Consider the following 461373-nt stretch of genomic DNA (forward strand, 5'->3'; position numbering starts at 1 on the left):
ATGAATGAATTCTGGCAGTCCTGCGTTCAGAAATTGGAGCAGGAGCTTCCCCCACAACAAATAAGTGCGTGGATACGTCCACTGGTTCCCCTGGACTTCGACAGCGAGGCCGGGGTGTTGCGCGTTACTGCGCCCAATCGTTTCAAGCTCGATTGGGTTCGCAAGAATTTCGCCACTCGTATCGAGGAACTGGCTTCGGATTTCTACGAATGTCCCGTTACGGTTCAGTTCGAGCTGCCTTCGGCTAGCGCGGCGCCGCGTCGCGCCCTGGCCGATCGTGCCGCTCCTGTGCCTGCAGGCAGCCCGGCCGGTGATAATCTGGCCCCGCCTGTTGCCAACCCGGCCATGACGGCGGTGGTGGATGCGGTACAGGATCGCTCGCGACTGAACGCCGAACTGACTTTCGATAATTTCGTTACGGGTAAAGCCAACCAGTTGGCACGCGCGGCCGCTTTGCAGGTGGCCGAGAATCCCGGTGTCTCCTATAACCCACTGTTTCTGTATGGCGGCGTGGGTCTGGGCAAGACGCACCTGATTCATGCGATTGGCAATGCGCTGGTCGCTAATGGCAATGGTGTGCGGGTCCGTTACGTTCACGCCGACCAATACGTGTCGGACGTGGTCAAGGCTTATCAGCGCAAGGCGTTTGACGAGTTCAAGCGCTACTACCATTCGCTGGACTTGCTGCTGATTGACGATATTCAGTTTTTCGCTGGCAAGAACCGTACGCAAGAAGAGTTTTTCTACGCTTTTGAAGCGATGGTGGCCCAGCGCAAGCAGATCATCATCACCTCGGATACGTATCCCAAAGAGCTGGCCAATATTGATAGCCGCCTGATCTCGCGTTTTGACTCCGGTCTGACCGTGGCGATTGAGCCGCCCGAGCTGGAAATGCGTGTAGCAATCTTGCTGCGCAAAGCCCAGGCTGAAGGCATTGCCATGCCCGAAGAAGTGGCTTTCTTTATTGCCAAGCATCTGCGCAGCAACGTGCGCGAGCTTGAAGGGGCGCTGCGCAAGGTTTCGGCCTACGCGCGTTTCCATGGCCGCGACGTCCTGACGGTGGAAGTGTGCAAGGATGCCCTAAAAGATTTGCTGTCGGTCTCCAATGGGCAGATCACAGTGGAAAATATCCAGAAAACCGTGGCCGATTTTTATAAAATCAAGGTCGCGGATATGTACTCCAAGCGCCGCCCCGCCAATATCGCCATGCCGCGCCAGGTGGCCATGTATCTGGCCAAGGAACTGACCCAAAAGAGTTTGCCGGAAATTGGCGATCTTTTCGGTGGCAGGGACCACACTACGGTGCTGCACGCGGTGCGTAAAATCTCGGATGCACGCACCAAGCAAGCCGAACTGAATCACGCATTACACGTACTGGAACAAACTCTCAAAGGATGACCATGCAACTCGTTCAAGCTACCCGCGACGCATTGCTAAAGCCCTTATCCACAGTAGTTGGCATTGTGGAGCGCCGCCATACTTTGCCGATTCTGGCCAACATCCTGCTGCGTAAAAACGGCTCTGATGTCTCTTTCCTGGCAACCGACCTGGAAGTGCAGATCACCACCAATGCCGACTTTGGCGTGGGTGAGGACAATGCGGCCACCACGGTGGCGGCCCGCAAGCTGCTCGACATTCTGAAAGCCCTGCCCGACTTTGGTGATGTGCGCCTGGGCCTGGACAGCGGCAAGCTGACTATCCAGTCCGGCAAGAGCCGTTTTCAGTTGCAGACCTTGGATGCGGCGGATTTTCCAGTGCTGAACCTGCCCGAGCAATGGGACGTGTCGCTGAGCATGCCTCAGCGCACCTTGAAGCACCTGTTCAACACGGTGCACTTTGCCATGGCTCAGCAAGACATTCGTTACTACCTGAACGGCATGTTGCTGGTATTTGAACCCGGTCTTGTACGTACGGTTACCACCGACGGCCACCGCCTGGCTCATAATGCCACCGCAATTGATGGCGTGCAGGAGCGCCACGACATCATCGTGCCGCGCAAGACCGTGCTGGAAATGCAGCGTCTGCTGGGCGATACCGACGATCTGGTCAATATTGATGTGTCCAGCCGTCAGATCCGTTTCCGTTTTGGCGATGTGGAGCTGGTCTCCAAACTGGTTGAAGGCAAATTCCCCGACTTTGCGCGTGTGATTCCTTCCAACTACACCCGCCACTTTGATGTCAGCCGTGAAGTGTTGCAAGGCAGCCTGCAACGTGCTGCCATTTTGACCACGGACAAACTGCGTGGCGTGCGACTGCAACTGTCGCAAAACCAGCTCAAGATCTCCGCTTCCAATGCCGAGCAGGAAGAAGCTGTTGAAGAGCTGGATATCGATTACGAACACGAAAGTCTGGACGTTGGCTTTAACGTCAGCTACTTGCTCGATGTGTTGGCCAGCATCAAGGATGAAACAGTCCGCTGGTCTGTGCAGCCTGATGCCAACGCCTCTGTGTTGATGACGCTGCCCGAGCAAGAAGACTTCAAGTACGTGGTCATGCCGATGCGCATCTAATGCGGCATGTTCGACAGGTATGGCCCGCCGGGCCATACCGGCTTGAAGCAGACAGGCTATTACAAGGTTTTATGCTATGACCGATCAAACCACGACCGCCCAGCCAGCCGATTACGGCGCTGATTCCATCAAAATGCTCAAAGGCCTGGAGGCCGTGCGCAAGCGTCCAGGCATGTACATCGGGGACACCTCCGATGGCACCGGTCTGCACCATATGGTGTTCGAGGTGGTGGATAACGCGATTGATGAGGCCTTGGCCGGTCATTGCGACGATATCGTCGTCACCATCCACTCCGACAACAGCATTTCGGTGTGCGATAACGGCCGCGGTATTCCAACCGATATCCACAAAGATGACGAACACCAGCGCAGCGCCGCTGAAATCGTCATGACCGAACTGCACGCGGGCGGTAAGTTCGACCAGAACTCCTACAAGGTGTCTGGCGGCCTGCACGGTGTGGGTGTGTCTTGTGTGAACGCCCTGTCCGAATGGCTGTTGCTGACCATCTGGCGCAACGGCAATGAACACCAGGTCGAGTTTCGCCGTGGCGAGCGCACAGCTCCCCTGGCGGTAACAGGTCCGGCGGGCGAGCGCACGGGGACGTGCGTGCGTTACCTGGCCGACCTGGAGATTTTCAATAATATTGAATATCACCACGAAATTCTGGCCAAACGTCTGCGCGAGCTGTCCTTCCTGAATAACGGCGTGAAGATCCGTTTGGTTGACGAAATTCAGGGCAAGGAAGAGGACTTCGCCTTCCTGGGTGGCGTCAAAGGCTTTGTGGATTTCATCAACCGCAACAAGACTCCGCTGCACCCTAACGTGTTTAGCGTGGCGACCGAGTCCAGTGCCGGTGGCACACCGGTATCGGTTGAAGTGGCCATGCAGTGGAACGACAGCTACGCTGAAACCGTGCTGTGTTTCACCAACAATATTCCCCAGCGTGACGGTGGCTCCCACTTGACCGGTTTGCGTGCGGCCATGACCCGCGTGCTGAACAAGTACATCGCCGACAACGAACTGGCCAAGAAAGCCAAGGTCGACACCTCGGGTGATGACATGCGCGAAGGCCTGGTTTGCGTGCTGTCGGTGAAGGTGCCCGAGCCCAAGTTCAGCAGCCAGACCAAAGACAAGCTGGTGTCCAGCGAGGTGCGTCCAGCGGTTGAGGAAGCCGTGGGCCGTACCCTGGAAACCTGGTTGCTGGAGAACCCTATCGACGCCAAGGCGTTGTGCGGCAAGATTGTAGAAGCAGCCCGTGCGCGTGAAGCGGCTCGTAAAGCCCGCGAAATGACACGTCGAAAAAGCGTGCTGGAAGGCGCTGGCTTGCCGGGCAAGCTGGCTGATTGCCAGGAAAAAGACCCTGCCCTGTGCGAACTGTACATTGTGGAGGGTGACTCCGCAGGCGGCTCGGCCAAGCAAGGTCGAGACCGTAAGTTCCAGGCCATTTTGCCGTTGCGTGGCAAGGTGCTGAACGTAGAAAAAGCCCGTTTCGATCGTTTGATTTCCAGCGAGCAGATCACCACTCTGATTACTGCTCTGGGCACCAGCATCGGCCCGGATTTTGATATCGACAAATTGCGCTACCACCGCATCATCATCATGACTGACGCGGACGTGGATGGTGCTCACATTCGTACCCTGCTGCTGACACTGTTGTACCGTCAGATGCCCGAGCTGATCGAGCGCGGCTATGTCTACATCGCTCAGCCGCCGCTGTACAAGGTCAAGGTGGGTCGTGAAGAGCTTTACTTGAAGGACGACGCCGAGGAAGCCGAATTCATGCTGAAGCTGGCCCTGCGCGATGCGGTGTTGACCCCCTCCGAAGGCGGTGCGCCTATCACCGGCGAGGCTCTTTCTGATTACGCTCACCGCTACGTGAAGGCCAAGGGCGTGATTGAACGTCTGTCGCGTCATATGGACGGCGATGCCTTATCGGCGCTGGCCGAAGGCGTGAAGCTGAACCTGGATACGCAGGAAACGGCCGAACAAAGCGCCCAGGATCTGGAAAAAGTCCTGTTTGATGAAACCCTTCCTAACGTGGTTAAAGTTTTTGCTGCCTTCGATGAAGGCAGCCAAGCCTGGCGCGTAGTGGTGCAACGTTTGCACCACGGCAATATCCGCGTCACGGTGTTTGACCGCAACTTCATGCGCGGCGCTGATCACCAAACCCTGGCCCGTGCTGGCGAGATCTTTGCCGGTCTGATCGGTGATGGTGCCATGGTTGCCCGTGGTGAAGGCGAGAAGCGTCGTGAAACCCAGGTGGATGATTTCCGTGAAGTCATGCAATGGCTATTGACCGAAGCCGAGCGTGGCCTGAGCAAACAGCGCTACAAAGGTCTGGGTGAAATGAACCCCAGCCAGCTGTGGGAAACCACCATGGACCCCACCGTGCGCCGCCTGCTGCGCGTCCAGATCGCTGATGCGATCGATGCGGATCAAATCTTCACCACCTTGATGGGTGATCACGTTGAGCCACGTCGTGCCTTTATCGAATCCCATGCCTTGCAGGCGGGGAACCTGGATATTTAATTTATGTTGGTTTTAGGAATAGTTGGCCAAGTGTCGTGAGATAACTTGGCCACTGTTCTGGGTGTAAAAAAGCAGCCTCTTTTTAGTGGCTGCTTTTTTATGTGCATTGCGAATATGTACGTTTTTTGTATAAATTAATTGTTAGCGCTTGGTCGGGACCTACCTCTCATTTACTCAAGAATTTATATATTAGCGACTCGACCAATTGTCAGCTTGCGTTCGCGAGGAGGTCCGCAGAAAGATGAGTGTTCAAAAAAGTATTTAGACTCTCAGGGCAGTGGGTAAGCGCCGAGAGAGATTCTACGCATGCACCTAAAGGAAGGTCCAGACTAGGAGTTGCGCGTTTTAGGCCTGTTTTTTTGGCCTGCTCTTTGGAGCCAAGCTCTTGACTGAATTGTCGCAGGACTTTCCAGAACAACCAAAGTTCGTACTTTCCTCTTAAGTAAGTGCTAGGTGCCTTTCCATGCAAATGCTCGATGAAAATCTTCTTCAGGCTTTTCGCAGAGATGTTCTCCGCCTGTGCTATGTTGGTGGACTGCAGGAAATGTTTCCCCGCGCCCTTTTGGAAATGACATTTATTTCCATGCCAATCCAATCTGAATATCTTATCCAGCTGGGCATTGCTTAAATTCAAACTAATTGGTTTTCGTCCACCAATGCCACGGCCACACAATATTAAGCCTGTAAGAATCAAGCAACGTTTCCTGAATGTATTCAGGATACTTTTAAATCTAGATAGATACACTGTAAAACGTGCATCGTACTCGGATAGATGTAAACGCTGAGTCCAATAAGCTCGAAAAACAGACTCCACTACCAGATAGTTTTCTATAGAATATGTGCTTGTCTGATAAACGCTATTTAAATCATAAGTATCGTTGTTACCCATAATGTCGTTATGGTCTTTGTCGACAAAAAATAGTGAGCGGTTTGCTCCTCGACCATCCCTCTGGACCATTTTATATGCCTTCAAGACTTCTGCTCGTCCACTACATATAAAGAGCTTGGTTTCCCGTGTCCCGAGATGAGGTTTTATATGAATCATATAGAAAGAAGGGTCCTCATTTCCTTCAAAGAACAGAAAATGGGTATTTATGGATTCTCTTGCAAAATTCATAACATATTCATGAAACGCGACGTTCCCGTCTCCCATCTCTTTTTCGAGCTTTTTTAGATAATCCATGCCGATTTTTATACGTCGTATTTTTTAATTAAACGCCCCAGGTCGACAGCATACTCACTCAATTCATTAGAGTAGATAAATGGTGAGTGCGTGACGGCGATGAGCAAACTACAGTTTTCGGTCCGAGCGATATCAGGCAGTAGCGTTTTTTGCCATGGTACGGATAGAGATAGTTCAGGTTCGTCAATCAGAACTATCTGCGAGCTCTCTTTGCTAAGGTACAAATGAGTGAATAATGAAACGACTTGCTTTTCCCCAGAAGACAGCATGCGCCATTCAAGTGGTGATTTATCGTCTCCCTTGATGTTCACAGAGTAATCTTTGTCGTTATACTCTAGACATTTACTTTCCAAATAGTTGTTGCATGTAGTTACCAGCTCACGAATATTTTCTTCGCCTTGATAGAGTTCTTGATAGATTTCTAAAAGTCGTCCAAAAAAATAAGTTAAGTAGCTATCTCGAACATCCACGTTGTCGCTATTATTTTTGACGCGGAGAATGGCAGCTTCTATCTCGCGCTTGTCTTGAGCACTAAGGGTATTTTCGTCAACACGCTCCAAAACTATCGGTATAAGCTCTTTAGGAATGACTTGTAAGTTGTCTTTTGAAATTATTCCCGCACGATTTCGGATAATGTCTTGTAAGTAGCTGCTTGTTAAACCTGTTAGTTGCGCGCGAGTTCGTCGCTGGATTAAATCTAGTTCTTCTTGAATTTTAGTTTCCACGTCTTGCATACCGAATTGAACAAGCTCAACGTGCCCTTTAGTTCTAGTTTGCATAGCTGTTTCAGCTGCGGAAGTGAGATTGCGAAGCTCACGCTCGTCGGCATTGGGGAATACAGATTTAATATCTTGTTCGATACGCCGAAAAGTCGGTAAATAAATAACTTTATTTCGACCGTTTGCTTTAGTGAGAGCAGATAACTCTGCAATTACGGAAGATTCTTGCGTTTCAGAGAATAGGTCTGGCGTTGTGATTTTAGAAACACCGTCTGACATTCTATGGAGTAGGTGTAGGGGAATACCCGTTTCGCGGGAAATTAAGCGACCTATATTTTCTCTCTGTATGTCACTAGAGGAGGCGAAATCAGGGTAAAGCGGATGCTGGAACATCTCTTGTACCAGCTTAGGTGGAAAGGGTGACCTAGATGAATATCTTTGAACCTGACGTAGGCGAATTTCTGTTGCTCGAGCATTTCTTTGAATATCAACCTTATGCAGAATTATGGGTTGATTATTAATAGTTACCTCTATCGCAGAGAATTCGTATTCAAGAAGTCTGTTCCACTGGTCCGTGAGTGTGAAGTAAATAAAATTAACAACTGTCGTTTTTCCCAATCCATTAACGCCGATAAGTATTAACTTGTTGTCAAAAATTGGAATATCAATATCGAGTTTTCCATGTAATCCAAAAATTGCGAATCGGGAAAGGACAATACTCATTTTATTTTAAAGCTCTTAAATGTTAGCCATGTTTATTGGGATTCGAGATGTTCAGTCGTTAAGTATCTAAGGCTATGACAAATATAATGTAACAAAAGCTCTATGTTCTTACCATTGGAGTTTGTGTTCGTTGACATTACGTTCATTTGCTGTATGCCTATAAAAGCCTCCTTCGGGTTAGATGCAGTGACTGTCTTGCATCATGACCAAAGAAGACGTGACCTGATGGAGGTAGGCGAAGAACTGCTTGCCAATTTCGTGATTGTTGGATATCTTAAATATTAAGTAGTTTAAGTAGGTAATTGATTTTACTGAATATTTTCACAGTGTTTTCCCGCTGTTCTGGGAGGTTGCCCTATTTATGAGAGGGTACTGAACAGGGCGGGAGGGAAAAAATGCTGTCGAAATACGTCGTTGAGGTAGTCGATTTCTGTGCTTGTGCTATGCAGCAAGTGCCGATAGTTGCACGGTGCTGTGGGTATCGTCTGTGCCTTGTATTTGCTACTCCCCCGCCCCGCCTACGCTTATCTAAGCTGGCTCAGATAACGCATCCAAATTCGCTGTTTCAAAAATCTCCCGTTAAAAAAGCGACCTTTTTCACTATACGTGCCTCGAGTCATATTTTTATCGAGGTTAGTGTGTCGTATTCGTGTGGGAAAACTCCCGTCGTAGGGAATAAATCAGAGCACAATGTAAATGCCATGGGAGGCACCCATGGTGAATAAGCTACATATAGACCCATTGGGCGCTACGCGTCAGCTGGGCAAGCGCGGTGCACTGAAGCAAGCAACCTTTCTTCAGCTCAAGAAGAACGCTGAGCTGTTATCAGTAGAAAGTCCTTTTGAGGTTCTGTTGGCTAAGCTGGCAGACCTGTCTAATGCCGTCATACAGATTGATTACCAGCCGTTCACGGTAGATGTCGTGAACGAGCGGATGCTGCTCAATCACGCTCAGTTGCAGGCCCACCGCCAGAAACTTAAAGACTCAGGGATGAGCGGTGTGTTCTATACGCCGGATTTGCGCTTTCGGTGGCGAACGCCGAAGGGCAATGTTGATGAGGTGATAGAAGCCAAAGATGTGAATTGGGTGCCCTCGCTAGGGGATGAGTACACCGAGAAGTTGCTACACACGCGTGCTCTACTGGCGCAGCGTGGTATTCAGTTTGGCTTATATGCGGCAGGCGTCACAGAGCTATATCTGTGGGCTCTGGTGTCGAACGTGAACAAGCTTCACGCACTGATGCTGCGCCGTAAAGATGCGATGAACGCACTAAGCCCTGATTACCAGCAGTATCTCGAGCACCGAGATGCGTTGTTAGCGTGTGTGAAAGCAGAGCCTGCCGTCAGCCTTGCACGACTGGCTAAGCGTTTTGAGATGACGCTTTGGGCGACCTGGCATTTGCTGATTGATGAGCTAGTGAGTGTTGACCTGTGGTGTGCTCCGTTGGGGCCTCAAACTACGGTGGTGGACGCGGGTAATGCACCAGAGGAGCCTGCGCTGTTTAGGCGCTCTATGCTTGCCATGAGAAACACCTCCAGGGAGGTGTTATGCCAGGGCGCCTGACTGAGCTTAAAGAGGGGCAAGTTTTCGTACGGGGCGATGAGCGATTGTTCGTCGTTACGGTTAACTGCGCTCCGACTCAAATTTAGCTACAGAACCCTTGTTCTGAACGGCGTGAGCTTGTGTGGTAGTCCCCCTCAAAAGGATGCTTCCTAGCTTGTCTTCTGAGTCCATTTCATTGTTAAGATGGGCGCAACTTTAAAGATAGAACACGATTCAATAACTATTTGTGTGGAAATGGAATGCGACTGGACAAGTTTCTTGGTGAGAGTACGGATCTGAGTCGCTCAGACGCGCGTAAAGTGCTTAAAAGCGGGGAAATCACGGTTAACGGCGAGGTGGTGACCAAGGGCACCCACGTTATACAAGAGGGCGATGTGGTGTGCTGGGACGACGAGCCGCTTGCCCTGATTGGACTGCGTTATATCATGCTCAATAAGCCCGCTGGTTACGAATGCAGCCTTAAAAATAGCGCCTACCCGTCCGTGATGATGCTGATCGATGTAGACAAGCGTGAGCGTTTGCATACCGTCGGTCGATTGGATGTGGATACCACCGGTTTGATTTTGATTACGGATGATGGCCAGTGGACGCATCGGATTATCTCGCCCCGCCATCAGTGCGATAAGGTCTACGTAGCGACCTTGGCAGAGCCTTTGCCTGACAATGCAGAAGAATTGTTCAAGGCCGGTATCTTGTTAAATGGCGAGGATAAGCCCACGCTGCCAGCCGTGCTGGAACGCATTGATGAACGTACCGCAAGGCTGACTATTCAGGAAGGGAAATACCATCAGGTCAAACGTATGTTTGCTTCCCTGGGAAACCTGGTTCAGACCTTGCATCGTGAGCGCATTGGCTCTCTTTCTTTGGACGCCAGTCTGGAGCCAGGTGAGTCGCGTTATTTGACCCCTGCCGAGGTGCGGCAGTTTGTAGAAGAGGGTTAACGCTCTCCTGGCCTTTGGTTCTTGCTGTGGCAAGCCAAAGACGTATCAAATCCAGAGCTTTGATGCCTGAGTTCTGGGAGACCAGTCATGAAAAAGCGCTCAAACATACCTTGTTTGAGCGCTTTTTTGTACCTGCATCAATCGTCAAAGGGGATGGTGGCGCGGTGTCCTGGTTTATTTCAGCGTCTTGCGCATGATGTCGGATGCTCAACCTGCCTTGAATACGGAATTGATGACACCTCCGGAAAGCCTCGCTCTGCTTGCCCATAGCGGCCCCATCCTCTCAACGCTTGGAGCTATTGACCCTGTTAGACTATGGGTTTGAAGCGTCACGGGCCATTGCTCTAGCTTTTGACAAGCTAATTTTCATAAGAAATTGATGACTAAGATCACTATCTTGCATCTTCAGACGCTGTGCCGTATTGCCCAGCAGGGCAGTTTTCAGGCGGCAGCCGATTATATGCACACCACTCAACCTACGGTCTCGGCGCGTATGCGCGAGTTCGAAGACCGTATAGGTTTTCCTGTGTTTCATAAGCGTGGACGTAGGATGGATCTCACAACACAAGGGCGTGAGCTTGTTCAGCAGATTAAACCCTTGTTGGCTGCCATTGATGACGTCATTTATTCGCTCGATGATGCATCGCATGCATCCGGCTTGATCTGTGTGGGTATTGCCGGCTTGATAGGGCAAACGTGGTTTTCAACGTTCATTAAGACGGCGAGAGCCACGATGCCACAGCTTAGCTTTGAAGTAGAGGTCGGACAGACCTCATTAAGCGTCAGCAAACTAGAGAACGGGCAGTTGGATTTGGTCTTTCTGGCTACTCACTCCCTACACACGGATCATCGGTTTCATGTCGAGCCGATCGGTGTTGCCGATGTGTTGCTGGTAGGAGCGCCTGGCCTTGTGGGGCGAAATGGTAAACAGTCCGACCAAAATTGGCTACAGATTCTACAAAGTCAGCCTGTATGGTCGCTTTCAAAAGAGTCGCCATTGCATCCGGTCTTGATGCAGCTCATCAAAGACCATAATCTGAAAGTGAAGGTCGATATTTGCAGCAGCATACTGACCTTGAAGGAATTGATCTGCAGAGGGACGGGCGTCGGACTCATGACCGCCCCTCTTATTGAGTCTGAGCTGGAGCGCGGCGAATTAGTAGTACTAAAAGATGCTCCTGCTTTTGCGCCTATTCCGTTTAATGCGGCTTGGGGCATGGATCAAAGCCAGACGGTCATTCGCAAATTGGTGGATATTGCCAAGACAATTTCCACCTTTCGTTAAGTCGGTCTTGACGCCATCCCGCCCACAGGCGTTTGCATCGGATATCAAGACCGACCCTTGTTTATTCCGGCTTGATACCTGCGTCGCGTAACAACTGACGCCAGCGAGCGATGTCATCTGTCAGCAGTTTACGTGAGCCCGCCAGGGAGCGATGACTTTCGCTGGGCACGGTCAATCCCATTTTCTGATATCGCGCCATCAAGTCGGGTTGAGCCAGTACATGGTTAAGGGCGACGTTCAGTTTCTGGGTGATTTCTTCTGGTACGCCCTTTTTGACCACCACCATATTCCAGATGGTGTAGTTCAGATTCTTATAGCTAGATTCGCCAGCCGAAGGCACGTCAGGCAAAACCGACACCCGTTCTGGACTGAGCACGGCCAGCCCCTTTACCTTACCCGAGGCAATCGACGACACTGCGGTACTGCTGCTTTCCACCGTGTAGTCAATGTGGCCGGCCATCACATCTGCCGTCGCTTGCGCCGCACCGCGATAATGGACAGCCCCCACATTAATACCCAATGTTGCGTTCAGTAAGACTGCCCCTAAAAAGGCACCCGACCCGACGCCCGCATCCCCGAAATTCATGGATGCGGCATTGGCTTTCGCGTAAGCGGCAAAGCTATCCAAATCCTTGGCAGGGAAATCAATACGTGCCGACAAAATCTGTGGGGCATCACCAACTGAAGCAATTGGAGTGAAATCCTCCAGGTTGTTGTATGGCAAATCCTTGTAAACGGACGCATTCGCCGCCAATGTGCCAACGTTACCCAACAATAATGTATAACCATCGGGTGCGGCCCTGACTAGTTTAGACTGGCCAATAATGCCGCCTGCGCCGGGAGTGTTTTCCACTACCACGGCTTGTTTGAGCTCTTTAGCCAAGCCTTCGCCGATCGCACGCGCCAACACATCGGTCGGCCCGCCTGCGGTATACGGAACGATCAAACTGATCGGTCGCTCTGGATAGGTACCCGCTTGTACGCTGCCTCCCAAGATCACGCCGAATATGGCCGTACACACACGGCTGGTCAGGTTGCAACGCCGTTTGATAATAGGTTTTGGTTGCATGGTTTTATCTCCTCTTTATTAGAAATTTTTTTCTCAACACCAACGAGTTACTTAGGATGACGCAGCGAGAATGTCACTACTTTCTCGTCAGTCATGTCCCGCACTGCATACTTCGGCCCTTCGAAACCGTAGCCGCTATCCTTGACACCGCCATAGGGCATACCATCGTTACGAGAGCTGGACGTTTCATTAATGTGCAGACCGCCCACTTGCAAATGACGAGCCAGATGAAAGGCCGTATTGACATCGTTCGTAAACACGCCTGCCGCAAGGCCATAAGGGGTGGAGTTGATTCCTTCGATCACTTCTGCGACTGTCTCAAAAGGCAAGAGTGTGACGACTGGCGCAAAAATTTCCTGGTCAAATACGCTCATGCCTGAATGCACGTTAGACAGAATCGTGGGTGCCAACACAGACTTGTCGCGCTGCCCTCCTGCAACGAGCTGCGCTCCCATATTGACCGCCTCCTTGATCCACGATTCAGCGCGTATCGCTTCTTGTTCGGTGATCATCGGGCCCACATCGGTGTCGCCCAATCGTGGATCCCCACTTTTGAGAGCGCGAACCGCGTTCTCAAAACTTGCCGTTACCTCAGCGACACGTGATTGCGCCACGTATAAGCGCTGAATAGATGTGCATACTTGGCCTGCCTTTCGGAACGTTGCACGCAGAATGCGGGGCAGTGCAAACTCGAGATCCGCATCGTCGCAGATGATTGTGCAAGCAATACTTCCCAACTCTAACTGCGTACGGCGTCGGCCTGCCTTTTGCTGGATGAGGCGGCCCACACGTGTGCTGCCCGTAAAGGTATAGAAGTTGATATCTTGCTCGTCTAATAGCCACTCGCCAGCCTGTGCGCCTTCTCCGTGTACCAGCGATAACAATTCCGCCGGCCAACCGGCTTCCAGCAAGACGTCGCAAATTAGGCTGGCCGTCAATGGGGTGTACCCTGAAGGCTTGATAATGACAGCGTTGCCAGCAGCGATCGCGGGGGCGACTTTATGCAACAACGCGTTGAAAGGCGCGTTAAATGGCGTAATGGCACACACGATTCCGACAGGGGTACGCAGCGTAAAGGCGAGACGGTCCTTTTGACCTGGATTGCCATCCATAGGGATCATTTCACCGCAAATCCGCTTGGCCTCTTCTGCCGAGATTTCCAGCGTATCCAACCCCCGAGCGATCTCATTGGATGCTTCACTCACGGTGAAGCCGGCCTCCAGGGTCATCACGTCGATAAATTGCTGCTTTCTCGCCGTAATCAGCTCTACCGCTTTACGCAAAATGCGCGAACGTTCATAGCCATCAGGTGCTTTCTTTAGGTTAAGCCGTGCTGCGATCACGGCTTGCCGGATATGCTCTTGCGAAGTTTGATCGATCTGCGCGATGGCTTTACCGGTATAGCGGTTGTGGACCGTAAAGGTCGCGCCGCTGTTCACACGGACACCGGCGATTAAACTCAATGAAGAAACGTTAACAAGTGCGTCGGGAAAATCTGTGGGCATCGTGGTACCTCCAAGAATAGTGTGCTTTACTGTGCTGAAATCATGTCAGCGGCTTTTTCGCCTATCATCAAACTGGCTGCCAAGGTGTTAGCAGAAGGGACTTGCGGCATGATCGACGCATCCGCAATGCGCAGATTTTCCATACCGTGGACGCGTAGTTGGGCATCCACAACAGCCATGGGATCGTCCTGGCGTCCCATTTTGCATGTGCCTACCATGTGATAGCCGGTCGTGCCTTTTTGACGTGCGTAGTCGAGCCATTCGTCATCTCGATGCACGTCTTTGCCCGGCTGCAATTCGTTGACCAAATAGGGGGCCATCGCCGTTGTTGTCATCAACTGCCGTGCAAGCTTGAGTGCTTCGACAAGGGTTCGCTGATCCAATTCATGTTCGAGGAAATTGGGCTGGATCAACGGTGCCTGCAGTGGGTCTTTAGACTGAATGTGTACATAGCCGCTGCTCTCTGGCCGTTGTTGGCGCGCCCCGGTACTCATGCCTGGCATATCGTCCAAGACATAGTTGCTGCCGGGCTTGTAGCTGGCTGGGGTAAACAAGATCTGAACATCGCCGCGCTGAGGGCTGAAACGTGTTTTCCAGAACACATGCACCATTGAGGGACTCAACCCCAAGATGCTGGGCTTGCCTGCAAACCATCTCACGATCTCTCTACCTAATCGCCACCCCTTGGACAGTTCGTTGAGCGTGAGCGCTGATTTGGCTCGCGAGATACTGCGAACGGTATAGTGATCACGAAAATTGGCGCCCACGCCGGCTAATGCATGTTTGACCTCAATACCATGCCCTGCCAACAGTTCGTGAGGTCCGACCCCCGACAGTTGTAATATTTTTGGTGAATTTACCGCTCCTGCGCTGAGGATAACTTCACGGTTGGCATAGAGCGTATGCGTTTGGCCATTACGCAGATATTTGACGCCAATGGCGCGTCGACCTTCAAATAAGATTTCCGAAACAGTGGCGTTCGTTTTAAGCTGCACCCGCCCACTTTTGAGTGCTGGACGTAAAAAAGCATCCGAACAATTGACACGTTTATTCTGGTAAATGTAGCGTTGGAAGTACCCTGTGCCGAGCTGCTCTGCACCGTTGTAATCCGTATTGCGCGGGATTCCGAACTCTTCACAACCTCGAATAAAGGCCTCACACAATGGTGAGCTCCAATCTGGGTTGGTAATAGGAAGCTCGCCCGTCAAGCCACGAAAATCAGGGTCGCATTCTCCCACCCGACGCTCCGAGCGTTTGAAATAAGAGAGAACATCGGCGTATCCCCAGCCAGAGTTTCCCAGTTTTTCCCAGTCATCGAAGTCTTCGCGTTGGCCACGTGAGTACACCAGTCCGTTAACGGAGCTTGACCCACCCACGACTCGCCCTTGCGGCATCGCAATGATGCGATTGTTCGTTGCCTGTGCAGGCTCCGTTTGGTAGTTCCAGGTGAACTTGCCGCTGTATAGCGTTTTGACGAAACCGACCGGGACGCGGATGAAAAAATTGTTGTCGTTTTGGCCGGCCTCCAACACGCAAATGCTGTTAGAGGTCTGTTCGCTTAGCCGTCTGGCGATAACCGATCCAGCCGGCCCGGAGCCGACAATTATGTAGTCTACGTACTCATTCATTTTGCCTACGCGATGCCTCTGTTCTTGCTTATTGCCAGTAGGTTAAGTCCGTAGATACATAAAAACAATCGACAATTTTTGATTGTTTATCATCAATAAAATTAATGTTTTTAGAGCTAAAACGTTCTCCATGAATCAACTTTCAATGAGGCTATCTGGGCCTGCATCCCAATAAGCAGGGATCGCATGGAGGTGTGCGTCCACTATTTGCGACGCAATTTTGACGGTCTTGCCGTATGGATAAGAACGGAGCCCTAGGTCGTCTGATTGGTACAGATCAGAGCAATCAATGAGTTCAAATACATTAAAAAAATAAATATATAAAAATATAAAAATATTGATTGTTTAAATGAATCAGGCGACTTAATCTTCGCAAAATGCAGGTTTCCGCCCTGTTGAGCTTGCGTTTGCCGTGCGAATTTTTCACGGTAACCATGCGGGCCAGAGCTGGCTTGCAACAGGTCTGGCAACGATAAGCAGACATTGACGGTCGAACCACGACCGCATCAATCCATATATGGAGACAACAATGCGTCATCACTCAAGGTTGAACCACTACTCATCCTCGCGCCGCCAACTGCTCGGACTGCTTGGGACAATCCCTCTCATCGCACACTTACCTGTTTCCTTTGCGAAATCTACCTGGGTCCCTAACAGGCCAGTCAGATTGATGGTTCCTTACACGCCGGGTGGTGGTGCGGACATTGTGGGACGCATTCTTGCCAAGGCCTTGCAAGGGATCTCCAGCCAACCCTGGGTTGTTGAGAACCGTCCTGGCGCAGCAGGCAATATCGCTGCCGATCTCATCTATGCCTCGAAACCCGACGGGCTGACGTATCAAATTACCAATCTTGATACGAGTGTGCTCAACACCTTTCTGTATCCAAGTCGTCGGCAAAAGATCGAAGCCGCTGTTCCGGTGGCCTCCATCGCTCGTATTGGTACGGTACTTATGGTTCGTGCGGGTTTACCCGTTCGTGATCTGGCCCAATTGGCGGCACTTGCCAAAACCCAGAGTCTCACCTATTCCTCATGGGGTATGGGTTGTAGCGCTCACCTGGGCGTATTGCTTTTGGAGCAGGAGATGAAGATCCCTGAAATGGTGCATGTTCCCTATCAAGGAGGCGGCAATGCCATGCAAGCCCTGCTAAAAGGCGAAGTGGATCTATTCCTGGCTCCCATGCCACTGGCTATGGCTCACCGCTCGGGATCGGTCACGGCACTAGGTTACGCCGCAGCACAGCGCAGCCAACTGTGGCCTGAATTGCCTACCCTTCAAGAGCAAGGCGGGCCTTCTGTTGATCTTGGCAATTGGTTCGCCGTATCCGCCCCCCCAGAGACATCACCGGCCGTGATCGAAGCAGTAAGCGATTTCATCCAAACAGCGTTGGCGGACCCTGCGATGCTCGACTCGTTAAAGGCCCAATCGATGGTGCCGTTTCTGGCCGACAACACCCAATTGGTGCGCTTCATTGCAGATGAGAAAACCCGTTGGGGGCAGGTCATCGCTAACGCAAAGCTCAATCTTGAATAGAGGCCCATGCCTTTACGGATAGTCGTTCGTTACCCACAATAAAGACAGAGAGTTATTTTCTATGATACCGATCGACATAGGAAAGGCCCGTATTGAAAAGGTCATTGAGATCGCCAGTATGGATCTGGCGGGGGACTGGCTCTTTCCCAATATTCAAGCTAAGGATATTGACGCTGAGATTGATTGGCTGGACCCTAGCTGCATCGACAAGGTCAGCCGAAAGCTCAAGCTGAGTTTTCATTCTTTCCTGATTCGTACGCCAAGCCGCAATATTCTTATCGACACATGCAACGGTAACCATAAAGAACGCCCTTCAATGCCTGCATGGCATCGTTTGAACACACGCTATCTGGACAATCTTGGACGCTTAGGTCTGCGGCCCGAAGACATAGACTTGGTCTTGTGTACACATTTGCATGCAGACCACGTCGGTTGGAATACCAGGCTTGACAATGGTCGTTGGGTACCGACTTTCCCGCGTGCTCGTTATCTGATGGGTCGGCAGGAGTTCGATTATTACCACCGCCTCAACCTTGATAATCCGACCGCGCCGATCAATCGTGGCTCCTTTGTCGATAGTGTGTTGCCGATAGTCGAAGCAGGCCGGGCTATTTTCGTGGATGCTGGTGATCAGGTCATGACCGAGTTAGGAACCGATGTGTATGTAGAAAGTGCGCCTGGCCATACTCCCGGAAACTTGCTTGTACATATTTGCCACGGCCATGAGCACGCCATTATGTCGGGAGATGTCATCCATCATCCGATCCAGTGCGCACGCCCTCATTTGTCTAATGCCGCTGATTTTAATGAAGCAGCCGCACTGCGTTCCCGACTGAATCTGCTTGAGAGTTGTGCCGATAACTCGAAGATATTGTTGACCGGCCACTTTGCAGGCCCAACAGCGGGTCACGTCGTCTCACATGGCTCTGCATTTCAGTTCAAGTTTCTCACTGCAGACTCCCCGGTTGCATAGCCATCGGTAGGATGGTGTGACTTTTATACAGTTCTGCACTTATTCGAATAATCTGGCTTGCAGTTTAGAGAGGCCTTCCATGATTGAAACCTATCCTGATGCCTGCTCCATTTACAAAGCCGCCTGTCACTGTGGCACGGTCCGTTTTAACGTGCGGCTTTGTGACGGTTTGAGATCCGCGCGTCGCTGCAATTGCTCTTATTGTCGTATGCGTGGGGCGGTAGCTGTGTCGGCGAATCTGGCTGATATTCAGGTCGAGCAAGGCCAGGATGCGCTGACGCTTTATCAATTCAACGCAGGGCAGGCCAGGCATTACTTCTGTTCGCACTGCGGAATCTATACTTTCCATCAACGCCGCTCCAATCCCGAACAATATGGTGTCAATGTGGCGTGCATCGAGGCGATGAGCCCCTTCGACTTTAAGGAGATACCTGTTTACGAAGGTCGCACTCATCCCAAGGATAGAGCAGATGGTGCTTCTGTGATTGCGGGCTGGTTGCGTTATGAAGTTAATTCCGAGGACCGGAAACCAACACCCCCCTTGTAAGAAAAGGGGGGTGTTGGTTTCAGGCGGGCTGCTCCAGGATCTCCTGCAAGCGGCTTAGCAGTTTTTCACTGGCATTGTGCATATGTCGCTCACAGATGGTCAGTGCTTTGGCTTCGTCGCCCGACGCAATGGCCGCAGCCAGCTCCTCGTGTTCGTCCCAGATGGACAGGCGTTGTTCTGCCGATTGCAGTACAGCACCCATGACACGCCGTAGGTGTACCCAATGAACCTGCGCGCTTTCAGCGATCATGGGGTTGCCCGATGCTTCGTAAATTGCTTTGTGAAAGGCCTCGTCGGCTTCGATCATGGCGCGTACGTCGTGGCCGCGAGCCACTTTGCGGCCCAGACGGATCAGGTCCGGATCCAGCACGGCGCCTTGACGTGCCGCCAGCTTGGTTGCCAATGCTTCCAAGGCACCCCGCACTTGGTACAGATGCCCGATATGTTCCAGACTCAGCGGAGCCACCATAACGCCTCGCCCTTCAGCGTCTTGTAGCAGTCCATCTTTTTTCAGCAACTGGATGGCCTGCAAGACGGGTGAGCGTGACACCTTGAGCTGCTCAGCAATGTCTTCCTGAGTGATGCGTGAGCCGGGGGCCAGGGAGCCGTCGCTGATGGCATCGAGCAGGATGCGATAGACCTCGTCAACATAGTGTGGACGGGCCTGCAACTTACCGGAAAGCTTGGCATGCATGGGGTCTGGAACTCCGCTACAAACAAAAAACAAGTTAAGGCCGCAGCCTGGCTGCGGCCCTGGATTGACATCAGGGTGTGGTCCGCATGGAGTGCAAGAGCGCGGCCATGGGATCCTGGTCTGATGTCGCTTGTACTTCGAACGGGTTGCTTAGCGGATCGTCTGCCTGTATCGCTCCTGGGTTGAGCATGGGGGCGGGACGGTTCAGCTGGAGCAGGATTTCGTCTTCGCTCAGGCTGACTGTCTTGTGCAAGCCTCCCGTTACCAGTTGCGGATAGGCGATGACGATGCCTACCACCAGCAATTGTAGTACGACGAAGTAGGCTGAGCCCTTCCAGATTTGCTGGGTACGAACCCTTGGAATAGTTTGCCGGCTAACGGAATCGATATAGTCGGATCGGGGTGCCACGCTGCGCAAATACAACAGGGCAAAACCGAATGGGGGGGTCAGAAAGGAGGTTTGCAGGACCAGGGCGATGACAATCCCGAACCAGATCAGATCAATGCCCAGACTGTTGGCGACAGGCGTCAACAGCGGGACCACAATAAAGGCAATCTCGAAGAAGTCCAGAAACATGCCCAGCACAAAGATGATGGCACTGACGGCAATGACAAAACCCAGTTCGCCACCGGGAATGGCATCAAACAGATGCTCTACCCATACGTGGCCGTCTGCTGCGCTGAACGTGAAGCTAAAGACGGTCGAGCCGATCAGGATGAACATCACAAAAATAGCCAGCTTGGCGGTGTTTTCCAGGGCCTGGCTAAGCAAGGCCCCGTTAAGGCGTTTGCGTATCAAGGCCAGTATCAACGCGCCAATTGCACCCATGGCCCCGCCCTCTGTTGGGGTGGCAATTCCCAGGAAGATGGTGCCCAGCACCAGAAAGATCAGGACGACGGGGGGGATCAGGGCGAATACAAAGCGTTCGGCCAGTTGCGAGAGTAGTCCCCAGCCGGTAACCCGATTCACCGTCGCAAACAGCAGCGCGCTCATGGAGGCGACAAGCAGAGCGGTGATGGCAACTTGATCAGTGGGGGCCTGAGCCGGCTGGGAAAAGACCTGGGCCATGACTTCGTTGTGCAGGCCCGCCCAGGTAAAGCCGATGAAGGCACAAAGCAGGACCAGCATGCCCAGCGACCGTCGTCCGCTTGCGCCAGTGGCTGTGACCTGACTTCTGGCCTGTTCTGGTAAGGCTGGCATCCAGGAAGGACGGATCAAGGCCAGGACGATGATGAAAGTAATATAGATCACCAAAAGCAGGAGGCCAGGTCCGAGTGCGGCTGCGTACATGTCCCCAACGGATCGGCCCAATTGATCAGCCATCACAATCAAGACCAACGAGGGCGGCAGTATCTGTACCAGTGCGCCTGAAGCGGTGATGATGCCCGTGGCCATTTCTGGTTTGTAGCCGTAGCGCAGCATGACGGGCAAGGAAATCAGGCCCATGGAGATCACGACAGCCGATGTGACACCGGTGGAGGCAGCCAGCAAGGCCCCGACCAGGACAACCGAGACGGCCAGACCACCGCGCACCGCCCCGAAGAGCTGACCCATGGTCTCGAGCAGGTCTTCAGCCATGCCCGAACGTTCCAGAATGATGCCCATCAACGTAAAAAAGGGAATGGCCAGCATGGTCTCGTTTTGCATGATCCCGAAGATACGTAAAGGCAGGACCTGAAACAGATTGGTGGGGAACAATTCCAGGGCGATGCCCAAGACTCCGAAGGCCAGACCTGTTGCGGCCAGGCCGAATGCGACGGGAAAGCCGGTTAGCAAGAGCACGACCAGGCTCAGGAACATGATGGGGACGAAGTAGTCCGTAATAAAGGAGGTGATCATCGTGAGCCCTCCTGGGCGGTCGATAGCGCTTGGGCAGGCACATGGATAGGCGTGTCCTGGGAGCCCTCTTCGGCAATGCTATCGGGCTCTTTGCCTGTCAGGAACAGGAGTCGTTTGACCAGCTCGGCCAGGCCCTGAAGCAAGAGCAGGCTAAAGCCGGCAGGAATCAGCAGATAGGCAGGCCAGCGCACCAACCCTCCGGCGTTGCCGGACATTTCCCCCGAATGCCAGGCGGTGGTGAAAAATCCCCAGCTCAGGTTGATGACAAACAGACAGAACGGGATCAGGACGACAGCGATCCCGACGATATCGACCAGGTTGCGTCCACGCGCGCCCAGGCGGGTGGAGATGAAGTCGATCCGAACATGGCTGTTGTGCAGAAATGCGTACCCTCCTCCCAAGAGAAAGACAGCCGCATACAGGTACCACTGAGCTTCCAGCATGCCGTTGGAGCTCAGGTCAAAGGCCTTGCGGGTGATGGCGTTGCTGGCGCTCAGAATGGTGGTGGCCAGCAATAGCCATTTGATGATGAATCCGATACAGCGGTTCAGGTGGTCTATTCCCCCCACCATGGTTTTCAATGCAGTCATTGTTGTCTCCGCGAATATTGTTGTGTTCGTCGTTGTGCTGCCGGGGAGTGTGTGATGGCGGCCGTGTGCCAGCCGCTCTGTAGCAGGTGCTGTGGTGACTCCTTGGGCCACGAGCGGGCCCGACGTAAATGGGGTGTGCCCTGGCGGGAGCCAGGACCCGGAGATGGGCTTACAGGTCCAGAACCAGGACGCCCGAGCGTGCGCGTGAAACGCAGGCGGTCAGGCAATGGCTTTGCTCGTCGGCACTGAGGATGTAGTCCTGGTGGTCAACATCCCCTTGCAGGTAGTTGACGCGGCAGGTGCCGCACAGGCCCGATACACAGGAGGTGGCAATTGGCACACCGGCTTGTGTCAAGGCATCGCTTAGGGTTTGATCGGATGCAACCTCAATGCACTGGCCGGTACTGGCAATTTGTGCCATGAAGGCACCGGGAGGCAGGGTATGGGCACTGGGGGCGGGTTCAGGTGCCTTGAAGTGTTCGCAATGCACGGAACCGGCAGGCCAGTGCGAGCTGGCCTGGGCACAGGCCTGCATAAAGCCGGCTGGACCGCAGTAATACACGTGGGTGCCTTCAACTGCATTGGCTAGCAAGTTCTGCAGATTCAGACCTTGTGCGGGGTTGCCCTTGTCCAGGTGCAGATGCAGGCGGCCTTGCTCTTGCCACTGAGTCAGTTCGGAACCAAAGGCGGCCGTGTCGTGGCTGCGAGTGCAGTAGTGCAATTCAAAGGGCTGGCCTTGTGACTCCAGAAAGTGGGCCATCGCCTTGATGGGCGTGATACCGATACCCCCGGCCAACAGAATGGAGTGGCGTGCGTTCGAGTCCAGTCGAAAGTGATTGCGGGGCGTGCTGACGGTCACCTGCTGCTGGACCTGCAAGGTGTCGTGCAAGCTGCGTGAACCGCCTCGTCCGTTGGCATCGCGCAGGACTGCAATAACGTAGCGATGACGCTCATGGGGCGAGTTGCACAGGGAGTATTGGCGGATCAGGCCGGGCTGAATATGTACGTCTATATGGGCACCGGCCTCGAAGGCGGGCAACTCGCCACCCTGAGGACAACTGAGTTCATAAGAATTGATGCCTTGCGCTTCGTAGCGGATTTGCCGGATCCGCAGTGACAACAGCCCGTCCGGATTGGTAGCCGCCTGGACGGGAGTGGCGGGTTCTGCAATGGCGTTCATGGCGCTCTCCGTATGGGGCACCCGCCCCGTTGGAGCGGGTGCCGCAGGCGATCAGGACTCAGCAGCAACAGCGCTGAGCGATTGTTGAAGTTCCTGCATGCTTTGTTTGACGAAAGCCTCGCGTTCCGAGCCTTTCAGATTGTCGGCCGAGGTCAGGATGCGCACGATTTCGCGGGTGGCATGACGACGGCGTGCGACTTCCTGGGCGAGATCGTCGGACTCGGGGATGGCCAGAACATTGCCCGAGCAATAACTGTTGGGGGCGCCACCACAATCTTTCAGCCACTGGGCAAAGCCTTCAGGGGTCGCCGCAGGGTTGGAGCCACGCAAGGCATCGCGCAACATCTTGCGAAACATGTACAGCCCAGCGTCGAACTTGGTCGGGTTCTCCAGGGCATGGACGGCAATCGGGCGTTGGCTGATGATGGCCTCGTAATCGCCGGGTGCCTGCTGGCATTCCTTGTAGTTGTGACGGGCACGGTGGTCGGACGGGATGGGTGGCAGATCGTCCAGCTTGTATTGTCCAAAGCGTTCGGGACGGCGCATGGCAACCTGCCCTTCCAGAAAGTCGATGGTCTCGTAGCCCACCATATCCTTGTTACCCACTGCGCGTGTATCAATGCCAGGGCCCATGACGCGCCAGCCAATCATCTTGCTGTTCTGGTCGTCAACGGGAACGGTCCAGCGCACGATGTGAAAGCGGCTGAAAAACTTTTGCTGGGCACCGTCCTCAGAAGTGTAGGCATGCAGGCTCAGATTAGGCAGGACCTGGTGCTGAACACGGATAAACAGATTGTCCTTGCTGGCACGACGGGCACCCGCGCAGGCCAGGCTGCGGCCATTGTGTACAGGGATGAACTGCATGTCGGGGGCCACTTCCATGGAGGCCGCGCCTACTTCGTCAAAGGTGGTGCCCTGGTAGTTGCCGCCCACCACGTTCTTGGCGGCGTGCAAGGCGGTGGGGTGGAAGTTGTCGGCGGCATTGTCTTGCACTTGCAGCCAGTTGCAGTGCTGGAAGTTGCTGAACGCCACCAGCTCATCACCGGGCATGACGGTGAAGTTTTCCTCCCATTCGGGGAAAGGAGGTTCGGCATCGGGCGGGCCCATGTAGGCAAAAATCAGGCCATGGCGCTCGAAGGCCTTGTAAGCTCCCTGGCGGATGGAGCAGGCGTATTTTTCGCCCTCGGCCTCTTCGCCTTTGGGGTAAGGGACATGCAGACAGGTTCCGTCTACGTCGAACACCATGCCGTGATAGCAGCACATAATGCCCTTTTCCTGGATGGCACCGTACTCCAGGGAGGCGCCACGGTGGGCGCAATGGGCGTGCAGCAGGCCGATCTGACCGCTTTTGTCGCGGAAGGCGACCAGCTCTTCACCCATGATTTTCAGAAAACGCGGGGTATCGGTCAGTTCCGCTGCCATGCACACGGGATGCCAGAAGCGGCGCATGTACTCGCCCATGGGCGTGCCAGGGCCGACTTCGGTCAACTCAGGGTCGTGATCAGGAATGCGGTTGGTGTAATAGCCGCCGTAGGGAATCAGTTTCTTTTCGGTCATGTCGTCCTCGTGTACAGATCAATGGTGGAAAGGGTCAGGCTACGTTTCGGTCGACCAGCGCCTGGGCGCTGATCCAGGGCATCATGGCGCGCAGTTGCTCGCCGACGATTTCAAGACGGTGGCGCTGGTTCAGACGTCGATGGGCATTCAAAGAGGGTTGGCTGGCACGGCTTTCCAGGATGAAATTCTTGGCATAGGTGCCGTCCTGGATGTCGCGCAGCAAGGCTTTCATGGCCTGGCGTGTGTCTTCGGTCACGATGCGCGGACCGGCCTGGTATTCGCCAAACTCGGCATTGTTGGAGATGCTGTAGTTCAGGTTGGCGATGCCACCCTCGTACAGCAGATCCACAATCAGCTTGAGTTCATGCAGGCATTCGAAATAGGCCATTTCTTCGGCATAGCCCGCCTCGACCAAGGTTTCAAAGCCACACTTGACCAGATCCACCATGCCGCCACAGAGCACGGCCTGCTCGCCAAACAAATCCGTTTCGGTTTCTTCACGAAAATCGGTTTCGATGACGCCAGAGCGCCCGCCGCCATTGGCAATGGCGTAGGACAAGGCCAAATCACGAGCCTGGCCGGAACGGTCGGCATGAATGGCGATCAGGTGGGGAACCCCGCCGCCTTGCACATAGGTGGAGCGCACCGTGTGGCCGGGTGCCTTGGGGGCGACCATGATGATGTCCAGGTCGTCGCGGGGTTGGATCTGGCCGTAATGGATGTTGAAACCGTGGGCAAAGCCCAGCGCAGCACCGGTGCGAATATGAGGGGCGACGTCCTGCTCATAGACGCGGGCAATATCCTCGTCAGGCAGCAACATCATCACGATGTCGGCTTGTTGAACGGCAGACGGGATATCGGCCACAGCCAGACCGGCAGTGGTGGCCTTTTGACGTGATGCACTGTTGGGGCGCAAGCCCACGACCACTTTCACGCCAGAATCGCGCAGATTCAATGCATGTGCATGACCTTGGGAGCCGTAGCCGATGATGGCAACCCGGCGTTGCTGCACCAGGGCCAGATCGCCGTCCTTGTCATAAAACACCTTCATACTGCCTCCTTTTGATGAATTCTGTGTTCTGTATACAGAGTTCAGTATTGTGGGGCAATATTCGAGGTGTCAAGGAAAAATTGGCAGGTCGGGGGAAATCCCTAGGGCAGCAATATTGCTTAGCGCATCGGGGTCAGGCTGGCCTCGCGCAGCAGCCATTCACGCAAGTGTTCCACGCGTTTGAGCGTGTCACGGTGATTGCGGTAGTAGAGAAAATGCATCTCGCGTTGCAGGCTGCGACCATTGGGGGCGGGCAAGATAATCAGTTCCCGATTATCCAGTTCGCGTTCGGCAAAACGCGGTGTTTCCAGGCAGACGCCCAACCGGTCCACCGCGGCAGCGACTGCCATGGCACCGCGATCAAAGGACAGGCGTGGGCCGGGTGAGGCGGCCAGGCCATTGCTGCCAAACCAGTCGGCCCAGCTAACCGGGCTGACGGTGGAATCGATCAAGGGCAAATGCAGGTACCAGGGCTGGTGCAACGCCAGATCGGCATAGAGTTTGGGCGAGCATAAAGGCAACAAGGGTTCAGGATGCAGTGACTCCACCACCAACCGGGGATCGTGGCTGGGGGCGTGTCCGTAGCTGATCACGCAGTCAATGTCGGTGGACTGGTGCAGATCGGGCGGTGTGGCGTCCGTGCGCAGATGGATGGCCAAACCAGGATGCTCCCGCATGAAGGCATGCAGACGTGGCCCCAGCCATTTCACCGCCAGGCTAGGGGCGCAATGCACGGTCAAGGCGGGCGTGTCCCCGTTCTCGTCCTGTGTGTCCTCGCAAAGCCGGGCCAGTTTGTCCAGCAAGGGGGTCAATTCCCGATAGAACTCCTGGCCCTGGCTGTTCAGGCTGACACGCCGATTATGTCGCACGAACAGGCTGCGCCCCAGATGAGTTTCCAGGCTCTTGACCTGATGGCTGATCGCGGAAGGAGTCAGGTGCAGCTCATCGGCGGCCAGGCTGAAATTTTCTAGCCGGGCAGCGGATTCAAAGGCTCGTAGCCAGGCGAAATTAGGGATGGCTCGCATGAAGGTGCCTTAAAAAGGTGAATATTTTTAATCAATAGCTGAAAAAGCTTCGTTTGTCATTCATGGTTTTCGACCTCTACCATGGTTGTACGTTTCACCCGTACGTTGCGCTCGATGGGCTGGCGTGCGGGCAACGCAACACCTTGCCGAACCCGAAGGAGACCTTTCCATGAACGCTAAACCCGATATCAATGAAATTTTGGCCATGACGGGCCGAAAGTCGATTTATCAGCCCGAGCAGCAGGGCCTGATCTACCCGGAAGAACCCCAGTTTGATTCTTTTGAAGAGGCACGCACGCATTTGAAGCAGCGCCTGGTGGCTGCCTGCCGTGCCTTCGCCCTGCATGGTCTGGACTATGGTTTTGCAGGCCATCTGACCATCCGTGACCCCGAGCACCCCAGCTTGTACTGGACCAATCCGATGGCCGTGCACTTTGCTGACGTGAAGGTTTCGAACCTGATCCTGGCTGACCATGAAGGCAAGGTTGTGGAAGGAGACTACGCCCTGAACCGTGCTGGTTTTGTGCTCCATGCCGCTGTGCATGAGGCTCATCCTGACATTGTGGCGATGTGTCATGCGCATACCGTCTACGGCACCGCTTTTGCCTCGCTGGGCCAGGAAATCCTGCCCATTACGCAGGATGCCGCCGCCTTTTTTGAAGACCATGTCGTCATTCGTGAAGAAGCGGGTCAGGTTGCCGTGGAAACCAAAGCCGGCCACAAAGTGGCTAATGCTTTTGAGGGCGTCAAAGCGGCCATTCACCAGAACCATGGCTTGCTGACCGCCAGCCGTCACAGCATTGAAGCGGCCGCGTTCTGGTTTATTGCGTTGGAGCGTTGCTGCCAGCAGCAATTGATGATTGCCGCAACGGGCATCACACCCACATTGGTGACCCCCGAACGCGCTCGCTACAGTCGCGAGCACGTAGGGAGCGAATACATTGGTTGGCTGCATTTTCAGCCTATCTGGGAAAACCTGTTGCGCACCCAACCCGATATGTTTGATTGACCCGTCCCGCAGGCAGCTTGATCCGTTGGGGGCAAGCTGCTGGCTTTGCATAAATAAAACGAGGAGACACAAGCGTGGAACGACGAGCAATGCTGAAACTGACCGGCCTGGCCGGCATTGTGGCCAGTGGCATGGCCCCTGCGGTGGTCAAGGCACAAGAGAATTTGCGCTGGCGACTGGCATCAAGCTTTCCCAAGCACCTGGATACGATTTATGGCGGCGGGGAAGTCTTTGCGCAGAAAGTGCGTGAGCTAAGCGATGGCAAGTTCAATATCTCCGTGCATGCGGGCGGGGAGTTGATGCCGGCCATGGGTGTGGTCGATGCGCTGGAACAAAACTCGGTGGAAGCGGCCCACACGGCGCCCTACTATTTCTTTGGCAAGAATGAAGCGTTTGCCTTGAGCTGTGCCATTCCCTTTGGCATGAACTCTCGCCAACTGACGGCCTGGATGTACCACGGCAATGGCTTGAAGCTGACGCGCGACTTTTATGCCAACTACAACATCGTCAACTTCCCCTGTGGCAACAGCGGTGTGCAGATGGGGGGCTGGTTTCGCAAGCAGATCAATACTCCGGAGGATATCCGGGGCCTGAAGATTCGCATTGGGGGTTTGCCGGGCAAAGTTATCGAGAAGCTGGGTGGCATTCCACAAAATATCGCTGGTGGTGAGGTATACCAGGCTCTGGAAAAAGGCGTCATTGATGCCGCTGAGTGGGTGGGACCTTATGACGATCTGCGTCTGGGCTTTCACAAGGTGGCGCCCTATTACTACTATCCAGGCTGGTGGGAAGGTTCAGTAGGACTGGATCTACTGATCAACAAGAAAGCGTATGACGGTTTGTCGCAGCACTACAAAGATATTGTCTCGGCAGCCAGCACGTATGCGCATCTGGATATGCAGGCGAAATACGATGCCCGTAATCCGGGAGCCTTGAAGGAGCTGGTTGGTATGGGAGCCAAAGTGCTGCCGTTTTCTAAAGAAGTGTTGGATGTTTCATTTAAGGCTAGTCAGGAACTGTATGCGGAGTTGAACGAAAGCAATCCGCAATGGCGCACCATCTATGCCGATTATCGTGCTTTTCAAAAAGATGAATTGCTTTGGTTTCGCTTTGCTGAGGCAAGGTTTGACCAGTACATGCAGTCCGTGTCTCTATAAATGACAGGCAGCAGTAGTAGGACTGACGGCCGCTTTCTGTGATGGAAAGCGGTTTTTTTGTCCGCCGTAGCCGTCCCAAGGCTTGGTGACCCCGGCAAAAAACGCCCCTGTTGGGGTTTTTTTTTGTCCGCTGGCAGGCGGTGTGGATGCGGAAGATTGCTTGGGTAGTTAGGTAAGCCATTACTTTTTTATATGAATGTATAACATAAAGTCCGCACAATTAAAAAGACATATTTTGTCGGTATTTTCCCTAGAATTTAGGCGTAAACTCCCATGAATACTGGTTTTAAGATCATTATCTAACCATGTTCACATAGACAAGAATGGCCGCACTATCATGTTGCTCGAGTTAAATAATAATTATGTCCGGTCAATTAATAGAGATAAACCCATGAAAAACAGGATTTGGGGTGTACTGGCAGCAGCAGGGATGGTGGCCGCGCTGGGCGCCCAGGCTGAAACGCTCAAGCTGGGTGTAGTGGGCGGTATGACAGGTCCAGGAGCGTCCTGGGGTCTAGCCATTGATGGTGGCGTGAAAATCGCCGTGGATGAAATCAATCAGGCCGGTGGTCTGGACGTGGGCGACAAGAAATACAAGGTCCAAGTGCTGACCTACGATGACCATTACAAAGCAGCCGATGCGGTCACGGCGACCCACCGCCTGATCGATCAGGACGAGGTGAAGTACATCATCGGGCCGATTGGCTCGGCCTCGGTCATGGCCATGAAGCCTCTTACCGAACGCAACAAGATCATCATGCTGTCCAACAGCTACTCGACCGAAGTGCTGGATGCCAATACACAGTACATGTTTCGCGTTTTGCCCACCCAGTATGAATACAACCGCCAGTTGATTGGCTGGTTGAAACAGGAACGCCCGGAACTCAAGCGTCTGGCGATCTTGTCGCCCAACGATGCGACCGGCTGGAGCACACAAAAGATCCAGACCGCTGCCTATAAGGACGCCGGTTATGACGTGGCCGAGGCCAAGTTCTTCGAGCGTTCGCAAAACGACTTTCGCACCTTGCTCACCAGCATGGTGGCCAAGAATGTGGACTTTATCGAGCTCGATACGGTGCCACCTGGCCCGGCCGGTATTGTGATCCGTCAGGCACGTGAAATGGGGTTCAAGGGCCAGTTCACCAAGTTTGGTGGCAATAACGTGGCCGAAACCGTGAAGTCTGCCGGTGCGAACAATGCGGAAGGGACTTTGGTGTATTTGTCTGCCGATCCGTCCAGCGAGCCCTATCAGAAGTTGAGCCAGGCGTACGCCAAGATCCACAGCAACAGTATGGATGACTTCGTTTTCTACTTTTACGATGCCACCCGCCTGCTGTTCAAGGCCATTAACGAGGCCGGCACGGTGGACGATACCGATGCCGTACGTGCCCGCATTCAAGCGCATAGCAGCTTTGATGGCATTCAAGGCGAGATTGTTTGGGGTGGAAAGGATGTTTATGGCGTGAATCACCAGATTGCGACCCCGGCCTACCTGGGTGTGATCGAAGGTGGCAAGGCCAAGGTCATCAGCAAGTTCGACGTCCCCTAGTGCCCGGTTTTGCTTCAGTACGCACTGCGCCACCGGGGTGGAGTGCACTTTACTATGGTTAGCAATTATGCAGATCGCAATCCAAATCGCCATCATCGCCCTGATGTCCACGTTTGTGTATGCCCTGGTTGCCCTGGGTTTCACTCTGGTGTTTGGCATATTGCGGGTGGTGAACTTCGCCCACGGCGAGTTCTACATGCTGGGCGCCTACGCCATGTATGTGTTTTATGGTCAGTTTGGTTGGTCCTACCTGTCCTCTATCGCGGCAGCGGCCGTATTGGTGGGGCTCCTGGGTTTGCTGGCCGAGCGTGGCCTGTTCCGGCGATTTGTGGGTGACGAGATGGGCGGCATGATCATGTCCCTGGCCTTGGCCATTACCTTGCAGGTCGGGATCTCGTTGCTGTTCTCGGTGGATGATCAGTCGGTCCCTCGCCCGGTGGAAGGCGCCTTGCAAATTGGGCAAGCCTTTTTCGCCGAGGATCAATTGCTGATCGTAGGCATGAGTATTTTGGCGCTGGCGGGCTTTTACTTCCTGATCGAGCGCACCCGTATTGGCATGACGATACGGGCGGTGGCGCAGGACCGGGAAGTGGCCCGTCTGCAAGGTGTCAGCTCCTGGAAGGTCATGGCTTTTACCTTTGCCTTGAGCTCTGGCCTGGCCGGTTTGTCGGGCGCCTTGATGGCACCGGTCTACACCGTGCATCCGTATATGGGCGAAGCCGTGGTGGTGAAGGCGTTCATCATTGTGGTTCTGGGGGGGCTGGGCAGCTTGCCCGGTGCGGTGGTTGCCGCCTTCATTCTGAGTGTTACCGAGGCGGTGGCGTCCACCTTCTATAACGCGACAGTGGCCACCATGCTGTCCTTTCTGGTTGTGATGGCCGTGTTGTTGGTCAAACCCCGTGGTTTGATGGGGAGGTCGTCATGAGCGCGATCAAAACTGCTTCTTTTTATCCGCGCGATGGCGCTGTGCAATGGGCCTGGCATGTCGTGGTGGTAGTGGTGTTGCTGGGTTGGCCGTTATGGGCGGGACAGCCGCGTTTTGCTCTGCATCTGGCCATCATGGTGTCGCTGTACGCCTGCCTGGCCATGAGTATGAATCTGGTCTTGCGCATCGGTCAGCTTTCGCTGGCGCATGGCGCTTTGTTTGGGCTGGGGGCCTATGCCTCGGCCATTCTCAGTCGAGATTATGGCTGGTCTTTTCCAGCCGCGTTTTTGGGCGCCGGAGTACTGACGGCAGCGTTAGCTGTGATCACCGGCCCTGTTTTTATGCGTATCAAGGGTGTGCATTTTGCGCTCTTGACCTTCGCGCTGGGCGAAGCCGTGGTGCTGTGCTTTGTCGAGTTCCACGAACTGTTTGGTGGCAATAACGGCTTTGGGCAGATTCCGTCCTTGCATGACAGCTTGCCGATTCCTGAGGGGCGTTACGGTATCTATCTGGTGACGGTCAGCTTTGCCTTGGTGGTGTATTTCGTGCTGCGAGCCTTGTATCGCCGCGAATGGGGTATGGTGGCGGACTCTTTGCATCAGAACGAGCAACTGGTGCGCTCCGGTGGTTTGAATGTGCTGCGTTTTCGGGTCAGCGTGTTTGTCCTTAGCGCCCTGATTGCCGGCTGGACGGGCAGTCTGTACGCCCATTACAAAGGGTATATCTCGCCTGATGCCTTTGGCTTTTGGACCGCCGTGGACGTTGTCATCATGAATGTGCTCGGTGGTGTGGGTGCCCTGGCCGGTGCCGTGGTGGGAGCCGCGATTTTGATCCCCCTGCCCGAGCTGTTGCGCGACTTGCTGCAGTACCAGCGTCTGATCTACGGGCTGACCTTGGTTCTGTTGCTCTTGTTCATGCCGCAAGGCCTGGCTGGTGTGTGGCGCAAGAGGCGCGGCGCGCGCAAGGAGGTGACATGAGCGTGCAATTGAGTGTCCATGGCCTTAGCCGACATTTTGGTGGCATCCGTGCGGTGGATGAGGTGTCCTTTAGCACGGTCCCCGGCCAGATTACCGGCGTGATTGGCCCCAACGGTGCGGGTAAAACCACGCTGTTCAATCTGATTGCCGGTGCCACCAAGCCTAGCGCGGGGGGTGTCACCATGGACGGCGTCGCCATTACGGGTCACCCGGTGGAGTCTTTGGCGCGCCAGGGTCTGGTACATACGTTTCAGATGACGCATGTATTTGCGGGTCACACGGTATTTGAAAACTTGTATCGCGTCGCACTGTTTCGTCAGTTTCCTTCGCCCTGGTCGCTGTTCACCCCGTGGAGTGTGCGCCGTGGCCGCCAAGAAGCGGCGCGGCAGGCAGAGCAAGCCCTGGCCTTGATTGGCCTGGAGTCTGTCGCCGATGAGCAGGCCGATTCGCTGGCGTATGGTTTGCAGAAGATGTTGGGTGTGGGCATGGCCCTGACGGCCATGCCCCGCCTGCTTTTAATGGATGAGCCCGCTGCGGGTCTGAACCCGGTGGAAACGGTGGCGATGGCCGATCTGATTGAACGTATCCACGCCAGCGGCATTGATGTGATGGTGGTCGAGCACGATATGGGTCTGGTGATGCGTTTGTGCCAAAAATTGGTGGTATTGGTTAATGGCCGTTTGCTGGCCGAAGGCCCGACCGCACAAATGCGTCAGGATCCACGGGTGATTGAAGCTTATCTGGGCGCGGACCTGGACAGGGAGCCAAGGCTGAGACCGCCTGTGGGCTCCTCCAGTGCCCAGAGTGGAGCGAGACTTTCGGCTTCGGTAGCGGCTGCCAGCCAGGATGTTGTGGCGACCACGGCCAGCCAGCCTGCCCCCATGCTGGAGCTCAAGGAGTTGGTTGTGTCCTATGGCGCGGTGCGTGCTTTGGACAAGGTCAGTTTTACAGTGGAAGAAGCCAGTGTGTGCGTCGTGATCGGGGCCAATGGCGCCGGTAAATCGACCTTGATGAAAGCCATCAGTGGTTTGGTGCCGGTTGCCGCAGGAGAAATCCTGCTGGAAGGCCGGCCTATCCAGAACATGAGTGCCGAACGTCGTGTGAATTTGGGTATCGCCCTCTCGCCGGAAGGTCGTCGCTTGTTCCCGGAGCTGACGGTGCGCGAGAACCTTTTGATGGGGGCGTATCTGCGCCGCGATCAAGTCGAGGTGACGGTGGACCTGGAGCGTATTTACGGCTACTTTCCCCGCCTGCTGGAGCGCGAGAAAAGCCAGGCTCGTCACCTGTCCGGTGGTGAGCAGCAAATGTGCGCGATTGGCCGTGCGCTGATGTCCCAGCCTCGCCTGCTCTTGCTGGATGAACCCTCCCTGGGACTGGCCCCGGCAGTCATTTTGGAAGTAATCCGTGCGATTCGCCAGATCAGTCAGGACGGCACCACGATTGTGCTGGTGGAGCAAAACGCTCGCTTGGCACTGAAGTTGTCCAACCATGCTGTTGTACTGGAAACCGGGCGCTTGAGTCTGGCGGGCGATAGCAAAGACATTTTGAACAACCCGCAGATTGCGGCGGCCTATCTGGGCCGGGCCGCATAGTCATCGCATCATGCCTAATATTTACCAGGTTGCCATGTTTAATGCCCAGCGCCACCCCGGCAAGGTGGCGGTCTCGGACGGGCGTCAGGCTTTGCCTTTTGGTCAGCTCTGCGTCCGTGCGCAGGAAGTCGTGACGGACGCCCGGTGTTGCATTCCGGCGGTGGCCTTTGCGGATATCTGTGCCGTTGGCGATTCTCGCCTGCAACAGAGCTTGCAAGACATTCACTGTCCGGTGGTGATTGTGGACGGTAGCGAGGACTGGTTCGTGCCGCCAGAGTTCGCCAGAGAGGTCGAGCGTGTGCTGCAGAAAGGCAAAGTTCCGGTGGAATATATAGAATGGCCGAGCATTGGGCATTTTTCCCAAAGTGAATGTTCCGAGCCGTTCACCCGTGACACCCTGGCTGCGATGCGCCGCCAGTCTCTTTAAGCTGAAAACCGTATGGCAAACACCGAATCCCAGTCCAGCGCCAAGCCCACCCTGTATCAGAACATGAGCGATCGCTTGTTGGAGCTGATCCGTTCGGGCCATTATCCCATCGGTTCCAAGCTGCCCACCGAGATGGAGCTTTGCCAGATGTACGGGGTCGGTCGGCACACGGCCCGTGAAGCCATACGCAAACTGACCGATCTGGGTTTGATCGAGCGGCGCCGCCGTGCCGGTACCACCGTGATTCGCCAGCATCCCAAGCCGCAGTTTGGCCTGGCACTGGACACTACGGACCAGTTGCAGCGCTATCTGGAGTTTACCGATCTACACGTGTATAAAAAGGCGGTCTGTGTAGACACGCAGCCGCCCGAAACCGAGCTGGATGGCGATCCGACTGACTGGGTGAAAGTGGAGACCTACCGCAGTGTGCCGGGCAGCAAGCGTGGCATTTCCTGGACCGATATTTATTTGCGTAAAGAGTACCAAGTGGTAGCTGACCAGATAGCTACTCAGCCTGGCGGTGTATATCCGCTGTTGGAGGAGCGCTGTGGTGACGTAGTGGAGACCATTGATATGGAGATTTCCGCCTCGCGTTTTCCACCGCATGTCGCACGCTTTCTGGGGTACGAGGATGTCGATCCGGCTTTGCTGATTATCCGTACTTTCCGCAATCAGGCGGGCAAGATCATGGAAGTGTCGGTCAGCTTTTACCCCCCTTATGAATTTCGCTACGTCACGCGCCTGTCGCGCAGTGATGGGAGCCACCGCTCACTGAGCTGATTTTTCCGATCCTTTGGGCAGACATTCATGAAACGCAATGATGGCCGCAGCGTGACGGTCACGGTGACGGGCGACCATGCGTTGAGTCAGAGCCTCAGGTGCCCCTTCCATCGTTGTGGAGAGGGGCCACCTCTACCTGGTATCAGGCGGTTTGGCGCGCTTGTGCCAGACGTCCCATGTTGGTCGGAAACAAATCCAGGCCAGCGGTTGCCACCAGATCCCAGAAGCCGGCGGGAGAACTGGAGACTACGGTGACGCCCAATTTATCTTCCACCTGACGCACGGCTTCCAGCGACACCAACCCCCCGCATGACAGCAGCAAGCCTTGTGCTTGACCGGGAGCCTGCTCTTGGGCGATGTCCCAGGTTTTCAGGCAAAGGTTGACCAACTCCTGCGTGCTGATTTGCGACATGGCCGTGACGTCATTGACGCCCAGACCATAAGCGCACACGGCTTGAATCTGGTTTTGTGCCAGAAAACGGACCAGACGCTGGTTCACGTCGTCAATGTAGGATGAGGCTACTGCGACCCGCTCGATACCGCTGACACGCAGGCCGCGCAAGATGGCGTGGCTCATGGTGGAGCATGGCAGGCCCGTGGCTTCACGCAGGCGGGCGACCAGTTCGTCGTTAAAGTCCGAGCCCCTGTAAAAGCTGAGCGAGGTGCCCATCAGTGACACGGCCTGGGCGCCACGGGCAGCCAGTTGCTGAGCCGCTTGTACAACCTGGTCAATGACCTGGTCATAGCCCTCCTTGTCTACCGAACTGAGCGCCAGACCTTGGGCGATGAAGTCAATTTCTGGGTACATTTCCGGGCCTTCCGGAGGCACCAGACCGGCGGCCGGTGGCACGATCAGGCCCAGGACGGGGCGTTTGGTGTCAGAGTTGTCAGTCGTCATAACAGTCACTGCTTGTTTCATTGTTTAAAGTCGAGTTGGGCGCTTTTGATCACGTTGGCCCAGCGTTCGGTCTCTTCACCCAGCCATTGTTCGGTGGCCTGGGCATTCTGGTAACCGGCGACTGAACCTTGAGCCAGGAAAGCATCCTGTACCTGCTTTTGCTGCATGCTGTTTTCCAGCGCCTTGCTGACGGTGGCGACCAGGGCAGGGTCTACGTTTTTGGGGGCCAGCATGAACAGCGAGGGTGTCACGCTATAGCCGGGAATGGTTTCCGAAACGCTGGGCAGATCGGGCATGCCGGGAAAGCGGCGTTCGGACAAGGTGGCCAGCAGACGGATGCGGCCGGAGTTGGCCAGGCCAATAGAAGAGGCCAGGCTGGCAAAGGACATGGATACTTCACCGGCGGCCAGAGCTTGGCTGGCGGGAGCGCCACCACGATACGGGACATGAACCAGTTCTGTCTGGGTTTTCAAGGCGAACAACTCGCCACCCAGATGGTGTACCGAGCCCACACCTACCGAGGCAAAGGTTTCAGTTTGAGCGGGCGCCTTGCGGATCACTTCGATGAGCTCGGCAACGGTCTTGACGGGGCTGTCACCGGGAACAGCCAGGGCCAGATCAGACTGGCCCACCATGCCAATCGACGTGAAATCGCGCTGTAAGTCATAACGCAGCGCCGGGTAGATGTAGGGAGCGACCAGCAAGGAGGTATCGGCAAATAGCAGCGTGTTGCCGTCAGCCTGGGATTTGGACACGTAGTCGGCAGCAATGGTGCCACCGGCGCCGGATTTGTTCTCCACAATCACGGTGCGATCCAGCTCTTTGCTGAGCGCCTGGGCGGTCACGCGGGCCAGGGTGTCGACCCCGCCGCCGGGTGCAAAACCCACGACCAGACGAATAGGTTCTGCCGCGTGTACCGCAGCCAGAGGGGTTAATGTCAGGGCGAGCGCAGCCAGCGCACGCCGTGTGAAACGGCTTGCAAACATGAGAAAGTCTCCTCGGTATGAGTGGTAGTTTTTTTAGCGAATTATTTATTTAGTGCCGCATATAGAACCCGGCTAATGGGTTGAGCTGGGCATGGAGCCAGCTATAACGTTCGCGCTTGTCGAACTCCCATTTCTCGGGATGGGCTTGGGCGACACGGCGCAGGGATTCGGCACCGGACAGCACATGGCTGGCCGCAGCCTGCATGGCGCTGGGGCCGTCGCGCAGGGCCAGAGCCTGGGTCAAGGCCTGATGTTCATGCCAGGACTGCTCCATGCGGTTTTCCTGATCCAGATGGCGGTGGCGGTAAGGGTTGGTCAGACGGCGCAGATGTTCAATTTGCTGCACCATGAAGGTATTGCCGGCAATGCTGTGAATCAGGGCGTGCAGTTCGGCGTTGTACGTGGCGTAGTCAGCCAGGCTTTTTTCCTGCAGGGCCTTGGCACCGCGTTTTTGCAAACGCTCCAGCTCGCGGATCTGCGCATTGCTGATGCGGTAGGCCGCCAGTTGGGTACAGGCGCCTTCCAGCAAGGCCAGGGTTTCCAGCATTTCTTCCAGCTCTTCAATGGTGTGCTGGGTGACAAAAATGCCAGCTCGGGGGGCGATGCGAACTTGCCCGGTGGCCGCCAACTGCAGCAAGGCTTCGCGCACCGGGGTGCGTGATACTCGGAAAAACGTGCACAGCAAGGATTCATCAATGGCGCTGCCCGGCGGCAAATCACCGCTGGCAATGCGGTGCTCCAGTTCGATCCGTACCCGGTCGGTATTGCTAAGCGTCATGTCTGTCTCCCATGCCTATTGCTATTTTTTAGGCTTAAATGATTCTAGGGAGGGCTTTTTGATATATCAATTAAGGCTTATCCGAGGGTAAAGAAAGTTTTGTGCCGTTTTGCTTCGAGTAGATTTCACGGATAATCAATCTCTTGCGGCCATTCCCACACTCTTTCCAAGAGGGGATCAGGCACGGTATTTTCCGGATGAGACCCGATGAGCAACGAACGTAAACCCCTTGATGCGCTGGCCAGTGGTGCCATGCTGGTGCTCTGTTTGATCTGGAGCTTTCAGCAGATCTTGCTCAAGGCCACGGCGCATGACATGGCGCCTGTTTTCCAGATTGGTTTGCGCTCGGGTGTCGCCTGCGTGCTGGTCGCTTTGCTGGTTCTGGTGCGGACACACAAGCTGGCCTTTACAGAAGGGGCCTGGAGGCCGGGCTTGATGGCCGGTTTGCTGTTTGCGCTGGAGTATTTGCTGCTGGGCGAAAGTCTGCGTTTTACCTCGGCAGCGCACGTGGTGGTGTTTCTATACACGGCGCCCGTGTTTGCGGCTTTGGGTCTGCATATACTTTTGCCTTCGGAGCGTTTGGCCCGCCTGCAATGGGTGGGCATCGGCCTGGCGGTGGCGGGTATCGCCATTACCTTTTTAGGCCCGGCCAGCATGGATGGGACTGATCTGGGTCGCATGCTGATTGGGGACTTGATGGCCTTGGCAGCCGGGGCCTTGTGGGGCTTTACCACCGTGTTGATCCGCAGCACGCGCCTGTCTGCTGTTCCGCCTTCGGAGGCCTTGCTGTATCAACTGTTCAGTGCTTTTGTGATTCTGATGGTGGCTGCGGTGGTCAGCGGTCAAACCCAGGTGCATTGGTCGGGTTTGCTGGGCGCCAGTCTGGTATTTCAGTCCGTGGTGGTGGCTTTTCTAAGCTTTCTGGTCTGGTTCTGGTTGCTGCGTAATTATCAGGCCTCGCGCCTGGGGGTGTTCTCTTTTGCGACTCCACTGTTCGGTGTGTTATTTGGTGCTTTCTTGCTGGGCGAAGCCATAGAACCCCGTTTTGTGATGGGCGCTTTACTGGTGCTGATGGGCATTACCCTGGTCAGTGCCTATAGCTGGATCAGTCAGCTGCGACGTCGCAGAACGTGAGCGAGTCAGCGATCCGATGCGAACGTCCTTAAGGGGCAAGGCGTTGCCGCAAGCTGCTTTTCAACCAGCGGCAAAATTGGCGAGCATCACGTTGTTGGGGTGATTGTGCGTTGACATAGGCCATGTAGGTTGCGCCTGTGGCAACCTGGCCAGGGCCCACTTCCCGCAAGACGCCATCGCGTAGATGGTCCATGACCAGTAAACGTGGCACAACCAGAAATCCTGATCCGGCAATGGCCCCGGCAATGGCGAAAAACAGGTGATCGTAGGTGGCGCTCATCAGCAGACGCGAAGGCTCAATCCCCTGATCCAGAGCCCATACACCCAATATGTCGGGGCGTGAGCGCGCGGTCACCATAGGCCAGTGCTCCCACGTTTGCCCGCTGTGTTGCTGAATCAAGGCCGGTGCGGCCACACAGACGAGTTCTTCACGTGTCAGCTCCCAGCTTTCGCTATCGGGCAGATTTAAATCCCGGCTGATCAGGACATCGAATTCTTCATTAGGGCGTGGTGGCGATAGATTGGTGATCAGATCAATCTGCATGGCGTGCTGGGCGGTGAACTGGCCAAGCATGGGAACCATCACCGTCATTGAAAAACTGGGCATGGACGTGCGGACTCGCAGCCGTCCGTGCTGATCCGGCTGATGGGCGATTTGCTGAATGGCCATCTCCAGGGTGGCCATTGCATCTTTGACCGTGTCATACAACTGCAGGCCGGCTGCCGTCAGCTCAATATAGGGACCTCGTCGAATGAACAGGGCCTGTTTGCTGACTTTTTCCAAGGTGGCGATATGTCGGCTGACTGCGCTTTGGGTGATCCCCAGGCTTTGGGCTGCACGGGTGAAATTGCCTTGTCGGCCCACGGCGACAAATACGCGCAGTGGAACCAGAGGAACCGTCTCAAGCATGATTAAAACTCATGATAGGGTCACGACTAATAGGGGGTGGAGGTAGGGTGTAACAGAACGGTCATCTACGATAAATACCATGATTTCCATGCGATTTTATTTAAATTTCAGGAAATAATCATGCAAAACCGTTTTCCTTATCTATCCGCTTTGCTCATGCTTTCTTGCCTGGCTTCGGGCGCCGCCAAGGCCGATGAGGTGGTGTTGTACTCCTCTAATAATATCGATGTGGTGAACACGGTGATTGAGCAGTTCCGTCAGGTTCATCCCGAGATAGCGGTGTCCGTGGTGCGGGCAGGTTCCGGTGCCTTGATGCAGCGTATCAAGGCAGAGGCCGATCAACCTTTGGGTGACTTGTTCTGGTCGGGTGGGTTTTCCACCTTGTCGCAGTATGCCGATTACCTGGCGCCCTACTCCTCGCCTGAGGCCTCGGCGGTAGGAGCCCAGTTTCAGGGGCCAGACCAACGCTGGCTGGGTACCAATACCCATGTCACGGTGTTGATGGTCAATGAGCGTCAGTTGGGCAAACTCCAGGCTCCTGCCAGTTGGGCGGATCTGGCTGATCCTGCCTGGAAGGGCAAGATCGTGATTCCTGATCCGGCACGCAGCAGCTCCTCCTATGTCGCCCTGTACGGTTTGCAGGAGTTGATGGGCCAGGACGTGTTTGAAAAAGTGGCTCGCAATGCCGTGGTGGTCGGCACGACAGCGGGCGCCTACGAAGGCGTTGCCAATGGCGAGTTCGCGGTTGCGGTAACGATGGAGTATGCCGCCTATCAATATGTGGCCGGTGGTCTGGATACGATTGACCTGGTCTACCCCAAAGAGGGTACTTTCCTGTCGCCGGAAGGGATGGCCTTGATTAAGGGGGGGCGTAATCCCGAGTCTGCCCGCAAGCTGTATGACTTCCTGGCCTCCCGCCCTGCACAGGAAGAGGTATTCAAAAGTGCGTTTCGCCGTCCTTTACGCAGCGACATTGCCGTCAATACGCTGACAAGCCTGCCTGCCATGGATCAGATCCGTGTGCATGCACTGGACGATGAGCGTATGGGTGCCGATCGTGAGGCTTTCCTGGCGCGTTGGCGTGATCTGGTTTCGCAGCGCTAGGCAGGACTCCTATGCAGATACATTTATCAGGCATTCAGCAAAGCTACGGCGCACAGACCTTGTTTCAGGGTTTGGATCTGAATATCCCCAGCGGCTCCTTGTTTACCCTGTTGGGGCCGTCGGGTTGTGGCAAGACGACCTTGCTACGCATGTTGGCCGGATTTGTGCGCCCTGATCATGGCAAGGTGCTGTTCGGCCAGAAAGAGATGACGCAGGTGCCTGTGCACAAACGCAATGTGGGCATGGTGTTTCAGGATTACGCCTTGTTTCCGGACCGCAGCGTGCTTGAGAACGTGAGCTACGGTTTGCTGGCGCGTGGTCAGTCTCGCACTCAAGCCCGTGGTCCCGCTTTGGACATGTTGGCGCGGGTAGGTTTGAAGGATAAAGCGGATGCCTTGCCGTCCGCGCTGTCCGGGGGGCAGCGACAGCGAGTGGCCATGGCACGCGCCTTGGTGATTAAGCCTGATCTGCTCTTGCTGGACGAGCCCTTGTCTGCCCTGGATGCAAAGCTGCGCACGGACTTGCGCGAAATGCTGCGGGACTTGCAGCAGGAAGCCGGCATTACCACCGTGTTTGTGACGCATGATCAGGAAGAAGCGCTAAGCGTGTCTGACTACATTGCCGTGATGGACCGGGGATGTGTCCGTCAGGTCGGCACGCCTGAGCAGATTTACCGCTGCCCTGACAACAGTTTTGTGGCCGATTTTGTGGGTGGGGCCAATCTGATCGAGCTTCAAGAGGAACTCGGTCAGGCTGCAGATGGCTGCCGCCGCTTTCGGACAGCGGGTTGCATAGTGCGTATCCAGTCTGCCGGACGTTTTTCTGAGCAGACGATGTTGGCTGTGCGGCCTGAAACCCTGAGTGTGGATGCCTTGCGTCCACTGGATGAGGGTGACATTGCCGCGCGGATTGAAAGCGTGGATTACCGAGGCCCCAGTACGGCGTATCAATTGCGCACGGAATTTGGTTTTCTGAAAGCGGTGGTTTGGAACACCGGCGCCGTGCAGAGTTGGGAGCGAGGGGATGCGGTGGTCTTGCGCGTTCCCGAGTCGGCTCTTTTGGTGGAGCGGACATGATGCTGGGTTCTTTGCGACGCGATCCAGCCTGGCTGATGCTGGCTCTGGGGGCCGTGGCCTTGCTGGGCTACTTTTTGCTGTGGCCGGTCTTGTCCATGCTGGCCAGTTCCCTGGTCAACCAGGACGGTCAGTTTGGTTTGCATGGTTACGTGCAGTTTTTTTCGGAACCGGCGTACCGGGAGAGCCTGTTCAACACCTTGTGGTTGGGCGGTGCGGTAACCCTGCTCAGTCTGGTGCTGGGCGCCGGTTTGGCCCTGGCAGCCGCGCGCTTTTCCTTCCCATTGGCCGCCTGTCTGGGTGTATTGCCCTTGCTGACCTTGGTCATTCCGGATGTGGTGGTGGCCGCGGCCTGGATTGTGGTGTTGGGTAAACAAGGCGTGCTCAATAGTCTGCTGGCTCCCTTTGGCCTGGAGTTGCCTTCCTTGTACTCCTGGTGGGGTCTGGTTTTTGTGATGACCTTGAACAACTACGTGTATGCCTATGTGGCTGTGCTGGTAGGTTTGAAGTCCATGGATCGCAACCTGGAAGAGGCGGGTCTCAGTCTGGGCAGCTCACCGGGGCGCACGTTGCGCACTGTGACCTTCCCTCTGATGGTGCCGGCTTTATGCGGTGCTGCGGTGCTGGTTTTCATGCACGTTATCGGGGATTTTGGCGTTCCAGCCATTCTGGGCGCCCGTACCCCCGTGTTGGCGGTCAAGACGTATAACGAGTTTGTCAGTGAAATGGGCGGTAACCCGCAAATGCAGACCACCATGGCGTCTTTGCTGGTGTTTCTGGGTTTGGTTTTGCTGTTGATCCAAAAGTGGGTCGTGGCCCGACGCACCTACCAGATGGAGTCCGGACGGGCCCCTGTGCGGGTGCCTTTGCGTGCGTGGCAGGCAACCGTGTGCGCCACCCTGGTGTCGATCCTGGTTGTCTTGTCGATACTGCCGGTGCTGGTGGTCATTGTGACCGCATTTACGCCCTCTATCGGGCCGGTGCTCAAGTATGGCGGCTTTACCTTAAGCCATATGCAGCAAGCCTTGGTGCAGGCACCCGGACCTTTGTACAACTCCTTGCTGCTGGGGGCAGCGGCAACCAGTGCGGGTGCCGTGTTTTCTATCGTGGCCGCCTATCTGATCGTCAAACGTCCGTCTGGACTGAGTGCAGGTCTGGACGCGCTGGTCATGCTGCCTTTGACGATTGCCGGCACGGTACTGGGCATTGCCCTGATCAACGTGTTTAACAGCGGCTGGCTGGTGCTGACGGGCAGTTGGGTCATTATGGCGCTGGCCTACTTTTTGCGCCGGGTGCCCACCAGTGTGCGGGCGGCCATGGGGCCTTTGCATAACGTGCGCAATTCCATCGAGGAGGCCTCCATCAGTTTGGGCGTGGCCCCGATGCCAACTTTTGCGAAGGTCGTTTTGCCGCTGGTCTGGCCGGCGGTGATTGCGGCCACGGTGCTGATGTGGATTACGACTTTGTCGGAATTATCCGCCACGGTGGTTCTGTATTTCGGCGGGATGAGCACCCTGCCTATCGAGGTTTTTCAATTGGTCGACAGTGGACGTTTGGCTCAGGCCAGTGCGTATAGCCTGGTGCTGTTGATGGCGATATTTTTGCCGCTGCTGCTGACCCGTTTCATTTTCAAAGTAAAAGTAGGATGGACACAATGAGCTCTGTGCAATGTCAGGAAGAGATCGCGCTGGCCCAGCGCGTATTGGGAGCCAAGGCATCGGCCACCAAAGAGATGACACGCCTGGCCAATCAAATGCGGCAACAGGGGCAGTCAGTTATTACCCTCAGCCAGGGCGAGCCGGATTTTGCGACCCCCGAGCATGTGCGTCAGGCGGCCAAAGAAGCGATTGATCGCAATGAGTCCCGCTATACCGAAGTAGCCGGCACCCTGGCTCTGCGTGAGGCTGTGGTGCGCAAATTCGAGCGCGACAATGGCCTGCACTTCAGCCCGGATCAGATCCAGGTGGGTTGCGGGGCCAAACAAGCCTTGTACAACGCCTTGCAGGCCACGGTACAGGACGGTGACGAGGTCATCATCCCTACCCCCGCCTGGGTGTCTTACCCTGAAATGGTGTTGTTGGCCGGTGGCCAACCGGTCATTGTGCGGTGCAGTGCACAGGCCGGCTTCAAGCTGCAAGCTGACCAATTGGAACGGGCCATCACCCCCCGTACCAAATGGCTGATGCTCAACTCCCCCTCCAACCCCAGTGGTGCGGTGTATTCGCGTCAGGAGCTGGAAGTACTGGAGCAAGTGCTGTTGCGTCACCCCCATGTCTGGGTGATGGCCGATGATGTGTACGAAAAAATCCGTTATAGCGACGAACCCTTTGCAACGCCGGCTGCTTTGTCGCCCCACATGGCAGCGCGCACCTTGACCATCAATGGTGTCTCCAAGGCCTATGCAATGACGGGTTGGCGAGTGGGTTTTGCAGCGGGTCCGCTGCACCTGATCAAAGCCATGAATCTGGTGCAGTCGCAAGCAACCTCACACACCAGTTCCATCAGCCAGGCGGCGGCGGTGGCCGCACTGGATGGCCCCATGGATTTTCTGCCTGAGTTTGTGGAAGCGTTCCGTCGCCGCCGCGACAAGGTGGTGGCCGCGCTCAATGCGATGCCGGGCATTGAATGTGATCTGCCTATGGGAGCGTTCTATGTGTTCCCTAGTTGCCAAGGCGTATTGGGTTTGCGGGACCCGTCAGGTCAGTTGATCAGTACGGATAAGGACTTGTGCATGTATTTCCTGCGTAGTGTTGGGGTGGCCGTTGTGCCTGGTTCGGCGTTTGAACTGCCTGGTCACTTCCGGGTGTCTTACGCCTCCAGTGACCAGGAGCTGGAAGAGGCCATGAGCCGCATTGCCCAAGCTATTGCTCGACTGAGCTGAACCCCTTACGGAGAAACAGTGTGAACAGTAAAAAAAATCAGGTGTTGAAAGCAGCCTTCTCCCAAGGGCGATTGATGACGGCAATGGCCGCTCATAACCCGTTGGCGGCTCGTCTGGCTCAGGATGCCGGTTTCGGGGCAATTTGGGGGAGCGGTTTTGAGTTGTCTGCCAGTTATGCCGTGCCCGATGCCAACATTCTGTCGATGGGAACGCACTTGGAGATGATGCGGGCGATTGCCTCGACCGTGGACATCCCTTTGATTGCCGACATTGATACTGGTTTTGGTAATGCAGTGAATGTCAGCTATGTCATACCGCAGTACGAGGCGGCGGGCGCCAGTGCCATTGTGATGGAGGATAAAACCTTTCCGAAAGACACCAGTTTGCGAGCGGATGGGCGTCAGGAGTTGGTGCGAATTGAAGAGTTCCAGGGCAAGATTGAAGCGGCTTGTGCCGCACGCCGTGATCCGGATTTTCTGATTATTGCGCGGGTAGAAGCCCTGATTGCCGGCCTGGGGCAAGAAGAGGCCTTGAAGCGTGGCCTGGCGTATGAGCAGGCGGGTGCAGATGCCATTCTGATTCACTCCAAACAGGCCACGCCAGATCAGATTCTGTCTTTTGTAGAAGCTTGGACAGGCAAGGTGCCGTTGGTGTTGGTGCCTACGGCCTACCCTCAACTGACCGAGGCCGACATTGCCCAATTGGGCAAAGTGGGCGTGGTGATTTACGGCAATCATGCGATTCGTGCGGCCGTAGGGGCCATGCAAGCGGTGTTTGCCCAGATTCGCCAGGATGGCGGCATTCAGAATGTGGATGCCAGTCTGCCCTCCGTCAAAACCATTATTGGTTTGCAAGGTGATGCCCATATGCGTCAGATCGAGGCCCGATTCCTGCGCTAGAAGGGGCAGCATTGGGCTTCGTATAATGGCTGATGGCCCGATGGCGGGCCCTTAGCCGGATAAATGCGATGCCCCAATCTGCACAAGGCCCTATCCCGGTCACGCTGTTGACCGGCTTTCTGGGCAGTGGGAAAACGACCCTGATCAATCGCGCTTTGCAAGAAGCGCAGATGGCCGACACGCTGGTCATCATCAATGAGTTTGGGCAGACGGCGCTGGACCATCTGCTGGTGGCGCACAGCCAGGAAAATCTGGTGCAGGAGATGGGCAATGGCTGCGTGTGTTGCACCATACGGCGCGATCTGGTGCAGACCTTGCGTGATATTACCTGGCGGTTTTCCAGGGCGGGTCAGCGACAGTTTAGTCGGGTGTTCATTGAAACAACGGGGCTGGCTGATCCCGCCCCTATTATTCATACCTTGCTGGGCGAGCCTCAATTGGCGGGCAAATATCGTCTGGATGCGGTGGTCACGGTCGTTGACCTGGAGCATGCCAGCGAGACCTTGCGTCGCGAGGAGCTGGCCCGGCGGCAAGTCGCCTTAGCCGATCTATTGGTATTGAGCAAACGCGACTGCGTCGATGCCGATCGTGAGCAGGAGGTCAGCCAGCAATTGGCTGGATTGAATCAGGCCGCTCAGCGTCTGGTTTTGGATGTTGGGCAATCTATGGCGCCCTATTTGCTGGCACTGGGCGACCAGCAAGGCCAGTGGGCTGCGTGGGAGGCGTCCAGCCATGATTGTCTCCATGAGCATTATCACGACCATGGCGCCGGTGGTGCGCTGTCCGGGCAAGCGCGGCATGGGCATGCTGTCAGTGCGATCAGCGTAGCCGTGCCGGAGGCACTGAATGCGCAGCATCTGTCGGATTGGCTTGATGAGCTGTGTCGTTGGGCGGGTCCGCGCTTGTTGCGTTTGAAAGCGGTCTTGGCCGTGCAGGGCCGGGAGACGGCGCAGGTAGTGCATGCCGTGCAGCATCGGGTCTACCCGTTCGGATCCTTGTCGCAGTGGCCTTGGCCGCAACGGCAAGGGCGTCTTGTACTCATTACGCAGGATCTGGAACCAGCTCAAGTTTGGCAGCGGCTGTGTCAGTTGGATGCGTCGGTTCGTGCGGTGTGAGGTGCATTTTCCCCGTTCTTTGGCCGTTGATGGAAAACAGCCCATGAGATTGGTGAGTTTGATGGTCGTCAGTGTTTCCAAGAATATGGCTGGGTGCCGTAATTTCTATTTATAAAAATAAGATTAAGATGCATTTAGTCGATACACATGTCTTGTAACGGCCCAGCACCTTGAAAGGAGTGATCATGAAGGCAATGGTTTATTACGGTGAAAATGACATCCGCTTTGAAGAACGGGAGAAACCGGACCTTCAAGCACCTACCGATGCCATTATTCGCATGGTTAAAACCACAATTTGTGGTACGGATCTGGGTATTTGGAAGGGAAAAAATCCAGAAATCCGTCGTGTGGCCGAAGAAAAAACCGGCAGTTTCAATGGCCGTATTCTCGGGCACGAAGGGGTGGGCATTATTGAGCAGGTTGGCTCAGCGGTAAAAAACGTCAAAGTGGGCGATAAGGTCATTGTGTCGTGCGTGAGCCGTTGTGGTACCTGCGAGAACTGCCAAAAACAACTGTATGCGCACTGCCGCAATGACGGCGGCTGGATTTTGGGCTACATGATTGACGGTACACAGGCTGAATACGTGCGTACCCCCTTTGCCGATACGTCCCTGTACCCTTTGCCTGCCGAACTGAATGAAGATGTGGCCGTGTTGCTATCCGATGCTTTGCCCACTGCACATGAAATTGGCGTGCAGTATGGCAATGTGCAGCCGGGTGACACCATTGCCATTGTGGGAGCCGGCCCAGTGGGTATGGGGTGCTTGTTGACCGCCCAGTTGTATTCGCCCAGCCAGATCATCGTGGTAGACATGGACGAGAACCGACTGGCTATGGCCAAAGAGCTCGGTGCCACGCACATCATTAATTCGGCCAAGGAAGACCCCGTGGCTCGTATTATGGCCATTACCGATGAGCGCGGCGTAGATTGCGCGATGGAAGCGGTGGGCGTTGAAGCGACCTGGAATGTGTGCCAGCAAGTGGTCAAGGAAGGTGGTCATTTGGCCAATGTGGGTGTGCATGGCAAATCGGTGAATTTTTCGCTAGAAAAATTGTGGATCAAAAATTTGACCATTACCACCGGTCTGGTCAATGCCAACACGACAGGCATGCTGCTCAAAACATGCTGCTCGGGCAAGTTGCCCATCGAGAAACTGGCAACCCACCACTTCACGTTTGATCAGCTTGAAAAAGCCTATGATGTGTTCAAACATGCCGCTGACGAAAAAGCAATGAAGGTGATTGTCGATTTCGCCTGACGATTTTATGCCGACCCTGCCACGTAAAGCGCCTGTTTATTGCAGGCGCTTTTTTGTGGTTATGCAGATGGGGTAGGTTTTAAAAAAAGGACGCCTAAGCGTCCTTTTCAAAAGCCGTTGGGCTAACAGACTTTATTGGGGCTCTACGCCCACTTTCTTGAACAAGGCGGCCCACTGGGGAACTTGTTGTTCCACTTTGGCTTGCAAGGCGGCCGGGTTGGCTTCTTTGTCCATGACCGTCGCTCCCAGGGTGGACATGCGGCTTCGGAAGTCCTTGTCGGCCATGCCGGTCTGCAAGGCTTTCACCAAGGTATCCACGACAGGCTGGGGGGTGTCCTTCGGTGCCCACATACCGTGCCAGATACCAACTTCAAAGTCCTTGAAACCGGACTCCTGCATGGTGGGGACGTCCGGTAAGGTTGGGACGCGTTGCGGGCTGGTCACGGCATAGACCTTCACTTTGCCGGATTTGATTTGTTGGGTGGTATTGGTGGTTTGGTCACACATGACGTCCACCTGCTTGCCCATCAAATCCGCAATGGCCGGGGCGGTGCCTTTATAGGGGACCGTCAGCAGCTCGATACCCAGCGCTTCGGTGAGCATGGTGCCGCACAGGTGGCTGGCTGCGCCAATCCCGGCGTTGGCCAGGGACACCTTGTCCTGGTTGTCCTTCAAGTACTGCACCAGTTCCTGAATGTTGTTGGGCGGGAAGTCCTCGCGGGCAATGATGGTCATGGGAACGTCGACCACCAGACCGATGGGGGACATACCATTGATGGCGTCGTAGCCGGGTTTTTTGTACAGCGAAGGAGCCGTGGAAAAGCCGATGTGCATCAGCAGTATGTTGTAGCCGTCCGGTTTGGCACGGGCGACCTGGGAGGTGCCAATGGAGCCTCCGGCACCGCCCTTGTTTTCGACCACGATGGTTTCACCCAAGGCTGGGCGCATGGCTTCGGCCAGAGCGCGTGCCACGTTGTCCGTGGGGCCGCCCGCCGCAAAAGGGACCACCATATTGATGGGGTGGTCCGGATAACCCGCTGCCTGCGCGGTGACCGAGCAGGCCAAGGCCGCGCCCAGACTGACAAACAGCTTGTTTAATGCAACAGCCATAATGCCTCCTTGATAAGGATTGCTTATTCTTTTGGGAGATACCTGGATCCGGTCGCTTGGTGTTGCGAAGCGTTGCAGGAGTGGCTTTATTCTACTGAGTGCAAACGCGTTTCTTGTTCAGGTCTAACCCTAGTAAGGGGCGTAAATCGGCTAGGGGAATATACGGGGACAAGCCACGACCTAAGGCGGTGGCTTGTCCAGGGACGGGGTCACGCAGAGGTCGGTTTATGCAGGACCGGCGTTAGGTAGGCGATGACGGCAACCGTCAGGGCGGCAGTGGCGACCAAGCTGCAAAAGATCATCAGACCCTGATCCAGGCCTAAGTGGTCGGCCAGCCAGCCCAGGCCCAAAATAGGCAAAATGGCACCCAGGTAACCCGTGATCAGGTAGGTGGAGGTCAGGCCGGCACGCTGGTGCGGGGGGGAGACACGTTGCACGATGGACATGCCGCCGTACATGCACAGGCCGTGGCCAAAGGCGGTCAGCAGTACGCACACAATGAACAGTAGCGAGGAGCTGGCCCACAGATTGATCAGCAAGGCGATACAGGCCAGGGTGAAGGACAGCAGCCCCACAATGACGCTGCGCTTGGCCGGCCAGCGGCGGATCAGTAACTGGAAACCCGAGGACAGAAACAGAATAATCCCGATGGAAAAGCCGCTGGTGGCCGGGCCGTGCCAAGGCACCATTTGCGCCATGAAGCTCGGTGCCAGAGAGGCAAACAGACTGAACATGGCAAAGGCGCAGCAGGCAGACAAGCAGCCAATCAGATAGGGGCGTCGTAAATGGGTGGCGGGCAGCGTCAGGCGCGGCATCCAGGTGCGCCAACTGTTCTTTTGCGGAACAGGCTGTTTGCTGGCAATGGGCTTGATCTGAAACAGGGCATAGATGGCCAGTACGCCCAGGATCATGGAGGGGATATAGCTGGAGAACAGTGGGTTCGGTATCCATTGTGCGATCAGGCCACCTACCACTGGGCCCAGGCCAAACCCAAAGGCCAGCATCAGCGAGGTAGTGGCCGCAGCGCGTTGCACATCCCCGCCCCGGTTAAATTGCCCCAGACCGATGGAGGCCGAGGTCACAATCATGCTCGATGCCATTCCGATCATGATGCGGCTGAATAGAAAGCTGCCCACATCCCAGGCAAAGGCAGACAGGGTTACGCCGCTGGTGACCAGAATCAAGCCGGTACGCAGCACGGGCATAAAGCCTTTCATGTCGCTTAAGCGGCCCAGAAACAGCAGGCCCGTCAAGCCGGAGGCCATATACGCCACGTAGAGTTGGGTGATGTGGCTGGCGTTCAGATCCCAGCGATCCTGGTACAGCGGATACAGGGGGCTGGCCAAGGCCGTACCCATTACCCCGATACACATGGCGATACTGATCCACACGTAAGGGTCCCACTTGCTTTTCTTGCAGGGGGGCCGTGGCGTTGCGGGTTTGTCAGCGTCCGCTGCTTGGCTCGGGTGGTTCAGGTGATGTTCGACTCGTGCCTGTTGCAGGGTCTGGGCGGGGGCACTGGCGTGAAAGTCCTTGCAGCTTTGGGCGTCTTGCCAGCTTTCGTGCAGCACCCAGTGTCCGGGGGGCTGGTCCTTGCGCAATACATCGAAGCGTAAACAGGCGGTGTTGGCTCGGGCTTGTTCAGCCAGCGAGCCTGTATAGGTATCCTGCGCTTGCAGATCCAAATCGGTGAAATGGTAGTGTGTAGTACGAAAGTACGTATCGCCCATGCGACGCAATCCTTGACAGCGAAATCATTCGGGACCATCAAGGATACTCTTTCGTGTCTGTACTTACATGGCAAATAGCTGACACTAGGTTGGCTGGCGCAAATCCAGATGTACCTCAGCCACATGCAAGACCTCGGCCTCGTGGTCCGGGTCGCGCCAGGTGTCCTCACAGGCCATTTGATGCCAGTGTTGCATGGCAGGCAGTGCCAATAAGCGACTCATGTAGCTTTGGCACGTCTTGTCCAGCGTCAGACCATAGGTTTGCAAGCGAAATACCACGGGGGCGTAAAAGGCATCGACCGCGCTGAATCGCTCGCCGGCCAGGAAGGGGCCACAAAAACGGCTCAAACCTTCTTGCCAGAGGGTTTGCAGGCGATCCAGTTCACCTTGCAGGCGCATATCGTGCTGATGGTGATGGGCCCGCAAGGCAACGGCAAAGGGACACAGATTACGTAGCGAGGAAAAATTGGCGTGCATCTCTGCACTGGCGCTGCGAGCCCAGGCGCGTGCAATGGGGTCAATCGGCCAGACGCCGGGGTGCTGTTCGGCCAGATATTCAGCAATGGCCAGGCTGTCCCAAATAATTTGCCCATTGGTATGCAACACAGGGACCTGGCCTGTCGGGGCCATTTCGTGAAAGGCCACAGTGCTAAAGGGATGGCCAAAGTTGAACCAGCGCACGTTAAAATCCATGCCCAAGTGGCTCATTAATAACCAGGGTCGCAAAGACCAGGACGAGTAGTGGGGATTGCCCAGGACAAGGGTATAGTTTCTGGAAGCTTGCATGGTGGCACGGGTTTACGAAGGGGATGGTGGTTGCACTGTAGTTGGCTTTGATCTGTTTGGGTAGTACTGGCGCCGTCTTGCCGTTTTGGGACGTGGTTTTTTTACTGACTTGTGGAGTCGTCCATGGCGTATGACCTGGAAAAACGATTGGTCATTGGCCTGGCCTCCAGTGCCTTGTTTGATCTGAGCCAGTCTCATCAGGTCTTTCTGGAGCAAGGGGAGGCGGCCTATCGCGATTACCAGTTGGCACGCGAGCACGAACCGTTAAAGCCGGGTGTGGCCTTTTCCTTTATCCGGCGTTTGCTGGCCTTGAATGATTTGTCGCCCGACGATCCCTTGGTGGAGGTCGTGTTGCTGTCGCGTAACGATCCCAATACCGGTTTGCGGGTTATGAATTCCATCCGCCATCATGATCTGGACATTACGCGGGCGGTGTTTTTGCAAGGGGGCGACCCCAGCCCTTATATTCAGCCGCTGTCCATTAGCCTGTTTCTGTCAGCCAACAAGGAGGATGTACACCGGGCGGTGCAGCAAGGTTATCCTGCAGGCCAAGTGTTGAATTCATCCTACGAGGATGCCTACGATGACCAGCCTATCCGGGTGGCCTTTGACTTTGACGGGGTGATCGCGGACGACGAGTCCGAGCGCGTGTATCAGCAAGAAGGCGGCCTGCCGGCCTTTTTCGAGCACGAAGTGCGTTTGGTGCAAAAGCCCCATAATCCGGGCCTGTTGCAGGCGTTTTTGCTGAAATTGGCACATATTCAGGAAGTGGAGCAGCAGCGTCAGGAGCAGGATGCCAGCTATGTGCCGCGTTTGCGGATTGCTATTGTGACAGCGCGCAATGCCCCGGCCCATGAACGCGTCATCAATACCATTCGTAGCTGGGGCATTGAGGTGAACGAGGCTTTCTTTCTGGGCGGCATTGAAAAGCGGCGGGTGCTGGAAGTCTTGCAGCCGCATATCTTCTTTGATGATCAGACCACGCACTTGATTCCGACCGCGCAGACCTTGCCCTCCGTGCATATTCCGTTTGGGGTGGTGAACCATCCGCCGGTGAAAGTGGCGGAGCCGGAGAAAAAGAAGGGTCGGAAACAGGAGCAGCGGAAATCAAAGCCGTAGATAAGGTGCTGTGATTGGCTAGTGCGGCTGCAGCGGGCTTAGTGCCAAGTGCGTTTGGTTTTAAAACCGCCCAAGACAAAGCCGCGAGCTGATGCGGGATCAGGCGCGGCTTGGTTCTTGTCGGCTCCCAGTTCTCAGACTTGGGCCAGAGCGCGGCTAACAGCGCGTGCAGCGGGTTGAATCAGGCTGGCCAGGGCGTCGGGATTGATGGCCTCAAAGCGCTCCAGGCTTCCCAGTAAGGTCAGGCTGCCGAAGATTCGTTTGGCATCGTCAAACACAGGCGCGGAAATCCCGGCGATACCCGGATTGATCTGCTCCTTGGTAATGCAATAGCCCGCGCGGCGTAGCTCCTGCATATGGGCCGAAAAAACCGGCCATTCCTTGCCCAGGCCTTGCACATAGTCAATATGTTGATTTTTCTCGTACAGACGACGCAGGTGGCGGGTGGGCAGATAAGCGGTAACGATACGCGCCGTGGAACTGCGGAACATGTCCATGGTTCGGCCACGGCCAAACAGCAGCTCGAAACGCCCCGGCCCGGTTTCCTGATGGGTGGTCAAGATGCGTTCGCCGTATTGCTGGCCGATCAGTACGTCCAGCCCGGTTTGCTCGACCAGCGAGCGCAACAGGGGGCGACAGCGGCTGACCAGCGGATCAAATTCGCGGATCAGCAAATCCATTTCTATAAACCGTGGCCCAGGGGCGTAGCCTTCTGGGCTGCGAATCAACAGGCCGCTATTGCACAGCTCTTTCAGATAGCGATAGGTGGTGGCGGGAGGGTAGCCCAGGCGGGTGCAGATGGTCTCCACATCCAGCACCGGCGTATGTGCACCGTACAAGTCCAGAATTTGCAGCATGCGTCGCAGACTATTCATGTGCCCTCGTAAAAACGGAGTGGTTGATTCCCTATTCTAACCACGCTCAGGCCTGTCAGTGGGGAGCAACAGCGAGCCTTACTCCGCTCTACTGGTTTATACCTAAACAATCAGATTATTCGGAAATTTTTCTCAGACTGCGGTAATAATCGGGAATATAAGCGGGTCTGTTCTGTATTTGCTTACACATGGCCTACTCTTTTTGTGACGCTGGGCACCTTGTGGACCCGGCCCCGGTTTGACGAGGTGGACATGGATCAGGCACAGCACAGCCAAGTGTCGTTGGAAATTAAAAATGTACTGTTCATCATGTGTGATCAGTTACGCGCCGATCATCTGTCCTGTTATCGCCCTGGTGGTGCGCTAAAGACGCCGAATCTGGATCGTTTGGCGGCGATGGGACTGCGGTTTGATCGCGCCTATGTGAACTCGGCTGTCTGCGGACCGTCACGCGCCTCGTACTACACCGGCCGCTACCCCTTGTCGCATCGGGTCACCTGGAACCGCGTCCCTCACCCCATCGACGAGCTGTATCTGGGCGATTATCTGGCCCAGTCGGGAAGGGACTGCCATCTGTTGGGCAAGACGCACCATGTACCGGACCCAGCTGGCGCCAATGCTCGACGTTTTCAGGTTCAGCCCGAGGCTGCCGAGCGTTTCTGGCAAGGTGGTTTTACCGCGATTGAGCGTTATGACGGCCACTTTGAAATGGGCCCGGATAGCGAGTATCGCCAGTATTTGCAGGCCCAGGGTTACGACAGCGAGCGTCCCTGGGAAGACTATGTGATTGGCAGCCAGGATGCCCAGGGCCAGTTCGCCTCTGGTTGGTACATGCGCAATGCCAGCCTGCCCGCACGGGTACAGGCACAGGACTCTGAAACCGCGTACTTCACCCAGCGGGCCATGGATTTCATCACGGCCAAAGGCGAAGAACCCTGGACCTTGCACCTGTCTTTCATTAAACCGCACTGGCCTTATAAAGCTCCGGCACCCTACCACGACTGTTTCGGCCCGGAAGACGCCTGTACCCCCTTGCGTGCGGAACACGAGCGCCAGAATGCGCATCCGGTGCATGCGGCCTATCAGCAGCATGAAGAGTCCCAGTCTTTTGCCCAGGACGAGGTCTGGCGCACCATCAAGCCCGTGTATATGGGCCTGGTCCAGCAGATTGATGATGAAGTCGGCCGTTTGCTGGACATGCTCGAGCAGCAAGATCGCCTGAAAGATACCCTGATCATTTTTAGCTCCGATCATGGCGATTTACTGGGCGACCATTGGCTGGGCGAGAAAGAGTACTTCTTTGAAAACGCCATTCGCGTGCCGCTGATCGTGGTGGACCCACGGACCTTGGCCAATGCCACACGCGGCCAAAGCAGCGATGCCTTTGTGGAGTGTGTGGATGTCACCCCCACGATTCTGGATGCCTTGCATCTGCCCGCCCAGGAACACCGGGTGGAAGGCCGTTCCCTGATTCCGCTTTTGCACGGTCAGTCCGAGTGGGCACGTGAATACACCGTGGCCAGCCTGGATTATGCCTATCGGGAAGCCCGCCAGATTCTGGGTCGTGGCGTGGACGAATGCCGTGGCCTGATGTTGCGTGATGGCGAGTATAAATACATGCATTGGCAGGGTTACCGGCCACAATTGTTCGATTTGAGGCAAGACCCTGACGAGCTGCACGATCTGGGCGCAGACCCGGCGTATGCAGCGGTTTGTCGGCGTATGAAAGAAGGCCTGCTGGACTGGCACGACACCCTGAAAGGACGTGCCAGCGAGAGCTGGGCTGCGGTAGAGGATCGTACCAATGCGCACGAGCGCATGATGAATATCTTGATTGGACGATGGTAAATGCGCTGCGGGGGCTACCAGTGGGTGGCGGACCGCAATCAATAACGATAAGGAGTGGACAATGAAGCAGCTTAAAAATACGACGCTGGCCCTGTTGGTGGCAGGTGTGGGGGCCTTGGCCCCGATGATGGCTCAGGCTGCCTGGCCGACGACGGATCAGGTTCGTATTGTGGTCCCTTACCCACCCGGCACTGAGCCTGACATTCTGGCCCGCGATCTGGGTGTGCATTTGAACAAGGCCACCGGCAAGGTGTTTGTGATTGAAAACCGCCCGGGTGCCAATGCCATTATCGGTACTGATAATGTTGCCAAAGCCAAGGGGGACGGTTCTGCTTTGCTGATGGTGGACAGTCTGGCGGTCTCCACCAATCCCCTGCTCTACAGTAACCTGCCCTACAAATGGGAAAAGGACTTAAAGCCGGTCACCACCGTAGCCGGAGTGAATCTGTACCTGCTGGTGCGTAATGACTTCCCGGCCAAGGATTACAAGGAGTTCATCGCTCAGGCCAAGAAAGCCAATGGTGATACCAATGTGGGTACAGGTGGTCGCGGACACGTTACGCACCTGGGTATGGGCTTGCTGGCCCGTGAAGAAGGCGTGAACTTCACCTACATTCCCTATAAGGGTATGGCCCCGGCCACAAATGCCATTTTGGGCGGTGAGACCGATGCCATGCTGGTTGGCGGTATTCTGGCTTCGCAACACGTAGATGGTGGCAAGGTGCGCGTGCTGGCGGTAGGGGCAGACAAGCGTACGGAGTTGCTGCCCAACGTGCCGACGGTGCAGGAAGCAGGTGGTCATGCCAACAGCATCCCCACGACTACCTTTGCGCTGTTCGCTCCTGGTACCACACCGGATGACACCGTAAAGGAGATTCAGGAACAGGTCGATGCGGCTCTGAAAACGCCCGAGATGCTGGCCGCTTTCAAGAGCCGTGGACTGGCCCAGTTCTACACCACCCCGGCCCAGACTCTGGAGCGCGTGCAAAATGACTCTAAGGTCTATGCCGAGTTGATTCCTACACTGGGTATTCAGCCTGAATAGGCGGGTTGTTTGATCGCACCCTGTGCCGGCCTGTTGGTCGGACAGGGTGTGATGAGACTGAATGGCTTGAGCGGACAAAAAAACACCACCCACGCACTGTTTCAGTGGTGCGCGGGTGGTGTTTCATGACGTTGGCGACCGTTAAAGACCGGACTCGAACCGTCAGAGCAGCCCCTTGCAGGGTTTGAACCAATAGTGTGACGGGTGTCGCTGCGTTTTACTGATCGTTGTAGTCGTGCTGCTCGGAGATCAGGCGCCGCAAGGTGGTCTTGAGGGCACCGACATCCAGTGGCTGCAGGCGCTGCACCACTTCCTGCTCGTGCAGGCGGGCCTTGGCAATCAGACCGGAGATCAGGGTTTGGCCTTCTTCGGTAATACGGACCAGCGTGATACGTCGGTCCACATCGTGGGCCACGCGGCGCAGCAAACCCTGTTTTTCCAGTCTGTCCAGCAAGCGGGTGACGGTCGGTTGTTTGGTCGTTGCAATACGAGCCAGGTGGCCGATACTGACTTCGCCCGCGCCCGACAGGGTGGACAGGACACGCCACTCGGAAATGGACAAACCGTTGCTTAGCACCACTTCGTGGAACTCGGCAGAGATCAGTTGGCTGGCCTGGGCCAATAAGGCGGGCAGGTAGTTTTCGACAAAGACGGTGTCGTGTTCGGTGGGGCTCATGTGCTTATTGTCATTACGGGCTAGTGGGTGCCACATGGTGGCAACAGGGCTCACTATAACCAAGCTGTCCGTTTGCGTGTCGCAAATAGTTTGCTGACTTTACTAGGGAAAACCATGAGGATGGATATGTTGAGATATAAACATATTCATATGAAAATAAATACCATGTTCACAATGAGCGGTAAGTAAGGAAAGAAAAATGGCTGAGCGATCGTTTGTCGAAGAAGTCAAAAAGCTGCGCCTGGGTGATGGAGACGTATTCAGTGGCGAAGGCATCCTGGCGGTGACCAAGGCCCTGCTGGAATCAGGCGTGTCCTACGTGGCCGGTTACCAGGGTGCACCTATCTCGCACTTGATGGACGTCTTGGCCGATGCCCAGGACATTTTGCAAGAGAACGGAATCCGTTTTGAAAACAGCGCCAGCGAGGCGACGGCGGCGGCAACACTGGCCGCGTCGGTCAACTACCCGCTGCGTGGCGCCATTACTTTCAAAGCAACGGTAGGCACCAACGTGGCCTCGGACGCGCTGGCCAACCTGGCCTCGGGTGGGGTCAAGGGCGGTGCGCTGATCATTGTGGGCGAAGACTACGGTGAAGGCTCGTCCATCATGCAGGAGCGTAGCCACGCTTTTGCCATGAAATCCCAGATGTGGATGCTCGATCCCCGCCCCAACCTGCCCTGTATTGTGCAAGCGGTTAAAGACGGCTTTGATCTGTCCGAAGCGTCCAATACCCCGGTGATGTTGCAGCTGCGGATTCGCGCCTGCCACGTGCATGGCCAGTTTGTGGCCTCGGACAACCGCCGCGCCAAGTTCACTATTAAAGAAGCCATGGAGCAACCCACACGCGATATCAATCGCATTGTGTTGCCGCCTGCCAGCTTCATGCACGAAAAAGAAAAGATCGAACAGCGCTGGCCTAATGCCGTCAAGTTCATCGAAGAGCGTCAGCTGAACGAGTTCTTTGCAGATGGCACCGATGATGTGGGCTTGATCGTTCAGGGCGGTGGCTACAACACCGTGATCCGTGCGCTTGAGCATCTGGATCTGGCCGATGTGTTTGGCGAATCCAAAGTGCCCATGTACGTCATGAACGTGGCCTACCCCTTGATTGAATCTGAAGTCGTTCGCTTTTGTGAAGGCAAGCGTGCGGTGCTGGTGCTGGAAGAAGGTCAGCCCAACTTTGTGGAACAGAACATCTCCGACATCGTGCGTCGTCACAATGTGGATGTGACGCTGCACGGCAAGGATCTGCTGCCATTGGCCGGTGAGTACAACACTGCCACCATGTTGAAGGGCCTGCGTGCCTTCATGGAAAAATACGGCCGCGTCGAGCCTCTGGCCCCTCGCAAGCCACGCGTGATTCCGATGAAAGTCGAGACCGTGGAGCGTCCTAAAGCTGAACAAGCCAGTCTGGTGGAAGTCGAAGCGGCTGAGATCAAACCCTTGGGCAGCCTGGACGAGAACGTCCACGCCCGACCCCCCGGGTTTTGTACCGGCTGTCCCGAGCGTCCTATCTTTACTGCCTTGAAGCTGGTGGAGCGCGAATTGGGCGAACACCACGTGTCGGCCGACATTGGTTGCCACCTGTTCTCCATTTTGCCGCCCTTCAACCTGGGTAACACCACCATGGGTTACGGCCTGGGTGGCGCCGGTTCGGCCGCCTTGAACGTGGATTCGGACAAGCGCGCGATCTCGGTCATGGGTGACGGTGGTTTCTGGCATAACGGTTTGACCAGTGGTATTGCTAACGCCGTGTTCAACCGCAGTGACAACCTGACCATTGTGATCGACAACAGCTACACCGCAGCCACGGGTGGTCAGGATATTCTGTCCTCCAAGGCCAAGAACGAAACCCGCAGTACCGGTCACCTGATCGAGAAAGCGGCGCGGGGTGTGGGTGTGGAATGGCTGCGCATGATTCGTCGCACCTACGACCTGAAGACCATGACGGCCACCTTGCGTGAAGCCCTGACGACCAAGGAAAAAGGTCCCAAGGTGCTGGTGGCGCAAAGCGAATGTATGTTGAACCGTCAGCGGCGTGAGAAAGGCCAGGTGCGTAAAGCCGTGGCTGCTGGCGAACGTGTGGTGCGCGAGCGCTTTGGTGTGGACCCGGATACATGTACCGGCGATCACTCCTGCATTCGTTTGTCCGGTTGCCCTTCGCTGTCGATTCGCCCCAATCCGGACGCCCTGCGTCAGGACCCCGTAGCGAATGTGATGAACAGTTGTGTGGGTTGCGGTCTGTGTGGTGAGGTTTCCCACGCCGCGATTCTGTGCCCGTCTTTCTACCGTGCACAAGTGGTCAGCAACCCGACAGGCTGGGACAAGTTCCGCGAAAAAACCCGCCGTGGCTTTATCGGTTGGTTGCAGCGTCGTGACGCTGCTCGTCGTGATCGTCTGGCCTTCTAAGTACACCCGTAGAGATTCTTATCATGCAGATCAAACCAATCAAGATTGCTATTTTGGCCATGGGGGGCGAAGGTGGCGGCGTGTTGGCCGACTGGATCGTCAATCTGGGCGAACAAAACGGCTACTTTGCACAGACCACCTCGGTGCCTGGCGTGGCTCAGCGTACCGGCGCCACGATTTACTACGTGGAACTGTTCCCGCATTCGGCGGCTGTGGATGGCAAAAAGCCGGTGCTGGCCCTGATGCCTATGCCCGGTGATGTGGATGTGGTGCTGGCCTCCGAGCTGATGGAAGCCGGTCGCGCTGTACAACGTGGGCTGGTCACCGAGGACCGCACCACGCTGATTGCCTCTACGCACCGTGTCTATTCCATTGCCGAAAAATCGGCCATGGGCGATGGCCGTGTGGACGACAATGCTCTGATTGCGCACGCAAGCCAGGCGGCCAAGCGTTTTGTGTACTTCAATATGGAAAAAGCGGCCGAGGACTCGGGCAGCGTGATTTCCGCCGTGCTGTTTGGCGCCTTGGCCAGCACCGGCGTGCTGCCCTTTAGCCGCTCGCAGTTCGAGCAGACCATCGAACGCGGTGGCGTGGGCGTCAAGCCCAGCCTGAAGGCGTTTGGTGCCGCTTACGCCCGTGTCGCTGAAGGCGATGCAGGCAAATCCGATTCGGAAACCAAGCTGGTTGATATGGCTACGTTGGCCCCTCGCGATCCTGCCGTGGCCAAGCTGATTGACCGTGTCCGTGCCGAAGTGCCCGAGCAGGCCCAGCCTATCGTGGTGGAAGGGGTGCGTCGGGTTCTGGACTTCCAGGACGTGGCCTACGCCAATCTGTACCTGGACCGCCTGAAAAAGATCAGCCAGTTTGCCCGTCCTGACGATGTGGCCCTGATCCGTGAAACAGGCCGTTATCTGGCGTTGTGGATGTCCTATGAGGACGCCATTCGCGTGGCCGAACTGAAAACCCGCTCCAGCCGTTTTGATCGTGTACATAAAGAAGTGCGTGCAACTGACGGCCAGATCGTGGCGATCAATGAATACATGCATCCCCGTGTGGAAGAAATCAGCGAAATCCTGCCTTTTGCCAGTGTGGGCCGTTGGTTGATGCGTCCTACCTGGGGCAACAAGCTGGTGAAGTCGCAGACCAAATCCGGTCGTGTTATTCAAACCAGTTCGGTGCGCGGTTTCATTCCTTTGTACGTACTGTCGGGCTTTAAGCGTTGGCGTCGTCGTACGCTGCGTTACCAGGCCGAGCAGCAGCGTATTGAAGGCTGGCTAAAGCAGATCGAACAGGCTGCCGATGCCCACCCGGCTTTGGCGCTGGAAATTGCTCAGTGCCAGCGTCTGGTCAAAGGTTATGGCGATACGCATGCCCGTGGTTTGCGTAATTACCAGACCGTGATGTCGGCGCTGGAGCGTAACCCCAGCACCCTGTCACCTGCCATCTTGGGTGCCTTGCGTGATGCGGCATTGGCCGACGAGCACGGCACCAAGCTGGAGGCGGCACTGCGCCAGTACGCTCTGGTGTAAAGGGTCACACCGGGCCGCTTTCGGGCGGCCTCGGTGAAAACCCTTGAGGACACGGATTTAACCCCCCAAATACTTTATTTCTAAAATATTCATAGTAGAATATAAATTCGGATTGGCACTGCGACCAAGGCCCTGAAAGCCATAGATCCTGTGTCTACTTGGCCACTTGTTCAAGCAAGAATATCCCGCCTGTTGGTCAAACTGAATTAGCCAAAGCTTGGGGGAAAAACAATATGAATCAAAGCGAAGCAGCACTCGAATTTTTGGTAGAGCCGGCCGATGCCGGTTTTGAAGGGCGCGTCGGTCCCAAGGACCCGGCCAGCCTGAAACTGTGGTTGCGCATGCTGACCTGCACCAAGCAGATCGAGGACGAAATCCGTCGCCGCCTGCGCCAGAATTTTGATATTTCGCTGGCCCGTTTTGACTATATGGCCCAGTTGTACCGCTACCCGCAGGGCCTGAAGATGGGTGAGTTGTCGCGCTATCTGATGGTGACCGGCGGCAATATTACCGGACTGACTGACGAGCTGGCCCGCGAGGGCATGGTGTCTCGTCAGAGTAGCCCGACAGATCGACGTGCCTGGGTGTTGCGACTGACCCCCAAGGGCAAAAGCAGTTTCGAGGCGATGGCCCAGGCCCACAGCGACTGGATTGCAGAAATGTTTGAAGGACTGGGTACCGAGGAAGTCGTACACATCCATCAGCATCTGGGCCTGTTGCGGGTCCATCTGCAAAGCGCTGCTGGCTAGCATAAGGTGCATCCTGCCAGGCCTGTGAACCGGGCAGGATGCGGATAGCGTCACGAACAGGCGCACAAAACACTTGCTAAAAAGGTGTCTACAACATGGTTTCCAAGCTGTACGAACAAGAACATCGCATCCGTTTTTCGGAATGCGATCCAGCGGGTATCGTTTTTTATCCGCAGTACTTTGTGATGTTTAACGACCTGATGGAAGCATGGATCGACTCCATGACCCCCGAGGGTTTTCACAACATGATCGCCAGCAAACGGGTAGGCATGCCCTCGGTGCATATTGAGGCCGAGTTCAAGTCCATCAGCCGTATGGGTGATGATGTGGTGATGAGCCTGGGTGTGGAACGCATTGGCAATAGCTCCTTGACGCTGCTGTTGCGTTGCATCGGTAAAGATGGTGTGCTGCGTATGCAAGTGCGCCAGACCGTGGTGACCACCTCGCTGGAGACGCACCTGGGTATTTCTATCCCTGATTTTCTGCGCAACCCCATGCAAGCGTATGTGATTGCCCAGCCAGAAAGCAGCAAGGCTTGATCTAGTTTGAAGTAGTAGCAGGCAGTGTGCAGGTCAGCTATTTTTTTTGATTTAAATAGTTGACTTGTATAATATTTATTAATAAATATACTATGCTCGAAAGCATGTATTCAGACCATACGGACATATCATGAATATCGTATGTATTGGCGGAGGCCCAGCCGGCTTGTATTTCGGTTTGCTGATGAAGTTGCAAAACCCTCAGAACGAGGTTTTTGTTGTCGAGCGCAACCGACCGTACGACACCTTTGGCTGGGGTGTGGTGTTCTCGGACGCCACCATGGAAAACCTGCGTGAAGCTGACCCCGTGTCCGCGCAGACCATCGGTGACGCGTTCAACCACTGGGACGACATTGAGTGCCATTTCAAAGGTAGCGCCGTGCGCTCCAGCGGTCATGGCTTTATCGGGATTGGTCGCAAGAAACTGCTGAACATCCTGCAAGCTCGCTGTGAAGAAGTGGGCGTCAAGCTGGTGTTCGAGACCGTGGTCACGGACGAAGCTGAATTGGCCCGCAAGTACAACGCCGATATCCTGATCGCTTCTGACGGCATCAACAGTGCTGTGCGTACCCGTTACGAAGACGTGTTTCAGCCTGATATCGACACCCGTAACTGCCGCTTTGTGTGGTTGGGTACGGAAAAAGTGTTCGATGCCTTTAACTTCATCTTTGTTGAAACCGAGCACGGCTGGTTCCAGGCTCACGCCTACCGCTTCCAGGACGGCCTGTCCACGTTCATCGTGGAAACGCCTGAAGAGACCTGGCAGAAAGCCGGTATTGGCGAAATGTCGCAGGAAGATGCCATTGCCTACTGCGAAAAGCTGTTTGCCGACCACCTCGATGGCAACAAGCTGATCAGCAATGCCACCCACCTGCGCGGTTCGGCCATCTGGATCCGTTTCCCACGCGTTATCTGCAACAAGTGGGTGCACTGGCAAGATTACGGCACTGGCAAGAAGGTTCCTGTGGTGCTGATGGGCGACGCCGCTCACACCGCTCACTTTTCTATTGGTTCCGGCACCAAGCTGGCCCTGGAAGATGCCATCACCCTGGCCCAGCACATGGACCACGAGTCCATGGAAGAGGCCCTGAAAGATTACGAAGCCGCTCGTAGCGTGGACGTATTGCGTATTCAGAACGCTGCCCGTAACTCGACCGAATGGTTCGAGAACGTGGCCCGTTACGCCAATATGAAGCCCGAGCAGTTCACCTACTCCATGCTGACCCGCTCGCAGCGCATCTCGCACGAGAACATGCGCATGCGTGACGCCGCCTGGCTGGAAAAATACGAGCGCTGGATGGCGACCGAAGCCGGCATGACGCTGGCCGACGGTGAAAAGGCCCCTTCGCCCATGTTCACGCCCTTCAAACTGCGCGATATGCAGTTGAAGAACCGTGTCGTGCTCTCGCCCACCTTGATGTACAGCGCCAAGGACGGTATGCCCGGTGCTACGCACCAAGTGCATTACGGCAGCCGCGCCATGGGTGGTGCTGGCCTGATCATGGCTGAAATGACCGCCGTGACGCCTGAAGGCCGTGTCACTCCCGGTTGTACCGGTCTGTGGAACGACGAGCAGGCCAATGCCTGGAAACCTGTAGTGGCTTTTGCCCACGAACAGGGTGCCAAGATTGGTGTGCAACTGGGCCATGCGGGCCGTCGCGGTTCGACGCAACTGGGCTGGGAAAAAGCCAATCAGCCGCTGGCTGAAGGCAACTGGCCCTTGGTGTCGGCTTCCGCCCTGCCGTATCAGGCGGGCGTAACTGCCGTGCCTGCCGAGATTACCCGTGCCCAGATGGACGAAATTCGTGACGCCTTTGTGGCTGCGGCCAAGCGCGCCGATCAGGCCGGTTTTGACTGCATCGAATTGCAAGCGGCCCACGGCTACCTCTTGTCCAGCTTCATCTCGCCGCTGACGAATCAGCGTAGTGACGAGTTTGGTGGTAGTCTGGAAAATCGCATGGCTTACCCGCTGGAAGTGTTTGCGGCTATCCGCGCCGTCTGGCCAGAGAACAAGCCCATCATGGTGCGTATCTCGGCAACCGACTGGGCCGAAGGCGGTAACACGGCGGACGACGGTGTGGAAATTGCACGCCTGTTCAAGCAAGCCGGTGCCGATCTGATCGACGTGTCCTCGGGTGAAGTGGTGCTGGAGCAGCAGCCAATTTACGGCCGCATGTACCAGACACCATTCTCCGACCGTATCCGTAACGAAGCCGGTATCGCCACCATGGCGGTGGGTTCGATCATGGAAGCGGATCACGCCAACAGCATTATTGCTGCAGGCCGTGCTGACCTGTGTGCCCTGTCGCGTGGCTTTTTGGCCGACGCAAACTGGCCTCAGCGTCAGGCTGCGGAGCTGGGTTACACCGACCTGGCCTGGCCCGTTCAGTACGAATGGGGCAAGGACTGGTTGCAGCGTCAAATCAAACGTGCGCCAGTGGCCCAGGACGGCCCTGCCAAGTCATAAAACACAGAAGGAGACAGCATCATGTCGGAAGAACGTTTTGACACCCACCGCGAAAGCGTGCTCGGTCGTGCAGATGTTGAGGACACGCCCGAATTGGTGAAGTACTACCAGGATTTGACTCAGTTTGAGGCCGGCGCCCTGTGGACCGTGGCCAACAAGATTGAGCCCTGGGAGCCCAAGTCTGACTCCGTGCCAGTGGTCTGGCGCTACCGCGACCTGCGCGACTACGTGTTGCGTTCGGTCGATCTGGTCAGTCCTGAAAAGGCCGGTCGTCGCGTGATTTACCTGAACAACCCCGGTCGCCAGGAAGTCTCGGCGGCGGTGGGTTGGCTGTACTCCGGTTTGCAGGTCATGAAACCGGGCGAAGCGGCTTCCGCTCATGCTCACTCCTCCTCGGCCCTGCGTTTCATTATGGAAGGCCGTGGTGCCTACACCATCGTGGACGGCCACAAGATGACGCTGGGTGCCAATGACTTCGTGCTCACGCCTAACGGCTGCTGGCACGAGCATGGCGTTGAAGCGGACGGCCTGCCTTGCATCTGGCAAGACGGTCTGGACATCCCCTTGGTCAACGCACTGGAAGCCGGTTTCTACGCGGTTCACCCTGACCTGTCCCAAGCCATTACGCACCCCGTCAATGACGCGGTGGGTATCTGGGGTGGCCGTGGCCTGAAGCCAACCTTGCACGACTGGCAAAAACCGTATTCGCCCCTGCTCAAGTACGAGTGGGAGCCTACTTACGAAGCTTTGTCGGCCTACGCCAAGGTCACGGACGGCAGCCCATTTGATGGCGTCATCATGGACTACATCAACCCGCTGACTGGCGGCCCTGTCATGTCTACCATTGGCGCCAGCATGCAAATGCTGCGTCCTGGCGAGCACACCAAGGCCCACCGTCACACGGGCAGCATCATGTATCAATGCGCCAAAGGTGAAGGGTATTCCATCATCAATGGCAAACGCTTTGACTGGCGCGAACGCGACATTTTCTGCGTACCTTCCTGGATGTTCCACGAGCACGTGAACGGTTCCTCGTCCGATGACGCTTGCCTGTTCTCGTTCCACGATCTGCCCGTGATGCGCGCCCTGAATCTGTACCGCGAAGAAGCGCTGGCAGAGAACGGCGGCCACCAGGTCCTGCTGTAAGACTACTTGTTTAACTTATTTGGACGGCCTGCCAAGGCGGGCCGACCCGATTTATTCAAGCCATCTGCACAAGATGGCCCAATCTGGAGATAGAAATGCGTCTTGTAACGTACCGTAGTGAAGTTGCTGCCGCTGGCCGCTTGGGTGCCATTGTGGGCGATCTGGTGGTTGACCTGGGTTACCTGGGCGACGCCACAGGCCACATGCTGCCTGACAATATGCTCGATTTCATCGACCTGGGCCCAGCCGCTGTGACTTCCACGGCTCGCTTGCTGGAAACCTACGCCGACGATATGCCTTTTGGTGTGGCGCTGCCCCTGGCCAACGTCAAGCTGTTGGCTCCTATCCCACGCCCACGCAAGAACATCTTTGGTATCGGTCTGAACTACGTGGAACACGTGGCCGAATCCAGCCGTACGCTGGACACTTCCAAAGAGCTGCCCAAACAGCCCGTGATTTTCTCCAAGCCACCCACCACCGTGGTTGGCCCTGGCGACGCTATCGAGCACAACAAGAACATCACTCAGCAAATGGACTGGGAAGTGGAACTGGCCGTGATCATGGGCACCCGTGCTCAGCGCGTGGCTAAAGAGGACGCCCTGAAGTACGTGTTCGGTTACTCCGTCATGATCGACGTGAGCGCCCGCGACTGCCGTCGTGCCGGTCAGTGGATTTACTCCAAAGGCCAGGACACCTACGCTCCTTTCGGTCCCGTGATCGTGACGGCCGACGAGCTGACCGATCCTCACAACCTGAACCTGAGCCTGACGCTCAACGGTGTGACCAAGCAAAGCTCCAACACCAAGCACATGCTGTTCAACGTGAACGACCTGATCGCGGACATCAGCGCCGGTATCACGCTGGAACCCGGTGACATTATCGCTACCGGTACCCCAGAAGGCGTGGGCGCTGGCCGTGATCCTCAAGAGTGGATGTGGCCTGGTGATGTGGTGCACGCAGTGGTCGAAGGCATTGGCGAATTGCGTCACCCCATCGTGGACGTGACCCCCCAAAACTAAGTAAAGGAGAGCATGATGCTGGAATTGCGTCAGTTCAAGGCCGCCGCCGTTCAGGCAGCGCCTGTGTTCCTGGACACGAATGCGACCATCGAGAAAGTATGTCGTCTGATCAATGAAGCAGCCGACAACGGTGCCGAGCTGATCGCCTTTCCCGAGGTGTTCGTCTCCGGTTACCCCTACTGGAGCTGGGTGATGAACCCGATCGAGGGCAGCCCGTGGTTCGAGCGCCTGTGCAAATCGGCCATCGAAGTGCCCGGTCCCGAGATCCAGAAGGTTGCGCAGGTTTGCCGCCAGCGCAAGGTCAATGTGGTGTTGGGTGTGAACGAGCGCAGTCCCGTTGGCATCGGCACCATTTACAACACGCTGGTCACCATCGGTGCCGATGGCCGCATTCTGGGTCGTCACCGCAAACTGGTTCCAACCTGGGCTGAAAAGCTGACCTGGGCCAACGGTGACGCCTCCTCGATGCGTGTGCATGACACTACCATCGGCCCGCTGGGTGCCTTGGCTTGCGGTGAAAACACCAACACGCTGGCTCGTTTCAGCCTGTTGTCGCAAGGTGAACTGGTCCACGTTGCCAGCTACATTGCCTTGCCCGTGGCACCAAAAGACTACGACATGGCCGAAGCGATTCGCCTGCGGGCTGCGGCTCATTGCTTTGAAGGCAAGGTGTTTACGGTGGTGGCTTGCTCGACGGTTTCCGAGGAAATCATCGAAGCCATGTCGGCCAGCCATCCAGAAGCACGTGAGCTGCTGGCTCGTCCCAACAGCGCGTTCTCGGGCATTATTGGTCCCGATGGCCGCGTGCAGGGCGAAGCACTGATCGACAAGGAAGGCATTGCCTACGCCGACATCGATCTGTCGCGCTGCATCCAGCCGCGTCAAATGCACGATATCACTGGTCACTACAATCGTTTTGACGTGTTTGACCTGCGTGTGAATCGCAAGGCGCTGACCCCTGCCCGCTTTTACGAAGGCGATGCAGCGTCCCAGCCAGACCTGAATCCTGCCGAGTTCTCCGTTCTGGACGACAAGGAAGTGTAAGCAGGTTCAAGACGGTCCCTTTCCAGTATTGGATCGGGACCGTTTTTTGACGGGTCGCTTTGCTCAAGCGACCGGCTCAAAAAAAACCGCCGTGGCCTGGCCGCAGCGGTTCAAGATGCACACTGCCTTTTGTAAAAAAGGGCAGCGCCGGGCCTGAAGGAGCGGGCTGTTTTAACGGCTGGTCCCTATCCTGCGCCTTGCAGGGCAGGCACTTATAACGATGACATAAGATCTAAGTAGGAGATGACATGAGCGACAAGAACCCATTGGCAGCCTTTATCCAGGCGATCGACAGCAAGCAGGTCCGTTTCGTGGATCTGACCCAGACTCTGTCTCCCAGCTTCCCCGCCTTGCAACTGCCCCCTCAGTTTGGCCAGACGGTGGGCTTCTCGATTGAGCGCATCAGCCAATACGACGAAAACGGCCCAGGCTGGTACTGGAACAACTTCACCTGTGGCGAACACACAGGTACCCACTTTGACGCGCCAGCACACTGGATCTCCGGTAAGGATCATCCCGACAACACCGTCGATACCATTCCGGTGGACAATTTCCTGCGCCCTGCCGTGGTGGTGGATGCTTCTGCTGAAGTGGCCCAGAACGAAGACTTCATCCTGACCTCGGAGTTTTTGCAGAACTGGGAAGCCAAGCATGGCCGTATCCCTGAAGGCGCCTGGGTACTGTTTCGCACCGACTGGTCCAAGCGCGTGAACGACGCCGAGGCGTTCCTGAACATGCGTGAAGACGGCGCTCACACGCCTGGCCCAGCACAGGAAGCGGTGGAGTGGATGATTCACGAGCGCAAGGTTCACGGTTTTGGCGTTGAAACCATCAACACCGATGCAGGTCAATCTTACGCTTGGCCTATTGCCTACCCTTGCCACACCCTGATGCACGGTGCCAACCGCTACGGTCTGCAGTGTCTGTGCAATCTGGATCAACTGCCCCCTCAAGGTGCGCTGATCATGTCGGCCCCTTTGAAGATTGAAGCTGGCTCTGGCAGCCCCTTGCGCGTCGTTGCGCTGGTTGCCCAATAAGTAGAAAAAGGGGGGACAACGGCAGAATTGTGTACAGTACGGTTCTGCTGTTTTCTCACCTAGTGGTTTTCCATTATATTCGGCAGTATATATTTATCCGTAAACTATTCATCAATAAAATAAATTCACAAAAGAATGAATAGCGATCCAGCCGTACAGCCAGTGTGGATGTCAGGCAGCCGGTTTTAGCGGAGACAGTAGACGAGCCTTACGCAGCCTTGATCGGCTACGAGATACCGTCCCATTGCCGCCTGCGGCGCTACATGATGCCATGGCTTGGCCTTTTCGGCTGGGTAATTGATGTAGTCATGCTCAATGGTAGGCACATGATGGATACTTTTGAACTCGTCATCCGGGACATCCAGAACGCATCCCCGCTGATTCGCAGTTTTACGCTCGAGCCTGCCCAGGCCGGTTCCCTGCCCGCGTTTGCGCCGGGCTCGCACCTGCAGGTACAGATCCCTGATCTGAACGATCACCGCTGTTATTCCTTGATTTCGCTGGACGCCGACACGGCACAGGGTCCGACCTGTTACCGATTGGGTGTGCGCCTGGAGGACAACAGCTCGGGTGGTTCGCGCTTCATGCACAGCCTCAAAGTCGGCGATACGCTGCGCGTGGCTGGCCCCAAGAACGATTTTCCCTTGCATGCTGCCGCTGCCGGCGAAACCGAAACCGTGCTGATTGCCGGTGGTATCGGTATCACCCCCATTGCCAGCATGGCCGCTGCCTTGCATCATCAAGGTCGCCCGTACCAACTGCACTATGCCGGTCGCAGCGTGGAACAACTGGCCTTTCTGGACGAGTTGACGGCCCTGTCCGGCCCGGCTCTGCGCCACTACGCGGATGACAGCGAAGGCCGTTTCTGCCTGAATACTTTGCTCGACGGTCTGTCCAAAGACCAGCACATTTACGTCTGCGGCCCCAAAGGCATGATTGATGCCGTGATCGAAGCCTGCAAGCAACGCGGCTGGCCTAGCGACCATGTTCACTTCGAGCTGTTCATTACCGCCGCTCCCCAGGAAGGCGACCAGCCTTTTGAAGTGGAATTGCGCCAGACTGGCGTGACCCTGCACATTCCCGCCGACAAGACCATTGTGGACGTGATGGAAGAGCAGGGCCTGGACCCCATGATCGACTGCAAGCGCGGCGAGTGCGGCGTCTGTACCTGTGATGTGATCGAAGGCGAGGTTGACCACCGCGACTACTTCCTGAGCGACTCGGAAAAAGCCAGCAACAAGGTCATCCAGATCTGTATTTCCCGCGCCAAGACCCCGCGTCTGGTGCTGGATCTATAAGCCCAAGGGCGACGGAGAACATGATGGAAAAGTATCGTGATAATCCCCAGGCCATCCGCGAGTTGGTACGCGAGGCCGAGGTCCACAAGGATTTGTACATCAACCAGGAGCTGTTTGAACTGGAGATGGAGCAGTTGTTCGTCAATACCTGGGTCTACGTTGGCCATGCCAGCCAGGTGCCCAATAAAGGCGACTTCTACACCACGACGGTCGGTACGGAGTCCGTCATCATGGTGCGCCATACCGATGACAGCATCCGCGTGCTCTACAACCGCTGCCCGCACAAAGGCGTGCAAGTGGCGGGCGAGACCTGTGGCAACACGGGCAAATTCTTCCGTTGCCCCTACCACGCCTGGACCTTCAAGACCGACGGCTCGTTGCTGTCCATCCCTTTGAAGAAAGGCTACGAAAACACCGGCTTTGAATGCACCGAAGGCAGCAAGGGCATGGCGGCGGTACAGAACGTCAAGGTGTACCGCGATTTCGTGTTCTGTCGCCTGGCCGATGAAGGCGTGAGCTTTGAGGACTTTTTTGGTGAGTCCCTGAGCACCATCGACAATATGGTGGATCGCTCCCCCGAAGGTCGTCTGGAAGTGGCTGGTGGCGTAATGCGCTACATGCACCAGTGCAACTGGAAAATGCTGGTCGATAACCAGACCGATACCTGTCACCCCATGGTGGCGCACGAGTCCTCGGCTGGTACGGCTGTCAAAGCCTGGGAAGCGGCCCCTCCAGGTACGCCCAAGCCCATGGCGGTTGAGCTGTTCGCCCCGTTCATGTCGCCTTACGAGTTCTACGAAGGCATGGGTATTCGTGTGTGGGAAAACGGTCACGGCCATACCGGCGTGAGCAACTCCATCCACGCGGATTACTCCGAGATCCCCGGCTATTGGGACCAGATGGTCGAAGCCTACGGTGAAGAACGCGCCAAAGCCATTTTGGGCGACACGCGTCACAACACCTGTTACTTCCCCAACATCATGGTCAAGGGCCCGATCCAGACCTTGCGTTTGTTCAAGCCGCTGGCCGCTGACAAGACCTTGGTGGAGTCCTGGACCTTCCGTCTGGTGGGTGCGCCTGACACCTTCCTGGAACGCACCCTGATGTACAACCGCCTGATCAACGCACCGACCTCCATGGTCGGCCACGATGACCTGGAAATGTACGAGCGTGCCCAGCAAGGCTTGCAGTCGCGTGGCCGCGACTGGATGAATCTGGCCCGTCTGGTGGAAAAAGACGAAGACCAGCAAAAGAATGTGGTGATCAACGGCACCAGCGAAATGCAGATGCGCGCCCAGTTCCGTGCCTGGCTGAAGTTCATGCTGCCCGAGCAGCAGGCCAAACAAGAAGAGGAATAACCATGAGCGAAATCAGCCGTCAGGCCCTTATCGATTTTGTGTATGCGGAAGCCCGCCTGCTGGATGAACAGCGTTACGAGCAATGGCTCGACCTGTTTACCGAGGATGGCTACTACTGGATGCCTCTGGCTCACGATCAGCAGGATGCTCGTTTGCATGCGTCCCTGATGCACGAGGACAAACTCTTGCTGCGTATCCGTGTGGAACGTCTGGCAGGCCGCCGTACCTTTTCCCAGCAGCCCAAGAGCCGCAGCCATCACTTGCTCCAGCAACCCACCGTGGAAAGCATGGACGAGGAAAAAGGCGAATACACCGTGCGTTGCGCTTTCCATTACACGGAAACGCGCGGCGACAACCAAGATATTTACGTAGGCTGGAATACCTACACCCTGGTGCGCCAGGACGACGCCTTGAAGATCCGTCTGAAACGAGTGGATCTGCTTAACTGCGACGCGCCTTTCGGCAATATCCAGTTGTTTATGTGACAGGACAGGAGAATTTTTGATGGCCAACACCACGGTCTACCAGGCTTTTCGAGACACCGCCCAGAAATGGGGCGACAAGCCCTTTGTATGTACCCTGCCTGAGACCGCTGAGATCTACGGTATTGAAGCGGGCGAGCTGACTTATGGTCAGGCGCTGGAGCGTATCGACGCCTTGCGCGGTGCTTACGCGGTTGCTGGCTACGGCCACGGTCACCGCGTCGGCATCCTGCTGGAGAACCGCCCCGTGTTCTTCCTGCACTGGTTTGCACTGAACAGCCTGGGCGTGTCCATTGTGCCGATCAATCCAGACCTGCGCGCTGCCGAGCTGGAATACCTGATCGGCCATTCGGAAATGATCATGGCCATTGCCCTGCCCAGCCGCCACCAGGATCTGCTGGAAGCGGCTCAGCGAGCCGGTCAGCCCTTTGCCATCATGGCCGATGGCGACATGCCTCCGATGGTAGAGCGCGCCGCTTGCCGCTCCTGTGATATTCCTGATGAAAACAGCGAATGTGCCCTGTTGTATACCTCCGGCACCACAGGCCGCCCCAAAGGCTGCATGCTGGCTAACCAGTACTTCCACTACGCCGGTGAGTGGTACCGCGACATTGGTGGTCTGGCCTCGCTGGAGCACGGCAAAGAGCGCATGCTGACTCCGCTGCCCCTGTTCCATATGAATGCGATGGCCTGCTCGACCATGGCCATGATCAAGACCGGCGGTTGCCTGATCTCCCTGGACCGTTTCCACCCACGCAGTTGGTGGGATTCGGTACGCGAATCCGGTGCAACCGTGGTGCATTACCTGGGCGTGATGCCCGCCATTCTGATGAAGGCCGAGGCCAGCGAAAAAGATCGTCAGCATAGTGTGCGCTTTGGTTTTGGCGCCGGTGTGGATCGCGGTCTGCACCCCCTGTTTGAAGAACGCTTTGGTTTCCCGCTGCTGGAAGCCTGGGCCATGACCGAAACTGGCGCCGGTGCCAGCATCATCGCCAATCACGAGCCCCGCTTTATCGGCACCTCCTGCTTTGGCAAGGAAATGCCCGTGGTAGAAGTGCTGCTGCGCAAGGACGATGGCGAGCCTGCTCAAGCCGGTGAAAACGGCGAGTTGCTGGTGCGCTCGGCGGGTGATAACCCACGCTACGGCTTTTTCTCCGGCTACTGGAAAGATCCAGCGGCGACTGATGAAGCCTGGGAAGGCGGCTGGTTCCACACGGGCGACATTGTTTGCCGTGACGAACAAGGCTACCTGCATTTTGTGGACCGTAAAAAGAATGTGATCCGTCGCAGTGGCGAGAATATCGCTGCCGTGGAAGTGGAAAACATCATGCAGCAGCACCCGCTGGTGCGCTCCATTGCCGTGGCTGCCGTGCCCGACGCCATCCGTGGCGACGAAGTGATGGCGCTGGTGGTGCCGCACAATCCCATCGAAACCCAGGAACAGCGCGAACAGGCTGCCCAGGAAATGGTGCAGTGGGGCCTGACTCAACTGGCCTACTTCAAGGTGCCCGGCTACGTGCTGTTTGTGGATGCCCTGCCGCTGACCTCGACCAACAAGATTCAGCGCGGTGAGCTGAAAACGGTGGCTCTGGCCGCTTTGGAAAACCCGGCCTGCGTGAACACCAATCACCTGAAAAAACGTCAGGAGGCCTGAACCCATGGCCTTGCCGCAAGCAGCCCGCCAGGGCTATGACGATGTGGTGCTGGTCGCCCCGGTGACCATCCCCTATGAGCGCCATTCCGAGCAAACCGCCCATTGGTGGCTGGGTGCGGCATTGGGCCAGTTGCTGGCCCAATCCGGCCTGAAAAAAGCCGATGTCGATGGCGTGTGTGTGTCCAGCTTTACGCTGGGCAGTGACACGGCTGTCGGCGTGATGCAGCATTTTCAGATGAGCCCGCGCTGGCTGGATCACATCCCTATGGGTGGCGCCAGCGGCGTGGTGGCGATGCGCCGTGCGGCGCGTGCCGTGCAGTGTGGTGATGCGTCCATCGTGGCGTGTATTGCGGGCGATACCAATCACCGTGAGTCCTTCAAGAACACGGTGTCGGGCTTCTCGCGTTTCTCGCAGGATGCTGTCTACCCTTACGGTGCCGGCGGCCCCAATGCCAGCTTTGCGCTGCTGACGGACTACTATATGCGTCATTACGGTGCCACGCGTGAGGACTTCGGCAAGCTGTGTGTCGCTCAGCGCGACAATGCGCTACGCAATCCGCATGCCCTGATGAAAAAACCGCTGACGCTGGAACAGTACATGGAGGCGCGCGTCATTGCCGACCCCATCCACTTGTTTGACTGCGTGATGCCGTGCGCCGGAGCCGAAGGCTATCTGGTCATGCGTCGTGAACAGGCCGAAGCACTGGGCCTGCCTTATGTCCGTATCCGCTCCACTATCGAGCGTCACAATGCCTTCCCTGAAGACGCGGTACAGCATCGTGGTGGTTGGGCCATGGACAAGGATGCGTTCTACGAACACGCGGGCCTTACCCCGGCAGACGTGGATTTCATGGAAACCTACGATGACTACCCCGTCATCAACGTCTTGCAGTTTGAAGACCTGGGATTCTGCGCCAAGGGCGAAGGCCCGGCGTTCATTCGCAAGAACACCTTTACCGTGGATGGCACTTTTCCTTTCAACACCAGCGGCGGCCAATTGTCGGTAGGCCAGGCCGGCGCAGCCGGTGGTTATCTGGGCCTGGTCCAGGCGCTGCGCCAACTGACGGATACCGCAGGCGATACGCAAGTGGCCAATGCCCGCATCGGTTTGGTGTCCGGCTTTGGCATGATTAATTACGACCGGGGCATTTGTACTGCCGCGGCCTTGCTGGAACGGGGGCAGTGATGAGCGATACCCAAATCTTGCCACCGGGCGCACGCAGCGCCACGGCAGCCGGTCTGACCGAGGCCGCCCAGCGCGGCGAGTTTGCCCTGCAAGTGTGCCCGTCCTGCGGCACGGTGCAGTATCCCGCCCGCGATGTGTGCGGCCATTGCCTGCACACCACGCTGAACTGGCAGGCCGTTGCCAACACTGGTGTTCTGCAGGCCACGACCACTTTGCATCACAGCAACGAACCCTATTTTCAGGCACGACTGCCCTGGCGTATCGGCACCGTTCAACTGGATTGCGGCCCTTTTGCCATCGCCCACTTGCCCGAAGGCGGGCAGGCCGATGAGAAAGTGCGCCTGAGTCTGGAGCTAGATGCCGGTGGCGTAGCCGTGCTGGTGGCGCGCCCTGCGCCTTGAATTTGCCTGGAGACAATCAAGATGACACAAGCTCACTACACCGCCATTGTGACGGGCGGCAGCACCGGTATTGGTGAAGACATTTGCCGCAAGATGCTCGATCAGGGTTACACCGTGATCAGCATGGCGCGCAATGTGCTGCCCTGGACGCACGAGCGTCTGCACTGCGTGCAGGTGGATTTGCTGGATGCGGCGGCAACCGAGAAAGCTGCCAAGGATATTGCTGAACGCTTTGAAGTGACCCACTTCATCCACAACGCAGGCGTGATCTGGCCCGCCTTGCTGGACGAGGTCAAGCTGGAAGACTTGCAGGGCCTGACCCAGATCCATCTGGGCGCGGCCTTGCAGATTACTCAGGCGGTGGTGCCTGGCATGCGCGAGCGCCACTTTGGTCGCATCGTGCTGATGTCCTCGCGGGGCGCGCTGGGTCTGCAAACCCGTACTGCCTATGCCGCGACCAAGGCTGGCATGTTGGGCATGGCCCGCACCTGGGCGCTGGAACTGGCTGACCAAGGCATTACCGTCAACGTGATTGCCCCTGGCCCCATCACCACCAATATGTTCTACGACGTGGTTGAAGCCGGTAGCGAACGCGAAGCCAAGCTGGCGGCCGCAATTCCTGTGAAGCGCCTGGGCCGTGCCGATGACATCAGTCGCGCCACCATGTTCTTCTCCGATCCTGAAAACAGCTTCATTACGGGCCAGACCCTGTATGTTTGCGGCGGTGCCAGCGTGGGTACGCTGACGATCTGATTGTCGACTAGCGCGACCACTATGGCCGCCACATTGATTGACAAGGATGCGGGTTTTTCCAGATCACCCTCCTGATGCACAAAGTGGCGGCTGCGTTCAGGAAACCGCAGCACATCGATAAAGCCCCTCCAAACCATGGACGCATGTCCAAGGCTTGGGGGCTTTTCTATTTTGGACGCGTTTTCTGTCATCTGAAACACACGGGTCTCAGGGAGTAGCTACCTGTTTCTAGGCCAGCAGATTACTGGGTTCCTGGGCGCTTTTCTCCGCCCTTATAGAGCCAATGTTTGTGTGGAATATATTGTGCCCAGCTAATGCCCACGCCTGCTTCAATAGAGTTCTGTAGCTCTTGAACAGGGCAAGCGCACGTGTTTGTAATCACATTTCTTACTATGTGAGACCAAAATCCCAAATCCATGATTTTGGATGGAATTAAGGGTTTCTTTCTATTTACCTGCATTGGTTCATCTATAAACTATTTAGAACAAAAATATAACAATGCTCGCCGGTTTTTCGGGGGGCATGATGACCCAAAAAACAGGCCTACGCAGGCCAGAAAGAGTGGAGCTGTAATGAACGACGATCTGCCAGGAATGGAGCTGGTGCGTTCACGTGGAGTAGTACGGGTTGTAGAGACAATTCTGGATACTGCCTGTGTGGTCATCTTGATCCTGATGACTGGTGTCACGACCGTGGACGTGATTGGCCGGTATGTATTTCATGCCCCCTTGCTGGGAGCCTATGAGGCCAGCGAGATCTTGCTGGGCGTGCTGATTTTTGCGGCCTTGCCCCGCGTGACCTGGCATCAGCAACACCTGACTGTCAGTCTGTTGGATGCCTGGCTGGGGCCATGGGCACGACGGGTGCAGCAATGCCTGATCAATATCCTCTCCACCCTCATGTTGGCCGTGCTGACTGTGTATCTGTGGCACCGGGCCAATGAGCTGGCTGAATATGGTGATATGAGCAATGCCCTGCAAGTGCCTATTGCGCCGTTTGCCTATGCCATCTCGATCATGACCGGCATCGCAGCGTTGGCTGCCTTGCTGCAGATTTTTCGCTCCCCTCGCCGATAAAGACGGAGTTGTTTCATGTTGATTTCTATTATCGGACTGCTTGTCCTGTTGGCTAGCTTGTTCATGGGTTTGCCCATTGCGTGGGGGATGCTGCTGGTTGGAACGGTGGGTTTTGCCCAGTTCACGGGCATGGAAGCGGCTCTGATCATGGCTGCGCAAACCAGTTTTGACACTGCCATGAGCTACAGCTTTACGGTGCTGCCGCTGTTTATTCTGATGGGTAATCTGGTCAATGCGTCGGGCCTGTCCAAAGACCTGTACAAAGCAGCCCACGCATTTATTGGTCACTTGCGTGGTGGCTTGGCGATGGCCACGATTGTTGCCTGTGGTGCCTTCAGTGCGCTCTGTGGTTCCAGTATGGCGACCACGGCTGCCATGGGCCGCGTGGCCATGCCCAATATGCGCAAATATAACTACGATGATCGTCTGGCCACGGGCAGTATTGCCGCCGGCGGCACACTGGGTATTTTGATTCCGCCCAGCGTCATGATGGTGGTCTATGGGATCTTGACCGAAACCGACATCGGCAAGCTGTTTGCCGCCGGTTTTTTGCCCGGCCTGATCGCCATGTTGATGTACCTGGTGACGGTCACCATCATTACTGCCATCAACCCTAATCTGGGCCGTCCGGGCGAGAAAGCCAGTTGGCGTGAACGCTTTGAGGCGACCAAAGGGGTGATGGCCATTACGGTGCTGTTTATCGTCATCATGGGTGGTATTTACGGGGGGGTGTTCACCCCGACTGAAGCGGCTGGTATTGGCGCGGCTGCCACTTTTTTGCTGACCTTGAAGCGTCGTGGCTGGCAGCCGCGCATGTATTTGACGGTGCTGATCGAGGCCGCCCAGACCACCGCCATCATGTTCGCTTTGGTGATCGGGGCTTTGGTTTTTACCAACTTTCTGTCAGTGGCCGGTTTGCCCAGTGAATTGCTCAGTTTCATCGAGGGCTTGGATGTCTCCCCGATTGCGGTGATTTTGATCATTTGCCTGATTTATCTGGTGTTGGGCTGTTTTCTGGAAACGATGTCCATGGTCATGCTGACCGTGCCCATCTTTTATCCGATTGTGGCCTCGCTGGGTTTTGATCTGGTGTGGTTCGGGGTGATTGTGGTGGTGGCCGCTGAAATCAGCCTGATTACCCCGCCGCTGGGATTGAATATTTTCATGATCAAGAACGTGATGTCTGATGTCTCCCTGGGCACGATTATTCGGGGTGTGACACCTTTTGTTCTGACCGATATTGCCCGCTTGTTGTTGCTGGTGTTTGTTCCCTGGATTGTTCTGGTTATTCCGAACAGTATGTAAAAGCGGCCCGGATGCCGTTGTGATCCGGGCAGCAGTAAAAGCCGCCGGGCGTGCAGGTCCAGGACCTGTTTCATGTTCCGTCGGGCGGTCAGAAAGCCGGGCTGCAGTGGCCCGGCAGCAAAATAATTTACGAGGAGTCGAGATGCGTGTTTTCAAGAAATTGGCCTTGAGCCTGGGCCTGGCTGCCGCAGCCTTGGCGCCGACCCTGCCGTCGGTTGCCGCCGAAGTCACTACCTTGCGTTTTTCGCAGTGGATGCCGCCCGGTCACTTTATCGTGACCAATATGTTCGAGCCCTGGGCACAGGAAGTGGAAAAGGTGACAGAGGGCCGTGTCAAGGTGGAGTTCATCAATGCCCTGGGCAAGCCCCAGGCCCATCTGGACTTGGTCCGTAACGGTATTGCAGATCTGGGTATGTCGGTACACAGCTACACCGCCAACCGTTTCCCATTGATCGAGTTTGCCGAATTGCCTTTCACAACAGATGACGGCGGCGTGAACTCGGTCGCCTACTGGCGTACCTATGAAAAGTTCATGATGGATGCCAACGAGCACAAAGGCGTGAAACTGTTAGGTATGTGGACCAGTCCCGCTACGGTCATTTTTACCCGCAAGGAAGATGTGCAAAGCGTTGAGGATCTGGACGGCCAGAAGTTGCGCTCGCCCAGCCCGCTGTTCGATGCCATTGGCAAAGCCTTGGGTATTGTGACGGTGAATGCGCCGGCCTCAGACAGCTATGAAATGCTGTCGCGTGGTGTGATTGACGGCATGTATTTTCAGTACGACCAACTGGATAACTGGAAGCTGGACAAGCTGATCAAGACAGCGGTTTCTGTTCCTGGCGGGTTTGGTAAATCCAGTCAATACCTGTTCATGAACGAGCGTAAATGGAAGAGTCTGTCCGAGGCTGATCGTGCGGCCATCGAGAAGATCAGTGGCGAGTGGATTGCCAACGATTTCGGTTCCAAATGGCAGGCTGCCGAGCAGCAAGCTATTGAAAAGCACACGGCAGCGGGCTTGAAGACACTGCGCATCGAAGGCGAGGCGGGCGATAAGCTCAAGGAACGTCTGGCTTTTGTGGAAGAGGACTGGATCAAAGCCGCAGATAAAAAGGGCATTGACGGTAAAGCCGCGCTGGCCTACTTCCGTGAGCAGATCAAAGAGCTGAGCGCTGCCAAGTAATACGCAGCAAGAGACACACTACAGTTTTGGCCCCGCTTTCCTTTGGGAAGGCGGGTTTTTTTATGTTTTTTTGGGGGCTGTGGTGAGGGTGGAGGATAGGCAGCCGGGTTGCTGCTGCAGTCCTGGTCGACGTTTCTCTCTGTAAAACGCCGCTTCAGGCCCGCCGGGGCCTGAAGCGGCTTGTAGCGGAGTAAATGCGCAAGTTTTACAGCTTCAGGGGGCGGGTGGGGGTGCCCCTGTCTCCAGGTCATAGTACTGATGGACGGCATATTCGTTGATCACCGCTTTGCTCCCGTAGTATCGGGCCATGGCTTTGGGGTTGAAGTGCATATCAAAGCGATCCCGCGAGCGCAAAGTGGGTAGGAAATAATACTTCGGCAGTGCGACATGCTGGCGCTGATGCTGGTGGGCATCGACCAAGAGCGCGCGCCGCACCTGATCCTGCTCCCAGGTACCGTGATAACTGCGTAACATGAGGCCGCTGGATACCAGCCAGAGTGTGCCGCAGACTCCTAAGGTCACCAACAGGCTGCGCCGCATAGGGATGGCGCGCTGCCCTTGCGCCAATAAATCATGCGCATAAATCGACAGGGCCACCAGCAGATACATCAAGCCGCCATTTAGGGCTCGCTTGGGGATATTGGGCGCCAAAACCAGAATGGCATTGGCTAGAAGTGACGCGCCAATGAGCAGCCATATTGCCCGGCGTGCTGATTCAGAGCTGGCAGGCCCTGCGGCAAAACGCCAAACCAGCATCACCAGAATGACCCCCCAGTAACGCAGTATCGCGTCCGGGAAACGACGAGCAAAGTGCTCCCCAATGCGCCATAACAAAGGCTGGTCGTACCAATGGGCAAAGAACTCTGCGCGTATTTGATTGCCCGGTGCCAGGACCAGTACGGTGATCCCCAGCCCCATACAGAGCAACCAAACCAGATGCCATGGGCTTAGCGAGCCTGTGCGCTGATAGTGCCTCAGGCTCAGATACGCGAGCAAGCCCCAACTGATAATCCCGGTGTTCTCATTGGAGCAACCGGCCAGCACGCCCAGAATGCAGAGCGCCAAGCCTGTGACGACAGAGGGCCTGCTTTTTTGCAAATACCACACAAAGGCCAGTGCAAAGCCAAAGTTGAACAGATTGGGCCACAGGTAGTTGGCAGCCCCTACCAACCAGAAGGTGGTTTGTCCCAGATTGGGATTGACCAGCCAATACAAGGTAAAGACCAGCAGCAGCAAAGAGGGGCGCAAGGCTCTTCCAGCCAGTTGCGCGCCGAGCGCCGTCAGTACCGTGATCAGGCCTAGCAGGGCTGCCGTATTCAACGTGGCTTTCAGCCACCCCGGGGCTAGGTTGAGCATGGCGCTCGAGAGCGTGTCCGAGACCAGTCGACCGCTCCATTGCAGGTAATGTTGTTTGATCGACGTCCACGCAATGCCTTTGTTGGCGTAGTTGAAGTCGTCCGAAATCATGGGGGTGAGCCAGTAAAGGGTCCACGTCGCCATGACGGCCAGCATTGAAAACAGAACAAAGGCCCAGGCACCGGAACGGCGGCTGAATAAAGGCTGGCCGAATCGGGATTCAGCAAAAGAGAAATTGGGGCTCATCGGTGTGAAGAGACGAAGGTGTGGCCAGGTCCACGACGACGGTATGACACATCGTTCGCTGCTCTGGATGTGGAGGTCGCGGTGATAGTACTTATTCATCGCGCGAGAAGCGAGGAAATTATGTCTGGTAAGCGTTGAAACACAGCGTTTAACGGCCTTGCTGATCGCCATCCTTTAAATCTAAACCAAATCGGGGTTTTCCCTGCTTTTGCGGCTTCTTGCGCTTATTGGCTAGGTGCTGCGCAAAGTGGATATACCGGCACAAACGGCACTTCTACCATTGGCCTCATCGTCATATCTAAAAAACAAAAGGAGAACGGACGTGGGGGACATCAATAAAACAATAGCAGCCGTTGTACTGGGAGCAGGCGCATTGGGCGCCGGTCCAGCCTATGCCATTGAGGGTAATGGCCTGCCTATTTATCCCGACGGTTTGGAAAATTTCATGAGTGGCGCTTTGCCACCACCCGGTGTGCACTTGCTGATGTACGGCGGTGCCATGCGTTACGACTCGGTGCGTGACCAGAACGGTGACAAGTTGCCTATTCCCGACTTCAAAGTGGATGTGGCGATGGTTGCGCCTCGTTTGGTTTGGGTGACGGACCAGCAAGTGTTGGGTGGGCAATTGGCGTTCCACGCGCTGGCCCCCTTGCTGACCGTCAAGGCGCAAGCCGCTGGCCAGTCCCAGCGCCGCAGTGGTCTGGGTGATGTGGTGTTTGGTCCTGCTCTGGGTTTTCATCCCAGCGAGAAGATGCACTACATCCTGGGCGTGGACTTTGTCGCCCCTACCGGCCGCTACAAGGTGACCGACAGCGCCAACCTGGGCCGCAACTACTGGGCCATTCAGCCTGCTGCTGCGTTCAGCTACACGCAGCCCAGCGGCATCAACTGGGATTTGAAGATGATGGTGGACTTCAACTTCCGTAACAGTGACACCGAAACCCGTACGGGTAAAGCCATTCACGCGGATTACGCCGTGGGCTGGGGTTTTGGCAATGGTCTGGTGCTGGGGGTGGGTGGTTACGCCTATCAACAGATTGAAAGTGACCGTGGCCCGATGGCTGGCGATAGCAAGGCACGTGCCTTTGCCATTGGTCCCAGCCTGCGTTACGCCAATGAGAAAGGTCTGCTGATTACGGCCAAGTACCAGCAGGATCTGGGCGTGCGTGGCCGTCCTGAAGGAAAACAATTTTTTGTAAAAGTGGCGGTGCCTTTCTAAGGCCCGCGGCAGGAGAGCGACATGAAAGGACTGAAGGATAAGGTAGTCATCGTGACCGGCGGCGCAACGCGTGTTGGCGCAGGCGTGGTCGAGGTGCTGATGGGCTACGGCGCACGTGTGGCCGTGTTTGATATTGATGCCGCAGGTGGCCAGCAAGCCGTGGGCAACGATGCCGCCAAAGCCAAATTCTGGGAAGTGGACATCACCAGTGATCAAAGCCTGAATGCCGCTATTGAGCAGGTCAAGGCGCATTTTGGTCGTGTGGATGGCTTGGTCAATCTGGCCTGTTCCTATCTGGATGAGGGCATGGCCTCCAGCCGTGAGGACTGGCTCAAGGCATTGGACATCAACCTGGTCAGCGCGGTGCAAGCGGCCAAGGCTGTGCGCCCCTTGTTGCCGCGTGGTGGCTCCATCGTCAACTTCACGTCCATTTCATCGTCGATCGCACAAACCGGACGCTGGTTGTACCCGGTCTCCAAGGCCGCCTTGTTGCAACTGACGCGCAGCATGGCGCTGGACTTTGCTCCAGACGGTATCCGCGTCAACTCGGTCTCGCCCGGCTGGATCTGGTCGCGGGTGATGGACGAGCTGACTGGCGGCGATCGCGCCAAAACCGACCGCGTGGCCTCGGCATTTCACATGCTGGGCCGTGTGGGTGATCCCCAGGAAGTCGGTGAAGTTGTCTCCTTCCTGTTGTCGGATTCCGCCAGTTTCGTGACCGGTGCCGATTATGCCGTGGATGGCGGCTATTCGGCCATGGGCCCCGAGCAAGGTGTACCCGCCATTCCCAAATTGGCTGAATAAGAAAAACCGGGATGCCGCTACGGTGGCGTCCCTCGCTCCCTCAGAAGGAAAAAAATCATGCGTAAAGTTGCTATTGTGGGCGCTGGCCAAGCTGGCATGCCCGTTGCATTTGGCCTTTTGGCCCAGGGCTACGACGTAGCCGTTTTCACCAACCGTGGTCCTGACGATATTCGTGGTGGCCGCGTGATGTCCAGCCAGTGCATGTTTGCCGAGGCGCTGGACGTCGAGCGCCGTCTGGGTTTGAACTTCTGGGATGACGAATGCCCACCTGTACAAGGTATCGGCTTTGCCCTGCCCAACCCCGAGCAGCCTGACACCAAGGCCGTGGATTGGAGTGCTCGTCTGGACCGTGAAGCTCAAGCTACCGACCAGCGCGTGAAAATGCCTTACTGGCTGGAATTGTTCGAGCAGCGCGGCGGCAAGCTGATCATGGAAGACGTGGGCGTGGCCGAGTTGGAGCGCATCACCCAGGAATATGATCTGACCATGCTGGCGGCCGGTAAAGGTGAAGTGGTCAAACTGTTCGAGCGTGATGATCAGCGCTCCATGTACGACAAGCCCCAGCGCGCTCTGGCCCTGACTTACGTACACGGTCTGGAGCCTACGCCCGAATATTCGCGTGTGTCCTTCAACTTCATCCCCGGTGTGGGCGAATACTTTGTGTTCCCATCGCTGACCTTGTCCGGCCCTTGCGACATCATGGTGTTTGAAGGCGTGCCCGGTGGCCCATTGGATCGCTTCCGCGATGCCAAGACGCCTGAAGCGCACCTGGAGCAAAGCGTGTCCTTCCTGCGTGAATTTTTGCCTTGGGAAGCCGATCGTGCCCGCAATGTGGAACTGACCGATGCCCAGGGTTACCTGTCCGGCGCTTTCCCTCCCACGGTACGCAAACCCGTGCTGACGCTGCCGTCGGGCCGTATGGTGCTGGGTCTGGGCGATGCTGTGGTTGTGAACGACCCGATTACCGGCCAGGGCTCCAACAATGCGGCCAAAGCCGCCCAGGTATATCTGGACAGCATCTTGCAGCGCGGTGAAGGCGCGTTTGATCGTAACTGGATGCAGGAAACGTTCGAGCGTTACTGGGATTACGCCAACCTGGTCGTGCGCTGGACCAACTCCATGTTGAAGCCGCCAACCGACTCCTCGTTTGCCTTGTTGACCTCGGCCCAGCAATCGCCTGCCCTGGCCCATTTCCTGGCCAACAGCTTTAACCACCCGCCAGTTCTGTTCCCGGCCTGGGAAGATCTGAGTGCCGCTCAGGCATTGATCGAGAAGACTCGCAGCCAATCTGTGGCCGCCTGATAGATAGTATTCAAGGAGACGTATCATGACCCCCACCGCAACGCTGCAAGACTGCCCGTCCCAAACCGCTGAGCAGCGGCAGGCCGTGTCTGCCCAAGCGTTGGCAGCCGCTGACGCCAAACCCACACCGTCCAATCTGAATGTGGTCGATAGCCGTGCGTTTCGCCAGGCACTGGGCCATTTTCCAACGGGTGTGGCCATTGTCACGACTCGTTGTCCCGATGGCCGGGCGGTGGGTCTGACCATCAATTCCTTTACCTCCCTGTCGCTGGAGCCGCCTTTGGTGATGTGGAGCTTGGTGAATCATTCGCCCAGCCTGGAGGTTTTTGAAAACTGCAGCCACTTTGCCATCAACGTGATCAGCCAGGAGCAAGTGCCCGTGGCCCTGGGTTTTGCCAATTCTCAGGTCAAGGACAAGTTCTCGCTGGTCTCTCATGTGGATGGGGAAGAAGGTGTGCCACTGCTGGACGATTGTGTGGCGACCTTTGTGTGCGAGAACTACCGTCAACATGAAGGCGGCGATCACACCTTGTTTATTGGCCGTGTGGTGCGCCACACCACCTTGACCGAACATGAACCGGCGGTGTTTCACCGTGGCCGTTTCGCCAACCTGACAACGCCTAGCGGAGACCGTTGAAATGAGTGACGCGCACAGCGCTGATGTTGTCATTGTCGGCAGCGGGATGAACTCCCTGACCTGCGCTGCCTTGTTGGCGCAACGGGGTTTGTCGGTCACGGTGCTGGAGCGCAACGCCGTGGCCGGGGGGTGTATCCGTACGCAGGAGCTGTTCCCCGGTTTCACTCACGATGTGTTGTCCAGTTGGTATCCCCTGTTCATGGGGGGCGCTTCTTATGCCGCCCTGGCCGAACCCTTGGCCAAGGCCGGTTTGGAGTTTGTCAAAGGCCAGTACAGCACGGGTCTGGCAATTCCTGGTGGTCCTAGTCTGGCTTTGCGCCAGGATATGGACGACACGGTGCGTCGTTTCAATGATTTGATGCCCGGTGAAGGCGATGCCTTGGGGGCGATGGCGGCACGTATGTTTGGCCCGGATGCCGGTTTGGTGTTTGGGTTGCTGGGCGGTGAGCCTTACCGCTGGCCCATGGCCAAACTGGCGTTTGGCGCCTGGCGGGAACGGGGTCTGGACGGTTTGATGTCCTTTGGCTCGCAAGCCCTGGAAAGCTTCCGGCGCTGGGCCATGCGTGATCTGCGCAGCGACCTGGCTCGCGCCATGATTGCTCCCTGGGTGTTGCATAGCGGCTTGGGCCCGGATGAGGCCAGCTCGGCCCTGATCGGCAAACTGACTTTCAGCGCCGTGGTCAGCGGTGGTATGCCGGTGGTCAAAGGCGGCAGTTACCAGATTGTGGAAGCCTTTACTCGCATTATTGAAGATGCTGGTGGCGCGGTACTGACTCATTCCCATGTGGATCGCGTGTTGGTGCAAGGCAATAAAGCCATCGGGGTGTGTGTTGGCACACAGCGCTACCTGGCCCGCCGTGCGGTGGTCTGCAATGTGACGCCCGGTCAACTGTATGGCGACCTCTTGCCTGAAGTTGAGCCCGAGCTGTTGAAGTCCGCCCAGGATTATCACTATGGTCGCGGTGGCATGCAGATTCACTTTGCCTTGAATTCCCCACCCGACTGGGTGGATCCGGAACTGTGCCATGTACCCATGGTTCACGTGACGGAAAGCATGGAGCAGGTGTGCTCCTCCGTGGTGACGGCCAGCAATGGCTATCTGCCCGCCAAACCGACCTTGGCTGTGGGCCAGCCGGTGGCGGTGGATGTAACTCGCGCACCGGAAGGACACTGGATCTTATGGGTGCAAATGCAGGAGCTGCCGCGCCATATCAAAGGTGATGAGGCGGGCGAAATTCCTGTGCCGGCGGATGGTCGCTGGAATGAAGCCGTGCGCGAGGCGATGGCTGACCGTGTACAGGCCCGTCTGGAAACCGTTATGCCCGGTCTGGCTGCCAAGATCATCGGGCGACATAGCGTCAGCCCGGCGGATCTGGAAGCCTTGAATATGAATCTGGTGGGAGGTGACCCGTATAGCGGTGTGTGCTCACCCGATCAGTTCTTTTTCATGCGCCCTTTTGCCGGACACAAGAACGCGCGCAGCGGCACGACGCCCTGGCGCAATCTGCATCAAATTGGTGCAGCGGTGCATCCGGGCCCTGGCCTGGGTGGTCAATCCGGCTATCTGGCCGCCCAGCGTATCTTGAAGGGGTGACAGGACGAATGAGGCGGTCCGCTTAGTGCTGACCGCCGCGCACTCGTTGCAGGGTCTCGCTAGGCGTTTCGCCAAAGCGGCTGCGGTACTCGGCGCTGAATCGGCCTTGGTGTGCAAAGCCCCAGCGCATGGCCAGATCAGCCAGCGTCAGATGAGGCTCGTTGGAGTGGATCAGTTCGTGGCGTAGACGGTCCAGCCGCACTTGGCGCAGATATTGCATGGGGCTGACGCCATAGTGTTCCTTGAAGGCTTGTTGCAAGGTACGCGAGCTGACGCCAGCGATGGTGCTGAGCTCGTCCACCGTGACGGGCAAATGGGCCTGTTCATGCAGATGACTGGCGACTTTCTTAAGATGGCGCGGCAAGATGCGGGTGGGGTTCAGCGCCTGAATTTGAGCCGGTGGGTGCAGATCCAGCAGGGTCGTCACCGCCAATTGCTCCAGCTGGTTGATTATCAGCGGGGAGCGTCGGATGTACTCGTAGTTGCGGGCACAGTCCAGCACGTAGCGCAGCATGATCTGCCAGGAAGGTTGGGTGTGAGCCTGCAGGCGTACCGGAAACAGCAGGCCTTGCGGGCCGACATCCAGACCCAGACCACGGGCAGCCTGTTCCACCAGATTGCGGTCTATCTTGAGCATTAATTGCTCATTATTGGCGTGCCAGACCATATCCACGTCCTCGTTGGGGTTCAGGATCGTGGCGGCGTAGGGGCTGGAGTCCACGGTTTGGCCACCGCAGCGGATTTTGGCGGTGCCGTATTGGGGCATCTGAACCAGGTAAAACCCGGCCAGGTGATCAGGCTGTATGTGTACGTCGGCGCCATAGCCCAGGCGGCTCAAGGCGACCTGACCAAACTGGGCATGGCGCAGTCGGGTTTGCAGGGTCTGATCGGCACGTAGCTGCTTGAGCTGGTGCGATTTGAACATGTCGCTGACAGATTTGCGCACGTGTTCCAGGTCAGCAGACGCTACACGTGCCCAGTGATCGGGCTTATTTTCCATGTTTCATGTGCCTAGATGGTTCTGAAAGGCAGGAAGGAGACGTAAAACCTTGAGTTTCAACGGTTTGCAGCAGCTTTATTTTAGTTGTAAAGTATATCAGTGGGCCACCGGGATTTCCCGCAGTCCTGTTTAGTTTGTTGTGTTTATTAACAGAGAGAACCGTGCAGAAAGACTTTCACTTTTATGAACCCACTCAAGGCCATGGACTGCGCCACGACCCGATCAGTTCTATTGTGGGTCCCCGTGTTATCGGTTGGATCGGCACCAAAAGCAAGGACGGCGTGCTGAATCTGGCCCCCTACAGTTTCTGCAATGTGTTCAACTACCGCCCGCCTGTCATCGCATTTTCCAGCGTGGGCTACAAAGACAGCGTGCGCAACGCCATTGAAACCGGCGTCTTTACCTGGAACCTGGCGTCGCGTGATCTGGCCGAGCCCATGAACATGACCAGTCTGGAACAGGATGTGCGCGAGTTTGAAGTTGCGGGCCTGACGCCTGCGGACTCTCGACTGATTGATGCCCCCCGCGTGGGCGAGAGCCATGCCTCGCTGGAGTGCAAGGTGACGACGCACTTTCAATTGAAGGATTCGGAAGGCAAGGACCTGAACACCTGGATGGTGCTGGGCGAAGTGGTGGGTGTGCATGTCTCGCCCAACTGTATCGTGGATGGCATTTACCGCACCGCGATCCCACGTCCGATTCTGCGTGGCGGTGGTCCTGGCGATTACTTTGAAATTACCGACCTGACCTTGTTCGATATGCCGCGTCCCAAGTCCTGATAGCAGGGCTGTAGTCAGAAGCCGCTGGTTGGCGGCTTCATTGGAGTGACTGCCAATGCATAACGGCGCCAAAAGGCGCCGTTTGCTTTATGTCTGCTCAGAGTGTGGCCGCAGTTGCTGGGCGGTTTTGCCTGTTGATGTACATTCGGCCGTCTGGCGTTCTGTCGTTCTGGCGGCCCGGCGATCCGGCTTTTCGATGTTTCCGTCGTGTCGCAGTCTGGCAGGCTCAGCGAACCTACCGCTTCGCGATTGCTCGGTGACTGGACGATCCAACCGACCCAAGGGGCAGAATAGCCAGTCACAGCCCCGTCAAACTGCTCTGCGTGCCGTAGGCGGGCATCTTAGCCCTTTGACGAACCACCTGCCGCCAGGAATTGCGCCAAACGAGGGCTGCGTGGCGATACCAGCACTTCTTCCGGTGGGCCTTCTTCTTCGATCTGGCCTTCGTGCAGGTACACCACCTTGCTGGAGACGTTGCGGGCAAAGCTCATTTCGTGGGTAACGACCACCATCGTGCGCCCTTCTTCGGCCAAATTCTGCATAACGCGCAAGACTTCGCCCACCCGTTCCGGGTCCAGTGCCGAGGTCGGCTCGTCAAACAGCATGACTTCGGGCTCCAGTGCCAGCGCACGGGCAATGGCCACACGCTGTTGCTGGCCACCGGACAAGAAGGCGGGGTATTGCTTGGCCAGATCGCGCGACAGGCCTACCTTGTCCAGATACAGTTCGGCTTTGGCAATGGCCTGAGCCTTGTCCATTCCCTGCACATGAATAGGCGTGGCGGTAATGTTCTCCAGCACTGTCATGTGGGACCACAGGTTGAAGTGCTGGAACACCATGGCCAGGCTGGTACGCAGGCGCTTGAGCTGTTGTTTATCGACTGCAACCAGTTCGCCCGTTTTAGGGTCCAGACGGGTTTTCAGCTCCTCGCCCTTGATGACGATACGGCCCGAGTTGGGCGCTTCCAGAAAGTTGATGCAACGCAGGAACGTACTTTTGCCCGAGCCACTGGAACCGATCAGGCTGATGACATCGCCCGGCTCCGCGCTTAGAGAGACTCCCTTGAGGACCTCCAGGGTGCCATAGCGTTTGTGAATATTCTCGATGAGCAGGTTGGGCATGGAAAGCGGTATCGTATTGAAAATAAAAAAGACCGGTGCGACGCGGCAGAGGGGATTACAGCACAGACTGGCCGCCAGGCAAATCATTGGGCTTGTGGTTTTCCCGTACAAATCTGTGGGTCTAAACGGATTTGGGCGCATTTCTGGGTTTATGATGCAGTCTTTCCCGCAGCCCTGATCGGGCTAAGGGCGTAGCGCAAGCCGCGTTTTAGCCAAGTTTAGGTGTCCGTTTTTAGGGGACCTGTTTCTAGAGAGTGTTGTCATGAAAAAAGTGGTTCGTGCCAAGCTGCATGGTATCAAGGTGACCGGTGCCGACTTGAACTATCACGGGTCGATCACCCTGGATCCGGAAATCTGCGAACAAGCGGGCATTTTACCCATGGAGTTTGTGGAAATCTGGAATAAGGACAGCGGTGCCCGTATTTCTACCTACGTGATCTTCGGTGAACCCGGTTCGCGCTGTGTAGTCCTGAATGGCGCGGCGGCTCGTACCTGTCAAAAAGGCGATACCGTCATCATCTGCGCAACCGAATACGTGATGAACTCCGAAGACCTGTATTCCCTGCGCCCTACCGTGCTGACCTTCACGCCAGAAAACGAAGTGGACGAAGTCATGCACTACGAAGTGGCCAAGACCGCCCAGCGCGATTACGACTTTCGCGTGGTGCGTGACGACCGCCCTCGTGGTGCCGAGCGTCCTCTGGCCCGTGTGGATGTGGACGCCCTGTCTGCTGACTTGCGCTCTCGTGGTCTGGATGATCGTGCCATTGCGGACATCCTGTCTTGCCATCTGGCCGATTTCGCGCCTGCGACTCAAAACTGATATTTTTGCGCCGGGCCGCAATGGTCCGGCTGCTCATTAGAACATCATCACCCTGGGTATTTTCCAGCCCTGCTTTCCGACCAGGAAAGGTGTGTTGCTCAAGAATAATCAGCGGTCAAAAAAACGCTGCAGCCACTGCCAAAGGCAGTAGATGCAGCGTTTTTTACATCAGGCCTGATCGCGCCCTTCTTCTACAGCATGGCAAGCCACTTCGTGCTGCCCGGTTTGCAGCAAAGCCGGGGCTTCGCGGCGGCAGCGATCATTGGCCAGCGGGCAGCGTGGATGGAAGGTACAGCCTGATGGCGGGTTCAGCGGGTTGGGCACTTCCCCTGCTACCGGAATGCGACTTTTGCCCGCCCCGCTCATGTCGGGAATGGCTCCCAGCAACATGCGCGTGTAGGGGTGGCGAGGCTGCGCGAACAGGTCATCGCGTGGCGCAATTTCCACAATCCGGCCCAAATACATGACTCCAACCCGATCGGCCACGTGGTGTACCACAGCCAGGTTGTGCGAGATGAACAGGTAGGTCAGCCCCAGCTCGCGCTGTAAATCCTTCATCAGGTTCAGTACCTGTGCCTGCACCGACACGTCCAGCGCCGAGGTCGGCTCGTCACAGACGATAAATTCAGGCTGCAGGGCCAGCGCACGGGCAATGGAAATACGCTGGCGCTGGCCGCCGGAGAACTGGTGCGGGTAACGCTGAGCGTCGCTGGGGTTCAACCCTACTTGCGTCAGCAGCTCGGCTACTTTGGCCTCTTGCTGGGCGCTGCTCATGTCGGTGTGCGTGACCAGTGGTTCGGCAATGATGCGGCCCACGCGCCAGCGCGGATTCAGGCTGGCATAGGGGTCCTGGAAAATCATCTGACGGCGTTTGCGCATGGCCTTCTGGCTGGCCTTGTCCATGGTTTGCAGGGACTGGCCATCAAACAGAATCTCGCCACGTGTCAGCGAATACAGGCCGGTCAGCAGACGGGCCACGGTGGATTTGCCACAGCCGGACTCACCCACCAGTGCCAGCGTTTCACCCTTGTTCAAGGTGAAACTGACGCCATCGACCGCGCGCAGGTTGACTTTGGGTTTGCGGTAGACCAGACGCTCCAGCAAGGGCGGGGACACATCAAACCAACAGGCAGCGTCCTTGACCTGGACCAGGGCTTGTTTAGGGGCGCTCATGCGGACTCCTGTGCATGCAGCCAACAGGCCGCCTGTGTTTGTGGGGGAACAGGCAACAGCTCGGGGCGTTCGACCAGGCAACGATCAAAACGGCGGTCACAACGCGGATTGAAGGCACAGCCCGGCGGGATGGCATTCAGGCGCGGCATGCTGCCGGGGATTTGTTCCAGACGTTCCAGTCCGGCGTGCAGATTGGGGATGGAACGCATCAAGCCACGGGTATAGGGGTGGCTGGGTTTCTGGATCACATCCTGAACAGGGCCAATTTCGATAATGCGACCGGCGTACATCACGGCCACGCGGTCGGCAGTCTCGGCAATCACCCCCATATCGTGGGTAATCAACATGACCGAAGTGCCTTGCGAGCGACAGAGTTTTTTCAGCAGGTCGATGATCTGCGCCTGAATGGAGACGTCCAGCGCAGTGGTGGGTTCGTCCGCCACGATCAGCTTGGGCTCGGCCGCCAGTGCCAGCGCAATCACGACCCGTTGGCGCATGCCGCCAGAGAACTGATGCGGATAGTGGTCGATACGCTCGCGCGCTGCCGGAATGCCGGTGGCTTCCAGCAACTCGATGGCGCGTTCCCGTGCCTGTTTCCAGGACAGGGGCAGGTGCGTGACGATGGTTTCAGCCAGTTGATGGCCCACGGTGTAGAGCGGGTTCAGCGAGGTCTGCGGGTCCTGGAAGATCGCGCCAATCTTGCGGCCACGAATCTTGCGCATCTGGTCCTGGTTCAGATTGTCGATGCGCTCGCCTTCCAGCAGGATCTGGCCGCCGCTGATGCGACCAGGGGCATCGAGCAAACCAATAATGGAGGAACCCGTCAGGGACTTGCCGGCGCCCGATTCGCCCACCACACCCAGCACTTCACCGGGGGCGATGGAAAAGGACACATGATCCAGGGCTTGGAGCACCCCACGCCGGGTCGGAAATTCGACACACAGGTCTTGGACAGTTAAGAGTGCAGTCATGGCTTAGCTCAATTTGGGGTTCAGGGCGTCACGCAACCAGTCGCCCAGGAGGTTGACCGACAGCACCAGCAGCACCAGCATCAGGCCAGGGAAAATCGTGATCCACCATTCGCCCGAGAACAGGAAGTCGTTACCGACCCGGATCAGGGTGCCCAGGGAGGGCGAGGTGGCCGGCACGCCGACACCCAGAAAGGACAGTGTGGCTTCGGTAATGATGGCAGTGGCCAGATGCACGGTGGCCAGCACCAGCACGGGGCCCATCACATTGGGCAGTACATGGCTGAACATGATGCGTGGCGAGGACACGCCAATAACGCGGGCCGCCTGCACATATTCACGGTTTTTTTCCACTAGCGTGGAGCCGCGCACGGTACGGGCATATTGCGGCCAACCGGCCAGTGCAATGGCCCCGATCAGTACCGGAAAGGCGACCACATCGTGCATGCTCAAGGGGAACACCGCACGGGCCACACCGTCGATCAGCAAGGCAATCAGAATGGCTGGAAAGGACAACTGCACATCGGCCACCCGCATGATGAAGGCATCCACACGGCCACCGGAGTAACCGGCCAGCAGGCCCAACACAATGCCGACCACCATGGACAGAGTCACCGAGGCCAGACCGATCAGCAAGGAGGTGCGCGTCCCGTATAACAGGGCTGAATACAGGTCACGACCTTGGCTGTCTGTTCCCAACCAGTATTGGGGCGAGCCGTTCTCCGACCAGGCCGGTGCCAGCAAGGCATCCATCAGGTCGATAGAGGTCAGATCGAACGGGTCGTAGGGGGCCACCCAGCGGGCACCCAATGCACCGATAAACAGCAGCAAGGCCATGATGGTGGCCGCGATGGCCACGGGGGAATGACGCCAGGACCAGACCAGATCGCTATCCCAGGCGGTTTTCAATTTAGCGAACATATTAGTGCCCCTTGGCGCCCGACAATTGGGTGCGCAGACGTGGATCGACCAGGAAGTACAGCAGGTCTACCAGCAGGTTGATCACAACAAATACCAGGGCAATCAGACAGAGGTAGGCCGCCATCACAGGGATGTCGGCAAATTGCACGGCCTGGATAAACAGCAGACCCATGCCCGGCCATTGGAAAACGGTTTCCGTCACGATGGCAAAGGCGATGATGCCGCCCAGTTGCAGACCCGTGATGGTGATAACCGGCACCATGGTGTTTTTCAGGGCGTGGCCAAAGTGGATGGCGCGTTGTGACAAGCCACGGGCACGCGCAAATTTGATGTAGTCGGCGCGCAGCACTTCCAGCATCTCGGAGCGCACCAGACGCAGGATCAGCGTGAGCTGGAACAAACAGAGCGTGATGGCAGGCAGGATCAAATGCTTGATGCCGTCCCAGCTAAGCAGGCCGGTGCTCCACCAGCCAAACTTCAGGACTTCCCCCCGGCCATAACTGGGCAGCCAGCCCAGTTGCACGGAGAAGATCAGAATCAGCAAGATACCAATCAGGAAGGTGGGCAGGGATATGCCCAGCAGGGAAAAGGCCAGAATGCTCTGTGCCATGAAACCATTGCGCTTCAAGGCGGTGTACACGCCCAGCGGCAGGCCGATCAGCAAGGCCAGTATGGCGGCCACCACGGATAGCTCGACGGTGGCAGGCAGGCGGTCTTTCAGGAGCGTGGAGACAGGCTGGGCTTGCCGCAGGGACAGGCCAAATTCACCTTGTACAGCCTGGGACACAAAGCGTCCGAATTGCACGGGGGCGGGTTGGTCCAGCCCCAGGCTGGCGCGCAGCTCCACGCGATCTTGTTCGGTGGCGTCCTGCCCCAGCATGATGGTGACCGGGTCACCAATGTAGCGAAACAGCACAAAAGCCAGAAGGCTGACCGTCAGCATCACCAGAACAGCCTGGATCAGACGGCGAATAATAAATACCAGCATAGGCGGTCTCCTGGTAGAGCGCGAGGATCACTCGCGACCAGTGTCGTCCTTAATGTGTAGAAAGGGCCCGGCAAGGGGGCTGGTGTAGAAACGGATGACTACAGCGTAATGGGAACCAGCCCCGCACGGAGGCGGGGCTGGGGTGGGGAAAAAACTTAGTCGATGGTGGTCCACTGAGCCAGCAGGCGGTTGTCCGCACGATGAATCACGTTGACCTTCTTGGCCATGGCCCAAGGAATGATCTGGTCATGCAAAGGGATATGACCCACTTCCTTGGCATGGATTTCCAAAACCTTATGGATGGCGGCATCGCGCTTGGCGGTGTCGGTTTCAGTCTTGATCTGGTCGATCAGGGCGTCCACTTCGGCGTTTTCGTAGCCACCAAAGTTAAAGGAGCCGTCAGCGCCCTCGCCCTTGCTGTGCATCAGGCTTTGCAGGGTGTACAGCGCGTCAAAGGTGGGCACGCCCCAGCCAAACATGTAGGCGCTGGAGTCAAAGCTTTGTACTTTGGGGAAGTAGGTGGCACGTGGCATGGCGTTCAGGTTGGCCTTGACGCCGACCTTGGCCCACATACCCACAATGGCCTGGCAGATGGCTTCATCGTTGATGTAGCGGTCGTTCGGGCAATCCAGGGTGAAGGTCAGGGAATTGTCGTAACCGGCTTCTTTCAGCAGTTTCTTGGCGCGATCCTGGCTGTAAGGCAGGCGCTGGGCCAGCTCTTTGGTGTAGCCGTGAACCTGAGGGGCCACCATGGTGCCGGTGGGGGCGGAGGAACCGCGCATCACGGCTTTCTTGATGGCTTCGATGTCGATGGCTACGTACAGGGCTTCGCGCACACGCTGATCAGCAAAGGGGTTCTTGCCCTTGATGCTGCTGTACTTCAGTTCGGGGTTCTTCTGGTCCAGACCCAGGTAGATGGTGCGGTATTCATTGCCTTCCACAATCTTGGTTTGCTGACGCAGACGCTGCAAATCTTGTGCCGGTGGGTCCAGAACCAGATCCACTTCGCCAGACAGCAGGGCGGCGGTACGGGTGGCGTTCTGTTTGATGGGCACGTAGATCACTTCGGTGACATTACCCACCTTGTTGCCCTTGTTCCACCATTCTTCGTTTTCTACAAAGACGGTGCGCACATCCACTTCACGCGATTTCAGCTTGTAGGGGCCAGTACCGTTGGTGTTGCGAGCCGAGAAGGTTTCTTCGTTTTTGTTGAAGTCCTGGGGCTGGGTCACATTGTTCTTTTCCGACCAGGCCTTGTTCATGATGAACACGCTGGTCAATTGGCGCAGCAGAACCGGGTTGGGAGCGGCAGTAATAATGTCCACGGTCTTGTCGTCAACTTTTTCTGCCTTGACGATGCCGTTCACGTAGGCCTTGAAGTTGGACGTTGGCGCCATGGCGCGCTCAATGGAGAACACCACGTCATCGGCGGTAAAAGGAGCGCCATCGTGGAATTTCACCCCTTCGCGCAGCGTAAAGCGCCAGACGGTGGGCTCACGTTGTTCCCAGGCCGTTGCCAGGCTAGGCACAATCTGGAAATCCTTGTCGTAGTCCACCAGCGCCTCATAGATATACATGCTGCCTGTGATCGTGAGGTTTTCGTTCTGGGCGTGGGGGTCCAAGGTCATGAAGTCGCCCTGGCTGGACCAAGTAAGCGTCTTGCTGTGGCCTACCAGGGGCAGGGCGACCAGAGCTGCCAGCGCAGCAGCCAATACTGTTTTGTTCATGAAAACCTCCTGATGGGATGGTTGGTGTCGCTGATAGAGAGGCTGCATAGTAACCGGGCGCTTGTTGCCGATTCAATATGTAGTTTCAGCCTGCCGTCAGCTTAATGAGTATTAGTGATTTATATCATCTCTACGCTTATTCAGGCCGGATCAGCGCGGAGCAGACTTATCGCTATAATGGTGTACATATATACAGTTAACGGGCTGATCAAGGTGGCGGCACAAGAAGAAAAACCCCTGGAGCGGCGTATCGCTCATGTGGATATGGATGCGTTTTACGCCTCGGTAGAGCTGCTGCGCTACCCGCATTTGCGTGGCAGCCCCGTGGTGATTGGCGGGCGCAGTGCGGATACGCCGCGTCAATTGCCCGATGGCAGTTGGCAACATGCCCGTCTGGCGGATTATGTTGGGCGCGGGGTCGCTACGACGTCGACTTATGAAGCCCGCCAGTTGGGTGTGTTCTCGGCCATGGGTTTAATGAAGGCGGCCCAACTAGCCCCTGATGCCATCTTGCTACCTGCCGATTTTCAAGCCTACCGCCATTATTCGCGCTTGTTTAAACAGGCTGTGGCGACGGTTTCGGAGCATATCGAGGATCGGGGTATCGACGAGATCTATGTAGACCTGAGTCATAAAACCGAAGACAGCCACGAATTGGCCGAGCAGATCCGCCAGGCGGTGAACCAGGCCACGGGCCTGACCTGTTCGGTAGGCATTACGCCCAACAAGCTGCTCTCCAAAATTGCTTCGGAGCTGAACAAGCCCAATGGGGCCTGCGTGCTGACCATGGACGATGTGCCTACCCGCATCTGGCCGCTGGCCGTGGGCAAGATCAATGGTATTGGTCCCAAGTCGGTCGTGAAGCTGACGGAAATGGGCATACGGCAGATTGGTGAACTGGCCGCCACGCCGGCAGAAAAATTGCAGGAACAGTTTGGCTTGCGCTACGCGCAATGGCTGATGGCCGTAGCTCAAGGCCAGGACGAGCGCCCCTTGTCCACTGATCGCACGCCCAAGTCGATCAGTCGTGAAACCACCTTCGAGCGTGATCTGCACGTGCGCATGGATCGGTCCCGTCTGTCTGCCGTACTGGAGTCCCTGTGCGAAAAGCTGGAGCAGGATTTACGCAAATCCGCCATGTGTGCCCAAACCATCGGCATCAAGCTGAAGTTCGAGGACTTTAAAACAGTGACGCGTGACTTGTCCCTGTCTGCCCCGGTGCTGTCGGCGGATGCCATCTTGGCCGCTGCCCGCCAGAATCTGAAACGTGCCGTGTTGGACAGACGTTTGCGCTTGCTGGGGGTGAAAGCTAGCGCCTTGCTGCCGATCAGTGAAATGCCACAGGAGCAGCCTCGCCAGTTGGACCTGGACGGCTTGTTCTGATTCAAAACTAGGCAGACCAGCCGCACATCCATATAATGAGACTCATTCTTATTTGAGTTTCAGGATAGTCGCCCGTGAACGAGCGCCCCACCACCGAAGTGATGACCGTCGCTCAGATGCAGCAACATATACATGTGTTGTATTGCCAGCACCGTGGCTGGCTGCACGATTGGTTACGGCGACGTTTGGGCTGTTCTCACCATGCGGCCGATCTGGTGCATGACGCTTATGTGCGTGTCATGAGCTCGGGCCGCATCCCCGGTCCGGAGCAGGCCCGCCCTCACCTGATGCAGATCGCCAAGGGGCTGGTCATTGATCGCTACCGCCGTCAGCAAATTGAGCAGGCGTATCTGGATGCCTTGGCGCATATGCCGGAACCGACGGCGATCTCTCCTGAAGAACGTGCCCTGACCCTGGAAGTGCTGCTGCGTATTTGCGCTGCTTTGGACGGGCTGCCCGGTCGCGTCCAGCAAGTATTTTTATTGTCGCGCTACGAGGGCCTGACTTACTCGGCCATTGCTCAGCGTCAGGGCATTGCTGTGGCGACAGTACGCAAATACATGCTGCAGGCCACTCAAGCCTGTTTTGCTGTGATGGCTGATCTGGACGCGAGCGCCCTGCCGTGAGCACACCCCGTCCCGCCATGAGTCCTGTTGATGCCCAGGCCCTGGAATGGCAAGTCGTCTTTTGGTCTGGTGAAGTGCAAGAGCACGAGCAGCAGGACTTTCAGATCTGGCTGGCGGCCGACCCCTTGCATGAGCAGGCCTGGGCCCGTATCCAGCAGTTTGGTCAGCAAATGCAGCTTGCGCCGCAGGAGGTGGCGTCGCAGGTCTTGCAGGCTGGTTTGTCCGCCCAGGCTGTACAGCGTCGTCGTGCCATTTTGCGTAGCTTCCTGTTGTTGGTGTGTGGCGGGCTGGGCAGTTATGGCGTGAGTCGCACACCCCAATGGGCGGCCTGGAATGCAGACTACCGCACTGCATCAGGCCAGCGTAAAGAGCTGACTTTGCCCGATGGCACCGCGCTGGCCCTGAATACGGCCAGTTCCTTGAACGTGCAATACAGCGAAACGCAACGCAGTGTCGTCTTGCTGGGTGGCGAGGTTTTGATCAGTACGGCATCCGACCCGCAAATCCGGCATCGGCCTTTTGTGGTGCAGACCCCCGAAGGGGAAGTTCAGGCGCTGGGTACCCGTTTCCTGGTGCGACATTGGCCTTCTAAGGCGCGTGTCTCGGTCCAGGTTTATGAGGGGGCGGTAGAACTGCGCCCCCGCCATGCCGGTCAGCGCACACGCTTGCAGGCCGGACAGCAGGTCCTGTTCAGCAAGCAGCAAAGCTATACCCCAGAACCAGCCAATGAGCAGGCCAGCGCCTGGCAGCGTGGTTTGCTGGTTGCAGAGCGCTGGCGCTTGGGTGATTTTCTGGCAGAAGTCGCCCGCTATCGGGCTGGAGTCTTGCGCTGTGATCCGGCGGTGGCTGGGCTGATGATTTCGGGCGTCTACCCCTTGCAGGATACGGACGCGATTTTGCAATCGGTGTCGCAGGCTCTGCCCGTGCAGGTACGGATGATGACGCCGTATTGGGTCACGGTATCGGCGTCGGCGTAGCACTTTTTGATTCTCGTTCGGGATATATGCAAAGGCCCGGTTTTTGTTCTGGGCTGCTTATTCCTGAAGAGAGAAGCCATGTTGATTAAATCCATGCGTTCTGCGGTCCGGCCCAGACGTTTCACTGTTGCCCGTTCGGCCCTGGGGCCTTGCCTGCTGGCGGCATGCCTGGCGGGCACCTTGTCGATGTCCAGCGTTCAGGCTCAAAACCTGAGCAGCCAGCAAATAAGCTATGACATTGCCGCAGGCACTCTGGATCAGGTCTTGAATCAGTTTGCGGCGCGTGGCGGATTTTTACTGGCTATTGATGCGTCTTTGACTGCTGGCAAGACCAGCACGGGCTTGAGGGGCGCTTACACACCGGAACAAGGTTTACGGCAGATTTTGCAAGGTAGCGGTCTGGAGGTCGTGGCGGATGGTCGCGGTTATCGTTTGCGCGCTGCGCCTGGCTTGAGCACACGCAGTCACCAGGAGCTGGAAGCGGTACGTGTGCAGGCTCAACGCGAAAGCGCAACCGGGCCCGCGAATGGCCTGCTGGCAAGGCGCAGCGCAACGGCGACCAAGAGCGATGCGGACATCATGGACACGCCGGCCTCGATCGCCGTCGTGACGCAGCAACAGATCGAGTCTCTGGCCACTCGCACGGTGGGCGAAGCCTTGCGTTACGTGCCGGGCGTGGCGGTGGAATTTGATGGGGTGGATTCACGTTTTGACACTATGTCCTTGCGTGGCTTCAATGCAGATTCCGTGGCGTGGCTGGACGGCGTGAAGCTGGCCGGCGGCAGCGGTGCGGGCAATAACTGGACCTTGCCGCAGGTTGATCCTTTCATGCTGGAGCGCATTGAAGTCCTGAAAGGGCCGGCCTCGGTGGTGTATGGTCAGGTGGTGCCGGGCGGTATGGTCAATATGGTCAGTAAGCGCCCTACTCAAGTGGACCAACGCAATATTGAACTGACCTTGGGGGCGCCGCGCCAGCTACGGGGCAGCGTGGATCTGGGCGGCGCATTGGGTCAGGATGGCGTCAGTGCCTGGCGCGTGCTGGCACTAAGTTCCGATACCGAAAGCCGTACTGATCACGTCAAGCGTAAACGCCTGTTGTTGGCCCCTTCCGTCACCTTGCCGCTGGGCGAGAACGGTGAAATCGTCCTGATGGGTTCGGTGCAACGCGACCGTGGCGGCAGTGACTATATGTGGTTGCCCGCCTACGGCACCTTGTTTGATAACCCCAACGGCAAAATCCCTCTGTCACGCTTTATCGGCGAGCCACATTTTGATCGCTATGACCGCGATCAGGATATGGCTGGCTGGGCGGCGGTCTACGACATCAACGACAACTGGACACTGCGCCAGAACTTGCGCGTGCAACGCATCAAGTCGGTGATGGAATCGGTGACCAGCGATATGTATTCCTTCGACGATCCCAGTCTAGGCGGTTGGGATTGGCGCACGCTGGAACGCTACGCCAACCGGGGGACAGGAACATCCCGCTCCTTGGGTGTGGACACGCAGTCCGAATGGCGTTGGAACCTGGGGGAGGCCGAGCATACGGTGTTGCTGGGTCTGGACTATTACCGGGGCACTTTTGATGCCCGTCGTCAGACCGCCTCGGTAGGCCCGGAAGGCAGCGGCGGTGTGCTGGATTTGTATGACCCGCAGTACGGCGCAATGATCGGGCCTTTTACCACCTTGAGTGAAGTCAGTAACCGGCGTCATCAGACCGGCGTGTATCTGCAAGACCAGGTTTCATGGGGGAATTGGCGTCTGGTGGCTGGCTTGCGTCATGATCGGTCCTCCGTCAGTGGCACCAGCCGCCGCCGGTCCGGAGAGGATGATTTGGGCCAGAGCGACAAGGCCACCACGGGTCGCCTGGGTGCCTTGTATCGTTTCGATTCGGGTTGGGCACCGTATATCAGCTATGCCACCTCGTTTGAGCCTGTTGCCGGTGTGACGGCAGACGGTGTGGCCTTCCGGCCCATGAAAGGCAAGCAGACCGAAGTCGGCGTCAAGTATCAGCCCGAGGGCGCGAACTGGATGGCCAGTGCCGCCGTGTTTGATTTGCGCCAGACCAACAGGCTGACGGACGACCCGATTCACGGCTTCCCGGATCAGGTGCAAACCGGAGAACTGCGTTCGCGCGGTCTGGAGTTAGCGCTCACAGGCCGTTTGTCGCCTAACTGGTCTGTGATAGGCAGTTATTCCTACCTGAATACCAAAGTGCTTAGCAGTGAGATCCCTGAAGAACAGGGCAAACCGGCCTTGTATACACCGCGCCATCAAGCCGCCTTGTGGGTGGATTACACCTTTACCGGGCGCACAGCGCTGGCTGGCACGGTTATGGGGCTGGGGATCCGTCATGTGGGCTCGTCCCACGGCGGGGACATTGATGTGGCCGGTGGTGGCTACGCCAGCCTGCGCATCCCGGCCCATACCGTGGCGGATTTCCGGATGGCGACGCAGTTGGGCTGGATCTCGCCTGAGCTGAAAAACAGCGAACTTTCTTTGAATGTGACCAATATTGCCGACAAACAGTACGTCAATGGCTGCGGTTCCTTGTGGACTTGCGGCTGGGGCCTGGGTCGACAGGTGTCTTTAACTTTTTCAGGACGATTCTGATGAGACGGCTGATAGGGCTAGCCCTGCTGGGCCTGGGTTTGAGTGTCAACGCACAAGCCAGTCCCCTGCTGAAACCGGGTTGCGCCTGGACCTTGCTGCATCCGGAGCAAGGGGAACGCACAGGAAGCTGGGGGTGGGCGGATCTGGAAAAACGTCAGTACATCGACGAGCACACGCGCTTTAATCTGGCCTCCCTGTCCAAGCAGTTCACTGCCTTGGCTGTCCTGATGCTGGTTCGGGATGGAAAATTGGCTTTGGATGAACCCGTGGCCCGGTATTGGCCGGACCTGCCCGGTGAACTGGGCAAACCCACTGTTCGACAAGTTCTGCGTCATACCGGTGGTTTGCCGGATTACATCGAGCCCTTGTACCAGGCAGGCCGAGAGCATGAGACGGTCACCGTGTCTGAGACGCTGGAGGTTTTGGCTGCCCATCCCGCTTTGCGCTTTACGCCGGGTGAGCGGTTTGAATACAGCAATACCGGGTATTTTCTGCTGGCCCAACTGGTGGAACGGGCCAGCGGCCAGCCACTGCCCCGGTTTTCCCAGCGCTATATTTTTGAGCCATTAGGCATGGACGAAACTGCGATTGTGGATCGCTACCCGTCTGCGTTGCCACAATTGGCTCGTGGCTATCGGGTCAAGGATGGGCAAGTACAAAACAGTGAATCAAGCTGGGAGCAGACGGGGGATGGTCAGGTGCACAGCAGCGCAGCAGATATGTGGCGTTGGTTGCAGCATCTGGAGCAAGACACGGTCTTGCAGAGCCCGCAGGGACAGCCGCTGACAGGGCTGCGTAGCTTGCTGACGCAATCGGCCCCTACCGAACCCAAAGATAATTACCAGTTCGGGCTGGAAACGGTGCAACTGGGTGAGGACTATGCGGCCTGGGGACATGGTGGAGGCTGGGCGGGCTATCACAGCTTCATGGCCTACTCACCGGAGCGGCGTCAGGGGGCGGCGGTGATGTGTAACGCGATTCACTGGGATGTGCGTGCCATGGCCGAGCGGCTGCTGCAGACCGGTATCGGGCAGTTGGAGCCTATTGTGTATCGACCTTGATGGTACGACTTGACCGGGGCCCTGTTTGATATGGCAGCGTAGCACCTGAAAACAAGCCTTCAGGCCTCAAGCAAAACAGCGCGTCTCCTGTTGATAAGTCAGGAACCGCGCTGTTTTCGCATCAAGCTGTACCAGAAAAGGGACAATCCACGGCCAGATGGACATTGTCCCAGGCATAAGCGTCCTGCCGGGGGTGGGCTGCGTTAGAATTAATTGTCCAGCCGCCGGGCTGGCTTATTTTTTTTCTTTCATTTTCATCAAGGTTTGCCGTTATGGAATTCGATCGGGCCGGTGTACGTGCATTAATGGAAATTACCCAGCGTCCGGAGTTGGTCTTTGTGCGAGGAGAAGGTTCCTGGCTGCAAGATCACAACGGCAAGCGATACCTGGACACCGTCCAGGGCTGGGCCGTGAACGCGCTGGGCCACAGCCCTGCCAACGTGATCAAGGCGATCACCGAACAAGCGTCCAAATTGATCAACCCCTCGCCGGCGTTCTACAACGAGCCCTCTATCGCGTTGGCCAAACGCATCGTGGAACACTCCTGCTTTGATCGTGTGTTCTTTGCCAACAGTGGTGGTGAAGCCAACGAAGGCGCCATCAAGCTGGCGCGCAAATGGGGTCAGATCAACAAGAACAACGCTTACAAGATCATTTCTTTTGAGCACTCTTTCCATGGCCGTACCCTGGCCACCATGTCCCTGTCCGGCAAACCCGGCTGGGATCGCATGTTTGCGCCTCAGGTTGAAGGTTTCCCCAAAGCCAAGTTGAATGATCTGGAATCCGTGCGCGCACTGATTGACGATCAAACCGTGGGCATCATGCTTGAACCCGTACAGGGCGAGGCCGGTGTTATTCCCGCGACCGTGGAGTTCATGAAGGGCCTGCGCGCTCTGGCCGACGAGCACAAGCTGCTGCTGATCGTGGATGAAGTGCAAACCGGTATGGGCCGTACCGGCACTATGTTTGCTTACGAACACTCGGGCATCCGTCCTGACATCATGACCTTGGGTAAAGGTATTGGTGGTGGCGTGCCTTTGTCGGCACTGTGCGCACGCGAGGAAATCTCCTGCTTTCAACCTGGTGATCAGGGCGGTACCTACAACGGTAATCCCTTGATGACCGCCGCTGGCGTGGCGGTGTTTGATGAACTGACCGCTCCTGGCTTCCTGGATTCGGTCAACGCCCGCGCCAAGCAACTGTCCGAAGGCTTGCTGGCCATCAGCGCCAAGTGGGGCATGGATGGTGAACGTGGTGAAGGCCTGCTGCGTGCCCTGATTCTGGATCAGGATGACGGCCCGGAAATTGTGGCTGCGGCCCGCGACCGTGCTCCGGAAGGCATGTTGCTGAATTCACCTCGCCCTAACCTGCTGCGTTTCATGCCAGCCTTGAACATCACGGCTGATGAAATCGACCTGATGCTAGCCTGGCTGGACGAAATTCTGGTCAAGGTTCGCGGCTAAGTCGTGTTGCTGCCATAAAGAAATCCGCCTTCGGGCGGATTTTTTTGGTCTTTGCACAATAGGGGCTGTGTTCCTGCCATAACGTGGAGCAGGGGATGGTGGGTGTCATCATTCCCTGGGGAAAAGGTGCATTTACACGGTTTCTAAATGGGCTTTTACAGCGGCAGCCACTAATTCAGGGTGGGAAATATGCATGCCGTGGCCTGCCCCTGTGACGGTGCGAATCGTGGCGCGTGGCACCTGTTCCGAAATTTTCTGAATGACCGCTGCGTAGGTTGGTAGGGTCGCGCTGCCGGTCAATAGTGTCGTCTGGCCGGCAAACGTGGCTAAGGCGCTGACATTGACCGCCAAGCGATCCGGGTCCCGGAATTGATCGAGCCACGTGTGTGCATTGGACAGGATGGTGGCGCGGGCCTGCGAGTCGAATACTTCATGCCAGGCCTTGTCTCCGAAGGCGACTTTCTCGATAAAAAGTTTTGCGCCTGCTTCGACCTGTCCCTTTTCTATCATCATGGCGGCTTGTTTCATCAAGTCGCTTGCTTCCAGTCTGAGGGCCTCGTTTTCGTCTTGTAAAAGGCTGAAAACCGGGGGTTCCAGCAACATCATCGAACTGACCCGCTCCGGGTGGCGGCTGGCCAGAACAATTGAGACATTCGCTCCATAAGAGTGTCCGAGGACATGAGCTGTTTGCAGGTTCAGATGGTCTAAAAGAGCGATGACATCGGCGACATCTTCGCTCAGGCGACCCTGGCCTTTGGGAGCGGAGCTTCGGCTGTGGCCGCGCCGATCGTAGCGCAGAAGTGTATGGTCAGATAGCTTGTTGGCAACACCGTTCCAGCTTTGGTGATCATCCCATGAGCCATGTATACAAATGATAGGGGTTCTGCCGTTTGTGGGGGGGTGGAGATAGGCGAGACTGAAATCCTGAAAATCTATTTTTTTCATTATGTTTCGCATGTTTAGGAGCCCTTTATCGCTGTTTTCAGGTGGTTTCGATGAAACATGAGGTATATACTATAATTGTAGATAGTATACCAAATAGGTGAATAGCCTTTGTTAGGGATATTCCTGCCTGGCTGGGCCGATGTGCAGCAATAGAGTTGAATGTGAGTACGGGTTCTCGGATAGCCGCCACTTTTTGTGCTGGGTGGCAGTGAAGGACAAAAGCAGTGCCAAAACTGGATAATCTGCCGCTGTGTTGTGCCAGAGCTGGATAGTTCGGTGCCAAATTGATTCATAGAATAAAAACCAGCCAATCCGGGGGATTGGCATCCGACTGTGTCACACACGCAGCGGTTTTATTTCTATGAGAGAGACAAGTCATGACCCAAAACAGCACCCCACCCTACATCGAGATCGAAAAGCGCATCGACAAGGTCCGCGACGAATACGCTCTGGTTGAAGGTCACTTCGATACGTCTGAAGAAACCTCCCCCTGGATTCCTTTCGGCCCCAATATCTGGCTGCGTCACCTGAGCTTTGATATTCGCAACAACACCTCGGTACACATCATGCGTGCCGACAAGGGTGGCTCCCTGGGTCGTCACCGTCATCGCGCTGTGGTGACTGGCTACATCTTGTCCGGCAGCCTGCGTTACGAGGAGTACGACTGGGTGGCTCGCGCTGGCCATTACATCCACGAAAGCCCTGGCCGCACGCACACGCTGGTGTCCGATGAAGGCATGGAAACGCTGTTCCACCTGGGCACGCCCATCGAGTTCCTGGATGAGAACGACAACATCCTGGAAATCATCGACGTGTTCTGGATGATCGACCACTACACCAGCTACTGTAAGAAGCACAATCTGCCCATCAACCAGTCCATGTTCATCTAAGACTGTTTGAGGCTTGTGTGCCGTGTCTGCCCCGTTTGATGGGGCAGCTCCTGGAAGCGTTGCTGATAGTAGGCAGAAAACCGGCCCAGATGCCCAAAGCCATGCGCCAGTGCCACCTCGGTGACATTGGGGCGGGGTCGGCTTTGCAGCACTTGATGCGCGGCGTCCAGACGTAGATTACGTACCCAGCTCATGGGGGATTGCTGATGATGACGGCGGCACAGCAGATGCAGGAAGCGGGGACTCACACCCGCTGCCTGCGCCAGATCATCCAGTGAGATGTTGCTGTGCAAATGCGCCAGCACATAGTTTTTGGCCTGGAGCAGTCGCATTTGCCCTGCCCGGGCTGCGGCTCCCATGGACTCATCCACCAGAGCCTGCACAGCTTGTTTATCGGTGGGATGACAGAGCAGGAACAAAGCCAGGCTGCTTTCAATATGCTGCGTCCAGGAGGCTGAACGGTCGCTGTGCTGCGCCGGGAGCAGAAGTAGGTGCTGGATGAGGTTGGCCCATTGCGGGCCCATACAGGGGTCCAGCTTGTAGACACAGCCCCGCGTCATACCCTCTTGCGCCAGCGTCTGATGGCCCACGCCATCAAACAGGCTGTAGGGAATTTTGATGATTAGTTGTTCACAACCGGCTTGCCACAAGGTGCGCACATGATGGCGGGGGGATACCACCGCAATATCGCCCGGATAGGCTGTTAATTTGTGATGGCCGTCGCTGATGAATTCAGCCGTGCCTTGCAGAGGCATTTGCACCAGACAGAAGTCGCCGAAGGCATCAGCCTGGATTTCCACTTCGGCACCGTAGCCCAGCCGCATCAGGCTGATCTGATCAATATCTCGGCGGTACAAGCTGGTGTTGATGCGCCCGCGACCCCAATGCAGGGCATGCCGGGAAATGGCCCGGCTCAGTGGCTGATGAGACAGCTCGGCGCTGTGGGAATGAAAGATTGGATGACGGTACAACACCGACAGATCCAAGCCATTTTCTGCCGACATTGGGAACCCCTTGTTCCAGAGCATAAGGATGCGCGTGACCAGCGCCTAGTGTAAAAGTTGCGCGGCTGGGCGGGCATGGGGGCTATCCCTGATCGGGGATTGTCGGTTTCAGAATATTCTTTATTTACAGAGGGATAGACTGGTTGTTATTTTATTTAGGCTTAAAAGAAGCTGCCTGATTTTTGGCATTGTGGTTGAGGTTTGAAGAAGTGAGCCATAGGTCTTCAATGTCGTGAGCTGACCTTAAATAAAAGGACGAATAATCAGTTGCAAGCCCAATACCGCCAGGAACAGCAACAGACATTGCTTGAAGCGTCGCGGGCTGATGCGCACGCGAACTTTTTGCCCCAGCCACATGCCCAGTAAAGCTGGAACAATCACCACGGTGGACAGGCTCAGCTGATTTGGCTTGAACACATCGTGCATGAATAGGCCACCTGCCAGCGCGAGGGTGGAGATGGTGAAGGACAGCCCCAAGGCCTGTACCAGCTCATCCTTGTTCAGATTCAGGGCCTGTAAATAAGGTACGGCAGGCATCACAAAAACGCCGGTAATGCCGGTCACGATGCCCGTCACCAGGCCAATCAAGGGTGCAAGCCAGGGCTCGAAGCGGGGTGACACCGTCAGGGTGGGGGCGATAAGCGCATAGCCTGCATAAACCAGTAGCGCGATACCCAAGGCCATACCTGATAGCTGCGGTGAGGTATTGGCCAGCAACGACGAGCCCCAGAGCGTGCCCAGCACAATGGTCAGCATCATGGGCCAGAGCCTGCGCAGCAAAGCCAGCATGGACGGCCCGGCAAGGCATTGCCAGACATTGGTGATAAAAGAAGGCAGCACCAGCAAGGCGGCGGCCGAGGCGGGTGACATCACCAGACCCAGCAAGCTCATGGCGACCGTAGGCAGGCCCATGCCGGTAATGCCTTTGACCATGCCTGCTACCAGGAAGGTGGCGCCGATCAGAAGAAAGAAAGTGAGAGATTCATGCATGCCTGTATTGAAGCGTGGCAGGCAGGCGTACACAATGTGGATTTAAGACGGTATCCTTCGGTTTATCCGAAGGGTTTTCAGGAGTGGTCATGCGACTGGGTCTGGCAGATCTTCACTTGTTCTTGAGCATTGTGGAGGCAGGCAGCATCACACAGGGGGCGGTACGCGCGAATCTGGCATTGGCTTCGGCCAGCGAGCGTTTGCGTCGTATCGAGGACGACGCGGGTGTTGCCCTTCTGGAGCGTCTGCCGCGTGGAGTCGTCACTACCGAAGCGGGTGAGGCCCTGGCTCACCATGCCCGTTTGATGTTGCGTCAGCATGATTTGCTAAAGGGCGAATTGCAGGATTTCGCCCTTGGCGTGCGGGGGACCTTGCACCTGTACGCGAATACGGCGGCTTTGACTGACTTTCTGCCGCCCCGTCTGGCGCCCTGGTTGGCGCAGCGGCCTAACCTGCATATCGAACTGAAAGAGCGCACCAGCGCTGATATTGCGCGTACGGTTGCTGCGGGCTTGGCCGAGGCCGGTGTGGTGTCGGATGCGGTGCAGGCACCGGGACTGATGCTGGAGCCGGTCGCCAAGGATCATCTGGTGCTGATTATGGCTGCGGCTCATCCCTTGGCGACGCACAGCAAATTGAGTTTGCAGGATGTTCTGCATGAGCCATTCGTGGGCCTGATGCCCGGCAATGCCTTGCAAGACCATATCGATGAACATGCTCGCGCTGCGGGCCATGCTTTGGCGCAGCGCATCCGCATGAAAACTTTTGAAGGGCTGTGCCAGATGGTGGCCCACGGTGTGGGCCTGGGGATTGTGCCGCAGGGAGTGGCCAGCCGCTACAAGCGCCGTCATGGCTTTGTAGCGCGGCCTTTGAGTGACACCTGGGCCAAGCGCTCCCTGTGCCTGTGTTATCAGGACTGGGACGCCCTATCCAAACCCATGCAGCGCTTGTTGCAGCATTTGGGGTCGACGAAGGTCTGCTGAGTCCAAGCTTTTTGCGGGAGCTTATTCACTGGCTGCTTGCTTTCCAAGCAGCCAGTGGGCAGGTGTTAGGCGTAGACCTCGTGCTGGTTTCCGAATTTTCTGTCGGATTCAGCGGCCCGTCTATTTTGTCGCTGGTGCTGTATAAATCTGTCGTTTGATTACTTGCTCTAATGCTGGAGCTTATCTTCCTGGCTTTCGTTTAACCCCCGAGCGGACAATGCTGATAAATAGCGGGCTGCTGGCGTTCTTATTCCAGCTCCTCCATCTTGTTAGCTGCAAGTGGCTCGTTTGATTCTGCAGGCTCTGTCAGGCTGACTTTCACCCCAATATCCGCCGGTTTTGCGTAGTGCAGGCTGCTGGTCACCAAGGCATTCACGCCCGTTGCGGCATAGGCGGCTGCGTTACCTGCATGAATCCCGCCCGCCGCCAGAATGGTGACGTTGGGATGGGCTTTGCGCAGCGCAGGCACGATTTGCGTCAGAATTTCAGGCGGGACTTTGTCGAACTGCACCACGTCCGCGCCAGCCTGGGCCGCGCGATAGGCTTCGTCCAGATCGGCTGCTTCAATTACGATTTTTTTCTCGCACAAGGCGTATTTGTGGCGGGCAATTGCACGGCCTACCTCTTCCCAACCGCCCATCAGGGCGCGGTGCTGCGGGAAGATCAAAATGGTTTCACCCAGGCCCAGCCGATGCGGCATGGCACCGCCCGATAGTGTGGCTTTCAAGGCCAGCTTGCGCACACCAGGCGCGTGTTTGCGGGTGGTCAGCACCGCTACCGAGGCATCCACCGTTTGCACGGCTTGCACCACTTGATGTGTCAGAGTGGCAATACCGCAGGCAAACTCCAGCAGGTTCTGGCCGACTTTCCAGGCGCGCAGCAAGGCTTGGGCGGGGCCTTGGGCCAGCAAGATGGTCTGACCGGGCATAGCCGCCACGCCGCTGGGGGTGTAGTGCTGGGTCTGGCCGCCGCAAGAGCGCACAATCTCGGCCACTTCTTCAGTGCCTGCTACGCGGATAGGGTCACGCACGACGTAACGCAGTGTGGTGTTCTGCTTGTGCAGGCCCAGCATATGGCTGGTCAGGTCCAGGTAGGACGCATCTTCGCCAATCCATTGGTCGATTTGGCTTTGTTCAAAAAAAACCGTCATTTTTGATTCCCGTAGCGCCGTAGCGCCCAAAAACAGGCTAATGCCGTCAGCCCCAGCATCCAGGACAGTGCATTGGCGCAGTCTGTGTCGCCATCGAGCACGGCGTTGTAGATAGATAAAGACAGGGTTTCGGTACGGCCCGCGATATTGCCACCCAACATCAGCGAGATCCCGACTTCGCCCAGCGCCCTGCCGCCCGACAGAATCAGACCTGTGGCCAAGGCGGGCCGCAGCAAGGGTAGCTCCACCCGGAAGAAGTAGGACCAGGTGCCGTGGCCCAGCGTGGCCGCTGCTTCACGCAGCCGTGGCGACAGGCTGTTCATGCTGTTTTGCACGGGTTTGACCATTAAAGGCAGCCCAGCGATAAACGCGGCAATCAACAAGGCCGCAGGCTGAAAAACAATATTGGGTGACCAGCCGGTGGCACTGGCCAGCCAGCCCTGTCTGCCCAAGGCAAGCAGCAGCAAATAACCGATGACAATCGGTGGAAAAACCAGCGGCAGGCTCACCAGCGAATCGAGTAATCCGTGGCCCGGAAAGCGTTTTCTGGCCAGGACCCAGGCCAGTGCTACCCCCAGAACCAATTGGGCCACCAGGGTGGCGGCCAGCACATAGACACTCAAACCCAGCGAGCTGCTGGAGCAGCTCATCCAGGCAGACATCACAGGCCGTGGCGCTCAAGAATGGACTTGGCCTTGTCCGAGCCCAGGAACTGGGTCCAGGATTGCAGCGTGGGACTGTCAGGGCGGTTCTTGAGCACGGCCAGACTCAGATCAATCGGATCGTGGCAGTGGGCGGACATGGGTAGGATGGTGCCTAGTTTGTCCTTGTGGGCCAGCGCTTCGCTGCGGTTGATGAAACCGGCATCCACTTCGCCGTTCAGCAAGTAAGTCGATACTTGCGGGAGCATGGCCACTTCAAGGGTGCGACCATCGGCCTGGATTTTTTCGCGTTCCATGCAGGTGGTGGCGGCACGGCCGTAAACCGTTTTCTTGGCATCGCCAATCGCGATGCGGGCGTAGCTGGGCTGCTGCAGATCCTGGATGGAATCAATGGTCTTGCCCTTGGGCACGGCCAGCATCAGGGCACCCTGACTGATGTTTACGAACTGTTGGGCAATGCCCATGGGTTCCAGAAAAAAGCGGTCGCCAATGATGGCGGCAATGTCCGGGTTTTGCTCGCTCTGGGCGCGGACCTGCTGCATATTGCCAAAGCTGCTCTCTACCGTCAGGCCGGTTTCTTTATTGAAGGCTTCCATCAATTCGGTGACGGGCTTGCGGTAGCCCGCGCCGGAGGCAATCAGCAGGTCGGAAGCGTGGGCCGTGGTGGAGATCGCCAGCAGGCAAGCGGCGGAGAACAGCAAAGATTTCATGGGGTTTCCTGTCGATCAAATTCGTTATGAGTTCAAGTTTATAACGAGAAGGGACGGACAGGGACTACCGGGGTGCTTTTAGGCCGTGGGTTTGACAACGGTTGCAGGTGTTGTGGTTCGACAGCGTGTTTGGGTGTTTTGGGGAGGGGCAAGTCGCGATCAAACAGGAAAGCTCAGCAAAGGCATACCCTTAAACGAAAAAATCCCCATCCTGCTGATGCAGGATGGGGATTGGGGGCACCCGCCACCCGGAGTCAGGCTCCGGGCGACATCGTGTGCTTTAGGCTTGAGCGGCTTTGAATGCCAGACGCCATTGGTGCAGCAAGGGCTCGGTGTAGCCGTTAGGCTGTTCCAGACCCTTCAGAACCAGATCCTGAGCGGCGCGGAAGGCAAAGGAGCCTTCAAAGTTGCCGGCCATGTTCTGGTAGGCGGGGTCGCCCGCGTTTTGCTGGTCTACCACAGCCGCCATGCGCTGCAGGGTTTCAACCACTTGTTCGTGGGTGACGATGCCGTGCAGCAGCCAGTTGGCGATGTGCTGGCTGGAGATACGCAGGGTAGCGCGGTCTTCCATCAGGCCGACGTTGTGGATGTCAGGCACTTTGGAGCAACCCACGCCCTGGTCAATCCAGCGCACGACGTAACCCAGAATGCCCTGAGCGTTGTTGTCCAGCTCTTCCTGGATTTCCTTGGCGGACCAGTTGGTGTCCGTGGCCACAGGAATGGTCAGGATGCTGTCCAGGTAGTCGTTGGTGTCGCTTTCCAGACCTTTCTGGACGTCGACCACGTTGACTTGGTGGTAGTGCAAGGCGTGTAGCGTGGCAGCAGTAGGCGATGGCACCCAGGCGGTGTTGCCACCCGCTTTCACGTGGCCAATTTTTTGCTCCAGCATTTCTGCCATCAGGTCAGGCATGGCCCACATGCCTTTACCGATCTGGGCGCGACCGCGCAGACCGCACTGCAGGCCGATCTGAACGTTGTTGCGTTCATAGGCAGGCTGCCATTCGGCTTGTTTCATGTCGGCCTTGCGCACCACGGCGCCCGCTTGCATGCACGTGTGGATTTCGTCGCCAGTACGGTCCAGAAAGCCTGTGTTGATGAACACCACGCGCTCGGTGGCCTGGGCAATGGCGGCCTTCAGGTTCACGCTGGTGCGGCGCTCTTCGTCCATGATGCCCAGTTTGACGGTGTTGGGAGCCAGACCCAGCAGGCCTTCCACACGGTCAAAAATTTCGCTGGCAAAGGCCACTTCGTCAGGGCCGTGCATTTTGGGTTTGACGATGTACAGCGAGCCGCTGCGCGAGTTTTTCTTCAGTTGCAGATCACGCATGCCGATCAGGGTGGTGATCACGGCGTCCAGAATGCCTTCAGGAATTTCGCGACCTTCGCCGTCAATGATGGCGGGGTTGCTCATCAGGTGACCGACGTTACGCACGAACATCAGCGAGCGGCCAGCCAGAGTCTGGGTAGCGCCCTTCAGGTCGGTGTACTGGCGATCATCAGCCAGGCGGCGGGTGAAAACCTTGCCGTCTTTCTTGATTTCTTCGGTCAGCGAGCCGGTCACCAGACCCAGCCAGTTGCGGTAGGCCAGAACCTTGTCGTCGGCGTCCACGGCAGCCACGGAGTCTTCGCAGTCCATGATGGTGGTCAGCGCGGCTTCCAGAACGATGTCTTTCACGCCAGCCGGGTCGGTCTTGCCGATGGCACTGGTGGGGTCGATCTGCAGTTCAAAGTGCAGGCCGTTGTGCAGGAACACGATGGCTTCAGGCGCATCGGGCTGACCACGGTAACCCAGCAGGGTCGATGCATCTTTCAGGCCGGTGGTGCCGCCGTTTTCCAGGGTGACGCGCACAGCGCCGTCAGCGATGGTGTAGGAGGTAGCCTGGTCGTGGCTGCCTTGAGCCAGAGGAATAGTGTCGTTCAGGAACTGGCGGCCAAAGGCGATAACCTTGGCACCGCGCACGGCGTTGTAGCCACCGCCACGCTGGGCACCGTCGGTGTCAGGGATGGCGTTGGTGCCGTACAGAGCGTCATACAGGCTGCCCCAACGTGCGTTTACGGCGTTCAGCGCGTAACGTGCGTTCATGATGGGCACAACCAACTGAGGGCCACCTTGTTCGGTGATTTCAGTGTCGACGTTGGTGGTGTTGACCTTGACGTTGGCAGGCGCCTCTTTCAGATAGCCGATGGAGCTCAGGAAGCTCTTGTAGGCAGGCATATCGGTGATGGGGCCTGGATTGGCCGTGTGCCACTTGTCCAGTTCGACTTGCAAGCGGTCGCGTTCGGCCAGCAAGGCGCGGTTTTTAGGTGCCAGATCATGGACCAGCTTATCGAAACCAGTCCAGAAGGCTTCGGAGGAGATACCTGTGCCGGGCAGGGCTTCTTGTTCGATGAACTGATGAAGCACCTCGGCGACTTGCAATCGCTGGCAGGAGATTCGAGTGGTCATGTGTACCCTTGCTGATAGTTAAAAGTGATTCGGTACAGCGGCAGGCCAAACGGCCTTGCTAACTGCGATTACCTGGTCAAGAGCGCATTCAGAACTTGCTGAAATCGCGGGTGGATAGACCCACGCGGCGCCAGGACACAAATGACATCAGAGGGCGAGCAGATTGCTTGAAGCGAAAATCATTAAAATACGCTAACCCATTGTAAATTAGCCTAAATACAAGCTAATTTGCGCGATGACGAGCTATGTCTCACACGCATGCCGAGCACACTGCCAGGTTGGATAACTTAAATTATGAAGGACTGACGCAAGCTGGATTTAATACTAAAAGTATTAAGACTACATACTTAATGTATTTACTGGTTTTGGGCAAGTCTTATATATGAGGTAGAAGACGTAGCTGACTTTCCCTTGTCATCATAAGCCGCCACATCGAGTACTGCTTGAAATACTTGAAATGCCTGCCAAGCCGCTTGTATAGGGCCTTTGACATCAAAGCGGGTTCTAGGGGGCAGGCGTACGTCAGGGTGTCCTTGGCCGAATCGGTGAAAAGTGAAATGTGCCCAAAACCGGGGCAAAGGCGCTGATCCAAATAGGGACCGTGAGTGAATTCCGTCTGAAAACCACAGAGAGTCGCGTCCATTGTGTGGACAGGAGGGCTTGTGATTCAGTCAAAAACCAGTGACGACATTTGCTTTGGGTTGGGTGCTGCCTTGGCCATCCTGCGCGGATACGGCAAGACGCTGTGGGCTGACCGAGCCATTTCAAAGGTAGATGGGGGATGGCTGTAGGTGTAGGCGAAAACGATAGCCGGGCTTCTGCCTCGGGTGGTGGTGGTCTGCGAAAGCGGCAGACGGCCAGGCATGTTTGTTTGGCTGGCACATAAGCGTGCGGATCAGGCAGTTGAATTTGTCATAGAGCCGTGTAGGAGGCCAGACAATAAACAGCTTATGATGCTTGCAGATCTGCTTGTCTTTGTTTCCCCTTGGAATACTTGTTATGTCTGATCCCAGCGGTTTTTCTCGTATCACGTCCACGCCCGAGTTGATTCCGTTCAAGGCTTATCAGGACGCCGGCCAGGCTTTGGAGCAGTTGCGCCATATCTACGATCGCAATACCGCTTTTTTGCGTGATTCTTTTGCCCAGTGCCTGGAAAGTGGCTTTCCACGCGGGCAGCGGTTCAGAGCCTGCTACCCTGCGGTGCGCTTGCGCGTCGATACCTATCAGGAAGTGGATAGCCGTCTGTCTTACGGGCACGTGGTTGAACCTGGTGTGTACATGACCACCATTACCGCCCCTGGCCTGTATCACGATTACTTGCTGGAGCAGTTGGAGTTGCTGCTGCGCAATCATGGTGTGCAGGTAGAAGTGGGCGAGTCATCCGTGCCTATTCCATTGCATTTCGCCCTGAACAATGGCGTGCAAACTACCGTGACGACTGTGCCCGAGTCCCCCGGTGACACCTTGCGTGACCACTTCGACGTGCCCGATCTGGCGTATATGGACGATGCCATTGTCAACGGCACGTGGGAGCGTGTGCATAACGAACCTTTGCCGTTGGCCCCGTTTACCGCGCCGCGTATCGACTACTCCTTGCATCGTTTGCAGCACTACAGCGCCACCCGGCCCGAGTACTTCCAGAACTTTGTACTGTTTACCAATTACCAGTTCTATGTGGACGAGTTCTGCCAGTGGGCGCGTGAAGTGCTGCAGGCCGACGAGCAGGGGTATATCGATCTGGTGGAACCCGGCAATATCATCACCCCGGCGGGCGCGAATGCTTCAACAACAGGTTCGCCCCTGGCCCGTGCGCCGCAGATGCCCTCTTACCATTTGCGCCGGGCTGATCACTCCGGCATCACGCTGATCAATATCGGTGTGGGGCCGTCCAATGCCAAGACCATTACGGACCACGTTGCCGTCTTGCGCCCTGCCGCCTGGCTGATGCTGGGCCACTGCGCGGGGTTGCGTACTACCCAGCGTTTGGGTGATTACGTGCTGGCACATGGCTATGTGCGTCAGGATCACGTGTTGGACGAAGATTTACCCACCTGGGTGCCTATCCCTCCCTTGGCTGAAATCCAGGTCGCTCTGGAGCAAGCCGTGGCCGAGGTGGCCGGGCTATCGGGTTGGGAACTGAAACGCATCATGCGCACGGGCACGGTGGCGTCCATTGATAACCGTAATTGGGAATTGCGTGACCACCACGAGCCGGTGCGACGTTTGTCGCAGTCGCGAGCGATTGCACTGGATATGGAGTCCGCCACGATTGCCGCCAATGGTTTCCGCTTCCGTGTGCCGTATGGCACCTTGCTGTGCGTGTCGGACAAGCCCTTGCATGGCGAGCTGAAACTGCCGGGTATGGCCAGTGAGTTCTATGCGCGTCAGGTTGGCCAGCATTTGCACATCGGCATCCGGGCGCTGGAATTGCTGCGCGAGATGCCCAAGGAAAGGCTGCATTCACGCAAGTTGCGCAGCTTTCTGGAAACGGCGTTTCAATAAGATATTGCAGGCACCAATATGGATAAAGCGTTTCAAGACTTTTATGCCGATAACTTCAGCCACTGCTACGGTTGCGGCAAACATAATCCCGACGGGCATCAGCTAAAAAGCTATTGGGACGGCGACGATACCGTGGCTCGCTACACACCCAAGCCGATTTACAGCGGTGGTGTGCCCAATCATGTGTATGGCGGCTTGATTGCGTCCCTGCTGGACTGTCACGGTACGGCGTCTGCGGCGGCCTTCATTTACCGGGATTTGGATATCGAGATGGGCACCAGCGAGGAGCCGATTCGTTGCGTGACCGCTTCCCTGAAAGTGGAGTTTCGGCGTCCTGCTCCAATGGGGACAGAGCTGACCGTGCAGGGCAAGTTGCGTGAGCTGGATGGGCGCAAGGTCTGGGTAGACCTGTCGCTAAGCGCAAATGGTGAGGTCTGTGCGACGGGTGAAATGCTGGCGATACGTTTCAAGGAATAAGCGGGTTTTTGGGCTTGTGTGGCAGCCAGACAATAAAAAGCCGGGCCTGAAATAGGCCCGGCTTTTAGTATTGCCAACCCAGTTATTTAGCGGCTGGCAGCAATGGCGTCACGCGCTTTCTTTACCAGATCTTCACCAATGGTTTTGGTCCATTTTTCGACCACACCTTCGGTTGCCTTGGCAAAGGCGGCATGCTGCTCAGGAGTCAGGGTGGTGATTTTCACACCGTGGCTTTCGATCTCTTTGAGCAGGGACGGATCTTCAGCCGTGATGCCGGTGCGCGCAATGACGATCTCACGTTTGCCAGCTTCCATAGCGGCTTCACGCACGATCTTCTGGTCTTCCTCACTCCAGGATTTCCACACATCGCGGTTCACCACAAACACCAGTGGATCCGACACGTAGTTCCACAGAGTCAGGTATTGCTGCTGCACGTCGTACAGCTTGGCACCGGCGTAGATGGACAGGGGGTTTTCCTGGCCGTCCACGGCCTTATTGGCCAGTGCTGGCTGTGCGTCAGCCCAGCTCATTTGTGTGGGATTGGCGCCCAGGGCACTGAAGGTGTCCATGTACAAGGGCGAACCCACCACACGTAGTTTCAAACCCTTCATATCCTCAGGCTTGGTCACTTCGTGCTTGGAGTTGCTGAGCTGACGGAAACCGTTTTCACCCCAGGCCAGAGGCACCACACCGGCTTTCTCGATGTAGCCAAACAGGTCCTTGCCCACTTCACCGTGGATCAAGGCGTCGGTGGCTTTGGCATCGGGCTGAAGGAATGGCAGGGAGAACAGGTTCAGTTGTTTGATCTGGGGGGACCAGTTGATGGTGGAACCCACGGCCATATCAATGATGCCTTGGCGAATGGCGGTGAACTCGCGTGTCTGGTCGCCTTGCACCAGCGAGGTACCCGGGTAGATTTTGATATTGATGCGGCCATCGGTGCGTTCGCGCACCAGGTCGGACCAGATCACCGCACCTTGGCCCCAAGGGAAGGAGGTGCCCACCACGATGGACAGCTTGTATTCGGATTTGTAGGCGGCTTGCGCTGCCGGAACCACGGCCAGGGTGGCGGCTGTACATGCCAGAGCGGCCAGAATGTGACGGAATTTCATGGGTCAGGTCTCCCTTTCTATGAGTTGTGTTGCAGTCTTGTGGTTTTAGTTAAAACCCAGGTAGCGTGGCAGCCACAGGGCGATTTCGGGCTCTATGATCACTAGCATCATGGTGGTGCCCATACCCAGCAGCAACCAGCCTACCCAGCGCAGGGTGCTTTCCATGGGTACGCCTGCGATACGGCAGGCCACCATCAGGTTCACGGCGACGGGTGGGGTGAATTGGCCCAGGGCGACATTCAACGTCAGCAGAACCCCAAACCAGACGGGGTGCCAGCCAAAGTTGTAGGCAATCGGCATGAACAGCGGCACAAAGATCAGGAAGATCGAAATGCCATCCAGGAACATGCCCAGCACAATCAGCATGACAATCATCAATGCCAGAATGCCGTACTCGCCCAGACCGGAATTGATGATGGCATTGGTGACGGGGTCAATAATGCTCAGGGTGGATAAGGCCCAGGCAAAAATACCGGCCAATGCCACGACCATCATGATGACGGCTGATAGTTCGGCGGCTTCTCGCAGGATCAAAAACAGATCGCGGAACTGGATGGTGCGATGGATGACCATACCCACAAACAAGCCGTAGAACACGGCCACCACAGCCGCTTCGGTGGGGGTGAACAGACCCAGGCGCATACCGCCCAGGATAATGACCGGCGCAATCAGGCCCCAGGCGGCTTCTCGCAAACTACGCCAGAATGGCGGGCGCGGCAGTTCGGCTTCGGCCAATCCCAGCTTGTGACGACGCGACAGCCAGATGGCTGGAATGATCAGGCCTATCCCTGCCAGCATGCCTGGAAACATACCGGCAGCAAACAGGGCCGGTACCGAGGCTTCCGGCACCAGCACCGAGTAGATAATGAACGCAATAGACGGTGGAATCAGAATGTCAGTGGCAGCACCCGCGCCCACAATACTGGCGGCAAAGGGGCCTGGATAGCCCGCGCGTTTCATCGCGCCGATCATGACTGCACCTACGGCGGCGGCGCAGGCGGGGCCGGAACCGGAAATACCGCCCAGGAACATGGCCACCCCAATCGCGACGACGGGCAGCATGCCGGGACCACGGCCAACCAGCGCCACGGCAAAGTTCACCAGACGGCTGGCAACGCCTGAGCGGTCAAAAATGGAGCCCACCAGCACAAACATGGGGATGGCCAACAAGGGGTATTTGGCCAGGCCGGCGTAAAAACTTTGCGGTACCGCCATCAGGCCAAACCAGTGCGTGTCCAGGTTCGACATCAGGATGGCAAACGTACCGCCTATGCCTAGCGATACGCCAACGGGTACGCCTACCAGCATCAAACCGATAAAGATGATGAACAGCAAGCTTGCAATCATGGTTTGGCCTGCCAACGACGGATCCACATGCCCAACAAGCGCAGGCTCAGGGTAGTGGACAGGATGGGCAGCCACATGCTGTACCACCAGGTGGGCACGCCAATGGAGGGAGAGGTATCGCCCCACTGGAATTCATCTAAGGCCATGCGGCCCGACAGAATGGCCATGCCAATAAAGAACAACAGGCTCATGCCAATGCTCAACAAGGCCAGGCGACGTTGCCGATGCTGTGTACCTGCATCGGCAAAGACTTCAATGCGAATATGCAGGTGGCGCACACAGGCACTGGCACCTGCATTCATGGTCAGGACCACCAGCAAGAAGATGGAAATTTCCTCGGTCCAGGCAAAGGAGCTATTGGTCAGATAGCGGACAAACACGTTGGCGAACGTAATTAAGGCCAAGGCCGCCATGATCAGGACCGATGCCCAGTCCTCTATTTGCAAAGGAATACGCAGGCCTGATTGGGTCGGCGTGGCAGCGTGATGGGAGGGTGTATCTGTAGAACTTGAATCCATGAGATCGGTCGGATTGGGCAATAAAGCTACATGCTAGCGGTCAAAGACGGGGCTGGCAGTGAGTAATTTCCCCCGGTGCACGAGCACTGACGGGCCATTGCTGGCCCTGAGGGGAGACGATAGGAATCGAGGGCGAGGGCACACGCGGTACGGGGTTGGTGCTTCGCCTAGCTGAGGAGGTGTAAAACCTGGCCCGGCACGACAGATGGGCCTGTGTGTGGCGCTCTGAGAGAGCCCGGCAGGGGTGTGGCCGGGCCTGCTGTGCGGGGCGATTAGCAAGGGTGCAGGCTGCCGGTGAGGCAGCCTGGGCTAATGCAAGCTGGGGGACAGCTTACTCTTTTTTACGGTCCTTTTTTTCCTTTTTGCCTTCTTTGTCCTTTTTAGACGATTTTTTGTCTTTATTTTTATTCTTGTGTTTGGCTTTATCTTTTTTCTTCTTTTTGCTCTTTTTGTCTTTTTTATCTTTGTGCCCTGAAGACTCTGTATCGTCGTCCGTGTCGTCGTCTTTATCCTGATCGGGCTCGTCCTTTTCCACTCCCTGTTTAGGGGCGGCGGCTTGCAGATCAGCCGTTTTTTGCTTGACCGAGACAGGGGCTTTGCGGGCTTGCTCCATTTCTGCATCCAACTCGGCGGCCACGTCACGCAGCTCGTCTGCCACAGCCTGGGAGCGATCTGATTGCAGGGCAATCATGGTGCCACGGCATTGGGCTGCGCCACACAGACAGCGATAGTTCTGCTTGAGCTCTTCGGTAATTTCATCGTCGATGACCAGCGAGTAGTCATACAGAAGCTCTTGCCCGGCAGGGATATCGCGCATGGCCACAATGAACACGCGTGAGCCGTCTGCGTTCTCGTGACCTTCACAGTTGGGTGCGCAAGAGTGGTTGATCCAGCGCGAGTCGTTGCCCCTTTGGCCACCGTCCACAATTTTGCCGTTGCTCAATGCAAAGAAAAAAGTGTGAAAGGGCTCGTCGGGATTGACCGGGAACAGGGCATCGGCCTGTTCGGGTGTCAGCCGCTTGCCCGAGTATTGCAGAATGCGCGTTCCGGCAGGAATATCGCGCAGCGCAAAAACGCCATTGCCATGCAGTTTGGACGGTTTGACGACATGCCAGGGTTGGCGTTGAGTGACCATGGGGAATCAGCCTGTAAAAGGGGATAAACTGGACGGCGATCTCTATCTTACAAAACATGCAGGGCTACGCAACCATGTCACTTGAAACGACCGCCCATAACGGCGCGCAAATCTTGCTCGAAACCTTGATCGCTCAGGGTGTGGATACCATTTTTGGTTATCCTGGCGGAGCGGTGTTACCGCTCTATGATGCGCTTCATGCTCAACCGCGAATTCGTCATATTCTGGTCCGTCACGAGCAAGCTGCCGTACACGCGGCCGAAGGCTACGCCCGTAGCACCGGTAAACCTGGCGTAGTGCTGGTGACATCAGGACCCGGTATGGCCAATACCACCTCCGGTTTGCTCGATGCCTTGTGTGATTCTATTCCTGTCCTGTGCATTAGTGGTCAAGTAGCGACCACCGCAATTGGGACTGCTGCGTTCCAGGAGTGCGATGCCATTGGCATTTCCCGCCCTGTGACCAAGTGGAATGCCCAGGTGCGTCGTATTGAAGATGTGGCTTCCTTGACAGCCAAAGCCTTGCGCCTGTGTACCCAGGGTCGCCCCGGCCCGGTGTTGCTGGACTTTCCCAAAGATATTCAGATCGCCACCCTGCCGGCTGCCAGCAGCGAATCACCCGTTCAGGAAGAGGCCGACAGTCTGTTGGCGCCTGCCGCTCCGGCCCCTGCTCAGGAAGCGGCGATCAAACGCGCGGCTGCCATGATCGCCCACGCTCGTCGCCCCGTATTTTACGGCGGTGGTGGCTTGATCAACTCCGGGGCCGATGCCAGCCATGCCTTCACCAGCCTGGTTCAGGAAACTGGCGCACCTTGCACGCTGACCTTGATGGGTTTGGGCGCTTATCCTGCGCGTGACGAACAGTTTGTCGGCATGCTGGGCATGCACGGCACCTTGGAAGCGAATCTGGCCATGCACCATGCCGATCTGATCATCTGTGTGGGTGCGCGTTTCGATGATCGCATTACCGGCCGCCTGTCCGACTTCTGCCCCCATGCCAGCAAGATTCATATTGATATCGACCCCGGTTCCATCGACAAGGTTGTGCGTGCCGATGTGGCCTTGGTGGGCGATTGTTATCCCCTGCTACGCGCCTTGCGCAAAGAGCTGTCGCATCACGAATTGCCCGAAGGCCGCTTGAACGACTGGTGGCAGCGTATTGGCGTGTGGCGTGCGCAAGAGTGCTTGAACGTCACCCCGCGCAGCGATGCGATCTTGCCGCAGCATTTGCTGCAACGGTTGGACGCGCATTTGGAAGGCCGCGATGCCATCGTGTCTACCGATGTGGGCCAGCATCAGATGTGGGCGGCACAATACATCAAGTTTGATCGCCCCCGCCGTTGGCTGACCTCCGGTGGTGCGGGCACCATGGGGTATGGCGTGCCCGCCGCGTTTGGCGCGCAGATTGCACATCCCGACAAGCTGGTGGTGTGTGTCAGTGGTGACGCGTCGGTGCTGATGAATATTCAGGAACTGGCCAGCGCCGTGCAGCATCGCACGCCGATCAAGGTGATTTTGTGCAATAACCGCCACATGGGCATGGTGCGCCAGTGGCAAGAGCTGATCCATGATGGCCGTTACAGCCACAGTTATAACGAAGCCATGCCGGATTTTGTGGCGCTGTCACGCGCTTTTGGTTGGGAAGCTGAGCGCGTGGAGCATCCCGATCAGTTGGATGCCGCGCTGGAGCGCTGTCTGGCTCATGACGGCCCCTTCTTCCTGAACGTGGAAGTGCTGGCGCTGGAAAACTGTTTTCCCATGATGCCAGCGGGCTATGGCCACCAACAGGTCATGTTGTCCGAAGATAACTGGTATGTAGAAGAATAAGGTGTCTGGCGGGGGCACAGGCGTAAAAACCCCTATGTCCCAGCCCGGGCACTACGCATTAAATACACTGATCCATTCAGACAGGAGGGGCATGCATGATGTACCGACACATGAAGAACCGTCTTTTGGCCGCAGGTTTGATGCTGGGCTTGGGCCTGGCGGCGGGGGCGGCTACGGCTCAGACTTCCTTGAAGTTGGCCTACGCTTTGTCCACCAGTTCCCACTACGGTGCGGGCGCCAAAGCCTTTGCCAGTGCGCTGGAAAAGGATGGCAATTACACCATCGAGGCCTTTCCCAACAGCGCCCTGGGTGGCGAGCGCGAAGTCATTGAAGGCCTGCAACTGGGCACAATTGATCTGGCCATTGTCTCGACCGGCGCAACCTTGAACTTTGTGCCCAAGACCGGCGTATTCGATATTCCTTTCCTGTTTCGCGATCTGCAACATGCCCGTCATGTGCTCGATGGCAAGATCGGCCAGGACATGCTGGCTGAATTTCCCAAACGCGGGATTGTGGCCTTGGCCTGGGGTGAGCAAGGCTTCCGTCACCTGACCAATAATGTGCGTCCTGTGACGACCCCGGCCGATGCCAAGGGTTTGAAGATACGCACGACAGAAAACCCTATTCACATTGCCGCTTTCCGCGAGATTGGCATTCTGGCCACGCCCATGGCCTGGCCAGAAGTGGCGACTGCCCTGCAACAAGGCACCATCGACGGCCAGGAAAACCCCTTGTCCGTGATTGTGTCGGCCAAGCTGCCGCAGTTGCAAAAGTATCTGTCGCTGACTGCTCACGTGTACGGTCCGGCCCTGGTGCTGATGTCCCCGGCGGTGTATGACGGCCTGTCCGACCAGGACAAGCAGTTGATGAAGGATGCCGGTGTGACAGCCGCCCAGGCCATGCGTGATTACGTGGACGACATCGAGAAAACCGGCGTGGATGCCGTCAAGGCTGAAGGCATGCAGGTCAATACCGTTGACCATGCGGCGTTTGCCAAAGCGGTCGAGCCTGTCTACCCCCAGTACTACAAACAGTTCGGCCAGGAGCTGGTCGAGGCCATTCGTCAGGCTCAGTAAACGGCGCTCATCATGAAAGTGCTGCTGTCCGTTCTGGATAAGGGCCTGTTCCGTCTGGTGTCCTGGGTGACGCAGTTGCTGCTGCTCTCGGCAGTGGCGGCTGCGTTCTATCAAGTGATTGCCCGTTTCGTGCTCCAGTCGCCCGCCGACTGGAGCGAAGCCTGGTCGCGTGCCGCCCTGATCTGGACGGTCATGCTGGGGCTGTGTCTGGCCTTGCGTCAAGGCGCCATGCTGAGCGTGGATGTGCTGCGGCTCTGGGTCGGGAAGCGAACTCAGCATTGGCTGGATGTGGCCGTGCTGCTTACTTGCCTGGCTTTTTTCGGCCTGCTGACCTGGGTCGGCATTCAAATGACCTGGCGGGTGCGGTTCCAGACCATGCCCAGTCTGGAGTGGTCCATTTCCTGGGTGTATATCGCGATCCCGATTGGGGCCGTGCTGGCCATTTTGGGCTTGCTGGCCCGTTGGCTTGAAAGACCGGCACCTGCTGTGGTGGATCACACGCAGCTTTGACCCCTTGTCTTTAAAGCACCACCGAACGTTGGATGCCAGGCAGGCATCTGTTTAGACCGGAGACTGTATCGTGCCCCAGATCATGCTTGTGTCCATGCTGCTGTTTTTTGTATTGACGGTGCCCGTGGCCATTGCCGTGGGGCTGGCCAATATGGCGGGGGTGGCGTGGGAGGGGCGCATGACGTTTCTGGTGATCGCCCAGCAGTTGTATGCGGCCCTGGACAAGTATCCCCTGGTGGCGGTGCCTTTCTTCATCCTGGCGGGCAATTTGATGGAATCGAGCGGCATGTCCAGCCGTATGGTCGAGTTTGCCAAAAGCCTGGTCGGTGGTGTGCAAGGTGGCTTGGCCTGCAGTTGTGTGCTGACCTGCATGATTTTTGCCGCTGTGGCCGGCTCCAGTGTGGCAACCACCTTTGCGGTGGGGGCGATTTTGATTCCTGCTATGGTCCGGCACGGCTATCCGGCGCCGTTTGCGGCGTCCTTGCAGGCATCTGCTGCGGAGCTGGGGGTGATTATTCCCCCTTCCATTCCCATGATTCTGTTTGCCGTCTCAACGGATACTTCGGTGGGCGAGCTGTTTGTCGCGGGGATTGGTCCAGGCTTGTTGATCGGTGGTGCCTTGATGCTTTACGTGTGGCTGTATGCGCGCCGTCATGGACTGGGCCTGCAAGATGGTGTGGGTCGTTTGGGCGTCTGGACGGCCTTTCGTCAGGCGTGGCTGGCCTTGTTGATGCCGGTGATCATTCTTGGTGGGATCTATGGGGGTATTTTCACGCCGACCGAGGCCTCAGCCGTGTCGGTCGTTTATGCCTTGATCGTCAGCATGGTGATCTATCGCAGCGTGAAGTGGAGCGATTTGTCCAAGGTGCTGCATCGTTCCGTGGTATCCACGGCGGTCATTATGTTCATTATTGCCAATGCTGGTGTATTCGGTTTCTTGCTCAATCGCACCGGCATTCCAGCCGCCTTGGGCACATGGTTGGGGGAGTTGTTTAGCAGCCCTGTGCTGTTTTTGATGGGGATAAATGCCGCCTTGTTCGTGGTGGGCATGTTTGTCGAGACCTCGGCCTCAATCGTGGTTCTGGCCCCTCTCTTGTTGCCGGTGGCCGTGCAGTTTGGCATTGATCCGGCGCATTTTGGCATCATCATGGTGGTCAATTTGGCATTGGGAATGATAACGCCCCCCTTTGGCGTGAACTTGTTTGCCGCCTGCTCAGTGGCCGGAATTTCCTTGGAAAAACTGGTGCGCCCCCTGTTGCCCTTCGTGGCGGCTATTTTGGCCTGCTTGATGCTGATCAGCTATGTGCCAGAAGTCAGTTTGTGGGCGCGAGACCTGGTGTACCGTTAATGAATTGTCTGCTTTTCTGAGCACTGTTCATGAGCTACTTTCTCCTGCTGTTGATCCATCTTTTGGCTGCGATTTTTTTCATCGGCACGGTGTTTTTCGAGGTGCTGATGTTGTCGCCTCTGGCGCGCCATGTCTCCCGGCCATCGATGCGGGAGTTCGAGCATGCCTTGGGGCGACGGGCGCGCCGTATCATGCCTTGGGTCTTGTTATTGCTTTACGGTGCGGGTTTGAGTCTGGCCTGGCAGCATCGGGCCCTGTTTGAGGTGGGTGGGGCCCGTGCCTGGATTTTGGGCTTGAAAATCGCCTTGGCGTTAAGTGTATTTGGACACTTCCTGTCCGTCATGGTGATGAGCCGGCGCAAGACCATGACGGCGCGGCGCTCACGGATTATTCACCTTAGTGTTCTTGCTCACGTATTGTTGATCGTGGTGCTAGCTAAGGCTTTATTTTATTGGCCGCTTTAAGGTTCCGGCTGTTGTCGTCTATGCCAAAACCTGACAACTGTCCGCTTTCTATTGGCGTTTCCATATGCTGCGCTATTGCTATGTTGATATTGATGTACAGCCGTAAATCTGGCCGGTATAAAGACCGGAAAAAAAGGCGGCAAATATACGTATATTAACTAATGTAAAATTCATATAAAATCTATTAATATCAATATATTGAGATGTGATCGCAAGCGGAATTTAAGGCGGCAAAAAATGTATGATTCTCCTCATCAGTTCGACCCTCTTGTTCCGGCGAGCTTACCTCAGGCTTTGATCGAGAAAGCGGCCGATATTGCTCGTGATGCAAGCCGTTTGGCGGGTGTGGCTCACCCGCGCGCGCGTGAAAGTATTCGTGAGCTTGTACGATCCATGAACTCGTACTACTCGAACCGGATTGAGGGACAAAGTACTCATCCGATCCATATTGAGGATGCTTTACACAAGCAGTTTTCAGATAAGCCAGACGTTGCTCGACTACAGCGCGTCGCGTTGGCGCATATCCAGGCGGAAAAAGATCTGGAGGAGTTGCTTGATCAAGGAGTGTCTCCGATGAACTCGGAGTTTCTGCTGATCGCTCATGAGAAGTTGTACTCGCAACTGCCTCAGGAGGACCGGCTTACCGAAGATGGCCGAGTCATTATTCCTGGCAAACTTCGAGAGGAGACGGTGCAGGTTGGCCGACACATTCCTCCGGTCGCCACATCTTTACCCCGTTTTATGAAGCGCATGGACGAGGTCTATGACCAAAGCCATTCTTGGGATCGACGACTTATTCTGGTCGCCTGCTTGCACCACCGTGTCACATGGGTGCACCCCTTTTTGGATGGTAATGGCCGCTCTGCCCGCTTGCAGACGCATTGTGCTCTTTGGCCTTTATCCGAAGGCTTGTGGTCGCCCAGTCGAGGGCTGGCCCGTGCCACGCAAGACTATTACGTTCATTTGAATAATGCAGATTCGGCCCGCCGTGGGGATTTGGACGGTAGAGGCAATTTGAGCACTGCCGGTTTGAATGAATGGATTGAGTTCTTTCTTGGTATTTGCCAAGATCAAGTGACGTTCATGGGGCGTATGCTTGATTTGGATGATATGAAGCGACGCATTGAGGCGCTCATCATATTTCGCCACGCTCATGACAAGGAAGTGCGTAAAGAGGCTATCTTGCCTCTCTATCATTTGTTTGCAGCGGGTCCTCTCAAGCGCATGGAGTTTGCGCAGATGACGGGTTTAGGCGAGCGTACAGCACGCTCCTTGATGTCGAAGCTGTTAAAAAGCGGCTTGCTTGTCAGTGATACTGCATCTGGGCCAGTGCGTTGGGGCTTGCCACTTGATAGCTTGCAGTTCTTGTTTCCGGAGTTATATCCGGAAGCCGCAACCAAGCCGGATTAAGTCTCGCTATCTTGTCAGGCGATATGGCGTTGTATAAAAAAATGGCCCCCCAAAAAAGGGAGGCCATTTCTTCCAATTAAGCCGAGCTTTTTACTCCGCCTTGTTGGCCGTCTTTTTAGCAGCTGTTTTCTTGGCTGCCGTCTTCTTGGCCGCTGTTTTCTTCACTGCTGTTTTCTTCACTGCTGTTTTCTTTGCTGCTGTCTTTTTAGCCGCCGCTTTAGTCGCCGTTTTCTTGGCGGCGGACTTGCGGCCTGGCTTCTCTGGACGAGGCTCGAACTCAAAGCCGATCTTGCCGTCGGCCTGACGCACCAGGAAGGCTTTGAACTTGCGGTTGGTGCGCGAGGACACGAAACCATCCAGCAAGTCTGTCTTGCCCTCACCCAGCAACTTGGCCATCTGCTCGCGGGTAATTTCCTGCTGCAAAATCACCTTGCCGCTACGGAAGTCGCAGCTCTTGGAAGGGCCAACGGACTTTTCGCACAAGTAACGCAAGCCATGCTCAAAGACGGAGGACTGGCACTTGGGGCAGGGACCGACCGGGGTCTGGCCACTGAAATCCAGGGTTTCGTCATCATCGTCGTCGTTCTGGCCGAAGTCGAACTCCAGCTTGTACTCGTCGGTGATGCGCAACAGTGCCGCAAAGGGGCGCCCCATCTTGCTGATGAAACCAGGCAGAGGGCCCAGTTCTTTCTTGGCCAGCAGCTCTTCGACTTCAGGCAGCTCAAAGGTGCGACCACCTGGGTGCTTGCCGATAGAGAAATCGCAAGCCGTGCAGGCATAACGACGGTAATTTTCTTTGACCACGCCGCCACATTTAGGGCATGGCGTCTGCAAGGTTGCGTAGTCGCCAGGAACGGTGTCGCGTTCGTACTCTTTCGCACGTTTGACGATCACTTGCGTCATTTGCGCGATTTCACGCATGAACACGTCGCGGTCCAACTGACGTTGCTCGATCTGCTTGAGCTGGTGCTCCCACTCGCCTGTCAGTTCGGGCGAAGTCAGTTCGCTAACGCCCAGACCGGACAACAAAGTCATCAGTTGACGTGCCTTGGCGCTAGGAACCAGTTCGCGGCCTTCACGGCGCAGATAGGCTTCGTTCAGCAGACCTTCAATAATGGCGGCACGAGTGGCTGGTGTACCCAGACCGCGCTCGGACATGGCTTCGCGCAAGGCTTCATCGTCGACGAGCTTGCCCGCGCTTTCCATGGCCGACAGCAAGGTCGCTTCCGTAAAGCGTGCAGGCGGCTTGGTGGCCAGTGCCTTGGTGTTCACATCTTCAGTGCGGACCTTCTCGCCATCGGCAACGGGTACCAGGGACGCGTCTTCGCCTTGGGCATCACGGCCATAAATAGCCAGCCAGCCCGGTTTGACCAGCACTTTGCCTTCCGTCTTGAAATGGTGTCCCGACACCTGCGTGATACGTGTGGTGACGCGGAACTCTGCGGTCGGAAAGAACACGGCCAGGAAGCGACGGCTGATCAGCTCGTAAATCTTGTGTTCGGCATCGCTCAGCTCCCGGGGTACCTGCAAGGTGGGGATGATGGCAAAGTGATCCGACACCTTTTTGTTGTCGAAGATCCGACGGTTGGGCTTGACCCATTTTTGTTCGACCACTTCCTGCGCAAACGGCTGCACCGAAGCACTGGCAGGCGTGCCGCTGTCAGCCAGCGCACGCATGGTTTCTTGCACCGTGCTTATATAGTCTTCGGGCAGGTAGCGCGAATCAGTACGGGGGTAGGTCAGCGCCTTGTGACGTTCGTACAGCGTCTGGGCCAAGGACAAGGTGGTCTTGGCCGAGAAGCCAAAGCGCGAGTTGGCCTCGCGTTGCAGCGAGGTCAAATCAAACAAGGCGGGCGACATCTGCGTGCTGGGCTTGGATTCCTCGGTGACCACACCGGGCTGCTCGCGGCAGGCAGCCACAATGGTCTGAGCGGCAGCCTGGGACCACAGACGCGAGTCTTTCTTCTCGGGGTCGTGTTCGTCCTTGGTGAATTTGGGGTCAAACCAGCGGCCGGAGTACAGGCCGGCAGCGGCGATAAAGTCCGCGTGTACTTCCCAGTAGTCGCGTGATACGAACTGGCGAATGCGGTTCTCGCGCTCGTTCACGATGGCCAGCGTGGGGGTTTGCACACGGCCCACGGGGGTTTTGAAAAAGCCGCCGTCCTTGCTGTTGAAGGCGGTCATGGCACGAGTGCCATTAATGCCCACCAGCCAGTCAGCCTCGGCACGCGAACGGGCCGCTGCTTCCAGCGGTTTCATGTCCTCATCATCACGCAGGTTTTCAAAGGCTTCACGAATCGCCGATTGTGTCATCGAACGTAACCAAAGCCGTTGCACCGGCTTTTTCGCTCCGGCGTATTGCATAATGTAGCGAAAAATCAGCTCACCCTCGCGCCCTGCGTCACAGGCATTAATAACAGCAGTGACATCTTTTCGTTTGATGAGCTTGACCAGCAGTTTCAAGCGTTCAGTCGATTTTTTGTCTGTTGGGTTGAGCTCAAACTGAGGGGGTATAACAGGTAGATGTGTGAAGCTCCACTTGCCGCGAACCGGATCATTAGGGGCAACCAGGCCCAGCAGATGGCCGATGCTGGAGGCCAGCACATAGCGATCGCTTTCAAAATAATCACCTTCTCGAGTGAAACCGCCCAATGCCCGCGAGATATCTACGGCGACTGAAGGTTTCTCGGCAATGATTAGTGTTTTATCCATATGATTCCAGTGACAGCAACTGCGCTGCAATGCGCGAAATGATACGAGGTGCTTATCCCTCTATGCAAGTTATGAGACCTGACAAGACTAACGTATGGCCAACTGACTGGCGAGTGTTTCTGACAAAACTGGCCTGGGGTTTGGCCGTTTTGCTGCTTGCCAGTGGTCTGGTGACCTGGATTGCGGCCAATTGGGAAAACTGGGGGCATGTCGCCAAATTTGCCCTGGCTCAAGGTGCCGTGCTGATTTCAGCAGGACTGGCCTTGCTGTTTCGCCGACGTTCCGGTGGCTGGGGACATGATCTGGGAGTGCCTGCTGCTTTGACCGGCCTGGCCGCCGTGGCCACGGGCGGTTTGCTGGCCCTGATTGGCCAGACTTATCAGACTGGCGCAGACCCTTGGCAGCTTTTCGCATTGTGGACTGTGCTGATCATACCTTGGGTATTCACCGTGCGCAGTGTCTTTCTGTCCGTGCTGTGGCTGGTACTGATCAATACGGCCTTCTACCTATGGATAGATGTGGCCCGTCTGGACTGGTTTGGGCGCAGCTACACCTCGCAGACCTTGCTAGCTCTGGCAGTCAATGCGCTGCTGTTGCTGGCAGCCGAAACCATCTGGCGTGCGCGTCATGACCCGTGGCGCATCGTGCCGCGTGTCGCAGCGATTGCGGTGGGCTTTTTCATCGGTGCCCAGGTCATGGAAGGCAACTTCCTGCTGGGACTGGTCCTGTTCCTGGTGCTGTACGGTATTTATCACTACCGCCGCCCGGATTTGCTGATCATGTCCTTGGCCTCGTTCGGCGCGTATGGTTCCTTGAGCATGCTGATTATCGAGTATGCAGGCGATGCGTTCCTACTGATCGTGGTGGTGATTGTGGGCCTGGGTCTGGGCTTGCTGCGCTTCCTGCAGCAACAGGTCGTCCATTGGCGACGGACTCATGGTAGCGAGGCGCTGGCTGTTAAAGATGATGTGGTGTCAGATGTCACCTTGGGGACGGTCTTGGCAACGGATGCAGCAGCGACCAACGCCACGACCAAGACAAATGCTGGAACCGAAGCGGCCGCAACTCAAGCATCAGTAAACGCAGCAATGGCAAGCAGTCCTGCCGCCTCAACAGCACAGATTCTGGCCAACGCACAGGTTAGTGTTCACGCTGACGCTCAGGACAGTGACGAGCATCACCCCTGGTATCTGCGCGTGATCAAGCTGTTCCTATACCTGCTGTTACCACTGATTATTCTGCTGTACCTGGCTGTTTCCCTGGACTTGAGTCTGGAAGCGCTGGGTGTACTGGGCGGCATCATGGCTCTGGTGTCCCCCGTGCTGTTTGCCAAGGCCCAGACGGTATCCAGCCGGGATCTGGTCGGCGGCTGGGTTGCGTGCGCGGTGCTCTTGCTTAGCGTGCCGCTTGTGGACATGCGTTACCCCTGGCCACATGAAGTCAGCGCTATGATAGCCGTCGTGATCAGCACCTTGCTGTACAGGCTGGCCAAAGGACAGTTCGTATTGCGCATGTTGCTGGTGATCTGGGCACTGGCCGCGATCGAGTTTCTGGTGATCGAGCGCTTGTTTGATCGCTGGGCCATGATGCCTTATTGGGTGCTGGAAATGCCCGCTGCATTCATGTTCTTTGCCGCCTTGTTGTTAGGACATCTTTATTTGCGTGGTGAGCGCAAGCCGCATTTCTGGCTGCCCTTGTTCTGGTCCTTGCTGCTTGCTTCCCAGATTCATCTTGTTTTGGCGGGCACGCTGTTTTATTCCATGCCCTTCTGGGACGAGTCGCGGCCTTACCTGACCGTGGCTGGCTTTTTGCTGGCGATGGCTCCTTTGGCGATACTGGCGTTTTATTGGCGCGGCTGGCGTGGCCAGCCTCTGGTCTATGGCATTGCCTTGCTGGGTCTGGCAGCCTTGTGCGCGGTCTGGACACCCTATCCGCCGGTGGCCCTGGCTTTGAGCTGGATTCTGGTGGCTTATGCCTGGCGCTATCTCAGCTTGTTGGCCGTGGCCGTGGCAATGGGCCTGTTCTGCCTTTGGCGTCTGTATTACATCCTGAACATCAGTCTGCTGGACAAGGCCGAACTCTTGCTGGCAACGGGCGTAGGCTGCTTGGTGTTTGCGTATCTGGGTCAGCTAGGTCGCAATAAAGTGGTGGCCGACGCGCCGGTGCAGGCGGCTCCCAAAGGCATTCTTGCCAGCGTTTTGTTGGGGACGGTGCTGGTGCTGGGTGTGGCCAACGTCGCTATCGTGCAAAAAGAACGTATCTTGAGCGATGGTCAGACGGTGTTGCTGGAGCTGGCTCCGGTGGATCCCCGTTCGCTGATGCAGGGCGACTATATGTCCTTGAACTTTGCCCTGTCGCAGAACTTGTCTGCCCTGTCCTGGGGCTTGCCCAAGGATGCGCTTGCCAAGATGGACGCTCAGCAGTGGGTGGTTGTGGCGGTGCAACTGGATGAGAACAAGGTGGCGCAGCTCAAGGGTGTTTATCTGGAGCAGGACGGCCAGGAGCGCCTGTGGAGCGAAGAAGGCCCTGTGGCTGAACCTTCCGATGTGATGCGCTTGCGCATGCGCCGTCACCGCAGTAACTGGACGCCTGGAACAGATGCCTGGTTCTTTGCGGAAGGCTCGGCAGATCGCTTCGATGCCGCCCGCTACGGCGAGTTTGCCGTGGTCGAGGATGGTCAGAGCCTGTTGCGCGCGATGCTGGACAAGGACAGGAAGGAAATCAAGTGAGCCTGATCTGATCAGTTGCGCTCAATAGCCTATAGTCGGATTGCCCCTATCTAATAAAGACAATCCGGCTTTCTTGAATGTCTGCCGTATCCACAAAGAAGGTTAAACACCGTCCAAGCGACAGCAAGACCCATCAAAAAGGCCCGAATCCGATGAAGTGTCGGAGTCGGGCCTTGGTTTTTTGTGTGGAAGGACCCTCTTTATCGGGGCCGTTTCTTGAACAAAAAATAGGTTCCTGTGTATCAGCTTAGTGGGACTGACGGGTGGAGTCGTCGCTGAGCAGCTCTTCAAAGATCAGATGATCGATTTCGGCTTCGTGGCTCCACAAAACCATCAGGGCGACAATTTTTATTTTGTCCAACGAGACCGGGCTTTCGTCCACTGTCATGGCGCTTTCAATCAGAATTTCGCGCAGGTGGGCGGTAAGAGCGCCGGAATTTTGCAAAAAGGTGATGAAACCCATCGCGTCAGCGCCTAGCACATTCTGTTCGTGCTCAGAAAAAATACGCTGACTGTTGGGACTGAGTTGAGCGGTAGGCTGACACTGTTGCGAGGTCTCGCCCAGTGCATGTAGCCAGCCCAGTGCGTCGTTGATGTCCTCGTCTTCAAAGCCAATAGCGGCCAATTTGTGGGCCAGAACCTCCGCCTTGGGACAGGACTGGGGGTTGTAATACGTCTCGAAAAGATAAACCAGGATATCAAACATGGGTATAAGGTTGCCGTCCTAAGTGATTAAAAAAACTGCGTGAATTCGGTAACCAGTGACCAAACTTTACGCTGATTTGCGGTAGGGGGCAAATGGGGGGTTCAGGGCTTGGGTGGGTTCTGCCGTGAGCGGTGAGGCCGATTTTTACCGGGTTTTGCTCTGGCAGACGCCCTGTGCGGCGGGGCGTCTTTATGATTGAAACATAAATCGATTGTTCGGGCAGAAACTGTCGTTTATTTGAAACCTAATAAGCTGGCACAGAGAGCCGACGGAGGGGCACACTGGTTGGCAGCAGGCAGCAGGCAGCAGGCAGCAGGCAGCAGGCAGCAGGCAGCAGGCAACAGGCAGCAAGGAATCAGCGCTCAGAATCCAGTGTGCTGCATGGATACCTGGATTTTAGCTAAGCGATAAGGGGAAGCGCCGTGCCCAGGCGCTGGTGGCCTGGCTCCAGAACTCGCCCAGTGTGTTGGCAACCAGGGGAGCAAAGCCCAGAAAGGCCCAGACTCGTTGCAGCGTTTCCATTGGATGGTCCAGATCAAAGGCCGGGGCATGGTTCTGTTTGGAAAGCTTGCGGCCTTGCTCATCGCAGGCCAGCGGTACGTGCAGGGTACGCGGGAGCGGCAGGCCCAGGATTCTTTGCAATACCCGCTGGCGGGCCGTGGAACTGAGCAAGTCTGCGCCACGCACGACATCGGTGATCTGGCTGTCCGCATCATCAATGACCACCACAAACTGGTATGCCCAGAGTTTGTCGGCGCGTTTAAGAATGTAGTCCCCTACTTCTTTGGCTACGTCCTGCTGTTGCGGCCCGGCCCAGCGATCCGTGAAGTGTTCCATCCCTTCCGGTACGCGTAGCCGCCAGGCTCGTACGGCGCGATCTGCCGGGATGCCGTGGCGGCAGGTGCCTGCATAGGGATATTCATGCGAATCCGGGGCAAGCGGCATGGAGGCGGCCAGAATCTCCTGACGGGTGCAGGTGCAGCCGTAGACCAGATCCCGCTCGCGCAGGCCGTCAAACACGTCCTGATAGCGAGCCAGCCGCTGGCTTTGCCATAGAACTTCGCCATCCCAGTGCATGCCCAGGCCCCGCAGTTGCTGCATGATGATCTGGTCTGCCCCGGCGACCACGCGCGGCGTGTCTATATCTTCAATGCGTAGCAACCAGCGCCCGTTCTGGGCGCGTGCATCCAGGTAGCTGGCCATGGCCGCAACCAGTGAACCCTCGTGCAAGGGACCACTGGGACTAGGCGCAAAGCGACCACAGTAGGGGGTAAGAAGCTGGGCGGTCATGAGTCGTTCTTAACGGCAAGAGCCCCTGGAAGGGGGCTCTTGGTAATGCGACTTTACGCCTATTTTTCTAGCCCGGCAATGCGTTTTGCGCGGGCTGGAAAGAAGAGGTTTTAGCTCTCCATGGTGACCAGCTCTGCGCCTTCGGGCACTTGATCGCCCACCGCAAAGAACAGTTCGGCCACGGTGCCATCGGCAGGTGCCTGAATGGAGTGCTCCATTTTCATGGCTTCCATGACCAGCAGCACATCGCCCTGCTTGACACTGTCACCTGCAGCCACATTCAGGGCAATAATCTTGCCCGGCATGGGAGCGGTCAGGTGGCCACCGTGCGCTTCCTGGCCGCTGGTACTGGCGCTGGCCAGGGTGTCGACCACGGCCAGGGTCCAGTCCGAACCGGCCTGGGCCACTTGCAGATGGTCGCCATCTTGCAGCACCTGGGCACGGTATTCGACCTGATCCAGCCACAGGCGTACGGTCAAGGTCTGGGCTAGACCCGCCGTTGCCTCGGCTTGCCAGCGCAGCGCGTGTTGAGCTTCGCCCAGCGTGATCTGCCACTGGTTTTCACGACGTTGCAGCAGCACGTCGTGGGCTTGTTCACCCAGTTGCAAAGCCACCTTCTGATCGTAGTCCCCACTGAGGCGCCAGCCGTCATGCACGGCCCACGGGTCGGAGTTGGGAGCTTGCCCGCTCAGACCCTGGTGAGTCAGCACGGCGCAGGCGGCAAAGGCCAGCACAGAAGCCGGAACGTCCTGATTGCTGGGGAACAGCGCATCGTGACGACGTGGGATCAGGCCCGTATCCAGATCGGCCTGGGCAAAGGCGTCATCGCCCAGCAGACGTTGCAGGAAGGTCTTGTTGGTGTGTACACCGGCCACCTGAGTGTCAGCCAGCGTGCGAATCAGGCGACGACGAGCCTGTTCACGATCAGCACCATGGGTGATGACCTTGGCGATCATGGGGTCGTAGAAGGGGCTGATCACGCTGCCTTCACGCACACCGCTGTCGATACGCACCTCACCGGAGGTGAAGGACGCATGGGTGGGGTACTGCAAGCTGCGCAGCGTACCGATGGACGGTAGAAAGTCCTTATCAGGATTCTCTGCGTAAATGCGAACTTCAATGGCGTGGCCATTAATGCTCAGCTCGTCCTGCTTGGCCGGCAAAGGCTGGCCATCGGCCACACGCAGTTGCCATTCCACCAAGTCGTGGCCAGTAATCAGTTCGGTGACGGGGTGCTCCACTTGCAGACGGGTATTCATTTCCATGAAGTAGAAACGTCCATCTTGCTCGGCAATGAATTCCACCGTGCCTGCGCCCACATAGTTCACGGCGCGGGCCGCTGCAATGGCGGCTTCGCCCATGGCCTGGCGACGCTCGGGCGTCATGCCGGGGGCGGGCGCTTCTTCAATCACTTTCTGGTGACGACGCTGTACCGAGCAATCGCGCTCGAACAGGTAGACGTAGTCACCATGCTGGTCACCAAAGACCTGGATTTCGATATGGCGTGGTTTGGTGATGTAGCGCTCGATCAGCACGCGGTCGTCGCTAAAGCTGCTGGCCGCTTCGCGCTGGCACGAGCGCAAGGCTTCCAGGAATGCGCCGGATTCTTCCACAATACGCATGCCTTTGCCGCCGCCACCGGCACTGGCTTTGATCAGCACGGGGTAGCCGATATTGTCGGCTTGCTGGTGCAGGAAGTCGGGGTCCTGGTTGTCGCCGTGGTAACCGGGCACCAAAGGCACACCGGCTTTTTCCATCAGGGATTTGGCGGCGGACTTACTGCCCATGGCCGCAATGGCTTGAGCGGGTGGGCCTACAAAAATAATGCCGGCTTGTTCACAAGCGCGAGCAAAGTGCTCGTTCTCGGACAGAAAACCATAACCAGGGTGGATGGCATTGGCGCCAGTGGCACGAGCGGCTTCCAGAATGGCGTCGATCTTCAAGTAACTGTCGCGTGGCTCGGGGCCACCGATGCGCACGGCTTGATCACAAGCACGTACGTGCTGGGCGTCAGCGTCCGCGTCGGAGTAAACCGCAACGGTACGCAGCCCCAGGCTGCGGGCAGTGGCGGCCACCCGGCAGGCAATTTCACCGCGATTGGCTATCAGCAGGGTCTGAAACACAGTGTCTCCTTGTCTTACATGCGGAACACGCCAAAGCGGGTGTCTTCAATAGGGGCGTTCAAGGCGGCGGACAAACCCAGGGCCAAAACGCGCCGGGTGTCCGAAGGCTGGATGATGCCGTCATCCCACAAACGCGCAGTGGCGTAGTAGGGGTGGCCTTCATGTTCGTATTGTTCGCGGATCGGGGCCTTGAAGGCTTCCTCGTCCTCGGCACTCCAGGTCTGGCCACGGGCTTCCAGGCCATCACGGCGCACGGTCGCCAGCACGCTGGCAGCTTGCTCACCACCCATGACCGAGATACGGGCATTGGGCCAGAGAAACAGCAGGCGCGGGCTGAATGCGCGGCCACACATGCCGTAGTTACCGGCACCGAAAGAGCCGCCCAGAATCACGGTGAACTTGGGTACGGCAGCCGTGGATACGGCGGTGACCAGTTTGGCGCCGTGGCGGGCAATCCCTTCGTTTTCGTACTTGCGGCCCACCATGAAGCCGGTGATGTTCTGCAGAAACACCAAAGGCGTCTTGCGCTGGCAGCACAGTTCAATGAAGTGGGCGCCTTTTTGAGCCGCTTCCGAGAACAGAATGCCGTTGTTAGCGATGATGCCCACGGGCATACCGTGGATATGGGCAAAGCCGGTCACCAGCGTGGTGCCAAAGCGGGCTTTGAATTCATCAAAATCCGAGTCATCCACAATGCGGGCGATCACTTCGCGCACATCGTAGGGCTTGCGGGTATCGGCGGGGATGATGCCGTTCAACTCTTGCGGGTCGTAACGTGGCTCGCGTACTTCTTTCAGCGGCCAGGGCAGTTTTTTCTCGCGGTTCAGGCGGCCGACGCAGCGGCGTGCCAATTCCAGCGCATGCAGATCGTTCTCGGCCAGATGGTCGGCCACGCCGGACAGACGGGTGTGCACATCGCCACCGCCCAAGTCTTCGGCGCTGACTTCTTCACCTGTAGCTGCTTTGACCAGTGGCGGGCCACCCAGGAAGATGGTGCCCTGGTCGCGCACGATAATGGACTCATCGCTCATGGCCGGAACATAGGCACCGCCAGCGGTACACGAACCCATCACCACGGCGATCTGTGCAATCCCCTGGGCCGACATATTGGCCTGGTTGTAGAAGATGCGGCCAAAGTGGTCCCGGTCCGGGAATACGTCTTCCTGGTTGGGCAGGTTGGCTCCGCCCGAGTCCACCAGGTATACGCAAGGCAGATTGTTCTGCTGGGCAATTTCCTGGGCACGCAAATGCTTTTTAACAGTCAGCGGATAGTAGGTACCGCCTTTGACCGTGGCGTCGTTGCAGACCACCACGCATTCAATGCCCGCTATGCGGCCAATGCCCGTGATGATGCCCGCGCCGGGAGACTCGTTGTTATAGACGTCCTGGGCAGCCAGAGGCGAGAGTTCCAGAAAGGGAGTACCGGGATCAAGCAGCCGTTCGACGCGTTCGCGGGGCAGCAGTTTGCCGCGACCCACATGGCGTTGCCGGGAGGATTCAGACCCGCCCAAAGCGGTTTTCTGGAGCTTTTGGCGCAGATCAAGGATCAGGGCCTGCATGATCGAGGCGTTGTCCTGAAAGTCTTGGGAACGCGGATTGATGCGGGATTCAATAACTGACATGGCGTGCCTGGAAAGAGAACAGAGAAAAGCCCATAAAATCAGCCGGGCCGCAGCCCGGCTGATGAGCTTGCTTTAAACCAGCTCGACGGCCAGGGCGACCGCTTCGCCACCGCCAATGCACAGCGAAGCAATACCACGCTTGCCGCCGGTCTTGCGCAGGGCGCCGATCAAGGTCGCCAAAAGGCGAGCACCCGATGCACCGATGGGGTGGCCCAGGGCCGTGGCGCCACCGTGGATGTTGACCTTGTCGTGCGGGATGTTCAGCTCTTTCATGGCGGCCATGGTGACCACGGCAAAGGCTTCGTTGATCTCGAACAGGTCCACATCGGCCACGCTCCAGCCGGTTTTATCCAGCAGCTTCTGGATAGCGGCCACCGGTGCGGTGGTGAACCAGGCGGGTTCCTGAGCGTGCTGGGTGTGAGCCACAATGCGGGCCAGCGGTGTTGCGCCCAGTTCTTTGGCCTTGTCTTCAGTGGTGATCACCATGGCGGCGGCGCCGTCCGAAATGGACGAGGCGTTGGCAGCGGTAACCGTGCCGTCTTTCTTGAAAGCGGGACGCAGCGTGGGGATCTTCTCGGGCATGGCTTTGGCAGGGGCTTCGTCCTTGGCAATGACGACATCACCCTTGCGACCCGCAATGGTCACGGGCGCAATTTCCCATTCAAAGCTGCCGTCATCGCTGGCTTGGCGAGCGCGGCGCAGCGATTCCAGCGCGTAAGCGTCTTGCTCTTCGCGGCTGAATTCGTATTTGCTGGCGCAGTCTTCGGCAAACACGCCCATGGCGGTGCCACGGCTGTAGGCATCTTCCAGACCGTCCATGGCCATGTGGTCATAGACGGTGGAATGGCCGTAGCGGTAGCCCTGGCGGCCTTTAAGCAGCAGATAAGGGGCGTTGCTCATGCTTTCCTGACCGCCAGCCACCACCACGTCCACACTGCCTGCTTTGAGCAGATCGTGGGCAAACATAGCGGCTTTCAGACCGGAACCGCACACTTTGTGAATGGTGGTGCAAGCCACACCCTGGGGTAGACCGGCGCCCAAGGCAGCCTGGCGCGCGGGGGCCTGGCCCTGACCGGCTTGCAGCACATTACCCATGATCACTTCATCGACCTTGTCGGCCGGAATGCCCGAACGCTCCATGGCCGCCTTGATGGCGACGGCGCCCAGTTCGTGGGCGGCCAGATCGGACAGGCTACCCATCATGCCGCCCATAGGGGTGCGGGCGATCGAGACGATGACAACGGAATTAGTCATGAAAGACTCCTGGTTGCAAAGAGGAGACCGGCGCGCGTTTGGCAAACTCGTGCAGCTGCCGATCTTTGTTGTACGGAAAAATATTTTCGATCCGACCTTGTGTTACCCGCAAGCGACATTGGGACCACCACTCAGGTTCGAGCAGTTCGGCATGGTGGGCCATGAAGGCTTTGCGAATGCGTGGGTCGGTTAGTAGAAAGTAGCCGAATTCTTCAGGAAATACATCGTTCGGGCCGATCGGATACCAGGGTTCGCTGGCCATTTCGGCTTCTTCGTTCGGTGCGGGTGGAATGGCGCGAAAGTTCATCTCGCGCATGTGCTGGATTTCGTCGTAGTCATAGAAGACGACGCGGCCCAGGCGGGTTACACCAAAGTTCTTGAACAGCATATCGCCTGGGAAAATGTCGGCAGCAGCCAGCTCGCGGATTGCTTTGCCGTACTGGTCGACAGCGGCATTGAGGGCGGGGTCGCTGGCCTTGTTCAGATACAGATTCAGCGGGGTCATGCGTCGTTCAATGTAGACGTGACGCAGCAAGATGGTGTCCTCGGACTCTTCCAGCAGGCTGGGCACTTCGCGGCGCAGTTCTTCCAGCAAGGCGTCGGAAAAGCGCGCCTTGGGTAAGGCAACCTGGGCGTAATCCCAGGTGTCGGCCATGCGTCCGACACGATCATGCTTTTTGACCAACTGGTATTTGCTGCGTACCGTGGCATGGTCCATGCCCTGCTTTTGAATACGGTCGCGGATCAGTTTGAACACATAGGGGTAGGACGGCAAGGTAAATACCGTCATCACCATACCGGCAATACCGGGAGCCAGATCAAAGTGATCGTGCGAGTGCGACAGGTGATGCAGAAAGTCGCGGTAGAACAGGGTCTTGCCCTGCTTTTGCAGACCGATGGCGGTGTATAGCTCGGCCTTGGGCTTGCGCGGCAGCAGGCTGGACAGGAAGTCCACATAGGCCGACGGCGCTTCCATATCGACCAGGAAATAGGCGCGCGTAAAGCTGAACAGCGTGGACAGGTCGTCCGTGGTGTGCAACAAGGCGTCTATATACAAGTGTCCCGAGGGGCGATGCAAAATGGCCAGGGAGAACGGTAGCACTTCGCCCTGGTTGATCAGTCGGCCCACCACATAGGCACCCTTGTTGCGAAAGAACAGGGAGTTCAGCACCTGAATCTGGCAGTCCGAGCCAATGCGCGAGCCATAGCCGCGCGGCAGACGGCGGCATAGTTGACGCACGGCCATGCGGGCCAAGGTGCGTACATCGCGCGGCAGGTCGGCAAAGGGGGCAGCCAGACCGAAGTCGGCCAGCATACTGGTCAGACTGGCTTCCAGACCCTCTTGGGTGGGGTAATAGACGCGATATGAAGGCAGCGCGCCGTCCAGGTAATCCGTGGCAACGGCTGGGCGCACGAAAATGAATTCGTTGCGAAAGTAGTGCCGGTGCAGCACACGGCAGGAGACGGAGTTGAAGAAGGTCTCCGCACATTCGGGCTGACGGTGGCCCGAGAGCAAACGCACAAATTCAGCTTTGGCCTGCAACCACAATTGCTGCTGGGCATCGTCCAGATGGGCCGGATCGGATGGCGTAGGCTGATGCAGACGCAGGTTCTGGCTAAGCATGGCCGCGCATTCGCGCACCCGTGTCGCGTAGTACTCGATACGTTCGCGCGAGAGCTGCTGAATGCCATGCCAGTCGCCCGATTCGTACAAAGACTTGGCGCGCTGGGCGCTGTAGCGAAACAGTGCATAGTGGCGATTGAAACCATTGAGCATGGTCTGGGCCACCTGGATAGCGGTCATCCCCGGTTTCTGAACCGGGGTGATGACAGTCGTTTCGCCAAAGTCAGGGTTGGACATGCCTGTGCCTTTTTAGGCAGTTTCGGCGAACAATTCGCGACCGATCAGCATGCGGCGGATTTCGCTGGTGCCCGCGCCGATCTCGTACAGTTTGGCATCGCGCCACAGACGGCCTGTGGGAAACTCGTTGATGTAGCCGTTGCCGCCCAGAATCTGGATGCCTTCACCGGCCATCCAGGTGGCTTTTTCCGCGCTGTAGAGAATCGCGGCAGCGCAGTCTTTACGCACGGAACGCACGTGGCCGGCACCCAGACGATCCAGGTTCTTGCCCACGGCATAGCACAGGGCGCGGCTGGCTTGCAGGGTGGTGTACATATCGGCCATCTTGCCCTGAATCAGCTGAAATTCGCCAATGGCCTGGCCGAACTGCTTGCGATCGTGAATGTAGGGAATCACGACGTCCATGACGGCTTGCATGATGCCCAGTGGACCACCGGCCAGGACGGCACGTTCGTAGTCCAGGCCGGACATCAGTACTTTGACGCCACCATTGAGCTGGCCCAGTACGTTTTCTTCCGGTACTTCGCAGTCCTGGAACACCAGTTCACCCGTGTGGCTGCCGCGCATGCCTAGCTTGTCCAGCTTTTGGGCAACGGAGAAACCAGCAAAATCTTTTTCGATCAGAAAGGCGGTAATGCCGCGCGCACCGGCTTGCGGATCCGTCTTGGCGTACACCACCAGGGTGTCGGCGTCCGGGCCGTTGGTAATCCACATTTTGGAGCCATTGAGTACGTAGCGATCGCCCTTCTTTTCGGCGCGCAACTTCATGCTGACGACGTCCGAACCGGCACCGGGCTCACTCATGGCCAGGGCACCGACATGCTCGCCGCTGATCAGCTTGGGCAGGTATTTCTGCTTCTGGGCCTCTGTCCCGTTGCGGTTGATCTGGTTCACGCAGAGATTGGAGTGCGCGCCATAGGACAGGGCCACCGAGGCGCTGGCACGCGAGATTTCTTCCATCGCGATCATGTGGGCCAGATAGCCCAGGTTGGCACCACCGTATTCTTCGCTGACGGTCATGCCTAGCAAACCCATCTCACCGAACTTCTTCCACAAGTGCATGGGGAACTGGTCATCGTGATCCAGTTGAGCCGCTAAGGGGGCAATTTCGGCCTGGGAGAAGTCGGCGACAGCGTCGCGCAGCATGTCCAGGTCGGAGCCAAGATCGAAATTCAGGCCGGGCAGGCTCATGAGACACTCCGTGGAAATAAATGGGTTGTGGAATCGTATTTATATTACGTTTACGTAAACGTCATATATATGGGTTTTCCCTTATCGGGACTCCAGCTTCAATTGTTCGCTCATGGTGTGACAGATATCGAGCTGATCCTGAATTTCCTGCAAGGTCTGGTCCAGATCCTGCCGTTGTCGCTCCAGACGCAGGCGGTGCTCGGTCAGGACCTCCTGATAATGCTTAAGCTGGGAGGCGGTGTCCATCGGGGATTCATACATATTGATCAGTCGCAGAATCTCCGATAACTGCAGTCCCAGCCTTTTGCCGCGCAGGGCCAGTTTCAGGCGGGCGCGATCACGGGGCTGATAAATGCGCTGTGTACCTTGACGCAGCGGGCTCAAGATTCCTTGATCTTCATAGAAGCGCAGGGTGCGAGGCGTGATGCCAAACTCGTGCGCCAGATCCGATATTGTCCAGGTTGTCGTTGTCATTTTTAGTGTGATTTACGTAAACGTAAACTATCATGCCATAGAGCCGGGGTGCGAACCAGGGCCTATTAACCGTAAAAGGCCCTAGGCCTTTTAGTATGGTCTGCCCTTACGCCCTACAAGAGCCATTCTATTGGAGCGAGCATGAATCCTAACGAACAAAAATTGAATTATCCCTGGGCAGATACCCTGCCCCCAGCGGGCGGCAGCCTGGAAGTGGCGCCGGGGGTGCGTTGGCTGCGTATGCCTTTGCCCTTTGCGCTGGATCACATCAATCTGTGGTTATTGCGCGACCAGATCGACGGGCGCGAGGGCTGGACGATTGTGGACTGTGGCGTGGCCCGCCCCGAAGTACGCGAGCTGTGGGAACAGGTTTTTAACAATGAGCTTCAAGGCTTGCCCGTTCTGCGCGTGATCGTCACTCACATGCACCCGGATCACATCGGTTTGGCGGACTGGTTGTGCCAGCGCTGGAATGCGCCGCTGTGGATCAGCATGACGGACTACGCAATTGCCAAGCTGTGGTCGGGTACAGGTGGACGCCAGACGGGTGCGCAAGCCGGTGGCCCGAATGGCGCGGCCGCAGAAGCGCACTTTGTCCGTCATGGCCTGCAGGACGAGAAAGCCCGTGAGCAGATTCGCAGCCGTGGGGATTACTACCCGTCCATGGTGCCTTCGGTGCCCGAGCGTTTTGTACGCTTGATGGATGGTCAGCGTGTGGTGATTGCCGGTCGCCCCTGGCGTTTGATCGTGGGCTATGGCCATGCTCCCGAGCATATGTCTTTGTATTGTGAAGAACTGAAGGTGTTGATCTCTGGTGACATGCTCTTGCCGCGTATCTCCACCAATGTCAGCGTGTTCGATACCGAGCCCTTTGCCAATCCTTTGCCTTTGTACCTGAACTCGTTGCTGTCCTATCAGGATCTGGCCCCGGACACCCTGGTGCTGCCTTCGCACGGCAAGCCTTTCCGTGGCATGCACGAACGTATCCGTCAGCAGCAGGAGCATCACGCCGAGCGTCTGGAAGAAGTACTGCAAGCCTGCTCCCAGCCTTGTACGGCCGCTGACATTTTGCCCGTGCTGTTCCACCGCAAGCTGGACTCGCACCAGATGACCTTTGCCATGGGCGAGGCCATTGCCCATCTGCACGCCTTGTATTTTGATGATCGTTTGCGTCGCGAGATGGGCGAGGATGGGGTCTACCGTTTTCAGCGTATCTGAATACCGGGGCGCCTCTTAATAAGAGGGGGCAATATAGCAACTGTCGGCATAGGCGACCGGGCCCGCTGGCCTGTGGTAGCGTAGAGCTTTTCTTGCTACCGCCTGCCGACACTATGAGCTCTGATCTCGCCCTGGATACTGCCCTGCAACACACGGGTCTGGCCCCGTTCGATCCGCATACGGATGCCGCGCCAGTGGCCGTGCCTATCATGCGCACCAGTACGGTGCGCTTTCGTAATCTGGACGCTCTGGATCGGGCTCAGGCTGACAAGGCAGATCCTGAAAAACGCTCGGTCACTTACGGGCGCTCGGGTATGGATACCCATGCCGCGCTGGAGCAGGTGTTCTGTCAGTTGGAGTCTGCCACTCAGGCTTTGCTGGCACCGTCGGGCATGGCGGCCATTACCTTGGGTTTGTTGGCCTTGCTGGATTCGGGCGATCACGTGCTGATTGCCGATAGTGCTTACGGCCCGGTGCGCTATCTGGAAAAGACCGTGCTGCGTCGCATGGGCATACAGGCTACCTTCTGCGCCCCGACCCCCGAGGAAATGGCCCGTCATTTGCAGGACAACACTCGCATGGTGTACGTGGAGTCACCGGGTTCCTTGCTGATGCAGATGCTGGACATGCCCGCCCTGGCGGAGTTTGGCCGCCAGCACAATTTGCTGCTGGTTACCGACAACACCTGGGGCTCGGGCTATATCTACCGTCCCTTGGAGTTGGGCTTTGATGTGTCCATCGTAGCTGGGACCAAGTATGTGGCAGGCCACTCTGACTTGATGTTGGGGGCAGTCATGTCCACCGACCCTGCCATTAACAAACGCCTGCACGATAACCATTATGCGCTGGGCTTTTCCATCAGTGCGGACGATGCCTGGTTGGCCTTGCGTGGTGCACGTACCCTGCCCATCCGTATGCGTGAAAGCGCCGCCAATGCGCTGGCCGTGTGTCAGTTTCTGGATAGCCGCCCTGAAGTTAGCCGTATTTATCACCCGGCTTGGCCCCAAGATCCGGGCCATGCTTTGTGGCAACGCGACTGCACCGGCTCTAATGGCATGTTGTCGGTGCAACTGCGACTGAACAATGCGCAGGCTCGTGTGTTTGTGGATGCACTGACGCTGTTTGGTATCGGCTTTTCCTGGGGCGGTTTCGAAAGCCTGGTGCAACTGGTGGATACCGCATTTTTAAGCGGCCACAGCTATTGGCAAGAAAGCCAGGACAGCCTGGTGCGCCTGCATATCGGCCTGGAATCGACCAAGGATTTATGTGCAGACTTGGCACAGGCTTTTGAAAAGGCGGCGCAGGCTTAGGCCTTTAACTGACTGCTCTAGCCAGGGACGCACCCTGGCTTTAATAACTGGCTCAGACTTGCAATGACGTTGGAATCCCGTACCTTCTTGTAAGCCGCTGTTATCGAATGACTGACGAGCTATCGGCAGCTAATAGATCACAGATATAGAAACACCAAGGGCCCTCAAAACCGGAACGAATTCCAGTCTTGAGGGCCCTTGGCCGTATGGCTCAGCCAGAGCGCCAATTAGCGATTGGTGACCATTTTCAGCAGCTCTTGAGCCTTGCTGATGCTTTCGTCGTAGCCATTGGCCAGTGCCGGCGAAGTCACGAACTTGCCGCCCACAGCCAGACTAGGTGTGCCCTGGATCTGGTAGGTGTTGGACAGTTCGTTGGCTTTATTGGCCTTGGTCTGTACGCCAAAGGAGTTGAAGGTCTGCTCGAAACGAGCCTTGTCTACGCCTTGTTTGGCAGCCCAGGCCGTGATGGTCTTGGCATCAAAAATGCGCTCACGCTTTTGATGAATGGCTTCAAACACCTTGGGGTGCAGGTCCAGACGGTCCATGGCTTCCAGGGTGTAGTACAGCTTTTGCAGATCGGTCATGCCGGCATTGAAGGCGACAGGCACACGGCGCAGCACGACATTGTCTGGCAGGGTCTTGGCCCAGGTTTCGACCTTGGGTTCCAGGATGGCGCAGTGTGGGCAGCTGTAGGAGAAAAACTCCAGCACTTCGGTTTTACCGACGCTGTCCGAGGGCTGAGCCGCAGGCAGGGTGACGTAGCCCTGGTTGGCTTGTTGAGCCAGCGCGCTGGTGGCGGGCAACAAAGTCGCCCCAGCCAACAGACTGGCACCGACCAGGGATCGTACAAACAATGCGTTCAGCTTCATGAATCAATTTCCTTAAGGGGGAAGATGAGGTCTATGACCTGTGCAATGGCGGAAAAGTTCACCTTGGGCCTACCCAGGGTGCAACTTGTTCAGGGCCGTACCACCGAGCTATCAATTTTTTCCTCGGCCAGACGGCTGCGTGCCCGGTTCATTTCGTCTATGCCCTTGAAGGGACCCAGGCGTACCCGGTTCACCGTGCCGCCATTGACCTGGGCACTTTGTACCGAGGCATTAAAACCCAACATCAACAAGCGGGCTTTCATGGCTTCGGCATCCGCATTGTTGCGAAATGCACCTGCTTGCAGGTAGTAGGGGGTGGATGTGGTGGCTGGCTTGGCGGGCGCCGGGGGCGCAGCAGGTGTCGGTGTAGCCGGTTTGCTGGCGGCCGGTGCCGGAGTGCTTGGTGCGGCAGGTGTTGTGGCTGGTGGTGTTACGGCAGGAGCGGTAGTGCGAGCCTCTGGCTGACGGGCTGGTTCCGTACCCATGGCAGGCAGGGTGGCAATCAAATCACCCAAAGCATCCGGAGCGGCAGGCTTGGAAGAGATGCTGGGCAAATTGGCCGGTGGCAAGGTCAATCCGGGGATGGTGTCGCCCGGCGCAGGCGTCTGCCCGCTGGAGCTGCCATACAGACCCCGGTTCGGGTCCAGCAAGTCTCGCCCTTCAGGCAAGGCAACGGTTGGTTTGTCCCGGCTGGCCTTGTCCACAAAGGGCATGGGTACTTTGGTGACAAACAGGGCGACGGCCACCGCCGCGCCCAGACCCAGAATCAGGCCAATCAGAATGCCGGTATAGGTACCGCCGGAACTACTGGATTTTTTACGTGCTCTTGCCATATCTGCCTATGGGTTTACATACGTTCGGGTGCGGACACACCCAGCAGGTTCAGACCATTACGAATGACCTGGGCGCAGGCCTGGGCCAGGCGCAGACGGGCCAGACGTAAGGCCGTGTCGTCGACCGACACGCGCTCGGCGTTGTACCAGGAGTGGAAGTCCGCAGCGCAGTCGCGTAGCCAGAAAGCAATGTGGTGAGGGGCCAGTTCGCGAGCGGATTGGGCCAGCACATTGGGGTATTCGGACAGGCGTTGCATCAGAGCGATCTCGGTGGGGGCGGTCAAAGGCGTGATGTCGGCCTGAGGCACTTGATCCAACAGTTCTGCCGACTGGTTCAACACGGAGTTGATACGGGCATGAGCGTACTGGATGTAGTAAACCGGGTTTTCTTCGCTCTTGGACAGGGCCAGATCGATATCGAATACGAACTCGGAGTCAGCACGGCGCTGGATCAGGAAAAAGCGCACGGCGTCCTGGCCTACCCATTCGATCAGGTCACGCAAGGTGACGTAGCTGCCTGCGCGTTTGGAGATTTTCACCTCCTGGCCATTGCGCATGACTTTGACCATCTTGTGCAGGATGTAGGCCGGAAATTCCTTGGGGATACCCAGGCCCAGACCTTGCAGACCAGCGCGTACACGGGCAATGGTGCCGTGGTGGTCGGAGCCCTGAATATTGATGGCGTGGTGGAAGCCGCGCTCCCACTTGGCCACGTGATAGGCCACGTCCGGCACGAAGTAGGTGTAGCCGCCTTCGGATTTGCGCATCACGCGGTCTTTGTCGTCGCCTGTGCCCAGTTCCGTGGTGCGCAGCCACAGCGCGCCGTCCAGCTCGTAGGTGTGACCGGCGTCGATCAGGGCCTGCACGGTTTTTTCAACCTTGCCGGAGGTGTATAGCGAGCTTTCCAGGTAGAAGTTGTCGAACTTCAGGCCGAAAGCCTGCAAGTCCAAATCCTGTTCGCGGCGCAGGTAGGCCACGGCGAAGCGGCGGATGTCTTCCAGATTGTCCAGATCACCACTGGCGGTGACAGAGGCGCCATCGGCAGCCTGAACGGTTGCACCAGCCTGATAGTCGCGGGCGATATCCAGAATGTAGTCGCCCTTGTAGCCGTCAGCGGGGAATTGCTCGCTGTCGGGCTCGATGCCACGAGCACGGGCATGCACGCTGGTGGTCAGGTTGTCGATCTGGTTACCGGCGTCGTTGTAGTAGAACTCGCGGGTAACGTCGTAGCCTTGCGAGCTGAATACGCGGCACAGGGAGTCGCCCAGCGCCGCTTGGCGGGCGTGGCCCACGTGCAAGGGGCCGGTCGGGTTGGCCGACACGAACTCCACCATCAGTTTTTCCTGGGTAGGAGCAACGTGGCCAAAGTTATCGCCTTGCTCGGCAATAGTCTTCAGGACGGCCTGATGGGTGGCCGTGGACAGACGAAAGTTGATAAAGCCCGGGCCGGCAATTTCCGCGCCTGCCAGCAAAGCAGCGGCGTTCGGATCGGCCAACAGGGTATCGACGATTTGCTGAGCCAACTCGCGCGGGTTACGACCGGCGGGTTTAGCCAATTGCATGGCAATATTGCAGGCGGCATCACCGTGCGCAGCCACTTTGGGGCGCTCCAGCGTGATGTTGGGTTCAGCCTGGGGCAAGATGGCACGGACGGCAGCCTGTAGGCAGGCGATTAATTGAGATTGTTGCTCAGCAAGCATAGGAAAGGTCTGGATTGGTAGAAAGACAACTGGGGCGAGTTGATCTCGCCTCAGATGGAAGGCGCGACATTGGCCCGCCGGATAGCCCCACATGATAGCGTGATTTGACGCCAAATTCTTTTCAAGCACCCTAGCGTTCCCATCCCAGGTGGTTATGTAACCACGCATCGTAAGCATCCATGTCTACCCAGCCTACTTGATTGTCACCGCGCAGGCGCCAGTCATTAAAGCGTGTGATCAGGTTTTCCAGGGTGTTGCGCACCTGTCGGCCCAAGGCAGGGTGCGAGTCCTGATACAGCAGATCCTGACCCTGGCCGTGGTAGTCAACGCGGCGTACTCCCTGTGTGCTCAGACGCAGTCCGGGTGTACGCATGTCCTGCAAGATGGGATGCCTGATCTGCAGATCGGTTTGAGGCAGTTCGGCCAGCGTCAAGCCGGCGGCGGTGGCTTGCCAGTGCATCCAGGCCAGGGCCACTTTGTCCAGGTCGCTGATGCTGTTGTCATCGGACAGTACACCACCACCTATCTGGCTATGAGCGCCGATAAAAGGCATTTCCACTGTGTTCATGGCCTGGGCCAAGCCGCTTAAGGGAAAGAGCACGCGGTGTTCGTGCATTGCTACGGCGTGGGCCACCCAATTCCAGGCTTGCGAGACGCCCAATCGGTATTGAGAGTTGCTCCAGCCGCCCAGCCCAAATTGCGCCACCGTATCGAAAAGCCCTAGAAAGCGGGGGGTGATGCAGGCCCGGATGGCCCCACGCTGCGGATCATTCAGCACAAACCAGCCTTGTTGGGTGTAGTCCAAAATGCGATTGGAAAAGTCTCTGGCCAGCGCTGCTCCCCGTGAAAAACCCAGCAAGTCCACCGGTACGGCGCGGGCTGCGGGCCCCTGCTCCTGCATGCGGTTCAGAAAGCGGTTCCATTGCGCCTCCAGAATGCGACCTGCTCGCCACGCCGTCAGCGCATCCAGATCCGTGCTCACAGGATTGCCGGGACCCTCGCTGTAATGCACCGCCCCATCCTGATACAACTGCGACAGTTTCCAGACATTGCTGTTGGTGATGGGGGCTTGCCGTGTGCCATCAAACGCGAACAGCAGCAGGCCGGTGGGATCAATATGGCGCAATGGCTGTTGCTGGGCATAGCCCACTGCCTGGGTGTGCGGCCACGGGCCCAACGGGTCCGCTTCCAGATAGTGACCGCGATCGGGGAGATAGGTACGCAGCAGATTGTCGTGCCAGCCGGTAGCGGACTCTGCATACTGCCCCGGCAGGCGTAAGTTGAATTCCAGCGTTTCGAGTAAAGGCTCGGCCTTTCCCAACGGGTTCAGATCTGCGGCCCAGATTGGCCGGGTTTGGTGGTCGCTAATCAGTCGGACGGCGCCCATCAAATCACTATGCAGGTAGTACAACTGCCCTTGCCCATCTGGTTGATAAACAATCATCCCTACGGGCGTCAGCCCTGCATACAGATAGCGCCGGGAAATGAGCTGGCCGGGCGCAGCGGCTAAATCCAGTTCAGCCATTAATTGCTGGCCGTGAAAGAAGAAAGCGCGCTCTTGATTGCCTTGCTTGCGCCAGATGCGCTGGCCAAAGGCATCGTGCCGGTACTCGACCAGGGTGGAGTTGGCCGTGTGCACGCGCCGTAAGCGACGGTTGGGGCCGTAGTCCAGATTCAAGGCTCCGACGGCTTTCGCCGTGCCGGTGGAGGAACGCTGAATGGAAGCGGCTGGCTTCGGGTAGCGCGCAGCAAGTGCGCCGCTGTGGCTCCAGGCCAGCCATTGTTCTGATTCTGTCTTGCCTTGACGCAAGGCAATCATCCGGTTCTGGGCGTCGTAGTGCAAAAACCAATGGCGTATTTGCTGTAGCAGCGGGTAGTCGTGGCGGTCCTCCAGTACATTTCCTTGTGCATCCAGGCGGCGGGTTTGTGTCCAGACAGGTTTGCCATCCGGCTGCAAAAGCATTGCATCCACAGCTTGACCAGTGCTGTTCGCATGGCTGATCAGTTGAAGGCCATTGCCCCAGGCGTAGCCCACCTCTTGTGCGTGGATGACAGTCTGGATTTGCCCGGTTTGTTGGACCCATTCCAGAGACTGTAGACGTCCATGAGCATCCCAGCGGTAGCGTAGTTGTCCGCCTTCCGGCAGTGAGTGCAGCGTCAGCCTACGCTGCTCGTCATACTCAAAGCGATCGGTCCAGTTTTGCCCAGGGCTATGGCTACGCTCCAGGCGACGTTCTTGTAATAAACCCGATCGTAACTTCAGCCATTGTGTTTCCGTGGGGTGACGAATGCGTAGCGCGCCAGGCCCCAACCAGTCCAGTTCACTGCGTTCAACTTCATGGCCTTGTTGGTGTTCAAGACGGCTCAAGCGCCCCTGCTGATCGTAGTGAATCTGAAGCGAGCCTTCTTCTGCGTAGTCAATGCGCGTCAGCTTGCCATCCGGGCTCCAGTAGCGGGCTTCGCTTCCATGCTGGCTGGACGCCCACCGTTGCAGGCGCCCTTTTTCATCAAGTTCTAGGCTTAGCGACCCCCAGCCACCCTGCTTTTGCTCCAGCCGTGACACCGTTCCATTTGTACGGCGCTGCGCTGTCCACGGCCCAGCCTGCAACCAGCGTCCTTGCGGATCGTACTGCCATCGCGTGCTATAGGGCGGGCAGTCCTTGCACAAGCGGCTTTCCAGTTTTTGTAGCCGCTGCTGGCCTTGATAGTCGCGGTAATGGAAGCGATGTCGTTCTGTGCCGATGGACCATTCACTCAGGTTCGGCCCGTAACGTGCCGTCCAGTCCTGATTGAAGGCATGAGAGATCAAACGGCTGACTCGACCGTGGGTGTCGTATTCCCATTGCTGTACTGGCTGGGCCGCTTGGCCAGGTGCTTGCAGGCTGCTGCCGCCTAAACGATTCGACCAAGGCGCGGGGGCTGGATGGTAGAGGCGCTGCATGCCATCGGGGCGGCTGACGCCGGCCAGCCAGACTTGTTGGTCGTGCTGTTCCAGAAGCAGGCGAAACGGCCCGGCTGGGGTTTTAATATTGATGGCTGTGGCTGTGGCTGTGGCTGTGGCTGTGGCTGTGGCTGTGGCTGTGGCTGTGGCTGTGGCTGTGGCTGTTGGCGTGGTTGTGACCATCGCCATCGCCGCTGTCGCAGTTGCTGCCGTTTCCGCTGCTCTTACCGCCGTTGTGACATTGGCTAGGGGCCTGGTTTTGGTGTGGGATTGAGCTTGTCTTGGAGTCTGAACCGGAGCTTGGTTTTGCCCCTGCCCCTGTGGCGACGCCTGCTCCTGCACTTGGCTTTGCCATTCAAACACCAGCGTTTGGCCCAAATGATTACGCACAGTCTTAACCGCATACGCTTGCGGATGCGTGCCGGGAAAGCGTTCTATATCCAGCCACTGCTGTGTCGAAACACGCACATGGATTAGCCAGCCCTGCTCGTCAAACCTCAGAATCAACCCATTCGGGCCTTGCCAGAACCAGCCCTTACTTTGCACGTGTGCCGGTGGGTACAAGCGAGTCTGTCGTCCATCTGGCATGAACAGGGCATGTCCTTGCTGCCGCAATTGCAGGTCGTAGCTCAAGGCCCAACCTGTGTGTCCCAGCGTCGGCGTAGGATTGCGCCCCCACCCATTCCAGTGACGCTGCAATTGCAGCAAAGGCCAGGCTTGGCTTAGCGGTAAGTCGGTATCGCTTTGGTATTTCTGCCCGCTCAGCAAGTTCACTGGATTGAGCAAACCCATATCGGCTGCGGGTTCGCCCTGTTCCCCCAAGGCGGCGGCTGGCGCGCAGCGGGTGGATGACGGGGGCAAGGGACATTCAAGCGAGCTTTGTGACCAGGCCAGGGATGGGCAGGTGATCAAGAGCAAGATTAGCCAAGACAGGAATGCGGCAGGCATGAAGGACTCTCCAAGACGGGGAAAATCCTGCTATCTTGCAGGGGTGTGTATCCTGAAAGTCGAATCGGAAACACAAAGATCCATAAGGAGAAACCGTATGCTAGTCGTCTTTAAAAGCAAAGCCGCCGCCGATGTGCTGATGTTCTCCGAACATGCCATGCCTATTCTCCGGGCCGCAGGGCGCTCCTACCCCGATGGTTTGCCCGAGCGTGGTGTGTTCACGGCAGAGCAATTGTCCGAAGCCATTGGCAATATTGAACGAGCGATTGGGCAAGACCGGGAAAACAAGCATTCGCCCCACGAGGACGAAGACGAGGAAAAGGAACACCCGATGTCCCAGGTCGTCAGCTTCAGCCAACGCGCCTATCCTTTGCTGGATATGTTGCGCCAGGCAAATAACACCGGCGTGCCGGTCATGTGGGAACCGGCAGATAGTTCCTGGTAGTCCCTGGAATGTCGGCCTGCCGACAATTTGGTAGGCCTTCTTTGCTTAAGCTCCAGAGTTGATCTATTTTTTTTCGGAGATCGTCTATGAGCGCTATGGTGCTTGTGATCTTTAGTCCTCGCCAGCACATAGAGCTGGTCACTCCTATACAAACCATTGATCCGGAAAGCGGCAAGCAATCGCGCGACTGGTTCGATCGCACCTGGCAAGAGCTGGGCTGTGAACCCCTGCGAGCCAGCGGCAAAGTCCTGTTGTTGGACAAAATCATGGGCGTGGCTGATGCCATGGGTTATACGATGCTGTCGCAGGACGATGAACGCGCCCAGGAATTTGCACGCCATTGCTTGCAAGCGGTGGGTTCCATGCAGGTCACCGTGGATTTGCCGGGTTTGGCGGTCACGTACTGATCAGGCCAAGGCAATGGAAAACCGGCTCTGTAGGGCCGGTTTTTTTATGTTTTTTTGAATGTTTTTGGGCTTGTAAGGCGGTTGGTTTGCAGTTGATGCTGCCGTCACAGCCACAGCCACAGTCATAGCCACCGTCATCACCGCCGTTATTGCCGCTGCCAGCGCCACTACACGGGGCAGGTATACCTTAATCATTTGAACGGCTGTCGGCCTAGCCTTGTTCCTGCCTGAGTTCCAGTTACACAATGCATAGGCTCAGTCCCCAAGGGCTTATTACAATCCAGCAGATTCAGACTTGGCCTTAGCCGGCATAGTCAGCAACCCTGTCACCCGAAGCAATATGGATCTCAAAACGCTAGAAAAACACCTTGATGCCTCGCCGCTGCTGCAAGCGCATAAACAGTATTTCCTGGATTTGGCGCAGCCAGCGGTGGCTATCCATTTGGGTGAAGACAAGGGCCAGCCCTTGCAAAGTCGTTTTGGTGGTCAGCCTATGGTGCCTCCCGGTTTTACCTGGCCCGAGCATCCTGACGGCCATTATCTGTTTGTTGGCCAGATCAACTTCGCGGAATTGCCCAAGGGGCCGGATCGCCCGGCTGATTTGCCCAGCAGCGGCCTGCTGTCACTGTTCTACGGTTTCGATGAAGACGATGCCATTTTCTGGCGTGACCAAGACTACCTCAAGGCTTACTACTGGCCAGACACCAGCGGTTTTCAGGAGATCCAGGCGCCCCACCGCTGGAGTACCCGTAGCTGGGCGCTGCAGTTTAAAAACTGCATCGACATTCCGCGTCATGAGGAACTGCGTCAGGATTGGCCAGTGCCTTTCGAGGAACTCTACGACTGGTTCGATAAGCTGGGAGAAAACGGTGATTTGCCTGGCGACTATCTGTTGGGCCGTCCTTCCTGGGACAGCCTGGCTTATGACCCTACGCCCAATCAGGTGGAGCATCCAAGTCAATCGCGCTGGCGCTCTTTGCTGACCGTACAGTCGCACGAAAAACTGCATTGGTGCTGGCAGGATGGTGCACGCCTCATGGCTTTTATCGAGGACGATAAATTACGGGCCAAAGACTTCAGCCGTTTGCAGGTTGACTGCGGTTAAGGGCAATCAAGCTATTGAAGGCATGGCTGGTTGCGTTGACGCGAAATAACAAAGGCTGAGGATATTTCCCCTACGCTCTGTTGCCAAGCCAAGCCAAGCCAAGCCAAGCCAAGCCAAGCCAAGCCAAGCCAAGCCAAGGTGGATGTTTGCGCCATTGTTGATGCGGGTTGCACTTCGTTGCTGGGTTTGCCGCGTGTTGAGATGAGCAGTCATGCTGCGCCCACGAAAAACCCGCCTTGTGGGCGGGTTGCAGGCAGAGCGACGATAAGTCGGGCTGCGAAAGCGGGTCAGGCGCGGCCGGGATGGGCCGGGCGGGCGCTGGAGTGGGATCACCACCCCAGTCGCGACATAAAGATCGTTAGGCGGTGGTCGCTTCAGCTTCTTGCTGGGCGATGGTGTGGCGGTTAACCGCGCTCAAGATCGCCAGGAAGGAGGATGTCACGATGTCGGCGTGAACGCCCACACCAAAGCCCGATGGACTGTCACCGATACGCATTTCCACGTAAGCGGCAGCGCGGGTTTCCGCACCGGAACCAATGGCGTGTTCGTTGTAGTCCATGATCTTGATGGACATATCCAAAGCATTCACAAAGGCAGAGATCGCGCCTTCGCCCGACCCCTTCAAGGTGCGAACCTGACCGTCGTGTTCCACATCCACTTCAATCGTGAATTGCTGGCCGCTGTCGGCGTGCGGCTGGCTGATGATGTTGTGCTTGAGCAGCTTGTAGTGCTTTTTGCAGTTCAGGTATTCGGACTCGAAAATGCCGTACACATCTGCAGGTGTTACTTCCTTGCCGGAAGAATCGGTGACGCGCTGAATGGCACGGCTGAATTCGATTTGCATGCGGCGTGGCAAGACCAGACCGTGCTCTTGTTCCAGCAGGTAGGACACACCGCCCTTGCCTGACTGGCTGTTGACGCGGATAACCGCATCGTAGCTGCGGCCCAGGTCGGCCGGGTCGATTGGCAAGTAAGGCACTTCCCACAGTTCGTCGGATTTTTGCTGTGCCAAGCCTTTCTTGATGGCGTCCTGGTGGGAGCCGGAGAAGGCGGTAAACACCAGGTCGCCCGCGTAAGGATGGCGTGGGTGCACGGGCAACTGGTTGCAGTACTCGGCGGTGCGGCGCACTTCGTCGATGTCCGAGAAGTCCAGCTCAGGGTTCACACCCTGGGTGTACAGGTTCAGGGCCAAGGTCACCAGGCAGACGTTGCCGGTGCGCTCGCCGCTACCGAACAAGCAACCTTCGATACGGTCTGCGCCCGCCATCACGGCCAGTTCAGCAGCCGCTACTGCCGTGCCGCGGTCGTTGTGCGGGTGTACGCTCAGGGTCACGTTGCTGCGTTGCTCCAGATTGTTGTGCATCCACTCGATCTGGTCGGCGTACATATTGGGCGTGGTGGCCTCAATGGTGGCGGGCAAGTTCAAAATGACGCGCTCGTCGGCGGCTGGGTCCCAGGCTTTCACCACCGCATTACACACGTCCAGAGCGAATTCAGGCTCGGTGGTGCTGAACACTTCGGGCGAGTACTCGTAGCCCCATTGGGTTTGCGGGTACTTGGCCACTTCGCTTTTGACCAGACGTGTACCGGTCAAGGCAATTTCCTTGATCTCGTCCTTGCTCAAGTTAAAGACGACCTTGCGAAAGGCCGGCGCACATGCGTTGTACAAGTGAATGATGGCGCGTTTGGCGCCCGCAGCGGCTTCGACTGTGCGCTTGATCAGGTCTTCACGCGATTGCGTCAAGACGATGATGGTGACGTCTTCAGGGATACGGTTTTCGTCGATCAGCTTGCGAACGAAATCGAAGTCGGTCTGCGATGCGGAAGGGAAACCGACCTCGATTTCCTTGAAACCGATTTTGACGAGTTGCTCGAAAAAGCGCAGTTTGCGAGCCACGTTCATGGGCTCGATCAGGGACTGATTGCCGTCACGCAAGTCAGTGCTCATCCAGATGGGCGCTTTGGTAATGCGCTTGGACGGCCAGGTGCGCTCGGCGAAGTCGCGATCAAAGGCGACAAAAGGACGATACTTTTGAGAGGGGTTTTTCAGCATTGCCATGGGGATACCTGTCGGACAAAAAGTGTTGATTACTTCTTGCCGTCACCAGCGATTGCAGCATTTACGTAGGCCGGTGGCGGCACAAATGACGTAGATGTGGCTGAGTATTGGCTGCCGAACTGCCACAGGACACTAGGCCCGGCAACCGGACGCTAGTAGTAGCAGCTGGGATAGGATGGAGGCAGGGGCCGAGGAACGGCCTTCACGCACGGAACGCGACAAGGTTGCTTCAGCGGCGGGGCTGAAACCTTGGCAAGCGTAGGAGAGTTGGCGTGCGTGAGTCATGACCGTTAGTCAAACACAAAAGAAACAGGAAGGCAAGTGTCAGGTTTGTGGTTCTTGGCGCTCATAGTCGGCCTGTAACAGGCGGCTTTGTTGCTCGGCCAGTTCGATCTTGCCAAAGCGGCCAGCGCGCAACTCGCTATAGGCGCGTTGTAAATCACCCACAGTCAAAGGGCTGCGCTGATCGGGCCAGCACCACAAAATGACTTCACGGGCCGGACGGCTGAGCGATCGGGCTAACTGAGCCACGGTGGACTCGTCGATAATGCGTTGCTGGTTGCGTTGCATGACCCTTTGTATAAAGCCATACAAAAGATAGGCAATAATGAGCGTTATGACGCCCACTACCGTCCACCAGAAAAACGGGTTGTATTGTTTGATCAGCGCCAGGTTTTGAATGCTCAAGGCCTGCAGGCCAGAGTAATCCAGGCCACGCCCGAAGCTGATAAGACGGTTGAGAAGGTCCCACCAGATAATGGCTACTACGACAGTGATGACGGTGCAGATAATAGTGGCTGTGGCGCACAGCTTGAACAGAGTGCTACGCAGAGCCTGACTATCGTTGGCGGTGGGTGTCTGGGCGTTGTCAGTTTTCATGGAAACGATTGTACCTATGCTTACGCGTCAGTCACTAGATTTACGCCAGCAGCAAACGCTGGTTTTGACGCCGCAATTGCAACAGTCTATTAAAGTGTTGCAGCTATCGGGGGCCGAGCTGGAGCAGGAGTTGGCTCAAGCTTTGCTGGACAACCCTTTGCTGGAACGTTTGGACGTGCAGATGGATGTCGCCGCCGAGCCATTGCCCGAAGCCGCTTCGGGCGAGGCGGAATCCTCGTGGGCGAGTCTGGAGTTTCCCAAGCACCAAGGGGATTCGCATGACCCTGATTGGTCCCCCGAATCGGCCATTGACCAGGACCTGGCTGCTTATCTAAGCGAGCAGTTGGGATTGTTGCGTTTGAGCGACCGTGACCGGGTCCTGGCACAGTTGTTAATCGACGAGCTGGACGATAACGGCTACCTGCCCGTCTCTTTGGACGAGGTGCTGGCCTGCCTGCCCGCTGAGCTGGATATTGATGAAAGTGATTTGCGCTGCGCGCTGGCACAGGTGCAGTCTTTGGACCCGGCCGGTGTCGGTGCGCGGGATCTGGCCGAGTGCCTGAGCTTGCAACTGATGCAACAGGCCCAGCAACTGGAGCCCGCCTTGTTTGATTGCGCCCGCTATCTGGTGCGTGAGCATGTCGGCGTTCTGGCCTCGCCCAGTCAGCTGCGTCAGCGCTGTGCAGGCCTCTATCCGGCCGAGCTGGTGGAGCGGGCCCATCATTTGATCCTGAAACTGGACCCCAAGCCGGGGCGTGCCTGGACGCAGAATGTCTCGGCGTATGTCGTGCCGGACGTCTTGCTGATTCGTGGCAAGGATAGCTGGCAGGCGGCCTTGAATCCCCTGGCTGTACCGCGCTTGCAACTGGTGAACCTGCACGATTATGAAATTGAAGCGCACCCAGCCTTATTGGCAGAGCGCCAAAAAGCGACCGGCTTGCTGCGCAGCGTCAACAGTCGCTTTGTGACGATTTTGCGCGTAGCACAAGCGATCGTGCAGATGCAGCAGGATTTCTTCACGCAGGGTGTGTCGGCCCTGAAACCCATGCAGTTGGCCGATCTGGCGGCTGAACTGGATTTGCATGAGTCGACGATTTCGCGTGCAACGCGGCAAAAATACATGCAGACGCCGCATGGGGTGATGGAGCTTAAACAGTTCTTTACCGTGGCCTTGGCCAGTGTGGATGGCAAGGCCGATATGTCCGCTGCTTCGGTGCGGGCGCAGATTGTACAGATGATTCGTGACGAGCCACCGGCCAAGCCTTTGTCGGACCAGCAGATTACCGATCTCTTGCAGGCTCAGGGCCTGACGTTGGCGCGCCGTACAGTGGCCAAATACCGGGAGGCGGAAGGTTTGGCACCGGCTTCACAGCGCAAGATGCGGGCAGCGGCGGGAGTCTAGGGCGACAGCCACAGCAGGCTCAAGATACTTGGCAAGACCTTGGAAACAATGAAAAAAACAGGGCCTGCATACACGCATGAACAGGCCCTGCAAAAGCAAAGTTAGCGCCTGCCATCCAGACGGAGTCACTGGATCGCAGGGTTATTGTTGGTCTATTTAGAATTTCATGGTGGCCGAAGCCAGGAAGGTACGTGGTGAGCCTTGGCCATTGCTTAAAGGCACGACCCAGTAGGCTTTATTGCCTACGTTTTCCAGGCTGGCGCGCAAGGTCACTTCCTTGCCGGCAAAACGTGTTTTGTAGCGCATGCCCAGGTCATAAGTGGTCACGCCCGGCATGTAGTAACTGTTGCTGGCGTTGGCATATTGCTTGGACTGGGTGTGCAGATTGGCATTTAAGGTCAGGCCTTGAACAAAGGGGGTGTCCCATTCAATCCCAGCCTTGGCAACCCAGCGGGACAGGCCAATGGCGCTACGCCCTTCGGTATCCGGGTTGCTGGCCTTGCGGATTTTAGGATCCAGGTAGGCGATACCGCCAGTCAGACGCCAGTTCTTGGCAATCTGGCCAAACACCTGTACTTCCACGCCTCGGTTGCGCTGACGACCGTCGTAGCTCAAGTTGGGCTTGCCATTGAAGCGCTCATTGCTCTCGTAGCTATTGGGCTGGGTAATGTCGAACAGGGCGGCGGTCAGTGCGTAGTCGCCACTGTCGTACTTCATCCCGATCTCGTATTGGCGTGTTTTCTGGGGGGCGAAGACTTGACCTTCGTTGGCGTAGTCGTCGCCCACAATCATGCCCTGAGTTAGACCTTCGGCATAGTTGGCGTACAGCATCCAGTCGTCCTGCAATTGCCAGACACCGGCAATAGTGGGTGTCAGGGCGTTCTTGCGGTAATTATCGCTCTTGCCGCTTTTATCCTTGGTGCTCACCCATTGCTGGCGCAGACCCAGGGTCAACTGATATTTGCCGTCTGCAAAAGACAGGGTATCGGCCAGCGCCGCACTGTACAGATAGCTGACGTTAGGCGCACTTAGCCCATTCATGGGGACATAAGGGCGTGCCGGGTAGTCCGGATCATAGATATTGATGGTCTCAGACCAGCCCTTGATGGAGGTGTTGTCGCTGCGCGAGCTTTTACGATTCCAGTCCAGCCCGGCGCTGATGGTGTGCTGCACCGAGCCGGTGTCAAAGCTGTAGAACAGGCCGGTATTGGCAGCCAGGTTGTAGCCAGTATTGTTGCGCCGAGTCGCGGCCAGCTTCAGGTCCCCTTGCTCGTTCAGCAAGGTGCTGCCCTTGGTGTTGTAGTTGTTCATCTCGGACTTGCTGTAACCCGCCGAACCGTACAGGGCCAGCTTGTCGCTGGCAGCCCAGTCTGCACGGATCAGCGCCGTGGTTTCACGCGTCAGGCCGGCAGCCCAAGGGACACCCAACAAGACATCGCCTTTGGGAGGCGTAGGCAGTGGGTTCTTGTCCAGACCCTTGGCCAGACGCACACCCCGATTCAGGCCGGAAATGTACTCTTCCAGGTGATACAGGTCGGCGGACAACTTGAGCGATCCCAGACGGTAGTCCGCTCCCAGCGAGATCAGTTTGTCGCGATTGGTACGGTGATCCACCACGCCCTCGCCGTCCTTGAACACGCCGTTCAAGCGCAGGCCCAGCTCATTGGATTGACCGAAACGGCGGCCCAGATCCAGATGCGTCCCGAATTGGGAGGGCTGGATGTAGGACAGGGTAATGTTGCTAATGGGATCGTCCGTGGCGCGCTTGGTCACCAGATTGATCGAGCCACCCACATCATTGCTGGCATTCATGCCGTTCAGAACGGCAGAGGGGCCTTTGAGAATTTCTAAACGCTCTGCGATGGCCATCACGCGGCGGCCACTGGTCAAGCCTTGCAAACCATTTAGAGACACGTCACCGGCACGGAAACCCCGTATATACAGAGTGTCTTTCCCACCTGTTCCACCTGCACCGGGTGTCTGCACGGAAGGGTCGTTCTTGCTGATCAGAATGCGCAGTTCCTGGCCTTGCAGGTCCTCGATGTAGTCGCTGGTGTAGTTGATGGTGCTAAAGGGGGTGTTCATGACATCCCGGTTGCCCAGCAAACCCAGATTGCCGCCGGTAGCGACATGATTGCCTTCGTACGCAGGCGGCAAATCAATGTATTCGCTGGCTTTGACTTCAATAGTGGACAAAGACGTAACCGGGGGAGCATCGGAGGATTGTGCCCAACTGCTGCCCGCACTGAGCAGGCTCAGGCCAACAAAATAAGAAATACGCATGGATTTGTAATCTAAATATAAATGATTCTCATTAATGTTTCATTTGTAGCATTTGCTTGTAGGGGGTTCAAGCAGTTAGGTGGCTTTGTGATATAAAAACGACCCTAATAAACTTAAGGGTATAAGGAGACGATGCAGTCGATTTTGCTCCGAAATCGCGCCGGAATTAGGGTTTCAGAGGGATTTTTGAGCAAAATCGTGGCACGTCTGACTCGACGGTGGGAATGCGTCCCATGGAGCAGTTTTGGCAAAACAGGCGATGTTTGCTTGGCAAGGGGAAGGCAAAGGAGCGGTGATGACTCCCGGCTATAAGGGAGCGGCTCAAGAAATTGTTTTATTTTTGGCCTGAACTGGCTTGAGCTGTGTTTCGATACTTGTCGACTGCGACTGCGACTGCGACTGCGACTGCGACTGCGACTGCGACTGCGACTGCGACTGCGACTGCGACTGCGACTGCGACTGCGACTGCGACTGCGACTGCGACTGCGACTGCGACTGCGACTGCGACTGCCAGGGCGGGAGGCAGGTAGGCAGCGTTGGAAGTCCCCTTCCGCGACTGCCCCCTTTATCTATCGTCCTTAGCTAAATAACCAGGGTTCCTGTTCCCGGCGTTTCTGTTCGTAAGCCTGGATCTGATCCATTTTCTGTTCCGTCACGCTAATGTCGTCCAGCGCCAGCAGCAGGCGGTGGCGACGTTCTGGTTCCACCTGAAAACGGATGTGCTGGTCGGGACCGATCACCATGCAGGCTTGCAGATCCACCGTCCATTCACCCCACGGATTGTGCGTGACAGCAGTGAATAAGGCATCAATCTGCTCCGCAGCCAGTTGTATGGGCAACATGCCGTTTTTAAAGCAGTTATTGCGGAAGATGTCGGCAAATGAAGGGGCGATCAGCACCGCAATGCCCAAATCCTTCAGTGCCCAGACCGCGTGTTCACGGCTGGACCCGCAGCCAAAATTCTCGCGTCCCAGCAGAATTCGTGCCCCTTGTGCGCTGGGCTGATGCAGACAAAAACTGTTGATCGGCTCACGCTCGGCCAGCGGTTTGCCAGGGTAGCCAATATCGGCGTAACGCCAGTTGTCGAAGGCATATTGCCCAAAGCCGGTACGCGACAAGGAGGTCATGTACTGCTTGGGCAAGATCGCGTCGGTATCCACATTGGCGCGGTCCAGCGCAATCAGGCGCGAGCGCACGGAAGTAAAAGCTGTGTTCATACGGCGTCCCAGTGGCGGATATCGACAAGATGGCCTGCAATTGCGGCGGCAGCAGCCATGGCGGGGCTCATCAGGTGTGTGCGTCCCAAGGCGCCCTGCCTGCCCTCGAAGTTACGGTTGGAGGTGGAGGCGCAGCGCTCACCCGGATTCAGACGGTCTTCGTTCATGCCCAGGCACATGGAGCAGCCCGGCTCGCGCCATTCAAAACCGGCTTGCGTGAATACCTGGTCCAAGCCTTCCTGCTCGGCCTGACGGCGTACCAGTCCCGAGCCGGGGACCACCAAGGCTTGTCGCACCGTGCTGGCTACTCGCTTGCCTTTGACCATGGCCGCAGCGCTACGCAGGTCTTCAATGCGAGCGTTGGTACAGGAGCCAATAAACACCCGGTCTACGGCGATGCCTGCCAGCGGTTGGCCGGCCTGCAAATCCATATAGTTCAAGGCGCGTTGAGCATCAGCCTGTTTACCCGTGGCGGCTGCTAATGGATCAGGCACAAGCTGGTCGATGGCCGCCGCCATATCGGGGGACGTGCCCCAGGTCACGGTGGGGGCGACTTGCGCGGCGTCGATTTGCAGGTGCTGATCGTATTGGCAACCCTCATCGCTGATCAGCGTGCGCCAGTATTGTTCCGCCTTGTCCCATGCCTGTCCTTTCGGTGCCAAGGGACGGCCGCGCACATAGTCCAGGGTCTTGTCGTCCACGGCGACCAAGCCAATACGGGCACCCGCTTCGATCGCCATATTGCACAAGGTCATGCGCCCTTCCATGGACAAGGCCCGGATGGCCGGACCGGTAAATTCAATGGCACAGTCCCGCCCGCCGTCCGTGCCCATGTGGGCAATGATGTGCAGGATCAGATCCTTGGCGGTGCTGGTGGCAGGCAGTTCGCCTTGCACGTCTATTTGCAGGCTGCGCATGCGCTTTGCGGCCAGGCACTGCGTGGCCAGAACATGCTCCACCTCGGAGGTGCCAATGCCAAAGGCCAAGGCGGCAAACGCGCCATGTGTGCTGGTGTGGGAATCGCCAGCCACAATGCTGGAACCGGGCAAGGTCATGCCTTGTTCGGGTCCGATCACGTGGATGATGCCTTGGCGCTCGTCATCCAGCCCAAAGTAGCGCAGGCCAAACTCCCGGCTATTGATTTCCATCTGGTCGATCTGCGCTTGGGCCAACGGATCTTCCAGACGCTGATTGCGGCGGCGGGTGGGCACGTTGTGGTCCACCGTCGTCAGCGCGGTGTCGGGGCGACGCACCGAGCGTCCGGCCAAGCGCAAACTCTCGAAGGCTTGCGGACTGGTGACTTCGTACAACAACTGACGGTCTATGTAGATCAGATCATGCTCATTGTCTACCGCCGCAACGCGATGTGTATCCCAGAGCTTTTGAAACAGGGTACGGGCTGTGTTCATGGTTGGCACACTTTCAAGGCATAGGCCGGCCCGGCTTTGTGCAGGCGACTTTGAATAGGCTCTTGCGTCAGAGCCGCGATTTCTTCGGCTAAAGGCTGGAGCGCTTCCAGATTCAAGCCTGTGTCCACGCCGCTGATCTGGAACATATGCGCCAGATCTTCCAGGCTGGCATTGCCGCTGGCACCAGGGGCATAAGGGCAACCGCCCAAACCGGCCAAAGCCGCATCGAAACGACGCCCGCCTTCACGGTACGCCGCCCAGGCATTGGCCAGTGCCAGCCCGCGGGTGTCATGAAAATGGCCGGTGACGCCCTGCTCGCCATACAAACTCAAGGCGGCTTGGGTCAGGCGCTCTACCTCCACAGGTGAACCCATGCCAGTGGTATCGCACAGGCTGATGGAACTGGCTCCCATGCGCTGCACTTGCTGTATCAAGCTAATGACATGTGCGGGGGCGACGGGGCCGGTAAAGGGGCAGCCAAAAGCGGTGGACAGAGATACGTTGACCGGCGTCTTGCCTGCTGCCTCCAGTACCTGCTCCAACTGGACCAGCGATTGTGTAATGTTCATGCGCAGGTTGGCCTGGTTATGCGCTTCAGAGGCTGAAAACACAAAATTCAGCTCGTTCATACGGGCTGCCAAGGCGCGCTGGGCCCCGCGCAGGTTGGGGACCAGCGCGGTGTAGCAGACCTGAGGGGCGCGTGTAGTCAGGCTGGCCAGCTCATCGGCATCTGCCAGGGATGGAATGGCTTTGGGTGAAGTAAAGGACGTCAGCTCGATCTTGCGCACGCCGCATTGAGGCAGCGCTTGTGCGATACGCAGCTTGTCCGGCGTAGGCACCCAGCGTGGCACGATTTGCAGGCCGTCCCGCAAGGTGACGTCGGTGATCAATACGGTACTCATTCCACGATTCCTTGTTCACGCAGGGCTTGGCGGCGCTCCGGGCTGATGCCTAGTTCTTCCAGGATGCTATCGGTGTGTTCGCCCAACTCTGGCCCCAACCATTGGGTGGCACCGGGGCTGCGGCTAAGCTTGGGCACAATGCCGGGGATGGTCAGTTCCTGGCCGTCTTGCAGCGTGTGTGTTTCCAGCATGCCGCGAGCCTGGTAGTGCGGGTCATCCAGAATGTCGGCGGCGGTGTAGATACTGCCGCTGGGAACTTCAGCCTGATCCAGCACGCCCAGTATCTCTTCCAGGCTGCGGCCGCCGGTCCAGTCGCCAATGGTCTGGTCCAGCATGGCGCTGTGTTCCACACGTCCGGCGTTGTCGGACAAGCGCGGATCGTGGGCCAGATCGGGACGGTCCATGGCCTGCATCAAACGGATGAAGATGGCATCGCTGTTGGCGGCAATCACCACCCATTTACCATCGCCGGTGGGGTAGGTGTTGGACGGGGCGATACCGGGCAAGCTGGCTCCAGTGCGTTCGCGTTGATGGCCGTTCAGTTGATAGTCTGGAATCAGGCTTTCCATGATGGCAAAGACGGATTCATACAAGGCCACATCAATCATTTGGCCTTGTCCCCCTTCCTGGCGCAGATGGTGCATGGCCAGCAGCGCGCCTATGGTGCCGTACAGTGAAGCCAGCGTATCGCCCAGGCTGACACCGGCTCGTACGGGGGGGCGATCCGGATAGCCGGTGCCATATCGCAGGCCACCCATACATTCTGCGATGGCTGCAAAGCCAGGGCGGCGGTGATAAGGGCCGTCCTGCCCATAGCCGGAGACGCGCACCATGATCAGGCGCGGGTTCAGTGCATGCAGTGTTTCCCAGCCCAGGCCCCAGTGCTCCAGCACACCAGGGCGGAAATTTTCAATGACAATATCGCTTTGTAAAGCCAGTTCACGGGCAATTTCCTGGCCTTCGGGCTGGCGCAGATCCAGCGCAATGGAACGCTTGTTGCGGCTTTGCACACGCCACCACAGCGAGGTGTCCTTATGCAACTGCCGCCAGCGGCGCAGCGGATCGCCCTTGCCGGGCGGTTCGATCTTGATGACATCGGCCCCGAATTGGGCCAGCAAGCTACCGGCATAAGGGCCGGCAATCAGCGAACCCAGCTCCAGGACTTTGATCCCTTTGAGCGGTGATTCGGTAATGTTTTTCTTATCCATATCTGTTTCCTCCAGTTATTGATTCTGGGATAGAAATGGAAAGTGGAAAAGCAGTTAAATATTATGCTGCCATCGTAAAAAACGTGGATGGAAATAAACAAAAACCCGCATGGCGCGGGTTTTTGTTTTTAAAGTGTTCTAGGTAGCCAAAGAATGATTTCTGGAAATATCGTCAAGATGATAATCGCCACAATTTCCAGGGCGACAAAGGGCAGCGCGCCACGTGTAATCTGCTGCAATGAGATCTGCGGAGCAATACCTTTGATGACGTATAAATTCAATCCCACCGGCGGTGTAATGACGGCCATTTCGCAGGCAATAATCATGACGATGCCAAACCACAATGGGTCGTAGCCCAGAGCAATAATAACGGGTAGTACAACGGGGGTGGTAATTAGAATAAGAGAGACAATATCCAGAAACATGCCGATCAAAATAAGAAACAGCAGAATGAATATTAAAATTACCCACGATGGCTGAGACGAGGCGGTAATCAGCGCAACCAGTTTTTGCGGAATCATCAGACGCGTCATGATGTAGCCAAACAGCAGTGCTGCGGCCAGAATCAGCAAAATCATGCCGCTGGTGACGGCTGTGGAGCGCAATATTTGCAGTGCAGTGCGCCAGTTCATCTCGCCATAGGCCATGGCGATCAGAAAGGCTCCCGTTGCGCCGATGCCAGCGGCTTCGGTGGGGGTGGCAATACCCAGATAGATCGTGCCCAGAACCAGCAAAATCAGCAGTGCGGCAGCCCAGATATCTTTCAGGGCACCGAGCTTTTGCGCCCAAGTTACCGTTTCGGCATTGCGAGGGGCAGCTTCGGGGCGGAAGATGGCAATGAACACGACATACATGACCATCATGACAGTTACCATCAGGGCCGGCAGCAAGGCACCAATGAACAACTTGCCGATGGATTGGTCCGCCATTTCGCCATACAGCACAAAGCCGATGCTGGGAGGAATCAGCAAGGCCAGTGCACCGGCGGCAGCAATGGTGCCACCAGACAGGCTAGGTGAGTAGCCACGCTTGAGCATTTCAGGAATGGCAAAGCGGCCAATGGTGGCGGCACCGGCCACACTGACCCCGCTCATGGCACCGAACACAGCCGAGCTGCCTATACTGGCCACTGCCAAACCACCGGGCAAACGGTTCAACCAAAGGTAAAACAACTGATAGAGCTTGCCGCCGATACTGGTTCGCGCAATGACTTCGCCCATCAAGATAAAGAGCGGGATGGCGATCAGGGAATAGCTGGCCATGCCACGGTGCAAGGTGGCGGGGATGACGTCCAGACCGGCCAGTCCGGACTTCATTAAAATGCCGGAAATACTGGCAACACCCAGTGCGGCGAAGATGGGGGTGCCGATGACCATCAGGATGGCAAAGCAAGCCATCATCAGGCTGAAGATGAGCATGGAATCCATGTCAGAACTCCTTGATGCTGTCGTTGGATTCCACGCGGTTCGGAAGGAACAATTGGCGCAGGGCAGCCAGGCCCAGCAAAGTACCACCCAGCGGAATCATGCCGTACGCCATCCACAGGGGGAAACGCAGCATGGACGATGAGCGGTAGTTGCGGGCAAGGGCCGTTTCCACTACCGAAATACCGGCCCATAGCAGCACCAAGCAGAAAAACAGAATGCACAGTTGCGACACGCAGGAGGCCAGGCGCTGGCCGCGTGGAGAAAACTTCTGATGGAAAGCCTCCACGCTGACGTGGCGGTTTTCCAGATGGACCCAGCCTATGGACAGCCAGGAGCAGATCAGCAGCAAATAGACACATATTTCAGTGATATAGATGCTGGGACTGTTAAAGACATAGCGAGCGATAACGCCGTAGGTGCAGGCAAGCATCAATGCAGCCAGCGCGATTTCGGCTACAAAAATGGCGACTCGGTTGCTGCCATGCGCAAAGGCACTCAGGAAATGAGTAAGTGAATTCATGGTGTCTCCACACGAGGGCTGCACGCCAGCACTTCATACTGGCGTGCATTCACGCGTGATCAGGGCTGGCGGGTTTTCTCGATCAGGTCCAGGTAGGCAGGACCGTTATCAACCTGCTTGCTCCACTCGTCAATAGCGGGACGGGTCAGTTTGCGCATCTCGTCCAGTTGTGCAGGTTCAATGCGGTTGATGGTTACACCGGCTTGTTGGTAGCGCGTCAGAGCCTGGTCTACAAAGGCGTTAACACGTTCAAACTGCTCTTGGTCCCGTTGGTGAGCGGCCTTGCGGATGATCTCTTGCAGATCAGGTGGCAGGGACTCCCACTTTTTACGGTTGATGGTCAGCACGGACACGTCGATACCAAAGTTGGCGATGGAAAGGTACTTGGCGACTTCGTACAGATTGCGGCCAATACCGGTCAGCAATGGGCGTGGGGTCGCGTCGATTACACCGCGGTCAAAGGCCAGGTATAGCTCGGAAGACGGCATGCCGGTAGGCGAGCCGCCCAGCAATTGCAGTGCGCGTGCGTCCATGGAGCTGGTCGAGGCCCAGACTTTACCCTTGGCATCAGCGGCCGAATTGATGGGGGACTTGCGGCTGTAGAACTCGTACGGATCCCAGGGAGCCAGGCCCAGCACAACGGCATCGTGCGTGTCGCGCAGCTCCTGCTCGGCACCTAGCTTGAACAGGCCCTGGTCCAGGGCGCGCTTTAGGTGAGCCGTGCTGTCAAACAGAAATGGCAGGGTGAAAATGTTCAGCGCAGGTATGGTACCGCTGGGGTAGGTGCTGGTCATGTTGATGATGTCCACGTCACCACGCGACAGGGCAGGCAGTTCCTCGTAGCCGTCAAACAACTGGCCGGAATGGAACACATTGATCTTGATGCGGCCCTGGCTTTCTTTTTCTACGTTCTGAACGAAGTTCTCGATGGGTTTCCAGGCGTATTCGTAAGCCGGTGGCAGGTAGGTTGAAAAGGTCAGCTCGACTTCTTGGGCGTGCGCAGGCGAGATGCCCAGCGTCAGGGTGCAGGCGGCCAGAGCCGCTGTCAGGGCTTTTTTCATGAATGTCTCCTGTGGTTTCTTTTTTTGTGTGGCGTTAAAGCGTGTGTAAATGGGCGATCAAGTTGGCCGAGGGCAGTACTTCGGCGTATTTGCTGGCCATATCGACCAGATTGCTGCGGTGTTGGGCTGGTGAGCGGTCAGCTACCGCATCTTCAGCCACGAACGGGGCAAATCCTGATTGCAGGCTGTCTACCACGCTGGCACGCACGCAACCGCTGGTGGTGGCGCCGGTCACAATCAGCATGTCGCAGCCTTGATGGGCCAGCAAGGCGGGCAGTGGCGTGCCATAAAAGGCGGAGGCCTGGGTCTTGTACAGGATGATGTCTTGTGCAGGGTCGTAATCGAGCCGTGGATCCAGCTCACAGGCCGAGGAGCCGCGCAGCAGGCAGCGCAATGACGAAGCCTTGGTCAGCCACAGATTGGCGTCGGCCAGATGGGCTTCGTAGCCAATGATGGTGAAAATAACGCGGCCCTTGCCACGCATGGCGCCGATCAAGGCATTGGTTTGCTCGATCTGGCTGTCGCAGTTTGATGCCAGTGGTGTCAGACCAGGCTCTGTAAAACCGCGTTGAAAGTCGATAACGACCAAAGCTGGCTGTTGCCCCAAGGGCAGGGTGCCGTCAAACCCCCCTTTCAGATTGTCGCTGTCGCGCATTTGTTCTCCCTTTACTATTTTTCCCCGATTTAATTAATCAGGTTCCGTATTATTTGTGTAGTCTGTCATCGCTAATGACGTGAGTACAGCGTCAAAATACGATGGTGCTATCGCAATTTATGATGGTAAGGCGCTTGTCGATTCGCCTCTCCTAGGATGGAATACCGGCTTATGAACATCGATCCCAAATCTTTGCGGCTATTTTTGTTGGTGCTGGAACGCGGCACCATCTCGGGGGCGGCCGAGCAGTTTCACATTGCGCCTGCGGCAGTCAGCAAGCGCCTTAGCGATCTGGAGCAGCAATTAGGCGCGGCTTTGATCGAGCGTAGCAATAAAGGTGTGTATCCGACCGCAGCAGGTAAATCGCTGGCTGCCATGGCTCAGCGTTTGCTCGATGATATGGACGCCATGGGGGCCTTGATGCGTGACTTTGCCGGAGGGGCTACCGGCAATGTGCGGATTGCGGCGAACCTGTCCTCCATCACGCAATTTCTGCCGCAGGCCCTAAGCTCTTTTATGGCGCGTCATCCTAAAGTGCGGGTGTCGTTGGAGGAGCGGATCAGTGCCGGAGTCGCGCAGGCGGTGGCTGACAATAATGCGGATCTGGGTGTGTTGATTCGAGGCGTAGGTAGTGCTGAGGTGGAGTACTACGACTACCGTCAGGACCAGTTGGTTTTGCTGGTGTCGGCGAATCATCCATTGGCTGGACGGAACGAGCTGGCCTTTAGTGAAACGCTGGATTTTGACTATGTCGGGATGCATACCGGCAGTCACCCCAATCTTTTACTGTTACGTGCTGCCAGCGAGCTGGAGCGTACCTGGCGTTGCCGTGTACAGGTAACCAGCTATGATGCCCAATGCCGCATGATTGAGGCCGGTCTGGGCATTGGTGTGCTGCCGCGCTCTGTGGCGCAATCCTATGTGCAAAGCCTGGGCCTGGTGATGTGTGTGATCAAGGAACCTTGGACGGCTCGTCGTGTCGCCTTGTGTGTGCGTAGCCGTTATAGCTTGTCGCCCGCTGCGCGCTTGTTGATGGACCACTTGTTGCAGAATTGATGCGTTTGTCGGTGTTGGGCCAGCCTGCAAAGGCAGGCGGAAAGCGCTTCTTGGATATATGTTGGCGTGATAGCTTTCTTAATGAGAATGACTCTTGATATTTTTATGTTTCTTGATAATAATAGTTCTCATGTTTATCTGCATATGTAACGCGATCACCGAGCGTCAAGTACAAGAAGCTGTACGTGGCGGCGCTTCCAGCCTGGCAGACCTGCAAGGTCAGCTTGGCGTGGCGTCTTGCTGTGGCTGCTGCGCCGAGACTGCTCAGGATTATTTGCCCGGCGGGCGCTATGCCAATCAAAGCATGATTGCTAGCCTTGAAACCGCCCGGGTGGATTACGCTGCCAACGACAGCCTGATCCCTGCCCCTGAGTTCGGCCGCCTTGTTTGTCGCGCCTAAGCGCGTGTTTTTGATCAGGATTTCACATTCCCGCTGTTGCTAGTGGGAATGATTGTTATTGTTCCTGCTACTAACCCAAAAGTGCAACGCTTTCTGGGTGCTTCTTTGTTTTTTAAGCCATTGCCCATGCGTGCATGGTAGCCTGTCACATTCACCCCCCACTGTGTTTTTGCCTATATCGCGCTTGTGTGCGATCACTGGCGGAAGTAGCGTTTGTGGGGGCTCGGCGGCTCCTTGGGGGGAGCGCCGTCAGATTTACAGGAGAACAGCATGTTTGGCGATAAAGTGGTAATTCAGCATCTGAACAAGCAGCTAAAGAACGAACTAACAGCAATCAATCAATACTTCTTGCACGCTCGCATGTTGAACCATTGGGGCTTTAACAAGCTGGGCAAACATGAGTATGACGAGTCCATCGGCGAGATGAAGCACGCCGATATGCTGATCGAACGTATCTTTATGTTGGACGGCCTGCCCAACCTGCAGGACATGCACAAGATCATGATCGGTGAGAACGTGCCTGAACTGCTGGGCTGTGACTTGAAGCTGGAACAGGCTGCCCGTCAGACGGTGGTGGAAGCGATTGAGTACTGTGAGTCCACCCGCGATTATGTCTCGCGTGATTTGTTTTTGAAGATTTTGGACGATACCGAAGAACACATCGATTGGCTGGGTACACAGCTGGAGCTAATCGAAAAAGTGGGACTGCAGAACTACCTGCAATCACAGATGGGCGATCACGGCGAGTAAGCTTGCTGGTTGCTCAGACAATAAAAAGCACCCGTTCTCTAACGGGTGCTTTTTTATTTTCCCTGCCATTCGCAGTGCGCGGCCTTGGACGTGAAGTGCTTAAGGGTAAAGGGTGGTAGTGGTCAAAAAAACGCGGCTGTTTCTTTAGAAGGATTTTTTTGGACAGCCAGGAACCTTGCCCCATGCATCGTTTGGACCGCAATATTTATTCCGGGCGTCCCAGGAGCAACTTGGGCGATCAAAAAATCCTTTTTGGCTACAGGCATTTAACTCTTGCTGCAGTTGTGCCTGCCAGGCGCCGCCATTGTTGCTGGCCACTTGAATATCTTGTGGTGGTGGTGGCGGTGGTGTGCCGACATCGACCGGCTGAATGGGCTCGGTGCCACCCAGATTCACGCGGGCAATTCCTTGCAACTCCCGGTTCTGCTCGGCCATGGCGATTTGTATCGCCTGCTCCAGCGAAATGGAGGTTGTGGCCAAAGCAATGGGAGGCTGCTCTTCAGTAAGGGTAGATGTGTCAATTTCCCAAGCAATCGGCGTTGGGGCTTGTGGCACGCCTAAGCGACCGTTGATCAAGGGTTGTGGCGGCTGGGCGGTAAAGGGCTTGCCATCGGCATCGAGCGTAGGCAGATCGGACGGATCAGGCGTACTGACCACCATAGACTTCTCTGGGCCGTGCGCGATGAGCCAGTTCCCCAGTTCCAGGCCGCCCCATACTGAGGCACCTGCGGCCAGCAGCAAGACAGCAATGATAAAACGCCAGGGCATAAGCGATGTCTCGGTTTTGAGTCAGGAGCGATCCGATGGGTCGGATGCGCGTTATTAAAAGAAAAGAGCCGTCATTGTAGCGAAATGTCGGCCCTGTTCTTGTGACAGAATTAGACGGCATCCCCGAAAACGTGTCCACCGTGTTCACGTAATGCGTGAAATTCAATGCCTGGATTGAGCTCCTGAGCCACACGCAGTTGCGCAGGCGATGTTGCTAAAAAGGCAATGGCCTCGACCACGTCATAGGCAATATTGCCGGCGTTGGTCTCGATAAACTTCTTCATGTCTTTAGGGTCTTTGGCGGTGACCCAACGAGCCAGGTTAAAGCGGCTGGACGATAGGCGTGCTTCCACACCGTATTCGGTTTTCAGGCGGTGTGCCACCACTTCAAACTGCAGTTGGCCGACAGCACCCAGGAGCATCATGCCGCCTGCCATATGGGGACGGAACACCTGAATGGCGCCCTCTTCACCCAGTTGGGTCAGGCCGGTACGCAACTGTTTAGTGCGCAAAGGATCTTTGACCTCAATGGACTGGAACAGTTCAGGGGCAAAGAACGGCAAGCCGGTGAACTGCAGGTTTTCGCCTTCAGTCAGCACGTCGCCCAATTGCAGGATGCCGTGATTGGGGACACCGATGATGTCACCGGCAAAGGCATCGTCCAGCAGTTCACGACGTTGCGACAGGAAGGACACCACGTTGTTGGGGCGAATTTCCTTGCCAGTACGTGACACTTTCAGTTTCATGCCGCGCTTGAAATGGCCCGAGCTGACGCGCACAAAGGCCACGCGGTCACGGTGGGCGGGGTCCATATTGGCTTGCACCTTGAACACCACACCACTGAACTTGGGTTCGTCGGGCTGCACTTCGCGCTGCAAGGCGGCGCGTGGGCCTGGAGAAGGGGCCAGGTCAACCAGCGCGTCCAGCACTTCCTGCACACCAAAGTTATTGATGGCCGAGCCAAAGAAAACAGGCGTTTGCTGGCCAGCCAGGAACATTTCCAGGTCGAACTCTGGGGCGGCGGCGTTGAGCAGCTCAATCTCTTCCTGTGCCTTTTCAAAGGGTTCGCCAAAACGCTCGGCAATCACGGGGTTGTCCAGGCCGGGGATGATTTCATCCTGACCATGGCGTTCCTGACCGGGTTTGAACACACGCATATGATTGGCGCGCAGATTGAACACACCGCCAAAGCGACGTGCCATCCCGATAGGCCAGGAAAAAGGCACTACTTCCATACCCAGGTGCGACTCAATTTCCGACAGCACATCCAGCGGCTCTTGAACTTCGCGGTCCAGCTTGTTCACAAAGGTGATGATGGGCGTATTGCGAGCCCGGCACACTTGCAAGAGGCGGATGGTCTGCGGTTCCACACCGTTGGCCGCGTCAATCACCATCAAGGCGGCGTCCACAGCGGTCAGCACACGGTAGGTATCTTCCGAGAAGTCCTGGTGACCAGGGGTGTCGAGCAAGTTGATCACGCAGTCGCGGTACTCCATCTGCATGACCGAGGAGGCCACCGAAATACCACGTTGTTTTTCAATTTCCATCCAGTCCGAGGAGGCATGGCGGCTGGCTTTACGGGCCTTGACGCTCCCTGCAATCTGAATCGCACCTGCGAACAGCAGCAGTTTTTCAGTCAGTGTGGTCTTACCCGCGTCAGGGTGCGAAATGATGGCAAAGGTGCGGCGTTTCTTGACTTCAGAGCGTATGTCACCGGACGACATTGAAAATCCTTGTGGCAGCGCCAGTCTGGCGCGTGGAAAACAGTGAGCGAATTATCCGTAAAGCAGGGCTTGGGGGCAAGTTGATGCGTGCACAAGGCTAACGCGACACGCCGGCCAATACCGTCCCTGCCAGGATAAATAGCGAACCGAATACGCGGTTCAGCAGCCGTACGTGGCTGGCCTGACGGAGCAAATGCAACATGCGCGCGGCCAGCGAGGTGTAGCAACCCATGGCCACCAGATCCGTAAAGCACAGGGTCATGGCGATCAGCAGGTATTGCAGTGGCATGGGCCGATTCAAGTCCAGAAACTGGGGCATGATGGCCAGCAGAAATACCAGCCCCTTGGGGTTGGTGATATTGATCAGACAACCACGAAGCAATAGATCACGAATGCGAAAATCGCTGGGTGCCTGGCCTGTGACCTGCACCGGCATGGCGTCAGTGCGTAATTGCTTCCAGCCCAGATAAATCAGGTACGCCGCGCCCAGCCACTTAAGCGTGGTGAACGCCAGTTCCGAGCGCGCCAGGACTTGTCCAAGCCCCAGGCTGATGATGAATATCTGGATCATGATTCCGATATTCAGGCCAATCGCCATCCAATACCCACGTTTGAAGCCGTATTTCAGGCCCGAGGACATGGAGGAGATCGCGCCGGGACCGGGTGAGAAGGAAATGACCCAGGAAGCCGCGAAAAAGGCGAGCCAGGTGCTCAGTGCCATGGTGTGCTCGGTTCAAAGGCGGGCGCTGTGCCCGCCTTTGGCAGGCACAGCCCCTTTTGCAGGGTTTAGGCTTTGGCTTGGGCGGCGCTGCGGTTGCTGCGGTTCGGGCCACGGCTGTCCTGACGACCACCAGGGCGGCCTTGACCGGCACGGGCAGCACCACCACCTGCACCACCAGGAGCGGCGCTGCGACGTGGACGGTTGTCATTGCCAGGACGGCGTGGACGGCTTTCGCCATTACCACCACGGCCTTCAGGCGAGCGAGCCTGACCACCACCACCACCCGAGCGGCGAGCACCTGCTGGAGCACGAGCACCAGGGCCAGGAGCGCTGTGGAAACGGCGCTCTGCGTAGGTGTCTTCCTTGGCTTCTTCAGCCAGAGCAGCACGCGAGGGAGGCGTCCAGCCTTCCACCACGATGCGCTCGATAGGATTGCGGGTCATGCGCTCGATCTGCTTGAGCAAACGCATTTCGCTGCGATCGACCAGCGACAGGGCCACGCCTTCGCTACCGGCACGGCCAGTACGGCCAATACGGTGAACGTAATCTTCAGGCACGTTAGGCAGTTCGAAGTTCACCACGTAAGGCAGTTGATCAATGTCCAGACCACGTGCGGCGATGTCGGTGGCAACCAGCACCACAACCTTGCCGTTCTTGAAGCCGGCCAGCGCACGGGTACGAGCCGCCTGGCTCTTGTTGCCGTGCAGGGCTTCAGCCGCCATACCGTCTTTGGACAGTTTTTCGGCCAAACGGTTGGCGCCGTGCTTGGTGCGGCAGAACACCAGCACCTGGTTCCAACTGCTTTCGCGGATGATGTGGCTTAGCAGGTCACGTTTGTGTGCCTGGTCAGCCAGAATCACTTGCTGGGTAATCAGTTCATTGGTGGTGTTGCGAGCAGCAACAGCCACTTCGACCGGGTTGTTCAGCGAGCTGCGGGCCAGCTCACGGATTTCGTCCGAGAAGGTAGCCGAGAACAGCAGGGTCTGACGCTCAACGGGCATCAGGCTGATGATCTTGCGAATGTCGCGGATAAAGCCCATGTCCAGCATGCGGTCGGCTTCGTCCAGCACCAGAATTTCCACGCCAGTCAGGTCTACCGTGCGTTGACGCACGTGATCCAGCAAACGGCCAGGGGTCGCGACCAGAATGTCCAGTGGCTTGCGCAGGGCATGGAACTGGGGGTTGATGTTCACGCCACCAAACATGACCATCGAGCGCAGACGGGTGTGCTGGCTGTACAAACGTACCGATTCTTCAACCTGGGCGGCCAGTTCACGGGTAGGAGCCAGGATCAGCGCACGTGGGCGGCCTGGTTTACGATTTTGCTGAGGGTTGTTCAGCAGACGGTGCAAGATAGGCAGGGTAAAGCCTGCGGTCTTGCCAGTGCCGGTTTGAGCAGCGGCCAACAGGTCACCACCTTCAATGACCTTAGGGATAGCCTGGGCCTGAATAGGGGTGGGGTGGGTATAGCCTGCGTCGGTTACAGCACGCAACAGAGGTTCTGCCAGCTCAAGAGAGGCAAAAGTGATTTGAGAGTCCAAGAATTTTCCAGTGACTAGCCCAAAAGCCCTCTTTGGGGCCCTACCAATCCAGGCTAAGGTATTTTGTTTATGGCGACGATGCCACGGCAGGGGCAAGAACGCCGCCTGCTGCAAGAGGCGCAGTGATTGGTGCGCTGCGCAATCAGCCATTATAGCGTGAAATCAGTAAAAATCCTCATTGACCATCTTGTATCATTTTGAGTGGTCGCGTTAAAACAACCTGTTTCAAGCATCAAAGGTCAGGCTTGCTGCGTAGCCGGATTTGACAGAAATTGTTAAGCGCCGTCATAGACGCACTTGTTATGCGGCGGGACGCGGTTTACGCTGGGCGTGCACGCACTGCCGGGCTCGGTTTGGCAGGTGCCCGAGCGAATGGGTTAGAACCCTTTTTTGTTGTTTATCTGCTTATTTTTGCAGGAAAAAATCATGACATCATGGATACGATGGGTCTTTATCAGCAGTGTAGCGGTCTTGCTCTCTGGTTGTGGGTATAACGAGATCCAGCGCCTGGACGAGCAGGTCAAGGCTGCTTGGTCGCAAACCTTGAATCAATACGAGCGCCGGGCCGAACTGGTGCCCAAACTGGTCAGCTCGGTCAATGCCTATATGGTTAACGAGCGTGCGGTGCTCACCCAAGTCACTGAGGCTCGCGCCAAGGTCGGCACGATTCAGATGAAAGTGGATGATCTGGACAACCCCGAAGTCATGGCGCGTTTCCAGCAAGCCCAGAACCAGTTGTCCTCGGCCTTGTCGCGTTTGATTGCCGTCTCGGAAAACTACCCACAACTGAAAAGCGACGGCCTGTTCCGTGATTTGATGACACAGCTTGAAGGCACGGAAAACCGTATCGCTACCGAGCGTGGCCGTTATGTACAGGCTGTGCAGGAATACAACCTGTTCATTCGTCAGTTCCCTACCCTGATTACCGCCAAGCTATTTGGTTACAAGGTCAAGGAAAACTACGGTGTGGATCGTCAAAGCGAGATCACGCGGGATCCCGAGGTCAAGTTTGATATCCCTGCGACCCCTGCTCCTGCCGGGTCTTGATTAATTCTGGAGGTGGCACCATGAGCGTGCACGATCTTGCACGGACTGCTGGGCCTGGGTCTGCACGTTCTGGCAGGCTGGTCTGGGTTTGTGGCTGGTTGATGGCACTGCTGTTCTTGTGCTGGCCCTGGGCACAAGCGCATGCCAAACCCGAGCCTATTCCCGCCATTGCGGGTTGGGTGACCGATACCACGGGCACCTTGAGTCCGGATCAAAAAGACGCCCTGAACCAGCAGCTCAAGGCGGTGGAGCAGGAAAAAGGCGCACAGGTGGTCATTTTGATGGTGCCCACCACGGGCGACGAAACCATCGAGCAATACGCCTTGCGTGTTTTTGATCAGTGGGAAATTGGCCGCAAAAAAGTGGATGACGGCATCTTGCTGCTGGTGGCCAAGGACGATCGCCGCATGCGTATCCAGACCGGCTACGGCTTGGAAGGCGCAGTGACCGATTTGCAGGCTGGCCGCATCATTCGCGAACAGATGACGCCTCGTTTTATGGAAGGCAATTTCTACGCTGGTATTCAGGCTGCTGCCGATAGTCTGGTGGGCTTGGTCAATGGTGAAGAGCTTCCCCCTCCCCCTAAGAATGCGCCTGTTACCTCTTCAGGTGAAGAAGGCGTGTTCTGGGAGCCTTTGCTGGCTGTGGGGGCAATTGTGTTTTTTGCCTCTCCCTTGTTTGCTGCCTTTGCCGCAGGCGTCTTTACCCTGATTGTCTCGGGCAGTATTGGCTTGGCCTTGTTGGCTGCTGTTGTGGGCGCTGGATTGAGCCTGATTGGCCGACTCTTTGGTGCGGGCGGTAAGTCCAGTTCCGGGCGTGCCTCGCGCCGTGGTGGCGTCATTGGAGGGTTGGGCGGTTATTCTTCCGGTGGCTTTGGTGGAAATGGTAGCAGTGGCGGGGGCTTCGGTGGTTTTGGCGGAGGCAGCGGCGGCGGTGGTGGCGGTAGCGGAGGCGGTGGCGCTTCCGGTAGTTGGTAAGGCCACAGGGGAGCGATATGAGTGTGAATTGGAAAGAACTCTCGGGCTGGGCGTCGGTGCAAGGTCAATGGCTGCGCCGTCGTTATTTCAATGCTGAAATGCTGGGCCATCTGGCTGAACAGATCCGCAAAGGTGAAGAGGATCATAGCGGTGAGCTGGTCGTTGCCATTGAAGCCGTTTTACCCGCTCATGAAGCCGACAGCGCCCAACGTGCTCTGGAGGTTTTTGGCCGTTTGCGTGTCTGGGATACGCCTTTGAATTCTGGCGTTTTGCTGTACCTGGCCTTGGGCCAACGCCGTATCCATATCATTGCGGACCGGGGTATCCAGGCCGATCCGGCGCAATGGGAACAGATCTGTCGGCAACTGGAGAAAGATCTGGCCTCGCGCGAGTATTTGTCCGGCTTGCTGGGGGCGGTCAGTGCCATCGAAGCTGTCTTGCAAAAAGGTGCCCCGACGCAGACTCCGGGTGCGGCGGGCAATGCTTTGCCTGACGAACCGGTACTCCTTTAAGTGGTGGCCAGTGCCATGAAACCGTCTGAATCCGTCGGCTCCTGGCAGCAGCAAACTCTGGTGGAAGCCATACGTTTGCGCGAAACCCTGTGGGGCCCTATTGAGGACCTGTCTGAATCGCGCCGTGCGCGGGCGGCGGGTGGTTCATTTGCTCAACGTGTATCGGCACGCGCTTTGGCTCTGGCGCGGCGCGATGGGCTGGAACAAGCCTGGACGCGTTGGTGGCGTATGGCCCGCCTCCTGCTGATCGCCATGGCGGTGCTGGCTTTGTTGGCAGGCGCCGGGACCGCTGCAGGAGCACTGGGCGATGGCAGTCGAGCCGTGAATGTATTGACGGCCTTGGGGGCTTTGCTGGGTTTGCACGCGCTGACCTTTATTTTCTGGCTGTTCAGCTTGTTCTGGTCCGGCAAAAGCGCTGGCACGGGCAGTTGGGCCAGTGATGCCTGGTGGTGGCTAAGTCGCCGCTTCGTCAAAGGCGATGCCAGTCTGGTACCCCAGGCTTTTGCCGCCGTACTGGCACGCCGAGGTAGCCAGTCCTGGCTAGCGGGTCTGATCAGCCATAGCTTGTGGGTGCTGGCCTTTTTGTCAGCCTTGAGCACCCTGCTGTTATTGCTGGCTTCGCGCCGCTATCACTTCAATTGGGAAACCACGCTTTTGACGCCAGATAGCTTTGTCTGGCTGGTTGAAGGCCTGGGTGCCCTGCCGTCCTTATTGGGCTTTGCCCAGCCCGATACCTTCACCATACGTAGCAGCGATGGCCTGCAAGTGCTGGATGCCCAGGCTAAGGCCCTGTGGTCCAGTTGGCTGTTGGGCGCGGTGGTCACCTACGGTTTGCTGCCTCGTGTGCTGGCCTTGGCCTGGAGCCTGTGGCAATGGCGTAAACATACGGCTCGTTTGAGTCTGGATGACAGCCTGCCGGGCCTGGCAGAGTTGCGTCCGCGCTTGATGCCAGCCAGCGAACCGACGGGCGTGGATGAATTGGCATCGCCCGACAGGGTGGCTCGCATTCAAAGCCAGCCCAGCACGCCTTTGACCGCTAATGCGCTGTGCGTGGTGGGGCTGGAGTTGCCGCCAGAACATAGCTGGCCGCCTGCTTTCGTGCAGACACAGATGCAGGACTTGGGCCGGGTGGATTCGCGCGCTGAGCGCCTGGATATTCTGGGGCGCTTGCAGTCGGCCAGTCCTCGCCATTTGTTGATGGTATGTGATGCCGCCCAGACGCCGGACCGTGGTGTGGTGGCAACGCTGGTTGAATGGGCACAGTTGGCCCAGCAATCCGATGTGGTGTTGCTGAACGACGCCTTGGCCGACCCGGACCAGACGCGCCGTCGCAGTTGGCATGAGCGCTTGGTGGCGGCAGGCTTTGCGCCTGGGCAGATTCACGATCAATGGCCAGACTTGTCTACGAAGGAGCCATCATGAGTGCTGCGGCTTTGACGCTGGCGGTGGTGGGTCACACCAATACGGGTAAAACCTCTTTGCTGCGTACCCTGACGCGGGATACGGAGTTTGGGCAGGTCAGCAATAGCCCTGGCACTACACGGCATGTGGAAGGAGCCAGACTGACGGTGGACGGCGAGGCCCTGGTGGAGCTGTTCGACACCCCCGGCCTGGAAGACAGCATGGCCTTGCTGGACTTTATGGATCAGCTCAGCCAGCCCGGTGAACGTATTGATGGACCGGAACGGATACGTCGTTTTCTGGAGTCCCCGGCGGCACAGGGCCGTTTCGAGCAGGAAGCCCGTGTACTGCGCAAGTTGCAATCTTGCGATGCGGGTTTGTATGTGGTGGATGCGCGCGATCCTGTCTTGAGCAAGCATAAGGACGAGCTGACTTTGTTGGCCTATAGCGGGCGGCCTTTGCTGCCTGTGCTCAATTTTGTGCGTAGTCCGCAGGCGCGGGTACAGGAATGGCGCAGTGCGTTGGCACGTCTGGGGCTGCATGCCTTGGCGGAGTTCGATACGGTGGCACCGGCTTTGGATGGCGAGGCTTTACTGTACGACAAGCTTGCCGTTCTGCTGGAGACGCAGGCCGGAGTGTTGCAGCAGTTGAAAGTGGATTTGGCGCAGCAGGCGGTATTGCGGCGTCGAGACGCGATGCGGCTGCTGGCAGAATTGCTGGTGGATGTGGCGGCCTGGCGGGTCAGTACACCCTCGGACAAGGAGGCCATGGAACTGGCCGCGCAGCAGTTAAAGGAGCCGGTCTTGGCGCGCGAGGCCAAGAGTGTGCAGGCTTTGCTCAAGCGCTACAGCTTTGGCCGTCAGGATGTGGTGGCGGATCTGCTGCATTTTGACGGTGGTCGTTGGGGCATGGACTTGTTTGATCCCCAGGCCTTGAAGGAGTTTGGCGTGCAGTTGGGCAAGGGTGTGGCTGCCGGTGCCATGGCCGGCGCGACGCTGGATGTGATGACGGGCGGTCTGAGCTTAGGAACCGGGACGGTTCTGGGCGCCTTGGCAGGTGGTTTGTGGCAAGGCGCGGACAAATGGGGCCAGCGTTTGATGGGCAAGTTGCGGGGCGAAACTGAGCTTAGCGTGGATGATGCCGTCTTGCGTTTGCTGGCGGTGCGGCAGCTAAGCTTGATGGCGGCTTTGGAGCGACGCGGTCATGCCGCACAGACGCCGATTCGCCTGGGCGAGATTGATGCCGAGAATTTCGATCAGGCCTTGCAGCGGGAGTTGAATGTCTGGCGAGCACAAGGTCTGCCGGAGGAGCTGGCACAGGCACGGATTCATCCGGCCTGGTCGACTTTGCGAGCGGACTATGCGCCGGACTCACGGCGCGAGGCGTGTGTGCAGGGGTTGGTGCAGCGTCTGCTGGGGGCGCGCAATGCGCCTGGCGCTAATACTGTCGGGCGGCCGCAGGGATAGCCAGTCACGGCTTATTGCTTGTCTTCTTTCACTACGTGTGCGTAACAAACCGGCGAACTGGGTTCAGTGCCGTCGTGTAGGCGATCCTCTTTGGCCAAAGCCTCGATCACAGCCTGTTTCAGCACCGTCAGATAGGAGGTTTGCGGGTCGTGGGTGGCGGTTAGCAATTGCAGCTCGCCTTGGCGGGCCAGTTTCATCAGGGGAAACAAGGCGTCGGGGTCGTGCTCTAGTTGTTCTTGATAGCGGTGCTGGAATTGCTCGGGGGAGATGGCGCCGCTATGAAAATTTTTGCGCAATTCGCTTGCCGGGCTGGCCTCGTGCAGCCACTGGATGTCGCCCAACTCGTCTTTGCTCAGACCGCGTGGCCAGAGGCGGTCTGTGAGTACACGGGCCGCTTTGCCGGCAGGCTCATGGATGGCGTCGTAAATGCGACTTAAGGTGATCGTGTAGGGCATGACTGGCTCCGGGAGCGTCAGGCTTTGTGTATTCAGGCGCTGGCGGTCAATGACACAGCGTCTGTTTTTTCTGTGAGTCAGGGTCGCGATAGCTACAGGTATCAGTGAATCGCGCCTTATGCAGCCTGGCAGACTGCGGTATGGCAGCCTTCCAGTAGTGTGTGGCCGTGGGGATGCTGCGGATTGCCAATCACATTAGCTGCAAGGCTGCGGTTTTGTATTTATACGGCGTTTTACGCTTTTTTGCTGACCAGTCCGTAGACAAAGAGGACGATGATGGCACCCACGATGGAGCCGATCCAGCCTGCGCCTTGCCCTGGCACGTACCAGCCCATGGTTTGTCCCAGATAACCTGCCACAAAGGCACCGACAATACCCAGGATGGTCGTCATTATCCATCCCATTTTTTGGTCGCCGGGCATGATGGCTCGTGCCAGCAAACCTACGATAAAGCCCACAATAATCATGGAGATAATACCCATCGTGCTACTCCTGTGCTGTGTGTCGGTCTGGGGTTCGGACCGCTCCGCTTATATTAGGTATGGAGTTTTTAGGCGTCTATCGTTTTGCGTTTTGGAAACAGAGAAAAACGTCAGGTTTTGTAAATGAAGGGCTTGTAATCCACTTCGTTATGTCGGGTGATCGTTGCCTGCATCTGGCTCGGCTTAATCCAGTAAGGCGGGTTTGCGTTTTTGTACTCACTGCGTGGCCTGCTCATATGCGTAGGGCAGTGACAGGGGGCTTTGCGTTTGGCAATCTAGCCCGACAGGGTCTGCGTATTGGCCATGATGATGTCTCGGGCCATACCCCGGTCGGGGGAGGTTGTTGCGAAGGCTTGGCGCTCTAAAGAAGGGGGCCTGCCTGCCAGCGACAGCAAGCCGGTGGTTGTTAAAACGTGGTGGCGCGTACCCGGCTGTGTCGGGGAAACAGCCATGGTTGTCTCCGGTGTTTTTATAGGCTTTCCAAGCGGTCGAGCATATTCTATGCAGGTACAATGCGCGGCTCAAACGTCAAAAAATCATCAAGTTGATGCGGTCTGTGCATAAGCCGGTTCAAGCGTCAGCAAGGGGACAAGCATGGGCTTTCGCAAGCTGCGGCACTTTGTGGCCGTTTGCGAACACGGTACGTTTGTCAGGTCGCACGCAATTGCCGGCCTTGGATATTGTTTATGATCTGGCGCGTCGTCTTTGCAGGGCTTAGGCTAAACGCCCTTTTTCTCGATCCGTCTTGTTTGAGGGTTTGCTGATGACGATTCCCTTGCCTACGCTGGACCTGCAGTCGCTTGATGCCGATCACGTTTTGCGCGCATTTATCGGTTGGTGGCCGGACGTACAAACCCGTGCCTGGCTGGCCGAACAGGCGCTGCAGGCGCATGCGATTTACGGCGGGCGCATGATGCAGCCCGATCACTTTCACTTAACACTGGCATTTCTGGATGGCAGCCGCGTGTCTGATCTGCAGACCTTGGCGACACAGATGGCGCAATGGCCGGTGCCGCAGATCAAGATGGACCTGACAATGCGTGATGTGTTTGAGAAACCGCGAGTGGTGTGGGCTGGGCCGGACGCGTCGCAAAGCCAGGCATTGACGGCCTTGCAGCAGTGGCACGAAGAGATTTGGGCCAAACTGATTGCCTTGGGCTGGACCCGGCAACCACGTCTTTTTCGTCCGCATGTCTCCTTGCTGCGCCATGCTCAGATTGCTGCTGGTCAGCCGCATGGCCATGCTTTGCCTACGCAGGCTTTTGTGGGGGATGGTGTGGGCTTGATTGTCTCTGTTCCTGGTGAACAGCGCAGTCAGTATCATCTGGCTGCCATGATCAAGCCCGAAAGGACAGGTGCATGAATATCCGCTTTTTGGAAACCTTTATCTGGATCGCTCGCTTGGGCAGTTTTCGTGCAGCCGCGAACAAGCAGCATTTGACGCAAGCGGCTGTTTCAGGGCGGATTGCGGCCCTGGAAAGCGAGTTTCAGAAAACCCTGTTTGAGCGCGGTCATCGTGATCTGCGCCTGACCCCGGCAGGACGCAAGCTGATGCAGTATGCCGAGCAGATGCTGGGTATGGAGCACGATTTGCGCGAGGCCCTGGCAGGCTCCAGCCGTTTAAGCGGCCGTATGCGCCTGGGTGTGGTCGAATCCATTGTGCATACCTGGTTCAAGGATTTGATTCGTCAGTTGCATGCCCTCTACCCCGAACTGGAAATAGAGCTGACCGCCGAATCCACCTTGCGCCTGCATGACTTGCTCAAGCGCGGCACCATTGATGTGGCCTTGCAGACCGACCCCATCATGGGGGATGGCATACGCAACCTGCCGATGGGCTCCATGCGTATGGGCTGGGTGTGCATGGCTGATGAATCCATGCCGGTACGTAGCGGCTTGCAGGAACTGGTGCAGCGTTGGCCTTTGGTGACGTTTCCCCGTGGCTCCCAGCCGCATCTGGCCTTGGTGCAATTGCTCGAACCCTTGCCGGTGGATCAGGCACGGATTCACTATGTCTCTTCGATTGCCGCCAGCACGCAATTGATTGAAGCTCAACCTTGCATTGCGACTTTGCCCTTGGCGGCAGTCAGCCGTCAGTTGGACAGTGGGCTGTATCAGGAGATTGTGTGTGAGCATGCCTTGCCCGACTTGCGCCTGGTCGCCAGTTGGCGGCCTGACCCTTTAACGCAGACCGCCCAGGCAGTGATTGGCGTGGCGCTGGAGCGCATGCATCATTTTGCGGCCGAGCATCCTGGACTGGCTTTACCCCCGCCAGACACGCGTGTCTTTGCCATTTAGCCTTTGAGGGTTTTCCCCTTGACTGTGCCTGTGTACGGATTGTCACCTTGCTTGATAATCTAGATACTGCGCCATTCGCTTTGTCTGATCGCTTTTTTCTATCGACCCAGGTGGAAATAAAACATTTGGACTCTGCTTAGAAGCCGTTGGACACTCCCACAAAGAGTGTGCAATAACCTTTTTGGGGAGGCTTTCGTGTCTGCTACTTTTCGTACTGATCGTGATGCACCGGGGGAACTGTTTATCTGGACGGATATCGCCCCTGAGCATGAGCAGGATTTCAATCAATGGTATGAGCGCGAGCACATGGCTGAACGCGCGGCCATACCGGGTTTTCAATGGTCGCGTCGTTATGTGCGCCATGGTGCCGGGCGCAAGTATCTGGCTTTGTATCGCACGCAGTCCTTGCGTGTTTTTGGGACGGCGGAATATAAAAAAGCCTTTGAGCAGCAAACGGACTGGTCTAATACCAATTTTGCCCGTATGAGCAATACCCAGCGCCGCGTAATGGCGGTGTCGTTGCTCGGTGGTGCTGGCACAGGTGCTGTTGTGTTGCTGGTACGTCTGCCAGAAGCGGCTCAGCGACAAGCGTTGGCACGTCAATGTGCCGCCTATCTGGAACAGACTGATGGCCTGCTGGCCTTGCGCGTACTGACACCTGATCCGGAGCTCTCTACCCCTTTACCGTCCGAGGATGTGCAACAGCGCAGCCTGGACCCTTACCTGGTGGTTGATCTGACCACCCTTGACGCCGCTCGTATCCTGGCTGCCCGCTTGCAGCAGGATTTAGAGGTGGCAACAAACGATGTATCCGAGTTTTCTTTGCTGTGGGATCTGCAGTCACGGGATCTGAATGCGGGCCGCTCATAAGGCGGTCATCACCTCAATTCTTGGGAGAAGCGACATCATGATTAAAAAACTACTTTCCATTGCCTGCGTCTTTGCGTTGGCAGGCACTGCTCAGGCCGCGACCAACTGGAACATGAGTACCGAGCAGCCCGATAGCAATTTCCTGACGCAAAATGCGCGCGAGTTCGCGGCGGATATCAAAGCGGCGACTAATGGCGAATTGAATATCAATGTGCAGTCGAACTCGGTGCTGCTCAAGCGCCCCGAGGTCAAGCGTGGCGTCCAGCAAGGCGTGGTGCAGGCTGGTGAAATGCTGGTGGCGGCCATCGGTAATGAAGATCCCCTGTTTGAAGTCGATAGCGTGCCCTTGCTGGCTTCGTCGTTCGATGAGTCAGAAAAGCTCTGGAAAGCCACACGTCCCTTCCTGGCAGAGCGCCTGGACAAGCAAGGCATCATTCTGGTGTATGGCTCGCCTTGGCCACCGCAGGGGATTTACACCAAAAACCCCGTGGAACAACTGTCTGACCTGGAAGGAGTGCGTTTCCGTGCTTATAGCCCGGCAACCAGCCGTTTGGTCTCCTTGATGGGGGCCGTGCCGACCACTGTGCAAACGCCCGAAGTCCCTCAGGCTTTTTCCACCGGCATTATCGATGCCATGCTGACCTCGCCCGCCACGGGTGTGGACTCGCAGGCCTGGGACTATGTGAAGTACTACTACGATGCCCAGGTGTTTATTCCACAAAGCTTTGTGATCATTAACAAGCGTGCCTTTCAGCGTCTGCCCGAGAATGTTCAGAAAGCGGTTCTGGAAGCGGGTGAACGCGCCGAACAACGCGGTTGGGCCATGTCGCGCGAGCAAACGTCCAAACTGACCCAGACCATGGCCGATAAGGGCATGGTGGTAGGCCAGTTAAGCGAAAAGCTGGCCGGCGAGATGCGGGCGATCGGCCAGACCATGACCGAAGAGTGGTTGAAGAAAGCCGGTGCCGACGGTCAGAAGCTGCTTGATACCTACCGTCAGCCCTAAACAAGGAGTGCGTCCATGATTGTGCTCGAGCGTATGGCCAGAGTATGCGGCGCACTGGCCGCACTCTTTCTATGTTTGATCGGGGTGGTGGTGACGGCGCAGATCGTGGCGCGCCTGTTCTCTACGCAAATCCCCGCGTCGGATGATTTTGCTGGCTGGTTTATGGCAGCGTCGATTTTTCTGGCGCTGCCCTACGCCATGTTGCATGGCGACCATATCCGGGTGTCCTTGTTGCTGCAGGTGATCCCGGAGCGTTTGCGACGCCCTTATGAACTAGTGGCAACGCTGATCGGGCTTGTGCTGGCTGCCTGGTGTACCTGGGAGACGGCCCACTTTGTCTATGAGTCCTTTATCTACAAGGAAGTGGCGCAAGGCATGGTGGCAGTGCCGCTGTGGATTCCCCAATTGGGGATGCCCATTGGTCTGGGCTTGCTGACCTTGATGTTGTTGCGGCGCTTGCTGCGCGTGGTTCAAGGTCAAGAATTGGAGGCGACTGAGCATGGCTGATTTATCTCAGGCAATTGTGCTGTTTGTTGTTCTGCTTGCCTTGCTGGCCAGTGGCGTGTGGGTGGCGCTGGTTCTGATCGCTTGCGGTATCTTGTCTATTTTTCTGTATGCCGATGCGCCTGCAGGCATTATTTTCGCGACCAAGGCGTGGGACTCCTCGGCCAGTTGGGCCTTGACGGCCTTGCCCCTGTTTATCTGGATGGGGGAGATTCTGTATCGCACCCGCCTGGCCGAAGACATGTTCAGTGGACTGGGGCCGTGGGTACAGCGTTTGCCGGGCCGTCTGTTACACGTCAACACCTTGGGTTGCGGTATTTTTGCGGCGGTCAGCGGTTCGTCGGCGGCTACGGCGGCCACGATAGGCCGTATTTCCTTGCCTGAACTGAAGGCGCGTGGCTATGACGACAGGATCAGTATCGGTTCGCTGGCCGGTGCCGGGACCTTGGGCCTGCTGATTCCACCTTCCATTGTGATGATTGTGTATGCGGTGGCCGCACAAGTTTCCATCATTCGACTGTTTGTGGCGGGTGTGCTGCCAGGCCTTTTGCTGATGTGTCTGTTTTCGGCCTACATCGCTTTTTGGTCTATCCGCCATCCGGATCGTGTGCCCTCGGCAACCGAGCAACTAAGCCTGAGCGAGAAGGTACGACGCTTGCGCTTGCTGTTGCCGGTCGTTTTGCTGATCATTGCGGTGATCGGGTCGATTTACGGGGGCATTGCCACGGCGACTGAAGCGGCTGTGCTGGGTGTCATTGGTTCTTTGGTGATTGCCGCTTTTGGTCGTTCCCTGAGCTGGAAAACCTTTACCGCCAGTTTGCTGGGTGCGGCGCGCACCTCGTGCATGATTTCCTTCATTCTGATCGGCGCCGCTTATTTGACCAGTGCCATGAGCTTTACTGGCCTGCCTGCAAATCTGGCGGCCTGGATTGGCTCTTTGGGCCTGAACCAATACGCCCTGATTGCCGTATTGACGGTGTTCTTTGTGATTTTGGGCGCCTTTCTGGATGGTATTTCCATTGTGGTGCTGACCACTTCGGTCTTGCTGCCTGCGGTGATTGCCGCCGGTATTGATCCCATCTGGTTCGGTGTTTATCTGATCCTGACCGTGGAAATGGCCCAGATTACACCGCCTATTGGTTTTAACTTGTTTGTGATCCAGAGCATTACCGGGCGCAATCTGTTCGAGCTGGTACGCATGGCGCTCCCGTTTTTTCTGCTGCTGGTTCTGGCGACCGTCCTGGTGACGATATTCCCGCAAATTGTCCTGGTCTTGCCTAACGCCATGTAAGGGAGGCGGAAGATGGCACTTGCTTATGTGATCTTGGGTTCGCAACGCTACAAAGTAGAGCGCGCCTGGACTCAGGCTGATATCAGCGGCATCACCAGTGTGGCGGTGCTGACAGACGGGCGTATCGCTGCCTTGCTGCGTCGTCCGGCCTGTGTCTTGGTACTGGCACCGGATGGTCAAGTGTCAGCGCGCTGGTCTTTGGATGACATGCTGTGCCCGCACCATATCAGTGCCCGTCCGCAAGGCGGGGTACTGGTGACGGATCTGGATGGACATCAGGTCCTGGCTTTGGGCCCCCAAGGCCATGAGCAATGGCGTTTGGGCACGCCTGGACAGCCCTGTTGGCAAGAGCCGTTCAACCATCCCACGCACGCCGTTGAATGTGGTGATGGCGGCTTGTGGGTAAGTGATGGCTACGGCAATACCGTGGTGCATCGCTTTGATCCGCAGCGCCAATGGCTGGCTGCGTTGGGGGCGCCTGGCCCAGGCCCTTTGCAGTTCAGCACGCCTCATATGCTCGCGTGTGCTGCTGATGGTTCGATCTGGGTAGCCGACCGCGAAAACAACCGTGTCCAGCATCTGGATGTCCAAGGCCGTTATCTGGGTGAATTGCGCCCCCTGCACAAACCCATGGCGGTGGCTGTGCAAACTGACGGTTCGGTGTTGGTTAGCGATCAAACGGCCAGCTTGTCTTTGTTCGACCCGGATTCGGGCACATTAGTAGGACGTTGCCGGGTGCAAGGTGTCTACGGACACGGGCTGTCCGTCGGCTTGGACGGGCGTATTTATATAGCGGAAATGTTGCCGGATTGTTTGACTTGCTTACAGCCCGCTTAATTGTCCACAAAGCATGAAAAAGTAGTCGGCGCTATGGAAGCTGTCAGAGCAAATCCATTAGACTATGCGCATGAATACGTCCGTGCCTCTGTATGTTCGTACAGACTCCCCTGGTCAGTTGCAATTGCTAGGCGATTGGTCCTTGCGTCACTATGAAGCGCTGCAAAGTAGTTTGCGCTCGATAAGTGACAAGCAGGGCCGTTGGTCTTTGGATTTCAGCCAATTGAAGTCCCTGGACACAACAGGTGCTCAAGTCCTGTGCGAATGGCTGGGTGCCGAGCGTGTGCAAACGGCCTTGGACAGTGCTCAAGGCTTGTCCAAAGAGCGCCATCAATTATTGCAAACCGTTGCCAAGGCAATGAGCCGCATGGATGAGGAGCACGTGGCTGCGGCGCGTTGGGGGATGACGGATCTGCTCGAGCGCGTGGGCCTGTCCATGATCCACATCACGCGCAATATGCGTGAGCTTTTGGGTTTTATTGGCCTGACGCTGGAAACGCTGATCCTGAATATGCTGCGGCCCAGCCAGTGGCGCGTCACCTCGATTGTGGCGCAGTTGGAAGAGACCGCCTTTAACGCCGTACCTATTGTGGCCTTGCTGACGTTCCTGGTGGGGGCGGTGATCGCATTTCTGGGAGCGACGGTGCTGGCGGATTTTGGCGCCACCATTTACACCGTAAATCTGGTTGGTTTTTCCTTTTTGCGTGAGTTTGCGGTGCTGTTGACGGCCATCTTGATGGCAGGCCGCACCGCCAGTGCCTTTACCGCGCAGATCGGCTCCATGAAAGCGAACGAAGAAATTGATGCTTTACGCGCTCAGGGCTTGAATCCCATGCTGATTCTGGTCATTCCGCGCGTATTGGCCATGCTATTGGCTATGCCTATCTTGACCTTTGTGGGCATGGTGGCCGGGATCTTCGGCGGCGGCTTGGTCTGCGCCCTGATTCTGGATATCTCGCCCACCATGTTCATCAATATCTTCAATCAGGATATTGATTTGCGGCACTTTGTGCTGGGCATGGCCAAGGCTCCGATTTTTGCCTTTTTGATTGCTGTGATCGGTTGCCAGGAAGGCTTTAAAGTGACCGGCAGCGCCCAGTCCGTGGGGGAGCACACGACTTCAGCCGTGGTGCAGTCCATCTTCATCGTGATCTTGATTGATGCGCTGGCCGCGTTGTTCTTCATGGAGATGGGATGGTAGAGGCAGCCGCTCGTCCCATTATTCAAGTACGTGATCTGGACAATCGCTTTGGCGATCATGTCGTGCATGAGCATCTGGATATGGATGTGTATCCCGGCGAGATTGTTGGCGTGGTGGGTGGTTCCGGCACAGGCAAGTCCGTGCTGCTGCGCTCCATTCTGGGACTGCGCCCACCCACCGGCGGCACGGTACGCATTTTTGATCAGGAAATCGGCACCCTGTCGCCCGAGGATCGTTCGCGGCTGGAACGCCGTTTGGGCGTGCTGTTCCAGCAAGGCGCGTTGTTCTCCTCGCTGACGGTGGTGGAGAACATTGCCATGCCTCTGATCGAGCATATTGGCCTGTCTCGTGCTGCCGCTGAACATATTGCCGCCATGAAAATGGCCTTGGCAGGTTTACCGGCCAATGCGGCTACCAAATACCCAGCAGAATTGTCCGGTGGCATGATCAAGCGTGCTGCCCTGGCACGTGCGCTGGCGCTGGATCCGGAAATCCTGTTTCTGGATGAACCCACTGCCGGGCTGGACCCGGTGGGTGCGGGGGATTTTGACCAGCTTATTTTGACCTTGCGCGATGCGCTGGGATTGACCGTGTTTTTGGTGACACACGATCTGGATACGCTCTACACCATTTGTGATCGGGTGGCCGTGCTGGCGCAAAAGCGCGTGCTGGTCAACGACACACTGGCCCGCGTAGAGCAAGTTGATAACGACTGGATCCGGGAGTACTTCCACGGTCCACGGGGACGGGCCGCCCAACAGGCCCAAAACCGTCGTCAGGAGCATAATTAATGGAACCGCGTGCCCATCATGTATTGATCGGGGTCTTTACCTTGGTAGTGGCGGCGGCCGCTGTCCTGTTCTCGCTTTGGCTGGCCAAGTCGGGGCAAGATGCCGAGACCCGTGATTACGATATTGTCTTTCTGGAAGGTGTGCGTGGTCTGTCTCGTGGCAGCGCCGTGCAATACAACGGCTTGCGTGTCGGTGAAGTGCGCTTGCTGCGCCTGGACCCGAATGACTTGCAGCGTGTGCGAGCGCAAGTGGCGATTCAGGCTTCCATCCCGATTCATGAAGACACGCAAGCTCGCCTGGCACTGGCTGGTATCACCGGCCAGTCCGTGATCGAGCTTAGCGGCGGCACACCGAACAGCCCCTTGCTGGAAGCGCCCGACGATGGCCTGCCCATGATTGTGGCCTCGCCGTCCCCGCTGGCCCAATTGATGGCAGGTGGCGAGGAGCTGATGACGCAAATTTCCAAGTTGCTCGATAACGCCAATACGTTCCTGTCGTCCGAGAACTCCCAATCCCTGTCGGCCAGTCTGCAAAAACTGGAAGTCTTGATGGGCCAGCTCTCGACCGCCAGCGAAGGCGTGCCAGCCTTGGTGAAGGAGCTGTCCCAGGCCAGCCAGCAAGCCACCACCTTGCTGTCTTCTACACAAGGTCTGGTAGACCGTCAGGGTACGCAGGCCATGAATGCCATCCAGAAATCCATGGAAGATTTCAGCCGTGCCACGCAAAGCTTGAACACGCTGCTGCAGCAGAATTCGGCAGCCATTGGCCGGGGCGCTCAGGGTTTGACCGAGATCGAACCGGCATTGCGAGAATTGCGTCAGGTGCTGGCCGGTTTCCGCGCCGTCACCTCCCGTCTGGAAGATAATCCGGCCGGCTATCTTTTGGGTCGCGACAAATTACAGGAGTTCACACCATGATGCCCACTGTTGTGCGTCGTTTTTTACAGGTGTCGCTAGTGGGTCTGGCTGCCCTGTCTGCCGCTTGTTCTGTTCTGCCTCAGGCGGAGTCCCTGACGTATTATCAGCTTCCGGCAACGGCCTTGAAGGCGCAGTCCGCACCTGCTTCGCATAGAAGTTTAATCATTCAGGTGAACCGGCCTCACGCCGAGCGCCTGCTGGCCAGTTCGCGCATCACGGTGCTGCCTCAAGGTAATGAGCTCAGCGCGTATAAAGGCGTACGTTGGGGTGACGATGCCCCCGCCCTGTTGCGTAACCGTCTGGCCGATGGTTTACGTGATGCGGCTCAATTTCGGGCGGTGGTGCTGGATAGCGAATCCGTCATTGCTGATGTGGAGCTTGGCGGGACGCTGGGCGCCTTTCAGGTGGAGTATATCCAGGGCGTTCCACGGGTACGGATTCAGTTTGATGCTTTAGTGCGTGATCAGCGCTCGGGCCAGTTGATTCAGACCCGCCGCTTTGTCGCTCAACAAGAAGTTGACGGCACGGCCGTGCCACAGGTGGTTGAAGCATTTGGGCAGGCTACCGATACCTTGTCCTTGCAAGTTAGCCAATGGTTAGCTTCTTTAACTGTTCAGGCCAATACGCTTTAATGACATGTACGAGTCACGTGATCAGCCCTTGATTTCGCGTTGGCAGTTTGCCAAGCGCCTGTTGGCGCATGCCTCGATCGGCATCGTGTTTGTGGTCTTTTCCCTGATGCTGGGGGCATTGGGCCATATGTGGTTTGAAGAGAACGTACATTGGCACGATGCGGCCTTGAATGCGGCCATGATGGTCGGTGGGTTGGGGCCGATGGCCTTGCCTGAAACATGGGCTGGCAAAGTGTTTTTTGCCATTTATGGGGCGTATGTCAGCCTGGTGTTGGCCGCAGCGTTCGGGCTGATTATTGCGCCGGTGCTGCATCGAATTTTGCACACCTTCCATCTGGAAGACTAAGCAACAGAAAAAAGGCCCCATACTACGCCTTTCGGTTTGCTGCCGTCCGAGGGGGCTTTTTATTGGCAGCACCGAGTCTTAAGGCGGTCTGGCGGCAAATAAGGCGCTGTGTTTTAAGCAGTTCCAAAAGGTTGGATCTCCCTCTTTTGAAGAAACTGCTCAAAACACAGCGCCTTTTCTATTGTCTGGCTATGAATCAGCCTTGTACGCGTTCCTGCTCCAGCTTGGCGATCAACGTGGGTAATTCATCCATGCGGCGGAAGGTGTCACGCACACCAAGACGGCGCAAGTCCTCTTGCTTGTCGGGGACCGGGCAATAGCCCAAGACGGTGGCCCCGGCAGCCAAGCCAGCCGTTGCGCCCGTGACGCTGTCTTCCACAACCAGACATTCCTTGGGGTCGACACCCAAGCCATGCGCGGCGGCCAGATAGACATCCGGGTAGGGTTTGTTGCGGGGCGTCTCAGCACCGCTATAGATATGGGTGCCAAAGTAATCCAGCAGACCAGTCTGGCCCAGTTGCAGTGCCAGCTTGCCGCGGTCGGCGCCGGACGCGCAGGCAATCATGCCGGGCTTGTCGCGCAAGATCGCGTCCAGCGTGTCCTGAATACCGGGAATGGCCATGACTTCATTGCTCAGTGCATGGTTGCGGCGCATGCGAAAGGCCATTACCCATTCCATATCCAGATCTTTACCGGTCATCTTGCGCACGGTGGGTAGTTCGTCGGGCAGCGCTTTGCCAATGAACCAGTCATAGCATTGCTCGTAGGTCATGACCCAGCCTTCTTCTTGCAGCATGTCCCGCAGCACGCGAACCGTGATGGGTTCGCTGTCCACCAGCACACCGTCACAATCAAACAGCACAGCGGAAAATGTCATGAGTCATCCCTATTAAGCAATAAAACGTCAAGTTTGTGATGATACCGCAGGCTGCCCACCCACAGGATTGAGGTGCAATGAGGGGGCGCACCCTATGAAGCCCTTAGGGGGCTTAGTGAAAACCCCGACTCATAAATAATTGATTATTGATATATTTATATCTAAACTAAAATTTCATTACACACATTTCTGCGGAACTTCCGTCATGGTGCATAAAACAACTCGAGTAGTGGCAGCAGCCTTGCTGGCATTGGGAATGGCTGGCGCTCAGGCAGCGGAAGTTACGCTGAAAGCGGTATCTGTCTTTACGATGGACACCTTCTTTACCAAGCGCTTCAAGCAGTTCGTTGACAAGGTCAACGCAGAAGGCAAGGGGTTGGTGCAGATCAATGTCATTGGCGGCCCAGAGGCCATTCCGCCTTTCGAGGTCGGCAATGCGCTGCGTTCTGGCGTGATTGATTTCGCCAATACCACCGCCGTCTTTCATGCCAATCTGGTGCCAGAGGCACTGGCCTTGACGCTGACAGAAAAACCCATGAGCGAGCTGCGCCAGAACGGCGGCTACGAGCTGATGGACAAGATTCACCGCGAGAAAGCCAACATCACTTGGCTGGCTCGTACGACGGACGGTTTGCAATACCACATCTACACCAACAAGCCCGTGACCTCGGCTGACCTGTCGGGCTTCAAGCTGCGCGGTGTGCCGGTGTACCTGTCCTTCTTTCGCGAAATTGGCGCAACCCCGCTGCAGATTCCACCGGGCGAGGTCTACACCGCGCTGGAGCGTGGTGTCGTGGACGGCTATGGCTGGCCTTCTGTGGGCGTGATGGAAATGGGCTGGCATGAAAAGACCAAATACCGTGTAGAGCCAGGCTTCTACAACGTGGAAGTGGGTTTTTTCATGAACCAAAAGAGCTGGGAAAAACTGGACGAAGACCAGAAAGCCTTCATGCGCAAGCAGATCGAGTGGATGGAGTCGCAGAACGTGACTGAACACCAGATGGCAATCGAAGAAAAAGCGGCGACCGAACAAGCCGGTGTGCAAGCGCTGGTACTGGAACCTGAGGCCGCTCGTGCCTTGCGCACCAAAGCCTACGAAGCAGGCTGGGCCGGTATCGACAAATCCAGTCCCAAATATGCGGCGCAATTGCGTGAATTGTTTGGTGGCTATCAGCCTTAAGCCAGTTTATTGATGATTTAGTTTGAGAGTGGACATTGTGCCCTTGGGGGACAGTGTCCACTTTTTGATGGTGCCATATGGGTGGCTAGATGTCCGCCCTTTCAGTGACCTTGATCTGCGGAGAAGACGCGATGTCTGCTGCCACTGCCTCGGAAGGCTTGCCTTCCAACCCGACCTGGGGGCGTCCGTACGCCCTGTTAATGAATACTTGTGGCGCCGTCGCGGCCCTGACCTTTGGGCTGATGAGCCTGCTGGTGTGCGCGGATGTGGTGCTGCGCAACCTGGGCTACGACGCGCTGTCCACCAGCGTGGAAATAACCGAATACATGTTGATCATTGCCACCTTCGTGGCAGCACCGTGGGTGCTGTACCTGGGCGGCCATATTCGTATCGATGTGCTGTTTAACAACTTGCCCCTGCCCATGCAGCGTGGCCTGGACCTGCTCTCTAACCTGTTGGGGCTGACCGTCTGTGGCATTTTGGCCTGGCAATGCGCGGTCGTTGCCCTGGACTCGTACGAGCAAGGGGCCCTGGTCTTTAAAGCCCTGGTCTTTCCAGAATGGTGGCTGAATCTGCCTTTGTTGTTTGGTGCATCCATGTTGGCGCTGGAGTTTCTGCGCCGCCTGATTTCCCGTCCCGTTGAGCAAGGAGCCTGAACATGGAATGGCACATGGCATTGATCCTGTTGCTAGGATCGCTCTTTGTCTTGATGGCGATCGGCACACCCGTCGTTTTTGCCTTTCTGTCCGTCAACCTGTTGGGGGCTTGGCTGTTTCTGGGTGAAGCGGCAGGTTTGGCACAATGGGCGCGCAACACCACCGCCTCCATTGGCAGCTTTTCCTTAACCCCCATTCCTTTATTCGTCTTGATGGGCGAGGTGTTGTTTCACACCGGGCTGGCCTTCAAGGCCATTGACTCCATCGAGCGCATGATCTCGCGCGTGCCGGGCAAACTGTCTATCGTCAGTATCCTGGGGGGGACAACCTTTGCGACGTTGTCGGGCTCGTCCATTGCCAACACGGCCATGATGGGCGGCGTGATGCTGCCAGAAATGCTGCGTCGCGGTTATCACCCCACCATGGCCATGGGCCCCATCATGGCGGTAGGCGGTATTGCCATGCTGATCCCTCCTTCGGCTCTGGCCGTCATGCTGGGGAGTCTGGCTGGTATCTCCATCGAACGACTGTTGATCGGCGGTATCTTGCCGGGCATCTTGATGGCAGCCGGCTTCCTGGCCTACGTCGTGGTACGTAGCCGCCTGCGCCCACAGGATGCCCCCATGAGCGACGAAGATCCGGCCATTCGCCTGAAAGGTTGGGTCTTGTGGAAGCCCTTTGTGTTTAACGTCTTGCCATTGTTGGGTATTTTTGTTGCGGTCGTCGGCTCGATGCTGGTTGGTTGGGCATCGCCCACCGAGTCGGCTGCGATTGGTGTCGTGGCCTCGGTGCTGGCAACCATTGCCTACCGCGCTCTGACCCTGAAAGCCCTGTGGAAAAGCCTGATCGAAACCGCCAAAGTCTCGGTTGTGATTCTGTTCATTCTGGCTGCATCAACCACGTTTGCTCAATTGCTCAGCTTCTCTGGAGCCAGCGCAGGCTTTTTGGGCATGATCAAAGACTACAACCTGTCGCCCTTCGTGCTGGTGGTGTGCATGTTGCTGGTGCTGATAGTCATGGGCATGGTGTTGGATCAAATCTCCATGATGATGATTGCCTTGCCGTTTTTCATGCCTCTGGCTCTGGCTGCTGGCGTGGATACCGTCTGGCTGGGCGTGATGATTCTGATCGCACTGGAAATCGGCTTGCTGACGCCACCCTTTGGCCTGTTGCTGATAGTGATGCAAAGCGTGGCCCCTCCATCCATCCGCTTGCCCCAGATCTACAGTGCCGCCGTGCCCTTCCTGGTCATAGAAATCGGCATCCTGGCCCTGGTCCTGTTTGTCCCCTGGATTGCCGTGGGTCTGCCAGGCCTGATCGGCTAAGACCGAACAGTCCGCTGAAAAGAGGGGCAACAGCGATGTTGCCCCACACAGAAAGCCGGAGTCTCGAACAGGCTTTCCGGGCAAAAACGAAAAACCTGAGTTCGGCAAACGCCGAACTCAGGTTTTTTTGTCGCCGGGCCGCCCCAAGACAAAAAGCACCCCCTTGGGGGGCAGCAAGCGAAAGGCGCGGCGAGGGGGCTTGTTTTGTCGCCGGGCCGCCCCAAGACAAAAGGCACCCCCCTCGGGGGGCAGCAAGCCAAAGGCGCGGCGAGGGGGCTTGTTTTGTCGCCGGGCCGCCCCAAGACGAAAAGCACCCCCTCGGGGGGCAGCAAGCCAAAGGCGCGGCGAGGGGGCTTGTTTTGTCGCCGCCGGGCCGCCCCAAGACGAAAAGCACCCCCTTGGGGGGCAGCAAGCCAAAGACGCAGCGTGGGTTTTTTTGTGCGCGATAGCATAGATCCGTTCTGGCCGTATCTCTGCCTGCTTAAAAGCGACTGATGTGGGAGCCGGATTTCATTGCCAAGCCGCCTTTCAGCTTCTTGCAGACTTTTGGGGGGGGGCGTGGGCTGGCTTCATGGGTTTGGGCCGTGCTAAACCAAGATAGTGCTGAGAGCCAAGGCAAGCCGTGCGCCCGTTTTGAACCCGTTTGTCGTACGACCCAGTTGAACAAGGCAGACGCATAAGATCGCCGAGAGTTGTCATCCTGATTTTTCAAAAAAGTCAGTTAGACCGCCAGTGCTGGATAGCAAATATCTCGTTCGAGACGCAAACTGTGACCCTGGAAAACTCAACCAACAATCGTCCGATAAAAGATGCTGTGAGCTGATCGAGGGGCGGTGCCGGTGTGGGGGCGGATCAGGTGACTTGCCGCAGGCAGATCATTGCGTAGGGATGCAAGCACCTTGCTGTTCGAGTCCGACGCTTGTGATTGGTCCGGCGGACCAATCACCGAACGAGTTCAAGGTGCGCCCGTAGCGATTATCTGACCAGGGCATCGGCGCGCAGCGCCGGCAAGTTGCCAGCCCCGACACCGGCACCGCCCCTCGATCAGCGTTTTATAGTCACCCTCTTTATCTCCGGGCAGTTGATGATCCTGACCTTTGGACGAGAGTGTCGGAAATTTTGTGTTCGGGCCTATGATTGCCGGTCAGTTGTTGACCCTGAGTTCTGAGCCATCATTTTTGTGTGCAAAAGCAGAGTGCAAGAGCCTAATTCCCAGCTAGCCAAGCATTAAAAACCAAACTCGCAAGAAAAAAGACTTTTATTTGCGCCCAGGCTCAGCATAAATCCCGCCATCCCGCAAAACCAAAGCGACCTTATCTCCCCGCTGCACGGTTTCATCCAGCACACGAGCAATCAACATCGGCCCCGCATCGCTGGCAACCGTTGCCAGCATATACCTCTCAGCCCCTTCATCAGAAGAGGCACTACGAGTCAGTTCCGTCACCACCCCAGACGAGCACTCCTCAGCCTCAAACTCATCCCCATGACACGTCGGACACAAGAACCGCTCTGGGAATACCCGATGATCACACTGCACACAACGAAACACAGAAGGACCCATCACAAGGCCTCCAAAACAAGAGCTGTCGAACACATGCCATAGCGATACTCCACCATGCCGTAGCCCGTGACCAAACCATAACGGGCCTGCGCCACCTGACGCTCCCCAGCCTGAGCGCTTAACTGACGCATTACCTCCACCAAACCATGCAAGCTGCATGCCGCCCCGGCCTGCCCGGCCGACAACTGCCCGCCAGACGTATTCAAAGGCAGGCGCCCCGTTGCAATCGACTCGTGAATAAACTGCTTTGCGTCATCCGCCTGAAAAAACCCCAAATCCTGCAACTGCGCCAGGACCATGACCGGGTAATCGTCATAAATACTGACGACATCCATCTGCGCCGGACTCAATCCCGATTCCGCCCATAAAGCCGGAGCCAAAGTCGCCAAACCCGTGCTCAAACCATCGCCCTGCTGATCATCAATATTGTGAGCACTGCGTAACGCTTTCACCGTAATTGCTGGCTGATTGTGCGCCGCCGGATGATCCGCGCGCATCACAATCAAGGCATTGGCCCCATCTACCACCGGCACACAATCGAGCCGCGTCAAAGGATCGGCCACTTGAGGCGCATTCAAGTATTCATCCAGACTCATGGGGCTGCGATACACCGCGGCAGGATTCATGCTGGCCCACAAGCGCTGGCGCATCACCAAGGCGGCATAATCCGCCCGTTCCAAACCCAGCTTGCGCATTTGATTGGCGGTTAGCATGGCAAAGCGATGATTCGGACTGCCTGCGCCTAACGGCCGTAAATGATCGTAAGTTGTCTGGTTATAGTTCTCGACCAGTTGCTGGAAGTCCTTGGCCTGAAAATGATCGCCGGCCACAATCGCAATACAGCGGGCATCCCCTGCCTGAACCGCGCGAATCGCGTGCTGCAAAATATTCAGCCCGCTGGCCCCGCCATTGCTGTCATCCATTATCCAGCCCACCGTCAAACCCAGCTTCCAGGCCAGATCAATAGCCCGATCCGGGGCATGGGTGAATGAGGCTACTCCCAGACCATCAATATCGCTGGCCTTCAAACCTGCTGCGGCAAGAGACTGCTTGAAAGCCTGGGCCAGCAGCTCGGAGGTGCCAAGCTGACCACGCCGGGTATAGGTGACCTCGGTCGAGCCCAGCAGGCGCACCGTCTCCAGATTAAAACTAGGCGTCATATCGAATTCCAGTGGCAGCGATCAGCGGCGAACCTGATAGCCCGCTTTTTCTCTATCCCAGGTGTCGGGGCCAATGCCTCGATCACGCAGGGCAAACTTTTGAATCTTGCCATTTTCCGTGGTGGGCAAGACTTGGGCAAACTCAATAAAGCGCGGCACGGCAAAGTACGGCAGACGGCGCTCGCAATGTTGTAGCAGCTCCTCGCAACTGACCGTGCAATCCGGGCGCAGCACAATCATGGCCATGACCTCGTCCTCGGCCAGCTCGGACTTGGCGGCATAGACCGCGACCGTGTGAACGGCAGGATGGCTGGCCAATGCCTGCTCGACTTCGTAGGAGGAAATGTTTTCCCCGCGGCGGCGAATCATGTCTTTCAGCCGGTCTACAAAGCGGTAGTAGCCATCGGCATCGCGTACCACGCGGTCGCCCGTGTGGAACCACAGATTTTTCCAGGTCTCCACGGTCTTGTCGGGTTGACCGTAGTAACCCAAGGCAAAAGCGTAAGGCTCATCGGCGCGCAACAACAGCTCGCCCACCTCACCATCTGGCAGTGGGTTGTCGTTCTCGTCCACCACCAGGGCTTCAAAGCCCTCAGACACTCGGCCCATATAGCCATTACGCTGTTCCTGAATGCCACGGCCCATCACATAGTTGGTTTCGGTAGAGCCAAAACCATCCAGTAGATGCATGTGGCAGCGCTCCAGAAACTGGCTATGAAACTGTTCGGGAACGCCTGGGCCCAGGGCAATGCGTGTCTTGTGCCGCTTTTCTGCCGCTGTTGCTGGTTTGGACAGCAAGATAGGCACCATGGCGCCCAGCAGATAGGTAATCGTCGCGCCGGTTTCGCACAGATTGTCGAAGAAACGGCTGGCGGAGAAACGTTTATCCACCACCATGCAGGCGTCGCTGACCAGAGCCTGGAAAAAGGTGTTCAGGGCATTGGTGTGGAACATGGGCAGGCAGGTGTACAGCACATCATCGGGTTTCATGCCCAACTTGCTGGCGGTGTAAATACCCCACCAGTAGAACTGGGCGTGTGGGCACTGAACGCCTTTGGAAGGGCCTGAAGTTCCGGAGGTATACAGAATGGCCAGCGTATCGCCAGGGCCTATATCGGCAGGCTCGCAGTAATCGCCCAAAGCAGGTAGATCGCAGGTGGGTACAGCCAGGGTTTGTGCCACTTCCTGGCCTTGAATCAGCCAGGCTTGCTGGACGGCGGTGGCGGCAAGGTCCACATCGGCCAGCAGTGGTGTCAGATCGGTTTCCACCACCAGCAAGCTGGCCTGGCTATTGCACAGGATGTGCTGCAACTGCGCGCCGCGCGAGGCGGTATTGATAGGGACCACAATCGCGCCCAGCCAGCCGCAACCCAGCACCATGTCCAGGAACTCGTGACGGTTGGTGCACAGCAGGGCAACACGGTCGCCACGCTTGATACCGGCACGGCTCAGGCGGCTTGCACTGGCGGCGGCCGCCTGCAAGGTTTGCTGGCCGGTGTAGTGGATATGTCGGTCTGAGAACAGCGGCGTATCACCCATGCGCTCTGCGCGCAGGCGCAACAAGGCGGGCACCGTGCGCTGCGTGGCAGGTATTGAAAACAGTGGCAATTCAGAAGCAGGAATGGAATGGGCGTGCATGATCAATCTGTCTCCCGGCCAACGCGCGATCAAGGCGGCAAGCCGATATGCATGGGTGAAATTACTAATATCCGGCAAACAGTATACTGCAATATATTATTTTGAAATTCCTGTCCTTCACCGGAAAAACCCGAAGTCGATGAGGCCGCCAAGTCGTGGTGTTTCGCATAAACCAAGGGCTGGACAAGGACAGAAAAGGGGGCATTTTGCAGGCCAGGGCAGTACGGCAGGCAAGGCGGTTGATCAGATTTCAGAACGACAGTCGATCAGCAAAAAGCAGGTCCGGCCCACGTGTTTGGGCGGATGTGCTTCACAATGACTTTGAATAAGCCCACAGGGGCAACGGGGATAGAACAATGAAGGTATGGCTTAAGTTGGCAACGTGTTGCGCGCTCATGTTGGGTGCACAGGCTCATGCTCAGAATAAGAATGTCACGCTGGTTATTCCTTATCCGCCTGGTGGTGCGGCTGATCAGTTGGCGCGTGTGATCTCTCAGGAAATGGGAACACGCTTCGATCAGAAAGTGATTGTGGAGAACCGTCCGGGTGCCGGTGCGCAGGTCGCCATGAATGTGGTGAAAAATGCCAACCCCAATGCCTTGGGAACGGTGCTGTTTCTGGCCGATAGCGGTGCCTATTCGCTTAACCGCCATATGTATCAGCGCCTGAACTACGATGTCGCCACGGACCTGATTCCCATGACGCTGGCCGCCAAGGCTCCTGTGTTCCTGCTGGTCAACAAAGACAGCCCTTTCAAGACCGTTCAGGATCTGGTTGCCGCCGGCCAGAAGCAAGAGCTGACATACGGCTCGCCCGGTATGGGTACCGGCACTCACCTGTTGGGCGAGATGCTGCGCAAAGAAACTGGCGCCCGTCTGGTGCACGTGCCTTACAAGGGCGCAGGTCCGGCCTTGATCGATGCGGTCAGTGGCCAGATCGACTTTATTTTTGATGTATTGACCGGTAGCCGTGGCTTTTTGGAGGATGGTCGTTTGCGCGCGATTGCCGCTGCCACGACAGAACGTAGCCCGTTGCGTCCTGATACGCCCACCCTTGCTGAAAGCGGTATTCCCAATGTGGCTTTTACGATCTGGTGGGGTATCTCGGCCAAGGCAGGCACCCCTGCCGATGAGGTGACACGCTTAACCGAGCAGTTGACGGCTGTGCTCAATGCGCCGGAAGTCGTGCAGAAGTTTGTGGACTTTGGTATTGAGATTCAGCCCTCGACACCACAAGCGTTTGCTGAGTTGATCGAGAGCGATGCGACGGCGATGGGCCCGATGATCCAGTCTTTGCAGATTACGTTGGATTAATTCTGTTTTAGGTGACGGGCCTGCCGTCAGAGGTGTTGCAGACAAGCCGGCCATGCCGGCTTGTTTCATTGATGCCCGGCCCCAGAATCAGGGACGCAACTCTTTGGCGCCGCGTTCGATCAACATGGCCGAGATTTCCTTGTTGCCATTTGCATTGGCACGCACCAGTGGCGAATAGCCTTCAAAATCGCGGGCGTTAACATCGGCACCATTGTCCAGGAGGAAGCGGGCGATTTCTTTGTTGCCGTTCATGCTGACCAGATGCAATGGGGTATAGCCGTCCAGCTTGGCATTGACCAGGGCTTTGTCTTGTTGCATCGCCGTAATGACTTGCTCGGCTTGGCCAGCCCAGATCTGTTCATACAGATCGGCGTTGGCGGCGTAGACGGGGGCGGCAAGGCTCAGGGTAAGCAGGGCAGCGGAAATAAACTTCATTTAATACTCCAAAAGCAGATTTAAACTAACCGTTATGAATAATAGTTATTTTTGAAAGCGGGTTCTGTAATGGCTTGTTACTTCAGGAGGCCGGGCCAGGGGCTGGCCATGCGCTAGTGGGACAGCAGTTCGGCTTGTTTGATGCAATAGGCGGAGCTGCAGATCACCAGATTTTCATGAATTTTTTGCGCGGCCTGTTCAGGCTGGCCCTGCTCAAAAGCCTGGTAGATGCCTTGAGCGCGTTGCAAGGTTTCTCGACGGAAAAGCGGGTCTTGCAGGCAGGCGATACGGGCTTGATCGGCCCGGTCATGCAAACGCTCCATGGTATCGATGAGCTGCTTGTTGGGCACCATATTGATCCAGGCACTACGAAACGACCAGTTGGCCTGAATGTTGTCCAGAGGATCCCCTTGCTGATGCGTGGCTTCAATGCGCGCCACCGCCTGCCCCATGGCACGCAAGCCCACTGCACTTTGATGCTGACAGGCAAGGTGTGCGGCGGAAGGCTCCAATAGCAAACGTACCGAGAAGATGTCTTCAATATCTTGTGGGGTGTAGATCTTCAGGACAAAGCCGCGCGAGGTGCTCTCGAGCACGCCCTCGTTTTTAAGCTGCAACAGGGCTTCGCGCACGGGCATGCGCGACACGTTCAGGCTGGCTGCAATTTCATTATCAACCAACCTGACATCAAAGCTGATCTTGCCCAGTGCAATGTCCTGGCGAAGCATGCCATAGACTTGTTCACGGATATTGGGTTCGCGTTTTTTGTAGGGGGTAGCAGCCATAAACTCGTCCGGCGTCTGGCGCACGGCAAAACTCTGAAAGGGGTATAGGATACCAAGTAAGCATGAAGGGCTGAGGCGTTTTGTACCAGGATGGGATGGGTTGAAACCGTCTGGCCTGGATGGCTGAAAAGGATTGCTCTGGCGGCGTGGCCGTCGTGTGATGTCTCCTGTATGGGCAAGACTCTGGGCAAACCGCTTCACAGGCTGACTTGCCGCATAATAGGTGTTTTTCAACTCAGCACGCACCAGAGGGGGCAATTGATGCGGTGGCGGCATGTAGAAATTTTTGATGCGATCTGCCGCGGTGGCTCTTTGACGCAGGCCGCACAGTTGCTGCATATCTCTCAGCCTGCGGCCAGCAAAATGTTGGCGACGGCAGAAATGCAGCTGGGTTTTAAGTTGTTCGATCGCGTACGTGGCCGCCTGATCCCCACGCGTGAGGCCAGCATTCTGGCACCCTACGTTGCGCGTCTACATCAGAATCTGGATGACGTCAGCCGACTGGCGCGCAATCTGCGCTCTCATCATGAAGGCCTGTGGCGTATCGGCAGCAGCCCGGCTTTCGGATTGGAGCTATTGCCGGTGGCCTTGAGCCGTTGTCGCCAGTCCCACCCAGCCATGAGTTTCGAGTTGCGTACCCATCACAGTGGGGAGTTATTACAAGCCCTGGAAACGCGCGACCTGGATATGGTGATCAGTTTTGATCAGGGCGAGTCCTCGGGCGTGCAACAACAGGTTCTGGCCGATACCGAACTGGTGCACGTGACCTTGCCGGGTGTTGCTCCTTTGCGTCATTGGGAGGAGATGGCCGAGCGCGCTTTTATCGCTTTAGACGCTAATGATCCTGTGGGCGCGATGGTTGAGGACCTGCTGCAACGCTATGCCCCCGATGTGACCCCCTTTATGCGTGTACAGACCCATTACGTGGCGTGCAACCTGGTTGTGCAGCAGGTGGGTGAGGCCCTGGTGGACTTGGTCACTGCCCGCGCCATGCAAGGTCGGGGCCTGGCCATACACCGCTTGCCCGAGCCGTTGCCTATCCCAGTCAGTATTTTGACGGCCCATGATGATGCGGGTTCTGGCTCGCGTGAGCGGGTGCTGGACCACATCCGGCAGGCTCTGCTGGAATGCCGTTTCCCGGACTGAGCAGAATCTTGACTCCATAACCCTGGGTTATGGAGAGCGCCAACTATTCATTGGCGCTCTGTAGCACCCCCCAAGACAATAGAGGCCAGTTATTGGGGGTATGTTCATGCATGTATGTATTATCGGCGCCGGTGTCATTGGGATGAGTACCGCGTTCATGTTGCGCCAGAAAGGGGTGAAGGTCACGGTACTGGAGGCGGGTACGCAAGTGGCCGGACAGACCAGCTTTGCCAATGGTGGACAACTGAGCTACAGCTACGTGGCCCCCCTGGCTGATCCTGGCGTATTCAAGGATTTGCCTCGCTGGTTATTGAAGAACGACTCGCCGTTGCGTTTTAAGCCTGCGCTGAGTCCGCAACAATGGCGCTGGCTGCTGCATTTTCTGAAAGCCTGCCGGGGTGATGTGGTGCGCCGTACCACCGCGCAGATGCTGACCTTGTCCTACCTGAGCCGCGACATTTTGCACGACTGGCAAGAGCGCTTCAATCTGGAATTTGCCCATCAAAACAATGGCAAGTTGATTGTGTTTCGCAGCCCCGGCCCGTTTCAGCATGCCCGTGAGCAGGCGCAATTGCAGGCGGATATGGGCTCCTCGCAGCAAGTGCTGGAAGCGGCTCAAGTGTTGGAGCTGGAGCCTTCTTTGCAGACGTTGGGCTCGCGCTTGCAGGGTGCGATTTACACCCCTAGCGAAGAGGCAGGGGATGCTTATCTGTTCTCTGTGGCCTTGCATGAGCGCATGCAAAATGACCGCGATTACCAGCTCAAACTCAATACGCCGGTGCAGCGCTTTGTGAGGGAAGGGCGCGATATCCGCGCTGTGCAAACCGCAGAAGGTGAGATCCAGGCCGATCAGTTTGTTGTTGCCAGCGGTATGGGCACGGTGCCTTTGTTGCGCCAATTGGGTGGCCGCCCTCTGATCTACCCGCTAAAGGGCTATAGCTTGAGCCTGCCGTTGGAAGGCTTGAATCAAGCCGTGCCCGCCATCAGCGTGACGGATTACGAACAGCGCATCGTGTATGCCCGCTTGGGCGAGGTGCTGCGTATGGCTGCCATGGTGGATATCGGCTTTGATGGGTTGGATATTCCGGCCGATCGTATGGCGACCTTGAAGCAGCAGGTGAAGGATCTGTTCCCTGCTTTGCCGTTGGAGCAGGCACAGACTTGGGCAGGCTTGCGCCCTGCAACACCTTCGGGCAAGCCTATTGTAGGGGCCAGCACGCTGGCCGGTCGTTTGTGGGTGAACGCAGGCCACGGCGCATTGGGCTTTACCTTGGCGTGTGGCAGTGCAGCGATTCTGGCCGCGCACCTGACCGGAGAGGCTTCACCTATTGATGATGCGCCGTTTCGTCCTTAATCCTAGACCGTCGCCCGCAACACCGGCATGGCTTTCAAGCCCGCCGTCAGCAACAGGGATAGACCATAGATGGCGGCCGCCAGCACCGGAATCGACCACAATGCATTGAAATCCAGTGCCGTGAACAGATAGCGGTACATCAGGTCTATCAGCCAGGGGTGGATCAAATACACCCCCAAGGTCAGCTCTGCCAGATGGGCACTGATCCGCGAGTTGATCAAGGGCTGGTTCCAGTCACGCAGCAATAGAATCAGCGCGATGGACATGGGGATGACGGTAATACTCAGGTAGTCATAAAAGTACGCAGCGGTTTGCCGGTCGTGGGTGATGGCCAGCGCATAAAAGCCCCAGGCTGTGGCCGCGATACTACTGAGCAGCACCGTCATAGTCAGCCAGCGGGGCACACGCACCGGCACTTTGCGTAGCAGATAGCCCAGCAGAAAATAGGGCAGATAGGACAGGAACCAGGTGAAGAAGGGGGCAGAGTGGGTGTTTAGCTCTGGCTTACTGAGCGTGCTAAGGGCAGATAGCACGAAGGCCGCCCCGGTCAGCGCGGCCAGTTGCTTCAAGTTGGTGTTCTGAACCATACGACGCAAAAAGGGCGTGAACAGGTACAGGAACACAATCATGTACAGAAACCAGAGGTGGAAATAAGGCCGACCCTGCAGCAGCCGCTCCAGATAGGGATAAGGGTCAGCGTCTGGCGTCCACCAATGCTGCTTGAAGGCCGTCCAGCCTAGATAAAACGCGGTCCAGAACAGCAGTGGCAGCAAGACTCGCGACGCCCGCTTGCGGTAGAAGCGCTTCATGCCCTCCTGGGGACGGGGTTCCAGCAAGAGCGCACCGCTGACCATGACAAACACTGGTACACACCAGCGGGTGGCGGCATCGTAGAGATTGCCACTCCACCAGTTGGCTGTGCCCAACTCGGCATTCAGGACGGCGTAGGCGGCGATATGCAGGCAAACGACAGAGAAAATCGCCACGATCCGTGCATTGCTGATCCAGTTCATGACAGGACATCAAAATCAGAGACCTAACTATCGTAACGAGCAGACGTTTCTGATATGTCCCCCAAATACGGGATTTAGCGTCCAGTTTTGTCTGGATGTGACGGTGCAAGGGAATGTTGGCTACTGATGCGGGCAGGATGGATTCATCCTATCGCCTTTCGGGAACGACTGAAAAAGGGTGTATAAATTACCAGCGTTATACGGTTAAATAGCAGGCTTAGCCAGACAGACCAGTCAGGGCACTCCTGAACTGGCAGTGCTGGTCAGGAGTAGGGTGAATGGAGCTGGATTTTAGCGGGTTGGATGTGCTGATTGCCCTGGTCGCTTTGGCGCTGGGCTTGCTGATCGGGTTGTGGCTGCGAGCGCGCATGAGTGCGCCTGTTGAGCAAGTTCTGGAGGATCGCTGTGCACGTCTGGAACAAGATCTGGCCCTGACGCAGGACAGGGCGGCGGAGCTGGATAAGGAACTGATACGCCGCGATGCCCAGTTGCAGGCTCAGCAGATGCGCAATCAGGCCATCCAAGAGGACTTGGAACATAGCCGCGAGCAGATGCGCTTGCAGTTTGAGTCTCTGGCCCAGCAGATTCTGGAGTCCAAAGGGCAGACGCTGCGTCAGGATAGTCAACGCACCCTGGATGAAATGCTGCGACCCTTTCGAGAACAATTGGCAGGCTTTCAACTGCGCGTGAATCAAGTGCATGATGAATCCGTCAAAGGCCAGACCGCCTTGAGTCTGGAGCTGCAACGTATGCAGGAAATGGGTCTGCGCATGAGTGCTGAAGCACATTCCTTGGCTGTGGCCTTGAAAGGCGATAAAAAGACCACTGGTAATTGGGGTGAAACCCAGTTGGAAAAAACGCTGGAAGTGGCTGGTTTGGTGCGCGGTGTCCACTTTGATACACAATGGCAAGCTCGCGACGAGCAAGGTCGCCTGCGATACCCTGACTTCGTGGTGCATCTACCGCAGGACAAGCATCTGGTGCTCGATTGCAAAGTGTCCTTGGTGGACTATGATCGCGCCATCCGCGCTCAGACTGACGAGGAACGTCAACAAAGCCTGCAAGCCCATGTGCAGGCGCTACGCAAGCATATTGATGATCTGGCCTCCAAGGATTACAGCGCCTTGTCTGGCCTGAATAGCCCCGGTTTCGTGTTTATGTACGTGCCTATCGAGGCGGCATATATGCAGGCTTTGCAGCAACAGCATGGCTTGTTCGACTACGGCCTGGGCAAAAATGTCCTGATGGTCTCGCATACCACCTTGCTGCCTATTTTGCGTACCGTAGCCAATATCTGGATGATGGTGCGCAGCAACGAGCAGGCTCACGAACTAAGCCAACGTGCGGGCGATATCTATAACCAGGTATCTATCTTGGCTGAGCGCCTGAAAAAGCTGGGCGAAACCTTGGGGCAAGCGGGCAAGCACTACAACAGCACGGTGACAGCATTGGCAGGTCAGCAGGGCTTGTACGGGAAAGTCAGCCGCTTTGCCGAGCTATCGGCCCGGGCCAAGCGTACCCAGCCGGGGATCGAACCCTTGCATACGGATATAGAACACGAGCGCCTGGATTGGGTCTTGCCCGAGGATACCGAGCCGGCGCAGGGCAAAGAGTCGGATGCCTAATTGTTAAAAGCTTAGGTGCCTGTTCCCGCAACCGATATGGTGTCGTGATTTTGTATAGGCTGGCTGAGGGCGGCCCATGGCGTTTACGGTTGAGCGCCATCTTCCTGCTCAATTGCCTCCAGCCAGTGCTCTACCAACTGCGGCGCGCTGAATAGATAGCCTTGCAGGGCATGGCAGCCGCGGCGCAGCAGAAACTCCTTTTGCTGCTCATTTTCCACACCTTCAACGACTACGTGCAGCCCTAGTTGCCGTGCCATGGCCAGTACCGTACGCACAATGGCGTTGGCTTCCTGCTCCATGGGTACTCCCAGGATCAGGCTGCGGTCCATTTTCAGCTCGTATAGTGGCAGGCGGCGGATGGCGGCCAGGTTGGAATAGCCTGTGCCAAAGTCGTCCATGGAAAAGCGGATCCCCAGGTCTTTGAGCTCGCGCATCATGCTGTTGGCCGAGGAGAAGTCTTCCATCAGTACGCCTTCGGTAATTTCAAAGATCAGACGATGGGCGGGGGCGCCGCTGGTCTCCAGGATCTGGCGTGTGCGGCGAGCAAAGTCAGGGCGGCGGAATTGAATCGGGCTGACATTAATGGAAATGGGAAAGCTGCACTCCTGGGTCTGTAGCAGCAAATCACAGACTGATGCCATGATCCAGTCGCCCAGGGGCGTGATCAAGTCGGTGCTTTCCGCCAGGGGAATGAACAGATTGGGGGTCAGCATACCGCGTGTTGGGTGTAACCAGCGCAGCAGCACCTCGGCCCCGCAGATGTGGTTTTGCTTGTCGTACTGGGACTGGACAAACAGGCGCAACTGATCCGAGCCAATCGCAAAACGCAGATCGTGCTGCAGACTCAGATGCTCTTCCAGGGCCTCTTGCATACCAGGTTCGTACAAGGTGATCTGGTTGCGACCATTTTCCTTGGACCGATACATGGCTGTGTCAGCTTGTCGCATCAGGTCCTCTGCAGTCAGGGTGCTGTCGGTAATCAAGGCCAGACCAATACTGCTGCTGCTCAAGTAAGAGTGGCCTTCAATGCTGTAGGGCTCTTCCAGACGGGTGCGTACTTGTTCGGCAAACTCCAGGGCTTCTTTGTGGCAGTCTCGTACCGTACCGAGTTGCAGTATCTTCAGGATGACAAATTCGTCCCCACCCAAGCGGGCCACGATGTCTTGGGGGTCAATCATCAAGGATAGGCGGCGCGCCACTTTGCGCAGCAGCGCATCGCCAATGGCGTGTCCCCGCGCATCGTTAATGTGCTTGAATCGGTCCAGATCCAGGAAATACAGCGCACCAGGTCGTTTGTAAGGCTCTATGGTTTGCAGGTGGCGTTCCAGGCGTTGCATCAGCAGGCGGCGGTTGGGAAGTTCGGTGAGCGGGTCGTAGAAAGCCAGCCGGTAGTTCTCTGACTGCGTGGCTTTGAGCGCCGAGATATTGGTGGAAATACAGTACAGGCTGGTTTGTTGAGTCTCGGGGTCTTGGACCGGCATTTTGATGGAGAAAAAGGTGGCGCGTACATCGCCTTTCCGGTCCCGTACCACTTCTTCTACAGCCAGGCGTTCACCGCTGTACAGCACCTGCTCGTCGTTATGACGGAATTCGTTAATGGTTTGTTTGTTGGCGTACAAGTCCTGGTCGGTTTTACCCACAATACTGACCGTGGTGTAGTTCAGGTCTTCGCATAGTTTGCGGTTGGCGTATTGATAACGAAACTGGTCATCCTTGATGTAGACGTAGGCGTCAATGGCATCGAGCACGGTATGCAGATGATGCTCGGTGCGGACCAGTTTTTTGCGCTGACGACGCAGGCCAATGCGCATTAGGCTCACGGTGAGCAGGGCAAGGGTCAGCAAGATACCCAGTGTGAGCAAGGCGGGGATGATCCAGGGCTTGGTTGGTTTTTCAATCAGGCGCAGGCCCCACTGGTTCAGTGTCTCTGTGTAGAACGGATCGTTATTGTCTTGCCACTGCTTGATATGAGTATCAATAGCGGCCAGCAGGTCCAGGTGGCGGTCCTTGGCGGTCACAAAGTAAGTGCTGGTGGGCTCTAGCCGGATAGGCGCGGTTTTCAGGCCATGTTCGCCTGCATGACGTACGCCAAATAAATGGCCGACGACGGCGGCGTCGGCCTGTTTGGTCTGGACCAGTTTGAGCGCGTTGTATTGGGAGTCGGTAATGACCAGCTTGGAGCCAAGCTCCAGTTTCTGCAAAATATTGTAGAGCTGGGTTAGCTGCAGGGTTCCGCTCATGACGGCAATGCGTTTGCCATTCAAGTCGTTCAGCGCACTAATATGCGTGCCTTTTCCCGTGAATATCTGTGACCAGTCCTCCAGTACGGCTCGGCTGTGATAGCTGTACAGGGTGGCGCGTTCGGGGGAGTAGGCCAGGCCCGGCACGATATCGATCAGGTCATTTTGTAGGGCGTTCAGGCATTGTTGCCAGTCGCATTGCACGGCTTCCAGTGTCCAGCCTTCACGCTTGGCAATTTCCAGCAGCAGTTCGCCCATGATGCCGCCGGGACGGGCCTGACTGTCGAGCAGGAGTTTAGGTGGGTTTTCGTAAACGCCTATACGTACGATATGTTGCTGGGAGTGGGGGGCTGCCTGGGTCGGTGGTGCCACAAATCCTAGTGCAACCAGCATGCCTAGCATGTACATTGCCCTGCACATCGATAAAGTAAAAAGGCGGGGCAAATTCATAAGGTAATGGCTGCACAAAGCAGATAATCGGGGACGGGGGCGATCATGCAACAATGATGTGACTAATTTAACTGAATATCGAGATGTGGGGCGGATGCGTGCCGTATTTCGGCGATAAATAGCAGGAGCAGGCGAATGGCGGATTGTGAAACGGTAGAGGTGCGTGTTAAGGGGCGTGTGCAAGGGGTCGGGTTTCGAGCCAGCGCCTTGCGTCATGCTCATTTGTATGGCGTCAAGGGCTGGGTCAGCAATGCTGGGGATGGTTCCGTAGAACTGCTGCTGCAGGGCAGTGCTGATGTCATCGACAGTATGGTCAGCTGGTTGTATATCGGGCCCGAGCATGCCGTGGTCGAGCAGGTGGATATACAGCGCTCTTATACTGACAAACGATATGATTTTTTTGAGATTCGCTAGCAAGAGCTGACGCCAGCGTTGAGCAGCGTTGAGTTTGCCCACGCAAAAAAGAAATAATTATAGGTATTTGCGGGCAAACCCTAGGAAAACATTTGTTTTTTTTAGTGTTCTCCAGATTAACATGCGTTTTATTGCACTGATATGTGAGTAGGACGACAAATGGAGCCCTTGTTGCGTTTGCAGCGTATCTTGCCTGGCCTGACGCCCGAGCTGCGTCGCGCTGCGCAATGGGTGGAGCGCCATCCGGTTGAAGTCAGCCTGTGGTCCATGCGCAAACAGGCCCAGGAGTTGTCGGTTGCACCGGCAACCATGCTTCGTCTGGCTAAAGCGGCGGGTTATGAAAGCTACGACGGTTTTCGTGAGCCGTTTCAGCAGGCCCTGCACCGCAATGGCGGCACGATGGCGGCGCGAGCGCAAAATTTGCAAGGTAACCGGGCCTCAGAACAACAAATACGGGACCTGGGGGAGCAACAAGAGCAGGCCCTGGAGTCGGTCTTGAGACTGAATTCAGCCAGCGCTCTGGATGCTTGTGCCCAGGCGCTTCTGGGCGCCTCCAAAGTGGGGTTTATCGGTCTGGGGGTCAGTTTTGCCTGCGCGTTCCAGATGCATTATGCCTATCAATTGATACGTGGTAATGGTGTCTTGCTGAACCGGGCCGTAGACTTGTTCCTGGAGCTGGACGCCGGTTTGGACAGCGGGGGTGTGCTGGTTGTGATCAGCCAGGCGCCATATGTCAAAACAGTGGTCAATAGTGTGCATCAGGCGGTGCAGCAGGGCATCACGGTGGTCGCGGTAACTGACAGTGTGCTGTCCCCGGTGGCCCAGGGGGCCAAACATGTCTTGTTGTTTGATGCACAGGCCAGCGAGCAGCCAGCGGCCAGTTTTTTTCATTCTCTAGTGGGCACGGTCACCGTTGCAGAACATTTGTTGGCACGGATCGCCACCTTGGGCGGTAAGACAGTGGTGCAGCGTCTCGCGCAGCTGGAGTCTTCATTTCGAAGTCAGGGAGTTTATTGGCAACAGGACCAAGCGGTTGACCCCGCTTCGTCTATGTAAACAAACCGGTCGTACCGGTCACACAAACCGGGGATACCCCCATGGGAGACACAAAGATGGAACACATTAGTAAGAAAACAGGTAAGAAAGCAGTGTGGGCACTTAGCACAACGGCAGCGATGTGCGCCATGTTGCTCAGCCCCTTGCCTGCCAGCGCCCAGCAGAAGTTTGTCAGTATCGGGACAGGGGGTGTGACCGGGGTGTATTACGCGGCCGGTGGCGCTATTTGCCGCTTGGTCAATAAGGATCGTGGTACGGATGGCGTACGTTGCTCGGTGGAATCCACGGGCGGTTCGGTCTTTAACGTCAACACCATCAAAGCGGGTGAGCTGGACCTGGGTGTGGTGCAGTCTGATGTGGGCTATAACGCGTACAACGGAGAAGGCCAGTTCAAGGACGGTGGGGCGTACAAGAAGCTGCGTTCGGTATTCTCCATTCACCCGGAGCCCTTTACCGTGCTGTCTCGCAAAGAGGCCAATGTCAGCAAGTTTGACGACTTCAAGGGCAAGCGTTTTAACGTAGGCAATCCGGGTTCGGGCACACGCGCCTCGATGGATCAGTTGTTGCAGGCCATGGGGCTGGATAACAGCTTTTTCTCACTGGCCTCGGAGCTGCGTCCCGATGAGCACGGCCCGGCATTGTGTGATGGCAAGATTGACGGCTTTATCTACGGCGTAGGCCATCCTTCGGCCAATATCCAGGATCCCACCACCTCTTGCGGCGCCAAGCTGGTGCCTCTGACCGGTCCTGCGGTGGACAAGCTGGTCGAGACTTATCCCTACTACGCCAAGGTCGCGATTCCTGGTGGCTTGTACCCCAACAATCCTGACGATGTCCAAACCTATGGCGTTCTGGCAACCTTTGTGACGTCCGAGGACGTACCGGAAGAGTCTGTCTACAACGTCGTCAAAGCGGTGTTCGACAACTTTGATGATTTCAAGCGCTTGCACCCTGCGTTGGCGAATCTGAAGAAAGAAGACATGGTCAAGAACGGCTTGTCTGCTCCATTGCACAAAGGCGCTGAAAAGTACTTCAAGGAAAAAGGGCTGCTGTAAGACAGTCTGATTGACACCAGGCTGGCTGTGCCAGCCTGGCCGCAAGTGCCATGGCCCTAGCTGTGGCCTTGCCTCTGGTCTGGGGTTCCTGGGCTGCGCAGTCCAGGTGGATCGGGTGCCTGGCTGGTGGTACTCGGGCTCCACGCCGGGTTTTCCTGGAGATACAGTAAATGACACAACAAGAACATAAAAAAATGGGGCCAGACTTGGCCCTGACACAGGATGAAACGGCAGAGCTGGAAAAACTGGTTGCCGATGTAGACCGTGGTGGACGCTCTGTGGCTGGCGTTGCAGGCATGGTTTTGTTTTTGGTTGGAATAGGCTGGTCCTTGTTTCAGCTTTGGTACGCCTCTCCGCTGCCATTTGCCCTGAATCTGGGCATTTTCAATGACACAGAAGCGCGAGCCCTGCATTTGGGCATCGCCATGTTTTTGGCCTATCTGGCGTTTCCTGCAAGCAAACAATCCGCGCGCGACCGAATTCCGATTCATGACTGGCTATTGGCCCTGATTGCGGCCTTTTGCGGCTCGTATTTATTCTTTTTCTATAAGGAATTGGCCTCGCGCCCCGGTATCCCCACCACGATGGATGTGGTGGTGGCCAGTATGGGTCTGGTGTTGCTGCTGGAGGCGACGCGGCGCTCGTTGGGCGCGCCCATGGCGGTGCTGGCGATAGTCTTTATTGCCTATATTTTTCTGGGCCCCTGGCTGCCGGATGCCTTGTCTCACCGGGGCGCCTCCTTGCAGCGCCTGGTTTCGCATATGTGGCTGACCACGGAGGGTGTGTACGGAGTTGCCCTGGGCGTTTCTGTCTCGTATATCTTTATTTTTGTATTGCTGGGCTCTTTGCTGGATCGCTGCGGGGCGGGCAATTACATGATGCAGGTCTCGTTTGCCTTGCTGGGGCATTTGCGGGGCGGGCCAGCCAAAGTGGCTGTGGTCTCCTCGGCCGTGAACGGTCTTGTGTCGGCTTCTTCGGTCGCCAACGTGGTGACAGGCGGTATTTTTACCATTCCCTTGATGAAAAAAGCGGGCTATGGCGGCATTCGGGCCGGGGCGATTGAAACGGCCTCGTCCGTCAATGGCCAGATCATGCCGCCGGTCATGGGGGCGGCTGCCTTTTTGATGATCGAGTATGTCGGCATTCCTTACACCGATATCATTCGTCATGCTTTGCTGCCTGCGGTTATTTCATATATTGCGCTGTTTTATATCGTGCACCTGGAAGCGCTGAAGCTGGGTATTCAACCCATGATGGCCTCGGGCAAGCCCAAGACCTTCATCCAGAAATTAGCGGGTTGGGGCATGGGTACGGCCGGCACTCTGAGTGTGATGGGGCTGGTCTATTGGATAGGTGTTGGGGTTCAGGCAATCGCCGGTGATGCGGCTATCTGGATTTTGTTACTTTTGTTGCTGGTGCTGTATGTGTACTTACTGAAAATTGCAGCGGACCACGAAGACCTGCCTACCGATATTAATGTGAACACGCCCGTGCGTCCCGAGCCTTGGCCCACCGTACGTGCTGGCTTGTATTTCCTGATCCCGATCGGCATTTTGGTGTGGTGCCTGACGGTAGAGGTGATGTCTGCCGGCTTGTCGGCTTTCTGGGCCGTTGTGGCCATGTTGTTTCAGATGGCCACACAGCGCCCCATCATTGCCTGGTTCCGTAAACAGGCAACGGCGCAACCGCTGCGCCAAGGTGTCAGCGAGGTGTGGACAGGACTGCAGGAAGGCGCCCGCAATATGGTGGGCATCGGGATTGCCTGCGGGACAGCCGGCTTGATTGTGGGAGCGATTACCCTGACTGGTCTGGGCCTGCGTATGACGGCTTTTGTGGAGCTGGTCTCCATGGGCAATGTGCTGGTCATGCTGTTCTTTACGGCCGCTGTGTGTCTGGTGTTGGGTTTGGGTATGCCCACGACCGCCAACTACATTCTGATGGCCACGTTGATGGCGCCTGTCGTGGTGGAGCTGGGAGCGCAAAGCGGTATGGTGATTCCGCTGATTGCCGTCCATATGTTCGTGTTCTATTACGGGATCATGGCCGATATTACGCCGCCTGTGGGCTTAGCCACTTTTGCGGCAGCGGCCATTTCAGGGGAGGATCCGATCAAGACCGGCGTGAAGGGCGTGACCTATGCCATGCGTACGGCGGTGCTGCCTTTCATGTTCATCTTCAATCCCATGCTGTTGTTGATCGGCATACACAGTGCCTGGGAGCTGGTTCTGGTGGTGGTGGGCTCAACGGTGGCGTCGCTGGCTTTTGCGGCGGCGACAATCGGGTGGTTGCGTATTAAAACCAGTTGGCTTGAGACCGTTTTACTCTTGCTGGCTACGTTCATGCTGTTTCGTCCGGACTGGTTCATGGATCATGTCAGCGAGAAGTACCAAAGCCGTCCTGCATCCGAGTTGATGCAGGTGGTGCAGAACACCCCGGACGGGGGCAATCTGGTGGTGCAACTGGCCGGGATGAACCTGGAAGGCAAGGATCTGCAGAAAACGGTTGCCGTGTCCTTGCCTGCCCTGCCAGAAGGGGATCAGGCGACAGGTCTGGCCGCAGCCAGCAAACGTCTGTCTTTGGCTGGCCTGACGGTCATGGCCTTTGGAGACACGGCTCAAGTGGCATCGGTTGCCTTTGGCAGTTCAGCGCGCCGAGCAGGCTGGGAGCAGGGCTGGGATATTGAGCAAGTGAAGGTGCCGCATCCCGATCGTCCCTCTGAGTTTTGGGTATTTTTGCCTGCCTTGCTGATCTTGTTCTGGGTATGGATCCGGCAAGGTGTGCGAATGCGGCGTGCTTTGCCTGCGAACCCGGCGGTTTAAGTCTGGGTACCGTTTCTACCAGCCGCCCTTGTGGTGGCTGGTAGTACACTGATGGCCCTGGATTTCAGGCCCGCCTTTAGCGGGCTGTTTTCTGTTTGGCTTTTGTAATGTCACCGATCAGTTGCTCTTCACCTGTACCGTCGCGCAATGGGGTCAGCCCCAGCAAAGTGTGGTGCCCGCGTGGCCCCTGGATAATGCTGGACGCTTTTCTCCTGGAGCGTTTTCCGCATATGGACCCGGAGGTATTGCGAGAGCGCCTGGCGCGGGGCGATATCCTGGATCAAAACGGTGTGCCGCAGCAGCCGGGCTCCAGCTATCAGCCTGATCGCTGGCTGTGGTACTTCCGCATGGTGGAAAACGAAGCGACCGTGCCGTTCGAGATGCCCGTGTTGTATGCGGACGAGCATCTGATTGCGGTGGACAAGCCACATTTCCTGGCGACAACGCCGGGTGGACGCTACTTATACGAAACGGCGCTGACTCGTCTGCGGCGAGACTTTGGCGAGGATGACATCAGCCCCATCCATAGGCTGGACAGGGAGACGGCGGGAATCTTGTTGTTTTGCCGTGACCCTGCCGTTCGTGGAGCCTATCAGTCCTTGTTTCAGCAAGGCGGTATTGAGAAGGAATACGAAGCGGTCGCGCCGTTTCAGGAAAAACTGGCCGATGGACTGGTGTATCGCAGCCGTATGAAAGAGGTGCCTGGCCGCTTTGTGATGGAAGAGGTTGCCGGAGAGCCGAACAGTAGCACCGAGATCCTGTGCGAGCGTCATTGGCATACCGAGCAGGGGCTGCATTTGGCGCTGTACCGCTTGCGGCCCCATAGTGGCCGTAAACATCAGTTGCGGGTACACCTGAGCAGTCTGGGTGCGCCCATCATTAACGATGTGTTTTATCCCGTGCTGCTGGCGGAGCGCGATGCAGACGATTTCAGCCAGCCCTTGCAGTTACTGGCGCGGCATATTGCCTTTGTAGACCCTTTAACGGGTGAACCAAGATGCTTTAGCAGCCAGCGGCAGTTGGAACTGGGTTGAACCCACTGGTATTGCGCTTGAGGAAGCGGTTGCCGAACAGCCCTTGCATAGTTACTGGTCGGGTATCGGCCGTTCGTCTTTGGCAGCCACAGCCAGCGTGCCGCCTCGGGTCGTCGTCTGGTCGGCGTGTCTAAGGGACGATGACTGAAGCCCAAGCCTTAATAGTCGCGGAAAGCCGCCGCTATCTCATCGTGCTCCAACTGAGCAGCCAGACAGAGCATCAACAAAATCCGGGCTTTTTGTGCGGGCAGATAGTGCGCCGCGATCGTGTGATGGTCCTCATCGTAGGCGCTGTCCGTCACCGGCCCTGCGTGGATGCGCGAGGCTCGCACACAAACCACGCCTAGTCTGTGCGCCCGGCTGACGCCTTCCAGTGCGCCGGGGGTCAGGCTACCGTTGCCGGTTGCCGCCACTACAATGCCTTGCACACCGCTTTGTGCTGCATGACGATACAGTTCCGCCAGGGTATCGGGGTGATCGTAAAAGATCTGAACTTTAGGCAGGTTGTGTTGGGAGCGCACATCGAACAGGCTGCTGTGCGTGTGCGGCAGCAGGGTGCGCATCATGAAACGTGGCTGACCACCGGCGACCAGCCCCAAGGGGCCCGCATCGGGTGAGCCGAAGGCGCTGGTCTGAGTGGTGTGTTGCTTGCTCAGGAAGCGGGCGCTGTGGATCTGGTCGTTCAGCAATACCAGCACACCTTGGTCTTGTGCCAGCGAAGAGCAGGCTACCTGCACGGCTTGATACAGGTTCAGCGGCCCATCTGCACTCAAGGCCGAGGCGGGGCGCATGGCGGCCACCATGACTACAGGTTTGTCGGTTTTCAGGGTCAGGTGCAGGAAAAAGGCGCTTTCTTCCAGCGTATCGGTGCCGTGGGTAATCACCGCTCCATTGATGTCCGGTCGAGCCAGCAGTTCATTGAGCTTGTGGGACAGCTCCAGCAACATCAGCGAACCCATGGCCCGGCTGTCCACGTTGAAAAGCTGATGGCATTCCAGGTCGGCCAGCTCGTTGATGCCGGGTACGGCCTGCAGCAGCGTGTGCACGCCTTGGGTGATGTCGTAATCGGTCAGGCCGGTATTGGATTGGGTTGTGGCAGCAATGGTGCCACCCGTGCCCACCAGGACCAGTTTGGGGCGTATTGGCATTGAGGTCGTGCTCCGCATCCAGTTGTTGCGCTAGAGGGGGCGCAGAGCTTGAGATAATGCCGGTTTAACGGCGAACTTTCAACCAACGCTCGATCAGGTGGACCACCGACAGAAGGGTGAAGTTAATCAGCAAGTACAACAGGCCCGCAACCACAAAGGTCTCGATGATGGCGTAGTTCTGGTTCATCAAGCGTTTGGCATGGCCGGTCAGGTCCATGACGGCAATGGTCGAGGCCAGACTGGTGCCTTTGATGGCCAGCACGATTTCATTGCTGTACGCGGGCAGTGCCTGGCGAATCGCCAAGGGAAAAACCACGCGACGAAATCGCATCCAGGCGGACATGCCGATGGATTTGGCCGCTTCGATCTGGCCAACCGGCACGGCCTGAAAGCCGCCACGGAAAACTTCGCTGACATACGCCCCACTATTCAGACCAATGGCCAGAATCGCGCAGCGCATGCCATCGCTGAACAGCCACCACAGAGTGGGTGACTCCTTTACAAAACTCAGGGTGCCCACGCCGTAGTACAGCAGGAATAATTGCACCAGCAAGGGCGTGCCACGGAACACGGTACTGTAGCTAAAGGCGAAGCTGCGCAAAATACGGCTATGGGACTGACGCATCAGGGCCAGCGACAGGCCGATGAACAGTGACAGCACAATGCCCCACAAGCCGATATACACGCTCATGCCAAAGCCCTTGAACAGGGTTTCGACGGTGGTATTGAATAATTCCAGATCAATCATGCCTGGGCTCTCATGCCTTTGCCGGTGTAACGTTCGGCCAGCAAAAACAGGGCCTGACTACAGGCACCAATCAGAAAATAAAGTACACCTGCAATCAGGTACATAGCCATGGGCTCGCGCGTATTGGCGGCACCCAGGGTAGCGGCACGCATGATCTCGACCAGGCCTACCAGGGAGATCAGGGCCGTGTCTTTCAGTGCGGTTTGCCAGACGTTATTGGCGCCGGGCAGGGCGTACCAGAACATCTGCGGCAAAATAATGCGGCGCAGACGCTGCCAGGGGGACATGCCAATGGCTTTGGCCGCCTCGATCTGGCCTTCGGGAATGGCTTGCAAGGCGCCGCGAAACACTTCCACGCTGTAAGAGCCTGCAATCAGGCCAATGGCCAAAATACCGACCAGCGCAGGGAACCAGCGCGTCACCACATCTTCCATGCGCATGAAGTCGGCCAGATCGGAGACAAACTGCACCGAGCCGAAAAACAGCAGGTAGATGATGAGCAGCTCGGGAATACTGCGAACAACCGTGGTGTACAGGCTGACGGGGCCACGCAGCCAGCGCGGCCCGTTGGTCTTGATGCTGGCTCCTGTAATCCCAATGACTACGCCAAGGGCCATGCCCAAAACGGAGATCAGCAAGGTCATTGCTGCTCCGCGAAGGAACATCCAGCCCCAGCCTTCGCGCAGCACATTAAAAATAGTCTCTAGCATCAAGTGGTACTTCTCGACTTATTTCTTGCAGATCTCGTAGTTGGCGATGTCGATGTCAAACCACTTTTCGCTGGCGGTCTTGACGGTGCCATCATCGATCAGCTTGCACAGGGCAGCGTCAACCTTGGCTTTCAGCTCTGCATTGTCTTTGTGAATACCGACGGCAATGCCATAACCCAGGGTCTCGGGGTCGGAAGAGCCTTTGATGACCAGCTTGGACAGGGCAAAGTTGTCTTCACCGACTTTATGCAGGAACTTCGATTGCGAGGTCAGGTCGGCAAAAGTGCCGTTCAGGCGACCGGCGTCCAGATCGATTTGCATCTGGTCCAGGGTCTCGTAGTTCTTGATGGTCGTCTTGGGGGCTTTCTTGGTCAGGAAAGCGCCGTGGGTGGTGCCGCCTTGAACGCCAATGGTTTTACCGGCCAGGCCATCAAAAATGGTTTGTTCGTTGTCGGCGCCGACCAGTTCACTGTTCTTGGGCAGAACGAAAATGGCGTCTTCAACGGCGTAAGGAATACTGAAGTTCACGCGCTTGGCACGCTCGGGGGTGTAGGACATGCCCGAGATGATCAGGTCAAATCGTTTGGCATCGAGCGAAGGAATCAGGCTGTCAAAGGCTTGTACGATGAACTTGCAGTCGCTGTTGAGCTCTTTGCACAGAGCCGCGCCCACGTCGGCGTCAAAGCCGGTAACCTTGCCGGCTGCATCCACCATGCTCCATGGTGGGTAACCGCCTTCCGTGCCGATTTTCAGGGTGTCTGCCATTGCAGCCTGGGAGCCCAACAGGGCCAGGCTGGCACAGATCAGGGTCTTGCTGAGGAAACTCATGGTCTGGCTCTCCTTTGTGGATAGGCTGGTCAGGGCCGTCTTGGCCCTGCTGGTTTTCCAGCCTGTGTCGTATTCACGAAGCGATGATCTTACTGCATTGGTTGTAGAAACTGCTGTAGACGCTCGGATTGTGGCCTATCGAACAGCTCTTTGGGGTGGCCACGTTCTTCAATCAGGCCGTTGTGCATGAAAATGGTCTCGGAGGACACGTCACGCGCAAAATTCATTTCGTGGGTGACCAGGATCATGGTGCGACCTTCCTGGGCCAGTTGGCGAATGACGCGCAGTACCTCACCCACCATTTCCGGATCCAGCGCGGAGGTCGGTTCGTCAAACAGCAAGACATCCGGGTCCATGGCCAGCGCACGGGCAATGGCCACGCGTTGCTGCTGGCCGCCGGACAGTTCGGCCGGGTAGGCATCGCACTTATTGCTCAGGCCGACCTTGCCCAGCAGTTCGCGGGCGTATTCAGCCGCTTCACTGGCCGGGCGGCCCTTGACGTGAATGGGGCCTTCGGTGACGTTTTGCAGCACCGTGCGGTGCGACCATAGATTGAAGTTCTGAAACACCATCCCCAAGCGGGCGCGGACTTGTTCCAACAGACGTGGATTGTCTGTCTGGCAAATGCCCTTGCGGTTGCGATGGCTGCGCAAAATGTCATTGCCGATCTGGACTTCGCCCTGATCGGGGACGACCAGGTGGTTAATGCAGCGCAGCAGGGTACTTTTACCCGAGCCCGAGGCGCCGATAATGGAGAGTACATCGCCCTTGTGGGCCTGCAGGGAAATGCCCTTGAGCACCTCGTTGGTGCCAAAGCGTTTGTGGATGTCGCGTACCTGGACCGCCGCGTTCAGGTCATTGTTATTCACAGCAACGTCCTTGCGGTCAAAGAGAAAGGGGGTAAGGGTTTCATACGGGTGTCATATCCTGGATGCCCCGATTCTACCGCTTTCCCCCTGATTTTTTTGCACAAGCGCTGTATTTTGCGCATAAAAAGCGGCATAAACCGAGTATGCCGCCTTATGAGCTTAGGGATACAGGCCGCGTACCTGACGAGATTCCAGAATGCGGGCGCAACCCACAATAAAGGCAGCGGTACGCAGGGTGACGTTGTGCTCTTTGGCAACGGCCGCTACCGTGGTGTAGGCCGCGCGCATCATCATTTCCAGCCGATTGTTGATCTCGTCCTCGGTCCAGAAAAAGCTGGAGAAGTCCTGAACCCACTCGAAGTAGGACACAGTCACACCGCCGGCGTTGGCCACCACGTCCGGGACAATGGTCACGCCCTTGTCGTTCAGGATGTCATCGGCTTCGGGGGTGGTGGGGCCATTGGCACCTTCGATCACAATGCGAGCGCGGATGCGGTCGGCATTGTTCTTGTTGATCTGGCCTTCCAGCGCGGCCGGGATCAGCAGATCGGTTTCGATGTGCCAGAAATCGTCATTGGAAATGGCTTCGGCGTTGGGTGCTCCGGCCAGACCTTTGTGTTGTTCCATGTGGTCCAGCAAGGCCAGCACGTCCAGACCGTTGGGGTTGTAGACGGTGCCCGTGTGATCCTGTACGGCCAGCACTTTGGCACCCGCTTCCTGGAACAGGCGGGCGGCCGTGCCACCCACGTTACCGAAACCTTGCACAATGACGCGGGCGCCATTGAGGTCGATACCGGCGTCGCGAGCTGCTTCACAACCCACGGTAAACACGCCACGGCCAGTGGCTTCTACCCGGCCAAGACTACCGCCCAGGGACACGGGTTTGCCGGTGACCACACCGGTGCTGGTGCCGCCCACGTTCATGGAATAGGTGTCCATCATCCAGGCCATGGTCTGGGCATTGGTGTTCACATCCGGTGCGGGAATGTCCTTGTTGGGGCCAATGATCACGCCAATCTCGCTGGTGTAGCGGCGGGTGATACGTTCCAGTTCGGCCTGGGAGTAGTGGCGTGGGTCAATACGAATACCGCCCTTGGCACCGCCAAAGGGCAGGTTCACGGCCGCTGACTTGATCGACATCCAGGCAGCCAGCGCCATTACCTCGGACAAGGTGACATCCTGGTGGTAGCGCACGCCGCCCTTGCCTGGGCCACGGGACGTATTGTGTTGAACGCGATAGCCCTCAAAGTGGGCCACGGTGCCGTTATCCAGTTCGATGGGGACGTCGACAATCAGTGTGCGCTTGGGGCGCTTGAGTGTTTCAACCCATCGGGACAATTTGCCCAGATACGGAGTGACTCGCTCCACTTGTTCGAGATAAATACCCCATGGGCCGACGTCGTCGGCATTCAGGTATGACGGCAAAGCATGGGTGGGACGATCTGTCATGAGCTCCTCGATAAAGTTGGGGAAACGGGATACGAGTACACAGTGAAGATGCAAATTACGCCTAGATGCAGAACCCGGCAAAGACGCTGTGGATTGGCTTAGCGATGGCCGTGTGCAGCAGTTATGCTATCGGAAATGGCCGCTGTTGTGTTTGCAGCGTTTGCGATGGTTTTATCTGGGTGCTGGTGCATTGATGGATTCTTCTGACTCTTCCCTTTCTGGTCGCTTGGCGCAATTGCGCCAACGTATCGAACAGGCTTGCTTGCAGGCCGGCCGCCCTGCCGGTGCGGTGGCGCTTTTACCGGTCAGCAAAACCTTTCCTGTGCCCGTGCTGGCGCAAGCTCTGGACCTGGGCTTGTTGCGAATGGGCGAGAACAAGGTTCAGGAGATTCGGGACAAGCAGGCCGAGCTGGCCGATCGCGCGGTGCAGTGGGTGATGATAGGCCATCTGCAGAGTAATAAGGCTAAAGATATTGCACGCCTGGCCAGCGAAGTCCAGTCTTTGGACCGTTTGTCGCTGGCCCAGGCCCTGGATCGGCACCTGCAAACCGAGCAGCGTAGCCTGGATGTGCTTGTTCAGGTCAAGACCTCGCCCGAACCCAGCAAGTTTGGCTTGGACCCGGAGCAATTGCCTGCTTTCATGCAGTCTTTGCGCTCGCTTGATACCCTGAACGTCCGGGGTTTGATGACCATGGCCGTCAATAGCGAGGACCCTCAGGCGGTGCGCGCCTGTTTTGCTACGTTGCGCCAGTGGCGTGATCGTCTGGTGGAGTTGGGCTATGAACAGGTGCAAGGCCTGTCCATGGGCATGAGTGGGGATTTCGAGCTGGCGATTCAGGAAGGCTCGACCGAGGTTCGGGTTGGCTCGGCCCTGTTTGGCGCACGCAATTACCGCTGATCGATATCCGCATCGTTACTAATGCCCTGCGTAGGGCTGTCCGCGCATAATGTCTCTGCGCATCCCGAACGGGATGCTTAACATTTAAAAAACAGTGCCCTAAGCGCTGTTTGTATGTACGAAGGAGACATCATGGATTGGAAAAAATTGGGAGCCGGTGTGTTGTTGGGCGCCAGCCTGACAGGAACGGCCCTGGCAGCGGACTGGCCCCAGTCTGCGGTAACGTGGGTAGTGCCTTATCCCGCAGGCGGTGGTTCAGATGTGATTGCTCGGCTGGTGGCCAAGCAGTTGGAAAGCAGCCTGGGTCAGACGCTGATTGTGGAAAACAAGCCGGGGGCGGCGACCATCATCGGCGCGACCTATGTGAGCAACGCCAAACCGGACGGCTATACCGTGGGTACCGCTGACTCAGGCACGCTGGCATTCAATTCCTCCTTGTACAACAAGCTGCAGTACGACCCGGCGGCTTTCACGTATGTGGGCGGACTGGCCCGTTTTCCCTTGATGCTGGCGGTACCGCAAGAATCCCCGTACAAGACGGTGGCCGATTTGCTTGAAGCGGCTCGTAAGCAGCCTGAAAAACTGAGCTCCTCGTCCGCTGGCAGTGGTTCACCTCACCATCTGGCGCTGGAAATGTTCAAGCAGCGCACCGACACCCAGATCGTGCATGTGCCTTACAAGGGAGCCGCACCCGCCATTCAGGATTTGCTGGGCGGTCAGGTGGATATGTCTTTTGTCGATTCTGCAGCGGCATTGTCCAACATCAAGGCTGGCAAATTGCGGGTTCTGGCCGTGGCCACGCCCGAGCGCAGCAGCCTGTTGCCTGATGTGCCAACCATGGCCGAAGCCGGTATTACCGACTTCTACGCCTATGCCTGGCAAGGTTTGGTGGGCCCACCCAAGATGGACGAAGGTGCCCGTCAACGCTTGAGCCAGGACTTGATGCAGGCTCTGAAAACGCCCGAGCTGGACCAGCGTATCCGCGCGATGGGTGTAGAGCCCATGCCCATGACGCCCGATGAATTCCAGGCCTACGCTCAGCGTGAACGCGCGGAATGGGCCACGGTTATCGAGCGTGCCGGTATTCGTATGGATTGACGGTCATGCGGCCAACAGTGGCCGCATAATCAGGCGGCATATTCATCGCCGTAACGTTTCAGGCCGTCCAGGTCCAGTACCTGGACGCCACCATATTTGATCAACAACAGCCCTTCGTTTTCCAGTTGACGCAGGGCTTGGTTGGCACGTTGGCGCGATACCCGCGCCAGGTAGCCGATCTCTTCCTGGGTAATGTCCAGGCGCAGACCTTTTCCGGGGTAGAGCAGCGGGTTGAACAGCTCTGCCAGACAGCGCGCCACGCGGGCATCGGGGGTAGACAGGCTGTTGTACTCGGCCTTGCCGATAAATTGCGCCACACGCTCATTGAGCTGATGCAGGAGGTAGCGGTTGAAAGCAATACTCTGGTCCAGCAAATCGTTAAAACTGTGGGCGGGCAAGCGGGCCACCTGGCTGTCGCGCAAGGCCACCACATCGTATTTGCGCTCTTCGTTTTTCAGCAAAGAGCCTTCGCCTATCCAGCCACCGGCAGGCACCCCTGTCATGGAGGCAATTTTGCCGTCGGAGTTGCCCACCGATACTTTGAGCAAACCCGAGAGCACGCCGATCCAGGCCGTGGCGCGTTCCCCCTTGCGTTCGACGATGGCTCCGGCCTCGTATGCGGTGATCAGCGTGTCGCGGCGGACACGCTCTTGCAGCTCGGGTGTCAACAAGCGAAACCAGGCGGCTCGCTCCGATAAAGCATCTACAACATGCATGAGGATTAACCCTCGATAAAGGTCGAATGTCATGTCCGTGACAATCTTCGGGACGTGCAGCCGATAACTTGATTATTAACAGGCTGCAAATAGCTTGAAGGCATCACTTCAGCCTTCTGCCGCAATCATAAGCAGCCTCCTGGACCATAACAAGCCGGGAAAATTCGGAGGAGACATGGTTGTGCGGATGGATAAAGAGCAGGTAGCGGGGTTACCCGGCACCTTCCCAGCCTGGATAGAACACCATGCCCAGGTGCGCGGCAACAAAGTTGCCATGCGCGAAAAAGACCTGGGAATCTGGCAGACCTGGACGTGGCGGGAGCTGGCCGAACAGGCCGAGCAACTGGCTGCGGGCCTGGCCGGGCTGGGAGTCAAAGACGGTCAGCACGTTGCGGTGATCGGTGAAAACCGCCCGCGTCTGTACCTGGCCATGATGGCAGCGCAAATGCTGGGCGCTGTGCCCGTGCCTTTGTATCAGGATGCGGTGGCCCAAGAAATGTTGCACGTGTTGCTGGATGCCAGCATTCGTGTGGCCGTGGTCGAGGACCAGGAGCAGGTCGACAAGCTGCTGGAAGTCTGGGACCAGTGCCCCGATCTGGATGCACTGATCTATGACGATCCACGTGGTTTGCGCAACTATCAGCAAGAACAACTGCAATACATTGAACAAGTCATGGAGCAGGGGCGCGAGCAATTGGCGCGTGATCCGGACTGTGTGCGTCGCATCTGGAAGGCCATTACGCCTGACCATGCTGCTGCCATGTTCTATACCTCCGGTACGACCGGCAAGCCCAAGGGTGTGGTGTTGACCCACGGCGCCCTGGTCGATCGCGGTCTGGCCATTCAGGAGCTGGAATCGCTGACCGATGCCGAGGAAGTGCTGGCTTATCTGCCTCCCGCCTGGATTGGGCAGAACATGTTTTCCTACACGCAGTTTCTGGTCACGGGTTTTACGGTGAATCACCCTGAATCGCCCGAGACCGTGTCCATCGACCTGCACGACATTGGTCCCACCTATTACTTTGCGCCTCCCCGCGTGTTGGAAGGCTTGCTCACGCAAGTGACCATTCGCATGGAGGATGCCGGTGCCTTAAAGCGCGCCCTGTACAAGCGTTTCATGACTTTGGCGCACCGCGTGGGTGTGCAGATTCTGGACAAGCGCCCTGGCGTGGGGATGTGGGATCGCCTGTGCTATGGCCTGGGCAATATCCTGATCTACGGCCCCTTGCGTAATGCCCTGGGCATGAGCCGCGTGCGTGTGGCTTATACCGCCGGTGAAGCCATTGGCCCCGATCTGTTCGATTTTTACCGTTCTATTGGCATCAACCTCAAGCAACTGTACGGCGCGACGGAAACCTCGGTGTTTGTCTGCGTGCAGGAAGATGGCCATGTGCGTGCCGATACGGTAGGCCCACCCGTCAAAGGAGTGGAAATCCGTGTGGCCGATAACGGTGAGATTCAGGTGCGCAGCCCTGGCTTGTTCAAGGAGTACTACCGCAATCCCGAGTCCACCGCCGAGTCTTTTACCGAAGACGGCTGGTATCACACAGGCGATGCCGGTTATTTGGACACCGATGGTCAGTTAAAGATCATCGACCGTGCCAAGGATGTGGGCAAATTGGCCGACGGCTCTTTGTTTGCACCCAAGTACATCGAGAACAAGCTCAAGTTCTTCCCCTTCGTCAAAGAAGCCGTGGCTTTTGGTGATGGCCAAAAGGAAGTGTGCGCCTTTATCAATATTGATCTGGAAGCAGTGGGCAACTGGGCCGAGCGTCGCAACCTGCCTTATGCCGGTTACACCGATCTGGCCGGCAAGCCCGAGGTCTATGCCTTGATTCGGGATTGCGTGGCGCAGGTCAATGATGATCTGGCCAACGACCCCAAACTGGCCGGCTCGCGCATCAGTGCCTTTTTGATTCTGCACAAAGAGCTGGACCCGGATGACGATGAACTGACCCGCACCCGCAAAGTACGTCGCGGTTTTATCGCGCAAAAGTACAAGGTTCTGGTCGACGCCCTGTTCAACGGTTTGGACAGGCAGTTTGTGGAGACAGAAGTGAAGTTTGAAGATGGGCGCAGCGGTCGCATTTCGGCAGACCTGCACATTGAGCGCATGACAGACGCAGCAAGGAGCGCATGATGAGTGAGGCGCAAATGCCGGGCCGTCGGATTGGCCCAGTGGTACTGGATTTAAAGAATATTTCGCTGTCCTTCGGGGGGGTGAAAGCCTTGACCGATATCTCGTTCAATATTCGCGAACACGAGATCCGCTCCATCATCGGTCCGAACGGAGCAGGCAAAAGCTCTATGTTGAACGTCATCAACGGCGTATATGCACCACAACAAGGTGAGATTGTCTTACGTGACCAGAGTTATGCCCGCATGAACTCACGTCACACCGCCGAGCAGGGTATTGCCCGTACCTTTCAGAACCTGGCTCTGTTCAAGGGCATGAGTGTGCTGGACAACATCATGACCGGCCGTAATCTGCACATGAAAAGCGGGGTGTTTGCCCAGGCTTTCCGACTGGGCGGTGCCGAGCGCGAAGAGATTCGCAACCGTGAGTACGTGGAAGGCATCATCGATTTTCTGGAGATCCAGGCCTACCGCAAAACGCCGGTAGGGCGTTTGCCTTACGGTCTGCAAAAACGGGTTGACCTGGGGCGGGCGCTGGCAATGCAGCCGAGCATTTTGCTGCTTGATGAGCCTATGGCAGGCATGAACATCGAAGAAAAGCAGGATATGTGCCGTTTTATTCTGGATGTGAATGAAGAGTACGGCACCACGATTGTTTTGATTGAACACGATATGGGCGTAGTCATGGATATTTCGGACCGCGTGGTGGTCCTGGACTATGGCAAGAAAATTGGTGACGGAGTACCGGACGAAGTACGACAAAACCCGGACGTCATTCGCGCCTATCTTGGCGCTGGCCATTGAGGGGAACGGACATGGCATTTTTTCTTGAAACCTTGCTGGGCGGGCTGATGAGCGGGATGTTGTACGCCCTGGTCGCGCTGGGCTTTGTTCTGATTTTCAAAGCATCGGGTGTTTTTAACTTCGCACAGGGCGCAATGGTGCTGGTGGCCGCACTGGCCATGGCTCGTCTCTCCCAGTGGATTCCGCAGTTGCTGGGCATGGAGCCCGGCATTCTGGGCAATGTGCTGGCTTTCATTGTCTCGGCCATATTGATGTTTGTGCTGGCCGTGGTCATTGAGCGCTGGGTGCTGCGTTATCTGGTGAACCAGGAAGGCACGACCTTGCTGATGGCCACCATCGGTATCAGCTATCTGCTCGATGGTTTGGGTCAGATCGTGTTTGGCAGTTCGGTGTACTCCATTGACGTGGGCATGCCCAAAGACCCGGCTTTCATCCTGGAGTCCGTGTTTGAAGGCGGTGTGCTGGTCAGTCTGGAGGACTTGAGTTCAGCCGTGGTTGCGGCCTTGCTGGTTGTGGCCCTGGCCATCTTCTTTCAGTACACCAGTGTGGGCCGTGCCCTGCGTGCGGTGGCAGACGATCACCAGGCGGCACAGTCCATTGGTATTCCCTTGAACCGTATCTGGGTCGTGGTCTGGACGGTGGCCGGTTTGGTGGCATTGGTCGCCGGCATTATCTGGGGTTCCAAATACGGGGTGCAGTTCACCTTGTCGACCGCTGCGTTGCGCGCCTTGCCTGTGGTGATTCTGGGTGGTCTGACCTCGGTGCCCGGTGCCATTGTGGGTGGCCTGATTATCGGTGTGGGTGAGAAGGTGTCCGAGGTTTATCTGGGCCCTTATGTAGGTGGCGGCATCGAGATCTGGTTTGCTTATGTGCTGGCCCTGGTGTTCCTGCTGTTCCGACCACAAGGTCTGTTCGGCGAGAAGATTATTGATCGCGTCTGAGGTGGAGCCGATATGATTTACCGCGAAAATGGTCAGTTCAAAAGCAGCTATCGGGCTGACCAGCAGATTTTTCCCATCCGCCAGGATCGCTATGTGATGTTGGGCCTGTTGCTGGTGGCATTTCTGTTGGTGCCAGCCATGGCATCCAACTACTTCCTGCAAGCTATTCTGATTCCCTTTTTGATTCTGTCCTTGGCAGCGATCGGCCTGAATATTCTGGTGGGCTATTGCGGACAGATTTCCATTGGTTCAGGCGCCTTTATGGCTGTGGGCGCCTATGCCGCCTGGAACTTTGGTGTCCGTATTCCTGAGTTGCCGTTGGTGTTGCAGATCTTGCTGGGTGGCGTGTTTGCCACCCTGGTGGGGGTCGCCTTCGGTATTCCCAGCTTGCGTATCCGTGGCTTGTACCTGGCGGTCACAACCCTGGCTGCGCAGTTCTTTGTGGATTGGGCGTTCCTGCGTATTGCCTTTTTCACGAACTACTCGCCATCGGGCAACGTGTCGGTGCCCGCCTTGAGTGCATTTGGTTTGCCGGTTCAAACCCCCATGCAAAAGTACTTGTTTGTACTGATCTTTGTGGTGGTGTTTGCCTTGCTGGCCAAGAACTTGGTGCGTGGCGCGATTGGTCGTCAATGGATGGCGATTCGTGACATGGACGTGGCCGCTGAAGTGATTGGTATCCGTCCGGTCTACGCCAAGCTCACGGCCTTTGCTGTCAGCTCATTCATCATCGGTGTGGCCGGTGCCTTGTGGGCCTTTGTTCATCTGGGTTCCTGGGAGCCACTGGCCTTTGACCTGACTCGCTCTTTGCAGCTGTTGTTCATTGTCATCATCGGTGGTCTGGGCTCGATTGTGGGCAGCTTCTTTGGTGCCGCTTTCATGGTCTTGCTGCCCGTGCTTCTGACCAACGTGCCGCACTGGTTTGGTATGTCCATCGGCGTGGACACCGCCTCGCACATTGAACACATGGTGTTCGGTGCCCTGATCGTATTTTTCTTGATTGTGGAGCCGCATGGTTTGGCTCGACTCTGGAGTATTGGTAAGGAAAAGCTGCGTTTGTGGCCCTTCCCCCATTAGCAGGTAGGCAGTTTATTACAACAACAGCCCCGCCAATCGGGACGGGGTACTTAGACAAATGGTACTTATCGGAGGACCAGGAGATGACAACACGACTGAAACGCGCTGTGCTCGGTTTGAGTGCTTGCGCTGCAATGTTGACCATGAGTACAGCCGCTTTGGCAGCTGAGGAACAGTACATTCCACTGCTGACCTACCGCACCGGCTCCTTTGCCCCACTGGGGATCCCATGGGCCGATGGCAAGCTGGACTATCTGGCTTTGGTCAACGAACGTGACGGCGGTGTCAATGGCGTCAAGCTGGCATACGAGGAGTGTGAAACGGCGTATGCCACCGACCGTGGCGTAGAGTGCTACGAGCGCATGAAAGGCAAAAATGGTGGTGCTTCGGGGTTTGATACCCAGTCCACAGGCATTACTTTTGCCCTGACCGACAAGGCTATTGTGGATGGGGTCGCCATTGAAACCATGGGCTACGGTCTATCGCATTCGGCTAACGGTGCGGTGTTCGAGTGGAACTTCCCGCTGCTGGGCACGTACTGGACCGCAGCCGATGTCATGATCCAGGACATCACCAAGCAAGTGGGTGAGGACAAGCTGAAAGATCAGCGTATTGCCCTGATCTACCATGACTCGCCTTACGGTAAAGAGCCTATCGCTCTGTTACAGGCCCGTGCCAAGGAACAAGGCTTCAAGCTGGATCTGTATCCGGTGACCGCTCCTGGCGTGGAGCAAAAATCCACCTGGCTACAAGTGCGTAAAAACCGTCCTGACTTCGTGTTGCTCTGGAGCGCCGGGATCATGACGCCTACCGCTATTCGTGAGGCGCAGGCAGTGGGATACCCACGCGACAAAATCTATGGCATCTGGTGGGCCGCTTCCGAGAGCGATGTGGTCGATCTGGGCCAGACCGCCAAGGGCTACAAGGGCATCACCATTCACAACAGTGCCGAGGACGGTCCGGTGCATGATGCCGTGCGCGAGATGCACGCCAAAGGCAAAGGAGCTGAAAACGGGGACAAGTATGTCGGCACGCTGGCACACACGCGCGGCATGATGATTTCCATGATGCAGGTAGAAGCCATTCGTACTGCCCAAGAGAAGTTCGGTAAAGGGCAGCATATGACGCCCGAACAAGTGCGCTGGGGTTTCGAGAACCTGAACCTGGACGAAGCTCGTTTGAAAGAGCTGGGCTTTGAAGGCATCATGCGTCCCGTTAAAACCTCATGCAGCAACCATATGGGTGATGACTGGGCTCGTATCGTGCAGTGGGACGGCAACAAGTTTGAAGTTGTCTCCGACTGGTATGAGTCCGACAAGAAGTATGTCGATCCTTTAGTCAAGGAAATGTCGGCCAAGTACGCCGCTGAGAAGAAAATTACGCCTCGCACCTGCGAAGGCTAAACCCAGGCGCCCAGGGTTCGCCCTGGGCACTGCATTGCGTGGGGAAGATTATGAGTGAGACCGTAGGCCAAGTGGATGAGGCGCCCATCTTGTTGGACGTCAATGGCATCGAAGTGATTTACAACCACGTCATTCTGGTGCTCAAGGGCGTGTCCTTGCGTGTACCGGAAGGGCGGATTGTTGCCTTGCTGGGCGCCAACGGTGCCGGTAAAACCACGACCTTGCGGGCCGTATCGAACTTGCTGCGCGCTGAGCGCGGCGATGTGACCAAAGGCCAGATCCATCTGCGTGGCGAGCGTATTGATCAACTGACTCCGGCTGATCTGGTCAAGCGCGGCGTAGTGCAGGTGATGGAAGGGCGCCACTGTTTTGCGCACTTGAGCATTGAAGAAAATTTGCTGACCGGGGCCTATACCCGTTCCTTGTCACGTGGTGATGTAAGCGCCGAGCTGGACAAGGTGTACCAGTATTTTCCGCGTCTAAAGCAGCGCCGTACCAGTCAGGCCGGTTATACCTCGGGCGGTGAACAGCAAATGTGTGCCATTGGACGCGCCTTGATGGCCGACCCCAGCATGATCTTGCTGGACGAGCCTTCCATGGGGCTGGCACCGCAGGTGGTGGAAGAAATTTTCGAGATTGTCCGTGACCTGAATCAGCGCGAGCGTGTCAGTTTCTTGCTGGCCGAGCAAAACACCAACGTGGCCCTGAAGTATGCCGACTATGGCTACATCCTGGAAAACGGCCGCGTCATGATGGATGGACCCTCCCAGGCCTTGGCCGAGAACGAAGACGTCAAGGAGTTCTATCTGGGTGTGTCCGGGGGCGAGCGCAAGAGCTTTCGTGACAATAAATTCTATCGACGACGCAAGCGCTGGTTGGCCTAACCCTCAAGGATTTTCACAGTATCAGCAGGGCCTGGCCTGTATTGAAAGCGGCAGGATTAGTACAGGAACAGGCCATCGATCGGGATGCACACAAGGTGCCGCCCTGACCCCTTTTGACATTTTTAGTTTTGGGCAGCTCCTGGCTACACGGGGTGTAGTCGCAGAGCTTGGTATCGACACGCGTCAGTCTATGAGCAGGAAGTCGGCTGGGCGCGGGAGTGTTTGAATGCCAATTCATCCCAGTGGAGGAGAGATGAGCGAATTTTACGACGAGCGCGAAACCCAGGAACCGGACGAGCGTGAGGCTGATTTACTGTCCCGTTTGCCGCAGGTTTTGCAAGCGGCTGCAAAAGGAGCCCCTGCCATTGCCAGACAACTGGATTCGGTGGATCTGGCCGCTGTGCGCAGCCGTGAGGACCTGCTGGCTATTCCGGTGTTTCGTAAAAGCGAGCTGCTCAAAGCCCAGTTGGAAGCTCGTGAGCGGGCCCGCTCTGGCGCGCCGTCGGCTGAGTATGCGCAGTCCGTTTTCGGCGGCTTTTCCTCCATTTCCTGGGGGGCAGCTCGCAAAGTGTTTGCTTCGCCTGGCCCCATGTATGAGCCCGAAAGCCGTCGCCCGGACTATTGGGGCTTTGCGCGGGCCTTGTATGCAGCGGGTTTTCGCCGCGAAGAACTGATTTTCAACTGCTTCTCCTATCACTTCACGCCGGCCGGTTCGATGATGGAAACCGCTGCTCATGCTTTGGATTGCACCGTGTTTCCGGGGGGGGTGGGGCAAACCGAACAGCAAGTGCAGGCCATGGCCGACTTGCGCCCGCATGGGTACACCGGTACCCCCAGCTTTCTGAAAATCATCATGGAAAAAGCCCAGTCCATGCAGATTGCGTTGCCGGGATTGACCAAGGCCTTGTTCTCGGGTGAAGCCTACCCGCCCTCTTTACAAAAATGGTTCAGCGAGCATGGCGTGGCAGGCTATCAAGCTTACGGCAGTGCCGATCTGGGCATGATTGCCTACGAAACTCAGGCCCGTGAAGGCTTGGTGCTTAACGAAAACCTGATTCTGGAAATTGTGCGTCCGGGCACAGGCCAGCCCGTAGAGCCTGGTGAAGTGGGCGAAGTGGTGGTGACGTCTTTTAACCCTGACTACCCGTTGGTGCGGTTCGGTACGGGGGACTTGTCCGCCGTCATGCCCGGCCAGTCTCCTTGTGGTCGGACTAATCAGCGTATACGCGGCTGGATGGGGCGTGCTGACCAGACGACCAAGGTGCGCGGCATGTTTGTGCATCCGGGACAGGTGGAACAAATTCGCTTGCGTCACAAGGAACTGGGCCAGGCTCGCTTGGTGGTGCGGGGTGCCAGTGGTCAGGACCAGATGGTGTTTCAGGTGGAGGTCACCTCCAAGCCTGAGGGACTGGAAAACGCGTTGGCCGACTCGATCCGTGAAATCACCAAACTGCGCGCACAGGTGGAGTTTGTGGAGCCAGGCGCCTTGCCTCGGGATGGTAAAGTCATCGAGGACCAACGCAGCTACGATTAATTAGCCATGTAGATATGCACACAAGTAGCAGTCGGGCTGCGGTACTATGCTGGAAAATAGTCAATACCTATATCTTTGAGGAGAGCCCGATGCGCTTTGTGCCCGTTTCTGCTGTAGTCCTGGCCTTGATGGCCAGCATGCCTGCTGCCCAGGCCGCCACCCTGGACAATGTCAAACAGCGCGGTCACGTGCTGTGTGGCGTGACCACCGGTTTTGCCGGTTTTTCTGCCCCTGATGACAAGGGCAATTGGACAGGGCTGGATATTGATGTGTGTCGCTCGGTCGCTGCCGCCACCCTGGGCGACGCCAGCAAATTCAAGGCCGTGCCTTTGAACTCGCAGCAACGTTTTACGGCGTTGCAGTCAGGTGAAATTGATCTGCTGGCCCGTAACACGACCGTGACTCAGCAGCGCGATACGGCCGTGGGTGCTATCCACGCCGGCATCAACTTCTACGACGGCCAGGGTTTTCTGGTGTCCAAGAAGCTGGGTGTTTCCAGCGCCAAGGAATTGAACGGCGCCACGGTTTGTATGCAGACGGGAACGTCCAACGAAAACACCATGGCTGACTGGGCCCGCGCCAACAAGGTTGAGTACAAGCCTGTGGTGATCGAACAGTTCAACGAAGTAGTCAACGCTTTTGTGGCTGGCCGCTGTGACGTGTTCTCTACCGATGCGTCCGGCCTGGCTTCGATTCGTATCTCCAAAATGGAGAATCCGGACGACTACCTGGTGCTGCCTGAAATCATTTCCAAAGAGCCATTGGGCCCCTTCGTCCGTCAGGGCGACGATGCTTGGCTGAACATTGTGAAATGGTCCATTCAGGCCAGCTTCAATGCTGAAGAACTGGATGTGACAGCAGCCAATGTGGACGAGAAGCTCAAGAGCAACAACCCCAACATCCAGCGTCTGCTGGGTGTGACTCCCGGTGCCGGTAAAAACCTGGGCCTGGACGAAAAATGGGCTTACAACATCATCAAGCAGGTCGGTAACTACGGCGAGTCCTTCGAGCGCAACGTGGGTAAAGGTAGCCCGCTGCAAATCGAACGCGGCCTGAATGCTTTGTGGATCGACGGTGGCTTGATCTACGGTCTGCCTATTCGTTAATCCATTCGGGGTTTGCGATATGCAAAAAGCAGCTCTCTTTGGGAGCTGCTTTTTTATTGACTGATCGATCTGGGGGCGATGACGTTGATGTGTTGTTGCTTTTTGTGCCCTGGCGATGTGCGTTGACCAAGGGCGCTGGTGTATGTATCACGCGGTGATACATAGTCTGCCTAACTGCTGCGCACGGTTTTCGGATGCGAGACGTTCGGGATTGTTTGCCCCAATATGCCAAGCCGTACGGGGCAAACCTGAAGACTTAATTTTTGCGCCGTAATACCAGCGAAATTTTGGCAAAAGCCACTTGCAGATCCTGTGTGGCACCTTGGAAAATCACGGGCCGACCACGCCGGGTAAAGCAGATCAGGCGTTTGGAGTTGAACAGCGGCACGAACTTGGCAAAGTGGATGTCTTGCCATTGCACTTCCCGCTTCATGATCCAGCTCTGGCGTATGCCGTTCTGGTCAATCGTGGTGATGCCGTGCCACATGTGCCAGGCAATCAAGATCAAGCCAGTAAACAGCAGAACCAGAGAGCCCGCCAGTACAGGGCTGATAGCCGCACCTTGTGGGGAGCTGGCTACCAGCGCAAAACGCACACCAATCAGGGCTAGCACTATCCAGGCACCAGCCGCGACCCATTTAGGCCAGGAGCGGCCTTGAATAGGCAGTGAACCCAGATCCTTTAACAGGGCGTCAATTTCCTCTTTCGAAGGGGCTTGGCTCATCAGCACGCGGCGGCCCCTTGTTTGCGGGCTGCCAGGGCGTTACCGGCATTGCTGGCCGATTTGCGCTTCAAATGAGCCGAAATCCATTGCCCCGTGTCCACCACGGCGTTCAGATCAATGCCGGTTTCAATATCCAGGCCTTGCATCAGGAACAGCACGTCCTCGGTGGCGACGTTGCCGGTTGCGCCTTTGGCGTAGGGACAGCCACCCAGCCCGGCTACAGAACTGTGGAAAATATGAATGCCGGCCTGCATGGCGGCCACAATATTGGCGATGGCCTGGCCATAGGTGTCGTGGAAGTGGCCGGACACATGAATGGGGTCAATGTGCTCGGTGATCATGCGCATCACCTCGTAGACCTGACGGGCCGTGCCGACACCGATGGTGTCGGCTACGTCGATTTCATCGCAGCCTAGTTCGATCAAACGTTGGCCGACTTTCAACACATTGGCCGGCGCCACAGCACCTTCGTAGGGACAACCGAACGAACAACTGATGGAGCCGCGCAGGCGCATGCCAGCTTCTTTGGCGGCCTGGGCGACGGGGGCAAAGCGCTCCAGCGATTCTTCAATGCTGCAATTGATATTACGCTGCGAAAATGCTTCGCTGGCAGCGGCGAAGATCACCACTTCGTCGGCCTTGGCAGCCAGGGCGCCTTCAAAGCCACGCATATTGGGTGTCAGAACTGAATAGATCGTGCCGGGGCGACGGTCAATCGTAGCCATCACTTCCGCGCCGTCTGCCATTTGTGGCACCCATTTGGGCGAGACAAAGGAGGCGGCTTCCACGTTCACAAAACCGGCGTGGGACAAGCGGTTGACCAGCTCGACCTTGATGTCGGTAGGGATGAATTCTTTTTCGTTCTGCAGGCCGTCCCGAGGGCCGACCTCCACAATCTTGACGCGCGAGGGGTATGACATGAAGTTTCCTGAAGGTAAGGGGCTGGGCCTGGAGGCCTTTACGTATTCGTCATGATACCTCTTGAAGGCCAGGGCTGGCCCCCTAGGAACAGCCCTATAAGCAGGCGATGTGGCCGGGGTTTCGATGCAAAGGAGCAGGCCATGATGCAGTGTGGCCAAGTCGGGTTTTATGGCTTGATACGTTGGAATCGCCCGTCTGCCAGAGGCTCTATGCAGCCAGCCAGCTCCAGCTCGGCCAGAACCGCCGGCAGTTGAGTTGCCAGAAGACCGGTACGGCGCATCAGTTGCTCGGGCGTCAAGGGGGCGAAATCGATGCGCTCCAGGATGGGGCGCAGTTCTTCCGGTAGGTTATCGTGCTGAACAGGCCTGGCATTGGACGGGTTGCCGGGTTCAAGTTTGAACGTGTGCTGCACATTGCCCAGCTCATCCAGAATGTCCTGGGCGCTCTCTACCAGCTTGGCGCCTTGGCGTATCAAGGCATGGCAACCGCGTGCCAAAGGCGAATGGATGGAGCCCGGAATAGCAAAAACCTCGCGCCCCAGTTCTCCGGCCAGACGGGCTGTGATCAGGGAGCCACTTTGCTTTGCCGCTTCTACCACCAGCACGCCTTTGGTCAAAGCGGCCACAATGCGGTTACGGCGGGGGAAATGGTGCGGCATGGCGCGGGTGCCTAAGGGGAACTCGCTGAGCAGCAGACCGTGATCACTGATCTGGTGTGCCAGATCGCGGTGCGCTGCCGGGTAGACCAGATCCAGTCCCGTTCCCATGACAGCAATGGTGCCGGCCGATTGCGGGCCTGCTTTGAGCGCGCCTTTGTGCGCTGCCTGATCAATGCCGCTGGCCAGCCCACTGATGATGCACCAGCCTTTGGAGGCCAGCGTGGCAGCGAAGTCGGTCGCCGTTTCCTGGCCAGACTGGGTGGCATTGCGAGCACCAACAATCGCCAGCCCGGGGTGCTCCAACACATCCAGATTGCCATTGGCGTACAGCAAGAGCGGGGCGTCATGTAGATCCAGCAAGGCGGCAGGGTAAGCCGGGTCTGCCAGCGTCACAATGTGATGACCCGCTTGCTTGAGCCATTCCACGGCCTGGTCAATGTGCGCTTGTAGCTCGGTCAGTGGTTCCTGGCTTAGTTGGACGGCCAGTTCGCCAGGAATATGGCGTGACAGGGTTTGAACCGAGCTTTGATAGATTTGCGGTGGCAGTCCACAGGCGGCCAGCAGTTGCCGGGCCTGGGCGGGCGTAAGTTCTGGCTCCAGTGACAGACGCAACCAGGCACGCAATTCTTCCGAGATTTCATCCGAGGTTTCCCCCGAGCTAAAATAATGAGGCATAAGGTAGTGTGGCACGAAACCGTTTTTGAGGCTGGGTGTCCCGGACGTTTTTATCCAGGGCGATGGCCGCTTTGCTGTTAGGGCTTGGTGTGGTGCCAGGTGCCGCCCTGAAACTTGTTTTATTATATCGACTTATCGCTTTTTCTTCGGACATGACAATGGCTTTGCTTCCTATCCTGAAATTTCCTGACCCACGTCTGCACACGGTTGCCAAACCCGTGCAGGAGGTCGACGACCGTATTCGCAAACTGGTCAAGGATATGGCCGAGACCATGTATGATGCGCCCGGTGTAGGTTTGGCCGCCACTCAGGTTGATGTGCACGAGCGTGTGGTGGTTATCGACGTGTCGGAAAGCGGCAATGAGTTGCTGGTGCTGATCAATCCGGAAATCACCTGGAAAAGCGAAGAGCTGAAGGTCTACGAAGAAGGTTGCCTGTCCGTGCCCGATACCTATGACAAGGTCGAGCGCGCTGCCAGCATCCGTTTCAAGGCTCAAAATGAAAAAGGCGAGTGGTACGAGCAAGAGGCCGACGGCCTGCTGGCCGTATGTGTTCAGCACGAGCTGGATCATCTGGATGGCAAGGTGTTTGTGGAGTATCTGTCGGTACTCAAGCGTGAGCGTATCCGCAGTCGTCTGCGCAAGCAGCAGCGTGAAGCCCTGAAGGCAGGGCAATAGTCGCCATGCGTATTGTTTTTGCCGGCACCCCGGATTTTGCCCGTATCGCCCTGGAAACCCTGTTAGCGCAGGGCTTTGACGTTCCTTTGGTCATGACGCAGCCAGACCGTCCGGCTGGCCGTGGCATGAAGCTTAGCCCCAGCCCGGTCAAGCAAGCCGCTGTGAACGCCCACATTCCGGTTTTGCAGCCGCATAGCTTGCGTCTGGATGGCAAGTATCCCGAAGAGGCCGCCCAGGCCCGTCAGACCTTGCTGGATTTGCAACCGGATCTGATGGTGGTGGCGGCCTACGGCCTGATTCTGCCCAAATGGACCTTGGAGCTGCCTCGTTATGGCTGCTTCAATATTCACGCCAGTCTCTTGCCCCGCTGGCGCGGTGCGGCACCGATTCAACGTGCGATTCAGGCAGGCGATGCGGCCACGGGTATCACCATCATGCAGATGGACGAAGGCTTGGATACCGGCGATATGCTGGTGCGTAGCGAGCTGGCAATTCGTGACGATCACAGTGCTGCAACCTTGCATGACGATTTGGCCCAACTGGGGGCACAGGCCTTGCTGCAAGCCTTGCAGCACGTGCGTGATGGCACCTTGCAGGCGGTTCCTCAGCCAGAAGAAGGCGTGACCTACGCCGAGAAACTGTCCAAGGCGGAATCGGCGCTGGATTTAAGCCAGCCAGCCAAAGAGCTGGAGCGCCGTATTCGCGCATTTGACCCGGTGCCAGGTTCCACCCTGTCCTTACCCGGTTTGGAGCAGCCTGTGAAGGTTTGGCGCGCTCAGGTGATAGAGCAAACGCATGGCGCAGAACCCGGTCAGATTCTGGGCGTCAGCGCCCAAGGTATTGATGTGGCGTGTGGAGAAGGGGTGTTGCGTTTGCTGGAACTGCAAAAAGCAGGTTCCAAGCGCCAGTCCGTTGCCGTCTTTGTGCAGGGCTGGCAGTCTCGCTAAGTCGTGCAGGGCTCAGGCGCCAGCCTTGCTCTGGCGCCGCCATTCCAGGGTTCCGATCACAATGCCACTGGAACACACCACGGCAATGCCGATCCAGGTAAACATATCGGGGAACTGTCCCCAGATCAGCCATCCCAGCGCGGCGGCTGCCACGATCTGTAGATACACAAAGGGTGCCAGCAAAGAGGCCGAGGCCCGTTGATAGGCCTGGATTTGCAGCAAATGTCCCAGACAGCCCCACAAGCCCGTCGAAATCAGAATCAGCCATTGAAAAAATGTCAGCTCCTTCAGGACAGGCAGGGCGGCGGGCAGTAGAAAGGGCAAGGCAATGGTCAAACAGATGCTGCCTACGGCGCCACTCCAGATCAAGGTGGTCAGCGAGTTGTCAACGGCCACGCGGCGTGTGGCGATAAATTGCGTAGCAAACATACAGGCGGTCATCAAACCGAACATTACGCCCAATGGGTGCAGACCAGCCGTGGGCCGGATGATGATCAGCACGCCCAGAAAGCCGACCCCGGCCGCCACCCAGCGACTGATGCGTGGCGGCTCTTTCAGAATCCAGGGAGCAACAGACAACACCAGCAGGGGAGCTAGAAAGTTGATGGAGGTGGCTTCGGCCTGAGGCAGATAGCTCAAGGCACTGAAAAACGAGAAGGTGGACAGCATCATCACTGTGCCACGCAGAATTTGTGCTTTGGGGCGGGAGCTGCGCAGGATTTTGCGGCCTTTGACTGGCAAGACCAGCGCCAGCACCAGCATCAGATGGACGACGTAGCGAAACCAGCACATCACCAGCAGGGGCACACCAAAGCCCATGATCCATTTGCCACTGGCATCCAGACCCGACAGGGCCCAGGACGATAGAATCAGAATGAGCACCCCCGCCAAGGGAAAGACCGTGGGTGTCATGATCTGGGGCAGGGAGGAGGATTGGGGTGTGCTCATGACAGGCTCCTGACGAAAAGCACAAGGACGGCCGGGTGGCCGTCCTGGAACGAACGTAAATCTTACCGGATTAGTGTTTGCGCAGGGGCAATACCCGTTCGATTGCTGCACCTACCGCCAACAGGTGCTCGTCGTGGTAGGCGGGGGCGGCTACCATCAGGCCTACCGGGGCTTCATCAGCCGCGTGGCAAGGCAGCGACAGAGCGCAACCGTCCAGGAAGTTGATCAGGGTGGGGTTGCGCAGGACCAGACCGTTGGTGGCGAAGTAGACGTCGTCCGATTCTTTCAGATCGGCAATGCGGGGCGCGACAACGGGCACGGTAGGCATCAGAACGGCGTCGTAGCGCTCCAGACGGCTTTCCACGGCGCTGATCCAGGCCTGACGGGTGTCTTGCAGTTCGATGTAGTCGGCGCAGTCGATGTCCTTGCCGCGCAGAATGCGGGAGGCCACGCGTGGGTCGTATTGCTCGCCCTTGCTTTGCAGTGTGTCGCGGTGCACGGACCAGGCTTCGGCGCAGACAAAGCCGCCTTTGCGGTTGATCTGTGGCAACTGGTCAAATTCGGGCAGATTGATCTCTTCAACCACAGCGCCTTGCTCGCGCAGCAGGGTGATGGCACGGTCAAAGGCGGCGCGCACGGTCTCATCGATGCCGTCAAACACAAAGGTCTTGGGCACGGCCAGGCGCAAGGTGTCCAGGGCGGGGGTGGCCACGGGCACGTACGGCTGGTCGGTCAGAATGGAGTCCACAATGGCGCAGCATTCTACCGAGGCGGCCAGAGGGCCATTAGAGTCCAGGCTGCGCGACAAAGGCATGGTGCCTTCGCTAGGAACACGCTCGGCGGTGGGTTTGAAGCCGGTCAGGCCGTTAAAGGCCGAAGGGATACGGATGGAGCCACCCGTATCAGTACCAATGGAGAACACCGACATGCCCTGGGCAACGGCGACCCCGGCACCAGAGGACGAACCGCCGGGGATACGGGCATTGTCGCGGTCCCAGACCGAGCGCGGCGTGCCGTAGTGAGGGTTGATGCCCAGACCGGAGAAGGCAAACTCGGTCATATTGGTGGAGCCAATCAGAATGGCGCCGGCGCGTAGCAAGCGCTCCACAATGGTGGCGTGCCGTTCAGCCGGCTCCGCATCTTTCAGTACAGCCGACCCACCCAGGGTCACATAGCCAGCGATGTCATGCAGGTTCTTGACCGACATGGGCAGGCCTTCAACCAGCGAGCGGCTCAAACCGGCAGCGCGCAAAATGTCAGAGGCTTTGGCGGCGGCCAGCGCCTGTTCAGCAAACACTTCGATGAACGCGGCAGCGCCGTCACGGCTTTCGTCCTGGATACGGTCCAGGGCTTGCTGGGTCAGCTCGACCGAGGTCGTTTCGCCACGATCAAGAGCACGTTGCAGTTCGGTAATAGTCGCTAGCATGGATCACTCGCAAAATAAATGGGTGGGGCGGGCTGGGCCAGTTTAGGCTACTTCAGGCAGAGTTTCAGTCACGTAGGTATGACGGATGCTGCGTTCGCGGCGGGGGTCATACAGCTCCATGGTGAACTGGGTTGCGGGGCGGATACCACCGATGGCGCCGACCGTGCCGCAGGTCATGCCAAAACCTTCGGGCATGGTGGTGGACTGAAAGTAGCCTTCGATCAGTTCCAGCGGGTTTTTCAGGGTGGACAAAGGACCATCCTGGTACAGGACTTCCTTGCCGTCTTCCTGAATGTAGGCGCGGATAATCAGCTCGTCCCAGTACTCGGCCACATCGCTGAACAACCAAGCATCACGGGCAACGGGCTTGGCGCAGATTTGTTTGGACAGGGCCACGCTGTGGGCTTCCAGAACACGGTCAGTGTGGTCCGAGGCCAGACTCACCAGCAGGCGGCCTTGGTGATTAAACACAAATACTTCGGTCTCGCCGGACGAACCGGTACCAACGACCTGGATGTCGGTATCCTGGATCATCTGATTGGCAGCGATGCGGTAGTACAAAGGTACGGCGCTTGGTCGGGGCACACCCAGTTCGGCCAACTCTTCAATGTGGTGCTCGATGGCCGCCAGATCGCGGCCAGCCCAACCGGCCACGATGCAGTGCTGCAGGTCAGCTTCGATGATTTCAGTGTGGGTGGCCTGGGCCAGTTCAAACGTCAAACGCATAGCAGTACTCGTTTACTCAAAAACAGATTGGATTAACCGAACAGGCGTGGCAACCACAGAGCCAGATCCGGGAAGATGGCCAATAGACCCACCATGGACAGCAGCATGATCACAAAAGGCAGACTACCCAGCATGACGTCGTTCATGCTGCCGCTCTTGCGCAAGCTCTGGACCACAAACAGGTTCAGACCAACAGGCGGAGTGATCAGCGCCACTTCCACCAGAATAATGATGGCAATCCCCACCCATATCGGGTCAAAGCCCAGGGCAATCATGATCGGAGCCACGATCGGGATGGTGGTGATCATCATGGACAGGGTTTCCATGAAGCAGCCCAGTACCAGGTAGAACACCACGATAATCAGCAGCATGGTGATGGGCGAGACGCCCAGGCCGGTAATGGCGTCAGTCAGCGCTGTGGTCAGGCCGGTAGCGGACATGACAAAGTTCAGGAAGGCTGAACCGATCACGATCAGCATGATCATGGCGGTGGATTTCATGGTGCCTTCCAGCACTTCCTTGATCATTTTCCAGCTCATGCGGCCCGAGAAAGTGGCCAGCAGCAGCGCACCGACCACACCCAAGGCGGCGGCCTCGGTCGGGGTGGCGATACCGGCGTAAATCGAACCGACCACCAGCAAGAAAATACCCAGTGGTGGAACCAGATGCACCAGGCTGGCAAAACGCTGGCCCCAGGAGGCTTTGACTTTGCTACCGCCCCATTGAGGTTTGACCATGCAGGCGCCAGCAATAGCCAGCATGAACAGCAAGGCCATGGCCAGACCAGGGATGATGCCGGCCAGATACAGCTTGGGTACGGAGGTGTTGGTCAGCACGCCGTAGATCACCAGATTGATCGAAGGCGGAATCAGAATGCCCAAGGTGCCACCCGCAGCCAGACTGCCCAGAAACAGCGGCTCGTTGTAGCCTTGCTTTTTGATCTGCGGCAAGGCCACGGTACCGACGGTGGCGGCGGTCGCCACACTGGAGCCAGACGTGGCGGCAAACAGGGCGCTGGCCCCGATATTGGCATGCATCAGGCCACCGGGCAGCCAGGACAGCCATAGGCTCATGGCGTTGTACATGCGCTCGGCCATGCCCGAGCGCAGCAGAATTTCGCCCAGCATGATGAATAAGGGGATGGCAACCAGCAGGAACTCGTTGCTGGTGCCCCAGGAAATTTCACCGAGTGCGCCGGTCAGTGGCAGCATGGAATACAGCGGGTCCAGAATCAGGCCCAGAACCCCCAGGGCTGCGCCTACAGGGATGCTTAGCCCGATCAGAACGAGCAGGAGAGTCAGTGCGGTACTAATCATTTGGTGTCTCCGTGGACCATGCGTTGGCCGGCCTCGGCTTCTTCAAGGGCTTCTTGCTGGGTACTGCGAATACCGCACAGGCTCTGAATGGATTTCAGATCGCCCGTAATCAATGCCAGGCTGGAGCGCAACAGCATCAGTGCCAGGACCACGCACAGCCAGAGCAGGCCTGCAACCCACAGAAACTGGGGAATCCACAAGGGAGTACCCATTGCCGTGTTGGCGGTGGACTGATTGGTCCAGGACACGTCGGCCACGCTGGTGGCATACAGGGTCAGATACACAATAAAGACCGAAAGTGCGACCAGGGCAATCCAGTCCAACAGTGCGGCCAAGCGCACGGGCAGATGCTGGTAGATGGCGTCGATACGGATATTGGCGCGTTGCAAGGTAGCAAAGGACAAGGCCCAGGAGATGCTGATGGCAAAGGCATAGCCAGAGAGCTCATCGGAGCCGCCAAGCGAGCGTCCGGTGAATTTGCGCAGCAGGACATCGGCCGTGATGTAGAGAGCACTGATCAGGGTCAGGCTGCCAGCAAACCAGATGGCGTAGCGCGACAGATTGGTAGCACCAGCCAGCAAGCGGTTGAGCATGGCGAATTTTTCGGTATTTTCCATGGCGTCTAACCCGTAGAGGGTTCAGGGAGCATATGAATGGATGATAGGCCCTGAAGACAGGGGGGGGCCCAGGTGCTGGGCCGCCAAGCGGTGCGAGAAGGAGCGCCGCTTGGCAGTGACATCAAGTCAGATTACTTCTTGGCTTCAAAGCCCAGGATCGGGCTCAGGCTGGTGTTAAAAGCGGCCACGGTGTCAGCGGAGCTGCGCTCGGCCCACTTGGGCACCACGGTTTCGCTCATGACTTTTTTCAGCAGCTCTCGGTCAGCGTCTGTTGGCTTGACCAGGGTCATCTTGCCTTTTACCGGCTGTGTGCAAGCATCGGCGCCGGTGTTGCAGTCATAACCTTCCTGCGTTTCCTTGGCAGCGGCAACCCAGATCTCTTCGGTCATGGCCTTGATGTTGCTGGCCAGGAATTCTTGAACTTTAGGATCCAGCTTGTTCCAGGAGCCCAGGTTGGCAGCGTGGATCTGCTGGTTCCAGTTGATGGGCATTTCGTACAGCTTGGAGCTGACTTCGTACCACTTGGCCGAGTAGCCGGACATGGAGCCGGTGATGGCGCAATCGACCACACCGTTTTGCAGAGCTGGAACCACTTCACCAAATGGAATGGTGACGCTGTTGCCGCCCAGAGCCTGAACGAATTCAGCCTGTGTACGGCTGCTGGTGCGCACTTTCTTGCCTTTCAGATCGCTCAGGCCATTGAAGTTGCCGTTGCAAAACAGAACTTGAGCAGGGTAGGTGGAGAAACCCAGTACCTTGACGTTGTTCTTGGCGTAGAACTGCTCGTAAGCAGGAGTGAACGCGTCGGTCAGCTTCTTGGCTACGTTGATATCGGGAGCCAGGCCAGCCAGGTCGATGGCTTCGTTGATGGAGTTGTCACTGGCGAAGTAGGCCAGAGTAGCAGTACCAAAAGGAATCACGCCTTGACCGATCAAGCGCATGATTTCAGGACCTTTCAGGCCCATATCGTTAAAGCCCTTGATATCAGCGGTGATCTGACCACCGGACAGCTCAGGCACTTTCTTGGCCCAGAAGGGCTGCTCGGTGTTCTGGTAGGCGGTCAGGTTGCTCAAGCCACCGACAACTTTCAAGGAAGTCTTGGGCAGATCCTGGGCCAGGGCAGCAGAGCCCAGGGCCAGTGAGCCTAAAGCCAGGGAGGTCAGTACGATTTTTTTCATAAGGTGCTCCTAATAGCGGTCCAGCTGTATGGTTGATAGAGTGCGCTCCCTGTTTGCAGGGGCTGCATATTGAAACCAAAGGGGCGACCGGGGGTACCGGTCTAATCTTGCTTAAAGCGCGGCCAGCCGTGTGTTGGGCAGATCGGTAATCAACATATGGCCAGGGGCATGTGTGATACAAAACTGCGGCTTGGCCTGGGCAGCAACGGCTTGAGGGGTGACGCCGCAAGCCCAGAAAACGGGTAATTCGTCGGCACCGACTGGCACGGCATCGCCATAGTCGGGGTGTTGCAGGTCGCTGATTCCAATCAGGGACGGGTCGCCGATATGAACCGGAGCACCGTGCACGGACGGAAAGCGCGAGGTGATCTGAATAGCGCGGATGGCATCGGCCGCACGCATGGGGCGCATCGAAACCACCAAGGGGCCCGACAGGCGCTGCGTGCCCTGAGTCTGAATCGAGCTGCGATACATGGGCACATTTACCCCCGTGCTGATATGGCGTACATCAATTCCATCGGCCAGCAGCGCTTCTTCAAACGAGAAGGAGCAGCCAATCAGAAAGGACACCAGATCATCGCGCCAGACTGCTTCGATGTTCAGCGGCTCGGCACTGAGCTCGCCGTTGTGCCAGACACGGTAACGAGGGAAATCCGTGCGCAGATCAATCGAGCCACCCAGGGTCGGCACCTGAAACTGGCCGGGTTCGGTCACGGCCAATAAAGGGCAGGGTTTGGGGTTGCGCTGACAAAACAGCAAGAACTCATCGGCCCAGTCTTTGGGCAGGATCATCAGGTTGGCCTGCACATAGCCTGCCGCCAGTCCCGCAGTGGGACCAGTATGGGTTTCTCGACGGATCAGCTCGCGGCATTTTTGGGCCTCGGGCGCCAACACAGGCAGGGTTTGCAGGTTCATGAATGACCACTCGCACAAAAGGGGGTTGATCACAGCATCGGATTGCAACCGATCGGATAATGTGTGTCCAATCGTATGTTTGAATCCAAGGCTATAAAGATTACTTATCGGACTGCACGTATTGTTGGGCGATTGCTTGTGCATGGTCAGCGACGACGCGGGCAATATGGCTGTCTGGCGAGTCCATCCAACAGGCAAAGAATTCGATCGCTGGCAGTGGCTGATCAACCTTCAAAAGACGCAGTTTTCCCTCGGCAAGCTCGTCTTTTATGACGTCGGGGGCAAGTACGCTTGGACCCATGGCGTGGCGTGTCATTTGCACGATAGTGCTCAGGGATGCGCTGCCAAAAATACGGGGAGATTTGACGCCGGCACGCAGCAGCGCTTCGCGTGTGGCCAGGTAGGGAACACTACCAGAAGGATAGGTGATTACAGGGTAAACCCCTAGCTCTGAAACACTGACTTTTCGGCCATGCAGTTTCAATTCGGGGCTGGCGACCCAGCCTAAGTGATAAGCACAAAGTCGAATGCACTGCTCTTTTGGGTCCTGGCCCACGCCTACGATCATCGCCATATCAATCTGGAAACTGGCCAGTTGCTGGCGCAGCACGCTAGTGGTGTCGACATGGATTTCAATGACCAGGGAAGGGTACTCCTGATGCAGTTTGTCGATCAGCTCATGCAGCCAGGTCTGGACAATGGTTTCAGCCACTCCCAGGCGTAGCAGGCCGCGAATGGCATTTTGTTCTTTGGCTGCGCGCAGCATCTCGGTGCGTAAATCCAGCATGCGCTGTGCGTGCGATAACAGCTCCTGGCCTTTGTCGGTCAGTTTGATGCCCCGGGCGCCCCGATCAAACAAGCGTAGCTCCAGGCTGGATTCCAGCCCGGCAATACGCTGAGAAATAGACGGTTGGGTCGTGTTGAGTTTTTCGGCAGCTGCCCGGAAACCGCCAAGCTCGGCAACCCATACAAAGGCTTCGATCTGTTTGAGATCAATCATGTTTCCGGTCCAGAAAATAGGCAGTCTTATTATGCCTGATCGCCATCGGCGCTCAGAACTAGAGCTGACGGATATTTTTCCGTATCTTTGTTTGATTGAACGCGCCCACCACTATAATTCGCCCATGACTTGCAAGATACTGATTGTGCGTACGTCCTCTTTGGGAGATCTGGTGCATATGCTGCCAGCGATCTCGGACATTGCACGCTATGTGCCCGGTGCACAAATAGATTGGCTTGTGGAAGAGAGCTTTGCTCAGATTCCGGGCTGGCATCCGGCAGTAAATGAAGTGATTCCGGTGGCGCATCGGCGTTGGCGCAAACAATGGTGGTCTGCCCAGACACGCCAGGAACGTGCCGCCCTGCGAGAACAGTTGCAGTCGCGCCAATACGATGTGGTGCTCGATATGCAGGCCTTGATGAAATCCATCTGGCTGGTGCGCCAAACGAAAGGCCGCCGTCATGGTCTGGACTGGAAGTCTGCGCGTGAGCCGCTGGCCTCGTTGTTCTATGACGTGCGTCATCGCGTCGGGTTTTGGCAGCCGGCCGTTTTCCGTCAGCGCAGCTTGGCCGCTTCGGCCTTCGGCTATCAATTCGAAGGTGCGCCCGATTTTGGTTTGCAGGGTTTGGCCGCACAAGCGCCCAAGGACGAAAATCCTTACGCCATTATCATGCCGTCAGCCAGTCGCGACGATAAGCTCTGGGAGCCGGAGAACTGGCAGCAGGTCTTTGACCGCCTACAAGGTGAAGGCTTGGCACTGCGCTTGTTGGCAGGCAGCCCTACTGAGTCTGAACGTGCCCAAGCCCTGATAGCTGGTCGCAGTCAGGCACAGGTCATGCCACGAATGGATTTGACGCCTATCGCTTTGCAATTGGCTGGAGCCCAGGTCATGGTGGGTCTGGATAGCGGTTTGACCCATTTGTCGGCCGGCCTGGGCCGCCCCACTATTGGTATCTATAAGGCCTCGACCCCAGTACGTACCCCTTTGGAAGGTTCTGCCTATACTGCCAGCCTGGGTGAGCGCGGGCATCCTCCTTCGGCAGAAACGGTGCTCTGTGCGATCGATCAGGCATTGGGGCGGACGCAGATGCCTGAACCGGGCTTGGCGGCTGCCGGTCTTACATCGAGGCTTAGCGGGTGAACCGATTTTTCTATACTGCCTCCATTCGTCTCCTGGCTCCAGCCTTGATGGCCTGGATGGGTGTGCGTGCCCGTCGTGCTGGTGGTGACTGGCAGGTGTTATCGGGCCCTCGCTTTGGTTTTTATGGTTCCCTGCCTGTGCCTCAGAAGGCGCCGGTGTGGGTACATGCAGTCAGTTTGGGTGAGACGCGTGCCGCTCAGCCTTTGATTCGTGCCTTGTTGGATCAAGGCGAGACGGTCTTGTTGACCCATATGACCGTCACGGGCCGCGCAGAAGGGGCACAAGCATTTGCCGCCGAGATCGCAAGTGGACAGTTGTTGCAGCAATGGCTGCCTTACGACTTTCCCGGCTCGGTACGGCGTTTTTTCGCGCATTACCGTCCATGTGCCGGGGTGTTGATTGAACGCGAAGTGTGGCCCAATCTGCTGGCTGCCGCGCGCCGACAAGGTGTTCCCATGATGCTGGCCAGTGCTCGGTTTTCGGAAAGTGCGCTGCGAACCAGTTTGAAGGCGGGTTCGGTCATGCGTGGGGCCTACCGTTCCTTCAAACTGATCTATGCACAAAGTCTGGCCGATGCCCAACGACTGGAGCTGGCGGGAGCTCAGGGAGTGCGCGTATCTGGGAATCTGAAGTTTGATGTGGTCTTGCCGCAGGACAAGATTGCTCGTGGTCGTGGCTTTGCCAGCGAGCTGGGGCGGCGTGTGGTGGTGATTGCCAGTACGCGTGAGACCGAGCATGCCGATTTCATGGATGCTATTGCCCACTATTTGCGTCGCGAACGCGAGCATGGCAGCGAACTGCATCGCCCAGTCTTGTTTGTCGTTATTCCGCGTCACCCCGAGCGCTTTGAGGAAGCGGCAGACTATCTGAACCAGCTAGGCTTGCGTTCGGTGCGACGTAGTGAGCTGTTGAAACAGGGCGATACCAGTACGAGTGCGATCCAAGCTTGCCGAGAGGTTGATGTGCTTTTGGGCGATACCCTAGGTGAAATGCATTGGTATTACGGCTTGGCGCGCGTGGCCATTGTGGCGGGTAGCTTCCAGCCCTTGGGCGGACAGAATTTTATTGAAGCCTGCGCAGTCGGTGTCCCTGTGATTGTGGGCCCGCATACTCATCATTTTGCCCAGGCTATGCAAGATGCCATGCAGGCTGGTGCTGTGATACGGGCCAGTACGCCAGCCTTGGCGTTGCAACAAGCATTGGAATTAGTGGACGATCCGGCACGTCACAACAAGATGGCTGATTCGGGTTTGCATTGGGTCCAGATGCATCAAGGTGCAGTGCAACGTGTACTTTCTGGATTGGCACAAATTCGCGATTAAATACCGAGCTGTTTATTAGCTAAAAGTATTAGGTTTTATGTGCTGTTGAGTTTGTGGTAATTTGAAGACAGCTTGTCTTGATTTGAATCAAATCAAATAAAAAAGCCCGCATTAAGCGGGCTTTTTTTTGAGATCTAAAAACTGATCGAAATCGATTTACAGTTTCTGGATGCTCTTAGCTTGTGGGCCCTTCTGGCCTTCAGCCGACACGTACGAAACGCGTTGGTTTTCTTCCAAGGATTTAAAGCCTGTGCCCAAGATGTCGGAATGGTGAACGAAAAGATCTTTGCCACCGTTGTCGGGGGAGATAAAGCCGTAGCCTTTTTCGTTATTGAACCATTTCACGATACCGGTTTCTGTTTGCATTTCCTGCATTCCCTAAAAATGACGAGCAATCTGCTCAAAAAAGATTGTCAAGATGTAAAAATCAGGGCAATGAGTATTAGAAACAATACCGTATTGAACAAACTTCGACGAACTTGAAATCCTGCACCGCCAATCGTAGGGGGTATTTGGCCTGTAAGTCAAGCTAAATCGCCCTTTGCGTGGTTTTCAGGCAGTGTTTGATCAACAATTACAACCAAGCTTGTTATTGCAACGGACCCCTCTGCGCCCCTCGTTAAAGTCCGTGGTATTTCCGACCAAATTCAAGCGTAGCATGAAAGAAACCGGACTTGCTACCACAGTCGTAACGTGTGCCTTCATATTCATATGCATATACCGGACGGCTTTTCAAAAGGCTGGCAATTCCATCCGTTAATTGAATCTCTCCACCTACCCCTGCTTGAGTGCGTCGCAGGTGGTCAAATATTTCTGCTTCTAATACATAACGGCCCACAACGGCTTGTGTGGAAGGAGCAACATCCGGTGCTGGCTTTTCAACAATTCCATTTAATCGAGTGGCTTTGGAGTCGACGGCATTACCCGAAACGATTCCATATTTATTCGTTTCATTTCTATTTACATTTTGAGTTGCCACAATACTGCCGTTGTATTGATGCGCCGCCTCAACCAGTTGCCGACATACCGGTGTGGTAGCGTCAATCAGATCGTCTGCCAGTAGAACCAGAAAGGGTTCGTTGCCGACGATGGGGGCGGCACACAACACAGCATGGCCCAAACCCAGCGCGCGTGGCTGGCGGGTGTAAATACAGCTTACATGGCTGGGGATGATGTTCTGGACAGCATCCAGCAATTCCAGTTTATTCTTGCCTTCCAGCTCGTGCTCCAGTTCCGGGATGCTGTCAAAGTGATCTTCAATGGCCCGTTTGTTGCGGCCTGTAATAAAGATCAGCTCTGTGACTCCTGCGGCAACCGCTTCTTCGACAGCGTACTGAATCAGTGGTTTGTCGACGATTGGCAACATTTCCTTGGGCATGGCCTTGGTGGCCGGCAGAAAACGTGTGCCTAGACCGGCGACGGGGAAAACAGCTTTGCGTATGGGTTTCATAGTGTCGTCAATCGAGGATCAAGGTGAAGCTGGCGCGGGATGAGCCGGAGTTCCAAGTTGAATGGCATCCTGGTTTCGCTGCGAAAACTGCCGAGGCTCACGCCCTTGCTCACTGGGAGGTGTGCCGAAAAAGCCTTGTCCAAAAGCTAGAAGGGCGACGTTTGCCACCAGGATCAGTATGAAAAGCAGTCGCATCGCAGATGCCCTGAAAAATACAGTTCAACCCAAGATTGTACGGGTAGGGGAGTTTAAGTTCATCCGTTTTAATGCCAATCGTATCTAAGGGTCTCCCTGCTTGTCTGACGCTGAAAGCCCGTTGTGGAACCCATTCTGGCTTACAAATGGGCGGCAAACAGCGCCAAGCCACGCAAAGCAGGCGTTTCCAGCTCGTGCAGCTGGGGTACCTCTATATTGAGCAGGCGGCAATGGTGACTTAATTGTTCTAACAGTTCTTGCTGCGCCAGAGCGCGGCCACCGCCGGCCAGAAACACCAATGGGCTATGCCCCAGATGCTGACGCCCTCTCTCCCATTGCCGTAACACAGCTCCAGCCTGTGCCGCAGCAACTCCTGTACTGATGGCGGCTTGGGTATTGCGGGGGAAAGCCGCCGTCTGCCCGTGGGCCTCAGGAAGTTGTGCCGTATTTTGTTTGAGTGAAGCCAGCATCAAGCTGGGGCCGGGCAAAATGGACCCACCCAGAAAGTGGCGCACGCCATTTTGTTCGGGTCCCAGCAAATCAATCGTCGTGGCAGTACCGAAGCTGATCAGCAAGGCCCCTTGCTGGGCAGGATATTCCTGGGCCAGCAAATCGCTGAGCCCTAATAAAGAAGCCCAGCGGTCGGCGCCCAGTTGCCCGGCCTGTTCATAATCATTGTGCAGCCCAAAAATCTGCTCTTGTGCCTGTAGCCAGCGTACCGGGCCTAAACCCAGATGACTGACGGCCGCGTCAATTTGTTTTTGTACCTGTGGGCCTGCCACATTCACCCCCAGCGCTTGCACACCCTTTTGATTGGCGAATTCTTGCAAGGGAGCCTGACCTGCTTCCAGCCAAACAGCCAATTGATCCAATTGGTCTGCATGCAGGCTAACCGGCTGGCTTTCGCGCGCACCGGTTAAGGGATGGCACCACCCCAATTTGATGCGGGTATTACCAGAGTCGATAAGCAGGGTCATGCCGGGTCGTCAGAGCTGAAAAGAGTGCAGTATAGCGATCAGCGTTGGGCGCGAACGGAAACTTCGCCCACGGTGACCGCCCGTTCCGTACCATCGGGGTGACGCAACAATAATTGCCCCGACGTGTTGATGCCAGTCACGATACCGGTATGCAGGACTTGGCCGTTGTCAATGATATGGACTTGTTGGCCAATCAGCGCATCTACCTGTGCGTAGCGTGTCGGCAGATCAGCAAAGCCGTGGGCTGTGACATGGTTCAGGCTCAGGTACAGGCTTTGCGCAACCTTGGCCACAATGTCCGAACATCGTGCCAGGGATGCTTGCTGGGAGTGTTCCACAATGCTGGTCCAGTCCGCAATGGCGCGCTGCGTGTTTTGGCTGATGGTTGCCGCTTCGCGCAGGTTCAGGCCTATACCAATAATGACCACATGATGATCACTGGAGCTGGGCGCAGCGCTGGCGCGGGTGGCCTCTACCAAAATGCCGGATAGCTTGGCCTGATCCCACAGCACGTCATTAGGCCATTTCATGGCTAGACGATTGCGAACCGCCGGCTCCAGAAACAGGCGCAGGGCTTCCGTCGTTGCCAGACCCGATAGCGGTGAGAGTGTAGGCAATTGCCGTGCAGGCAGAAAAATATCGAAGGCACAGGAAAACATCAGGTTTGCGCCAACACTATTTTCCCACGTGCGCCCAGCACGCCCACGGCCACGGCTTTGCAGGTGCGCGCCTAATAACCAAGGTCGCACACGTGGTCCCGATTCTTGACGAGCCAGAGCGAGCAAATCCGCGTTTGTCGATTCAGTCGAATCCACCCAGTGGATCTGGGGGAAATGTGGCAAGCGCGTACGCAGCTCTGCCACCATATCGCGAGGGCTGGGTAAGGTGAATGCAGAAGAGGTATTCATGACAATCCGGTACACTGGACGAGTTAAACGTAATCTTATGTGATATTTGATCTGAGCATGTCTGAACGCGTAGATACAATCCAATTTTCCGGCTTGGCTGGTGTTATTGACTGTGCTGTGGACTGGCCGACAGGCGAGCCCAGGGGTTGGGCTCTGTTGCTGCATCCACACCCTTTGCATGGTGGGGCACGTAATAACAAAGTCGTGACAACCCTGTCACGTAGCGCCACCCAACACGGTTTGCTGGCAGTACGCCCCGATTTTCGCGGTGTCGGAAAGTCCGCCGGGCAGTTCGACAGCAGTCGTGGCGAAACCGCCGATATGCTGGCCTTGATAGAGCAATTCCCATCGCATTTTCCACAGTGGAGTTCCGGCCCATCTCTGTTGGCCGGTTTTTCATTTGGCACAGCGGTTGCAGCCCAAGTGTATGCCGGTCTGCAGGACGCCCAGGCACCATTGCCGCATGCTTTTATCTTGACGGGCACGGCGGTCAATCGCTTCCGGTTCCGCGATGTCAGCCCTCCTGCCGATACTTTGTTGGTGCACGGCGAAACCGACGACGTTGTTCCTTTGTCCGAGGGTATGGACTTTGCACGCGAGCATCAGTTGCCCATGGTCGTGTTGCCTGAGGCTGGTCACTTTTTTCATGGCAAGCTGATTCAGCTCCGTGAATTGATCAGCCGACATTTGGCTGGGCTTGGAACCTAAGTCGGATTTTGCTTTCAAATCGTTGCGTTTTCCTGCTCAGACTCAGGGGCTTGGCCCCTCACAGGCCTATATGGCTCTGCCATAATGGGCTCTTTCCGCCACTGTCAAAGCAATCGATTTTTTCCATGACTTCTATTCAAAAATTTGCATCTCCGGTCCTTTCCCGCTGTGTGGTGGCACTTGCCTTGGCACTGCCTATGGCAGTACAGGCACAGGCTCAAACTCCCACACCGACAGAATCGGCTCAAGTGCTTGGGGCGCCGACGCCTGCCTTGCCGGGTGATTTGTCCGTGGTACCCGCACCAGCCTTGACGGCGCGTGCCTGGTTGTCCATGGATGTCAATAGCGGCCAGATCATTGCCGCTGAAGGGCTGAATGAACAGGTGGAACCGGCTTCCCTGACTAAGCTGATGACCGCTTATCTGGTCTTTGATGCTTTGGAGTCCGGTCGCTTAAAGCTGGATCAGACTGTTGTGATTTCGGAGAAAGCCTGGCGTACCGAAGGCTCGCGCATGTTTGTAAAGGTCAATTCGCAAGTGTCGGTGAACGATCTGCTGCAAGGTGTGATCGTGCAATCGGGTAACGATGCCTCTGTGGCCTTGGCCGAAGCCGTTGCAGGTAGCGAAGAGGCCTTTGCTGCCCTGATGAACGAAGAGGCTGCCAAGTTGGGTTTGACTGCTACGCATTTCAAGAACTCTACCGGCTTGCCTGACCCTGATCATCTGACTTCGGTACGTGATCTGGGCATGTTGTCTGCTGCACTGGTTGCCCGTTTTCCCCAGTACCTGCACTACTACAGCCAAAAAGAGTACACCTATAACAATATCAAGCAGCCCAACCGTAACCGCCTGCTGTGGCTGGACAACACGGTTGATGGCCTGAAAACCGGCCATACCCAATCGGCGGGTTACTGCCTGGTGTCGACTGCCTTGCGCGACGGCCGCCGTGTGGTGTCAGTCGTTGTTGGTACGGCGAACGATGCCGCCCGTACAGAAAACAGCCTGAAGCTGTTGAACTGGAGCTTCCAGAACTTTGAAACGGTCAAGCTGTATGACACTAGCAATCCTGCCGTCACCGCTCGGGTGTGGGAAGGTGAGGTCGAGAACGTAGGCCTGGGTACCGCCCAGCCTTTGTGGTTGACAGTGCCCCGTGGAAAGTCGTCGGAAATCAAGCCTGTGGCTAACTATACCCAGCCTTTGCTGGCTCCGTTGAGCAAGGGTGACAAGGTCGGTACACTGACTTTGTCCTTGGATGGCAAGGTTCTGGCAGAGCAGCCTTTGCTGGTGCTGCAGGATGTGCCCGAGGCAGGCTTTTTCGGTCGTATGGCCGACAAAGTACGCTTGATGTTTGAGTAATCCCTTGGTGCGAGGCTGACCCCTATGATTGCAGGCATTGACCCTGACAGCATTGTTTATTTGAACGGCGATTTCGTGCGCTTGGGCGAAGCGAAGATCTCGGTACTGGATCGTGGCTTCATCTTTGGCGACGGCATTTATGATGTCGTACCTGCCTATCACGGAAAACCTTTCCGTATTGATGGGCACCTGGGGCGTTTGGAACGCAGCCTGGCCAAAGTGGGCATTCATAACCCTTTTACCCGCCGTGAGTGGGAAAAGCTGGTGATGGACATGCTGGCCCGTTCGGGTCGTGGGGCCGACTGCATGGTCTACATCCAGGTGACCCGTGGTGTTGCCAAGCGCGACCACGCCTTCCCCAGCAATGTGACGCCCAGTATCTTCATCATGGTCTCGCCGTTCAAGCGCGTGCAGCAAGAACGCGAGACGGGTTTGACGGCGGTGGCCATTGAAGATGAACGCTGGCTGCGTTGCGATATAAAATCCGTTTCCTTGCTGGGCAATGTACTGGCCAAGCAGCAAGCGGTCGAAGCCGGTGTGGATGAAGTCATTCAGTTCAGAGACGGTTTCCTGACCGAAGGGGCCTCCTGCAATATCTGGATTGTGCGCGACGGCACCTTGCTGGCACCCATGCGCAATAACTTGATCCTGGAAGGGGTGCGCTACAGTTTGATGGAAGAGCTGGCCGCTCAGGCGGGGATCGCCTTCCAGGCACGTCAGATCTCCCGAGAGGAGGTCGATACTGCCGATGAAATTTTGATGACGTCAGCCACCAAAGAGGTGCTGCCCATCGTTGTATTTAACGGTCAGCCCGTCGGTGACGGACGACCCGGCCCTGTCTTTGCCAAATTACGTGAAGGCTATGACAAGGCTATCAAGGCTGCGGAGCAAGCATGACAATTTCCCCTGAAGAATCGTTGATTGAATACCCCAGTGACTTTCCTATCAAAGTCATGGGTCAGAGCCATGAAACACTGCAAGACGAATTGCTGGCTATCGTTTTGGAACATGACCCAGACTTTGATGCCGCCACTATTGAAGTGCGGCCCAGTAAGGCGGGCAATTACACTGGACTGACTTTTACCGTGCGTGCCGTTTCGCGCGAGCAACTGGACAATCTGTATCGTGCCCTGCATGCGCATCATCTTGTGCGCGTGGTGATGTAAGCAGGAATCAGGCGTTCATGTCCGACTCAGTTCGTATCAAATGGTTTGAGCGGCCTAGCGCCTATGAACCTATCTGGCAGGCAATGCGCGACTTCACCGAGCAGCGCGGGCCAGAGACTCCGGATGAAATCTGGCTTGTTGAGCACACGCCTGTCTACACTCAGGGGCAGGCCGGCAAGCCGGAACATCTGCTTAACCCCGGCGGCATCCCCGTGGTGCAAACCGACCGGGGTGGGCAGATTACCTATCACGGCCCTGGTCAGTTAATGGTGTATTGCCTGTTTGATCTTCGCCGGGTAGGTCTGTACGTCAAAGAATATGTACGCCTGCTCGAAGAGGCCGTCATTGCCTGTCTGACGCATTTCGGTGTCAAGGGCGCTTGCTGCAAACCGGGGGCGCCGGGCGTCTACGTGCCGCAAGGGATGGCAAGCCAGGAGTTGGCCAAGATCTCCGCACTGGGTATCAAGATTCGCAATGGCCGCTCTTACCATGGCCTGGCCTTGAATATAGACATGGATCTAAGCCCGTTTAGCGGCATCAATCCCTGTGGCTATGAAGGGCTGCAAACAACGGATATGCACTCGCAAGGGATCGTGGTTCCCATGGACGAGGTTGCACAGTATTTGTACTCCTACTTGAGCCAGGCAATGGCCCAACGTAACCAAGTCGCTACAACCTGAACAAGCGTCAGCGCATCGTAGCGAAACAGTCCAATTGTTGTAATGAGAATTGTTTGCGATAATTCGGAACACGTTAACTGTTCTGTCGGGCCTGTATGCCGTCGTCCTCCAAATCTCGCAAGTCCTGGCTTGATCATTATCGCGGCCTGATGGGCAATTGGACCCGGCGTCAAACTAATCATCACGATGCAGAAGACGCCGTTCACGATGCCGTTCTAGGCCTGTTGGATCAGACCTGCACCCATATCCAGAACATTCCCTCTTATTTGTTTCAGGCGACTCGCAATCAGTTGTTCGATGAAAGTCGGCGGCGTGGGCGTTGGGCGCAGACACCCTTGGACCAGTTGGACGAGGCAGATACGCCTCTGTCCCCGGATGTGGCAGAGGCTTGTCAGTCTACTCAGTTGATGGACGAGCTGGAGGTGGTTCTGGTGCAGTTGCCACTGGTCTGTAGGCAAGTTTTTTTATGGAATAAAATCGAGGGCTATAGTCAGCGCGAGATTGCTGGGCGGTTGGGCTTGTCGCAGAGCATGGTGGAAAAGCATATGAAACGCGCTTTGACCCATCTGCAGACGCATTTGCACCTGTTCCAGCAAGACTGATCAGCCCTGGAGTTTTCACGTTTTGCCCACGCCTATTTATTCCCTATGACGACGAGCGCAGGTCCCTCTTTGCCTTCGACGGCCCGTGAACAAGCGGTTCATTGGTTCGCGCGTGTTCGTCTGGGGCCATTATCGATAGAGGATCAGGCGGAGCTGGATGCATGGCTGGCGGCTTCGCCGCAGCATCAAGCGCATTTTCAGGAGCTGCAAAAAGCCTGGAACAAGCTGGATGAGCTGCCGGTCGATCGCCTGCGTCGTTTGACTCAAGAGCCTGCTGCCCTGCGAAAAAAGCCTGTGCAGCGTTGGCGGCTGGCCTTTGCGGCGATGGTTTTGTGTGCCGTGGTAGGAGGGGTGTGGCTTTGGCCTGTAGGTCCAGAACAGTCCTGGGCGGTCAGCACTACTGTTGCCCAACGACAGGAGCTGCGTTTACCCGATGATAGTGTTCTGGCGGTTAACGCTCGTACAAAAATTAATGTGGCTTATACCTCCAGCGAGCGGCGGGTTTATCTGGAGTCAGGGGAAATTCTGGCGGATGTGCGTCCCGATGCAGATCGTCCCTTTATTGTGGAAACCGAGCAGGCAAAAGTGCAGGTGTTAGGCACCCGCTTCAATGTGCGTAAACAGTCTGATCAAGTAGAGGTAGCGGTTGACCGGGGGAGAGTCCGTTTGTCAGCGGGACCCTGGTGGAACTCCCGTTCCGAGCGCTTGGGCGCTGGTCAGGCCGCACGCGTTACGGCACGCCAAGGATTGGAGCCTGTGCGCGAAGCGGATGTAGCTGCCCTGACGGCTTGGCAAAGTGGTCGTCTGGAGTTCGACAATGAACCTTTGGCACAGGTGCTGGAGCAGTTGTCGGCATATCTGCATGAGCCCATACGCCTTGGTGATGCCCAACTTGGGCAACTGCGTATATCCGGCACCTTGACCATGAGCAAGCCACAAGAGGCCTTGCTGTTATTGGCGGATATTGCACCCGTCCAGATTCTGAATGTGGAATCCAAGGGCTGGGTCATCAACCGTCGGTAAATTCATTACGGAAAAATCCTTGTCCAGACGTCTTTAGACCAGGGAGGTGTGCTGGCGGCTGTAAACCGTTGGCGTGTCTTGGTTTATAGATTCCGCGCAGGCAGAACCTGCCGGTAGGGATGGATATCATCACCATGTCTGGTACTACATATAAGATCACTGTGCACAACCGTGCAGTCCGCCAATTGCCTCTTGGCCTTGGAGCCGTGTTATTGGGGCTGTGCCTGTCGGCCTTGGCCGCGCCCGGCTATGCACAATCCGGTGCGCCGCAGCAGACAATCAGCTTGACGGCCCAGCCCTTGTCGTCGGCCTTGCGTGATCTGGGGCGTCAGTTTTCGGTGCAAATTGTGTATTTGCCCGATACCGTGGCTGGCCGACAAAGTCCGGCCTTGTCAGGGCAATTCACCTTGGATCAGGCCTTGAGCCGCTTGCTGGCTGGTACAGGGATACAGGTGCGCCGATCGGGCAACAATATTTCGCTTAGTCCGGCAGACAAGGGTGATGCCGCACAGTTGGAGCCGGTACGGGTTCATGCCTCCCGCTATGATGTGACCAGTGAAGGCAGTGGCTCCTACGCCGCGGCCGGGGCGACGATTGGCAAATCTCCTTTATCTTTGCGCGAAATCCCCCAATCCGTCTCTGTCATGACACGCACGCAAATGGACGAACAGGGCTTTACGCGTGTGGCCGATGCGATCAACCATACGACCGGGATCAGCAGCAGCGGCTATCCCGATACAGAGAGCTTCAATAGCCGTGGTTTTGCGGCCAGCCTGCAATACGATGGGGTGCCGGCTCAAGGGGTGGGTGCACCTCATCTGGATCTGGCTGTGTACGATCGCATCGAGGTGCTGCGCGGTCCGGCCGGCTTGTTGTCTGGAACCGCGGAGCCGGGCGGGGTGGTGAATCTGGTGCGAAAACGGCCCACTCGCGAATTGCGTGTTGAGGGGCAGTTGTCCGCCGGGAGCTGGAACAACTATCGTGCAGAGGCTGATCTGAGCGGGCCGTTGAACAAGGATGGTACCCTGCGTGGACGTGTGGTGACAGCCTATCAGGATAAAGACCAGTACTACGATCAAGGCAGATCCAAACCGGCCACTTTTTACGGCGTGCTGGAGTACGACCTGACCCCCGCCACCACTTTGGGTTTGACGGCTTTTTATAGCGAGCTGGATTTCCGTAATTTCAACGGCTTGGCGCAGTTTGGGGACGGCAGCTTGCCGGATCGCCGCAGCTTCCTGGGCCCTGCCCGCACGTCTAATCACGAGGTGTACGAGCTGGGGGCGGACTTGCAGCATCGTTTTGATAATGAGTGGGTGCTGAAAGCTAACTACACCCACAAGGAGAGTACGTATAAAGGCTTCAGCTCTTTTGCCTTGCAGCCCATTTCCCTGCAAACGGGCTTGGCCAATATGATGGCAGGCCGGATTCACAATGAATTTACTTGGGACCAGGGGGACGTCAGCGTTACGGGGCCATTTAACTTGTTTGGGCGGGGGCATTCCTTGACCCTTGGTTTCAATGCAGCGCGCAACAATACCAAGACCAGTTCCCGCTTTAGTCAATTCCCAGATTGGGATGTTCTGAATGACTTTGATTATGGCCCCCTGTTGGATCAGCCTATTTTGAATCAGAATCAGGAGATCGTGACCCAGTCCGGCATTTACGCTTCCACACGCTTGAAGCTGCATGACCGGGTAACTGCGGTGCTGGGTGGCCGCTGGAGCAACTACGAAAGCAAGAGTCGTTCAGTGCGGCCAGAGACCGGTCCCTGGGATGTGAGCGATGCCAAAGCCAGCGGGGAATTTACGCCATTTGCAGGCCTGATTCTGGATGTGAATGACACTATTTCGCTCTACAGCAGCTATGCCGAAAGTTTCGTGCCGCAGTCGCAGCAGGACTACACCGGCAAGACATTGGATCCGCGCAAAGGTTGGCAGATTGAAGCCGGTGCCAAAGGTGAGTTTCTGGACGGTCGCCTGAATGGTTCCGTGGCGATTTACCGCATGCGTGATACCAACCGGGCAGTAACGGATACGGATCATGTCGGTTGCGGTGGTAGTCCGACCGGGACGTGCTCTCGCGCGGCGGGTCTGGTGCAAAGCCAGGGCTGGGAGATGGAGCTGGTCGGTAATCTTGCTCCAGGCTGGGACTTGGGGGCGGGCTATACCTATACGGATGTGCGTTATCGCCGGGATACGGTACTGGAAAATGAAGGTCAGCGTTTCAATGCGAACCTTGTGCCCAAGCATTTGTTCCGTCTTTGGACGCACTACCGCTTTCAGCCTCAGGATTGGGGCGGCCGCTTGAATGGCTGGTCAGTGGGGGCGGGGGTACAAGCACAAAGCAATTTGTTTACCTCGGATGTATACCAGGGCGGTTATGCCACGGTATCCGCCAAAATTGGCTACAAGCCTAATGAGCGCTGGGAGGCATCCCTGGCCGTGAATAACTTGTTCGACCGACGTTACCTCTCCAGCGTGGGCTACAGCACGTTCCTGAATATTTATGGCGCACCGCGTAATGCGATGCTCAATCTTAAATATCGTTATTGATCAGGAAAGCGCGTCGCTTCAGCTTCCGCTCCATTGCGGCGCGCGTTTTTCGATAAAGGCGTCTATACCTTCGCAGGCATCGTTGCTCATCATATTGTCAGCCATGACCTGGCCGGCGTAGTCGTAGGCTTGTTCAATAGCCAGGCTGCGCTGGCGGTAGAACATGGCCTTGCCTGCACGGACGGCAACCGGACTCTTGGCCATGATGCTGTCGGCCAGTTTCTGTACGGTTTGATCCAGCTGGTCTTCGGCTACGGCGTAATTGATTAACCCCAACTCTTGAGCACGTTGGGCGCTGATGAATTCGCCGGTCATCAACATTTCCATAGCGGCTTTGGGCGGCACGCAGCGCGACAGGGCAACAGCGGGTGTAGAGCAGAACAGGCCAACATTAATGCCTGATACCGCAAAGCGGGTGGATTCGGTGGCCACAGCCATATCGCAGGTTGCAACCAGTTGACAGCCTGCAGCGGTGGCCAGTCCTTGCACACGGGCAATCACCGGCACGGGCAAGGCCAGCACACCTTGCATGACGCGGCTGCAGCGGCTGAACAGATCCCGGTAGTAATCGTGTTCGGGCTGGGAACGCATCTGCTTCAGATCGTGCCCGGCGCAAAAAGCCTTGCCTTCCGCCTGGATGATGACGCATTGCAAGCTGGGGTCCTGGGCCAGCTTGTCCAGAATGTGTTGTAAAGAGTCCAACACTTCTTCAGACAGCGCGTTGTACTTGGCGGGCCGGTTCAAGGTGATGCGGGCCAGTCCCTGGTGTTGTTCCAGCAGGACGGGATCGGCTAGGTACTCTTGTGACATGCAAGTCTCCGTACTTATAGTATGTGCAGGTTTTATTCTCGGGTGTTGCTGCATCGTTAAGGCGACCTCTATATTAGAGGGGTCTGGCACAAACTATCGCCCTTGTTCTAGGCGCTTGTAAAGCGAAGGGGCTACAATTGGCCACTGCGCCCATCGTTTAGTGATGCTGCTCGCATGCTGTTTTTCTATTTAGACGCTTATGACCACCCCTACAGATACGTCCGTCGATTCCAAACCTACTGTGCGCCCTCGCGTTGTCGAATACGACGCAACGCAAAAGCAGAAGGCCGAGGCCAAGACCTCGCGCATTCCCATTAAGGTTGTGCAAGCAGAGCGTTTGAAAAAACCTGATTGGATTCGGGTGAAGGCGGCTGCTCCAAACTCTCGTTTCTACGAGATCAAGGAAACACTGCGCGAGCACAAACTGTTTTCGGTGTGTGAAGAAGCGTCCTGTCCCAATATTGGGGAGTGCTTTGGCAAGGGCACGGCAACCTTCATGATCATGGGTGACAAGTGCACACGTCGTTGCCCATTTTGTGATGTGGGCCACGGCCGCCCCGATCCGCTGGACGAGAACGAGCCGGCCAACCTGGCCAAGGCCATTGGTGCCATGAAGTTGTCCTACGTGGTGATTACCTCCGTAGACCGTGACGATTTGCGTGATGGTGGTGCTGCCCACTTTGTAGAATGTATCCGTCAGGTGCGCGAGCATTCGCCCACGACCACCATTGAAGTGCTGGTACCGGACTTTCGCGCACGCCTGGACCGTGCTTTGGGCATCCTGAATGCTTGCCCGCCTGATGTAATGAACCACAATCTGGAAACGGTGCCTCGTTTGTACAAGCAGGCGCGTCCTGGTTCAGACTATCACCACTCCTTGAAACTGCTGCAAGAGTTCAAGAAGCTGCATCCAGACATTCCGACCAAATCCGGTTTGATGGTTGGCTTGGGTGAAACCAACGAAGAGATTCTGGAAGTGATGCGCGATATGCGTGCGCACGACATCGATATGCTGACCATTGGCCAGTATCTACAACCATCTGGCCACCACTTGCCCGTGATGCGTTACGTGACGCCTGATGAATTCTTGATGTTTGAACGCGAAGCCTATGCAATGGGCTTTACCCATGCTGCTGTGGGTGCCATGGTGCGTTCGTCCTATCACGCTGATCAGCAAGCGCACGCCGCAGGTGTGCAGCCCTAATTGATAGGGTGGGGTGTTATAAAGCGCTGCTTTTATTTGAAAAACCCGGTCGGTTGGCCGGGTTTTTTTTATGCCTGCTCTTATAAAGAGGCTGGGTGAGTCACGCCTTGTTCAGTTGAAGGCTATATCAACCAACCACGCTGGGCTATCTCGTCGCTGCGCGGCTATTTGATCCGGTGCTGTGTGGAGTGAGGTGAGTGGACGAGAAGTTCTTGTCCGTTGGACTATCTACTTATCCCTGCTTGCTGCGACGAGAGTATGTTGAATGATCGTAAAAATCAAAGGGCCGTAATCGACCCTTTGGAATTCTTCTTGAATAGGCGCTTGACCGTTTTCAGCGAGAAGCTGGAGGCTCCACTGCATCGCTCAGTGTCAGGGCACGGGTCGACAAACTCTCTATATAAGGCTCCAGCACTTCGTCGTAATCTTCGACGCCCAAATACCAGGCCGTCAGGCCTTTGCTGTCTTGTTTGAGATCAGTCCAGCAGAATAAAGAGCGGTCAAAAGAGTCCTTGATGGTCTCATTAACAAACTTGAACAGTTCATCTAGTAAGGGAAGGCTTGCCAGGGGAACGGCAAATGGTGTTTCCCCCTGGAATTGCCAGCTATATTGTTCGAGCAGTTCGTTCGACCAAAGAGCATGTTGTTCTGAAGAGCTTAATTCTGGATTAGCGGGGCTTAAAGGCATGGTTCGGGATCAGGTAAGGGGAACGGATGGTTAAGCGCCAGTGGCAAACCATTGAATGGGGGTGACCCCCTGCTCTTTGAGCCAGTCATTGGCTTGGTGGAAATGACCGCAGCCAATAAAAGGCACAGGGGGCCGGCGCGCAGCCAAGGGGGAAGGGTGATTGGCCTTCAAAATCAGATAGGGACGTTGAGAGTGCTGCTGAATCAAGGCCTCTTTGGCCTGAGCGTGCGCACCCCACAACATATAAACAATAGGGCGCGTAGTTTGCTGAGCCAGGTTCATCAGTAGGGAGTCTGTAATTTGCTCCCAACCTTTCTTGGCGTGAGAGGCAGGCAAACCATCTTCTACAGTGAGCGATGTATTCAATAGCAAGACACCTTGTCGGCCCCAGTTGCTCAGATCATGACTGCTAGGTGACACGGTGTCGGGATATTCCAGTTCCAGCTCTTTAAAGATATTGCGCAGACTGGGTGGGGCCGGGCAGGTGTCGGGCACAGAAAATGACAGGCCCTGTGCTTGATTGGGGCCGTGATAAGGATCCTGGCCCAGAATCACCACACTGACTTTTTGTAATGGCAGTAGCTCCAGTGCACGGAAAGGGGCGGCCGGGTAAATAGCGGCGCCATCCTGGCACTCTTTGTCCAGCCACCTGGCCAGAGCCGCCAATATGTCTTGCAGCTCCGGGCGATCCAATGTGGCTCGCCAGTCGCTGGGAAGGCGGGCAACTTGAGTGAGGATGTTCTCGGTCAGGAGATTGCCGGAGAGGATTTCCTCGCCAATCAGGCTGAGCTGTGCCGCAGGAGCTTGAGAAGATGATCGTGCCATAGTCTGCATACAGAGTGAGTTGTCCGCCTATTGTAATGGGGGAGAGGTGGCCTACCTATCTGCTTGGATGGGGTGTCTATATATAGAGGGAGGTTTGACGGCAAAAAGCAGGGTGCTTGGTATGCCTCTCTATATAGAGAGACGACCAGCTCTATATAGAGTGTTGCAGGCGTAGTTCTAGATTAGCGATCCAGGGTGATAGCCTTCTGTTCAGTCCCCCCCAAGATCGCAACTGCATGCTCATCTTGTCTGTCTATCTGTCTGTCTGCAAAAACACTCTGGGGCAGGAATTTAGTGTGAAACAAGAGAGACGATGCCGAGCTAGAGAGAAAAAGCCCAGAATCTACCTGTTCTGCGCTATGACTTCCTGGTGTTTCTCCTGCCAGTTCTGGTATCCGTCCAGATATACAGGAATGATAGGTGGTTTTGTATTATTTTGTTTCATTTTGGATTGTTTATATAAAACAATAACCTAAGTGGAAATTCGCTGTGAGTCATCTCTTTTGCATGAAATATTCAGGTTAAAAACTTGCCAAGCCGAAAATCATCGTGCTATAGTTCTTTTCTCGCTGCAGCACACACAGGGTTTTCCCGGAAGCGCCGCAGAGAGCAGTTAGACAAGTTTCACCGCCTTGGCCAAGAGGCCCGCCCCGAAGCTTGAATGACTGGTCAGGTAACTGACACGGTGTAAAACCCGGAGCTTGACAAATCAGAAAATTCTGTGTTAAAGTTCTAGGTTCTGCTCCAGAGAACGCAACGTTAAGTTTTTAGCTGTTTTGAAAGTTGAAACGGTTTTGAAAATTTACCCTTGTTTGTGAAGTTGAATGGTTGGCCTTATGGCTGATTGTTCACCAGGTAGGACGGAACGAAAGTTCTGGTTTAAGCGGGACGAGTTAGACAGTTTAAAACTTTCTAGCTTCTTCAAAAAAACGCTTGACACACCGCCTGATCTGCTTCATAATCTCATTTCTCTGCTGCTAACACAGCAAGGCACGAAGCGCTAAACGCGACGAGCCAGCCGGGTTAGTCAGTAGAACGACAGGCAACTGTCACTGCTCTTTAACAATTAACAGCCGATAAGTGTGGGCGCTTGGAATGAGCGAGTCGAACCCTTCGGGGATCGCCACAAGTTTGTATCAAGTGCTCACAAACGAAAGATGAAGAATTACCTTGTGTAACTCTGAATTTTTCTTTGAGACACAATCGGTCTCGTCGCAAGACGGGACAACCACAGAGATTAAACTGAAGAGTTTGATCCTGGCTCAGATTGAACGCTAGCGGGATGCTTTACACATGCAAGTCGAACGGCAGCACGAGAGAGCTTGCTCTCTTGGTGGCGAGTGGCGGACGGGTGAGTAATATATCGGAACGTGCCCAGTAGCGGGGGATAACTACTCGAAAGAGTGGCTAATACCGCATACGCCCTACGGGGGAAAGGGGGGGATTCTTCGGAACCTCTCACTATTGGAGCGGCCGATATCGGATTAGCTAGTTGGTGGGGTAAAGGCTCACCAAGGCAACGATCCGTAGCTGGTTTGAGAGGACGACCAGCCACACTGGGACTGAGACACGGCCCAGACTCCTACGGGAGGCAGCAGTGGGGAATTTTGGACAATGGGGGAAACCCTGATCCAGCCATCCCGCGTGTATGATGAAGGCCTTCGGGTTGTAAAGTACTTTTGGCAGAGAAGAAAAGGTATCTCCTAATACGAGATACTGCTGACGGTATCTGCAGAATAAGCACCGGCTAACTACGTGCCAGCAGCCGCGGTAATACGTAGGGTGCAAGCGTTAATCGGAATTACTGGGCGTAAAGCGTGTGTAGGCGGTTCGGAAAGAAAGATGTGAAATCCCAGGGCTCAACCTTGGAACTGCATTTTTAACTGCCGAGCTAGAGTATGTCAGAGGGGGGTAGAATTCCACGTGTAGCAGTGAAATGCGTAGATATGTGGAGGAATACCGATGGCGAAGGCAGCCCCCTGGGATAATACTGACGCTCAGACACGAAAGCGTGGGGAGCAAACAGGATTAGATACCCTGGTAGTCCACGCCCTAAACGATGTCAACTAGCTGTTGGGGCCGTTAGGCCTTAGTAGCGCAGCTAACGCGTGAAGTTGACCGCCTGGGGAGTACGGTCGCAAGATTAAAACTCAAAGGAATTGACGGGGACCCGCACAAGCGGTGGATGATGTGGATTAATTCGATGCAACGCGAAAAACCTTACCTACCCTTGACATGTCTGGAATGCCGAAGAGATTTGGCAGTGCTCGCAAGAGAACCGGAACACAGGTGCTGCATGGCTGTCGTCAGCTCGTGTCGTGAGATGTTGGGTTAAGTCCCGCAACGAGCGCAACCCTTGTCATTAGTTGCTACGCAAGAGCACTCTAATGAGACTGCCGGTGACAAACCGGAGGAAGGTGGGGATGACGTCAAGTCCTCATGGCCCTTATGGGTAGGGCTTCACACGTCATACAATGGTCGGGACAGAGGGTCGCCAACCCGCGAGGGGGAGCCAATCTCAGAAACCCGATCGTAGTCCGGATCGCAGTCTGCAACTCGACTGCGTGAAGTCGGAATCGCTAGTAATCGCGGATCAGAATGTCGCGGTGAATACGTTCCCGGGTCTTGTACACACCGCCCGTCACACCATGGGAGTGGGTTTCACCAGAAGTAGGTAGCCTAACCGTAAGGAGGGCGCTTACCACGGTGGGATTCATGACTGGGGTGAAGTCGTAACAAGGTAGCCGTATCGGAAGGTGCGGCTGGATCACCTCCTTTTAGAGCGAATGGCTCGCAAAGCGAAAGCGTCCACACTTATTGGCTGTTAGTTAATGTCATGACCATTGAAGGTATCGCCCACTGGTGATAGATGGGTCAGTAGCTCAGTCGGTTAGAGCACCGTCTTGATAAGGCGGGGGTCGTTGGTTCGATTCCAACTTGACCCACCAACGATTACCTCGGGGGATTAGCTCAGCTGGGAGAGCACCTGCTTTGCAAGCAGGGGGTCGTCGGTTCGATCCCGTCATCCTCCACCACCGCTTTTGTGGTTGGTAGATACAGCAAGGTTCATGACAGAGTATAGGGCACAGGTCAACAACGGTTGGCCTGGCGTTAGATTCAACGAAGAGTGTTCTTTTACAAGAATACTGCTCGTTGGGTTATACAACCCACGAATTGCTCTTTAACAATTAGGAAGAAGCACAACGAAGGTGTGTTGTCTAATAAACGCAAAGCGATTAGTCGCCTTGTGATGACAATACACGGGTTGTGATTGCAACAGAACAAATTATGTTCAACGAAAGTTCTCAAAAATATAGACGTTGTTCAGTCCTCGGATTGAATAACAGCTAAGGATTGATGAACGGCAACAACGTATACTCATATTCCTATAACAGCACCAAGCGTTATAGGATCAAGCGAATAAGTGCATATGATGGATGCCTTGGCGATCACAGGCGATGAAGGACGCGGTAGCCTGCGAAAAGCTACGGGGAGCTGGCAAACAAGCTTTGATCCGTAGATGTCCGAATGGGGAAACCCACCGTAGTAATACGGTATCCCATGCTGAATACATAGGCATGTGGAGGCGAACCGAGTGAACTGAACCATCTCAGTAACTCGAGGAAAAGAAATCAACCGAGATTCCGGAAGTAGTGGCGAGCGAAACCGGACCAGCCTGGATGTTTTAGCGTAGTGAATAGTCGAATGGAATGGAAAGTCCAGCCGTAGCAGGTGATAGCCCTGTAGGCGAAATTCAGTACGTGGAACTAAGCATCGAACAAGTAGGGCGGGACACGTGAAATCCTGTCTGAATATGGGGGGACCATCCTCCAAGGCTAAATACTCGTGATCGACCGATAGTGAACCAGTACCGTGAGGGAAAGGCGAAAAGAACCCCGGAAGGGGAGTGAAATAGATCCTGAAATCGTATGCATACAAACAGTAGGAGCACCTTCGTGGTGTGACTGCGTACCTTTTGTATAATGGGTCAGCGACTTACATTCAGTGGCAAGCTTAACCGAATAGGGGAGGCGTAGCGAAAGCGAGTCCGAATAGGGCGATTCAGTCGCTGGGTGTAGACCCGAAACCAGGCGATCTATCCATGGCCAGGTTGAAGGCACGGTAACACGTGCTGGAGGACCGAACCCACTAATGTTGAAAAATTAGGGGATGAGCTGTGGATCGGAGTGAAAGGCTAAACAAGCCTGGAGATAGCTGGTTCTCTCCGAAAACTATTTAGGTAGTGCCTCGTATATTACTGCCGGGGGTAGAGCACTGTTATGGCTAGGGGGTCACAGCGACTTACCAAACCATGGCAAACTCCGAATACCGGCAAGTACAGTACGGGAGACAGAGCACCGGGTGCTAACGTCCGGACTCAAGAGGGAAACAACCCAGACCGCCAGCTAAGGTCCCTAACTATGGCTAAGTGGGAAACGAAGTGGGAAGGCATAGACAGTCAGGAGGTTGGCTTAGAAGCAGCCATCCTTTAAAGAAAGCGTAATAGCTCACTGATCGAGTCGTCCTGCGCGGAAGATGTAACGGGGCTAAGCCATAGACCGAAGCTGCGGATGTGTACTTTTAGTACACATGGTAGGAGAGCGTTCCGTAAGCCTGTGAAGGTGTTCCGTGAGGAATGCTGGAGGTATCGGAAGTGAGAATGCTGACATGAGTAGCGATAAAGGGGGTGAAAAGCCCCCTCGCCGTAAGTCCAAGGTTTCCTGCGCAACGTTCATCGGCGCAGGGTGAGTCGGCCCCTAAGGCGAGGCAGAGATGCGTAGCTGATGGGAAGCGGGTTAATATTCCCGCACCGTCGTAGAGTGCGATGGGGGGACGGATTGCAGAATGTTATCGGGGTGTTGGATGTCCCCGTTGGCGCATCATAGAAGGCACTTAGGCAAATCCGGGTGCGTAATTCAAGGGTGTGACTGAATAGAGCTTCGGCTCTAAACTAACTGGAAGCAGTTCCAAGAAAAGCCTCTAAGCTTCAGCTCTACGAGACCGTACCGCAAACCGACACAGGTGGACGGGATGAATATTCCAAGGCGCTTGAGAGAACTCAGGAGAAGGAACTCGGCAAATTAATACCGTAACTTCGGGAGAAGGTATGCCTCATTAGTGTGATGTGCCTGCGCACAAAGCATGAAGAGGCCGCAGTGAATCGGTGGCTGCGACTGTTTACTAAAAACACAGCACTCTGCAAACACGAAAGTGGACGTATAGGGTGTGACGCCTGCCCGGTGCCGGAAGGTTAAGTGATGGGGTGCAAGCTCTTGATCGAAGCCCCGGTAAACGGCGGCCGTAACTATAACGGTCCTAAGGTAGCGAAATTCCTTGTCGGGTAAGTTCCGACCTGCACGAATGGCGTAACGATGGCCACACTGTCTCCTCCTGAGACTCAGCGAAGTTGACATGGTTGTGATGATGCAATCTCCCCGCGGCTAGACGGAAAGACCCCATGAACCTTTACTGTAGCTTTGCATTGGATTGTGAACCGGCCTGTGTAGGATAGGTGGGAGACGTTGAAGCGTGGTCGCCAGATCGCGTGGAGTCATCCTTGAAATACCACCCTGGTCTGTTTGCGGTTCTAACCTAGGTCCCTTATCGGGATCGGGGACCGTGCATGGTGGGCAGTTTGACTGGGGCGGTCTCCTCCTAAAGTGTAACGGAGGAGTTCGAAGGTACGCTAGAGACGGTCGGAAATCGTCTTGATAGTGCAATGGCATAAGCGTGCTTGACTGTGAGACTGACAAGTCGAACAGGTACGAAAGTAGGACATAGTGATCCGGTGGTTCTGTATGGAAGGGCCATCGCTCAACGGATAAAAGGTACTCTGGGGATAACAGGCTGATACCGCCCAAGAGTTCATATCGACGGCGGTGTTTGGCACCTCGATGTCGGCTCATCTCATCCTGGGGCTGTAGCCGGTCCCAAGGGTATGGCTGTTCGCCATTTAAAGAGGTACGTGAGCTGGGTTTAAAACGTCGTGAGACAGTTTGGTCCCTATCTGCCGTGGGCGTTGGATATTTGACGGAGCCTGCTCCTAGTACGAGAGGACCGGAGTGGACGTACCACTGGTGTATCGGTTGTCATGCCAATGGCATTGCCGAGTAGCTACGTACGGAAGAGATAACCGCTGAAGGCATCTAAGCGGGAAACTCGTCTGAAGATTAGATATCCCGGAGGCTTGACCTCCCTGTAGGGTCGTCCGAGACCAGGACGTTGATAGGCTGGGTGTGGAAGTGCAGTAATGCATGTAGCTAACCAGTACTAATTGCCCGTGTGGCTTGATCCTATAACCCTTGAGGTTGTAGTGAGTTAAGTTGTTGACCACAGAACGTAATATTGAAGTGCAGCGCAACCCGCGCTCGACACCTTCGTAACCGCTGCTAGCTGATCCGTACTGATCGCTAGCAGTGTGCTTCTTCCAATTGGCTGGGACGTCCCTGTAAAGACGGCCTGGCAACCAGTTACGCTTGACGACCATAGCAAGGTGGTCCCACACCTTCCCATCCCGAACAGGATTGTGAAACGCCTTTGCGCCGATGATAGTGGACGGACGTCTGTGAAAGTAGGTCATCGTCAAGCTCTTATTGCTCAAAACCCCCGCAAGTATCCCTTGCGGGGGTTTTGTTTTTTATGCGCGCCACACGTACACACGGCTGCCCAGCTGTGTTCTGGTGGCATAAGGACCGGATCCCTGCGATCATCTCGTTCGGACGTCCCTTCCTTCCTCCTGGCCCGTTCTGGGCACCTTGTCTGCCTTGTTCTGTACGGCTTACTCGTGTCTGCTTCGGCTTCTGCTTCCCTCGGGTAACTCCCCCGCGTAGCATCCGGTGCTGCTAATACAGGTCGGAGCCTTCAGCCTCACCTTCCTTCCTTCCTTCCTTCCTTCCTTCCTTCCTTCCTTCCTTCTTCTGTACGGCTGTTGTCCGCCCCTTCTTCTCGGCTTGCCTCGGGTAGTTACGTGGATTGGCATCTGGTGAGCCAAGAGAGCCTTTGGTTTGATCGAGCTGATGGCCTATCGGCTGGGGGGACGCTGGATCTTCCCCATTCTTCTTCTACAACACCTCTCCATCCCACCCGTAAAAACTCATTCCGGGCGCTTCTTAACCTACCTTCCTTCCTCTGTTCGCTTACCCGTTGTCGCTTCTATCGTCATGGTGCTTGCCTAACTCTGGCTGCGTGGGGTGTTTGTTGTTGATAGCTCTGCACACCTGCATCGCCATCAGCCCGTTTTGATTACCGATTCCCCTTCCTCATGTTCGGCTGTTACCCGCCGTCGCTTCCATCGTCATGGTGCTTGCCTGACTCTGGCTGCGTGGAGCGTTTGTTGTTGATAGCTTGGCACACCTGCATCATCATCAGCCCGTTTCGGTTACCGATCCTCCTCTGGTCTCGGAGCTGTCAGGCCTGTTAGGTGGATTGCGTTTATTCAGCATTTAAGAAGATGTGGGTAACGCGCTTGTTTCAATCAACTCTGCCATCTCATATTCCTTACCTCTAACATGGTCAAATTTGACCGCTTCTTGCTTGGATCTGTTCTTAAGTCATGTTGAACTAACCGTTCTGACAGCCTTTTACTTTCTCCTGAATGCCTCGATTTATCCGTTTGACGTGTATCAATCAGGCGCCGAGCGAATCTGAACAAGAAGGAAAGGAGTGTGTCAGTCTAGCGATGGTTCTATTGGTCTATGGAAAAGATATGGCGGCTCAAGACACAGCTTCACCGGCAAGCAATGAAGATTTATCAGACACCAAGCTAGCGCAGGGGGAAGGGCCTGGCCGTTGGAAACGCATACAGGCTCAATTGGCTCATCTGCCCATATTCAAGGAGTTGCCCCCAGAGCAGTTGGAGCCTATCGCTAAAGGCACTCAGGAAGTACACGCTTTGCGTGGAACGACTTTATTTCACAGCGGCGACCCTTGTTTGGGCTTTCATATGCTGGTCTATGGTCGGGTGAAACTAGTGTTTGTCTCGTCCACGGGGGCCGAGCGTGTTGTACGTTTGGTAGGCCCAGGTGAGGGATTTGGAGAGGCGTTGATGTTCATGGGGCGCAATTACATTGTGACGGCCCAGACATTGGTGGATTCTCTGTTATTGCATATCAACCGCGACACTCTGATGGAGCAGTTGGGCAAAGGCAGTGACGTTGCTCGTCTGATGCTGGCTGGCTTAAGTGAGCGACTTTACCGTTTGATGGGAGAGCTGGAGGCTTATACCTTGCAAAATGGTGTGCAGCGTTTAGTCAGTTATCTTTTGCAAGAGTGGCCGGGCGAAGAAGGCGTGCCTTTCAAGATAGAGGTAGGCAAGTCTGTGATTGCTTCCCGCCTGAATCTAACCCCGGAGCATTTGTCACGTACTTTGCGTGATTTGATGGACCGGGATCTGATTCGGGTTCAGCGGCGTAATTTTACGATTCTGGACAGTGCGGCTTTGCGGCAATATGGTGCTCTGCCTGATATGCGCGGATAGCATGTAGGCTATTGCGGTAGCGCTGCCAGGCTGTCCAGAGATTCCACGACAAGATCGCAAAGGACAGTAGCAAGGCAGGTGCGGCTATCCACGTGAAAGATTCGATACCCAAGCTTGCACCGGTCCAAAGCGCCAGGCTTAGGCTATGCAAAGCCCAGTGAGCTCGGGCGGTGGATGCGGGGATGTAGTTGGCAGTCTTGGGGATGAAGCGCAAGAGGACGCGTGTGTGCTCGGTATTCTCGGTGTCCAAGCTGACATGCTTTTGTGCCTCGCGCCAAAGCAGAAAGGGCACGATGGTATAGAGCATTCCACATACTACGGAACCTAAGGCTCCCATAATAAGCAACACTCCTATCGCCAGTTCTGTGTTGGAAGCGGCGGGGTTGTGAGTCCAGAAGTTCAGAAGTACAGCAATCAACAGGCTGCTTAAGGAGCTATACCAGAACAAGGTGCTGGCTCCTGCTGTTGGACGCTTGCGTTGCCAGAGCCGCGCCCAAGTGATCACTGCCCATAAACCGTAGCTTAGGAAGATCAGGTAGGTGACCAGATCACGCACAGGAAGCCAGGAGCCAGGCAAAGAGGCCAAGGCCCACTGCGCGATCAGCAACGCGCTGACAACCCAAGGTAGCCAACGCACCAAGGGGGCAGGGTAAAGCTCGGTGATTTGAAAAATGGGCAGCAACTGGAATGACATGGCAAGCAGTAGTAAGCCTGCCCAGGCGGCCAGACCCATCATCATGTGCAGGTTCAGTAGATTGGCGACGGCTTGTTCGCTTGCCAGCGCAACCAGCATGGCCAGTCCGGTCAAGACAGTCAGCAACAGCCCCAGCAACGCCAGTCGGATAGGGGCGACGATCTCTTTGGCTCCGCGAAAGACGTCGCGCCGAGAGTGCCACAAGGCCAGCATGACCGTCAGCAGATAGCCTCCCAGAGCAAGAGCCAGGCAAATGCCCGCCAGCGTGTATGTCCAGCTTTGCCAGCTAAGGAAGCCCGTCATCAGGAGCAGTGTGCCGACGCTGAGCAAGCTCCAGAAAACCAGAGCCCGACCGCTTGATACCTGAATACGCACATTACAGGCCACCGCCAAAATATGCGTCAAAGAGGCAAACATGGCGCTGCCCACGATCCCCAAGGTCCAGGCGTGGGTCAAGGCTAAGGTAGCCGGGTGCCAGCGGGAGTTGAACAATTCCGGTCCGCTATAGAGCGCCAGCAAGGCAGCCAGCAGTCCAAAAAAAGGGACGTTCGCAAACAGGGGCAAGGTCAGGGACAAAGAGGGCGATTGATCCAGCGATAAAGCGCGTTGCATAGATTTAGTTCCTGCGGATGATGAGCCGAAAGCCGTTTTCTTGGTGTGTGCCTTGATACTTGAAGCCACTGCGCCGCAGAATTTCATATAAAGGGAAGGGCTCTCTATCCAGCCACATGAGCAAAGCCTGGGTGGGGGCCAGTTCGGCCAGGGCTTCCAGGCAATGCTCCATGGGCTCGGGTGCGGGCAGGCCGCGAGTATCCAGTGTGATCTCAGTCTGTGTCATCAAAACTCCAGCACGAAAGGCTTGAAAAGCATTGTGGACTATTCTGACCGCCGATGGCGCAGGCAAAGTGGGACTTGTTTGCCGAGGGTCAGGAGGTGGGAAGAATTTGATATGCGTTAAGGCCCCTTCATTTCAGAGCAGGCATAGTGGTGGTCTTGTCGAGCCAGGATTCGCCCTGGCCAGATTGCTGATCGGGGAATGTCATGAATACTGCGTCCACGGCTTTAGCCGCGTCCGATAACCCGCAGATGGAATTGGTTTGTCCTGCAGGCAGCCTGCCTGCCTTGAAAGCGGCGATTGATAACGGCGCCGATAGTGTTTACTTGGGGTTTCGGGATGCCACCAATGCCCGGAACTTCGCCGGGCTTAATTTTGATGCGCAGGCGATTGCACAAGGGATCGATTACGCACATCAGCGCGGCCGCAAGGTTTTGCTGGCTCTTAATACCTATCCGCAACCCAATGCCTGGCAGCAGTGGCGCGACGCGGTGGACCGGGCTGCCCAGGCTCAGGTCGATGCAGTCATCATGGCAGACCCTGGTTTGATGGCGTATGCCAGCCAGACACATCCTAATTTGCGCTTGCACTTGTCGGTGCAAGGCTCAGCCACCAACCCGGAAGCCATCAAGTATTACCACCAGAACTTTGGTATTCAGCGTGTGGTCTTGCCGCGTGTCTTGTCCATGGCCCAAGTGGAACAGGTCTGTGAGCAGGTCCCTGTTCAGGTTGAAGTTTTTGGTTTTGGCAGCTTGTGCGTGATGGTGGAGGGCCGTTGTGCCTTGTCCTCCTATGCCACCGGTGAATCGCCCAATACGCATGGAGTCTGTTCTCCTGCCGGGCATGTGCGTTGGGAACAAACTGATCAGGGCCTGGAATCACGTTTGAATGGTGTGTTGATCGACCGGTATCAGGATGGCGAGAACGCGGCTTACCCTACTTTATGCAAAGGGCGCTTTGATGTGGCGGGCGAAAACTATTACGCCCTGGAAGAGCCCACCAGTCTGAATACCTTGTCCTTGTTGCCACAGTTGCTGGCGGCGGGTGTTAGCGCAATCAAGATTGAAGGCCGACAGCGCAGCCCGGCTTATGTGGCTCAAGTTACCCAGGTTTGGCGTCAAGCCATTGACTCGGCCAAATCCACGCCAGCCCGTTATTCCGTTCATCCAGCCTGGATGGGGGCTTTGAACAAATTGGCCGAAGGGCAGCAACATACGCTGGGTGCCTATTCTCGGCCCTGGAAGTAGAGCATGGGAGGCTCAAACATGAAATTATCTTTAGGCCCCTTGCAGTACTACTGGTCCCGTGTTGCCACCATGCAGTTTTATGAGTCGGCCTGCGATTGGCCAGTAGAGGTGGTGTATCTGGGCGAAACCGTATGTTCACGCCGTCACGAGCTACGACTGGATGATTGGCTGGATATTGCCCAGATGCTGGCCCAGGCCGGCAAAGTGCCGGTTCTGTCCAGCCAGGTTCTGCTGGAGTCCGGGCGGGACGTGAATACGCTACGCAAGGTCACCGAGCAGGCCGATTATCTGGTCGAAGCCAATGATATGGGGGCAGTACGTTTGATGCAGGGCCGGGACTTTGTCGCCGGCCCTTTTTTGAATGTTTATAACGGGCCGGTGCTGGATTTGATTGCCTCTCAAGGCGCTGTGCGCTGGGTGATGCCCTTGGAAATGGGGCGTGCGGGATTGGCACAACTGCAGCAAGACAGGCCTGCTGGTTTGGAAACCGAAGTCTTCGCCTTCGGGCGTTTACCTCTGGCTTTTTCGGCTCGTTGCTTTGCCGCACGTAACCGCAACTTGCCTAAGGATAATTGTCAGTACGTGTGCATGGACTATCCCGATGGCCTGTTGCTGGAAACCCGTGAAGGGCAGGGGTTTTTGACGATCAACGGTATTCAGACTCAATCTGCCTGGGTGTACACCTTGCTGGAGCAGATACAGGATTTGCGCGACTTGGGTGTGGACATGCTGCGCTTGAGCCCGCAGTCTCAACATATGGATGCGGTGGTGCATTTGTTTAAGGATGTCGTGCAAGGACGTATCCAAGCGGCGGATGCCCACGAGGACATGCTGCCTTTACTGCCCGCTAAAGCCTGCAACGGTTTCTGGCATGGTCGTCCCGGTCTTGAATGGGTGGCGCCGGTGTCCGAGCGTTTTTAAGGGAAGGATGCAAGAGTGAATGAAATGACGACTCCTCGTTTGCCCGCTGTGGTGGCTGGTGTTTTAAGCCGCTTGCCCCCTTGGCCCGGCTCCCGCTTGTTTTGTACGGGTTTGAACGTGCTGATGCGTCCGCACTTGCCTGCTGATATTGCGGAGCGACTGGAAGGCCGGGCTTTACGCATACAAGTGGCGGATGCTGGTTTGGCGTTTGACTACACCTGGCGTCAGGGCGCTTTTTACCCTTTGTCTGCGTGCGCGCAGAGTCCGGACCTGATTCTGAAAGCAGATCTTTGGGCGTTTTATCAGCTTTTACAGCGGCAGGAAGATCCGGATACCTTGTTCTTCAATCGACGTTTATCGATTGAAGGTGATACGGAGCTGGGCCTGATGGTGAAAAACACCCTGGACGCCTTGGACCCCGACATTCTGCATCCGCGTGCGGTGATTAAGCAGGGGAAAGCGGCTTTACAGGATGTGCTGCGCCGCCCGATTCGTACGCCTGCCTCTTCATAACTCTCTCTTAAGAGCGCCGCACTTCAAAATGCGGAAACAGCTTCTGCAGGTTTTGCAAGACCTCTGTTCCTGGGTAGGCCTGCGAGGCCTGCCCAGTTTCATTCAGGAAATCATCATTACAGCCTTGCTTGCGGAAAATCTGTACGGCATAGCGCTGTACGCCCAAATCATGCAAGTGTTGCCCCAAAGCCAGTACCGATACTGGACTATGCAGCTGGGGGTGAATGGTGCTGCGGCATTCAAACAGGACATCCTCGTTTAGCAGCAACTGCAAGCTGCGTAGCGGCGCCGCCGCACTATTACTGCGTTGCGTGATGGCGTCGTAGTGTTGAAACTCGGCTTTGATATCCAGACCTATCCAGTCTACCCACGGCAGGACTTCCAGCAACCTGGCTGGATGTGTGCCTGCTGTGTGTAAACCGATTTTGAAACCTAGTCTACGCACTGCGCGTATGGCGGAACCCAGGGCTGGGTCCAGTGTGGGTTCGCCACCGCTAAAGACCACAGCATCCAGCAGGCCGACGCGACGATTCAGAAAATCCAGCAAGGCGTTCCAATCAATAGCACTGTTTGGCCTGCGGTCTTGCAGGTGAGGGTTATGGCAGTAGCCACAGCGCCAGGGACAGCCTTGCACAAAGATGACAGCGGCTAACTGGCCGGGGTAATCCGTAGCCGAGAAAGGGGTACAGCCGCCCACTTTCAATGCCTCTTTGCGAGCAGGTTTGGCCGGGTAAAGATGGCGCGTGGCGTAAGTCATGTCACTTAACCAGATTTCTACAGATTGGGGCCAGTGCTGCTTACAGAGGCGCTGGCTTCGGTGAAGTAGCGGCGCTCATGAAATTCGCCTTGCTTGCCAATATTGAAGGATGACATGGGGCGGTGATAGCCCATGACGCGAGTCCAGATTTCGCAGGGCTGGCGTTCGCAATCTTCAAGAGTGATGGTGTCGGTGTTCATGAGTAACTCCCTGGATAAAAAGGGCCGTCACGCTAAGCGGATGTGACTAGCCGAGGTGTGTGCCAAGAGGCGGGTTGTGTAGATACATGCTGAGGAAAGTGAAGAATTTGGCTTTCGCTGAGCTAAGAGGGTTGGGTTTAGCTGGTCTTGGCAAAAAGGATCTGTTCGAAGAGATCGGATTTAATGGATTCGGTGTCGGTGTCGGTGTCGGTGTCGGTGTCGGTGTCGGTGTCGGTGTCGGTGTCGGTGTCGGTGTCGGTGTCGGTGTCGGTGTTGCTGCCTGCGACCGCATTGAGGTTTCCGCGCCCGCGTCGTTTTGAGCGTCAGTTTCGACCCTGGCCTGAGCTATCTTGTTAGCCAGCAATTCGCTGTCGCAATGCGGGCAAAACTCATGTTTTCCAGACAGATAGCCATGTTTAGGGCAGATGGAAAAAGTAGGTGTGACGGTGATGTAGGGTAAGGAAAAGCGGTTCAAGGCTCGTTGCACCAGATTACGGCAGGCATCGGTGCTGGACAGGGCCTCGGTCATGTACAGGTGCAGCACGGTGCCGCCGGTGTATTTGCCTTGCAACTCGTCTTGTCGTTCCAATGCCTCGAAGGGGTCTTCGGTAAAGCCTACCGGCAACTGTGAGGAGTTGGTGTAGTAGGGCATGTGCTCGGTGCCTGCTTGCAGAATGTCGGGCCAGCGGGCGCGGTCCTCTTTGGCAAAGCGGTAGGTGGTGCCCTCGGCAGGGGTGGCTTCCAGGTTGTACAGGTGGCCGGTACTTTCCTGAAATTCCACCATGCGCGCCCGAATGTGATCCAGCAAACGCAGGGCAAAGCGGTGTCCCCACGGCGTGCAAAGATTCTGCTTGTCCTGGGTAAAGTTGCGGATCATCTCGTTAATGCCGTTCACTCCCAGTGTGGAGAAGTGATTACGCAAGGTGCCCAGATAGCGGCGTGTGTAGGGAAACAGCCCTTGGTCCATATGCTGCTGAATCACGGTACGCTTGATTTCCAGGCTGTCGCGGCCCATTTCCAGCAGTTCATCCAAGCGGGCAAACAGGCCTGCTTCATCACCTGGATACTGATACCCCAGGCGGGCGCAGTTCAGGGTGACCACTCCCAGGGAGCCGGTCTGCTCGGCAGAGCCAAACAAACCATTGCCGCGTTTGAGTAGTTCACGCAGATCCAGTTGCAGGCGGCAGCACATGGAGCGGATCATATTGGGTTCCAGTTCAGAGTTAATGAAGTTCTGGAAGTAGGGCAGGCCATATTTGGCCGTCATGGCAAACAGGCGCTCGGCATTGGGGCTGTGCCAGTCAAAATCCCGGGTGATGTTGTAGGTGGGGATCGGGAAGGTGAAGGCACGGCCACGGGCATCGCCCTCGCTCATGACTTCGATATAGGCCTGGTTGATCATGTCCATTTCGGCTTGCAGATCCCCGTAGCAAAACGGCATTTCTACGCCACCGATTTGCGGCACTTGCTCGCGCAGGTCGTCCGGACATACCCAGTCAAAGGTCAGATTGGTAAAGGGCGTCTGCGTACCCCAGCGTGAGGGTACGTTCAGGTTGTAGATCAGCTCCTGCATGCATTGGCGCACCTGCTTGTAGTTCAGGTCGTCCTTGCGGATGAAGGGTGCCATATAGGTATCAAAGGAGCTGAAAGCCTGGGCGCCAGCCCATTCGTTTTGCAGGGTGCCCAGAAAATTGACGACCTGGCCAACTGCACTGCTTAGATGCTGCGGTGGGCCGGATTCGATTTTTCCGGGTACGCCATTGAGCCCTTCATTCAGGAAAGTGCGCAAGGACCAGCCGGCGCAGTAGCCCGAGAGCATGTCCAGATCGTGGATATGCAGGTCGGCCTGACGGTGTGCCTGGCCGATGGCTTCGGGGTACACATGGCTGAGCCAGTAGTTGGCAATCATCTTGCCCGAGCTGTTCAGAATCAGTCCGCCCAGCGAGTAACCCTGGTTGGCATTGGCCTGGACGCGCCAGTCCTGGCGGTCCAGATATTCAGTAATGGAGCGGATGATATCCAGCTGAGCAACTGGACGCGATGCGGTTTCCTGGGTAGCCATATTTTTCGCCAAAAACTATATATAGTGATTTTTAGGATTTACGACACTATATATGGTGGTTTTTGGTGGGGCCAGACGATTTTCGCCTAGGCTTGATCTAGGTTAATTCTGTGCTTGAAGTGACAAGAGCAGCGATCTTGTCGGAAGGAGGTTGCAGGACGCGGCTTACCCGTATCGTTCTGATGTGGAGGGTGTGTGACGGCGAGAGGGCCGGGCTCTCAAGCGCAAAGAGGTGGCTATGACCATGCCAAGCAAGCAAGCAGTTTATGTGGTTTGCGAGTAAGTAGCGCAAGAGCAGGCTTGCTCTTGTCGGTGCAATAACGCGTCAGTGCGCCTTATGGATGGGCGGCGTGCTTGCCCGTTATTGTGCACTGTCTCTTTTTTTTGGGAGGTACAAAAATACCCGCTGCCTTTTCATAGGCCAGCGGGTACTTCTTGAATAGCGGGTTTAGTGCTTGAATCGTGCTTTTAGCGCAGTACACAGTGCCTGCTGATACTGGCTGACTTGCTCAAGCAGGCGTTCTTCGTGGGAAGCCCAGCCTTGTTTTTGTTCTTCTGTGCGTGCGGGGGCGGGCGACCAGGCCGAGTCCGGAAAGAAAGGGTCGTCCGTCCAGCGTGGGATGATGTGCCAGTGCAGATGCGGCACCTGATTCCCGAATTGGGCCAGATTGATCTTGGTGACTCCCAACTGCTCGCGTTGTGTCTGTTCAACTACATAGACCGCCGCCATAAGGTGCTGCCGCTGCGCGTCAGACAGATCTGTCATTTCAGCCACGTGGTCTTGCCAGATCACCCGTGTATAGCCGGGAAACGGGCTGTCTGAGACAGCCAGCACCTGCAGCCCTGCACCCGACCATAACAATTGATCGGGTTTCAAGGCGCACAGAGGGCAAGCGGTGGAGCTCATGCAGGTTGACCGAAGAACAGGTTTTGCAGGGCGACGCCCGGATCAGGTTCACGCATGAAAGCTTCGCCCACCAGGAAGGCTTGCACCTGGTTTTCACGCATCAGGGCCACATCTTCAATGGTATGGATACCGCTTTCGGTCACAACGCGTTTTTCGCTAGGAATGAAGGGCAGCAGGTCCAAGGTGTTCTGGGTGCTGGTTTCAAAGGTGCGCAGATTACGGTTATTGATACCCAGCAGGCTGGTCTTCATTTGCAAGGCAATATCCAGCTCGGCGCGGTCATGCACTTCAACCAGTACGTCCATGCCCAGTTCGTGGGCCATTTCTTCGTATTCCATCAGTTGATCCTGCTCCAGCGCGGCGACGATCAGCAAGATGCAGTCGGCACCCATGGCACGGGCATGGATGATCTGGTAGGGGTCAATAATGAAATCTTTGCGTAGTACGGGCAGCGCGCACACGGCACGGGCCTGACGCAGGTGGTCGTAAGAACCCTGGAAATATTGAATATCGGTCAGCACCGACAGGCAGGCCGCGCCGTGGGCGGCGTAGCTGGAAGCAATTTCCGTGGGGTTGAAGTCGGCACGGATCACACCCTTGGACGGGGAGGCTTTTTTGACTTCCGCAATAATGGCAGGCTTGCCTTGAGCAATTTTGTCTTCAATGGCGCTGGCAAAGCCGCGCAGGTCGTTCCGGTTCTTCGCTTCGCGCAGCAGATCGGACTCGCTACGCAGTTGGCGGGCGGTGACGACTTCAGCTCTTTTGGTGTCGAGGATCTTGGCCAGAATGTCGTTCATGGATGTAAATTCCTTGTATAGGCACGGAATTGTTCGAGTTTTTCGCGTGCGGCACCGTTGGCAATGGCCTCAAAAGCCATGCGCAGGCCTTGTTCAATGGAGTCAGCGTGGTTGGCGGCATAGATGGCCAAACCAGCGTTGAGGCCCACGATATCACGAGCTGTCCCCTCTTGGTTATTGAGGGCTTCCATAATCATGACGGCGGATTCCTCTTTGCTGGAGACGCGAATGCTGCGGTTGGAGGTCATCGCCATACCAAAGTCTTCGGGGTGAATTTCGTATTCACTCACCTGGCCGTCTTTCAGTTCGCCTACCAGGGTGGCCGCACCCAGAGAGGCTTCATCCATGCCGTCCTTGCCGTGTACGATCAATACGTGTTTGGCGCCCAGGCGTTGCATGACGCGGACCTGAATCCCCACCAGGTCGGGGTGAAAGACGCCCATCAGCTGGTTGGTTGCTCCGGCCGGGTTGGTCAGGGGGCCCAGAATATTGAAAATGGTGCGCACGCCCAGTTCTTTGCGCACGGCGGCCACGTTTTTCATGGCTCCGTGGTGAGCAGGGGCAAACATAAAGCCGATATTGGTGTCGGCAATACTTTGCGCCACTTGCTCGGGCGAGAAAGTCAGGTTCACCCCCAAGGCCTCCAGCACGTCAGCACTACCCGAGGAGGAGGACGCGCTGCGGTTGCCGTGTTTGGCCACTTTCACCCCGACGGAGGCGGCCACAAACATAGCGGCAGTGGAGATATTGAAGGTATTGGAGCCGTCGCCACCTGTCCCGCACATGTCCAGCAGTTCGTCTGGGTTCGGTGTAATGACGGGGGTGGCAAATTCGCGCATCACCTGGGCGGCGGCAGAAATCTCACCGACGCTTTCTTTTTTTACGCGCAGGCCCATCAGCAAGGCAGCCGAGATCTGGGGCGACATTTCGCCGCGCATCAGCATGCGCATCAAATGCAGCATTTCGTCGTGGAAGATTTCCCGGTGTTCGATACAGCGCACCAGTGCTTCGGTAGGAGTGATGGTGTTCATGATTTAAAGGTCCAGAAAGTTCTTCAGTAAGGCGTGGCCATGCTCGCTGAGCACCGATTCGGGGTGAAACTGCACGCCATAAATAGGCAATTCACGGTGACGTATGCCCATGATTTCGCCGTCTTCGGTTTGCGCGGTGACTTCCAGGCAATCGGGCAGGCTGTTGCGCTCGATGGCCAGGGAGTGGTAGCGGGTGACGTTAAAGGGCGAGGGCAAGTTGCCAAATACGTCCGTGCCCTGGTGGGTAATCGGGGAGACTTTCCCATGCATGATTTGCTGCGCACGAATAATGCGGGCACCAAAAGCATGTCCGATCGCTTGATGACCCAGGCAGACGCCCAGAATCGGTAGCTTGCCGGCAAAGTGCTGGATCAGTGCAACCGACAGGCCCGCATCCGCAGGGGATTTGGGGCCGGGCGAGACGCACAGATGGCTGGGATTCAGGGCTTCAATTTCTTCAAGAGTGACTTGGTCGTTGCGTCGTACCACTACCTCCTGACCCAGTTCTCCAAAATACTGGACCAGGTTGTAGGTAAACGAGTCATAGTTATCGAGCATGAACAGCATGGGAATACTCCGGCAAGAAAGGGGGGCAGTCAGGCGATTAAATAGGTTCGTCCAGACCGAATTGCACTTGTTCGGCCGCGCGGATAACCGCACGTGCCTTGGCCTCGGTCTCTTGCCATTCTTTTTCGGGATCGGAGTCGGCTACAACACCGGCAGCGGCTTGCACATAGAGCATGCCGTCCTTGATGACGCCGGTGCGGATCGCAATAGCCAGATCCATCTCGCCTGAGTAGCTCAAGTAGCCGGCCGCACCACCGTATACACCACGGCGTACGGGCTCCAGTTCATCAATCACTTCCATGGCACGCACCTTGGGGGCACCGGTCAGGGTGCCTGCGGGAAAGGAGGCACGCAGTACATCCATTTGGCTCATGCCGTCTTGCAGTTCGCCGCAGACGTTGGAGACCAAGTGCTGCACGTGCGAGTAACGTTCGATCGCCATGGTGTCCGTTACTTGAACCGTGCCGGTTTTGGCGATGCGGCCAATATCGTTACGGGCCAGATCGATCAGCATCAGGTGTTCAGCGCGCTCTTTGGGATCGGACTTGAGCTCGGCGGCCAGCGCGGCATCGGCTTCAGGTGTGGCTCCGCGCTTGCGGGTGCCGGCCAGAGGACGAATCGTGACGCGCTCATGGTTGCGACCATCCTGGCGGTGTTCTTCCTGACGCACCAGGATTTCTGGCGATGCACCCACAACCTGGAAGTCGTCGAAGTTCCAGAAGTACATGTAGGGCGATGGGTTCAGCGAACGCAGGGCGCGATACAGGGACAGGGGCGAGTCGCGGAAAGGCTTGGTGATGACCTGGCCGATCTGCACTTGCATCAGATCCCCTGCCGCAATGTAGTCCTTGGCGCGGGCGACAGCCTTCAGGTAATCCTCTTTGTTGAAGTCGCGCTCGCATTCGGTTTGCATGCTGGCGTAGGCGTAAGGGATCACCACGGGTGAGCGCAGCTTTTCACGCAGCTCTTTCAGACGGCGCTTGGCCAGTACGTAGGCTTCGGGCTGGGCCGGGTCCGCGTAGACCAGCAGGTAAGTGCGGCCAGCCAGATTATCCACAATCACCAGCTCGTCCACTTGCAGCAACATGATGTCCGGCACGCCTTCTTCCTGATCGGCAGGGAAGGGTTTATGGTTCGGGCCCAGAGACGGTTCGATGTGGCGCACGGTGTCGTAGCCGAAGTAACCGGCCAGGCCACCTGCAAAGCGGGGCAGGCCAGGGCGCAGGGCGACTTTGAAACGAGCCTGAAATTGCTCGATAAATTCCAGTGGATCGCCTTCGGCTGTTTCGACAACCTTGCCATCGTGCAGCACTTGGGTATGGCGGCCATAGCTGCGGATCACGGTACGGGCGGGCAAGCCAATAAAGGAATAGCGACCGAATTGCTCGCCGCCCACAACCGATTCCATCAGGCAACTGTAACGCCCCCCTTCAGGGCCGTTGTGCGCCAGTTTCAGATAAATCGACAGGGGCGTATCCAGGTCGGCGTAGGTTTCCGCAATCAGGGGAATGCGGTTAAAGCCTTCTGCTGCTAGGGCATTGAATTCTATTTCTGTCATTGGGATCTCGAGGGTCAGTGGGTACGACGAGCCGGACAGAAACAAAAAAAAGCCCGGTCGTTGTGATTACCGGGCTTATTTTCCTGGAGGCGGTCCGCTGTGTACTACTTTGCAGGGACGCCAGACTTCAAGGTTATATCTACCCGATACACGAACGCCACCAGCGCCAATAAGCGCCGTAGATTGTGGATGCGTGAGTGCGAGTAGACATGAATTTTATGACGTAAATATGGGGTTGCTTTTGTTGCGCAGCCAAATGGCGGCGTCGGCAATAGAGGCAACTATACCATCGGAATCCAGGCTTTGCACATTCTTGCCTTCGTTATAGCCGTAGGGCACCAACAGTACGGGGATATGCGCTGCGCGTGCTGCCTGGGCATCATTCATGGAGTCCCCAATGACCAAAGCTTGTTCAGCAGCGAGTTTCATTTGCTCGCAGGCGTATAGAAAAGGCATGGGATCGGGCTTTTTGCGCGGGCAGGTATCGCCGCCCACAATCAGCTCGAAATAGGGACTTAAGCCAGTTTGTTCCAGCAAGGGGCGCGCAAATTGTTCAGGCTTGTTGGTGACGACAGCCAGACGCAACCCCTGGCTTTTAAAGTCGTTCAATCCTTCTAGTACACCGGGATACAGGCGGCTGTGTTGGCCATTACACAATTGGTAATGGTAATAAAATGATTCCAATGCCTGGGTGTAGTGGGCGGGAGGATTTGGCAGGTCTGCCAAGGCGCGCCGGACCAGATTTTCCGAGCCTTTACCCACGAAAGTGGCGATACGCTCCTCTGGGAGCGCAGGCAAACCCAGGTCAATGCGCATGGCATTACATGCCGAGGCCAAATCAGGAATGGTGTCCAGAAGGGTGCCATCCAAATCAAACAGTACAGAGCAAATATTCATCTTTTTGTAGCGAGCTTGTGACAAAATATTGTCAAATTCCTGTTAAGGTCGAGCAGAAATAGTTTCCGGAAAATCGAGTTTTCATTTCGTTTGATTCATCATGTTAAAGCTCCTTACTGCGCGCGGGCTTATCAATTTAGTGAGCAAACCGTATTTTGGTACAAGATTGGCTTTCGATGGTCTGTTCAGAAAGGCCCTAGGAGCGGAAGAATGATGTTCGAGACATTTCATCAGATTCTCTTAGAAAAACAAGTTACGCCCGTGTTTCAGCCTATTGTAGATCTGCAGTCTGGCTTGATTCTGGGTTACGAGGGTTTGATTCGAGGTCCGAAGGACACCAGTTTTTATTCGCCCCTAGCCTTGTTTGACGCTGCTCGACAGTGCGGGCGCTTATGGGATCTGGAAGAGCTATGTTGCCATACTTTGGTCAATAGCTTTAACCAGCAGGGTTTGGCTGGCAAACTGTTTCTGAACTCCAGTCCGGATGTCGTGATGGGGCTGTTGCCCTCGGCCCGCATTGAACCGCGTACAGGCATGCCACAACTCGATGGTATTGATTGGAGCCGCGTGGTGGTCGAGCTGACCGAGTCCGAGCGCACCGACAGCTACGATTATTTGAATCAGGCAATTGAGCTATATCGAAAAGAAGGCCTGCAGTTTGCGATTGATGATCTGGGCGAAGGTTATGCCTCGCTGCGTTTGTGGTCCGAGTTGCGGCCCGAATACGTCAAAATCGACAAATATTTTGTGCGCGATATTGATACCGATGTGCTCAAGCAGCAGTTGGTGCGCTCCATTTGCGATATTGCCAATCACGCGCACTCTATTGTGATTGCCGAAGGAATTGAAACTGGGGCGGAATTGCGCACCTTGCGTTATTTGGGTGTGACCTGCGGCCAGGGTTATTTGCTGTGTCGGCCCCAACCCAACCCTCCCCCTCAATTGGAACCGGCCCAGGCTGCTTTGTTTGGCCCTTCCACCGTGCGGGCCCAGCGCCAAGTGCAGGGCCGGGATTCGATGAGTGTGCGGCGTTTGCTGCGTGCGGCGCCGGCTGTTCCGGACCACACTCCGACCAATCGCGTTTATGAACTCTTTCAAAGCCACCCTGATTTGAGTGCGGTGGCTTTGTTGCGGGGCGACAGGCCAACGGGGATTTTGCGTCGTAGTCAGCTTTACGACCAATTGGCACGTCCTTATCACCGCGAACTGTATGGTAATAAGCCATGCTCCTTGTTTATTGAAACGCCGCCATTGATTGTGGACTGCGATACCAGTCTGCTGGAGCTGGGCACTTTGATGACGCAGGGCGAGGGCGAGGCGCTCAGTGATGGGTTCATCATCACGGGTGCGGATGAGTACTTGGGCTTGGGCTCTAGTGTGGAGCTCATGCGTGAAATTACGCAGATTCAGATCATGACGGCCCGCTATGCCAATCCACTGACGCAATTGCCGGGCAATGTGCCCATTGATGAGCATATAGAGGGTTTGTTGCGTAATCGACAGAGCTTTGCCGTATGTTATGCGGACCTGGATCATTTCAAACCCTATAACGACTTATACGGCTATCGCAAAGGAGATGAGTTACTGCGTTCCATGGCAGAGCTCTTTACTCGATATGCCGTTGCGCGCATGGACTTTGTGGGTCATGTGGGGGGAGATGATTTTATTTTGGTGTTTACCAGCCCGGATTGGGCTGAGCGCTGCCAAGGTATTTTGGACGAACTGGAAAAAGAGCTGGAGTCCTTGTATCGAATGGAGCACCGGCAAGCAGGCGGTTATTTGGCTGAGAACCGCCAGGGTGTGCTGGTGTTTCACCCGCTTGTGAGCCTGTCTTTAGGTGTCGTTACTGTTGATGAGCCCGAATTGTATTCGGGCTCTTTAATTGCGGAGCTGGCCAGTTCAGCCAAGGCGCAGGCCAAACGGGTGCAGGGTAATGCCTTGTTTGTGGAGCGCCGTCGGCCAGACAATACGATGCAGCAGGGCTGCTACAACCGCAGTACGATGCTGCAGTAGATAAGGTGGCTGGTATTTGCCGCGGCCCAGCCTGTTGGCGGGCCGGGCATAGTGCTTAAGCTTGCTCTGCCAAAGCGATTTGAGCACGCATGTCGCGGATGACCTGAGCGTAGTCGGGCTGGCCAAAAATAGCGGAACCGGCCACAAAGGTGTCAGCACCGGCAGCACGAATGGCCCCGATATTGTCCACTTTCACACCGCCGTCGATTTGCAGCAGGATGGGCTGGCCACCTTCTGCCGTCCAGGCATCAATGCGGGCGCGGGCCTGACGCAGCTTGTCCATGGCGCTGGGGATGAAAGCCTGGCCACCAAAGCCAGGGTTAACGGACATCAGCAAGACCAGATCCAACTTGTCCATCAAATGATCCATCCAGTTCAGCGGGGTGGCCGGGTTGAACACCAGGCCGGCCTTACAGCCGTGGTCACGGATCAGCGATAACGTGCGATCCACGTGGCGCGAGGCTTCGGGGTGAAAACTGATGTAGTCGGCACCCGCCTTGGCAAATTCAGGGATAAGTGCGTCTACGGGTTCTACCATCAGGTGTACGTCGATGGGAGCGGTGGTGTGGGGGCGCAGCGCAGCACAGACCATGGGACCGAAAGTCAGGTTGGGTACAAAGTGGTTGTCCATGATGTCGCAATGAACCCAGTCGGCTCCGGCGGCAATGACATTGCGGACTTCTTCTCCCAGACGGGCGAAGTCAGCCGATAAAATACTGGGAGCGATACGTGTGGTGCTGGCTTGGGACATAATAGGTGCCGTAAAGATTAGACATCACGAAAATCGTGGCCATATGTCATTATTATAGTTTCAAGCGGGGGGCTGTGCAGCGCCCCGTATTTGTACAGCCGTAACCTGGAATCCATCATGAAGCCTGACGATATTGAGGTGCAAATCACGCCCCAGTACCTGCCTGAGCAATCCGAGCCCGAGAGCAATCAATACGTGTTTGCCTATACCGTACGGATTACCAACAATGGACAGCAGACGGCCCAGATTATCAGTCGTCACTGGATCATTACGGACGACAATCAGCAGGTTCAGGAAGTGCGTGGCCTGGGTGTTGTGGGACAACAGCCGGTGCTCGCTCCCGGCGAGACCTTCGAGTACACCAGTGGCTGTCCCTTAAATACACCGTTTGGCACCATGCGTGGCAGCTATCAATGTGTAGGTGAAAATGGTGTGCCCTTTGAGGTCCTCATCCAGGAGTTCATCCTTTCCTCCCCCCGTACCTTGCACTAAGGGCCAAATCCAGCCATGAAGTTAATTTATTGCGTGCCAGCCGTACTGTTGGCATTAAGCGCCTGTTCAACCACGCCTGTGGATCAGGGCTCTTCGTCAACGGCTCCGGGCACCGCAGACAGTGGTCCTGATATCGCCTTGCAGCCTTTGCAGGTGCCGTCCGTGTCGGCTCTGCCGGAAACCCCGGCGCGGGCGCTGGCGGGGCGCTATCAGGCCGTGAGCTGGTCAACCTTGCCAGGCTGGCAGGCCGATTCGCTGGATCATGTCTGGAAAGGCTTTATCAATAACTGCAAGGGTTTGATGCGTCCGGTCAGTGGATCATTGGCTATGCCTGCTCGTGCCAACCCTCGTGCCTGGCAGCCTGTCTGCCAAGCTGCGGCGGCTGCGGGCCTGAACGCTGACACCAAAGATACGGCGGCTGTACGCAATTTTCTACAGCAACAGTTGCAGCCCTGGCGCTTGTTGACCGGCGATGGCAAGGTGGCTCAAAACACTGTCACGGGCTATTACGAGCCTTTGCTCCAGGCTTCCCGTACTCGCAGCGCTGGCTATCAGTGGCCGCTGTTCGCTGCGCCGGATGATTTGCTGACGATTGATCTGGGCAGCTTATATCCCGAGCTGGCTGGCAAGCGTATTCGTGGCAAGCAAGTGGGCAAACGCATTGTGCCGTACGATACGCGCGAACAGATCATGGCCCAGTCGGAGCGCCAGCCGCCCGTGATTGTGTACGCGAAAGACCCGGTAGAAGGTTTTTTCTTGCAGATTCAAGGTTCGGGCCGTGCCGTACTGCCCGATGGCAGTGCCGTACGCCTGGCCTATGCCGATCATAACGGACGTCCTTACGCTTCCGTAGGTCAATGGCTGGCCAAGCAGGGCGAGATGCCTTTGGCCCAGACCTCCATGCAAAACATCAAAGCCTGGGCCAAGCGCAATCCGCACCGTGTTCAGGAAATGATGAATGTAAATACGGCCATGGTTTTCTTTCGTGAAGAGACCATTGTGGACCCGGAACTGGGGCCTAAAGGCGCTTATGGCATTCCTTTGATTGGCCTGCGCTCCGTTGCTATTGACCCCACTTATGTACCCTTGGGTACGCCGGTGTATCTGGCCACTTCGCAACCTGCAACTAAGCAGCCTTTGCAGCGGCTGGTCTTTGCCCAGGACACGGGTGCGGCCATCAAGGGGCCTGCACGTACCGACTTGTACTGGGGTACGGGCGATCAGGCGGGTGCACAGGCCGGACGCATGAAGCAGCAGGGGCAAATGTGGCTGCTGTGGCCACGTCAGGCAGGAGAACCGAGCGCGCGATGAATAAAGAACGGATTGTGGTGTGTGGTGGGGCCTTGGCCGGTATGGCCAGCGCCCTGGGTTTATGCAAGGCTGGGTTTGATGTCAGCATCTTGTCCCCCGCCTACAAGCCTATGGAGCTGGCGGGCGGGCAGTATCACCCCCGTGTCTATGCTGTCTCGGTGGCCAGTCAGCGTTTTTTGGCGCAACTGGGTGTCTGGAACTTGATGTCAGCCCAGCGCATTTCGCCGGTGCAGGCCATGGAAGTGCATGGTGATGGCGGTGCTTGTCTGAATTTGCATGCCTGGCAGGATGCGCAGGACTATTTGGCCTGGATTGTTGAGTCCGGTCAGATGGAGCAGGCGCTGTATCAGGCATTGCAAGTATTTGGAGTGCCCTGGATTGAAGACCGCTTCGAGCATCTGGAAGGCAATACCATTTTGACCGCCGGGCAAAAACGCATCACTGCGGACTTGTTTGTAGGTGCGGATGGGGCTCGATCGGGACTGCGTACTGCAGCCGGAATTGAGCACCACGGACGTGAATATGGCGATGCCGGTTTGGTGGCCCACTTCAATGTAGAGCGGCCACATCAGCAAGTTGCCTTGCAGTGGTTTACCGGCGATTCGATTCTGGCCCTGTTGCCTATGCCGGATGTGGATGGCAAGCCGCAAGTCTCCATGGTCTGGTCCGTGCCGCAAGCGCAGGCCGACAAAGTGTTGGCCATGCCCTCAGAGGAGCAGGCGCAATATCTGCAAAACAGCTTGTTCTCCTTATCGAATGGCCGTTTGGGGCAGTTAAGCTTGCGTAGCCCGGTACACGGTTTCCCTTTGACCTTTGAGCGTAGTGGCCTGGTGTCGCCCGGCGTGGCCTTGGTCGGTGATGCGGCGCATCGCGTGCATCCTTTGGCCGGTCAGGGATTGAATCTGGGTCTGGGCGATATCGAAGCTCTGATCAAGGTGTTGTCCGAGCGCGGCCCGCATTATTCGGTGGGTGATATGCGTGTGCTTAATCGCTACAAACGCGCACGCGCCGAACCTATCGCAGCCATGCGCGCTGCCACCGATGGTCTGTACCGTCTGTTTGCGGCACCGGGGGCTCCGATCTCCATGTTGCGTAATGCCGGTATGCAAGTGGTGGACCGCCTGCCTTGGGTCAAACGCCGCCTGATTGCTCATGCGGCTGGAATCAAACCAGGCGCTCTCCTGTTCTAAGGCCGCTAGAGCCTTGTTGATTAGCAAAGGAAGTACGTCATGATGTTGCACCTTCGTTCTGTCTTGGCCCTGGCCCTGGCCCTGTTGTCGCTGTGTGGCCTGGCTCAGGCAGCCGGCCCTGCCAAAATAGACACGCGTTTCGAGGCTACTCGCCAAGCGTTTGAGGCGGTTTTTCCGGGCGTGACGGTGGATGGTATTCGTGCCACACCGTTTCCCAATCTGCTGGAAGTGGAGGTAGGCGGAACCTTGCTTTATACCGATCCGCAGGCCAATTTTGTGATGCAGGGTTCTTTGCTGGATAGTAAAAATCGAATTGACTTGACCGAGCGACGCATGCAGGAGCTCAGCCGTGTTTCACTGAATGACTTACCGCTGGATAAAGCCATTAAGCTGGTGAAAGGCGATGGGAGTCGCCAAATGGTGGTTTTTGAAGATCCCAATTGCGGTTATTGCAAACGTCTGCATACCACTTTGCAGGAGATCGACAATATTACGGTTTATAGTCTGATGTTCCCCATTCTGGGCCCCGATAGCCGCCGTAAAGCCGAGGATATCTGGTGTGCACAGAACCCGGCTAAAACTCTGAGCGACTGGATGGGGGGTGGAGCCCGGCCTGAGAAAGCCTCGTGTGAACATCCCCTGGATCAAATACTGGCCGCTGGGCAGAAACTGCGCATCCAAGGTACACCGGCTATTTATTTTGCTGATGGCAGTCGTGTGGATGGCTGGTTGCCTGTTGACCAGTTGCAGTCCCGTCTGCAGGCCGCTGCCCAATAACTATTCCAGCCAGTCTTGAGCTAGAGCAACCCGCTTTCGAGCGGGTTTTTTATACCCTTGTGTTATGAAAACTATAATTATTTGTGAGATGGGTATTTTAAGAAATCAGTGTTGGAAAATAATCCCGCTCTGGTTCAGAGGGTAAGGCAGGCGTTATTTTGAAGACAAAAAATTTCAAACGCCACATTTGACCATTCTTTACTTTGTGCTCTGTATTCTAGAAGTGATAATTCCAACTATTGATAAAAAATAGTATTGTCGGCCTGCACTTGGATCATCGCAGCGCTGGCAATAATTAAATAGTAGGCGCTTATGGAACATGCACGCTGCGTGTTGATTGTTTTGGAAGAAGGCGAGGGCTTGCACTACTGGCTGGAGCAACTGCGGGTTTTCGGTACCAAAACAAGCGTTGTCAGCTCCTTGGAGCAGGTCGCCGAGGCACGCCTGAGCCAGGCTGATCTGCTGCTGTTCCCCGTTGAGGCGGGCTACGTACCGTTGATGGTGGCCAAATTGCGCAATGACTTTGGCTCTTTGGGTATTGTGGCCGTTCAGTCCGGCCTGTCTGCCAGTGCGCGAGTACAGTTGTTGCTGACGGGGGCGGATGCTTGTCTGGCACTGGATGTGCAAGTTCCCGAGTTGATGGCCTGGTGCCATGCCGTGCGCCGCCGTAATGTTTATGCTGCCGTGAGTGCCTCCCAGGCGATGCAAGAGGTTCAGGAACATAGCGGGCAGCAGGAGTGGATCCTGCGTGACAAGGGCTGGACCCTGGTAGCTCCTAATGGTGTGGGCCTGGAGCTGACGCATAGCGAACGTCAATTAATGGATGCATTCATACGGCATGCGGATGCCCGTTTCAGCCGTGAAGACCTGATGCGTGACAAGGGTCTGGCGGCTAGCGACAGCCGTGCCGTGGATTCTTTGATCAGCCGTTTGCGCCGCAAGGCCAGTCAGGCGGGCGTGGCTTTGCCGATCAAGTCGGTGCATGGTTGGGGTTATACCTTTACGGGTAAATTAATCGCCCAGCAAGAGCTGCAAGACACCGAGATTATGGAGTTTTACACTCCGCGCATCGAGCAGGAAGCGTCCCAGCCTACGCCGCTGGAATTGCTGCACGCGTTGGAAACGTTAGATGTGCTCGATCCCCAGGCTAGCGAAGCACTGTCTTTTTCTTATCAGTTGCGTGTGGCCACGAGTACTGGCCAGTACAGTGGCGTGGATGCCCAGGTGTTCTGGACAGCGCCCACCGGCTTGCGCCTGTCCTCGGATCTGGTGCTGCGTCATATGCCGGACTCGATTCACCGCCAGGCCTTGTGTGAGTGGATGCTGCGCACCTTGATGGCCGATGTGCGTCGCTGGTGGCAAGACTATTCGCTGCGCGCCAGCCATATTGGCCTGAAACTGCCTATCGATATGGTGCTTCCTATCTATAAGCGCATGCCGGCTATGTTGCGTCAGTTTGAGTTGCAGCCTTGCTGCGTGGAGCTGGATTTGTTCAGCGACCAGGAACTGGAAGAAACGCCGGAACTGATGCAGGCCTTGCAGTTCCTGAAAGAGCAGGACATTCAGGTCTGGCTGACCAGCACTGACATTGAAAACCACAAGCTTAGCCGCTTGCGGGGCTGGCCGATTAGTGGCGTCAAGCTGGAAGCCGAGGTCATTCAGCGCGCCTGCCGTGAGCCCACCTTCAAGGCTTTGCTGGAAACCGGGTGCCATTTGCTGAGCGAACAGGGTTTTGAACTGGTTATTAAAGGCGTCGATAACCTGGAGCAGCGTGATCTGGCGCTGAGTCTGGAATTGGGCCATTACCAGGGCCGTCTGACCTCGGAGTTAATGTCTGAAGACGGTTTCTTGCTGACGTTAGCCAGCAGTGAGCCCTCTTTTGGCCAAGGTCATGACGCTTCCCGGCGTGTAAGCGGAAGTGTTTCATAAGCCGCCTTAGTATCAATTATCTCTATATGTAACTTTGATTAAGTATTTTAAGCCCGAGGCCGTTACCCAGCTTGTTCGATGGGGCCTCCTGGCAGGCCGACCGTTTTGACACGGTCGGTTTTTGCATACCTGGGACCTGTCTTTTCAGTGCTGCTCGGGGAATATGATGCGTTTGGGTTTGAAACAGAAATTGTGGTTGCCATTGATCTTGTGTTTGATGGCGTTGGCGGCGGTTTTTACGTTTGTGAACTACCAGCTCTATCAGGCACAGATGCAAGAGCGAAAAAGCAGTTTGCAGCACATCGTCAATATTGCAGTGAGCATTACGCAGGACTACCAGCAATTGGTCAGCAAAGGCGTCCTCAGCAAGGAAGAGGCGCAAAAACAGGCGCTGCAACGCATTGCCAGTATCCGCTTTGGACAGGAAGGTTATGTGTCGGTTTTATCGACTGACGTCGTGTCCATCATGAACCCCACGCGACCAGATCTTGATGGCCAGGACGTCAGTGCCGTGGTCGATAGCAATGGGGTACATCCCTTTGCCGAGATGAGCCGTATTGCCAGCAATGGCGGTGAAGGGTTTCTGGAATATCACTGGCCCAAACTCACTGACAAGAGCAATGCGCCCAAACTGGCCTATGGCAAAGGGGTGGCCCAGTGGGACTGGGTGCTGACCTCGGGCGTGTATATCGATAACATCAAGGACAGTTTTCTAAGCCGCCTGCTCAGCTCCTCGGTGGTGTTTTTGTTGATTATTGTGCTGGTGTCGGCAGTGACGGTGTTTCTGGCGCGCCAGATTTTGGCCGAGCTGGGTGCCGAACCCACCGTTTTACATGGCGCTGCCCAAGCAATTGCCGATGGTGATTTGCGGGTTGCCCACTCCCTGCGTTCGATTCCGGACAATAGCGTGATGGCGTCCATCGAGCAGATGCGTTTGAAGCTAAATGACGTCATGCGCACCTTGCAGCACAGCAGCGGAGTGATTGCGGACGATACCTCGCAACTGTCCGCTGGCAATCTGGAGCTGTCCAGCCGCACCACTCAGCAGGCGGCGGCCTTGCAGGAAACGGCATCGGCCATGGAAGAGATGACCGGCACAGTGCGTATGAGCGAAGAGAACGCCATGCGTGCCGAGGAAGTCTCCAGCCAGGTGCAGAAAACCGCTCAGCATGGTGGTCAGATGGTCAGCGAGCTGGTGGACCGCATGGATGCGATTCGTGACTCCAGCGGCAAGGTGGCAGATATTACGACTGTGATCAACTCGATTGCTTTCCAGACCAATATTCTGGCGTTGAATGCGGCTGTGGAAGCGGCACGGGCCGGTGAGCAAGGTCGAGGCTTTGCGGTGGTGGCCGGTGAGGTGCGTGCCTTGGCGCAGCGTACCACGGCCTCTGCCCAGGAGATTGCTCAATTGGTGGAAGCATCCTCCGACAGTACTCGGGAAGGGGCCAGATTGATGGGGCAGGTGGGTGAGGTGATCGATGAGATGGTCACGGGCAGTTCGCAAGTGATGACGATTGTGCATGAGATTGCCGCTTCTACCCGCGAGCAAACGATTGGTATCGAGCAGATTAACGTGGCTGTGGGGCAGCTGGATTCGGCTACTCAACAAAACGCGGAGATGGTGAACCAGGTGGCACACACCTCCAGCGAATTGCAGGACCAGGTGCAAGAGCTGGATCGTTTGATTCAGGCTTTCCGCCTGGAGTGATCAATGGCGCCATCTCGCGTCAGCCAAGGGGTGCGCTGATTATTTTTGATCGTATACTGCTTCTTGGTACTGGGATTGTCCTGCGGCAAACCGGCGTTTAGGAGGATGTATGTTGCGCGCACCTGTTGTTGCTGTATTGATGGTGGGAATGCTCGGGTCGGCTTGGGCGGCTACGCTGCCCTCGGCTCAGGGTGAGGTTCAGCCGCACGAACATCATGAACGCATATTGAGCTTGCAGCACAATGATCTGGTGCAAGGCAGTTGGCAGCACAGTGGTGATGTGATGCTGGAGCTGTTCGGCCCGGATGGCAAGGCGATTCGTCATTGGGCGGATGCCCCGGAGCGAGGTGGTTCTTTTGGTTTTATTGCCAGCACGGCGGGCGAGTATCGTTTGCGTGTGCTGGGGCAGGGCGAGTACCAGTGGCAGGTGGCATCCGTCACGGCGCCTCAAGCTCCCGTTCAGGCCGAGCCTTTGCAAGGTGATGTGATCCGTCAGTGGAGCATGCGTTTGCGGGCGGGTGAGTCGTCTCGCGGTTTCTGGGACTATGTGCAGCGTGTCGGCTCGCCTTTGGTGGAACGCTACAGCAATACGCATGATCGCGTCACGTTTGTCTGGCGCGGGGCCCAAAACGAGGTTCGTCTGCATGGTGGCCCCTTCTCTTATAGCGATCGCATGCATCGTTTGGGCCAGTCCGATATCTGGTACATCACCTACGATTTGCCGCGTGATGCCCGCTTTGCCTATCGCATGGCACCGGATGTGCCTTATGTAGGCCAGAATCTGGCGCGTGAAGTGTTGCGTGCAGCCTTGCAGCGGGATCCTCACAATTTCAGGGTATTGCCGGAGAACAGCAAGGATCTGTTCGATGGCGATTCGGTCTTGCGTTTGACGCAGGCACCGGCCCAGGTGGTGAATCTGGAGCCGCAGCAGTTGGGGCAGGGGCAATGGCGTACGGAACGCTTGCCCAGTGAGGCTCTGGGTGTGGAGCGGCAGGTGCAGATTTATCAGCCTGCTGGTACTCGGGCTCAGGAAATTGATCACACCTTGATTTTGTTTGATGGCCGTGACTATCGGGATTTGGCGCGCGCGCCTGCCATGCTGGATTCCTTGATTGCGCAGGGGCGTGTGGCGCCGATGTGGTTGGTCCTGGTGGATAATCCAGGCATGGCGGAGCGTGCACGCGAGTTGCCGCCGAATGAGGCTTATATTCAGTTTCTGGAAAAGGAGCTGATGCCTTGGTTGAGTGCTCAGGGTGTGCAATCGACAGCAGATAAGACGGCGATTGGTGGTTCCAGTTATGGTGGTTTGGCTGCCATGCATGCGGCCTGGCGATTGCCGCAGTTGTTTGGCAATGTTTTGAGCATGTCAGGCTCGTTCTGGTGGGCTCCCGCCGGTCAGGCGCGCGGGCAGTGGCTGACGCGGCAGATGGCGGACTCGCCTGCTGTGCCAGTGAAGATTTACATGAGTGCTGGGGTATTTGAGTCCTCTGGCTCCAGCCGGGATGTCAGCCTGGTGCAGGCTAATCGTCATTTGGATGATGTGCTGCGGGCGCAAGGGTATGACGTGCGTTACGTGGAAAGTGCGACGGCACATGATTTTGTGGCTTGGCGGGATGCGTTGGCGTTGGGGCTGGAGCATTTGTTTGGGATTGAGCAGGGTGAGGTTCCGGCTGAGGAGAAGAAGTAGCTGCATCTGGACTTAAGCTGTGAGGGACGGGCTACATACAGACAGGCTCAGGAGAGTGGACCGGGGGCTGTTCGGGTCGGGGCAGGCTCCGGCGGGGCTCTTGAGTGGGCCTGCTTTCAATTTTTGATGGGGGACTCGTTGGGGGCGCTGGAGTTGCTCGATCTAGTGCAGAAGATTTGACTGGGCTAGGGGATGATGCCGTAGGGTGTTGTCGGCAATGTGGGCTAATCTGATGCTGACCTGACCTGACCTGACCTGACCTGACCTGACCTGACCTGACCTGACCTGATTTGATCTGACTGAGTCTGGCTCCACTTGGCCACACTCCTCGTAATTCGGTTTGCTGGTGTTTTTCCTTGGCTTGGCATGCTGTGATCCGTTCTTATCGGCGTGATCACTCGTATGGATGTGGGCATGCTGTTATCTGGAGTTTTTCGTTTGGTGATTTAAAAGCCAGACGAGTCATCACGTTGGTGACTTCGGATTCAGTGTCTCAATTCATGCTTTTTTGACAGGGAAAAAGTGTCAATGTCGCTCAGGACGGGTCAGTCCTGCAAGCCGTGTTGACGGCACTATACTAAAACGGTTGAGTGACCTTGAGTACCAAGCGTTGATGAGCCTGCTTGTAGGTCAACTTGCTCGACCCCCCGCAATTTAAAAGCCAAGCTGTAATCACCTTGGCTGTGTCGAATGCCTTGTCTCCATTGACTCTCCTTCGATAAGGAGAAAAAGTGTCAACTTAATTCAGGACGGGTCAAGGGTAATAAAAAAGGGCGGAGAATCCGCCCTTTTTTGCGTCTGGCTGTTTAGCCTTGGTCCAGTGTGGCACCGCCGTCCACGCGCAAGTCAGACAGGGTGATGTGGCTGGCGCGGTCCGAGAGCAGGAACAGCACGGCTTCAGCAATTTCTTCGGGGGTGGCAATTTTCTGCAGGGGGATGCCCAGACGGTAGTTCTCGCCGGAGCCTGCGATAACCGTTTCGCGCGAGCTACCTTGCGCCCACATGGCTTGTTGCATGGGGGTGTCGGTGGAGCCGGGGGAGATGATGTTCACCCGGATACCGTGTGGGGCCAGTTCCAGCCCCAGGCAGCGGCTCAGTTGGGTGACGGCAGCTTTGGAGGCGGCGTAGGCGCCCATGGCGATGCGGGGAGTGGCGGCGGAGTTAGAGCTGACGTTGACGATGGCGCCTTGTTTGCGCTCTATCATGCCTTTGGCCACGTTGCGACAGACGTTAAAGACGCCGGTGGTGTTGATGGCGAAAGTGCGGTCCCATTGCTCGTTACTCAGTTCGGTGATGCGGCCCATTTGCAGGACGCCCGCGACACAGGCCAGGCGCTGGATGGGGCCCAGTTTTTCCTGGCCTTGGGCCAGCGCTGCATCAACGGCATCGGCCTGGCTGATGTCGACCAGGTGGCAGGAAACCCGATCACTGTATTCGGATTGGCTCAGTTGGGTCAGGCCTTCTACATCCAGGTCCAGGGCGATGATGCTGGCGCCTCGCTCCAGCAGCAGTTTGGTCACAGAGGCGCCGATGCCACGGGCCGCGCCCGTGACGGCAACGCATTCACCTGCAAATTCTTGTGTGCTCATGTGTACTCCCTGTTTAGCGTTGCAGGCTGTCCTGGATTTCGGCGCAGGTCAGGCTGACGCCGCAGCGTTGCGAGACGTGACGGATGGCCATGTGGTGTTCTTGCAGCGAGAAGTCGGCAACGCCGTCAATGGCCAGGAAGGGCTGCACGTCTTGCATGAAGGCTTCCAGAGCGGTGGTCATGCAGCCGATGTGGGCGTAGACGCCGGTGATGATCAGTTGGTCGCGGCCCAGGTGACGCAGTTGCTCGCGCAGGTCGGAGCGCTGAAAGGCGCTGTAGCGCCATTTGGTCAGCATGATGTCCTGTTCGGCCGGTGCCAGCTCGGGCACGACGGCTTGTTGAGTGTGAAATTCGGTGGCGGTCAGGCCAGGGCCCCAGAAATCGTTGAGCAGGGCACGGTCTTTCTCGGGCTGCTCGGTAGGCTGGGCGGTGTAGAACACGGGAATGCCCAGCGAGTGGCAGACCTCGCGCAGGGCCGCGATGCGTTCGATCAACATGGGGATCGGAGCCTGGCTCATATCGTATTTCTGCAGAAAGTAGGTCTGCATATCGTGAATGAGCAGGGCGGCACGATTGGCCTGAGGCCGCCAATTGACGCGGTTGGCTACGGGGGTTTGAGGCAGCTCGTAGCTGGGCAAGGCGTGAATGGTCATGAACCGTGTCTCCGTTAAAGAGTGATGTTTTGTGCCAGACCCAGGGAGTTGATCAGGGTCATGAGTTTATTGCCGGTTTCCTGACGCTCCAGGGCAGGGACGGAGCCGTCCACAATGCCAGCGCCAGCCGATAAGGTCAGATTTTGCTGGGTGTAGTGGCCGCAGCGGATGGCCACGGCCCATTCGCCGTTGCCTTCGTGGTCGTTCCAGCCTACGGCACCCGCAAAGTAGCCGCGGTCAAAGACCTCGGTGGCTTCGATGGCTTGCATGGCGGGCTGGGTGGGCAAACCGCACACGGCCGGTGTGGGGTGCATGGCCAATGCCAGTTCCAGAGAGGTGACGGATGGGTCACGCAAACGGCCACTGATACGCGTGGACAGGTGCCACAGATTGGCGGTGCTGGTCAGGCTGGGGCCGTCGGGCACGTCCAGGCAGTCGCAGAACTGGGACAGGATGCGTACTACGTCCTGGATCACGTAGGCATGTTCACGCAGGTCTTTGCTGGACGCCATCAGGGTTTCTGCGCTGGCCTGATCGCGTTGCGGATCGGCAAAGCGCGGGGCTGTACCTGCCAGCGGGTTGACGGTAACCAGATCGCCTTGGCGGCGCACCAACAGCTCGGGGCTGGCTCCAAAAAACAGATCTGGGTCTTGGGCCTTGCCACCTGGCAAGGGCAGGGCGTAGGTGTAGCCAGCCGGATTGCTGTGGAGCATATTGCTCAACACAGTCTGACGATCCAGGGCTTCGTTCAGCGTGATGGTCACGGTACGGGCCATCACGGTTTTGGAGATGTTTTGTTCGCGCATCGTTGCCAGGATGCGGCTGACGCTGTCTTCGTAGCCCGCACCGTTGGGCAGCAGGCTTTGGCTGGCAATGCTGTTGCCGGATTTGGCCAGCGGTGGGCGCTGGACCGGGCGCAGCAAGACGGGATCGCGTCGGTATTCCTTGGGCACGCGTAAATAGGCTTCGCGGGCCGGGTTAAAGGGAATCACACCCAGTAGCAGGGGGGCGTCCAGACCTTGTTGTGCGGCTTGTGACAGCAAGGTCTGGGCATCTGACAGCAATTGTCCTTGGGCATTATGGGTATGCCGCTCCAGTGCCGTGCCGTGTGCCATCAAACTGACGGTGGGAGAGGCAAATACGCTGCTGTCGGCCCGGTAATGCCTTAACCATTCTTCAATGGTGGCGGGGCGGACTTGGTCGGCTATACGGCTGTTCATAGGAGTCCTTTTTAAGGGCAAGGGTTTTGCCTTTGCGCCCCTTTTTATGAAAGGGGCGCGTCAGGCGGCTTACTTCAGGTGGATACGAGTGATACGGTCAGCAGTCTGGTCATCCTTACCTTTGGATTTGTTGACCAGGTAGGCATTGCCGTCGCCATCCAGGGAAACGTGGTTGGGGAAGCTGCCACCGTCCAGGTTGGCAACGATTTCGCCCTTGCCGTTCACGGCGGTCACGGTGCCCGCACCACGGGAGGCCACGTACGCCAAGGATGTCTTGGGATCGAAGGCTACGTTCAAAGCGCCAGCGCCGATTTTGATGTCGTGCTGGACGGAGCCGTCTTTGGCGTTGACGATCAGCAGGTTGTCGCTGCCCTGGGAGGCCACGTAGATTTGTCCGTTTTTGCTATCCACGGCCACACCGGCCGCGCCACGTGAGCCTGGCAGGGCATAGACGGTCTGAGCATTGCCGTCTTTAAGGTCGATGATAAGCAGCTCATTGGTGCTGGCGCTGACGGTGTACAGACGGCCATTCTCGTCATCCAGGGCGAGGCTCATGGGGCTGAGCTGGCCGCGAGTTTGGGATTTCAGTTCGATGGGGTCCAGTGTCGCCAATTTCTTCGTGTCAAAAACAGAAATCAGCTTGGAGCCGGGCGAGGAGACATAGGCGCGTTGGTTTTTCTGATCCACTACAACGTCACGGGCGTGGCTGGCGGCACCATCCTCAAACTGTTTCACCAGTTTCAGGTCTTTTTGACTGTAGACCGCGACTGTATTACTGCGGGTGTTGGTGACCCAAACATGGCCGTGCGCATCGTCCACGTCCACGCCATAAACAGCTTGAACCTGGCCATCATTGCGGCTTTGTTGAGCGGCGGGGGTCACGCTGGCTTCAACGGCCAGGGTCTTGGGGTTAACTTTGAGCAATTGCGATTGCTTGACGGGTGGACGGCCCACGGCAGAAGTCACGAACAGCATTTTGTTCTTGGGGCTGTAGGCGCTTTGGTACAAGCCGGGCACCAGGTGCTGGGATTGCAGTTCAAATTTGTCCTGACCGCTCAGCTCAACTTTAGGGGAAACTTTCAGGTTGAAGATGCCAGCGGTCGATGGCTTGCTGACCTGCATGACCACGGGATGCACGCCAACGGCGGCTTCGGCTGGAATGGCAAGGGTGGTGCTCAGATTGCCTTCCTTGTCAGCAACCAGCGCTTTGGGGGTCAGGGTGTGGCCGTTTTGCAGCAGAATCACTTCCTGGCCGGGCGTAAAACCACGGCCTGCCAGTTGAGCTTCGGTGCCTGCGTAGACCACGCCAGCAGCATTCATGGAACCACGGAAGTCAGCGTCAGGCTGGTCAAAGGCAGGAGCCGCAAAGGCGTTGGCCAGAGACAGGGACAGGACGGCGGCGCTCAGGCCGGCCTTGCGTAGCAGGGCAGCGGGGGTACGACGAATGCAATTGACATTGATTAGCATCTTTTAATCCTAAATAAAAGTTCGGTCGACAAGACGGTCCATGTAGGAGCTCTTTCTACAGGCGTGCAGCAGGCGTGGATAGAACAAAATCGAGATGTCAGGCATGGGGTGGGCCATCCTGTTTGCGGGCTGACCGCAGACCTTGATTGAACACGCCGAAACCACCTGCGACCGCAGCGCAAGCCAGACCACCGATGGCCACAGCGACTGCCGGTCCAAGCAGGCGGGACAGATAGCCCATTTGCATATTGCCCAGGGCCTGGCCCAGGGAGTATTGCGTCATCCACAGACTGGAAACACGGCCCAGCAGGTAATCGGGGGTGTGGTGCTGAACCAGCGCCATACGCATGATTTTGGAGATGGTGTCGGCTGCGCCCATGATGGCCAGGCAGATCAGTGCCCACCATAAGGTGGTTTGCAGGGACAGGGCGGCAACAGCCAGACCCCAGATCAGTACGGCAAGCACAATGGCGGCACCGGGACGGGACACTTGGCGGCACCAGCCACTGGACAGGGCAGCCAGCGTGGCACCTACCGCCGGGGCGGCGTAGAGATAGCCGGTGGCGGTAGCGCCCATGTTCAGAATGGTGTCGCCCCACTCGGGCATCAAGGCCAAGGGCGTGGCCAAAATCAGGGCGGCCAGATCAATCAGCAACAGGGCGCGCAGCAAAGGGTGGCTGGCTACAAAGGCAAGGCCATCGCGCAGGGATTGGAAGGCGTTTTTCTGGGGCTGCTTGCCCGCTTGCGGAGGCAAGGGCGGCAGAGCGCGTAAGAGCAAAGGGGTGACAATGACACCGCACAGCACGATCACGTAGCAGAAAATCAGGCCAGGGCCAGAGATCAGAACGCCTGCCAGTGCGGGGCCGATAATGCCGCCCAACTGCATGGCCAAACCGGACAGGGCAGCGGCAGCGGCCAGCTTGTCTCGACCGACCAGGGCCGGGGTGGCCGACATCATGGCCGGTACGCTGATGCCGCCCGCCGCGCCACCAATGGCAGCGGCTACATAGATCAGCCAGACCTGCGGGTTGGGCAGCAGCGTATTGATCAGGAACAGCAGCACGCTGAGGATGTAGACACTGCGCGACCAGACCATCAGACTGCGCCTGTCCATGCGGTCCGACAAAACACCGCCCGCAATCAGTGCCAGCACCATGGGGGTGGCCATGGACACATTCAGGAAAGCAACAGCCACACTGGATTTGGTCAGATCATAAAGCTGTACGCTGGCAGCCACCATCAACATGCCGGTGACCAGCACCGTGGCGGCCCGAGCGAAGTAGGCAAAGCGGAAGGCCCGGCTTTCGATCAGCGGCGAGATATCCAGAAAGAAACGTCTTACAGACATGGCTTATACATCGAGTTCAGGTTGAGCTTGTGCCTGTTCGGCAAAAGCCATGGCCGAGTCCATGAGCGGGGCCATGACGGCCACGGCTTCAGTACCGGTCAAATGAGCGTGCAGGCAGGCAATATCGTGCACATCTAGCTGCTCTGCATAGGGCTGCCACAAATTGGGATGCAATTGTGTGCCTGCGTGGTCCAGAGCCGCACGGAAATACAGCATGGGGCCGTCATAGACGTGATGCTCGTACAGACGCACCAGACGGTTATTGTTCTCCACCACCTGAAATACGCTGTCCAGACGCGTGTCAGGCAGTTCGGCCAGCGGGTGAGCACTGCGCTTGAGGAAGTCCACCACGCCCTGACGGGTCAGGGAAACGTCGGGCAAGCTGTCCGGATCATGGCCCGCAATATGCAGCAGCGCCTTGTAGATGGCGTTGGGTTCGGGAGCCGGTTCGTTACGCCACGCATCGCTGGGGTAGGCGTCCAGCAAGGACAACATGCCCACCAGTTGCCCGCGACGACGCAGTTCGACGGCCATGGCCTGCGCAATAATGCCGCCCACGGACCAGCCGGCCAGATGGTAGGGGCCCTGTGGCTGAACGTGCTCGATACGATCCACATACACCTTGGCCATGGCATCCAGGCTGCTATCCAGACCCAGCGAGGCGTCAGACAGCACACTGGCTTGCAGGCCGTAGACGGCACGACCTGGGGGCAGGTGACGCGCCAGCGCGCCATAGCACCAGGACAAGCCTCCGGCCGGGTGAATCACGAACAGCGCAGGTTGGTCGTTTTGTGCCGGACGCAAGGTGATGATGGGGCCAAAACCATCGGCAGTCGTGCTGCCTGCCTGATCCAGGTGCTTGGCCAGACGGGCAATGGTGGGGTACTCAAAAATAGTGCCAATCGAGACGGTCTGACCGCGAGCTTCGCGCAGCAGCAAGGCCAGTTTGGCGGCCAGCAGCGAATGTCCGCCCAGTGCGAAGAAATCGTCGTCGGCGTAAAACGCGTCGCTGCTTTCCAGCACGGTGGCGAAAGCAGCGGCGATTTGGTGTTGAGTGGCCCCTTCCAGTGGCAAACCAGCAGAGCGTGCTTGCAAGGCCGGTACGGGCAGAGCCTTGCGGTCCAGCTTGCCGTTGGCCGTTACGGGCAAGGCGTCCAGACTGATCCAGGCACTGGGCACCATGTAGGACGGCAAGTGCTCGCCGACATACGCGGCCAGCGTGTTGTCCGTGCACTGGCTGCCTGCTTGCGGCACCCAGTAAGCCACAATCGCCATTTGACCGGGTACATCTTCACGGGCAATCACGGCGACGTGGGCCACATCGGGGTGGCGCGCCAGCAAGGCTTCAATTTCGCCCAGCTCGATACGCTGGCCACGCAGCTTGATCTGGTGATCGGAGCGGCCCAGGAAAATAACTGCGCCATCGTCACGCCAGCGGGCTACATCGCCAGTGGCGTACATGCGGTCGCCATGTAGGGCGTAAGGATCGGGTACAAAGCGTTCTTCAGTCAGGTCCGGGCGGCCCCAGTAGCCTTGCGCCAACTGTCTGCCAGCCAGGTACAGGTGGCCGGCCACGCCCGGCGGTACAGGCTGCAATTGCTCGTCCAGAATGTACAGAGCGGTGTTCCACACAGGGAAGCCGATGGGCACAGGCTGGGATTTGTCCTCGCGCGAAGCAGGCCAGTAGGACACGTCCACGGCGGCTTCGGTTGGGCCGTACAGATTATGCAGTTCGGCGTTCAGCAGGCAGTGGAAGCGGTCGCGGGTAGTGGCCGACAGTTCCTCACCACTGCAAAACACCAGACGCGGCGCTAGCCCACGAGCCTCAGGCTCATCCAGAAAGGCGCTGAGCATGGAGGGCACAAAGTGCAGCACGGTGATGGACTGTTCGCGCATCAGGCGGGCAATATGGGCGGGGTCGCGGTGGGCTTGTGGTGGGGCCACGACCAGGGTTGCACCGGACAGGAAGGGCAGGAAGAACTCCCACACCGACACGTCAAAGGTGGCCGGGGTCTTTTGCAGAATGCGGTCACCCGTGCCAATGCCGTAATGGGTTTGCATCCACACCAGCCGGTTGACGATGGCGTCGTGGTTGACCAGCACGCCTTTGGGTGTGCCGGTAGAGCCGGAGGTGTAGATCAGGTAAGACGGGTCATGCGGACCAGCGGCTGTCCAGGCGTCTGCACTGCAAGCCTGTTCAGGCTGAGGAACCAGCAGGGTGGCGTTCAGCGTGCAATCGGGCTGGCCAACCAGCAGGCGCGGTTGAGCGGCCTGCAAGATGGTGTTCAGGCGATCGGCAGGCTGGTCCAGATCCAGCGGCAAGTAGGCGGCACCGGCACGGTGGATAGCCAGCAAGGACAGCACCAGTTCCAGCGAGCGGGGCAGGGCCACGGCGACGATATCACCGGTCTGCACACCGGCCAGACGCAGTTGCGCGGCCAGATTGGCGGTTTGCTCGTTGATCTGGGCGTAGCTGAGCTTCTTGCCTTCAAATTCCAGGCCGCTTTGTTCCGGGTGAGCCTGCAACTGGGCGTGGATCAGTGCCCACAGCGTTGTTTCAGGAACCGGGTGAGCAGTCTGGTTGACGGTCTCAATCCAGTGGTGGTGTTCCGCGTCCGTCAGCGTAGGCACAGCAGACAGGGTGTCGGCTTGCAAAGCACGCAGCAGAAACTGTTCCAGACGGGTCAGATGGGTTTGAATCTGCTCTTCGGTGTACAGACGTGGGTTGGCCTCGACTTCCAGACGCAGGCCACTGGCATCGGGCTGGGCGCGGAAGGTGAAGTTCAGGTCTTCCACGGGGCCAGCGCACAGCACGGTCTGGCTGGCGGTCAGGCCTGCTTGTTCATAGGGTGCATCGAAAGGCAGGACGTTGATGATGGGGCCGTGCAGGCGGCGCATACCGCCCAGCAAGCCTAGATCACGACGTAGTTGTTCACTGCGGTAGCGGCCATGACGACGCGCCTGGCGCAGTGCCTTGGAAACCTGAACCAGGTATTGATTCAAAGGCAGGGATTCGTCGATCTGCAAACGCAGCGGAGCCACGTTCATCACGGTGGAGACGATACGGGCGCTGATATGGCCCAGACGTCCCATCCAGGGCACGCCTACCGTGCATTCGTCCTGGCGGGTGTGACGGCGCACATAGGCGGCGGTCAGGCCCGTCAGAATGTCTGGCCAACTGATATCGCTGCTTTGTGCCAATGCTTGCAGGCTGGCTGTCAGCTCGGGCCTGACGGCGCGGCGTGCCAGCAGGAAATGATGGTCGCTCAAGGCCTGGGATTCGCTCAGGCTTTGGGCGGGTTCTGCATCGCTCAAGGTGTCCAGCCAGAACTGTCTGTCCTTGCTGCGGCGCTCGCTCTCCCGATAGCTTTGATCGTCATCCTGCAAGAGGGCGAACGATTCCAGCTCATGGCCATGATCTTCATGGCCATTGAGCAAGGCCTTGTAGAGCTTGACTACCCGCGTCTCGATCAGCGCCATGCCATAGCCGTCAGCGGCTAGGTGATGGATACGCTGATACCAGAGATGGTGTTTGGGCCCCAACACAAACAGAATGTGCCGTGCCAGCGGTGCAATGGTCGGGTCCAGCGGTGTGCGCAGGTCCGCCATCAACTGGGTTTGAGCCTGTTCGGCACCGTCTGGGTGAGCGGACAGGTCCACAATTTCCAGCTGAATCGGCTCTTGCGGGCGCAGGTACTGGGCCGGGCCATCGGGTGTGTCCACCATGCGCAAGGTCAAGGCATCGGCTTCGGTCAGCGTCAGATTGATGGCCTGTGCAAACAGCGCAGTGTCCAGCGCCGAGTGGATATGGGTGCAATGCCCGGTGTTGAAAATCGGGTTGAGCGGGTCCAAACGCTGGGCGTACCACAGACCTTCTTGTGCTTCGGTCAGGGGGCGCAATGGCAGTTCGGAAGGGGAGCTAAACATAAGCGTGTTGCAGTAAGAAAATCAGCGGCCGTTTTGTTGGGCACGCTCGATCAGCGACCACCATTGGCCCAGGGTGACAACCGAGGCCATTTCGGAAAACTCGATAGGAGCGCCGGCCTCGCGCCAGCGGGTAGCCAGGGTCATGACGCGCATGGAATCCAGGCCCAGATCGATCAGATTGTCGTCGTCCAGGATGTCCTGCGGGTCTTCATGCAACATGGCGGCAATGTCTTGCCGCATGCGTTCCAGGGTAAGGGGAGTACTCATGATGATTCTTGCGTTGTGTTTTCTAATTGCTCGCGCAACTGGGCGCGCAGTTCTTTGCGGCTGATCTTCAAGGCCGCCGTTTCCATGAAACGGTCTACAAACACGATTTGGTCCGGTACCTTGAAGTCGGCCAGACCACGGCTGCGTATCCATTTCTTCAGTTCAATCGCGCGTGGCTTGTCATCCTTGGGAATGATGAAGGCGCAACTGCGCTCGCCCAGGAACTCGTCGGGCACCGACACCACGGCAGCGTCAAAGACCTGCGGGTGGGCCAGCAGATGATCTTCAATTTCCTCGGCGGAGATTTTCTCGCCAGCGCGGTTGATGTGGTCAGTGGCACGGCCCTGAACCATCAAATAGCCTTCGGGCGTCATGCGTACCACGTCGCCTGTGCGGTAAAAACCGTCCTCGGTAAAGGAGCGGGCATTGGCCGACGGGTTGTTGTGATAGGCGCGGATCGTGTAGGGGCCACGTGTCAGCAGGTAGCCGGTTTCGCCAGGGGCGACCGGGTCACCGTTGTCGTCTACGATCAGGATTTCATCGTCCGGGCTGATAGGGCGGCCCTGGGTGTTGATGATGATGTCCTCGGGGTCGTCCAGGCGGGTGTAGTTCACCAGACCTTCGGCCATGCCAAACACCTGCTGCAAGGTCACGCCCAGCGTGGGGCGCACGCGCTTGGCGGCTTCGGCGTTCAGCTTGGCACCGCCCACCTGAATCACTTGCAGCGACTCCAGATTGGCATGGGTCTTGGTGGCCGCATCCATCCACAGCATCAGCAGTGGGGGGACCAGGCTTGTGTCGGTCACGCCTTCGCGTTCGATCAGCTCAAAGCAAACGTCCGGGCTGGGGGCGGGACTGAGCACCACTTTGGCACCGGCGTACAGCGCACCCAGGAAACCGGGTGAGCTCATGGGGAAGTTGTGTGCAATGGGCAAGGCGCCCAGGAACACGCTGTTTTCGTTCAGACCGGCAATCTTGGCGCTTTCACGCAAGGTGTAGATGTAGTCGTCGTGCGTGCGGGGAATCAGCTTGGACAAGCCGGTGCTGCCACCTGAAATTTGCAGGAAAGCCACTTCGGAAGGCTGGGCTGCTGATACGGGCACGTCCACATTGGCGGCGCTGCTTTGCAACAGGGCCAGGGAGGTGAATTCTTGCGCATCGCCCACGATGTAAACCTGTTCTACATGCGGACAGCGTTCACTCAGCTCGCGCACCAAAGGCAGATAGTCAAAACCGGCATGCGTATCGACACCGATATAGGCGCGTGCCTGGGCGGTATTGGCAAAATGCTCGACTTCGGTAATGCGGTGCGCTGGCAGGGCATACACGGGCAGGAGACCAGCACGGAACAGGCCAAAGATCACGCTGACAAATTCAGGGATGTTGGGCAGGTGTACCAGAACCCGATCACCCTTGCGCAGACCGGCTTGCAGCAGGCCCGCTGCGATTTGGCTGGCGTACTGATCCAGCGCGCCATAGGTCCAGCGTTGGGTGCCGCCAACAACGGCTTCACGTTCCGGGTGGTTTTGTGCGCGCGTGCGCAACAAGGCCCCAAACGTTTCCCCTTGCCAGTGTCCGGCATCGCGATAGCGCTGGGCAAAGGCGTCAGGCCAAATTTGTTCAACAGGAATAGATTTCATCATGGTAATGAGAACTATTACATAAATAAGTAGGCTTGTCAGATTTACTCGTGCTAAGTCAGCTTGGTGTCAGGCAGTTCAACACTGTCCAGCAAGCTGACCGTCCACGGAGCAAAAGGGGTGTTCAGGCAGATCGCAGCGGCATAGTTTTCTACTGGCCGGTGACTGTGCACCACCAAATCTTGCAAGATGGGATGGGGGGATTGTACGGTGCATCCGTAATCCGGATGGCCGTTCAAGGATAACTCTTGAGGCTGAATATGAAAACCGGTGCCCGCCTGTTTCAAGGCTGCTTCCTTTCCACACCACAGCGCATAAAAATCCAGATCACATTTTAACCAACTGCGTTCGGACGGCACACTGCAATGTTCGACCAACCCTGGTTTGACGGGCAGGCGCATGGCTTCTATGTCCACGCCGATGATTCGGTCGGCCATGCCAATCAGCACGCGCTCGCCGCTGTGCGACAGGCTAAAGTGCAGATCGGTATCGTCCAGATCCAGCACCGGCTTGCCATGTTCCAGCGTAGTAATAGGGACGGCGCGTGGCGTACACCCCAGCAAAGGCGCCAGAAAATGGCGCAGGGCACCGTGGGCCAGCAGGCTTAAGTGCTGATCTGACTGACGCTTGCGGCGGGCAATCACGGCCAGGGTGCTGTCCGGGATCTGGCTTCGTAACCAGGATTCCATACCTGCAGGCAGGGGAAGCGACAAGCTGTACACAGCCAGCATGTCAAAGTCCCAAATGGCGTTGCAAAAGGGCGGCGTCCTGGCGCAACTGTTCGGCAGGGCCGTCGTAAACCAACTGACCATTACCCAGCAACAAGGCTCGATCCGCCAATTGCAGAGCCAAGCTTAAATTCTGTTCGGCAATCAGTACGGTAATGCCCTGCTCGTTTAGCGTTTGCAGCTGCGGCAGCAAGGTGTCCTGAATCGTCATGGGGGCCAGGCCTTCGCTGGGTTCGTCCAGAACAATAATGGAGGACTGTGTCAGCAGGGCGCGGGCCAGTGCCAGCAATTGCCGTTCGCCACCACTCAAGGCGGAGCAGGAGGACTGGCGGCGCTCGTACAGACGCGGCATGGATTCATAAATGCTGTTCAGCGTCCAGCGATCATCCGAGCGTGGACGGCGGGCCAGCCCGGCCAGGCGCAGGCTTTCCTGCACGGTCAGTGTGGGAAAGCGGCCCCGGCCTTGTGGCACCAGCGCCATACCTAGCAGGGCGATTTTGTGGGTAGGCCAACCCGTAATGTTTTGACCGTGCACATGGATTTGCCCACTCCATTGCGGGCCCATATTGAACAGGCAGTGCAGCAGACTGGTTTTTCCGGCACCGTTGCGGCCCAGCAGGGCTACGCTTTGTCCGACGGGAATATTCAGCGAAATTTCTTGCAAAATGTCGGCCCGATCGTAGCGTGCATGCAGGCCCGAGATGTTCAGCGCTGTGCTCATGCGGTCTCCAAAGCCAGTTCACCCAGATAGGCCTGGCGCGCCCCGGCGTGCTGACGTACGGCCTTCGGAGTGTCACAGGTCAGCAAGGTGCCGGATGACAGCACGGCGATCCGGTCACATTCCTGGAAAACAATATCGATGTCGTGGCTGATCAGCAGCACGGCGCATTGGCCGCGCATGGCATGGACCAGCGCCATGACTTCACGGGATTCGGATTCGGACAGGCCAGCCGTTGGCTCGTCCAGCAAGAGTACGCGGGGTTGCTGCGCCAGGGCAATCAGCAAATCCAGAATGCGTTGCTCGCCATAGGACAGGGAGCGTGCCAGCAAATGCCCGCGACCGGCCAGGGCGCTGTGCTCCAGCAATGCTTCGGCCGCCTGTTGACTGGCGCTGCGGGCAGATTGGCGGCCCCACCAGTGATAGCCGCAGCCTTTTTTGATGCGCACGGCCAAGGCCAGGTTTTGCAGCAGGCTCAGTTCGGGAAAAATGCGGCTGGTCTGAAAGCTGCGCACCAGACCTTGCCTGGCGCGCTCAATAGGCCCCAGACTGCGCAGGTCCTTGCCTTCCAGCAAAACCTGGCCGCTGGATGGCGTGGCCAAACCGCTGATGATATTGAACAGCGTGGTTTTGCCTGCCCCATTGGGGCCAATCAGCCCCAGGGTTTCGCCTGCACGCAGCTCCAGGCTGACATCTGTCAGGATATCCAGGCCCCCCACATGCAAGGCCAGTTCGCGAGTGCTTAGTAACACGCTCATGAGGACCTCTTGCGCCGCTCAGCCAGACCGTTGGGCATGAACAGAACCGTCAGCACAAAGATCAACCCCACCAGCAACTGCCAACGATCTGTGTAGGAGCTGAGGTAGGTCTGGGCAAACAGATAAAACGTAGCGCCGATGAATGCGCCGCGCCAGGTGCGTATGCCACCGATCACACCCATGATGATGAGCGTGGCCGAGAAACTCCAATGCACTTGTTGTGGGCTGACGTACTGGTTTGCAAAGGGATACAGGCCGCCAGCCGCACCCGCTACCGCACCTGCAATCATGAAGGTGTAAAGGCGAATGCGCCATGCTTGATAACCCAGGGCGGCCATGCGCAAGGGCTGGTCGCGCAGGCCGGTCAAGGCCAACCCGATCGGGGCGCGGCTGAAGGAGCGCAGCAACAACCAGCAGACCACCGCCAGCACCAGGGCCAGAATCATCAGGGTGTAGGGGGCGCTCAGGGGCAACTCGCCCAGGCTCAGACGCGGGAAACCGCGCAGGCCGTCTGCACCACCGGTGACGTCACGCCAGCGAAATGCCACTTCCCAGATCAACTGACCGGCAACCAGCGTGGCCACCATGAAAAACAGCTCGGAACTGCGCAAGCTGATCAGCGCCATCAACATGGACAGCAGGGTGCCTGCCGCAATGCCGACCAGCAGCATCAAGGGCAAGGATGCGCCCCAGTATTGACTGCTGACGGCAGTGGCGTACGCGGCAAAGCCAAAGACGGCACCGTGGCCCAGAGAGACCAGACCACCGTAACCAATCAAGAGGTTGATGCTAAGGACGGCGCAACCGATCAGCAGGGCTTCGGTGCCAAAGCGCCATAAGAAGGCGTCGCCCCAGAAATAGCTGCTGAGCAGGACCAGGCAGGCCAGAGCGGGCCAAAGTCCAGTGCGCAGCAGGCAGGTGTTGAGCTTGTTCATTTAAACCTGACGCGTAGCGGATTTGCTCAGGCCATTGGGCCAGCAAAGCAGAAGGCCCAGCATGACGGCCAAGGTAGCGGCATTGGCAAAAGCAGGGACCCAGACGCGGGCAAAAGTGGTGACGAAACCCAGAATCAGCGCGCACAGCAAGGTCCCGCGCACTGAGTTCAAGCCACCAATGACCACCACCAGCAAGGCCAGCAAGAGGATTTCTTCATCCAGACCGGGGTAGACCGACAACATGCCTGCGCCCAAGGCGCCACCCAAACCGGCCAGACCGGCGGCCAGCGCCATGCCGATGGCAAACAGGCGACGCGAATTCAGGCCCAGGGTCTCGACAATCTGGGCGTCTTGTACGCAAGCGCGAATGGCCGCACCCCACAGGGTGCGATCCAGTAGGAACCAGAACAACAAAGCCAGTGTCAGGCCGGTGACGATTAGGAACAGGCGATAGGTGGGGAAAGGCAGGCCCATGATCCACACCCCGCCACGCAGCACTTGCGGCAGCATGGGCGAGAGCGTGTCGGCGCTGAAACCCCAGCGCATCAAATCGGCCAGAATCACGGACAGGCCGTAGGTCAGCAGCACCTGCATCAGGTGAGTGCGTTGATAGAACTGGCGAAAGGGAAAGCGGTCCAGTAACAAGCCCATCAGCCCACACAGTACAAACGCGGCGGGAAAGGCCAGCCACCAGGGCGCGCCAGATGCCAGCCATTGGACACTGATGTAGCCGCCCAGCAGGAAAAAAGAGCCGTGTGTCAGGTTGATGAAGTTCATCAGGCTGAGCACTAAAGACAGCCCCAGCCCCGCCAACATCAGCAGGGCCGAGAAGGACAGGGCATTGAGGATTTGAAGCAGGTAGTAAGACAAGGTGTGGCTCAAGAACGCGGGCCGGGGTCCTGGATACGCTGGTAAGTATGAACCACGGTGTTAAAGGGGCGACCTTGCGCGTCTTTTTCCACCCGGTTGACGTAAATATCCAGAATGGACTGGTTATTGCGTGGGTCAAACGCCATGGGGCCAAAGGCGGTGTCGATAGGCTTGTCCAGCAGGGCTTGCTTGAAGGCGGCCTTGTTGGACAGATCGCCCTTAACCGCATCCAGACCGGCCTTGATGACCTGGCCGGTCACGTAACCGGAGGTGCTGGCCTCGCCGGGCAAACGGCCACGGCTGGCTTGGTAGGCGGCCACAAAGTCCTGGGCAGCCGGAGCGCCGGGGGACTGGTGGAAGGTACTGACACCACCCAATGCGGCTTCGCCCACCGCAGTGATCACATCTTCCTGGTCGAACAAGGCACCGGGGCCCACGATCTGGATCTTGCCGTGTAGTTGGTAATCCTGCATTTGCTGGTGGAAACGAACGGCGTCGGCACCAGCCAGGAAGGTGTAGACAAACTTGGGGTTGCTGGCGGCCAGATTCATCAGGATAGGCGCGAAGTCGGGGGTACCCAAGGGAGTCCAGATGCGCTCGCCCAGTGTGCCGCCTTGTTCCTGATAGGTGTTGGCGAAGTCCTCAATGTATTCACGGCCTGCGGTGTAGTCCGAACCCAGCGTGATACCGCCGGATTTTTCGACGTGCTCGAAGGTCCACAAGGCGCCGGTATGACCCAGCATCCAGCTCGTTTTGGTGGGGCGGAACACGTAGGGGCTGGCGGCTTCACGGGCCAGGCCATTGGCAGCGGCATTGGAAATAAAGGTAGGCAGTTGCGCATCGTGGACGATGTCACGAATGGCCAGCGCGATATTGGCGCTGATAACGCCGCCCAACACATCGATTTTGTCGCGCTCGATCAGCTTGCGCACTTTACGGATGGCTTCGTCCGGTTTGCCGTGGTCGTCCTCGACCAGCAACTGCACCTTGCGTCCGCCCATCTCGTTATTGCACTGTTGCAGCATCAACTCCAGACCGGCGCGCATGCTCTCGCCCAAGGAGGCGAAGGGGCCGGACAAGGATGTCAGCAAGGCAATTTTCAGGGGACCGTCTTGGGCACGAAGCAGGCGGGGTACGCCAAATAGCAAAGGGCTGGCCGCAGCGGCCAGCAAAAGCTGACGACGTCCAGCACGGGTAGGGGAGAGAGTCACGAGAGCTTGTTTCCGTAAGAGAGCCAAGTTCGCCTGGGTAGACATTTCAGGCAGGAGGCTGCACTACTAAATGTTAATCATTATCATTTTATGGTCTTTCCTGATGTAAATAAAGGCTCATCGCCCTTGAATGTCCATTTCAAGCGTGGGCCTTCAAGGGCAGCAGGCCTCGATTGGGGGCAGATTCAGGGGGTGAGGCAGGTCAAAGCGGCCACGTGGACGCTTTGCAGGAAAGGCGCAGGGGCGGGGTGCTTAGCGCCCATCCCCGTTGATATTGGCGCGAATGCGGTTCAAAAACTGCCGTAGCTGGGCCAGTTCCTCAGCCGAAAAGCCCTGAATGGCGCGGTGATGAATATCCAGCGCGGCGGGCAGGACGCGCAAAAAGTGCTGCCGACCTTGCTCATGCAGATGGATCAACACACGACGCTGGTCCAGCGGATCGGGCTGGCGGGACAGGTGGCCCGCGTTTTCCATCACCACCAGGGCGCGTGACAAGGTGGTTTGGTCCACATCGGTATATTGCGCCAGGGTGCTGACGCCCAGTCCATCGGTTTCATTCAGAAAAGCCAGCACGCGCCAATGCAGCAGGGTCAGTTCATGGCTGCGCAGCAAGGTTTGAAAGTCAGCATTTAAGGCCGAGGTACTGCGATTGAGCAGATAGGGAATAAAGGTATCGTGCCCGGTATAGGCGTCGGTCAGAGGGGGGCTGGCCATAGTGAAGCGGCTTCCTTGATGCAGAAAAAAAGCAGGCTACTCGTTCCAGATGATTGAGATAGCCTGCCAAAGCCCGGTCATCGCTGTAAGCAGACCGGGCAAGTGGTGGTTTTTACGGTGAGTGGAACTTAGTTTGCATGATCCACTTTGCGTTGCAAAGCGGCAATGGTCAGGTTCAGTGCGAAGCCCAGCACACAGATCCAGACCAAGGGTACAAACATATCAAGCGTGCGGTAACTGCGAGCGGCGGCGGTCAGCATATGGCCCAGACCGTCGGTGGAGGCAATCATCTCGGCCAGAAAGACCACTACGCAGGCAATCACGCCGGCCACCCGCACACCGGCCAGCACCGTCGGGCTGATGGCGGGCAAAATGATTTTCCATAGGCAGGCACTGCGGGAGGTGCCTGCGGCACGTGCCGACCAGATCAGCTTGCGGTCCACCGTTTGCGCCGCCACCCAACTGGCCATCAGCACAGGGAAAATGGCGTCTGAAACCACCAGGGCAATTTTCGATGCGCTTTCAAACCCCATGATCAGGATCAGTGCCGGGTAAAGGGCGATCTTGGGGATAGGGGCCAGCAAACGGATCAGTGCATCCAGCAGAAACGAGCTCCAGCGTGTCAGTTGGGCAATCAGGGCCAGGGCGACCCCGGCCACACAGGCAATCAGCAAACCGCTGATCAGACGGTAGACGGTGATGCCCAGGTTCTGCCAGAAGTCAGCCTGACCGGCCAGCTCCAATACCCGCATCAAAATGGCAGAAGGGGCAGGCAACAACTGCGGGCTGACCCAGCCCGAGCGGGTACACAGCTCCCAGATAATCAGCAAGATGGCCGGGCTGATGCACAAAGACAGACCGGACAGGTCCCGGCGCCTGGCCGGGCGGGTTTCAGTAGAACGCATAGCTTGTCCCGATGAGGCTAAGGTTTTAGTGGTCATCGCGTCATCCTTTGTCCATCAGGCCCTGGGTGGAGTCATGCCAGTGCGTGCAGCGCTTGCGCACGAACTCAAACAAGGCGTCAAAGGCAATGCCCAGGACCGCCAGCAGCATGATGACCGCATACACCGTGGAGTACTGCGCCATATCCATAGAGGTGAACAGCAGATTGCCGATGCCTTCCTGACGCGCAATCATCTCGGAGGAGACCATCACGATCAGTGCCATGACCACGCCGACGCGGCAGCCAATCATGACTTCCGGCAAAGAGGCGGGCAGTACGATCTTGCCCAGACGGGCCAGTGGACCCATACCCATGGACTGGGCCACCCAGATCAGCTTGGGCTCAATACGGGTTGCACCGTGATAGCTGTGATAGAGCAAAGGCAGGGACACGCCCAGCGCAATGACCAGAATTTTGGAGAAATCCCCCAGACCGAACCACAGCATCAAGATTGGCATCAAGGCCGCTTTGGGCATGGGATAAGCCAGGGCCACCAAGGGATAGAAGGCGGTATAGACCAGGCGGCTGCGGCCCATGGCCAAACCCAGCGGTACGGCCACGACCAGCGCCAGGGCATAGCCCGTAAACATGCGGCCTACTGACTGCAGGATGGCCGACCAGGCCATCGGGTCGCTGATCAGGGCGGGTAGTTCACCCAGAGCCGCCCAGGGGCTGGGGAAGGAGTCCAGCTCTACCCAACGGGCCAGTCCTGCCCAGGCCAGCAGCACCAGAATGGCCGCCATGACCAAAGAGGCCCAGCGATGTTCATACCAGTGCTGTGGCGTCATGGGTGGGCCTCCGCCATCAAGGATTGCTCCAGACGAATAATGGTTTCCTGATAGACCGGATTGCGCAACAGCTCGCTACGGATGCGGGGGCGGGGCAAGTCAATCTCCACCACTTCCTTGATGCGGCCAGGCGAGCCAGTCATGACAATCACGGTATCGGACAGAAAGACCGCTTCGTCCACGCCGTGTGTCACAAAGACCACGGTGTTGCGCAACTGCTCCCACAAGCTGAGCAGTTCCGTTTGCAGGGTGACGCGCGTGTGGGCATCCAGCGCCCCGAAGGGCTCGTCCATCAGCAGGATGTCCGGCTCATAGGCCAGAGTGCGGGCAATAGCCGCACGCTGACGCATGCCGCCGGACAGCTCACGCGGATAGAAGGAGGCGTAAGGCCCCAGCTTGACCTTGTCCAGCCATTCGCTGGCGCGCTGTTCGGCCTGGTCCTTGGGCATGCCTTGTTCGCGCATGCCGTAGGCCACGTTTCCCAGCACGGTTTTCCAGGGAAACAGAGCATATTCCTGAAACACCGGGCCCCGGTCTGGACCTGGGCCAGTAATGGGCTTGCCCTTGACGCGGATCTGGCCGCTGGAGCAGGACTCAAAGCCCCCTAACATATAGAGCAGGGTGCTTTTGCCGCAACCGCTGGGTCCCAGAATAGACACAAAGCGCCCTGCCGGAATGCTCAGGGCGATGTCTTGCAGGGCCGTATGGCTGTGGCCCTGCCGGGTGTTAAAGGTTTTACCGACACCATCCAGTTCAATCATGGTTTGGCCTCGCGTAAATCAGCCCGGTAAAAATCCTGCACGTTCAAGGCTTCTTTCAGGAAACCGGCCTTGTGGTAGCGGTCATAGGTGCCTTGAATGGACTCCAGATCGGGCTGCATGTCGGGCACACGTGCAAAGTCCTTGTCGGTGAACAGGTATTGGGCCAGCAAGTCCTTGGGGGCGCGGGTGATTTGGGCGGTGACTTCCACGGCCAATGCTGGATCCTTGCTGAGCATGCTCATGGCAGTTTTCAAATCCTGTACGTAGGCGCGTACCACTTCGGGGTTGGCATCGCTATAGGATTTGCTGCAGGCCTCGAAAATTTGTACCGACGGGCTGGCCACTTCGGACAGGGAAAACAGCTTGCGCAAGCCGCCTTTCTTTTCATTCAGCAGGGCAAAGGGTTGGGCCATGGGGCCGGCATCAATGCGGCCACTGCGAACGGCGTCAGCCGCAGGCGGAAAACCGGTTTCAACGATTTTCACATCCTTGTCCGGGTCAATGCCGTTTTGACGCAGCCACAGCAGCATGTCGAAGTACACCCCGGCACCGTAGGCGTTGGTGCCGATGACCTTGCCTTTCAGGTCCGCTGCCGTCTTGATCGGGCTGTCTTCTTTCACGGCCCAATAGACGGAGAAGTGCTTATCGTCCGAGTGCACGTGCTGGGCCACGATATAGGCTTCCAGACCGCTTTCAATCGCGCCATTGGCCAGCGACATGGGGGCCATGGTGGAGCACTCCAATACACCGGCCCGCATGGCTTGCACCATGGGCGAGGTGCCCTGGAACTGGGTCCACTGGATTTGATATTTCTTGCCCAATTGCGGGAACAGCTCGGGGCGCTTGGCCATCAGATACTTGGCTTCCTCGCCCGGAATGGTCCAGCCTACCCGCAGGGTGGGGACTTCCTGAGCCTGGCTCAGACCGTGACAACTCATCAGGGCAAACAACAATGCAGCGGTTTTTTTCATCGCCGGGCCGCCCCAAGATGAAAGGTGCCCTCTTGGAGGGCAGCAAGCCGAAGGCGCAGCGTGGGTGTCTTTTTTCATTCCTGTGTCTCCTTGGCAAGGTGTTCGGCGCGGGCAGGGGCCAGGCCGATGTGATCCAGCATTCCCAGTACGCGGGCCAGCACGTCACGGCGGTATGCCTGTTGCTGGTCCACTGGGTATTCGTGAAAGCCCTGTCCGCTACGCAGACCGTTACGTCCACTTTCCATATAGCGGGTGATGATGTCGGGTACGGCGTAGCGTTCCGGGTCCAGGTTCTGCGACAAGTACTGTCCGGCGTGATACAGAATGTCGTTGCCGCCGTAGTCGATGAACTCCAGCACGCCGATGCTGGCAAAGCGAAAGCCCAGGCCGTAGCGGGTGGCTTTATCAATATCCGCCGCGCTGGCCACGCCTTCTTCCACCATGCGAGCGGCCTCGTTCATGATCAGGGTTTGCAGACGCGGGACGATGAAACCGGGGTGGCAGCCACAGACTACGGGCACTTTGCCGATGGACTCCAGATTGCTTTGCAGACGGTTCAAGGTCTGCTCGCTGGTGCCAGGGTGGGCGCTGATTTCAACCAGCGGAATCAGGAAGGCCGGGTTGAGCCAGTGCGCGTTCAGGAAACGCTCGGGATGGCTCAACATGGGGGCCAGATCCGAGGCCAGCATGGTGGAGGTGGTGGAGGCGATCAGCGCATCGGGCTGGGCCAGTTCACCGATACGACCCAGAGCGTCGGTCTTGGCTGCTAGGGTTTCGGGCACGCCTTCGTAAATCAGATCTGCCTGGCCCAACACGTGGGCAGCATCACTTAAAGGGGCAACACCGATGCAGGCCAGATAGCCGTCGATCTGCTCGGCAGCGAACATGCCCAGGTCGGCCAATTGCTCCAGTGTGGCGCGTAATTCCTGGCGAATCTCGGCTTCCAGACGGGCGCTATCGGCAGGCGGGCGCGGTTTGAAGTCCAGTAAGGTCACGGCTTGGCCGCGCAGCGCATAGGCCAGGGCAATGCCCCGCCCCATGCGACCTGCGCCCACCGCAACGATACGTTTGATCGGGGCGGGCGTGCTCATCAGGCTCTCCCGGCGTGCAGCATCTCTTGCAATTGCTCGCGGCTCATCGTGTCCAGACCCAGGCTGGCCAGTGTGCGTTGGCCCTGGCGCAGATCTTCACCCACGATGGCACCGGCAATCGCCAGCAAGCCCTTGGTTACGGGGGCGTCCACACCGGCCCAGTCCGCCACGGAAGCGAAGAAGGCCAGACCCAACATGGTGTCCTCACGCATGTAGCGGTGCTCGTGCAGGTCGATCTTCTCGCGCCAGTCGCCGCTTTTCACCAGCTTGGAGTGCGAGGAACGGTCGCCATACATCCACTGGTCGTTTTCGTAGTGGTCGGACAGGGGGAAGTGCGGGGCACCGTAGCCCAGCGCTTCACGAATGCGCATGCGCTCATTGTCCAACTGTGTGGTCACGGCACGTACCGAGGGCTGAGTGCCTTCGTTATGAATATCCCAGGCCGGGAAATGCTCCAGCGGGCCTGCGTTCATCATGATCAGCGGGGGGTGGATGATGGGGCCGGCATTCATCAAGGCACCAGACAGGGCGTCTTCGCAGCGCTCCACGCTGGGGAACACTTTGCCAATCACCTCTAGGGCGTGATCGGTATTGCGCGCCGGGTACACGCCGGTAGGCAGGCGGGTGGCGCGGGTGGTGATGTTGATGACGGTATCGCCATGCTTGCGGGCCAGCCAGGGCAGGGTGCCGGTTTCGGCCCAACTGACATCGGCCTTGTTGCCGGTGCCGCGCACGATCTCGCTCATGATGAAGGAGCCAAAGGTGCCCGGTGGCAGGAACACGACCTGGCCGTCTGTCAGGTGAGGGGCCATGACGCGGGCAATATCGGTTTGTGCAATGGCGGGCGAAGGGATCAGTACCAGATCGGCACCGGCGATCGCCTGGCCAATATCCGCGCAGACCTTGGCAATGGGGATGTCACGCTCGCCTGCTTCGTCTTTCAGTGTCATGACTGGGCGGTCCAGCAAGGGCTGCAGCTGAGCCGTATCACGGCGCCACAAACGTATTTCGTGGCCCTGCTCGCTCAAGTCTGCCGCTGCTGCATAACAACCGTGCCCGCCACCTAATACCGCTACCTTCATATTCGTCTCCAATCTCTTTTTTTGATTTCTATGCACTTGCATATAAATACAGACTAAAAGAAGTTGAGGCCTAAAACAAGAGGACGAATGGGGGGAGTTACCCTAGGGCGGGAAAACTTGGATACGAAGTGAAAAGGCACCCAGTGCCCGCAAGAAAAAAGCGGCTAAGCCGCGCCGCAGGCCAGTTCCAGCGCACGCAGGGTGGCTTGTGCCAGCACATGGCCGTGACCGGCTCCGGGCAGAACATGCAACTTGGCCTGCATGCCTTGGGCTTGCAGGTGCGCTTGCAGTTTTTGCATGGTGGGCAGGGTAGGCACGCCATTTTTGCGTCCGTCCGGCCCTGCTGCCTGAGCGCTCAGCGGATACCAGGCCTCTGAGGCACCGGCCAGAATATCTACCTGCACCGGCTTGCCCAATTGCTCCAGCAAGGTCCAGATCAGGGGATCGTGCCACCACAAAGAAGGGCTGGCGCACAGGTAATGATGAATGGGTAGGCTGTGCTGGCTAAGGGCATACAGCACGAATAAGCCGGCGTAGGAATGACCGTACAGGCTGATACGCGAACGGGTTAGTGCGGGTTCTACCCTTTGGGCCAATGCCAGCGCCATGCGTACTTGTTCGATCATGGCTGGGGCGCCACCGGCTTGCCACTGAGGGACGCGCGGGTCTTCCCATAAGCCGCCATCCGGGCCGGGCGGGGTGTAATCCAGAGCGCGATAGCGGGTGATCTGATCGCGTTCGCCTTGATAGCCCAGCGACAAAATGGCGCAGCGTTCCAGGGCGGGGTGACCGCTTTCTTCCAGCAAGGGCAAGGTCCACTGACCATCGAGCAGGCACAGCAAAGGCAGAGGGCCTTGTTCGGGCTTGCCGTCCGGCAGGCGCAGCAAGACGTGATGGGGATGGCCGCCCGCAGGCGGCAGCTCTAGTGGAATCAGGCGCGACATGAAGGCTTAGGAGGCGGGCTTCAGATCAATCATGTAGGTGCCTTCCATCGGCACGGTTAGGAAACGCTGATTCACTTCCTCTAGTGTTTTCAGGGCCGAGACACCTTCAAAACGATCCGGGTGAATCCAGCTTGCCAGTGCTTCGATAAAGATCATGTGCAAAGGCGAATCGTTAAAGGCGTGCCAGATACCGTGGCTATTGCCGCTGCGTACGGCAGGCAAGGCCTGCAGACGGTTGCCGTCAATAATGGCTTGCAGGCTTTTACGAGCCTGCTCTTTGCTGACGCCCGTGCCAATGGTCAGGCCACCGGAGGTCGTGCGCTTGCCTGCGCCTGTGCCGGTGGCCACATAGACCACCGGGGCACGGGAATGGATGTATTCAAAGTTCAGCTTGCCAGTGGCGCTTTTCAGGACGTCGGCACCAATATTGTGGCCGCCTGCATAGGTGATCATGTCGTTGAAGGTGCCTGCGCCGGGCGAGTTGCAGCAGTCCGTGCTGCCAGCATGGGCATGGACAAAAACGGGCGGGTGATCTTCCTTGGGCAGATCAGCCAGTCGCTGGGCCACGCCTTGCATGTGTTCTTCGTAAAACTGGATGAACTCGTCGGTGCGTTCTTTTTCACCCACGGCGTAGCCTAGTGCGCGCAGGCTGGGTACGGTGTTCTCCAGCGGATTGACAAAGAAGTCAATGACGATGACGGGCACTTTGGCGGCAGTAAGGCGCTGGATCAGGGCCGAGTCGCGTGTGTCCTGGCCGGGTGTCAGGCCCGCAAAGGCGGCGGTCAGTACCACCAAATCGGGGCGCAGAGCCAAGGCTTGCTCGACCGAGAAGGTATCAGCGGTATGGCGGCCCACAATAGGAATATTGGCCAGTTGTGGGTAGCGCTTCAGGTAGGTGTTGTATTCGTTGGAGAATGAGGTCTTGAATTCGTCCGACCAACCGGCAATCAGCGTGGCGGGTTCGGGGTGGACCAAAGCCAATACCGGAAAATGGCGCGCCTGGGTCAGCACAATACGTTTGGCCGGGCCGGGCAGGGTAACGGTACGACCCATGGCATCGGTAACTTCGATGGGCTGGGCTTGCACACCCAAAGGCAAGAGCAAGGTCAGCGACAACAGTAGGTGGCGCAGGATGTTCATGGGTTCTCCGAAGGTCACAGCACAGGCTCTTGCAGCCCGTCGATGATGATTTGCAAGGTGCCTTGTGAGCAACTCTCCACGCGGGCACGTACGCCATAAGCCTGGGCCAGCGAGGTGGGGGTAATGACGTTGGACGGTTCCCCTTGCGCCAGCAGCCCACCGCCTTCAATCATCAGCGCATAGTCGCTATGGCGCAGGGCCACGTTCAGGTCATGCAGCACGATCAGGGTGATCAGATTATTGTCGTGGGTCTCCTGGGCCAGCAAATCCATGACGTGGAATTGATAGTTCAGGTCCAGGGCGGACAAGGGTTCATCGAGCAGCAGCAAAGTCGGCTTGCGAATCAAGGCTTGTGCCAGGCCCACCAGTTGCTTCTGGCCGCCTGAGAGCTGGTCCAGATAGTGCATGGACAGGTGTGCAATGCCCAGACGCTGCAGGATATGCATGATGTGCTCATGGTCCACATCACGGGCATGCCCGCCGGGGGCTGAGGCATTGGCCGCCACCAGCACGGATTCAAATACCCGCAGGTGAACCGATGCCGGTAGGGACTGGGGCAGGTACACCACTTTTTGGGCACGCTGCTCGAAGCTGATGCCGCTCAGTTCCTGACCGTCCAGCAAGATCTTGCCGGTGGTGGGCTTGAGCAACCCTGCCAGGGACTTGAGCAGAGTGGATTTGCCGCTGCCGTTGGGGCCCAGCAAAGCCACCAACTGACCGGGCTGCAAAGGCTCGATGGTCAGCTTGGACAGGATTTCGCGTTTGCCGTAAGACAGGCTCAGATCGTGGACTTCAAGCATGGTTCACTTTATTTGGCGGCGCAGCACAACGCCCAGGAAGAAGGGCACACCCACCAGCGAGGTGACAATGCCGACCGGGATGATGATGCCCGGCACAATGTTTTTTGAGGCAATCGAGGCCAGCGACAGAATCACCCCCCCGACCAGCGCACTGCCGGGCAGGTAGAAACGGTGATCTTCACCAAATAGACGGCGGGCAATATGCGGGGCAATCAGGCCCACAAAGCCGATGGTGCCCACAAAGGACACGGCCAGCGCGGCCAGCAAGCTGATGCGCAGCAGGGACACCAGACGCAGGCGCGAGACGTTGATACCAAAGCTGGTGGCGCGGTCTTCACCCAGACGCAAAGCGGTCAGCTTCCAGGTATCACGCAGGGACAGCGGCAGGATCAGCGCAAACACCGCCAGCATGATACCGACCTTGCCCCAGGACGAGCGTGACAGGCTACCCATGGTCCAGAACACCAGCCCCTGCAGGGCCTCGGCGCTGGCCACAAACTGCACCAGCGAGACCAACGCGTTAAAGGAGAACACCAGTGCAATGCCAAACAGCACCAGGTTGGCGGTGCTCATGGCGCCCCAGCGGGCCACCGCATCGAGCAAAAAGGCGGACAGCAAGGCAAAAATAAAGGCGTTGGCGGCAATGGTCCAGGCTTGCGGAATGCCAGGAATCGACAAGTCCAGTACAATGGCCAAGGACGCGCCAAAGGCCGCCGCCGAGGAAATCCCCAAGGTAAAGGGACTGGCCAGCGGGTTATTCAGGATAGTCTGCATTTCCGCGCCGGACAGCCCCAGCGCTAAACCAATGGCCATGGCCATCAGCGCGTAAGGCAGGCGGATTTCCCAGACGATGACGCGGGTGGTTGGGTCGGACTGTTCCGGATAGAACAGAGCGTGGCTTAGCTCACCCAAGCTAAGGCCCGACGGCCCCAACATGAAGTCGGCCACAATCGAGGCCAAAATCACAAGGACCAGCGCACCTACCAGGAGCCAGCGACGTCTGAGGATATGTTGATAGTCGGCCAGGGCAGGGGCCGGAACAGCGGATGTGGACATTAAGAGTCTGAATGATAACCGTTTACATAGAAAGAAAGTATAGTTCATTGGCTAGGGTCTGTTAACACTAAAAGCAGCCCGCTTCGGGCCGGCTGTTTGTGCTTGTAGACCGATGCCTCTAACGTGCTGACCGCGATTCTTTTATGCCGCTTGAACACCTGGATTTTCTTTCCCCATTGGGCCGACAGTATCGTCTGACTTTGGCCTGGCCGGACACGCCAGCACCTGCGGATGGCTGGCCATTGCTGTGTGTGCTTGATCTACCGCAATTTGATGCGGTGCTGGCCACCTGTGAAAAGCAGGCTCCACAAGCCTGTGCGGTGTTGGGGATCGGTTATGGCGGGCAGGTCTGGCGCGACCAGGACTTCACGCCCGCGCTAAATGGGGACGCGGGCCACGCGCCGGATTTTCTGGCCATGATGCAAGACGTGTTCTTGCCTTGGGCCTACGCACAAGCGCCCTTGAATGTGCAACGGCGTTTGCTTGGCGGTCATTCCCTGGGAGGCCTGTTTGCCTTGCAACTGCTGTATCAGCAGCCGGAATTGTTCGATGCGCTGGTGGTGTCCAGCCCCTCGGTCTGGTGGGGGGAGGGCTATCTGGCTCGACTGCTTGCTCAACCCTTGCCCAAAGCCGCTTTGACGATGCCTGTGCAGTTCTCCGTTGGCGAGTTCGAGCAAAGCCTGGGCCCGGCAGAGAAAGCCATGCCCGAGGATAAGCGCGAGCTGCGTCGCTTGCGTTTGCAAGCGCGCCGCATGGTCGATGGCACACGCGAACTGGCGCAGGCTTTGGCGCAACAACAAGGTGGTGAACCGCGTTTTCGCATCGTGCCGGGCTGCAATCACAGTCAGTCCGGTTTGGTCGCCTTGCCGCAAGGCTGTCTGGAATGGTTGGCTGATTAGTGGTATCGCTGGCTTTGTTTAGACGTGTCGCTGTTTTGCTACCGCGCTAGGCGATGGGGCCGTCTCTGACGCCTTGTGCGACCTTTTATCCCGACTTGGTTGGACACGCCGCTGCGGTTGCGTCGAGGCTGACCGCGTATGTGCTTGGCTCTGAGCCATCCGATGCGGCTTTGGTTTACTTTTTCTGCCTGCGTTGACTCGCTTCCTTCTTGATCGTGTGCTGGGATGGCCCGGTTTCTTTCTGTCCACCAAGACGTTCAGCACGGTGATGGCATGTATCCTCTGACCGTACCGGAGCAGACCCGTATAATGCTGCTCATGCTGGCTTGAACCGGCTTTTCTGCCCTTCTCGTTCTCCTCTTCCCGTATTTTCAGGTCCCCGCCCTATGGCTGCGCGTCGCGCTTCGTCTGTTTCCGATTCCCCCGTCCCCACTCAAGCGGGTTTGCTGCTCCATCCCCAATGGCTGGATTATCCGCGTCTGGAGGGAGTGGCTCGTCAGGTCGCCAAAAAAGCGCGTTATCAGGACCGGGCAGGCATACGACGCCTGTGGCTGAAAGCCTGGCGCTTGCCGCAGGATGCCGCTTTTTTCAATCAGATCATTGCTGCTGAACTGGGTTTGAAGGATGCGGACCAGCGCCTGCAGTCCCAAGGGGTGCCTGAGGTCGTGATTCGTACCCTGCGTCTGCTCTATCAAATGAGTGCAGACAAGCTGGAGGCGGATGTGTATGAAGCCTTGCGCGAGCAACTGCTTGAACAGCGCGGCCAATTGGCCGGAGCGATTGCTTCCCAGTCTTTGCCTTTAAGCGAGAACTGGCCCGACGCCGAACGCGGGCCGCGCTTGCAGGCTTTGGTACAGGCCTGGCAGTCCTTGCCTTTGGCGCAAACCTATTTGTGGCAGTTGCAGGCCGAACAGCGCGATCGCGATCAACGTGCCCAGCGCTGGGAGCAGGCTCAGAAAGAACGTGAGCAAGCCCGTCAAAAAGAACAAAACGACAAGCAGCGCAAGTTCGATCAAGCCCAGGCGCGGTTGACCGCCTGGCTGAAAGAGCAGGGTTGCGAGCCGCAGCGCATCACCCTGGAGGCCTTTGAGGGCCTGCAAGCCGGTGAACCTGCCCACTGGTTCATGACCGTGTATGGCCGCAATGCCAGTGCCGCTGTCTTGACTCAAGAGTTCAAGCTGGATGCCGAGCAGCAGGAGTTTCTGTTGCAGGCCCAAGCACAACGTCAGGAACGTCAGCGCGAGCAACGCCAGCAGCGTTGGGCCTGGGAGCAGGAGTGCATCGGTTCGGAAGAAACCATGGCCTTGCTGGGTATTACCCGTCAGGAATACGAGCTGTGGCTGGCTGATCGCCGCTTGCCCAGCACCAAGCTGGAAGTGCGTGGCGGAGCCGCTGGCGGGCGTGATCGTATTGCCCATCATCCGGATTTGCTGGTGGCCATTGACCAGAACCAGATTGAGCAATGGCGCGAGCAGCACGCCAGCACCTTGAGCAATCGTGAACGTGTGCAGTATCAGCGCGCAGCTGACCGTGCTCGCACGCAATGGCGTCAGCAACAAGTGCTGAATCAGATCAAGACGCAAGAGGCATGCGATTACGACATTGATCCGGAAGATCCGCAGCGCCTGTGGTGGCACAAGGATTTGTGGCTGGCCGTGAATGTGTCCGTAGCGGGGGAGCGCCAGCACTGGCGTGCCAATGTGCGTATGCAGGCCGCCGTGCCTTTGCCACGTACCGGCTCGGAGCTGGACAGATTACCCGCCCGTGTCACGGTCTTGTTCAATACGGCCGCTCAAAACCGTCTGTCCCAGCGCTTGGAAGATTCGCTGGAGGCATTTTTGCAAACCCAGCGCCCCTTGATTGATGGCTCGTCCTTTCTGGAACTGGCCAAAGCCTTGCGCATGGCTCTGGAAGAGGGCATCGAGCAAAAGGAAATTGAAGCTGGAGATTTTGAGAAACGCCTGCTCAATGGCCCGGTGCGTCGCATTCTGGAAAGCGTGGAGCAGCAACGCGCCCAGGATTTGATGCGCCTGGGCGATTTCCCGGAAATGTTCAGCCTGGCCCGTGGCATCCGTCGCCATCTGGTGTTCCGTTTGGGGCCGACCAACTCGGGCAAGACGCACGAGGCCTTGGAGGCCCTGATGGAAGCCCGGTCCGGCGTGTATTTGGCGCCGTTGCGACTGCTGGCCATGGAAGTGCGCGACCGCTTGATGAATGCCGGTATCCCCTGCAATCTGGTGACGGGCGAAGAACGTGTGATGGTGGCCGGTGCCCAGCACACTGCCTGCACGGTCGAGATGATGGACCCCACGATGGAAGTACGCGTGGCCGTCCTGGACGAGATTCAAATGCTGCAAGACGAGCAGCGTGGCTGGGCCTGGACGGCAGCCTTGGTCGGTGTGCCAGCCCGTACTCTGTTTGTCTGTGGTGACGCTTCGGTTTTGCGTCCGTGTGAGCGTCTGGTGCGCTCCATGCAAGAGACCATGGAGCTGGAGTTTACCGAACGCAAAACTCCGCTGGAAGTCATGCCTTATCCGGTTGAGCCGCCGCGTGCGACGGGCAAGCAAGGGCGTCAGGAAGCGCCGTGGCGAGGTCGTAAAGACCGTCAACGCGAGGCTCAGGGCGTGTCCAAGGGCGATGCGGTGGTGGCCTTTACCCGTAAGGACGTATTGACGCTAAGCGCTCGTTACCGCGCCCAAGGCTGGAAAGTTGCCACGATTTACGGCGCGCTGGCTCCTGAAGTGCGCCGTACCGAGTCCGAACGCTTTTCCCAAGGCGAGGCCGATGTGCTGGTGGCGACCGATGCGATTGGCATGGGCTTGAACCTGCCGATTCGCCGCGTCTTGTTCTCGACGGTGCACAAGTTCGATGGCCGCTCCATGCGTGCCCTGAACGCAACGGAAGTGCGCCAGATTGCCGGACGGGCAGGCCGCTACGGTCTGTACCCCAAAGGCTATGTGGGGGCGATGGACAAGCAGGACCTGAATCATATTCGCACCCAATTGCAGAGCGAAGCCCCCAGCGTGGATTTGCGCTTGCCTATTGCACCCAGCCCTGAGCACGTGCAGGCGCTGGCGTCTTTATTGGATAACAACAATATTGGCGCAGTGCTCCAATATTTTGCGCAAAAAGTGGCCTCTGACAGCCCCTTGTTCCAGACAGCGGGCTTGAAAGACGCTATTGAACTGGGCTTTTGTGTAGACCGTCTGGCACCCAAGCTGGATCTGCGTGAGAAGTTCACCTTTGCGTGTGCGCCGGTGTCTGTGGATAAAGATACCGAGCTGGATTACTTCAAGCGTTGCCTGTCCGCCTATGTGGCACAACGCCCCATGGCCTTGCCACCGGCTCCGTCCTGGCTGAAATCTGCCAGCCCCTCCCGTCTGGAAGATGCCGAATTGTTGAGCAAGCAGATCAGCCTTTATGCCTGGTTCAGCATGAAGTTCCCGCAAGTGTTTGACCAGGGCCCGTGGTTGCCGGAAGTGCGCTCTCAAGTCAGCCGCTTTATTGAACGCAGCCTGCTGCATCAAAGCGGTTTTGGGCAGACCAGCCGCGAGGCTTATGGGACACCGTCGCCGGGCAGACGCTGAGTTGTCTTAGTCCTTACCGAGCGAGCGAGAGCAGAAACAGGCGGGCTTAATCCAGCTTATATCGTTTGATACACTACGCCTTGTGCGGATATGTCCGTACGGTCCGGTTAAGGGGTACCATGCCCCTATCCCTGCGCCAGTTCTGGCGCCCTCCTGTTTTCCAAAGCTATCTATGAATTACCGCAAGCTGACCTTGGTGTTGGCGGCGTTGGCGATGCTGGGGCCTTTTGCTACCGATGCCTATCTGCCGTCATTTCACCGCATCGGTGTTGAATTTTCCGTTGACCAGTCAATGGTTCAGCAGACCTTAAGTCTGTATCTGTTTGGTTTTGCCTTCATGAGCCTGTTCTGGGGCATGTTGTCCGACAGTTTCGGGCGGCGTCCCGTGATTCTGGCCTCCCTGATCCTGTTCTTGATCGGGTCCGTGGGCTCGGCGCTGGCCCCTAGCTTTTCCTGGCTGTTGTTCTTCCGTTTGATCCAGGGCTGTTCGGCTGGTGCGGGGCGGGTCGTCGGTCAGGCCCTGGCGCGCGACTGTGTACAAGGGGTGCAGGCCCAGCGCTTGTTTGCCCACATCACCATGGTGTTCAGTTTGGCGCCCGCTCTTGCTCCGGTAATGGGAGGCTATTTAAGCAGCTATTCGGGCTGGCGTTCCGTGTTCTGGATGCTGACGGTACTGAGCATCGGCCTGATTGCGCTGTGTTGGCGACAACTACCTGAAACCTTGCCCGTGGCATCGCGCCAGCCCTTGAAACTGTGGGTCATTTTGGCCAATTATGCACGCGCCTTGAGCAATGGCCGGTTTGTGCTGGCCATCTCGGCCATTGCGTTCGCTTTTGGTGGTTTTGCCTTGTACATTTCGTCAGCGGCCAGCTTTGTGATTGGTGTGCTGGGTCTGACAGAAACCGCCTTTGCCTGGCTGTTCCTGCCCTTTATTGGGGGTATGTTGGGCGGCTCCATTCTGAATGCTCGCTTTGCCGAAAAATTGGCCCCGGCACGCATGATTCGTCTGGGCTTGTCCATCATGCTGGCTGGTGCAACCTTTAACACCGTGTATAACCTGCTGTTCCAGGCTGAAGTGCCTTGGGCGGTGATGCCTATTTTTGTGTACGCCTTTGGCATGTCGATGGCCTTGCCAGGCATGACGGTGGTGACCTTGGGCACGTTCCCCACCATGCGCGGTCTGGCTTCTTCGGTACAAAGTGCCTGGCAAATGCTCTTGTTTGCCACTGTTTCTGGTGTAGTGGCTCCGCTGTTGTTCGACAGCGGCCTGTTGCTGGCCTTGGGCATGTTGTGTGCGGCTGCCTTGTCGGCCGGGTTCTGGTGGGGCAGCCAGTTCCGCTCCAAATCGACCAAGGCTTGCACCTAAGCGGGCTCAAGAGCGGGTGCTGCTTTTAGCGCCTGCACGGTGAGCAAGACTTGGATTGCCTTGCTGAGCGCCACTGTGATCCGCAGTGGCGCTTTCATTTTCAGCCGCTGCAGGCACGGATGGCGTAAACCATTGCACCAAGCCCATGCCGGCCAGAATCAGCAGCACGCCCACGATGCGTCCCATATGGACAGGGCGCGGGGTCAGGCCCATCAAGCCGTAGTGGTCGATCAGCATGGAGCTGAGCATTTGCCCGGCTACCACACAGACAATAAAGCTGGCCGCGCCCATGCGTGGCGTCAGGATCAGGGCGGCGCTGATGTAAATCACCCCGCCAATACCCCCTGTCCATACCCACCAGGGGGCATGTGCCAGTTGTGCAGTCAGGGGAGCGGGGGCGCGCATCAGCCAGATTGTTGGCAGCACCAGCGCCGCACTGATACAGAGTGAGACCAGTGTTGCCCATAGCGGATGCCCCAGGACTTTACCCAGAACGGCATTGCTGGCGGCTTGAAACGGCACAGCCGATCCGGCAAAGACAGCCACCAACATACTGAATAAAACGGTACCCGGCATAAGCGCATCTCCCTAAGAATCAAAGCTCTATCTTGCACTATTCGTAATTCTTATTGAAATTAATAGTGTGCACAGTCATTATTCGTTCTATGAATGAGCTACGCCGTATAGACTTGAATTTAATGCTGAGCCTGCATGCCTTGTTGACCGAACAGCATGTGACGCGGGCTGCCAGGCGTTTGCATAAAAGTCAGCCCGCCGTCAGTCATGCTTTGGCGCATCTGCGCCAAGTGTTCAACGATCCTTTGCTGATACGTCGGGGTTCCCGCTTGGAACCAACCGCGCTGGCCTTGCAATTGCAGCGCCCGCTGGAACAGGCTTTAGAGCAATTAAATGGTTTGCTGGATACGGGCGGTTTTGACCCGGCCAGCGAACAACGTGAATTCCGTCTTGCCATGTCGGATTACGGTGCACAAATCGTTTTGCCTCCCTTGATGCGCTGCCTACGGCAAGAAGCGCCGGGGATTCGCTTGGCGGTCAGCCAGGCCAGCCGGGAAGCCATGTTGGCGCAGTTGCACGATGGCGAGATTGATCTGGCCCTGGGGGTGTTTTCGGAAATCCCGGCCAGTCTGCAGGCGCAGACCTTGTTTGAGGAACATCTGATCTGTATTGCGGATCGGGCCAGCCTGGCTGAGGGGCAAGCGCCCGCTTTGGCAGAATGGTTACAGCGCCCGCATGTACTGCTGGCCATGCGTCCGGGAGGGGAAAGTGAAGTCGACAATGTCTTGAATCGACGCGGTCTTAAACGGCAAATCGTGTTGTCTTTGCCGCATTGGAGTGCTGCTGCTCAAGTACTGGCTGGCACGGACCTGATTTTGACAGTGTCCAGCCGCAGTGCCGAGCATCTGCGCGAGCAGGCCGAACTGGTGTTTTTCCAGCCGCCGCTGCCTATTCCCTCGGTATTGTTTCAGCAAGTCTGGCATAGCCGTCGCCATGCCGACCCGGGCCATGCCTGGCTGCGTCGGCAGATGATGCAGTGCTGTTAACACTGGACTTTACCCTTTATGACTGCCTGTGGCTTGACGGTAGGGCCTGCAGTTTCCGACAATTTACGCTTGCCCTTGAAATTTAATTTTTATCCGTTTAAACGGATAGGCAAAACGTTTTGGATTGCGATTTTCAGTCCTTGTGTCGTGCTTTTTGAATTGATTTGTTGATGAACCCTGCTAATGCCGTGAATCTGGATGAAGACACCTTGCACAAGGAGGCACGAGCCTGGGTCAGCCGCCTGAAAACGTCCTCGCTGACCTCTCGTCAGGCTCGGGAGTTGCGTCGTTGGTGTGGGCGCAGCCCGTCTCATGCGGCCGCTTTCGCCCACGCGCGCGAAATGTGGGATGCCACACCTCAAGACCGTGAACAATGGCTGCGCGAGGCCAAGTTGATGAAAAAACGCGGTCATCAGCCTTTGCGCCGTGCCTTGCTGGGTGGTTTGCTAGTGGGGGGTGGACTGTATTTGCTCGCCAAACCCCCTCTGCAACTGTGGCCCTCCTTGGCCGATTTACGTGCTGACTATCGCACGGGTGCAGGCGAGCAGCGGCGCGTCCAACTGATGGACCATGTTTGGCTGGATATGAATACCCGCAGTCGTTTGAATGTCAGTGACGACCCGCATTTGGGCAGGGTTGTGGCTCTGCTGGACGGAGAGGTGGAGGTGCGTCAGTCCGAGCGGTCGGCCTCGGTAGCTACGGTGTTCGCTGGCGTAGGCTCCATTCAGACTTTTAATGGCCGTACCAATATTCGCTATCTGAATGGCCAAACTCAGGTGACCTGTTTGTCCGGCAGTGCGCAGGTGGACGTTGGCGGGCAAGGCTATCGTTTGGGGGCCGGAGAGCAGTTGGTGTATGGACGCCATGCCATCAGTTCGGTGCAGACGGTTGCAGCGGAGAACTTGCCGTCCTGGCGGCAGGGCCGATTGGCTTTTCATGAGCAGCCCTTGTCACAGGTGCTGGCTGAGCTGAACCGCTATTGGGCAGGACATTTGATTTTGCGAGACGCCACGTTGGGCTCTGTATTGGTCAGCTTTGCGGTCAGTCTGGACAACTTGCCCGAGGTGCTGGAGGTCTTGCAGCAGGTATACGGCGTACAGGTGATGTGTTTGCCGGGTGGAATTGCTCTTTTGAGCCGTGCCTGATTGAAAATGGCCCGCTGTGAAGCGGGCCATTTCTTTACTCTTGTGTCTGCGCGGGTGTTTGCAAACGGCTGACGTGTACCGTTGCAATACGACGCTGGCTGACTTCGGTGATCTCAAAGCGCAAGCCTTCGGCCTCAACAACGGTCCTTACCGTAGGTAGGGAATCCAGACGCTCCAGCAAGAAGCCAGCTACGGAGTTGAAGTTGCTGTCTTTCAAGAGCAAATCGTCTGCTTCTACCGCCTGGGCCAGCAAGAGCAAGTCGGTGCTGCCGTCCACCTGCCACAGATTGGGGCCAATTTGCTGAATGGCGGGCTGTTCGTCCTCGTCGGGGAATTCACCGGCAATGGCCTCGAGAATGTCGATAGGGGTCAGCAAACCTTCAATTGCCCCGTACTCGTCAGTGACCAGCACGAACTGGCCATTGGACTGCTTGAGCATGGCAATCGCGCTAAGGACATCCGTGTGCTCGTGCACGATGATGGGTTCGCGCAAGTCTGGCCACACTTTCACCTCGGGGTAGTTGTCCAGATCGGCCAGCAAGTCCTTGGCGCGGGCCACACCCACTACCTGGTCCAGATCGCCCTGACATACCGGCAGGAAGCTGTGCGGAGTTGCGCGCAATTGTTGGCGCAAGGTGTCGGTGGAGTCCTCGATATTGAGCCAGGTAATTTCCTGGCGAGGAGTCATCAAGGAGCGGATCGGGCGTTCTGCCAGACTGAGCACACCGCTGACCATATTGCGTTCTTCGGTGCGGAAAGTCTGCTCATTGAGTTCCAGTTGGCCGTCACTACCGCCGTCGTCCTTGTCTTGATTCTTGCGGTTGCTGAGCATGCGCAGCACGGCTTCAGCCGTACGGTCTCGCAAAGGGCGGCGCGATTGTGAGCGCAGCAGGCTGCGGTGGGCAATCTGGTTGAAGAACTCGATCAGAATAGAAAAACCAATGGCCGCGTACAAATAGCCCTTGGGAATCTTGAAGCCCAGGCCTTCGGCGGTCAGTGTCAGACCAATCATCAGCAAAAAGCTCAGGCACAGTACCACCACGGTGGGATGGTTGTTCACGAAGGTGGTGAGCGGTTTGGAGGCCCAGATCATCAATGCGATGGAGATGATCACGGCCGTCATCATGACGGGCAGTTCGTCCACCATACCCACGGCGGTAATGACCGCATCCAGGGAGAACACGGCATCCAGGACCACAATTTGCGCCACGACCACACCAAAGCTGGCGTAAGCCTTATTGGTGCTGGCGTGGTGGCTGCCGCCTTCCAGGCGTTCGTGCAGTTCGCTGGTGGCTTTGAACAGCAGGAACAGACCGCCCAGCAGCAAGATCAGGTCCCGGCCTGAAAAGCTGAGTGGTCCGATAGAGAACAGCGGCGTAGTCAGGGTGACCAGCCAGGAGACGATGGTAAGCAGACCCAGACGCATGATGAGCGCCAGAGACAGACCGATCAGGCGAGCACGGTCGCGCTGATGCGGAGGGAGCTTATCGGCCAGAATTGCGATAAAGATCAGGTTGTCGATGCCGAGAACAATCTCCAGCACCACCAACGTTAATAAGCCGACCCAGATGCTGGGATCGAGTAGCCATTCCATGATGTTGTCCTGTTAGACAGATAAATAAGTGCAAAAAAGCAAAAGAGCAGCGCGCGCAGGCACCTCAGAGATCAGAGGCGCGGTGGGCGATGCTCGGGGGCGAATTCGCAGCAAATAGTGGGTAGGGAATAAGCTGGGCAAGCCGTCGGCCAGGCATGCAGCCAAAAAGACTGTACCGGATAAGGCAAAGGCGTGTCTGCATGATCGGCGTACTGTTGCATGGGCGTATGCGCCAGAATGGCGCTGAGCTGCTGCAAGGGATGATTCCCGGAGGAGACGCGATGTTCCACAGACTCGGCTGCATCGGATTCGTGTTGAACGAATAAAGCCGATTGACCACCTTGCACGGTTGCGTGGTAGTGGGAGCTGTAAGCCTGCAGGGGAAGGATAAGAAGTAAGACGACGACGAACCAGCGTCTCATAGTGTCTAAAGGAAGTCGGTGACGAGTCAGTATATCGTATGCGGGCAGGTTCAAGACAAGTGCCTGATCAAGTTCTGTGTCCCCGAAGGGCGCGTTCAGTCTATCAGGCTCTGGAGAAATCCCGTTATGATTAATCTGGGCTGGCGCACGGTGGTATCACAAGGGTGGGCAGTCCAAATGTGAGCAATTAGTAACCAAATTAACAAACGTAATCGTTCTGAGCGCGCTAGCATGAGCGCACTTTGTTACGTAGAGAGTGGAATGGGGCAGGCTTTTCAGGCCTTGAACGTCTGGCAGGTCATGGGCGTGGGCTTATTGTTTTTCGGCGGCATTTATTTGCTGTTCGCATTGGGCACTTTGGCGCTGACGCGTTGGCTTTGTCCTGCCTTGGGGTGGGGACGTCCCTTGGACACACGTCCTTTGCGCCCTGGGCAACTGCGCCGGGAACTGAAGCAATCCGGTACGGCCATTCTGATCTTCGGCACAGGCATGATTTTTCCCTGGGGCTTCTTGCAACTGGGCTGGGCGCATTTGACGCCCGATGCCAGCGCGACCCGTATTGCCCTGGAAATTCTGGCTCTGGTGATCTGGAACGATGTGCACTTCTGGATCAATCACCGCCTCCTGCATACCCGTTGGTTGCGCCGGTATCATGGCCCGCACCATTCTTCCGTTGTGGTGACGCCGTTCTCTACCTACAGTTTTCACCCGCTGGAGTCGCTCATGCTGGGCAATGTGATCTTGCTGCCCATGGTTGTGCATGACTTCAGTTTTTGGTCGCTCTTGTCCGTGCCTTTGTTCAGCCTGTTTTTCAACAGCATCGGCCACTCCAATTACGACTTTTTCCCCCATGTCTCCAGCCGCAACTGGCTGGCAGCTAGCCGTCGTCACCAGCGCCATCACGCGCAGTACAACGGCAATTATGGCTTTCAATTCAGCTTTATGGACCGCCTGTTTGGCACCCGCTTGCCCGATCGCCCCCAGGAGGCGCGCGGATGAGTGTTGCCTGGCGTTTGCGTCACCCGCGTGATTGGCAAAGCCTGTTGTACCTGATTGCCTACCCTGTGCTGGTGGTCGCGCTGTGGCGGGGCGGTTTCTCCTGGATGCTGTACGGCGTGCTGCTGTTTCTGACGCTGGGCATAGGCGTTATCAACCACAACCATCACCATTTGCGCATGTGGCGCGGCCGTCTCCCCAATCGCTTGACGGATTTCTGGCTGACTCTGGTACAAGGCCACCCCGCTTGCGTGTTCTGGCCTGCGCATGGACGCAACCACCATCGCTACAAACATGGTGAAAAAGATGTGGCCCGCACCTACCGTTTCTGGCGGGGGGACACCAACGACACGCTGGGCTGGCTGATGCACCCCTTTGAGGCTGTGCCTGCGCTGTACCCCACGATTTTTAGCTGGCTGGGCAGCTTGCGCCGGCATTGGCCGGGCGTGTGGGCCTATTGCATGGCGCAATACGGTGTGTGGCTGGCGAGCTGGACGCTGGCTTTGGCGCTGGACCCGTGGAAAGGTTTTTTGTACGTCATCGTGCCGCAGTTGCATGGTTTGCACTGGCTGCTGACCACCAATTATCTGCAGCATGCCCATGCTGACGGCAGTCATGAGGGTCGACATGGCGAACAGTTGGCCTATGCCCGCAATTTCGAGGGCCTGGTCAACCCCTTGCTCTTTAATATCGGCCTGCATGTGGCCCACCATGAACATCCGCGCACGCACTGGTCCGAGTTGACCGGGCTGCACGACACTGAATACCGAGCCCGCACCCCGGACGTCTTGAACGAAGGGGGACTGGTGCCTTATATGCTGCGTGTTTTTGTGCTGGGCCTGTTTGTGCCTCGCTACCGCAGCCAATCCTTGAACGCCGTGGACCAGACAGAGTGTCGGCGTGATTGCGTGTAATCAGGAGTATTTCTATGCCCGTGGCCTTTGAGCACGTTGTTATCCAGCAGGCCCAGTGGTTTATGCCCGGCGAGCCGGTCGATAACACCGCCATGGATAACTTTATTGCCCCCTTGAATCGTATTTCGGGGCGTATCAAGCAGCGCATTCTGGCCGAGAACGGCATTCAACAGCGCTACTACGCGATTGGTGAAGATGGCAGTACGCGTTGGAGCAATACGGCTATGGCCGCTAATGCCATTCGCCGTTGCCTGGAGCAGGCGGGTTTGAGCATGAGCGACATTGGCCTGCTGGCCAGCGGCTCATCAGGGGGGGATTTGCTGATGCCCGGTTTTGCTAATGCGATTCAAGGGGAACTGGCGGCCCCCCCGCTGGAAGTGCATTCCGTACACGGGATTTGCGCCGCAGGAGTCACGGCTTTGCAGACGGTTGCCCAAGGTATCGAGTTGGGGGCGCATCGCCATGGCATGGCGGTGGCCAGCGAAATGCCTTCGCGCCTGTTTCGCCGCTCGCGTTTTGCATCACAAGACTATCAGGCAGACTTCGACGCGCATTTTTTGCGCTGGATGCTGTCCGATGGCGCCGGTGCGGCTTTGCTTAGCCACCAGGATCAGGCGTTGCCTACCACCCAGCCCGGCGTGCGTTTGCGTCTGCGCTGGATTCATCAAAAATCCTTCTCGGGTGATTACCCCGTTTGCATGCAGCTAGGTGCCGCCCGCGACTCCACGCGCAGCCATCTGGATTACGACTCCTGGGCCGACGCTGAACAGGCCGGTGCCTTGTCCCTGCGCCAGGACATTCGCCTGCTGCCGCACTTGTTTGACATCGGCATTCACGAGTACGTGAAGCTGGTGCGCGATGGCTGGGTCGACCCCGAGCGCATCAGCCACTTCCTGTGCCATTACTCGTCCGAAAAATTCATGCCTGTAGTGGCCGATTTGCTAGAGCAGGCTGGCCTGGGTATCCCGGCCGAACGTTGGTACAGCAATCTGCGCTGGCGCGGCAATACAGGAGCCGCATCCATTCTGATCATGCTGGCCGAGTTCATGCGTGATCGGACCTTGACGCCCGGCGAGCAAATCCTGTGTTACGTGCCCGAGTCGGGCCGCTTCATGACGGCCTACATGCTGCTGGAAGTGGAAGCCTGCGATGCGCCGGCCCCAACCGTGTCCTACCCGTCTGCCAAGCAAGCGGTAGCTGCGTCCTGCGAGCAGGTGGATATTGCTCCCCCGCACGATCCGGCCACGGCCCCGCAAGGCTTGCGCGATTTGCTGACGCAATTGGCCCCCATCTGGCATGACTATCGTTCCCAAGTGTGGCGTACGCCTTTGCTGCGCAGCCTGCATGATGGCTCGATTCGCATGCAGGACTATCAAAAGTGGATGGCAGACTGGATTCCCCAAGTGCGTGAAGGGGCCAAGTGGATGCGCGAAGCCTGCGACTCCTTGTCGCCCACTTACGCACCGCTGGCCGAGCTGATTCGTCTGCACGCAGGCGAAGAGCAGGACGACTTCAAGATTCTGTTCGAGGATTATCAATATGCGGGTGGCACTGCGACCGAGATCGAGCAACTGACTCGTAATCCCGGTGGTCAGGCTCTGAATTCTTACCTGCATGCCTTGGCGGCCAGTCAGGACCCGATCGGTTTGCTGGGGGCGATTTATATTATTGAAGGCACAGGCCAACGCATTGTGCCCGCTTTGTTGCCCCTGCTGAAATCCTCGCTGTCGCTGGAACCGAATATGTACCGTTTCCTGCACTATCACGGCATGAACGACGAGCATCACCTGGCCCGTTGGTTGGTGGCGGTGGAATTGGCTCTGGATTGCGATGAAACAGGCCGCGCCGAGCAGATTATTATTGAAACCGCACGTCGCACCGCCGCCCTGTACCTGATGCAGTTCCAATACGCGAAAGAGTGTTAAGTCATGGATCAAATCCCGGATTTTTTAAGCAAACCGCATGACCCGCAGGATCCCAATCCCTGGCGGGCCCTATATCTGGATCGCAGCACGCCCCTGCCTGACGAGGTCAAGCAGGCCTGGCTGACCGACTCCAGTTCCTCATCGCGTCAGTATCTGCTGCCGTTCTTGCGGCCATTGGCACGCCTGATGATTGTGCTGATTCAAGTCGTTAAAACCTTTTTGCCACGCAAATGGTCGCACTCGGGCCTGCTGCACCGCATTCTGGTGTGGGGCCTGAAACGTTTTGTCTCGCCACAGGCCAACTGGCTGATTCTGCGCCACTTCCATCTGGGTTCACAGGTGCTGGCCTTTATCGCCGCCAACTCGCCCACCCAGGTGCCGACTTCGCCGCTCACGCCCATGAACATCGACGAATTGCGTGATCACACTTTTGTGAAGCACGATTTGAATCTGTTCAATTTCGTGATCCGGCTCAATCAGACCTTGCGGGACAATAATCAGGAAATCGGCCCGCCGGAGCGGGTGGATTTCTCCATGATCCAGCCCATACCCCTGGCGCTGGATGATATGCCGCAAGGCCCGCTGAACAAGATGGATCTGCAAAGCGCCATTGAACTGTTCACGCCCTTGTATCAGTTGCTGCTGACCGATAATGACTTCTGGCGTGCGGCCAATTCCTTGCAGTTGGACGAGACGATCGGGATTTATGCTGCCAAGATCCTGCAGGCGCCCGAGCACCTGATTCTGCTCAACAATGGCCATCCTTTGGTGCCTATGTCGACCTTGCGAGCAGGCTACCGCTTGGTGCTGCACGGCTTGTCGACCGAGATGCTGCATAGCCTGCTCAATCAGATGAAGCAGGCACAAGCGCAAGCAGAAGGGGACCAAGCGCCGGATTTGGGGCAGGGCGATAGCCCGGTTTCTCCCGCCGTATAAAAATAAAAACGGCTCAATAATGAGCCGTTTTTCATTGGGCGCACTGCCTATTTTTCAGTAATGTAGGTGGCCGCTTGGCTACCTTTTGAGACTTAGTTGCGCTCGGTATAAGCCATGTACAGCTCGCGAGCACGGGTCTCAACCGGGCCGTGCGCATAGTGGCGATCGTCAATGCGATTGCAGTGCAGGACCTTGCCGTAATTGCCGGTACTGAATATCTCGTCCGCATCCAGCACGTCTTGCGGTGTCAGGCTGACTTCACGTACGTCAAGGCCATCGTCGCGCAGCAGTTGCATGACACGTCGGCGGGTAATGCCGTTCAGGAATGTGCCGTTTAGTTCGGGCGTCAGCACGACGCCGTCACGCACAATCCACAAGTTGGCGACGGCAAACTCGGCTACCTTGCCTTTGGAGTCCAGCACGATGGCGTTGTCAAAACCCCGTGCGCTGGCATCGCGCAAGATACGTTGGGTGTTGGGGTACAGGCAGGACGCCTTGGCATCGGTGGGAGCCATGGAGGGGTCTGGGCGCAGGAATTCGCTGAACGTGGCGCTAAAGCCGCTGTCTTCCGGCATGGGGGATTCAAAAATATGAATGGCCAATTGGCTGGTGGCTGGATCGGGCTGGATGAAACCGCCGGGCGCGAAATACAGCAGCTTGATGTAGTAATCCGTGGAGTGGGATAGTTTTTTCAGGCCCTCATGCACCAGGTCCACGGTTTGCTGGGGCGTCATCACGGGTTCCATGCCCAGGGTGATGGCCGAGCGGTTCAGGCGCTCACAGTGCAGATCCAGATCCGGAGTATGGCCGTGGATGGAACGGGCACCGTCAAATACGGTCGTGGCCATCCAGAAAGCATGATCTGTGGCGCCAATCAAAGGCGCGCTGGTGTCGCTCCATTGGCCATTGGACCAAGTGATTTCATTGTTACTCATGGGACATCACTCCTGATTTTATTGTGGCGTAGTGGCAATTCATTTTTGCCGTCCTCGTATTTCCAGTACACATAATAGAGAGCAAAAAACGATTTGGGGTGGTGTCAGCGTGCTATCTGATTTTTTGGGCACCGTAGGTGATGCGTCGTAGCACCGCTTCCAGCGGGCCGCGCCCCCAGTGCTGGGCAATCAGGCCCGTCAAAATCATGGCCAGCAGAGCCAGTGCAATGGCGATTGGCAATAGTGCGGCATTGCCAAAAACATCAAACAGATTCAGGCCATAGCTGCTAAAAATCAGCCCGGCCAAAATGCCTTGGGTCACATAGGCGCTCAGCGAATTGCGGCCTGCTTCAATCAAGACATTGGGCAGTCTGAACCATTGCCCGCAGCGCAGCAATAGATAGAGATACACGGCTGACAGCATGGGGGCACCTATCGCAATGCTGAGCAGGCCAATCAGTCCCATCAGGTTGGTTTCGTAGGCCACCAGGGCGCTAAAACAATTGATGGCCAAAGCCAGCGGCAAGAGCCAGGGCAGGGCGCGTCCCAGCTTGTGTTGTCCTGCACTACGATGTGCAAAGAAATTGCTTTTGGCTGCAGCCAGTCCCAGCAACATGGCTCCGAACGCCAAAGGGCCTTGATACAGGAACATGAAAGCGAAGGCATTCGGCCATTCTTCCAGGCGCGCCAACGTCGCTTCGGAGAAGGCTCCACCCAGGGAGTAAACCGGCGCCATGTCCTCTGTACTGGAGAGCAGGTAAACGATCAGTCCAATACTAATAATTTCTATCAGCACCATCAGCAAGGCGACCTTGACCAGCCCACGCGCAGAGAGCGTGCGCAGCGGCCAGATCAGCACACCCAACACCGAGTAAAGCAGCAGGATATCGCCAGTAAATACCAGGGTTGCGTGCAAGCAACCCAGCACGGCCAGGCCGAGCATGCGACGAAAATAACGGCGGCTCAGGGGAACGCCAGCACGTTCGGCAGAGCGTGCCTGGATTTCGATGCCCCAGCCAAAAATCAGCGAGAACAATAGGAAAAATTTGCCCTGAAACAGAAATTCGATCAGGAAGGCAGCGGTATGGTCATAGGTGGTGGAGATGTTTATCGGGTCACTGTCGCTCAGTGCCAGATAGGGCAGGTTCACGACACAAATGCCAATCAGGGCAGCGGTGCGAATCAGGTCGATGGAGGAGTTGCGAGAGGCCGAAGACATAGGTGTTTATTGTTTGAGCGCTTGTTCAATGTCATAATATTGAGCGATTGCTCAATGTGTCAATAGGGGACAGGTGATGAGTGAAAAAGAAGACAGTGCCACGCGAATTCGACAGGCCGCTGTCCAGATTTTGATGGAAGTGGGGGTACGTGCTGCGACCACCCGCATGGTGACCGAGCGGGCGGGGGTTGGCCGTGGGCTGTTAAACCATTACTTTCGTTGGTCCGAATTACGGGCTGATGCCTGGGGCGAGATTTTTGACCAGTTGCTGGATCAGGAGGCGCAAGCCTCGCAAGAACCGCAGGCCTTGATGGAAAGTTACCTGAACAGTGCCTTTGAACAGAACAATCGCATTTACTGGTTCTTGTGGCTGGAGGCTGCCGACCTGGCCAAAACCGATGCGGCACTGGCGGTGGTGATGACACGGGTACAACGCCGGATGCTGGAACAGTTGGCCTCCTACCTGAGACTCGGGACCGAACAAGGACTGTGGCAAGCGCCCGATCCTGAAGGTACCGCGTTGCGGCTGTCCGCTTTGTATGACGGCCTAGCCAATATGTTGCTGACCCAGTCCACGCAACTGAGCCCGGAACAAGCCGAGCAGCATTTGCGGCGTCTGTTTTTTCTGGAAGCCCGGCCGGTTTCGGCGGACAGTACAGGCCAGGCAGAGCCAGTGCGTGGTTGTTAGGCGTGATCCCCCTGCTGTGAAAACCAGATGAACCCCTAAAAGGGAAAGATGATGAATATTCGCCATTCGCGCCCGGAGGACGGGCAACGTGCTGTTGAAATCTGGCGCAAGGCCGTTGATGCTACACACGACTTTTTATCCGCTCAGGATCGTCAGGAAATTGATGAACTGGTCTGCGGTTTTCTGCCTCAGGCCAGCTTGTGGCTGGCGGTGGACGAGACGGACTACCCGCTGGCTTTCATGCTGATTGATGAAGGCCATATGCAGGCCTTGTTTGTGGACCCGGACAGCCGGGGAACGGGTATTGGCAAGGCTTTGGTGCTGCACGGCTTGAGCCTGCATCCCACCATGACCACCGATGTGAATGAACAGAATGGGCAAGCCGTGGGCTTTTACGAAAAAATGGGCTTCAAGCGTACTGGTCGCTCGCCTGTGGACGATCAGGGCAGGCCTTATCCGCTGATTCATCTGCAATATCAGGCTTGATGTGTATCGCATGGTCTGATGCTTGGGTCTTTGTCTCCCAAGGCCCGTCACTATTGGCAAATCGGCTTTGCACGCGGCATTCCCTGCAATAGCAGTGCAGAGCCTGTGCTGCTTGATGAGAGGCTCTGTCAGGCAAAGCCAGCGCCGTTTTGGACGCTGGCTTTGTGCTTTTATGCACAGATAAAGTCCAGCTCACCGATCCCGTGAATGGCGGCCTGAATCCGGTCGCCGGGAGCGGCATACAGCATGGGCAGGCACGTGCCCGTAATGATGACCTGACCGTTTTTCAGCCCGCCAAGATGGTGGCTGCCCTGATTGGCCAGCCAGATCAGCAGCCGTGTCAGCTCGCCGGCCGGATTCTGGTTCGGGCCTTGCAGCACGGGCTGTTGGCCCACTTGCAGGCGCGCCCATTCAGGTTGCAGCAGTGTCATATCCTGCGCGGCGATCCCTTGCGCCTGATGGACCAGCGCACCGTGGCTGGCCAGGTCGGCCAGGGTGGATAGACGACCCACGGTGTCACGCTGCACAAAACGGGATTCGACAATCTCGACTGCCACACAAACCTGGCTGATCGCCTGCCAGATTTGCTCCATGGAATAGGGTGTCTGGCCGGGTGGCAAGTCCTGGCCCAGAATCAGGCCGATTTCCACTTCTATGCCTCGCAAAGACAGGCTTTCAGCGGCAGGTGCATTGGGGCTGGCGTAACGAAAGCGTTGGGGCAGGGGGGCGCAGGTAGGCGGGGCTACGCTATTGGCCGCGCCGACTTTCCAGCCACCTAGGGGGCCCAAGGCGTCCATTTGCATGGCTTGAACGCGATAAGCCTGATCAAACGACACCGGGCGCAGCGATTCGGGCCAGTCCTCGATGGGGCGGTTCTCTTGGCGAGCCTGAAGCAGCCGCTGTGCGGTTGCCAGGCAGCCGGATTGCAGAGGGGCGTTCATCAAGGTTTACCAGCCTAACAAGCAACGGCCCAAGGCAGCCGCAACAGTGGCCTGCGTAGGCTCCACGACAGCAATGCCCAAAGCCTGTTCCAACGCCTCGCGCTGATTGGCCATACCGGCACAACCCAGCACCACAACATCGGCACCGTGCTCATCACGCAGGCGCTGGCCAACTTCTGTCAGGCGTTGCAGGGCTTTTTTCTCGTCAGCCAGTTCCGACACGCCCATATTGATGGCCAGATCGGCTGCCAGACGGTCTGTCACACCCATTGCGCCAAAGTAACGCAGGTGACGCGGGATGGAGGTCTGCAAAATGGATAGCACGCCAAAGCGTTGGCCCAGCGACAAGGCGGTCAGCACGCCGGTTTCGGCAATGCCCAATACAGGCACATTCACCGTTTCGCGCAAGGTGTACAGGCCGGGGTCGCTAAAGCAGGCCACCACATAGGCAGCGGCGTCTTCTTTGACGCTCAGGGCCTGGGCGCGCAGGTGGGGAATCAATGTGTCGATATCGGTTTGGCTTTGTACACCTGCCGGTCCTTGGGGCAGGCGCAGGCAGGAAATAGCCGGGCCATCGGACAGACGCAAAGGCTGGACAGCACGGTCCAGGCCGTCCGTTACGATCTGGCTGGAATTGGGGTTCAGAACGTAGATATGAGGGCGACGGTTCATGATGTTGTTATGTTTGGGTGGGCGGTGGCCCGTTTGGGTGGCTTAATTTTTCTGACTGAAAGCGGCCCTGCAGGCCGACATACCAGTCAGAACCATGCAGGCGCCCGATCGGGTCGTACGCGTCTATATCAATGCGCCCTTCAGGCGTCAGGATGGTGTTATCGCAGTGCACATGCAGAATTTCGCCAATGACGATATGGCGTAGCGGGCCCAGGTCCAGCGCAGTGTGCAAGCGGCATTCAAACTGCACTGGGCATTGGGCGATACGGGGCGGCTGCACCTGCACGCTGGGGGCCAGATCCAGGCCCGCTTGCAGATGCTCGGCCTGCCCGGTCGGGTAGGCAATGCCGCAGATATTCATGGCGTGTGCCAGCTTGGCACTGATCAGGTTCACTACAAACTGGCCGGTGGCCAGAATATTGCGGGTGGTGTCCTTCAGGCCATCGGCAGAGTGCGCATCGTTTTCCAGGCCCAGTGCCAGCACGGCAGGCGCTGAACCCATCACATTGAAAAAGCTGAAAGGGGCCGTGTTCACGCGCCCCTGCTGGTCGCAGCTTGTGACCAGGGCAATGGGGCGCGGCAACACGGTGTTGACCAACAAGCGGTAGCGTTCGCGTTCGCTGAGCTGATCACAGGACCAGTCCATGTCAGTTCCTCTGGTCCAACATGACAACGGTCTGATACAGAACCCGCGTACCGTCCAAAAGCTGCTCGGAAGTAATGGATTCTTCGGGGCAATGGCTGCGGCCATTCAGGCAAGGAATGAAGATCATGCCCATGGGGCCGCTGGGTGCCATGTACACCGCATCGTGACCGGCTCCGCTAGGCATGACCATGCTCTGGTATCCCAACGCACTGGCGGCCTGCTCGATAATGTTCATCACATCCGGCGTGCAGTCTGTGGGCTTGGCCAGGCTGACTTGCGCCGCGTCCAGACCCAGGCCCATGGCCTCGATTTCCGGGCGCAGCTGGGCCAGCAGTTCTTCGGTAAAGTTCTGCATCAGCTCCTGACGGTCGCTGCGTACTTCCACCATCATTTCTACGCGTCCGGGAACGGCATTGGAGGCGTTGGGCGTCAGGTTCAGGTTGCCAATGGTAGCGACCAGATAGTCTGGCCCACCCAGCGCACGGCGAGCCTTGCGGTCCACTGCATTGATGATCAGGCTGGCACCGACCAGGGCATCACGGCGGATGTCCATGGGTGTGGTGCCAGCATGGTCTGGACGACCCGTGATGATGATGCGGTGGCGGCAAATGCCCACGATATTGCTGACCACACCAATGGGCAGATTGCGCGATTCCAGCACCGGCCCTTGTTCGATATGCAGCTCGACAAAAGCGGCAGTATCACCGGGTGCACGACGGGCCTGGGCCAGTTCCTGGGGGCGGCCACCGATGCGGGCAATGCCTTGTGCCAGTGTTTCGCCCTGTGGATTGCGTTCGGCCAGCATGGCCTCGGACAGAACTCCGCCCATGGCGCGGCTGCCTAGGCAGGACACGCCATAGTCGCTAGGTTCCTCAGACAGAAAATCCACCACTTCAAAAGGGTGGTCTAGCTGGATGTTCTGCTCGTTCAGGCAACGGGCGACTTCCAGCCCGGCCAGCACGCCGATAATGCCGTCGTAGCGCCCGCCATACATCACGGTGTCGCAGTGCGAGCCGGTCGTAATCGGTGCCAGACCGGGCTTGCGTCCTTCGCGGCGACCGATCAGATTGCCGGCGGCATCCACGCGTACTGTCAGGCCCGCTTCCTCGAACTGTTTCAGCAGCCACTGACGCGATTGCAGAAACAGATCGGAGAAGGCGCGACGGGTCCAGGGCTGGTCGGGTAGCGTGAACGCGGCCAGCTCCTGAGTGCTGCGCCACAGACGCTCCTGGTTCAGCAAGGGCATGGCCAGACTCATGACAGTTCGCCTGCTTTGTGCGGACGGATGAACTGACCGTCGCCCGCCGCGTTACGCACGGTTTTGCCGTCCCAGGCCAGTTGGCCGCGCACATAGGTGGCTTCCACACGTACTTGGAACTCGCGGTCCTCGAAGGAGCTCCAGGTCACGGCGGACAGGCTGTTGGACGGGTCAAAGCGGTAAGTTTCGGGTTTGACGATCACGATGTCGGCATCTGCACCTACATTCAGCGAACCCTTGCGGTGTTCCAGCAGGAAGTGTTGGGCAGGGCCCCAGCACAATTGCTTGACGACCATGGTGGGAGAAATGCCGTGCTCGGCGCAGCCTGTCCAGAAGGCGGGCAGCAGGGTTTCCAGACCAGGACCACCGGAGGAGTTCTGGAACACATTGTCAAACTGCTTGCGCTCCAGGCCCCAGCTCACGTGGTCGGAGGACACGAAGGTACATTCGTCGTTGGCAATGTGGGTCCAGAGCAGATCCATTTCTGCCTTGGGGCGAATCGGTGGGTAGTGCTTGGTCTTGGCACCGAAGCGGCGGGTGTGCTCTTCGTGGTTCAGCATCAGGTACTGCACGCAGGTTTCAATCGAGGCCTTGTGGCCTGCCTGACGGTACATATTGCAGATTTCAAAACCGCGCGACAGGGACACGTGCACGGCGTGGGCACGGGCACCGGTCTGGGCACCGATTTCGTAAATAGCGCTGGTGGCCAGGTTTTCAATCAACGGTGTGTGGGCGCGCAAGAATGCGTCCCAGCCCGTATCACCAGCTTCGACCATGCGCTTGATGTTCTTGCGAGTCAGTTCCTGGTCCTGGTTGTGCACACCGCAAGCCAGGCCGGAGGGGGCGATCAGGCGGAAGGCTTCCATCAGGATGTCTTCTTCCACGCGCGGGAAGCGGTTGGGGCTGGCTTCAAAGGTAGAGAATTTGAAGCCGCACACGCCGCCTTCAATCAGGCCTGCCGCCGCTTCCAGACCATGCTGGTCGTTCAGGGTGCCGTAGCAGGCCACGTCCACGTGGCAGTCACTTTCAATGCGGGCAATCTTGTCGTCCAGTTGCGGACGGGAGGCAACGGGTTCGGGATCGTCGTAAGGCATTTCCACCATGGTGGTCACGCCACCGGCGGCGGCCGCACGCGAGGCCCAGCCCAGCCCTTCCTGATTGGCCTGGCTGCCCGAGTGCACCTGGCCGTCCAGCACGCCGGGCATCACCCACATGCCACGCGCATCTACGTGCTCGCGGGCCGAGGGGGCCGCGCCAACGCCACGGGCTGCTACGCGACCTTCCCGCACGGCCAGCCAGCCGTCCGTGATGATGCGGTCGCGCTCAACAATATTTCCTCGTACTACCAGATCGAAGTCGCTCATTATTTTCCTCCTTGGATGGCTCGGGCCCGCGCATGTCGCGTGTCCGTAATCGTGTTCGTTTCTATGATTGAAGCAAATTCAATCATGAATGTCGTATGCCTATTTATCGGTAAAACATAACGTCATGTTAAGTCTTGCTTGGAGTGCGCCCAGCGCTGTACGTGATAGCGGTCATGGCCCAGGCACAGGCAGAAAGAGCCCACCGCCTTGGCCAGTTTTTCCGTGATGTGACGCTTGTCATAGGTGTTGCGCGTGATGCGTTCCTGGGCCTGCTCCACTTGCTGGCGCAGGTGCGGCATATTCACTTGTGTTAACTGTCGGTCGCGCACGGCAAACTGGCCGTCGACCATCACATGGCGCAGCGCCAGGCCGTCTTCCAGATGTACTAATTGGTTGACCGTGTTGTTATGCGGAATCCAGTTGATATGGCCCAGATCCAGAAACACGATGTCGGCCTTGCGGCCCGGTTCCAGACGCCCCAACTGCTCGCCCATGCCCAGACAGCGGGCACTGCCCTCCGTCGCTGCATGCAGCGCTTGTTCGGTTGTGACCCAGCGTTCCGTATCCGGGCCGCGCACCTTGGACGAGAAAGAGGCCAGACGCATGGCTTCGTACATGTTCTGGTTATCGCCACTGTTTGAGCCGTCCGTGCCCAGGCCCACGGTAATACCGCGTTCCAGCATGGCGTTTACATCGGCAATCCCATTACCTAAACGCATATTGCTGCCGGGGTTGTGGGCCACCATGGCGCCGCGCGAGGCCAGAATGTCCAGATCGCGTTCGTCCAGCCAGATGGCGTGCGCCAGGGTGAAGCGGGGCGAGATCAGGCCCAGCTTGTCCAGATGCTGAACAATAGTGGTGCCATAACGCTTCATGCCGGTCAGGGCTTGCACATAGGACTCGCCAACGTGGCTGTGCAGGCCGATAGTGCGTTCTGCGCTGATTTCACCGCAGGTTTGCAGGAACTCGTCCGAGCACAGCATGGGAATGGTTGGCGCCAAAGCCACGCGAATGCGGTCGGGGTTGCGCTGCTGGTCCAGAAAGTCTGTCAGACCCGATAGCGTGGCCCGAAACGACTGGGGTGCCAGTTGGGCCACAAACTTCTGCAGTTCTTCCGGCAGGGCGTCGATCAGGCCGGGCACGGATTGGTAAAAAGACAGGTCCGCCATCATGGGGGCGACGGTGGCCCGCATACCGGCATCCACATAGGCCTGGGCGACGGCATTCATGCCTTCCGCCGTGGGGACGGGGACCTCAGAATACAGGTCGTAGCTGGCGGTACAGCCTTTGAGCAGCATTTCTGCCGCGTTTAGCTGCGTGCTCAGGTACTTGTCTTCCAGATGACGGTCGCCATTGATCCAGGGGCCTGCTGTCAACAACAGTTCCAGTGACCAGCGATCCCCCATGGCCTTGGCATAGGTGCCGTGGCCGTGGGTGTGGGCGTTGATCAGGCCGGGATGCAGCAGTTGGTCATCCGCTTGCACTACCGTGGCGTCAAAGGGGGCGGGCAGGCCGGGCGGTCCCATGGCTTCGATCTCGCCATTCTTGATCAGAATGTCCAAAAGCTCGGCTTTGGCCTGGGCGTGAGCCAGCACCAGGCCCCCACGGATGACCGTATAAGGGGATGTCATGATCCGCTCCGATTGTCTTTGATTGCCCAAGGGAACAGGATGCGTTCGGCGGCAGAGATCACCTGGAAGAACACAATACCCAGCACCGACAAGATGGCCATGGCGCCAAAGGCCACCGGCGTCTTGAAGAAAGCGGTGGAGGTGGTGATCAGGTAGCCCAGGCCTTGGTCGGCCGCTACAAACTCACCCACCACCGCGCCGACGACGGACAAGGTGATGGCGACCTTCAGGCCCGAGAAAATAAAGGGCACGGCAAAGGGCAGACGGATACGGAAGAACTCTTGCATACGGGTGGCACGGCAGGCACGGACCAGCTCGATCAGCTCGGGCGGGGCGGCCAGCAGGCCAGCGGTCATGGAGATCACCAGCGGGAAAAACGCGACCAGAAAAGTCACCACGACACGCGGCAGCTCAGTAGGTCCAAAGATAATCACTAGAATCGGGGCCAGGGCCACCTTGGGGATGGACTGAGTCAGAATCAGCAGCGGGTAAATCGCCTGCTCGAAAAAACGCGAGTAGGTAATCAGCACGGCCAGCGGGAAGCTCACCACAATGGACAGCAAAAAGCCCAGCATGATGGTGCGCGTGGACACCAGCGTGTGCATCAGCATGGCCTCTTTCATTTGCATGGAATCGGCCCAGATGCGCGAGGGGGCAGGCACCAGGTATTCAGGGATATCAAACAGGCGGCTGGCCAGTTCCCACAGAATGACCACGGCAATCAGGGTGATGGCCGGGACGGTAATTTCATTGAAATCGCGCAGGCGCAGTCGTCGCTTGCGCACGGGCGCGGCGACCAGGGTTTGAGTTTGCTCGCTCATCAAGCCACCTCGTGTTGGAAAATAAGTTCACGCACGGCGGCGGCACAGCGTGTGAATTCCGGCGTGCCCACCAGGGAAAAGTCGCGTTCGCGGGGCAGGTTCACATCCAGAATTTCGCTAATCTGGCCGGGGCGTGGCGACATCACCACAATACGGTGGCCCAGCATGACGGCTTCGGAAATCGAGTGCGTCACAAACACAATGGTTTTGGGGTCTTCGTACCAAAGGCGCAGCAGTTCCAGCGTCATGGTTTCGCGGGTCAGCGCGTCCAGTGCGCCGAAAGGCTCATCCATCAGCACCACTTTGGGGTTGTGTACCAGCGCGCGGCAAATGGCTACGCGTTGTTGCATGCCGCCGGACAATTGCTTGGGGTGATGGTGCAGAAAATTGCCCAGACCGGCGGTGGTCAGCAGGCGTGTGGCGCGGCTGCGAGCCTGATCGTCCAGCCGCCCCATGATGCTGGACGGCAAGAGGGTGTTGTTCAGAATATTGGCCCAAGGCACCAGGGTCGGGGCCTGGAACACAATGCCGGTGTCCTGACGAGGGTGGGCAACGATTTCATCATCAATGCTGACCGTGCCGCTGGTGGGCATCAACAAGCCCGCAATCAGGCGCAACAGCGTGGATTTACCACAGCCCGAGGCGCCGACGATGGCAATGATTTCGTTGTCCTGGATGTCCAGATTGATTTGTTTCAGTGCCTGAGTCTCGCGCTCGGTATGACGACCGTAGATCAGGTTCACGTCTTGAATGCGTATCACAATGCGCTCCTAGGCGCGCGCTGACCCGCCTGGGCCAAGCCAGTGCGCGCGCAAAAATCAGCTCAGGGCTTGGCTGTGCCGTTGGCTTTGACGATGAACTGCGGGTCGTAGGCTTGGTGGTAGTCCCAGGCAGGGTCCAGGCTCTGAGCTTCAACAACGGCCTCGTAGGTGGTTTTCATGCGGCCTTCTTCCAGACTGCCTACCCCGTGCTGGGCACTGAAATCGGTGTAGATATAGCCCAGCACGGCGTTCAGGTTGCCCATGCAGTCATCCAGATCAATTTCTGGATTGGCCTTGACGTGGGCCTGGCAGGCGGCGTCCGGATCCTTGCGGGCGGCTTCCCAGGCTTCGATGGTGGCGTTCAGGAAGTTCTGCACCATTTGTGGGCGTTCAGCCAAGGTCTTGTCGGTGGTGAAAACGGACAGGGCGTAGATGTTGAAACCCTGCTCGCTAAAGGGCAGCACCACGATTTCCTTGCCAAAACGCTTGGCCTGCTTGTTCTGGTAGTAGTAGTTGGTGGCCAGGAAGGGAGCGGCGTCCACTTTGCCGTTGATCAGCAAGGGGGCCATAGAGGAGCCGTCTACCGTCACCCATTGGATCTTGTCGGGGTCGGTATTGGCTTTGCGTGCCACCATGGGAAAGTAAAGCTTGTGGCTGTTGCCGGGCGAGACGGCAATTTTCTTGCCCTCCAGGCCGGAGAAGTTGGTGATGCCCGAGTCCTTGAGCACAAACAGGGAGTGGGCCGAGTGCGAGAAGGTGGACGCAATGGCCTTGACGGGAGTCTGGCTGTTCTGGCGCGAGGTCAGAATGGCAGAAATATCGGCCAGGCCAATGTCGGCAGCGCCACCGGCTACTTTCAGAACGGTATCGCCCGAACCGGTGCCTCGGGTGATCTTCAGGTCTATGCCGTGTTTGTCGTAAATCCCATTGGCAATGCCCGAATAGTAGGGGGCATAGTCGCCGGTGGGGATGAAGTCCAGCATCAGATGGACGTTGTCAGCGGCGTGGGCGGTGGGCGCAGCGGCGGCCAGTCCCAAGCCCAGCACCGCAAGGGTGCGCGCAAGCAGGGTTTGCATGATTTTGTCTCCGTGTCGTAGTTATGAAGCCGCTCTTTGGGCCCGTTGCGATCAAGGTGCAGCGGGATGGCAGCTTGAAAAAATTGAAACATAGGCAAATCAAAATGTCTTATGCTTATTTGTGCTCGAAACATAAGGCTACGTTAAGGGATGCTGCTCAATCTTCGTCAAATCGAGGTCTTTCGCGCCATCATGCTGACCGGTTCTATCAGCAAGGCGGCACAGTTGCTCAACGTATCGCAACCGGCCATCAGTCGCCTGCTTTCCTATACGGAATCACGCATTGGTCTGGTGCTGTTCGAGCGCATCAAGGGACGTCTGTACCCCACGCCAGAGGCGCGTCGGCTCTATCAGGAAGTGGAGCAAGTCCATAACAGTGTGCAGCGGGTTAACGAGGTGGCGACCGACCTGATCGAAAAGCGCCACGGCAGCTTGCACATTGCTGTCAGCCCCAGCCTGGGGCAAACCTTGATCCCCATGGCGGTGACGCGTTTTCGCAAAGCATTCCCGGATGTGAAGGTGTATGTGCGCACCCTGATCTCCAGTGATCTGGTTCAGGCTTTGGTCACCCAACAGGCCGAAGTGGGCGTGGCCATTGTGCCGCTGACCCATCCCAGCCTGCATGCCCAATCTATCTACGAAAACCATCTGGTGGCGGTGTTGCCCGCCAGTCATCCCTTGGCTGACAAGCAGGAGCTGGACGCCAGCGATCTGGAAGGGCTGGACTTGATTGGTTATGGCAATGACACGCCTTATGGGCAGATGGTGCAGCAGCTATTTGGTAACCGTCCGGGTGTGCCGCAACTGTCTGTAGAAGTGCGTTTGACGCATATTGCCTGTGCCATGGTGCAGGCCGGAGCCGGGATTGCGATTGTGGACGAACTGGCCGTGGCAGGCCGGGTCTGGCCAGATGTGGTGGTACGCCCCATCAATCCGCGCACCACCATGCCCTTGCACATGCTGCATTCCAATGTCGTGCCGGTGTCGCAATTGGCGCACGACTTCATGGACGTGGTGATTTCCACGGCCTCCCGAGGGATGCGGGCAGGCTGGGCCTGAGTGACTCAACAATACCGCCCCCCCGCGCTGTCCCGTCGTTTGACTGCCTCTTCAAAGGGGGGACTTACCCTTAGGGCGGGCCGGCGGGAAAACACGCTGTGTTCGTGGAGTCCGCCGTGTACAGGGGACACAGAAATTCGCTTAACGCTGTGTTATGAAGAGTTAATAAAAAAGCATATGACATCAAGGTTTTGCCACCCCTAGAATTAAAGCACTACAAACAGAAAATGATGGCAAGGAGACCTTATGCAAGGCGTAAACACTATCGCCGCGTTGGTTGCGGCTGTTTCTCGCAAACACAATATGTTCCGATTGGGACGTGCCCGTTTGGGGCATGCCCGTCTGGGACGTGCCCGTCTGGGGCATACCCGCTTGGGACGCAAGGCTGGCTTGATGCTGGCTGCCGTGGCCGCTGGCCTGGCCTTGAGCCTGCCAGCACATGCCGACAATCCCAATCAGGGCAAGAAGTTCAAAGTCGCGGCTGACGTGGGCCTGGTGCCGTTTTTCATGCGTGGCACTGACGGCAAGATGGATGGTTTTTCCAACGATCTGACCCAGGAAGTGGCCCAGCGCATGGGTTATGACGGTGTCGAGGTCATCGATACGCCGTTTTCCGCTATTTTTGCAGGCTTGTTTTCCAGCCGCTATGACATGGTGGCCGCCCCCACCAACACCACGCGGGAACGTGCCGAGCAAATGCTGTTTGCCGAACCGTATATGGCAGGCGGTCTGAGCTTTCTGGCTAAAAAAGGTGCCACCGTCAATGCGCTGGAAGAGCTGAAAGGCAAGACCATTGCCGTCAATAACGGCAGTTTCTCGGACCGCTGGTTGCAAGAGAACCAGGAAAAGTACGGCTACAAGATTCAGCGCTTTAACAAGAACACGGATGCGGTGCAGGCCGTGGCCATTGGTCGTGCTTTTGCCAATATGTCCGAAACTCCTTTGGCCCGCTACATCGCTACAAAAACCCCCGCTCTGGCCCCGGTCTACGACATGACCACCGAGGCCAACTATGCCTTTGCCTTTCGCAAAGACGACACCGCCTTGCGTAACCGTGTAGATGAAGTGCTGGAATGCATGAAGCAGGATGGCTCGCTATCCAAGCTGCATGTGAAATGGTTTGGTACGGAACCCAATGCCGGTACCGCCATGACAGTCGTTTTTCCCGGTTATGGCGCGCCTGACTACCCTGGTTACGAGCCCACCGAGCACACCCCCGACTGCTCCCGTCCTTAATAGCGCCATCGCGCTGTTTCTCTAGCTATACGGCCCTGCAGGGGCCGGTTCCCGCCTGCCCGTCGGGCAGGCGGTCAAGGAGCGACCATGAGTGAAATTGTCCGCATCCAGGGCTTGCGCAAGTCGTTTGGGCAAGCCGAAATTCTTAAAGGCATAGACCTGAGCGTCAGCACCGGCGAAGTCGTGGTGATGATTGGCGGTTCGGGCTCGGGCAAAAGTACCTGCTTGCGCTGCATCAACCGTCTGGAGACCCCTACCAGTGGCACGATTGTGGTGGCAGACAGTGATGTGACTTGTCCGCGCACCGACCTGAATCAGGTGCGTCAGAACATAGGCATGGTGTTTCAAGGCATACACCTGTACCCGCACATGACGGCGCTGGGCAATGTGATGCTCGCGCTGCGCAAGGTGAAAAAAGTACCCAAGGCGCAGGCCGAAGAGCAGGCCCGCCACCATCTGGAACAAGTGGGCCTGGCCGAACGTATCGAGCACTATCCCAGCCAGTTGTCCGGTGGCCAGCAGCAGCGTGTGGGCATTGCCCGCGCTTTGGCGCTGGAACCCAAAGTCATGCTGTTTGACGAGCCTACCTCGGGCCTGGACCCCGAGCTGGTCGGTGAAGTGTTGAACGTCATGAAACGTACCCGCGATGCGGGCATGACCATGGTGATTGTCACGCACGAGATGCAGTTTGCCCGCGAAGTGGGGGACCGTATTGTGTTCATGGACCAGGGCGTGATCCTGGACCAGGGCAGCCCCGATGAAATTCTGTGTAAGCCGCGTCACAAGCGGATTCAGGATTTTCTGAGCCGCATGAACTGAGGTCGGCCATGGATCAGATTGTTTATTACTTCTTTAACTGGACGCTGATCAGCCCCCATTTGCCCGAGATCATGCAGGGCTTTTGGGTCACGCTGCAAATGGCTGTGATGACCGTGATTCTGGGCACCGTTCTGGGCCTGGGTCTGGCCGTGCTGCGCTGCTATGGCTGGCGTCCCGTCAATATTCTGATGACGCTGTATGTGGACGTATTTCGTGCGATTCCGCAGTTGGTCATTATTGTGCTGGTGTTCTTTGCCTTGCCCTCAGTAGGCATTGTGATTGAACCGATCCCGGCCACCGTGCTGGCCTTGAGCCTGGTGCTGTCTGCCTTTGCCGAAGAAATCTTCTGGTCCGGCATTGCGGCGGTGCCGACAGGGCAATGGGAGGCGGGCCGCTCTACCGGCATGGGTTTCAGCCAGACGCTGTTTGCCATCATCTTGCCGCAGGCCGTGCGCCTGGCAATTCCGCCGCTGACCAATCGTGCCATCGGGATTACCAAAGGCACCACGCTGGGTTCAGTCATCGCCGTGCCCGAGCTGCTGAATGTGTCCAGCAACATCCAGTCCAACATCGCCAACCCCACCGCCTTTACGGCCGGGGCCATTTTGTTCTGCCTGATTTTCTTCCCCTTCGTTCATCTGACGAGGGTGCTGGAACGGCGCTATGCGATCAAGTCGTAGGAGTGATGCGCTATGGAACTGATCGATACGTTTCTGAATCCGACCGTTCTTGCCGCCAGTTGGCCGTTGCTGATGCAGGGCCTGTGGCTGACGGTCAAGCTCGCCGTCATTATTGTGCCGCTGGCCGCGTTGCTGGGCCTGATCATTGCCTGCCTGCACTATCAGCGGCATCGCTGGCTGAACCGATTGATCTTGCTGTATGTGGATTTCTTTCGTGCCTTCCCGCCTTTGGTGTTGCTGATCTTCATTTACTACGGCCTGCCGTTCCTGGGCCTGCCCTTGAATGAATTTTCCGCCACGGTGCTGGCGCTGGTGCTCAACAGCAGTGGCTATTTTGCGGAGATTTTCCGCGCTGGGCTGGAGTCGGTCTCGCCCGGCCAGAACGAGGCGGCACGCTCGACTGGCCTGAATGCCCGTCAGGCCATGGCCTATGTGGTCGTGCCCCAGGGTGTGCGCAATGTGATTCCGGATCTGGCCAGCAACACGTTGGAAGCCATCAAGCAGACCTCGATTGCCTCGGCCGTGGCCTTGCCCGAGCTGTTGCGTTCTGCCCAGATCATGCAGGGCGAGACCTACAGCCAGACACCGCTGATAGCTGCTGCGCTGATTTACTTCCTTCTTCTGTGGCCCTTGGTACGCATGATTTCGCGTATGCAAAAGCCATTTGTCATTCCACGTTGAGCCTAAGCGTAACTATGAAAAATAAAGGTGTCTTTTCCATTTGCCCCACCCCCTTCAAGCCGGGTGGCGAGCTGGATTTGCAAAGCCTGGTCAGTCTGGTGAATTTCCAGCTGGAAGCCGGTATTCACGGACTGGCGATTTTGGGGGTAATGGGTGAACTGCACAAGCTCAGCACCTTCGAGCGCCGACGTGTCATTGAAACTGTGGTGGCTGCGGTGCGGGGCGCGGTGCCGGTATGGGTGGGCGTACGCGCCTTGGGTACCGCCGCCGCCGTTGAGCAGGCTCGCAGTGCCGAGGATCTGGGCGCGGATGCGATCTTTGTGGCCCCCTTGGCCGGGGCCGACGAGGACATGCAGGTGGCCTATTACCGCCAGATCGTGCAGGTGATCCGTATTCCGGTGGTGATTCATGACTTCCCGGAACTGTTTGCCGCCCGTATCAGCCCCGCCTTGGCCGTGCGCCTGAAAGGCGAGGCGGGCGTGTCCATTTTGAACTCTGAAGATCCGCCTGTTGGTCAGAAAATTACCGCCGTGCGTGGCTTGTCCGGTGATGCACTGCCTATCTTGAGTGGCCTGGGCGGCATGCATTTTCTGGAGGAACTGCAACGGGGGGCCGATGGTGTGGTTACCGGCTTTTCCTTCCCGGAAATTCTGTTGAAAGTGTATGAGCTGCATCGCCAGGGCGATCAAGAAGAAGCCGCCCGTGTCTTTGACCGTTATTGCTCGCTGATTCGCTACGAATTCCAGCCTTTGGTGGCGCTGGCGTTGCGCAAATATTCCTATATGCGTCGTGGCATCATCGCCTGCGACGCTACCCGCGATCCGGCCACGGCGCTGGATCACATCAGCCGTGACGAGTTCGAGGCCGTGGTACGCCGCGTGGGCCTGGATTTGTCCGTCAAGGGCGTGCAAACCGTTTAAACCTTGCTGTTCTTGAGTAATTGCTGCATTTGTTGGATTTGCCGGGTAAGTAGCGTCTGGGGGGCCCCGGCGTTGTTTACCCGGTTTTTTTTGCTTCTTCTTCTTCTTCTTCTTCTTCTTCTTCGTCGTCTTCTTCTTTGGCCCTTGTAGAGCGGAGCTGTGTCCGGAGCAGGAGATTTGCGAGAAAAGGGGACAAGGAGTGCGAAGAGGCTGCATGTTTAGATAGTGCCTCGTGAAAACGCCGGTCTGGGCCGGGGGGCCGTCCTCCGGGCTTGGCTTCTTGCCGGTGCTGCGCACCGGTGCCCTGGTCAGGTTTGCTATTCGGGCGCGCCCTGAACTCGCGAAAGTGCCTTGTCCGCAGGACAAAGCACAAGCATTTCGCTCAAACAGCAGGGCGCTTGTACCCCGAATAGCAAGCCCGCCTGCGGCAAGAAGCCTGAATCGCCCAGAGGACGGCCCCCCGGCCCAGACCGGCTCACAATGATTATCAATATGAGCCCTTCCTCCTTCTGGGGTCTGGCGGTGCGGCTCTTTGGGCTGCTGTCGCGGCGTGAGGGACTTGAGGGGGGCGAGGTTTGCGTGTGGGTCGTCGCTTTCAACCGTTAGCGGTGGGTGTGGGGAGAGACAAAAGCAGGAGCGAATTACTAGCTATTGAGTGTCTGATGCTTTGTGGGAGCATAAACCTTGCTCGGAATATCCCGCTCAACAAGCTGTCGTGCGTAATCTGGAGTTTGTCGTTTGTCTTTGACGCTAGAGCCAAAGCTGTCTGGGTGTTGCCAGGGTTTTTGAAGTGGCTAGAGTCGCGCAGTATGATCAAGCATTATGCCCTTGGATCGGGATTGCCATGTTTGCTTATGTCGGGCTGCGTACTGCCTGCTTTGATACGCCTTTAGGGGTGATGCGTTTGCTGGTCGATGCTCAAGGTGCTTTGCTGCGCCTGGACTTCGAAGAAGAGACTGTGCATGGCCTGACGCCCGAGCAACTGGCCGGCTTGATCCCTGAACCGGCGTTGGCCGAACCTGTGCAGGAACAGTTGGACGCGTATTTTGCCGGCAAGCGGCAGCAGTTTGATTTGCCCTTCAGCCTGCAAGGCACCGAGTTTCAGCAACAGGTCTGGCAGGCCTTGCTGACGATTCCCTACGGCCAAACCTGGACTTACGGGCAAATGGCCGAACATCTGGACCGCCCCAAAGCGGTGCGTGCCGTAGGCCAGGCTTGCGGCCTGAACCCCATCAGTATCATCGTGCCTTGCCATCGTGTGCAGGGTGCCAATGGCATGTTGACCGGCTTTAGCTCCGGCCTGCACCGCAAAGCCAGCTTGCTGGACTTTGAGCGCCGCGTGTATTTGACCGGTGAGGCAGACTTTCAACTGAGCATGCCCGCCCAGTTGGATTTGTTCTAGCGCAGGCCAGGGTCCACTCCGTACCCAAATCAACAAGCCCCCGTGCACAGAATCACAAGTCCGGGCTTGTCCTCGTCCCTATACTGGATTCGTTAAGAATCAACTATTCCGTGTGGAGACAGACTATGGGGCAAGACGTACAACCCGAGCGCAACGCGATTCGCGAACACATGATTATTGACGGCAAGCCCGTCAGTGATTCTCAAGGACCCACCATTCCCGTCTACGATCCCGCAACGGGACAGGTGATTGCGCACCAGCCCGAGGCCGGTACTCAAGGCGTAGATCTTGCCGTTCGTGCCGCCCGCCAGGCTTTGGAACAGGGCGAATGGGGCAAGATGCTGCCCGCCCAACGCGAGCGCCTGCTGTTGCGTTTGGCCGATCTGGTCGAAGCCAACGCCGACGAGCTGGCTCGTTTGGAAACCCTGAACAACGGCAAACTGCTGTTCTTCTCCTACGGTCTGGAAGTGGCCGCCAGCGCGCAATGGCTGCGTTACATGGCTGGCTGGGCAACCAAGATCAGCGGTGAACTGCTGTCGCCCTCTATCGCTTTTCCTCCCGGCATCAATTACCACGCTTACACCCGTCAAGAGCCTGTGGGTGTGGTGGGCGCCATCGTGCCCTGGAACTTCCCGCTGCTGATGGCCGTGTGGAAAATCGCCCCTGCCATGGCAGCGGGTTGCACCGTGGTTCTGAAGCCTGCTGAAGAGACTCCGCTGACCGCCATTCGTCTGGCCGAACTGGCTCTGGAAGCCGGTTTCCCCGCCGGTGTGATCAACGTGATCACGGGCCGTGGCGAAAGCACGGGTGCGGCGTTGACGGCTCACCCCGACGTGAACAAGATTTCCTTTACTGGCTCCACGGAAGTGGGCAAGTTGATTGGCCATCAAGCCATCAACGATATGAAGCGCATGTCTCTGGAGCTGGGCGGCAAGTCCCCCGTGGTCATCATGGACGATTGCGATGTGGACATGGCCATTCAAGGTGCAGCCAACGCCATCTTCTTTAACCAGGGTCAGGTGTGTACCGCCGGTTCGCGTCTGTTTGTCCAAAAAGGCATTTACGAGCGCGTGGTGCAGGGTGTCGCTGACTTGGCGTCCTCCATGACACTGGGCTCGGGCTTTGAACAGTCTACCCAGATTGCGCCGCTGATCTCGGCACGTCATCAGCAGCGTGTGCAGAACTACATTGAGGCGGGTCGCCAGCAAGGCGGGCGCATGTTGGCAGGCGAGGGCGCACGCCCCGAGCAGGGCTACTTCGTACGTCCCACCGTGTTTGCCGACGTGGCACCCGATGCCCGCATCATGCGTGAAGAAATCTTTGGCCCTGTGGTGGTGGCGACCCCGTTTGACACCGAGGCGCAGGCATTGGCATTGGCCAACGATACAGACTTTGGCCTGGGTGCCAGCGTCTGGAGTCAGGACCTGGCCCGGGTGCAACGTCTGACCGCTGGTATCAAGGCGGGCACGGTGTGGGTCAACACCCACAACATGCTGGACCCCAGCATGCCCTTTGGTGGCTACAAGCAGTCTGGCCTGGGTCGGGAACACGGGCGTGCGGCGGTAGAGGCTTACCTGGAGACCAAATCGGTCTGCATGGCCTATCCGGCAGCCTAGTAAGAACCTGATCAAGGACTTGATCAGGTTCAGTACAAGGGCGCGAACACAATAACGATACCGTTCGCGCCTCTTTGAGGAGACAACAATAATGTATGCAATTTTGCAGCGAACCGCGCTGGCCTTGGCTTTGAGCGGCGTCAGTGCCGGACTGGCCCATGCGGGCGACCCCAGTGCCCGGGATTGGATACCTGCTCCGGTGGGCACCAATATCGTGGCCGTCTACATGATGGGCCTGAAGTCGCATGGTTTTTATGATCAGGGTTCACGCATTGGCGATAGCCCCAAGCTGAATGTGCAAGGCATGGTTTACCGCCAGATGCACTTTCGTGAGCTGGCCGGAAAAACGGTGCAGTACGAACTGATCGTGCCCGGCTTTCGCACCACGCTGGATGTTCCAGGGCAAGACCGTGATCGCATGACAGGGATGGGTGATGTGACTGCCGGTGCTGCCGTGTGGTTGCACAACGATCCGGAAAACCGTTTCTGGTTTGCCTGGGAGCCTTTCATCACTGCACCGACGGGTCGCTACCACGGCTCGCACGCGGATGTGTCTGCTGGCAAGAACCGCTGGAGCACGATTCAGGACTTCGCGATTGTGAAAGGCTTTGGCGAGTCCTCTTTTGTGGAAGGTGTGGCGGAGTTCGAGTTCTTTGGTAATAACAAGAACTACTACGGTCAGACCCTGAAAAAAGACACGGCAATTCGTCTGATGGCCCTGGTGTCCACCAACCTGACTGACAAGACGTATGTAGGTATGCGCTATCGCTACGAAACGGGCGGGCGCGAGCGGGTCAATGGTCAAACCACGGTGACGCGGGCGCGTAACCATCAATTGGCCGCCGAGATCACGCACCAGTTGACTGACGCTCACCAGGTGCAATTGCAGTACATCCATGATTTGAAAGTCGAAAATGGCCCGCGCATGCGCGGCCTGCAATTCCGTTATGCCTATGCGTTCTGACAGCCTGGACGCCCATGAGGAGAGACATCCAATGAAGTCTACATTTACATTAACGACCGCCGCCGCATTGCTGGGGCTGATGGTGCTGGCCGGTGGAGCACAAGCCCAGGATAAACCGCGCGAGGTCCTGACTGGCGGGCACAGCGTGTCTGCCCCCCAGGAAAACCGCATCTATGTCATGGACTCGGTGTTCAACCACCTGACCGAAAGCCGTGTACACGTTTATGACTACACCAACGGCAAGTTCCTGGGCATGGTGCCCACGGCCTTTAACGGCCACGTGCAGTTGTCCAACGACGGCAAGAAAATCTACACCATGACCACCTACCACGAGCGCATTACGCGTGGAAAGCGCTCGGACGTGGTGGAAGTGTGGGATGCCGACAAGCTGACCTTTGAAAAAGAAATTTCCCTGCCACCCAAGCGTGTTCAAGGTCTGAACTACGATGGCCTGTTCCGTCAGACCACGGACGGCAAGTTCATCGTGCTGCAAAACGCCTCGCCGGCGACTTCTATCGGGATTGTGGACGTGGCCAAGGGCGATTATGTGGAAGACGTCACCGCCGCAGCCGGTTGCTGGAGCGTGATCCCTCAGCCCAACCGTCCACGCAGCTTCATGACCATTTGTGGTGATGGTGGCCTGTTGACGATCAATCTGGGCGAAGACGGCAAGGTGGCCAGCCAGTCGCGCAGCAAGCAGATGTTCTCTGTGAAGGACGACCCGATTTTTATCGCACCCGCTCTGGATAAGGACAAGGCGTACTTCGTGTCCTACTACGGCAATGTCTACAGTGCGGATTTCAGCGGTGACGAGGTCAAGGTGGATGGTCCCTGGTCCATGTTAAATGACGAGGACAAGGCCAAGAACTGGGTGCCCGGTGGCTACAACCTGGTGGGTCTGCATCGTGCCAGTGGCCGCATGTACGTGTTCATGCACCCGGATGGTAAAGAGGGCACGCACAAGTTCCCTGCGGCCGAAATCTGGGTCATGGATACCAAGACGAAGAAACGCCTAGCCCGTATCCCCGGACGTGATGCCTTGTCCATGACCATTGATCAGCAACGCAATCTGCTGCTGACGCTGGACGGTGGCAATGTGAACGTCTACGACATCAGCCAGCCTGAACCCAAGTTGCTGCGCACGATCGAAGGTGCGGCAGAAGCGTCCTTGCAAGTTCAGTTTCACCCAGTTGGGGGTGTCTGATATGGACCCGGTCCTGACTTATGCCAGCCTGGCTTGCTTGGCCGTGCTGATGGGTCTGGGGGCGCTGGATAAATTGCGTCACTTCAGCCTGTTCGAGGCAGCCGTTGGCGGTTATCGATTGCTGCCGGAAATGGTGTTACGACCATTCAGTGTGCTGTTTGTCGCTGCCGAGGCCTTGAGTGCGCCTTTGCTGCTGTGGCCAGCCAGCCGTTCGCTAGGGGCGATTCTGGCCCTGTGCGTCCTGTTGGTCGCCACCAGTGGCATTGTGATGAACCTGCTGCGCGGCCGCCGCGATGTCGATTGCGGTTGCTCGGGGTTGGGTGAGTCCTCCGGTGGTTTGTCCTGGTGGCTGGTGGCTCGCAATGCTTTGCTGGCTGCGTTGGCCGTGGCCAGCGGTGACTGGGCTATCAGCAGTGCCCGCGAACTGGTCTGGGTGGATGGTTTGACCTTTTTTGGTGCCACCTTGGCCTTGCTGGGCCTGTACTACGCGGCTAACCAACTGATCGAATCCCATCTGAAATTCCAGAAAATGCAGAATTCTTAGGAGACCTCAATGACCGCTTTACTGATTTCCAACGTCATTTTATGGGTAATCGTACTGGCCCTGGTGGTGCTGGTACTTGCCCTGTCGCGCCAGATTGGCGTGTTGTACGAACGGGTTGCCCCCATGGGGGCCCTGACCATGGACAAAGGCCCGCAAGTGGGTGATGCCGCACCCGTCATGGAACTGCAAGACCTGCATGGTCGTGCCCTTACCGTAGGGGTGGCTGGCCCGCGTAGCCAGTTGATTTTCTTCATGTCGCCTACCTGCCCAGTGTGCAAGAAGCTTTTGCCTATTTTGAAGTCTATTCAGGGCGCGGAAGGTCAGTGGGTCGATATTGTGCTGGCCAGTGATGGCGAGATGCCCGAGCATCTGGCTTTCTACCAGAAAGCACAACTGGACAGCTTCCCCTACGTCCTGTCCACGCAGTTGGGCATGGGTTTTCAGATCAGCAAACTGCCTTATGCCGTGTTGATCGACGAGAACGGCATCGTGCGCGGCAAGGGGCTGGTCAATTCGCGTGAACAGCTCGAAAGCCTGTTTACCGCTAAAGACCTGGGTGTTGCGTCGGCGCAGGAATACTTGGCCGGTGACTCGGGCATGAAGCAAGTGCAGGTATCACGAAAGGAGAACGTCAATGCGTTGGCTGGATAAATTTGGGGAGAGCCTCTCCCGTTCTGTGGCCCACAAGACTTCGCGTCGCAGCGTGCTGCGCTCGGTGGGTAAATTAATGGTCGGTTCGGCCTTTGTGCTGCCCGTATTGCCCGTGGCTCGCGCTGCCGGTGGTGGCAGCAGTAGCAGTGGTGCCGATCACATCAGTCTGAATCCCGATCTGGCCAGTGAAGACGAGGTGAACTCCTGCGACTACTGGCGTCACTGCGCGGTGGACGGCTTCCTGTGCTCTTGCTGCGGCGGCACCACCACGACGTGCCCTCCGGGCTCGACGCCGTCGCCCATCTCGTGGATTGGCACTTGCCATAACCCGCATGATGGAAAGGACTACTTGATCAGCTATCACGACTGCTGCGGCAAGACCGCTTGCGGCCGCTGCCAGTGCAATACGCAGACTCGTGAGCGTCCTGGTTACGAGTTCTTCCTGCACAATGATGTGAACTGGTGCATGGCGAACGAGAACAGTACCTTCCACTGCACGACGTCGGTATTGGTGGGTTTGGCTAAAAACTAAAAACGGCTCGCAAGGCTGTCAGGGTTGCGGGAAGAACGGCCCATTGGATGTCAGTTCTCTTCCTTCTTGGCAGACCTCAGGGTTGGAATAAGGTGCCGGGCGGCCAGGATGGCGTCCGGTCACTTAAGGAGGCATCACTGTGTGGACATCTTTGCGCCTGGCCTGTTTGGGCGTCGTACTGCTGGCGTTGACGCCTTGGGCCCATGCCCAGGAAGAGATGGCCGGAACGGGCGACTACCTGCAAAGCTCCCAGGCTTTTAAAGACTATATGCTGCAATGTGCTGGCTGCCATCGCTACGATGGTCAGGGCCTGACGCAGCGTGGAATCCCCGACTTCAACCAGTCCATTGGTTTGTTTACCCGCTTGCCGGCGGGACGGGACTATATGATTCGGGTGCCCGGTGCTGCGCAGTCGCAACTGGATAATGCGGATCTGGCTCGTGTGCTGAACTGGATTGTGGCCAAATTCAGCCCCGAAGAAATGACACCCGATTACCGGCCCTTTACCTCGGCTGAGGTAGGGGCGGCACGTCATCACCGTTTTGATGATGTGCTCAAGGCGCGTACAGCGTTAACCGTCAAGATGAACAGCATGGGTTTGGAGCCCGCTCCTTATCTGTATGGCTCCATGGAGCGCTGAGATAGCGGGTTAACGACCGTAGACGCTTGAATTTTTTAGGGCTATAAGAAAAGGGGCATATCCTGCTCCTTACCCCGATCAATAGCGTTGGCCGCAAGGGCCCCTCAGGCAATGTCTATGTTATTGCGCACTCCCTCTGCTTCTTTCAAGAGCCTGGCTGCTTGGCAGGAAGTGGTGTGCGCGTACTTCGTGCCCTTGGAAGTCCAGCCGGACTCGCGCCGTGGCTTCTCTAACCGGGCAGCAACCGACCGCATGGGTTCGGTCGATGTGATGGAGCTGTGTACCAGCGCGCAGCGTGTGCGCCGCACCCAGGCCCTGGCCAACCGTTCCGAGCAGGCGCTGTACAAGGTCACCTTGCAAATCAGTGGCAGTAGCCAGATTGAGCAGAACAATCGCAGCAGCATTTTGCAGGCTGGGCAGTGGGGCATTTATGACACCACCCGCCCTTACGAAGTAGCCGTGCAGGATCAATCCCATTTTCTGGTCTTGCAGTTCGAGGAAGAGCGCCTGCTGCCTTGGCTGCCTTGGTTAAGCGATGCCGTAGCCCGGTCGTTCTCGGCCACCACCGGTCCGGCCCGGATTGCCATGGACATGCTGCGTCTGGGTTTGCAGGAACGCGGGCACTTGTCGCCCTCGGCCTTGAGCGAACTGTCCCAAACCGTCATTCGCATGATGGCGTTGAGCCTGGCCGATGGCCGTCCGGTGACGACCGAGTCGGCCCTGGACGAAGTGCGGCGTGGGCAACTGCTGCAAATTCAGCAGTACGTACAGGATCATCTGGGTGATACCGGTTTGAATGCACAGTCCCTGGCATTGCAGTTTCGTATTTCACGCCGCTATCTCTATAAGCTGTTCGAGCTGTGCGGACAAGCCCCCGCCGACTACATCATGGCCGCCCGCCTGGAGCGCGCCTGTCAATTGCTGGTCGATGGCAAACCTGGCCGGCAGATCAGTGAATTGGCCTGGCAAATGGGGTTTTCCGATGCGGCCGTGTTCAGCCACGCCTTTCGCCGACGCTATGGCGTATCACCCAGTGAATGGCGTCGCAGCCGCCTTTTGGGCGATTAAGTACAGCTACGTAGACGCAAATCCGACTTATCGCAAACCGCTCGGATTCCTATCCTAGAAGCTCATGATTCTGGGGCGGCCGGTGTGGCCCGCCTAGCTTCTCAAGGATAGTCTTATGCGTCTCCACCTCGATTGCGCTTTGCTGCATGCCCAGCCAACATGGGCCCAGAACGTGCTGGCCATCATCCCGCCGTGCGAGCGTTTGCAACTGCACGCCTTGCAGGCTCCGCCGCCTGCCCATGCCGATCAGGACTATTTGTTTTTGCGCCGTTCGGCTGCCTTGCTGCTGCGGTTTGACGCCTGTCTGATTCCCGTTGAGGCCTCTACCCTGATTCAGGTGCGTCGTGCACTGTCGGCGGCCCAGGGCCATTTGCCGGTGCCGGTCTTTGGTCTGGTACGTGCCGCCATCAAAGCCGCCGCCCTGACAGACCTTCTGGAACTGGGGCTGGCCGACTATGTCCGTGAGCCTTTGTGCCTGGACGATTTGCGTGCCCGCATCAATCGGCATCGTTTGCAGACGGCCTCCCACGCTTTGAATGAACCGGGGCTGTCCGGTCGGATACACTATAGGGTGCAGGAAAACCAGGATCTGGTCCTGCATCCCGGCCCAACGGAGCAGCGCCTGTCGCAAACGATCTTGCAACAGGAGGGGACAACGCTGGAAGCCTATGCCGCTGCGGTAGCCTCGCGCTACGCCAGCAGCCAGGAATCTTTCAAAGTTGCCAAGGGACGGATCGTGGCCCGCTTCGAGCAGGCTTATATCCATGCCGCCCTTGATCGCCATAGCGGCAATATCGCCATGGCGGCCCGCTCCGCACAAAAGCACCGGCGTGCTTTCTGGGCACTGATGCGCAAACACCATATCGATGCAGCGCGCTTTCGATCCGCGTCAAACCCAGACGACGAACACGATGGTTAAAATTAACAGGCATTTTTCAATAGGGATTGCCGTGTCTTTACCTCAATTAAAAAACGATGTTTTCCTGCGTTCGCTGTTGCGCGAACCGGTGCCTTACACCCCCATCTGGCTGATGCGTCAGGCCGGGCGTTATTTGCCTGAATACAATGCCACTCGAGCCCAGGCTGGCTCTTTCATGCAACTGGCTCAGAATCCCGAATTTGCGTGTGAAGTCACCTTACAGCCCCTGCGTCGTTTCGATCTGGATGCGGCTATTCTGTTCTCGGACATCCTGACCGTACCGCATGCCATGGGTCTGGGTCTGGATTTCGTGGCGGGTGAAGGCCCGCGTTTTGCCCGCCCTGTACGCAACGAGGCCGATGTCATGGCGCTGCAAGTGCCGGACATGTCCAAGCTGCAATACGTGTTCGACGCTGTCTCGCTGATCCGCAAGGAACTGGACGGCAAAGTACCGCTGATCGGCTTTGCCGGCAGCCCCTGGACCATCGCCTGCTATATGGTCGAAGGTCAAGGTTCGGACGATTACCGCTTGGTGAAAAGCATGATGTATCAGCGTCCAGACCTGATGCACCGCATGCTGGAAATCAATGCCCAAACCACCTGCGAATACCTGAACAACCAGATTCGTGCCGGTGCACAGGCGGTCATGTTGTTCGATAGCTGGGGTGGTGTACTGTCCGACTCCCTGTTCCAGGAATTCTCCCTGGCCTACACCCGTAAAGTGGTTGATGGCCTGATTCGCGAGCATGACGGCAAGCGTGTCCCTGTCATTGTCTTTACCAAGGGTGGCGGCATGTGGCTGGAAGATATCGCGGGCTGTGGTGCTGATGCCATGGGTGTGGACTGGACGGTAAACCTGTCCCGTGCACGCACGCGTATCGGTGACAAGCTGGCCCTGCAAGGCAATCTGGACCCCATGACCATGTTTGGTGGCGAAGAGGCCATCCGTCGTGAAGCCCGCCGCGTTATCGACGACTTTGGCCCCGTGGGTCAGGGCGGTCACGTGTTCAACTTCGGTCACGGTATTTCGCGTTTCACTGATCCGGAAGCCGTAGGCATTCTGGTCGATGAAGTGCATTCCTACAGCCGTCGTCACCACAGCGTTTGATTGTTTTTGCGCACGGGCTATGGCAGCTTGTGCGCAAAGTTATGCACACAGATGGGTAGAAGTTTGTGGTCTTTATATTTAAGGTTTAATTTTAATAGCCAGTTTTAATTATTTGATTTCTCTGAGTTTTATTCTTGTTTCAGAGGCATTGAAAATTAAATTGTATCTGTGCTTGCTTCTTTGTGTTTTTTGTTCATGTCATTTTCCCCAAAGTTATCCACAGGCCGCTAAGCTCTTGACTTATCAGGCTTTCAGCCAGGCCAGCCCTTTTGCGAATCGCCATCCATGACCGCCACTCCTGACGCTATTTCTGCATCGGCAAGCACCGGACCTTTCTGGCTGCATGTGGCTTTGGACGTCCCCCTGGATGGGGTGTTTGATTATCAGCACCACGAACCTGTTCTGGTCGGACAGCGGGTCATTGTGCATTTTGGGCGGCGGCAGATGATAGGGGTGGTGGTGGCCTTGCCGGAACAACCTTCCTACCCGCCCGAGCAGGTCAAGTCGATTGATCAACTGCTGGATGACTTGCCTCCTTTTCCGGAAGACTGGTTGCGGATGGCGCGCTTTGCGTCCACCTATTACCACCGTCCCTTGGGCGAGGTCATGATGCCGTCCTTGCCGGGGCCCTTGCGTAAACCTTCTGCCTATCTGGGCAAGCGTTCCGCAGGTGGTCCGGTACTGCGCATGGCCAAGCGCAAGGAAAAGAAGGTGGAGCCGGTGGACAGCGATGTCCTGCCTGTGCTCAATGCCGAACAGCAGGCTGCGGTCGATGGCATTGTGGCGGCCAAACCCGGTAGCTGCCTATTGCTGCATGGCGTAACGGGTAGCGGGAAAACCGAAGTCTATATGCGGGTGCTGGAACACGTGTTGGCCGCTGGTCGGCAGGTTTTGTTCATGGTGCCCGAAATCAATCTGACGCCTCAGTTCGAGCAGGTCTTGCGGGCACGATTGGCGCGCGTGCTGCCTGGTGATGTGCTGGCTGTCCTGCACAGTGGCTTGTCTGAAGGCGAGCGGCTGCGCTCCTGGCTGCGCGTCAATAGTGGTCAGGCCCGCATTTTGCTGGGAACACGGCTGTCCATCTTCACGCCCATGCCCGAGCTGGGCCTGATTATTGTGGACGAGGAACACGATGCCTCTTACAAGCAGCAAGATGGCTTGCGCTACTCCGCTCGGGATCTGGCCGTGTGGCGTGGCTACGATCTGAAAGTGCCGGTGGTGCTGGGCTCCGCCACACCTTCGCTGGAAAGCTGGAATCATGCCCGGCAAGGGCGCTATAGCCTGCTGAGCTTGCCCAAACGTGCCCGCGAGGTCTCTTTGCCGCGAGTGCGCCTGGTCGACACCCGTCATTTGCGGCTGGATTCGGGTTTTTCTCCTCAACTGCTGGATGCGCTGGAAGCGTGTCTGGATCGGGGCGAGCAGTCGCTGGTTTTTATTAACCGACGTGGCTACGCGCCTGTGCTGCATTGTGCCTCTTGCGGCTGGCTGTCCCAATGTCCGCGCTGCACGGTTTACACCGTGCTGCATAGGCAAAATGGCTTCAAGCATAATTTGCAGTGTCATCACTGTGGTTATCAAGCGCCTGTGCCGCGTGCTTGCCCGGATTGTGGCGATCAGGACCTGCAGCCCATGGGCCGGGGTACGCAGCGGATTGAAGAGTTTTTGGGTGAGCGGTTTCCGAATGCTCGCCTGGTGCGTATTGATGCGGACAGCACCCGCTTGAAGGGCAGTGCGCAGCAATTGTTCGAGCAGGTTCATGCAGGTGAAGTGGATATCATGGTGGGCACCCAGATGGTGGCCAAAGGCCATGACTTTACGCGCTTGAGCGTTGTCGGCGTGTTGAATGCAGATGCCACCTTGTTTGCCCATGATTTCCGTGCGCCCGAGCGCTTGTTTGCGCAACTGATGCAGGTGGCAGGCCGAGCAGGCCGTCATACTGAAGGGGCGGATGTCATCATCCAGACGGGCTACCCGGAGCAGGCTGTTTATCAAAGTCTGATCAAACACGATTACATTGGCTTTGCCCAAAGCGCCTTGAACGAGCGCGAGTCGGTGGGTTTGCCGCCTTTTGCTTATCAAGTGCTGCTGTCGGCCGAAGCGCCGCAGTTGGCCGATGCCATTCGCTTGCTGACGCAGGCACGACGCTTGCCCGAAGACTATCCGAACGAATTTCCAGGCGCGGATCAGGTTTTCCTGTACGATCCTGTGCCTTTACGCGTGTTGCGCGTTGCCAAAGTCGAGCGCGCTCAACTGTTGCTGGAAAGCGCTCATCGCCCGGCCCTGCAGGCCTTTGTACGATACTGGGGGCCGCAGGTCGCGCAGTTGGCCAAGCAGCATAAAGTGCGTATTACGATCGAGGTCGACCCCCTCGAGATCTAAAATTCCACAGGCTCATGTGCGTGCAGAGGCGGTAGGAGTAGCTTGGGTACCGCAGGGTGTATCCTTGTGCGCTATGCAGCTATGCAGCTATGCAGCGATGAGCCAAGAGGCAGGAAGCGATGAGGCTGTGGCGCGATGTTGTTGCCCTGCCGCTGTCATGCTCTTGTACCTCGTTTCCGCTGTATCTCTGTGTTGGCCTTTCGCTTGTCATCAAACCATACTCGGCTTGGCCGGGATGTCACGTTTAGCTCTGCTGGTTGTTTGGCGTTGAACCTCGTTTTCTTGCCTAGTATTCACTGATTTCACCATGTCCACCTCCGTCACTACACCAGGCCATACCGTCCCCACTGACCTGAACGCCATGCAGCGTCAGGCTGTGTTGTATATGGATGGCCCCTGTCTGGTATTGGCTGGAGCGGGCAGTGGCAAGACACGCGTGATCACGCAGAAAATCGCCTATTTGCTGCGCGAATGCGGATACACGGGGCGGCAAGTGGTCGCGCTGACCTTCACCAATAAAGCTGCGCGTGAAATGAACGAGCGGATTCGCGCCTTGGTGGACCCCAAGCTGCTGCGAGGGCTGACCGTCAGCACCTTCCACTCTCTGGGCTTGCGCATGTTGCGCGAGGAAGCTCAGCACGTGGGTTTGAAGCCGCGCTTTTCCATTTTGGACTCCAACGATGCGTTGGCAATCATTCAGGAGTTGCTGGCCACCACGGATAAGGGGCGCCTGAGATCCGTGCAGCAAGAGATTTCCTTGTGGAAAAATGCCCTGATGGGGCCGGATGAGGCCGAGCGTGCTGCGAACTCGCCCAGCCAGATTGAAGCCGCGCGTATTTACCGTGATTATGCGGCGACCCTGATTGCCTATCAGTCGGTGGACTTTGACGACTTGATTCGTTTGCCGGCGCAATTGATGCAGGACAATCAGGACGTGCGCGAGCGCTGGCAGCGCCGGGTGCAGTATCTGTTGGTGGACGAGTATCAGGACACCAATCTTTGTCAGTATCAGCTGGTGCGTTCTTTGACCGGTCAGCGCAATATGTTCACGGTGGTGGGGGATGATGATCAGGCGATCTATGCCTGGCGGGGTGCCACCGTGGAGAATCTGGCGCAGTTGCCTAAAGATTATCCCGACCTGAAAGTCGTCAAGCTGGAGCAGAACTATCGCTCGGTGCAGCGCATCTTGCAGGCCTCCAATAACGTTATTGGCAATAACCCCGTCGTGTTCGGTAAAAAGCTCTGGTCTGATCTGGGTTTTGGTGAGCCCATTCAGGTTCATGTGACGGACGATGAGCAAAACGAGGCAGACTCGGTTGCCATGCGCATATCGGCAGAACGCTTTGAGCGTCAGGCCGAGTGGCGTGACTTTGCTGTTTTGTACCGGGGCAACCATCAGGCCCGTATTTTTGAGCAGGCCCTGCGTAATCTTCGCATTCCCTACACCATCTCGGGTGGGCAGAGTTTTTTTGACAAGGCCGAGATTCGCGACATCCTGTCTTACTTGCGTGTCGTTGCGAACGATGATGATGATCCGGCATTTATTCGTGCAGCCACCACGCCAAGGCGTGGTATTGGGCAGGCTACCTTGCAGGTGTTGGGGCAGTTTGCAGCAGAACAGAAGCTGTCCCTGTTCTCGGCTGTGCCCCAAATTGCACTGACGGATCGCCTGCCCGAGCGTCAGTTGGAGCCTTTACGTGTTTTTGCGCAGTTTATAGGGCGCATCCAGCAACGGGCGGATCGGGTAGAAAGCGATCAGGAAGGGCATGAAACGGCTGTCAGCGAATTGCTGGATGAGCTGCTGCGGGCGATTGATTACGAGCGCTATCTCTACGATATGTTCGATGAACGCCCCGCGCAGACCCGTTGGGAAAACGTGCTGGAGCTGATTACCTGGCTGAAATCCAAAGCGGCGGACGATGAGCTTAGTTTGAATGATCTGGTGCAGCGAGTCGCCCTGATCACCATGCTGGAGCGTGGCGAGGACGAAGACCCAGATGCAGTCAAATTGTCCACACTTCATGCCTCCAAGGGTCTGGAGTATCCGCATGTGTTCTTGGTGGGGGTGGAAGAGGGGCTGCTGCCTCACATCGGGCGTGATGACGAAGATATCGATCCGGATAAAGAGGCCGATATTCTGGCTCAGCGCATTCAGGAAGAACGACGTTTGATGTACGTGGGTATTACCCGTGCTCAGCGTAGCTTGCGCTTGAGCTGGTGCAAGAAGCGCCGGCGCGCACGCGAAAACCTGGTGCGGGAGCGGTCGCGCTTTATTGATGAGATGAAGATCGAAGACCCTGGTGCTCAAGAGGATCCGGCGCAGGCGGCCTTAAGTCCCAAGCAGCGGCTGGATATGCTGAAGAACTTGTTGAACAAGTCTTGAGCGGTTTTCATTGCTCGCAGATGATTGGGGGCTTTGTTCATGCTATTAAGCCGCGCAAGCCTGCAAGCCAGCTTTTGCTGGCCTTTTCTATGTCTGCATGCTTAGGGGATGATGAGCATCTATTGCACAGACCCATCTTGATCTTGGGGAGAGGGGGGATAGGCTTTGAGGTGCTTATGCCTGGTAGGTTCAGGCTGTAGTTTGAGCAGCAATGTGCATAGTCGACAACACTGGCAAACGCAGAAAAAACAAAAGCCTGCTGATTTAGCAGGCTTTTCAACATCAAGCGGTGTTTTGCTTGAGCGTTACGACGGTGATGCGTGGCTTACCAGTAGCTGGCCGACATGCGCGAATCGCGGATGCGGGCTTCGTTCAAGGCCTGGGTCAGTGCGACCATGTAGTTGAACACCACGTTTGCGGCTTTGGAAACTTGTTTGGCCGCTGCTTTGGTCAGTCTAGTTAAAGACACGGATTCACCATTTTCCAGGGCATGCTGCATTACCCCACGCTCAACAGCATCACTCCAGTGGATGTAGTGCGAGTAAGTGGTCATGGTAGACATTTGCTGTCCCTTTAAGGTGAAGGTCTAAGTTACGAATCCTCATTATAGGGTTTTCCCTATCTTAAAAACAAGGGAAAACCCTAGGTCGTGGGGTGGTTTGTAGTTTTTAAGGGAAAACCCTAGAATTTTGGGAAATGTTTTTTGGAATCAGTTGGTTAGGTGAGTGGGTTTTAGGGTGAGGGGCTTTCTTGCGGCAGCCCTTACTGGCGGCGGCGGGGCCGGAGCGGAAGCTTGCCGACGCTGCGCACCGGTACCCTTGTCTGAGCCTGTCGTAGGGCGCACCTTGAACTCGTTCGGTGGTTTGTCCCCTGGACAAACCACAAGCGCCGAACTCAAACAGCAAGGTGCTTGCATCCCTACGACCGCCCCAGACGGCGGCAAGCTCTCTGAATGCTCCAACCCCGCCCCCGCCAGCAAGGGCTTCAGAATGGTGGAAGCCAGTAGCCAGTAGCCAGTAGCCAGTAACCAGTAGCCAGTAGCCAATCGTTCTGGTTGTTTGTTGGCTGTGTCTCAGTATTGGAAAAAAGGGCTGGTGCTTGTGGAGGGACCGCCCGTAGGCTAGTTGCAGACAGCAGACAGCAGACAGCAGACAGCAGACAGCAGACAGCAGACAGCAGACAGCAGACAGCAGACAGCAGACAGCAGCGATCAATAGCGAATAAGAGCTTGTAAAGGCACCCAGGGTCATGAGTGGCTTTGTTCACCCAAAGACAAACAGCCAGCCGTTTATCGCGGCTGGCTGTTTGCTTACTGGTACTGCCAAGAGGACTTAACGGGGCAGTGTCGAACTCCCCATCAAGAACTCGTCTACGGAACGGGCACACTGGCGGCCTTCGCGGATGGCCCAGACGATCAGGGACTGGCCGCGTCGCATGTCTCCGGCCGCAAAGACTTTGGCCCGGCTGGTTTGGTAGTCGTCTGTGTTGGCGGCGACGTTGCCGCGTTGATCGGCGTCTACGGCAAAGGCTTCCAGAACTTGGCGCACGGGGGCGGTGAAGCCCATGGCCAGTAGAACCAGATCGGCAGGGAAGGTCATTTCGGAGCCAGCAATGGGTGTCATGCTCATGCGGCCTGTTGCTGGATCGGTTTTCCATTCCACGCGCACGGCGCGCAGTTCTTTGACTTGGCCGTTCTTGCCTTCCAGCTCTACCGTGTTGATCGCCCAGTCGCGTTCGCAGCCTTCTTCGTGCGAGGACGAGGTGCGCAGTTTCATGGGCCAGTAGGGCCAGGTCAGCTCCGTGTTTTCCTGCTCAGGCGGGCGGGGCATCAGTTCAAACTGGGTCACTGATTTTGCGCCTTGGCGTGTGCTGGTGCCCACGCAGTCCGAGCCGGTATCGCCACCGCCAATCACCACGACATGTTTGCCTTGGGCGCTGATGGCGGGGGTGCCTCGTGAACCGGCAACTTGCTGATTCTGGATGCGCAGGAAGTCCATGGCAGGGTGTACGCCTTGCAACTGGCTGCCGGGGGTATCGAGCAGGCGGGGGGTTTCAGAGCCGCCTGCCAGGACGATGGCGTCGAATTGTAGTTCCAGTTCGTCAGGTGATAACACGCTTAGCCCAGGTTCCTGCGCGGCCTGGTCTTGTGCCTGGCCAATATAGGTAGAGGGGCAAAACTGTACGCCCTCGGCCTGCATTTGTGCGATACGGCGATCCAACAGATGTTTTTCCAGCTTGAAGTCGGGGATGCCGTAGCGCATCAAGCCACCAATGCGGTCGCTTTTCTCGTACACGGTGACGTCATGTCCGACGCGTGCCAATTGCTGGGCACAGGCCAAGCCGGCAGGGCCGGAGCCGATCACGGCCACGCGTTTGCCGGTTTTGTGGGTGGGCACTTGAGGTACTACCCAGCCTTCTGCCCAGCCCTTATCGATAATTGCGTGCTCAATGGACTTGATGCCCACGGGTACACGGTCGATGTTCAACGTACAGGCTGCCTCGCATGGTGCGGGGCAGATGCGGCCGGTAATTTCCGGAAAGTTGTTGGTGGAGTGCAGCACGTCCAGGGCTTCTTTCCACTGTTGGCGGTAAACCAGATCATTCCAGTCGGGGATGATGTTGTTGACCGGGCAACCGTTATGGCAGAAAGGGATGCCGCAGTCCATGCAGCGGGCGGCCTGTTGGCCGGCCTGCTCGTCATTTAATACCTGGACAAACTCTTTCCAGTGCTTGACCCGCTTTAAAGGAGCTTCTACGGCCTCTTGCAGACGTTGAAACTCAAGAAATCCAGTCGTCTTTCCCATGATGTGTCGTTTCCTGATGGTGATGGGAAGGGTTCAGGCCGAAGCCGAACGGCGGGTTTTACTGCTTTTGGGTGCGGCCTTGCCTGCCTGTGGACCTTGCCACAATTCGCTCAGTGCACGGCGGTACTCGCGTGGAATGACTTTGACGAATTGCGCGCGGGCGCTGTCCCAGTCTTTCAGGAGCTCGCGGGCCTGGAAGCTGCCCGTGGCCTTGAAGTGCTCCTGAACCAGGGTGTGCAAGATGGCTTCGTCGGTCTGGCGTTCGCCTCCGGCAGTACGGCTGTGCCATTGCGCCATGCTGCTGTTCATCTCTTGCTCGGCCTTGCTCAGAACAGGCTCCAGGTCCACCATGCCAGGGTTGCATCGCAGTTGCAGGCGGCGTTGGGGATCCCACACATAGGCCACGCCACCGGACATACCAGCGGCAAAGTTGCGGCCAATTTCACCCAGCACTACGACGGTGCCGCCGGTCATGTATTCGCAACCGTGGTCGCCTACGCCTTCCACGACTGCACTGGCTCCGGAGTTCCGTACGGCAAAACGTTCACCGGCCACGCCGTTGAAAAAGGCGGAACCTGCCAAGGCACCATAAAGCACGGTATTGCCCACGATGATGTGGTCCGGGCCGTAGCCACGGAAATCGTTGGGTGAGCGCACGATAATGCGGCCACCGGACAAACCTTTACCCACGTAATCATTGGCTTCGCCCACCAGGTCCAGGGTGATGCCCTGAGCCAGGAAAGCGCCAAAGCTTTGGCCTGCCGTGCCTTTGCATTGAATGTGCAGGCTGTCGTCAGGCAGACCTTGATGACCGTATTTCTTGGTGAATACGCCCGAGAGCATGGCGCCGATGCTGCGGTTTCGATTGCGTACGGGGGTAATGAAAGACAGCGGGGTGCCTTGGTTCAGAGTGACGGCGCTGCGCTCGATCAGTTGACGATCCAGTGTGTGATCCAGGTCATGATCCTGGGTAGCGATCTGACGTGGCGACTCGTCGTTATCAACTTTGTGCAGCAGGCGTGAAAAATCCAGACCCTGGGCTTTCCAGTGCTCAATGCCACTGCGCATATCCAGCCAGTCGCTGCGACCGATCAGATCGTCAAAATGGCGCACGCCCAGCTTGGCCATCAGCTCACGCACCTCTTCGGCAACGAAGAAGAAGTAGTTCACTACGTGCTCGGGCTTGCCCTTGAACTTGCGGCGCAGCACGGGATCCTGGGTGGCAACGCCAACGGGACAGGTGTTCAGATGGCATTTGCGCATCATGATGCAGCCTTCCACGACCAGCGGGGCGGTAGCAAAGCCAAACTCATCTGCGCCCAGCAAGGCACCGATCACAACATCGCGGCCGGTTTTCATCTGGCCGTCGGCCTGTACGCGGATGCGGCTGCGCAAGCGGTTCAGCAACAGGGTCTGCTGGGTTTCAGCCAGGCCCAGTTCCCATGGGGTGCCGGCATGCTTGATGGAGGACAGGGGCGAGGCACCGGTGCCGCCGTCGTGACCAGCAATCACAATGTGATCGGCCTTGGCTTTGGCCACACCGGCAGCCACGGTGCCCACACCTACCTTGGACACCAGCTTGACGGAGATATCTGCCTGCGGGTTCACGTTCTTCAGGTCGTGAATCAACTGGGCCAAATCTTCGATGGAGTAAATGTCGTGGTGGGGTGGGGGCGAAATCAGGCCCACACCGGGCACGGAGTAACGCAGCTTGGCGATGTACTCGGACACTTTGTGGCCGGGCAGTTGGCCGCCTTCGCCGGGCTTGGCACCTTGTGCCATTTTGATCTGGATTTGATCGGCACTGCACAGGTATTGGGCCGACACGCCAAAGCGGCCGGATGCAACCTGCTTGATACGGGAGCGCAGCGAGTCGTTCTCTTGCAGGTCGATGTTGGCAAATACGCGATCCTGGCCCAGGACGCTGGCCAAGGTGTCACCTTGGCGGATGGCGCTTTTGCCGTGCTTCATTTCATGCTGATAGCGCAACTCGTCCTCGCCGCCTTCGCCGGTATTGGACTTGCCGCCAATCCGGTTCATGGCCACGGCCAGTACGGCATGGGCCTCAGTCGAGATCGAACCCAGCGACATGGCGCCCGTTGCAAAGCGTTTGACGATTTCGCTGGCGGGTTCCACTTCGTCCAGGGCAATGGCCTTGGCCGGGTCCAGACGCAGCTCGAACAAACCGCGCAGGGTCATATGACGGCGGCTTTGTTCGTTGATGAGCTGAGCGTATTCCTTGTAGGTGCTGTAGTTTTGGCTACGGGTGGCGTGTTGCAGCTTGGCAATGGAGTCGGCCGTCCACATATGCTCTTCGCCACGCACACGCACTGCGTATTCGCCACCGGCTTCCAGATGGTTCTCCAGAACGGGATCTTTGCTGTAGGCGGCGCGATGCTGGCGCAGTGCCTCTTCAGCCACGGTGAAGATATCAATCCCTTCTACCGGACAGGCGGTGCCCACAAAGTACTTGTCCACCAGCGAGCGCGACAGGCCGATGGTCTCGAAAATCTGTGCGCCGGTGTAGGACATGTAGGTGGAGATGCCCATTTTGGACATGACCTTGTACAAGCCCTTGTTGATGGCCTTGATGTAGTGGCTCTCTGCCAGGGAGGCATCAATCTGGTTGATGGGGTCCTGGGCCAGGTGTTGCAGGCTCTCAAAAGCCAGCCAGGGGTGCATGGCTTCGGCACCGTATGCACCCAGCAGCGCAAAGTGATGCACTTCGCGGGCCGAGCCGGTTTCCACGACCAGACCGGTGCGGGTACGCAGACCATTGCGGATCAGGTGTTGGTGAATGGCCGAGGTCGCCAGCAGGGCGGGGATGGCCACATGCTCGGCATCGCAACGGCGATCGGTCAGGATCAGAATGTTGTAGCCATCGCGTACGGCATCCGCCGCACGGGCGCACAGGGCGGCCACGCTGGCCTCAATGCCTTCCGGTCCCCAGGAGCTAGGGTAGACGATGTCCAGTTCCTGGCTGCGGAACTTGTCATTGCTGGCGGCATCAATGCGCCGGATCTGGTTCATGTCAGCCGGGCTTAACACAGGCTGGGACACTTCCAGACGCAGTGGTGGGTTGACGTTGTTGATGTCCAGCAAATTGGGTTTGGGGCCAATAAAGGACACCAGCGACATCACCATTTGTTCGCGAATCGGGTCGATCGGCGGGTTGGTGACCTGAGCAAATAGCTGGCGAAAGTAGTTGTAGAAGGGTTTGGATTTGTCGGACAGCACGGCCAAAGGCGCATCGTTGCCCATGGAGCCGGTTGCTTCTTCACCTTTGCTGGCCATGGGCTGCAGCACAACTTTGATGTCTTCCTGAGTCCAGCCAAAGGCTTGTTGCTGATCCAGTAGGTCACGGGTCGCCAATTGGGGACGCACGCCGGGCACGCTGGGCAGGGAGTCCAGGCGCAAGCGCAGGCGTTCAATCCACTGCTTGTAGGGGTGGGTATTGGCCAGTTGGGACTTGATCTCGGCATCATCAATGATGCGGCCTTGCTCCAGGTCGATCAGCAGCATCTTGCCGGGCTGCAGACGCCATTTTTTGACAATACGGTGCTCGGGAATAGGAAGAGTACCGGCCTCGGAGGCCAGCACAATCATATCGTCGTCCGTGATGACATAGCGGGCCGGACGCAAGCCGTTACGGTCCAGCAGAGCACCGATTTGAATGCCATCGGTAAAGGCGATGGCAGCCGGGCCATCCCAAGGCTCCATCTGGGCTGCGTAGTACTCGTAAAAGGCGCGACGGCTCTCGTCCATCTCGGCGTGCTGTTCCCAGGCCTCGGGCATCATGATCATCATGGCGTGAGGCAGGGAGTAGCCGGCCATCACCAGCAATTCCAGACAGTTGTCGAAGGTGGCCGTATCGGACTGGCCTTCGTACACGATAGGGTAGAGTTTTTGCAGATCCGAGCCCAGCACAGCCGATTCCATGGCACCTTCACGGGCGCGCAGCCAGTTGAAGTTGCCCTGTACGGTGTTGATCTCGCCGTTGTGGGCGATTAGACGGTAAGGGTGGGCCAAAGGCCAGGCGGGGAAGGTGTTGGTGGAAAAGCGCTGGTGCACCAGGGCCAGGGCCGAACAGGCACGCGGGTCGGCCAGATCGCGGTAATAGCGGCCTACCTGGTCCGCCAGCAGCAGACCTTTGTAGACGATGGTCCGCACGGAGGCCGAAGTCACAAAGTATTCCTGTCCGTGGGCCAGATCCATGCGGTAGATAGCGTGGCTGGCGGTCTTGCGGATCACATACAGCTTGCGTTCCAGCGCGTCGGGCACCATCACATCCGGGCCACGACCAATGAACAACTGGCGAATGACCGGCTCGTTGGCCTTGACGGTGGGGGACATGGGCATGGTGCTGTCTACGGGCACGTCGCGCCAGCCCAGCATGTGCTGGCCTTCGGCTCGTACGGCACGCTCCAGCTCCTGTTCACAGGCCAGGCGGGAAGCTGTTTCCTTGGGCAGAAACACCATGGCCACGCCGTACTCGCCAGGGGGAGGCAGGGTCACGCCCTGGGCGGCCATTTCTTCGCGGTAAAGCTGGTCGGGGATCTGGATCAGAATGCCCGCACCGTCACCCATCAAAGGGTCTGCGCCTACAGCGCCGCGGTGATCGAGGTTTTCCAGGATTTTGAGGCCTTGGGTAATGATGGCGTGGCTCGCCTGGCCTTTGATGTGTGCGATAAATCCGACGCCGCAGGCGTCGTGTTCATTAGCGGGAAGGTACAAGCCTTGCGCTTGGGGGGGACAGGAGTGTGTCATGGGCGTATCCGCAAAGAACGTGTTAAAGCGGTGCATTTGTTGCAGCGCAAAAAATAAAATACAGCGATTTTTTTTTTGTACGCAAGAATTTTTTGCGAATACGGCAAAAAAAAATTAGGGACCTGCTCTCACAGGCCCCTTATAACCCGTCTGAACCGGGTGCAGTGTGGCAAGATCGCTGCACATGTAGGTTTGCGTAGAAATCAGGCCACTAGAGCGGCTATTTGTCGCTGCGGTTCTGGCTCATTTGTCCCAGAATTTGCAGGGCTTCGTCGCCTTCCAGCAGTTTGGAAAATAGCTTGCGTTCACGTTCCAGGACTTCCAGCAAAACCTCGCGCTGGGGTTCACGGAGCAAACGCTTGCTGGTACGCAAGGCAATGGGAGGCTGCTCGGACAGCGCATGAGCGCAGGCACGGGCCGCTTCCAGACTATTGCCGTGGTCGGTCAGTTCGGTGAGCAGGCCGTCCTGCATGGCTTGCTCGGCACTGAACGCCTGCGAGAGCAGCAGCCATTCGTTGGCTCGGCGTGGCCCCACATACTGGGCCAGCAGATGGCTGGATGCACCTTCCGGGCACAGGCCCAGTGCCGTGAAGGGCATGCGTAAACGCGCGTCACGGGCCGCGTACACAAAGTCTGCATGCAGCAGCAAGGTCACGCCAATACCTACTGCATGGCCTTCTACCGCCACGATCAATGGGGTGTCGGCTTTGACCAGACTGCGCAGGAATTTGATCGGCGGCGGCATGTCGTTGTTGCGCACATTGGACAGCTCGGAGATATCGTTGCCAGCACAGAAATGCTCGCCCGCACCAGTCAGAATCAGGGCACGGTATTTCTGGTTCTGATCAGCCTGGTCGATGATGTCGGCCAACTCTTCGTACATGGGGCTGGTCAAGGCATTGCGTCGTTCCGGCCGATCCAGAATGACTTCCAGCCAATGACCTGCGTCATGAGTCCGTATCATGGGAGGCTCCTCGTTCAGGCAAAAGGGGAGGCCAGCAGCGCTGCTTTGGCTTCCTGATATTCACGATGCAATCGAGCAACGATGTCGGCGGTTGGCTCTATTGAGTCAATGCCACCAATGCCTTGGCCAGCGCCCCAGATATCGCGCCAAGCCTTGCTCAGACCAGAGCCAAAGGCGGTGTCAGCCGCTTTCTCGCTATCGAGCTTGTCTGGGTCCAGACCGGCAGCGCGGATACTGTCCTTCAGATAATTGCCGGGGATACCCGTAAACAATGGGGTGTAGACGATATCGGCGGCTCGGCCCTTGACGATCATGTTCTTGTAATCGTCCGAGGCATTGGCTTCGGTACTGGCAATGAAGCGCGTGCCAATGTAGGCCATGTCGGCCCCCATGGCCTGGGCGGCCAGAATGTCGCGGCCACGGCTCATGGCACCCGACAGGGCAATTGGGCCATCAAAAATCTGACGGATTTCGTTGACCAGCACAAAGGGGCTCAAGGTACCGGCATGGCCGCCGGCACCCGCAGCCACCACGATCAGGCCATCGACACCGGCTTCCAGGGCTTTTTCGGCGTGACGCAAGGTGGTGACATCATGGAAAACCTTGCCGCCCCAGGCGTGTACATGCGGCACAATATCCTGTGGGGCGCGCAGGCTGGTAATCACCAGTGGCACCTTGTGGTCAGCGCACACCCGCAGGTCCTGTTCCAAGCGGTCGTTGGACTGATGAATGATGTGATTGATGGCGTAGGGAGCAATACGGCGCTCGGGATGGCGCTCGCGCAGTTCGGCCAGGGTGTCGTCGATCTCGTCCAGCCAGTCCTTGAGCTTTTCCTGGGGGCGGGCGTTCAAGGCGGGGACAGAACCGATAATGCCGCTGGCGCATTGCGCAATCACCAGGGCCGGGTTCGAGACAATGAACATGGGTGCTGCCATCACAGGCAGGGTCATAGATTGATAAAGCTGCTGCGTTAATGCCGATGGCATAAGGTCGGTCTCCTATTATCGAAAGATGTGCCCCGCCTCTTGAAGGGGTGGGGTCCTGCAAGGAAGATCTGCCGCTGATAATCTATCGTCACCTATTCTAGGACGGTTTATCGTCGCCCGGCCTGGTGCGTTGCACAAATTCCTCCGGGCCCGAAAATGACCATGGTTTGAGCACTTTTTCTGTCCATAGAACGGACTAAGAAGACGTAGTGCACAATACGCGACTTGAAGGATTTTTGTTTGCTATGACCACGACTGAACGAAAAGCGCCCTTGGCGGGATTACGTGTTCTGGACTTGACGCGCGTGCTGGCCGGGCCCTGGTGTACCCAAAACCTGGCTGACTTGGGGGCGGAGGTCATCAAGGTGGAGCGTCCCGGCGCGGGAGACGATACCCGTGGCTGGGGGCCACCGTATCTACAGGATGGTCACAGAGCGGACACGGAAGATGCGGCCTATTTTGGGGCTGCCAACCGCAATAAAGAGTCCATCACCCTGGATATAGGCACTGCACAAGGCGCAGAAGTGGTGCGGCAACTGGTCAGGCGCTGCGATATTCTGGTGGAAAATTTCAAGGTCGGTGGTTTGAAAAAGTACGGGCTGGACTATGAAAGTCTGCAAGCCATCAACCCAGCCCTGATTTACTGTTCGATTACCGGATTTGGCCAGACGGGCCCCTATGCAAGTCGGCCAGGATATGACTTCATGATCCAGGGGCTTGGGGGCTTGATGTCCCTGACAGGTGAGCCCGGTGGCGAACCGCAAAAAGCGGGTGTGGCCGTGGCCGATGTCATGACAGGCATGTACGCCACGGTGGCTGTACTGGCGGCCGTGGTGGAGCGCCATCGCAGTGGTCTGGGCCAGCATCTGGATATTGCCTTGCTGGATTGTCAGGTGGCCATGATGGCCAATCAGAACATGAATTACTTGTGTACCGGGCAGGCGCCACAGCGGCCCGGTAATGCTCATCAAAATCTGGTGCCCTATCAGGTCTTTGAGGCCAGTGACGGGCATTTGATTGTGGCGGTGGGCAACGATGCCCAGTTTCGCAGTTTTGCGCAGGAGCTGGGCCATCCCGAGTGGGCGGATGACCCCCGTTTTGCGCGCAATGCCGGACGTGTCATGCACCGGGACGAGCTGGTGCCCATGCTGGCGCAGGTCATGCAGAGCCGGACCCGCGATAGCTGGTTGCAGGCGCTGGAAGCCGTGGGTATACCCGCCGGCCCCATCAATACGATGGAACAGGTTTATCAGGACCCACAGGTGCTGGCGCGCGGCTTGCGACTGGACTTGCCGACCGGGCAGGGGGGGAGCGTACCTTCGGTGGCCAGCCCTTTGCGTTTGTCGGCCACGCCCGTGCAGTATCGCAGTGCGCCCCCGCGTCTGGGAGAGCACACCCGCGAGGTCCTGGCGCGAGTGCTGGAGCTGTCGCCCGACAAGGTAGAGGCCCTGGTGTCCGGCTCCGTGGAACAGGCTTAATTTTTATTGCTTTTCGATCAGGTTGTGAATCATGAAACAGATACAAACCATCGCTATTGTTGGCGCAGGCGCTATGGGGCGGGGCATTGCCCAGATTGCCGCCCAGGCTGGCAAGCAGGTCTTGCTCTATGACCTGAATGCAGACTCGGTCAAGGCGGCCTTGGCGGATGTACACGCCGTCTGGAGCCGTTTGCAGGAAAAAGGCCGCATGACGGCTGAACAGGTGGATGCGGCCAAAGCATGCTTGCAGACCGCCAGCGATCTGCAAGCCTTGGCCCCTGCCGATCTGGTAGTGGAAGCCATTGTGGAACGTCTGGACGTCAAGCAAGGCTTGCTGCAGCAGTTGGAAGAGATCGTGTCGGCCGATTGCGTGTTGGCCTCCAATACGTCCTCGCTGTCCATTACCGCCATTGCTCAAGCCTGCCGCCACCCTGAACGCGTGGCTGGCTATCACTTCTTCAACCCCGTGCCCCTGATGAAAGTGGTCGAGGTTATTGATGGCTTGCGCACATCGCCCGAAGTGGGGGATGCCCTGATGCAAGTGTCGCGTGATATGGGCCACACGCCTGTGCGCGCCAAGGACATGCCCGGTTTTATCGTGAATCATGCCGGTCGTGGCATGAATATCGAGGGTCTGAAAATCGCCCAGGAATGTGTGGCACCTTTCTACCAGATCGACGCCATCATGCGCGAACAAGCTGGTTTCCGCATGGGCCCCTTTGAGCTGCTGGATCTGACCGCGCTGGATGTGTCTCACCCGGTGATGGAGTCCATTTACCGCCAGTTCTATGACGAGCCTCGCTTCCGTCCTTCGCCCATCACGGCAGTGCGTCACGCGGGCAAGCTGTTTGGCCGCAAGAATGGTGAAGGCTTTTATAAGTATGAAGATGGTAAGAAGCAGGTTCCTCAAGAGCCTGCCGTTCCTGCTGTGGCCTCTTTGGCGCCCGTGTGGGTCTCGCCTTACCACGAGCAAGGCCAGGCTCGCGCTTTGCAATTGCTAAGTGAGCTGGGTGTGAACGTGGTGGAAGGCGACCAGCCACCTGCCGATGCTCTGATTCTATTGACGCCTTACGGTGAAGACGTGGCGACTTTGGTGTCCCTGCACGGCCTGGACCCTGCACGCACCGTGGCGCTGGATACCTTGTTTGGTCTGGAAAAAGGCCGTCGCCGTGTGCTGATGTGCTCGGCGGCGACCACACCAGAATGGCGCGATCAAGCCTGGGCCATGTTGGCCAGCGATGGTACGGCTGTCAGTGTGATCGAGGACTCCGCCGGTTTTGTGGCCCAGCGTTTGGTGGCCACCATCGTGAACATTGCCAGCGATATCGCTCAGCAGCAGATTGCGACACCGTCGGATATCGACGCTGCCGTGCGCCTGGGTCTGGGTTACCCGCACAATGGTCCGCTGTCCATGGGCGATGCCGTTGGTTCGCGTGATTTGCTGGATGTGCTCAATACCTTGCAGGCCGTGACGGGCGACATGCGCTACCGCGCCAGCCCTTGGTTGCAACGCCGTGTGCAGTTGGGCATGTCCTTGACGGCATTGGCGCAGTGCAAGGCGCAGTAAGCGTCTCAGATTGCGTTTCTGGACGCGTTATGAGGCTTTATAAAGCGTTCTAGAGGCAGAGCCGTCAACAAGGCGATGAGTAAGCCTGGGTTCGGGATGACACCGGACTCAGGCTTTTTTATTGGTGTAAGGGGCTGTTTCTGTATCGCTTCTTTGTCGACAGGTTCAAGCAAAGAAAAAGCCCGATGAGTATTCATCGGGCTTTTTGTATTTGCAGGCTCTGTGCCAGGACAGAGCCTTGATGCAATGCTTACTTGGCGGCGTTAACCATGTGTTGGATAGCAGCGCGAAGTTCGTCGTCAGAGGCTTGCGAACCACCGCGTGGAGGCATGGCGCCAACACCGTGGATCGCTTTTTGAAGCATAGTGTCCATACCAGATTCGATATAGGGCTTCCAGGCAGCCTGATCACCAAACTTAGGCGCACCGGCGACACCGGCAGCGTGACAGGCAAAGCAAATGGTGTCGTACAGTTTGATGCCTGCCGGGTCGACTTTGCTGTCGTCAGCGGCAGCCGTTTGCGTTGCGGCAGGGGCATCCGCGGCGGGAGCCTCGGCGGGTTGGGTATCTGCAGCAGCAGCGGCGGCTTCAGGTTTGGCGTCGGCTTGCTCACCTTCCGGGGCAGGCGCTTCGGGCTCTTTGAAGTCAGCGCCAGCTGCGTTGGCCATGTAGACAACGGCACGGGCCACTTCGATATCGTCCAGTGACGGGTTGCCGCCCTTGGCAGGCATGCCTCGAATGCCGTGAATGGCGTTCTTGATCAGCTCGTCCTGGCCCAGTTTGAGCAACTCGCCCCAGGCAGCCTGATCACCAAACTTGGGAGCACCGGCCACACCGGTGCCGTGACAGGCGGTACAGGTGGTTTCGTATACTTTCTGGCCAGTTTTCAGCTCTTTGACGGCATTGGCGTCAACCAGTTTGAAACCAGCAACCGGCTGAATGCGGGCAGCAATGGCTTCAGGGGAAAGGGCAGCGGAGCCAGCACCAGCACCCATGGTGGAGGTAACCAGGCTGACCAGCATGACAATAATCGCGATGGGCACCAAGAAAGCCAGAGCCACGGTCACAAGCAATTGTTTAGGGGTTTTGATCATGGCTGAGTGACCCTCGTTGTGTTCTTCGGGTTTTTGTTCCGTGTTGCTCATTATCGGATCCTGCGAGTTCGTACAAGAAATGACGGGAGGGCCTTTGACGGCCACCAATAAAGGCTTGCGCCTACCTAATGGGTGTGCGCAAGGACGTGTCTACCAAGCCACCGACCCAGATCGCGCAACCATGGATTATAGCGGAGTGTATCGCTCTTGTATCTGACTCTTGATTTGGCACACTCATAATTGCCCGATAGATGCTGAAAAAAACTCCAAACTCGCGCTACAATAGTTAGCTTGGCGTCCGTAGTTCAATGGATAGAATTAGGGTTTCCGAAGCCCTCGATACAGGTTCGATTCCTGTCGGACGCGCCAGAATTCCTTGTTTATACGGCCCTTTAGGGCTGTTTTTCAAGGTCTGGTGTGAGTTTTCAGTTATAACGCGTCGTAATGCAAGCAGCCTATGGCTGCTTTTTTTGTGTCTGCTGTTTGCCAAAATACGGTTCCAAGAAAGATTCGGATGAGGTTGGCTAACTATTGATCTCGATCATTTGGCCTAGGGCAAAATGATTAATTTCATCTGTATGGTTGTGTTCAGCCTTTGCCTGGAGGCGGGGCAAGGTGTTCTCAGGTCAATCAGCTAGGGATAATGTTTGAAACAAGCAGGGCAGTGCCTGATAAGAATAGGGAACCAGGCGGTGCTTCGGGGGCCTTGCTGCGACACGGTGTGAAGCAGTGGTGTATTGGAAAAGATAAAGGGGCTGACAAGGCCCCTTTATCTTTTTCCTGTGTTGCTTTCTGGTTTTAAATAGCTTCGGCACAAATCACATAGTCATGACCATGACGCAGACCTCCCAAGGTCTGATTCAAGGCCAGGGCCTGCTTACGCAAGGTTTGGACATGCTCGGACAAGGCCAAGGCCAGATTACGGTCCTTCAGACGGCGCAGGCGCCCGTCACACATATCCAGTTGACCGTGGATAAAGCTGTCGCCGTAACGAATGCCAAAGCGTTGTGCATCCACACAACGGTAGCCGGATTGCCGCAAATGACGCAGTACCCAGTCCATCGGGTATTCGCGATACGGGCGCTCGCCGGCCAGCAGCAGGCAGGCATCGCGTAAACGGCCTATTTCCACAATCAATTTGCCCGCCGGGTCCGTGCTGCTATAAGGCACGTAAGGTTCCAGACCAATAATATAGAGACGCTGGCTGGTAAGCGGTCGCAGGCGGCTGAACAACTGGTCCTGGGTGTAGGGGGCAAAGCCGTCTATGGCACCGAGCAGATAATCCGCCAGAACCGTGTCAAAGCGTTCGCCTTGCAGAAACTCCGGGTCGCTCCAGTTGCCCACCAGAAGGCGGTCCTCGGGACGTTTCTGATCCCCCAGCTCTTGTGTTACTTGCTCGGCCATGCCTGGTGAGGCCGTAATGGCCGTCCAGCGTTCGGTGTCCAGTGTCAGCAGCCAGCGCAACGAGCCCTTGCCGGTGCCGGCATCCAGAACGTTGCCCCAGGGGCGCTCGCCCTGCATGTCGGCCACGATCTGGTAGAGACGGCTACCGGTGTGTAGGGCAGTCTTGCTCAAAATTCCACCTGTATCCCGGCCAGGATGTTGCGTCCCATCAAGGGGGCCTGACGGGCAATAAAGGAGGTATGGCGGTAGGCCAACTTGTTCAGCAAGTTATTTCCTCTCAGATACAGGGTGTAGGTGTTTTGGTCCATATGCAGGCGGTAGCTTAAACCCATGCTGAGCAAACCGAAGGAGGGCGATCCTTCTTCATGTTCAGCCACGCGATTTTGGGCGAAGGTATGGGTGTAACCCACAAAACCGGACCAGTTCTGCCAGTTCACATCCGTGCGAATACCCAGGCGGGCGGCAGGCATGCGGGGCAGGTTGCGGCCGGGATCTTGCAGTTTACCGCGCACCAGATCGCCATAGACGCTCAGCGAGGCCCAGGAAGTGACCGGGTAGGAGGCCTCGGCTTCCAGGCCCCAGAATTGAGCTTTGTCCTGGCTGTATTGAATCAGCTGGAAGTCTTCGTGATGGTCCAGGCTGCGGCCATAAATATAGTTCGAGCTGCGGGTGTAGAAGGTACGCAAATCAAAGCGCAGATCACCCAGGTGTTTTTGCAGGCCCAGATCGACAGTATGGCTGGTCTCACGATCCAGGTTAGGATCACCGCGCTCATAGCTGAGCGTGGCAAAGTGTACGCCTTTGGCGAACAGTTCCTGAGCCGTGGGCAGACGCTGCGAGCGGGAGATGGACAGGCTGGCAGCGTATTCAGGCGCAAAGTCCCAGACGGTGCCCAAGGAGAAGGAGGTGGCCGTGCCTTTGCGGCGCTCCAGGGTTTGCGAGTCGGGTGTGACGGTTTGCCATTCCTGACGAGCGCCCAGTTCCAGACGCCAGTCGTCCCAGTTCACGCTTTCGAGCAGGAACAAGCCCTGGCTGCGAGTCCGGGTGGGCGGGATGAAGTTTTCCGTGCCGTCGCGGGAAGCAAAATCAGACTGGCTGGTTTGCAGGCCGATAACGCCTTCAAAGGGCCCCCAAGGATTGTGTTCCAGCTCCAGGCGGGTGTCGTAGCCGCGATTGGTAAAGCGGGTGCCCGCTATATCCCCATCTTTTTCGACGTGCTGGTAGTCGGTGGCCCCGGCGCGCAGGCGAGCACGCTTGAAGCCGGGTAAAGGATCACGCAGTTCGCCGCGTATATCGAAACGCTCGGTGCGCAGGTGAGCCGTGGCTGAATGATCATGGTCATGATCGTGTCCGTGATCGTGTCCGTGATCGTGATCGTGACCATGGCCGCCACAATGCAGGGTGGCACCGTGTGGGTGGCAGTCCTCATATTCATGGCTGTGACCGGGCAGGCCGTAGCTGCCCTCGCGGTAAGAGTACGCCGCGCCTATGTAGCCACGATCGCCAATAAAGGACAGACCGATGCTGCCAGTATCTGTGCTGGAGTCCGAGTCCTTGACACGGCTGTCGGTCCAGTTGGGGACACGATAGTCGCGGCTGCGGTGTGAGGCACCTTCGACGTGCAAGGCGATATTGCCTTCGCCTGCTGTCATTTCCACTGCGCCGATCCTGCCACGGTCAGCGGTGGAACCCTGAGCGCGCACCGAACCTTCAAACCCCTTTTCGGGGATGGCTGTGGGGATTTTGCGATCCAATACGTTGACGACACCGCCAATGGCACCACCGCCGTACAGCAGGGCTGATGGGCCACGTAGCACCTCGATGCGGTCTGCCTGCCAGGTGTCGACCGTGATGGTGTGATCGGGCGAGATGGCCGACGCATCCATGACCTCTGCGCCATCGCTCAGGACTTTGACGCGGGGCGCGGTCTGACCACGAATGACGGGGCGGCTGGCACCGCTACCGAAACTGTCTACATGAATGCCGACCTCACCGTCCAGCAATTCACCCAAGGTGCTGCTGCGACGCAAATCCAGTTTGGGGCCTTGCAGGACCGTGCTGGCGGTGGCCAGTTCGGTTTGTCGCAAGGCCAGGGGGCTGGCGGAGATTCGGATAGGGGCCAGCTCAGGGACAGGTTCTTCAAGTTCATTGGCTTGGGCAGAGGCACACAAAAGCAGCGCCAGGGCAAGTGGCAAGGGACGGGGTTGGAAACGCATTTCATCTTCCGGTTTATTAATTTTCGGATGTTATAACATAACAATAACTTTTCAAAATAGAGGGAAAAACTTTTTGAGGGAAGGGGAAAAGAGAACTTGTCGGGTGTGTGGCTCAATGTGAACCCGGTCTCCCATTCGTGTGCAGAAGACGGTCAAGAAAAGCCCCCACGCGACGCCTTCGGCTTGTTGCCGCCCTAGGAGGACTTTTTGCTGGGGGCGCCGAGCCGTGAGGCGGCCCGGCGACAAAAAAACCTTCGCGACGACTTCGGCTTGCTGTCCCCCGGGGAGAGGTTTTGCCTTGGGGCGGCTCGGCGAAAAAAAAAAACCGCCCTTGCGGGCGGCATTGCATCACGATGTCGTTTAACTATTCTCCACCGCAGGAGGAATCAGGTTGCGTTCGTAGCGATGGACGTAGTCCTCAAAAGACTCTTGATCTTGCGCTTCGATATCAATCTGGGCTTGCAGAGACTCTTTAGCCTGTTGCTCGAAGGCGGCTTGCTTGTCGGCTGACAAAGGATGGGCCAGCAAGGTTTCGTGATGCTCGCGGCTGCGTTGCAATGCGTAGTCGTGAAAACTTAAGCCGGTTTCACGCAAATGGTGTAGCAACTGGGCAGACGGAGTCAGCTCCGGGTTGTCCAGCTTGCGGATTTGGGCCTGCACAGCTTCTGTGTGACCGTGGGTATTGAGAGCCTGGTCCAGCATTTGCGCGTAAGGCAGCAGGGATTCCAGAATCTCATGGCCCCAGTCTTGCAGGCTGACGCTTTCCTTTTGTTGATTGGTCAGCATCAGGCCGGGGCGACGGCCTTCACGTACGACGGTCGCAAAGTTGTTTTTGCTGTCCTGACAGTAACCGCCATCCGGGAAGAAGGGGCTGTCTTGTACGGTACAGAACAGCAGGAACGTATCCAGAAAGCGGCAGGTTTGCTCGGAAATGCCGGTGGGCGATTCCGGGTCGATATCCAGGCAGCGTACTTCGATATATTCCACACCACGCTGGGCCAGGGCGGTGGCCGGACGCTCGCTGCGCTGGGTGGTGCGCTTGGGGCGAATGCTGGAGTAGTACTCGTTTTCAATCTGCAGAATATGGGTGTTGAGCTGAATCCATTCGCCATTGCGGTGGGTGCTTAGCTTTTCGTAATCCGGCCAAGGGGTGACGGCAGCGTGATACATGCGCATCACAAAGGTGTCCAGGTCGTTGTAGCAAAGCTGAAGTTCGGCCTGGGCTTCCTTGTTGTGATAGCCCAGATCGCTCATGCGCAGGCTGGTCGCCCAGGGCATGGTCAGTGTGTCGTCGTCGATCTTGTCCAGATTGTTGTTGCGACCTTGCAGGAAGTTCGCATCCAGTACGGGCGAGGCACCAAACAGGTACATCAGCAGCCAGGAGTAGCGCGTGAAGTTGCGGATCAGCGCCAAATAGCCGTTGGAGCGCTGGTCTTGCAAATTGTCGCCACAGACATTGAGCAAGGGCCAGATCCCATCTGGCAGAGAGAAGTTGTAATGCACCCCGGCGATACATTGCATGGGTTTGCCGTAGCGCTCGGCAAGACCACGGCGGTACACATGCTTGAGCATGCCCGTGTTGGACGTGCCGTACCAGGCAATGGCAATATCCTTTTCGGCAGGCAGCAGCGCAGGCATGGACTGGTTCCAGATCATTTCCTGATCCAGCTTGCCAGCCACAAATGTGTGGATGTCAGTCAGCTCTTGCAGCACGTCCTCGACTCGGGCTTGCGGTTCAGTAATCAGCTCCAGCAGGGCCTCGGCGTAGTCGGTGGTGATGTGGCCGTTGGTCAGGGCCGACCCAATGGCTTTAGGGTGGGGGGTCGCTGCCAATTGGCCCAGCGCATCGACGCGCAGTCCTTCTTTTTCGATGCCGCGCAAGATTCCCTGCAAAATCTCGGGATTCTGTTGCAGGGCAAGGCGGCGTTCGTGGCTGGTGTTCATGGTGGTGTTTCCCACTTTCGAAATCGGGTGCAAGATACGGGACTGTTCAAAGGGGCCTGGCCCCGTCTATAAATAGTAGTCCGACCACACTTGCTTTGTTAAGTTGCGCCAAAAGGCGTATCGGGCAGGGCGAGTATAAGGCGGCTGTTGAGCCAGCCGATGAAAAGCATGAAACGGGATACGGGATTAGCACCATGATGATCAGGCGCATTATTGCGATACTGGCGGCCTTCTTGACTTTGGCCGCCTGCAGTCCGGAGTTTAACTGGCGCAAGGTTCAGCTTGAACACACTGGCCTGTCGGCCATGTTGCCCGGTAAGCCCACCACCAGTCACCGATTGCTGGATTTCGAGCAGTATCAACTGGATTTTTATCTGACGACCGCCACGGCGGGTGGACAAAGCTACACCGTGGGTCATGTGATTTTGCCCACGGAGCTGCAACAGGACGAGACCGCCCGCCAACGCTTGTACGAGGCGCTGCATGACTCTTTGCGCGGGAAATTCATACCGGATGGGCAGGTCAGCGAGAAAAGCCAGATACAACTGCCACCACCAGGTCAGGTGTTTTTCATGACGCGCGATGTGGGGGGCGTCGCCTTGCGGCTGGAGGCCATGATCCGTATGGAGCCAGGCTGGATAGTGCAGGGCTTTGTTATGACGGATTCCGGTAAGGCTCCGGATGCGGCTCAGGCAAAGGTTTTCTTTGACGGCTTAGCTCGCTAGCTGGGTCGCCGCTGATCAGACGCCGCTGCAAGGCCAGGGTAATGGCCGCTTGGCGGCTGTAGACCCCAAGCTTGGCGTAGGCGTTTTGAAAGTGAAAGTTGATCGTGCGCTCAGTAATGCCCAGGATGATGCTGATTTCCCAACTGGTCTTGCCATGGGCAGCCCAGTTCAGGCAGGACTGTTCGCGTGAAGTTAAATGCGTCACGGTAAAGCCATTCCTCATGCATTCGTGGTAAACGTCAGGCCAATGTACTCAAATTTAGCTTAGCTGGCAGACAGATGAGAATGAAAATAATGATGTAAATCAAAGCATTGACTTTTCTTGGCTGCGTTCATTGCCCAGGGTCCTGAATCGATCCAGCTTGGTCGATTTGGACGTCGCGCCGCAGCGATGCTAGAATTTTGTCTTATACGTTTTGCGCCGATTTGCCTGATCCGCTTGCGGGCGCTCCATAAATCCAGCTAAAGAGGTCCTGATGGCCACTGATTCCGTCCCTAGCGCCGACACTGGCGCCCTTAGCCCATCCTGCGGATTGATCCCCGAAGGTTCCGTGGGCCCCGTACAAGCCGAACTCATCGCCTTTGACGAACCCCTGCATCTGCGCAGCGGGCAAGTGCTGCCCAGCTACGAGCTGGCAGTCGAAACCTATGGCACCCTTAACGACGAACGCAGCAATGCCGTATTGGTGTGCCATGCCCTCAATGCCTCGCACCACGTGGCCGGGTATTACGACGACGATCCTAAAAGCATAGGCTGGTGGGACAATATGGTCGGCCCTGGCAAAGCAGTGGATACCGATCGTTTCTTTGTCATCGGCGTCAACAATATCGGCTCCTGCTTTGGCTCGACCGGCCCGTCCAGTATCAACCCTGCCACTGGCAAACCGTGGGGCTCCGAGTTTCCCGTGCTGACGGTAGAAGACTGGGTTCGTGCTCAGGCCCGCTTGGCCGATTACTTTGGCATCCGCAAGTTTGCTGCCGTCATGGGGGGCTCCTTGGGTGGCATGCAGGCCCTGAGCTGGGCCATCAGTTGCCCCGAGCGTGTGGAGAACTGTGTGGTTATTGCCAGCACCCCGCGCCTGTCGGCCCAGAACATTGCCTTTAACGAAGTGGCCCGCAGCGCCATTTTGTCCGACCCGCAGTTTCACGGTGGGAATTACTACGAGCATGGTGTGGTGCCTAAAGCAGGTCTGGGCGTTGCCCGCATGGTGGGCCATATCACCTATTTGTCTGATACGGCCATGGCCGAAAAATTTGGCCGTAATCAGCGTGCGCCAGCCCAAGGTGGCGAATACAACTACAACTACGGCGTGGAATTCGAGGTCGAATCCTATTTGCGTTATCAAGGCGAGAAGTTCTCGCGCTATTTTGACGCCAATACCTACCTGATCATCACTCGTGCGCTGGATTACTTTGACCCTGCGCGCCAGTCTCAGGGGGACCTGGTCAAGGCACTGGAAAATGTGCAGGCCAAGTTCTTGCTGGTGTCCTTCACCACGGACTGGCGTTTCTCGCCCGAGCGTTCGCGTGAAATCGTGCAGGCCCTGCTGCGCAATCAGCGCCAGGTAACGTATGCTGAAATCGATGCCCCGCACGGGCACGACGCTTTTTTGCTGGAAGACCCTCGTTATCATGCCGTTGTGCAGGGATACTATGACCAGATCGCCGCTAATTTGGGCTTGCCTGCGCGCACGCGCACGACAGGGGTGCTGGCAGAATGACTAAGCCGCAAACACAGGTGGATGATGTCATGTTAAGACCGGATTTGCTGCGCATTGCGCAGTGGATTGAGCCAGGTTCGCGTGTGCTGGATCTGGGCTGTAACGATGGCACTTTGCTGGCGCATCTGCGCGATACGCGCCAGGTCGTTGGCACAGGCGTAGAGCTGAACGACCAGTTCGTGATTGCTTCGGTGCGTCGTGGCGTCAATGTCATTCAGCAGGACTTGGAAGAGGGTCTGGCGCTATTTAGCGATCAGCAGTTTGACACCGTTGTGCTGTCCAAAACCTTACAGTCCATGCACCATACCGAGCACATCCTGCGCGAGATGGCGCGGGTGGCGCGGTATGGTATCGTCTCGTTTCCTAACTTCGGTTATTGGCCGCATGGCTGGAGCATTTTGCGCGGACGCATGCCGGTCACTGGCGAAATGCCTTACCAGTGGTACAACACGCCCAACATCCATTTGTGCACCATGAAAGACTTTCAAGATCTGGCCCAGGCGGTGGGGGTACGCATTCTTGATCGTGCCGCATTCAATGGTCGCGACACGGTGCGCTTTTTACCGGGCTGGCGCAGTACTTTGGCCATGTATCGTTTCGAGTCTCCCCATTTTCTTGCTGCTTAGCGCTAATAAGGCCTGACGTGTCACGTGTCTATACCAGTCCCCGAGTCTTGCCTTTGCTGATTCTGGGGTTTGCCAGCGGCCTGCCTCTGGCCCTGGTTTCAGGCACCTTGCAGGCCTGGGCGACGGTTGAAAATGTTTCGCTGACCGAGATCGGTTTTCTGACGCTGGTTGGCTCGGCCTATACGCTGAAGTTTCTGTGGGCCCCCCTGATTGACCGCTATGCACCACCGTTCATGGGGCGCAGGCGTGGCTGGATATTGTTGACCCAATTGCTGCTGGCCGCCTCGATTGCGGCCATGGGTTTGTTTTCTCCTTCCGTAAACCTGACTGCGTTGGCCTTGCTGGCCGTGTGGGTGGCCTTTTTGTCAGCGACGCAGGACATTGCCTTCGATGCCTATTGCACCGATGTGCTGCAAGCGCAGGAGCGGGCGGCGGGGGCGGCGGTCAAGGTCATGGGTTACCGCATCGCCATGATCGTCTCCGGTGGTCTGGCCTTGATTCTGGCGGATCGCTGGTTGGGCTGGTCCAATACCTATTTTCTGATGGGTGGTTTCATGGCTCTGTGTGCGCTGGTGACCTTGATTTCACCAGAACCACAGGAACAGAGCCGTCCGCCCCGTAGCTTGTCTGAGGCGGTCGTGGCACCGTTGGCAGATTTTTTCTCGCGCCCTGGCGCCTGGAGTATTTTGGCGCTGATCGTGCTCTACAAGCTGGGCGATGCCTTTGCCGGTGCCTTGTCCACCACCTTTTTGATTCGTGCGGCCGGTTTTACGCTGTCCGAGGTTGGCACGATCAATAAGGTGTTTGGCCTGGCGGCGACGGTGGTTGGGGCCTTGATGGGCGGGGCAATCATGGCTCGTCTGGGTCTGTACCGGGCCTTGATGATCTTTGGTGTGTTGCAGGCTGTCTCCAACCTGGGTTATTGGTGGATTGCGATTGAAACCGCGCCATCCATGTGGCTGATGGGCATGGTGGTCGGTCTGGAAAATCTGTGCGGTGGTCTAGGCACAGCAGCCTTTGTCGCTTTGCTGATGGCCCTGTGCAATCGGACTTATTCCGCTACTCAATTTGCACTTCTGTCGGCCTTGTCGGCAGTGGGGCGTACGTATTTGGCTGGGCCTTTGACACCTGTACTGGTCGAATCCCTGGGCTGGCCGGGCTTTTTTATTTGTACCGTCTTTATTGCTGTGCCTGGCTTGCTGATGCTGCGTTGCTATCGGGGGCTTCTTCAACAGCTTGATGCTTAAAAAATATCATGCTCTTACTTGTTCTCTACATTATTGCCATCACCGCCGAAGCCATGACTGCGGCGCTGGCCGCAGGCCGTCGCGACATGGATTGGGTGGGTGTGTGCACCATCGCTTGTGTCACCGCTTTGGGTGGCGGCTCGGTGCGGGACGTGCTGTTGGGGCATTACCCGCTGACCTGGGTGCAGCATCCTGAATATCTGTGGATTACGGCAGGTGCGGCTATCCTTACGGCTTTGATCGCCCCCATCATGCGGCGCTTACACAGCCTGTTCCTGCTGCTCGACGCCATGGGGCTGGTGGTCTTTACCGTGATTGGCTGCCAGATTGCGCTGGAGATGAAGCTGCCGATTACGGTGGTGCTGCTCAGCGGCATGATTACCGGTTGTGCAGGTGGCGTCTTGCGTGACATCTTGTGCAATGACATCCCCTTGCTGCTACGCAAGGAGATGTATGCCAGTGTATCCATGCTGACTGGCGCTTTGTATTTGGGCGCCCAGCATCTGGATTGGAACCCGTATGTCACCCTGTTGGGCCCCATGATTATCGGTCTGGGTTTCCGTATGCTGGCTTTGCATCGCAATTGGCAGATGCCCCGTTTCGTCTATCGAGACGAGTGGCGCTAGAGCCAGGCTGTCCCGCCTGGCTCAGGCCACACCTAACCAGCGCAAGATAATAGGAACAAAGGGCACCAACACGGCGGTCATGATCCCGTTCAGACTCAGGCCAATGGCAGAGAACGCCCCAATCGTTTCATGAACCTGCAAGGCGCGGGCGGTGCCGATGGCGTGTGCCGTCACGCCCACAGCAAAGCCACGGGCTTCGGGGCGATCAATTCGCAGCACGTTCAGCAGCGGGCGCGCCATAATGGTGCCCGCGATCCCAGTAATGGCAACAGCGACAGCCGCCAAGGAAGGTTGCCCGTCAAATTGTTCTGCCAAAGCCATGGCAATTGGCATGGTGGCCGAGCGCGGTGCCACCGACATGATGGTTTCAAACGAGCCACCCAAGGCCCAGGCAATCAGCACCGTACTGAAAATAGCGGTCACCGAGCCAATCAGCAGGGCAATGGTTAGCGGCTTCCAGATCTTGCGCAACTGACGCAGCTGGCTGTAGAGCGGCACAGCCAGGGCAACCGTGGCAGGGCCAATCAGAAAGTGAATGAACTTGGCCCCTTCAAAATAGACGGGGTAGGGCGTGCGGGTCAGCAAGAGCAGGGACACAATCACCAGAACCGAGACCAGAATCGGCAGCAAGAACGGGCTACTGCCTGATTTGCGGTACATCCAGACCGAGCCTGCGTAGACCGAGCAGGTCAAGGTCAGCCACAGCAGGGGCGAACTGGACAGAAAGACCCAGATTTGAAAAAGTCCGTCCGTCATTACTCTTTTTCCTGGTGGTTTTTAAGCAGACGATTGAGCACCAAGGCTGTGACCACCATGGTGATGACGGTGCCGCCCAAGGTGGCGATCAAAAAGGGCTGCCACTCCTGGGCTACTCGATCAAAATACAACATCACGCCGGTTACGGCGGGGATAAATAGCAGCATCAGGTTCTGTAGCATGACACTGGCTGTGCTCTCCAACGAGGCCGGTACGCCGCCACGAATCAGCAAGGCCGCAGCTAGAAGCAGCATGCCTGCCAAAGGCCCTGGCAGCGGCAAAGATAGTGTCTGCACCAGAATTTCGCCGATTAACTGAAAGGCGAAAAGGGCAGTAATCGCGTAGATCATGAGAGAGTCCGTAAAGGCAACGAAAACGCCAGGCGGTAAGCCTGGCGCGGGTAAAAGGTCTGGCTAAGGGTGCTAGTGTGCCATACAAGACAGTCAGGCAGTAAGCGTGCCGCTTATAAGGGATCGGCTATGGCAAGGGGCTGGTATCAATGCTTGGCTGGCCTGGTTTTAGTGCCCGTCCATGCCTGAACGTCGATTTCTACGTCCACACCACCCACCAGTTTGGCCTGTACCAACGAGCGTGCCGGAAAGTTGCTGCCCAGGCGTTCTTTATAAGTTTTGTTGAACTGATCGTACAAGGCCATATCAGATAGATACACCGTCACTTTGACGACATGGCTAAGGTCTGCACCGGCCAATTTCAGCGTCTCTTCAATTCGGTCCAGCGTGGCATTGGTCTGATCTTCAATACTGCTGCGCACGATCTCGCCTTTCGCGTTCAGCGGGATTTGTCCTGACAGGAACAGAAAGTCCCCGGCTTGCACGGCGCGGGAAAAAGGCAGGTCCGAATCGCCCAGAAAGCGTTTGATCGCAGTCGGTTCTGCGGCTTGGTCAGTCGTGGCTGCGTAGGCGGTGATGCTGGTGCCCAGACCTAAGACAGAACAAGCCAGTAAAGTGTGACGGGCCGAAGCAAAAAAACGCATCAGAATTCTCCTTGGACTAGAGGAATTCAGTGTGCCATATCCAAGGCCTGGTAGCGTGAATTTGTGTGACGACCCGTCGGTCTGAAAGCGGCTTAGGCGCGATCGCCCAGCCAGGCTTGAACTTCAATTTCTACGTCCACGCTTTTGGCCAGTTTGGCTTCAACCAGCGAGCGGGTAGGCAAGGTGTCGCCAAAGCGCTCGGCATAGACTTTATTGAAGTCGGCAAACAAGGCCATATCGGACAGCCAGACAGTGGCTTTGACCACATCAGCCAAGGTGGCGTCAGCCAGAGCCAGACCTTCGATCAGGCGGTCAAAAACAGCGTGGGTCTGGTCCTGGATGGAGCCACGCACCACTTCACCTTGGGCGTCATAGGGGATCTGGCCGGACAAGAACAAAAAACCGCCAGCCATGGTGGCACGCGAGAAGGGCAGTGGCAGTGGGCTGGCAATACGGCGGATACCGGACATGGAGTACTCCTGATAGAGGTGGTGGAAAATTTGCGTTAGGCAGCATGCGCGTTTATTCGCGTCTCTTGCCTACAATAAGGCGTCACTATACAACTTCAAATGAGGAGCGAGACGACGTGAGCAAGGAAATTTTGCAACGCCTGGACCAACTAAGTCGGGCCGCGTTGGCCAGTGGTGATTTGTTGCCCGTGCAAGCTCAAGAGCAACTGATGCGGGATCAAGGGCTGACATTTTTTGTGCGTTGGGTATCCACTCTGGCGGCCAAGGATGCTGCCAGCGTCTCGATTCCAGGTGGACCGCGCGACCCCAACTTCAATCCTTTCTTGCCGCCAGCCCCCGCTTTGACGGTGGATGATGCCAGCAGCACACACAATATTGTGCTGAACAAGTTTGCTGTCTGTGATCTGCATTTGGTGCTGGCCGACAAGGTGTTTTCCGAACAGCTCAGCCCGCTACGCGATATTGATTTCCGAATTCTGGCGGACTTTCTGGCCTTGCAGAATGGTTTGGGCTTTTACAACGGCGGTGGCCCGGCAGGTGCCAGCCAGCGTCACAAACATACACAATGGATTCCGCAGGCGGACAGCAATGGTTCGCTGGCTCTCTATCTTGACAAACTCCCCACCCAGGCTGCTGCAGGCAGCGCGCATCAACACCCCGCCTTGGCTTTTGAGCATTGTTTTGTGCGCTTGTCCGATAGTCGAGATCCGGTCGCCTTGAGTGACAGTCTTTTGAATTCTTACCGCCTGGCGTGCAATGAGTTGGGTTTGGTGCCAGGGCAGGACGGACAGTTACCGCCACATAATATGTTGGCTGGCCAGGGATGGATGCTGGTGGTGCCGCGCAGCATGGAGTTGGTTGACGGTATTTCAGTCAATGCCCTGTCTTATGCTGGCTGCATTTATGTGCGTACTCCCGAACAAATTGATGTGGTACGCCAGATCGGCCCGTTGGGCGTTCTGGCGCGGGCGGGCTATACCAGCAACGCATAATCGTTGATTTGAGGTTTGCCCTGCTTTACTGATGAGCCCCGCTACGGCGGGGTTTTTATTTGTCTGTTTGTGTATTTGAGTATTGTTTTGAATCTTAATTTACTCATTTGAAACAAAAGAAAAATATTTGAACGTAATGGCGCTTTGTTTTCGAATCTTTGCATTCAAAAGCGAAGTTTACTAGGTTTTAGAGAAATGAAACGAAATAATGTAACTGTTTTTATGGAAATAAATAGAAATATAAAGGCCGGGGAAATAAGCGAATTATTTGGAAGTGTTTTTAATTATTAGAATTAGCGTCGGATTGGAACAAAACAAACTTATTTGTCCCCATAGGTGGATTGCTTATGCATGTCTCGTCTGAAGCTCATATTTTGCTTATTGCTCCAGAACCTGCCGGCATAGCCGATTTACTGGCTTTGTTACGCACTAGTTTTGCTCGGATTAGTTTTGCGCTGGATGCACAGCAGGGCTTGGCGCGTTGCCAATCCTTGCAGCCTGATTGTGTGTTGAGTGAATACCACTTGCCTGGTTTGCGGGGCGACACTTTTATGCGGATGTTGCGTGCCAATCCCCAAACCGCTTCTATTCCGGTGGTGTTCCTGTCAGCGGTTTTATGTGCGGATAGTCAGCTCATGGCTTTACGCAGCGGTGCTCGCGATTTCATTGCGTACCAAACCCATGTGCAATTAGTGATCGAGCGTATTCGCCTGCATCTGGGCCTGAGGGAGATGGAAGCAAGTAGAGAAGAAAGCAGTGCTAACAAGGGGTGGAAGGGTCTTTCTAGTTCATCCGCTCAGCATTGTCTGGTCGATGCAGTACAGCAGCACGTGCGGGACAATCTGTCGGATTATTTGACGGTCGATAGTCTGGCGGAGAGGTTCGGGACGACCGCTCGCCGCTTGAACGAGCTCTTTAAAGAGAGTGGTGGTTTAACGGTGCGCGATTTTGTGTATTCCAGCCGCATGCGTTATGCCATGCATTTGCTCAGGCAAACCGATATGGCCATCACTAACGTGGCGGCCGAGTCCGGCTATCTAAATCCGGCCAATTTTTCCACCGCATTTCGTCGATACAGCGGCCTGTCTCCCTCGGTTTACCGACAGCACAAAAATCCTAATATTTAAAACAAAAATGAAATAAACGGTTTATTAAGGTGTTTTTTTGCAGTGATTCAAACAGGTTCTGTAAGAATTCAAAAGCCATTATAAAAAAATGGTAAGAAAATAAAAAAACCGAATAGGGATGAGATTTCGGTAAGGGGTTCTTGAGAAAACATTCAAATTATCGTCGTGACGAGGCGAGAGGGTATTGCACCCGAAAACTCGGTTATGTCAGTGCAATACAAGAGGGTCAGAGAAAATTTTGGCTAATTTCTTTTGTAAGCGGACAGATTATGAACAGCATTTATAAGTTGGTTTGAAACGAGAAAACGACAACATTGATGGCAGTTACGGAAAACCCCAAGACGCGTACTACATACCGCTGCGGCGGCATTGGCGACAGCCAGGCTTGTGCTGGAATGGGTGCAGGGCGTGTCTTTGCGGCACCGTACCCCCTTTTTCCATCTGATTTCTGGCGAGACTGTTTCTTTGACTGCGGTCCGCAAGACTACTCTAAAGCGAATGGGCGGGACAGTTCCAGTGACTCTGAATCCTGATCCCAACATGGATTCCTTGATAGCCGCGTTCCTGGTCAAGGCAGCCAGTGGCGAATTTACCGGCCAGTCCAAGGGTAAAAACATCAATTGCCTAGTGTGGGCCCACAAGGGTAAGGACTATGACGGTAGAACGAATGTTTCTGTTACATAACGACAAGGCCAGTTTGCAGCAGATCGCCTTGGAGTCGGAGCAGTGGGGCGTCAAGGTAAAGACGGTAGAGACGATAGAGCAATGCCTGTCCTTAGCGCATTCAATCGGGGCGGAGATGGTATTTGCTCTCGTGTGTCAGGCAGAGAAGATTTTTTGGCATATCAATCGTTTACGCATGGAATTTCCTGCTGCAGGTGTCCTTGTTGTGCGGCGCGACAAGATGGCTGGCCTGGAGCGAGGGCATTTGTTGCTTGCCGGGGCTGATGCCTGCTTTGACCAGGATGCTTTGCCGGTGGAAGTGGTGGCTTGCGTGCAGGCTTTGCGGCGTCGCGGCTATGCCTTGCAGCAAAGTTTGCGAACTGATTTGGCAGAACCCGTCGGTGCGGGGCTGTTGCCTCAGAGAACTGAGTTGGAGCCGGATCTGCAACGATGGGACTTGATGGAGAACGGTTGGACTTTGCTCACGCCACGCGGTCACTCGGTCCTGTTGACGCGCGGTGAGCGACGTATTGTGCAGGTTCTCTTTGCGGTCAGTCCGCAAACCGTAGAGCGTGATCGTTTGTTTCCTCCGGAAGAAGGGCGGGAGTCGACTGCCCGTTCTGTGGACGTTTTGATCAGTCGCTTGAAACGTAAAATAACGGCGATCGGAGAGGAACTGCCCATACGCTCGGTGCGAGGGGAGGGCTACGCTTTTGTAGGCAAAGTGCCTGCTGCCTGCCAAGAACTGGCACGTGCCAGTTTGAGTACTGATGAGGTCTACGAGTGTATTGAAAAGGCCTGAAATCCCCTTTTTCGATGCTGAAACAGCATGATATAGACCCTAAAATTTTAAATATGTATAATTGGTCGCTCTGGTTCATTGAATCAGCTTCTCGAACAGGCCGTTCAGGTGCGACAAAATTGCATAAAAAAATGGCGGTCCGTTCTTCAACAGGTTGTTGCACAACAACCCGGCTTTAGCCCGAAACACCTTGCCCGACCCTTGGGTCGCGGAACAACCAGCCGACGGTCTCACACGACTTCGGCCTGCAACAGAGCGGCTTGTCTCTGGCCATGTTTATTTGCTGTAAGGCCCGCAGACTTGCCGTAATGTGAGGCACTTTGCGCTGTGTCTTGCTTTTTTTCGCTTTGGCTCTGGTCAAGGGCGAAGGCGCGTGTGCGCGCGTTCGGTTCAGGTGTTTCGGTTCTGATCTTGGGATCGGTGCCGCCCAGCGCGTTACTGCGGAATCGGCACGCATGCGAGTGAGAGCTGTTTTGCAAGCAGCCATCGCGCAGAAGAGAAAGGGAAAGACATGCAAGAGGCGGAGTTTTTTACGCTTTCAACCACAACGGCCATATTGTTGCTGGTTGGCTTTTATGGTGCGACATTTCTGATGTCGCTCGTGATTGGCCAAAAGAAAGAAAACGTGGATGGATACATGGTATCCAACAGTGCAGTGGGTTTTGGCCTTGCAGCGGCCAGCATGATTGCCACCTGGATATGGGCCGCGTCCTTTTATGCCAGCGCGACCTCGGGTTTTAAATATGGGCTATCAGGCCCTCTACATTACGGGCTATGGGGTGCTTTGATGATTTTGTTCATCTACCCCTTTGGGCGACGTTTTCGCCAACTGGCCCCGCAGGCACATACGCTGGCCGAGGTGCTGCACGCACGGCACGGCTCGTCCAGTCAGATGATTATGGCGATTTCCAACGTGGTGGGCAGTAGCATCAGCCTGATGGTGAACTTCACCGCCGCGGGTGCGTTGGTCTCGGTCCTTAGCCCTCTGACATTTATTCAAGGTGTGCTGATTGCGGGTCTGGGAGTGCTGTCCTACACCTTGTGGTCAGGTTTTCGCGCCTCGGTGATGACGGACTTTGCTCAATTGGTTGCCATGATTTTGTCAGCCGTCGTCATTATTCCGCTGATCTTCTTTAACGCTGGTGGCACAGAGATGATTCAGGCCAATTGGTGGCGTCTGGATTCCGAGCAAGCCAACTTCTATTCGACCAAGGCCATTTTGGAGCAAGGTGCGCCGTACTTTGTGGCGGTACTGGCTTACGCGATTGGTAACCAGACGATTGCCCAACGCCTGTTTGCAGTGCGAGAGGATCTGATCAAGCCCACTTTCCTGACGGCCACGATTGGTTACGGTGCCGTTGTCATTGGTTTGGGTATGTTGGGTCTGCTGGCTTTGTTCACCGGCTTGCAGCCTGTGGATGGCAATATGAACAACATCATCCCGCAGATGGCGTCTACGTATCTGCCACCCGTTGGCATTGCCTTGTTTTTCGTGCTGGTGGTGGGTTCCTTGTCTTCCACTGCGGACTCGGACCTGGCCGCCTTGTCAGCGATCGTGATGACGGATATTTACGCCAAGAACATTGCTCGTGGCCGCCCACAACCCGCTCGTATGCTGTGGTGGGGCCGTGTCACGATGGTCGTTGCCACGATGGTGGGGGTGATCTTCGCCAGTTTGCGTCTGGATATTTTGGTGATGCTAGTGTTTGTCGGTGCTTTGTGGGGCGCGATTGTGTTCCCGGTCATTGTCAGTTTTTACTGGGATCGTGTTACCAACAAAGCGTTTACTTGGTCGGTGTTGTGCGCTGTTGTGCTGTTTACGATCGTCCGCTTTGAGCTGATCCCTATCGAGGGTGTGGTGGCCTTGTTCTACGAAGTGACTGCATCGATTGGCGGTGGTGTTGTTGCTGGTTTGATGACCTTTGCGTTTTTCCGCAGCCGTATTGCCATTGCGATTGGTGTGATTGCGACCGCTATCTTGCTTCCCAACTTCATTGGTTTTCTGCGTGAGTACATTGTTTTGCTGGGGTCCTTGACGGCTTACGGCGTTAGCGCTGTGGTTTGTGTAGCCATCAGTTTGCGTAGTCAGGAACGTTTTGATTTTTCCGTCCTGGCCGAGCGCGTGCAGTCTTTTCACTATGACGAGACTCCCGTACCGGGCAAGAAACAGCGTGAAGTGAAAGGTGAGCCGGTTTCGGCCCGCGCTTGAACTCACGATAGAAAAAAGCAAAGGAGAATCTTATGTTGATGACGATTTACTTTATGATCTGGCCTGTCATGTCGGCCATCATTTTAGTCTTGCTGGTTGGCAACCTGATCCGGGATTGGCGCAGAGCCCGTAAGACGGGCCAATCCATGGTCTAATGAAAAATCGCCCCGCCTTTTCACAAGGCGGGGCGATTTTTTTATGGCGCTAGAGCAATCATGCTTGCTGCTATTTATCGCTTATGCAGGCCAGAGTGCAAAGGTAAGCTGCGATCTTTGACACTGTTCGGCTTTTGTCTGCTCAGATCAAAAGACGCTGCCCGGCATGCACCAGCAGGCGCAGTGAAAAACCAAGTAGCAAGATGCCTGTTATCCGTTCAAACCAGGTTCCCATGCGTAAGAAACGCTGGCGCACGCGAGGATTGGTGAAGATCAGACTAACGACAATAAACCAGCCCGCATTGACCAGGCACATCCAGACGCCGTAGAGCATTTGGGTGCTGAGCGGGGTGCTGGCACTGACTATTGATGTAAATACCGCCAGAAAGAACAGGGTGGCTTTGGGGTTGGTGGCATTGGTCATAAAGCCCAGCGCCAGAGACTGACGCACGCTGACGGCAGCGGGTTCGCCATTGCTGGACTCGGTTAGGCTTACCTCCATGGGAGAGTTGGCCTGTCGTAAAAATCCCCAGCCTATGTACAGCAGGTAAGCGCCGCCCAAGATTTCGGCCACGCTCATCAGCCAGGGGGTGGAGTGCAGTAAAGCGCCTACGCCCAACAAGGTGTAGATCACATGCACGGAGATTCCCGCCCCGATGCCAATAGCGGTGGCAATGCCGGCCTGGCGGCCCAGCCGCACACTTTGGCGGATGGTGACCGCAAAGTCAGGCCCAGGGGCAATAACGGCCAAAAAATGAATCAACGCCAGAGTAGTGAACTCTGGCCAATAGGTTTGCAACACTATTCACTCCAAAAAATCAGCGGCATGGCAGGTCTGCGATATCCCACAAGGCAAGACGGGCTCAGGCGCAAGTTGCCCTTGCTTGGGGTGACGAGATGCTCTGCAGCTCTCCCTTCCGGCTTGGCCATTGTTACGTTGCCCTTGCGGGCTGCTGGGCGGGTAGTGATCGAGGGCGTTTTGACCGAGGATAGCGTCGCCCAGCTTTTGTGAGGTGGACGCATCAATGCAGCGGGAACGTCGGGTAGCCAGACGTTCGCTATTTGCAGGGACTGCATATGTCCAATCTGTAATCGTTCAGCCTCTCAATACATCCCTCATGTTCTTGGTGTTTTTAAAAGGCTCTTGTCTTTTCCCATTGATAGACGGTGCTAATCAACTATCCTGGTTTTTATTGTTTATTCGGTCATCATTTCATAGTGAACGCTAAGTTCATCCTTTTTGTTTTTGATGCGAATTATTTTCAATCCAGCCAATTCAGATGTGTTTTCAACATGGGTGCCGCCACATGGGTATTGACCCAGATTGCCAATTGCAACTTGGCGTCGGCCAGCCTGGAAACTGATGAAAATAGCTTGGGCCAGTTGGATTTGTTCGGCACAGTGGTTCGATAAATCGTCCAGAAGTGGGGGCAGGGCATTTGCGGAGCTGCGAAACACGACACGCGACTCACCCGGCCAATGATGCGCCTTTACCGCTTGCCAACCAATGCGCTCCAGCAGATGACCGATCATGTGGCCTGCGGTGTGTAAGCGAGCGTTTTCCCGTCTATGGTTGCCGTCGATACGTAGTTCCACTGGGCCCAAAGGCAGGTACTTGTGCAGGTAGTGCAGGACATGGCCATCGTGGTTTTGTGCCACGTGCAGAACCTCGTTCCCATTTATCGTGCCTTTGTCACAGGGCTGACCACCACCTTGAGGGTGAAATAAGGTTTTATCCAGCCTGACAGCGTAGCGTTCATTCTCGGAGTGATAACCCTCCAGGATTTCCGCTGTGCAGGTAAGGCTGTGGCTGGTCAAATATAATTTATCTTGCATTTTATTATCGGTCGATTGGCTTTAAAGCATTGTAGGCATTGCCAGCAGTCCTGGTAATTGCAATTCATTGAAATGATTTATTCCCTATGAGCACAAGTAATCTCACTTCCCTGATGAGTGACATGGTGGTTTTTGTCAAAGTGGTGGAGACAGGCAGTTTTTCCGAAGCCTCTCGCCAGCTTGGCTATACCCCGTCGGCGGTCAGCCGTTCCATTGCGCGTTTGGAGAAAGGCCTGGGAACGCGCGTTCTGCAGCGCACGACACGCAAATTGCGCTTAAGTGATAGTGGGCAGGCAATTTATGAGCATGCGCGTGACATGCTGTCTTGCGCCCAGGCCGCGATGGAAATTTCGGGACAGTTCCAGACCGAGCCAGAGGGGCAGATTCGCTTGAGTGTTCCCAAAGCAGTGGGGCATTTTCTGATCCATCCTCATATGCCGGACTTCTTGGCGGCGCATCCCAAGGTGAATGTCCTGATGAATCTGGATGATCGCTACGCCGATCTGATCGACGATCAACTGGATCTGGCGATACGAATCACCGATCAGCCGCCACCGGGTTTGATGGGCCGTCATCTGACCGATATTCGACATGGCTTGTATGCCAGCCCCGCTTATCTGGCCGAGCACAGCCTGCCCGTGCATCCACAGCAATTGCGCGAACATAGCTGCATTTATCTGGGCGAGGCGCCCAGCGATTCACGCTGGCGCTTCAATAAAGGAGGGCGGGTGCTGAATGTGTCGGTTAGTGGGCGTTACGCGGCTAATCATACGGGTGTGCGTCTGGATGCGGTCGAGCGTGGCTTGGGGATAGGCAGTTTGCCCTGTTTTGTGGCCAGGGAGCCCGAGCAGGAAGGGCGCATTGTGCGTGTGCTGGACGATTGGGAGTTCCGCACTCAATATTGTGGTGCCTTGTGGGCTTTGTATCCGCCCACCCGCCATCTGCCTCCCAAACTGCGTTTGTTTGTGGAGTTTCTGGCGGGGCGCTTGGGAGGCAGCAGGACGAATGTACTTAGGGTGCCGGTTTAACGCGAGTCGTCTGAGTGGATGTGCAAGGCTTCCAGAAAGCGCGACACCATATTGTAGGTAGCAATGGTAGCGGTCAGCTCGACAGTCAGGCGCTCATCGAAATATTGACGTACATCCTGAAAAACGGCGGGTTCCACTTGCACCTTCAAGGTCATGGCATCGGTGTAGGCCAGTACCGCACACTGGATGGGCGTGAACGCATCCGAATCCTGCCAGTCGGGCAGGGCATCGAGTTGAGCCTGGCTCAGGCCTTCAGCCAGAGCGATAGGGGCATGTTGATCGGCCTCGTAAGGGGCACGATTCAACAAGGCTACACGCATGATGACCAGCTCGCGTAGATCACCCGGCAGGCTGCTGTTGTGACGTATGCCCGTCAGGTGATTCAGCCAGCCTTTTGCAATGGGCGGGCTGTGCAGCAGCATCTGGTACAGGTGCAAGACACTGCCACGCTCTGCAATGATTTGTTCTACCAATGGGGCGGCTTCGGGGGCGTTCAGGTCAGCATAAGGTAGGCGGGCCATGGTTCTCCTTTATGTATGGCGGTGCTTCTTGCGGCTGGTTTGCCGCAGGACGATCAGCAGGGTATTCCTGAGGAGGACAGCCCATGCTGGCTGTCCGCTCATTGCTCGGCAAGATGGGATTTAACGGGGCAGGATGTGCTCTATGGTGTGCGTCAAACGTTTCACGATTTCCTGAATGTCGGACTCGGTACAGATAAAGGGCGGCGCCAGCAAAATATGATCGCCATGCACCCCATCTATCGTGCCACCCATAGGATAGAGCATCAGACCTTGGGAAAATGCATGTTGTTTGATCTTGGCGTGGGTTTTCAGACTTGGGTCCAGGGCTTGCTTGCTGGTCTTGTCTTGTACCAGCTCGACGCCAACAAACAGTCCTCGACCGCGTATATCGCCTACATTGGGGTGGCTGTCCAATGCCTGATGCAGTTCCTGGCGTAATTGTTCGCCACGCTGGCGGACGTTTTCCAGCAACTGGTCCTGCTCAATGGCTTGCTGCACGGCAAGCGCACCGGCGCAGGCCGTGGCGTGGCCCATATAGGTGTGGCCGTGCTGGAAAAAGCCCGAGCCATTCAGGATGGCTTGATAAATCCGGTCACTGGCCAGCATGGCCCCAATCGGCTGATAGCCCGCACCCAGACCCTTGGCAATAGCCATGATGTCCGGCACCACGCCGTCCTCTTCGCAGGCAAACAGATAGCCGGTGCGCCCCATGCCGGACATGACTTCGTCCAGAATCAGGAGCACACCATGCTTGTCGCAGACCTGGCGGATTTTCTTCCAGTAGTCGCCTACCGGGGCTAAGGCACCGGCGGTGGCTCCCACCACAGTCTCGCCGACAAAGGCAGCAACATGTTGGGGGCCCAGGTTTTGAATCGTGTCATCCAGCTCCTGAGCCAGACGGTCCGCGTATTGCTCGGCGCTTTCATCGCTGCGCTGATCGCGGTAGGGATAGCAAGGGGAAACGTGCTGGGCTGGCGCCAGCAGCGGTAAAAAGGGTTTGCGGCGCCATTCATTGCCACCAATGGCCAAGGCACCCAGCGTATTGCCGTGATAGCTCTGACGGCGGGCGATGAAGATATGGCGCTCAGGCTGGCCAATTTCTACAAAGTATTGTCGAGCCAGTTTCAGGCTGGCCTCTACTGCTTCAGAGCCGCCGGATAGAAAGTAAGCGTGATTCAGATCTCCAGGGGATCGGCTGGTCAGAAAATCCGCCAGATCTTCGGCAGCCTGGCTGCTGAAAAAAGAGGTATGGGCGTAGGCAATCTGGTCCAGTTGCTGCTTGATGGCGGCAATGATGGCAGGGTGGCTATGGCCCAGGCAGGACACGGCCGCCCCGCCACTGGCGTCTATATACGATTTGCCTTCCTTGTCCACAATGCGGATGCCATCCCCTTTAACGGCATAGGGCAGCATGTGCTTGGGGTTGCGATGAAAAACATGTGTCATGGCGCAGATCCAGAAAGTAGTCCCAAAATATTTTCAACGTATGTTGAATATATAATAATACTTTCAACAAATAAATCATCATTGGGTGGTCGGTACAGATGGATAAAGATCGCACTGTTGCGTCTTGGCAGCATTTGCGGCCGATATATACTTGGTGTCCCCTTTAAAAGCGCGTTGGCCCATGAACTCCTTGAGTAACCTGACGGAGCGTATTCAAGCGGCGTTTGCCGCCATGTCGCCCCAGTTCCAGCAAAGCGCACGTTATGTGCTTGATCACGCTGATCAGGTGCCCTTGCTGTCCATGCGTCAGTTGGCCGCCCAGGCACAGGTACAGCCTGCCACTTTGCTGCGTTTTGCACAGTCTTTGGGCTTTGGCGGTTGGGCAGAATTCAAGGCCGTCTTCACCCAGGCCCTGCATGGCCAGGGTGCCCGCCGCTATGCCGATCAGGCTCGGGCGGTGGTTCGTAACCGAAACAAAGAAGATCGCCAGGCACAGGTTCTGGCAGCGCAAATGGATAATCTGGCACTGTTGCGCGAGGTGAACGAAGCCCGTCTTCCGCAGGCTGTCAGCCTGCTTGCCAAGGCAAAGCGGGTTTTTGTGGCCGGGTTTCGAGCCTCTTTTGCGCCTGCCTTTTCTTTTCATTATCAGTACCGTTTGTTTCGACCCTCCATTGTCTTGCTGCGTGGTGAGTCAGGGACCCTGGATATGGATGTGCGGGCGTTGCAAAAGGGCGATGTATTGGTTTTGTTCGGTTTTGCGCCGTATTCGCAAGAAGCCGTACTGGTGCATCAGGCTGCTCGGCGGGCAGATGCACACATTCTGGCGATTTGCGACAGCTTGCTTGCCCCTATTGCGCAGCAGGCAGATGCCACATTATTGTTTGGAACCGACAGTCCGTCTTTTTTCCCTTCGTTAGTTGCTGCACAGGCGCTGGTGGAGGTGTTGCTGGAGCAGGTTCTGGCCAAGGCAGGCAGTCGTGCGGTAAGCGGTATCGAGTTGCTTGAAAATCAATTGCACCAGTCCGGTGCCTACTGGAAATAGACGCAATGGCTAAGTTGTCCTATCTGGAGTTAAGTGGTGGTCCCAAAGAAATTGGCCATTCTTTGGGACGTTTCGGAGCCTCTGCAGTGCATGCCTATTTGCTGAACTCAACAGCATGGCAGGGCATCATGCAATCAAAAGGAACGGCTGTAGCCAGTCAGCTGGCCCAGTACACCGAGCGTTATTTTCCCCGAATATGGACCGAGCTCCAGGGCCTGGCATTAGGCCTGGAGCTCCCATTTGAGGATGTGTTCTTGTGGAATTGCCGTGGCGACTTATGGGCCATGGCGCCTGATGGTTGCACAACCGTGCAAATGCCTGATCAAGGGGAACCCCGCCTGGTGCATAACGAGGACGGCGATCCAGGCTTGGCCGGGTACTGCGGGGTGGCTAAATTCATCCCCGATAGTGGCATGTCCTTTGTCTCCTTTCTGTATCCCGCCTCTTTACCGGGCCACAGCTTTGCGGTGACACAGGCAGGCCTGGCCATGACGGTCAATAACGTGCGAGCGCGCCACGTGGCCCCAGGCGTGCCGCGCATGGTTCTGACCCGTGCCATGCTCGATCAGCCCGATCTGGATCAGGCGGTGAGCATTTTGCAGGATCACCCCCGTTCTGGTGCATTTCATCTGAGTTTGGCCCAGCGAGGTGATCCGCGTTTGCTGAGCGTGGAGTTCAGTGCCCAGGCCGTGTCCGTGCAAACGATTGAGCAAAACCGTTTGCATGCCAACCATGCTGTGCATGAGGCCATGCAAGGCTTTGAACAGCGTCTGACTCGTTCGTCCGAGCTGCGGCAGGAGCGGGGCGATGAGTTGTTGGCGCAAGCCGGTGCCAAGCTTGATCCTTTAAAAGTCCTGGCGGATCAGCACCATGCAAGGTTCCCGATCTGGCGTTGTGACCCGGACGACAGTGACAGGGAAAACACCTTGGCGACCGTGGATATCCAGGTAGGCAGCTTGTCCTTGAAATGGCAGGTGTACGAAGATCCTACGGATCAGCCTGTGTTCAGGTTTGCGGACACAACCCGCATTGACCTTGTTTGAAAAAATAGGGCCCTGCCAAGCAGGGCCTTGTTCTTGTCGCGGTCATGGCAGGCGTGATGTGGGTAATCAGCCTTTGTGCTGGGCGTTGCGCTTGGGCTCCCAAAGCACATCAGAGCGGTCTGCGTAACGGTTCAAGGTACGCGCCAATACAAACAACAAATCCGACAGGCGATTCAGGTACAAGCGCGGACCGTCCTGCGGCAGTGTCTCTGCGGGCACCGCAACAACACTGCGCTCTGCTCGACGCGCGACACAACGCAGCACATGCGCTTGCGCCGCTGCCGGGCTGCCGCCAGGCAAAATAAACTCTTGGAGTATGCCCAAAGGTTCGTTGTAATGACTAATCGCCTGGTCCAGACGTTCCACATGCGTGCTGTCTATGACCTGATGACCAGGAATGCACAATTCGGCCCCCATATCGAACAAGTCGTGCTGGATGTCGGACAGCAAGGTATCGACATCCTCTGGTAGCGTCATGCTGCGCAAGACACCGATATGGCTGTTCAGTTCATCCACATCTCCCAGAGCGTGGATCAGGGGAGCGGTTTTGGGCAGGCGGCTGCCATCACCCAGACCCGTGGTGCCGTCGTCGCCGGTGCGGGTGCTGATAATGGAAAGTCGTGTGGACATGATGGGTTTTATATCTCAGCAGGAACAGGAGTGCCTTGGGCCATGTTGAGCAAGGCCTCGCCCGTGACGCGCACCACGCGCCAGTCATCCAGTACCTGCGCGCCTTGATGTTTGTAGAAGTCGATGGCGTTCTGGTTCCAGTCCAGCACCACCCACTCCAGGCGGCCACAGCCCTGGGCGACAGCCAACTGAGCCAGATGACGCAGGGCAGCAGCGCCCAGACCGTGTTTGCGGTGGGCGGGGTCGATATACAAATCCTCCAGATAGATGCCACGGCGATCTAGAAAGCTGGAGTAGTTGTAAAACCACATAATGTAAGAGATTGCTGTGTTGGGCTGGTCTTGTGGCGTGATCACCAGGCAGTAGGCGCTGGGGGTGTCGGAGAAAAAACTGTTGCGCAGCGACTCGGCGCTGGCCTTGAAAATATGCTCCAGTTTCTCAAAGGCGGCCATGTCGCGCATCAGACCCAAAATGGTCGGAATATCGGCGGGGGTGGCTGGACGCAGCACATACCCTTTAATAAATTCACTCATGCTTTTGCAAAGGTTTAGCGTTATGCTTGATCGGAAACAGACGCATCAGGCGTCCGAAAGTAGGCATTATGAGCTAATTGTCTGGCTCTGCACAATTTGCAGGAGTGAAAAATGACGTGGACGAAACGAGGCACGGCCTTGGCGTTGGGGACCTTGGGTATGGTGGCTGGCTCGGCATATGTCGTGGTTGCCCAGGCTCAGGAAGCCAGTGCGTCCGGTGAAGTGCGTCGACTGGACGCCGAGGCCGGCAAAATTACCATCAAGCATGGTGAGATCAGCGACCTAGAGCTACCCGCCATGACATTGGTGTACAAAATTGATCCTGCCTTGCTGGCCGATATCAAACCGGGTGACAAGGTGAAATTTACTGCCAAGCGCGATGGGGGTGATTACGTGGTCACCAAGATCAGCAAATAAGTGCAGCGTAAAGCCATGAGAGAAGCCGGGTTCGCCCGGTTTTTTTCTGCCTCTTGCATACATGCCATCGATCAGCGCGTGAGGGTGCCATTGACAGGTATAGAGGCGGTTGACACAGAAAGCCGACGACTGGGACGAGCAGTGCCACTTGGTGCTCTGGGCGTTCAGGGCAGTGGGTCGGGATCAAAAAAGGGGCAGATTTTTCTGCCCCTTTTTTATCATTGTGACAAGCCGGTGTCTTACAGTACGTAGCGTGCCAGATCCTGGCTGGCCGCTGTTTCCTGCAACTGTTTGTTCACGTAGTCTGCATCAATGACCACGCTTTGTTCACCGTGGCTGCCAGCACTGTAGGAAAGTTCTTCCAGCAGTTTTTCCATGACCGTGTACAAGCGGCGAGCACCAATGTTTTCGGTGCGCTCGTTGACATCGAAAGCCAGTTCGGCCAGACGCTGAATGCCGTCGGGACGGAAATCCAGTTTGACGTCTTCGGTGCCCAGCAAAGCCGCGTATTGCTTGGTCAGGGAGGCATCGGTGGTCGACAGAATCTGTACGAAATCCTGGGCGCTCAACGATTCCAGTTCCACGCGGATAGGGAAACGACCTTGCAGTTCAGGGATCAGATCGGATGGGCGCGACAAGTGAAAGGCACCCGACGCAATAAACAGGATGTGGTCAGTACGCACCACACCGTATTTGGTGGTGACGCTGGTGCCTTCCACCAAAGGCAGAAGATCGCGTTGCACACCTTGGCGGGACACGTCGCCACCGCTGCCTTGGCTCTCGCCACGGGCAGTGATTTTATCGATTTCGTCCAGGAACACAATGCCGTTCTGTTCGGCGTTGGCCACTGCAGCGGTGCGCAAATCGTCTTCATTGACGCGACGGGCCGCTTCTTCTTCGGTCAGTTGCTTGAAGGCTTCTTTGACGGTCAGCTTGCGAGCCTTGGTTTTTTCCTGTCCCAGACCAGAGAACATGCCACGCAGTTGCTCGGTCATCTCTTCCATGCCGGGAGGGGCCATGATTTCCATGCGAGGCATGGCCTGGGCCATTTCGATTTCAATCTCGGTATCGTCCAGCTTGCCTTCACGCAGGCGCTTGCGAAATACCTGGCGTGCGGAGTTATCCTCACGTTGGGGCTGGCCGTGGGCATCGCGCGAAGGGGGCACCAGCACGTCCAGAATGCGGTCTTCAGCGGCTTCCTCGGCCTGGGTGCGTACACGGCGCATTTCGATCTCGCGGGTCTGCTTGACCGAAATATCCACCAGATCGCGGATGATGGTTTCAACGTCGCGGCCTACATAGCCCACTTCTGTGAACTTGGTGGCTTCGACCTTGATGAAAGGCGCATTGGCCAGTTTGGCCAGACGGCGGGCGATTTCGGTTTTACCCACGCCGGTGGGGCCGATCATCAAAATGTTCTTGGGTACGATTTCGCTGCGCAAAGGCTCGGTAACCTGCTGGCGGCGCCAGCGATTGCGCAGGGCCACGGCGACAGAACGCTTGGCCTTGCCCTGGCCAACGATATGCTTGTCCAGTTCGGAGACGATTTCTCCGGGAGTCATATTAGGTGTAGACATGGTGGGGTATCCGGCTGTCAGAGTGTTTCGACGATATGGTTCTGGTTGGTGTAGATACACAGGTCGCCTGCGATCTCCAGGGACTTTTTAACGATCTCGGCAGGAGCCATATCGGTGTTTTGCAGCAACGCTAGCGCTGCAGATTGTGCGTAGGAGCCGCCCGAGCCAATGGCAGCCAAGCCATGCTCGGGTTCGAGCACATCGCCATTGCCGGTCAGCACCAGCGTGTGTTCCTTGTCCGCCACCAGCAGCATGGCTTCCAGACGGCGCAGAACGCGGTCGGTGCGCCAATCGCGCGTCAGTTCGACGGCAGCGCGCAGCAAGTTGCCCTGGTACTTCTCCAGCTTCGCTTCAAAGCGCTCTTGCAAAGTGAATGCGTCGGCCGTCGCACCGGCAAAGCCGGCCAGGATGCTGTCGTTGTACAAACGGCGAATCTTGCGGGCTGTGCCCTTGATGACAACATTGCCCAGGGTGACCTGACCATCGCCGCCAATGGCGACCTGATCTCCGCGGCGTACACAGACAATAGTAGTGGCGTGAAATTGTTCCATGATTTCCTTCCTTTAAGGTTCCCATTTGGGGGCCCGGCAGGAAATTTCAAGGATCAATATGCAAGCCTGTAAATTTGTTGATGCAGCTGGTGTAGCCGAACAGTTTTTTGTTCAGTTCTGGCGCTTGGGTTCTCTTTCTTCCATCGAGATGACTGGCGACGCAGGCCAGGCGATAACGTGCATTGTTATGAAGCGACTCGTGGTCCAGGAAGTAAAAAACCCTCCCATTGCCTATTTGCTTACGGGAGGGTTTTACGTACTTCAAACGCGGGTGTCAGAGGGTTTAATCCCCAAACATTTTTTGGCGCTTCTCGCGACGCTCCTGGGCTTCCAGAGACAGGTTGGCCGTGGGACGTGCCAGTAAACGGGGCAGGCCGATGGGCTCGCCGGTTTCCTCACACCAGCCGTATTCGCCCGAATCGATCAGGGCGATGGACTGTTGCACTTTCTTGAGCAGCTTGCGCTCACGATCGCGGGTGCGCAGCTCCAGAGCGTGTTCTTCTTCGATCGTGGCACGGTCAGCCGGGTCAGGAACGAACTGGGTTTCACGCAGGTTTTCCGTTGTGGCGCCCGCATTGGCCAGAATGTCTTGCTCTAGCTGGCGCAAGCGATGCTTGAAAAACTCCAGCTGGGCGGCGTTCATGTAGTCTGACTCAGGCATCGCCAAAAGCTCCTGCTCGGTCAGCAGGGTTGTAGTACTGTCATGTGACTTAGTTGCCATGATGCTTACCTCTTGTTGACGTCTGGGAGCCTGTAACTGTCGTCACGCGCAATCGCTCCGCATTTACTGAATAATTATTAATTCAAACCAGGCAATTCTCCAGGCCCTGGGTGAATATGTCTTGTGGCAATTTGCGGCCAATAAAGACCAGCTTGGTGCCTTTTTTATCTTTGGCCAGCCAGGCATTGCCAGGCTCGGCGCTCATCATCATGTGTACGCCTTGAAAGAGCATACGGCGATTGATGCCCTTCAGATACAAAATGCCCTTATAGCGCATCAGATCTGGTCCAAATACCTGGACAATTCCCGATAGGAAGTCTTCGAGCCGCTCGGGGTCGAAAGGACGGTCCGAGCGGAACACGAAAGCCCCGATTTCGTCATTGTGAGCGGCGTGCTCGTGGTGATGATGGTGGTGATCGTGTCCGCAGCTCGGACCACACTCGCCGTCATCGCCATGGTCGTGGTGGTGATCATGGCCGTCCGCCGCATCGGGGTGTTGCTCTGCCAGAAATTGCGGATCAATGTCCAGAATAGAGTTCAGGTTGAAACCGCTGACTTCCAGCAAATCCTTGATGTCCGTTTCACCAAAGTGAACCGGTGTAATGGTGGCTCGCGGGTTGATGCGGATCAGGCGGGCACGCAGGGCCTCGTAATCTACATCGTTGACCAGATCTTTTTTGGAGATCAGCAAGCGGTCAGCAAAGCCAACCTGTTTTTGGGCTTCTTCTTGTTGGTCCAGCGTGGCCATGCCGTGTTTGGCATCCACGACGGTAATGACCGCGTCCAGCCGATAGTAGTCGGCAATATCATCGTCCATGAAAAAGGTCTGGCAGACCGGGCCGGGGTTAGCCATGCCGGTGGTCTCGATGATGACACGCTCAAACTTCAGCTCGCCCGCTTGGCGGCGAACGCGCAAATCGTTCAGGGTGCGCATCAGGTCGCCGCGCACGGTGCAGCACACACAACCGTTGCTCAGCTCGACGATTTCTTCCTGGGAGTCTTGCACCAACAATTCGTTGTCGATGCCTTCAGGCCCGAACTCGTTTTCGATGACGGCAATGCGTCGACCGTGATATTCGCTCAGGATGCGCTTGAGCAGCGTGGTTTTACCAGCGCCCAGAAAACCAGTCAGCACAGTGACTGGAACCATGTTGTTCAGATCTGATGCCGCGTTCATAAACATGCCTCGCAGTGGCGGGCGAAAGGTACAAGGCACGGCACCAACCGCGGCTTCCTGCACCCATCTGCTCCGCACGAAAACAACGTGCGATTACATCACAGCCTTGCCTGTTGGGCAAACGGTGATCTGTAAAAATTCACAGAGGTTTGCCAATAGATCGGGGAATATATACCGATTGGCGGCAAAATACCACGTTTTAGGGGGCAGATAAGGGTTTTCGCTCGTTTTTAGCGGCAACGCAACGTTGGCACAGGCCGCGCAACTCGGTCTCGTGGCCGGACAGGGCAAAGCCGGCTCCGCGCACACAGTCAGCCAGCCTTTGGCTCAAGTCCGGAGCGCACAGTTCCACCACGGTGCCGCATTGAGTGCAGACAATCAGCAAGTCGTGGGGGTGGCCCCCGGCATCGACACAGGCGGTCCAGGCATTGACGGCATCCAGGCGGTGGATCAGCCCTTCTTCAGTCAGAAAGTCCAGGGCGCGGTAAACGGTAGGGGGTTTGGCGCCGGGTTGAAATTCGCGAACCAGATCCAGCAGTTCGTAGGCGCGCAAGCTGCGCTGAGCCTGAATCAGGATTTCCAGTACCTGACGGCGAATGGAGGTCAGCCGTTTACCGCGTTCCAGACAAAGCTGTTCAGCGATAGCGAGCTGATCTTCAATAGCGTTGGGCGTAAGAATATGTACAGGCATGGCGCTTGATAGGCTGTTTGTTATGTTATAACATATTTGGAAAAAATTAAATTCCCAATCTAGCCGCATTATCCCTGTTTCATGTCCTGTTCTCAATTTTCCTCGACTTCCCGTAGTCCGGTGCCGCGCCGTTCGCTTTTGCTGGCCTCGGCCGGGCAGCGCGTACTGGGCGCCTTGTGCGTGGCAGCAGCCCTGTGGTTGCTAACTGCCTGGGCATTGGGCGCGTGGTAAGGGTATGACCTCCACTCAAACCTTGATCGAGCTGGATCATGTGGCGCTGGGCTGGAAAGACAAAATCGCCCTGCGTGATATCAGCGGCTGTTTTACCCGAGGCTCCTTGACCGCCATTGTCGGGCCTAACGGAGCCGGTAAATCCACCTTGCTCAAAGGGCTGACCGGACAGATCAATCCCCTGAAAGGGCGCATTGCTGTCGATAGTGGCTTTCTGGATCAGTTGGCCTTGTTGCCGCAAATGGGCGATCTGGATAAAAGCTTTCCGGTGACGGTGCATGATCTGGTGGCCATGGGGGCCTGGAAGCGCGTGGGCGCCTGGGGCGGCTTTCCCAAAGCAGAGCATGAACGCCTTGGCCATGCGCTGGAGCAGGTGGGGCTGGCTGATTTTGCGCGTCGCTCCATTGGTACCTTGTCGGGTGGGCAATTACAGCGCGCCTTGTTTGCTCGCATGATCATGCAGGATGCCCAAATCCTCTTGCTGGACGAGCCTTTTGCTGCGGTGGACCGCGCAACCTCGGATGAGTTGATGAACCTGATTCTGGACTGGCACAAGCAGGGCCGTACCGTGATGGCCGTGCTGCATGATCTGGATATGGTGCGTAGCTGTTTTCCGCAAACCGTGCTGCTTGCCGGACAAGTAGTGGGTTGGGGGCAAACCGAAGCAGTGCTGACGCCGGAGAACCTGCATCTGGCTCGCCATTTGTGTGCGGGTGACTACCTATGATGGCGCTGATGGATGTGCTGTTTGGCCCCTTCATCGATTTCGGTTTCATGAAGCGCGCGCTGGCCGGGTCTTTTGCTTTGGCCGCAGCGGCAGGGCCCTTGGGTGTATTTCTGGTACTGCGCCGCATGAGCCTGATGGGTGATGCGATGGCCCATGCCATCCTGCCTGGTGTGGCAGTCGGTTTTTTGACGGCGGGCTTGTCCTTAAGTGCGATGGCCATAGGCGGCATGATTACCGGCCTGGTCGTCGCTTTGCTGGCCGGGCTGGTTGCTCGTTTGACACCACAACGCGAGGACGCCAGTTTTGCGGCCTTCTATCTGGTGTCGCTGGGACTGGGAGTGCTGCTGGTTTCGTTGCGTGGCTCCAATATGGATTTGATCCATGTGCTGTTTGGCACGGTGCTGGGGCTGGATGATGCGTCTTTGCTGCTGGTTACCGGCAGCACAACGATTACGTTGCTTATTCTGGCTCTGGTGTTCCGACCGTTGGTGTTGGAGTGCATGGACCCCATTTTTTTGCGTACCCAGGGTGGGCGCGGCTCCGTGGTTCACATGCTGTTTTTGTTCATGCTGGTCATCACGCTGGTGGCTGGCTTCCAGGTTTTGGGGACTTTGATGGTAGTGGGGATCATGATGCTGCCCGCCGCCTCGGCCCGGTTCTGGGTGTATTCCGTAGGTCGACAAATGTTGGTGGCGGCTTTGTTGGGCATGATCAGCGCCTATCTGGGGCTGCTGTTCTCGTATTACTACAACGTTCCGGCTTCGCCCGCGATTATCCTGGCGGCGGGCGCGTTTTATTTTCTTTCTATCACTTTTGGCCCCCAAGGCGGTTTGCTGCGTGCTTATTCCCAATGGCGTGCACGGCGTCGGCGCATGGCCTCTCTCTTGGAGCACGATTGATGAAAATGCGAGGCATGTATTCAGGCCGCATGGTGTTGGCCCTGGGTTTGTTGGCGGCCAGCCTGGCGGTACAGGCTGAACCCTTGCGAGTGGTCAGCAGTTTTTCGATCCTGAACGATATGGTCAAGGAGATTGGGGGCGACAAGGTCATGGCCAGCACGATTGTGCCTGCCAATGGGGATGCGCACTCGTTTGAGCCGCGTCCCAGCGATGCGAAGACCTTGGCCAAGGCGCAGTTGCTGGTGGTCAATGGCCTGGAGTTTGAATCCTGGCTGCCGCGCTTGCAGCAGGCGGCGGGCTATAAGGGCCCGCAGGTCGTGGCGACGGAAGGCATTACGCCTTTGGCGTTTGAAGGCGGGGCTGACGATCATGCTGACCACGACCACGACCACGACCACGAGCCTGCGCATGACCACGCCCAGGATCATGAACACGCGCCCGAGAAAGACCACAGCGGCCATGAGCACAGCCATCAGCATGGCAGTCAGGATCCGCATGCCTGGCAAAGTCTGGATCTGGCGCAGATCTATGTTCGCAATATCAGCAAAGGTCTTGAGCAAGCTGATCCGGCCAATGCCCAGTACTACCAGGGCCGTGCCAAGGATTATGCCCAGCGCATTCAGGAACTGGACGACTCCATTAAAACCCGCCTGCAAGCGGTGCCAGTAGACAAGCGCAAGGTCATTACCTCGCACGATGCCTTCTCCTACATGGGCAAGGCCTACAACATCCGCTTTATTCCTTTGGTGGGTGTGTCCAGTCAGGCGGAGCCTTCGGCACGCGATATTGCACAGATCATCCAGCAAGCGCGCAGCGAGCAGATTCAGGCCATTTTTGTCGAAAACACGGTCAGCGCAAAACTGGTTGAGCAAGTCGCTCGGGAAACCGGTGCGAAAGTGGGCGGCACCTTGTATTCCGACGCCTTGGGTGTGCCCGGATCCGGCGTGGATACCTATTTGGGCATGATGCGCTCGAATACCGATCAACTGATCAAGGCTTTACAGCCCTGAGTCAGTCATCCGCTTTGTCGCTGGTCCGGTTCTTGCGTTGTGCCCGAGGATGGGCCTGATCGTAAGCCTGGGCCAGATGCTGGAAATCCAGACGGGTATAAATCTGGGTCGTGGAAATATTGGTGTGGCCCAATAGTTCCTGCACCGCCCGTAAATCTTGTGCCGATTGCAGCAAATGGCTGGCAAAGCTGTGGCGCAGGCTGTGCGGGTGTACATGCACAGGCAGGCCACTGGCTCGGGCGTAGTTTTCCAGCTCTTGCTGCACAACACGCGGGTGAATACGGGCTCCACGGGCTCCCAGAAACAGTGCTGCACTGGCATCGGCGCTGGTCGTCAATGAGGCCAGGGCCGGGCGTTTTTGCAGCCACTGTTGCAAGGCATGCAAGGCTTTCTCGCCTACCGGCAGGCGGCGTGTCTTGCCGCCTTTGCCGCTCACCACCAGTTCACGATCATCCAGCAGTAACCAGCTTTTAGACTGGTATTGCGGATCCTGGTGATAGTGTGTGTCCAGGCTGACCAGCTCAGCCAAACGCAGCCCGCTGGAATAAAACAATTCAAACATGGCCTGATTGCGCCAACTGACCGGATCGTCCTGAATCGGGGCCGTAGAGCGGTCCAGTAGCTGCTGGGTCTGGTCCACAGACAAGGCCTTGGGCAACGGGCGGCCTATCCGGGGTGCTTTCAGACTGGCAGCCGGGTTCAAGGGCCAGCCTAGTTCTTTGGTGCGCGATTGATAGTAGCCACGCCAGGCCGCCAGAATGCGGGCCAGGCTGCGTGGGGCCAGGCCTTGGGCATGCAAACGGGCGGCGGCTTGTCGCAACTGACTTTGATTGAGTGTGTCGGGGTCGGTGCCTGGGTACTGCGCCAGCAAATGGCGCAGGTCATTGCAGTACGCACTCAGTGTGTGTTCCGAATAGCGTTTTTCGTGGCTTAGTTGATGCAGCCAGCTTTGCATGGCCGGGCTGAGGGCCGGGGAGGCGGCTGGCTGCTTTTTGGGCTTTTTCCCGGCGGGGGGGCGGTCTGGTTTCTTCAGGCCGGACATTCGCTTTGATTAACGCTGCTGGGTTTGTGTAAGCGCTGCAGGGCGGCGCTGCACAATTCACCAACGCCTTCCAGGAAATCCGTACCCATATCGGCAGTAAAACGCGTGGCTTCGGGCGAGCCCAAAACCAGCAGACCAAACAAGATGTTTGACTCGGGGGATTTCAAAGGCACGATGGCTACCGATTGCGCGTCTTGTTGCAAATCGGCCAGAAATTCCTGTTCGCGTCGGGCCCCGCAATAGGGGGTGATCAAGGTGTGAGCCCAACTGGCCAGTGCGTCATCGGCCAGGACTTCGTCCGGGTTCCAGCAGTGCAGGCGCACCACGGGCATTTCAAAAATGCGCTCCAGGCTGCTGCAAATCAGGGCGGGAAGGGCGTCGGGATCGGACTCGGCCAGCATCTGGCAGTTCCATTGATGCAGTTGGCGTGAAATCTTTTCATTGCCACGGGCATTGGCGACCAGCGTAGCCAGTTGACGCTCGGTTTTTTTGCCGCGCTCGCGCAGCAACATGATTTGGCGCTCGCCCAGGGAAATAGCGCGGCTTTGGTGTGGATGAGGCACCATCAGTTTGGCAAAAACGTCGGCGTGTGCGTCGAAAAAATCAGGGTTGGCTTTCAAAAACTGGGCCACTTCCACGGCGCTAAGGCTGTTGGGGGTATCCATGTCTAGAAGATTTCCTTTCTGGCTAAGGATGCACACAGTGCATCGATATCGACTTGTCCGGTAAAGACAGTTTGGGCCGGGCCGCTCATGCGTAGCGCCTGCCCGTCCCACTCAATGCGCAAACTGCCTCCACGAGTATCAACGACAACCGGGCTTTGGAGCAATCCCCGCCGTATACCCGCTACCACAGCCGCACACGCGCCTGTACCGCAGGCCAAGGTTTCACCGGCCCCGCGCTCGTAGACGCGCAGCTTGATGTGGTGGGGATCAATCACCTGCATGAAACCCGCGTTCACTTTGTGGGCAAAACGAGGGTGGGATTCGATGAAGGGGCCTACCGTAGCAACCGGCGCCTGCTTTACATCGTCCACGACCTGCACGGCATGCGGGTTGGAAATCGAGACCAGCGACAAGGCCACGGGGGCCGCTTGACCGGGCACAGGCAAGAGCCACAAGGTGTCGTCGCCTTGGTCGCGCGTTTCCAGCCCGGTATGGTCAAAACCCACATCGGCTGGCGCAAAGCGGGTGGTGCCCATCATGACGTCCACGCCGCGTTGTGGGTCGTTATACAGGCTGATGATGCCGGTACGGATCTGCGCCCGTAAAGGGTTGGCCGACGACAGACCTTGTTCGTGTACAAAGCGGACAAAACAACGAGCACCGTTACCGCAATGTTCAACCTCGCTGCCGTCTGCATTGAAGATGCGATAGCGGAAGTCGGCCTCTGTGTCGGTGGCGGCCTCGACCAGCAAGATCTGGTCGGCACCAATTCCGAAGTGGCGATCTGCCAGGGCGCGGGCCCGTTCCGGTGTCAGTTTAATAGGCTGCGTCACACCGTCGAGCATGACAAAGTCATTGCCCGCTCCGTGCATTTTGCTGAAACGCCAAAGGGAGGAAACGGGTTGGGGGGCGGTGGGACTGTGCATGATGGGTCTAGTAGATGCCAGGTTGACCTTCAGGGCGGGTTTTGAAGCGTCGATGTACCCAATAATACTGCGGCGGATCTTCGCGCACATATTTTTCGATCAGGGCATTCATGCGCTCGGTGGCCTCTTCCAGAGTGCCTTCGCCGGGAAAGTCAGTCATGGGTTCGAGCACCTGAATATGGTAGTGGCCCGTCTGGGCATCCAAGCGGGAAATCACGGGAATGACCAGCGCATCCTGATTGCGGGCAATCTGGGCAGTGGACAGCAGGGTGGCGGCCGGGACATTGAAAAAGGGCACAAAGGCCGAGCCCTTGGCGCCGAAGTCCATATCAGGGAGGTAATAAATTGGCTGGCCCTTTTGCAGCGCGCGCATCAGGCCACGGATCCCGTCTTTGCGGGAAATCAGCGGGACCGAGGAAAAGCGGCTGCGGCCTTCATACATCAGGCGATCTACATGAGGATCGCGCTGCGGTGTGTAAAAAGCGACCAAAGGCGAGATGGACATGGACAGCCGTGTGCCAGCGGCATCCATACCCAGGAAATGAGGCACCAGTAGCATGACCTTGCGGCCCTGTTCCAGCGCCTGGGTAATGTGTTCTTCGCCCGTCAGGTGCAGCGTGTTCAGAATGGTGCTGGGCAGACCAAACCAGAGCAGGCCCCGATCCAGATAGGATTGAGCCAGCAGGCGAAAGTGCTGCTTTTCCCATTCACGCCGGGTGCTTTCGGGTGTGTCGGGAAAGCACAAATCCAGGTTGGTACGAACAATGTGACGGCGGCGGGAGGCAAAGCGATGCACCAGTGCGCCCAACACGGCACCCCAACGCTGGCGCGAGCGCACCGAGGCACGGCCAAAGTAGGTAAAAACGGATTTGAGCAGTGGATAAGAATTAAAACTCATGGTGTGGCATCGCCAGGCAAAGGGGGCGCGTCATGCGGAATCTTGTAGCGGTTATAGGCCCAGAGATACTGGGTTGGAAAGCGCCGAATCATGATTTCCATGGATGCGTTAATCAGGGTGGCAAGCTCTGTGGGGTCCTCGGGCAAAGGCTCGGGCAGGCGCAGGGTGTGAATGTGAAAACCACGACCTTTGGGCAAACGCTCGGCGGCTGTCACGATGATGGGCACATTGGACTGACGGGCCAGTTTGCCGGCCAACGTCATGGTCAACGCGGGGCGGCCAAAAAAAGGTGCCCATACACCATCGCCACCACTAGGAACTTGATCGGGCAGCATGCCAACTGACTCGCCTCGGCGAAAAGCACGGACCAGTTCGCGCACGCCTTTGATATTGGCCGGTACGGCATGCAGGCCTGGTAGCTCACGGGACTCGACCATCAAGGGTTCCAGAAACGCTTGGCGAGGCGGGCGGAACATGACAGTCATCGGATCCACGCCGGAAAAATAGCGCGCAATCATTTCAAAACAGCCCAGGTGCGGGGTCAGATAAAGTATGCCGCGACCTTCGGCCAGCGTTTCCTGGACCAGGGGCAGGTTGTCGATCGTGCAGCGATCCAGACAGGCTTGTGGATACAGCCAGACGCGCGGGGTTTCCATAATCATGGCGCCAGTCTCTGCGGCAGCTTGCCGAAAGAAAGCGGGCGAATCGTAGCCCGCTTGGCGACAGTGGCTTTGCAGACGACGGCGATAGCGTCCGGGAAAGGCGTAAATCAGTCGGCCTACGGCTCTACCCAGGCCATGCAGGACGGGTAAGGGCAGGCGAGCCATCAAGCGCAAAAGAGCCACTAGCATGGGCCAGGCAATCCTTTAGTGTGAAGTTTTGCTGAAACAAATATGTATTTTCGCTTAAAATAGATTGTATCGCTGAGTTAAACGACAACTTGCGGAGCGATCAGGCAGCGAGCTGCCCACTATAAACCGCTAAAGCGTCGCGCCCCGTCTATCGTATCCACATCGCTGGCTTCGAGGTGCAACGCAGTTTGTTCAACCTCGTGCTGATTATCAGCCCTTATTCAAGGAAGCTACGCTGTGAGCAACAACGACTTTCTCTTTACTTCCGAATCTGTCTCTGAAGGCCATCCCGACAAGGTTGCCGACCAGATTTCCGACGCCATCCTGGACGCTATTTTCGAGCAGGACCCTCAGGCGCGTGTTGCTGCCGAGACCTTGTGCAATACCGGGCTGGTGGTGCTGGCTGGCGAGATCACCACGCACGCCAATGTGGATTACATCCAGGTGGCCCGTGACACCATCAAGCGCATTGGCTATGACAATGGCGATTACGGCATCGACTACAAGTCTTGCGCTGTGCTGGTGGCCTACGACAAGCAATCACCCGATATCGCCCAAGGTGTGGACCGCAGCCCTGAAGAGCTGCTGAACCAAGGCGCTGGCGACCAGGGTCTGATGTTTGGCTACGCCTGCGACGAAACGCCTGATCTGATGCCGGCTCCTATCTGGTACGCCCACCGTCTGGTGCAGCGTCAGAGCGAACTGCGTAAAGATGGTCGTCTGCCCTGGTTGCGTCCTGACGCCAAATCTCAAGTCACCTTCCGCTACGTGGATGGCCGTCCTACCGAAGTGGATACCGTGGTTCTGTCCACGCAGCATGCTCCTGAAATGTCCCAGAAAGACATTCACGAAGCCGTGATCGAACACATCATTCGTCCATGCTTCCCATCGGACCTGCTGACCGAAAAGACCCGCTTCCTGGTGAACCCCACTGGCAAGTTCGTGATTGGTGGCCCTCAAGGCGATTGTGGTCTGACTGGCCGCAAGATCATTGTGGACACCTACGGTGGCGCATGCCCTCACGGCGGTGGTGCGTTCTCCGGAAAGGATCCCTCCAAAGTGGATCGCTCCGCAGCCTACGCCGCTCGTTATGTCGCCAAGAACATTGTGGCAGCCGGTCTGGCCCGTCAGTGTCAGGTGCAGTTGAGCTACGCCATTGGTGTGGCTGAGCCAATCAATATCACCATCTACACCGAAGGCACCGGCGTGATTTCGGATACCGAGATCGCCAAGCTGGTGCGCCAACATTTCGATCTGCGCCCACGCGGCATCATCGAAATGCTGGATCTGCAGCGTCCCATCTACACCAAGACTGCTGCCTACGGTCACTTTGGCCGCAGCGAGCCCGAGTTCAGCTGGGAAGCCACGGACAAGGCCCAGGCTTTGCGTCAGGCTATCTAAGCAGTGTGCAAAGGCCGCTTGCGGGCGGCGCTTTGCAGCAGTGATACAGCGTTGTCGGGGCCGGAAAACCGGGCTGCCCGCAACGCTGAAAGAGGCAGGCCCCGGCCCGTCTCGCAAGAAGAAATTATGATTTTTACCCCGGGAGCCGTCTTCCCAAGACGATCCAAACGGGTACAATCACCCACATTAATTTGCCATCCTCGAGGGGCGTTGCGACAAGACACTCGTCTTGCCAGGCTCGGGGCATGGATAGGTGGTATCCACCTTGGAGAACGACGCTCACCACGACCTGCATGGCGGGCTGCTGGTGAGAATTCATTTGCTCTCCGTGCAGTCTGCGTGCCGTATAACGGAGCCCGACTGTGACTTTTACCGATTACAAAATTGCCGATATTTCCTTGGCTGAATGGGGCCGCCGCGAGCTGACCATTGCCGAGACCGAAATGCCTGGCCTGATGGCCACTCGCGAGGAATTTGCTGCCTCCCAGCCCTTGAAGGGCGCGCGCATTGCCGGCAGTTTGCACATGACGATTCAAACCGGGGTTCTGATTGAAACCCTGACGGCCCTGGGCGCTGAAGTGCGCTGGGCATCGTGCAACATCTTCTCCACTCAAGACCACGCTGCTGCGGCTATTGCTGCCTCTGGCGTGCCTGTGTTCGCCGTCAAGGGCGAAACCCTGGAAGAGTACTGGCAGTACGCTCACGACATTTTTGACTGGCCCGGTGAGCAGGCCAACATGATTCTGGACGACGGTGGCGACGCAACCTTGTTGCTGCACCTGGGTGCCCGTGCTGAAAAAGATCTGTCCGTTCTGGACAAACCCGGCAGCGAAGAAGAGCGCGTCATGTTCGCCTCCATCCGTGCCCGTTTGCAAAATGACAAAACCTGGTACTCCACCCGTCTGGCCCAAATCAAGGGCGTGACCGAAGAGACCACCACCGGCGTGCACCGTCTGTACCAGATGGCCAATAAAGGTGAGCTGGCTTTCCCTGCCATCAACGTCAACGATTCGGTGACCAAGTCCAAGTTCGATAACCTGTATGGCTGCCGCGAGTCCCTGGTCGATGGTATCAAGCGCGCGACCGACGTGATGGTCGCTGGCAAGATCGCCGTGGTGTGCGGTTTTGGCGACGTGGGTAAAGGTTGTGCCCAGGCACTGGCTGCCTTGCGTGCCCAGGTTTGGGTGACTGAAATTGACCCTATCTGCGCCCTGCAAGCCTCGATGGAAGGCTACCGCGTGGTGACCATGGAAGAAGCCGCTGACAAAGCCGATATCTTCGTGACCGCTACCGGCAACTACCACGTGATTGACCGCTCGCACATGGAGCGTATGAAAGACCAGGCGATCGTGTGCAACATCGGTCACTTCGATAACGAAATCGACGTGGCCTCCATTGAGGATCTGGAGTGGGAAGAGATCAAACCTCAGGTTGATCACGTTATTTTCCCTGACGGCAAGCGCATCATCTTGCTGGCTCAAGGTCGTCTGGTGAACCTGGGCTGCGCCACTGGCCACCCTTCGTTTGTGATGTCGGCTTCGTTCACGAACCAGACCATTGCACAAATTGAACTGTTCACTCGTGGTGATCACTATGAAACGGGTAAAGTATATGTACTGCCCAAGCACCTGGACGAAAAAGTCGCTCGTTTGCACTTGAAGAAATTGGGTGTGAATTTGTCGACCTTGTCCCAGGCGCAGGCGGATTACATCAACGTGCCTGTGCAAGGACCATTCAAGGCCGAGCACTACCGCTACTAAAACGCACTGGCGTCTTCGGACGCCACTTCTTGGAGCCCTATTATGACTTTGCTACTCGTCTGGATCCTGAATGCTGTTGCCTTGCTGGTTGTTGCCTACATTCTGCCCGGCATTGTCGTGGCGTCGTTTGGCTCGGCCCTGATAGCTGCGCTGGTACTGGGCTTGCTCAATACCCTGGTCAAACCCTTGTTGATTGTGCTGACCTTGCCCATCACCATTGTGACTTTGGGTTTGTTCCTGTTGGTGCTCAATGCTTTAGTGTTCTGGTTTGCCGGCTCTATCCTCAAAGGTTTCCAGGTTGAGGGATTCTGGTGGGCCGTGATTGGGGCTATCGTCTACAGTCTGGTCTCCGGGCTGCTGTCGGGACTATTAATTAAATGAGTAACAAGCAAACCTTGAGCCTGGAGTTTTTCCCGCCGCGAGACATCGCGGCGCAGGAAAAACTGGTGCGCACCGCCAAGACCTTAATGGGCTTGAACCCCGCCTATGTCAGCATGACGTTTGGAGCCGGTGGCTCCACGCGGGCTGGCACAGTCGATGCGGTGGCATTGCTGCAAAAACTGGGTTTTGATGTGGCGCCGCACCTGTCATGCATTGGTACGGCACCCGCACAGCTTAGCGAGATGCTGGACAATTACCGCGACCAGGGCATACGACGTATCGTGGCCCTGCGTGGTGATTTGCCCTCGGGGATGGGGGGGGATGCAGGCGAGCTGCGCTACGCCAGCGATCTGGTGGCCTTCATTCGTGAAAACTACGGCGAGCACTTCCATATCGAAGTGGCCGCTTACCCTGAAATGCACCCCCAGGCCACAGGTTTTGGGGATGATCTGGCTCACTTTGTGAACAAGGTCAATGCGGGGGCGCACGGGGCGATCACGCAGTATTTCTTTAACCCGGACTCCTACTTCAGCTTTGTTGAACGGGCCCAGGCCCAAGGCGTTACGATTCCGATCACTCCGGGCATCATGCCCATTACCAATTCGTCCCAGTTGCTGCGTTTCTCGACCATGTGCGGTGCAGAAGTACCGCGCTGGATTCGTTTGCGTCTGGCTGACTTTGGTGATGATCGCGCGTCGATTCGTGCTTTTGGGATCGATGTGGTGGCACGCTTGTGCCAGGACCTGCTCGATGGCGGGGCGCCGGGTATTCACATGTACACCCTGAATGGGGCAGACGCGAGCATGGCTATCTTGCCAAATCTGACCTGGCGTTAGTCACCGCTGGTGTTCAGCAAAAACCCGCCAAGGTATTGGCGGGTTTTTTACTGGGACGTGATAGAACTGATCGTTTATTCGAAGGCCAGCGCATGCCGATTGTCCGGTATCTGCGGGCCAGAGCCGCTCAGAAGGAACAGCATGGTGCCCCAACGCTGGGCTGCCAGGAAAGAAGATTTACAGTTCCGGCGCGGGCACTGCCCAGCCTTTATCGGTCAGAATACTGTCCAGGCGTTGGTCGTGCGGGGCGGGCTGGTAGGACTGGCCCGACAAGTCGCCCACGGCCCAGGCAATCCCAATGCTGGTAAACGTGTGGTTCTGCTCTTTCAGCGCCGCCAAAGTCCGGTCGTAGTATCCTTTGCCGTAGCCCAGGCGATCGCCCTGGCGGGTATAGCCCAGGGTGGGGACCAGGACAATGTCCGGTTGCAGGGTCTTGTTGGAAATCGGGATTTCGATGCCGTAGCGTCCCTTCTCCATGTTGGTCTCGGGTGTCCATTCGACAAAGCTCAATGGGGCATCGGCCTCTTTAACTACAGGCAGACAGACATTGATGCCTTCTTCTTCCACCCATTGAAGCAGCAAGGGGCGCAGGTCCGGTTCTTCGGCCATAGGCCAGAAAGCGGCAATGGTGGTCGGTTCGGTACGGCCTTGTTCACGCAGGCGGCTGCGATTGGTGGCCAGCCAGGTGAACAGACGGCCCCGGATCAGCAAAGCGCCCCGGTTGGTGTCGATGGCAGGCTGTCCTGCACGCAGGTCTTTTAGTCGCGTGCGCAGCGCGGCTGCGTTATGCTCTACGTTCTGAATCATGGGTGATTTTCTAAAGGCCGTCACTATGGGTATCAACCAGCTAAAGTACCAGAAAACACCAGCTTGGGGCATGGTGCCCGCGCTGCCTCGTCCGTCCTTGAGCGCCTTGATGGTGTTTGCACTGGGTTTGGTCGGCTGTGCGGGGTCTCAATCTCCTCAAGCCCAGACTCATTCCCCGGATCCCGTCGTCGCCAAGCAAGCCCTTGTCTTGCAGCCAGCCAAAGAGGCCGTACGTCGCTGGGACCGCGTCCCGCCTGTGCCGCCAACTGCTCGTCAGGCTTTGATTGACGCTCGTGATGCCATGCAGGCCAAGCGCTGGTCGACGCTGGATGCCTTGGCTCCGATTGCGGCCAATGACCCTGTCCTGGGCTCTTATGCCCAATACTGGCGCTTGCGACGGATTTTGCAAGATACGACCACCCCCGTGCCCGATGAGCAAGTTCGTTTGTTCCTGAGCAGCAATCAAGACGAATACCTGGAAAACCGTTTGAAGTCCGACTGGATTGTGGCGGCTGCACGTAGCGGCAACTATGCGCTGGTGCGTGAGCTGGCTCCGGTTTACGCCCCCTCTTCGGCCGTGAAATGTGCAGTGGCTTCGGCGCAGAATGCGGCAGGGCAAGCTGTGGATGTGCAGGACTTGTTGGCGTCTTTCTCACCCAGCCAGGCTTGCTGGTCGGCACTGGATCAGTTGTATGACCGTAAAGTGGTCAGCAAGAATCAAGTCCGCGACCTGATGCGTGATGCCTTGGAAAGTAACCGTACAGCCCAGGCGCGTCGTCTGGCTGCGATTATCTTCACAGCGTCGCAAATGAAGGATTACACCGCTTTGATGGCCTCGCCGCAGAAGTGGCTGGATCGCAACGCAAACAACAGCTCGGTCAATCCGGAGCTGGTGTCCTTGGCCTTGTCCCGTCTGGGCCGTGGTCAGCGTGATGTCGCAGCGGCGTATATTGACCGTACCTGGGCTGGCAAAATCCCTCAGGAAAACTTGAACTGGGTCTGGGGCCAGTTCGGTCTGATCAGTGCCCTGCGGGTAGAAGATGACGCGGCTAAATGGTATCGACGTTCTGGCCGTACCCCCATGACGGATTACAACAATGCTTGGCAAGTGCGCGCCGAATTGCGCCAGGCCACCATTGACTGGAAGCATGTCTCTGCCGCTATCGACAAGATGAACGATGCGCAAAAGGCTGAACCAGTCTGGGTGTATTGGTCGGGGCGTGCGCATCAGGCATTGGGTCACACAGATCAGGCTCGTGCCAAGTTCCAGTCCATTGTGGGCGATTTGAACTTTTATGGTCAGTTGGCAACAGAAGAATTGGGTCTGACCCCGTCCTTGCCTCCTCAGCCACAGCCTTTGACGCCTTTGGATATGCAGGATGCGCGTACCAATGCGGGCTTGCTGCGCGCGGTGGAACTGTTCAAGCTGGGCTGGCGTCCAGAGGCCGTACCGGAGTGGAACTTTGCCTTGCGCGGCATGAACGACCGGCAGTTGCGGGCCGCCGCCGAGTTCGCCCGTGAGCAGCATATTTACGACCGGGTGGTGAATACCTCCTTGTTGACCAAGAACGAGATTGATTTCAGCCAGCGCTTTATCGCTCCTTTTGAAGGTCGTGTGACCGAGCAGGCCCAGTCCATCAATCTGGATCCGGCTTGGGTCTATGGCCTGATCCGCCAGGAGTCGCGCTTTATTACCGATGCGCGTTCGGGTGTCGGAGCGTCGGGCTTGATGCAACTGATGCCTGCAACGGCCAAATGGGTCGCCAAAAAGATTGATATGCACGATTTCTCGCCGTCTCGTGTGAACGAATTCGAGGTCAATACGGTGCTGGGTACCAACTACCTGAACATCGTGCTGGGACAGTTGGATGGCTCCCAGGTGCTGGCGTCGGCAGGTTATAACGCCGGTCCAGGTCGCCCCCGGCAGTGGCGCTCGCGTTTGAATGGATCGGTTGAAGGGGCCATTTTTGCCGAAACCATCCCTTTTACCGAAACACGCTTGTATGTAAAGAATGTGCTCTCTAACGCGACTTACTACTCCATGATGTTCAGTGGTCGGCCGCAGTCCCTGAAAGGGCGTTTGGGTACGATTTCGCCTTGATGAATTCGTCCATGCTTGATGACAGACAGCAAACAGCCTTGGCGGCCCTGATGGGGCCGCCAGATCCTGTTTTGGAAGGTTTGCAGGTCTATGTGGTGGGTGGCGCGGTGCGCGATGCCTTGCTGGGTTTGCCTGCGGGCGACAAGGACTGGGTTGTTGTGGGAGCCAGGCCCGAAGCATTGGCTGCCCGAGGTTTTGTGCCTGTGGGCGGTGACTTCCCGGTCTTTCTGAATCCTCATAGCAAAGAAGAGTTTGCGCTGGCCCGCACCGAGCGCAAGTCTGGCCGTGGCTACAAGGGCTTTACCTTTTACACCGGTACAGACGTGAGCTTGGCGGATGATTTACGCCGCCGTGATCTGACCATTAATGCGATGGCCGTGGATGCGGCGGGGAATTTGCACGACCCCTTGAATGGTCTGGCGGATTTGCAGGCTCGGCTGTTCCGTCATGTGGGCGTGGCGTTTAGCGAAGACCCGGTGCGCTTGCTGCGGCTGGCGCGGTTTGCGGCCCGCTTTACCGAGTTCACTGTGGCCAACGAGACCTGGGCCCTGGCGCGTGAACTGGTCGAGCAGGGTGAAGTGGACGAACTGGTGCCCGAGCGCATCTATCTGGAAGTAAGCAAAGGCTTGTCTGCCAAGCAGCCCGCTCGCATGTTCGACGTGCTACGGGAAGTGGGCGCGCTGGAGCGTGTCATGCCTAGCTTGAATTACAACGATCAGGTAGGTCAGCAAGTACAGATCGCCAAAGACAGACGCTTGGATCTGGCAAGCTGCTTTGCTGTTCTGTGCCATCTCTCGGAAGCACCTGCGCAGGTGGCGGAGCAGATTCGCGCTCCTTCGGAATGGCGGGATCAGGCTCGCTTATTGCCTGTGCTGTTGGCCAGCCCTGCTTTGCTGGAGCCTCGTGCCGACGTGGAGTCTGCCTTGCAAGTCATGGAGTCGCTGGATGCCTTGCGCAAGCCTGAGCGTTTCATGCAGTTGATCAGTGCGGCGGCCTGTCTGAGGGCGGTTCCAGAGCGTGAGTGGGATCAATTGCGGGCAGTCATGGCCAGTGTAGATGCCGGTGCCGTTGCCGCGCAGTTCAAGGCTGAACCCGGCAGAATTCGGGAAGCGGTGCGTGCGGCTAGATTGGCTGCCCTGGAGCAGTCGGTTTAGTTTTGTGTGCTACCGATAGCTCAAAAGTAGATAAGCGGCCTATTGGCCGCTTATCTTTTGCTCCTTCGTTTGAGGCCGTGTGCGGGTTCCCGCTTTAGGTTATGAAGTGGATAGGCCATTCAGCTTGCTGTCTTGCCTTCCAGGCAAGGTGAAGGGTGATCGGCACAATTCCCTTTGTAGCGTGGCCGTCGCCCGAAACAGGCAATGTACTTACAGACGTTCGCGTCGGTCTCCGCTCATCGTGCCCAGCATAGGGGCAGAAACATTACGCCCAATGATCATTACCTTGAACAGTTCCCCCATTTCTGCTTCGGACAGCAGCTTGTTGGCGGCACTCATGGTCTGCGCCCATTGCTGCTGGACGGCGGGTGATGGGTCTTCTGGGGGCGAGGCCAGGAAATTGGTAATGCCACAGTTCATCAGAAAGCGTGCCTGACTGGTGTAGCCCAGCACATCCAATCCGGCTTCCAAAGCGGCATCTGCCATGGCCGTGAAATCCACGTGGGCGGTGATGTCCTGCAAGCCAGCCAGAACCAGCGGTTCGGCATGGGCAAAATGGCGGAAGTGGCACATCAAGGTGCCTTTGTCACGCTGCGGGTGATAGTACTCGCGCTGCGGAAAACCGTAGTCAATCAAAATTGCTGCACCTCGTTTCAGCCAAGAGCCTATGCCGCGCACCCAGGCTTCGGCCTGCAGATTGATTTCCGATAGGTAAAAAGGCTGGGCTTGAACACGCTCGGCTACCAGCGTCGCCAGATGCTCGGGTGCCGGGCGAGTGGCCAGATAAAAAGGCGCCGGTAGGCCGTGGGCTGTGCTGTCGTCCGCCGCAATAACACCCACCTCCAGCACCTTGCCTTCTACATCAAAAGTGAACAGGCTGGTTGGCATGGCATCCAGAACCTCATTGGCCACCACGCAGCCCTTGAAGCTGTGTGGTGTGCTGTCCAGCCATTGCACTTGCGCTTGCAGGGGCGCCAGACGCTCTTGCTGACGCACACGCAGGTCAGGCGATACTTCCAGAATCGAGTATTGCGGCTCGATACCTTGCTGGCGCAGCTCGGTAATCAGCGCTTGGGCCAAAGCGCCACTGCCCGCGCCAAATTCCAGAATGTTCAGCGTTTGGCTGCCTTCCAGCACTTCCATCACCTGGCGGCTCAAGGTTTGGGCGAACAGGGGAGAGAGTTCAGGTGCCGTCGTAAAGTCACCAGTAGGAAGGGTGCTGCCAAACTTGGTGCTGCCGCCGCTGTAGTAGCCCAGATGCGGGGCGTACAGAGCATGGTGCATCCATTGATCGAAAGGCAAGAAACCGCCTTCATCCTCAATGCGATCCAGCAAGTAATGGTTGACCTGCGCGACATGTTCTTTCAGCTCGTCTGACAGGGGAGGTAAACCGTGTGGCAAGGCAGGGGCAGACAGTACGTTCATGGCGTCAGTTGGGCTCGTCGTTAGGTGTCTCGGAAGAAGCCGGGGTGGCGCTCTTGGCGCTGGCTTTTTTGGCCTCAGTCACTTGATGCAGGGTGCGGATCATGCCCACCAGCATCCCGATCAGGATGGAGGTGACAGCGGCCAGGATGAAGTTGCCGTAGATAAACCATAAAGGCAGGCACAGAACGGCCATCAGCAATATGGGTTTTTGCAGCAGAACTTTCATACACCCTCAAAAAATAGCGTGGAACCGGGGCCAATTGTAGCCCAGGCCAGTGGCGTGCTTGAGCTTGCCCACTGCTGCGTTACCATGAGCGTTTTGTCTGTTTAGCAAAGGGGTGGGGATGAACGACAGGGGACAGGCCAGCGCCTGGTTACAGGCTTGGGCCCATTTGATTCCGAATCCGGGCACGGTCCTGGATGTGGCCTGTGGCCGGGGGCGCAATGCCCGCTGGTTGGCCGAGCGCGGCAATACCGTGATTGGCGTGGATCGGGATCCGGAAGCCGTGGCAGCGACATCACCTTATGGGGAAATCATCCAGGCTGATATTGAAAACGGTCCCTGGCCTTTTGCCGGGCGCAAGTTCAATGCCCTGGTGGTGACCAAGTATCTGTGGCGTCCCTTGATGCCTACCTTGCTGGAAAGCCTGGAGCCGGGCGGGGTGCTGGTTTACGAAACCTTTGGGGTGGGCAACGAGCAGTACAACACGCCGCGTAACCCGGATTTTCTATTGCAAGCAGGGGAGTTGCTGCGTTGGTGTGCAGAGCTGGATATCGTGGCGTATGAGCATGGTTTCCGGGCTGATCCGGACCATATTGTTCAGCGCATTGTGGCGGTGCGCCCGCGTGAAGGTGGCTCTTTCAGCGATTACCGCCTGAACCCGCAGGACGGTGGTGGCAGTATCTGCGAATAAAGCGTGTTCAGTTTTGAGCCAAGTGCTGTGCTTGGCTCAACGAGGTATCCGATGTTGCTGGAGCGGGATTGTGCGTGCCGCATTTCGGCTTAAAACAGATAAGTGCGTGCCAGCATGGACAGGGCCACAACAACGGTCAGAATGCTGAAGCCTTGTTGCAAACGTAGGGGAGGGATATGAGGGGCCAGTTTTCGGCCTATTACCATTCCAACCATCGCTGCGGTCACAAATACCCAGCCGCTCACGGGAATCACCGCCCCGTGTGCCAGGCTCATGGCCGAGGCACTTAAGGAAATCAAGGCGATCAGCATCAGTGATGTGGCCACAATGCTGTGCATGGACAGGTCGCTGAAACGCTTTAAGGCAGGCACGATCAGAAAGCCGCCGCCCACGCCCAACATGCCTGAAAATAAACCCGCTACCGCTCCGATGGAGGCCAGGGTGGCTGTGCCCACTGGTGTCCAGCGCAGGCGGCCGGTTTCTGGATTCAGGCAACAGGGTGTATGGGTATGTACTGTGTCCGTAGGACGGCGCAGCATCTTGGTGGCAATCCACAGCATGATGACGACAAACAAGGTCACCAGTACTTTTTCCGGCAAGGCATGGCTGATGCGTACCCCCAGGGACGTCACCAAAGCGCCCGTGACGGCCATGAACATGGCCGCTCTATAGCGCACGATATGCTTGTATAAACCATCCAGTGCGCCCACCAGGGCGGCTGCACCCACCGCCAGCAAGGCCACAGGCGTGGCTGCCGTCATGGTGTAACCCATGCCCAGCACCAGAGCGGGCACGGCCAAAATGCCGCCCCCCGCGCCTGTCAAACCCAGCGACAGGCCAGTCAGAATTCCTAGAATAATTGCGAGTGCCATAAGCCAGATGGCGTGACCCTGGTGGGGATCACGCCTTTTTCAAAAAGCGTAGTAATGGCTTATTGTACCCTCCTAACTTCTTTTGGAAATTAGCTTATGTATAAAAGTAATTAACAGACAAGCTTTTTATGGTTTTGCGTTAGCCCGAGTTACGCAGGCCGGCTGCAATACCGTTGATCGTCAGGTGAATGACGTGCTGCTTGTTGACACCGCTGCGAGTCGGTTTGCTGGCTTTGTCACCTTGACGGCGATGGCGGCGCAGCAGCTCCACCTGCAAGTGGTTCAGCGGGTCAATGTAGGCAAAACGTTCGGCCAGGGCATCTTGCAAGGCCTGATCGTGTGCCAGCAGCTCGTGGCCGGTAATTTCACGGAACAGTCGGTGTGTCAGCTCGAATTCGTTCCGGATTTGCGTGAAGATGCCTTCGCGTAGTTCCTCGTCTTCGACCAGGCCAGCGTATTTCAGGCCGATATCCAGATCGGTCTTGGCCAGTACCTGTTCCATATTGGACAGCAGGGTACGGAAGAAAGCCCAGTCACGCGCCATGGTTTGCAGTTGGGCCAAGCGTTTTTTGCGGTTCAGGCCGTCGTTGGGCAGCCCTGATTCCAGATAGCGGTTCAAGGCCGTGCCCATGCCGTACCAGCCTGGAATAGGCAGACGACATTGCGCCCAGGAAAAACTCCAGGGGATGGCACGCAGGTCTTCAATGCTTTGTGTCGCCTTGCGTGACGAGGGACGCGAGCCGATATTCAGGCCGGCAATTTCCTTGATAGGGGTGGACTGGAAGAAGTACTGGTCAAAGTTTGGCGTCCCGTAGACCAACTGGCGATAACTTTGGTGTGCCTGCTCGGACATCCAGGCCATGGCCTCACCGTAGGCTGCCAGGTGTTCGTCGTCATTGGGCGAGCCTTTGCGTGAACCCAGGCTGGCTTCCAGCGTGGCGGCGACAAATAGCTCCAGATGCCAGCGACCCACGTCCGCATCTTTGTAGCGGCCTTGAATCATCTCGCCTTGCTCGGTCAGACGAATCTGTCCGTTCACGGTGCCGGGAGGTTGCGCCAGAATGGCGTCGAAACTGGAGCCACCGCCTCGGCCTACCGAGCCGCCACGGCCATGGAACAGACGCAGACGTACTTTACGGCGCGAGAACACCTGTGCAAATTCACGTTCAGCACGGTACAGCGTCCAGTTGGAGGTCAGATAGCCACCGTCCTTGTTACTGTCCGAGTAGCCCAGCATTACTTCCTGTACGCTGTTTTGGGCGTGACGCACACGCTGGCGGATTTCAGGCATGTCCAGCCATTCCTGCATGATTTGCGGGCCACGCTCCAAGTCAGGGATGGTCTCGAACAAGGGCACGACCATCAGACCTTGGTGCTCCGGCTCGTTGGAGTTGGGCACGATCAGGCCGGTTTCCTGTTGCAGCACCAGCACTTCCAGCAAGTCGCTAAGTGTTTCGGTGTGCGACACAATGGTTTGCTCCAGCGCGCGTGCACCAAAGCGGCGGCGGCAGTCGGCGGCTTTGCGCAGAATAGACAGCTCTTTCTCGGTTTCTTCCGAGTAGCGATACCAGGGTGATACCAGAGGGCGGTGGTGACGAAGCTCTGAGCGCAACAGGCTGATGCGGTCTTCTTCGGACAACTGGCGGTAATTGACGGGTTCGTCTTTGTACAGTGTGCCCGCCACACGGAACAACTCGTCCAGCACGCGCTCGTGTACGTCCGAGCTTTGGCGCAGATCCAAGGTAGCCAGATGGAAGCCAAAAACCTCTACGGCTTGAATCAATTCATTCAAGCGCAGGCCCGCAATGGCGCCACCTTTGTTCTCTGCCAGGGAATCGGCAATGATTTGCAGATCAGCCTTGAACTCTTGTGGGCTGGTGTAGGGCGGGGCGGTGTAAGTGGGGCGATCGGCCAGATCACGGCCCAGCAAGGTTTGCGCCGTGGCTGCCATACGGGCGTATAGATGAATAAAGCTGCGGCGATAAGGCTCGTCTACGCGGTGTGGCGAGGGGTCCTGGCTGCTGGCGGACAAGGCCGCCAGGTCTTTGCTGACGCGGTTCAATGCGTCCGATACGGAGATTTCCGTACCCAGTAAACGAATCTGCTCCAGATAGTGTTGCAGCGCGCGTGTCGATTGACGCAGCACGGCTTGCTCAACCGTTTCAGGGCCTACATTGGGGTTGCCGTCGCGGTCACCGCCAATCCAGCTGCCCATGCGCAAAAAGGCGGGCAAAGCGCGGGTTTTCTGATCCAACAGGCTTTTCTTGCCGGGCTCCAGCAAGCGGTCCAGGTCGTGGTAGAGCTGGGGAATCGTAGGCAGAAAAGTGGACCCGTAATAGGCCAACGCATTGTCGATCTCGTCCATCACGGTCAGCTTGTGATCGCGCAGCATGCGGGTTTGCCACAGCAGGGACACCAGACCGGTCAGCTTTTCCTGGGTGCGGGCCGATTGTGTAGCGCTGGCCTTGTGATCCAGACCGTTTAGCTCATCGGCAATGGCCATATGCACGGCCAGCGTACTTTGGCGCTGGACCTCGGTGGGGTGGGCCGTCAGCACCGGCATCACACACGCTTCTTGCAAATAGCGGCGAATTTTCTTGGCGCTCAGGCCCTGATCCATCAAGGTCTGAATAGCGTGTTGCAGGCTGCCCAGCAATTGCTCGGGGTCCTGCTCTTCGCGGCGACGGTTCTGGTCGCGGTCCTCGGCAATATTGGACAGGTGCAAAAAGTAGGCAAAGGCACGGGCCACGGAGCGGGCCTGCGCATCGTTCAGCTTGGGAATGTCTTTTTCCAGAATCCGTGCTTGTTGCGGATCGTGTTCACGTCTGAAACTGACAGCAGCCCGGCGCAGGGCTTCAATCAGCGTGAAGGTCGCCTTTCCCTCGCTATCACGAATCACCTCTCCCAGGGCCTTGCCCAGAAAGCGGATGTCCTGTCTGAGCAGGTTGGAAAGGTCAGGCACGGCCTGCGGCATAAGATATCTCCTGTGAACTAAGGGGTTTTGCTGCAAAGGATTCGGGGTGCCAGATCGGTAGCCGCCCGACGGTAAGACGCCTGCCCGATCTTGACGCGCACAAAGCGCCTTGGGACGTTTATGATAGGTATCTTTACATAATTTTCCTGTTCAGAGAGTAGTCATGCCCCAATATCGCTCCCGTACCTCGACCCACGGTCGTAATATGGCCGGCGCGCGTGCCCTGTGGCGCGCCACCGGTATGAAAGACGAGGATTTCTCCAAACCGATCATTGCGGTGGTGAACTCCTTTACGCAATTCGTACCGGGTCACGTACACCTGAAAGACATGGGCCAACTGGTTGCCCGTCAAATTGAAGCGGTCGGCGGTGTGGCGAAAGAGTTCAACACCATTGCGGTGGACGACGGTATTGCGATGGGCCACGGCGGCATGCTGTATTCCCTGCCTTCGCGCGAACTGATCGCCGACTCGGTGGAATACATGGTCAATGCCCACTGTGCCGACGCCATGGTGTGTATCTCCAACTGCGACAAAATCACCCCCGGTATGTTGATGGCCGCCATGCGCCTGAACATTCCTGTGGTGTTTGTGTCGGGTGGGCCGATGGAAGCGGGCAAGGTCTACTCGCCCGACGGCAAGACCGTGGTGCAAAAGCTGGATCTGGTGGATGCCATGATTCAAGCCGCAGACCCTAATGTGACTGATGAGCAGGCTGAAGAGGTTGAGCGTAGCGCTTGCCCTACCTGTGGCTCCTGTTCGGGCATGTTTACTGCCAACTCCATGAACTGCCTGACCGAGGCCCTGGGTCTGTCCCTGCCTGGTAACGGCACTATTGTTGCCACCCACGCTCGTCGTCAAGGCTTGTTCGAGCGCGCAGGTAGCCTGATCGTGGATCTGGCCAAACGCTACTACGAGCAAGACGACGAATCCGTTTTGCCACGTAATATCGCCACCTTCCAGGCTTTTGAAAACGCCATGACTCTGGACGTGGCCATGGGCGGTTCCACCAATACCGTGCTGCACTTGCTGGCCGCGGCCCAGGAAGCCGGAGTGGAATTTACGATGGCCGATATCGACAAGATTTCGCGCCGTGTGCCTTGCCTGTGCAAGGTAGCCCCCGCCACACCCGAATTTCACATGGAAGACGTGCACCGTGCGGGCGGTATCATGGCGATTCTGGCCGAGCTGGGCCGTGCCAATTTGCTGAACCTGGACGTGGGCAACGTACACAGTGGCACCCTGCGTGAAGCCATCAAGCGTTGGGACATCAAGGGTGACAACGTTAAGGCCATTAGCGACTTCTATCGCGCGGCCCCCGGAGGTATTCCGACTCAAGTGGCGTTCAGCCAGGATCGTTATTACCAGGATCTGGATAGCGACCGCGCCAAAGGCTGTATCCGTGACAAGGCCCATGCCTACTCGCAAGATGGCGGTCTGGCCGTGCTGTATGGCAACCTGGCCATCAACGGTTGTATCGTTAAAACGGCGGGTGTGGACGAAAGCATTCTGACCTTCAATGGCACGGCTCGCGTTTACGAAAGCCAGGATGATTCCGTGGCCGCTATTCTGGACGGCGTGGTCAAGGCGGGCGATGTGGTCATCATTCGCTACGAAGGCCCTAAAGGTGGCCCTGGTATGCAGGAAATGCTGTATCCCACCTCCTACCTGAAATCCATGGGTCTGGGCAAAAGCTCGGCCTTGTTTACGGATGGCCGATTCTCCGGTGGTTCGTCCGGCTTGGTGATCGGTCACGCTTCGCCTGAAGCGGCCGAGGGTGGCAACATCGCCCTGGTGCAAGATGGCGACACCATCGAGATCGACATCCCCAACCGTCGTATCCACTTGGCGATCAGCGATGAGGAATTGGCGGCGCGCCGTGCCGAAATGCAATCGCGTGGCTCCAAGGCCTGGAAGCCAGTGAACCGCGAGCGTGTTGTGTCCCAAGCCCTGAAAGCCTATGCCGCCTTGGCGACGTCAGCCGATCGTGGCGCCGTGCGCGATGTGTCGCAGCTGGATCGTTAAGCATTAGTTCTGTTGTTGCCCCCTGCTTTAGGCAGGGGGAGTCAGAGAGTCAGCTCAATCTCAACGAAGCGGCTTTGTGACAGGCTTGCTGGATTGACGATACCTCAATGCGTCATGTGATGCGCTTGCCGAATTGATAACCGGCCTCCAGCAGTGCGAACCTTGTCTATCCGAAGATCAAACAGCAGTTTTGTGGGTGTGCCATTGTACAGATGGCGTGAAACGCAGTAATCGCTGCCGTATTACCTGGAACAGCACATGTCGGGCAGGCATGTGCTGTTCGACCACAAAGGTTCAGAGATCCCGGATTTGAATCAGGGCAGGATCTTCTTCATGCTCCAAGAGCATGCGTTTGACACGATCCTGCCACAGGTCGGCGAAGCGTCCGCGATCCTGCTCGGGCAGGGTGCCTGCGATGGCCATGGGGAGTAGTTCCTGCATTTGCGGACGAAAAGGGACCGCCTCGATGTTAAATGACAGACCGATGGTCTTGCCGGTATCGCATCGGCGCATGGTCAGGAAATCGTCGATTTCCTGCTTGTATGCCAGCAGATTCTGGCGCGCGAAGTGTCGGCCCTTACCCATGCCGTGAAAGCCGGTCTCGCCTGCGGCACCGGTGATCAGGGTCAGCACCGCGCCGGTAACCCCTGTGGTCCCCTCGATGCCTTTGTTACGGATAGCGATCTGGATATCACCGCGTACCGGTATATCTGTGCCATACATTCAGGGGCTTCACAACCTCCAGCTCATGCGCAGGCCCACCTCTCGAGGGGGGCTGTAGATGGTGACCAGGCCATTCAGGAAGCCGACCGAGTCATAGCGCCGGTTGGTGACGTTGTTGGTGTAGACGGTTAGTTCCACATCCTTGAGCAGGTAGCCGGCGCTCAGGTCGATAATGCCAAAGCCGTTGCGCGAATACTTATTGGCGGCGTCCAGATAGACCTTGCTTGCGCCGTGCAACCGTGCCTGGGCGTACCAGCCGTGCTTGTCCTGGTAGCGTAGGCCGGCATAGCCGCTAATGCGGGGCGAGAAAGCGTTGTCGTTGCCGTCGTAATTGTGGGCACCGTCCTGGAATTTGCGAAATGTGCTGCGGTTCAGCGCCAGGCCCGCTTGCAGATTCCATCCTGGCGCCAGTCGGTAGTCAAGGTCGAGTTCTGTGCCTATGGAACGTCCAGTGGCCGCGTTGGTGATGAAGACCTGACCTGGTATCCCCATTTGCTGCACCTGCATTTGTCGGATGTCCATGGCGTATAGCGCGGCACTGTAGCGCAACGTATCGTTCAGCGCGATGCCCTTGGCGCCGAATTCGAGTGCCCATACCTTCTCGGGCTCGTATTCGTGATAGGAGGGCGGTGCGAATGCGTTAAAGCCGCCGGCGCGATAGCCTTCCGACAGGCTGGCATACAGGTTGGTATTCGGGTTCGCAGCATACTGTACGGCCAGCTTGGGGGAAACCTGCGTATAGGTGCGTGACTGCCGATCTTTGCCAGGCATGTCGAAGCTGATGCGGGTCTGCTCCAAGCGCCCACCTGCGACCAATGACCAAGGGCCAGATAGGGGAATCGTCCAGTGTGTGAACAGTGCGGCAGTGCGCTGTTTCTGGAGTCCCTTGGTCAGGGTTAGGGCCATGGGTGTTTTCTGGCTGAAGGACAGGTCCTGTTTGTCGTCATCCAGGTACAGCCCGGCCAGCCAGCGTGTCTGGCCCGCTGCGCCTCCCTCCAGGCGCAGTTCCTGTGACAGGGTGGTGAATTCGTGTCTGCGCCCGATGTGCATTATGTCGACCGGCTGGAAGTCAGTGTCTTGCTGTAGGTCGTCCACGTAGGTGTTATGCGCAGTGGTCGAGCGCAGACGGATGCTGGAGTCGAATTGGTGCGTGACATCTAGCGACCAGGCACGAGCCGTGGAGCGGTTCCAACCCTCGGTACCGGAGCGTATCTCGGTGCGTTCCGGCGAGGAGGGGGAGCCCCAGAGCGAGGCTTGATCGCGGTACTCATTTTGGGTGTAGCGCAGAACGGCGTCGGTGCGTGTCCCAGGTGTCCAGCGCAAGGCGAACCGGCCGCTGCGCCGTATCTGGCCACCGTCCTTCTGGTCTAGCCAGGTGTTTTCCAAGAAACCATCCTTGCGGCTGAAGGAGCCCGCAATGCCCAGAAACAACTGGTCCTGCACCAGAGGATGGCTGAGGTCAAAGCGCAGGGCGCGCCGTTTATGGTTGCCTGCCTCGGCGGAAATGAAGGCATACGGTGTGTTGTCGGGCTTGCGGGTCGTGATGCTGATGACGCCCGCCTCAGCGTTGCGACCGTATAGCGTCGACTGTGGCCCCTTCAGGACTTCCACCTGTTCGACACCGAGCAGTGGATCGTCGAAACCTTGTCCGCGTAGTGTGGCGACTCCATCGACGATCAGTGCGACTGAGGAAGAAAAGGAGGTTACGTTGGCATTCAAGCCACGGATGATGGGGGGGGTGAGGCCGGATTGTCCCATGTGCTGGAAGCTCAGCCCGCTGACCATGCCTGTCAGTGTTTCCAGGCTTTGTGCACCTTCTTCTTCGAGTGTCAGCCCATCGACGACAGAGATAGATGCCGGTACGGTCAGGATATCCTCATCCTGCTTTTGCGCATGAACGATGATGGCAGGCAGACCGAGGGCCTGATGTGCTTCTGATGGCGTGTTGGCCGCTGGCTGATTCTGCGAAGTCTGCCCCAGTGCGGGGAGACTCATCTGGAGGAGCGCTGTGCCGTATACCGCCGTGATTGCGTGCAGGCGGATGTGTCTGTGAGTTGGGCGGAGTCTGCGGGATGCGTGTTTCATCTCGTATGCGTTCCTTGTCTGCGGATGGGGCAAGGCCATCGTGGATCAATATTCGGTACCTCTTGAAATAGTAGCGACGAATGAGAATGCTTAATGTTCACATTCGTATGCAAAGAGACATTATTCCTATGCGAGCCGCAAATTCGGTTCCAGGATGCTAGTGGCACGGTCCTATTCCGTGCGTTGCATGTCCAGGCATTCCCCATGATCAGGATGCGTCTGTTTGGCTTGTGGGTAGTACTTACGCTAGGAGTTGATCCTGAATGGAGCAGCCAACTGCGCTGCCCGTCCCTTACAATCGAACTATTGTTCACTTTGTGTAGAGAGCCTGCGCCATGACTGATGATCAACGCGCTTTGCAAGCCAGTATCCGTGTGGAATTGGACGTAAAGGATCATTTTGATGTTCAGCAAGAAATCGAACATCGCGTCCGCTTTTTAAGTGATTATCTGTTGCGTACTGGTTGCCGCAGCCTGGTTCTGGGGATTAGTGGTGGTGTGGACTCCCTGACAACCGGGTGTCTTGCGCAGCGAGCCGTCGAGCAGGCACGCGCGCAAGGTCATTCGGCGCAATTTATCGCGGTGCGTTTGCCTTATGGTGAACAGGCTGATGAGAAAGACGCCCAAGATGGCCTGAAGGTCATCAATCCTGACCAGATTTTGGTTGTTAACGTCAAGCCCGCCTCTGATGCCATGATGGACCAACTGCTGGCCAGCGGCCTGACGTTCCGCGACGCGGCGCAACAGGACTTCCTGATGGGCAACATCAAAGCTCGTCAGCGTATGGTGGCGCAGTATGCGATTGCAGGGGCGAATGGGGGCTTGGTGGTTGGCACTGACCACGCTGCTGAAGCCTTGATGGGTTTTTTCACCAAGTTCGGTGATGGCGCTGCTGATATCACTCCCTTGGCGGGTTTGAATAAACGACGCGTGCGCGCCTTGGCGACGGCAATGGGCGCATCCGACGCCCTGGTGTTCAAAGTTCCCACCGCTGATCTGGAAAGCCTGACTCCTTTGAAGCCTGACGAAGACGCTTTTGGTGTCAGCTACGATCAGATTGATGATTTCCTGGAGGGCAAGGTCATTGAGGATGAAGCCGCGCAGATCATCATCAAGACTTTCCGTGCTTCGGCCCATAAACGTGCGTTGCCGGTGGCGCCCTGACCATGAGCGCCAAACCTGCCGAGAGCAATGTCAAAACGGCGTTGCGCGTCATTGAGATCATCGAGCTGTTTGCACGCGAGACGCGGCCATTAGCGCTTTCTGAAATGGCTCGCTTGCTGGATGCGCCTGTGTCCAGTTGCCTGGCTTTGCTGCGTACCTTGTCTCGGCAGGGCTATATCTACGAGACGGGACGCCGGCAAGGTTATTACCCGACGGGCCGTTTGCTGGCGATGGCTCAGCGCATTTCTCAAGCAGACCCGATACTGGAAAAAGTCCGTCCCAGCCTGGAAGAATTGCGCGACACCACGCAGGAAACCGTGGTGTTCGGCAAGCTGGATTTAGACAAGAAAGTGGTCTATGTGGAGGTAATTTCTTCCCCGCACCCTATTCGCTATGTGGCGGTGGCCGGCACTCAGCGCCACGTTCATGCCAACTCCATTGGTAAAGCCTTGCTGTCCCAGATGACACGGGAAGAGCGTTCCCAGCTTTTAGGTGACGGGCCTTTGGAAGCCTTTACCAGCAAGACCTTGACCAGCTTGGACAGTTTGAATGCTGACCTTGAAACTGCGGCACAGCGTGGCTGGTACAGCAATATGGGTGAGTCCATGTCCGATGTGGGCGGTATTGCCTGGCCGATACGGATATCGGGTGGGGTGTATGCCATCTCCATTGCAGGCCCTGTTTATCGTATTGAACAGAACCTGCAAAATTACGCGGAGCGTCTGCGTGTAGCCTGCCGTTTTATTGAAGAGGCCTAGAGCGCGTCTCAATAAGACTTGGGCAGCCCCAGCACTTTTTCCGCGATATAGCACATGATTAACTGCGGGCTGACGGGAGCCAGGCGCGGAATAAAGCTTTCGCGCAGATAGCGTTCTACATGGTATTCCTTGGCATACCCCATGCCCCCCAGGGTTTGAATCGCAGTCTGACAAGACTGGAAACCGGCTTCGGCGGCCAGGTATTTGGCGGCGTTGGCGTACTCCCCGCAAGGCTTGCCTGCATCATATAAAGCTGCCGCCTTCAAAGTGACCAGATCAGCGGCTTCCAACTGCATCCAGGCCTGAGCCAGCGGGTGTTGTATGCCTTGGTTCTGTCCGATTGGCCGCCCAAACACGTGCCGTTCTTTGGCATAGAGGGTGGCCTTCTCCAGGGCGGCTCTACCCAAGCCTATGGCTTCGGAGGCGATCAAAATCCGTTCAGGGTTGAGCCCATGCAACAAATAGCTAAAGCCTTTGCCTTCCTCGCCGATGCGGTCCTCGACAGGGATGCGCAGCCCGTCGATAAACAGCATGTTGGAGTCCACCGCATTGCGCCCCATCTTGTCGATATGACGCACTTCGACGGTGCTGCGATCCAGGTCTGTATAGAACAGCGACAAGCCATCCGTTGGTTTGTTGACTTCTGATAGCGGGGTCGTGCGGGCCAGTAGCAGGATTTTGTTGGCCACTTGTGCCGTGGAAATCCAGATTTTGCGCCCATGGACCTGATAGTGATCACCCTGCAAAACAGCGCGGGTTTCCAGCTTGCTGGTATCCAGCCCGGAGTTGGGTTCGGTGACACCAAAGCAGGCTTTGTCTTTGCCTTGAATTAAGGGCGGCAGAAAGCGGGCGCGTTGCTCGTCGTTACCAAACACCACGACCGGATTCAGGCCAAAGATATTCATATGCACGGCAGAGGCCCCCGAGAACCCGGCGCCTGTACGGGAGATGGTGTGCATCATCAAGGCCGCTTCCATCATGCCCAAGCCCGCCCCGCCGTATTGCTCTGGCATGGCAATGCCTAACCAGCCACCGTCTGCCAAGGCTTGATGAAAGTCATGGGGGTAGACGCCGTCCTGGTCGCGGGCCAGCCAGTATTCGTCATCAAACTGCTGGCAAACGGCCTCAATGGCCTGGATCAAGGCGCGTTGATCTTCGCTTAACTCGATATTCATACGATCTGTTCTCGGGATGAGGGGTGAACGCTGGCCAGCATGGCTTGTATGTCTTGTTCGCTGTAGCCCAGCTCTGCCAGAACCTGGGCGGTGTGTTCACCCAGACCGGGTGCATGGCGTCGAATGCTGAGCGGGGTGCGCGAATACTTGCCCAAGGGAGAGGGGGTGCAGATAGGCCCCTCGGTCGGGTGATTCATATGCTGTAGATGGTTGACCGCTTGTAGATGCTCGTCATCAATCAGTTGTTCGATGGAGTACAAGGGGGCGGCTGGGATGTCGACCTGGCGCAAGGCATGGAGCCAATACGCCGTGTTCTTTTGCTTGATCTGCGAGGCCACAAAATCATAGACCTCGCCAATATGCATGGCACGGGCCGAGTGCGAGCTGAAACGTGGGTCCTGTTGCAGTTCGGGTTGGCCGATCAGGGAAAAAAAGTTGGTCCAATGCTTGTCGTTATAGATCAGCAGCACCAAAAAACCATCGCTGGTTTGATAGGGCTTGCGCTCTTTGGCCAACAGGCGGGCATAGCCGGTGGAGCCCAGGGCTGGCTTAAAAGAATGGCCGCCCAAGTGGTCACCTAATACAAAATGCGCCATGGCCTCGAACATGGGGATCTCAATGGCCTGGCCCTGGCCACTTTGGCGAGCCTCAATGACACCAGCCAGCACTGCTACGGCCACATGCAGACCCACGGTGCGGTCGCATAATGTCAAAGGCGTGTAGCGGGGGACATCACCAGATTGCTGCTGATAGAGATGGCCTAGTCCCGTCATGCCCTGGATCAAATCATCGTAGGCGGGGCGCCCCGCGTAGGGGCCATCTTCCCCGAAGCCGTAGGCGCCGACATACACAATGGCTGGGTTGGCAGCGGCAACGCGCTCGTAATCCAGGCCCAGACGTGCCATGGCCGCCGGGCGCAGATTGTAGAGCAGCACATCCGATTCCTGGATCAGTTGCAGGCAGGCTTTTTGACCGGCTGGGGTTTTTAAATCCAGCACCACAGATCGTTTATTGCGGTTCAGGTGCAGAAACAAGGCCCCCATCGCCGCGTTGCGCATCGGGCCGACGGCCCGCATGGTGTCCCCGCTGGGGGACTCCACCTTGATCACGTCGGCCCCCAGATCCGCCAGGATCTGGGTGGCAAAGGGCCCCATCACTACCGAGCTGAGATCCAGAATGCGAATACCGCTTAGTGGCCCCACATTGTCCTTCTTGTGTTCTGTCATAGCAGGTGCCCGGGCAACTATTGAGGGCCAAGTTTGGCGTCGGTAATTAATTTGCCCCACAGCGTGTATTGCTCTTGAACAAATTGGGCAAACTCTTCTGGTGGGCCGCTGAAGGCATCGAACCCCAATTGAGCCAGTCGTTGGCGCACGGCGTCGTCCTGAATGACCTCATTGATGGTGCGGTTGAGCAATTGGACTCGTTCCGGGTCCATGCCTGCCGGACCGAAAAACCCATTCCAAGAGGTGATATCAAAGTCGGACAAACCGGCTTCTTCCATGGCTGGCAGATCAGGCAGCAGGGCGCTGCGCTTGGCCGTGGAGACGGCCAGAGCCTTGAGACGGCCGCTATTGATAAAAGGCAGCCCGGAGGTGACATCGGTGAACATGAAGTCAACCTGTCCGGCCACCAGATCGGTTAATGCCTGGGGGGTGCCTTTATAGGGAACGTGCAAGGCTTTCATACCCGCTTGAAAGTCCAGCGTTCCACCGGCCACGATACCGGTGCTATTGCCCGAGGCGTAGGTAATTTGGCCGGGGTTGTCCTTGGCATACTGCAGCATTTGTTCGACCGTGCTGTAAGGCCGATCAGGATTGGTGACCAGAATGAATGGCAGGTTGCCGCCACGAGCAATCGGGGTGAAGTCCTTTACCGGGTCGTAGGGGACGTTCTTCATTAACCACGGTGCGGCTGAATGCGAGGTATTGGTGGTGACAAACAAGGTGTAGCCATCGGGGGCGGCACGTTTGACATAGTTGGCCGCAATGGTGGCATTGGCACCGGGGCGGTTTTCCACAATGATGGTTTGCCCGACCCGTTTGCCAATCTCTTCTGCAAAAATTCGGCCTACGGCATCGGTGCCGGAGCCGGCCGGAAAGGGCACGATCAGAGTAATGGGGCGATCAGGGTATTGAGCCAAGGCATTGCCGGTTAGCAGCAGCATGGCCGCACTGCCGGCCAGAATAGTCTTGAGGCGTGCGGGTAGGGATAGCAAACGGTTTTTTTTCTTGAAAGTCATGGGTGTCTCCTTGTGGTGGATGGGCTTGGTACGGTGAGCCAAGCTGGCAAACGCGCCTGGGTCAGCGAATGACCCGGTCGGGATGCTCTTCGTAAGGGGGGGAGTAAATCACCAGCAGTCGGGCAGGCTCGTCACTGGTAACGGTAAAGACATGCTTTTTGTCGGGGGGCAGGTAGCAGCACTCGCCTGCTTTCATTTGGCCGCACTCACCATCAACTTCCACATCGGCCGTACCGCTGAGCAGATAGCAGACCTGCTCAATACCAGGGTGCGCGTGGGGTAGGGCGCCCTGTTTTTTTTCAATGACACCCAACAGCACTTCTACATGCTTGGCACCTACATTGGCCTGGCTGATCAAACGACGATTCACCGTGCCCGTGTGGTTGGCCGGCGAGTAGGGCAGCACATCGTCCGGGCTAACAATCCAAGATGGTTTTTCCATGTTTTAATTTCCTGTGTGAGAAAAATATTTTACGTATGTGAAAATTAAAAAAAACTGGGGTTTACCTGTGGGTGCGGTTCAAGCGGATCTGGATGGGGCAACAAACTTGACCGATGCCTTGGCAGACAGCCGCCACCTTGATAAGCGGAGGTGTTGCCGCCTATGTCACAAACCGAGCTTGCCCAATGCCCTTTACAGGGCTCGACCTTGGGTCAGGCGCTGACAGGGCTGAGTGCATCGCTGGTGACGGAGCACGCTAGCGGTATCCGCCAGCAGAAGGGCGTAAGATATAAACGCCCTGACCTGCCGAGTTCTGTTGAAATGGCAAGTAACAGGGGGCCAAACCAGAACACACGTTCAGGGTGGCCACGGTCTAGTGCCCTTCCCCGTTTTGTAGAGTGCTGATTTTCTGGACTTAACAACTGGTCCGGCTTGCGCTTATAAACGGGTATTCCTGGGGCGATGATCATGCTATTGTCAAAAAACTTTCGGGCACCGACCCATGCCCACCCAATAGACACGAGGGTCTCCATCGTTTATGCAACCCGTCTTACCCGCATTTTTAATTGCCCGCTGGCTATTACTGCTTTTGCTGGCCGCAGGCGTTTACTTCTTGAAGGGATTTCTGGTCCCTGTTCTGGCTGCGCTGATCATAGGACTGGCCGGCTGGCCCCTTTATAAACGACTGGTCGTACGCTGCAATGGCCGCCATGCCCTGGCGGCCACACTGGCACTGCTTGTCGTGATCGTGGTGCTGGTGGTGCCTTTATCACTAGCCCTGTCCTTTGCCATTCAGGAAGCCAGCAGTTTCATCACCTGGGCGCTAGCCGCCAACCGATACGGCACACCCACCCCGGAGTGGATTAAGGCCATGCCCTTAGTGGGCGAACGCCTGACAGACTATTGGCAGCTTTATCTGGGTGAACCCCACGCGCTGGGTGAACTGGTCGAGATGGTCAGCGGCCAGCATCTGGGCAATATCTACCGCATGGTCCTGTCCGCGACCGGCAACGTATTCCACCTGCTGCTGACTGTGCTGTTCATGCTGATCACGCTGTTTTTCATCTTCAAGGATGGCGACCGCTTGCTGGTGCAATTGGACATTGTGGGCGAGCGAATCTTGCCGGGCCGCTGGCAGCGATTCTCCCGCGTTGTGCCAGCTACGGTTAACTCCACCGTCACCGGGATGGGCCTGATCGCCTTGGGCGAGGGTGTTGTTCTGGGGATTGCCTATTGGATTGCAGGTGTTCCATCGCCCGTCCTACTGGGTGTGATCACCGGCTTCATGGCGCTGATCCCAGGCGGTGCCCCGCTGTCATTCACCATGGTGTCTTTGTATTTGATAGGCTCTGGTCACCTGGTTGCCGGTGTGAGCCTGTTCCTGTGGGGCGCGATCGAGCTGTTCATCGTTGATAAAACCCTTCGCCCACGACTGGTCGGCGGCCCGGTAAAACTGCCATTCCTGCCAACCTTCTTTGGCTTGGTGGGGGGGGTTCAGACAATGGGCATCGTAGGCTTGTTCATCGGCCCGGTCCTGATGGCCTTGCTGGTCGCCATCTGGCGCGAATGGATTCGTAACGGACAGGCAGTAGCAGGGGACTAACCCCCGAATAGAGAGCAAGAAATGAACAGGCCAGGGCAATGTACCTGGCCTGTTTTTTATTTGAGGTTCTGGCTGGAGTAGGGGCAGCAATGAGCGTGCTTTCTGCCCACTTGGAACGGCCTGTTATTGCTTAAGCAGTTGTGACAAAGCAGGCGGAAAACGCGATTTCAGGCAGGTTTTAGACGGCAATCTGTTCGGGCCCAGGCTAAATTAAAAAAATTGCGGCAGCACTTGCCAAAACCTCCAGTAATCTGCGTATAATACTAATCTTTCCTTCCAAGCCTGGATTCCCAGGTTGCCATACCTAGCCCGGGTGGTGAAATTGGTAGACGCAGGGGACTCAAAATCCCCCGCCGCAAGGCGTGCCGGTTCGATTCCGGCCCCGGGCACCATTACCGAATCAATAGACGTCAACGGACGTCTATTTTTTTGCCTGAAAACTAGAGTTTACGCGGGTTTCAGGGCGATTTTAGTCCACCAAGGTCAACTGAAGCCTACCGACATCAAGCACTTGCTGTTGGTATAAGTGTTGGTATAAGCTGGTTCGATATTATTTATACCAACAAGCGAACAGCACTATGGCCTTGAATGACGTGCAGATCAGGACTGCCAAACCCACCGGCAAACAGTACAAGTTAACCGATGGTGAAGGGATGCATCTTTTAGTGCACTCCAACGGTTCAAAGTACTGGCGACTGAGCTATCGTTTTGGCGGTAAGCAGAAGACCCTGGCGCTCGGCGTGTACCCCACCACAACCCTTGCGGCAGCACGTGAAAAACGCGCCCAAGCCAAACAGTTGCTGGCTACAGGTACGGACCCCGGCGAACAGAAGAAGCAAGAGCAATTCGAAGAGCGTAACGGAACTTCATTTGAGGAAGTTGCACGAGCGTGGCATTCCAATAATAAAAAATGGTCGGAGTCACATCGCGCTAGGATTTTACAAAATTTGATTTCGGATATCTTTCCCGCCATCGGTAAAGTCAACGTCAAAGACCTAAAAACACGTGACCTGCTTGTTCCCATCAAAGCAGTGGCCAACTCTGGCCGTTTAGAGGTCGCATCACGCCTACAGCAGCGCGTGACATCCATCATGCGCTATGCCGTTCAGAACGGGCTGATCGACTACAACCCAGCACAAGACATCGCTGGGACGGTACCCACAGGTAAAACCAAACATCGTCCTGCCCTGGATTTTGAGCGTATCCCTGAGCTGCGGGATCGTATTGCCAACTACAAGGGTCGTCCATTAACCCAACTAGCTGTAGAGCTGTCATTGCTTATATTCATACGTTCTAGCGAGCTGCGCTTTGGGCGCTGGAGCGAAATCGACTTTGATCGGGCCATCTGGACTATCCCAGCCGAACGAGAGGCCATCGAAGGGATCAAGTTTGCGCACCGTGGCGCGAAAATGCGCACTCCCCACTTGGTGCCGTTAAGCACACAAGCCATATATGTATTGAGGCGTATTTACAAATGGACGGGCAATCATGAACTGATTTTCACAGGGGATCACAATCCCAAGCGAGCGATGAGCGAGAACACCGTCAACAAGGCTCTCCGCACCATGGGCTACGACACTAAAACAGAAGTCTGCGGCCACGGCTTCCGCACTATGGCATGCAGCGCACTGATTGAGTCGGGGCTATGGTCGAAGGACGCGGTGGAGCGCCAAATGAGCCACCAGGAACGGAACTCCGTCCGGGCGGCATATATTCATAAGGCGGAACACTTGGATGAACGACGGCTGATGATGCAATGGTGGGCAAATTTTCTCGATACAAACCGAGAGAAGACGGTTAGTCCATTTGATTTCTCCAGAATGAAAAACTCGTGAATCGAATTGACTCATAATCCGTTGATGCCGGGTTCGACTCGGGGGCCACCAAAATTGAAAAAGCCTACCCATAGAGGTTAGCTTTTTCCCGTCTGCTTCACTTTTTGGTTGACAGCAGCATTGCCCTCCGTAGTGCCTGAATTTCTTCGGCGGGAAAGGTTGCCGGGGCCTTTAGGGAGGCTCGACAACCAAGTTCGACAATAAGGCTAGTTCCATCGTCGAACGGATAGCGCACCTTCGCGCTTTCGATCCTTCCTTGCTGGGCTTGCGGCATTGACTCTCGAAATACAGCAGCCACACCCTTCTCTCCCGCAATAGCTACCCTCGCTCTCACGCTTTGCGTTAGGGTAATGTCTGCCACGTCTAGGTAAATAACAGAAACCCCTTCGTTATGGATCAGCAGATGCTCAATCCATTTCTCAACGTCGACTTCAATAGGATCAAGCGTGCAACTAAATTGGGTTGTCTCTGATAAGGCGCTAAAAAACGGAGTAGTCGACCTTGGAGGGTCGATTAGATAAAGCAGACATTCATCCTGTGAATAGTCAATTCCGAACTTTGTTATTTCGATGTTGGCTACCTCTTGGGAAAACTCTTCGCCAGAAGGTAGCGTTATCCTCTGATCTACCGTGCGCTTATGAACGAACTGCCCAAGCAGACCGGAAGAGTCTTTGCTTTCAACGCGAAATCCTGAACTGACCGGCTCACTCAGTGAAAATATGCGAGTGCGTATCTGACGTTCTATCTTTCCTAGATCGTTTTTGGAAGATAGCCTGAACCATCGAACGCGTCTCATGATGAGCCCCCCCCATCGCCAGGAGCCTGGGATGCAGACAGCTCGCGGAAAGCCTTCATAGCCGCATCTTCTACCACAGCTAGTACGGGCTTCTTAACAACGTCACTTGCCTGCCTTCTGGTGAGCGCATGCGATCCGTCCTTTTTGCAAGGATAGTAACCCTTGGCGGAGTAGCGGAATCCCGTTCCCTTGGAAGGATTTTCCAGCATGGCTTCAATTTCGACTTTGAAGCCATTCTTCGCTTTCTGCGTCGACTGCCAAATCACTCGAGAGATAAAGAACCCAGATTCAAGAAATTGTTGTAGCTCCTTGGAGTGAAGTACACCTGTGCCATCTAAAGCAGCACTCTTAAGGAAACTCTTTACATCAGCAGCTACTTCAGCGCGAAGCTCAGCGACATCGGCAACATCATCACTTGCGGATTGCTCATCATCAGAATCTTCCCCCGAAAATTCTGTTTCCTCAGAGAACTCGACCGCATCAATCTCGTTGTCCACGGCAACTTTAATAACGTCGGAGAACTCGTATCCGCCTAAACTAGTGATTAGTGATTTAAAGAAAAGTGTCCTGCGCTCCTTATCAAAGGAACTGAGGTCAACAACTTCCTGTTTGATAGGCTCTTTTTCATTTTTCTGTAAGAATTCGATCAGCGAATCCACGATATTCTCAAGGCGCTCATTAGCCGGGTAGCGAAGTCTGATTTGCTTACCGGCCTTGTAGATCTCAACCT

General features: G+C 56.8%; 404 protein-coding genes, 4 tRNA genes, 3 rRNA genes, 2 pseudogenes and 2 riboswitches (1 of these 415 only partly in view). Of the genes and pseudogenes, 214 read left to right on the forward strand and 199 right to left on the reverse strand.

What is annotated here, in order from left to right:
* The 3 genes from dnaA to gyrB all read left to right on the forward strand — a co-directional run bounded on the left by dnaA (window position 1) and on the right by gyrB (window position 5040).
* Window positions 1-1398, forward strand: coding sequence for a chromosomal replication initiator protein DnaA (gene dnaA / locus OKX01_RS00005; RefSeq protein ID WP_094195116.1), 1398 nt, complete (start codon window positions 1-3; stop codon window positions 1396-1398).
* Window positions 1399-1400: 2 nt separating this feature from the next.
* On the forward strand, window positions 1401-2510 hold the full coding sequence (dnaN, locus tag OKX01_RS00010) for a DNA polymerase III subunit beta (protein ID WP_162496888.1): 1110 nt from the start codon (window positions 1401-1403) through the stop codon (window positions 2508-2510).
* 76 nt (window positions 2511-2586) lie between these two features.
* Complete coding sequence (gyrB, locus tag OKX01_RS00015; protein ID WP_264672247.1) at window positions 2587-5040, forward strand: DNA topoisomerase (ATP-hydrolyzing) subunit B; 2454 nt, start codon at window positions 2587-2589, stop codon at window positions 5038-5040.
* Between the two features lie 208 nt (window positions 5041-5248).
* Here gyrB and OKX01_RS00020 read toward each other — a convergent pair whose 3' ends face one another.
* On the reverse strand, window positions 5249-6223 hold the full coding sequence (locus OKX01_RS00020) for a DUF4435 domain-containing protein (RefSeq protein WP_264672248.1): 975 nt from the start codon (window positions 6221-6223) through the stop codon (window positions 5249-5251).
* Window positions 6224-6231: 8 nt separating this feature from the next.
* Complete coding sequence (locus tag OKX01_RS00025; protein ID WP_264672249.1) at window positions 6232-7665, reverse strand: ATP-binding protein; 1434 nt, start codon at window positions 7663-7665, stop codon at window positions 6232-6234.
* 714 nt (window positions 7666-8379) lie between these two features.
* Here OKX01_RS00025 and OKX01_RS00030 point away from each other — a divergent pair.
* The 3 genes from OKX01_RS00030 (at window position 8380) to OKX01_RS00040 (ending at window position 11454) form a co-directional block, all read left to right on the forward strand.
* A complete protein-coding gene (locus OKX01_RS00030) occupies window positions 8380-9228 on the forward strand; it encodes a hypothetical protein (RefSeq protein ID WP_264672250.1) in 849 nt (282 codons plus the stop codon).
* 239 nt (window positions 9229-9467) lie between these two features.
* Complete coding sequence (locus OKX01_RS00035) at window positions 9468-10169, forward strand: pseudouridine synthase (RefSeq protein ID WP_094195119.1); 702 nt, start codon at window positions 9468-9470, stop codon at window positions 10167-10169.
* Window positions 10170-10548: 379 nt separating this feature from the next.
* Window positions 10549-11454, forward strand: a complete 906-nt coding sequence (locus tag OKX01_RS00040) for a LysR family transcriptional regulator (protein WP_264672251.1) — start codon at window positions 10549-10551, stop codon at window positions 11452-11454.
* Window positions 11455-11515: 61 nt separating this feature from the next.
* On the opposite strand, the gene OKX01_RS00045 is transcribed toward OKX01_RS00040, so the two are convergent.
* From OKX01_RS00045 to OKX01_RS00055, 3 genes are read right to left on the reverse strand one after another with little or no spacing between them, the layout of a single operon-like run.
* Window positions 11516-12523 (reverse strand): Bug family tripartite tricarboxylate transporter substrate binding protein, encoded by a 1008-nt coding sequence (locus OKX01_RS00045; protein WP_094195121.1) that lies wholly within the window; start codon window positions 12521-12523, stop codon window positions 11516-11518.
* 47 nt (window positions 12524-12570) lie between these two features.
* Window positions 12571-14028, reverse strand: a complete 1458-nt coding sequence (locus OKX01_RS00050) for an aldehyde dehydrogenase family protein (protein WP_264672252.1) — start codon at window positions 14026-14028, stop codon at window positions 12571-12573.
* Window positions 14029-14054: 26 nt separating this feature from the next.
* Window positions 14055-15656, reverse strand: coding sequence for a GMC family oxidoreductase (locus OKX01_RS00055; protein WP_094195123.1), 1602 nt, complete (start codon window positions 15654-15656; stop codon window positions 14055-14057).
* Between the two features lie 670 nt (window positions 15657-16326).
* On the opposite strand from OKX01_RS00055, the gene OKX01_RS00060 reads away from it, so the two are divergent.
* The 3 genes from OKX01_RS00060 to OKX01_RS00070 all read left to right on the forward strand — a co-directional run bounded on the left by OKX01_RS00060 (window position 16327) and on the right by OKX01_RS00070 (window position 18710).
* The gene (locus tag OKX01_RS00060) at window positions 16327-17190 is read left to right on the forward strand and encodes a tripartite tricarboxylate transporter substrate binding protein (RefSeq protein ID WP_264672891.1); all 864 of its coding nucleotides are present in this window, start codon (window positions 16327-16329) and stop codon (window positions 17188-17190) included.
* 61 nt (window positions 17191-17251) lie between these two features.
* Window positions 17252-18163, forward strand: a complete 912-nt coding sequence (locus tag OKX01_RS00065) for an MBL fold metallo-hydrolase (protein ID WP_249460671.1) — start codon at window positions 17252-17254, stop codon at window positions 18161-18163.
* A gap of 79 nt (window positions 18164-18242) precedes the next feature.
* Complete coding sequence (locus tag OKX01_RS00070) at window positions 18243-18710, forward strand: GFA family protein (protein ID WP_108726998.1); 468 nt, start codon at window positions 18243-18245, stop codon at window positions 18708-18710.
* A gap of 19 nt (window positions 18711-18729) precedes the next feature.
* Here the strand turns inward: OKX01_RS00070 and OKX01_RS00075 are convergent, their stop codons facing one another.
* The 7 genes from OKX01_RS00075 to OKX01_RS00105 form a co-directional block, all read right to left on the reverse strand.
* Window positions 18730-19404, reverse strand: coding sequence for a GntR family transcriptional regulator (locus OKX01_RS00075; protein WP_094195127.1), 675 nt, complete (start codon window positions 19402-19404; stop codon window positions 18730-18732).
* Between the two features lie 70 nt (window positions 19405-19474).
* Complete coding sequence (locus tag OKX01_RS00080) at window positions 19475-21244, reverse strand: TRAP transporter large permease (RefSeq protein ID WP_264672253.1); 1770 nt, start codon at window positions 21242-21244, stop codon at window positions 19475-19477.
* Window positions 21241-21834, reverse strand: coding sequence for a TRAP transporter small permease subunit (locus OKX01_RS00085; protein WP_108727000.1), 594 nt, complete (start codon window positions 21832-21834; stop codon window positions 21241-21243). The genes OKX01_RS00080 and OKX01_RS00085 overlap by 4 nt, the downstream gene beginning before the upstream one ends.
* Before the next feature lie 169 nt (window positions 21835-22003).
* Window positions 22004-23014, reverse strand: a complete 1011-nt coding sequence (locus OKX01_RS00090; RefSeq protein WP_094195130.1) for a PDR/VanB family oxidoreductase — start codon at window positions 23012-23014, stop codon at window positions 22004-22006.
* 51 nt (window positions 23015-23065) lie between these two features.
* Complete coding sequence (locus tag OKX01_RS00095) at window positions 23066-24571, reverse strand: Rieske 2Fe-2S domain-containing protein (protein WP_230019541.1); 1506 nt, start codon at window positions 24569-24571, stop codon at window positions 23066-23068.
* Between the two features lie 34 nt (window positions 24572-24605).
* Window positions 24606-25622, reverse strand: coding sequence for a ketol-acid reductoisomerase (ilvC, locus tag OKX01_RS00100; protein ID WP_264672254.1), 1017 nt, complete (start codon window positions 25620-25622; stop codon window positions 24606-24608).
* 119 nt (window positions 25623-25741) lie between these two features.
* Window positions 25742-26647: a LysR substrate-binding domain-containing protein gene (locus tag OKX01_RS00105; protein ID WP_108727002.1), complete on the reverse strand. Its 906-nt coding sequence runs from the start codon at window positions 26645-26647 to the stop codon at window positions 25742-25744.
* A 169-nt stretch (window positions 26648-26816) separates the two neighbouring features.
* On the opposite strand from OKX01_RS00105, the gene OKX01_RS00110 reads away from it, so the two are divergent.
* The 8 genes from OKX01_RS00110 (at window position 26817) to OKX01_RS00145 (ending at window position 35063) form a co-directional block, all read left to right on the forward strand.
* Window positions 26817-27656: a class II aldolase/adducin family protein gene (locus OKX01_RS00110; RefSeq protein ID WP_108727003.1), complete on the forward strand. Its 840-nt coding sequence runs from the start codon at window positions 26817-26819 to the stop codon at window positions 27654-27656.
* Between the two features lie 74 nt (window positions 27657-27730).
* Window positions 27731-28813 carry a TRAP transporter substrate-binding protein gene (locus OKX01_RS00115; protein ID WP_203226728.1) on the forward strand — a complete coding sequence of 361 codons (1083 nt, stop codon included), beginning with the start codon at window positions 27731-27733 and terminating at the stop codon, window positions 28811-28813.
* 391 nt (window positions 28814-29204) lie between these two features.
* Complete coding sequence (locus OKX01_RS00120) at window positions 29205-30362, forward strand: ABC transporter substrate-binding protein (RefSeq protein WP_264672255.1); 1158 nt, start codon at window positions 29205-29207, stop codon at window positions 30360-30362.
* 67 nt (window positions 30363-30429) lie between these two features.
* Window positions 30430-31287: a branched-chain amino acid ABC transporter permease gene (locus OKX01_RS00125; RefSeq protein WP_264672256.1), complete on the forward strand. Its 858-nt coding sequence runs from the start codon at window positions 30430-30432 to the stop codon at window positions 31285-31287.
* Window positions 31284-32264: a branched-chain amino acid ABC transporter permease gene (locus OKX01_RS00130; protein ID WP_108727007.1), complete on the forward strand. Its 981-nt coding sequence runs from the start codon at window positions 31284-31286 to the stop codon at window positions 32262-32264. The genes OKX01_RS00125 and OKX01_RS00130 overlap by 4 nt, the downstream gene beginning before the upstream one ends.
* Window positions 32261-33856, forward strand: a complete 1596-nt coding sequence (locus tag OKX01_RS00135; protein ID WP_249460684.1) for an ATP-binding cassette domain-containing protein — start codon at window positions 32261-32263, stop codon at window positions 33854-33856. Before OKX01_RS00130 ends, OKX01_RS00135 begins: the two co-directional genes overlap by 4 nt.
* A gap of 10 nt (window positions 33857-33866) precedes the next feature.
* On the forward strand, window positions 33867-34283 hold the full coding sequence (locus tag OKX01_RS00140; RefSeq protein WP_264672257.1) for an alpha/beta fold hydrolase: 417 nt from the start codon (window positions 33867-33869) through the stop codon (window positions 34281-34283).
* A gap of 12 nt (window positions 34284-34295) precedes the next feature.
* Window positions 34296-35063, forward strand: a complete 768-nt coding sequence (locus OKX01_RS00145; protein ID WP_230019536.1) for a GntR family transcriptional regulator — start codon at window positions 34296-34298, stop codon at window positions 35061-35063.
* A 142-nt stretch (window positions 35064-35205) separates the two neighbouring features.
* Here OKX01_RS00145 and OKX01_RS00150 read toward each other — a convergent pair whose 3' ends face one another.
* The 3 genes from OKX01_RS00150 to OKX01_RS00160 are packed head-to-tail and all read right to left on the reverse strand — an operon-like array spanning window position 35206 to window position 37725.
* A complete protein-coding gene (locus tag OKX01_RS00150) occupies window positions 35206-35961 on the reverse strand; it encodes an aspartate/glutamate racemase family protein (RefSeq protein WP_108727011.1) in 756 nt (251 codons plus the stop codon).
* A 17-nt stretch (window positions 35962-35978) separates the two neighbouring features.
* Entirely contained in the window at window positions 35979-36947 is a 969-nt protein-coding gene (locus OKX01_RS00155; protein WP_249460698.1) for a Bug family tripartite tricarboxylate transporter substrate binding protein, read from the reverse strand.
* Window positions 36948-36996: 49 nt separating this feature from the next.
* Window positions 36997-37725, reverse strand: a complete 729-nt coding sequence (locus OKX01_RS00160) for a GntR family transcriptional regulator (protein WP_108727013.1) — start codon at window positions 37723-37725, stop codon at window positions 36997-36999.
* 207 nt (window positions 37726-37932) lie between these two features.
* Between OKX01_RS00160 and OKX01_RS00165 the strand changes: the two genes are divergently transcribed.
* Window positions 37933-38859 (forward strand): DMT family transporter, encoded by a 927-nt coding sequence (locus tag OKX01_RS00165; protein ID WP_264672258.1) that lies wholly within the window; start codon window positions 37933-37935, stop codon window positions 38857-38859.
* 28 nt (window positions 38860-38887) lie between these two features.
* On the opposite strand, the gene OKX01_RS00170 is transcribed toward OKX01_RS00165, so the two are convergent.
* Window positions 38888-39769 carry a LysR family transcriptional regulator gene (locus tag OKX01_RS00170; RefSeq protein ID WP_108727015.1) on the reverse strand — a complete coding sequence of 294 codons (882 nt, stop codon included), beginning with the start codon at window positions 39767-39769 and terminating at the stop codon, window positions 38888-38890.
* Window positions 39770-39889: 120 nt separating this feature from the next.
* Between OKX01_RS00170 and OKX01_RS00175 the strand changes: the two genes are divergently transcribed.
* From OKX01_RS00175 to OKX01_RS00205, 7 genes are all read left to right on the forward strand, one after another.
* Window positions 39890-40873 carry an ABC transporter substrate-binding protein gene (locus OKX01_RS00175; RefSeq protein ID WP_108727016.1) on the forward strand — a complete coding sequence of 328 codons (984 nt, stop codon included), beginning with the start codon at window positions 39890-39892 and terminating at the stop codon, window positions 40871-40873.
* A gap of 11 nt (window positions 40874-40884) precedes the next feature.
* Window positions 40885-41949 (forward strand): ABC transporter ATP-binding protein, encoded by a 1065-nt coding sequence (locus tag OKX01_RS00180; protein WP_249460700.1) that lies wholly within the window; start codon window positions 40885-40887, stop codon window positions 41947-41949.
* On the forward strand, window positions 41946-43604 hold the full coding sequence (locus tag OKX01_RS00185) for an ABC transporter permease (protein ID WP_249460703.1): 1659 nt from the start codon (window positions 41946-41948) through the stop codon (window positions 43602-43604). The genes OKX01_RS00180 and OKX01_RS00185 overlap by 4 nt, the downstream gene beginning before the upstream one ends.
* Complete coding sequence (locus tag OKX01_RS00190; protein WP_264672259.1) at window positions 43601-44827, forward strand: pyridoxal phosphate-dependent aminotransferase; 1227 nt, start codon at window positions 43601-43603, stop codon at window positions 44825-44827. Before OKX01_RS00185 ends, OKX01_RS00190 begins: the two co-directional genes overlap by 4 nt.
* A gap of 20 nt (window positions 44828-44847) precedes the next feature.
* Entirely contained in the window at window positions 44848-45726 is an 879-nt protein-coding gene (locus OKX01_RS00195; protein ID WP_108727020.1) for a phosphonopyruvate hydrolase, read from the forward strand.
* Window positions 45727-45794: 68 nt separating this feature from the next.
* Complete coding sequence (locus OKX01_RS00200; RefSeq protein ID WP_264672260.1) at window positions 45795-46841, forward strand: CobW family GTP-binding protein; 1047 nt, start codon at window positions 45795-45797, stop codon at window positions 46839-46841.
* Between the two features lie 185 nt (window positions 46842-47026).
* Window positions 47027-48100 carry a zinc-dependent alcohol dehydrogenase family protein gene (locus tag OKX01_RS00205; protein WP_108727022.1) on the forward strand — a complete coding sequence of 358 codons (1074 nt, stop codon included), beginning with the start codon at window positions 47027-47029 and terminating at the stop codon, window positions 48098-48100.
* A gap of 132 nt (window positions 48101-48232) precedes the next feature.
* Here the strand turns inward: OKX01_RS00205 and OKX01_RS00210 are convergent, their stop codons facing one another.
* From OKX01_RS00210 to OKX01_RS00220, 4 genes and pseudogenes are all read right to left on the reverse strand, one after another.
* Entirely contained in the window at window positions 48233-49210 is a 978-nt protein-coding gene (locus tag OKX01_RS00210; protein ID WP_094195156.1) for a tripartite tricarboxylate transporter substrate binding protein BugD, read from the reverse strand.
* A 209-nt stretch (window positions 49211-49419) separates the two neighbouring features.
* Entirely contained in the window at window positions 49420-50583 is a 1164-nt protein-coding gene (locus tag OKX01_RS00215; protein ID WP_413544476.1) for an MFS transporter, read from the reverse strand.
* Window positions 50584-50718: 135 nt separating this feature from the next.
* Window positions 50719-50940, reverse strand: a pseudogene (locus OKX01_RS18890) (antibiotic biosynthesis monooxygenase); the annotation flags it as partial.
* A gap of 84 nt (window positions 50941-51024) precedes the next feature.
* On the reverse strand, window positions 51025-51726 hold the full coding sequence (locus OKX01_RS00220) for a glutathione S-transferase family protein (RefSeq protein ID WP_264672262.1): 702 nt from the start codon (window positions 51724-51726) through the stop codon (window positions 51025-51027).
* A 123-nt stretch (window positions 51727-51849) separates the two neighbouring features.
* On the opposite strand from OKX01_RS00220, the gene OKX01_RS00225 reads away from it, so the two are divergent.
* The gene (locus tag OKX01_RS00225; RefSeq protein ID WP_264672263.1) at window positions 51850-52845 is read left to right on the forward strand and encodes a 5'-nucleotidase; all 996 of its coding nucleotides are present in this window, start codon (window positions 51850-51852) and stop codon (window positions 52843-52845) included.
* A gap of 134 nt (window positions 52846-52979) precedes the next feature.
* On the opposite strand, the gene OKX01_RS00230 is transcribed toward OKX01_RS00225, so the two are convergent.
* Entirely contained in the window at window positions 52980-53720 is a 741-nt protein-coding gene (locus tag OKX01_RS00230; protein WP_094195159.1) for an IclR family transcriptional regulator, read from the reverse strand.
* A 252-nt stretch (window positions 53721-53972) separates the two neighbouring features.
* Between OKX01_RS00230 and OKX01_RS00235 the strand changes: the two genes are divergently transcribed.
* Both OKX01_RS00235 and OKX01_RS00240 read left to right on the forward strand, forming a co-directional pair.
* A complete protein-coding gene (locus OKX01_RS00235) occupies window positions 53973-55568 on the forward strand; it encodes a sulfatase-like hydrolase/transferase (protein ID WP_264672264.1) in 1596 nt (531 codons plus the stop codon).
* 61 nt (window positions 55569-55629) lie between these two features.
* Entirely contained in the window at window positions 55630-56613 is a 984-nt protein-coding gene (locus tag OKX01_RS00240; RefSeq protein WP_094195161.1) for a Bug family tripartite tricarboxylate transporter substrate binding protein, read from the forward strand.
* A 217-nt stretch (window positions 56614-56830) separates the two neighbouring features.
* Here the strand turns inward: OKX01_RS00240 and OKX01_RS00245 are convergent, their stop codons facing one another.
* Window positions 56831-57289, reverse strand: a complete 459-nt coding sequence (locus OKX01_RS00245; protein ID WP_009463827.1) for a MarR family winged helix-turn-helix transcriptional regulator — start codon at window positions 57287-57289, stop codon at window positions 56831-56833.
* Between the two features lie 199 nt (window positions 57290-57488).
* Between OKX01_RS00245 and OKX01_RS00250 the strand changes: the two genes are divergently transcribed.
* From OKX01_RS00250 to OKX01_RS00340, 19 genes are all read left to right on the forward strand, one after another.
* The gene (locus OKX01_RS00250; protein WP_094195162.1) at window positions 57489-59699 is read left to right on the forward strand and encodes an indolepyruvate ferredoxin oxidoreductase subunit alpha; all 2211 of its coding nucleotides are present in this window, start codon (window positions 57489-57491) and stop codon (window positions 59697-59699) included.
* A gap of 23 nt (window positions 59700-59722) precedes the next feature.
* Window positions 59723-61228: an indolepyruvate oxidoreductase subunit beta family protein gene (locus tag OKX01_RS00255; protein WP_264672265.1), complete on the forward strand. Its 1506-nt coding sequence runs from the start codon at window positions 59723-59725 to the stop codon at window positions 61226-61228.
* Between the two features lie 233 nt (window positions 61229-61461).
* Entirely contained in the window at window positions 61462-61977 is a 516-nt protein-coding gene (locus OKX01_RS00260) for a MarR family winged helix-turn-helix transcriptional regulator (RefSeq protein ID WP_009463824.1), read from the forward strand.
* 95 nt (window positions 61978-62072) lie between these two features.
* Window positions 62073-62516, forward strand: a complete 444-nt coding sequence (locus tag OKX01_RS00265) for an acyl-CoA thioesterase (RefSeq protein WP_230019526.1) — start codon at window positions 62073-62075, stop codon at window positions 62514-62516.
* A gap of 130 nt (window positions 62517-62646) precedes the next feature.
* Entirely contained in the window at window positions 62647-64983 is a 2337-nt protein-coding gene (locus OKX01_RS00270; RefSeq protein ID WP_094195165.1) for a bifunctional salicylyl-CoA 5-hydroxylase/oxidoreductase, read from the forward strand.
* Between the two features lie 21 nt (window positions 64984-65004).
* Window positions 65005-66129, forward strand: coding sequence for a cupin domain-containing protein (locus OKX01_RS00275; protein ID WP_094195166.1), 1125 nt, complete (start codon window positions 65005-65007; stop codon window positions 66127-66129).
* Window positions 66130-66224: 95 nt separating this feature from the next.
* Entirely contained in the window at window positions 66225-67148 is a 924-nt protein-coding gene (locus tag OKX01_RS00280; RefSeq protein ID WP_009463820.1) for a fumarylacetoacetate hydrolase family protein, read from the forward strand.
* Window positions 67149-67163: 15 nt separating this feature from the next.
* Window positions 67164-68192, forward strand: coding sequence for a carbon-nitrogen hydrolase family protein (locus OKX01_RS00285; protein WP_108727025.1), 1029 nt, complete (start codon window positions 67164-67166; stop codon window positions 68190-68192).
* A gap of 248 nt (window positions 68193-68440) precedes the next feature.
* A complete protein-coding gene (locus tag OKX01_RS00290) occupies window positions 68441-69229 on the forward strand; it encodes a cyclase family protein (protein ID WP_108727026.1) in 789 nt (262 codons plus the stop codon).
* A gap of 329 nt (window positions 69230-69558) precedes the next feature.
* Complete coding sequence (locus OKX01_RS00295; protein WP_094195169.1) at window positions 69559-70527, forward strand: PDR/VanB family oxidoreductase; 969 nt, start codon at window positions 69559-69561, stop codon at window positions 70525-70527.
* A 23-nt stretch (window positions 70528-70550) separates the two neighbouring features.
* Window positions 70551-71885 carry an aromatic ring-hydroxylating dioxygenase subunit alpha gene (locus tag OKX01_RS00300; protein WP_108727028.1) on the forward strand — a complete coding sequence of 445 codons (1335 nt, stop codon included), beginning with the start codon at window positions 70551-70553 and terminating at the stop codon, window positions 71883-71885.
* A 2-nt stretch (window positions 71886-71887) separates the two neighbouring features.
* Window positions 71888-72370 (forward strand): aromatic-ring-hydroxylating dioxygenase subunit beta, encoded by a 483-nt coding sequence (locus OKX01_RS00305; RefSeq protein WP_094195171.1) that lies wholly within the window; start codon window positions 71888-71890, stop codon window positions 72368-72370.
* Window positions 72371-72389: 19 nt separating this feature from the next.
* Window positions 72390-74021 carry an AMP-binding protein gene (locus OKX01_RS00310; RefSeq protein ID WP_108727029.1) on the forward strand — a complete coding sequence of 544 codons (1632 nt, stop codon included), beginning with the start codon at window positions 72390-72392 and terminating at the stop codon, window positions 74019-74021.
* 4 nt (window positions 74022-74025) lie between these two features.
* On the forward strand, window positions 74026-75207 hold the full coding sequence (locus tag OKX01_RS00315) for a thiolase family protein (protein ID WP_094195173.1): 1182 nt from the start codon (window positions 74026-74028) through the stop codon (window positions 75205-75207).
* Window positions 75207-75608: a Zn-ribbon domain-containing OB-fold protein gene (locus tag OKX01_RS00320; RefSeq protein ID WP_094195174.1), complete on the forward strand. Its 402-nt coding sequence runs from the start codon at window positions 75207-75209 to the stop codon at window positions 75606-75608. The genes OKX01_RS00315 and OKX01_RS00320 overlap by 1 nt, the downstream gene beginning before the upstream one ends.
* Window positions 75609-75629: 21 nt before the next feature.
* Entirely contained in the window at window positions 75630-76361 is a 732-nt protein-coding gene (locus tag OKX01_RS00325; protein WP_125277289.1) for an SDR family NAD(P)-dependent oxidoreductase, read from the forward strand.
* Window positions 76362-76933: 572 nt separating this feature from the next.
* Complete coding sequence (locus OKX01_RS00330) at window positions 76934-77437, forward strand: TRAP transporter small permease (protein ID WP_094195178.1); 504 nt, start codon at window positions 76934-76936, stop codon at window positions 77435-77437.
* A gap of 15 nt (window positions 77438-77452) precedes the next feature.
* On the forward strand, window positions 77453-78742 hold the full coding sequence (locus OKX01_RS00335; protein WP_094195179.1) for a TRAP transporter large permease: 1290 nt from the start codon (window positions 77453-77455) through the stop codon (window positions 78740-78742).
* A 142-nt stretch (window positions 78743-78884) separates the two neighbouring features.
* Complete coding sequence (locus OKX01_RS00340; RefSeq protein ID WP_264672266.1) at window positions 78885-79922, forward strand: TRAP transporter substrate-binding protein; 1038 nt, start codon at window positions 78885-78887, stop codon at window positions 79920-79922.
* A 213-nt stretch (window positions 79923-80135) separates the two neighbouring features.
* On the opposite strand, the gene OKX01_RS00345 is transcribed toward OKX01_RS00340, so the two are convergent.
* Window positions 80136-81524, reverse strand: coding sequence for a DUF6056 family protein (locus tag OKX01_RS00345; protein WP_264672267.1), 1389 nt, complete (start codon window positions 81522-81524; stop codon window positions 80136-80138).
* Between the two features lie 331 nt (window positions 81525-81855).
* On the opposite strand from OKX01_RS00345, the gene OKX01_RS00350 reads away from it, so the two are divergent.
* Genes OKX01_RS00350 through OKX01_RS00370 form a run of 5 tightly spaced genes read left to right on the forward strand, consistent with a single transcriptional unit; the run spans window position 81856 to window position 87080 of the window.
* On the forward strand, window positions 81856-82743 hold the full coding sequence (locus OKX01_RS00350; RefSeq protein WP_094198222.1) for a transporter: 888 nt from the start codon (window positions 81856-81858) through the stop codon (window positions 82741-82743).
* Window positions 82744-82764: 21 nt separating this feature from the next.
* Window positions 82765-83547, forward strand: a complete 783-nt coding sequence (locus tag OKX01_RS00355) for an SDR family oxidoreductase (RefSeq protein ID WP_094195182.1) — start codon at window positions 82765-82767, stop codon at window positions 83545-83547.
* A 57-nt stretch (window positions 83548-83604) separates the two neighbouring features.
* Complete coding sequence (locus tag OKX01_RS00360) at window positions 83605-84849, forward strand: styrene monooxygenase/indole monooxygenase family protein (RefSeq protein ID WP_094195183.1); 1245 nt, start codon at window positions 83605-83607, stop codon at window positions 84847-84849.
* Window positions 84850-84874: 25 nt separating this feature from the next.
* Window positions 84875-85486, forward strand: a complete 612-nt coding sequence (locus OKX01_RS00365) for a flavin reductase family protein (RefSeq protein WP_123050694.1) — start codon at window positions 84875-84877, stop codon at window positions 85484-85486.
* A 1-nt stretch (window position 85487) separates the two neighbouring features.
* Window positions 85488-87080, forward strand: a complete 1593-nt coding sequence (locus OKX01_RS00370; protein WP_264672268.1) for a phytoene desaturase family protein — start codon at window positions 85488-85490, stop codon at window positions 87078-87080.
* A gap of 22 nt (window positions 87081-87102) precedes the next feature.
* Here the strand turns inward: OKX01_RS00370 and OKX01_RS00375 are convergent, their stop codons facing one another.
* The gene (locus tag OKX01_RS00375) at window positions 87103-88080 is read right to left on the reverse strand and encodes an AraC family transcriptional regulator (RefSeq protein ID WP_094195186.1); all 978 of its coding nucleotides are present in this window, start codon (window positions 88078-88080) and stop codon (window positions 87103-87105) included.
* Window positions 88081-88241: 161 nt separating this feature from the next.
* On the opposite strand from OKX01_RS00375, the gene OKX01_RS00380 reads away from it, so the two are divergent.
* Window positions 88242-88859 (forward strand): flavin reductase family protein, encoded by a 618-nt coding sequence (locus OKX01_RS00380; RefSeq protein WP_094195187.1) that lies wholly within the window; start codon window positions 88242-88244, stop codon window positions 88857-88859.
* Window positions 88860-89200: 341 nt separating this feature from the next.
* Here the strand turns inward: OKX01_RS00380 and OKX01_RS00385 are convergent, their stop codons facing one another.
* Window positions 89201-89980, reverse strand: a complete 780-nt coding sequence (locus OKX01_RS00385) for an ABC transporter ATP-binding protein (protein ID WP_094195188.1) — start codon at window positions 89978-89980, stop codon at window positions 89201-89203.
* A 262-nt stretch (window positions 89981-90242) separates the two neighbouring features.
* On the opposite strand from OKX01_RS00385, the gene panD reads away from it, so the two are divergent.
* Window positions 90243-90803 (forward strand): aspartate 1-decarboxylase, encoded by a 561-nt coding sequence (panD, locus tag OKX01_RS00390; RefSeq protein WP_094195190.1) that lies wholly within the window; start codon window positions 90243-90245, stop codon window positions 90801-90803.
* Between the two features lie 168 nt (window positions 90804-90971).
* Here the strand turns inward: panD and OKX01_RS00395 are convergent, their stop codons facing one another.
* The 5 genes from OKX01_RS00395 to OKX01_RS00415 all read right to left on the reverse strand — a co-directional run bounded on the left by OKX01_RS00395 (window position 90972) and on the right by OKX01_RS00415 (window position 96580).
* Window positions 90972-91976, reverse strand: a complete 1005-nt coding sequence (locus OKX01_RS00395) for an ABC transporter ATP-binding protein (protein ID WP_042484890.1) — start codon at window positions 91974-91976, stop codon at window positions 90972-90974.
* Window positions 91973-92947, reverse strand: a complete 975-nt coding sequence (locus tag OKX01_RS00400) for an ABC transporter ATP-binding protein (protein ID WP_264672269.1) — start codon at window positions 92945-92947, stop codon at window positions 91973-91975. The genes OKX01_RS00395 and OKX01_RS00400 overlap by 4 nt, the downstream gene beginning before the upstream one ends.
* Window positions 92948-92950: 3 nt before the next feature.
* Window positions 92951-93865 carry an ABC transporter permease gene (locus OKX01_RS00405; RefSeq protein WP_094195191.1) on the reverse strand — a complete coding sequence of 305 codons (915 nt, stop codon included), beginning with the start codon at window positions 93863-93865 and terminating at the stop codon, window positions 92951-92953.
* A 1-nt stretch (window position 93866) separates the two neighbouring features.
* Window positions 93867-94853 (reverse strand): ABC transporter permease, encoded by a 987-nt coding sequence (locus OKX01_RS00410; RefSeq protein WP_009461210.1) that lies wholly within the window; start codon window positions 94851-94853, stop codon window positions 93867-93869.
* A gap of 155 nt (window positions 94854-95008) precedes the next feature.
* Window positions 95009-96580 (reverse strand): ABC transporter substrate-binding protein, encoded by a 1572-nt coding sequence (locus OKX01_RS00415; RefSeq protein WP_264672270.1) that lies wholly within the window; start codon window positions 96578-96580, stop codon window positions 95009-95011.
* A 177-nt stretch (window positions 96581-96757) separates the two neighbouring features.
* Here OKX01_RS00415 and dinB point away from each other — a divergent pair, with 177 nt between their 5' ends.
* The 6 genes from dinB (at window position 96758) to OKX01_RS00445 (ending at window position 104703) form a co-directional block, all read left to right on the forward strand.
* Window positions 96758-97963: a DNA polymerase IV gene (gene dinB / locus OKX01_RS00420; RefSeq protein WP_264672271.1), complete on the forward strand. Its 1206-nt coding sequence runs from the start codon at window positions 96758-96760 to the stop codon at window positions 97961-97963.
* A 74-nt stretch (window positions 97964-98037) separates the two neighbouring features.
* Complete coding sequence (locus tag OKX01_RS00425) at window positions 98038-98589, forward strand: sigma-70 family RNA polymerase sigma factor (protein WP_319802193.1); 552 nt, start codon at window positions 98038-98040, stop codon at window positions 98587-98589.
* Window positions 98586-99566 (forward strand): FecR domain-containing protein, encoded by a 981-nt coding sequence (locus tag OKX01_RS00430; protein ID WP_249460734.1) that lies wholly within the window; start codon window positions 98586-98588, stop codon window positions 99564-99566. The genes OKX01_RS00425 and OKX01_RS00430 overlap by 4 nt, the downstream gene beginning before the upstream one ends.
* Before the next feature lie 78 nt (window positions 99567-99644).
* Entirely contained in the window at window positions 99645-102179 is a 2535-nt protein-coding gene (locus OKX01_RS00435) for a TonB-dependent siderophore receptor (RefSeq protein ID WP_264672272.1), read from the forward strand.
* A complete protein-coding gene (locus OKX01_RS00440) occupies window positions 102179-103240 on the forward strand; it encodes a serine hydrolase domain-containing protein (protein ID WP_264672273.1) in 1062 nt (353 codons plus the stop codon). Before OKX01_RS00435 ends, OKX01_RS00440 begins: the two co-directional genes overlap by 1 nt.
* Window positions 103241-103512: 272 nt before the next feature.
* Window positions 103513-104703, forward strand: a complete 1191-nt coding sequence (locus tag OKX01_RS00445; protein WP_094195198.1) for an acetylornithine transaminase — start codon at window positions 103513-103515, stop codon at window positions 104701-104703.
* Window positions 104704-104835: 132 nt separating this feature from the next.
* Here OKX01_RS00445 and OKX01_RS00450 read toward each other — a convergent pair whose 3' ends face one another.
* On the reverse strand, window positions 104836-105648 hold the full coding sequence (locus OKX01_RS00450; RefSeq protein WP_264672274.1) for an alpha/beta fold hydrolase: 813 nt from the start codon (window positions 105646-105648) through the stop codon (window positions 104836-104838).
* A gap of 377 nt (window positions 105649-106025) precedes the next feature.
* Here OKX01_RS00450 and OKX01_RS00455 point away from each other — a divergent pair, with 377 nt between their 5' ends.
* Window positions 106026-106538, forward strand: a complete 513-nt coding sequence (locus tag OKX01_RS00455) for a 2,4'-dihydroxyacetophenone dioxygenase family protein (protein ID WP_026483888.1) — start codon at window positions 106026-106028, stop codon at window positions 106536-106538.
* On the opposite strand, the gene OKX01_RS00460 is transcribed toward OKX01_RS00455, so the two are convergent.
* On the reverse strand, window positions 106535-107542 hold the full coding sequence (locus tag OKX01_RS00460) for an AraC family transcriptional regulator (protein ID WP_264672275.1): 1008 nt from the start codon (window positions 107540-107542) through the stop codon (window positions 106535-106537). The two genes, OKX01_RS00455 and OKX01_RS00460, sit on opposite strands and share 4 nt — an antisense overlap.
* Before the next feature lie 243 nt (window positions 107543-107785).
* Entirely contained in the window at window positions 107786-108532 is a 747-nt protein-coding gene (locus tag OKX01_RS00465; protein ID WP_230019516.1) for a sulfite exporter TauE/SafE family protein, read from the reverse strand.
* A gap of 89 nt (window positions 108533-108621) precedes the next feature.
* Here OKX01_RS00465 and OKX01_RS00470 point away from each other — a divergent pair, with 89 nt between their 5' ends.
* Window positions 108622-109515, forward strand: a complete 894-nt coding sequence (locus OKX01_RS00470; protein WP_264672276.1) for a LysR family transcriptional regulator — start codon at window positions 108622-108624, stop codon at window positions 109513-109515.
* 247 nt (window positions 109516-109762) lie between these two features.
* Here OKX01_RS00470 and modD read toward each other — a convergent pair whose 3' ends face one another.
* From modD to OKX01_RS00490, 4 genes are all read right to left on the reverse strand, one after another.
* Window positions 109763-110665, reverse strand: coding sequence for a ModD protein (gene modD, locus OKX01_RS00475; RefSeq protein WP_264672277.1), 903 nt, complete (start codon window positions 110663-110665; stop codon window positions 109763-109765).
* A complete protein-coding gene (gene modB / locus OKX01_RS00480) occupies window positions 110662-111315 on the reverse strand; it encodes a molybdate ABC transporter permease subunit (RefSeq protein ID WP_108728665.1) in 654 nt (217 codons plus the stop codon). The genes modD and modB overlap by 4 nt, the downstream gene beginning before the upstream one ends.
* Before the next feature lie 11 nt (window positions 111316-111326).
* Window positions 111327-112037 carry a molybdate ABC transporter substrate-binding protein gene (modA, locus tag OKX01_RS00485; RefSeq protein ID WP_264672278.1) on the reverse strand — a complete coding sequence of 237 codons (711 nt, stop codon included), beginning with the start codon at window positions 112035-112037 and terminating at the stop codon, window positions 111327-111329.
* A gap of 280 nt (window positions 112038-112317) precedes the next feature.
* Window positions 112318-114483, reverse strand: coding sequence for a malate synthase G (locus OKX01_RS00490; protein WP_108727051.1), 2166 nt, complete (start codon window positions 114481-114483; stop codon window positions 112318-112320).
* Between the two features lie 999 nt (window positions 114484-115482).
* On the opposite strand from OKX01_RS00490, the gene OKX01_RS00495 reads away from it, so the two are divergent.
* Together OKX01_RS00495 and OKX01_RS00500 are read left to right on the forward strand one after the other, a co-directional pair.
* Window positions 115483-116985, forward strand: a complete 1503-nt coding sequence (locus OKX01_RS00495) for an AMP nucleosidase (RefSeq protein ID WP_108727053.1) — start codon at window positions 115483-115485, stop codon at window positions 116983-116985.
* 18 nt (window positions 116986-117003) lie between these two features.
* Window positions 117004-117462, forward strand: coding sequence for a PaaI family thioesterase (locus OKX01_RS00500; protein ID WP_264672279.1), 459 nt, complete (start codon window positions 117004-117006; stop codon window positions 117460-117462).
* A gap of 86 nt (window positions 117463-117548) precedes the next feature.
* On the opposite strand, the gene OKX01_RS00505 is transcribed toward OKX01_RS00500, so the two are convergent.
* The 4 genes from OKX01_RS00505 to OKX01_RS00520 all read right to left on the reverse strand — a co-directional run bounded on the left by OKX01_RS00505 (window position 117549) and on the right by OKX01_RS00520 (window position 121574).
* The gene (locus OKX01_RS00505; RefSeq protein ID WP_094195222.1) at window positions 117549-118574 is read right to left on the reverse strand and encodes a DctP family TRAP transporter solute-binding subunit; all 1026 of its coding nucleotides are present in this window, start codon (window positions 118572-118574) and stop codon (window positions 117549-117551) included.
* 45 nt (window positions 118575-118619) lie between these two features.
* Entirely contained in the window at window positions 118620-119921 is a 1302-nt protein-coding gene (locus OKX01_RS00510; protein ID WP_094195223.1) for a TRAP transporter large permease, read from the reverse strand.
* Complete coding sequence (locus OKX01_RS00515) at window positions 119918-120439, reverse strand: TRAP transporter small permease (RefSeq protein ID WP_230019508.1); 522 nt, start codon at window positions 120437-120439, stop codon at window positions 119918-119920. The genes OKX01_RS00510 and OKX01_RS00515 overlap by 4 nt, the downstream gene beginning before the upstream one ends.
* 331 nt (window positions 120440-120770) lie before the next feature.
* Window positions 120771-121574, reverse strand: coding sequence for an SET domain-containing protein (locus OKX01_RS00520; protein ID WP_264672280.1), 804 nt, complete (start codon window positions 121572-121574; stop codon window positions 120771-120773).
* A 56-nt stretch (window positions 121575-121630) separates the two neighbouring features.
* On the opposite strand from OKX01_RS00520, the gene ilvB reads away from it, so the two are divergent.
* The 6 genes from ilvB (at window position 121631) to OKX01_RS00550 (ending at window position 128208) form a co-directional block, all read left to right on the forward strand.
* Window positions 121631-123400, forward strand: coding sequence for a biosynthetic-type acetolactate synthase large subunit (gene ilvB / locus OKX01_RS00525; protein WP_108727057.1), 1770 nt, complete (start codon window positions 121631-121633; stop codon window positions 123398-123400).
* 110 nt (window positions 123401-123510) lie between these two features.
* Window positions 123511-124476 (forward strand): TRAP transporter substrate-binding protein, encoded by a 966-nt coding sequence (locus OKX01_RS00530; RefSeq protein WP_162988219.1) that lies wholly within the window; start codon window positions 123511-123513, stop codon window positions 124474-124476.
* A 12-nt stretch (window positions 124477-124488) separates the two neighbouring features.
* Window positions 124489-124986, forward strand: a complete 498-nt coding sequence (locus OKX01_RS00535) for a TRAP transporter small permease (RefSeq protein WP_125277897.1) — start codon at window positions 124489-124491, stop codon at window positions 124984-124986.
* Window positions 124987-125056: 70 nt separating this feature from the next.
* Complete coding sequence (locus OKX01_RS00540; protein ID WP_094195229.1) at window positions 125057-126334, forward strand: TRAP transporter large permease; 1278 nt, start codon at window positions 125057-125059, stop codon at window positions 126332-126334.
* A 29-nt stretch (window positions 126335-126363) separates the two neighbouring features.
* On the forward strand, window positions 126364-126798 hold the full coding sequence (locus OKX01_RS00545) for a CopD family copper resistance protein (RefSeq protein ID WP_125277895.1): 435 nt from the start codon (window positions 126364-126366) through the stop codon (window positions 126796-126798).
* Window positions 126799-127035: 237 nt separating this feature from the next.
* Window positions 127036-128208, forward strand: a complete 1173-nt coding sequence (locus tag OKX01_RS00550; protein ID WP_264672281.1) for a Fic family protein — start codon at window positions 127036-127038, stop codon at window positions 128206-128208.
* A gap of 90 nt (window positions 128209-128298) precedes the next feature.
* Here the strand turns inward: OKX01_RS00550 and OKX01_RS00555 are convergent, their stop codons facing one another.
* Window positions 128299-130920 (reverse strand): DNA topoisomerase III, encoded by a 2622-nt coding sequence (locus OKX01_RS00555; RefSeq protein ID WP_264672282.1) that lies wholly within the window; start codon window positions 130918-130920, stop codon window positions 128299-128301.
* Between the two features lie 113 nt (window positions 130921-131033).
* Between OKX01_RS00555 and OKX01_RS00560 the strand changes: the two genes are divergently transcribed.
* Window positions 131034-133649: a GDYXXLXY domain-containing protein gene (locus OKX01_RS00560; RefSeq protein WP_264672283.1), complete on the forward strand. Its 2616-nt coding sequence runs from the start codon at window positions 131034-131036 to the stop codon at window positions 133647-133649.
* 247 nt (window positions 133650-133896) lie between these two features.
* Here OKX01_RS00560 and OKX01_RS00565 read toward each other — a convergent pair whose 3' ends face one another.
* The 8 genes from OKX01_RS00565 to OKX01_RS00600 form a co-directional block, all read right to left on the reverse strand.
* Window positions 133897-134355: a DUF494 family protein gene (locus tag OKX01_RS00565; protein ID WP_042484796.1), complete on the reverse strand. Its 459-nt coding sequence runs from the start codon at window positions 134353-134355 to the stop codon at window positions 133897-133899.
* A gap of 396 nt (window positions 134356-134751) precedes the next feature.
* Window positions 134752-135645: a tRNA glutamyl-Q(34) synthetase GluQRS gene (gluQRS, locus tag OKX01_RS00570; RefSeq protein WP_264672284.1), complete on the reverse strand. Its 894-nt coding sequence runs from the start codon at window positions 135643-135645 to the stop codon at window positions 134752-134754.
* Window positions 135646-135755: 110 nt separating this feature from the next.
* Window positions 135756-137768, reverse strand: a complete 2013-nt coding sequence (locus OKX01_RS00575; RefSeq protein ID WP_264672285.1) for an acetyl/propionyl/methylcrotonyl-CoA carboxylase subunit alpha — start codon at window positions 137766-137768, stop codon at window positions 135756-135758.
* A 14-nt stretch (window positions 137769-137782) separates the two neighbouring features.
* On the reverse strand, window positions 137783-139390 hold the full coding sequence (locus tag OKX01_RS00580) for a carboxyl transferase domain-containing protein (protein WP_094195235.1): 1608 nt from the start codon (window positions 139388-139390) through the stop codon (window positions 137783-137785).
* Window positions 139391-139462: 72 nt separating this feature from the next.
* On the reverse strand, window positions 139463-140644 hold the full coding sequence (locus OKX01_RS00585) for an acetyl-CoA C-acyltransferase (RefSeq protein WP_108727065.1): 1182 nt from the start codon (window positions 140642-140644) through the stop codon (window positions 139463-139465).
* On the reverse strand, window positions 140637-142505 hold the full coding sequence (gene aceK / locus OKX01_RS00590) for a bifunctional isocitrate dehydrogenase kinase/phosphatase (RefSeq protein WP_108727066.1): 1869 nt from the start codon (window positions 142503-142505) through the stop codon (window positions 140637-140639). Before aceK ends, OKX01_RS00585 begins: the two co-directional genes overlap by 8 nt.
* A gap of 12 nt (window positions 142506-142517) precedes the next feature.
* Window positions 142518-143696, reverse strand: coding sequence for an isovaleryl-CoA dehydrogenase (locus OKX01_RS00595; RefSeq protein ID WP_094195238.1), 1179 nt, complete (start codon window positions 143694-143696; stop codon window positions 142518-142520).
* Between the two features lie 81 nt (window positions 143697-143777).
* Entirely contained in the window at window positions 143778-144170 is a 393-nt protein-coding gene (locus tag OKX01_RS00600; protein WP_094195239.1) for a MerR family transcriptional regulator, read from the reverse strand.
* Window positions 144171-144311: 141 nt separating this feature from the next.
* Here OKX01_RS00600 and OKX01_RS00605 point away from each other — a divergent pair, with 141 nt between their 5' ends.
* Both OKX01_RS00605 and metC read left to right on the forward strand, forming a co-directional pair.
* Window positions 144312-145388 (forward strand): MBL fold metallo-hydrolase, encoded by a 1077-nt coding sequence (locus OKX01_RS00605; protein WP_108727068.1) that lies wholly within the window; start codon window positions 144312-144314, stop codon window positions 145386-145388.
* A 113-nt stretch (window positions 145389-145501) separates the two neighbouring features.
* Window positions 145502-146698 carry a cystathionine beta-lyase gene (gene metC / locus OKX01_RS00610; RefSeq protein WP_108727069.1) on the forward strand — a complete coding sequence of 399 codons (1197 nt, stop codon included), beginning with the start codon at window positions 145502-145504 and terminating at the stop codon, window positions 146696-146698.
* 227 nt (window positions 146699-146925) lie between these two features.
* On the opposite strand, the gene OKX01_RS00615 is transcribed toward metC, so the two are convergent.
* From OKX01_RS00615 to OKX01_RS00630, 4 genes are all read right to left on the reverse strand, one after another.
* Window positions 146926-147567 (reverse strand): thiol:disulfide interchange protein DsbA/DsbL, encoded by a 642-nt coding sequence (locus OKX01_RS00615; RefSeq protein WP_094195242.1) that lies wholly within the window; start codon window positions 147565-147567, stop codon window positions 146926-146928.
* An 89-nt stretch (window positions 147568-147656) separates the two neighbouring features.
* Window positions 147657-148400, reverse strand: a complete 744-nt coding sequence (locus OKX01_RS00620) for an SPOR domain-containing protein (protein WP_264672286.1) — start codon at window positions 148398-148400, stop codon at window positions 147657-147659.
* Between the two features lie 14 nt (window positions 148401-148414).
* Window positions 148415-150100 carry an arginine--tRNA ligase gene (argS, locus tag OKX01_RS00625; protein WP_094195244.1) on the reverse strand — a complete coding sequence of 562 codons (1686 nt, stop codon included), beginning with the start codon at window positions 150098-150100 and terminating at the stop codon, window positions 148415-148417.
* A 130-nt stretch (window positions 150101-150230) separates the two neighbouring features.
* Window positions 150231-153989, reverse strand: coding sequence for a phospholipase effector Tle1 domain-containing protein (locus OKX01_RS00630; protein WP_264672287.1), 3759 nt, complete (start codon window positions 153987-153989; stop codon window positions 150231-150233).
* 97 nt (window positions 153990-154086) lie between these two features.
* Here OKX01_RS00630 and OKX01_RS00635 point away from each other — a divergent pair, with 97 nt between their 5' ends.
* The 3 genes from OKX01_RS00635 to OKX01_RS00645 all read left to right on the forward strand — a co-directional run bounded on the left by OKX01_RS00635 (window position 154087) and on the right by OKX01_RS00645 (window position 155946).
* Window positions 154087-154434: a DUF1840 domain-containing protein gene (locus OKX01_RS00635; RefSeq protein WP_094195246.1), complete on the forward strand. Its 348-nt coding sequence runs from the start codon at window positions 154087-154089 to the stop codon at window positions 154432-154434.
* 86 nt (window positions 154435-154520) lie between these two features.
* Entirely contained in the window at window positions 154521-154841 is a 321-nt protein-coding gene (locus tag OKX01_RS00640) for a hypothetical protein (protein WP_094195247.1), read from the forward strand.
* A 340-nt stretch (window positions 154842-155181) separates the two neighbouring features.
* Window positions 155182-155946: a YwqG family protein gene (locus OKX01_RS00645; RefSeq protein ID WP_264672288.1), complete on the forward strand. Its 765-nt coding sequence runs from the start codon at window positions 155182-155184 to the stop codon at window positions 155944-155946.
* 358 nt (window positions 155947-156304) lie between these two features.
* Here the strand turns inward: OKX01_RS00645 and leuA are convergent, their stop codons facing one another.
* Both leuA and OKX01_RS00655 read right to left on the reverse strand, forming a co-directional pair.
* A complete protein-coding gene (leuA, locus tag OKX01_RS00650) occupies window positions 156305-157999 on the reverse strand; it encodes a 2-isopropylmalate synthase (protein ID WP_199827894.1) in 1695 nt (564 codons plus the stop codon).
* A 330-nt stretch (window positions 158000-158329) separates the two neighbouring features.
* Window positions 158330-158884: a hypothetical protein gene (locus OKX01_RS00655; RefSeq protein ID WP_094195249.1), complete on the reverse strand. Its 555-nt coding sequence runs from the start codon at window positions 158882-158884 to the stop codon at window positions 158330-158332.
* Between the two features lie 16 nt (window positions 158885-158900).
* Here OKX01_RS00655 and rpoN point away from each other — a divergent pair, with 16 nt between their 5' ends.
* On the forward strand, window positions 158901-160286 hold the full coding sequence (gene rpoN, locus OKX01_RS00660) for an RNA polymerase factor sigma-54 (protein ID WP_094198227.1): 1386 nt from the start codon (window positions 158901-158903) through the stop codon (window positions 160284-160286).
* Window positions 160287-160442: 156 nt separating this feature from the next.
* Here rpoN and OKX01_RS00665 read toward each other — a convergent pair whose 3' ends face one another.
* The 9 genes from OKX01_RS00665 to OKX01_RS00705 all read right to left on the reverse strand — a co-directional run bounded on the left by OKX01_RS00665 (window position 160443) and on the right by OKX01_RS00705 (window position 170968).
* On the reverse strand, window positions 160443-162569 hold the full coding sequence (locus OKX01_RS00665) for a TonB-dependent receptor (RefSeq protein WP_125277885.1): 2127 nt from the start codon (window positions 162567-162569) through the stop codon (window positions 160443-160445).
* A gap of 578 nt (window positions 162570-163147) precedes the next feature.
* Window positions 163148-163786, reverse strand: coding sequence for a 3-isopropylmalate dehydratase small subunit (gene leuD / locus OKX01_RS00670; RefSeq protein WP_125277884.1), 639 nt, complete (start codon window positions 163784-163786; stop codon window positions 163148-163150).
* The gene (leuC, locus tag OKX01_RS00675; protein WP_125277883.1) at window positions 163783-165195 is read right to left on the reverse strand and encodes a 3-isopropylmalate dehydratase large subunit; all 1413 of its coding nucleotides are present in this window, start codon (window positions 165193-165195) and stop codon (window positions 163783-163785) included. Before leuC ends, leuD begins: the two co-directional genes overlap by 4 nt.
* Window positions 165192-166097, reverse strand: a complete 906-nt coding sequence (locus tag OKX01_RS00680) for a hydroxymethylglutaryl-CoA lyase (protein WP_125277882.1) — start codon at window positions 166095-166097, stop codon at window positions 165192-165194. Before OKX01_RS00680 ends, leuC begins: the two co-directional genes overlap by 4 nt.
* Window positions 166094-167305: a CaiB/BaiF CoA transferase family protein gene (locus OKX01_RS00685; RefSeq protein ID WP_108727079.1), complete on the reverse strand. Its 1212-nt coding sequence runs from the start codon at window positions 167303-167305 to the stop codon at window positions 166094-166096. The genes OKX01_RS00680 and OKX01_RS00685 overlap by 4 nt, the downstream gene beginning before the upstream one ends.
* A 128-nt stretch (window positions 167306-167433) precedes the next feature.
* Window positions 167434-168732: a TRAP transporter large permease gene (locus tag OKX01_RS00690; protein WP_094195255.1), complete on the reverse strand. Its 1299-nt coding sequence runs from the start codon at window positions 168730-168732 to the stop codon at window positions 167434-167436.
* A 1-nt stretch (window position 168733) separates the two neighbouring features.
* Window positions 168734-169252: a TRAP transporter small permease gene (locus tag OKX01_RS00695; protein WP_125277881.1), complete on the reverse strand. Its 519-nt coding sequence runs from the start codon at window positions 169250-169252 to the stop codon at window positions 168734-168736.
* 59 nt (window positions 169253-169311) lie between these two features.
* Window positions 169312-170313, reverse strand: coding sequence for a TRAP transporter substrate-binding protein (locus OKX01_RS00700; RefSeq protein WP_094195257.1), 1002 nt, complete (start codon window positions 170311-170313; stop codon window positions 169312-169314).
* A 34-nt stretch (window positions 170314-170347) separates the two neighbouring features.
* The gene (locus OKX01_RS00705) at window positions 170348-170968 is read right to left on the reverse strand and encodes an isochorismatase family protein (protein WP_125277880.1); all 621 of its coding nucleotides are present in this window, start codon (window positions 170966-170968) and stop codon (window positions 170348-170350) included.
* Window positions 170969-171139: 171 nt separating this feature from the next.
* Between OKX01_RS00705 and OKX01_RS00710 the strand changes: the two genes are divergently transcribed.
* From OKX01_RS00710 to bfr, 3 genes are all read left to right on the forward strand, one after another.
* Window positions 171140-172024, forward strand: coding sequence for a LysR family transcriptional regulator (locus OKX01_RS00710; RefSeq protein WP_094195259.1), 885 nt, complete (start codon window positions 171140-171142; stop codon window positions 172022-172024).
* 130 nt (window positions 172025-172154) lie between these two features.
* On the forward strand, window positions 172155-172424 hold the full coding sequence (locus OKX01_RS00715; protein ID WP_094195260.1) for a (2Fe-2S)-binding protein: 270 nt from the start codon (window positions 172155-172157) through the stop codon (window positions 172422-172424).
* A gap of 270 nt (window positions 172425-172694) precedes the next feature.
* Window positions 172695-173174 (forward strand): bacterioferritin, encoded by a 480-nt coding sequence (bfr, locus tag OKX01_RS00720; RefSeq protein WP_094195261.1) that lies wholly within the window; start codon window positions 172695-172697, stop codon window positions 173172-173174.
* A 144-nt stretch (window positions 173175-173318) separates the two neighbouring features.
* On the opposite strand, the gene OKX01_RS00725 is transcribed toward bfr, so the two are convergent.
* From OKX01_RS00725 to OKX01_RS00740, 4 genes are all read right to left on the reverse strand, one after another.
* A complete protein-coding gene (locus tag OKX01_RS00725; protein WP_094195262.1) occupies window positions 173319-173942 on the reverse strand; it encodes a hypothetical protein in 624 nt (207 codons plus the stop codon).
* Between the two features lie 110 nt (window positions 173943-174052).
* Window positions 174053-175666 (reverse strand): peptide chain release factor 3, encoded by a 1614-nt coding sequence (locus tag OKX01_RS00730; RefSeq protein ID WP_094195263.1) that lies wholly within the window; start codon window positions 175664-175666, stop codon window positions 174053-174055.
* Window positions 175667-175763: 97 nt separating this feature from the next.
* Window positions 175764-176387: a LysE family transporter gene (locus OKX01_RS00735; protein ID WP_094195264.1), complete on the reverse strand. Its 624-nt coding sequence runs from the start codon at window positions 176385-176387 to the stop codon at window positions 175764-175766.
* Window positions 176388-176452: 65 nt separating this feature from the next.
* On the reverse strand, window positions 176453-177928 hold the full coding sequence (locus tag OKX01_RS00740) for a DEAD/DEAH box helicase (protein WP_230019491.1): 1476 nt from the start codon (window positions 177926-177928) through the stop codon (window positions 176453-176455).
* Window positions 177929-178354: 426 nt separating this feature from the next.
* Here OKX01_RS00740 and OKX01_RS00745 point away from each other — a divergent pair, with 426 nt between their 5' ends.
* From OKX01_RS00745 to OKX01_RS00765, 5 genes are read left to right on the forward strand one after another with little or no spacing between them, the layout of a single operon-like run.
* Entirely contained in the window at window positions 178355-178975 is a 621-nt protein-coding gene (locus tag OKX01_RS00745) for a LemA family protein (protein WP_094195266.1), read from the forward strand.
* A 20-nt stretch (window positions 178976-178995) separates the two neighbouring features.
* Window positions 178996-179952: a TPM domain-containing protein gene (locus OKX01_RS00750; protein WP_249460819.1), complete on the forward strand. Its 957-nt coding sequence runs from the start codon at window positions 178996-178998 to the stop codon at window positions 179950-179952.
* A 17-nt stretch (window positions 179953-179969) separates the two neighbouring features.
* Entirely contained in the window at window positions 179970-180464 is a 495-nt protein-coding gene (locus tag OKX01_RS00755; RefSeq protein ID WP_094195268.1) for a TPM domain-containing protein, read from the forward strand.
* Window positions 180465-180479: 15 nt separating this feature from the next.
* Window positions 180480-181886: a DUF2868 domain-containing protein gene (locus OKX01_RS00760; protein ID WP_264672289.1), complete on the forward strand. Its 1407-nt coding sequence runs from the start codon at window positions 180480-180482 to the stop codon at window positions 181884-181886.
* Window positions 181883-183331, forward strand: a complete 1449-nt coding sequence (locus OKX01_RS00765; RefSeq protein ID WP_121737685.1) for a DUF3482 domain-containing protein — start codon at window positions 181883-181885, stop codon at window positions 183329-183331. Before OKX01_RS00760 ends, OKX01_RS00765 begins: the two co-directional genes overlap by 4 nt.
* Window positions 183332-183342: 11 nt before the next feature.
* Here OKX01_RS00765 and OKX01_RS00770 read toward each other — a convergent pair whose 3' ends face one another.
* From OKX01_RS00770 to OKX01_RS00780, 3 genes are all read right to left on the reverse strand, one after another.
* The gene (locus tag OKX01_RS00770; protein WP_264672290.1) at window positions 183343-183786 is read right to left on the reverse strand and encodes a DUF488 domain-containing protein; all 444 of its coding nucleotides are present in this window, start codon (window positions 183784-183786) and stop codon (window positions 183343-183345) included.
* Window positions 183787-184019: 233 nt separating this feature from the next.
* A complete protein-coding gene (locus OKX01_RS00775; RefSeq protein WP_264672291.1) occupies window positions 184020-184268 on the reverse strand; it encodes a GlsB/YeaQ/YmgE family stress response membrane protein in 249 nt (82 codons plus the stop codon).
* A gap of 275 nt (window positions 184269-184543) precedes the next feature.
* On the reverse strand, window positions 184544-184720 hold the full coding sequence (locus OKX01_RS00780) for a hypothetical protein (protein ID WP_159063886.1): 177 nt from the start codon (window positions 184718-184720) through the stop codon (window positions 184544-184546).
* Window positions 184721-185031: 311 nt separating this feature from the next.
* Between OKX01_RS00780 and thpR the strand changes: the two genes are divergently transcribed.
* The 12 genes from thpR (at window position 185032) to OKX01_RS00840 (ending at window position 194961) form a co-directional block, all read left to right on the forward strand.
* On the forward strand, window positions 185032-185631 hold the full coding sequence (gene thpR / locus OKX01_RS00785; RefSeq protein ID WP_094198228.1) for an RNA 2',3'-cyclic phosphodiesterase: 600 nt from the start codon (window positions 185032-185034) through the stop codon (window positions 185629-185631).
* The gene (locus tag OKX01_RS00790) at window positions 185628-186566 is read left to right on the forward strand and encodes a LysR family transcriptional regulator (protein WP_230019486.1); all 939 of its coding nucleotides are present in this window, start codon (window positions 185628-185630) and stop codon (window positions 186564-186566) included. The genes thpR and OKX01_RS00790 overlap by 4 nt, the downstream gene beginning before the upstream one ends.
* 195 nt (window positions 186567-186761) lie before the next feature.
* Window positions 186762-187436, forward strand: a complete 675-nt coding sequence (locus tag OKX01_RS00795) for a DUF4286 family protein (RefSeq protein WP_264672292.1) — start codon at window positions 186762-186764, stop codon at window positions 187434-187436.
* A 37-nt stretch (window positions 187437-187473) separates the two neighbouring features.
* Window positions 187474-188442 carry a TRAP transporter substrate-binding protein gene (locus OKX01_RS00800; RefSeq protein ID WP_108727086.1) on the forward strand — a complete coding sequence of 323 codons (969 nt, stop codon included), beginning with the start codon at window positions 187474-187476 and terminating at the stop codon, window positions 188440-188442.
* Window positions 188443-188457: 15 nt separating this feature from the next.
* Window positions 188458-188949 (forward strand): TRAP transporter small permease, encoded by a 492-nt coding sequence (locus OKX01_RS00805; protein WP_094195276.1) that lies wholly within the window; start codon window positions 188458-188460, stop codon window positions 188947-188949.
* Complete coding sequence (locus tag OKX01_RS00810; RefSeq protein ID WP_108727087.1) at window positions 188942-190237, forward strand: TRAP transporter large permease; 1296 nt, start codon at window positions 188942-188944, stop codon at window positions 190235-190237. Before OKX01_RS00805 ends, OKX01_RS00810 begins: the two co-directional genes overlap by 8 nt.
* A 12-nt stretch (window positions 190238-190249) precedes the next feature.
* A complete protein-coding gene (locus tag OKX01_RS00815) occupies window positions 190250-191074 on the forward strand; it encodes a peptidylglycine monooxygenase (protein WP_094195278.1) in 825 nt (274 codons plus the stop codon).
* Window positions 191075-191138: 64 nt separating this feature from the next.
* Window positions 191139-192275 carry an ABC transporter permease gene (locus OKX01_RS00820; RefSeq protein ID WP_094195279.1) on the forward strand — a complete coding sequence of 379 codons (1137 nt, stop codon included), beginning with the start codon at window positions 191139-191141 and terminating at the stop codon, window positions 192273-192275.
* Window positions 192269-193066 (forward strand): ABC transporter ATP-binding protein, encoded by a 798-nt coding sequence (locus OKX01_RS00825; protein ID WP_094195280.1) that lies wholly within the window; start codon window positions 192269-192271, stop codon window positions 193064-193066. Before OKX01_RS00820 ends, OKX01_RS00825 begins: the two co-directional genes overlap by 7 nt.
* Window positions 193066-193983, forward strand: coding sequence for an MlaD family protein (locus OKX01_RS00830; protein WP_094195281.1), 918 nt, complete (start codon window positions 193066-193068; stop codon window positions 193981-193983). The genes OKX01_RS00825 and OKX01_RS00830 overlap by 1 nt, the downstream gene beginning before the upstream one ends.
* Entirely contained in the window at window positions 193980-194615 is a 636-nt protein-coding gene (locus OKX01_RS00835) for an ABC-type transport auxiliary lipoprotein family protein (protein WP_264672293.1), read from the forward strand. The genes OKX01_RS00830 and OKX01_RS00835 overlap by 4 nt, the downstream gene beginning before the upstream one ends.
* Before the next feature lie 4 nt (window positions 194616-194619).
* A complete protein-coding gene (locus OKX01_RS00840) occupies window positions 194620-194961 on the forward strand; it encodes a hypothetical protein (RefSeq protein ID WP_094195283.1) in 342 nt (113 codons plus the stop codon).
* Window positions 194962-195157: 196 nt separating this feature from the next.
* On the opposite strand, the gene OKX01_RS00845 is transcribed toward OKX01_RS00840, so the two are convergent.
* Complete coding sequence (locus OKX01_RS00845; RefSeq protein WP_094195284.1) at window positions 195158-195838, reverse strand: HAD family hydrolase; 681 nt, start codon at window positions 195836-195838, stop codon at window positions 195158-195160.
* 205 nt (window positions 195839-196043) lie between these two features.
* Here OKX01_RS00845 and dctP point away from each other — a divergent pair, with 205 nt between their 5' ends.
* The 3 genes from dctP (at window position 196044) to OKX01_RS00860 (ending at window position 198999) form a co-directional block, all read left to right on the forward strand.
* Window positions 196044-197018 carry a TRAP transporter substrate-binding protein DctP gene (gene dctP, locus OKX01_RS00850; protein ID WP_094195285.1) on the forward strand — a complete coding sequence of 325 codons (975 nt, stop codon included), beginning with the start codon at window positions 196044-196046 and terminating at the stop codon, window positions 197016-197018.
* A gap of 131 nt (window positions 197019-197149) precedes the next feature.
* Window positions 197150-197674 carry a TRAP transporter small permease gene (locus tag OKX01_RS00855; RefSeq protein WP_094195286.1) on the forward strand — a complete coding sequence of 175 codons (525 nt, stop codon included), beginning with the start codon at window positions 197150-197152 and terminating at the stop codon, window positions 197672-197674.
* Between the two features lie 14 nt (window positions 197675-197688).
* Window positions 197689-198999: a TRAP transporter large permease gene (locus OKX01_RS00860; RefSeq protein WP_230019483.1), complete on the forward strand. Its 1311-nt coding sequence runs from the start codon at window positions 197689-197691 to the stop codon at window positions 198997-198999.
* A 1258-nt stretch (window positions 199000-200257) separates the two neighbouring features.
* On the opposite strand, the gene OKX01_RS00865 is transcribed toward OKX01_RS00860, so the two are convergent.
* Genes OKX01_RS00865 through OKX01_RS00875 form a run of 3 tightly spaced genes read right to left on the reverse strand, consistent with a single transcriptional unit; the run spans window position 200258 to window position 203358 of the window.
* Window positions 200258-200563 (reverse strand): Zn-ribbon domain-containing OB-fold protein, encoded by a 306-nt coding sequence (locus tag OKX01_RS00865; RefSeq protein WP_264672294.1) that lies wholly within the window; start codon window positions 200561-200563, stop codon window positions 200258-200260.
* Window positions 200560-201720 carry a thiolase family protein gene (locus OKX01_RS00870; protein WP_264672295.1) on the reverse strand — a complete coding sequence of 387 codons (1161 nt, stop codon included), beginning with the start codon at window positions 201718-201720 and terminating at the stop codon, window positions 200560-200562. Before OKX01_RS00870 ends, OKX01_RS00865 begins: the two co-directional genes overlap by 4 nt.
* Before the next feature lie 21 nt (window positions 201721-201741).
* Window positions 201742-203358 (reverse strand): ATP-dependent acyl-CoA ligase, encoded by a 1617-nt coding sequence (locus OKX01_RS00875; RefSeq protein WP_249460832.1) that lies wholly within the window; start codon window positions 203356-203358, stop codon window positions 201742-201744.
* A gap of 356 nt (window positions 203359-203714) precedes the next feature.
* Here OKX01_RS00875 and OKX01_RS00880 point away from each other — a divergent pair, with 356 nt between their 5' ends.
* The gene (locus OKX01_RS00880) at window positions 203715-204671 is read left to right on the forward strand and encodes a Bug family tripartite tricarboxylate transporter substrate binding protein (RefSeq protein ID WP_094195291.1); all 957 of its coding nucleotides are present in this window, start codon (window positions 203715-203717) and stop codon (window positions 204669-204671) included.
* Window positions 204672-204758: 87 nt separating this feature from the next.
* On the opposite strand, the gene OKX01_RS00885 is transcribed toward OKX01_RS00880, so the two are convergent.
* Both OKX01_RS00885 and OKX01_RS00890 read right to left on the reverse strand, forming a co-directional pair.
* Window positions 204759-205106 (reverse strand): ankyrin repeat domain-containing protein, encoded by a 348-nt coding sequence (locus OKX01_RS00885; protein ID WP_094195292.1) that lies wholly within the window; start codon window positions 205104-205106, stop codon window positions 204759-204761.
* Window positions 205107-205219: 113 nt separating this feature from the next.
* Window positions 205220-205891 (reverse strand): GntR family transcriptional regulator, encoded by a 672-nt coding sequence (locus OKX01_RS00890; protein ID WP_264672296.1) that lies wholly within the window; start codon window positions 205889-205891, stop codon window positions 205220-205222.
* 261 nt (window positions 205892-206152) lie between these two features.
* On the opposite strand from OKX01_RS00890, the gene OKX01_RS00895 reads away from it, so the two are divergent.
* Together OKX01_RS00895 and OKX01_RS00900 are read left to right on the forward strand one after the other, a co-directional pair.
* Window positions 206153-207037, forward strand: coding sequence for a LysR family transcriptional regulator (locus OKX01_RS00895; protein ID WP_230019481.1), 885 nt, complete (start codon window positions 206153-206155; stop codon window positions 207035-207037).
* 106 nt (window positions 207038-207143) lie between these two features.
* A complete protein-coding gene (locus OKX01_RS00900; RefSeq protein WP_108728668.1) occupies window positions 207144-208391 on the forward strand; it encodes a D-amino acid dehydrogenase in 1248 nt (415 codons plus the stop codon).
* Between the two features lie 2 nt (window positions 208392-208393).
* Here OKX01_RS00900 and OKX01_RS00905 read toward each other — a convergent pair whose 3' ends face one another.
* Window positions 208394-209404, reverse strand: coding sequence for an acyltransferase (locus tag OKX01_RS00905; protein WP_094195295.1), 1011 nt, complete (start codon window positions 209402-209404; stop codon window positions 208394-208396).
* A 278-nt stretch (window positions 209405-209682) separates the two neighbouring features.
* On the opposite strand from OKX01_RS00905, the gene OKX01_RS00910 reads away from it, so the two are divergent.
* Window positions 209683-211029, forward strand: coding sequence for a DNA recombination protein RmuC (locus tag OKX01_RS00910; RefSeq protein ID WP_264672297.1), 1347 nt, complete (start codon window positions 209683-209685; stop codon window positions 211027-211029).
* 83 nt (window positions 211030-211112) lie between these two features.
* On the opposite strand, the gene OKX01_RS00915 is transcribed toward OKX01_RS00910, so the two are convergent.
* A complete protein-coding gene (locus tag OKX01_RS00915; RefSeq protein ID WP_264672298.1) occupies window positions 211113-213671 on the reverse strand; it encodes an EAL domain-containing protein in 2559 nt (852 codons plus the stop codon).
* Between the two features lie 183 nt (window positions 213672-213854).
* Between OKX01_RS00915 and OKX01_RS00920 the strand changes: the two genes are divergently transcribed.
* From OKX01_RS00920 to OKX01_RS00940, 5 genes are all read left to right on the forward strand, one after another.
* A complete protein-coding gene (locus OKX01_RS00920; protein ID WP_094195298.1) occupies window positions 213855-214133 on the forward strand; it encodes an acylphosphatase in 279 nt (92 codons plus the stop codon).
* 159 nt (window positions 214134-214292) lie between these two features.
* Entirely contained in the window at window positions 214293-215189 is an 897-nt protein-coding gene (locus OKX01_RS00925; RefSeq protein ID WP_094195299.1) for a MurR/RpiR family transcriptional regulator, read from the forward strand.
* Between the two features lie 56 nt (window positions 215190-215245).
* Window positions 215246-216244: a TAXI family TRAP transporter solute-binding subunit gene (locus OKX01_RS00930; RefSeq protein WP_094195300.1), complete on the forward strand. Its 999-nt coding sequence runs from the start codon at window positions 215246-215248 to the stop codon at window positions 216242-216244.
* Between the two features lie 170 nt (window positions 216245-216414).
* The gene (locus OKX01_RS00935) at window positions 216415-219063 is read left to right on the forward strand and encodes a TRAP transporter permease (RefSeq protein ID WP_234354370.1); all 2649 of its coding nucleotides are present in this window, start codon (window positions 216415-216417) and stop codon (window positions 219061-219063) included.
* A gap of 107 nt (window positions 219064-219170) precedes the next feature.
* Window positions 219171-220097 carry a pseudouridine synthase gene (locus OKX01_RS00940; RefSeq protein ID WP_094195301.1) on the forward strand — a complete coding sequence of 309 codons (927 nt, stop codon included), beginning with the start codon at window positions 219171-219173 and terminating at the stop codon, window positions 220095-220097.
* Between the two features lie 158 nt (window positions 220098-220255).
* On the opposite strand, the gene OKX01_RS00945 is transcribed toward OKX01_RS00940, so the two are convergent.
* The 6 genes from OKX01_RS00945 to OKX01_RS00970 form a co-directional block, all read right to left on the reverse strand.
* Complete coding sequence (locus OKX01_RS00945) at window positions 220256-221245, reverse strand: asparaginase (RefSeq protein ID WP_264672299.1); 990 nt, start codon at window positions 221243-221245, stop codon at window positions 220256-220258.
* A gap of 64 nt (window positions 221246-221309) precedes the next feature.
* Window positions 221310-221993: an ABC transporter permease gene (locus OKX01_RS00950; protein ID WP_094195303.1), complete on the reverse strand. Its 684-nt coding sequence runs from the start codon at window positions 221991-221993 to the stop codon at window positions 221310-221312.
* A complete protein-coding gene (locus OKX01_RS00955) occupies window positions 221990-222703 on the reverse strand; it encodes an ABC transporter permease (RefSeq protein ID WP_094195304.1) in 714 nt (237 codons plus the stop codon). Before OKX01_RS00955 ends, OKX01_RS00950 begins: the two co-directional genes overlap by 4 nt.
* A gap of 18 nt (window positions 222704-222721) precedes the next feature.
* Window positions 222722-223531, reverse strand: coding sequence for a transporter substrate-binding domain-containing protein (locus OKX01_RS00960; protein ID WP_094195305.1), 810 nt, complete (start codon window positions 223529-223531; stop codon window positions 222722-222724).
* An 89-nt stretch (window positions 223532-223620) separates the two neighbouring features.
* Window positions 223621-224400, reverse strand: coding sequence for an ABC transporter ATP-binding protein (locus OKX01_RS00965; protein ID WP_264672300.1), 780 nt, complete (start codon window positions 224398-224400; stop codon window positions 223621-223623).
* Window positions 224401-224559: 159 nt separating this feature from the next.
* On the reverse strand, window positions 224560-225849 hold the full coding sequence (locus OKX01_RS00970; protein ID WP_264672301.1) for a Glu/Leu/Phe/Val family dehydrogenase: 1290 nt from the start codon (window positions 225847-225849) through the stop codon (window positions 224560-224562).
* Between the two features lie 193 nt (window positions 225850-226042).
* Between OKX01_RS00970 and OKX01_RS00975 the strand changes: the two genes are divergently transcribed.
* Together OKX01_RS00975 and OKX01_RS00980 are read left to right on the forward strand one after the other, a co-directional pair.
* Window positions 226043-226747: a YggS family pyridoxal phosphate-dependent enzyme gene (locus OKX01_RS00975; RefSeq protein ID WP_264672302.1), complete on the forward strand. Its 705-nt coding sequence runs from the start codon at window positions 226043-226045 to the stop codon at window positions 226745-226747.
* Between the two features lie 132 nt (window positions 226748-226879).
* The gene (locus OKX01_RS00980; protein WP_264672303.1) at window positions 226880-227845 is read left to right on the forward strand and encodes a Bug family tripartite tricarboxylate transporter substrate binding protein; all 966 of its coding nucleotides are present in this window, start codon (window positions 226880-226882) and stop codon (window positions 227843-227845) included.
* Between the two features lie 29 nt (window positions 227846-227874).
* Here OKX01_RS00980 and OKX01_RS00985 read toward each other — a convergent pair whose 3' ends face one another.
* Window positions 227875-228561 (reverse strand): Crp/Fnr family transcriptional regulator, encoded by a 687-nt coding sequence (locus tag OKX01_RS00985; RefSeq protein ID WP_094195309.1) that lies wholly within the window; start codon window positions 228559-228561, stop codon window positions 227875-227877.
* A 187-nt stretch (window positions 228562-228748) separates the two neighbouring features.
* Here OKX01_RS00985 and OKX01_RS00990 point away from each other — a divergent pair, with 187 nt between their 5' ends.
* From OKX01_RS00990 to OKX01_RS01025, 8 genes are all read left to right on the forward strand, one after another.
* Window positions 228749-230701, forward strand: coding sequence for an AMP-dependent synthetase/ligase (locus OKX01_RS00990; RefSeq protein WP_162496921.1), 1953 nt, complete (start codon window positions 228749-228751; stop codon window positions 230699-230701).
* Between the two features lie 14 nt (window positions 230702-230715).
* Window positions 230716-231501, forward strand: coding sequence for an ABC transporter ATP-binding protein (locus OKX01_RS00995; RefSeq protein ID WP_009460135.1), 786 nt, complete (start codon window positions 230716-230718; stop codon window positions 231499-231501).
* An 11-nt stretch (window positions 231502-231512) separates the two neighbouring features.
* Window positions 231513-232442, forward strand: coding sequence for a branched-chain amino acid ABC transporter permease (locus OKX01_RS01000; RefSeq protein ID WP_153228800.1), 930 nt, complete (start codon window positions 231513-231515; stop codon window positions 232440-232442).
* Between the two features lie 12 nt (window positions 232443-232454).
* Complete coding sequence (locus OKX01_RS01005; protein ID WP_249460862.1) at window positions 232455-233519, forward strand: branched-chain amino acid ABC transporter permease; 1065 nt, start codon at window positions 232455-232457, stop codon at window positions 233517-233519.
* A 134-nt stretch (window positions 233520-233653) separates the two neighbouring features.
* Entirely contained in the window at window positions 233654-234922 is a 1269-nt protein-coding gene (locus OKX01_RS01010) for an ABC transporter substrate-binding protein (protein WP_376914099.1), read from the forward strand.
* A gap of 50 nt (window positions 234923-234972) precedes the next feature.
* Window positions 234973-235806 (forward strand): ABC transporter ATP-binding protein, encoded by an 834-nt coding sequence (locus tag OKX01_RS01015; protein WP_094195314.1) that lies wholly within the window; start codon window positions 234973-234975, stop codon window positions 235804-235806.
* 253 nt (window positions 235807-236059) lie between these two features.
* Entirely contained in the window at window positions 236060-237340 is a 1281-nt protein-coding gene (locus OKX01_RS01020) for a phenylacetate--CoA ligase family protein (RefSeq protein WP_121737708.1), read from the forward strand.
* An 89-nt stretch (window positions 237341-237429) separates the two neighbouring features.
* Complete coding sequence (locus tag OKX01_RS01025; RefSeq protein WP_042484596.1) at window positions 237430-238446, forward strand: amino acid ABC transporter substrate-binding protein; 1017 nt, start codon at window positions 237430-237432, stop codon at window positions 238444-238446.
* A 256-nt stretch (window positions 238447-238702) separates the two neighbouring features.
* Here the strand turns inward: OKX01_RS01025 and OKX01_RS01030 are convergent, their stop codons facing one another.
* From OKX01_RS01030 to dprA, 3 genes are all read right to left on the reverse strand, one after another.
* Window positions 238703-239170 carry a hypothetical protein gene (locus tag OKX01_RS01030; RefSeq protein ID WP_094195316.1) on the reverse strand — a complete coding sequence of 156 codons (468 nt, stop codon included), beginning with the start codon at window positions 239168-239170 and terminating at the stop codon, window positions 238703-238705.
* On the reverse strand, window positions 239170-240090 hold the full coding sequence (locus OKX01_RS01035; RefSeq protein WP_264672304.1) for a hydroxymethylglutaryl-CoA lyase: 921 nt from the start codon (window positions 240088-240090) through the stop codon (window positions 239170-239172). The genes OKX01_RS01030 and OKX01_RS01035 overlap by 1 nt, the downstream gene beginning before the upstream one ends.
* 167 nt (window positions 240091-240257) lie before the next feature.
* Window positions 240258-241424 (reverse strand): DNA-processing protein DprA, encoded by a 1167-nt coding sequence (gene dprA / locus OKX01_RS01040; protein ID WP_264672305.1) that lies wholly within the window; start codon window positions 241422-241424, stop codon window positions 240258-240260.
* Between the two features lie 158 nt (window positions 241425-241582).
* On the opposite strand from dprA, the gene def reads away from it, so the two are divergent.
* Together def and fmt are read left to right on the forward strand one after the other, a co-directional pair.
* Window positions 241583-242101: a peptide deformylase gene (gene def, locus OKX01_RS01045; protein ID WP_094198232.1), complete on the forward strand. Its 519-nt coding sequence runs from the start codon at window positions 241583-241585 to the stop codon at window positions 242099-242101.
* A 5-nt stretch (window positions 242102-242106) separates the two neighbouring features.
* Entirely contained in the window at window positions 242107-243048 is a 942-nt protein-coding gene (fmt, locus tag OKX01_RS01050) for a methionyl-tRNA formyltransferase (RefSeq protein WP_264672306.1), read from the forward strand.
* Between the two features lie 12 nt (window positions 243049-243060).
* Here the strand turns inward: fmt and OKX01_RS01055 are convergent, their stop codons facing one another.
* From OKX01_RS01055 to OKX01_RS01090, 8 genes are all read right to left on the reverse strand, one after another.
* Window positions 243061-243996: a DMT family transporter gene (locus tag OKX01_RS01055; RefSeq protein WP_264672307.1), complete on the reverse strand. Its 936-nt coding sequence runs from the start codon at window positions 243994-243996 to the stop codon at window positions 243061-243063.
* A 70-nt stretch (window positions 243997-244066) separates the two neighbouring features.
* Window positions 244067-245422, reverse strand: a complete 1356-nt coding sequence (locus OKX01_RS01060) for an amidase (protein ID WP_264672308.1) — start codon at window positions 245420-245422, stop codon at window positions 244067-244069.
* 42 nt (window positions 245423-245464) lie between these two features.
* Entirely contained in the window at window positions 245465-246148 is a 684-nt protein-coding gene (locus OKX01_RS01065) for a DUF2848 domain-containing protein (RefSeq protein ID WP_108727103.1), read from the reverse strand.
* A 32-nt stretch (window positions 246149-246180) separates the two neighbouring features.
* Window positions 246181-247464, reverse strand: a complete 1284-nt coding sequence (locus OKX01_RS01070; RefSeq protein WP_094195323.1) for a TRAP transporter large permease — start codon at window positions 247462-247464, stop codon at window positions 246181-246183.
* Complete coding sequence (locus OKX01_RS01075; RefSeq protein ID WP_094195324.1) at window positions 247461-248081, reverse strand: TRAP transporter small permease subunit; 621 nt, start codon at window positions 248079-248081, stop codon at window positions 247461-247463. The genes OKX01_RS01070 and OKX01_RS01075 overlap by 4 nt, the downstream gene beginning before the upstream one ends.
* Window positions 248082-248212: 131 nt before the next feature.
* Entirely contained in the window at window positions 248213-249259 is a 1047-nt protein-coding gene (locus tag OKX01_RS01080) for a TRAP transporter substrate-binding protein (RefSeq protein WP_264672309.1), read from the reverse strand.
* A 111-nt stretch (window positions 249260-249370) separates the two neighbouring features.
* Entirely contained in the window at window positions 249371-250174 is an 804-nt protein-coding gene (locus tag OKX01_RS01085) for a putative hydro-lyase (RefSeq protein WP_121737716.1), read from the reverse strand.
* A gap of 100 nt (window positions 250175-250274) precedes the next feature.
* Window positions 250275-251174: a LysR family transcriptional regulator gene (locus OKX01_RS01090; protein WP_094195327.1), complete on the reverse strand. Its 900-nt coding sequence runs from the start codon at window positions 251172-251174 to the stop codon at window positions 250275-250277.
* 124 nt (window positions 251175-251298) lie between these two features.
* Here OKX01_RS01090 and waaC point away from each other — a divergent pair, with 124 nt between their 5' ends.
* Window positions 251299-252315, forward strand: coding sequence for a lipopolysaccharide heptosyltransferase I (gene waaC, locus OKX01_RS01095; RefSeq protein ID WP_094198233.1), 1017 nt, complete (start codon window positions 251299-251301; stop codon window positions 252313-252315).
* Entirely contained in the window at window positions 252312-253637 is a 1326-nt protein-coding gene (locus OKX01_RS01100) for a 3-deoxy-D-manno-octulosonic acid transferase (RefSeq protein ID WP_094195328.1), read from the forward strand. Before waaC ends, OKX01_RS01100 begins: the two co-directional genes overlap by 4 nt.
* A 156-nt stretch (window positions 253638-253793) precedes the next feature.
* Here OKX01_RS01100 and OKX01_RS01105 read toward each other — a convergent pair whose 3' ends face one another.
* From OKX01_RS01105 to OKX01_RS01120, 4 genes are all read right to left on the reverse strand, one after another.
* Window positions 253794-254003, reverse strand: a complete 210-nt coding sequence (locus OKX01_RS01105; protein ID WP_026483779.1) for a cold-shock protein — start codon at window positions 254001-254003, stop codon at window positions 253794-253796.
* Between the two features lie 253 nt (window positions 254004-254256).
* Entirely contained in the window at window positions 254257-255087 is an 831-nt protein-coding gene (gene galU / locus OKX01_RS01110) for a UTP--glucose-1-phosphate uridylyltransferase GalU (protein ID WP_094195329.1), read from the reverse strand.
* Between the two features lie 335 nt (window positions 255088-255422).
* Window positions 255423-256259, reverse strand: a complete 837-nt coding sequence (locus OKX01_RS01115; RefSeq protein WP_230019472.1) for a type III pantothenate kinase — start codon at window positions 256257-256259, stop codon at window positions 255423-255425.
* 38 nt (window positions 256260-256297) lie between these two features.
* Window positions 256298-257167, reverse strand: coding sequence for a biotin--[acetyl-CoA-carboxylase] ligase (locus OKX01_RS01120; protein ID WP_108727107.1), 870 nt, complete (start codon window positions 257165-257167; stop codon window positions 256298-256300).
* 57 nt (window positions 257168-257224) lie between these two features.
* Here OKX01_RS01120 and OKX01_RS01125 point away from each other — a divergent pair, with 57 nt between their 5' ends.
* The 8 genes from OKX01_RS01125 (at window position 257225) to OKX01_RS01160 (ending at window position 265256) form a co-directional block, all read left to right on the forward strand.
* On the forward strand, window positions 257225-257875 hold the full coding sequence (locus OKX01_RS01125) for an alpha/beta hydrolase (RefSeq protein ID WP_162496889.1): 651 nt from the start codon (window positions 257225-257227) through the stop codon (window positions 257873-257875).
* A gap of 125 nt (window positions 257876-258000) precedes the next feature.
* Window positions 258001-259230: a serine hydrolase gene (locus OKX01_RS01130; protein ID WP_203226730.1), complete on the forward strand. Its 1230-nt coding sequence runs from the start codon at window positions 258001-258003 to the stop codon at window positions 259228-259230.
* Window positions 259231-259254: 24 nt separating this feature from the next.
* Window positions 259255-260127 carry a D-amino acid aminotransferase gene (locus OKX01_RS01135; protein WP_094195333.1) on the forward strand — a complete coding sequence of 291 codons (873 nt, stop codon included), beginning with the start codon at window positions 259255-259257 and terminating at the stop codon, window positions 260125-260127.
* On the forward strand, window positions 260124-260396 hold the full coding sequence (locus OKX01_RS01140; protein WP_094195334.1) for a DUF493 family protein: 273 nt from the start codon (window positions 260124-260126) through the stop codon (window positions 260394-260396). The genes OKX01_RS01135 and OKX01_RS01140 overlap by 4 nt, the downstream gene beginning before the upstream one ends.
* 17 nt (window positions 260397-260413) lie before the next feature.
* On the forward strand, window positions 260414-261076 hold the full coding sequence (gene lipB, locus OKX01_RS01145; protein ID WP_264672310.1) for a lipoyl(octanoyl) transferase LipB: 663 nt from the start codon (window positions 260414-260416) through the stop codon (window positions 261074-261076).
* Between the two features lie 95 nt (window positions 261077-261171).
* Entirely contained in the window at window positions 261172-261678 is a 507-nt protein-coding gene (locus OKX01_RS01150) for an RNA polymerase sigma factor (RefSeq protein WP_264672311.1), read from the forward strand.
* Window positions 261679-261723: 45 nt separating this feature from the next.
* Window positions 261724-262701: a FecR family protein gene (locus OKX01_RS01155; RefSeq protein WP_264672313.1), complete on the forward strand. Its 978-nt coding sequence runs from the start codon at window positions 261724-261726 to the stop codon at window positions 262699-262701.
* Window positions 262702-262835: 134 nt separating this feature from the next.
* Window positions 262836-265256 carry a TonB-dependent siderophore receptor gene (locus tag OKX01_RS01160; RefSeq protein ID WP_264672315.1) on the forward strand — a complete coding sequence of 807 codons (2421 nt, stop codon included), beginning with the start codon at window positions 262836-262838 and terminating at the stop codon, window positions 265254-265256.
* 18 nt (window positions 265257-265274) lie between these two features.
* On the opposite strand, the gene OKX01_RS01165 is transcribed toward OKX01_RS01160, so the two are convergent.
* Entirely contained in the window at window positions 265275-266066 is a 792-nt protein-coding gene (locus OKX01_RS01165; RefSeq protein WP_264672316.1) for an enoyl-CoA hydratase, read from the reverse strand.
* Between the two features lie 199 nt (window positions 266067-266265).
* Between OKX01_RS01165 and lipA the strand changes: the two genes are divergently transcribed.
* Window positions 266266-267270, forward strand: coding sequence for a lipoyl synthase (gene lipA, locus OKX01_RS01170; RefSeq protein WP_094195337.1), 1005 nt, complete (start codon window positions 266266-266268; stop codon window positions 267268-267270).
* A 334-nt stretch (window positions 267271-267604) separates the two neighbouring features.
* Here the strand turns inward: lipA and OKX01_RS01175 are convergent, their stop codons facing one another.
* Entirely contained in the window at window positions 267605-267958 is a 354-nt protein-coding gene (locus tag OKX01_RS01175) for a hypothetical protein (RefSeq protein WP_094195338.1), read from the reverse strand.
* 30 nt (window positions 267959-267988) lie between these two features.
* Window positions 267989-268783 (reverse strand): uracil-DNA glycosylase, encoded by a 795-nt coding sequence (locus OKX01_RS01180; protein WP_238988630.1) that lies wholly within the window; start codon window positions 268781-268783, stop codon window positions 267989-267991.
* A 1239-nt stretch (window positions 268784-270022) separates the two neighbouring features.
* On the opposite strand from OKX01_RS01180, the gene OKX01_RS01185 reads away from it, so the two are divergent.
* The 6 genes from OKX01_RS01185 to OKX01_RS01210 all read left to right on the forward strand — a co-directional run bounded on the left by OKX01_RS01185 (window position 270023) and on the right by OKX01_RS01210 (window position 277259).
* Window positions 270023-271561 (forward strand): 16S ribosomal RNA (locus OKX01_RS01185).
* A gap of 93 nt (window positions 271562-271654) precedes the next feature.
* Window positions 271655-271731, forward strand: a tRNA-Ile gene (locus tag OKX01_RS01190).
* Between the two features lie 11 nt (window positions 271732-271742).
* Window positions 271743-271818, forward strand: a tRNA-Ala gene (locus OKX01_RS01195).
* A 375-nt stretch (window positions 271819-272193) separates the two neighbouring features.
* Window positions 272194-275078, forward strand: a 23S ribosomal RNA gene (locus OKX01_RS01200).
* A gap of 180 nt (window positions 275079-275258) precedes the next feature.
* Window positions 275259-275371: ribosomal RNA gene (rrf, locus tag OKX01_RS01205) — 5S ribosomal RNA — on the forward strand.
* The 16S, 23S and 5S rRNA genes sit together here with 2 tRNA genes alongside, the layout of an rRNA operon.
* A gap of 1117 nt (window positions 275372-276488) precedes the next feature.
* A complete protein-coding gene (locus OKX01_RS01210) occupies window positions 276489-277259 on the forward strand; it encodes a Crp/Fnr family transcriptional regulator (protein ID WP_094195341.1) in 771 nt (256 codons plus the stop codon).
* On the opposite strand, the gene OKX01_RS01215 is transcribed toward OKX01_RS01210, so the two are convergent.
* Complete coding sequence (locus OKX01_RS01215; protein WP_125277304.1) at window positions 277198-278565, reverse strand: hypothetical protein; 1368 nt, start codon at window positions 278563-278565, stop codon at window positions 277198-277200. The genes OKX01_RS01210 and OKX01_RS01215 overlap by 62 nt on opposite strands.
* Window positions 278566-278569: 4 nt before the next feature.
* Complete coding sequence (locus tag OKX01_RS01220) at window positions 278570-278791, reverse strand: DUF2249 domain-containing protein (protein ID WP_094195343.1); 222 nt, start codon at window positions 278789-278791, stop codon at window positions 278570-278572.
* A gap of 248 nt (window positions 278792-279039) precedes the next feature.
* Here OKX01_RS01220 and ubiU point away from each other — a divergent pair, with 248 nt between their 5' ends.
* Genes ubiU through ubiT form a run of 3 tightly spaced genes read left to right on the forward strand, consistent with a single transcriptional unit; the run spans window position 279040 to window position 281469 of the window.
* On the forward strand, window positions 279040-280035 hold the full coding sequence (gene ubiU, locus OKX01_RS01225; RefSeq protein WP_108728773.1) for a ubiquinone anaerobic biosynthesis protein UbiU: 996 nt from the start codon (window positions 279040-279042) through the stop codon (window positions 280033-280035).
* Between the two features lie 18 nt (window positions 280036-280053).
* Window positions 280054-280956: a ubiquinone anaerobic biosynthesis protein UbiV gene (gene ubiV, locus OKX01_RS01230; RefSeq protein ID WP_094195344.1), complete on the forward strand. Its 903-nt coding sequence runs from the start codon at window positions 280054-280056 to the stop codon at window positions 280954-280956.
* A gap of 24 nt (window positions 280957-280980) precedes the next feature.
* Entirely contained in the window at window positions 280981-281469 is a 489-nt protein-coding gene (ubiT, locus tag OKX01_RS01235) for a ubiquinone anaerobic biosynthesis accessory factor UbiT (protein ID WP_230018836.1), read from the forward strand.
* 7 nt (window positions 281470-281476) lie between these two features.
* Here ubiT and OKX01_RS01240 read toward each other — a convergent pair whose 3' ends face one another.
* The 9 genes and pseudogenes from OKX01_RS01240 to OKX01_RS01280 all read right to left on the reverse strand — a co-directional run bounded on the left by OKX01_RS01240 (window position 281477) and on the right by OKX01_RS01280 (window position 290245).
* On the reverse strand, window positions 281477-282226 hold the full coding sequence (locus tag OKX01_RS01240; protein WP_094195345.1) for an anaerobic ribonucleoside-triphosphate reductase activating protein: 750 nt from the start codon (window positions 282224-282226) through the stop codon (window positions 281477-281479).
* A gap of 17 nt (window positions 282227-282243) precedes the next feature.
* A complete protein-coding gene (gene nrdD, locus OKX01_RS01245) occupies window positions 282244-282426 on the reverse strand; it encodes an anaerobic ribonucleoside-triphosphate reductase (RefSeq protein WP_094195346.1) in 183 nt (60 codons plus the stop codon).
* Between the two features lie 334 nt (window positions 282427-282760).
* A pseudogene (locus OKX01_RS01250) lies at window positions 282761-284488 on the reverse strand (ribonucleoside triphosphate reductase); the annotation flags it as partial.
* Window positions 284489-284936: 448 nt separating this feature from the next.
* Window positions 284937-285395 (reverse strand): HIT family protein, encoded by a 459-nt coding sequence (locus OKX01_RS01255; RefSeq protein ID WP_108728296.1) that lies wholly within the window; start codon window positions 285393-285395, stop codon window positions 284937-284939.
* On the reverse strand, window positions 285392-286192 hold the full coding sequence (gene trpC, locus OKX01_RS01260) for an indole-3-glycerol phosphate synthase TrpC (RefSeq protein WP_042488673.1): 801 nt from the start codon (window positions 286190-286192) through the stop codon (window positions 285392-285394). The genes OKX01_RS01255 and trpC overlap by 4 nt, the downstream gene beginning before the upstream one ends.
* Window positions 286189-287223: an anthranilate phosphoribosyltransferase gene (gene trpD / locus OKX01_RS01265; RefSeq protein ID WP_094195349.1), complete on the reverse strand. Its 1035-nt coding sequence runs from the start codon at window positions 287221-287223 to the stop codon at window positions 286189-286191. The genes trpC and trpD overlap by 4 nt, the downstream gene beginning before the upstream one ends.
* Before the next feature lie 3 nt (window positions 287224-287226).
* Window positions 287227-287790, reverse strand: coding sequence for an anthranilate synthase component II (locus OKX01_RS01270; protein WP_264672317.1), 564 nt, complete (start codon window positions 287788-287790; stop codon window positions 287227-287229).
* Window positions 287791-287827: 37 nt separating this feature from the next.
* Complete coding sequence (gene trpE / locus OKX01_RS01275; RefSeq protein WP_108728293.1) at window positions 287828-289348, reverse strand: anthranilate synthase component I; 1521 nt, start codon at window positions 289346-289348, stop codon at window positions 287828-287830.
* 216 nt (window positions 289349-289564) lie between these two features.
* Window positions 289565-290245 carry a phosphoglycolate phosphatase gene (locus OKX01_RS01280; RefSeq protein WP_264672318.1) on the reverse strand — a complete coding sequence of 227 codons (681 nt, stop codon included), beginning with the start codon at window positions 290243-290245 and terminating at the stop codon, window positions 289565-289567.
* Window positions 290246-290455: 210 nt separating this feature from the next.
* Between OKX01_RS01280 and OKX01_RS01285 the strand changes: the two genes are divergently transcribed.
* Entirely contained in the window at window positions 290456-292258 is a 1803-nt protein-coding gene (locus OKX01_RS01285) for a GGDEF domain-containing protein (RefSeq protein ID WP_264672319.1), read from the forward strand.
* Between the two features lie 55 nt (window positions 292259-292313).
* On the opposite strand, the gene rpe is transcribed toward OKX01_RS01285, so the two are convergent.
* Window positions 292314-293009: a ribulose-phosphate 3-epimerase gene (gene rpe, locus OKX01_RS01290; RefSeq protein ID WP_094195354.1), complete on the reverse strand. Its 696-nt coding sequence runs from the start codon at window positions 293007-293009 to the stop codon at window positions 292314-292316.
* Between the two features lie 117 nt (window positions 293010-293126).
* On the opposite strand from rpe, the gene apaG reads away from it, so the two are divergent.
* From apaG to OKX01_RS01325, 7 genes are all read left to right on the forward strand, one after another.
* On the forward strand, window positions 293127-293501 hold the full coding sequence (apaG, locus tag OKX01_RS01295) for a Co2+/Mg2+ efflux protein ApaG (protein ID WP_094195355.1): 375 nt from the start codon (window positions 293127-293129) through the stop codon (window positions 293499-293501).
* A 15-nt stretch (window positions 293502-293516) separates the two neighbouring features.
* A complete protein-coding gene (locus tag OKX01_RS01300) occupies window positions 293517-294812 on the forward strand; it encodes a murein transglycosylase A (protein WP_264672320.1) in 1296 nt (431 codons plus the stop codon).
* Window positions 294809-296002 carry an FAD-dependent monooxygenase gene (locus OKX01_RS01305; RefSeq protein ID WP_264672321.1) on the forward strand — a complete coding sequence of 398 codons (1194 nt, stop codon included), beginning with the start codon at window positions 294809-294811 and terminating at the stop codon, window positions 296000-296002. The genes OKX01_RS01300 and OKX01_RS01305 overlap by 4 nt, the downstream gene beginning before the upstream one ends.
* Before the next feature lie 39 nt (window positions 296003-296041).
* A complete protein-coding gene (locus OKX01_RS01310; RefSeq protein WP_264672322.1) occupies window positions 296042-296779 on the forward strand; it encodes a DsbC family protein in 738 nt (245 codons plus the stop codon).
* Between the two features lie 312 nt (window positions 296780-297091).
* A complete protein-coding gene (locus OKX01_RS01315) occupies window positions 297092-298708 on the forward strand; it encodes an EAL domain-containing protein (protein ID WP_264672323.1) in 1617 nt (538 codons plus the stop codon).
* A gap of 163 nt (window positions 298709-298871) precedes the next feature.
* Window positions 298872-300419: a methyl-accepting chemotaxis protein gene (locus OKX01_RS01320; protein ID WP_264672324.1), complete on the forward strand. Its 1548-nt coding sequence runs from the start codon at window positions 298872-298874 to the stop codon at window positions 300417-300419.
* 109 nt (window positions 300420-300528) lie between these two features.
* Entirely contained in the window at window positions 300529-302106 is a 1578-nt protein-coding gene (locus OKX01_RS01325) for an alpha/beta hydrolase (protein ID WP_264672325.1), read from the forward strand.
* A gap of 806 nt (window positions 302107-302912) precedes the next feature.
* On the opposite strand, the gene OKX01_RS01330 is transcribed toward OKX01_RS01325, so the two are convergent.
* From OKX01_RS01330 to OKX01_RS01450, 25 genes are all read right to left on the reverse strand, one after another.
* Complete coding sequence (locus OKX01_RS01330) at window positions 302913-303695, reverse strand: 2,3-dihydro-2,3-dihydroxybenzoate dehydrogenase (protein ID WP_094195362.1); 783 nt, start codon at window positions 303693-303695, stop codon at window positions 302913-302915.
* A gap of 13 nt (window positions 303696-303708) precedes the next feature.
* Entirely contained in the window at window positions 303709-304347 is a 639-nt protein-coding gene (locus tag OKX01_RS01335; RefSeq protein WP_094195363.1) for an isochorismatase family protein, read from the reverse strand.
* 14 nt (window positions 304348-304361) lie between these two features.
* On the reverse strand, window positions 304362-305567 hold the full coding sequence (locus tag OKX01_RS01340; protein WP_264672326.1) for an isochorismate synthase MenF: 1206 nt from the start codon (window positions 305565-305567) through the stop codon (window positions 304362-304364).
* 69 nt (window positions 305568-305636) lie between these two features.
* Window positions 305637-307034: an SMP-30/gluconolactonase/LRE family protein gene (locus OKX01_RS01345; RefSeq protein WP_264672327.1), complete on the reverse strand. Its 1398-nt coding sequence runs from the start codon at window positions 307032-307034 to the stop codon at window positions 305637-305639.
* A 97-nt stretch (window positions 307035-307131) separates the two neighbouring features.
* The gene (gene entS, locus OKX01_RS01350) at window positions 307132-308382 is read right to left on the reverse strand and encodes an enterobactin transporter EntS (RefSeq protein ID WP_264672328.1); all 1251 of its coding nucleotides are present in this window, start codon (window positions 308380-308382) and stop codon (window positions 307132-307134) included.
* Between the two features lie 3 nt (window positions 308383-308385).
* Entirely contained in the window at window positions 308386-312309 is a 3924-nt protein-coding gene (locus OKX01_RS01355) for an amino acid adenylation domain-containing protein (protein WP_264672329.1), read from the reverse strand.
* A gap of 21 nt (window positions 312310-312330) precedes the next feature.
* The gene (locus OKX01_RS01360) at window positions 312331-312576 is read right to left on the reverse strand and encodes a phosphopantetheine-binding protein (protein ID WP_108728279.1); all 246 of its coding nucleotides are present in this window, start codon (window positions 312574-312576) and stop codon (window positions 312331-312333) included.
* Window positions 312573-314219: a (2,3-dihydroxybenzoyl)adenylate synthase gene (locus OKX01_RS01365; protein WP_264672330.1), complete on the reverse strand. Its 1647-nt coding sequence runs from the start codon at window positions 314217-314219 to the stop codon at window positions 312573-312575. The genes OKX01_RS01360 and OKX01_RS01365 overlap by 4 nt, the downstream gene beginning before the upstream one ends.
* 50 nt (window positions 314220-314269) lie before the next feature.
* Window positions 314270-314947 (reverse strand): 4'-phosphopantetheinyl transferase family protein, encoded by a 678-nt coding sequence (locus OKX01_RS01370; RefSeq protein WP_108728277.1) that lies wholly within the window; start codon window positions 314945-314947, stop codon window positions 314270-314272.
* Between the two features lies 1 nt (window position 314948).
* A complete protein-coding gene (locus OKX01_RS01375; RefSeq protein WP_108728276.1) occupies window positions 314949-315665 on the reverse strand; it encodes an ABC transporter ATP-binding protein in 717 nt (238 codons plus the stop codon).
* Window positions 315662-316420, reverse strand: coding sequence for an ABC transporter ATP-binding protein (locus tag OKX01_RS01380; RefSeq protein WP_264672331.1), 759 nt, complete (start codon window positions 316418-316420; stop codon window positions 315662-315664). Before OKX01_RS01380 ends, OKX01_RS01375 begins: the two co-directional genes overlap by 4 nt.
* Window positions 316417-317355 (reverse strand): branched-chain amino acid ABC transporter permease, encoded by a 939-nt coding sequence (locus tag OKX01_RS01385; RefSeq protein ID WP_108728274.1) that lies wholly within the window; start codon window positions 317353-317355, stop codon window positions 316417-316419. The genes OKX01_RS01380 and OKX01_RS01385 overlap by 4 nt, the downstream gene beginning before the upstream one ends.
* Window positions 317356-318237, reverse strand: a complete 882-nt coding sequence (locus tag OKX01_RS01390) for a branched-chain amino acid ABC transporter permease (RefSeq protein WP_094195374.1) — start codon at window positions 318235-318237, stop codon at window positions 317356-317358.
* Complete coding sequence (locus OKX01_RS01395; protein WP_257504113.1) at window positions 318234-319436, reverse strand: ABC transporter substrate-binding protein; 1203 nt, start codon at window positions 319434-319436, stop codon at window positions 318234-318236. Before OKX01_RS01395 ends, OKX01_RS01390 begins: the two co-directional genes overlap by 4 nt.
* 252 nt (window positions 319437-319688) lie before the next feature.
* Window positions 319689-320150, reverse strand: a complete 462-nt coding sequence (locus OKX01_RS01400) for a MarR family winged helix-turn-helix transcriptional regulator (protein ID WP_094195376.1) — start codon at window positions 320148-320150, stop codon at window positions 319689-319691.
* 128 nt (window positions 320151-320278) lie between these two features.
* On the reverse strand, window positions 320279-321055 hold the full coding sequence (locus OKX01_RS01405) for an ABC transporter permease (protein WP_230018866.1): 777 nt from the start codon (window positions 321053-321055) through the stop codon (window positions 320279-320281).
* Between the two features lie 40 nt (window positions 321056-321095).
* Window positions 321096-321881: an ABC transporter permease gene (locus OKX01_RS01410; protein ID WP_094195377.1), complete on the reverse strand. Its 786-nt coding sequence runs from the start codon at window positions 321879-321881 to the stop codon at window positions 321096-321098.
* The gene (locus OKX01_RS01415; RefSeq protein WP_264672332.1) at window positions 321878-322642 is read right to left on the reverse strand and encodes an ABC transporter ATP-binding protein; all 765 of its coding nucleotides are present in this window, start codon (window positions 322640-322642) and stop codon (window positions 321878-321880) included. The genes OKX01_RS01410 and OKX01_RS01415 overlap by 4 nt, the downstream gene beginning before the upstream one ends.
* Complete coding sequence (locus OKX01_RS01420) at window positions 322639-323613, reverse strand: ABC transporter substrate-binding protein (protein ID WP_230018868.1); 975 nt, start codon at window positions 323611-323613, stop codon at window positions 322639-322641. Before OKX01_RS01420 ends, OKX01_RS01415 begins: the two co-directional genes overlap by 4 nt.
* Window positions 323614-323687: 74 nt before the next feature.
* Complete coding sequence (locus tag OKX01_RS01425) at window positions 323688-324704, reverse strand: 3-hydroxybutyryl-CoA dehydrogenase (RefSeq protein WP_264672333.1); 1017 nt, start codon at window positions 324702-324704, stop codon at window positions 323688-323690.
* Complete coding sequence (locus OKX01_RS01430) at window positions 324704-325786, reverse strand: NAD/NADP-dependent octopine/nopaline dehydrogenase family protein (protein WP_264672334.1); 1083 nt, start codon at window positions 325784-325786, stop codon at window positions 324704-324706. Before OKX01_RS01430 ends, OKX01_RS01425 begins: the two co-directional genes overlap by 1 nt.
* Before the next feature lie 164 nt (window positions 325787-325950).
* A complete protein-coding gene (locus OKX01_RS01435) occupies window positions 325951-326730 on the reverse strand; it encodes an alpha/beta hydrolase (protein ID WP_094195382.1) in 780 nt (259 codons plus the stop codon).
* A 6-nt stretch (window positions 326731-326736) separates the two neighbouring features.
* The gene (locus OKX01_RS01440; protein WP_125277330.1) at window positions 326737-327870 is read right to left on the reverse strand and encodes an ABC transporter substrate-binding protein; all 1134 of its coding nucleotides are present in this window, start codon (window positions 327868-327870) and stop codon (window positions 326737-326739) included.
* A 14-nt stretch (window positions 327871-327884) separates the two neighbouring features.
* Window positions 327885-328670, reverse strand: a complete 786-nt coding sequence (locus tag OKX01_RS01445) for an ABC transporter ATP-binding protein (protein WP_249460925.1) — start codon at window positions 328668-328670, stop codon at window positions 327885-327887.
* Between the two features lie 3 nt (window positions 328671-328673).
* Window positions 328674-329726, reverse strand: coding sequence for a FecCD family ABC transporter permease (locus OKX01_RS01450; protein ID WP_094195385.1), 1053 nt, complete (start codon window positions 329724-329726; stop codon window positions 328674-328676).
* Between the two features lie 143 nt (window positions 329727-329869).
* Between OKX01_RS01450 and OKX01_RS01455 the strand changes: the two genes are divergently transcribed.
* The 3 genes from OKX01_RS01455 (at window position 329870) to OKX01_RS01465 (ending at window position 335578) form a co-directional block, all read left to right on the forward strand.
* A complete protein-coding gene (locus OKX01_RS01455; protein ID WP_125277332.1) occupies window positions 329870-330625 on the forward strand; it encodes an alpha/beta hydrolase in 756 nt (251 codons plus the stop codon).
* Between the two features lie 386 nt (window positions 330626-331011).
* A complete protein-coding gene (locus tag OKX01_RS01460) occupies window positions 331012-334212 on the forward strand; it encodes an SUV3 family DEAD/DEAH box RNA helicase (protein ID WP_264672335.1) in 3201 nt (1066 codons plus the stop codon).
* A 172-nt stretch (window positions 334213-334384) separates the two neighbouring features.
* A complete protein-coding gene (locus tag OKX01_RS01465) occupies window positions 334385-335578 on the forward strand; it encodes a multidrug effflux MFS transporter (protein WP_094195387.1) in 1194 nt (397 codons plus the stop codon).
* Window positions 335579-335584: 6 nt separating this feature from the next.
* On the opposite strand, the gene OKX01_RS01470 is transcribed toward OKX01_RS01465, so the two are convergent.
* Complete coding sequence (locus OKX01_RS01470) at window positions 335585-336154, reverse strand: DMT family transporter (RefSeq protein ID WP_125277333.1); 570 nt, start codon at window positions 336152-336154, stop codon at window positions 335585-335587.
* A gap of 89 nt (window positions 336155-336243) precedes the next feature.
* On the opposite strand from OKX01_RS01470, the gene OKX01_RS01475 reads away from it, so the two are divergent.
* Both OKX01_RS01475 and OKX01_RS01480 read left to right on the forward strand, forming a co-directional pair.
* Window positions 336244-337140 carry a LysR family transcriptional regulator gene (locus tag OKX01_RS01475; RefSeq protein ID WP_125277334.1) on the forward strand — a complete coding sequence of 299 codons (897 nt, stop codon included), beginning with the start codon at window positions 336244-336246 and terminating at the stop codon, window positions 337138-337140.
* Window positions 337141-337310: 170 nt separating this feature from the next.
* The gene (locus OKX01_RS01480) at window positions 337311-338285 is read left to right on the forward strand and encodes a FecR family protein (protein WP_230018878.1); all 975 of its coding nucleotides are present in this window, start codon (window positions 337311-337313) and stop codon (window positions 338283-338285) included.
* A 34-nt stretch (window positions 338286-338319) separates the two neighbouring features.
* Here OKX01_RS01480 and OKX01_RS01485 read toward each other — a convergent pair whose 3' ends face one another.
* Entirely contained in the window at window positions 338320-339879 is a 1560-nt protein-coding gene (locus OKX01_RS01485; protein ID WP_094195391.1) for a TerC family protein, read from the reverse strand.
* Window positions 339880-339950: 71 nt separating this feature from the next.
* Complete coding sequence (locus OKX01_RS01490) at window positions 339951-340301, reverse strand: hypothetical protein (protein WP_159063888.1); 351 nt, start codon at window positions 340299-340301, stop codon at window positions 339951-339953.
* A gap of 261 nt (window positions 340302-340562) precedes the next feature.
* On the opposite strand from OKX01_RS01490, the gene OKX01_RS01495 reads away from it, so the two are divergent.
* The 4 genes from OKX01_RS01495 to OKX01_RS01510 are packed head-to-tail and all read left to right on the forward strand — an operon-like array spanning window position 340563 to window position 345072.
* A complete protein-coding gene (locus OKX01_RS01495; RefSeq protein ID WP_094195392.1) occupies window positions 340563-341300 on the forward strand; it encodes a sterol desaturase family protein in 738 nt (245 codons plus the stop codon).
* Entirely contained in the window at window positions 341297-342211 is a 915-nt protein-coding gene (locus OKX01_RS01500) for a fatty acid desaturase (protein WP_094195393.1), read from the forward strand. Before OKX01_RS01495 ends, OKX01_RS01500 begins: the two co-directional genes overlap by 4 nt.
* Window positions 342212-342225: 14 nt before the next feature.
* The gene (locus OKX01_RS01505; RefSeq protein ID WP_264672336.1) at window positions 342226-344136 is read left to right on the forward strand and encodes a beta-ketoacyl-ACP synthase III; all 1911 of its coding nucleotides are present in this window, start codon (window positions 342226-342228) and stop codon (window positions 344134-344136) included.
* A gap of 3 nt (window positions 344137-344139) precedes the next feature.
* Entirely contained in the window at window positions 344140-345072 is a 933-nt protein-coding gene (locus OKX01_RS01510) for a DUF6999 family protein (protein ID WP_264672337.1), read from the forward strand.
* A 92-nt stretch (window positions 345073-345164) separates the two neighbouring features.
* Here OKX01_RS01510 and OKX01_RS01515 read toward each other — a convergent pair whose 3' ends face one another.
* Both OKX01_RS01515 and OKX01_RS01520 read right to left on the reverse strand, forming a co-directional pair.
* Window positions 345165-346007 (reverse strand): branched-chain amino acid aminotransferase, encoded by an 843-nt coding sequence (locus OKX01_RS01515; protein ID WP_108728264.1) that lies wholly within the window; start codon window positions 346005-346007, stop codon window positions 345165-345167.
* A 112-nt stretch (window positions 346008-346119) separates the two neighbouring features.
* Window positions 346120-347226, reverse strand: a complete 1107-nt coding sequence (locus OKX01_RS01520; protein ID WP_264672338.1) for a DUF418 domain-containing protein — start codon at window positions 347224-347226, stop codon at window positions 346120-346122.
* 76 nt (window positions 347227-347302) lie between these two features.
* Here OKX01_RS01520 and OKX01_RS01525 point away from each other — a divergent pair, with 76 nt between their 5' ends.
* The gene (locus OKX01_RS01525) at window positions 347303-347914 is read left to right on the forward strand and encodes a TetR/AcrR family transcriptional regulator (RefSeq protein WP_249460945.1); all 612 of its coding nucleotides are present in this window, start codon (window positions 347303-347305) and stop codon (window positions 347912-347914) included.
* Window positions 347915-347962: 48 nt separating this feature from the next.
* A complete protein-coding gene (locus OKX01_RS01530; RefSeq protein ID WP_264672339.1) occupies window positions 347963-348400 on the forward strand; it encodes an acetyltransferase in 438 nt (145 codons plus the stop codon).
* A gap of 170 nt (window positions 348401-348570) precedes the next feature.
* Here the strand turns inward: OKX01_RS01530 and OKX01_RS01535 are convergent, their stop codons facing one another.
* From OKX01_RS01535 to OKX01_RS01575, 9 genes are all read right to left on the reverse strand, one after another.
* Window positions 348571-349341, reverse strand: a complete 771-nt coding sequence (locus OKX01_RS01535) for a fumarylacetoacetate hydrolase family protein (RefSeq protein WP_264672340.1) — start codon at window positions 349339-349341, stop codon at window positions 348571-348573.
* 6 nt (window positions 349342-349347) lie between these two features.
* A complete protein-coding gene (locus tag OKX01_RS01540; RefSeq protein ID WP_264672341.1) occupies window positions 349348-350013 on the reverse strand; it encodes an aspartate/glutamate racemase family protein in 666 nt (221 codons plus the stop codon).
* Between the two features lie 7 nt (window positions 350014-350020).
* A complete protein-coding gene (locus tag OKX01_RS01545; protein ID WP_264672342.1) occupies window positions 350021-350659 on the reverse strand; it encodes a flavin reductase family protein in 639 nt (212 codons plus the stop codon).
* Window position 350660: 1 nt separating this feature from the next.
* Entirely contained in the window at window positions 350661-351917 is a 1257-nt protein-coding gene (locus OKX01_RS01550; RefSeq protein WP_264672343.1) for a Zn-dependent hydrolase, read from the reverse strand.
* Window positions 351914-353281, reverse strand: coding sequence for a dihydroorotase (locus OKX01_RS01555; RefSeq protein ID WP_094195404.1), 1368 nt, complete (start codon window positions 353279-353281; stop codon window positions 351914-351916). Before OKX01_RS01555 ends, OKX01_RS01550 begins: the two co-directional genes overlap by 4 nt.
* A 122-nt stretch (window positions 353282-353403) precedes the next feature.
* A complete protein-coding gene (locus OKX01_RS01560) occupies window positions 353404-354912 on the reverse strand; it encodes an amidohydrolase family protein (RefSeq protein WP_230018892.1) in 1509 nt (502 codons plus the stop codon).
* Window positions 354909-355733, reverse strand: coding sequence for an ABC transporter permease (locus tag OKX01_RS01565; RefSeq protein WP_094195406.1), 825 nt, complete (start codon window positions 355731-355733; stop codon window positions 354909-354911). Before OKX01_RS01565 ends, OKX01_RS01560 begins: the two co-directional genes overlap by 4 nt.
* Window positions 355733-356494 (reverse strand): ABC transporter ATP-binding protein, encoded by a 762-nt coding sequence (locus tag OKX01_RS01570; protein WP_094195407.1) that lies wholly within the window; start codon window positions 356492-356494, stop codon window positions 355733-355735. Before OKX01_RS01570 ends, OKX01_RS01565 begins: the two co-directional genes overlap by 1 nt.
* A 62-nt stretch (window positions 356495-356556) precedes the next feature.
* Window positions 356557-357570: an ABC transporter substrate-binding protein gene (locus tag OKX01_RS01575; protein ID WP_094195408.1), complete on the reverse strand. Its 1014-nt coding sequence runs from the start codon at window positions 357568-357570 to the stop codon at window positions 356557-356559.
* Between the two features lie 150 nt (window positions 357571-357720).
* Here OKX01_RS01575 and OKX01_RS01580 point away from each other — a divergent pair, with 150 nt between their 5' ends.
* The 19 genes from OKX01_RS01580 to OKX01_RS01670 all read left to right on the forward strand — a co-directional run bounded on the left by OKX01_RS01580 (window position 357721) and on the right by OKX01_RS01670 (window position 378375).
* Window positions 357721-358629, forward strand: coding sequence for a LysR substrate-binding domain-containing protein (locus OKX01_RS01580; RefSeq protein WP_094195409.1), 909 nt, complete (start codon window positions 357721-357723; stop codon window positions 358627-358629).
* Window positions 358630-358875: 246 nt separating this feature from the next.
* A complete protein-coding gene (locus OKX01_RS01585; RefSeq protein ID WP_249460967.1) occupies window positions 358876-359865 on the forward strand; it encodes a substrate-binding periplasmic protein in 990 nt (329 codons plus the stop codon).
* Window positions 359866-359952: 87 nt separating this feature from the next.
* Window positions 359953-360684, forward strand: coding sequence for an amino acid ABC transporter ATP-binding protein (locus tag OKX01_RS01590; RefSeq protein WP_108728252.1), 732 nt, complete (start codon window positions 359953-359955; stop codon window positions 360682-360684).
* An 8-nt stretch (window positions 360685-360692) separates the two neighbouring features.
* Window positions 360693-361364 carry an amino acid ABC transporter permease gene (locus OKX01_RS01595; protein WP_108728251.1) on the forward strand — a complete coding sequence of 224 codons (672 nt, stop codon included), beginning with the start codon at window positions 360693-360695 and terminating at the stop codon, window positions 361362-361364.
* A gap of 12 nt (window positions 361365-361376) precedes the next feature.
* A complete protein-coding gene (locus OKX01_RS01600) occupies window positions 361377-362045 on the forward strand; it encodes an amino acid ABC transporter permease (protein ID WP_264672344.1) in 669 nt (222 codons plus the stop codon).
* Window positions 362046-362059: 14 nt separating this feature from the next.
* The gene (locus OKX01_RS01605) at window positions 362060-362965 is read left to right on the forward strand and encodes a dihydrodipicolinate synthase family protein (RefSeq protein ID WP_125277351.1); all 906 of its coding nucleotides are present in this window, start codon (window positions 362060-362062) and stop codon (window positions 362963-362965) included.
* A gap of 844 nt (window positions 362966-363809) precedes the next feature.
* On the forward strand, window positions 363810-364367 hold the full coding sequence (locus OKX01_RS01610; RefSeq protein ID WP_108728249.1) for a methylated-DNA--[protein]-cysteine S-methyltransferase: 558 nt from the start codon (window positions 363810-363812) through the stop codon (window positions 364365-364367).
* Between the two features lie 125 nt (window positions 364368-364492).
* The gene (locus OKX01_RS01615; RefSeq protein WP_123050890.1) at window positions 364493-365983 is read left to right on the forward strand and encodes an aldehyde dehydrogenase family protein; all 1491 of its coding nucleotides are present in this window, start codon (window positions 364493-364495) and stop codon (window positions 365981-365983) included.
* Window positions 365984-366074: 91 nt separating this feature from the next.
* Window positions 366075-366947 carry a transporter gene (locus OKX01_RS01620; RefSeq protein ID WP_094195417.1) on the forward strand — a complete coding sequence of 291 codons (873 nt, stop codon included), beginning with the start codon at window positions 366075-366077 and terminating at the stop codon, window positions 366945-366947.
* 31 nt (window positions 366948-366978) lie between these two features.
* Window positions 366979-368151 carry an amine dehydrogenase large subunit gene (locus tag OKX01_RS01625; RefSeq protein ID WP_125277354.1) on the forward strand — a complete coding sequence of 391 codons (1173 nt, stop codon included), beginning with the start codon at window positions 366979-366981 and terminating at the stop codon, window positions 368149-368151.
* Between the two features lies 1 nt (window position 368152).
* Window positions 368153-368695 (forward strand): MauE/DoxX family redox-associated membrane protein, encoded by a 543-nt coding sequence (locus OKX01_RS01630; RefSeq protein ID WP_094195419.1) that lies wholly within the window; start codon window positions 368153-368155, stop codon window positions 368693-368695.
* A 9-nt stretch (window positions 368696-368704) separates the two neighbouring features.
* Window positions 368705-369346 (forward strand): methylamine dehydrogenase accessory protein MauD, encoded by a 642-nt coding sequence (gene mauD / locus OKX01_RS01635; RefSeq protein WP_264672345.1) that lies wholly within the window; start codon window positions 368705-368707, stop codon window positions 369344-369346.
* On the forward strand, window positions 369330-369878 hold the full coding sequence (locus OKX01_RS01640; RefSeq protein WP_094195421.1) for a methylamine dehydrogenase light chain: 549 nt from the start codon (window positions 369330-369332) through the stop codon (window positions 369876-369878). The genes mauD and OKX01_RS01640 overlap by 17 nt, the downstream gene beginning before the upstream one ends.
* 139 nt (window positions 369879-370017) lie before the next feature.
* Entirely contained in the window at window positions 370018-370518 is a 501-nt protein-coding gene (locus OKX01_RS01645; protein ID WP_094195422.1) for a cytochrome C, read from the forward strand.
* A gap of 117 nt (window positions 370519-370635) precedes the next feature.
* Window positions 370636-371586 (forward strand): helix-turn-helix domain-containing protein, encoded by a 951-nt coding sequence (locus tag OKX01_RS01650; RefSeq protein ID WP_108728242.1) that lies wholly within the window; start codon window positions 370636-370638, stop codon window positions 371584-371586.
* 115 nt (window positions 371587-371701) lie between these two features.
* Window positions 371702-372505 carry a hypothetical protein gene (locus tag OKX01_RS01655; RefSeq protein ID WP_094195424.1) on the forward strand — a complete coding sequence of 268 codons (804 nt, stop codon included), beginning with the start codon at window positions 371702-371704 and terminating at the stop codon, window positions 372503-372505.
* 31 nt (window positions 372506-372536) lie between these two features.
* Entirely contained in the window at window positions 372537-373613 is a 1077-nt protein-coding gene (hemE, locus tag OKX01_RS01660) for a uroporphyrinogen decarboxylase (protein ID WP_264672346.1), read from the forward strand.
* Between the two features lie 285 nt (window positions 373614-373898).
* Window positions 373899-375992 carry a primosomal protein N' gene (locus OKX01_RS01665; protein ID WP_123050894.1) on the forward strand — a complete coding sequence of 698 codons (2094 nt, stop codon included), beginning with the start codon at window positions 373899-373901 and terminating at the stop codon, window positions 375990-375992.
* A 307-nt stretch (window positions 375993-376299) separates the two neighbouring features.
* Window positions 376300-378375 (forward strand): UvrD-helicase domain-containing protein, encoded by a 2076-nt coding sequence (locus tag OKX01_RS01670; protein ID WP_264672347.1) that lies wholly within the window; start codon window positions 376300-376302, stop codon window positions 378373-378375.
* Window positions 378376-378700: 325 nt separating this feature from the next.
* On the opposite strand, the gene OKX01_RS01675 is transcribed toward OKX01_RS01670, so the two are convergent.
* Window positions 378701-378937, reverse strand: a complete 237-nt coding sequence (locus OKX01_RS01675) for a hypothetical protein (protein WP_230018900.1) — start codon at window positions 378935-378937, stop codon at window positions 378701-378703.
* A gap of 256 nt (window positions 378938-379193) precedes the next feature.
* Here OKX01_RS01675 and OKX01_RS01680 point away from each other — a divergent pair, with 256 nt between their 5' ends.
* Window positions 379194-379388, forward strand: coding sequence for a hypothetical protein (locus OKX01_RS01680; RefSeq protein ID WP_264672348.1), 195 nt, complete (start codon window positions 379194-379196; stop codon window positions 379386-379388).
* A 318-nt stretch (window positions 379389-379706) separates the two neighbouring features.
* Here the strand turns inward: OKX01_RS01680 and OKX01_RS01685 are convergent, their stop codons facing one another.
* The 4 genes from OKX01_RS01685 to OKX01_RS01700 form a co-directional block, all read right to left on the reverse strand.
* Window positions 379707-381179 (reverse strand): glutamate synthase subunit beta, encoded by a 1473-nt coding sequence (locus OKX01_RS01685; RefSeq protein ID WP_094195430.1) that lies wholly within the window; start codon window positions 381177-381179, stop codon window positions 379707-379709.
* A 33-nt stretch (window positions 381180-381212) separates the two neighbouring features.
* Window positions 381213-385946 (reverse strand): glutamate synthase-related protein, encoded by a 4734-nt coding sequence (locus tag OKX01_RS01690; RefSeq protein ID WP_264672349.1) that lies wholly within the window; start codon window positions 385944-385946, stop codon window positions 381213-381215.
* Window positions 385947-386166: 220 nt separating this feature from the next.
* On the reverse strand, window positions 386167-386910 hold the full coding sequence (locus OKX01_RS01695; protein WP_264672350.1) for an enoyl-CoA hydratase/isomerase family protein: 744 nt from the start codon (window positions 386908-386910) through the stop codon (window positions 386167-386169).
* Window positions 386911-386924: 14 nt separating this feature from the next.
* A complete protein-coding gene (locus tag OKX01_RS01700; RefSeq protein WP_094195433.1) occupies window positions 386925-387896 on the reverse strand; it encodes an NAD(P)H-dependent flavin oxidoreductase in 972 nt (323 codons plus the stop codon).
* Window positions 387897-388141: 245 nt separating this feature from the next.
* Between OKX01_RS01700 and OKX01_RS01705 the strand changes: the two genes are divergently transcribed.
* Window positions 388142-389374: a CaiB/BaiF CoA transferase family protein gene (locus OKX01_RS01705; RefSeq protein ID WP_264672351.1), complete on the forward strand. Its 1233-nt coding sequence runs from the start codon at window positions 388142-388144 to the stop codon at window positions 389372-389374.
* A 31-nt stretch (window positions 389375-389405) separates the two neighbouring features.
* Window positions 389406-390941 carry a 3-hydroxyacyl-CoA dehydrogenase gene (locus OKX01_RS01710; protein ID WP_264672352.1) on the forward strand — a complete coding sequence of 512 codons (1536 nt, stop codon included), beginning with the start codon at window positions 389406-389408 and terminating at the stop codon, window positions 390939-390941.
* 250 nt (window positions 390942-391191) lie between these two features.
* Here the strand turns inward: OKX01_RS01710 and OKX01_RS01715 are convergent, their stop codons facing one another.
* Window positions 391192-392085 carry a c-type cytochrome gene (locus tag OKX01_RS01715; RefSeq protein ID WP_094195436.1) on the reverse strand — a complete coding sequence of 298 codons (894 nt, stop codon included), beginning with the start codon at window positions 392083-392085 and terminating at the stop codon, window positions 391192-391194.
* Between the two features lie 243 nt (window positions 392086-392328).
* Here OKX01_RS01715 and OKX01_RS01720 point away from each other — a divergent pair.
* Window positions 392329-392403 (forward strand) — tRNA-Arg (locus OKX01_RS01720).
* 429 nt (window positions 392404-392832) lie between these two features.
* On the opposite strand, the gene OKX01_RS01725 is transcribed toward OKX01_RS01720, so the two are convergent.
* From OKX01_RS01725 to gshA, 3 genes are all read right to left on the reverse strand, one after another.
* On the reverse strand, window positions 392833-393609 hold the full coding sequence (locus OKX01_RS01725) for a class I SAM-dependent methyltransferase (RefSeq protein WP_094195437.1): 777 nt from the start codon (window positions 393607-393609) through the stop codon (window positions 392833-392835).
* Window positions 393606-395654: a TonB-dependent receptor gene (locus OKX01_RS01730; RefSeq protein ID WP_264672353.1), complete on the reverse strand. Its 2049-nt coding sequence runs from the start codon at window positions 395652-395654 to the stop codon at window positions 393606-393608. Before OKX01_RS01730 ends, OKX01_RS01725 begins: the two co-directional genes overlap by 4 nt.
* Before the next feature lie 360 nt (window positions 395655-396014).
* Complete coding sequence (gshA, locus tag OKX01_RS01735) at window positions 396015-397598, reverse strand: glutamate--cysteine ligase (RefSeq protein WP_264672354.1); 1584 nt, start codon at window positions 397596-397598, stop codon at window positions 396015-396017.
* Window positions 397599-397792: 194 nt separating this feature from the next.
* On the opposite strand from gshA, the gene OKX01_RS01740 reads away from it, so the two are divergent.
* Window positions 397793-398323 (forward strand): hypothetical protein, encoded by a 531-nt coding sequence (locus OKX01_RS01740; RefSeq protein ID WP_125277362.1) that lies wholly within the window; start codon window positions 397793-397795, stop codon window positions 398321-398323.
* On the opposite strand, the gene OKX01_RS01745 is transcribed toward OKX01_RS01740, so the two are convergent.
* The gene (locus OKX01_RS01745; protein ID WP_094198239.1) at window positions 398253-398528 is read right to left on the reverse strand and encodes a response regulator transcription factor; all 276 of its coding nucleotides are present in this window, start codon (window positions 398526-398528) and stop codon (window positions 398253-398255) included. The genes OKX01_RS01740 and OKX01_RS01745 overlap by 71 nt on opposite strands.
* Window positions 398529-398731: 203 nt before the next feature.
* Window positions 398732-398810, forward strand: a riboswitch (SAM riboswitch).
* On the opposite strand from OKX01_RS01745, the gene metX reads away from it, so the two are divergent.
* From metX to OKX01_RS01765, 4 genes are all read left to right on the forward strand, one after another.
* Window positions 398800-400044, forward strand: a complete 1245-nt coding sequence (metX, locus tag OKX01_RS01750; protein WP_125277363.1) for a homoserine O-succinyltransferase MetX — start codon at window positions 398800-398802, stop codon at window positions 400042-400044. (Overlaps the previous riboswitch by 11 nt.)
* Window positions 400041-400670, forward strand: a complete 630-nt coding sequence (metW, locus tag OKX01_RS01755; RefSeq protein ID WP_094195442.1) for a methionine biosynthesis protein MetW — start codon at window positions 400041-400043, stop codon at window positions 400668-400670. Before metX ends, metW begins: the two co-directional genes overlap by 4 nt.
* 17 nt (window positions 400671-400687) lie before the next feature.
* Window positions 400688-401917 carry a muropeptide transporter gene (locus OKX01_RS01760; protein ID WP_108728229.1) on the forward strand — a complete coding sequence of 410 codons (1230 nt, stop codon included), beginning with the start codon at window positions 400688-400690 and terminating at the stop codon, window positions 401915-401917.
* A gap of 8 nt (window positions 401918-401925) precedes the next feature.
* Window positions 401926-402543 carry a trimeric intracellular cation channel family protein gene (locus tag OKX01_RS01765; protein WP_094195444.1) on the forward strand — a complete coding sequence of 206 codons (618 nt, stop codon included), beginning with the start codon at window positions 401926-401928 and terminating at the stop codon, window positions 402541-402543.
* 21 nt (window positions 402544-402564) lie between these two features.
* Here OKX01_RS01765 and OKX01_RS01770 read toward each other — a convergent pair whose 3' ends face one another.
* The 4 genes from OKX01_RS01770 to OKX01_RS01785 form a co-directional block, all read right to left on the reverse strand.
* On the reverse strand, window positions 402565-403299 hold the full coding sequence (locus OKX01_RS01770) for an LrgB family protein (RefSeq protein WP_121737795.1): 735 nt from the start codon (window positions 403297-403299) through the stop codon (window positions 402565-402567).
* A complete protein-coding gene (locus OKX01_RS01775; RefSeq protein WP_108728227.1) occupies window positions 403299-403649 on the reverse strand; it encodes a CidA/LrgA family protein in 351 nt (116 codons plus the stop codon). The genes OKX01_RS01770 and OKX01_RS01775 overlap by 1 nt, the downstream gene beginning before the upstream one ends.
* A gap of 146 nt (window positions 403650-403795) precedes the next feature.
* Complete coding sequence (locus tag OKX01_RS01780) at window positions 403796-404293, reverse strand: RidA family protein (RefSeq protein ID WP_125277364.1); 498 nt, start codon at window positions 404291-404293, stop codon at window positions 403796-403798.
* A 92-nt stretch (window positions 404294-404385) separates the two neighbouring features.
* Entirely contained in the window at window positions 404386-404763 is a 378-nt protein-coding gene (locus tag OKX01_RS01785) for a RidA family protein (protein ID WP_094195448.1), read from the reverse strand.
* Between the two features lie 116 nt (window positions 404764-404879).
* Here OKX01_RS01785 and OKX01_RS01790 point away from each other — a divergent pair, with 116 nt between their 5' ends.
* The 5 genes from OKX01_RS01790 (at window position 404880) to OKX01_RS01810 (ending at window position 410711) form a co-directional block, all read left to right on the forward strand.
* Entirely contained in the window at window positions 404880-405755 is an 876-nt protein-coding gene (locus OKX01_RS01790) for an ATP adenylyltransferase family protein (protein ID WP_264672355.1), read from the forward strand.
* Window positions 405756-406102: 347 nt separating this feature from the next.
* Window positions 406103-406882, forward strand: a complete 780-nt coding sequence (locus tag OKX01_RS01795) for a helix-turn-helix domain-containing protein (RefSeq protein ID WP_264672356.1) — start codon at window positions 406103-406105, stop codon at window positions 406880-406882.
* Window positions 406883-407534: 652 nt separating this feature from the next.
* Entirely contained in the window at window positions 407535-408347 is an 813-nt protein-coding gene (locus OKX01_RS01800; RefSeq protein ID WP_264672357.1) for a winged helix-turn-helix domain-containing protein, read from the forward strand.
* Window positions 408348-408858: 511 nt separating this feature from the next.
* Window positions 408859-410556 (forward strand): sodium:solute symporter family protein, encoded by a 1698-nt coding sequence (locus OKX01_RS01805; protein ID WP_264672358.1) that lies wholly within the window; start codon window positions 408859-408861, stop codon window positions 410554-410556.
* 32 nt (window positions 410557-410588) lie between these two features.
* Window positions 410589-410711, forward strand: a complete 123-nt coding sequence (locus OKX01_RS01810) for a putative transporter small subunit (protein ID WP_094195454.1) — start codon at window positions 410589-410591, stop codon at window positions 410709-410711.
* A 142-nt stretch (window positions 410712-410853) separates the two neighbouring features.
* On the opposite strand, the gene OKX01_RS01815 is transcribed toward OKX01_RS01810, so the two are convergent.
* Window positions 410854-411510, reverse strand: a complete 657-nt coding sequence (locus OKX01_RS01815; protein ID WP_264672855.1) for a LysE family translocator — start codon at window positions 411508-411510, stop codon at window positions 410854-410856.
* A gap of 398 nt (window positions 411511-411908) precedes the next feature.
* Window positions 411909-412547 carry a threonine--tRNA ligase gene (locus tag OKX01_RS01820; protein ID WP_108728218.1) on the reverse strand — a complete coding sequence of 213 codons (639 nt, stop codon included), beginning with the start codon at window positions 412545-412547 and terminating at the stop codon, window positions 411909-411911.
* A gap of 86 nt (window positions 412548-412633) precedes the next feature.
* On the opposite strand from OKX01_RS01820, the gene OKX01_RS01825 reads away from it, so the two are divergent.
* Window positions 412634-413575 carry a LysR family transcriptional regulator gene (locus tag OKX01_RS01825; RefSeq protein ID WP_094195456.1) on the forward strand — a complete coding sequence of 314 codons (942 nt, stop codon included), beginning with the start codon at window positions 412634-412636 and terminating at the stop codon, window positions 413573-413575.
* Here the strand turns inward: OKX01_RS01825 and OKX01_RS01830 are convergent.
* Window positions 413572-414096: a carboxymuconolactone decarboxylase family protein gene (locus OKX01_RS01830; protein WP_094195457.1), complete on the reverse strand. Its 525-nt coding sequence runs from the start codon at window positions 414094-414096 to the stop codon at window positions 413572-413574. The two genes, OKX01_RS01825 and OKX01_RS01830, sit on opposite strands and share 4 nt — an antisense overlap.
* Window positions 414097-414216: 120 nt before the next feature.
* Window positions 414217-415542: an aspartate aminotransferase family protein gene (locus OKX01_RS01835; RefSeq protein ID WP_108728217.1), complete on the reverse strand. Its 1326-nt coding sequence runs from the start codon at window positions 415540-415542 to the stop codon at window positions 414217-414219.
* A 181-nt stretch (window positions 415543-415723) separates the two neighbouring features.
* On the opposite strand from OKX01_RS01835, the gene OKX01_RS01840 reads away from it, so the two are divergent.
* Window positions 415724-416584 carry a MurR/RpiR family transcriptional regulator gene (locus OKX01_RS01840; protein WP_094198241.1) on the forward strand — a complete coding sequence of 287 codons (861 nt, stop codon included), beginning with the start codon at window positions 415724-415726 and terminating at the stop codon, window positions 416582-416584.
* Window positions 416585-416589: 5 nt separating this feature from the next.
* The gene (locus tag OKX01_RS01845) at window positions 416590-417627 is read left to right on the forward strand and encodes a C45 family autoproteolytic acyltransferase/hydolase (RefSeq protein ID WP_094195459.1); all 1038 of its coding nucleotides are present in this window, start codon (window positions 416590-416592) and stop codon (window positions 417625-417627) included.
* A 66-nt stretch (window positions 417628-417693) separates the two neighbouring features.
* Here OKX01_RS01845 and OKX01_RS01850 read toward each other — a convergent pair whose 3' ends face one another.
* On the reverse strand, window positions 417694-418257 hold the full coding sequence (locus OKX01_RS01850) for a cob(I)yrinic acid a,c-diamide adenosyltransferase (protein ID WP_108728216.1): 564 nt from the start codon (window positions 418255-418257) through the stop codon (window positions 417694-417696).
* Between the two features lie 8 nt (window positions 418258-418265).
* A complete protein-coding gene (locus OKX01_RS01855; protein WP_108728215.1) occupies window positions 418266-418790 on the reverse strand; it encodes a GNAT family N-acetyltransferase in 525 nt (174 codons plus the stop codon).
* A 159-nt stretch (window positions 418791-418949) separates the two neighbouring features.
* Here OKX01_RS01855 and OKX01_RS01860 point away from each other — a divergent pair, with 159 nt between their 5' ends.
* Complete coding sequence (locus tag OKX01_RS01860) at window positions 418950-419207, forward strand: copper-binding protein (RefSeq protein WP_234354420.1); 258 nt, start codon at window positions 418950-418952, stop codon at window positions 419205-419207.
* A gap of 239 nt (window positions 419208-419446) precedes the next feature.
* Here OKX01_RS01860 and hslU read toward each other — a convergent pair whose 3' ends face one another.
* The 5 genes from hslU to OKX01_RS01885 all read right to left on the reverse strand — a co-directional run bounded on the left by hslU (window position 419447) and on the right by OKX01_RS01885 (window position 423924).
* A complete protein-coding gene (gene hslU, locus OKX01_RS01865) occupies window positions 419447-420784 on the reverse strand; it encodes an ATP-dependent protease ATPase subunit HslU (RefSeq protein WP_094195463.1) in 1338 nt (445 codons plus the stop codon).
* A gap of 17 nt (window positions 420785-420801) precedes the next feature.
* Window positions 420802-421335 (reverse strand): ATP-dependent protease subunit HslV, encoded by a 534-nt coding sequence (gene hslV / locus OKX01_RS01870; protein ID WP_094195464.1) that lies wholly within the window; start codon window positions 421333-421335, stop codon window positions 420802-420804.
* Between the two features lie 283 nt (window positions 421336-421618).
* Window positions 421619-422056, reverse strand: coding sequence for an RNA polymerase-binding protein DksA (dksA, locus tag OKX01_RS01875; protein ID WP_026484112.1), 438 nt, complete (start codon window positions 422054-422056; stop codon window positions 421619-421621).
* Window positions 422057-422138: 82 nt separating this feature from the next.
* Window positions 422139-423233, reverse strand: a complete 1095-nt coding sequence (locus OKX01_RS01880; RefSeq protein WP_094198242.1) for a CobW family GTP-binding protein — start codon at window positions 423231-423233, stop codon at window positions 422139-422141.
* Between the two features lie 199 nt (window positions 423234-423432).
* Window positions 423433-423924 carry a Fur family transcriptional regulator gene (locus tag OKX01_RS01885; protein ID WP_094195466.1) on the reverse strand — a complete coding sequence of 164 codons (492 nt, stop codon included), beginning with the start codon at window positions 423922-423924 and terminating at the stop codon, window positions 423433-423435.
* A gap of 81 nt (window positions 423925-424005) precedes the next feature.
* Here OKX01_RS01885 and OKX01_RS01890 point away from each other — a divergent pair, with 81 nt between their 5' ends.
* Genes OKX01_RS01890 through OKX01_RS01905 form a run of 4 tightly spaced genes read left to right on the forward strand, consistent with a single transcriptional unit; the run spans window position 424006 to window position 426791 of the window.
* Entirely contained in the window at window positions 424006-424155 is a 150-nt protein-coding gene (locus tag OKX01_RS01890; RefSeq protein WP_162988085.1) for a hypothetical protein, read from the forward strand.
* Between the two features lie 4 nt (window positions 424156-424159).
* A complete protein-coding gene (locus OKX01_RS01895) occupies window positions 424160-424882 on the forward strand; it encodes a metal ABC transporter ATP-binding protein (protein ID WP_094195467.1) in 723 nt (240 codons plus the stop codon).
* Window positions 424882-425781 carry a metal ABC transporter permease gene (locus OKX01_RS01900; RefSeq protein ID WP_094198243.1) on the forward strand — a complete coding sequence of 300 codons (900 nt, stop codon included), beginning with the start codon at window positions 424882-424884 and terminating at the stop codon, window positions 425779-425781. The genes OKX01_RS01895 and OKX01_RS01900 overlap by 1 nt, the downstream gene beginning before the upstream one ends.
* On the forward strand, window positions 425781-426791 hold the full coding sequence (locus OKX01_RS01905) for a metal ABC transporter substrate-binding protein (protein WP_264672359.1): 1011 nt from the start codon (window positions 425781-425783) through the stop codon (window positions 426789-426791). Before OKX01_RS01900 ends, OKX01_RS01905 begins: the two co-directional genes overlap by 1 nt.
* A gap of 1 nt (window position 426792) precedes the next feature.
* Here the strand turns inward: OKX01_RS01905 and OKX01_RS01910 are convergent, their stop codons facing one another.
* The 5 genes from OKX01_RS01910 to OKX01_RS01930 are packed head-to-tail and all read right to left on the reverse strand — an operon-like array spanning window position 426793 to window position 431173.
* Complete coding sequence (locus OKX01_RS01910) at window positions 426793-427833, reverse strand: tyrosine recombinase XerC (protein WP_413544459.1); 1041 nt, start codon at window positions 427831-427833, stop codon at window positions 426793-426795.
* Window positions 427821-428498 (reverse strand): DUF484 family protein, encoded by a 678-nt coding sequence (locus tag OKX01_RS01915; protein WP_094195470.1) that lies wholly within the window; start codon window positions 428496-428498, stop codon window positions 427821-427823. Before OKX01_RS01915 ends, OKX01_RS01910 begins: the two co-directional genes overlap by 13 nt.
* 2 nt (window positions 428499-428500) lie before the next feature.
* Window positions 428501-429424 (reverse strand): diaminopimelate epimerase, encoded by a 924-nt coding sequence (gene dapF / locus OKX01_RS01920; RefSeq protein ID WP_264672360.1) that lies wholly within the window; start codon window positions 429422-429424, stop codon window positions 428501-428503.
* 7 nt (window positions 429425-429431) lie between these two features.
* Window positions 429432-430322: a lysophospholipid acyltransferase family protein gene (locus OKX01_RS01925; protein WP_094195472.1), complete on the reverse strand. Its 891-nt coding sequence runs from the start codon at window positions 430320-430322 to the stop codon at window positions 429432-429434.
* Window positions 430319-431173 carry a lysophospholipid acyltransferase family protein gene (locus tag OKX01_RS01930; RefSeq protein ID WP_264672361.1) on the reverse strand — a complete coding sequence of 285 codons (855 nt, stop codon included), beginning with the start codon at window positions 431171-431173 and terminating at the stop codon, window positions 430319-430321. The genes OKX01_RS01925 and OKX01_RS01930 overlap by 4 nt, the downstream gene beginning before the upstream one ends.
* A 237-nt stretch (window positions 431174-431410) precedes the next feature.
* On the opposite strand from OKX01_RS01930, the gene metK reads away from it, so the two are divergent.
* The 4 genes from metK (at window position 431411) to metF (ending at window position 435551) form a co-directional block, all read left to right on the forward strand.
* On the forward strand, window positions 431411-432574 hold the full coding sequence (gene metK, locus OKX01_RS01935; RefSeq protein WP_108728209.1) for a methionine adenosyltransferase: 1164 nt from the start codon (window positions 431411-431413) through the stop codon (window positions 432572-432574).
* Window positions 432575-432770: 196 nt separating this feature from the next.
* Window positions 432771-432862, forward strand: a riboswitch (S-adenosyl-L-homocysteine riboswitch).
* Between the two features lie 74 nt (window positions 432863-432936).
* Window positions 432937-434334 (forward strand): adenosylhomocysteinase, encoded by a 1398-nt coding sequence (gene ahcY / locus OKX01_RS01940; protein ID WP_094195475.1) that lies wholly within the window; start codon window positions 432937-432939, stop codon window positions 434332-434334.
* A gap of 42 nt (window positions 434335-434376) precedes the next feature.
* Window positions 434377-434715: a phage holin family protein gene (locus OKX01_RS01945; protein ID WP_094195476.1), complete on the forward strand. Its 339-nt coding sequence runs from the start codon at window positions 434377-434379 to the stop codon at window positions 434713-434715.
* Window positions 434712-435551, forward strand: a complete 840-nt coding sequence (gene metF, locus OKX01_RS01950) for a methylenetetrahydrofolate reductase [NAD(P)H] (protein ID WP_108728208.1) — start codon at window positions 434712-434714, stop codon at window positions 435549-435551. The genes OKX01_RS01945 and metF overlap by 4 nt, the downstream gene beginning before the upstream one ends.
* 177 nt (window positions 435552-435728) lie before the next feature.
* Here the strand turns inward: metF and OKX01_RS01955 are convergent, their stop codons facing one another.
* Entirely contained in the window at window positions 435729-436358 is a 630-nt protein-coding gene (locus tag OKX01_RS01955) for a 5-formyltetrahydrofolate cyclo-ligase (RefSeq protein WP_094195478.1), read from the reverse strand.
* Between OKX01_RS01955 and OKX01_RS01960 the strand changes: the two genes are divergently transcribed.
* Both OKX01_RS01960 and OKX01_RS01965 read left to right on the forward strand, forming a co-directional pair.
* Complete coding sequence (locus OKX01_RS01960) at window positions 436357-438459, forward strand: transglycosylase SLT domain-containing protein (RefSeq protein ID WP_230018922.1); 2103 nt, start codon at window positions 436357-436359, stop codon at window positions 438457-438459. The two genes, OKX01_RS01955 and OKX01_RS01960, sit on opposite strands and share 2 nt — an antisense overlap.
* An 11-nt stretch (window positions 438460-438470) precedes the next feature.
* Window positions 438471-439613, forward strand: a complete 1143-nt coding sequence (locus tag OKX01_RS01965) for a tRNA CCA-pyrophosphorylase (RefSeq protein WP_230018924.1) — start codon at window positions 438471-438473, stop codon at window positions 439611-439613.
* A 210-nt stretch (window positions 439614-439823) separates the two neighbouring features.
* Here the strand turns inward: OKX01_RS01965 and OKX01_RS01970 are convergent, their stop codons facing one another.
* Window positions 439824-441038, reverse strand: a complete 1215-nt coding sequence (locus OKX01_RS01970; protein WP_264672362.1) for a class I SAM-dependent methyltransferase — start codon at window positions 441036-441038, stop codon at window positions 439824-439826.
* 4 nt (window positions 441039-441042) lie between these two features.
* The gene (locus OKX01_RS01975; protein WP_108728206.1) at window positions 441043-441264 is read right to left on the reverse strand and encodes a hypothetical protein; all 222 of its coding nucleotides are present in this window, start codon (window positions 441262-441264) and stop codon (window positions 441043-441045) included.
* A gap of 118 nt (window positions 441265-441382) precedes the next feature.
* Here OKX01_RS01975 and OKX01_RS01980 point away from each other — a divergent pair, with 118 nt between their 5' ends.
* Window positions 441383-441952 carry a class I SAM-dependent methyltransferase gene (locus tag OKX01_RS01980; RefSeq protein WP_230018928.1) on the forward strand — a complete coding sequence of 190 codons (570 nt, stop codon included), beginning with the start codon at window positions 441383-441385 and terminating at the stop codon, window positions 441950-441952.
* 89 nt (window positions 441953-442041) lie between these two features.
* Here OKX01_RS01980 and OKX01_RS01985 read toward each other — a convergent pair whose 3' ends face one another.
* Window positions 442042-442824, reverse strand: coding sequence for a sulfite exporter TauE/SafE family protein (locus OKX01_RS01985; protein ID WP_108728204.1), 783 nt, complete (start codon window positions 442822-442824; stop codon window positions 442042-442044).
* Between the two features lie 139 nt (window positions 442825-442963).
* Complete coding sequence (gene ppc, locus OKX01_RS01990) at window positions 442964-445798, reverse strand: phosphoenolpyruvate carboxylase (protein ID WP_094195483.1); 2835 nt, start codon at window positions 445796-445798, stop codon at window positions 442964-442966.
* A 163-nt stretch (window positions 445799-445961) separates the two neighbouring features.
* Between ppc and ilvD the strand changes: the two genes are divergently transcribed.
* Complete coding sequence (gene ilvD / locus OKX01_RS01995) at window positions 445962-447821, forward strand: dihydroxy-acid dehydratase (protein WP_264672363.1); 1860 nt, start codon at window positions 445962-445964, stop codon at window positions 447819-447821.
* Between the two features lie 294 nt (window positions 447822-448115).
* Here the strand turns inward: ilvD and OKX01_RS02000 are convergent, their stop codons facing one another.
* A complete protein-coding gene (locus OKX01_RS02000) occupies window positions 448116-448544 on the reverse strand; it encodes a hypothetical protein (protein WP_264672364.1) in 429 nt (142 codons plus the stop codon).
* Between the two features lie 9 nt (window positions 448545-448553).
* On the reverse strand, window positions 448554-450539 hold the full coding sequence (locus tag OKX01_RS02005) for a TonB-dependent receptor (protein ID WP_264672365.1): 1986 nt from the start codon (window positions 450537-450539) through the stop codon (window positions 448554-448556).
* Between the two features lie 425 nt (window positions 450540-450964).
* Between OKX01_RS02005 and nadE the strand changes: the two genes are divergently transcribed.
* The gene (nadE, locus tag OKX01_RS02010) at window positions 450965-451792 is read left to right on the forward strand and encodes an ammonia-dependent NAD(+) synthetase (RefSeq protein WP_108728197.1); all 828 of its coding nucleotides are present in this window, start codon (window positions 450965-450967) and stop codon (window positions 451790-451792) included.
* Between the two features lie 2 nt (window positions 451793-451794).
* Window positions 451795-452550, forward strand: coding sequence for an IclR family transcriptional regulator (locus tag OKX01_RS02015; RefSeq protein ID WP_264672366.1), 756 nt, complete (start codon window positions 451795-451797; stop codon window positions 452548-452550).
* Window positions 452551-452558: 8 nt separating this feature from the next.
* Here the strand turns inward: OKX01_RS02015 and OKX01_RS02020 are convergent, their stop codons facing one another.
* The 4 genes from OKX01_RS02020 to OKX01_RS02035 all read right to left on the reverse strand — a co-directional run bounded on the left by OKX01_RS02020 (window position 452559) and on the right by OKX01_RS02035 (window position 456409).
* On the reverse strand, window positions 452559-453725 hold the full coding sequence (locus OKX01_RS02020; protein WP_264672367.1) for an acyl-CoA dehydrogenase family protein: 1167 nt from the start codon (window positions 453723-453725) through the stop codon (window positions 452559-452561).
* Window positions 453722-454951 carry a CaiB/BaiF CoA transferase family protein gene (locus tag OKX01_RS02025; RefSeq protein WP_264672368.1) on the reverse strand — a complete coding sequence of 410 codons (1230 nt, stop codon included), beginning with the start codon at window positions 454949-454951 and terminating at the stop codon, window positions 453722-453724. Before OKX01_RS02025 ends, OKX01_RS02020 begins: the two co-directional genes overlap by 4 nt.
* A gap of 17 nt (window positions 454952-454968) precedes the next feature.
* Complete coding sequence (locus OKX01_RS02030) at window positions 454969-455967, reverse strand: Bug family tripartite tricarboxylate transporter substrate binding protein (RefSeq protein ID WP_413544460.1); 999 nt, start codon at window positions 455965-455967, stop codon at window positions 454969-454971.
* A gap of 61 nt (window positions 455968-456028) precedes the next feature.
* Window positions 456029-456409 (reverse strand): cupin domain-containing protein, encoded by a 381-nt coding sequence (locus OKX01_RS02035; RefSeq protein WP_264672369.1) that lies wholly within the window; start codon window positions 456407-456409, stop codon window positions 456029-456031.
* A gap of 538 nt (window positions 456410-456947) precedes the next feature.
* Between OKX01_RS02035 and OKX01_RS02040 the strand changes: the two genes are divergently transcribed.
* From OKX01_RS02040 to OKX01_RS02050, 3 genes are all read left to right on the forward strand, one after another.
* Window positions 456948-458012 (forward strand): AI-2E family transporter, encoded by a 1065-nt coding sequence (locus OKX01_RS02040; RefSeq protein ID WP_094195494.1) that lies wholly within the window; start codon window positions 456948-456950, stop codon window positions 458010-458012.
* A 307-nt stretch (window positions 458013-458319) separates the two neighbouring features.
* Window positions 458320-458404: transfer RNA gene (locus OKX01_RS02045), tRNA-Leu, on the forward strand.
* A 186-nt stretch (window positions 458405-458590) separates the two neighbouring features.
* Complete coding sequence (locus OKX01_RS02050; RefSeq protein WP_264672370.1) at window positions 458591-459847, forward strand: tyrosine-type recombinase/integrase; 1257 nt, start codon at window positions 458591-458593, stop codon at window positions 459845-459847.
* 97 nt (window positions 459848-459944) lie between these two features.
* On the opposite strand, the gene OKX01_RS02055 is transcribed toward OKX01_RS02050, so the two are convergent.
* Entirely contained in the window at window positions 459945-460643 is a 699-nt protein-coding gene (locus tag OKX01_RS02055) for a hypothetical protein (RefSeq protein WP_264672371.1), read from the reverse strand.
* Window positions 460640-461373, reverse strand: the 3' portion of a protein-coding gene (locus OKX01_RS02060; RefSeq protein WP_264672372.1) for a hypothetical protein. The gene runs 442 nt beyond the window's last position; the window shows 734 of its 1176 coding nt (coding positions 443-1176); the start codon falls outside the window, past its right edge — the gene reads right to left on this strand; it ends in the stop codon at window positions 460640-460642. Before OKX01_RS02060 ends, OKX01_RS02055 begins: the two co-directional genes overlap by 4 nt.

It is taken from the genome of Alcaligenes sp. SMD-FA (assembly GCF_025960365.1).
Lineage (GTDB): Bacteria > Pseudomonadota > Gammaproteobacteria > Burkholderiales > Burkholderiaceae_B > Alcaligenes > Alcaligenes aquatilis.

Bases quoted from the DNA above. Each gene is read 5' to 3' on its own strand.
- OKX01_RS00345 (WP_264672267.1), bottom strand. From the start codon at position 81,524: ATGAGCCCCAATTTCTCTTTTGCTGAATCCCGATTCGGCCAGCCTTTA.
- OKX01_RS00860 (WP_230019483.1), top strand. From the start codon at position 197,689: ATGGCATTGATCCTGTTGCTAGGATCGCTCTTTGTCTTGATGGCGATC.
- OKX01_RS00730 (WP_094195263.1), bottom strand. From the start codon at position 175,666: ATGTCGTCCGGTGACATACGCTCTGAAGTCAAGAAACGCCGCACCTTT.
- OKX01_RS00140 (WP_264672257.1), top strand. From the start codon at position 33,867: ATGCCTAATATTTACCAGGTTGCCATGTTTAATGCCCAGCGCCACCCC.
- OKX01_RS00190 (WP_264672259.1), top strand. From the start codon at position 43,601: ATGAGCTCTGTGCAATGTCAGGAAGAGATCGCGCTGGCCCAGCGCGTA.
- OKX01_RS01825 (WP_094195456.1), top strand. From the start codon at position 412,634: ATGAGCACAAGTAATCTCACTTCCCTGATGAGTGACATGGTGGTTTTT.
- OKX01_RS00035 (WP_094195119.1), top strand. From the start codon at position 9,468: ATGCGACTGGACAAGTTTCTTGGTGAGAGTACGGATCTGAGTCGCTCA.
- OKX01_RS00470 (WP_264672276.1), top strand. From the start codon at position 108,622: ATGCGACTGGGTCTGGCAGATCTTCACTTGTTCTTGAGCATTGTGGAG.
- OKX01_RS01010 (WP_376914099.1), top strand. From the start codon at position 233,654: ATGTTGACCATGAGTACAGCCGCTTTGGCAGCTGAGGAACAGTACATT.
- OKX01_RS01335 (WP_094195363.1), bottom strand. From the start codon at position 304,347: ATGACCATTCACGCCTTGCCCAGCTACGAGCTGCCTCAAACCCCCGTA.
- OKX01_RS01155 (WP_264672313.1), top strand. From the start codon at position 261,724: ATGACGACGAGCGCAGGTCCCTCTTTGCCTTCGACGGCCCGTGAACAA.
- OKX01_RS00770 (WP_264672290.1), bottom strand. From the start codon at position 183,786: ATGCCCTACACGATCACCTTAAGTCGCATTTACGACGCCATCCATGAG.
- OKX01_RS00890 (WP_264672296.1), bottom strand. From the start codon at position 205,891: ATGGCTGCTACCCCCTACAAAAAACGCGAACCCAATATCCGTGAACAA.
- OKX01_RS01320 (WP_264672324.1), top strand. From the start codon at position 298,872: ATGATGCGTTTGGGTTTGAAACAGAAATTGTGGTTGCCATTGATCTTG.
- OKX01_RS01105 (WP_026483779.1), bottom strand. From the start codon at position 254,003: ATGCAAACAGAAACCGGTATCGTGAAATGGTTCAATAACGAAAAAGGC.
- OKX01_RS00030 (WP_264672250.1), top strand. From the start codon at position 8,380: ATGGTGAATAAGCTACATATAGACCCATTGGGCGCTACGCGTCAGCTG.
- OKX01_RS00800 (WP_108727086.1), top strand. From the start codon at position 187,474: ATGATTAAAAAACTACTTTCCATTGCCTGCGTCTTTGCGTTGGCAGGC.
- OKX01_RS00845 (WP_094195284.1), bottom strand. From the start codon at position 195,838: ATGACATTTTCCGCTGTGCTGTTTGATTGTGACGGTGTGCTGGTGGAC.
- OKX01_RS01440 (WP_125277330.1), bottom strand. From the start codon at position 327,870: ATGAACATCCTGCGCCACCTACTGTTGTCGCTGACCTTGCTCTTGCCT.
- OKX01_RS00215 (WP_413544476.1), bottom strand. From the start codon at position 50,583: ATGTGTATCGGGGTAATGGGTACGGCCTTGGCCAGCCCCCTGTATCCG.
- OKX01_RS01740 (WP_125277362.1), top strand. From the start codon at position 397,793: ATGATGATCAGGCGCATTATTGCGATACTGGCGGCCTTCTTGACTTTG.
- OKX01_RS01360 (WP_108728279.1), bottom strand. From the start codon at position 312,576: ATGAGTACTCCCCTTACCCTGGAACGCATGCGGCAAGACATTGCCGCC.
- leuC (WP_125277883.1), bottom strand. From the start codon at position 165,195: ATGAACACAGCCCGTACCCTGTTTCAAAAGCTCTGGGATACACATCGC.
- OKX01_RS00060 (WP_264672891.1), top strand. From the start codon at position 16,327: ATGGTTCCTTACACGCCGGGTGGTGGTGCGGACATTGTGGGACGCATT.
- OKX01_RS01070 (WP_094195323.1), bottom strand. From the start codon at position 247,464: ATGATTAGTACCGCACTGACTCTCCTGCTCGTTCTGATCGGGCTAAGC.
- OKX01_RS01435 (WP_094195382.1), bottom strand. From the start codon at position 326,730: ATGTCGCGCCTGATTCCACTAGAGCTGCCGCCTGCGGGCGGCCATCCC.
- OKX01_RS00825 (WP_094195280.1), top strand. From the start codon at position 192,269: ATGGTAGAGGCAGCCGCTCGTCCCATTATTCAAGTACGTGATCTGGAC.
- OKX01_RS00455 (WP_026483888.1), top strand. From the start codon at position 106,026: ATGACCCAAAACAGCACCCCACCCTACATCGAGATCGAAAAGCGCATC.
- OKX01_RS01480 (WP_230018878.1), top strand. From the start codon at position 337,311: ATGAACCCTGCTAATGCCGTGAATCTGGATGAAGACACCTTGCACAAG.
- OKX01_RS01215 (WP_125277304.1), bottom strand. From the start codon at position 278,565: ATGCAACGCGCTTTATCGCTGGATCAATCGCCCTCTTTGTCCCTGACC.
- OKX01_RS00565 (WP_042484796.1), bottom strand. From the start codon at position 134,355: ATGTTTGATATCCTGGTTTATCTTTTCGAGACGTATTACAACCCCCAG.
- OKX01_RS00725 (WP_094195262.1), bottom strand. From the start codon at position 173,942: ATGCCCTGGCGTTTTATCATTGCTGTCTTGCTGCTGGCCGCAGGTGCC.
- OKX01_RS00050 (WP_264672252.1), bottom strand. From the start codon at position 14,028: ATGCCCACAGATTTTCCCGACGCACTTGTTAACGTTTCTTCATTGAGT.
- OKX01_RS01330 (WP_094195362.1), bottom strand. From the start codon at position 303,695: ATGAGCACACAAGAATTTGCAGGTGAATGCGTTGCCGTCACGGGCGCG.
- OKX01_RS00815 (WP_094195278.1), top strand. From the start codon at position 190,250: ATGGCACTTGCTTATGTGATCTTGGGTTCGCAACGCTACAAAGTAGAG.
- rpoN (WP_094198227.1), top strand. From the start codon at position 158,901: ATGCTTACGCGTCAGTCACTAGATTTACGCCAGCAGCAAACGCTGGTT.
- OKX01_RS01305 (WP_264672321.1), top strand. From the start codon at position 294,809: ATGAATAAAGAACGGATTGTGGTGTGTGGTGGGGCCTTGGCCGGTATG.
- OKX01_RS00755 (WP_094195268.1), top strand. From the start codon at position 179,970: ATGAGTGTGAATTGGAAAGAACTCTCGGGCTGGGCGTCGGTGCAAGGT.
- rpe (WP_094195354.1), bottom strand. From the start codon at position 293,009: ATGTCCCAAGCCAGCACCACACGTATCGCTCCCAGTATTTTATCGGCT.
- OKX01_RS01165 (WP_264672316.1), bottom strand. From the start codon at position 266,066: ATGTCACAAGAGTACCTAGCCGATCCCGTCCTGCTGGAACAACACCAG.
- OKX01_RS00365 (WP_123050694.1), top strand. From the start codon at position 84,875: ATGACCCCCACCGCAACGCTGCAAGACTGCCCGTCCCAAACCGCTGAG.
- ubiV (WP_094195344.1), top strand. From the start codon at position 280,054: ATGAAATTATCTTTAGGCCCCTTGCAGTACTACTGGTCCCGTGTTGCC.
- OKX01_RS00645 (WP_264672288.1), top strand. From the start codon at position 155,182: ATGGATCTCAAAACGCTAGAAAAACACCTTGATGCCTCGCCGCTGCTG.
- OKX01_RS01805 (WP_264672358.1), top strand. From the start codon at position 408,859: ATGCAAGAGGCGGAGTTTTTTACGCTTTCAACCACAACGGCCATATTG.
- OKX01_RS01715 (WP_094195436.1), bottom strand. From the start codon at position 392,085: ATGAGCAACACGGAACAAAAACCCGAAGAACACAACGAGGGTCACTCA.
- OKX01_RS01845 (WP_094195459.1), top strand. From the start codon at position 416,590: ATGGCTAAGTTGTCCTATCTGGAGTTAAGTGGTGGTCCCAAAGAAATT.
- OKX01_RS01300 (WP_264672320.1), top strand. From the start codon at position 293,517: ATGAAGTTAATTTATTGCGTGCCAGCCGTACTGTTGGCATTAAGCGCC.
- OKX01_RS00915 (WP_264672298.1), bottom strand. From the start codon at position 213,671: ATGCTAGGCATGCTGGTTGCACTAGGATTTGTGGCACCACCGACCCAG.
- OKX01_RS01765 (WP_094195444.1), top strand. From the start codon at position 401,926: ATGCTCTTACTTGTTCTCTACATTATTGCCATCACCGCCGAAGCCATG.
- OKX01_RS00200 (WP_264672260.1), top strand. From the start codon at position 45,795: ATGCCCCAATCTGCACAAGGCCCTATCCCGGTCACGCTGTTGACCGGC.
- OKX01_RS01835 (WP_108728217.1), bottom strand. From the start codon at position 415,542: ATGACACATGTTTTTCATCGCAACCCCAAGCACATGCTGCCCTATGCC.
- OKX01_RS00270 (WP_094195165.1), top strand. From the start codon at position 62,647: ATGAATATCGTATGTATTGGCGGAGGCCCAGCCGGCTTGTATTTCGGT.
- leuA (WP_199827894.1), bottom strand. From the start codon at position 157,999: ATGCTGAAAAACCCCTCTCAAAAGTATCGTCCTTTTGTCGCCTTTGAT.
- OKX01_RS01925 (WP_094195472.1), bottom strand. From the start codon at position 430,322: ATGAGTTTTAATTCTTATCCACTGCTCAAATCCGTTTTTACCTACTTT.
- OKX01_RS00900 (WP_108728668.1), top strand. From the start codon at position 207,144: ATGCATGTATGTATTATCGGCGCCGGTGTCATTGGGATGAGTACCGCG.
- OKX01_RS00950 (WP_094195303.1), bottom strand. From the start codon at position 221,993: ATGATTGATCTGGAATTATTCAATACCACCGTCGAAACCCTGTTCAAG.
- OKX01_RS00550 (WP_264672281.1), top strand. From the start codon at position 127,036: ATGTATGATTCTCCTCATCAGTTCGACCCTCTTGTTCCGGCGAGCTTA.
- ilvC (WP_264672254.1), bottom strand. From the start codon at position 25,622: ATGAAGGTGTTTTATGACAAGGACGGCGATCTGGCCCTGGTGCAGCAA.
- OKX01_RS01325 (WP_264672325.1), top strand. From the start codon at position 300,529: ATGTTGCGCGCACCTGTTGTTGCTGTATTGATGGTGGGAATGCTCGGG.
- OKX01_RS00055 (WP_094195123.1), bottom strand. From the start codon at position 15,656: ATGAATGAGTACGTAGACTACATAATTGTCGGCTCCGGGCCGGCTGGA.
- OKX01_RS00600 (WP_094195239.1), bottom strand. From the start codon at position 144,170: ATGACAACGACAACCTGGACAATATCGGATCTGGCGCACGAGTTTGGC.
- OKX01_RS00980 (WP_264672303.1), top strand. From the start codon at position 226,880: ATGGATTGGAAAAAATTGGGAGCCGGTGTGTTGTTGGGCGCCAGCCTG.
- OKX01_RS00360 (WP_094195183.1), top strand. From the start codon at position 83,605: ATGCGTAAAGTTGCTATTGTGGGCGCTGGCCAAGCTGGCATGCCCGTT.
- OKX01_RS01665 (WP_123050894.1), top strand. From the start codon at position 373,899: ATGACCGCCACTCCTGACGCTATTTCTGCATCGGCAAGCACCGGACCT.
- OKX01_RS01340 (WP_264672326.1), bottom strand. From the start codon at position 305,567: ATGAACAGCCGTATAGCCGACCAAGTCCGCCCCGCCACCATTGAAGAA.
- OKX01_RS00750 (WP_249460819.1), top strand. From the start codon at position 178,996: ATGAGCGTGCACGATCTTGCACGGACTGCTGGGCCTGGGTCTGCACGT.
- OKX01_RS00395 (WP_042484890.1), bottom strand. From the start codon at position 91,976: ATGAGCGCCCCTAAACAAGCCCTGGTCCAGGTCAAGGACGCTGCCTGT.
- OKX01_RS00240 (WP_094195161.1), top strand. From the start codon at position 55,630: ATGAAGCAGCTTAAAAATACGACGCTGGCCCTGTTGGTGGCAGGTGTG.
- OKX01_RS00990 (WP_162496921.1), top strand. From the start codon at position 228,749: ATGGATAAAGAGCAGGTAGCGGGGTTACCCGGCACCTTCCCAGCCTGG.
- OKX01_RS01075 (WP_094195324.1), bottom strand. From the start codon at position 248,081: ATGGAAAATACCGAAAAATTCGCCATGCTCAACCGCTTGCTGGCTGGT.
- leuD (WP_125277884.1), bottom strand. From the start codon at position 163,786: ATGAACACAGCTTTTACTTCCGTGCGCTCGCGCCTGATTGCGCTGGAC.
- OKX01_RS01240 (WP_094195345.1), bottom strand. From the start codon at position 282,226: ATGACTTACGCCACGCGCCATCTTTACCCGGCCAAACCTGCTCGCAAA.
- OKX01_RS00155 (WP_249460698.1), bottom strand. From the start codon at position 36,947: ATGTTTGCAAGCCGTTTCACACGGCGTGCGCTGGCTGCGCTCGCCCTG.
- OKX01_RS01175 (WP_094195338.1), bottom strand. From the start codon at position 267,958: ATGCCTTTAAGCCCCGCTAATCCAGAATTAAGCTCTTCAGAACAACAT.
- fmt (WP_264672306.1), top strand. From the start codon at position 242,107: ATGCGTATTGTTTTTGCCGGCACCCCGGATTTTGCCCGTATCGCCCTG.
- OKX01_RS00230 (WP_094195159.1), bottom strand. From the start codon at position 53,720: ATGAATAGTCTGCGACGCATGCTGCAAATTCTGGACTTGTACGGTGCA.
- OKX01_RS00640 (WP_094195247.1), top strand. From the start codon at position 154,521: ATGAGCGCTATGGTGCTTGTGATCTTTAGTCCTCGCCAGCACATAGAG.
- OKX01_RS00410 (WP_009461210.1), bottom strand. From the start codon at position 94,853: ATGCTGGTATTTATTATTCGCCGTCTGATCCAGGCTGTTCTGGTGATG.
- OKX01_RS00295 (WP_094195169.1), top strand. From the start codon at position 69,559: ATGGATACTTTTGAACTCGTCATCCGGGACATCCAGAACGCATCCCCG.
- OKX01_RS00245 (WP_009463827.1), bottom strand. From the start codon at position 57,289: ATGAGCCCCACCGAACACGACACCGTCTTTGTCGAAAACTACCTGCCC.
- OKX01_RS01840 (WP_094198241.1), top strand. From the start codon at position 415,724: ATGAACTCCTTGAGTAACCTGACGGAGCGTATTCAAGCGGCGTTTGCC.
- OKX01_RS00450 (WP_264672274.1), bottom strand. From the start codon at position 105,648: ATGAAAAAAATAGATTTTCAGGATTTCAGTCTCGCCTATCTCCACCCC.
- OKX01_RS00130 (WP_108727007.1), top strand. From the start codon at position 31,284: ATGAGCGCGATCAAAACTGCTTCTTTTTATCCGCGCGATGGCGCTGTG.
- OKX01_RS01315 (WP_264672323.1), top strand. From the start codon at position 297,092: ATGGAACATGCACGCTGCGTGTTGATTGTTTTGGAAGAAGGCGAGGGC.
- OKX01_RS01310 (WP_264672322.1), top strand. From the start codon at position 296,042: ATGATGTTGCACCTTCGTTCTGTCTTGGCCCTGGCCCTGGCCCTGTTG.
- dinB (WP_264672271.1), top strand. From the start codon at position 96,758: ATGGTGTACATATATACAGTTAACGGGCTGATCAAGGTGGCGGCACAA.
- OKX01_RS01080 (WP_264672309.1), bottom strand. From the start codon at position 249,259: ATGAAAAAAATCGTACTGACCTCCCTGGCTTTAGGCTCACTGGCCCTG.
- OKX01_RS00870 (WP_264672295.1), bottom strand. From the start codon at position 201,720: ATGACGCCTAGTTTTAATCTGGAGACGGTGCGCCTGCTGGGCTCGACC.
- thpR (WP_094198228.1), top strand. From the start codon at position 185,032: ATGACGATTCCCTTGCCTACGCTGGACCTGCAGTCGCTTGATGCCGAT.
- OKX01_RS01540 (WP_264672341.1), bottom strand. From the start codon at position 350,013: ATGAACCGTCGCCCTCATATCTACGTTCTGAACCCCAATTCCAGCCAG.
- OKX01_RS00135 (WP_249460684.1), top strand. From the start codon at position 32,261: ATGAGCGTGCAATTGAGTGTCCATGGCCTTAGCCGACATTTTGGTGGC.
- OKX01_RS01140 (WP_094195334.1), top strand. From the start codon at position 260,124: ATGACAATTTCCCCTGAAGAATCGTTGATTGAATACCCCAGTGACTTT.
- OKX01_RS00310 (WP_108727029.1), top strand. From the start codon at position 72,390: ATGGCCAACACCACGGTCTACCAGGCTTTTCGAGACACCGCCCAGAAA.
- OKX01_RS01415 (WP_264672332.1), bottom strand. From the start codon at position 322,642: ATGATTGAACTGGATGGTGTCGGTAAAACCTTTAACACCCGGCAGGGC.
- OKX01_RS00790 (WP_230019486.1), top strand. From the start codon at position 185,628: ATGAATATCCGCTTTTTGGAAACCTTTATCTGGATCGCTCGCTTGGGC.
- OKX01_RS01270 (WP_264672317.1), bottom strand. From the start codon at position 287,790: ATGCTGTTCATGCTCGATAACTATGACTCGTTTACCTACAACCTGGTC.
- OKX01_RS00920 (WP_094195298.1), top strand. From the start codon at position 213,855: ATGGCGGATTGTGAAACGGTAGAGGTGCGTGTTAAGGGGCGTGTGCAA.
- ilvB (WP_108727057.1), top strand. From the start codon at position 121,631: ATGCAGGGCTACGCAACCATGTCACTTGAAACGACCGCCCATAACGGC.
- OKX01_RS00180 (WP_249460700.1), top strand. From the start codon at position 40,885: ATGCAGATACATTTATCAGGCATTCAGCAAAGCTACGGCGCACAGACC.
- OKX01_RS00260 (WP_009463824.1), top strand. From the start codon at position 61,462: ATGAATCAAAGCGAAGCAGCACTCGAATTTTTGGTAGAGCCGGCCGAT.
- OKX01_RS00605 (WP_108727068.1), top strand. From the start codon at position 144,312: ATGAATCCTAACGAACAAAAATTGAATTATCCCTGGGCAGATACCCTG.
- OKX01_RS01135 (WP_094195333.1), top strand. From the start codon at position 259,255: ATGATTGCAGGCATTGACCCTGACAGCATTGTTTATTTGAACGGCGAT.
- OKX01_RS01210 (WP_094195341.1), top strand. From the start codon at position 276,489: ATGGCGGCTCAAGACACAGCTTCACCGGCAAGCAATGAAGATTTATCA.
- OKX01_RS01615 (WP_123050890.1), top strand. From the start codon at position 364,493: ATGGGGCAAGACGTACAACCCGAGCGCAACGCGATTCGCGAACACATG.
- metC (WP_108727069.1), top strand. From the start codon at position 145,502: ATGAGCTCTGATCTCGCCCTGGATACTGCCCTGCAACACACGGGTCTG.
- OKX01_RS00065 (WP_249460671.1), top strand. From the start codon at position 17,252: ATGATACCGATCGACATAGGAAAGGCCCGTATTGAAAAGGTCATTGAG.
- apaG (WP_094195355.1), top strand. From the start codon at position 293,127: ATGAAGCCTGACGATATTGAGGTGCAAATCACGCCCCAGTACCTGCCT.
- OKX01_RS01895 (WP_094195467.1), top strand. From the start codon at position 424,160: ATGACCTCCACTCAAACCTTGATCGAGCTGGATCATGTGGCGCTGGGC.
- OKX01_RS01795 (WP_264672356.1), top strand. From the start codon at position 406,103: ATGCATGTCTCGTCTGAAGCTCATATTTTGCTTATTGCTCCAGAACCT.
- modD (WP_264672277.1), bottom strand. From the start codon at position 110,665: ATGACGGTTTTTTTTGAACAAAGCCAAATCGACCAATGGATTGGCGAA.
- OKX01_RS01020 (WP_121737708.1), top strand. From the start codon at position 236,060: ATGAGCGAATTTTACGACGAGCGCGAAACCCAGGAACCGGACGAGCGT.
- OKX01_RS01595 (WP_108728251.1), top strand. From the start codon at position 360,693: ATGGATCAGATTGTTTATTACTTCTTTAACTGGACGCTGATCAGCCCC.
- OKX01_RS01220 (WP_094195343.1), bottom strand. From the start codon at position 278,791: ATGACACAGACTGAGATCACACTGGATACTCGCGGCCTGCCCGCACCC.
- OKX01_RS00535 (WP_125277897.1), top strand. From the start codon at position 124,489: ATGAAAGTGCTGCTGTCCGTTCTGGATAAGGGCCTGTTCCGTCTGGTG.
- OKX01_RS01800 (WP_264672357.1), top strand. From the start codon at position 407,535: ATGACGGTAGAACGAATGTTTCTGTTACATAACGACAAGGCCAGTTTG.
- OKX01_RS01510 (WP_264672337.1), top strand. From the start codon at position 344,140: ATGGATCAAATCCCGGATTTTTTAAGCAAACCGCATGACCCGCAGGAT.
- OKX01_RS00185 (WP_249460703.1), top strand. From the start codon at position 41,946: ATGATGCTGGGTTCTTTGCGACGCGATCCAGCCTGGCTGATGCTGGCT.
- OKX01_RS02025 (WP_264672368.1), bottom strand. From the start codon at position 454,951: ATGACAGAACACAAGAAGGACAATGTGGGGCCACTAAGCGGTATTCGC.
- OKX01_RS00355 (WP_094195182.1), top strand. From the start codon at position 82,765: ATGAAAGGACTGAAGGATAAGGTAGTCATCGTGACCGGCGGCGCAACG.
- OKX01_RS01515 (WP_108728264.1), bottom strand. From the start codon at position 346,007: ATGAGTAACAATGAAATCACTTGGTCCAATGGCCAATGGAGCGACACC.
- OKX01_RS00445 (WP_094195198.1), top strand. From the start codon at position 103,513: ATGGAATTCGATCGGGCCGGTGTACGTGCATTAATGGAAATTACCCAG.
- mauD (WP_264672345.1), top strand. From the start codon at position 368,705: ATGACCGCTTTACTGATTTCCAACGTCATTTTATGGGTAATCGTACTG.
- OKX01_RS00340 (WP_264672266.1), top strand. From the start codon at position 78,885: ATGCGTGTTTTCAAGAAATTGGCCTTGAGCCTGGGCCTGGCTGCCGCA.
- OKX01_RS01530 (WP_264672339.1), top strand. From the start codon at position 347,963: ATGATGAATATTCGCCATTCGCGCCCGGAGGACGGGCAACGTGCTGTT.
- OKX01_RS01820 (WP_108728218.1), bottom strand. From the start codon at position 412,547: ATGCAAGATAAATTATATTTGACCAGCCACAGCCTTACCTGCACAGCG.
- OKX01_RS01605 (WP_125277351.1), top strand. From the start codon at position 362,060: ATGAAAAATAAAGGTGTCTTTTCCATTTGCCCCACCCCCTTCAAGCCG.
- OKX01_RS01345 (WP_264672327.1), bottom strand. From the start codon at position 307,034: ATGCTAATCAATGTCAATTGCATTCGTCGTACCCCCGCTGCCCTGCTA.
- OKX01_RS00855 (WP_094195286.1), top strand. From the start codon at position 197,150: ATGTCTGCTGCCACTGCCTCGGAAGGCTTGCCTTCCAACCCGACCTGG.
- OKX01_RS00985 (WP_094195309.1), bottom strand. From the start codon at position 228,561: ATGCATGTTGTAGATGCTTTATCGGAGCGAGCCGCCTGGTTTCGCTTG.
- argS (WP_094195244.1), bottom strand. From the start codon at position 150,100: ATGCTTGCTGAGCAACAATCTCAATTAATCGCCTGCCTACAGGCTGCC.
- OKX01_RS01710 (WP_264672352.1), top strand. From the start codon at position 389,406: ATGAAACAGATACAAACCATCGCTATTGTTGGCGCAGGCGCTATGGGG.
- OKX01_RS00020 (WP_264672248.1), bottom strand. From the start codon at position 6,223: ATGGATTATCTAAAAAAGCTCGAAAAAGAGATGGGAGACGGGAACGTC.
- OKX01_RS01590 (WP_108728252.1), top strand. From the start codon at position 359,953: ATGAGTGAAATTGTCCGCATCCAGGGCTTGCGCAAGTCGTTTGGGCAA.
- OKX01_RS00635 (WP_094195246.1), top strand. From the start codon at position 154,087: ATGCTAGTCGTCTTTAAAAGCAAAGCCGCCGCCGATGTGCTGATGTTC.
- OKX01_RS00335 (WP_094195179.1), top strand. From the start codon at position 77,453: ATGTTGATTTCTATTATCGGACTGCTTGTCCTGTTGGCTAGCTTGTTC.
- OKX01_RS00745 (WP_094195266.1), top strand. From the start codon at position 178,355: ATGACATCATGGATACGATGGGTCTTTATCAGCAGTGTAGCGGTCTTG.
- OKX01_RS01970 (WP_264672362.1), bottom strand. From the start codon at position 441,038: ATGAACGTACTGTCTGCCCCTGCCTTGCCACACGGTTTACCTCCCCTG.
- OKX01_RS00505 (WP_094195222.1), bottom strand. From the start codon at position 118,574: ATGAAATTCCGTCACATTCTGGCCGCTCTGGCATGTACAGCCGCCACC.
- OKX01_RS01560 (WP_230018892.1), bottom strand. From the start codon at position 354,912: ATGACATCCCCTTATACGGTCATCCGTGGGGGCCTGGTGCTGGCTCAC.
- OKX01_RS01630 (WP_094195419.1), top strand. From the start codon at position 368,153: ATGGACCCGGTCCTGACTTATGCCAGCCTGGCTTGCTTGGCCGTGCTG.
- OKX01_RS00105 (WP_108727002.1), bottom strand. From the start codon at position 26,647: ATGCGAGCCATCCCTAATTTCGCCTGGCTACGAGCCTTTGAATCCGCT.
- metX (WP_125277363.1), top strand. From the start codon at position 398,800: ATGGCCACTGATTCCGTCCCTAGCGCCGACACTGGCGCCCTTAGCCCA.
- OKX01_RS01150 (WP_264672311.1), top strand. From the start codon at position 261,172: ATGCCGTCGTCCTCCAAATCTCGCAAGTCCTGGCTTGATCATTATCGC.
- OKX01_RS01445 (WP_249460925.1), bottom strand. From the start codon at position 328,670: ATGCTTGAAGTCCACGATCTGAGCCTGTCTTACGGCAAACGCGAAATC.
- OKX01_RS00970 (WP_264672301.1), bottom strand. From the start codon at position 225,849: ATGACAGATCGTCCCACCCATGCTTTGCCGTCATACCTGAATGCCGAC.
- OKX01_RS00630 (WP_264672287.1), bottom strand. From the start codon at position 153,989: ATGCCTGCCGCATTCCTGTCTTGGCTAATCTTGCTCTTGATCACCTGC.
- OKX01_RS01620 (WP_094195417.1), top strand. From the start codon at position 366,075: ATGTATGCAATTTTGCAGCGAACCGCGCTGGCCTTGGCTTTGAGCGGC.
- OKX01_RS00760 (WP_264672289.1), top strand. From the start codon at position 180,480: ATGAAACCGTCTGAATCCGTCGGCTCCTGGCAGCAGCAAACTCTGGTG.
- OKX01_RS01770 (WP_121737795.1), bottom strand. From the start codon at position 403,299: ATGACGGACGGACTTTTTCAAATCTGGGTCTTTCTGTCCAGTTCGCCC.
- OKX01_RS00830 (WP_094195281.1), top strand. From the start codon at position 193,066: ATGGAACCGCGTGCCCATCATGTATTGATCGGGGTCTTTACCTTGGTA.
- OKX01_RS01905 (WP_264672359.1), top strand. From the start codon at position 425,781: ATGAAAATGCGAGGCATGTATTCAGGCCGCATGGTGTTGGCCCTGGGT.
- dnaN (WP_162496888.1), top strand. From the start codon at position 1,401: ATGCAACTCGTTCAAGCTACCCGCGACGCATTGCTAAAGCCCTTATCC.
- OKX01_RS00080 (WP_264672253.1), bottom strand. From the start codon at position 21,244: ATGATCACCTCCTTTATTACGGACTACTTCGTCCCCATCATGTTCCTG.
- OKX01_RS00820 (WP_094195279.1), top strand. From the start codon at position 191,139: ATGCGCATGAATACGTCCGTGCCTCTGTATGTTCGTACAGACTCCCCT.
- OKX01_RS01945 (WP_094195476.1), top strand. From the start codon at position 434,377: ATGACTTTGCTACTCGTCTGGATCCTGAATGCTGTTGCCTTGCTGGTT.
- OKX01_RS00280 (WP_009463820.1), top strand. From the start codon at position 66,225: ATGCGTCTTGTAACGTACCGTAGTGAAGTTGCTGCCGCTGGCCGCTTG.
- OKX01_RS01470 (WP_125277333.1), bottom strand. From the start codon at position 336,154: ATGCCGGGTACCGTTTTATTCAGTATGTTGGTGGCTGTCTTTGCCGGA.
- OKX01_RS00385 (WP_094195188.1), bottom strand. From the start codon at position 89,980: ATGCCCAACCTGCTCATCGAGAATATTCACAAACGCTATGGCACCCTG.
- OKX01_RS00330 (WP_094195178.1), top strand. From the start codon at position 76,934: ATGAACGACGATCTGCCAGGAATGGAGCTGGTGCGTTCACGTGGAGTA.
- OKX01_RS00530 (WP_162988219.1), top strand. From the start codon at position 123,511: ATGAAGAACCGTCTTTTGGCCGCAGGTTTGATGCTGGGCTTGGGCCTG.
- OKX01_RS01650 (WP_108728242.1), top strand. From the start codon at position 370,636: ATGTTATTGCGCACTCCCTCTGCTTCTTTCAAGAGCCTGGCTGCTTGG.
- OKX01_RS01860 (WP_234354420.1), top strand. From the start codon at position 418,950: ATGGTGGCTGGCTCGGCATATGTCGTGGTTGCCCAGGCTCAGGAAGCC.
- OKX01_RS01810 (WP_094195454.1), top strand. From the start codon at position 410,589: ATGTTGATGACGATTTACTTTATGATCTGGCCTGTCATGTCGGCCATC.
- OKX01_RS00370 (WP_264672268.1), top strand. From the start codon at position 85,488: ATGAGTGACGCGCACAGCGCTGATGTTGTCATTGTCGGCAGCGGGATG.
- OKX01_RS01525 (WP_249460945.1), top strand. From the start codon at position 347,303: ATGAGTGAAAAAGAAGACAGTGCCACGCGAATTCGACAGGCCGCTGTC.
- OKX01_RS00875 (WP_249460832.1), bottom strand. From the start codon at position 203,358: ATGCACGCCCATTCCATTCCTGCTTCTGAATTGCCACTGTTTTCAATA.
- OKX01_RS01575 (WP_094195408.1), bottom strand. From the start codon at position 357,570: ATGCAAACCCTGCTTGCGCGCACCCTTGCGGTGCTGGGCTTGGGACTG.
- OKX01_RS01600 (WP_264672344.1), top strand. From the start codon at position 361,377: ATGGAACTGATCGATACGTTTCTGAATCCGACCGTTCTTGCCGCCAGT.
- OKX01_RS01000 (WP_153228800.1), top strand. From the start codon at position 231,513: ATGGCATTTTTTCTTGAAACCTTGCTGGGCGGGCTGATGAGCGGGATG.
- OKX01_RS01985 (WP_108728204.1), bottom strand. From the start codon at position 442,824: ATGGCACTCGCAATTATTCTAGGAATTCTGACTGGCCTGTCGCTGGGT.
- OKX01_RS01130 (WP_203226730.1), top strand. From the start codon at position 258,001: ATGACTTCTATTCAAAAATTTGCATCTCCGGTCCTTTCCCGCTGTGTG.
- ubiT (WP_230018836.1), top strand. From the start codon at position 280,981: ATGACGACTCCTCGTTTGCCCGCTGTGGTGGCTGGTGTTTTAAGCCGC.
- OKX01_RS00415 (WP_264672270.1), bottom strand. From the start codon at position 96,580: ATGAACAAAACAGTATTGGCTGCTGCGCTGGCAGCTCTGGTCGCCCTG.
- OKX01_RS00765 (WP_121737685.1), top strand. From the start codon at position 181,883: ATGAGTGCTGCGGCTTTGACGCTGGCGGTGGTGGGTCACACCAATACG.
- OKX01_RS00995 (WP_009460135.1), top strand. From the start codon at position 230,716: ATGCCGGGCCGTCGGATTGGCCCAGTGGTACTGGATTTAAAGAATATT.
- OKX01_RS00325 (WP_125277289.1), top strand. From the start codon at position 75,630: ATGACACAAGCTCACTACACCGCCATTGTGACGGGCGGCAGCACCGGT.
- entS (WP_264672328.1), bottom strand. From the start codon at position 308,382: ATGTCTGTAAGACGTTTCTTTCTGGATATCTCGCCGCTGATCGAAAGC.
- OKX01_RS00655 (WP_094195249.1), bottom strand. From the start codon at position 158,884: ATGAAAACTGACAACGCCCAGACACCCACCGCCAACGATAGTCAGGCT.
- hslV (WP_094195464.1), bottom strand. From the start codon at position 421,335: ATGGAACAATTTCACGCCACTACTATTGTCTGTGTACGCCGCGGAGAT.
- OKX01_RS00775 (WP_264672291.1), bottom strand. From the start codon at position 184,268: ATGGGTATTATCTCCATGATTATTGTGGGCTTTATCGTAGGTTTGCTG.
- OKX01_RS00810 (WP_108727087.1), top strand. From the start codon at position 188,942: ATGGCTGATTTATCTCAGGCAATTGTGCTGTTTGTTGTTCTGCTTGCC.
- OKX01_RS01475 (WP_125277334.1), top strand. From the start codon at position 336,244: ATGAATGAGCTACGCCGTATAGACTTGAATTTAATGCTGAGCCTGCAT.
- OKX01_RS00255 (WP_264672265.1), top strand. From the start codon at position 59,723: ATGCAGATCAAACCAATCAAGATTGCTATTTTGGCCATGGGGGGCGAA.
- OKX01_RS01160 (WP_264672315.1), top strand. From the start codon at position 262,836: ATGTCTGGTACTACATATAAGATCACTGTGCACAACCGTGCAGTCCGC.
- dapF (WP_264672360.1), bottom strand. From the start codon at position 429,424: ATGCACAGTCCCACCGCCCCCCAACCCGTTTCCTCCCTTTGGCGTTTC.
- OKX01_RS01015 (WP_094195314.1), top strand. From the start codon at position 234,973: ATGAGTGAGACCGTAGGCCAAGTGGATGAGGCGCCCATCTTGTTGGAC.
- OKX01_RS01675 (WP_230018900.1), bottom strand. From the start codon at position 378,937: ATGTCTACCATGACCACTTACTCGCACTACATCCACTGGAGTGATGCT.
- OKX01_RS00125 (WP_264672256.1), top strand. From the start codon at position 30,430: ATGCAGATCGCAATCCAAATCGCCATCATCGCCCTGATGTCCACGTTT.
- trpE (WP_108728293.1), bottom strand. From the start codon at position 289,348: ATGACAGAAATAGAATTCAATGCCCTAGCAGCAGAAGGCTTTAACCGC.
- def (WP_094198232.1), top strand. From the start codon at position 241,583: ATGGCTTTGCTTCCTATCCTGAAATTTCCTGACCCACGTCTGCACACG.
- OKX01_RS00935 (WP_234354370.1), top strand. From the start codon at position 216,415: ATGACACAACAAGAACATAAAAAAATGGGGCCAGACTTGGCCCTGACA.
- OKX01_RS01695 (WP_264672350.1), bottom strand. From the start codon at position 386,910: ATGATACGGACTCATGACGCAGGTCATTGGCTGGAAGTCATTCTGGAT.
- OKX01_RS01405 (WP_230018866.1), bottom strand. From the start codon at position 321,055: ATGCGTTCTACTGAAACCCGCCCGGCCAGGCGCCGGGACCTGTCCGGT.
- OKX01_RS00150 (WP_108727011.1), bottom strand. From the start codon at position 35,961: ATGACGACTGACAACTCTGACACCAAACGCCCCGTCCTGGGCCTGATC.
- OKX01_RS01955 (WP_094195478.1), bottom strand. From the start codon at position 436,358: ATGATTCAGAACGTAGAGCATAACGCAGCCGCGCTGCGCACGCGACTA.
- OKX01_RS01370 (WP_108728277.1), bottom strand. From the start codon at position 314,947: ATGCTGGCTGTGTACAGCTTGTCGCTTCCCCTGCCTGCAGGTATGGAA.
- OKX01_RS01830 (WP_094195457.1), bottom strand. From the start codon at position 414,096: ATGGCCCGCCTACCTTATGCTGACCTGAACGCCCCCGAAGCCGCCCCA.
- OKX01_RS00205 (WP_108727022.1), top strand. From the start codon at position 47,027: ATGAAGGCAATGGTTTATTACGGTGAAAATGACATCCGCTTTGAAGAA.
- OKX01_RS00780 (WP_159063886.1), bottom strand. From the start codon at position 184,720: ATGGCTGTTTCCCCGACACAGCCGGGTACGCGCCACCACGTTTTAACA.
- OKX01_RS02005 (WP_264672365.1), bottom strand. From the start codon at position 450,539: ATGAGTCTCCCCGCACTGGGGCAGACTTCGCAGAATCAGCCAGCGGCC.
- OKX01_RS00700 (WP_094195257.1), bottom strand. From the start codon at position 170,313: ATGAAAAAAGCCCTGACAGCGGCTCTGGCCGCCTGCACCCTGACGCTG.
- OKX01_RS02040 (WP_094195494.1), top strand. From the start codon at position 456,948: ATGCAACCCGTCTTACCCGCATTTTTAATTGCCCGCTGGCTATTACTG.
- OKX01_RS01410 (WP_094195377.1), bottom strand. From the start codon at position 321,881: ATGACGCCACAGCACTGGTATGAACATCGCTGGGCCTCTTTGGTCATG.
- OKX01_RS01915 (WP_094195470.1), bottom strand. From the start codon at position 428,498: ATGGATACCCCCAACAGCCTTAGCGCCGTGGAAGTGGCCCAGTTTTTG.
- OKX01_RS01035 (WP_264672304.1), bottom strand. From the start codon at position 240,090: ATGTCATACCCCTCGCGCGTCAAGATTGTGGAGGTCGGCCCTCGGGAC.
- lipA (WP_094195337.1), top strand. From the start codon at position 266,266: ATGACCACCCCTACAGATACGTCCGTCGATTCCAAACCTACTGTGCGC.
- OKX01_RS01005 (WP_249460862.1), top strand. From the start codon at position 232,455: ATGATTTACCGCGAAAATGGTCAGTTCAAAAGCAGCTATCGGGCTGAC.
- OKX01_RS01655 (WP_094195424.1), top strand. From the start codon at position 371,702: ATGCGTCTCCACCTCGATTGCGCTTTGCTGCATGCCCAGCCAACATGG.
- OKX01_RS01385 (WP_108728274.1), bottom strand. From the start codon at position 317,355: ATGAACAAGCTCAACACCTGCCTGCTGCGCACTGGACTTTGGCCCGCT.
- modA (WP_264672278.1), bottom strand. From the start codon at position 112,037: ATGAAATCTTTGCTGTTCTCCGCCGCTTGCCTGCTGGCGATCTCCACC.
- OKX01_RS00320 (WP_094195174.1), top strand. From the start codon at position 75,207: ATGAGCGATACCCAAATCTTGCCACCGGGCGCACGCAGCGCCACGGCA.
- panD (WP_094195190.1), top strand. From the start codon at position 90,243: ATGAAAAAAGTGGTTCGTGCCAAGCTGCATGGTATCAAGGTGACCGGT.
- OKX01_RS00680 (WP_125277882.1), bottom strand. From the start codon at position 166,097: ATGAGTACCGTATTGATCACCGACGTCACCTTGCGGGACGGCCTGCAA.
- OKX01_RS01885 (WP_094195466.1), bottom strand. From the start codon at position 423,924: ATGCCTGTACATATTCTTACGCCCAACGCTATTGAAGATCAGCTCGCT.
- OKX01_RS01495 (WP_094195392.1), top strand. From the start codon at position 340,563: ATGGGGCAGGCTTTTCAGGCCTTGAACGTCTGGCAGGTCATGGGCGTG.
- OKX01_RS01500 (WP_094195393.1), top strand. From the start codon at position 341,297: ATGAGTGTTGCCTGGCGTTTGCGTCACCCGCGTGATTGGCAAAGCCTG.
- OKX01_RS01555 (WP_094195404.1), bottom strand. From the start codon at position 353,281: ATGAGCGACTTCGATCTGGTAGTACGAGGAAATATTGTTGAGCGCGAC.
- OKX01_RS00070 (WP_108726998.1), top strand. From the start codon at position 18,243: ATGATTGAAACCTATCCTGATGCCTGCTCCATTTACAAAGCCGCCTGT.
- ppc (WP_094195483.1), bottom strand. From the start codon at position 445,798: ATGCCGCAGGCCGTGCCTGACCTTTCCAACCTGCTCAGACAGGACATC.
- OKX01_RS00930 (WP_094195300.1), top strand. From the start codon at position 215,246: ATGGAACACATTAGTAAGAAAACAGGTAAGAAAGCAGTGTGGGCACTT.
- OKX01_RS01450 (WP_094195385.1), bottom strand. From the start codon at position 329,726: ATGTCCACATCCGCTGTTCCGGCCCCTGCCCTGGCCGACTATCAACAT.
- OKX01_RS01930 (WP_264672361.1), bottom strand. From the start codon at position 431,173: ATGCTAGTGGCTCTTTTGCGCTTGATGGCTCGCCTGCCCTTACCCGTC.
- OKX01_RS00940 (WP_094195301.1), top strand. From the start codon at position 219,171: ATGTCACCGATCAGTTGCTCTTCACCTGTACCGTCGCGCAATGGGGTC.
- OKX01_RS00595 (WP_094195238.1), bottom strand. From the start codon at position 143,696: ATGAGCCTGCCCGGCCTGAATTTCGATCTTGGCTCCGACCTGGACATG.
- OKX01_RS00175 (WP_108727016.1), top strand. From the start codon at position 39,890: ATGCAAAACCGTTTTCCTTATCTATCCGCTTTGCTCATGCTTTCTTGC.
- OKX01_RS00585 (WP_108727065.1), bottom strand. From the start codon at position 140,644: ATGACTAATTCCGTTGTCATCGTCTCGATCGCCCGCACCCCTATGGGC.
- ilvD (WP_264672363.1), top strand. From the start codon at position 445,962: ATGCCCCAATATCGCTCCCGTACCTCGACCCACGGTCGTAATATGGCC.
- OKX01_RS01855 (WP_108728215.1), bottom strand. From the start codon at position 418,790: ATGAGTGAATTTATTAAAGGGTATGTGCTGCGTCCAGCCACCCCCGCC.
- OKX01_RS00110 (WP_108727003.1), top strand. From the start codon at position 26,817: ATGAACGCTAAACCCGATATCAATGAAATTTTGGCCATGACGGGCCGA.
- dctP (WP_094195285.1), top strand. From the start codon at position 196,044: ATGGTGCATAAAACAACTCGAGTAGTGGCAGCAGCCTTGCTGGCATTG.
- OKX01_RS01910 (WP_413544459.1), bottom strand. From the start codon at position 427,833: ATGTCCGGCCTGAAGAAACCAGACCGCCCCCCCGCCGGGAAAAAGCCC.
- lipB (WP_264672310.1), top strand. From the start codon at position 260,414: ATGTCCGACTCAGTTCGTATCAAATGGTTTGAGCGGCCTAGCGCCTAT.
- OKX01_RS00405 (WP_094195191.1), bottom strand. From the start codon at position 93,865: ATGTTCGCTAAATTGAAAACCGCCTGGGATAGCGATCTGGTCTGGTCC.
- OKX01_RS01090 (WP_094195327.1), bottom strand. From the start codon at position 251,174: ATGATTGATCTCAAACAGATCGAAGCCTTTGTATGGGTTGCCGAGCTT.
- OKX01_RS00580 (WP_094195235.1), bottom strand. From the start codon at position 139,390: ATGTCAGTTATTGAATCCCGCATCAATCCGCGTTCCCAAGACTTTCAG.
- OKX01_RS01565 (WP_094195406.1), bottom strand. From the start codon at position 355,733: ATGAGCGAGCAAACTCAAACCCTGGTCGCCGCGCCCGTGCGCAAGCGA.
- OKX01_RS01670 (WP_264672347.1), top strand. From the start codon at position 376,300: ATGTCCACCTCCGTCACTACACCAGGCCATACCGTCCCCACTGACCTG.
- OKX01_RS00440 (WP_264672273.1), top strand. From the start codon at position 102,179: ATGAGACGGCTGATAGGGCTAGCCCTGCTGGGCCTGGGTTTGAGTGTC.
- OKX01_RS00025 (WP_264672249.1), bottom strand. From the start codon at position 7,665: ATGAGTATTGTCCTTTCCCGATTCGCAATTTTTGGATTACATGGAAAA.
- OKX01_RS01425 (WP_264672333.1), bottom strand. From the start codon at position 324,704: ATGAGCACGCCCGCCCCGATCAAACGTATCGTTGCGGTGGGCGCAGGT.
- OKX01_RS00085 (WP_108727000.1), bottom strand. From the start codon at position 21,834: ATGACTGCATTGAAAACCATGGTGGGGGGAATAGACCACCTGAACCGC.
- waaC (WP_094198233.1), top strand. From the start codon at position 251,299: ATGACTTGCAAGATACTGATTGTGCGTACGTCCTCTTTGGGAGATCTG.
- OKX01_RS00275 (WP_094195166.1), top strand. From the start codon at position 65,005: ATGTCGGAAGAACGTTTTGACACCCACCGCGAAAGCGTGCTCGGTCGT.
- metW (WP_094195442.1), top strand. From the start codon at position 400,041: ATGACTAAGCCGCAAACACAGGTGGATGATGTCATGTTAAGACCGGAT.
- OKX01_RS00905 (WP_094195295.1), bottom strand. From the start codon at position 209,404: ATGAACTGGATCAGCAATGCACGGATCGTGGCGATTTTCTCTGTCGTT.
- OKX01_RS00715 (WP_094195260.1), top strand. From the start codon at position 172,155: ATGTTTATCTGCATATGTAACGCGATCACCGAGCGTCAAGTACAAGAA.
- OKX01_RS00170 (WP_108727015.1), bottom strand. From the start codon at position 39,769: ATGCTTGAGACGGTTCCTCTGGTTCCACTGCGCGTATTTGTCGCCGTG.
- OKX01_RS01505 (WP_264672336.1), top strand. From the start codon at position 342,226: ATGCCCGTGGCCTTTGAGCACGTTGTTATCCAGCAGGCCCAGTGGTTT.
- OKX01_RS01705 (WP_264672351.1), top strand. From the start codon at position 388,142: ATGACCACGACTGAACGAAAAGCGCCCTTGGCGGGATTACGTGTTCTG.
- OKX01_RS00695 (WP_125277881.1), bottom strand. From the start codon at position 169,252: ATGAATTCACTTACTCATTTCCTGAGTGCCTTTGCGCATGGCAGCAAC.
- OKX01_RS01700 (WP_094195433.1), bottom strand. From the start codon at position 387,896: ATGCCATCGGCATTAACGCAGCAGCTTTATCAATCTATGACCCTGCCT.
- OKX01_RS00805 (WP_094195276.1), top strand. From the start codon at position 188,458: ATGATTGTGCTCGAGCGTATGGCCAGAGTATGCGGCGCACTGGCCGCA.
- OKX01_RS01730 (WP_264672353.1), bottom strand. From the start codon at position 395,654: ATGCGTTTCCAACCCCGTCCCTTGCCACTTGCCCTGGCGCTGCTTTTG.
- OKX01_RS01545 (WP_264672342.1), bottom strand. From the start codon at position 350,659: ATGGACTGGTCCTGTGATCAGCTCAGCGAACGCGAACGCTACCGCTTG.
- gyrB (WP_264672247.1), top strand. From the start codon at position 2,587: ATGACCGATCAAACCACGACCGCCCAGCCAGCCGATTACGGCGCTGAT.
- OKX01_RS00235 (WP_264672264.1), top strand. From the start codon at position 53,973: ATGGATCAGGCACAGCACAGCCAAGTGTCGTTGGAAATTAAAAATGTA.
- OKX01_RS00490 (WP_108727051.1), bottom strand. From the start codon at position 114,483: ATGACCACTCGAATCTCCTGCCAGCGATTGCAAGTCGCCGAGGTGCTT.
- ubiU (WP_108728773.1), top strand. From the start codon at position 279,040: ATGGAATTGGTTTGTCCTGCAGGCAGCCTGCCTGCCTTGAAAGCGGCG.
- galU (WP_094195329.1), bottom strand. From the start codon at position 255,087: ATGAAACCCATACGCAAAGCTGTTTTCCCCGTCGCCGGTCTAGGCACA.
- OKX01_RS01980 (WP_230018928.1), top strand. From the start codon at position 441,383: ATGAACGACAGGGGACAGGCCAGCGCCTGGTTACAGGCTTGGGCCCAT.
- OKX01_RS00960 (WP_094195305.1), bottom strand. From the start codon at position 223,531: ATGAGTTTCCTCAGCAAGACCCTGATCTGTGCCAGCCTGGCCCTGTTG.
- OKX01_RS01780 (WP_125277364.1), bottom strand. From the start codon at position 404,293: ATGCGTTTTTTTGCTTCGGCCCGTCACACTTTACTGGCTTGTTCTGTC.
- OKX01_RS00685 (WP_108727079.1), bottom strand. From the start codon at position 167,305: ATGGATAAGAAAAACATTACCGAATCACCGCTCAAAGGGATCAAAGTC.
- OKX01_RS01025 (WP_042484596.1), top strand. From the start codon at position 237,430: ATGCGCTTTGTGCCCGTTTCTGCTGTAGTCCTGGCCTTGATGGCCAGC.
- nadE (WP_108728197.1), top strand. From the start codon at position 450,965: ATGACTGATGATCAACGCGCTTTGCAAGCCAGTATCCGTGTGGAATTG.
- OKX01_RS01365 (WP_264672330.1), bottom strand. From the start codon at position 314,219: ATGATGAAATCTATTCCTGTTGAACAAATTTGGCCTGACGCCTTTGCC.
- OKX01_RS01890 (WP_162988085.1), top strand. From the start codon at position 424,006: ATGTCCTGTTCTCAATTTTCCTCGACTTCCCGTAGTCCGGTGCCGCGC.
- OKX01_RS01125 (WP_162496889.1), top strand. From the start codon at position 257,225: ATGTCTGAACGCGTAGATACAATCCAATTTTCCGGCTTGGCTGGTGTT.
- trpD (WP_094195349.1), bottom strand. From the start codon at position 287,223: ATGAACACCATCACTCCTACCGAAGCACTGGTGCGCTGTATCGAACAC.
- OKX01_RS00500 (WP_264672279.1), top strand. From the start codon at position 117,004: ATGGATAAAGCGTTTCAAGACTTTTATGCCGATAACTTCAGCCACTGC.
- OKX01_RS01960 (WP_230018922.1), top strand. From the start codon at position 436,357: ATGGGTGATTTTCTAAAGGCCGTCACTATGGGTATCAACCAGCTAAAG.
- OKX01_RS01355 (WP_264672329.1), bottom strand. From the start codon at position 312,309: ATGTTTAGCTCCCCTTCCGAACTGCCATTGCGCCCCCTGACCGAAGCA.
- OKX01_RS02000 (WP_264672364.1), bottom strand. From the start codon at position 448,544: ATGTATGGCACAGATATACCGGTACGCGGTGATATCCAGATCGCTATC.
- OKX01_RS00615 (WP_094195242.1), bottom strand. From the start codon at position 147,567: ATGAAGCTGAACGCATTGTTTGTACGATCCCTGGTCGGTGCCAGTCTG.
- OKX01_RS00225 (WP_264672263.1), top strand. From the start codon at position 51,850: ATGGCGTATGACCTGGAAAAACGATTGGTCATTGGCCTGGCCTCCAGT.
- OKX01_RS01400 (WP_094195376.1), bottom strand. From the start codon at position 320,150: ATGGCCAGCCCCCCTCTGACCGACGCCTATACCGGGCACGATACCTTT.
- OKX01_RS01085 (WP_121737716.1), bottom strand. From the start codon at position 250,174: ATGAACCTGCAAACCCTGCCTGTGTTGGCGCCCGAGGCCCAAAAATGC.
- OKX01_RS01775 (WP_108728227.1), bottom strand. From the start codon at position 403,649: ATGATCTACGCGATTACTGCCCTTTTCGCCTTTCAGTTAATCGGCGAA.
- OKX01_RS01255 (WP_108728296.1), bottom strand. From the start codon at position 285,395: ATGAGCTCCACCGCTTGCCCTCTGTGCGCCTTGAAACCCGATCAATTG.
- OKX01_RS00045 (WP_094195121.1), bottom strand. From the start codon at position 12,523: ATGCAACCAAAACCTATTATCAAACGGCGTTGCAACCTGACCAGCCGT.
- OKX01_RS00465 (WP_230019516.1), bottom strand. From the start codon at position 108,532: ATGCATGAATCTCTCACTTTCTTTCTTCTGATCGGCGCCACCTTCCTG.
- OKX01_RS00690 (WP_094195255.1), bottom strand. From the start codon at position 168,732: ATGGATTCCATGCTCATCTTCAGCCTGATGATGGCTTGCTTTGCCATC.
- dnaA (WP_094195116.1), top strand. From the start codon at position 1: ATGAATGAATTCTGGCAGTCCTGCGTTCAGAAATTGGAGCAGGAGCTT.
- OKX01_RS00165 (WP_264672258.1), top strand. From the start codon at position 37,933: ATGAGCAACGAACGTAAACCCCTTGATGCGCTGGCCAGTGGTGCCATG.
- OKX01_RS00250 (WP_094195162.1), top strand. From the start codon at position 57,489: ATGGCTGAGCGATCGTTTGTCGAAGAAGTCAAAAAGCTGCGCCTGGGT.
- OKX01_RS00400 (WP_264672269.1), bottom strand. From the start codon at position 92,947: ATGACTGCACTCTTAACTGTCCAAGACCTGTGTGTCGAATTTCCGACC.
- OKX01_RS01460 (WP_264672335.1), top strand. From the start codon at position 331,012: ATGGCTGCGCGTCGCGCTTCGTCTGTTTCCGATTCCCCCGTCCCCACT.
- OKX01_RS02015 (WP_264672366.1), top strand. From the start codon at position 451,795: ATGAGCGCCAAACCTGCCGAGAGCAATGTCAAAACGGCGTTGCGCGTC.
- OKX01_RS00510 (WP_094195223.1), bottom strand. From the start codon at position 119,921: ATGATTGCAAGCTTGCTGTTCATCATCTTTATCGGTTTGATGCTGGTA.
- OKX01_RS00375 (WP_094195186.1), bottom strand. From the start codon at position 88,080: ATGGAAAATAAGCCCGATCACTGGGCACGTGTAGCGTCTGCTGACCTG.
- OKX01_RS00095 (WP_230019541.1), bottom strand. From the start codon at position 24,571: ATGACCGAAAAGAAACTGATTCCCTACGGCGGCTATTACACCAACCGC.
- OKX01_RS00220 (WP_264672262.1), bottom strand. From the start codon at position 51,726: ATGCAAGCTTCCAGAAACTATACCCTTGTCCTGGGCAATCCCCACTAC.
- OKX01_RS01880 (WP_094198242.1), bottom strand. From the start codon at position 423,233: ATGAACGCGGCATCAGATCTGAACAACATGGTTCCAGTCACTGTGCTG.
- OKX01_RS01380 (WP_264672331.1), bottom strand. From the start codon at position 316,420: ATGAGCGTGTTACTAAGCACTCGCGAACTGGCCTTGCATGTGGGGGGC.
- OKX01_RS02055 (WP_264672371.1), bottom strand. From the start codon at position 460,643: ATGAGACGCGTTCGATGGTTCAGGCTATCTTCCAAAAACGATCTAGGA.
- OKX01_RS00880 (WP_094195291.1), top strand. From the start codon at position 203,715: ATGAAGGTATGGCTTAAGTTGGCAACGTGTTGCGCGCTCATGTTGGGT.
- OKX01_RS01850 (WP_108728216.1), bottom strand. From the start codon at position 418,257: ATGTCCACACGACTTTCCATTATCAGCACCCGCACCGGCGACGACGGC.
- OKX01_RS00710 (WP_094195259.1), top strand. From the start codon at position 171,140: ATGAACATCGATCCCAAATCTTTGCGGCTATTTTTGTTGGTGCTGGAA.
- OKX01_RS01685 (WP_094195430.1), bottom strand. From the start codon at position 381,179: ATGGGAAAGACGACTGGATTTCTTGAGTTTCAACGTCTGCAAGAGGCC.
- OKX01_RS01285 (WP_264672319.1), top strand. From the start codon at position 290,456: ATGATGTTCGAGACATTTCATCAGATTCTCTTAGAAAAACAAGTTACG.
- OKX01_RS00515 (WP_230019508.1), bottom strand. From the start codon at position 120,439: ATGGATTCAAGTTCTACAGATACACCCTCCCATCACGCTGCCACGCCG.
- OKX01_RS00210 (WP_094195156.1), bottom strand. From the start codon at position 49,210: ATGGCTGTTGCATTAAACAAGCTGTTTGTCAGTCTGGGCGCGGCCTTG.
- OKX01_RS01030 (WP_094195316.1), bottom strand. From the start codon at position 239,170: ATGAGCCAAGCCCCTTCGAAAGAGGAAATTGACGCCCTGTTAAAGGAT.
- OKX01_RS00075 (WP_094195127.1), bottom strand. From the start codon at position 19,404: ATGCATGCCAAGCTTTCCGGTAAGTTGCAGGCCCGTCCACACTATGTT.
- OKX01_RS00665 (WP_125277885.1), bottom strand. From the start codon at position 162,569: ATGCGTATTTCTTATTTTGTTGGCCTGAGCCTGCTCAGTGCGGGCAGC.
- OKX01_RS00835 (WP_264672293.1), top strand. From the start codon at position 193,980: ATGATGCCCACTGTTGTGCGTCGTTTTTTACAGGTGTCGCTAGTGGGT.
- modB (WP_108728665.1), bottom strand. From the start codon at position 111,315: ATGAGCTGCTCCAGCAGCTCGCTGGGTTTGAGTGTCTATGTGCTGGCC.
- metF (WP_108728208.1), top strand. From the start codon at position 434,712: ATGAGTAACAAGCAAACCTTGAGCCTGGAGTTTTTCCCGCCGCGAGAC.
- OKX01_RS01900 (WP_094198243.1), top strand. From the start codon at position 424,882: ATGGCGCTGATGGATGTGCTGTTTGGCCCCTTCATCGATTTCGGTTTC.
- OKX01_RS01610 (WP_108728249.1), top strand. From the start codon at position 363,810: ATGTTTGCTTATGTCGGGCTGCGTACTGCCTGCTTTGATACGCCTTTA.
- OKX01_RS01975 (WP_108728206.1), bottom strand. From the start codon at position 441,264: ATGAAAGTTCTGCTGCAAAAACCCATATTGCTGATGGCCGTTCTGTGC.
- OKX01_RS00145 (WP_230019536.1), top strand. From the start codon at position 34,296: ATGGCAAACACCGAATCCCAGTCCAGCGCCAAGCCCACCCTGTATCAG.
- OKX01_RS01490 (WP_159063888.1), bottom strand. From the start codon at position 340,301: ATGAGACGCTGGTTCGTCGTCGTCTTACTTCTTATCCTTCCCCTGCAG.
- OKX01_RS01625 (WP_125277354.1), top strand. From the start codon at position 366,979: ATGAAGTCTACATTTACATTAACGACCGCCGCCGCATTGCTGGGGCTG.
- OKX01_RS00285 (WP_108727025.1), top strand. From the start codon at position 67,164: ATGCTGGAATTGCGTCAGTTCAAGGCCGCCGCCGTTCAGGCAGCGCCT.
- OKX01_RS00305 (WP_094195171.1), top strand. From the start codon at position 71,888: ATGAGCGAAATCAGCCGTCAGGCCCTTATCGATTTTGTGTATGCGGAA.
- OKX01_RS00840 (WP_094195283.1), top strand. From the start codon at position 194,620: ATGTACGAGTCACGTGATCAGCCCTTGATTTCGCGTTGGCAGTTTGCC.
- OKX01_RS00495 (WP_108727053.1), top strand. From the start codon at position 115,483: ATGTCTGATCCCAGCGGTTTTTCTCGTATCACGTCCACGCCCGAGTTG.
- OKX01_RS00885 (WP_094195292.1), bottom strand. From the start codon at position 205,106: ATGAAGTTTATTTCCGCTGCCCTGCTTACCCTGAGCCTTGCCGCCCCC.
- gluQRS (WP_264672284.1), bottom strand. From the start codon at position 135,645: ATGACCGCCCAGCTTCTTACCCCCTACTGTGGTCGCTTTGCGCCTAGT.
- OKX01_RS00120 (WP_264672255.1), top strand. From the start codon at position 29,205: ATGAAAAACAGGATTTGGGGTGTACTGGCAGCAGCAGGGATGGTGGCC.
- OKX01_RS02035 (WP_264672369.1), bottom strand. From the start codon at position 456,409: ATGGAAAAACCATCTTGGATTGTTAGCCCGGACGATGTGCTGCCCTAC.
- OKX01_RS00520 (WP_264672280.1), bottom strand. From the start codon at position 121,574: ATGGTCACTCAACGCCAACCCTGGCATGTCGTCAAACCGTCCAAACTG.
- OKX01_RS01060 (WP_264672308.1), bottom strand. From the start codon at position 245,422: ATGCTAGCGACTATTACCGAACTGCAACGTGCTCTTGATCGTGGCGAA.
- OKX01_RS01520 (WP_264672338.1), bottom strand. From the start codon at position 347,226: ATGTCTTCGGCCTCTCGCAACTCCTCCATCGACCTGATTCGCACCGCT.
- OKX01_RS00620 (WP_264672286.1), bottom strand. From the start codon at position 148,400: ATGGCAAGAGCACGTAAAAAATCCAGTAGTTCCGGCGGTACCTATACC.
- OKX01_RS01535 (WP_264672340.1), bottom strand. From the start codon at position 349,341: ATGAACGCCCCTCTGCAATCCGGCTGCCTGGCAACCGCACAGCGGCTG.
- OKX01_RS02020 (WP_264672367.1), bottom strand. From the start codon at position 453,725: ATGAATATCGAGTTAAGCGAAGATCAACGCGCCTTGATCCAGGCCATT.
- OKX01_RS00945 (WP_264672299.1), bottom strand. From the start codon at position 221,245: ATGCCAATACGCCCCAAACTGGTCCTGGTGGGCACGGGTGGCACCATT.
- OKX01_RS00895 (WP_230019481.1), top strand. From the start codon at position 206,153: ATGCGGTGGCGGCATGTAGAAATTTTTGATGCGATCTGCCGCGGTGGC.
- OKX01_RS00290 (WP_108727026.1), top strand. From the start codon at position 68,441: ATGAGCGACAAGAACCCATTGGCAGCCTTTATCCAGGCGATCGACAGC.
- OKX01_RS01280 (WP_264672318.1), bottom strand. From the start codon at position 290,245: ATGAATATTTGCTCTGTACTGTTTGATTTGGATGGCACCCTTCTGGAC.
- gshA (WP_264672354.1), bottom strand. From the start codon at position 397,598: ATGAACACCAGCCACGAACGCCGCCTTGCCCTGCAACAGAATCCCGAG.
- OKX01_RS01465 (WP_094195387.1), top strand. From the start codon at position 334,385: ATGAATTACCGCAAGCTGACCTTGGTGTTGGCGGCGTTGGCGATGCTG.
- OKX01_RS01640 (WP_094195421.1), top strand. From the start codon at position 369,330: ATGCGTTGGCTGGATAAATTTGGGGAGAGCCTCTCCCGTTCTGTGGCC.
- OKX01_RS01120 (WP_108727107.1), bottom strand. From the start codon at position 257,167: ATGAATACCTCTTCTGCATTCACCTTACCCAGCCCTCGCGATATGGTG.
- OKX01_RS00925 (WP_094195299.1), top strand. From the start codon at position 214,293: ATGGAGCCCTTGTTGCGTTTGCAGCGTATCTTGCCTGGCCTGACGCCC.
- aceK (WP_108727066.1), bottom strand. From the start codon at position 142,505: ATGTCCAACCCTGACTTTGGCGAAACGACTGTCATCACCCCGGTTCAG.
- OKX01_RS00090 (WP_094195130.1), bottom strand. From the start codon at position 23,014: ATGAACGCCATTGCAGAACCCGCCACTCCCGTCCAGGCGGCTACCAAT.
- OKX01_RS00555 (WP_264672282.1), bottom strand. From the start codon at position 130,920: ATGGATAAAACACTAATCATTGCCGAGAAACCTTCAGTCGCCGTAGAT.
- trpC (WP_042488673.1), bottom strand. From the start codon at position 286,192: ATGAACGACATTCTGGCCAAGATCCTCGACACCAAAAGAGCTGAAGTC.
- OKX01_RS00315 (WP_094195173.1), top strand. From the start codon at position 74,026: ATGGCCTTGCCGCAAGCAGCCCGCCAGGGCTATGACGATGTGGTGCTG.
- OKX01_RS01485 (WP_094195391.1), bottom strand. From the start codon at position 339,879: ATGGAATGGCTACTCGATCCCAGCATCTGGGTCGGCTTATTAACGTTG.
- OKX01_RS01115 (WP_230019472.1), bottom strand. From the start codon at position 256,259: ATGACCCTGCTTATCGACTCTGGTAATACCCGCATCAAATTGGGGTGG.
- OKX01_RS01785 (WP_094195448.1), bottom strand. From the start codon at position 404,763: ATGTCCGGTATCCGCCGTATTGCCAGCCCACTGCCACTGCCCTTCTCG.
- OKX01_RS01065 (WP_108727103.1), bottom strand. From the start codon at position 246,148: ATGCGTTTGACGTTTGAACTGGCCCAGGCCACCCACACTGAAATCATC.
- OKX01_RS00910 (WP_264672297.1), top strand. From the start codon at position 209,683: ATGGAGCTGGATTTTAGCGGGTTGGATGTGCTGATTGCCCTGGTCGCT.
- OKX01_RS01585 (WP_249460967.1), top strand. From the start codon at position 358,876: ATGCAAGGCGTAAACACTATCGCCGCGTTGGTTGCGGCTGTTTCTCGC.
- OKX01_RS00460 (WP_264672275.1), bottom strand. From the start codon at position 107,542: ATGTCGGCAGAAAATGGCTTGGATCTGTCGGTGTTGTACCGTCATCCA.
- OKX01_RS01430 (WP_264672334.1), bottom strand. From the start codon at position 325,786: ATGAAGGTAGCGGTATTAGGTGGCGGGCACGGTTGTTATGCAGCAGCG.
- OKX01_RS01580 (WP_094195409.1), top strand. From the start codon at position 357,721: ATGCTGCTCAATCTTCGTCAAATCGAGGTCTTTCGCGCCATCATGCTG.
- OKX01_RS00705 (WP_125277880.1), bottom strand. From the start codon at position 170,968: ATGCGCGACAGCGACAATCTGAAAGGGGGGTTTGACGGCACCCTGCCC.
- OKX01_RS01420 (WP_230018868.1), bottom strand. From the start codon at position 323,613: ATGAAAAAAACCGCTGCATTGTTGTTTGCCCTGATGAGTTGTCACGGT.
- OKX01_RS00735 (WP_094195264.1), bottom strand. From the start codon at position 176,387: ATGGCACTGAGCACCTGGCTCGCCTTTTTCGCGGCTTCCTGGGTCATT.
- OKX01_RS02050 (WP_264672370.1), top strand. From the start codon at position 458,591: ATGGCCTTGAATGACGTGCAGATCAGGACTGCCAAACCCACCGGCAAA.
- OKX01_RS00435 (WP_264672272.1), top strand. From the start codon at position 99,645: ATGTTGATTAAATCCATGCGTTCTGCGGTCCGGCCCAGACGTTTCACT.
- OKX01_RS01550 (WP_264672343.1), bottom strand. From the start codon at position 351,917: ATGAGTCTGGCCATGCCCTTGCTGAACCAGGAGCGTCTGTGGCGCAGC.
- OKX01_RS00545 (WP_125277895.1), top strand. From the start codon at position 126,364: ATGAGCTACTTTCTCCTGCTGTTGATCCATCTTTTGGCTGCGATTTTT.
- OKX01_RS01965 (WP_230018924.1), top strand. From the start codon at position 438,471: ATGCTTGATGACAGACAGCAAACAGCCTTGGCGGCCCTGATGGGGCCG.
- OKX01_RS00265 (WP_230019526.1), top strand. From the start codon at position 62,073: ATGGTTTCCAAGCTGTACGAACAAGAACATCGCATCCGTTTTTCGGAA.
- OKX01_RS00040 (WP_264672251.1), top strand. From the start codon at position 10,549: ATGACTAAGATCACTATCTTGCATCTTCAGACGCTGTGCCGTATTGCC.
- OKX01_RS02030 (WP_413544460.1), bottom strand. From the start codon at position 455,967: ATGACTTTCAAGAAAAAAAACCGTTTGCTATCCCTACCCGCACGCCTC.
- OKX01_RS01055 (WP_264672307.1), bottom strand. From the start codon at position 243,996: ATGAGCACACCCCAATCCTCCTCCCTGCCCCAGATCATGACACCCACG.
- OKX01_RS01690 (WP_264672349.1), bottom strand. From the start codon at position 385,946: ATGACACACTCCTGTCCCCCCCAAGCGCAAGGCTTGTACCTTCCCGCT.
- nrdD (WP_094195346.1), bottom strand. From the start codon at position 282,426: ATGAACACCGACACCATCACTCTTGAAGATTGCGAACGCCAGCCCTGC.
- bfr (WP_094195261.1), top strand. From the start codon at position 172,695: ATGTTTGGCGATAAAGTGGTAATTCAGCATCTGAACAAGCAGCTAAAG.
- OKX01_RS01455 (WP_125277332.1), top strand. From the start codon at position 329,870: ATGCCGCTTGAACACCTGGATTTTCTTTCCCCATTGGGCCGACAGTAT.
- OKX01_RS01375 (WP_108728276.1), bottom strand. From the start codon at position 315,665: ATGAGCACAGCGCTGAACATCTCGGGCCTGCATGCACGCTACGATCGG.
- OKX01_RS00975 (WP_264672302.1), top strand. From the start codon at position 226,043: ATGGATTCTTCTGACTCTTCCCTTTCTGGTCGCTTGGCGCAATTGCGC.
- OKX01_RS00955 (WP_094195304.1), bottom strand. From the start codon at position 222,703: ATGCTAGAGACTATTTTTAATGTGCTGCGCGAAGGCTGGGGCTGGATG.
- OKX01_RS00300 (WP_108727028.1), top strand. From the start codon at position 70,551: ATGGAAAAGTATCGTGATAATCCCCAGGCCATCCGCGAGTTGGTACGC.
- OKX01_RS00160 (WP_108727013.1), bottom strand. From the start codon at position 37,725: ATGACGCTTAGCAATACCGACCGGGTACGGATCGAACTGGAGCACCGC.
- hslU (WP_094195463.1), bottom strand. From the start codon at position 420,784: ATGTCTACACCTAATATGACTCCCGGAGAAATCGTCTCCGAACTGGAC.
- dksA (WP_026484112.1), bottom strand. From the start codon at position 422,056: ATGGCAACTAAGTCACATGACAGTACTACAACCCTGCTGACCGAGCAG.
- dprA (WP_264672305.1), bottom strand. From the start codon at position 241,424: ATGCCTCATTATTTTAGCTCGGGGGAAACCTCGGATGAAATCTCGGAA.
- OKX01_RS01180 (WP_238988630.1), bottom strand. From the start codon at position 268,783: ATGGCACGATCATCTTCTCAAGCTCCTGCGGCACAGCTCAGCCTGATT.